433 protein-coding genes, 2 tRNA genes, 2 pseudogenes and 4 riboswitches (2 of these 441 running past the window's edge) are annotated in these 447,596 nt (G+C 74.0%); of the genes and pseudogenes, 246 read left to right on the top strand and 191 right to left on the bottom strand.

Annotated elements, in window-relative coordinates:
• A protein-coding gene (locus KSK32_RS28975; protein ID WP_216934481.1) for an amino acid transporter crosses the window boundary here: on the top strand, positions 1-1,633 show its 3' portion. 464 nt of this gene lie to the left of the window's left edge; 1,633 of the gene's 2,097 nt are visible here — the last part of the coding sequence; the start codon falls outside the window, past its left edge; its stop codon occupies positions 1,631-1,633.
• A 42-nt stretch (positions 1,634-1,675) separates the two neighbouring features.
• On the opposite strand, the gene KSK32_RS28970 is transcribed toward KSK32_RS28975, so the two are convergent.
• From KSK32_RS28970 to KSK32_RS28945, 6 genes are all read right to left on the bottom strand, one after another.
• Positions 1,676-2,635, bottom strand: a complete 960-nt coding sequence (locus KSK32_RS28970) for a TIGR03557 family F420-dependent LLM class oxidoreductase (protein WP_216934479.1) — start codon at positions 2,633-2,635, stop codon at positions 1,676-1,678.
• A gap of 176 nt (positions 2,636-2,811) precedes the next feature.
• A complete protein-coding gene (locus tag KSK32_RS28965; RefSeq protein ID WP_013286658.1) occupies positions 2,812-3,018 on the bottom strand; it encodes a hypothetical protein in 207 nt (68 codons plus the stop codon).
• A 108-nt stretch (positions 3,019-3,126) separates the two neighbouring features.
• Entirely contained in the window at positions 3,127-4,329 is a 1,203-nt protein-coding gene (locus KSK32_RS28960) for a low temperature requirement protein A (protein WP_216934477.1), read from the bottom strand.
• Between the two features lie 318 nt (positions 4,330-4,647).
• A complete protein-coding gene (locus tag KSK32_RS28955; RefSeq protein WP_216934475.1) occupies positions 4,648-5,655 on the bottom strand; it encodes a helix-hairpin-helix domain-containing protein in 1,008 nt (335 codons plus the stop codon).
• A 252-nt stretch (positions 5,656-5,907) separates the two neighbouring features.
• Positions 5,908-6,255, bottom strand: a complete 348-nt coding sequence (locus tag KSK32_RS28950; RefSeq protein ID WP_026267578.1) for a TcmI family type II polyketide cyclase — start codon at positions 6,253-6,255, stop codon at positions 5,908-5,910.
• 62 nt (positions 6,256-6,317) lie between these two features.
• A complete protein-coding gene (locus KSK32_RS28945; RefSeq protein WP_289256417.1) occupies positions 6,318-7,160 on the bottom strand; it encodes a BTAD domain-containing putative transcriptional regulator in 843 nt (280 codons plus the stop codon).
• Between the two features lie 410 nt (positions 7,161-7,570).
• Here KSK32_RS28945 and KSK32_RS28940 point away from each other — a divergent pair, with 410 nt between their 5' ends.
• The 8 genes from KSK32_RS28940 to KSK32_RS28905 all read left to right on the top strand — a co-directional run bounded on the left by KSK32_RS28940 (position 7,571) and on the right by KSK32_RS28905 (position 15,359).
• Positions 7,571-7,918, top strand: coding sequence for a TcmI family type II polyketide cyclase (locus KSK32_RS28940; RefSeq protein WP_091042913.1), 348 nt, complete (start codon positions 7,571-7,573; stop codon positions 7,916-7,918).
• Positions 7,915-9,639: an acetyl-CoA carboxylase carboxyltransferase subunit alpha gene (locus tag KSK32_RS28935; RefSeq protein ID WP_216934471.1), complete on the top strand. Its 1,725-nt coding sequence runs from the start codon at positions 7,915-7,917 to the stop codon at positions 9,637-9,639. Before KSK32_RS28940 ends, KSK32_RS28935 begins: the two co-directional genes overlap by 4 nt.
• Entirely contained in the window at positions 9,639-10,124 is a 486-nt protein-coding gene (gene accB / locus KSK32_RS28930) for an acetyl-CoA carboxylase biotin carboxyl carrier protein (protein ID WP_216934469.1), read from the top strand. Before KSK32_RS28935 ends, accB begins: the two co-directional genes overlap by 1 nt.
• Positions 10,124-11,617, top strand: a complete 1,494-nt coding sequence (locus KSK32_RS28925) for an acetyl/propionyl/methylcrotonyl-CoA carboxylase subunit alpha (RefSeq protein WP_216934467.1) — start codon at positions 10,124-10,126, stop codon at positions 11,615-11,617. The genes accB and KSK32_RS28925 overlap by 1 nt, the downstream gene beginning before the upstream one ends.
• The gene (locus tag KSK32_RS28920) at positions 11,614-12,321 is read left to right on the top strand and encodes an SRPBCC family protein (protein WP_216934465.1); all 708 of its coding nucleotides are present in this window, start codon (positions 11,614-11,616) and stop codon (positions 12,319-12,321) included. The genes KSK32_RS28925 and KSK32_RS28920 overlap by 4 nt, the downstream gene beginning before the upstream one ends.
• Entirely contained in the window at positions 12,318-12,728 is a 411-nt protein-coding gene (locus KSK32_RS28915; protein ID WP_216934463.1) for a cupin domain-containing protein, read from the top strand. Before KSK32_RS28920 ends, KSK32_RS28915 begins: the two co-directional genes overlap by 4 nt.
• Positions 12,725-13,996: a beta-ketoacyl synthase gene (locus KSK32_RS28910; protein ID WP_216934461.1), complete on the top strand. Its 1,272-nt coding sequence runs from the start codon at positions 12,725-12,727 to the stop codon at positions 13,994-13,996. Before KSK32_RS28915 ends, KSK32_RS28910 begins: the two co-directional genes overlap by 4 nt.
• Before the next feature lie 115 nt (positions 13,997-14,111).
• On the top strand, positions 14,112-15,359 hold the full coding sequence (locus KSK32_RS28905) for a beta-ketoacyl synthase N-terminal-like domain-containing protein (protein WP_216934460.1): 1,248 nt from the start codon (positions 14,112-14,114) through the stop codon (positions 15,357-15,359).
• A 10-nt stretch (positions 15,360-15,369) separates the two neighbouring features.
• On the opposite strand, the gene KSK32_RS34285 is transcribed toward KSK32_RS28905, so the two are convergent.
• The 3 genes from KSK32_RS34285 to KSK32_RS28895 form a co-directional block, all read right to left on the bottom strand.
• A complete protein-coding gene (locus tag KSK32_RS34285) occupies positions 15,370-15,498 on the bottom strand; it encodes a hypothetical protein (protein ID WP_256451508.1) in 129 nt (42 codons plus the stop codon).
• 123 nt (positions 15,499-15,621) lie between these two features.
• Complete coding sequence (locus KSK32_RS28900) at positions 15,622-16,278, bottom strand: CatB-related O-acetyltransferase (protein ID WP_216934457.1); 657 nt, start codon at positions 16,276-16,278, stop codon at positions 15,622-15,624.
• Positions 16,279-16,375: 97 nt separating this feature from the next.
• A complete protein-coding gene (locus tag KSK32_RS28895; protein ID WP_216934456.1) occupies positions 16,376-16,813 on the bottom strand; it encodes a GNAT family N-acetyltransferase in 438 nt (145 codons plus the stop codon).
• Positions 16,814-17,072: 259 nt separating this feature from the next.
• Between KSK32_RS28895 and KSK32_RS28890 the strand changes: the two genes are divergently transcribed.
• From KSK32_RS28890 to KSK32_RS28830, 13 genes are all read left to right on the top strand, one after another.
• Positions 17,073-18,470: a class I adenylate-forming enzyme family protein gene (locus KSK32_RS28890; RefSeq protein ID WP_216934454.1), complete on the top strand. Its 1,398-nt coding sequence runs from the start codon at positions 17,073-17,075 to the stop codon at positions 18,468-18,470.
• Positions 18,471-18,650: 180 nt separating this feature from the next.
• Positions 18,651-18,914: an acyl carrier protein gene (locus tag KSK32_RS28885; RefSeq protein ID WP_018784085.1), complete on the top strand. Its 264-nt coding sequence runs from the start codon at positions 18,651-18,653 to the stop codon at positions 18,912-18,914.
• A complete protein-coding gene (locus tag KSK32_RS28880) occupies positions 18,914-19,159 on the top strand; it encodes a hypothetical protein (RefSeq protein WP_013286638.1) in 246 nt (81 codons plus the stop codon). Before KSK32_RS28885 ends, KSK32_RS28880 begins: the two co-directional genes overlap by 1 nt.
• Positions 19,152-20,282 carry a beta-ketoacyl synthase gene (locus KSK32_RS28875; protein WP_216934452.1) on the top strand — a complete coding sequence of 377 codons (1,131 nt, stop codon included), beginning with the start codon at positions 19,152-19,154 and terminating at the stop codon, positions 20,280-20,282. Before KSK32_RS28880 ends, KSK32_RS28875 begins: the two co-directional genes overlap by 8 nt.
• A gap of 110 nt (positions 20,283-20,392) precedes the next feature.
• Entirely contained in the window at positions 20,393-20,893 is a 501-nt protein-coding gene (locus tag KSK32_RS28870) for a beta-ketoacyl synthase chain length factor (protein ID WP_216934450.1), read from the top strand.
• Positions 20,890-22,506, top strand: coding sequence for a class I adenylate-forming enzyme family protein (locus KSK32_RS28865; protein WP_216934448.1), 1,617 nt, complete (start codon positions 20,890-20,892; stop codon positions 22,504-22,506). Before KSK32_RS28870 ends, KSK32_RS28865 begins: the two co-directional genes overlap by 4 nt.
• The gene (locus KSK32_RS28860) at positions 22,503-23,765 is read left to right on the top strand and encodes a beta-ketoacyl synthase (protein WP_216934446.1); all 1,263 of its coding nucleotides are present in this window, start codon (positions 22,503-22,505) and stop codon (positions 23,763-23,765) included. Before KSK32_RS28865 ends, KSK32_RS28860 begins: the two co-directional genes overlap by 4 nt.
• 60 nt (positions 23,766-23,825) lie before the next feature.
• Entirely contained in the window at positions 23,826-24,926 is a 1,101-nt protein-coding gene (gene hppD / locus KSK32_RS28855) for a 4-hydroxyphenylpyruvate dioxygenase (protein ID WP_216934444.1), read from the top strand.
• 53 nt (positions 24,927-24,979) lie between these two features.
• The gene (locus KSK32_RS28850) at positions 24,980-25,903 is read left to right on the top strand and encodes a phytanoyl-CoA dioxygenase family protein (protein WP_216936416.1); all 924 of its coding nucleotides are present in this window, start codon (positions 24,980-24,982) and stop codon (positions 25,901-25,903) included.
• 2 nt (positions 25,904-25,905) lie between these two features.
• Positions 25,906-26,703: a DUF3050 domain-containing protein gene (locus tag KSK32_RS28845; RefSeq protein WP_216934442.1), complete on the top strand. Its 798-nt coding sequence runs from the start codon at positions 25,906-25,908 to the stop codon at positions 26,701-26,703.
• The gene (locus KSK32_RS28840) at positions 26,700-27,671 is read left to right on the top strand and encodes a thiamine pyrophosphate-dependent dehydrogenase E1 component subunit alpha (RefSeq protein WP_216934434.1); all 972 of its coding nucleotides are present in this window, start codon (positions 26,700-26,702) and stop codon (positions 27,669-27,671) included. Before KSK32_RS28845 ends, KSK32_RS28840 begins: the two co-directional genes overlap by 4 nt.
• On the top strand, positions 27,671-28,636 hold the full coding sequence (locus tag KSK32_RS28835) for an alpha-ketoacid dehydrogenase subunit beta (RefSeq protein ID WP_216934431.1): 966 nt from the start codon (positions 27,671-27,673) through the stop codon (positions 28,634-28,636). Before KSK32_RS28840 ends, KSK32_RS28835 begins: the two co-directional genes overlap by 1 nt.
• 3 nt (positions 28,637-28,639) lie before the next feature.
• Entirely contained in the window at positions 28,640-29,989 is a 1,350-nt protein-coding gene (locus KSK32_RS28830) for a hypothetical protein (protein WP_216934429.1), read from the top strand.
• Between the two features lie 276 nt (positions 29,990-30,265).
• Here KSK32_RS28830 and KSK32_RS28825 read toward each other — a convergent pair whose 3' ends face one another.
• Genes KSK32_RS28825 through KSK32_RS28805 form a run of 5 tightly spaced genes read right to left on the bottom strand, consistent with a single transcriptional unit; the run spans position 30,266 to position 34,838 of the window.
• A complete protein-coding gene (locus KSK32_RS28825) occupies positions 30,266-30,946 on the bottom strand; it encodes an SGNH/GDSL hydrolase family protein (RefSeq protein WP_216934427.1) in 681 nt (226 codons plus the stop codon).
• 41 nt (positions 30,947-30,987) lie between these two features.
• The gene (locus KSK32_RS28820; protein ID WP_216934425.1) at positions 30,988-31,620 is read right to left on the bottom strand and encodes an HAD family hydrolase; all 633 of its coding nucleotides are present in this window, start codon (positions 31,618-31,620) and stop codon (positions 30,988-30,990) included.
• On the bottom strand, positions 31,617-32,009 hold the full coding sequence (locus KSK32_RS28815; protein WP_216934423.1) for an MmcQ/YjbR family DNA-binding protein: 393 nt from the start codon (positions 32,007-32,009) through the stop codon (positions 31,617-31,619). The genes KSK32_RS28820 and KSK32_RS28815 overlap by 4 nt, the downstream gene beginning before the upstream one ends.
• A 49-nt stretch (positions 32,010-32,058) precedes the next feature.
• Positions 32,059-33,279 (bottom strand): MFS transporter, encoded by a 1,221-nt coding sequence (locus KSK32_RS28810; protein WP_216934421.1) that lies wholly within the window; start codon positions 33,277-33,279, stop codon positions 32,059-32,061.
• Positions 33,276-34,838 carry a class I adenylate-forming enzyme family protein gene (locus tag KSK32_RS28805; RefSeq protein WP_216934419.1) on the bottom strand — a complete coding sequence of 521 codons (1,563 nt, stop codon included), beginning with the start codon at positions 34,836-34,838 and terminating at the stop codon, positions 33,276-33,278. The genes KSK32_RS28810 and KSK32_RS28805 overlap by 4 nt, the downstream gene beginning before the upstream one ends.
• A gap of 284 nt (positions 34,839-35,122) precedes the next feature.
• Between KSK32_RS28805 and KSK32_RS28800 the strand changes: the two genes are divergently transcribed.
• The 6 genes from KSK32_RS28800 (at position 35,123) to KSK32_RS28775 (ending at position 41,412) form a co-directional block, all read left to right on the top strand.
• Positions 35,123-36,433 carry an SGNH/GDSL hydrolase family protein gene (locus KSK32_RS28800; RefSeq protein WP_254187226.1) on the top strand — a complete coding sequence of 437 codons (1,311 nt, stop codon included), beginning with the start codon at positions 35,123-35,125 and terminating at the stop codon, positions 36,431-36,433.
• A gap of 64 nt (positions 36,434-36,497) precedes the next feature.
• Positions 36,498-37,721 carry a cytochrome P450 gene (locus tag KSK32_RS28795; protein WP_216934417.1) on the top strand — a complete coding sequence of 408 codons (1,224 nt, stop codon included), beginning with the start codon at positions 36,498-36,500 and terminating at the stop codon, positions 37,719-37,721.
• Positions 37,718-38,692, top strand: coding sequence for an alpha/beta hydrolase (locus tag KSK32_RS28790; RefSeq protein ID WP_216934415.1), 975 nt, complete (start codon positions 37,718-37,720; stop codon positions 38,690-38,692). Before KSK32_RS28795 ends, KSK32_RS28790 begins: the two co-directional genes overlap by 4 nt.
• Positions 38,685-39,788, top strand: a complete 1,104-nt coding sequence (locus KSK32_RS28785) for an alpha-hydroxy acid oxidase (protein WP_216934413.1) — start codon at positions 38,685-38,687, stop codon at positions 39,786-39,788. The genes KSK32_RS28790 and KSK32_RS28785 overlap by 8 nt, the downstream gene beginning before the upstream one ends.
• Before the next feature lies 1 nt (position 39,789).
• Entirely contained in the window at positions 39,790-41,133 is a 1,344-nt protein-coding gene (locus tag KSK32_RS28780) for a PLP-dependent aminotransferase family protein (RefSeq protein ID WP_216934411.1), read from the top strand.
• A 27-nt stretch (positions 41,134-41,160) separates the two neighbouring features.
• On the top strand, positions 41,161-41,412 hold the full coding sequence (locus KSK32_RS28775) for a hypothetical protein (RefSeq protein ID WP_216934409.1): 252 nt from the start codon (positions 41,161-41,163) through the stop codon (positions 41,410-41,412).
• Positions 41,413-41,470: 58 nt separating this feature from the next.
• Here KSK32_RS28775 and KSK32_RS28770 read toward each other — a convergent pair whose 3' ends face one another.
• Positions 41,471-42,907 carry a glycine hydroxymethyltransferase gene (locus KSK32_RS28770; RefSeq protein ID WP_216934407.1) on the bottom strand — a complete coding sequence of 479 codons (1,437 nt, stop codon included), beginning with the start codon at positions 42,905-42,907 and terminating at the stop codon, positions 41,471-41,473.
• A gap of 18 nt (positions 42,908-42,925) precedes the next feature.
• A riboswitch (ZMP/ZTP riboswitch) is annotated at positions 42,926-43,015 on the bottom strand.
• A 105-nt stretch (positions 43,016-43,120) separates the two neighbouring features.
• Here KSK32_RS28770 and KSK32_RS28765 point away from each other — a divergent pair.
• Positions 43,121-43,927: an SDR family oxidoreductase gene (locus KSK32_RS28765; RefSeq protein ID WP_216934405.1), complete on the top strand. Its 807-nt coding sequence runs from the start codon at positions 43,121-43,123 to the stop codon at positions 43,925-43,927.
• Between the two features lie 63 nt (positions 43,928-43,990).
• Here KSK32_RS28765 and KSK32_RS28760 read toward each other — a convergent pair whose 3' ends face one another.
• From KSK32_RS28760 to KSK32_RS28750, 3 genes are all read right to left on the bottom strand, one after another.
• Positions 43,991-44,491 carry a hemerythrin domain-containing protein gene (locus KSK32_RS28760; RefSeq protein WP_216934403.1) on the bottom strand — a complete coding sequence of 167 codons (501 nt, stop codon included), beginning with the start codon at positions 44,489-44,491 and terminating at the stop codon, positions 43,991-43,993.
• Between the two features lie 118 nt (positions 44,492-44,609).
• Positions 44,610-45,473 (bottom strand): NAD(P)H-hydrate dehydratase, encoded by an 864-nt coding sequence (locus KSK32_RS28755; protein ID WP_216934401.1) that lies wholly within the window; start codon positions 45,471-45,473, stop codon positions 44,610-44,612.
• Positions 45,457-46,188 (bottom strand): histidine phosphatase family protein, encoded by a 732-nt coding sequence (locus KSK32_RS28750; RefSeq protein ID WP_216934399.1) that lies wholly within the window; start codon positions 46,186-46,188, stop codon positions 45,457-45,459. Before KSK32_RS28750 ends, KSK32_RS28755 begins: the two co-directional genes overlap by 17 nt.
• Before the next feature lie 128 nt (positions 46,189-46,316).
• Between KSK32_RS28750 and KSK32_RS28745 the strand changes: the two genes are divergently transcribed.
• The 7 genes from KSK32_RS28745 (at position 46,317) to KSK32_RS28715 (ending at position 58,091) form a co-directional block, all read left to right on the top strand.
• Entirely contained in the window at positions 46,317-46,646 is a 330-nt protein-coding gene (locus KSK32_RS28745; protein WP_216934398.1) for a hypothetical protein, read from the top strand.
• Positions 46,647-46,709: 63 nt separating this feature from the next.
• Complete coding sequence (locus KSK32_RS28740) at positions 46,710-50,423, top strand: DUF4132 domain-containing protein (RefSeq protein WP_216934395.1); 3,714 nt, start codon at positions 46,710-46,712, stop codon at positions 50,421-50,423.
• Positions 50,420-51,523, top strand: a complete 1,104-nt coding sequence (locus KSK32_RS28735) for an AAA family ATPase (protein WP_216934393.1) — start codon at positions 50,420-50,422, stop codon at positions 51,521-51,523. The genes KSK32_RS28740 and KSK32_RS28735 overlap by 4 nt, the downstream gene beginning before the upstream one ends.
• Positions 51,520-53,844, top strand: a complete 2,325-nt coding sequence (locus KSK32_RS28730) for a DUF5682 family protein (protein WP_216934391.1) — start codon at positions 51,520-51,522, stop codon at positions 53,842-53,844. The genes KSK32_RS28735 and KSK32_RS28730 overlap by 4 nt, the downstream gene beginning before the upstream one ends.
• Positions 53,841-54,953, top strand: a complete 1,113-nt coding sequence (locus KSK32_RS28725) for a VWA domain-containing protein (protein WP_216934389.1) — start codon at positions 53,841-53,843, stop codon at positions 54,951-54,953. Before KSK32_RS28730 ends, KSK32_RS28725 begins: the two co-directional genes overlap by 4 nt.
• Positions 54,954-54,961: 8 nt before the next feature.
• Positions 54,962-57,076 carry a hypothetical protein gene (locus KSK32_RS28720; RefSeq protein ID WP_216934388.1) on the top strand — a complete coding sequence of 705 codons (2,115 nt, stop codon included), beginning with the start codon at positions 54,962-54,964 and terminating at the stop codon, positions 57,074-57,076.
• Between the two features lie 34 nt (positions 57,077-57,110).
• Positions 57,111-58,091: a DNA polymerase domain-containing protein gene (locus tag KSK32_RS28715; protein WP_216934386.1), complete on the top strand. Its 981-nt coding sequence runs from the start codon at positions 57,111-57,113 to the stop codon at positions 58,089-58,091.
• A gap of 4 nt (positions 58,092-58,095) precedes the next feature.
• Here KSK32_RS28715 and KSK32_RS28710 read toward each other — a convergent pair whose 3' ends face one another.
• On the bottom strand, positions 58,096-58,602 hold the full coding sequence (locus KSK32_RS28710) for an Lrp/AsnC family transcriptional regulator (protein WP_013286599.1): 507 nt from the start codon (positions 58,600-58,602) through the stop codon (positions 58,096-58,098).
• A 72-nt stretch (positions 58,603-58,674) separates the two neighbouring features.
• Here KSK32_RS28710 and pdhA point away from each other — a divergent pair, with 72 nt between their 5' ends.
• The 4 genes from pdhA (at position 58,675) to KSK32_RS28690 (ending at position 64,270) form a co-directional block, all read left to right on the top strand.
• Complete coding sequence (pdhA, locus tag KSK32_RS28705; RefSeq protein ID WP_216936413.1) at positions 58,675-59,874, top strand: pyruvate dehydrogenase (acetyl-transferring) E1 component subunit alpha; 1,200 nt, start codon at positions 58,675-58,677, stop codon at positions 59,872-59,874.
• Complete coding sequence (locus KSK32_RS28700) at positions 59,874-60,878, top strand: alpha-ketoacid dehydrogenase subunit beta (protein ID WP_216934385.1); 1,005 nt, start codon at positions 59,874-59,876, stop codon at positions 60,876-60,878. The genes pdhA and KSK32_RS28700 overlap by 1 nt, the downstream gene beginning before the upstream one ends.
• A gap of 110 nt (positions 60,879-60,988) precedes the next feature.
• On the top strand, positions 60,989-62,449 hold the full coding sequence (locus KSK32_RS28695; RefSeq protein ID WP_216936411.1) for a dihydrolipoamide acetyltransferase family protein: 1,461 nt from the start codon (positions 60,989-60,991) through the stop codon (positions 62,447-62,449).
• A gap of 549 nt (positions 62,450-62,998) precedes the next feature.
• Positions 62,999-64,270, top strand: coding sequence for an Ig-like domain-containing protein (locus tag KSK32_RS28690; protein WP_216934383.1), 1,272 nt, complete (start codon positions 62,999-63,001; stop codon positions 64,268-64,270).
• A gap of 62 nt (positions 64,271-64,332) precedes the next feature.
• Here the strand turns inward: KSK32_RS28690 and KSK32_RS28685 are convergent, their stop codons facing one another.
• A complete protein-coding gene (locus KSK32_RS28685; RefSeq protein WP_216934381.1) occupies positions 64,333-65,352 on the bottom strand; it encodes an SMP-30/gluconolactonase/LRE family protein in 1,020 nt (339 codons plus the stop codon).
• Positions 65,353-65,538: 186 nt separating this feature from the next.
• On the opposite strand from KSK32_RS28685, the gene KSK32_RS28680 reads away from it, so the two are divergent.
• On the top strand, positions 65,539-65,937 hold the full coding sequence (locus tag KSK32_RS28680) for an STAS domain-containing protein (protein ID WP_254187224.1): 399 nt from the start codon (positions 65,539-65,541) through the stop codon (positions 65,935-65,937).
• A gap of 91 nt (positions 65,938-66,028) precedes the next feature.
• Here the strand turns inward: KSK32_RS28680 and KSK32_RS28675 are convergent, their stop codons facing one another.
• Complete coding sequence (locus tag KSK32_RS28675; protein WP_216934377.1) at positions 66,029-66,397, bottom strand: FKBP-type peptidyl-prolyl cis-trans isomerase; 369 nt, start codon at positions 66,395-66,397, stop codon at positions 66,029-66,031.
• 154 nt (positions 66,398-66,551) lie between these two features.
• A complete protein-coding gene (locus tag KSK32_RS28670) occupies positions 66,552-67,115 on the bottom strand; it encodes a DoxX family membrane protein (RefSeq protein ID WP_216934374.1) in 564 nt (187 codons plus the stop codon).
• A 218-nt stretch (positions 67,116-67,333) separates the two neighbouring features.
• Here KSK32_RS28670 and KSK32_RS28665 point away from each other — a divergent pair, with 218 nt between their 5' ends.
• Positions 67,334-68,032, top strand: a complete 699-nt coding sequence (locus KSK32_RS28665; RefSeq protein ID WP_216934373.1) for a CBS domain-containing protein — start codon at positions 67,334-67,336, stop codon at positions 68,030-68,032.
• Positions 68,033-68,056: 24 nt separating this feature from the next.
• Here KSK32_RS28665 and KSK32_RS28660 read toward each other — a convergent pair whose 3' ends face one another.
• Both KSK32_RS28660 and KSK32_RS28655 read right to left on the bottom strand, forming a co-directional pair.
• Positions 68,057-68,779, bottom strand: a complete 723-nt coding sequence (locus KSK32_RS28660; RefSeq protein ID WP_216934371.1) for a helical backbone metal receptor — start codon at positions 68,777-68,779, stop codon at positions 68,057-68,059.
• A gap of 27 nt (positions 68,780-68,806) precedes the next feature.
• On the bottom strand, positions 68,807-69,898 hold the full coding sequence (locus KSK32_RS28655; protein ID WP_216934369.1) for a DICT sensory domain-containing protein: 1,092 nt from the start codon (positions 69,896-69,898) through the stop codon (positions 68,807-68,809).
• A gap of 106 nt (positions 69,899-70,004) precedes the next feature.
• Between KSK32_RS28655 and KSK32_RS28650 the strand changes: the two genes are divergently transcribed.
• On the top strand, positions 70,005-70,871 hold the full coding sequence (locus KSK32_RS28650; protein ID WP_216934367.1) for a DUF2726 domain-containing protein: 867 nt from the start codon (positions 70,005-70,007) through the stop codon (positions 70,869-70,871).
• A 309-nt stretch (positions 70,872-71,180) separates the two neighbouring features.
• On the top strand, positions 71,181-72,386 hold the full coding sequence (locus tag KSK32_RS28645; protein WP_216934365.1) for a hypothetical protein: 1,206 nt from the start codon (positions 71,181-71,183) through the stop codon (positions 72,384-72,386).
• A gap of 206 nt (positions 72,387-72,592) precedes the next feature.
• On the opposite strand, the gene KSK32_RS28640 is transcribed toward KSK32_RS28645, so the two are convergent.
• A complete protein-coding gene (locus KSK32_RS28640; RefSeq protein ID WP_216934363.1) occupies positions 72,593-72,940 on the bottom strand; it encodes an Lsr2 family protein in 348 nt (115 codons plus the stop codon).
• 234 nt (positions 72,941-73,174) lie between these two features.
• On the opposite strand from KSK32_RS28640, the gene lon reads away from it, so the two are divergent.
• Positions 73,175-75,511: an endopeptidase La gene (gene lon / locus KSK32_RS28635; RefSeq protein ID WP_216934361.1), complete on the top strand. Its 2,337-nt coding sequence runs from the start codon at positions 73,175-73,177 to the stop codon at positions 75,509-75,511.
• A 72-nt stretch (positions 75,512-75,583) separates the two neighbouring features.
• Here the strand turns inward: lon and KSK32_RS28630 are convergent, their stop codons facing one another.
• Both KSK32_RS28630 and KSK32_RS28625 read right to left on the bottom strand, forming a co-directional pair.
• Positions 75,584-77,341, bottom strand: a complete 1,758-nt coding sequence (locus KSK32_RS28630) for a DEAD/DEAH box helicase (RefSeq protein ID WP_091043571.1) — start codon at positions 77,339-77,341, stop codon at positions 75,584-75,586.
• A gap of 118 nt (positions 77,342-77,459) precedes the next feature.
• Entirely contained in the window at positions 77,460-78,281 is an 822-nt protein-coding gene (locus KSK32_RS28625) for a hypothetical protein (RefSeq protein ID WP_216934359.1), read from the bottom strand.
• A 132-nt stretch (positions 78,282-78,413) separates the two neighbouring features.
• Between KSK32_RS28625 and KSK32_RS28620 the strand changes: the two genes are divergently transcribed.
• The 3 genes from KSK32_RS28620 to KSK32_RS28610 are packed head-to-tail and all read left to right on the top strand — an operon-like array spanning position 78,414 to position 80,739.
• Positions 78,414-79,559, top strand: coding sequence for a sensor histidine kinase (locus tag KSK32_RS28620; protein WP_216934357.1), 1,146 nt, complete (start codon positions 78,414-78,416; stop codon positions 79,557-79,559).
• The gene (locus KSK32_RS28615) at positions 79,556-80,161 is read left to right on the top strand and encodes a response regulator transcription factor (RefSeq protein ID WP_216934356.1); all 606 of its coding nucleotides are present in this window, start codon (positions 79,556-79,558) and stop codon (positions 80,159-80,161) included. The genes KSK32_RS28620 and KSK32_RS28615 overlap by 4 nt, the downstream gene beginning before the upstream one ends.
• 44 nt (positions 80,162-80,205) lie before the next feature.
• The gene (locus tag KSK32_RS28610) at positions 80,206-80,739 is read left to right on the top strand and encodes a 2'-5' RNA ligase family protein (RefSeq protein ID WP_216934354.1); all 534 of its coding nucleotides are present in this window, start codon (positions 80,206-80,208) and stop codon (positions 80,737-80,739) included.
• Positions 80,740-80,778: 39 nt separating this feature from the next.
• Here the strand turns inward: KSK32_RS28610 and KSK32_RS28605 are convergent, their stop codons facing one another.
• A complete protein-coding gene (locus KSK32_RS28605) occupies positions 80,779-81,339 on the bottom strand; it encodes a DUF1349 domain-containing protein (RefSeq protein ID WP_254187222.1) in 561 nt (186 codons plus the stop codon).
• A gap of 6 nt (positions 81,340-81,345) precedes the next feature.
• On the opposite strand from KSK32_RS28605, the gene KSK32_RS28600 reads away from it, so the two are divergent.
• The 5 genes from KSK32_RS28600 to KSK32_RS28580 all read left to right on the top strand — a co-directional run bounded on the left by KSK32_RS28600 (position 81,346) and on the right by KSK32_RS28580 (position 86,667).
• On the top strand, positions 81,346-82,089 hold the full coding sequence (locus KSK32_RS28600) for a helix-turn-helix transcriptional regulator (protein WP_216934352.1): 744 nt from the start codon (positions 81,346-81,348) through the stop codon (positions 82,087-82,089).
• A 105-nt stretch (positions 82,090-82,194) separates the two neighbouring features.
• Positions 82,195-83,199, top strand: coding sequence for a cytochrome P450 (locus KSK32_RS28595; RefSeq protein ID WP_254187221.1), 1,005 nt, complete (start codon positions 82,195-82,197; stop codon positions 83,197-83,199).
• Positions 83,196-83,990 carry an isocitrate lyase/phosphoenolpyruvate mutase family protein gene (locus KSK32_RS28590; RefSeq protein ID WP_216934350.1) on the top strand — a complete coding sequence of 265 codons (795 nt, stop codon included), beginning with the start codon at positions 83,196-83,198 and terminating at the stop codon, positions 83,988-83,990. The genes KSK32_RS28595 and KSK32_RS28590 overlap by 4 nt, the downstream gene beginning before the upstream one ends.
• A 102-nt stretch (positions 83,991-84,092) precedes the next feature.
• Complete coding sequence (locus tag KSK32_RS28585; RefSeq protein ID WP_216934348.1) at positions 84,093-85,052, top strand: hypothetical protein; 960 nt, start codon at positions 84,093-84,095, stop codon at positions 85,050-85,052.
• Between the two features lie 4 nt (positions 85,053-85,056).
• Complete coding sequence (locus tag KSK32_RS28580) at positions 85,057-86,667, top strand: asparagine synthetase B (RefSeq protein WP_216934346.1); 1,611 nt, start codon at positions 85,057-85,059, stop codon at positions 86,665-86,667.
• A 6-nt stretch (positions 86,668-86,673) separates the two neighbouring features.
• Here the strand turns inward: KSK32_RS28580 and KSK32_RS28575 are convergent, their stop codons facing one another.
• Positions 86,674-87,549: a transglutaminase domain-containing protein gene (locus KSK32_RS28575; protein ID WP_216934344.1), complete on the bottom strand. Its 876-nt coding sequence runs from the start codon at positions 87,547-87,549 to the stop codon at positions 86,674-86,676.
• 120 nt (positions 87,550-87,669) lie between these two features.
• Here KSK32_RS28575 and KSK32_RS28570 point away from each other — a divergent pair, with 120 nt between their 5' ends.
• Both KSK32_RS28570 and KSK32_RS28565 read left to right on the top strand, forming a co-directional pair.
• Positions 87,670-88,143, top strand: coding sequence for a DUF1203 domain-containing protein (locus KSK32_RS28570; protein WP_216934343.1), 474 nt, complete (start codon positions 87,670-87,672; stop codon positions 88,141-88,143).
• Positions 88,144-88,191: 48 nt separating this feature from the next.
• Positions 88,192-89,187, top strand: coding sequence for a carcinine hydrolase/isopenicillin-N N-acyltransferase family protein (locus KSK32_RS28565; RefSeq protein ID WP_216934341.1), 996 nt, complete (start codon positions 88,192-88,194; stop codon positions 89,185-89,187).
• 27 nt (positions 89,188-89,214) lie between these two features.
• Here the strand turns inward: KSK32_RS28565 and KSK32_RS28560 are convergent, their stop codons facing one another.
• Both KSK32_RS28560 and KSK32_RS28555 read right to left on the bottom strand, forming a co-directional pair.
• Positions 89,215-89,835, bottom strand: coding sequence for an HD domain-containing protein (locus KSK32_RS28560; protein WP_216934338.1), 621 nt, complete (start codon positions 89,833-89,835; stop codon positions 89,215-89,217).
• Positions 89,836-89,914: 79 nt separating this feature from the next.
• Positions 89,915-91,366: an LVIVD repeat-containing protein gene (locus tag KSK32_RS28555; RefSeq protein ID WP_216934337.1), complete on the bottom strand. Its 1,452-nt coding sequence runs from the start codon at positions 91,364-91,366 to the stop codon at positions 89,915-89,917.
• A gap of 139 nt (positions 91,367-91,505) precedes the next feature.
• Here KSK32_RS28555 and KSK32_RS28550 point away from each other — a divergent pair, with 139 nt between their 5' ends.
• Positions 91,506-92,204: a DUF305 domain-containing protein gene (locus KSK32_RS28550; protein ID WP_216934335.1), complete on the top strand. Its 699-nt coding sequence runs from the start codon at positions 91,506-91,508 to the stop codon at positions 92,202-92,204.
• Positions 92,205-92,307: 103 nt separating this feature from the next.
• Here KSK32_RS28550 and KSK32_RS28545 read toward each other — a convergent pair whose 3' ends face one another.
• On the bottom strand, positions 92,308-93,702 hold the full coding sequence (locus KSK32_RS28545) for a serine/threonine-protein kinase (RefSeq protein ID WP_216934333.1): 1,395 nt from the start codon (positions 93,700-93,702) through the stop codon (positions 92,308-92,310).
• A gap of 502 nt (positions 93,703-94,204) precedes the next feature.
• Here KSK32_RS28545 and KSK32_RS28540 point away from each other — a divergent pair.
• The 7 genes from KSK32_RS28540 (at position 94,205) to KSK32_RS28510 (ending at position 100,873) form a co-directional block, all read left to right on the top strand.
• Positions 94,205-94,840: an RNA polymerase sigma factor gene (locus KSK32_RS28540; RefSeq protein ID WP_216934323.1), complete on the top strand. Its 636-nt coding sequence runs from the start codon at positions 94,205-94,207 to the stop codon at positions 94,838-94,840.
• Position 94,841: 1 nt separating this feature from the next.
• Positions 94,842-95,609, top strand: a complete 768-nt coding sequence (locus KSK32_RS28535) for a hypothetical protein (protein ID WP_216934321.1) — start codon at positions 94,842-94,844, stop codon at positions 95,607-95,609.
• Between the two features lie 156 nt (positions 95,610-95,765).
• On the top strand, positions 95,766-97,001 hold the full coding sequence (gene egtA / locus KSK32_RS28530) for an ergothioneine biosynthesis glutamate--cysteine ligase EgtA (protein ID WP_216934319.1): 1,236 nt from the start codon (positions 95,766-95,768) through the stop codon (positions 96,999-97,001).
• A complete protein-coding gene (gene egtB / locus KSK32_RS28525; protein WP_216934316.1) occupies positions 96,998-98,305 on the top strand; it encodes an ergothioneine biosynthesis protein EgtB in 1,308 nt (435 codons plus the stop codon). The genes egtA and egtB overlap by 4 nt, the downstream gene beginning before the upstream one ends.
• A 9-nt stretch (positions 98,306-98,314) precedes the next feature.
• On the top strand, positions 98,315-99,097 hold the full coding sequence (gene egtC, locus KSK32_RS28520) for an ergothioneine biosynthesis protein EgtC (protein ID WP_216934314.1): 783 nt from the start codon (positions 98,315-98,317) through the stop codon (positions 99,095-99,097).
• Positions 99,094-100,059, top strand: a complete 966-nt coding sequence (gene egtD / locus KSK32_RS28515) for an L-histidine N(alpha)-methyltransferase (protein ID WP_216934312.1) — start codon at positions 99,094-99,096, stop codon at positions 100,057-100,059. Before egtC ends, egtD begins: the two co-directional genes overlap by 4 nt.
• 226 nt (positions 100,060-100,285) lie before the next feature.
• Positions 100,286-100,873, top strand: a complete 588-nt coding sequence (locus KSK32_RS28510; protein ID WP_216934310.1) for a TMEM165/GDT1 family protein — start codon at positions 100,286-100,288, stop codon at positions 100,871-100,873.
• A gap of 54 nt (positions 100,874-100,927) precedes the next feature.
• On the opposite strand, the gene nhaA is transcribed toward KSK32_RS28510, so the two are convergent.
• Together nhaA and KSK32_RS28500 are read right to left on the bottom strand one after the other, a co-directional pair.
• Positions 100,928-102,229, bottom strand: a complete 1,302-nt coding sequence (gene nhaA / locus KSK32_RS28505; RefSeq protein ID WP_216934308.1) for a Na+/H+ antiporter NhaA — start codon at positions 102,227-102,229, stop codon at positions 100,928-100,930.
• Positions 102,230-102,391: 162 nt separating this feature from the next.
• Positions 102,392-104,239 carry a nucleoside-diphosphate sugar epimerase/dehydratase gene (locus tag KSK32_RS28500; protein WP_216934306.1) on the bottom strand — a complete coding sequence of 616 codons (1,848 nt, stop codon included), beginning with the start codon at positions 104,237-104,239 and terminating at the stop codon, positions 102,392-102,394.
• Positions 104,240-104,424: 185 nt separating this feature from the next.
• Here KSK32_RS28500 and KSK32_RS28495 point away from each other — a divergent pair, with 185 nt between their 5' ends.
• Positions 104,425-105,873 carry a polysaccharide biosynthesis tyrosine autokinase gene (locus KSK32_RS28495; protein ID WP_216934304.1) on the top strand — a complete coding sequence of 483 codons (1,449 nt, stop codon included), beginning with the start codon at positions 104,425-104,427 and terminating at the stop codon, positions 105,871-105,873.
• Here the strand turns inward: KSK32_RS28495 and KSK32_RS28490 are convergent.
• Positions 105,854-106,435, bottom strand: coding sequence for a low molecular weight phosphatase family protein (locus KSK32_RS28490; RefSeq protein ID WP_289256125.1), 582 nt, complete (start codon positions 106,433-106,435; stop codon positions 105,854-105,856). The two genes, KSK32_RS28495 and KSK32_RS28490, sit on opposite strands and share 20 nt — an antisense overlap.
• A gap of 123 nt (positions 106,436-106,558) precedes the next feature.
• Here KSK32_RS28490 and KSK32_RS28485 point away from each other — a divergent pair, with 123 nt between their 5' ends.
• The 6 genes from KSK32_RS28485 (at position 106,559) to KSK32_RS28460 (ending at position 113,584) form a co-directional block, all read left to right on the top strand.
• Positions 106,559-107,800 (top strand): glycosyltransferase family 4 protein, encoded by a 1,242-nt coding sequence (locus KSK32_RS28485; RefSeq protein ID WP_216934294.1) that lies wholly within the window; start codon positions 106,559-106,561, stop codon positions 107,798-107,800.
• Positions 107,801-107,902: 102 nt separating this feature from the next.
• Positions 107,903-109,687 (top strand): DUF4012 domain-containing protein, encoded by a 1,785-nt coding sequence (locus KSK32_RS28480; RefSeq protein ID WP_216934292.1) that lies wholly within the window; start codon positions 107,903-107,905, stop codon positions 109,685-109,687.
• 13 nt (positions 109,688-109,700) lie between these two features.
• Positions 109,701-110,324 carry a hypothetical protein gene (locus KSK32_RS28475; protein ID WP_216934290.1) on the top strand — a complete coding sequence of 208 codons (624 nt, stop codon included), beginning with the start codon at positions 109,701-109,703 and terminating at the stop codon, positions 110,322-110,324.
• Between the two features lie 98 nt (positions 110,325-110,422).
• Entirely contained in the window at positions 110,423-110,839 is a 417-nt protein-coding gene (locus KSK32_RS28470) for a protein-tyrosine phosphatase family protein (RefSeq protein WP_216934288.1), read from the top strand.
• 101 nt (positions 110,840-110,940) lie between these two features.
• The gene (locus tag KSK32_RS28465; RefSeq protein ID WP_216934286.1) at positions 110,941-112,212 is read left to right on the top strand and encodes a D-alanyl-D-alanine carboxypeptidase family protein; all 1,272 of its coding nucleotides are present in this window, start codon (positions 110,941-110,943) and stop codon (positions 112,210-112,212) included.
• 91 nt (positions 112,213-112,303) lie between these two features.
• Entirely contained in the window at positions 112,304-113,584 is a 1,281-nt protein-coding gene (locus KSK32_RS28460) for a D-alanyl-D-alanine carboxypeptidase family protein (RefSeq protein WP_216934284.1), read from the top strand.
• 15 nt (positions 113,585-113,599) lie between these two features.
• Here KSK32_RS28460 and KSK32_RS28455 read toward each other — a convergent pair whose 3' ends face one another.
• Positions 113,600-114,625, bottom strand: a complete 1,026-nt coding sequence (locus KSK32_RS28455) for a LacI family DNA-binding transcriptional regulator (RefSeq protein WP_216934282.1) — start codon at positions 114,623-114,625, stop codon at positions 113,600-113,602.
• 198 nt (positions 114,626-114,823) lie between these two features.
• Between KSK32_RS28455 and KSK32_RS28450 the strand changes: the two genes are divergently transcribed.
• Genes KSK32_RS28450 through KSK32_RS28440 form a run of 3 tightly spaced genes read left to right on the top strand, consistent with a single transcriptional unit; the run spans position 114,824 to position 117,201 of the window.
• A complete protein-coding gene (locus KSK32_RS28450; RefSeq protein WP_216934280.1) occupies positions 114,824-115,789 on the top strand; it encodes an acetylxylan esterase in 966 nt (321 codons plus the stop codon).
• A 48-nt stretch (positions 115,790-115,837) separates the two neighbouring features.
• The gene (locus KSK32_RS28445; protein WP_254187220.1) at positions 115,838-116,803 is read left to right on the top strand and encodes a M15 family metallopeptidase; all 966 of its coding nucleotides are present in this window, start codon (positions 115,838-115,840) and stop codon (positions 116,801-116,803) included.
• Positions 116,695-117,201, top strand: coding sequence for a DinB family protein (locus tag KSK32_RS28440; protein WP_216934278.1), 507 nt, complete (start codon positions 116,695-116,697; stop codon positions 117,199-117,201). The genes KSK32_RS28445 and KSK32_RS28440 overlap by 109 nt, the downstream gene beginning before the upstream one ends.
• Before the next feature lie 30 nt (positions 117,202-117,231).
• On the opposite strand, the gene KSK32_RS28435 is transcribed toward KSK32_RS28440, so the two are convergent.
• Positions 117,232-118,005, bottom strand: coding sequence for an alpha/beta hydrolase family protein (locus tag KSK32_RS28435; RefSeq protein ID WP_216934276.1), 774 nt, complete (start codon positions 118,003-118,005; stop codon positions 117,232-117,234).
• A 146-nt stretch (positions 118,006-118,151) separates the two neighbouring features.
• On the opposite strand from KSK32_RS28435, the gene KSK32_RS28430 reads away from it, so the two are divergent.
• The 4 genes from KSK32_RS28430 (at position 118,152) to KSK32_RS28415 (ending at position 120,912) form a co-directional block, all read left to right on the top strand.
• On the top strand, positions 118,152-118,544 hold the full coding sequence (locus KSK32_RS28430) for a hypothetical protein (protein WP_216934274.1): 393 nt from the start codon (positions 118,152-118,154) through the stop codon (positions 118,542-118,544).
• A 76-nt stretch (positions 118,545-118,620) separates the two neighbouring features.
• The gene (locus tag KSK32_RS28425) at positions 118,621-119,295 is read left to right on the top strand and encodes an HAD family hydrolase (RefSeq protein WP_216934272.1); all 675 of its coding nucleotides are present in this window, start codon (positions 118,621-118,623) and stop codon (positions 119,293-119,295) included.
• Positions 119,296-119,609: 314 nt separating this feature from the next.
• Positions 119,610-119,682: transfer RNA gene (locus tag KSK32_RS28420), tRNA-Glu, on the top strand.
• 30 nt (positions 119,683-119,712) lie between these two features.
• The gene (locus KSK32_RS28415) at positions 119,713-120,912 is read left to right on the top strand and encodes an RtcB family protein (RefSeq protein WP_216934270.1); all 1,200 of its coding nucleotides are present in this window, start codon (positions 119,713-119,715) and stop codon (positions 120,910-120,912) included.
• A gap of 32 nt (positions 120,913-120,944) precedes the next feature.
• Here KSK32_RS28415 and KSK32_RS28410 read toward each other — a convergent pair whose 3' ends face one another.
• The 5 genes from KSK32_RS28410 to KSK32_RS28390 all read right to left on the bottom strand — a co-directional run bounded on the left by KSK32_RS28410 (position 120,945) and on the right by KSK32_RS28390 (position 123,147).
• On the bottom strand, positions 120,945-121,109 hold the full coding sequence (locus KSK32_RS28410) for a hypothetical protein (protein ID WP_216934269.1): 165 nt from the start codon (positions 121,107-121,109) through the stop codon (positions 120,945-120,947).
• A complete protein-coding gene (locus tag KSK32_RS28405; RefSeq protein WP_216934268.1) occupies positions 121,106-121,324 on the bottom strand; it encodes a helix-turn-helix transcriptional regulator in 219 nt (72 codons plus the stop codon). Before KSK32_RS28405 ends, KSK32_RS28410 begins: the two co-directional genes overlap by 4 nt.
• The gene (locus KSK32_RS28400) at positions 121,324-121,803 is read right to left on the bottom strand and encodes a DUF2975 domain-containing protein (protein ID WP_216934261.1); all 480 of its coding nucleotides are present in this window, start codon (positions 121,801-121,803) and stop codon (positions 121,324-121,326) included. The genes KSK32_RS28405 and KSK32_RS28400 overlap by 1 nt, the downstream gene beginning before the upstream one ends.
• A gap of 31 nt (positions 121,804-121,834) precedes the next feature.
• On the bottom strand, positions 121,835-122,476 hold the full coding sequence (locus KSK32_RS28395) for a dihydrofolate reductase family protein (RefSeq protein WP_216934259.1): 642 nt from the start codon (positions 122,474-122,476) through the stop codon (positions 121,835-121,837).
• A 77-nt stretch (positions 122,477-122,553) separates the two neighbouring features.
• The gene (locus KSK32_RS28390) at positions 122,554-123,147 is read right to left on the bottom strand and encodes an HD domain-containing protein (RefSeq protein WP_216934257.1); all 594 of its coding nucleotides are present in this window, start codon (positions 123,145-123,147) and stop codon (positions 122,554-122,556) included.
• 148 nt (positions 123,148-123,295) lie between these two features.
• Here KSK32_RS28390 and KSK32_RS28385 point away from each other — a divergent pair, with 148 nt between their 5' ends.
• The 10 genes and pseudogenes from KSK32_RS28385 to KSK32_RS28340 all read left to right on the top strand — a co-directional run bounded on the left by KSK32_RS28385 (position 123,296) and on the right by KSK32_RS28340 (position 130,985).
• A complete protein-coding gene (locus tag KSK32_RS28385; protein ID WP_254187219.1) occupies positions 123,296-124,267 on the top strand; it encodes an LpqB family beta-propeller domain-containing protein in 972 nt (323 codons plus the stop codon).
• Complete coding sequence (locus KSK32_RS28380; RefSeq protein WP_216934253.1) at positions 124,264-125,196, top strand: hypothetical protein; 933 nt, start codon at positions 124,264-124,266, stop codon at positions 125,194-125,196. Before KSK32_RS28385 ends, KSK32_RS28380 begins: the two co-directional genes overlap by 4 nt.
• 136 nt (positions 125,197-125,332) lie before the next feature.
• Entirely contained in the window at positions 125,333-126,109 is a 777-nt protein-coding gene (locus tag KSK32_RS28375; protein ID WP_216934251.1) for a class I SAM-dependent methyltransferase, read from the top strand.
• A 55-nt stretch (positions 126,110-126,164) separates the two neighbouring features.
• The gene (locus KSK32_RS28370) at positions 126,165-127,166 is read left to right on the top strand and encodes a hypothetical protein (protein WP_216934250.1); all 1,002 of its coding nucleotides are present in this window, start codon (positions 126,165-126,167) and stop codon (positions 127,164-127,166) included.
• Complete coding sequence (locus KSK32_RS28365; protein WP_216934248.1) at positions 127,163-127,816, top strand: hypothetical protein; 654 nt, start codon at positions 127,163-127,165, stop codon at positions 127,814-127,816. Before KSK32_RS28370 ends, KSK32_RS28365 begins: the two co-directional genes overlap by 4 nt.
• A gap of 15 nt (positions 127,817-127,831) precedes the next feature.
• Positions 127,832-128,734, top strand: coding sequence for an inositol monophosphatase family protein (locus KSK32_RS28360; RefSeq protein WP_216934246.1), 903 nt, complete (start codon positions 127,832-127,834; stop codon positions 128,732-128,734).
• Positions 128,735-128,744: 10 nt separating this feature from the next.
• Positions 128,745-129,004 (top strand): annotated as a pseudogene (locus KSK32_RS28355) (VOC family protein).
• Positions 129,005-129,131: 127 nt separating this feature from the next.
• Positions 129,132-130,175, top strand: a complete 1,044-nt coding sequence (locus tag KSK32_RS28350) for a hypothetical protein (protein ID WP_216934244.1) — start codon at positions 129,132-129,134, stop codon at positions 130,173-130,175.
• Complete coding sequence (locus tag KSK32_RS28345; protein WP_216934242.1) at positions 130,159-130,602, top strand: hypothetical protein; 444 nt, start codon at positions 130,159-130,161, stop codon at positions 130,600-130,602. Before KSK32_RS28350 ends, KSK32_RS28345 begins: the two co-directional genes overlap by 17 nt.
• Entirely contained in the window at positions 130,602-130,985 is a 384-nt protein-coding gene (locus KSK32_RS28340) for a hypothetical protein (RefSeq protein WP_216934240.1), read from the top strand. The genes KSK32_RS28345 and KSK32_RS28340 overlap by 1 nt, the downstream gene beginning before the upstream one ends.
• Positions 130,986-131,001: 16 nt before the next feature.
• On the opposite strand, the gene KSK32_RS28335 is transcribed toward KSK32_RS28340, so the two are convergent.
• On the bottom strand, positions 131,002-131,778 hold the full coding sequence (locus KSK32_RS28335) for an SDR family oxidoreductase (RefSeq protein WP_216934238.1): 777 nt from the start codon (positions 131,776-131,778) through the stop codon (positions 131,002-131,004).
• 138 nt (positions 131,779-131,916) lie between these two features.
• Between KSK32_RS28335 and sigJ the strand changes: the two genes are divergently transcribed.
• Positions 131,917-132,777, top strand: a complete 861-nt coding sequence (gene sigJ, locus KSK32_RS28330) for an RNA polymerase sigma factor SigJ (RefSeq protein ID WP_216936407.1) — start codon at positions 131,917-131,919, stop codon at positions 132,775-132,777.
• Positions 132,778-132,816: 39 nt separating this feature from the next.
• Here the strand turns inward: sigJ and KSK32_RS28325 are convergent, their stop codons facing one another.
• Together KSK32_RS28325 and KSK32_RS28320 are read right to left on the bottom strand one after the other, a co-directional pair.
• Positions 132,817-133,140: a nuclear transport factor 2 family protein gene (locus KSK32_RS28325; RefSeq protein WP_216934236.1), complete on the bottom strand. Its 324-nt coding sequence runs from the start codon at positions 133,138-133,140 to the stop codon at positions 132,817-132,819.
• Positions 133,141-133,150: 10 nt separating this feature from the next.
• Positions 133,151-134,383 (bottom strand): SLC13 family permease, encoded by a 1,233-nt coding sequence (locus tag KSK32_RS28320; RefSeq protein ID WP_216934234.1) that lies wholly within the window; start codon positions 134,381-134,383, stop codon positions 133,151-133,153.
• 107 nt (positions 134,384-134,490) lie between these two features.
• Between KSK32_RS28320 and KSK32_RS28315 the strand changes: the two genes are divergently transcribed.
• On the top strand, positions 134,491-140,265 hold the full coding sequence (locus KSK32_RS28315; protein ID WP_216934232.1) for a TIR domain-containing protein: 5,775 nt from the start codon (positions 134,491-134,493) through the stop codon (positions 140,263-140,265).
• Positions 140,266-140,336: 71 nt separating this feature from the next.
• On the opposite strand, the gene KSK32_RS28310 is transcribed toward KSK32_RS28315, so the two are convergent.
• The 9 genes from KSK32_RS28310 to KSK32_RS28270 all read right to left on the bottom strand — a co-directional run bounded on the left by KSK32_RS28310 (position 140,337) and on the right by KSK32_RS28270 (position 147,768).
• A complete protein-coding gene (locus KSK32_RS28310) occupies positions 140,337-140,984 on the bottom strand; it encodes a GNAT family N-acetyltransferase (protein ID WP_216934230.1) in 648 nt (215 codons plus the stop codon).
• Positions 140,985-141,244: 260 nt separating this feature from the next.
• Positions 141,245-142,480 (bottom strand): ricin-type beta-trefoil lectin domain protein, encoded by a 1,236-nt coding sequence (locus tag KSK32_RS28305; protein WP_216934227.1) that lies wholly within the window; start codon positions 142,478-142,480, stop codon positions 141,245-141,247.
• A gap of 114 nt (positions 142,481-142,594) precedes the next feature.
• Positions 142,595-143,875 (bottom strand): MFS transporter, encoded by a 1,281-nt coding sequence (locus tag KSK32_RS28300; RefSeq protein WP_216934225.1) that lies wholly within the window; start codon positions 143,873-143,875, stop codon positions 142,595-142,597.
• Positions 143,872-144,447 (bottom strand): helix-turn-helix domain-containing protein, encoded by a 576-nt coding sequence (locus KSK32_RS28295; protein ID WP_216934223.1) that lies wholly within the window; start codon positions 144,445-144,447, stop codon positions 143,872-143,874. The genes KSK32_RS28300 and KSK32_RS28295 overlap by 4 nt, the downstream gene beginning before the upstream one ends.
• 47 nt (positions 144,448-144,494) lie before the next feature.
• On the bottom strand, positions 144,495-145,043 hold the full coding sequence (locus KSK32_RS28290) for a DinB family protein (RefSeq protein ID WP_216934221.1): 549 nt from the start codon (positions 145,041-145,043) through the stop codon (positions 144,495-144,497).
• A 43-nt stretch (positions 145,044-145,086) separates the two neighbouring features.
• A complete protein-coding gene (gene smpB, locus KSK32_RS28285) occupies positions 145,087-145,578 on the bottom strand; it encodes an SsrA-binding protein SmpB (RefSeq protein ID WP_018784184.1) in 492 nt (163 codons plus the stop codon).
• A complete protein-coding gene (locus KSK32_RS28280) occupies positions 145,551-146,219 on the bottom strand; it encodes a lysoplasmalogenase (protein ID WP_216934219.1) in 669 nt (222 codons plus the stop codon). The genes smpB and KSK32_RS28280 overlap by 28 nt, the downstream gene beginning before the upstream one ends.
• Positions 146,216-147,043 carry a sterol desaturase family protein gene (locus KSK32_RS28275; protein ID WP_216934217.1) on the bottom strand — a complete coding sequence of 276 codons (828 nt, stop codon included), beginning with the start codon at positions 147,041-147,043 and terminating at the stop codon, positions 146,216-146,218. Before KSK32_RS28275 ends, KSK32_RS28280 begins: the two co-directional genes overlap by 4 nt.
• Positions 147,040-147,768 carry a FadR/GntR family transcriptional regulator gene (locus tag KSK32_RS28270; protein WP_216934215.1) on the bottom strand — a complete coding sequence of 243 codons (729 nt, stop codon included), beginning with the start codon at positions 147,766-147,768 and terminating at the stop codon, positions 147,040-147,042. Before KSK32_RS28270 ends, KSK32_RS28275 begins: the two co-directional genes overlap by 4 nt.
• Positions 147,769-147,905: 137 nt before the next feature.
• Here KSK32_RS28270 and htpG point away from each other — a divergent pair, with 137 nt between their 5' ends.
• On the top strand, positions 147,906-149,798 hold the full coding sequence (gene htpG, locus KSK32_RS28265) for a molecular chaperone HtpG (RefSeq protein ID WP_216934212.1): 1,893 nt from the start codon (positions 147,906-147,908) through the stop codon (positions 149,796-149,798).
• Between the two features lie 408 nt (positions 149,799-150,206).
• Here htpG and KSK32_RS28260 read toward each other — a convergent pair whose 3' ends face one another.
• From KSK32_RS28260 to KSK32_RS28250, 3 genes are read right to left on the bottom strand one after another with little or no spacing between them, the layout of a single operon-like run.
• Positions 150,207-150,905, bottom strand: coding sequence for an SDR family oxidoreductase (locus KSK32_RS28260; RefSeq protein ID WP_216934211.1), 699 nt, complete (start codon positions 150,903-150,905; stop codon positions 150,207-150,209).
• A 31-nt stretch (positions 150,906-150,936) separates the two neighbouring features.
• Entirely contained in the window at positions 150,937-151,413 is a 477-nt protein-coding gene (locus tag KSK32_RS28255) for a helix-turn-helix domain-containing protein (protein ID WP_216934209.1), read from the bottom strand.
• A 46-nt stretch (positions 151,414-151,459) separates the two neighbouring features.
• Entirely contained in the window at positions 151,460-153,022 is a 1,563-nt protein-coding gene (locus tag KSK32_RS28250) for an LLM class flavin-dependent oxidoreductase (RefSeq protein WP_216934207.1), read from the bottom strand.
• Positions 153,023-153,191: 169 nt separating this feature from the next.
• Positions 153,192-153,337, top strand: a riboswitch (cyclic di-AMP (ydaO/yuaA leader).
• On the opposite strand from KSK32_RS28250, the gene KSK32_RS28245 reads away from it, so the two are divergent.
• Both KSK32_RS28245 and KSK32_RS28240 read left to right on the top strand, forming a co-directional pair.
• Positions 153,336-153,983, top strand: coding sequence for a transglycosylase family protein (locus tag KSK32_RS28245; protein WP_216934205.1), 648 nt, complete (start codon positions 153,336-153,338; stop codon positions 153,981-153,983). Its footprint overlaps the riboswitch before it by 2 nt.
• 186 nt (positions 153,984-154,169) lie before the next feature.
• Entirely contained in the window at positions 154,170-154,655 is a 486-nt protein-coding gene (locus KSK32_RS28240) for a YbaB/EbfC family nucleoid-associated protein (RefSeq protein ID WP_216934203.1), read from the top strand.
• 104 nt (positions 154,656-154,759) lie between these two features.
• Here the strand turns inward: KSK32_RS28240 and KSK32_RS28235 are convergent, their stop codons facing one another.
• From KSK32_RS28235 to KSK32_RS28225, 3 genes are all read right to left on the bottom strand, one after another.
• Positions 154,760-157,075, bottom strand: coding sequence for a transglycosylase domain-containing protein (locus KSK32_RS28235; RefSeq protein WP_216934201.1), 2,316 nt, complete (start codon positions 157,073-157,075; stop codon positions 154,760-154,762).
• 146 nt (positions 157,076-157,221) lie between these two features.
• Complete coding sequence (locus tag KSK32_RS28230) at positions 157,222-157,881, bottom strand: hypothetical protein (protein ID WP_216934199.1); 660 nt, start codon at positions 157,879-157,881, stop codon at positions 157,222-157,224.
• A gap of 212 nt (positions 157,882-158,093) precedes the next feature.
• Positions 158,094-158,858, bottom strand: a complete 765-nt coding sequence (locus KSK32_RS28225) for a hypothetical protein (RefSeq protein ID WP_254187217.1) — start codon at positions 158,856-158,858, stop codon at positions 158,094-158,096.
• Between the two features lie 154 nt (positions 158,859-159,012).
• On the opposite strand from KSK32_RS28225, the gene KSK32_RS28220 reads away from it, so the two are divergent.
• The 4 genes from KSK32_RS28220 (at position 159,013) to KSK32_RS28205 (ending at position 164,175) form a co-directional block, all read left to right on the top strand.
• Positions 159,013-159,954 carry a diacylglycerol kinase family protein gene (locus KSK32_RS28220; protein ID WP_216934197.1) on the top strand — a complete coding sequence of 314 codons (942 nt, stop codon included), beginning with the start codon at positions 159,013-159,015 and terminating at the stop codon, positions 159,952-159,954.
• 29 nt (positions 159,955-159,983) lie between these two features.
• Positions 159,984-160,754 (top strand): nucleotidyltransferase domain-containing protein, encoded by a 771-nt coding sequence (locus tag KSK32_RS28215; protein ID WP_216934195.1) that lies wholly within the window; start codon positions 159,984-159,986, stop codon positions 160,752-160,754.
• Between the two features lie 46 nt (positions 160,755-160,800).
• Positions 160,801-163,596: an FAD-binding and (Fe-S)-binding domain-containing protein gene (locus KSK32_RS28210; protein WP_216934193.1), complete on the top strand. Its 2,796-nt coding sequence runs from the start codon at positions 160,801-160,803 to the stop codon at positions 163,594-163,596.
• A gap of 198 nt (positions 163,597-163,794) precedes the next feature.
• On the top strand, positions 163,795-164,175 hold the full coding sequence (locus KSK32_RS28205) for a VOC family protein (RefSeq protein ID WP_216934191.1): 381 nt from the start codon (positions 163,795-163,797) through the stop codon (positions 164,173-164,175).
• Between the two features lie 73 nt (positions 164,176-164,248).
• On the opposite strand, the gene KSK32_RS28200 is transcribed toward KSK32_RS28205, so the two are convergent.
• Both KSK32_RS28200 and KSK32_RS28195 read right to left on the bottom strand, forming a co-directional pair.
• Complete coding sequence (locus tag KSK32_RS28200; RefSeq protein WP_216934189.1) at positions 164,249-167,230, bottom strand: glycosyl hydrolase; 2,982 nt, start codon at positions 167,228-167,230, stop codon at positions 164,249-164,251.
• A gap of 255 nt (positions 167,231-167,485) precedes the next feature.
• On the bottom strand, positions 167,486-167,869 hold the full coding sequence (locus KSK32_RS28195) for a hypothetical protein (protein WP_216934187.1): 384 nt from the start codon (positions 167,867-167,869) through the stop codon (positions 167,486-167,488).
• A 96-nt stretch (positions 167,870-167,965) separates the two neighbouring features.
• On the opposite strand from KSK32_RS28195, the gene KSK32_RS28190 reads away from it, so the two are divergent.
• Both KSK32_RS28190 and KSK32_RS28185 read left to right on the top strand, forming a co-directional pair.
• Entirely contained in the window at positions 167,966-168,586 is a 621-nt protein-coding gene (locus tag KSK32_RS28190; RefSeq protein ID WP_216934185.1) for an L-threonylcarbamoyladenylate synthase, read from the top strand.
• Between the two features lie 76 nt (positions 168,587-168,662).
• A complete protein-coding gene (locus KSK32_RS28185; protein ID WP_289256415.1) occupies positions 168,663-170,237 on the top strand; it encodes a Na+/H+ antiporter in 1,575 nt (524 codons plus the stop codon).
• Positions 170,238-170,281: 44 nt separating this feature from the next.
• Here KSK32_RS28185 and KSK32_RS28180 read toward each other — a convergent pair whose 3' ends face one another.
• Positions 170,282-171,214 carry a superoxide dismutase gene (locus KSK32_RS28180; RefSeq protein WP_216934183.1) on the bottom strand — a complete coding sequence of 311 codons (933 nt, stop codon included), beginning with the start codon at positions 171,212-171,214 and terminating at the stop codon, positions 170,282-170,284.
• Positions 171,215-171,328: 114 nt separating this feature from the next.
• On the bottom strand, positions 171,329-172,774 hold the full coding sequence (locus KSK32_RS28175) for an endo-1,4-beta-xylanase (protein WP_216934181.1): 1,446 nt from the start codon (positions 172,772-172,774) through the stop codon (positions 171,329-171,331).
• Between the two features lie 383 nt (positions 172,775-173,157).
• Between KSK32_RS28175 and KSK32_RS28170 the strand changes: the two genes are divergently transcribed.
• Positions 173,158-174,003, top strand: a complete 846-nt coding sequence (locus KSK32_RS28170; RefSeq protein ID WP_216934179.1) for a S1 family peptidase — start codon at positions 173,158-173,160, stop codon at positions 174,001-174,003.
• A 44-nt stretch (positions 174,004-174,047) separates the two neighbouring features.
• Here the strand turns inward: KSK32_RS28170 and KSK32_RS28165 are convergent, their stop codons facing one another.
• The 3 genes from KSK32_RS28165 to KSK32_RS28155 form a co-directional block, all read right to left on the bottom strand.
• Positions 174,048-174,407: a hypothetical protein gene (locus KSK32_RS28165; protein WP_216934177.1), complete on the bottom strand. Its 360-nt coding sequence runs from the start codon at positions 174,405-174,407 to the stop codon at positions 174,048-174,050.
• Between the two features lie 98 nt (positions 174,408-174,505).
• Positions 174,506-174,844 carry a putative quinol monooxygenase gene (locus KSK32_RS28160; RefSeq protein WP_216934176.1) on the bottom strand — a complete coding sequence of 113 codons (339 nt, stop codon included), beginning with the start codon at positions 174,842-174,844 and terminating at the stop codon, positions 174,506-174,508.
• 39 nt (positions 174,845-174,883) lie between these two features.
• Positions 174,884-175,846: a hypothetical protein gene (locus KSK32_RS28155; RefSeq protein ID WP_216934174.1), complete on the bottom strand. Its 963-nt coding sequence runs from the start codon at positions 175,844-175,846 to the stop codon at positions 174,884-174,886.
• Positions 175,847-176,009: 163 nt separating this feature from the next.
• On the opposite strand from KSK32_RS28155, the gene KSK32_RS28150 reads away from it, so the two are divergent.
• Positions 176,010-176,315, top strand: coding sequence for a DUF1330 domain-containing protein (locus KSK32_RS28150; RefSeq protein WP_216934172.1), 306 nt, complete (start codon positions 176,010-176,012; stop codon positions 176,313-176,315).
• Between the two features lie 13 nt (positions 176,316-176,328).
• On the opposite strand, the gene KSK32_RS28145 is transcribed toward KSK32_RS28150, so the two are convergent.
• Positions 176,329-176,865: an N-acetyltransferase gene (locus tag KSK32_RS28145; RefSeq protein ID WP_254187216.1), complete on the bottom strand. Its 537-nt coding sequence runs from the start codon at positions 176,863-176,865 to the stop codon at positions 176,329-176,331.
• On the bottom strand, positions 176,811-177,062 hold the full coding sequence (locus KSK32_RS33640; protein ID WP_254187215.1) for a hypothetical protein: 252 nt from the start codon (positions 177,060-177,062) through the stop codon (positions 176,811-176,813). The genes KSK32_RS28145 and KSK32_RS33640 overlap by 55 nt, the downstream gene beginning before the upstream one ends.
• Positions 177,063-177,134: 72 nt before the next feature.
• Between KSK32_RS33640 and KSK32_RS28140 the strand changes: the two genes are divergently transcribed.
• The 4 genes from KSK32_RS28140 (at position 177,135) to KSK32_RS28125 (ending at position 180,186) form a co-directional block, all read left to right on the top strand.
• Entirely contained in the window at positions 177,135-177,557 is a 423-nt protein-coding gene (locus KSK32_RS28140; RefSeq protein WP_216934170.1) for a thioesterase family protein, read from the top strand.
• Positions 177,558-177,645: 88 nt separating this feature from the next.
• Positions 177,646-177,933 carry a DUF1905 domain-containing protein gene (locus KSK32_RS28135; protein WP_069088624.1) on the top strand — a complete coding sequence of 96 codons (288 nt, stop codon included), beginning with the start codon at positions 177,646-177,648 and terminating at the stop codon, positions 177,931-177,933.
• Positions 177,930-178,760 carry a Sir2 family NAD-dependent protein deacetylase gene (locus KSK32_RS28130; protein WP_216934168.1) on the top strand — a complete coding sequence of 277 codons (831 nt, stop codon included), beginning with the start codon at positions 177,930-177,932 and terminating at the stop codon, positions 178,758-178,760. Before KSK32_RS28135 ends, KSK32_RS28130 begins: the two co-directional genes overlap by 4 nt.
• A 199-nt stretch (positions 178,761-178,959) precedes the next feature.
• Positions 178,960-180,186 (top strand): low temperature requirement protein A, encoded by a 1,227-nt coding sequence (locus KSK32_RS28125; RefSeq protein ID WP_216934166.1) that lies wholly within the window; start codon positions 178,960-178,962, stop codon positions 180,184-180,186.
• A gap of 29 nt (positions 180,187-180,215) precedes the next feature.
• Here the strand turns inward: KSK32_RS28125 and KSK32_RS28120 are convergent, their stop codons facing one another.
• Positions 180,216-180,761 (bottom strand): hypothetical protein, encoded by a 546-nt coding sequence (locus tag KSK32_RS28120; protein WP_216934164.1) that lies wholly within the window; start codon positions 180,759-180,761, stop codon positions 180,216-180,218.
• A gap of 69 nt (positions 180,762-180,830) precedes the next feature.
• Between KSK32_RS28120 and KSK32_RS28115 the strand changes: the two genes are divergently transcribed.
• Positions 180,831-181,403: a TetR/AcrR family transcriptional regulator gene (locus tag KSK32_RS28115; protein ID WP_216934162.1), complete on the top strand. Its 573-nt coding sequence runs from the start codon at positions 180,831-180,833 to the stop codon at positions 181,401-181,403.
• Between the two features lie 3 nt (positions 181,404-181,406).
• Here KSK32_RS28115 and KSK32_RS28110 read toward each other — a convergent pair whose 3' ends face one another.
• From KSK32_RS28110 to KSK32_RS28100, 3 genes are all read right to left on the bottom strand, one after another.
• The gene (locus KSK32_RS28110; protein ID WP_216934160.1) at positions 181,407-184,148 is read right to left on the bottom strand and encodes an AAA family ATPase; all 2,742 of its coding nucleotides are present in this window, start codon (positions 184,146-184,148) and stop codon (positions 181,407-181,409) included.
• Between the two features lie 200 nt (positions 184,149-184,348).
• On the bottom strand, positions 184,349-184,894 hold the full coding sequence (locus KSK32_RS28105) for a hypothetical protein (RefSeq protein ID WP_216934158.1): 546 nt from the start codon (positions 184,892-184,894) through the stop codon (positions 184,349-184,351).
• 12 nt (positions 184,895-184,906) lie between these two features.
• Positions 184,907-185,449: a hypothetical protein gene (locus tag KSK32_RS28100; protein ID WP_216934156.1), complete on the bottom strand. Its 543-nt coding sequence runs from the start codon at positions 185,447-185,449 to the stop codon at positions 184,907-184,909.
• A 253-nt stretch (positions 185,450-185,702) separates the two neighbouring features.
• Between KSK32_RS28100 and KSK32_RS28095 the strand changes: the two genes are divergently transcribed.
• Positions 185,703-186,632 carry a diacylglycerol kinase family protein gene (locus KSK32_RS28095; RefSeq protein ID WP_216934154.1) on the top strand — a complete coding sequence of 310 codons (930 nt, stop codon included), beginning with the start codon at positions 185,703-185,705 and terminating at the stop codon, positions 186,630-186,632.
• 4 nt (positions 186,633-186,636) lie between these two features.
• Here KSK32_RS28095 and KSK32_RS28090 read toward each other — a convergent pair whose 3' ends face one another.
• Positions 186,637-186,897, bottom strand: coding sequence for a hypothetical protein (locus KSK32_RS28090; protein ID WP_216934152.1), 261 nt, complete (start codon positions 186,895-186,897; stop codon positions 186,637-186,639).
• 10 nt (positions 186,898-186,907) lie between these two features.
• Entirely contained in the window at positions 186,908-187,306 is a 399-nt protein-coding gene (locus KSK32_RS28085) for a DUF2267 domain-containing protein (protein WP_216934150.1), read from the bottom strand.
• A gap of 134 nt (positions 187,307-187,440) precedes the next feature.
• Here KSK32_RS28085 and KSK32_RS28080 point away from each other — a divergent pair, with 134 nt between their 5' ends.
• Together KSK32_RS28080 and KSK32_RS28075 are read left to right on the top strand one after the other, a co-directional pair.
• Positions 187,441-188,721 carry an aromatic acid exporter family protein gene (locus KSK32_RS28080; RefSeq protein WP_254187214.1) on the top strand — a complete coding sequence of 427 codons (1,281 nt, stop codon included), beginning with the start codon at positions 187,441-187,443 and terminating at the stop codon, positions 188,719-188,721.
• A 103-nt stretch (positions 188,722-188,824) separates the two neighbouring features.
• A complete protein-coding gene (locus KSK32_RS28075) occupies positions 188,825-189,538 on the top strand; it encodes an RraA family protein (protein WP_216934148.1) in 714 nt (237 codons plus the stop codon).
• A 5-nt stretch (positions 189,539-189,543) separates the two neighbouring features.
• Here KSK32_RS28075 and KSK32_RS28070 read toward each other — a convergent pair whose 3' ends face one another.
• The 6 genes from KSK32_RS28070 to KSK32_RS28045 form a co-directional block, all read right to left on the bottom strand.
• A complete protein-coding gene (locus KSK32_RS28070; protein ID WP_216934147.1) occupies positions 189,544-190,170 on the bottom strand; it encodes a response regulator transcription factor in 627 nt (208 codons plus the stop codon).
• Positions 190,167-191,384, bottom strand: coding sequence for a sensor histidine kinase (locus KSK32_RS28065; RefSeq protein ID WP_216934145.1), 1,218 nt, complete (start codon positions 191,382-191,384; stop codon positions 190,167-190,169). The genes KSK32_RS28070 and KSK32_RS28065 overlap by 4 nt, the downstream gene beginning before the upstream one ends.
• 114 nt (positions 191,385-191,498) lie before the next feature.
• Positions 191,499-192,431, bottom strand: a complete 933-nt coding sequence (locus tag KSK32_RS28060; protein WP_216934143.1) for a hypothetical protein — start codon at positions 192,429-192,431, stop codon at positions 191,499-191,501.
• A gap of 105 nt (positions 192,432-192,536) precedes the next feature.
• Complete coding sequence (gene dinB / locus KSK32_RS28055; protein WP_216934140.1) at positions 192,537-193,724, bottom strand: DNA polymerase IV; 1,188 nt, start codon at positions 193,722-193,724, stop codon at positions 192,537-192,539.
• 96 nt (positions 193,725-193,820) lie between these two features.
• On the bottom strand, positions 193,821-197,006 hold the full coding sequence (locus tag KSK32_RS28050) for a penicillin acylase family protein (RefSeq protein WP_216934133.1): 3,186 nt from the start codon (positions 197,004-197,006) through the stop codon (positions 193,821-193,823).
• 258 nt (positions 197,007-197,264) lie between these two features.
• Positions 197,265-198,398 (bottom strand): N-acetylmuramoyl-L-alanine amidase, encoded by a 1,134-nt coding sequence (locus tag KSK32_RS28045; RefSeq protein ID WP_216934124.1) that lies wholly within the window; start codon positions 198,396-198,398, stop codon positions 197,265-197,267.
• A gap of 352 nt (positions 198,399-198,750) precedes the next feature.
• On the opposite strand from KSK32_RS28045, the gene KSK32_RS28040 reads away from it, so the two are divergent.
• The 7 genes from KSK32_RS28040 (at position 198,751) to KSK32_RS28010 (ending at position 208,874) form a co-directional block, all read left to right on the top strand.
• Positions 198,751-200,538 (top strand): hypothetical protein, encoded by a 1,788-nt coding sequence (locus tag KSK32_RS28040; protein ID WP_216934122.1) that lies wholly within the window; start codon positions 198,751-198,753, stop codon positions 200,536-200,538.
• 203 nt (positions 200,539-200,741) lie between these two features.
• Positions 200,742-202,370, top strand: a complete 1,629-nt coding sequence (locus tag KSK32_RS28035) for a serine/threonine-protein kinase (RefSeq protein ID WP_216934119.1) — start codon at positions 200,742-200,744, stop codon at positions 202,368-202,370.
• A 54-nt stretch (positions 202,371-202,424) separates the two neighbouring features.
• A complete protein-coding gene (locus KSK32_RS28030; protein WP_216934117.1) occupies positions 202,425-203,780 on the top strand; it encodes a hypothetical protein in 1,356 nt (451 codons plus the stop codon).
• A 73-nt stretch (positions 203,781-203,853) separates the two neighbouring features.
• Entirely contained in the window at positions 203,854-204,879 is a 1,026-nt protein-coding gene (locus KSK32_RS28025) for a hypothetical protein (protein WP_216934116.1), read from the top strand.
• 204 nt (positions 204,880-205,083) lie between these two features.
• The gene (locus tag KSK32_RS28020; protein WP_216934114.1) at positions 205,084-206,496 is read left to right on the top strand and encodes an MFS transporter; all 1,413 of its coding nucleotides are present in this window, start codon (positions 205,084-205,086) and stop codon (positions 206,494-206,496) included.
• A gap of 39 nt (positions 206,497-206,535) precedes the next feature.
• Positions 206,536-208,398: a transketolase gene (locus KSK32_RS28015; RefSeq protein WP_216934112.1), complete on the top strand. Its 1,863-nt coding sequence runs from the start codon at positions 206,536-206,538 to the stop codon at positions 208,396-208,398.
• An 89-nt stretch (positions 208,399-208,487) separates the two neighbouring features.
• On the top strand, positions 208,488-208,874 hold the full coding sequence (locus tag KSK32_RS28010; protein WP_216934111.1) for a DUF2267 domain-containing protein: 387 nt from the start codon (positions 208,488-208,490) through the stop codon (positions 208,872-208,874).
• 55 nt (positions 208,875-208,929) lie between these two features.
• Here the strand turns inward: KSK32_RS28010 and KSK32_RS28005 are convergent, their stop codons facing one another.
• From KSK32_RS28005 to KSK32_RS27995, 3 genes are all read right to left on the bottom strand, one after another.
• Complete coding sequence (locus KSK32_RS28005) at positions 208,930-209,319, bottom strand: VOC family protein (protein ID WP_216934109.1); 390 nt, start codon at positions 209,317-209,319, stop codon at positions 208,930-208,932.
• A complete protein-coding gene (locus tag KSK32_RS28000; protein ID WP_254187213.1) occupies positions 209,316-210,014 on the bottom strand; it encodes a hypothetical protein in 699 nt (232 codons plus the stop codon). Before KSK32_RS28000 ends, KSK32_RS28005 begins: the two co-directional genes overlap by 4 nt.
• A gap of 223 nt (positions 210,015-210,237) precedes the next feature.
• The gene (locus KSK32_RS27995) at positions 210,238-210,636 is read right to left on the bottom strand and encodes a YchJ family protein (protein WP_216934107.1); all 399 of its coding nucleotides are present in this window, start codon (positions 210,634-210,636) and stop codon (positions 210,238-210,240) included.
• A gap of 110 nt (positions 210,637-210,746) precedes the next feature.
• Here KSK32_RS27995 and KSK32_RS27990 point away from each other — a divergent pair, with 110 nt between their 5' ends.
• The gene (locus KSK32_RS27990; protein ID WP_216934106.1) at positions 210,747-211,748 is read left to right on the top strand and encodes a phosphotransferase family protein; all 1,002 of its coding nucleotides are present in this window, start codon (positions 210,747-210,749) and stop codon (positions 211,746-211,748) included.
• A gap of 3 nt (positions 211,749-211,751) precedes the next feature.
• On the opposite strand, the gene KSK32_RS27985 is transcribed toward KSK32_RS27990, so the two are convergent.
• The 4 genes from KSK32_RS27985 to KSK32_RS27970 all read right to left on the bottom strand — a co-directional run bounded on the left by KSK32_RS27985 (position 211,752) and on the right by KSK32_RS27970 (position 214,954).
• On the bottom strand, positions 211,752-212,393 hold the full coding sequence (locus tag KSK32_RS27985) for a class F sortase (protein WP_216934104.1): 642 nt from the start codon (positions 212,391-212,393) through the stop codon (positions 211,752-211,754).
• Between the two features lie 67 nt (positions 212,394-212,460).
• Positions 212,461-212,943 carry a hypothetical protein gene (locus KSK32_RS27980; protein WP_216934102.1) on the bottom strand — a complete coding sequence of 161 codons (483 nt, stop codon included), beginning with the start codon at positions 212,941-212,943 and terminating at the stop codon, positions 212,461-212,463.
• Between the two features lie 242 nt (positions 212,944-213,185).
• A complete protein-coding gene (locus KSK32_RS27975) occupies positions 213,186-213,854 on the bottom strand; it encodes a response regulator transcription factor (protein WP_216934100.1) in 669 nt (222 codons plus the stop codon).
• Positions 213,851-214,954 carry a sensor histidine kinase gene (locus KSK32_RS27970; RefSeq protein ID WP_216934098.1) on the bottom strand — a complete coding sequence of 368 codons (1,104 nt, stop codon included), beginning with the start codon at positions 214,952-214,954 and terminating at the stop codon, positions 213,851-213,853. Before KSK32_RS27970 ends, KSK32_RS27975 begins: the two co-directional genes overlap by 4 nt.
• Positions 214,955-215,123: 169 nt before the next feature.
• Here KSK32_RS27970 and KSK32_RS27965 point away from each other — a divergent pair, with 169 nt between their 5' ends.
• The 5 genes from KSK32_RS27965 to KSK32_RS27945 all read left to right on the top strand — a co-directional run bounded on the left by KSK32_RS27965 (position 215,124) and on the right by KSK32_RS27945 (position 219,821).
• Positions 215,124-215,540: a DUF6069 family protein gene (locus tag KSK32_RS27965; protein ID WP_216934096.1), complete on the top strand. Its 417-nt coding sequence runs from the start codon at positions 215,124-215,126 to the stop codon at positions 215,538-215,540.
• Positions 215,541-215,738: 198 nt separating this feature from the next.
• On the top strand, positions 215,739-216,146 hold the full coding sequence (locus KSK32_RS27960) for a YciI family protein (RefSeq protein WP_216934095.1): 408 nt from the start codon (positions 215,739-215,741) through the stop codon (positions 216,144-216,146).
• An 8-nt stretch (positions 216,147-216,154) separates the two neighbouring features.
• Complete coding sequence (locus tag KSK32_RS27955) at positions 216,155-217,300, top strand: RNA polymerase sigma factor (protein WP_216936402.1); 1,146 nt, start codon at positions 216,155-216,157, stop codon at positions 217,298-217,300.
• A gap of 42 nt (positions 217,301-217,342) precedes the next feature.
• Positions 217,343-218,590, top strand: a complete 1,248-nt coding sequence (locus KSK32_RS27950) for an MFS transporter (RefSeq protein ID WP_216934093.1) — start codon at positions 217,343-217,345, stop codon at positions 218,588-218,590.
• Positions 218,591-218,636: 46 nt separating this feature from the next.
• A complete protein-coding gene (locus tag KSK32_RS27945) occupies positions 218,637-219,821 on the top strand; it encodes a lycopene cyclase family protein (protein ID WP_216934092.1) in 1,185 nt (394 codons plus the stop codon).
• A gap of 2 nt (positions 219,822-219,823) precedes the next feature.
• Here the strand turns inward: KSK32_RS27945 and KSK32_RS27940 are convergent, their stop codons facing one another.
• Together KSK32_RS27940 and KSK32_RS27935 are read right to left on the bottom strand one after the other, a co-directional pair.
• On the bottom strand, positions 219,824-220,936 hold the full coding sequence (locus tag KSK32_RS27940; protein ID WP_289256414.1) for a serine hydrolase: 1,113 nt from the start codon (positions 220,934-220,936) through the stop codon (positions 219,824-219,826).
• 84 nt (positions 220,937-221,020) lie between these two features.
• Positions 221,021-221,809 (bottom strand): tyrosine-protein phosphatase, encoded by a 789-nt coding sequence (locus tag KSK32_RS27935; RefSeq protein WP_216934082.1) that lies wholly within the window; start codon positions 221,807-221,809, stop codon positions 221,021-221,023.
• 70 nt (positions 221,810-221,879) lie between these two features.
• Here KSK32_RS27935 and rnhA point away from each other — a divergent pair, with 70 nt between their 5' ends.
• Positions 221,880-222,443: a ribonuclease HI gene (gene rnhA, locus KSK32_RS27930; protein ID WP_216934080.1), complete on the top strand. Its 564-nt coding sequence runs from the start codon at positions 221,880-221,882 to the stop codon at positions 222,441-222,443.
• On the opposite strand, the gene KSK32_RS27925 is transcribed toward rnhA, so the two are convergent.
• From KSK32_RS27925 to KSK32_RS27910, 4 genes are all read right to left on the bottom strand, one after another.
• Positions 222,362-222,622 (bottom strand): hypothetical protein, encoded by a 261-nt coding sequence (locus KSK32_RS27925; protein ID WP_216934064.1) that lies wholly within the window; start codon positions 222,620-222,622, stop codon positions 222,362-222,364. The genes rnhA and KSK32_RS27925 overlap by 82 nt on opposite strands.
• A 106-nt stretch (positions 222,623-222,728) precedes the next feature.
• Positions 222,729-222,983, bottom strand: a complete 255-nt coding sequence (locus tag KSK32_RS27920) for a preprotein translocase YidC (protein WP_216934062.1) — start codon at positions 222,981-222,983, stop codon at positions 222,729-222,731.
• Positions 222,984-223,249: 266 nt separating this feature from the next.
• Entirely contained in the window at positions 223,250-224,110 is an 861-nt protein-coding gene (locus tag KSK32_RS27915) for a pentapeptide repeat-containing protein (protein ID WP_216936401.1), read from the bottom strand.
• A 161-nt stretch (positions 224,111-224,271) separates the two neighbouring features.
• Positions 224,272-224,673: an SSI family serine proteinase inhibitor gene (locus KSK32_RS27910; protein WP_216934060.1), complete on the bottom strand. Its 402-nt coding sequence runs from the start codon at positions 224,671-224,673 to the stop codon at positions 224,272-224,274.
• 408 nt (positions 224,674-225,081) lie between these two features.
• Between KSK32_RS27910 and KSK32_RS27905 the strand changes: the two genes are divergently transcribed.
• From KSK32_RS27905 to KSK32_RS27885, 5 genes are all read left to right on the top strand, one after another.
• On the top strand, positions 225,082-226,089 hold the full coding sequence (locus tag KSK32_RS27905; RefSeq protein WP_216934059.1) for an ABC transporter permease: 1,008 nt from the start codon (positions 225,082-225,084) through the stop codon (positions 226,087-226,089).
• Positions 226,090-226,146: 57 nt separating this feature from the next.
• The gene (locus KSK32_RS27900) at positions 226,147-227,892 is read left to right on the top strand and encodes an ABC transporter substrate-binding protein (protein WP_216934057.1); all 1,746 of its coding nucleotides are present in this window, start codon (positions 226,147-226,149) and stop codon (positions 227,890-227,892) included.
• Positions 227,893-227,956: 64 nt separating this feature from the next.
• A complete protein-coding gene (locus KSK32_RS27895) occupies positions 227,957-228,946 on the top strand; it encodes an ABC transporter permease (protein ID WP_216934055.1) in 990 nt (329 codons plus the stop codon).
• A gap of 16 nt (positions 228,947-228,962) precedes the next feature.
• Positions 228,963-230,027 (top strand): ABC transporter ATP-binding protein, encoded by a 1,065-nt coding sequence (locus KSK32_RS27890; protein WP_216934053.1) that lies wholly within the window; start codon positions 228,963-228,965, stop codon positions 230,025-230,027.
• Positions 230,024-231,037, top strand: coding sequence for an ABC transporter ATP-binding protein (locus KSK32_RS27885; RefSeq protein ID WP_216934051.1), 1,014 nt, complete (start codon positions 230,024-230,026; stop codon positions 231,035-231,037). The genes KSK32_RS27890 and KSK32_RS27885 overlap by 4 nt, the downstream gene beginning before the upstream one ends.
• 31 nt (positions 231,038-231,068) lie before the next feature.
• Here KSK32_RS27885 and KSK32_RS27880 read toward each other — a convergent pair whose 3' ends face one another.
• Together KSK32_RS27880 and KSK32_RS27875 are read right to left on the bottom strand one after the other, a co-directional pair.
• Positions 231,069-231,638, bottom strand: coding sequence for a GNAT family N-acetyltransferase (locus KSK32_RS27880; RefSeq protein WP_216934050.1), 570 nt, complete (start codon positions 231,636-231,638; stop codon positions 231,069-231,071).
• Positions 231,639-231,697: 59 nt separating this feature from the next.
• Positions 231,698-232,504 (bottom strand): SDR family oxidoreductase, encoded by an 807-nt coding sequence (locus tag KSK32_RS27875; protein ID WP_216934048.1) that lies wholly within the window; start codon positions 232,502-232,504, stop codon positions 231,698-231,700.
• 93 nt (positions 232,505-232,597) lie between these two features.
• Between KSK32_RS27875 and KSK32_RS27870 the strand changes: the two genes are divergently transcribed.
• Positions 232,598-232,987, top strand: coding sequence for a hypothetical protein (locus tag KSK32_RS27870; RefSeq protein ID WP_216934046.1), 390 nt, complete (start codon positions 232,598-232,600; stop codon positions 232,985-232,987).
• Positions 232,988-233,006: 19 nt separating this feature from the next.
• Here KSK32_RS27870 and KSK32_RS27865 read toward each other — a convergent pair whose 3' ends face one another.
• Together KSK32_RS27865 and KSK32_RS27860 are read right to left on the bottom strand one after the other, a co-directional pair.
• Positions 233,007-233,714: a B3/4 domain-containing protein gene (locus tag KSK32_RS27865; protein ID WP_216934044.1), complete on the bottom strand. Its 708-nt coding sequence runs from the start codon at positions 233,712-233,714 to the stop codon at positions 233,007-233,009.
• A gap of 31 nt (positions 233,715-233,745) precedes the next feature.
• On the bottom strand, positions 233,746-234,354 hold the full coding sequence (locus KSK32_RS27860) for a LysE family translocator (RefSeq protein WP_216934042.1): 609 nt from the start codon (positions 234,352-234,354) through the stop codon (positions 233,746-233,748).
• Between the two features lie 29 nt (positions 234,355-234,383).
• Between KSK32_RS27860 and KSK32_RS27855 the strand changes: the two genes are divergently transcribed.
• Complete coding sequence (locus tag KSK32_RS27855; protein WP_216934041.1) at positions 234,384-235,868, top strand: PLP-dependent aminotransferase family protein; 1,485 nt, start codon at positions 234,384-234,386, stop codon at positions 235,866-235,868.
• 51 nt (positions 235,869-235,919) lie between these two features.
• Here the strand turns inward: KSK32_RS27855 and KSK32_RS27850 are convergent, their stop codons facing one another.
• Positions 235,920-236,915, bottom strand: a complete 996-nt coding sequence (locus KSK32_RS27850; protein WP_216934039.1) for a YafY family protein — start codon at positions 236,913-236,915, stop codon at positions 235,920-235,922.
• 44 nt (positions 236,916-236,959) lie between these two features.
• On the opposite strand from KSK32_RS27850, the gene KSK32_RS27845 reads away from it, so the two are divergent.
• Positions 236,960-237,436 (top strand): hypothetical protein, encoded by a 477-nt coding sequence (locus tag KSK32_RS27845; protein ID WP_216934030.1) that lies wholly within the window; start codon positions 236,960-236,962, stop codon positions 237,434-237,436.
• Positions 237,436-237,891: a hypothetical protein gene (locus KSK32_RS27840; RefSeq protein WP_216934028.1), complete on the top strand. Its 456-nt coding sequence runs from the start codon at positions 237,436-237,438 to the stop codon at positions 237,889-237,891. The genes KSK32_RS27845 and KSK32_RS27840 overlap by 1 nt, the downstream gene beginning before the upstream one ends.
• On the opposite strand, the gene KSK32_RS27835 is transcribed toward KSK32_RS27840, so the two are convergent.
• Positions 237,866-238,558 (bottom strand): TetR/AcrR family transcriptional regulator, encoded by a 693-nt coding sequence (locus KSK32_RS27835; protein WP_216934026.1) that lies wholly within the window; start codon positions 238,556-238,558, stop codon positions 237,866-237,868. The two genes, KSK32_RS27840 and KSK32_RS27835, sit on opposite strands and share 26 nt — an antisense overlap.
• 116 nt (positions 238,559-238,674) lie before the next feature.
• On the opposite strand from KSK32_RS27835, the gene KSK32_RS27830 reads away from it, so the two are divergent.
• From KSK32_RS27830 to KSK32_RS27810, 5 genes are all read left to right on the top strand, one after another.
• On the top strand, positions 238,675-240,171 hold the full coding sequence (locus tag KSK32_RS27830) for an NAD(P)/FAD-dependent oxidoreductase (RefSeq protein WP_216934025.1): 1,497 nt from the start codon (positions 238,675-238,677) through the stop codon (positions 240,169-240,171).
• On the top strand, positions 240,164-241,183 hold the full coding sequence (locus tag KSK32_RS27825; protein WP_216934022.1) for an SDR family oxidoreductase: 1,020 nt from the start codon (positions 240,164-240,166) through the stop codon (positions 241,181-241,183). Before KSK32_RS27830 ends, KSK32_RS27825 begins: the two co-directional genes overlap by 8 nt.
• Positions 241,180-242,019, top strand: a complete 840-nt coding sequence (locus KSK32_RS27820) for an alpha/beta fold hydrolase (protein WP_216934020.1) — start codon at positions 241,180-241,182, stop codon at positions 242,017-242,019. The genes KSK32_RS27825 and KSK32_RS27820 overlap by 4 nt, the downstream gene beginning before the upstream one ends.
• Positions 242,020-242,088: 69 nt before the next feature.
• Positions 242,089-242,739, top strand: coding sequence for a GntR family transcriptional regulator (locus KSK32_RS27815; RefSeq protein WP_216934019.1), 651 nt, complete (start codon positions 242,089-242,091; stop codon positions 242,737-242,739).
• Positions 242,736-244,019 carry a nitrate/nitrite transporter gene (locus tag KSK32_RS27810; RefSeq protein WP_216934017.1) on the top strand — a complete coding sequence of 428 codons (1,284 nt, stop codon included), beginning with the start codon at positions 242,736-242,738 and terminating at the stop codon, positions 244,017-244,019. Before KSK32_RS27815 ends, KSK32_RS27810 begins: the two co-directional genes overlap by 4 nt.
• Before the next feature lie 36 nt (positions 244,020-244,055).
• On the opposite strand, the gene KSK32_RS27805 is transcribed toward KSK32_RS27810, so the two are convergent.
• Positions 244,056-244,469: a hypothetical protein gene (locus KSK32_RS27805; protein WP_216934015.1), complete on the bottom strand. Its 414-nt coding sequence runs from the start codon at positions 244,467-244,469 to the stop codon at positions 244,056-244,058.
• A gap of 139 nt (positions 244,470-244,608) precedes the next feature.
• On the opposite strand from KSK32_RS27805, the gene KSK32_RS27800 reads away from it, so the two are divergent.
• From KSK32_RS27800 to KSK32_RS27780, 5 genes are all read left to right on the top strand, one after another.
• A complete protein-coding gene (locus KSK32_RS27800) occupies positions 244,609-245,697 on the top strand; it encodes an S-(hydroxymethyl)mycothiol dehydrogenase (RefSeq protein WP_216934013.1) in 1,089 nt (362 codons plus the stop codon).
• Entirely contained in the window at positions 245,694-246,323 is a 630-nt protein-coding gene (locus KSK32_RS27795) for an MBL fold metallo-hydrolase (protein WP_216934012.1), read from the top strand. Before KSK32_RS27800 ends, KSK32_RS27795 begins: the two co-directional genes overlap by 4 nt.
• A gap of 116 nt (positions 246,324-246,439) precedes the next feature.
• Positions 246,440-247,540 carry a DUF3626 domain-containing protein gene (locus KSK32_RS27790; protein WP_216934010.1) on the top strand — a complete coding sequence of 367 codons (1,101 nt, stop codon included), beginning with the start codon at positions 246,440-246,442 and terminating at the stop codon, positions 247,538-247,540.
• Between the two features lie 210 nt (positions 247,541-247,750).
• Positions 247,751-248,476 (top strand): hypothetical protein, encoded by a 726-nt coding sequence (locus KSK32_RS27785; RefSeq protein ID WP_216934008.1) that lies wholly within the window; start codon positions 247,751-247,753, stop codon positions 248,474-248,476.
• Positions 248,477-248,824: 348 nt separating this feature from the next.
• Positions 248,825-249,376, top strand: coding sequence for a hypothetical protein (locus KSK32_RS27780; protein ID WP_216934006.1), 552 nt, complete (start codon positions 248,825-248,827; stop codon positions 249,374-249,376).
• A gap of 286 nt (positions 249,377-249,662) precedes the next feature.
• Here KSK32_RS27780 and KSK32_RS27775 read toward each other — a convergent pair whose 3' ends face one another.
• The gene (locus KSK32_RS27775; RefSeq protein ID WP_216934004.1) at positions 249,663-250,004 is read right to left on the bottom strand and encodes a hypothetical protein; all 342 of its coding nucleotides are present in this window, start codon (positions 250,002-250,004) and stop codon (positions 249,663-249,665) included.
• Between the two features lie 70 nt (positions 250,005-250,074).
• Between KSK32_RS27775 and KSK32_RS27770 the strand changes: the two genes are divergently transcribed.
• Positions 250,075-250,632, top strand: coding sequence for a helix-turn-helix domain-containing protein (locus KSK32_RS27770; RefSeq protein WP_216934002.1), 558 nt, complete (start codon positions 250,075-250,077; stop codon positions 250,630-250,632).
• On the opposite strand, the gene KSK32_RS27765 is transcribed toward KSK32_RS27770, so the two are convergent.
• Positions 250,605-252,059, bottom strand: a complete 1,455-nt coding sequence (locus KSK32_RS27765) for an MFS transporter (RefSeq protein ID WP_216934000.1) — start codon at positions 252,057-252,059, stop codon at positions 250,605-250,607. The two genes, KSK32_RS27770 and KSK32_RS27765, sit on opposite strands and share 28 nt — an antisense overlap.
• 66 nt (positions 252,060-252,125) lie before the next feature.
• The gene (locus KSK32_RS27760; RefSeq protein ID WP_216933998.1) at positions 252,126-252,362 is read right to left on the bottom strand and encodes a hypothetical protein; all 237 of its coding nucleotides are present in this window, start codon (positions 252,360-252,362) and stop codon (positions 252,126-252,128) included.
• 143 nt (positions 252,363-252,505) lie between these two features.
• On the opposite strand from KSK32_RS27760, the gene KSK32_RS27755 reads away from it, so the two are divergent.
• Positions 252,506-253,633: a geranylgeranyl reductase family protein gene (locus KSK32_RS27755; RefSeq protein ID WP_216936400.1), complete on the top strand. Its 1,128-nt coding sequence runs from the start codon at positions 252,506-252,508 to the stop codon at positions 253,631-253,633.
• Here KSK32_RS27755 and KSK32_RS27750 read toward each other — a convergent pair.
• Positions 253,620-254,654 (bottom strand): NAD(P)-dependent alcohol dehydrogenase, encoded by a 1,035-nt coding sequence (locus tag KSK32_RS27750; RefSeq protein ID WP_216933996.1) that lies wholly within the window; start codon positions 254,652-254,654, stop codon positions 253,620-253,622. The genes KSK32_RS27755 and KSK32_RS27750 overlap by 14 nt on opposite strands.
• Positions 254,655-254,781: 127 nt before the next feature.
• The gene (locus KSK32_RS27745; protein WP_216933994.1) at positions 254,782-256,569 is read right to left on the bottom strand and encodes a bifunctional UDP-sugar hydrolase/5'-nucleotidase; all 1,788 of its coding nucleotides are present in this window, start codon (positions 256,567-256,569) and stop codon (positions 254,782-254,784) included.
• Between the two features lie 152 nt (positions 256,570-256,721).
• Between KSK32_RS27745 and KSK32_RS27740 the strand changes: the two genes are divergently transcribed.
• Positions 256,722-257,624, top strand: coding sequence for an SDR family oxidoreductase (locus KSK32_RS27740; RefSeq protein ID WP_216933993.1), 903 nt, complete (start codon positions 256,722-256,724; stop codon positions 257,622-257,624).
• A gap of 117 nt (positions 257,625-257,741) precedes the next feature.
• On the opposite strand, the gene KSK32_RS27735 is transcribed toward KSK32_RS27740, so the two are convergent.
• Positions 257,742-258,392 (bottom strand): nucleotidyl transferase AbiEii/AbiGii toxin family protein, encoded by a 651-nt coding sequence (locus tag KSK32_RS27735; protein ID WP_216933987.1) that lies wholly within the window; start codon positions 258,390-258,392, stop codon positions 257,742-257,744.
• Complete coding sequence (locus KSK32_RS27730) at positions 258,389-258,715, bottom strand: hypothetical protein (RefSeq protein WP_145754961.1); 327 nt, start codon at positions 258,713-258,715, stop codon at positions 258,389-258,391. Before KSK32_RS27730 ends, KSK32_RS27735 begins: the two co-directional genes overlap by 4 nt.
• 622 nt (positions 258,716-259,337) lie before the next feature.
• Between KSK32_RS27730 and KSK32_RS27725 the strand changes: the two genes are divergently transcribed.
• From KSK32_RS27725 to KSK32_RS27680, 10 genes and pseudogenes are all read left to right on the top strand, one after another.
• Complete coding sequence (locus KSK32_RS27725) at positions 259,338-259,925, top strand: hypothetical protein (RefSeq protein ID WP_216933615.1); 588 nt, start codon at positions 259,338-259,340, stop codon at positions 259,923-259,925.
• Positions 259,926-260,224: 299 nt separating this feature from the next.
• The gene (gene fdh, locus KSK32_RS27720) at positions 260,225-263,548 is read left to right on the top strand and encodes a formate dehydrogenase (RefSeq protein ID WP_216933985.1); all 3,324 of its coding nucleotides are present in this window, start codon (positions 260,225-260,227) and stop codon (positions 263,546-263,548) included.
• Positions 263,541-264,583, top strand: a pseudogene (locus KSK32_RS27715) (4Fe-4S dicluster domain-containing protein). The gene fdh and the pseudogene KSK32_RS27715 overlap by 8 nt, the downstream one beginning before the upstream one ends.
• Positions 264,580-265,752, top strand: a complete 1,173-nt coding sequence (nrfD, locus tag KSK32_RS27710) for an NrfD/PsrC family molybdoenzyme membrane anchor subunit (RefSeq protein WP_216933984.1) — start codon at positions 264,580-264,582, stop codon at positions 265,750-265,752. The pseudogene KSK32_RS27715 and the gene nrfD overlap by 4 nt, the downstream one beginning before the upstream one ends.
• 45 nt (positions 265,753-265,797) lie before the next feature.
• A tRNA-Sec gene (locus tag KSK32_RS27705) sits at positions 265,798-265,893 on the top strand.
• Between the two features lie 22 nt (positions 265,894-265,915).
• Entirely contained in the window at positions 265,916-267,208 is a 1,293-nt protein-coding gene (selA, locus tag KSK32_RS27700; protein ID WP_216933981.1) for an L-seryl-tRNA(Sec) selenium transferase, read from the top strand.
• Positions 267,209-267,213: 5 nt separating this feature from the next.
• Complete coding sequence (selB, locus tag KSK32_RS27695; protein ID WP_216933979.1) at positions 267,214-268,977, top strand: selenocysteine-specific translation elongation factor; 1,764 nt, start codon at positions 267,214-267,216, stop codon at positions 268,975-268,977.
• A 45-nt stretch (positions 268,978-269,022) separates the two neighbouring features.
• The gene (locus tag KSK32_RS27690; protein ID WP_013286387.1) at positions 269,023-269,220 is read left to right on the top strand and encodes a hypothetical protein; all 198 of its coding nucleotides are present in this window, start codon (positions 269,023-269,025) and stop codon (positions 269,218-269,220) included.
• Positions 269,220-270,497: a hemolysin family protein gene (locus KSK32_RS27685; protein WP_216933977.1), complete on the top strand. Its 1,278-nt coding sequence runs from the start codon at positions 269,220-269,222 to the stop codon at positions 270,495-270,497. Before KSK32_RS27690 ends, KSK32_RS27685 begins: the two co-directional genes overlap by 1 nt.
• A 67-nt stretch (positions 270,498-270,564) precedes the next feature.
• Positions 270,565-270,747: a hypothetical protein gene (locus KSK32_RS27680; protein WP_216936526.1), complete on the top strand. Its 183-nt coding sequence runs from the start codon at positions 270,565-270,567 to the stop codon at positions 270,745-270,747.
• Positions 270,748-270,753: 6 nt separating this feature from the next.
• Here KSK32_RS27680 and KSK32_RS27675 read toward each other — a convergent pair whose 3' ends face one another.
• Positions 270,754-271,410, bottom strand: a complete 657-nt coding sequence (locus KSK32_RS27675; RefSeq protein ID WP_216933975.1) for a hypothetical protein — start codon at positions 271,408-271,410, stop codon at positions 270,754-270,756.
• Between the two features lie 127 nt (positions 271,411-271,537).
• Here KSK32_RS27675 and KSK32_RS27670 point away from each other — a divergent pair, with 127 nt between their 5' ends.
• On the top strand, positions 271,538-271,744 hold the full coding sequence (locus KSK32_RS27670; protein ID WP_216933973.1) for a hypothetical protein: 207 nt from the start codon (positions 271,538-271,540) through the stop codon (positions 271,742-271,744).
• On the opposite strand, the gene KSK32_RS27665 is transcribed toward KSK32_RS27670, so the two are convergent.
• The 3 genes from KSK32_RS27665 to KSK32_RS27655 form a co-directional block, all read right to left on the bottom strand.
• Positions 271,741-272,214, bottom strand: a complete 474-nt coding sequence (locus KSK32_RS27665) for a hypothetical protein (RefSeq protein ID WP_216933971.1) — start codon at positions 272,212-272,214, stop codon at positions 271,741-271,743. The genes KSK32_RS27670 and KSK32_RS27665 overlap by 4 nt on opposite strands.
• Entirely contained in the window at positions 272,211-272,420 is a 210-nt protein-coding gene (locus KSK32_RS27660) for a hypothetical protein (protein ID WP_013286381.1), read from the bottom strand. Before KSK32_RS27660 ends, KSK32_RS27665 begins: the two co-directional genes overlap by 4 nt.
• A gap of 100 nt (positions 272,421-272,520) precedes the next feature.
• Positions 272,521-273,357: a universal stress protein gene (locus KSK32_RS27655; RefSeq protein ID WP_216933970.1), complete on the bottom strand. Its 837-nt coding sequence runs from the start codon at positions 273,355-273,357 to the stop codon at positions 272,521-272,523.
• A 127-nt stretch (positions 273,358-273,484) separates the two neighbouring features.
• On the opposite strand from KSK32_RS27655, the gene KSK32_RS27650 reads away from it, so the two are divergent.
• The 15 genes from KSK32_RS27650 (at position 273,485) to KSK32_RS27580 (ending at position 285,269) form a co-directional block, all read left to right on the top strand.
• Positions 273,485-274,231: an SAM-dependent methyltransferase gene (locus KSK32_RS27650; RefSeq protein WP_216933968.1), complete on the top strand. Its 747-nt coding sequence runs from the start codon at positions 273,485-273,487 to the stop codon at positions 274,229-274,231.
• Between the two features lie 98 nt (positions 274,232-274,329).
• Positions 274,330-275,517 (top strand): PP2C family protein-serine/threonine phosphatase, encoded by a 1,188-nt coding sequence (locus KSK32_RS27645; protein ID WP_216933966.1) that lies wholly within the window; start codon positions 274,330-274,332, stop codon positions 275,515-275,517.
• A 45-nt stretch (positions 275,518-275,562) separates the two neighbouring features.
• Positions 275,563-276,033 (top strand): MarR family transcriptional regulator, encoded by a 471-nt coding sequence (locus KSK32_RS27640; protein ID WP_216933964.1) that lies wholly within the window; start codon positions 275,563-275,565, stop codon positions 276,031-276,033.
• Positions 276,034-276,337: 304 nt separating this feature from the next.
• A complete protein-coding gene (locus KSK32_RS27635; RefSeq protein WP_216933962.1) occupies positions 276,338-276,976 on the top strand; it encodes a CDP-alcohol phosphatidyltransferase family protein in 639 nt (212 codons plus the stop codon).
• Positions 276,973-277,923 carry a DUF881 domain-containing protein gene (locus tag KSK32_RS27630; RefSeq protein ID WP_216933960.1) on the top strand — a complete coding sequence of 317 codons (951 nt, stop codon included), beginning with the start codon at positions 276,973-276,975 and terminating at the stop codon, positions 277,921-277,923. Before KSK32_RS27635 ends, KSK32_RS27630 begins: the two co-directional genes overlap by 4 nt.
• Entirely contained in the window at positions 277,920-278,252 is a 333-nt protein-coding gene (locus KSK32_RS27625) for a small basic family protein (protein ID WP_007071104.1), read from the top strand. The genes KSK32_RS27630 and KSK32_RS27625 overlap by 4 nt, the downstream gene beginning before the upstream one ends.
• 10 nt (positions 278,253-278,262) lie before the next feature.
• Positions 278,263-279,201 (top strand): DUF881 domain-containing protein, encoded by a 939-nt coding sequence (locus tag KSK32_RS27620; protein ID WP_216933959.1) that lies wholly within the window; start codon positions 278,263-278,265, stop codon positions 279,199-279,201.
• 54 nt (positions 279,202-279,255) lie between these two features.
• Positions 279,256-279,636, top strand: coding sequence for a glycine cleavage system protein GcvH (gene gcvH / locus KSK32_RS27615; RefSeq protein WP_216933957.1), 381 nt, complete (start codon positions 279,256-279,258; stop codon positions 279,634-279,636).
• Positions 279,637-279,852: 216 nt separating this feature from the next.
• Positions 279,853-280,305, top strand: coding sequence for an FHA domain-containing protein (locus tag KSK32_RS27610; protein ID WP_007071101.1), 453 nt, complete (start codon positions 279,853-279,855; stop codon positions 280,303-280,305).
• Positions 280,306-280,355: 50 nt separating this feature from the next.
• Positions 280,356-281,057 (top strand): MerR family transcriptional regulator, encoded by a 702-nt coding sequence (locus KSK32_RS27605; protein ID WP_216933955.1) that lies wholly within the window; start codon positions 280,356-280,358, stop codon positions 281,055-281,057.
• Between the two features lie 210 nt (positions 281,058-281,267).
• Positions 281,268-281,732: a bifunctional nuclease family protein gene (locus KSK32_RS27600; RefSeq protein ID WP_036311069.1), complete on the top strand. Its 465-nt coding sequence runs from the start codon at positions 281,268-281,270 to the stop codon at positions 281,730-281,732.
• A 219-nt stretch (positions 281,733-281,951) separates the two neighbouring features.
• Positions 281,952-282,539, top strand: coding sequence for a MerR family transcriptional regulator (locus KSK32_RS27595; protein WP_216933954.1), 588 nt, complete (start codon positions 281,952-281,954; stop codon positions 282,537-282,539).
• Between the two features lie 435 nt (positions 282,540-282,974).
• Complete coding sequence (locus KSK32_RS27590; protein WP_216933952.1) at positions 282,975-283,364, top strand: group 1 truncated hemoglobin; 390 nt, start codon at positions 282,975-282,977, stop codon at positions 283,362-283,364.
• A gap of 2 nt (positions 283,365-283,366) precedes the next feature.
• Positions 283,367-284,533 (top strand): globin domain-containing protein, encoded by a 1,167-nt coding sequence (locus tag KSK32_RS27585; protein ID WP_216933944.1) that lies wholly within the window; start codon positions 283,367-283,369, stop codon positions 284,531-284,533.
• A 55-nt stretch (positions 284,534-284,588) separates the two neighbouring features.
• Positions 284,589-285,269: a DivIVA domain-containing protein gene (locus KSK32_RS27580; RefSeq protein WP_216933942.1), complete on the top strand. Its 681-nt coding sequence runs from the start codon at positions 284,589-284,591 to the stop codon at positions 285,267-285,269.
• A 51-nt stretch (positions 285,270-285,320) separates the two neighbouring features.
• On the opposite strand, the gene KSK32_RS27575 is transcribed toward KSK32_RS27580, so the two are convergent.
• Positions 285,321-285,977, bottom strand: a complete 657-nt coding sequence (locus tag KSK32_RS27575; RefSeq protein ID WP_216933940.1) for an NAD(P)H-binding protein — start codon at positions 285,975-285,977, stop codon at positions 285,321-285,323.
• Positions 285,978-286,131: 154 nt separating this feature from the next.
• Here KSK32_RS27575 and KSK32_RS27570 point away from each other — a divergent pair, with 154 nt between their 5' ends.
• Entirely contained in the window at positions 286,132-286,974 is an 843-nt protein-coding gene (locus tag KSK32_RS27570; protein ID WP_216933938.1) for an NAD-dependent protein deacetylase, read from the top strand.
• A gap of 57 nt (positions 286,975-287,031) precedes the next feature.
• Positions 287,032-287,122, top strand: a riboswitch (glycine riboswitch).
• Positions 287,123-287,195: 73 nt separating this feature from the next.
• Complete coding sequence (gcvP, locus tag KSK32_RS27565) at positions 287,196-290,018, top strand: aminomethyl-transferring glycine dehydrogenase (RefSeq protein WP_216933937.1); 2,823 nt, start codon at positions 287,196-287,198, stop codon at positions 290,016-290,018.
• Between the two features lie 94 nt (positions 290,019-290,112).
• On the opposite strand, the gene KSK32_RS27560 is transcribed toward gcvP, so the two are convergent.
• Entirely contained in the window at positions 290,113-290,313 is a 201-nt protein-coding gene (locus KSK32_RS27560) for a DUF5999 family protein (RefSeq protein ID WP_013286363.1), read from the bottom strand.
• Between the two features lie 123 nt (positions 290,314-290,436).
• Here KSK32_RS27560 and KSK32_RS27555 point away from each other — a divergent pair, with 123 nt between their 5' ends.
• Positions 290,437-291,630 carry a chorismate-binding protein gene (locus KSK32_RS27555; protein ID WP_216933935.1) on the top strand — a complete coding sequence of 398 codons (1,194 nt, stop codon included), beginning with the start codon at positions 290,437-290,439 and terminating at the stop codon, positions 291,628-291,630.
• A 103-nt stretch (positions 291,631-291,733) separates the two neighbouring features.
• Here the strand turns inward: KSK32_RS27555 and pip are convergent, their stop codons facing one another.
• A complete protein-coding gene (gene pip / locus KSK32_RS27550) occupies positions 291,734-292,684 on the bottom strand; it encodes a prolyl aminopeptidase (RefSeq protein ID WP_216933933.1) in 951 nt (316 codons plus the stop codon).
• 99 nt (positions 292,685-292,783) lie between these two features.
• Here pip and def point away from each other — a divergent pair, with 99 nt between their 5' ends.
• Positions 292,784-293,293: a peptide deformylase gene (gene def, locus KSK32_RS27545; RefSeq protein ID WP_216933931.1), complete on the top strand. Its 510-nt coding sequence runs from the start codon at positions 292,784-292,786 to the stop codon at positions 293,291-293,293.
• Here def and KSK32_RS27540 read toward each other — a convergent pair.
• Complete coding sequence (locus tag KSK32_RS27540) at positions 293,273-294,076, bottom strand: GNAT family N-acetyltransferase (RefSeq protein ID WP_216933929.1); 804 nt, start codon at positions 294,074-294,076, stop codon at positions 293,273-293,275. The two genes, def and KSK32_RS27540, sit on opposite strands and share 21 nt — an antisense overlap.
• Positions 294,061-294,834, bottom strand: coding sequence for a TSUP family transporter (locus KSK32_RS27535; protein ID WP_216933928.1), 774 nt, complete (start codon positions 294,832-294,834; stop codon positions 294,061-294,063). Before KSK32_RS27535 ends, KSK32_RS27540 begins: the two co-directional genes overlap by 16 nt.
• A 174-nt stretch (positions 294,835-295,008) precedes the next feature.
• Between KSK32_RS27535 and KSK32_RS27530 the strand changes: the two genes are divergently transcribed.
• On the top strand, positions 295,009-295,788 hold the full coding sequence (locus KSK32_RS27530; RefSeq protein ID WP_216933926.1) for an endonuclease/exonuclease/phosphatase family protein: 780 nt from the start codon (positions 295,009-295,011) through the stop codon (positions 295,786-295,788).
• 3 nt (positions 295,789-295,791) lie between these two features.
• On the opposite strand, the gene KSK32_RS27525 is transcribed toward KSK32_RS27530, so the two are convergent.
• From KSK32_RS27525 to lanKC, 6 genes are all read right to left on the bottom strand, one after another.
• Positions 295,792-296,658 (bottom strand): bifunctional 5,10-methylenetetrahydrofolate dehydrogenase/5,10-methenyltetrahydrofolate cyclohydrolase, encoded by an 867-nt coding sequence (locus KSK32_RS27525; RefSeq protein ID WP_216933924.1) that lies wholly within the window; start codon positions 296,656-296,658, stop codon positions 295,792-295,794.
• 13 nt (positions 296,659-296,671) lie between these two features.
• Positions 296,672-296,753: riboswitch (ZMP/ZTP riboswitch) on the bottom strand.
• Positions 296,751-297,764: a hypothetical protein gene (locus KSK32_RS27520; protein WP_216933922.1), complete on the bottom strand. Its 1,014-nt coding sequence runs from the start codon at positions 297,762-297,764 to the stop codon at positions 296,751-296,753. (Overlaps the previous riboswitch by 3 nt.)
• Positions 297,765-297,804: 40 nt before the next feature.
• A complete protein-coding gene (locus KSK32_RS27515; RefSeq protein WP_216933920.1) occupies positions 297,805-298,803 on the bottom strand; it encodes a tyrosine-type recombinase/integrase in 999 nt (332 codons plus the stop codon).
• A gap of 481 nt (positions 298,804-299,284) precedes the next feature.
• Complete coding sequence (locus KSK32_RS27510) at positions 299,285-300,007, bottom strand: hypothetical protein (RefSeq protein ID WP_216933919.1); 723 nt, start codon at positions 300,005-300,007, stop codon at positions 299,285-299,287.
• Positions 300,008-300,152: 145 nt separating this feature from the next.
• Positions 300,153-301,415 (bottom strand): MFS transporter, encoded by a 1,263-nt coding sequence (locus KSK32_RS27505; RefSeq protein WP_216933917.1) that lies wholly within the window; start codon positions 301,413-301,415, stop codon positions 300,153-300,155.
• 350 nt (positions 301,416-301,765) lie between these two features.
• On the bottom strand, positions 301,766-304,417 hold the full coding sequence (gene lanKC / locus KSK32_RS27500; RefSeq protein ID WP_216933915.1) for a class III lanthionine synthetase LanKC: 2,652 nt from the start codon (positions 304,415-304,417) through the stop codon (positions 301,766-301,768).
• A gap of 287 nt (positions 304,418-304,704) precedes the next feature.
• Here lanKC and KSK32_RS27495 point away from each other — a divergent pair, with 287 nt between their 5' ends.
• From KSK32_RS27495 to KSK32_RS27485, 3 genes are all read left to right on the top strand, one after another.
• Positions 304,705-305,268 (top strand): hypothetical protein, encoded by a 564-nt coding sequence (locus KSK32_RS27495; RefSeq protein ID WP_216933913.1) that lies wholly within the window; start codon positions 304,705-304,707, stop codon positions 305,266-305,268.
• A gap of 7 nt (positions 305,269-305,275) precedes the next feature.
• Positions 305,276-306,538 (top strand): sensor histidine kinase, encoded by a 1,263-nt coding sequence (locus KSK32_RS27490; protein ID WP_216933912.1) that lies wholly within the window; start codon positions 305,276-305,278, stop codon positions 306,536-306,538.
• Positions 306,539-306,636: 98 nt separating this feature from the next.
• A complete protein-coding gene (locus KSK32_RS27485) occupies positions 306,637-307,344 on the top strand; it encodes a response regulator transcription factor (RefSeq protein ID WP_216933910.1) in 708 nt (235 codons plus the stop codon).
• A gap of 39 nt (positions 307,345-307,383) precedes the next feature.
• Here KSK32_RS27485 and KSK32_RS27480 read toward each other — a convergent pair whose 3' ends face one another.
• The 5 genes from KSK32_RS27480 to pdxY form a co-directional block, all read right to left on the bottom strand.
• A complete protein-coding gene (locus tag KSK32_RS27480) occupies positions 307,384-309,759 on the bottom strand; it encodes an excinuclease ABC subunit UvrA (RefSeq protein ID WP_216933908.1) in 2,376 nt (791 codons plus the stop codon).
• A 26-nt stretch (positions 309,760-309,785) separates the two neighbouring features.
• The gene (locus KSK32_RS27475; protein ID WP_216933907.1) at positions 309,786-310,235 is read right to left on the bottom strand and encodes a pyridoxamine 5'-phosphate oxidase family protein; all 450 of its coding nucleotides are present in this window, start codon (positions 310,233-310,235) and stop codon (positions 309,786-309,788) included.
• A 10-nt stretch (positions 310,236-310,245) separates the two neighbouring features.
• Positions 310,246-310,656 (bottom strand): VOC family protein, encoded by a 411-nt coding sequence (locus tag KSK32_RS27470; protein ID WP_120573776.1) that lies wholly within the window; start codon positions 310,654-310,656, stop codon positions 310,246-310,248.
• Between the two features lie 5 nt (positions 310,657-310,661).
• Positions 310,662-311,126: a helix-turn-helix transcriptional regulator gene (locus KSK32_RS27465; protein ID WP_216933905.1), complete on the bottom strand. Its 465-nt coding sequence runs from the start codon at positions 311,124-311,126 to the stop codon at positions 310,662-310,664.
• Between the two features lie 79 nt (positions 311,127-311,205).
• Positions 311,206-312,057: a pyridoxal kinase PdxY gene (pdxY, locus tag KSK32_RS27460; RefSeq protein ID WP_216933903.1), complete on the bottom strand. Its 852-nt coding sequence runs from the start codon at positions 312,055-312,057 to the stop codon at positions 311,206-311,208.
• 180 nt (positions 312,058-312,237) lie between these two features.
• Between pdxY and KSK32_RS27455 the strand changes: the two genes are divergently transcribed.
• Positions 312,238-313,656 carry an OFA family MFS transporter gene (locus KSK32_RS27455; protein WP_216933901.1) on the top strand — a complete coding sequence of 473 codons (1,419 nt, stop codon included), beginning with the start codon at positions 312,238-312,240 and terminating at the stop codon, positions 313,654-313,656.
• Positions 313,653-313,778: a hypothetical protein gene (locus tag KSK32_RS34280; RefSeq protein WP_256451507.1), complete on the top strand. Its 126-nt coding sequence runs from the start codon at positions 313,653-313,655 to the stop codon at positions 313,776-313,778. The genes KSK32_RS27455 and KSK32_RS34280 overlap by 4 nt, the downstream gene beginning before the upstream one ends.
• 51 nt (positions 313,779-313,829) lie before the next feature.
• Here KSK32_RS34280 and KSK32_RS27450 read toward each other — a convergent pair whose 3' ends face one another.
• The gene (locus KSK32_RS27450) at positions 313,830-314,558 is read right to left on the bottom strand and encodes an SDR family NAD(P)-dependent oxidoreductase (protein WP_216933899.1); all 729 of its coding nucleotides are present in this window, start codon (positions 314,556-314,558) and stop codon (positions 313,830-313,832) included.
• 75 nt (positions 314,559-314,633) lie between these two features.
• On the opposite strand from KSK32_RS27450, the gene KSK32_RS27445 reads away from it, so the two are divergent.
• Entirely contained in the window at positions 314,634-315,467 is an 834-nt protein-coding gene (locus KSK32_RS27445) for a patatin-like phospholipase family protein (protein ID WP_216933897.1), read from the top strand.
• A gap of 57 nt (positions 315,468-315,524) precedes the next feature.
• On the opposite strand, the gene KSK32_RS27440 is transcribed toward KSK32_RS27445, so the two are convergent.
• Together KSK32_RS27440 and KSK32_RS27435 are read right to left on the bottom strand one after the other, a co-directional pair.
• On the bottom strand, positions 315,525-316,745 hold the full coding sequence (locus KSK32_RS27440) for an RNA polymerase sigma factor (protein WP_216933895.1): 1,221 nt from the start codon (positions 316,743-316,745) through the stop codon (positions 315,525-315,527).
• 19 nt (positions 316,746-316,764) lie between these two features.
• Positions 316,765-317,157 carry a YciI family protein gene (locus KSK32_RS27435; protein ID WP_289256411.1) on the bottom strand — a complete coding sequence of 131 codons (393 nt, stop codon included), beginning with the start codon at positions 317,155-317,157 and terminating at the stop codon, positions 316,765-316,767.
• Between the two features lie 91 nt (positions 317,158-317,248).
• Here KSK32_RS27435 and KSK32_RS27430 point away from each other — a divergent pair, with 91 nt between their 5' ends.
• The gene (locus tag KSK32_RS27430; RefSeq protein WP_221488069.1) at positions 317,249-317,713 is read left to right on the top strand and encodes a peroxiredoxin; all 465 of its coding nucleotides are present in this window, start codon (positions 317,249-317,251) and stop codon (positions 317,711-317,713) included.
• A 65-nt stretch (positions 317,714-317,778) separates the two neighbouring features.
• Positions 317,779-318,465: a hypothetical protein gene (locus KSK32_RS27425; protein WP_216933893.1), complete on the top strand. Its 687-nt coding sequence runs from the start codon at positions 317,779-317,781 to the stop codon at positions 318,463-318,465.
• A gap of 70 nt (positions 318,466-318,535) precedes the next feature.
• On the opposite strand, the gene cydB is transcribed toward KSK32_RS27425, so the two are convergent.
• Both cydB and KSK32_RS27415 read right to left on the bottom strand, forming a co-directional pair.
• The gene (cydB, locus tag KSK32_RS27420) at positions 318,536-319,534 is read right to left on the bottom strand and encodes a cytochrome d ubiquinol oxidase subunit II (protein ID WP_216933891.1); all 999 of its coding nucleotides are present in this window, start codon (positions 319,532-319,534) and stop codon (positions 318,536-318,538) included.
• A 17-nt stretch (positions 319,535-319,551) separates the two neighbouring features.
• A complete protein-coding gene (locus tag KSK32_RS27415) occupies positions 319,552-320,961 on the bottom strand; it encodes a cytochrome ubiquinol oxidase subunit I (protein WP_216933889.1) in 1,410 nt (469 codons plus the stop codon).
• A gap of 227 nt (positions 320,962-321,188) precedes the next feature.
• Here KSK32_RS27415 and KSK32_RS27410 point away from each other — a divergent pair, with 227 nt between their 5' ends.
• The gene (locus tag KSK32_RS27410) at positions 321,189-321,953 is read left to right on the top strand and encodes a 1-acyl-sn-glycerol-3-phosphate acyltransferase (protein WP_216933887.1); all 765 of its coding nucleotides are present in this window, start codon (positions 321,189-321,191) and stop codon (positions 321,951-321,953) included.
• Positions 321,954-322,014: 61 nt separating this feature from the next.
• The gene (locus tag KSK32_RS27405) at positions 322,015-322,653 is read left to right on the top strand and encodes a flavodoxin family protein (protein WP_216933885.1); all 639 of its coding nucleotides are present in this window, start codon (positions 322,015-322,017) and stop codon (positions 322,651-322,653) included.
• Positions 322,654-322,843: 190 nt separating this feature from the next.
• Here KSK32_RS27405 and KSK32_RS27400 read toward each other — a convergent pair whose 3' ends face one another.
• Positions 322,844-323,212 (bottom strand): DUF4180 domain-containing protein, encoded by a 369-nt coding sequence (locus KSK32_RS27400; RefSeq protein WP_216933883.1) that lies wholly within the window; start codon positions 323,210-323,212, stop codon positions 322,844-322,846.
• Positions 323,205-323,651, bottom strand: a complete 447-nt coding sequence (locus tag KSK32_RS27395) for a helix-turn-helix domain-containing protein (protein ID WP_254187209.1) — start codon at positions 323,649-323,651, stop codon at positions 323,205-323,207. Before KSK32_RS27395 ends, KSK32_RS27400 begins: the two co-directional genes overlap by 8 nt.
• Before the next feature lie 88 nt (positions 323,652-323,739).
• Between KSK32_RS27395 and KSK32_RS27390 the strand changes: the two genes are divergently transcribed.
• The 3 genes from KSK32_RS27390 to KSK32_RS27380 all read left to right on the top strand — a co-directional run bounded on the left by KSK32_RS27390 (position 323,740) and on the right by KSK32_RS27380 (position 326,706).
• Entirely contained in the window at positions 323,740-324,507 is a 768-nt protein-coding gene (locus KSK32_RS27390) for a glycerophosphodiester phosphodiesterase family protein (RefSeq protein ID WP_216933881.1), read from the top strand.
• 20 nt (positions 324,508-324,527) lie between these two features.
• Positions 324,528-325,919 carry an MFS transporter gene (locus tag KSK32_RS27385; RefSeq protein ID WP_216933879.1) on the top strand — a complete coding sequence of 464 codons (1,392 nt, stop codon included), beginning with the start codon at positions 324,528-324,530 and terminating at the stop codon, positions 325,917-325,919.
• 100 nt (positions 325,920-326,019) lie between these two features.
• Positions 326,020-326,706, top strand: a complete 687-nt coding sequence (locus KSK32_RS27380; RefSeq protein WP_369752976.1) for a thymidine kinase — start codon at positions 326,020-326,022, stop codon at positions 326,704-326,706.
• Between the two features lie 3 nt (positions 326,707-326,709).
• On the opposite strand, the gene KSK32_RS27375 is transcribed toward KSK32_RS27380, so the two are convergent.
• Positions 326,710-327,168 (bottom strand): hypothetical protein, encoded by a 459-nt coding sequence (locus tag KSK32_RS27375; RefSeq protein WP_216933877.1) that lies wholly within the window; start codon positions 327,166-327,168, stop codon positions 326,710-326,712.
• Positions 327,169-327,267: 99 nt separating this feature from the next.
• Between KSK32_RS27375 and KSK32_RS27370 the strand changes: the two genes are divergently transcribed.
• Complete coding sequence (locus KSK32_RS27370; RefSeq protein WP_216933875.1) at positions 327,268-327,639, top strand: VOC family protein; 372 nt, start codon at positions 327,268-327,270, stop codon at positions 327,637-327,639.
• Positions 327,640-327,643: 4 nt separating this feature from the next.
• Here the strand turns inward: KSK32_RS27370 and KSK32_RS27365 are convergent, their stop codons facing one another.
• The 6 genes from KSK32_RS27365 to KSK32_RS27340 all read right to left on the bottom strand — a co-directional run bounded on the left by KSK32_RS27365 (position 327,644) and on the right by KSK32_RS27340 (position 331,713).
• The gene (locus KSK32_RS27365; protein WP_216933873.1) at positions 327,644-328,489 is read right to left on the bottom strand and encodes an LLM class flavin-dependent oxidoreductase; all 846 of its coding nucleotides are present in this window, start codon (positions 328,487-328,489) and stop codon (positions 327,644-327,646) included.
• A gap of 32 nt (positions 328,490-328,521) precedes the next feature.
• Positions 328,522-329,511, bottom strand: a complete 990-nt coding sequence (locus KSK32_RS27360) for a tyrosine-type recombinase/integrase (RefSeq protein WP_216933871.1) — start codon at positions 329,509-329,511, stop codon at positions 328,522-328,524.
• Between the two features lie 115 nt (positions 329,512-329,626).
• Entirely contained in the window at positions 329,627-330,061 is a 435-nt protein-coding gene (locus tag KSK32_RS27355) for an Hsp20/alpha crystallin family protein (RefSeq protein ID WP_216933869.1), read from the bottom strand.
• Positions 330,062-330,135: 74 nt separating this feature from the next.
• Positions 330,136-330,645: a GNAT family N-acetyltransferase gene (locus KSK32_RS27350; protein ID WP_289256410.1), complete on the bottom strand. Its 510-nt coding sequence runs from the start codon at positions 330,643-330,645 to the stop codon at positions 330,136-330,138.
• Entirely contained in the window at positions 330,642-331,169 is a 528-nt protein-coding gene (locus tag KSK32_RS27345; RefSeq protein ID WP_216933867.1) for a DUF2087 domain-containing protein, read from the bottom strand. The genes KSK32_RS27350 and KSK32_RS27345 overlap by 4 nt, the downstream gene beginning before the upstream one ends.
• A gap of 55 nt (positions 331,170-331,224) precedes the next feature.
• On the bottom strand, positions 331,225-331,713 hold the full coding sequence (locus tag KSK32_RS27340; protein WP_216933865.1) for a GNAT family N-acetyltransferase: 489 nt from the start codon (positions 331,711-331,713) through the stop codon (positions 331,225-331,227).
• A 108-nt stretch (positions 331,714-331,821) separates the two neighbouring features.
• On the opposite strand from KSK32_RS27340, the gene KSK32_RS27335 reads away from it, so the two are divergent.
• The 3 genes from KSK32_RS27335 to KSK32_RS27325 all read left to right on the top strand — a co-directional run bounded on the left by KSK32_RS27335 (position 331,822) and on the right by KSK32_RS27325 (position 334,648).
• Entirely contained in the window at positions 331,822-333,363 is a 1,542-nt protein-coding gene (locus tag KSK32_RS27335; RefSeq protein WP_216933863.1) for a glycosyltransferase family 39 protein, read from the top strand.
• A 13-nt stretch (positions 333,364-333,376) separates the two neighbouring features.
• Complete coding sequence (locus KSK32_RS27330) at positions 333,377-334,195, top strand: TIGR04222 domain-containing membrane protein (RefSeq protein WP_216933862.1); 819 nt, start codon at positions 333,377-333,379, stop codon at positions 334,193-334,195.
• A gap of 144 nt (positions 334,196-334,339) precedes the next feature.
• Complete coding sequence (locus KSK32_RS27325) at positions 334,340-334,648, top strand: hypothetical protein (protein ID WP_216933860.1); 309 nt, start codon at positions 334,340-334,342, stop codon at positions 334,646-334,648.
• 64 nt (positions 334,649-334,712) lie between these two features.
• Here KSK32_RS27325 and KSK32_RS27320 read toward each other — a convergent pair whose 3' ends face one another.
• Together KSK32_RS27320 and KSK32_RS27315 are read right to left on the bottom strand one after the other, a co-directional pair.
• Positions 334,713-336,284, bottom strand: a complete 1,572-nt coding sequence (locus KSK32_RS27320) for an MDR family MFS transporter (protein WP_216933858.1) — start codon at positions 336,282-336,284, stop codon at positions 334,713-334,715.
• A gap of 67 nt (positions 336,285-336,351) precedes the next feature.
• Positions 336,352-336,960 (bottom strand): TetR family transcriptional regulator, encoded by a 609-nt coding sequence (locus KSK32_RS27315; RefSeq protein ID WP_216933857.1) that lies wholly within the window; start codon positions 336,958-336,960, stop codon positions 336,352-336,354.
• A gap of 327 nt (positions 336,961-337,287) precedes the next feature.
• On the opposite strand from KSK32_RS27315, the gene KSK32_RS27310 reads away from it, so the two are divergent.
• Entirely contained in the window at positions 337,288-337,824 is a 537-nt protein-coding gene (locus KSK32_RS27310; RefSeq protein WP_289256409.1) for a DUF1062 domain-containing protein, read from the top strand.
• Here KSK32_RS27310 and KSK32_RS27305 read toward each other — a convergent pair.
• Positions 337,802-339,040 (bottom strand): macrolide family glycosyltransferase, encoded by a 1,239-nt coding sequence (locus KSK32_RS27305; protein ID WP_374226755.1) that lies wholly within the window; start codon positions 339,038-339,040, stop codon positions 337,802-337,804. The two genes, KSK32_RS27310 and KSK32_RS27305, sit on opposite strands and share 23 nt — an antisense overlap.
• A 128-nt stretch (positions 339,041-339,168) precedes the next feature.
• Between KSK32_RS27305 and KSK32_RS27300 the strand changes: the two genes are divergently transcribed.
• Positions 339,169-339,762 carry a TetR/AcrR family transcriptional regulator gene (locus KSK32_RS27300; RefSeq protein ID WP_216933850.1) on the top strand — a complete coding sequence of 198 codons (594 nt, stop codon included), beginning with the start codon at positions 339,169-339,171 and terminating at the stop codon, positions 339,760-339,762.
• Positions 339,763-339,777: 15 nt separating this feature from the next.
• On the opposite strand, the gene KSK32_RS27295 is transcribed toward KSK32_RS27300, so the two are convergent.
• Entirely contained in the window at positions 339,778-340,239 is a 462-nt protein-coding gene (locus tag KSK32_RS27295; RefSeq protein ID WP_216933849.1) for a tetratricopeptide repeat protein, read from the bottom strand.
• A 197-nt stretch (positions 340,240-340,436) separates the two neighbouring features.
• On the opposite strand from KSK32_RS27295, the gene KSK32_RS27290 reads away from it, so the two are divergent.
• Positions 340,437-341,042, top strand: coding sequence for a hypothetical protein (locus KSK32_RS27290; protein ID WP_254187207.1), 606 nt, complete (start codon positions 340,437-340,439; stop codon positions 341,040-341,042).
• Between the two features lie 109 nt (positions 341,043-341,151).
• Here the strand turns inward: KSK32_RS27290 and KSK32_RS27285 are convergent, their stop codons facing one another.
• Entirely contained in the window at positions 341,152-342,117 is a 966-nt protein-coding gene (locus tag KSK32_RS27285) for a TerC family protein (RefSeq protein ID WP_216936393.1), read from the bottom strand.
• A 233-nt stretch (positions 342,118-342,350) separates the two neighbouring features.
• Between KSK32_RS27285 and KSK32_RS27280 the strand changes: the two genes are divergently transcribed.
• Positions 342,351-343,127, top strand: a complete 777-nt coding sequence (locus KSK32_RS27280; RefSeq protein ID WP_216933847.1) for a class I SAM-dependent methyltransferase — start codon at positions 342,351-342,353, stop codon at positions 343,125-343,127.
• A 41-nt stretch (positions 343,128-343,168) separates the two neighbouring features.
• The gene (locus KSK32_RS27275; protein WP_216936391.1) at positions 343,169-343,699 is read left to right on the top strand and encodes a hypothetical protein; all 531 of its coding nucleotides are present in this window, start codon (positions 343,169-343,171) and stop codon (positions 343,697-343,699) included.
• Between the two features lie 6 nt (positions 343,700-343,705).
• On the opposite strand, the gene KSK32_RS27270 is transcribed toward KSK32_RS27275, so the two are convergent.
• On the bottom strand, positions 343,706-344,176 hold the full coding sequence (locus KSK32_RS27270) for a DUF1992 domain-containing protein (RefSeq protein WP_216933841.1): 471 nt from the start codon (positions 344,174-344,176) through the stop codon (positions 343,706-343,708).
• A 133-nt stretch (positions 344,177-344,309) separates the two neighbouring features.
• Here KSK32_RS27270 and KSK32_RS27265 point away from each other — a divergent pair, with 133 nt between their 5' ends.
• Complete coding sequence (locus KSK32_RS27265) at positions 344,310-344,696, top strand: YkvA family protein (protein WP_216933839.1); 387 nt, start codon at positions 344,310-344,312, stop codon at positions 344,694-344,696.
• Between the two features lie 19 nt (positions 344,697-344,715).
• Here the strand turns inward: KSK32_RS27265 and KSK32_RS27260 are convergent, their stop codons facing one another.
• On the bottom strand, positions 344,716-345,252 hold the full coding sequence (locus KSK32_RS27260; RefSeq protein ID WP_216933832.1) for a GNAT family N-acetyltransferase: 537 nt from the start codon (positions 345,250-345,252) through the stop codon (positions 344,716-344,718).
• 185 nt (positions 345,253-345,437) lie between these two features.
• Here KSK32_RS27260 and KSK32_RS27255 point away from each other — a divergent pair, with 185 nt between their 5' ends.
• Positions 345,438-346,088, top strand: a complete 651-nt coding sequence (locus KSK32_RS27255) for a LysE family translocator (protein WP_216933830.1) — start codon at positions 345,438-345,440, stop codon at positions 346,086-346,088.
• Between the two features lie 14 nt (positions 346,089-346,102).
• Here KSK32_RS27255 and KSK32_RS27250 read toward each other — a convergent pair whose 3' ends face one another.
• Positions 346,103-348,112, bottom strand: coding sequence for a beta-galactosidase (locus KSK32_RS27250; RefSeq protein ID WP_216933828.1), 2,010 nt, complete (start codon positions 348,110-348,112; stop codon positions 346,103-346,105).
• 115 nt (positions 348,113-348,227) lie between these two features.
• On the opposite strand from KSK32_RS27250, the gene KSK32_RS27245 reads away from it, so the two are divergent.
• The 5 genes from KSK32_RS27245 (at position 348,228) to KSK32_RS27225 (ending at position 357,665) form a co-directional block, all read left to right on the top strand.
• Positions 348,228-350,591: a TIM-barrel domain-containing protein gene (locus tag KSK32_RS27245; protein ID WP_216933826.1), complete on the top strand. Its 2,364-nt coding sequence runs from the start codon at positions 348,228-348,230 to the stop codon at positions 350,589-350,591.
• Between the two features lie 43 nt (positions 350,592-350,634).
• Entirely contained in the window at positions 350,635-351,831 is a 1,197-nt protein-coding gene (locus tag KSK32_RS27240; RefSeq protein WP_216933824.1) for an ROK family transcriptional regulator, read from the top strand.
• A 235-nt stretch (positions 351,832-352,066) separates the two neighbouring features.
• Positions 352,067-354,475 (top strand): beta-glucosidase, encoded by a 2,409-nt coding sequence (locus KSK32_RS27235; protein WP_216933822.1) that lies wholly within the window; start codon positions 352,067-352,069, stop codon positions 354,473-354,475.
• Positions 354,472-355,491 (top strand): LacI family DNA-binding transcriptional regulator, encoded by a 1,020-nt coding sequence (locus tag KSK32_RS27230; RefSeq protein WP_216933820.1) that lies wholly within the window; start codon positions 354,472-354,474, stop codon positions 355,489-355,491. The genes KSK32_RS27235 and KSK32_RS27230 overlap by 4 nt, the downstream gene beginning before the upstream one ends.
• The gene (locus KSK32_RS27225; RefSeq protein ID WP_216933818.1) at positions 355,488-357,665 is read left to right on the top strand and encodes a glycoside hydrolase N-terminal domain-containing protein; all 2,178 of its coding nucleotides are present in this window, start codon (positions 355,488-355,490) and stop codon (positions 357,663-357,665) included. Before KSK32_RS27230 ends, KSK32_RS27225 begins: the two co-directional genes overlap by 4 nt.
• Here KSK32_RS27225 and KSK32_RS27220 read toward each other — a convergent pair.
• From KSK32_RS27220 to KSK32_RS27205, 4 genes are read right to left on the bottom strand one after another with little or no spacing between them, the layout of a single operon-like run.
• Positions 357,662-358,171: an NUDIX domain-containing protein gene (locus KSK32_RS27220; RefSeq protein ID WP_216933816.1), complete on the bottom strand. Its 510-nt coding sequence runs from the start codon at positions 358,169-358,171 to the stop codon at positions 357,662-357,664. The genes KSK32_RS27225 and KSK32_RS27220 overlap by 4 nt on opposite strands.
• A gap of 10 nt (positions 358,172-358,181) precedes the next feature.
• Complete coding sequence (locus KSK32_RS27215) at positions 358,182-359,024, bottom strand: SDR family oxidoreductase (protein WP_216933814.1); 843 nt, start codon at positions 359,022-359,024, stop codon at positions 358,182-358,184.
• The gene (locus tag KSK32_RS27210; protein WP_216933806.1) at positions 359,021-360,328 is read right to left on the bottom strand and encodes an NAD(P)/FAD-dependent oxidoreductase; all 1,308 of its coding nucleotides are present in this window, start codon (positions 360,326-360,328) and stop codon (positions 359,021-359,023) included. Before KSK32_RS27210 ends, KSK32_RS27215 begins: the two co-directional genes overlap by 4 nt.
• 54 nt (positions 360,329-360,382) lie before the next feature.
• A complete protein-coding gene (locus tag KSK32_RS27205) occupies positions 360,383-361,045 on the bottom strand; it encodes a TetR/AcrR family transcriptional regulator (protein WP_254187206.1) in 663 nt (220 codons plus the stop codon).
• 73 nt (positions 361,046-361,118) lie between these two features.
• Between KSK32_RS27205 and KSK32_RS27200 the strand changes: the two genes are divergently transcribed.
• The 3 genes from KSK32_RS27200 to KSK32_RS27190 are packed head-to-tail and all read left to right on the top strand — an operon-like array spanning position 361,119 to position 364,340.
• Positions 361,119-362,471 carry an MFS transporter gene (locus KSK32_RS27200; protein ID WP_216933804.1) on the top strand — a complete coding sequence of 451 codons (1,353 nt, stop codon included), beginning with the start codon at positions 361,119-361,121 and terminating at the stop codon, positions 362,469-362,471.
• 12 nt (positions 362,472-362,483) lie between these two features.
• A complete protein-coding gene (locus KSK32_RS27195; protein ID WP_216933802.1) occupies positions 362,484-363,689 on the top strand; it encodes a hypothetical protein in 1,206 nt (401 codons plus the stop codon).
• 60 nt (positions 363,690-363,749) lie between these two features.
• Positions 363,750-364,340 (top strand): pyridoxamine 5'-phosphate oxidase family protein, encoded by a 591-nt coding sequence (locus KSK32_RS27190; RefSeq protein WP_216933800.1) that lies wholly within the window; start codon positions 363,750-363,752, stop codon positions 364,338-364,340.
• A 6-nt stretch (positions 364,341-364,346) separates the two neighbouring features.
• Here KSK32_RS27190 and KSK32_RS27185 read toward each other — a convergent pair whose 3' ends face one another.
• Positions 364,347-365,828 carry a peptide MFS transporter gene (locus tag KSK32_RS27185; protein ID WP_216933798.1) on the bottom strand — a complete coding sequence of 494 codons (1,482 nt, stop codon included), beginning with the start codon at positions 365,826-365,828 and terminating at the stop codon, positions 364,347-364,349.
• A 225-nt stretch (positions 365,829-366,053) separates the two neighbouring features.
• On the opposite strand from KSK32_RS27185, the gene KSK32_RS27180 reads away from it, so the two are divergent.
• A complete protein-coding gene (locus KSK32_RS27180) occupies positions 366,054-366,395 on the top strand; it encodes an RNA polymerase-binding protein RbpA (RefSeq protein WP_007070998.1) in 342 nt (113 codons plus the stop codon).
• 690 nt (positions 366,396-367,085) lie between these two features.
• On the opposite strand, the gene KSK32_RS27175 is transcribed toward KSK32_RS27180, so the two are convergent.
• The 3 genes from KSK32_RS27175 to lnt are packed head-to-tail and all read right to left on the bottom strand — an operon-like array spanning position 367,086 to position 370,100.
• Positions 367,086-367,625 (bottom strand): FxsA family protein, encoded by a 540-nt coding sequence (locus KSK32_RS27175; RefSeq protein ID WP_216933796.1) that lies wholly within the window; start codon positions 367,623-367,625, stop codon positions 367,086-367,088.
• 53 nt (positions 367,626-367,678) lie between these two features.
• Positions 367,679-368,470 carry a polyprenol monophosphomannose synthase gene (locus tag KSK32_RS27170; RefSeq protein ID WP_216933795.1) on the bottom strand — a complete coding sequence of 264 codons (792 nt, stop codon included), beginning with the start codon at positions 368,468-368,470 and terminating at the stop codon, positions 367,679-367,681.
• Positions 368,471-368,492: 22 nt separating this feature from the next.
• The gene (gene lnt, locus KSK32_RS27165; protein WP_216933793.1) at positions 368,493-370,100 is read right to left on the bottom strand and encodes an apolipoprotein N-acyltransferase; all 1,608 of its coding nucleotides are present in this window, start codon (positions 370,098-370,100) and stop codon (positions 368,493-368,495) included.
• A gap of 110 nt (positions 370,101-370,210) precedes the next feature.
• Between lnt and KSK32_RS27160 the strand changes: the two genes are divergently transcribed.
• The 3 genes from KSK32_RS27160 to KSK32_RS27150 all read left to right on the top strand — a co-directional run bounded on the left by KSK32_RS27160 (position 370,211) and on the right by KSK32_RS27150 (position 375,146).
• The gene (locus tag KSK32_RS27160) at positions 370,211-373,321 is read left to right on the top strand and encodes a BTAD domain-containing putative transcriptional regulator (protein ID WP_216933791.1); all 3,111 of its coding nucleotides are present in this window, start codon (positions 370,211-370,213) and stop codon (positions 373,319-373,321) included.
• A 68-nt stretch (positions 373,322-373,389) separates the two neighbouring features.
• The gene (locus KSK32_RS27155) at positions 373,390-374,367 is read left to right on the top strand and encodes an ATP-binding cassette domain-containing protein (protein WP_216933789.1); all 978 of its coding nucleotides are present in this window, start codon (positions 373,390-373,392) and stop codon (positions 374,365-374,367) included.
• A complete protein-coding gene (locus KSK32_RS27150) occupies positions 374,364-375,146 on the top strand; it encodes an ABC transporter permease (protein WP_216933787.1) in 783 nt (260 codons plus the stop codon). The genes KSK32_RS27155 and KSK32_RS27150 overlap by 4 nt, the downstream gene beginning before the upstream one ends.
• Before the next feature lie 427 nt (positions 375,147-375,573).
• Here KSK32_RS27150 and KSK32_RS27145 read toward each other — a convergent pair whose 3' ends face one another.
• The 6 genes from KSK32_RS27145 to KSK32_RS27120 are packed head-to-tail and all read right to left on the bottom strand — an operon-like array spanning position 375,574 to position 382,263.
• Positions 375,574-376,914, bottom strand: coding sequence for a glutamate mutase L (locus KSK32_RS27145; RefSeq protein ID WP_216933785.1), 1,341 nt, complete (start codon positions 376,912-376,914; stop codon positions 375,574-375,576).
• Positions 376,915-376,928: 14 nt separating this feature from the next.
• Complete coding sequence (locus tag KSK32_RS27140) at positions 376,929-377,321, bottom strand: hotdog domain-containing protein (protein ID WP_216933783.1); 393 nt, start codon at positions 377,319-377,321, stop codon at positions 376,929-376,931.
• Positions 377,321-378,073 carry an OAM dimerization domain-containing protein gene (locus tag KSK32_RS27135; RefSeq protein ID WP_216933781.1) on the bottom strand — a complete coding sequence of 251 codons (753 nt, stop codon included), beginning with the start codon at positions 378,071-378,073 and terminating at the stop codon, positions 377,321-377,323. Before KSK32_RS27135 ends, KSK32_RS27140 begins: the two co-directional genes overlap by 1 nt.
• Complete coding sequence (locus KSK32_RS27130; RefSeq protein ID WP_216933779.1) at positions 378,070-379,629, bottom strand: lysine 5,6-aminomutase subunit alpha; 1,560 nt, start codon at positions 379,627-379,629, stop codon at positions 378,070-378,072. The genes KSK32_RS27135 and KSK32_RS27130 overlap by 4 nt, the downstream gene beginning before the upstream one ends.
• On the bottom strand, positions 379,626-381,197 hold the full coding sequence (locus KSK32_RS27125; RefSeq protein WP_216933777.1) for an amidohydrolase: 1,572 nt from the start codon (positions 381,195-381,197) through the stop codon (positions 379,626-379,628). Before KSK32_RS27125 ends, KSK32_RS27130 begins: the two co-directional genes overlap by 4 nt.
• 4 nt (positions 381,198-381,201) lie before the next feature.
• A complete protein-coding gene (locus KSK32_RS27120; protein WP_289256408.1) occupies positions 381,202-382,263 on the bottom strand; it encodes a zinc-binding alcohol dehydrogenase in 1,062 nt (353 codons plus the stop codon).
• 143 nt (positions 382,264-382,406) lie between these two features.
• Here KSK32_RS27120 and KSK32_RS27115 point away from each other — a divergent pair, with 143 nt between their 5' ends.
• Positions 382,407-383,813 (top strand): lysine 2,3-aminomutase, encoded by a 1,407-nt coding sequence (locus KSK32_RS27115; protein WP_216933775.1) that lies wholly within the window; start codon positions 382,407-382,409, stop codon positions 383,811-383,813.
• 65 nt (positions 383,814-383,878) lie between these two features.
• On the opposite strand, the gene KSK32_RS27110 is transcribed toward KSK32_RS27115, so the two are convergent.
• Entirely contained in the window at positions 383,879-384,073 is a 195-nt protein-coding gene (locus KSK32_RS27110; RefSeq protein ID WP_216927936.1) for a CsbD family protein, read from the bottom strand.
• A 159-nt stretch (positions 384,074-384,232) separates the two neighbouring features.
• On the opposite strand from KSK32_RS27110, the gene KSK32_RS27105 reads away from it, so the two are divergent.
• Positions 384,233-384,844: a histidine phosphatase family protein gene (locus KSK32_RS27105; protein WP_216927937.1), complete on the top strand. Its 612-nt coding sequence runs from the start codon at positions 384,233-384,235 to the stop codon at positions 384,842-384,844.
• Here the strand turns inward: KSK32_RS27105 and KSK32_RS27100 are convergent.
• Genes KSK32_RS27100 through KSK32_RS27085 form a run of 4 tightly spaced genes read right to left on the bottom strand, consistent with a single transcriptional unit; the run spans position 384,777 to position 387,813 of the window.
• The gene (locus KSK32_RS27100) at positions 384,777-385,280 is read right to left on the bottom strand and encodes an Lrp/AsnC family transcriptional regulator (protein ID WP_216927938.1); all 504 of its coding nucleotides are present in this window, start codon (positions 385,278-385,280) and stop codon (positions 384,777-384,779) included. The genes KSK32_RS27105 and KSK32_RS27100 overlap by 68 nt on opposite strands.
• 59 nt (positions 385,281-385,339) lie before the next feature.
• On the bottom strand, positions 385,340-385,555 hold the full coding sequence (locus KSK32_RS27095) for a DUF433 domain-containing protein (RefSeq protein WP_030502405.1): 216 nt from the start codon (positions 385,553-385,555) through the stop codon (positions 385,340-385,342).
• 9 nt (positions 385,556-385,564) lie between these two features.
• Positions 385,565-386,707 (bottom strand): acyl-CoA dehydrogenase family protein, encoded by a 1,143-nt coding sequence (locus KSK32_RS27090; protein ID WP_216927939.1) that lies wholly within the window; start codon positions 386,705-386,707, stop codon positions 385,565-385,567.
• On the bottom strand, positions 386,704-387,813 hold the full coding sequence (locus KSK32_RS27085; RefSeq protein ID WP_216933773.1) for a Xaa-Pro peptidase family protein: 1,110 nt from the start codon (positions 387,811-387,813) through the stop codon (positions 386,704-386,706). The genes KSK32_RS27090 and KSK32_RS27085 overlap by 4 nt, the downstream gene beginning before the upstream one ends.
• A gap of 144 nt (positions 387,814-387,957) precedes the next feature.
• Here KSK32_RS27085 and KSK32_RS27080 point away from each other — a divergent pair, with 144 nt between their 5' ends.
• The 9 genes from KSK32_RS27080 (at position 387,958) to KSK32_RS27040 (ending at position 398,403) form a co-directional block, all read left to right on the top strand.
• Complete coding sequence (locus KSK32_RS27080) at positions 387,958-388,338, top strand: YccF domain-containing protein (protein WP_216933771.1); 381 nt, start codon at positions 387,958-387,960, stop codon at positions 388,336-388,338.
• 590 nt (positions 388,339-388,928) lie between these two features.
• Entirely contained in the window at positions 388,929-389,651 is a 723-nt protein-coding gene (locus KSK32_RS27075; RefSeq protein ID WP_216936386.1) for an FkbM family methyltransferase, read from the top strand.
• Between the two features lie 227 nt (positions 389,652-389,878).
• On the top strand, positions 389,879-390,937 hold the full coding sequence (locus KSK32_RS27070) for a LacI family DNA-binding transcriptional regulator (RefSeq protein ID WP_216933769.1): 1,059 nt from the start codon (positions 389,879-389,881) through the stop codon (positions 390,935-390,937).
• A 117-nt stretch (positions 390,938-391,054) separates the two neighbouring features.
• The gene (locus tag KSK32_RS27065; RefSeq protein WP_216933767.1) at positions 391,055-392,731 is read left to right on the top strand and encodes an ABC transporter substrate-binding protein; all 1,677 of its coding nucleotides are present in this window, start codon (positions 391,055-391,057) and stop codon (positions 392,729-392,731) included.
• An 85-nt stretch (positions 392,732-392,816) separates the two neighbouring features.
• Positions 392,817-393,923 carry an ABC transporter ATP-binding protein gene (locus KSK32_RS27060; RefSeq protein ID WP_216933765.1) on the top strand — a complete coding sequence of 369 codons (1,107 nt, stop codon included), beginning with the start codon at positions 392,817-392,819 and terminating at the stop codon, positions 393,921-393,923.
• Positions 393,920-394,897, top strand: coding sequence for an ABC transporter permease (locus KSK32_RS27055; RefSeq protein WP_216933764.1), 978 nt, complete (start codon positions 393,920-393,922; stop codon positions 394,895-394,897). Before KSK32_RS27060 ends, KSK32_RS27055 begins: the two co-directional genes overlap by 4 nt.
• 3 nt (positions 394,898-394,900) lie before the next feature.
• Entirely contained in the window at positions 394,901-395,947 is a 1,047-nt protein-coding gene (locus KSK32_RS27050) for an ABC transporter permease (RefSeq protein WP_216933762.1), read from the top strand.
• Positions 395,944-396,951, top strand: a complete 1,008-nt coding sequence (locus KSK32_RS27045) for an ABC transporter ATP-binding protein (RefSeq protein ID WP_216933760.1) — start codon at positions 395,944-395,946, stop codon at positions 396,949-396,951. The genes KSK32_RS27050 and KSK32_RS27045 overlap by 4 nt, the downstream gene beginning before the upstream one ends.
• 39 nt (positions 396,952-396,990) lie before the next feature.
• Positions 396,991-398,403, top strand: a complete 1,413-nt coding sequence (locus tag KSK32_RS27040; RefSeq protein ID WP_216933757.1) for a GH1 family beta-glucosidase — start codon at positions 396,991-396,993, stop codon at positions 398,401-398,403.
• Positions 398,404-398,425: 22 nt separating this feature from the next.
• On the opposite strand, the gene KSK32_RS27035 is transcribed toward KSK32_RS27040, so the two are convergent.
• Positions 398,426-399,670 (bottom strand): ROK family transcriptional regulator, encoded by a 1,245-nt coding sequence (locus tag KSK32_RS27035; RefSeq protein ID WP_216933755.1) that lies wholly within the window; start codon positions 399,668-399,670, stop codon positions 398,426-398,428.
• Between the two features lie 142 nt (positions 399,671-399,812).
• Here KSK32_RS27035 and KSK32_RS27030 point away from each other — a divergent pair, with 142 nt between their 5' ends.
• Both KSK32_RS27030 and sthA read left to right on the top strand, forming a co-directional pair.
• Entirely contained in the window at positions 399,813-401,186 is a 1,374-nt protein-coding gene (locus KSK32_RS27030) for a glycosyl hydrolase family 18 protein (protein WP_216933753.1), read from the top strand.
• A 97-nt stretch (positions 401,187-401,283) separates the two neighbouring features.
• A complete protein-coding gene (gene sthA, locus KSK32_RS27025; RefSeq protein WP_216933751.1) occupies positions 401,284-402,687 on the top strand; it encodes a Si-specific NAD(P)(+) transhydrogenase in 1,404 nt (467 codons plus the stop codon).
• Between the two features lie 125 nt (positions 402,688-402,812).
• Here the strand turns inward: sthA and KSK32_RS27020 are convergent, their stop codons facing one another.
• The 6 genes from KSK32_RS27020 to KSK32_RS26995 are packed head-to-tail and all read right to left on the bottom strand — an operon-like array spanning position 402,813 to position 410,028.
• Positions 402,813-404,600, bottom strand: coding sequence for a gamma-glutamyltransferase family protein (locus KSK32_RS27020; protein ID WP_216933749.1), 1,788 nt, complete (start codon positions 404,598-404,600; stop codon positions 402,813-402,815).
• A gap of 11 nt (positions 404,601-404,611) precedes the next feature.
• The gene (locus tag KSK32_RS27015; protein ID WP_216933747.1) at positions 404,612-405,640 is read right to left on the bottom strand and encodes an ABC transporter ATP-binding protein; all 1,029 of its coding nucleotides are present in this window, start codon (positions 405,638-405,640) and stop codon (positions 404,612-404,614) included.
• On the bottom strand, positions 405,637-406,614 hold the full coding sequence (locus KSK32_RS27010; protein ID WP_216936385.1) for an ABC transporter ATP-binding protein: 978 nt from the start codon (positions 406,612-406,614) through the stop codon (positions 405,637-405,639). Before KSK32_RS27010 ends, KSK32_RS27015 begins: the two co-directional genes overlap by 4 nt.
• A gap of 53 nt (positions 406,615-406,667) precedes the next feature.
• Positions 406,668-407,549, bottom strand: a complete 882-nt coding sequence (locus tag KSK32_RS27005; protein ID WP_216933745.1) for an ABC transporter permease — start codon at positions 407,547-407,549, stop codon at positions 406,668-406,670.
• The gene (locus KSK32_RS27000; protein WP_026267646.1) at positions 407,546-408,490 is read right to left on the bottom strand and encodes an ABC transporter permease; all 945 of its coding nucleotides are present in this window, start codon (positions 408,488-408,490) and stop codon (positions 407,546-407,548) included. Before KSK32_RS27000 ends, KSK32_RS27005 begins: the two co-directional genes overlap by 4 nt.
• Positions 408,490-410,028 (bottom strand): ABC transporter substrate-binding protein, encoded by a 1,539-nt coding sequence (locus tag KSK32_RS26995; protein WP_216933743.1) that lies wholly within the window; start codon positions 410,026-410,028, stop codon positions 408,490-408,492. Before KSK32_RS26995 ends, KSK32_RS27000 begins: the two co-directional genes overlap by 1 nt.
• Positions 410,029-410,206: 178 nt before the next feature.
• On the opposite strand from KSK32_RS26995, the gene KSK32_RS26990 reads away from it, so the two are divergent.
• Genes KSK32_RS26990 through KSK32_RS26980 form a run of 3 tightly spaced genes read left to right on the top strand, consistent with a single transcriptional unit; the run spans position 410,207 to position 413,665 of the window.
• Positions 410,207-411,835, top strand: a complete 1,629-nt coding sequence (locus KSK32_RS26990; protein WP_216933741.1) for an isovaleryl-CoA dehydrogenase — start codon at positions 410,207-410,209, stop codon at positions 411,833-411,835.
• A 4-nt stretch (positions 411,836-411,839) separates the two neighbouring features.
• Positions 411,840-412,667, top strand: a complete 828-nt coding sequence (locus KSK32_RS34670) for an MOSC domain-containing protein (protein ID WP_308163731.1) — start codon at positions 411,840-411,842, stop codon at positions 412,665-412,667.
• Positions 412,652-413,665: a PQQ-binding-like beta-propeller repeat protein gene (locus tag KSK32_RS26980; protein ID WP_308163730.1), complete on the top strand. Its 1,014-nt coding sequence runs from the start codon at positions 412,652-412,654 to the stop codon at positions 413,663-413,665. The genes KSK32_RS34670 and KSK32_RS26980 overlap by 16 nt, the downstream gene beginning before the upstream one ends.
• Here the strand turns inward: KSK32_RS26980 and KSK32_RS26975 are convergent.
• Positions 413,652-414,221: a GNAT family N-acetyltransferase gene (locus KSK32_RS26975; RefSeq protein ID WP_216933738.1), complete on the bottom strand. Its 570-nt coding sequence runs from the start codon at positions 414,219-414,221 to the stop codon at positions 413,652-413,654. The two genes, KSK32_RS26980 and KSK32_RS26975, sit on opposite strands and share 14 nt — an antisense overlap.
• Before the next feature lie 34 nt (positions 414,222-414,255).
• Between KSK32_RS26975 and KSK32_RS26970 the strand changes: the two genes are divergently transcribed.
• A complete protein-coding gene (locus tag KSK32_RS26970; protein WP_216933735.1) occupies positions 414,256-415,464 on the top strand; it encodes a MalY/PatB family protein in 1,209 nt (402 codons plus the stop codon).
• A 157-nt stretch (positions 415,465-415,621) separates the two neighbouring features.
• Here the strand turns inward: KSK32_RS26970 and KSK32_RS26965 are convergent, their stop codons facing one another.
• Complete coding sequence (locus tag KSK32_RS26965) at positions 415,622-416,200, bottom strand: DinB family protein (protein WP_216933733.1); 579 nt, start codon at positions 416,198-416,200, stop codon at positions 415,622-415,624.
• Positions 416,201-416,286: 86 nt separating this feature from the next.
• On the opposite strand from KSK32_RS26965, the gene KSK32_RS26960 reads away from it, so the two are divergent.
• Positions 416,287-417,288, top strand: coding sequence for a YafY family protein (locus tag KSK32_RS26960; RefSeq protein ID WP_216933731.1), 1,002 nt, complete (start codon positions 416,287-416,289; stop codon positions 417,286-417,288).
• Between the two features lie 24 nt (positions 417,289-417,312).
• Here the strand turns inward: KSK32_RS26960 and KSK32_RS26955 are convergent, their stop codons facing one another.
• The 3 genes from KSK32_RS26955 to KSK32_RS26940 form a co-directional block, all read right to left on the bottom strand.
• Positions 417,313-418,110 carry a hypothetical protein gene (locus KSK32_RS26955; RefSeq protein ID WP_216933729.1) on the bottom strand — a complete coding sequence of 266 codons (798 nt, stop codon included), beginning with the start codon at positions 418,108-418,110 and terminating at the stop codon, positions 417,313-417,315.
• Between the two features lie 59 nt (positions 418,111-418,169).
• Positions 418,170-418,604: an NIPSNAP family protein gene (locus KSK32_RS34260; protein WP_289256406.1), complete on the bottom strand. Its 435-nt coding sequence runs from the start codon at positions 418,602-418,604 to the stop codon at positions 418,170-418,172.
• 149 nt (positions 418,605-418,753) lie between these two features.
• Positions 418,754-419,545 carry a TetR/AcrR family transcriptional regulator gene (locus KSK32_RS26940; RefSeq protein WP_216933728.1) on the bottom strand — a complete coding sequence of 264 codons (792 nt, stop codon included), beginning with the start codon at positions 419,543-419,545 and terminating at the stop codon, positions 418,754-418,756.
• Positions 419,546-419,770: 225 nt separating this feature from the next.
• Between KSK32_RS26940 and helR the strand changes: the two genes are divergently transcribed.
• Positions 419,771-421,942: an RNA polymerase recycling motor ATPase HelR gene (helR, locus tag KSK32_RS26935; protein ID WP_216933727.1), complete on the top strand. Its 2,172-nt coding sequence runs from the start codon at positions 419,771-419,773 to the stop codon at positions 421,940-421,942.
• A gap of 43 nt (positions 421,943-421,985) precedes the next feature.
• On the opposite strand, the gene KSK32_RS26930 is transcribed toward helR, so the two are convergent.
• From KSK32_RS26930 to KSK32_RS26920, 3 genes are all read right to left on the bottom strand, one after another.
• Complete coding sequence (locus KSK32_RS26930; protein ID WP_216933726.1) at positions 421,986-422,795, bottom strand: ABC transporter permease; 810 nt, start codon at positions 422,793-422,795, stop codon at positions 421,986-421,988.
• The gene (locus tag KSK32_RS26925) at positions 422,792-423,760 is read right to left on the bottom strand and encodes an ATP-binding cassette domain-containing protein (RefSeq protein ID WP_216933725.1); all 969 of its coding nucleotides are present in this window, start codon (positions 423,758-423,760) and stop codon (positions 422,792-422,794) included. The genes KSK32_RS26930 and KSK32_RS26925 overlap by 4 nt, the downstream gene beginning before the upstream one ends.
• Positions 423,761-423,870: 110 nt before the next feature.
• Entirely contained in the window at positions 423,871-424,749 is an 879-nt protein-coding gene (locus KSK32_RS26920) for an alpha/beta fold hydrolase (protein WP_216933724.1), read from the bottom strand.
• 96 nt (positions 424,750-424,845) lie between these two features.
• Between KSK32_RS26920 and KSK32_RS26915 the strand changes: the two genes are divergently transcribed.
• From KSK32_RS26915 to KSK32_RS26885, 7 genes are all read left to right on the top strand, one after another.
• Positions 424,846-426,813, top strand: coding sequence for a BTAD domain-containing putative transcriptional regulator (locus KSK32_RS26915; RefSeq protein WP_216933723.1), 1,968 nt, complete (start codon positions 424,846-424,848; stop codon positions 426,811-426,813).
• Positions 426,814-426,854: 41 nt separating this feature from the next.
• Complete coding sequence (locus tag KSK32_RS26910; RefSeq protein WP_216933722.1) at positions 426,855-428,246, top strand: pyridoxal-dependent decarboxylase; 1,392 nt, start codon at positions 426,855-426,857, stop codon at positions 428,244-428,246.
• A 5-nt stretch (positions 428,247-428,251) separates the two neighbouring features.
• On the top strand, positions 428,252-428,887 hold the full coding sequence (locus KSK32_RS26905; RefSeq protein WP_289256405.1) for a hypothetical protein: 636 nt from the start codon (positions 428,252-428,254) through the stop codon (positions 428,885-428,887).
• 82 nt (positions 428,888-428,969) lie between these two features.
• Positions 428,970-429,371: a YbaB/EbfC family nucleoid-associated protein gene (locus KSK32_RS26900; RefSeq protein WP_216933721.1), complete on the top strand. Its 402-nt coding sequence runs from the start codon at positions 428,970-428,972 to the stop codon at positions 429,369-429,371.
• Positions 429,358-429,678 carry a type VII secretion target gene (locus KSK32_RS26895; protein ID WP_216933720.1) on the top strand — a complete coding sequence of 107 codons (321 nt, stop codon included), beginning with the start codon at positions 429,358-429,360 and terminating at the stop codon, positions 429,676-429,678. The genes KSK32_RS26900 and KSK32_RS26895 overlap by 14 nt, the downstream gene beginning before the upstream one ends.
• Entirely contained in the window at positions 429,675-430,814 is a 1,140-nt protein-coding gene (locus KSK32_RS26890) for a WXG100 family type VII secretion target (RefSeq protein ID WP_289256404.1), read from the top strand. The genes KSK32_RS26895 and KSK32_RS26890 overlap by 4 nt, the downstream gene beginning before the upstream one ends.
• Before the next feature lie 3 nt (positions 430,815-430,817).
• Positions 430,818-431,102, top strand: coding sequence for a hypothetical protein (locus KSK32_RS26885; protein WP_216933719.1), 285 nt, complete (start codon positions 430,818-430,820; stop codon positions 431,100-431,102).
• A gap of 25 nt (positions 431,103-431,127) precedes the next feature.
• Here the strand turns inward: KSK32_RS26885 and KSK32_RS26880 are convergent, their stop codons facing one another.
• The 4 genes from KSK32_RS26880 to KSK32_RS26865 all read right to left on the bottom strand — a co-directional run bounded on the left by KSK32_RS26880 (position 431,128) and on the right by KSK32_RS26865 (position 436,776).
• Positions 431,128-431,919: a class I SAM-dependent methyltransferase gene (locus KSK32_RS26880; RefSeq protein WP_216933718.1), complete on the bottom strand. Its 792-nt coding sequence runs from the start codon at positions 431,917-431,919 to the stop codon at positions 431,128-431,130.
• A 177-nt stretch (positions 431,920-432,096) separates the two neighbouring features.
• Positions 432,097-432,711 (bottom strand): hypothetical protein, encoded by a 615-nt coding sequence (locus tag KSK32_RS26875; protein ID WP_216933717.1) that lies wholly within the window; start codon positions 432,709-432,711, stop codon positions 432,097-432,099.
• A gap of 6 nt (positions 432,712-432,717) precedes the next feature.
• Positions 432,718-436,176, bottom strand: a complete 3,459-nt coding sequence (locus KSK32_RS34665) for a protein kinase (protein WP_216933716.1) — start codon at positions 436,174-436,176, stop codon at positions 432,718-432,720.
• A 9-nt stretch (positions 436,177-436,185) separates the two neighbouring features.
• A complete protein-coding gene (locus tag KSK32_RS26865) occupies positions 436,186-436,776 on the bottom strand; it encodes an SAVMC3_10250 family protein (RefSeq protein WP_216933715.1) in 591 nt (196 codons plus the stop codon).
• Between the two features lie 233 nt (positions 436,777-437,009).
• Between KSK32_RS26865 and KSK32_RS26860 the strand changes: the two genes are divergently transcribed.
• From KSK32_RS26860 to KSK32_RS26845, 4 genes are all read left to right on the top strand, one after another.
• Positions 437,010-437,345 (top strand): nucleotide pyrophosphohydrolase, encoded by a 336-nt coding sequence (locus tag KSK32_RS26860; protein ID WP_216933714.1) that lies wholly within the window; start codon positions 437,010-437,012, stop codon positions 437,343-437,345.
• A 129-nt stretch (positions 437,346-437,474) separates the two neighbouring features.
• On the top strand, positions 437,475-439,370 hold the full coding sequence (locus tag KSK32_RS26855; RefSeq protein ID WP_216933713.1) for a DUF2075 domain-containing protein: 1,896 nt from the start codon (positions 437,475-437,477) through the stop codon (positions 439,368-439,370).
• A gap of 83 nt (positions 439,371-439,453) precedes the next feature.
• Entirely contained in the window at positions 439,454-440,185 is a 732-nt protein-coding gene (locus KSK32_RS26850) for a class I SAM-dependent methyltransferase (protein WP_216933712.1), read from the top strand.
• A 37-nt stretch (positions 440,186-440,222) separates the two neighbouring features.
• Entirely contained in the window at positions 440,223-441,113 is an 891-nt protein-coding gene (locus KSK32_RS26845; protein WP_216933711.1) for an arginase family protein, read from the top strand.
• Here the strand turns inward: KSK32_RS26845 and KSK32_RS26840 are convergent.
• Positions 441,110-441,523, bottom strand: a complete 414-nt coding sequence (locus tag KSK32_RS26840) for an NUDIX domain-containing protein (protein ID WP_216933710.1) — start codon at positions 441,521-441,523, stop codon at positions 441,110-441,112. The two genes, KSK32_RS26845 and KSK32_RS26840, sit on opposite strands and share 4 nt — an antisense overlap.
• A 146-nt stretch (positions 441,524-441,669) precedes the next feature.
• Between KSK32_RS26840 and KSK32_RS26835 the strand changes: the two genes are divergently transcribed.
• Together KSK32_RS26835 and KSK32_RS26830 are read left to right on the top strand one after the other, a co-directional pair.
• A complete protein-coding gene (locus KSK32_RS26835) occupies positions 441,670-442,614 on the top strand; it encodes a sugar phosphate isomerase/epimerase (RefSeq protein ID WP_216933709.1) in 945 nt (314 codons plus the stop codon).
• A 71-nt stretch (positions 442,615-442,685) separates the two neighbouring features.
• Positions 442,686-443,306, top strand: a complete 621-nt coding sequence (locus KSK32_RS26830) for a bifunctional 2-polyprenyl-6-hydroxyphenol methylase/3-demethylubiquinol 3-O-methyltransferase UbiG (RefSeq protein WP_216933708.1) — start codon at positions 442,686-442,688, stop codon at positions 443,304-443,306.
• Between the two features lie 55 nt (positions 443,307-443,361).
• On the opposite strand, the gene KSK32_RS26825 is transcribed toward KSK32_RS26830, so the two are convergent.
• Positions 443,362-443,871, bottom strand: coding sequence for a pyridoxamine 5'-phosphate oxidase family protein (locus KSK32_RS26825; RefSeq protein WP_216933707.1), 510 nt, complete (start codon positions 443,869-443,871; stop codon positions 443,362-443,364).
• Positions 443,872-443,911: 40 nt separating this feature from the next.
• Positions 443,912-444,931, bottom strand: a complete 1,020-nt coding sequence (locus KSK32_RS26820) for a LacI family DNA-binding transcriptional regulator (RefSeq protein WP_216933706.1) — start codon at positions 444,929-444,931, stop codon at positions 443,912-443,914.
• Between the two features lie 104 nt (positions 444,932-445,035).
• Between KSK32_RS26820 and KSK32_RS26815 the strand changes: the two genes are divergently transcribed.
• The 3 genes in view from KSK32_RS26815 to KSK32_RS26805 are tightly spaced (each overlapping or abutting the next) and all read left to right on the top strand, a layout consistent with a single transcriptional unit that may run on beyond the window.
• Entirely contained in the window at positions 445,036-446,187 is a 1,152-nt protein-coding gene (locus KSK32_RS26815; protein ID WP_216933705.1) for a Gfo/Idh/MocA family protein, read from the top strand.
• Positions 446,184-447,347 carry a dihydrodipicolinate synthase family protein gene (locus KSK32_RS26810; protein WP_216933704.1) on the top strand — a complete coding sequence of 388 codons (1,164 nt, stop codon included), beginning with the start codon at positions 446,184-446,186 and terminating at the stop codon, positions 447,345-447,347. The genes KSK32_RS26815 and KSK32_RS26810 overlap by 4 nt, the downstream gene beginning before the upstream one ends.
• Positions 447,344-447,596: the 5' portion of a sugar phosphate isomerase/epimerase gene (locus tag KSK32_RS26805; RefSeq protein WP_216933703.1), read on the top strand. Its footprint extends 587 nt past the window's final position; 253 of the gene's 840 nt are visible here — the first part of the coding sequence; it begins with the start codon at positions 447,344-447,346; its stop codon lies beyond the right edge, outside the window. Before KSK32_RS26810 ends, KSK32_RS26805 begins: the two co-directional genes overlap by 4 nt.

Raw genomic sequence — 447,596 nt, 5'->3', positions numbered from 1 at the left:
GCGGCTGCTGCCGTTCTGGCGCGGCAAGGTCTTCGTGCTGGTGCTGCTCGGCTTCGTCGCCACCTCGTGGATCATCACGATCACGCTCTCCGCCGCCGACGCCAGCGTGCACCTGCTGGAGAACCCGGTCCTGCCCGCGTCGTTCCCGCACGGCGACACGGCGGCGGTGGTGGTCACCGTGGCGCTGCTGCTCGTGCTCGGCTTCGTGTTCCTGCTCGGGTTCAGCGAGGCCGTGCAGGTCGCCATCCCGCTGGTGGCGGTGTTCCTGGCGTTGAACGCGGTGGTGGTGGTCGTCGGCGTGGCCGAGGTCGTCGCCGACCCGGGCCTGCTCGGGGGCTGGACCGGCCGGCTGGCCGACACCGGCGGGCCCGGCGACGTCGTGGCCACGAGCGTGCTCGCGTTCCCGCTGCTGGTGCTCGGCCTGTCCGGGTTCGAGACCGGGGTGAGCATGATGCCGCTGGTGCGCGGCGAGGGCGAGGACGCGCAACGGCGGCTGGACGCCCGGATCCGCAACACCCGCCGGCTGCTCACCGCCGCCGCGTTGATCATGTCGGTCTACCTGATCGCCACCACGTTCGTCACCACCGTGCTGATCCCGCCCGAGGCGTTCGACCCCGGCGGGCCGGCGGACGGCCGGGCACTGGCGTTCCTCGCCCACGAGCACCTCGGCGAGGCGTTCGGCACCGTCTACGACATCAGCAGCATCCTGATCCTCTGGTTCGCGGGCGCGTCGGCGATGGCCGGGCTGATCAACATCGTGCCCCGCTACCTGCCGTCGTACGGCATGGCGCCGGAGTGGGGGCGGGCGGTGCGCCCGGTGGTGCTGGTCTACACCGCGATCAGCATCGCCATCACGATCGCCTTCTCCGCCGACGTGAACGCTCAGGCCGGGGCGTACGCCACGGGCATCCTCGCGATGATGGTCTCCGCCGCGATAGCGGTGACCATCGCCGTGCTGCGCGCCCGCAGCCGCGCCGCCGCTGCCGGGTTCGCGGTGCTCACCGCCGTGCTGCTGTACGCGCTGGTGGAGAACGTGGTGGAGAAGCCGGACGGCATCACCATCTCCGGGTTCTTCATCGCCGGGATCATCGCGGTGTCGCTGATCTCCCGGGTCACCCGGACCACCGAGCTTCGGGCCGAGCGGATCGAGTTCGACGAGGCGGCCCGCCGCTTCGTCGACGAGTCAGTCTCCCGGGACGGGCGGCTGCACCTGATCGCCAACAAACGGCAGCGCGGGTCGGTCAAGGAGTACCGGGTCAAGGAACGGGCGCAACGGTCGATGAACCCGGTGCCGGGCGCCGCCGACGTGCTCTTCCTGGAGATCGACGTGAGCGACCCGTCCCAGTTCAGCCAGGTGCTGCGGGTGCACGGGGTGGAGTCCGGCGGCTACCGGATCCTGCGCGCGAGCAGTTCGGCCGCGCCGAACGCGATAGCCGCGATCCTGCTGGCGTTGCGCGACGCGACGGGTGTGCGCCCGCACTGCCACTTCGAGTGGTCGGAGGGGAACCCGATCGCGCACCTGCTGCGCTACCTCATCCTCGGCCGGGGCGACACCCCGCCCGTGGTGCGGGAGATCATCCGCAAGTCCGAGCCGGACCCGACCCGCCGCCCCGGTATCCATGTGGGCGGCTGAGCGCAGGTCCGGCCGGGCGCGTGGACCGGCCGGGCGCGCGGACTAGCCGAGCGCGCGGACGCGGGCGAGCAGGTCGCGGGCGCAGAAGTCCAGGAAGCCGTCCGGGTCCGGCCCGGCGTTCTGGAGCACGATGTGGTCGAAGCCGGCCTCGACGTACGTCCGCGCCTTCTCCACGTGCGGCGCGGCGTCCGGGCCGACGGAGAACTGCTGCCGGATGTGGTGGTCCTCGACCCAGGCGGTGGCGGCGTCGAAGTTCACCGGGTTCGGCAGTTCGCTCATCACCTTCCAGCCGGTGATCGCCCAGCGGCTGGTCTCCCGGGCCGCGCGTACCGCCGTCTCCTCGTCGGTGGCCCAGGCCATCGGAACCTCGGCGTAGCGCGGGCCCTGACCGCCGGCGTTGCGGTACTGGTCGACGATCGACGCCTTCGGCTCGGTGGCGAACAGGCCGGTGCCCAGCTCAGCCGCGAGACCGGCCGACTCCCGGCCGCTCGCGGCCACGGCGATGACCGGCGGCTGCTCGGGCAGGTCCCAGATCCGGGCGTCCTCCAGGTGCAGGTGCCGGCCGTCGTACGAGCGGTAGCCGCCCTGCCAGAGCAGCCGGATGATCTCCAACGCCTCGCGCAGCCGCTCGTGCCGCCCCCGGACACTGGGGAACCCCTGCCCGACGACGTGCTCGTTGAGCCGCTCTCCGGCGCCCACCCCGAGCGTGAACCGCCCGTCGGAGATCAGCGCCATGGTGGCGGCGGCCTGCGCGACGATCGCCGGGTGGTAGCGGACCGACGGGCAGGTGACGCCGGTGGCGAGGCCGAGGGTGGTGGTGCGGGCGGCGATCGCGCCGAGCGCGCTCCAGGTGAAGCAGGAGTGACCCTGCACCTCCAGCCAGGGATGGTAGTGGTCGCTCATCTCGACGAAGTCGAACCCGGCCTCCTCGGCCCGGACCGCCTGCCGGATGAGTTCCTGGGGCCCGAACGCCTCCGAGGCGAGCTTGTAGCCGATCCGCATGCCCGGGTCTCCGTTCCGTCGTCGGCGAACCGCTGCCGTTCCCACCGCTCCGGCGGGCAAACCCCACGGAACCCAGCCTCCTAGGATGCCGTAGAGGTGGTGACGCTCCGCGCCGCGGACACGGAACGGCCCGCGCTCGCCGGGCGGGCGCGGGCCGGAAGTACGGGGGTGGCCGCCTACTTCGACGGTTCGGGGAGCTTGCAGTCCACCTTCGGGTTGGCGCCGATGTAGTTCAGCGGTCCGGCCACGATGGTGACCAGGATCGTGCCCGCCTCCGCACAGTTGGTTTCGTCGTTGCCGTAGTAGCCGCGCTGACCGGCGGCGATGGCGCCGATGATGAGCCAGATGACGACCAGGACGCCGACTATCGAGGTGCCGCGCATCAGTTGCCTCCACTGGGGTCGTGGTGGATTCGAGGTGGAGGCCATGTACCCCGTGCGGGTGATCCGCCAAACGACACAGCGACGCCGGCACGGCCGATTCCGATTACGTCAGTGCGGTGGCATCGGCTCCTCCGGCGGACGGCCGCGGCTGCGGCGGTAGTCGGCGCACGCTACCCCGGCCAGCACCAGCATCGCCCCGGCGGAGGCGTAGACCGGCGCGAGGAACAACCCGGCCGGGGCGATCGTGAGCAGCGCCAGCACCCCGCCGGGCCGCGATGGCGACACCCGGCTGAACACCTCGTACTCGAAGGCGCCCCGGCCGATCAGGAACAGCGCCGGCCCGCCGAGGATCACCGCCAGCCAGGCCGGCGGCGTGTGGCCGGTCGGCTCCAGCAGAACCAAGTCGAAACCCGCCGCGGCGGTCACCACCCCGGCCACCATCAGCAGATGGGTGTACGGGGCGGTGTTGAGGAACCGGCTCGGCTGAGCCGCCCGGGCGATGGCGTCCGGCAGCAGCTCACCGGACTTGTGCACGTAGATGCGCCAGAGCAGCAGCGTGGTGGCGAACGCGACGGTGAAGGCGGCCAGGTTCTCCGCCTCGGAGTGGTGCAGGCTGAACACGGTTCCGGCGACCAGCACGGCGTCGCCGAGCGCGATGATGAAGAACTGCTGGTACCGCTCGGACAGATGCTCGGCGGTGACCCTGCGCTGGGCGTCGGGCACCGCGCCCAGCCCGGGCACCGGATACGCCAGCCGGAACCCCAGATAGTCGATGGCCAGGGCGCCGGCCCAGAACCACAACCGGGCGGTGCCGTGCGCGGCCAGCGCGCCGACCAGCCACGGTACGGCCGACACGGCGAACCAGACGAAGATGCGCAGGGCCCGGCGGTTCGTCTGCGCGTCCCGGCGCACGGTGGGCATCAGGAACAACCCGCGTCCGAGATGGATCGTCACGTACGTGCCGGCGAACACCAGCCCCCGGGAGCCGAACGCTTCCGGGATGGCGGTGGTCATCAGCAGCGCGCCGAACATCACCGCCACGATCAGCAGCTTGATCTCGGTGCGCCGGGGATCGTAGACATCGGTGACCAGCGTGGTGATCGCCCAGGTCCACCAGAGCGCCATCAGCATGACCAGCGACTCGGCCGCCCGTTCCCAGGTCACCGACCCGACCAGGTTGCGTGAGATCAACGCGAGCGCGACCACGTAGACCAGGTCGAAGAAGAGTTCCAGCAGCGTGACCCGGCGCGGCGCCTCCGGATCGCGAACCGGCGGTCGCCGGCCGGCGGGCTCCGGCGCTGCGGTGGGCACGAGATGCTCCTGCGGGTGGCGGTACGCGCGTCGGGCCGTCCCGGCCCCTCACCGACCGTAGCCATGCCCGCCCGCACGCGGTCACTTTTCCGGCATACCGGCCGGGCGGGGGTGACGGGGTGGCGATGTCACCACGTCGGGTGCTCGTGCAGGTGGAGCGACCGCCGGTTCGGGGTTGTGGCGGGGTTGGCGGGGTGCTGATGTCACCACCTCGGCGTACTGGCGGGGCGGGCGCCGGTTCGGGGAGGTGACGGGGCGGGAAAGGCACCGGGCCGGTGGCGACCATCGTCACCACCGGCCTGGAATGTGGAGGAGTGTCTACTCGGCGCCGGCCGGGAGCACCCGCTCGGCGTCGGCGAGGGCACCCGCCAGCACCTTGGCCTGCTGCGGCCAGGTGGCCAGCCCGGGTGCGGCGCGCAGCCCGGCGGCCTTCACGGTCTGCCGCAGCGCGGCCTCGTCCAGCTCGGCGAGCTGCCGGTAGGTGCGGATCCCGGCGTCCTGGAGCGCGGCGGCCATCTTCGGCCCGATGCCCTGGATCCGCCGGAAGTCGTCCGCCGTGTCCCCGGCCGCGTCCGCCGGCACGTCGTTCTCGGCCGAGGCCCGCGGCGCGGGTACCACGGCCGGCGCGGCGGCGACCGGCTCGGCCGTCGTGACGGGCTCGGCGGTCGCGGCCGGCGCGACCTGCTCGGCCGTCTCCACCTGCTCGGCCGGCGCGACCTGCTCGGCCGTCTCCACCTGCTCGGCCGTCTCGACCGGCGACGGCGCTGCCTCCGCCGTGGCCGGACCAGCGGCCGACGTCGTCGCCGGAGCCTCCGGCTCGTCGGTGGGCGCCGACTGACCCGGCACGGCGACGGGTGCCCGCTCCGGCTCCACCGCGAGGGGCTCCGACTCGGCGACGAGCGCCGGAGCAGCGACCGGCTCGTCCACATCGGCGGAGGTCGAGCTGGTGGCGGCGGGCTCGTCCACAACGGCGGCCGTCACCGGCTCGTCCACGCGACGGTCGGCGGCACCGGTGACCGGCTCGGCCTCGGTGGTCGGCGACGTCTCCGGCTGGTCGGCGGTACGGGCGGCGGTGGCGACGGCCGGTTCGGCGGCCGCTGTCTCGGTGGGTGCGGGCTGCTCGGCCACCGTGGCGGCCGCCGCGGGCTCGTCGACCACCGCGACCGGGCGCGGCTCGTCGACGGTGGCGGTCACCTCGGGTGCGGTCTCCACCGTGGGCGTCGCCGGGGCGCCGGACCGACGGCGGCCGACGACCACCCAGCCGGCAGCGAATCCGATGAGCAGGGCCAGTATCACGAACAGCCACTGCCCGAAGCTCGACGGCATGGCCAACCTCCTTGTATGTACGTGCACAACGGTGGCGAAAGACTCGGGGCAGCTTCGCACACGCGCGCGGCGCACGACAGGCAGCCCGGGGCCGGACCGCGGCGGCGGGACCGGCGGTGTCGGCCGGTGTCCGGAGGATGACCGAGCGTGTGCCGGAAGCCGGGGCCGAGCGGCGTGGCAGGGCAGGGAGACGCCCCGGAACCTGGGTGCCGTGCGTGGTTCCGGGGCGCCCCGTCCGTCGCCCGTGGCCGGTCAGTGGATCCGGTCGGGCGCAGGTGAGCCGGCGGCGTCCCAGCTGTAGAAGCAGCCGGCCACGGCGTCGCGAGGGGAGTGCCAGGTCGGCAGGTACGGGGAGGTGTGCGCGGAGAGCCGCTTGTTCACCTGCTCGTAGAGCGGGTTGTCGCGCAGTTCCGCGGTGAGCCCGGGGGCGACGTCGACGGTCTCCATCAGATGGACGCACAGGTCGTGCAGGTAGTACAGCGACCGGTGCCGGACGCCGGTGAGGTGGGGCAGTTCGGTGGCGTCGGACTCGGCGAAGATCTGCGCCACCCGCCCCTGTGCGCCCGGCACGATCCGGCTGACCACCAACAGTCGACTCATCGTGACCCCTCTCGCCGCCGCGGTGCTGGCCTCACCGTGCCGGTCGCGCTGTCACCTCGCCGTCACCGCGTCCTCCGGGGCATTGATGGTGGTGGCGACGGAGCGGCGGGGGCGCGCGGCGCCGGTTTGGCGGTCCGGGCCGCGCGGCGTGGTGGCGGGTCCGGCCGGCTGGCCCGCCGGATCGGCGCGAGGGTGTCGTCGAGCAGCGCGGTCATCGCCGGGGACGGTTCCAGGCGCAGTTCGCGCAGGAGCAGATCCCGGTAGACGTAGAAGGAGTGGACCGCCTCGAACGCGTTGCCCTCGGCCAGGTGGATGCGGACCACCAGGCGGTGCGGGGTCTCCCGCAGCGGTTCGGCTGCCATCGCCTCCAGCGCCGCCTCCAGCGCCTCGCCGTGCCGCCCGGCGGTGAGGTGGTTGCCGGCGAGTTCCTCGAGCATGTGCAGGCGCAGCTGGCGCAGCCGTTCGCGTTCCAGCAGCACCCAGTCGTCGTACCAGCCGGGGAGCAGGTCGTGACGGCCGGCGCCGGCGGCGCCGCGCGGGACGGCGCCCTCGCGGACCAGCGCGGCGGTCTCCACCAGGTCGTCCACGTCGAGGCGGACGGTCGGTCCGAGCCGGACGGTGTCGCCGTCGGTGCGCAGCGGACAGCACGGATCCTGCCGCAGCCGCCACAGCGCGGTCCGCAGCGACGACAACGCCCGCTCCTCCGGCGTCTCGGGCCACAGCAGCCCGGCGAGGTGGCTGCGGGTCGCGGCCGGGCGCAGGCCGATCAGCGCGATGACGCGCTGCAACCCCCGGGGTACGACCACGGGCGTGTCGTCGTGCAGCAGCTGGAAACCGCCGAGCAGGTGCAGTGACACCCGTGGGGCGGGTTCGCCCGCCGTCGGCATCCTCGCCCCACCCGACACGGCGCACCCCCCAGCACCGGAACCTTCGTCCCGACTGTTTCGCGTTGCCCGGACCGCCGCCCGCGACGCCGGTGTCGGAACGCCTCCGCCACGGCCGGAGCTGCACCGTGGCCGGGCTGACCGAGACGCAGAATATCAATGCCTGTTACTCTCAGTCAACGGTCGGTCGGTCACCTGACTGTCCGTAGTGGGCTCGGTAATACGCCTGTGATCTGCGAAGAAGTGTCGCCAACCGGAAACCGGAAAGTGATCTTCCCATAGCTCGCGCACAGCTTGCGTCAACGCAGCGTCACCATGTTCGTGGCGCGATGGGGCCCGGTTGACGCCCGGTAGACGCCGCCGGGGCGACCGTGTGGTGATCCGTGCGGCGCGACCGGTTCGCCGCGCACCGGGACGTGCAGGAGGCGCGAATGGACCGTTCGCTCATCGTCGCCAAGGTGGTGCCGACGGCCGAGGACCGGGTGGCCGAGATCTTCGCCGAGTCCGACGCGACCGAGCTGCCCGGCCTGGTCGGGGTCCGGCACCGCTCGCTGTACCGGCTGCACGACCTCTATGTCCATCTGCTGGAGACGGAGACGCCTGCGCAGGGCGCGGTGGAGGACAACCGCGGGCATCCGGAGTTCGTCCGGATCAGCGAGCGGCTGCGGCCGTACATCTCGCCGTACCTGCCGACCTGGCGATCGCCGCGCGACGCGATGGCGCACTGCTTCTACCGCTACGACGCGCCGGCCCACGACACCGCCGGGCGGCCACGGTGACCACGACCGCCCCGCGCGACGAGCAGCTCTGGTCGAGGTGCGACGGATGCGCGTCGCTGCTCTACCGCAAGCGGCTGCGCCGCAACCTGGACGTCTGCCCCGAGTGCGGGTCGCATGCCCGGCTGGACGCGCCGGACCGGGTGGCGCAACTGGCCGACCCGGACTCGTTCGTCCCACTGCCCGACCGGGCGGTACGCGTCGACCCGATCGAGTTCGTCGACGAGCTGCCGTACCCGCACCGGCTCGGCGCGGCCCGCGCGGCGACCGGCCTGGACGAGGCGGTGCTCTGCGGCACCGCCCGGCTGGGCGGGCACCCGGTGGCGCTGGCGGTGATGGACTTCCGCTTCCTCGGCGGCAGCCTCGGCTGCGCGGTCGGTGAGCTGATCACCCGGACCGCCGAGCGGGCGCTCGCCGACGGCATCCCGCTGGTGCTGGTGACCGCGTCCGGCGGCGCGCGGATGCAGGAGGGCGCGCTGTCGCTGATGCAGATGGCCACCGTCAGCCAGGCTCTCGCCGGGATGCGGGAGGCGGGTCTGCTCACGGTCAGTGTGGTCACCGACCCCACGTACGGCGGGGTGGCCGCCTCCTTCGCCACCAACACCGACCTGGTGCTGGCCGAGAGCGGCGCCCGGCTGGGCTTCGCCGGCCCGCGGGTGATCCGTCAGGTCACCGGTGCCACGCTGCCGGAGGGCTTCCAGACCGCGGAGTACTTGCTGCGGCACGGCCAGGTGGACATGGTGGTGCCCCGGCACGCGCTGCGGGGCCGGCTCGCCGCGCTGCTCGCCGCCGCCGAGGCGGGCCGCCGCGCGCCGGAGACCCCGCCCGCCCCGCGCCCGCCGGCCACCGCGCCGACCGCGACGACGCGCCCGGACCGCGACCCCTGGGAGACGGTACGCACGGCGCGGCACCCGGGCCGGCCGACCACACTGGACTATCTGGAGACGGCGTTCGACGGGTTCGTGGAGCTGCACGGCGACCGGCTCGGCGCGGACTGCCCGGCGGTCGTCGGCGGCGTCGCCCGCCTTGACGGACGGCCGGTGATGGTGATCGGCCACCAGAAGGGACACACCACCGCCGAACTGGTGACCCGCAACTTCGGCATGGCCAGTCCGGCCGGGCACCGCAAGGCGCTGCGGTTGATGCGTCTCGCTGCGCGGCTGCGGCTGCCGGTGGTGACGCTCGTGGACACGCCCGGTGCGGACCCGGGGGTGGGCGCCGAGCAGCAGGGTCAGGCGGCGGCGATCGCGGAGAACATCCTCGCGCTCACCGTGCTGCCCACGCCGGTGGTGGCGGTGGTCACCGGGGAGGGCGGCAGCGGCGGCGCGCTCGCGCTCGCGGTCGCCGACCGGGTGCTCATGCTGGAGCAGGCCGTCTACTCGGTGATCAGCCCGGAGGGCTGCGCGGCGATCCTCTGGCCGGACAGCTCGGCCGCCCCGCAGGCGGCCCGCGCGCTGCGGCTCACCGGCGCCGACCTGTGCCGCCTCGGCGTGGTCGACGAGCTGGTGCCGGAGCCGCGCCCGGCAGCCCACGCCGACCCGGGCGGCGCTGCCGAACTGCTGCGCCGGGCGGTCGCGGCGAATCTCGCGCCGCTGCTCACCGTGCCCCCGGCCACCCTGGTCCGCCGCCGCAGGCAGCGCTTCCGCCGCTTCGGTGCGGCCCGCTCGGCCGCCACCGGCCCGTCCCCGGCCGCGCCCGCGGGCGGCCGGGCGGAGGTGGCGTGATGGCCGACGCCGAGGCCGAGCAGGTGCTGGACGGGCTGCGCCGGCAGGCCCGCAAGCTCGTCGCCGACCTGGCCGGGCCGGTACGCCGGGTGCGGCTGCGCAGCGGCGAGTCGGTGCTGGAGGTCGAGTGGCACGACCCGGCGCCGCCGGCGCAGCGGGCCGCCGAACCGGCCGAGGTGCTCGCCGCGCGGGCCGCTGAACCCGCCGCGCGTGCCGCGCCCGCGACCGACCGGCCGGCGGTGCGCTCACCCGTGGTCGGCACGTTCTACCGCGCGCCCGAGCCGGGGGCGATGCCGTTCGTCGCGATCGGCGACCTGGTCCGCCCGGGCCAGGTGGTCGGCATCGTCGAGGCCATGAAGCTGATGAACGAGGTGACCGCCGGCCAGGCCGGACGGGTGGTCGAGGTGCTCGTCGAGGACGGCAAGCCCGTCGAGTACGACCAGCCGCTGATCGCCCTGGAACCGGTCACCGGACAGGACTCCTGATGTTCGACAAGGTGCTGATCGCCAACCGCGGCGAGATCGCGCTGCGGGTGCTGCGCGCCTGCCGGGAGCTCGGCGTGCGCACGGTGGTGGTGCACTCCAGCGCCGACGCCGACTCGCTGCCGGTACGGCTCGCCGACGAGGCGGTACGGATCGGCCCGGCGGCCAGCCGCCGCAGCTACCTCAACGCCGCCGCGATCGTGGAGGCCGCCCGGCAGACCGGCGCGCAGGCGGTCCATCCCGGCTACGGCTTCCTGTCCGAGGACGCCGACTTCGCCGAGATCTGCGCCGAGAACGGGCTGGTGTTCGTCGGCCCGCCGCCGCAGGTGATGGCGGCGCTGGCGGACAAGTCGACGGCGCGGGCGCTGATGAGCAACGCCGGACTGCCGCTGCCGCCGGGCAGCGTCCGGACGCTGCCCACCGCCGCCGAGGCGCAGGAGGTGGCCGCCGAGGTGGGCTACCCGGTCATCGTGAAGGCCGCGGCGGGCGGTGGCGGTCGCGGCATGACAGTGGTGCGCTCGGCCGCCGAGCTGCCCCGCGCGTACGCCCGGACCCGCGCCGCCGCGCAGGTCGCGTTCGGCGACGACCGGGTGTACGTCGAGCGGTACCTCGCCGACGCCCGTCACGTCGAGGTGCAGGTGCTCTGCGACGGACACGGCAACGGCGTGCACCTGGGCACCCGGGACTGCTCGGTGCAGCGCCGGCACCAGAAGCTGATCGAGGAGGCGCCCGCGCCCGCGCTGCGGCAGGCCACCCTGGACACCGTCGCCGAGGTGGCGCTGCGTGGTGCGCTGTCGGTCGGCTTCACCGGCGCCGGGACCGTGGAGTTCCTGGTCGACGAGGCCGAACGCTGCCACTTCCTGGAGATCAACTGCCGGATCCAGGTGGAACACCCGGTCACCGAGATGGTCAGCGGCATCGACCTCGTGCAGGAACAGCTGCACGTGGCGTTCGGCACCCCCCTGCGGCTGCGCCAGTCCGACGTCCGCCTGGACGGCGTGGCGATCGAATGCCGGGTCAACGTGGAGGATCCGGACCGCGACTTCGCGCCCGCACCGGGCCGGCTGGACCGGTTCCGGCCGCCGGGCGGACCGTTCACCCGGGTCGACACCCACGGATATGTCGGCTACCTGGTCAGCCCGCACTACGACTCGCTGCTGGCGAAGGTGGCGGTGTGGGCGCCGGACCGGGACGCCGCGCTGGACCGGCTCGACCGGGCGCTGGCCGAGTTCGACGTGGCCGGTCCCGGTGTGCGTACCACCATCCCGTTCGCCCGGCGGGTGCTGCGCGACCCGGCGTTCCGCGCCGCCCGGCACACCACCGCCCTGGTGGAACGCCTGCTCGCCCCGCCCGCCTGCGACGCCCCGCCCGCCGGCGACGCGGCCGAGGCGCCCCCGGCACGGGCCGTCGTGCCCGACCCGCGCGCCGAGCCGGGCGACCGTACCCCCGTCAGCGCCGTGCCCGCCGCCGGCCCGACCACCTGGAGGAACCGATGACCGTCGCCCCCGACCGCCCGCTCGCCCGCGAGATCACCGACATCCTGGTCACGCACTGCGGCCTGGACCCGGACGCCGCCGCCGGCGCGCCCGCCGCGAGCCTGGAGGAACTGGGTATGGACTCGCTGGCGCTGCTCGAACTGTCAGCGGTGGTGGCCGACAGGTGGCGGGTGAAGATCCCCGAACAGGCCGGGCAGCTCAGCATCGCCGGGGTCGCCGACCTGGTGGCCCGCAAGGCGGACCCGCCCGGGCACACCGAGAACGCCGTGGAGATCGCCGCGCCGCTGCCGCTGGTCTGGGAGATCACCAACGACGTGGCCCGGTGGCCGGAGCTGTTCACCGAGTACGCGACGGCGGAGATCCTGCACCGCGACGGCGACACCGTGCGCTTCCGGCTCACCATGCATCCCGACGCCAACGGCGTGTCGTGGAGCTGGGTCAGCGAACGCACCGCCGACCCGGCCACCCGCGAGGTGCACGCCCGGCGCGTCGAGACCGGCCCGTTCGAGTACATGCGCATCCACTGGCGCTACGACGAGACGCCCGGCGGCACCCGGATGACCTGGACGCAGGACTTCGCGATGAAGCCCGACGCACCCGTCGACAACGCCGGTATGACCGACCGGATCAACACCAACAGCACGATCCAGCTCGCCGTGATCAAGGAGAAGATCGAGCGGGCACACGCGGGAGGCGCGCGATGACCGACACCACCACCGCCCGGGTCTCCGTCCACGACGTACCCGCCGACCGCCGCCGCGGCGGGGAGCTGCGGGTGTTGCTCGGCCCGAAGACGGTCGGCAGCACCTCGGGATTCATGGGTGTCGCCACCCTCGCGCCGGGGGAGCGGATCGCCGAGCACTACCACCCGTACAGCGAGGAGTTCCTCTACGTCGCGCGCGGCGCGATCACCGTCGACCTGGACGACGCGCCGGTGCCGGTCGCCGCCGGGGAGGCGCTCTACGTGCCCAAGGACGTCCGGCACCGGCTGCGCAACACCGGCGACGAGCCCGCCGAGGTGGTGTTCCACCTCGGACCGCTCGCCCCGCGCCCGGAACTCGGCCACGTCGACACCGAGAGCGCGGCACCGCCGCCACGGGAGCCGTCGTGACCGGCCGGCGCACAGTGGTCACCGGCATCGGCGTCGTCGCACCCGGCGGCGCCACCCGGGACCGCTTCTGGAAGACGATCACCGAGGGCCGCACCGCCACCCGGCGGATCAGCTTCTTCGACCCGTCGCCGTTCCGGTCGCAGATCGCCGCCGAGTGCGACTTCGACCCGGACGCCGCCGGGATCACGCTCGCCGAACGGCAGCGCGCCGACCGGTACGTGCAGTTCGCGCTCGCCTGCTCCGCCGAGGCGCTCGCGGACAGCGGCCTGGCCCTCACCGACGCGCAGCGGGAACGCGCCGGGGTGGTGCTCGGCACCGCCGTCGGCGGGACCATGGCCCTGGAGCAGGAGTACGTGCGGGTCAGCGACTCCGGCCGGCACTGGCTGGTCGACCACGCGCTCGGCGGGCCGTACCTCTACCAGGCGCTGGTGCCCAGCAGCCTGGCCGCCGACGTGGCCTGCCGGCACGGACTGCACGGCCCGGCGCAGGTGATCTCCACCGGCTGCACCTCCGGCATCGACGCCATCGGGTACGCCCACCAGCTCGTCGCCGACGGCGAGGCCGACGTGGTGCTCGCCGGTGCCGCCGACTCGCCGATCTCCCCGGTCACCGTCGCCTCGTTCGACGCGATCGGCGCGACCAGCCCGGACAACGACGACCCGGAGCACGCCTCCCGGCCGTTCGACGCCGACCGGCACGGGTTCGTCCTCGCCGAGGGCGCGGCGGTGCTGGTGCTGGAGGAGGCCGAGCACGCCCGCCGCCGGGGCGCGCACGTCTACTGCGAGGTCGCCGGGTACGCCGGCCGCAGCAACGGCTTCCACATGACCGGCCTGCGCCCCGACGGCGCGGAGATGGCGGTGGCCATCAGCGACGCGCTGCGGCAGGCCCGGCTCGCACCGTCGGCCGTGTCGTACGTCAGCGCGCACGGCTCCGGCACCCGGCAGAACGACAGGCACGAGACGGCCGCGTTCAAACGGGCGCTGGGGGAGGCGGCGTACCGGGTGCCGATCAGCTCGATCAAGTCGATGGTCGGCCACTCGCTGGGCGCCATCGGCTCGATCGAGATGGCCGCCTGCGCGCTCGCCATCGAGTACGGCGTGGTCCCGCCCACCGCGAACTGGACCACCCGAGACCCGGAGTGCGACCTGGACTACGTGCCGAACGAGGCGCGGGAGGTGCCGGTGGACGTGGCGCTGTCGGTGGGCAGCGGCTTCGGCGGCTTCCAGTCGGCCATGGTGTTCCGCCGGCTCGCGGTGACGCCACTATGAGCGCGAGGAGTGAGCCGGGTTTGCGAGCCCCGCAGTCGCGAACAAGGACGGCACCCGTGAGCGCGAGGAGTGAGCCGGGTTTGCGAGCCCCGCAGTCGCGAACAAGGACGGCACCGTGACCGCGCGGGCCGTGGTGACGGGCATCGGGGTGGTCGCGCCCAGCGGAATCGGCGCCGAGGCGCACTGGAACACGGTGCTCGCCGGCACCCGGCGCACCGGGCCGATCACGCTGTTCGACCCGCAGCGGTACCCGGCCCGGGTGGCCGGGGAGGTGGAAGGCTTCGACCCGGCCGGGTTCAGCGACACCCGGCAGCGGGTGCAGACCGACAGGTGGACCCACCTGGGCTTCGCCGCCACCAGGCTGGCGCTCGCCGACGCCGGGCTGCCCGAGGTGTCGCCCGACCCGTACAAGTGGGCGGTCACGCTCGCCAGTTCGTCGGGCGGCAACCTGTTCGGGCAGCGGGAACTGCAACGGCTGTGGGGCGGGCCGAGCCGCACCGTCGGGGCGTACCAGTCGATCGCCTGGTTCTACGCCGCGAGCGTGGGGCAGTTGTCGATCCGCCACCAGTTCAAGGGACCGTCCGGGGTGACCGTCTCCGAGTCGGCCGGCGGGCTGGACAGCCTGGCGCACGCGGTGCGCACCATCCGCAGGGGCACCCCCGTGGTGGTCGCCGGGGCGACCGAGTGCCCGCTGAGCCCGTACGCGCTCGCCTGCCAGCTCCGCTCCGGCCTGCTCAGCGACGTGTCCGACCCGGAGCGGGCGTACCGGCCGTTCGACGTCACGGCGAGCGGGTACGTGCCGGCCGAGGGCGGTGCCGTCTTCGTGGTGGAGGAACTGGGCCACGCGCTGTCCCGGGGTGCCCGCGTCTACGGGGAGATCACCGGCTGGGCCGCCACCCACGACGCCGCGCCGACCGACCCGGCCGCCGGCCCGGACCCGGTCCACTACGCCCGCGCGCTGCGGCTGGCGCTGGAGCGCGCCGGGGTACGCCCGCACGACGTGGACGTCATCTGGCCGGACGCGCTGGGCGTGCCCGCGTACGACCGGGCCGAGGCGGCGGCGCTGCGTACCGTGTTCGGTGACCGGACCCCGCCGGTGACCACGCAGAAGCCGCTGACCGGGCGGGCGCACCAGGGCGGGTCGGCGCTGGACGCGGCCACCGCGCTGCTGGCGTTCCGCCGCGGGATGCTGCCCGCCTCGGCCGGCCCGGACGAGCCGGCGCCCGGTTGCGAGCTGACGTTCCTGCGGCAGCCCCGCCCGCCGCGCAGCCGGATCGCGCTGGTCGGGGCGCGCGGCTTCGACGGGTTCAACAGCGCGCTGGTGCTGCGCGGCGCCGCGCCCCCGCCGGCCGGGGAGGGCTGACGAAGCCCGGTCAGTCGCGTCCGTCGATGCGCTGCCGGAGGGAGCGACCGGCCCGGAAGGCGCGCCGGGGGAGCCACACGCGCAACCCGACCAGAACGAGGATCAGCACGAGGAGCAGGACCAGGTAGAGCCAGCGCATGACGCCTCCGCTCGTTCGGGGCGGACCGGTGGTGTCCACCGGCACCTCTGTGCCCGGTGTCGGCGCCGGTGAATCCTTCCCTGCGGCCCGGCCGTCCGGGGTGCGCGTCGTCGGCCGGCTGTCTCACCCGGGCTGTTCCACGCCGTGCTCGGCGGCGATCCGGGCGATCTCGGCGGGCGTGCCGGCCATGATCGTGCGGGCGTGCGCGGTGACGAGGTCGGTGGGCCAGTCCCACCAGGCGGCGCGGCGGAGCCGCACGATGTCGGCGTCGTCGAAGCGTTGCCGGATCGGCCGGGCGGGATTGCCGCCGACGATCGTGTAGGGCGGCACGTCGGCGGTGACCACCGCGCCGGTCGCGATGACGGCGCCGTCGCCGATCCGCACGCCCGGCATGACCACGGATCCGAAGCCGAACCAGACGTCGTTCCCGACGACGGTGTCGCCGCGGCTCGGCATGGCGGTGACGATGTCGAGGGTCTGCTCGGCCCACTCGCCGCCGAACATGGTGAACGGGTACGTGGAAACGCCCATGCCGGGATGGGCCGCGCCGGCCATCAGGAACCGGGTGCCGGAGGCGATCGCGCAGTACTTCCCGATGACCAGCCGTTCCGGTCCATAGGCGTACAGGACGTTGCGGTGCTCGAAGCCGATCGCGTCGTCAGGATCGTCGTAGTAGGTGTAGTCACCCACGACGATCTTCGGTGACGTCACAAGTGGTTTGAGGAACACCACGCGGTCGAAGGCGGGCAGTGGGTGGACGGTGCGGGGGTCGGGTGTCATCGGTCGGCCTCCTGGTGGGACGGTCGGTGTGCGGTCCTGACGGGGCGCGCTGGCGCCGCGCGGCGCCGCGCCCCCTCCGGCGGGCGGCCGCTGACCGTCACGACGGGCGGGCCAGGTACGCCGTCTTGGCGTCGCCGGAGAACCCGCAGGCCAGGTAGAAGGCGTGGGTCGCGGGCGAGCGCGACCCGGTCATGAGCATCGCCTTGTAGCAGCCCGCGTCCCAGGCGGCCTGGAGCGTGGCGGCCATGATCCGCTTGCCCAGGCCGGTGCCGCGCCGCGACTCGTCCACGACCACGTTCTCGATGACCGCGTACGGCGACGCCGACCGGCTCAGGTTGGGGATCACGTTGAGGTACGTGGTGGCGACGACCGCGCCGTCCACCTCCAGCACGAACAGGTGCAGCCCCTCGGTGGCCAGGATCCGCGCGAAGGCCCGCTCGTCGGAGCCGTCGCTCAGGTGCGGGTCGTCCGGATTGAGCTGCCGGTAGAGGCGGATGAGCTGCGGGAAGTCGTCGGGCCGGGCCGCGCGGAACATGCCGTGAGCGTAGCCGCCCCCGCCGTCCGCGCGGGTCACCGCGAGCGCACAGCATCCGGCGGCCGGCGGACTACCTTGCCGGCGTGGCCCCGATCCTGCCTGTCCGATCGAGCCTGAGCAATCCACCCAGCCGCTGTTTTGGATCTAGCCATTTGCATCTGGCGATGCAGAACAGAGGCGTCGTAGGGTTCCGCCATACCCCGAACGACGTACCCGCTGGGCGGATCCGCCCAGTTCCTCAGTGGAACGGTGGCTGGTCGTGACTGCACATCCCGTGGCGGAAGATCCCGCCTCGACGACGGTGGACTGGGTGGACGACATCCTGTTCACCGGCCGCGACACCGACGTCTGCCTGCGCCTGCCCGAACCGGTCGACAAGGGCACGCTGCGCCGGCTCGTCGGCGAGGCGCAGGACCGGCTCGCCGGGGCCGGGCTGCGCGCCGGAGGCGCCGCCGCGCTGCGCCTGCCGCCCTCGCCGGCGTACGTGGCGTACCTGCTCGCCACCTGGCGTACCGGCGCCCAGGCGGTGCTGCTCGACCACCGGCTCACCGACCACGAGGTCGACCAGGCGCTGCGCCGGCTCAGCCCGCAGGTGGTGGTCGCCCCGGTCCGCACCGGCGGCGGCGCGCTGCGGATCTTCGTCGACGTCACCGCCGGGGTCAGCGCGTACTCCGACCACCCGGCGGGCAGCCCGCACGCGGTGATCCAGCTCAGCTCCGGCTCCACCGGACCGTCCAAGGTGATCGGCCGCACCGCCGCCGACCTGGTCGCCGAGGTGCACCGCTACACCCGCATCGACGGCGTCGCGCTGCCCGGCGAGCGGATCATCCTGCTGCCCAGCATGGTGCACGTGCTCGGCCTGGTCGGCGGCCTGCTCTACGGGCTGCACGCGGGCGTCGAGCTGTGCCCGCCGGAGCGGCTCAGCGGCGACGCGATCCTCGCCGCCGTCGCCGCCCAGGACACCCCGGCCACCGTGCTCGGCGTCCCGTTCCACATCGGGCTGCTCGCCTCCACCACACCCGCCGGGCCGCTGCCCCAGCTCAAGCGCATGACCACCGGCGGTGAGCTGGTGCCCGCGGCCGTTGCGAACGCGTTCACCGACCGGTACGGGGTGCCGCTGGGCAACATGTACGGGATGACCGAGGTCGGCGTCATCGGCACCGACCTGTACGGGCGGCACCGCCCCGCCATCGCGCCCGCCCCCGGCATCGAGGTACGCGAGCGCGACGGGGAGCTGTGGGTGAGCTGCCCGGCCAACCCGTACGTCGGACTGGCCGACCCGACCCGCTGGGCCGACGGCTGGCTGCACACCCGTGACGCCGGCGTGGTCGACCCGGACACCGGTCTGGTCACCATCAAGGGCCGGCTGGACTCGCAGGTGTCGGTGGGCGGCCTGAAGGTCGACCTGACCGAGGTGGAGGCGACAGTCGCCGGGCTGCCCGGCGTCGTCGCGGCGGTGGTGGTGTGGGACGACGGCGTCACCGCGTACGTCCAGACCGACGGCTCGCTGACCGAGGAGACGCTCGACAAGCTGATCGCCGAGCGGCTGGCCGGTTTCAAACGTCCCCGCATCCTGCGCCTGCTCGGCCAGATGCCCCGCACCACGACCGGAAAGCTGGTCCGGTCCGTCCCGGCGCTGCGGGACGCGGCGTCGTGACCGGCCCCCTGTACGAGCCGCACGTCCACCGGACGCCGGCCGGACGTCCGGTACACCCCGAATCCCGCCCCGGACCGGCCGGGCAGCGCGCCACCCGCGCGCCCGACCCCGCCGGTCCCCACGCACACGGTGTCCCGACCGGGCACCGTCAGCCGGTACACGGAGAAGAGGTCTGAACCCATGCGAGACGAGGTCCGCACCTTCGTCGTCGAACAGCTCGCCGACATGAACTACGACGTGGAGGAGCTCGACGACGACACCACGCTCGGCCCCTCCGGCGTCGACCTGGAGTCGCTGGCCCTGGCCGACCTCGCGGTCCGCGTCGAGGACCGCTACGGCCTGAAGTTCGCCGACGACGAGTCGGAGAAGCTGGCGCTGATGACGGTCGGCGAGTTCACCACGATGGTCGCCGACCGGGTGGCCGCGAACAGCGACAAGTCCTGATGTCCGGTCAGCCCGACCTGGGGCGAGCTGACCTGGTGAGCATGCTCGCCGAACTGACCGCGAAACCCGCCGACCAGGTGCCGGACCGGCTCGGCTCGATGGAGCTGGCCTGGCTGGTGCACATGGTCGAGCAGCGCTACGACCGCCGGCTGGACCTGAGCGACGACGAACTGGCCGGCATCCGCACCGTCGACGACGCGCTCGCGGTGTTCCGTGGCTCTCTGACCGCTCCCGCAGATGGCTGAGCGGGAGACCGTACGGATCACCGGCACGTACGCGCTCAGCGCCCTCGGCAGGGGCGCCGACGCGCTGCTGGCCGGGGTGCTCACCGGCACCCCGGCGTTCGCGCCGGTGCGCCGTTTCGACACCACCGGCCGCCGGGTGACGGTGGCGGCCACAGTGCCGGACGTCGGCACGCTCGCCGGCGAGCTGACCGACGCGATCGACACCGCCGCCCGGGCCGCCGGACTGGACCGGGCCGGGCGGGCCGAGTCGGCGCTGTTCCTGGCCACCCACGGCGGGCCGTACTCGCTGCCCGTACCGCAGGGGTGGGACGAGCCGACGGTGCCGGCGCTCGCCGGTCACCTGGCCGCGCGGTGCGGCCTGCGCGGGCGTACCCGGATCTACACCACCGCCTGCGTGTCGGCGAGCAGCGCGGTCGCCGACGCGGCGGCGCTGATCCGCCGGGGCGACCTGGAGCGGGTCGTGGTCGCGGCCGGTTACCTGGTCGAACCGGACCAGTACGCGCTGTTCGACGCCGGCCGGGCGCTCGCCGCCGACGGCGCGGTACGCCCGTTCAGCGTCGGTCGCAAGGGCCTGCTGCTGGGCGACGGGGTGGCCGCCGTGGTGCTGGAGTCGGCCGGCGCGGCCGCCCGGCGGGGCGCCGAGTCGCTGGCGAGCGTGGCCGGGTGGGGCCGGGCGGGGGACGCGTACCACCCGTGCCAGCCGCACCCGGACGGGCTCGGGCTGGCCCGGGCGGCCGAGGCGGCGCTGCGCCGGGCCGGGCTGTCCCCGGACGCGATCGGCTACGTCAACGCCAACGCCACCGGCACCCCGTTCAGCGACGCCTCCGAGGCGGCGGCGCTGACCCGGGTGTTCGGCGAGGACGCCGGGCGGCTGCCGGTCAGCTCCACCAAGTCGGTGCACGGGCACGCGCTGGAGGCGTCCGGGTTGCTGGAGCTGCTGGTCACCGTGCTGGCCCTGCGGCACGGCAAGCTGCCGGTCACCGCCGGCTGGCTCGGCCCCGACCCGCAGTGCCCGCTGGACGTCATCCGTGACGCCCCCCGCCCCGCGCGCACCGAACACGCCCTGACCCTCAACGCCGCCTTCGGCGGCGCCGACACGGCCCTCCTGGTGAGCACCTCATGACCGCGCCCACCCACCCCGACCTCCCGCGATCTTGCGCTTCCGGCCCCGGCGAAACGGGCACATCGCCCGTCGAGGGGGCACCAACCGCAAGATCGTGCAACGGCGGGGTCGTGGTGCTCGCGGAGGCGCGGTGGCCCGAGGCGGGGGACGAGGGCGCGGGGCCGGCGGGGGTGGCGGGGTTCGTGCACTCGCCGTTCGCGCCGCTGGTGGCGGCGGTGGCGCAGCGGTGCCTCGCGCGGCGGTACCCCGACGGGCCGCTGCCGCCGGGCAACCGCACGGCTGTCGTGCTGGTCAGCGCCGGTGGCGACACCGCCGGGGCGGCGCACGTCCGCGCCACTGTGGACGCGGGCGGACGGATCGGGCCGCTGTTCTTCTTCCAGTCGGTGCCGAACAGCGTGGCCGGGCACGTCGCGGCGCGCTGGGGACTGGACGGGCCGGTGGTGTGCCTGAGCCCGACCGGCGACGCGCGGGCCGAGGGGGAGGCCGAAGCGGACCTGCTGCTGTACGACGGCGACGCCGCACAGGCGTTGCTGATCCTGATCGAACTGGCACCGGACGGTACGCCGGGCGAGGCGACCGCGGTGCTGCTGGGGGAGGGAACACGTCAATGAGGACGAAGGGACTGCGCGGCGCGCTCGCGGCTGACGCGGAGCTGGGCGCGGGCAACGTGCTCGCCCGGGTGCTGGCCCACGGCGCCGACCCGGACGGGCCGGGGCTCACGTTCGACACCGAGATCGACGGCCATCCGGCCGAGACTCCACTGACCCTGGGCCAGGTCGACCGGATGGTCGCCGCCCGGGCGGCCTGGCTGCACGAGCGCGGGGTGAAACCCCGCGACCCGGTGGCGGTCTGGGCCGGCACGGCCGCCGACATGGTGCTGTCGTTCCTGGCGCTGACCCGCCTCGGCGCCATCCCGGCGCTGATGAACGGCAGGCTGCGCCCCGAGATCGCCGCCGAGTACATCCGCCGGCTGCGCGCCGCCGGGGTGCTCGCCGACGCCGCGCACGCCGAGGCGCTGGCCGGGCACGACCTGGGCGCCCCGCTGCTCGGCGAGCCCGCGCAGGCGGGCACCGGCGACCCGGACGCCGCACCGCACTACCGGCACCACCCGGACGACCCGATCGTGATCACCCACACGTCCGGCACCACCGGCGTGCCGAAGGCGGTGCTGCACTCGCACGCCAGCCTGTTCGCCGCCACCCGCCACCTGCTGTCCATGCCGCAGGCGCAGGGCACCACGCGCATCCTCAACGCGCTGCCCGCCCCGCACACCGCCACGGTGCTCATGGTCAACCAGGCGCTCGGCAACCGGGCGGAGATGTTCCTGCTCTCCGACCAGGGCGGCGAGCGGGTGCTCGACGCGATCCAGCGGTGGCGCCCGGACGGCGTGTTCGGCTTCTCCGTCACCTGGGCCGAACTGGCCCGCTTCGACCTGTCCGGCTACGACCTGGACTCGGTGCGGCTGTGGTTCAACACCGGCGACTGCTCGCACGAGCCGCACGTACGGCGGCTGGTCGCGGTCGGCGCCCGGGACGTGGTGACCCGCGGCGGCGTGACCCGGGTACCCGGCTCGGTGTTCATCGACGGCCTGGGCTCCAGCGAGATGGGCCACTCGATGTTCCACATCACCCACACCACCGGCACCGACCGGTACGGCCGCTGCGTCGGCCGCCCGTACCGGTTCACGAAGGTCGCCGTGCTCGACGCCGACGGCAACGAGCTGCCGCCGGGACAGGTCGGCTGGCTCGGCATCGACTCGCCGTCGCTGTTCCGCGGCTACTGGAACGACTCGGTCACCACCTACCGGTTCCGGCTGCGCGGCTGGTACCTCACCGGCGACCTGGTGTACGCCGACGACGACGGCCGCTACTACCACCTGGACCGGGCGGTGGACTCGGTCGAGGTCGGCGACGGGAAGCGGTTCTTCACCGCACTGTCCGAGGAACGCATCCTCGCCGCCTGCTCCGACGTGACCGACTGCACTGTGGTGATCGTCAAGGCGGACGACGGCACCGTCACCACGGACGTGCTGCTGGAACTGGCCGCCGGTGCCGACCCGGACGCGGACCGCACCGAGCGGATCCGTACCGCGCTCGGTGCGGACGTGGCCGCCACACTGCGCCGGATCGTCCCGGTACGCGCCGACGACATCCCGGTCACCGTCACCGGCAAGGTGCGCAAGGTGGCGCTGCGCGAGCGCTACCTGACCGAGGCGCCGTCGTGACCGCCGTCATCACCGGCATGGGCCTGTTCACCCCGGCCGGGCGCGGCGTGGCGGACACGTTCGACGCCCTGCTCACCGGCCGCTCCGGGCTGTGCCGCCCACCCGAGGGGCACCCGGCGGCGGGCAGCCTGGACGTGGCCGGCGTGCTGCCGGACATCGACCCGCGCAGCGTCGCCTCCGGACCGGAGACGAAGGTGCTCGACCGGGTGGTGCTGCTCGCCCTGATCACCGCCGCCGAGGCGCTCGCCGACGCCGGCATCGAGGTGGGCCGCGACGTCGACCCGGAACGCATCGCGGTGATCGTCGGCGGCGTCGGCGGCATGTCCACGCTGGAGGGCCAGGTGCTCGCCCGGGCCGCCCGGGGCCGGGCGGCGGTCAGCCCGTACCTGCTCACCGGCATCCTGCCGAACATGCCCTCGGCGCGGATCGCCATCGCGCACGGCATCCGCGGCTACAGCTCGTCGGTCGGCACGGCCTGCGCCTCCGGGGCCCAGGCCGTCGCCGACGGGGTACGCCTCATCCGCGCGGGCGAGGCCGACGTGGTGGTGTGCGGGGCGAGCGAGGCGCCGCTGTTCGGCACGTTCGCCGACACGTTCGGCAACGCCCGGGCACTGGCCCGGGGCTGGGACGAACCGACCGAGGCGAGCCGCCCGTTCGACAAGCGGCGCAACGGTTTCGTGCTGGCCGAGGGCGCGGCGCTGCTGGTGCTGGAGCGCACCGGGCACGCCGGCGGCCGGGGTGTGCGGGGTTACGCCGAGGTCGCCGGTTTCGGGGCGAACACCGACGCGTACCACCCGACCGCGCCGCGGCCGGACGGCGCCGGCGCGGCGGCCTGCATGCGCCGGGCGCTGGCGGCCGGCGGGGTCGCGCCTGCCGACGTCGGATACGTCAACGCCCACGGCACCGGCACCAAGCTCGGTGACGTCGCCGAGACGACAGCGCTGGCCGAGGTGTTCGGCACCGGCGGTGTGCCGGTCAGCTCCACCAAGGCGCTCACCGGGCACCTGCTCGGCGCATCAGGGGTGCTGGAGGCCGCCGCCACCGCGCTGGCGCTCGACAGTGGCCTGCTCCCACCCACCTACCACCTGGACGACCCGGACCCGGAGTGCGAGGCGGACCACGTCCGCGCCGTGCCCCGGCCCACCCGGGCCGGCCACGCGCTGACGAACTCGTTCGGGTTCGGCGGCCAGAACGTCAGTCTGCTCCTGCGCCGGCTCTCCGGGCCGGCCCGCCGGGCCGCCACCCCGGCCGCGGGCTGACCGGACTCCAATCCCGGGCGTCCGTCCGGGTCGTGATCACGGGGGGAACAGGGGAAGCCCATGACCATCAACGGGATAGACCATCTCGAACTGTACGTGGGGGACGCCCGGCAGGCGGCCTTCTACTTCGACAACGCGGTCGGTTTCCGGCTGTGCGGGCAGGGCGGCCCGGAGACCGGGCTGGACGGGCAGCGTTCGCTGCTGCTGGCCCAGGCCGGCATCCGGCTGCTGCTCACGACGGGGCTGTCCGCGGAACACCCGGCCGCGACCTACGTGCACCGGCACGGCGACGGCATCGCCGTGGTGGCGCTCGCCGTCGACGACGCCGCCGGGACGTACGCGGAGCTGGTGGACCGCGGCGCGACGGCGCTGAGCCCGCCGCGCACGTTCACCGGGCCGGACGCCGAGGTGGTGGTCGCCGAGGTCGGCGGCTTCGGCGACGTGGTGCACCGACTCGTCGAGCGGCGCGGCGACCCGGGCGTGTTCCTGCCCGGCGCGATCGAGCCGGTGACCGCGCCCGACGGGACGGACACGCTGCTGGCCGAGGTGGACCACCTGGCGATCTGCGTGCCGCCGGGGCAGCTCGACGAGACGGTCGCGCACTACGAGAAGGTGTTCGGCTTCGCCGACATCTTCACCGAGCACATCGAGGTCGCCGGCCAGGCGATGAACTCCAAGGTGGTGCAGAGCCCGTCCGGGGCGGTCACCTTCGTGCTGCTGGAGCCGGACACCGGTGCCCGGCCGGGGCAGATCGAGGACTTCCTGCGCTGGCACGCCGGCGCCGGGGTGCAGCACCTGGGCCTGCGCACCGACGACATCGTCACCGCTGTCGGCGCGCTCGCCGGGCGGGGGGTGCGGTTCGCCAGGACGCCCGGCGCGTACTACGACGGCCTGGAGCAGCGGGTCGGCCGGCTGGACGCGCCGGTGGACCGGCTGCGCGAGCTGAGCATCCTGGTCGACTCCGACCACGACGGGCAGCTGCTCCAGATCTTCACCGAGTCGATGCACGTGCGCCGCACCCTCTTCCTCGAACTCATCGAGCGGCGCGGGGCGCGCACCTTCGGCAGCGGCAACATCAAGGCGCTCTACGAGGCCAAGGAACGGGAGCTGGCCGCCGCGGGGGCGACCCCCGCCGCCGCGGTCGGAGGGGTTGGGGCATGAGTGAACGCACCGAGCGAAGCGAGGGCCGTGAGGCCATGCCGGGTCGGCTCGGCATGACCACCATCGATCCCGGACTGACCGCCGAGGAGGAGGCGCTGCTGCCCTCCGACGAGGACGTCCGGCACTACGCCGAGCACGGCTGGTACCTGTCGAAGAAGCTGCTCACCGACGACGAGGTGGACGAGCTGGTCGCCGCCACCGACAGCTACTACGCCGGGGAACGCGACCGCCTGCTGCCGGTACGCCCGCCGAAGCTGGCCTACTGGGAGCCGTCCAGGGGTGACGTGCAGCGGCACAACGACTACGTCCACCACGAGCACGACGGCATCGCGCGCATCCTGCGCAAGCCGCTGATCGGAGCGGTAGCCGCCCGGCTGGCCCGCGCCGCCGAGATCCGGATCTTCCAGTCCACGCTGATCTGGAAGCCGCCGATCGCCGGTGAGCCGTCGAACATCGTGCCGTGGCACTTCGACAAGCACTACTGGGCGTCCTCGTCGTCGGAGAACATGCTCACCGCGTTCATCCCGTTCCACGACTGCGGCGAGGAGATGGGCACCATCACCATGGTCGACGGCTCCCACCGGTGGCGGGAGATCGGCGCCGACGACACGGTGGTGCGGCACTTCGCCGACCGGGACCGCGACCAGCTCGAAACCATGCTCGCCGAGAACGCGGCGTACAACGGCGCGCAGATCCGCAAGATCCCCATGGTGATCCCCAAGGGACACATGAGTTTCCACCACTGCCGCACCTACCACGGCAGCGGTGCGAACGTCAGCGGGCGGCCCCGCCGGGCCGTCTCGCTGCACCTGCAGGACGGCGACAACGCCTGGCGGGAGTATCCGCTCTCCGACGGCACGCTCGCCGCGTACAACCACGACGTGCTGGTCCGCCGCACCCACGAGGGCCGGCCGGACTACGCGGACCCCGATTACTGCCCGGTCATCTGGCGCGACCGCGCCCAGCAGGGAGGCTGACAATGTCACGGTACGACTGGGGTAAGACGCACCCGGGCATCGAGCGGCTGGAGCGGGCGGTGACCGAGCGCCGCGACGTGGTGGTCAAGCACCCTCTCTACGCCAACCTCGACACCCACGACGCGCTCGTCACGTTCATGGAGCACCACGTCTTCGCGGTCTGGGACTTCATGTCCCTGCTGAAGTCGTTGCAGCGGCAGCTCACCTGCGTCACGGTGCCGTGGATCCCGACCGGGCCGACCGGCAGCCGCCGCCTGATCAACGACATCGTCATGGTCGAGGAGAGCGACGAACTCGGCGACGGCTACATCAGCCACTTCGAGCTGTACGTGCAGGGCATGACCGAGGCCGGGGCCGACACCACAGCCGTGAACAAGCTCGTCGACCTGCTGCGCGAGGGCACCCCGGTCACCGAGGCGCTCGGCGCCGCGGGCGTCCCCGCGGCGTCCGCGGCGTTCGCCGGGACCACCTGGCGGATCATCGAGACCACCCCGGTGCACTGCCAGGCCGCGGCGTTCGCGTTCGGCCGCGAGGACCTCATCCCGGAGATGTTCACCCAGGTCGTCGCCGTCAACGAGCGCAGCAACCGGCTCAACAAGTTCGTCGACTACCTGGAGCGGCACATCGAGGTCGACGGCGAGCAGCACACCCCGATGGCCATGCAGATGCTGGCCGACCTGTGCGGTGACGACGACACCAAGTGGCAGGAGTGCGCCGACACGGTGAACGCCGCGCTGGCCGCCCGCGCCCGTCTCTGGGACGACATCCTCGCCGCCGTCAAGGAGGGCCGTCCGGCGTGACCGGCTCCGACCCGCTCCGGCTCTACCGGACGGTCCGGCTGATCCGCCGCTTCGAGGAGCGCGCGATCGAGCTGGTCCGCGCCGGGGAGATCGTCGGCGGCATCCACCCGTACCTCGGTCAGGAGGGGATCGCCGCCGGCGTCTGCGCGGCGCTGGACCGCGAGGACCTGGTCACCGGCACCCACCGCGGACACGGGCACGTGCTCGCCAAGGGCGCCGACCCGGCCCGGATGCTGGCCGAACTGTGCGGCCGGGTCACCGGCCTCAACCGGGGCCGGGGCGGGTCGATGCACGCCGCCGACTTCGGCGTCGGCGTCCTCGGCGCCAACGCCATCGTCGGAGCCGCCGGCGCGATCCTCACCGGAGCGGTGTGGGAGCGCCGGCGGCGCGGCGCCGGCATCGTCGGCGCCACCTTCTTCGGCGACGGCGCGGTCAACGAGGGCATGCTCCTGGAGGCGTTCAACCTGGCCGCGCTCTGGCGGGTACCGGTGCTGTTCGTCTGCGAGAACAACGGCTACGCCACCACCATGCCGGTCGACGGCGCGGTCGCCGGCACCATCGCCGGGCGGGCCGCCGCCTTCGGCATGCCGGCGGCCACCGTCGACGGGCAGGACCCCGAGGCGGTACACGAGGTAACCGCCGCCGCCGTCGCGCGGATGCGCGCCGGCGGCGGCCCCGAGCTGGTCGAGGCCCGCACCTACCGCTTCGACGCCCACCACACCTTCGAACATCAGGTACGCCTCGACTACCGGCCGCCGGAGGAGGTGGCCGAGGGCCGGTCCCGCGATCCGGTGGACATCGCCGGAGCGCGGCTCGACCCGGCGGCGCGGGCCGCTGTGGACGCCGCCGTCGAGGCGGAACTGGACGCCGCGGTCGAGTACGCGCTCGCCGGGCCGCACCCCGACCCGGCGACCGCCCTGGACCACCTGTACGCCAGCGGGCTCACCGCCCGGACCGGAGGTGGCTGATGCCCCGGCTCTCCTACCGCAGGGCGCTCACCCGGGCGCTCGCCGACGAGATGACCCGCGACGACTCGGTCGTGGTGCTCGGCGAGGACATCCGGGTGGCCGCCGCGAACGTCACCACCGGCCTGCTGAAGAAGTTCGGCCCGGAACGGGTCCGCGACACCCCGCTGTCCGAGCAGGCGTTCACCAGCTTCGCGACCGGCGCGGCGCTGGCCGGGGCCCGCCCGGTGGTGGAGTTCCAGATCCCGTCGCTGCTGTTCCTGGTCTTCGAGCAGATCGTCAACCACGCGCACAAGTTCCCGCTGATGACCGGCGGCCAGTGCGCGGTGCCGGTCACCTACGTGGTGCCCGGCTCCGGCTCCCGCACCGGCTGGGCCGGGCAGCACTCCGACCACCCGTACGCGTTGTTCGCCCACGTCGGGGTGACCACAGTCGTACCGGCCACCCCGGCCGACGCGTACGGGCTGCTGGTCTCCGCGATCCGCTGCGACGACCCGGTGGTGGTCTTCGCCCCGGCGGGCGCCCTGGACCTGCGCGCCGACGTCACCGACCTGGCGCCGGTGCCGCTGGGCCGCGGCATCGTCCGCCGTCCCGGCGCTGACGTGACAGTGGTCGCGGTCGGGCACCTGGTGCACGACGCGCTCGCCGTCGCCGAGGAACTCGCCGGCCAGGCCTCGGTGGAGGTCTTCGACCCCCGCACGCTCTACCCGTTCGACTGGGACGGGCTGGTCGAGTCGGTGAGCCGCACCGGGCGGCTTGTGGTCGTCGACGACGGCAACCGTTCCTGTGGCATCGCCGGGGAGATCATCGCCACGGTGGTCGAGCGGGTCCGGCTGGCCGCGCCACCCCGCCGCGTCACCCGCCCCGACGGCGCGGTGCTGCCCTTCGCACCCGCCCTCGACCGGGCCGTGCAACCCGGCCGCGACCAGCTCACCGCCGCCATCCAACTGACCCTCAAGGACGGATGAACGATGGACCCGAACTACACGTGGCCGCCGCTCGGCCAGGCGTGGACCGACCTGCCCGAGTCCACCCGTACCGCGATGGTGACCACCGGTGCCGAAGCGTGGGAGAAGGTCTTCCACGGCCGGGCCACGTACAACAAGCAGTGGCGGCTGGCTCGCCCGCCCGTCTTCACCGCGGATGCGTTCCGCGAGCTGAACGAGGTCTGCGACCGCATCGCGCAGCTCATCCTGGAGGCGTGCCGGCGGCGTGCCCGTACCGCCGGTGAGCTGCGCCTGCTGCTCGACGTGCCGGACGGCGAGACCCGGCTGCTCGACCCGGGCGAGGAACTGCACGAGGGGCTGCTCGCGGCGTACCGGCCGGACGTGCTGTTCTCCGGCGGCGTGCCGTGCATCGTGGAGTACAACATCGACAGCAGCCTCGGCGGAGGCTTCGACGCCGACACCGTGATCCAGCGGTACGCCGAGCTGTACCGCGCGCACGACCTGCTCGACGGCGCGCGGCCCGCGCCGTCCCTGCTGGACCAGCGGTTCGTGGCCATCCGGGACACGCTCGGCCTGCCCGACGGCGCCCGGGTGGCGCTGCTGATGGACTTCGACGCCGACTACCCGGGGCTGGACGACCCGGAGACGTTCATCCGGATCCTGTCCCCGCTGATCGACCAGGCCCGCCCGTTCGGCATCGACCTGGTCATCGCTCCGGTCGCCACCGCCGGCCTGGACGCGCAGAACCGGCTGGTCGTCGGCGGCGCGCCGGTCGACGCCCTGTTCCGGCTGTTCGTGCCCAACCGGGTCACCCCCAGTGCCGGGCTGGACGCGGTGGCCGCCGCGCTCGCCGCCGGTACGCTGCCGATGTTCGTCAGCAGCGCCGCCTGGCTGCTCAGTAACAAGCTGAACTACGCCTGGCTCTGGGACGACCTGGACCTGCTGCCGGAGGACGACCGGACGCTGATCCGCCGGTACGTGCCGCACACCGTGGCGCTCACCGCCGACCAGTTCGACCGGGCGCTCGCCGAACAGGCCGACCTGGTCGCCAAGCCGGCGGGCGGCTCGGCCGGGCACGGCGTGCTGATCGGCCGGGAGATGACAGCCGTGGCGTGGGCGGACGGGGTACGTGCGGCGATCGCCCAGGGCGGGAACATCCTGCAGCGCTACCACGAGGCGGACCGGGTGGCGATGGACTTCGTGCAGATCGAGACCGGTGAGACGGTCACCGCCGACGTCCCGTACAGCCTCGCCCCGTACCTGTTCGCCCGCACCGGGTCGGGCGCGCTCGCGCGGGTCGGCTACCCGGGCTGCGACGAGGTCCTCAACCTGGCCCGAGGCGTCCTCCTGACCGGCATCCTCCTAACCGACTGACCCTCCTCACCGCCCCCCGCCCTGCCCTGCCCGCCCCCTGCCCTGCCCGCCCGCCCCCTGCCCTGCCCGCCCCAGCCCGTTGATCAAGGAGTTTGCGTCTTCAATCAGGCTCGTCGCCGCCACAAACTCCTTGATCGACGCACGGATCCGGGCTCCGGGACGATCCCATGAAGGCCCTGACCCCGTTGACCATGAGGTTGACGGGGACGAAATGGACACTCGGTGCCGTCAACCTCATGATCGCCGGACGGGGCGGGGCGGGGCAGGGGGGAGAGGTCAGGGATTAGGGCGGTGGGTGGCGAGGACGCGCAGGGTTTCGGCGGTGGCCACCGCGTCGCTGCGGGCGCTGCCGTGCCGGCCGTCGCTGCTGTACAGCGACGGGTCGGCCACCAGCGGATGGTCGGTCAGGTGGACGTGCAGCGTGCCCAGCCGCTCGGCCACGCCCCTCGTGTGCCGGGACAGCCGGCGCATCCGCTCACCGAGGCCCGCGCGCAGCGCGTCCGGCACCGCCGGGCTGTGCGACACGTCGAACATGCCCACCGTGATCACGTCCGCGCCCGCCTCCCGCAACGCGGTGATCATGGCGGTCAGCTCGGCGTCGACCGCGTCCGGGTCGTAGGCGGACCGGAACGCGTCGTTGCCGCCGCACACCACCAGGGCCAGGTCCGGTCCGAAGGCCAGCGCGTCGGCGAGCTGGGTGGCCCGGACCTCGTGTGCGCGCAGCCCTCGCCGGCCCAGGTTCAGGTAGGCCAGTTCCGGCCGGACAGCGCGCAGCTCGGCCGCGATCCGGTCGGCCCACTGGATGTCGGGGTAGCCGTCGGCGGGTTCGCACAGTCCTTCCGCGACGCTGTCACCCAGCACCGCGAACCGCCGCCACGGGTGCCCGCGCAGCAGCTCGGCGGCCTCCCCGGGACGCAGGCACCACGGGTCCGTCGCCTCGGTCAACGTCGATGGCATGCCCGGCAGGCTAGCCGAGCGTCCCGCGCGGGGAAAGGGGCTCAGGGCAGCAGGGCCAGCAGCTCCCCGGGCCGGGTCAGGCTGAGGTCGGCAGGCTCGTCGGGATCGTACTGGTGACCCCACGCGGCGGCCACCGCGACCGCGCCGCTGTGCCGGGCGGCACGGACGTCCAGTGGCGAGTCACCCACGTACGCGGCGCGGCCGGGTGGCACGCCGAGCCGGCGGCAGGTCGCCTCCACGCCGTCGGGCGCCGGTTTCGGGCGGTCGACCTGGTCGCCGCCGAGGACGGCCGCGAAGTGACCGAGCAGGCCCGCCCGGTCGAGCAGGATCTCGGCGGCCCGGTGGCTCGCGCCGGTGAACACGCCGACCGGCACCCGGGCGGCGACCTCGGCGAGCGCGTCCGCGACGCCGGGGTAGACGCGTACCCGCCCGGCGAGCGCGGCCAGCTCGGCGTGGTAGCGGTCCAGATCCTCGCCGGAGGCGGGCCGCCGCAGCAGGTGGGTCAGCAGGTCCGCCGGGGAGCCGACCGAGTAGCCGGCGATGACCTCGGCGTCGGTGTACGACGGCCCGCCTCCGGCCCGCACCGCCGCCCGGTACGCCGCGGGCACCACCGCGTGCGACTCGACGAGGGTGCCGTCCATGTCAAAGACGATCGCGTCCACCGGCCCGGTCACGCGTTCTCCGCCCGGTGTGCCGTGGCGAGCCGCTTCGGGGCGCGCGCGTACCACGCCTCGGTGACCAGCTCGGTCAGCTCGTCCACGTCGATCCGGTCGAGCCGGACCAGCACCGCCGGGTAGCCGTCGAAGTGTGGCGTGGTGAAGTAGACAGCCGGGTCGTCGGCGATCAACGCCTCCTTGGCACCCAGGTCGGGCACCCGGGCGCCGAGGATCGGGCCGTCCGGCGCGGCGTCGCCGAGCGCATCGAGTTCGCCGCGGCGCAGCGGCCGTTCCCAGACGAACGACTTGTCGCGGACGCGCCAGGCGGGCGCCTGGTCGTACGTGGGCCGCTCGGTGGTCTCGGGCAGGGCCAGCGCGATGCGCCGCACGTCGTCCCAGGTCGCCATGGCCCCGACCCTACCGCCACCCCCGACACGGTGGCCCCGACGGGCGGGCTCAGACCGGCGTGGGCGTGGCCGGTTCCGTCGCCGGGCGCCGGGACGCGCGGGCCAGCAGCAGCGGCCCCACGGTCAGCACCAGGCAGACCACCGACATCACCAGCAGCGCCGGGGTCAGGTCGAGCAGCGCCACCGACCAGCCACCGAGCAACGCGCCCACGGGCAGGCCGAGGAACGCCACCGATCCGGAGATGCCCAGCACCCGGGTCTGCAACTCGCCCGGCACCCGCTGGTAGAGCGTCGCGCCGAGCAGCGGGTTGACCGCCGCGATGCCGATGCCGGACAGGAACGTCACCACGAGCACCACGACCAGGTCTTCGCTGAGCGCCAGCGCGAGCAGCCGGGGCGCGCCGCTGAGCGTCAGCCCCAGGGCGAACGTCGTACCGGCCGGCAGCCGGGTGCCGAACATCGTGAACAGCAGGTTGCCCAGCAGCGCGCCGGCCGAGAAGACGCCCAGCAGCAGACCGAACCCGGCCGGGTCGCCGAGCACCTGGCTGACCCACAGCGGGATCCAGACCGCGACGCTGGCATTGGCGAACATGTTGGACACCGACACCACGATCAGCATGGTCATCAGCGTCCGGTCGGTGCGCAGGTACGCGAAGCCGCCGCGCAGCGCCCGCAGGTACGGCTCCCGGGGCGCCGGTTGCGCCGGTGCGGGCGGCCGGACCAGCACGCCGATCAGCAGCGCGCAGACCGCGAACGTGGCCGCGTCGATCCAGATGGCCCGGGTCAGCCCGACCCAGTCGATGAGCAGCCCGCCGAGCACCGCGCCGAACAGCGTCATGCCCCGGGCCAGGCCGTCGTAGGCGCTGGTGAGCCGGATCAGCGGCACCCCGGCCCGCTCGGCCGCCGGTTTGAACAGCACGTGCTTGACCCGGTCGCCGATGCCGCGCAGGCCGCCGGCGATCGCCACCAGCACCAGCAGCGTGCCGAAGCCGAGCCAGGGCGCCAGCGCCACCACGGCCATCGCGACGGCGCTCGCCGCGTCCACGAACACCGAGGTACGGCGTACCCCGAACCGGTCCGCCCACGGGGTCGCGAGCGCGCTGGAGAGCATGTACGGAAGCGTCTCCGCCGCCGCGACGAGCCCCATCTTGGTGGGGCTGCCGGTGGTCTCCAGCACCAGCCAGGGGATGGCGACCACCGAGATCCGGGTGCCGAGGTTGGACAGCAGGTCGGCGCCGACCAGGGTGTACAACTCCCGGCGCGGGTTCACGCCGGACTGCCGATCGGGTCGGCGCCGGCCGGGTGCGCGGCCGCGTACCGGGCCCGCAACGCCCGCTTGTCCACCTTCGCGGACCGGTTCAGCGGCAGCGCGTCGACGAACTCCACAGCGCCGGGCGCCCACGTCTCGCTCAGTTCCCGGACCACGAGCGCGATCAGCTCCGCACCGGTCACCGACGCCCCCGGTGCGGGCACCACGTACGCGTGCGGCAGCTCCCCGGCCACCGGGTCCGGTACGCCGATGACGGCGGCGGCGCGCACGTCGGGGTGGCCGGCGAGCACGTCCTCGATCGGACGGGAGTAGATCGGCCAGCTGCGCTGCCGGGTGAGGATCCGGTCCTGTAACCGGTCGACCAGGTAGAGGAAGCCGTCGGCGTCGAGGTGCCCGATGTCGCGGGTGCGGACCCAGCCGTCGACAAGCGTCTCGGCGGTCAGCTCCGGCCGGCCGTGGTAGCCGGCGAAGCTCAGCTTGGTGCGTACCCACACCTCGCCGTCCTCGCCGGCCGGCAGCACCCGCCCGTCGGCGTCGCGGATCTGGACCGACACGTCGCCGTAGGGGCGGCCGCAGGAGCGCAGCCGCTCCGGGTGCTCCGGGTCCTCGGTGAGGCCGGGCAGCGCGCAGATGACGACCGCCTCGCTGAGCCCGTACACGATGCGCAGGCACGGGCCGAAGCGGGCGATGGCCTGGCGCAGCCGGGCCGGCGCGGCGGGCCCGGCGCCCACGTTGAACATGAACATCGCGGAGAAGTCGGCGCCCGGCAGGTCGGGGTGGTCGAGTACCTCGTAGAGCATCGGCGGGGTGACGAACGTGGAGGTGAGCCGTTCGGCGTCCACGGTGGCGATGAACGCGGCCGGATCCCACTGCTCGCGCAGGAACAGCACGCCGCCGGTGAACAGGTTGAACAGTGTGGTGATCTGCCCGCTGGCCAGCCACATCGGGGAGTGCGACAGGTGCCGCAGCAGCGGGAACCCGGCACCCCGGAAGTCGGCGGCGAGCGCGAGCACCTGCCGGTAGAAGCTCTCCCGGTGGTGCACCAGCTTCGGCGTGCCGGTGGTGCCGCTGGTCTGCAGGAACGCCTCGGGCGCCGGTACCTCGGCGGGCAGTTCCACGGCCGGGCCGGCGGTCCCGGCGGTCAGGTCCGGCCCGGCGCCGCCGGGACCGAGGCAGAGCACCGGTACGCCGGACAGGCCCGCCGCGACCTGGACCGCCTGCGCGTCGCGCGGGTCGTGGACGAACGCCTCCGGCGCGGACAGCGCGACGAACTCGTCGACCTCCCGCCGGGACGTCACCGGGGCCACCCACATGCTCCGGCAGCCCAGCAGGTGCAGGGCCAGTTGCAGCAGCGGGCCGTCGATCGTGTTGCCGAGCATCACCAGCACCGCCGCGCCGGGGCGTACCCCGTGGTGGCGCAGCGCGGCGGCCAGGCCGCGCACCTCGGCCGCGACCTGGGGGTAGGTGAGGCGGCGTCCGCCGCCGACGAGCGCCTCCCGGTCGCCGAACCCGGCGAACAGCTCCAGCGCCTCGTGCACATAGTTCGGCCGGTCGGTCATCGGGCAGCCCCCATCATGGTCCGCGAGCGGCGTCCGGCCAGGTCAGGGCCGGGACATGACGGCAGGTGCCAGGGTCGGCGACCGCACCGCCGCCAGCTCCGAGCCTAGGCATCCGCGGTCCACGGCGGACAGAGCCGATCGTCGCTGCGTCCCGTCCCGCGGGCATTTGATCATGTCGATCAGGTTGATTGACGCTCGTCACAGCCGGAAGCTAGTTTCCGGTCCATCGCCCGGGCGGTGCCGCCGACCGCGTCACGCCCGGGGCTGCCGACAATGGAGGATCGATGCCGACCCCGAAGAGATGGCACGTCATAGCTTCCGCCGTCACGCTGCTGATCGCCGCCACCCCGGCGGTCACGGCGAGCGCCGGCCCGACCGGGAACGACCGCGCCGGGCACGGGCGCGCCGAGTGGGCCGGAACCTGGGCCGCTGCCGTGACCCGCGGGAACACCGTGGGCCTGACCAACACCGGCCTGAACGACCAGAGCATCCGGATGACCGTGCAGACCTCGGTCGGCGGCCCGCGCCTGCGGGTGCGGCTGACAAACCTGTACGGCGAGCAGGCCGTCCAGGTCGGTCGCGCCACGATCGCCCGGCCGAACACCGCCACCCCCGACGACCTGTCCGACATCGTCCCGTCGAGCGTCCGCCAGCTGACGTTCTCCGGCGCCGGCTCGGCGACCATCAACAAGGGCGCCGAGTTGCTCAGCGACCCGGTGGCCTTCCCGGTGGCCGAGCAGGAGGACCTGGTCGTCACCCTGTACTTCCCGGTGCTCACCGGGCCGGTCACGTTCCACGGCCAGTCCCGGGTCACCAACTTCATCGGCGCCACCGACCTCACCTCGGCGGCCGAGGGCACCGGCTTCACCATCCGGCCCAACTGCTGCTGGATGTTCCTGTCCGGCATCGACGTGGAACGCAAGGCCACGCCCGGCTCGGTGGTGGTGCTGGGTGACTCCATCAGCGACGGCAACGGCAGCACCGTCAACGCCGATCGACGCTGGTCCGACCTGCTGGCCAAGCGGCTGATCGACGCCCGCCCGGAGTGGCGTACGCCGGGCGTGCTCAACCTCAGCCTGGCCGGCAACCGGCTCAACCACGAGGGCCCCGAGCCCGGTGCGGACAACTTCCCCGGCTACTACGAGCTGGGCCCGAACGCGCTGGCCCGGCTCAACGAGGACGTGTTCCCGCAGACCGGGGTGCGGACCGTCATCACCCACCTGGGCATCAACGACATCTGGATGAACGGCGACAGCCCCGAGGCGATCATCGCCACGCTGCGCCAGCTCAACCGGCAGGTCAAGGCGCGCGGCCTGACCAGCATCGCGGGCACGCTCATGCCGTACGAGGGCAACGGCGGGCCGGGCGTGTGGACCCCGGAGAAGGACGCCACCCGCCAGGCCGTCAACACCTGGCTGCGCGGGCCCGGCCGGGCCGAGTTCGACGGCATCGTCGACTTCGACGCGGTGATGCGGGACCCGGCCCAGCCGAGCCGGCTGCTGCCGGCGTACGACTCGGGTGACCACATCCACCCGAACGACACGGGCGCCGCGGTGATGGCGAACGCCGTACCACTGAAGTTGCTCGGACTGTGACACCGGGTGGGGGCGGCGGTCGACACGACGCCGCCCCCGCCACCGTTTCCTGGGGAGGAAGACAGTGGACGTCAGCGAGATCCTGACCGGTCTCTACAGCGAGCAGGGCCGGCAGAACCCCTATCCCTTCTACGCGGCCCTGCACGAGCACGGGCCGATAAGCGCCGTTCCGGCCCGGGCCGAGCACAGCACCGTGAGCGCGGTGGCGGGCGGGTACGACGTGGTGGACCAGATCCTGCGCGACCCCGGCTGGTACAAGGGCTTCCCGCCCGGCTGGGAGGAGCAGGAGATCCTGCGCACGTTCCTCACCTCGATGATGTTCGTCAACCCGCCGGACCACACCCGGATGCGCGCGGTGTTCGCCAGGACGTTCACCCCGCGCCGCCTCGGCGCGCTGGAGCCGGTGATCGAGCGGATCGTCGCCGAACGCCTGGACCACATGGCCGAGGCGGGCGCGGACGGCCACGAGGTGGACTTCGTGGCCGACTTCGCGTACCCGGTCCCGGCGCTGGTGATGGCCGAGTTCATCGGCCTGCCCGCGGCCGACCTGTCCTGGTACCGGCAGCGGGTCGACTGGATCGACGAGTACATGGACGTGGCCGGCAAGACGCCGGAGCGGCTGGCCCGGGCCAACCAGGCCGCCGAGGAGTTGCGTGCCTACTACCGGGATCTGATCGCCCACCGGCGCCGCGCGCCCGGCCACGACCTGATCAGCGGGCTGACCGAGGTGCTCGACGCGGGCGGCGTCGACCTCACCGAGGACGAGTTGATCAGCAACCTGATCGTGCTGTTCAACGCCAGCTTCGTCACCACCGTCTACATGTTCAGCAACGGCCTGCCGCTGCTGCTGGACCACCCGGACGTGACCGCCGCGCTGCCGGGCGACGACGCGCTGGCCGGCGGCTGCGTGGAGGAGGTGCTGCGGATGGAGAGCCCGGTGCACTTCCTGGCCCGCTCCGCGCCGGCCGGCGCCGACCTCGGCGGCGTGCCGATCAGCCGCGACGACAACGTGCTGTTGCTCATCGCCGCCGCCAACCGCGACCCGGCCCGGTTCCCCGACCCGGACCGCTTCGACCCGCGCCGTGACGGTCCGCCGTCGCTGGCCTTCGGCGTCGGGCTGCACTTCTGCCTCGGCGCGGCGGTGTCCCGGCTGGAGGGGCGCCTGGCGCTGCCGCGCCTGTTCGCGCGTTTCCCCCGGCTCGCCGTCACCCAGCCCTACACGTACAGCGGGAGCCTGTTCCTGCGCGGTATCGACAAACTCTTCGTCACCACAGGGGAGGCCGGATGACACTCGATCCGCAGGTGGTCGCGTGGCGGGCCGCGCGGGCCGCCGCCGGCACCGTGCCGCTCTACACCCAGACCCTCGCGCAGGCCCGCGCCGCCGACCTCGCCGCGATCCGCGCCGGCTCCGGCGCGGTCGAGCCGGTCGCGGAGGTACGCGACACGACGGTGCCCGGCCCGGCCGGGCCGCTGCCGGTGCGGATCCACCGGCCGGACGGCGACGGCCCGCTGCCCACGCTCGTCTACTTCTTCGGTGGCGGCTGGACGCTCGGCAGCGTCGACACCGCCGACGGGATCTGCCGCCGGCTGGTCAACCTCACCGGCGCGCAGACCGTGACGGTCGGCTACCGGCTCGCGCCGGAGCACCCGTTCCCGGCTGCGGTGGAGGACTGCCACACCGCGCTGCGTCACCTCGCCGCGCACGCCGCCGGGTTCCGCGTCGACGCCGACCGGCTGGCGGTGGGCGGCGACAGCGCGGGCGGGAACCTGGCCGCCGCGGTCACGCTGCTGGCCCGCGCCGACGGCGGTCCCCGGCTCGCCGCCCAGTTGCTGGTCTACCCGAACACCGACCAGCGCCCCGGGCGCCGTCCGGCCGACGACGAGGACCCGATGTTGTTCAACAGGCACTCGGTCGGCTGGTACCGCGGCCACTACCTCGCCGACCCGGGCGACGCGGCCCACCCGCTGGCGTCGCCGCTGCTCGCCGAGGGCCTGTCCGGCCTGCCACCGGCGTTCGTGATCACGGCCGGGCACGATCCGCTGCGCGACGAGGGCCTGCGGTACGCGTCTCGGCTGCGCGAGTCCGGCGTGCCCACCGAGACGGACGACTACCCGGGCATGGTGCACGGGTTCTTCGCCATGCCCGGCGTGTTCGACGCCGGACGGCTGGCACAGGAACGCGCCGCCGCCTTCCTGCGCCGCGCGTTCGGGCTCGACCCGGCGCACACGGCGGCGGCGACGGGTGCCGACCATGGCTGATCCGGCGGACGGGTTCGTGCCGCCGGCCAGCCTGGCCGAGTTCGCCGCGCCGGCCCGGGCGGTGCTGCCGGCCGACGTGTGGGACTTCGTCGACGGCGGCAGCGGCACCGAGACCGCCCTGGCCGCGAACCGGGCCGCGCTGGACCGGGTGGCGGTGCTGCCCCGGGTGCTGGCCGGGGTCGACGACCCGTCCACCGAGGCGGCGCTGCCCGGAGGCCGGGCCGCGTTGCCGGTGGCTGTCGCGCCGATGGCGTACCAGCGTCTGCTGCACCCCGACGGCGAGCCGGCGCTCGCGGCGGCGGCCCGCACGGCGGGCGTGCCGTACGTGGCGAGCACGCTGTCCAGCACCCCGATCGAGGAGATCGCGGCGACCGGCGCGACGGTGTGGTTCCAGCTCTACTGGCTGCGTGACCGGGCGCTGGTCGCCGACCTGCTCGACCGGGCGGAGGCGGCCGGCTGCGCGGCGGTGATGGTGACTGTGGACGTGCCGGTGCTCGGGCGGCGCCTGCGTGACGCCCGCAACGGGTTCGCGCTGCCGCCGCACGTCACCGCCGCGAACCTGCCCGGCGGCCGGGACGACCTGGCGCACCAGGGCACCCCCGGCGTGTCGGCGGTGGCGGTGCACACCGGCGCGGTGTTCGCCCCGGCGCTGAGCTGGGCGGACCTGGCGTGGTTGCGCGCGCGTACCCGGGTGCCGTTGCTGGTCAAGGGCATCCTGGACCCGCGCGACGCGGTCCGCGCGGCGGACGCCGGCGTCGACGCCGTGGTGGTCTCCAACCACGGCGGACGGCAGCTCGACGCCGCCCCGGCCAGCGCGGCCATGCTGCCCGAGGTGGTCGAGGCTGTCGACGGGCGGTGCGCGGTGCTGCTCGACAGCGGTGTCCGCGGCGGTGTCGACGTGCTGCGCGCGCTGGCGCTGGGCGCGGACGGCGTGCTGCTGGGCCGGCCGCTGCTCTGGGCGCTCGCGGCGGGCGGCCGGGCCGGCGCCGAGGCGGCGCTGGCGCTGCTCGCGGCGGAGCTGCGCGACGCGCTCATCCTCAGCGGCTGCCCCGACCCGGCCTCGGCCCGGCGGCTGCGTACCCGGATCGGAGGCTGACGTGGAACCCGTCGACCTGGCCGTCACGGCGCTGCACGGCAGCGTCGGCGACCCGGCGCTGAACTCGATGAACTTCCTCAACGAGGTGGCGCAGCACTACCCGGACGCGGTGTCGCTGGCGGCCGGCCGGCCGTACGAGGAGTTCTTCGACTCCGCGCTGCTGCACACGTACCTGGACCGCTTCCGCCGCCACCTCGCCGAGGACGCCGGGCTGGACCGGGCCGGCGTGGACCGCACGCTGTTGCAGTACGGGCGCACCAAGGGCATCGTGCACCACCTGATCGCCCGGCATCTCGCCGTGGACGAGGGGCTCGCCGCCGACCCGGAGTCGATAGTGGTGACCGTCGGCTGCCAGGAGGCCATGTTCCTGGTGCTGCGCGCGCTGCGGGCCGGCCCGGCCGACGTGCTGTTAGCTGTCGCGCCCACGTACGTCGGACTCACCGGCGCGGCCCGCCTGGTCGACCTGCCGGTGCGCCCGGTGGCCGGTGGACCGGATGGCGTCGACCTGACCGACCTGCGCGCCGCTGTGCGCCGCGCCCGTGCCGAAGGGCTGCGGCCCCGGGGCTGCTACGTGATGCCCGACTTCGCCAACCCGTCCGGCGTCAGCATGGACACCACGCAGCGGCGGCGGCTGCTCGACCTGGCCGCCGAGGAGGATCTCCTGCTGATCGAGGACAACCCGTACGGCCTGTTCCCGGCCGACGGCACCGCGCGGCGGCCCACCCTCAAGGCGCTGGACACCGCCCGCCGGGTGGTCTACCTCGGCTCGTTCGCCAAGACCGTGCTGCCCGGCGCCCGGGTCGGCTACGTGGTCGCCGACCAGCGGGTGGGGGAGGCGGACGGCGAGGTGGTCCCGCTCGCCGACCACCTCGCGAAGATCAAGAGCATGGTCACCGTGAACACGTCGCCGATCAGCCAGGCGGTGATCGGCGGCGCGCTGCTGGCGCACGACTGCTCGCTGGTGGCCGCGAACGTCAGGGAGCGGGCCGCGTACGCCCGCAACCTGCGCTACCTGGTCGACGGCCTGGCCCGGCGTTTCCCGGCCGGCGGCCCGGTCTCCTGGACCGTGCCGGCGGGGGGTTTCTTCGTCGTGGTGAGCGTGCCGTTCGCGGTCGACGACGCGCTGCTGCACCGCTCGGCGCGTGAGTACGGCGTGCTCTGGACCCCGATGGCGCACTTCTACGACGCGGGCACACCGGTCGACGCGCTACGGCTGTCGGTGAGCGCCGTCACACCGGAGTCGATCGATGTGGGCCTGGACCGGCTCGCCGCGCTGGTCACCGACACCATGGCCGCGAGTGTGACGCCGGAGTGTCAGGGTTCCGGCACCGTGCGTGTTTCCTGACTCCGGTCGTCTGTTGATAATGGACGAATGGTTGCCTGGGAGTACGCGTTGCTCGTTCGTCGGTATCAGGGTCAGGGTCGCAATTTCCACGTCTCGTTCGTGTGGTACGGCCCGGACGGGTCACGCACCGACGTGACCGCGTACGGCGACACCGCGATCGCGCACCTCAACCGGGTCGGCCGGGAGGGCTGGGAACTGGTCTCCGCCGCCGAGGACGTGAACAACGTGCAGGGCAGCACCGAGGTCCACCGCTACCACCTGAAGCGCCCGCTGAGCTGACCCCCTTCGCAACGGCGCCCCGGGAGATCGTTCTCCCGGGGCGCCGCCGTCACGACTGTCAGCCCAGGTCCACGGCGGGGTAGAGCGGGAACGGCGTGAGCAGGTCGGCGGCCTGCTTGCCGACGGACTCGGCGATGGCCGGGTCCAGCACGTACTTCGCCTTCGACGCGGCGCCGTCCGGGCCGGTGCCGGGCGTGGTCTGGCCGAGCACGGTGTGAATCAGCTCGGCGGTGGCGTCCATCTCGGTGGCGCCGAGCCCACGCGTGGTCAGCGCCGGGGTGCCGATGCGGATGCCGGAGGTGTACCAGGCGCCGTTCGGGTCCTGCGGCACCGAGTTGCGGTTGGTGACGATGCCCGAGTCCAGCAGCGCCTGCTCGGCCTGCCGGCCGGTCAGGCCGTACCCGGACACGTCGATGAGCACCAGGTGGTTGTCGGTGCCGCCGGTGACCAGCGTCGCGCCCCGGCGCAGCAGCCCGTCGGCCAGCGCCTGCGCGTTGTCCACGATCCGCTGGGCGTAGTCGGCGAAGTCGGGTCGGCGCGCCTCGGCCAGCGCGACGGCCTTGGCGGCCATCACGTGCGGCAGCGGCCCGCCGAGCACCATCGGGCAGCCCCGGTCCACCTGGTCGGCCAGCTCCGGCCCGCAGAGCACCATGCCGCCGCGCGGGCCGCGCAGCGACTTGTGCGTGGTGGTGGTGACGATGTGGGCGTGCGGCACCGGGTCGAAGTCGCCGGTGAAGACCTTGCCGGCGACCAGCCCGGCGAAGTGGGCCATGTCGACCATGAAGGTGGCGCCGACCGAGTCGGCGATCTCCCGCATGATCCGGAAGTTGACCTTCCGCGGGTACGCGGAGTAACCGGCGACCAGGATCAGCGGCTTGAACTCGCGGGCCGCCTCGGCCACCCGGTCGTAGTCGATCAGGCCGGTGGCCGGGTCGGTGCCGTAGCTGCGCTGGTCGAACATCTTGCCGGAGATGTTCGGCCGGAAGCCGTGGGTGAGGTGCCCGCCGGCGTCCAGCGACATGCCGAGCATCCGCTGGTTGCCCAGCTCGCGGCGCAGCGCGAACCAGTCGGCCTCGGTGAGGTCGTTTACCTGCCGCGCCTGCGCCTTGCGCAGCGCGGGGGACTCGACCCGGTCGGCCAGGACCGCCCAGAACGCGACCAGGTTGGCGTCGATGCCCGAGTGCGGCTGCACGTAGGCGTGGGACGCGCCGAACAGTTCCCGGGCGTGCTCGGCGGCGAGCGCCTCGACGGTGTCGACGTTCTGGCAGCCGGCGTAGAACCGGCGCCCGACCGTGCCCTCGGCGTACTTGTCGCTGAACCAGTTGCCCATCGCCAGCAGCGTCGCGGGGGAGGCGTAGTTCTCGCTGGCGATGAGCTTGAGCGACTCGCGCTGGTCGGCCAGTTCCGCGGCGATGGCGTCGGCCACGCGCGGCTCGACGCCGCGGACGACCTCCAACGCGCTGCGGAAGGCGGTGGACTCGGCGTTGCGCGACATGCGACCTCCAGGTGACGTGCGGAAGGCCCAGGCGCTCGGCATGCGTCCTCATGACGAGGCCGCTCCCCGATGGTGCTCCATCTCCACGCGCCAGTCACGGCCCGTGCCGATCCTACCGGCCCGGCCGGGACCTGCGGGGTTGGGCCGCCCGTCCCGGGGCACACCGTGGGGGAGGCCGGCCCCGACCCGGCCCGGGGGAGAGGAGGCACGACCATGACCACACCGAGCACCGGACGGCCGCTCGCCGTGGTGACCGGCGCGTCCAGCGGCATCGGGTACGAACTCGCGGTCCAGTTCGTCGAGCACGGGTACGACGTGGTGGCCGCCGCCGAGGACGCCGGGATCGAGCACGCGGCCGGCGACCTGCGGCGCGACGGCGGCCCGGAGGTGTACCCGGTCCAGGTGGACCTGGCCACGCCCGAGGGCGTACGGCGGCTGGCCGGTGAGGTGACCGGCCTGGGCCGCCCGGTCGACGCGCTGGCGCTCAACGCCGGCCGGGGCGCGGGCGGGGACTTCGTCGGCGGCACCGATCTGGCCGACGAGCTCACAGTGATCGACCTGAACGTCCGCTCGACCGTGCACCTGGCCAAGCTGCTGCTGCCGGACATGGTCCGCCGGGGCGCCGGGCGGGTGCTGTTCACCTCGTCGATCGCCGCCACCATGCCGGGTGCGTACCAGGCGGTCTACAACGCCTCGAAGTCGTTCGTGCAGTCCTTCGCCGAGGGGGCGCGCAACGAGCTGAAGGACAGCGGCGTCACGGTGACCTCGCTGATGCCCGGCCCGACCGACACCGAGTTCTTCGACCGGGCCGGCATGGAGGACACCCGGGTCGGCCAGGGGCCCAAGGACGACCCCCGCAAGGTCGCCGAGGACGCGTTCGAGGCGCTGATGAAGGGGGAGCACAAGGTCGCCGCCGGCTCGCTGATCAACAAGATCCAGGTGGCCGCCGGCAAGATCGTCCCGGACCGGCTGAAGGCCGAGCAGCACCGGAAGATGGCCGAGCCCGGCTCGGGTGACTGAGCACCGACGCGAGCGGGACCGCCCTTCTTCCGGGGCGGTCCCGCTCGCGTCGGGGTGCCGGTGTCAGGCGACCACGGCGTCCAGCGACTTCTTCAGCGCCTTCGGGGCGGTCGGCGTCTTCGGAGCCTTCGGCCGCAGGTCGAGCATCCGCTGGCCGATCTCCTGGAGCTGGTTACGGCCGAGCGCCTCGCGGACCTTCGGGAACCACTCCTGCTCCTCCTCCTCGATGTGGTGCGACACGTTCTCGATCAGCACCGTCGTCTTGGCGTTGAAGCGCTCGTCGCCGGCGTCCATGGTGAACAGCTCGAAGCAGAGCACGTCCGCGACGTGGTGCTCCTCGTACGACTCCAGGACGTCGTCCTCGACGTCGGGCACCAGCTTGCGGACCTCCGGGTACATCACCTCGTTCTCCAGGTAGGTGTGCACCGTGAGGGCTTCGAGGATCTGCGTGACGATCTTCCCGCGCTTGCTCGCCGGCCCCTCCTCGGCCTCCTGGAAGGCCTTGAACAGGCGGCGGATCTCCTTGTGGTCCTCCTTGAGCAGGACGATCGCGTCGGTGGACACCGTTACCTCCTAAGTCGGCTGACGGTGCCCCCCTACCCGGCGCCCCACCAGGACAAACAGACCGTGCCGGGCGAACGGTCACGGCCGGCACCGCGGCGGGCGCCTCGCGACGGAGTCGTCAGACCGTGGCGATCGTGTAGGGGATCTCGTCCAGCAGCTCCCGGGCCAGGAAGCCGATCCGCCCGTACCGGGGGACCAGCCGTTGCCCGCTCACCGCGTGCGCGAACGCCGCCCAGCAGGCCGCCTGCGCCGGGTCCGCGCCCCGGGACAGCAGGCCCGCGAGCAGTCCGGCCCGCACGTCGCCGCTGCCCGAGGTGCCCAGCCCGGCGTCCCCGCTCTCCTCCCGCCAGGCCCGGCCGTCCGGCGTCGCGATGTGCCCGTACAGCGACACGACGGCGTCGTACCGGCCGGCGAGTGTCACCGCCTCGGCGTCCAGGTCGTCGCCCGGCTCGCGGCCCAGCAGGTGGTGGGCCTCGGTCAGGTTGGGGGTCAGCACCACCTTGCGGCCGGACCCGGCCAGCAGGTCCGGCGCGTGGCTGAGCGCGCCGAGCGCGTACGCGTCGAGCACCAGCGCGGTCTCCCGGCCGGCCGCGTCCAGGACCAGGCGCAGCAGCTCCCCGGTGGCGTCGATGTCCCTCAGCCCCGGGCCGACGGCCACCACGTCCGCCTCGGCGACCAGGCCGCCGAGCAGGTCGCCCGGGTCGCCGCGGACCGCGCCGTCGCCGGTCTCCGGCAGGCCGATCACGAGCGCCTCGGGCACCTGGATGCTCAGCGACGCGGCTGTCGACTCGGCCGCGGCGAGCTGGAGCACGCCGGCCCCGGCCCGCAGCGCGGCCACCCCGGCGAGCAGCACCGCGCCCGGCGTGAACCGGGAGCCGCCGACCACCAGCACGGTGCCCCGCGCCTCCTTGCCGCCGGTGGGCACCGGCAGCGCCCAGTCCCGCAGCAGCGCGGGCGTGATCACGTCAGACCGGCTCGGCATGGACCTCGTCCTCCCTGGTGGGCTTCGCCCCCTGCTGGTGCAGGTGGGCGACGTCGTTGAACACGTCCGGCACGAGCCGGCCGTCGTCGTCGGCGTGCCAGCCGGTGACCGAGCAGTTGGCGATCACGTGCTCGCGGGTCAGCGCCATCAGCTCCGCCTCGGTGAGCCCTTCCACCAGGTAGCGCAGCAGGAACACGAGCGCGTCGTGGCCGAACAGCAACACCCGGCCCCCGTCGTGGTCACGGCGCAGGTCGCCCAGCAGGGCCCGCAGCCGCAGCGCCACGTCGGTCCAGGACTCGCCGCCGGGCGGCCGGTAGTAGAACTTGCCGAGCCGGGCACGCCGCTGCGCCTCCTCCGGGAAGCGCCGGGTCACGCCGTGGCCGGTGAGCCCGTCGAGGATGCCCAGCTCCCGGTCGCGCAGCCGCTCGTCGACGCTCGCCGGGATCCCGGTGCCGTCGAGCGCCAGCTCGGCGGTCCGGACCGCCCGCAGGTACGGCGACACCACCGCCACGTCCGGCCGCTGCGCGTCCGGCAGCCCGGCCAGCCAGCGCCCGGTCGCCCGCGCCTGCTCCTCGCCGGTCGCCGACAGCGGCACGTCCGCGTCCCGATGGGTGAGGTCGATCAGCTCGGCGCCGGACGTCTCGGCCGCCGTGGCCGCGACGTTCGCCGTGCTCTCCCCGTGCCGGACGATCCAGAGCGATGCCATCTCCGCCATGCGGCTCCCGGTACCCGGGCACGGCGGGGGATAACCGCGCCGGTCGGGCGGCGCGCGGGGCAGCGCGGACTGGCATCGACACGGCACAATGTCCCACGTCTCGGGACGGTCGGAGGTAGGGGGCGCACATGGCGACGGTGATGCGGGGCCTGCGGGAGGCACTGGTGCTCTTCGTGATCGCCGCGGCGGCGATCGCGGCGGCGGTCGGCATCTGGGTGGCGGTCGGTGGCGGCGGCTTCACGCACCGGCTGGGTGTGGCGTTCATGATCGTCGGCGCCGTGATCGGGATGACCGGTGACCTGACGCTGAGCCGCATCGGCATGCTGCCGGCCCGCTCCGCGTTCGGCCTGGCGCCCGAGCGGGCGGACGGCGGCGGCGGGCGCGTGCTCACCGGCGTCGGCATCTTCCTGTTCGTCTCGGTGCCGCTGATCGTCGTCGGAGCGCTTCTGATCACCTGATCTCCGCGCTGTCGGTGGGGCCGGTTATGGTCCCCGCACACTGCGGGCGATCAAGGAGACGGTGTGCGCAGATTCGAGTTCGTGGGCGGCGGTTCGGCCAAGTTCTGGGAGGTCGGGCAGCACGACGCGACGGTGACGGTCCGCTATGGATCCATCGGCGCGCAGGGCCGCACCCAGCTCAAGGAGCTGGGTTCGCCGGCCGAGGCCGCCGCGCACGCCGACCGGCTGATCGCGGAGAAACTGCGCAAGGGGTACGCCGAGACGACCGCCGCGTCCTCCGCCGGGCACACCGGAACGCCCGCCGTCGAGCGGGCCGCGCCGAGCCGCGACCCGGAAGCGGCCGGTGCCGATCCGGCCGGTGCCGATCCGGCCGGTGCCGATCCGGCCGGTGCCGATCCGGCCGGGGCCGGTTCGGCCGGGGCGCCGTCGGCCACGTCGCCCGCCGGCGAGCTGCCGGACGAGGACGCGTTCGAGGTTCCGGCCGGCTGGCGACGGATGCTTGCGGCGCGCCGGGGCGGCGCACCGGGCCCGTCCCTGCCGAGCGCCGCGAAGGGCCGTGCCGCCGGGCGGAAGGTGCTGGACTCGGTGGCCGCCCAGGTCGCCGCCACCGCCCGGGCCACCGACGACCCGGAGCTGGGCCCGGCGCTGCGCGGCTACCTCGACGGCGAGCCCGGCCCGCTGGGCGGTGCCGCGCTGGTGGCAGCGGTGGCCATGGCGCTCGGCTACCACGGGCGCGACCAGCAAGGGCTGTCCCTCGGCGACCTGCTGGTCGCCGATCTCGGCCCGGCCGGTGCGACGGTCGCCGCGACCGAGCAGATCACCGTGGCTGCCGCCGGGTCGATGTCCCCGCTTCCGCTGAAGCGCACCAGGGCGGACAAGTCGGAGAACTACGGCCACTGGCGCCTGCGCCAGTACGTGCTGCGCCGGGTCCGCGCGCACCTCGCGGCGGCCGGCGACGACGACTACGCCGCGGCCCGCGCCGCGCTGGTCCCGTACCGGTCCGGGCCGCTGGCGGCGCGGGCGGTCACCTCGTTCCTGGTGCCGACCGAGCGGGAGTGGGTGGCCCGGGACGTCGCCGACGTGGCGCGCGACGGGGGCCCGCTGCTCGCCGAGCTGCTGCTCGGCGCGGTCGACGAGGTGGACGCGATCCACGCCCTCGACGGGCACCTGGCGGTCTACCGGCTGATGTACGACCAGGTGCCGATCGTCACCGCCACCGCGGCGGTCGGGCCGCCCGTCGCGCCGGTGCTGGCCGGGTGGTTCGACCACGAGCACACCGGCGCGGACGGGCGGCAGCGGCTGGTGTCGCTGCTGGCGGCCCTGCCCGGCGACGAGCCGATGACGGCGCTGCTCGACCGGCTGGACCGCAAGTACGTCCCGCCCGCGGTGACGGAGATGCTGCGCCGCTTCCCGGTGCGCGGCGTGCGCCTGCTGTCCGCCGCCGCCGAGGGGCGCAGCCCGGCCGCGCGGGAGGCCGCCACCTTACTGCGTGCACACGTGCTGGCCAACCCGGCCGCTGTCGAGGCGGCGCTGCCGGCGCTGGACCCGGCACAGCGGGAACGGGTCGAGCGGATCCGCGACGACGCGTCCGCGTTGCCGGTCGCCGGGCCGGACCGGCTGCCGCCGGTGCTGGTGACGCCGCCCTGGTCGGTGCGGCGCCCACGGTCCACCCCGCCGGTGGTGGACGGGCTGGAACGGCCCGCCGGGTCCACCACGGCCTGGCTGCCGGGCGAGCGGGAGCGGTGGGCCGCGGTCGTGCCCCGCTGGTCCGGCTGGTGGCGGGGCGACGACCTGACCGTGCTGGCCGCCGAGGTCGCCGCCGGGCGGGCCGGATCGTACGAGGCGATCCACTTCTTCGTCCGGGCCACCGAGGACCTGGCCCGGCCGCTGCTGCCGTCCTGGCGGCCCGACGAGTCCTGGGGCGCCGACGAGTGGATGTCCCGCCTCGCCGGCCGGTACGAGCTGGACGCCCTGCCCGCCGCCCTGCACCTGGCCCGCACCGCGCCGAAGAGCGTCGGCGAGGTGCTGCTGCCGTACGCCGACGGCGAGGTCGCCGACCTGATGGCCGACTGGCTCGACCGGCTCGGGTCGGTCCGCCCGGTCGCCCGGTCCTGGCTGCGGCGGCACCCGGAGTACGCCGTGCGGGCGCTGCTACCCGCCGCCCTGGGCGCGCCCGGCCCGCGTCGCCGGGCCGCCGAGCGGGCGTTGCGCCTGGTCGCCGCGGAGCACCGCACCGTGCTCCTGGGCGTGGCCCGGGAGCACGGCGACGAGGCGCTCGCCGCCGCCACGGCAATGCTCGACGCGGACCCGCTGGCCCAGCTCCCGGCCCGGATGCCGAACCTGCCGGCCTGGCTGGACCCGGCGGTGCTGCCGCAGGTGCTGCTGCGGGACCGTTCCGCGGCGCTGCCCGCCGACGCGGTCCGCCACCTCTGCACGATGCTCGCCATCTCCGCGCCCGGCGAGCCGTACCCGGGGCTGGAGATCGTCCGCGCGGAGTGCGACACCGACTCCCTGGCGGAGTTCGCCTGGGCGCTGTTCGAGAGCTGGCAGAGCGCCGGCGCCCCATCCAAGGACGGCTGGGCGTTCACCGCGCTGGGGCTGCTCGGCGACGACTCGACCGCCCGGCGGCTCGCGCCGCTGGTCCGGGCCTGGCCGGGCGAGAGCCAGCACACCCGGGCGGTGACCGGCCTGGAGGTGCTGGCGCAGATCGGCACCGACGTGGCGCTGATGCACCTCTACGGCATCTCGCAGAAGGTGAAGTTCCGGGGCCTGCGGGAACAGGCGGCGCGCAAGGTCACCGAGGTCGCCGACGGGCTGGGTCTGACGCCCGAGCAGCTCGGCGACCGGCTGGTGCCCGACCTCGGTCTGGACGCCGACGGCAGCCTGGTCCTCGACTACGGGCCGCGCCGGTTCACAGTCGGCTTCGACGAGCAGCTCAAGCCGTACGTGGTGGACGGCACCGGCGCTCGCCGCAAGGACCTGCCCAAGCCCGGAGCCCGGGACGACGCCACGCTGGCGCCCGCCGCGCACAAGCGCTTCGCCGGCCTGAAGAAGGACGTGCGCACGCTCGCCGCCGACCAGATCCGCCGGTTCGAGTCGGCGATGGTGACCGGGCGGCGCTGGCCGGCCGCGGACTTCCGCCGCTATTTCCTGTCCCACCCGCTGCTCTGGCACGTCGTGCGCCGCCTGGTCTGGGCCACTGTGGACGAGGCGGGGACGGTGGGCACCGCGTTCCGGGTCGCCGAGGACCGCACGCTCGCCGACGTCGACGACGAGACGTACGCGCTGCCCGACGACGCCGTTGTCACCATCGCGCACCCGCTGAGCCTCGGCACGGCGGTGCCGGCCTGGGCGGAGGTCTTCGCCGACTACGAGATCCTCCAGCCGTTCCCGCAGCTCGGCCGCGAGGTGTACCGGCTGGACGCGACCGAGCGCGCGGAGACGCTGCTGCGGCGGCACGCGGGCGTCACGGTTCCGGCCGGGCGGCTGCTCAGCCTGGAACGGCGGGGCTGGCGGCGCGGCGACCCGCAGGACGCCGGCATCCAGAGCTGGCTGGAGCGCGAGGCCCCCGGCGGCCGGGCCGTGGTGATCGACCTCGACCCCGGCATCGCGGTCGGGATCGTCGACATGTTCCCCGACCAGAAGATCGAGGCGATCTGGGTGAACGACGTGCCTTACGGCGGCTGGTTCCAGCGTGACGGCAAGGTCCGCCTCGGCGACCTGGACGACGTCACGCTCTCCGAGGTGCTGCGCGACCTGGCGGAGGTGACCCGGTGACCGCGCTCGACCCGGGCGCCGAGCGGGCCCAGCGGCCCCCGGCCGAGGTGCGGTACGCCGACGAGCTGGCCGCGCTGGCCGCCGAGGACCGTGACCCGCGCCCGCCCGGCTGGCGGCTGAGCCTGCGCGCCGCGCGCCGGTTCATCCTCGGCGACCCGGCCGCCGGGATCCGGCGCAAGTTCGTCGGTGACCCGTCGCTGATCGACCGGGCCCTGGTGGCACTGGCGACCAGCCGCGGGCTGATGCTCGTCGGCGAGCCCGGCACCGCCAAGTCGTTGCTGTCGGAGCTGCTCGCCGCCGCGGTCAGCGGCGACTCCACGCTGACCATCCAGGGCGGCGCGGCCACCACCGAGGACCAGATCCGCTACTCGTGGAACTACGCGCTGCTGGTCGCCGACGGGCCGTCGCCGCGCGCGCTGGTGCCGGCGCCGCTGCTGCGCGGCATGGCGGATGGGCGGGTGGTCCGCTTCGAGGAGATCACCCGCTGCCCGCTGGAGGTGCAGGACTGCCTGCTGTCCCCGCTGTCGGACCGCGTGCTCGCCATCCCCGAGCTGCCGGGTGCCGACGCCATGGTGTTCGCCCGCGAGGGCTTCAACGTGATCGCCACCGCGAACACCCGGGACCGGGGCGTCAACGAGATGAGCGCCGCACTGAAACGGCGGTTCAACTTCGAGACTGTCTTCCCGATCCCCGACCTCGGCACCGAGCTGGAACTGGTCGAGGTCGAGGCGGGCGAGTTGCTGCGCCGCTCCGGGGTGACCGCGCCGCCCCGGCGCGACCTGCTGGAGGTGCTGGTCACCACGTTCCGGGAGCTGCGGACCGGGATCACCGAACGCGGCGACGCGATGGAGCGCCTGTCGGCGGTGATGAGCACCGCCGAGGCGGTGTCGGTGGCGCACGCGGTCGGGCTGCGCGGCTGGTTCCTGCGCGGCGAATCCGGCGACGCCGCCGACCTGGTCGCCTGCCTGGCCGGCACCGCCGCGAAGGACGACGCGGAGGACCTGGCCCGGCTGCGGCGCTACCTGGAACAGCAGGTGTCCCGCCGCTCCGGCGCGCAGTGGCGGGCGGTGCACGACGCCCGGCACCTGCTGCCCGGGTGAGCGGCGTCGAGGCGCCCGGCGGCGTCACGTTCCTCGGCGTCCGGCACCACAGCCCGGCCTGCGCCCGGCTGGTGGCGGCCACCGTGGCCCGGCTGCGCCCGGCGTACGTGCTGGTGGAAGGGCCGGCGGACCTGAACGGGCGGATGGACGAGCTGCTGCGAGACCACGAGCTGCCGATCGCCGTGTTCACCGCGTACCGCGACGGCACCCGGCGGCACGCCTCCTGGAGCCCGTTCTGCGCGTACTCGCCCGAGTGGGTGGCGCTGACCGCCGGGCGAAAGGCGGGCGCGCAGCTGCGCTTCATCGACCTGCCCGCGTGGCATCCCGCGCTGTCCGACCGCGCCAACCGGTACGCCGACGCCGACCAGCGGTACGCCGAGGCGGTCCGCCGGCTCTGCGCGACGCTCGCGGTGGACAACGTGGACGCGCTCTGGGACCACCTGTTCGAGATCGGCCCGGACGACGGGCTGGCCGAGCGGCTCGACACGTACTTCGACGTGCTGCGCGGCGAGTCGGCGGCCGGGGCTGACGACACCGCCCGGGAGGCGTACATGGCCCGCTGGGTACGGGTGGCCCGGCGCCGGGCCGCGGGCCGTCCGGTGCTGGTGGTGACCGGCGGCTTCCACCGTCCCGCCCTGGCCCGGCTGACCGCCGGTCCGAACGGCGACGGCCCGGACGGCACCGGCCCGGAGGAGGAGGACTGGCCGGAGGTGCCCGCCCCGGCGCCCGACGCGGTGGCGGGCAGCTACCTCGTGCCGTACTCGTTCCGGCGCCTCGACGCGTTCGTCGGCTACCAGTCCGGCATGCCCTCCCCGGCGTACTACCAGCGGGTCTGGGAGGACGGCCCGCGCCGGGCCGCGGAGGCGCTGACCGAGGCGGTGGCGGGCCGCCTGCGTGCCCGGCGGCAGCCCGTGTCCACCGCCGACCTGATCGCCGCCCGGAGCATGGCCGCCGGCCTGGCCCGGCTGCGCGGCCATGCTCACCCGGGCCGGGTCGACGTGCTCGACGGGCTGGTCTCCGCGCTGGTCACCGACGCGCTCGACCAGCCGCTGCCGTGGGCGACGCGGGGCACGTTGGCACCCGGCGCCCACCCGGTGGTGGTGGAGATGGTGGCCGCGCTCAGCGGCGACCGGGTGGGCCGGCTGCACCCGGACACGCCGCTGCCGCCGCTCGTGCATGACGTCGACGCCGAGCTGGCACGGCACCGGATCGATTCGCGCGACGCGGTCGAGCTGGACCTGACCGATGCCGGCGACCTGGGCCGAAGCCGCCTGCTGCACCGGCTGCGGCTGCTCGACGTGCCCGGTCACACCCGGGAGAGCGGCCCGCGGGTGGGCGCGGACGCGCTGCTCACCGAACGCTGGTCGCCCGCGCCGTCGGCGGACCGGCTCGCCCGGGTGATCGAGGCCGGCGGGTACGGCCCGACCGTCCTGGACGCGGTCACCGCCCGGATCGAGGAGCGGGTGACGCTGCTCGGCGCGGACGTGGACGGGCTTGCCACGACGTTGTTCGACACCGCGCTGGCCGGGCTGCCCGAGCACTCCGCCCGCACGCTCACCGCGATCGCCCGCGCCGCAGGCGGGGTCACCGACCTGCGGGCGCTGGGCCGGGCGCTCGCAGTGGCGCTGGCCCTGTGGCGGCACGACCGGCTGCTCGGCAGCGCCGGAACCGCACCGCTGGGCGCGCTGATCACCGCCGCCGTACGCCGGGCGCTCTGGCTCGTCGAGGGCGTGCGCGCCACAGCCGCACCGGCCGACCCGGGCCGGCTCACCGCGGTCGTCGCGGTCCGGGACGCGGTCCGCCACGCCGGCCCGGCGCTGGGGCTCGACCGGGACGGCACGCTGGCCGTGGCCGGGCGGGTGGCGGCCGACCCGGCAGCCCCGCCGGACCTGCGCGGCGCGGCGCTGGGTCTGGCCTGGTCGCTGGGGGACGTGCCGGACGCCGCCCGCGCGGTCCGGGCCGTGGCCGCGCCGGACACGCTCGGCGACTGGCTGGGCGGGCTGTTCGCGCTGGCCCGGGAGGAGGTGGTCAGCGGCGACGCGGCGCTGCTCACAGTCGTGGACGAACTGCTCGCCTCGATGGGCGCGCACGACTTCCTGGTGGCGTTGCCGGCGCTGCGCCAGGCGTTCGGCTGGTTCCCGCCCCGCGAGCGGGCCGAGGTGGCCCGGCACGTGCAGGCGCTGCACGGCGGCGACACGCCGCCCGGTGACCTGTTGCGGCTGGACGCCGACCCGCTGCTGGTGGCCGCCGCCCGCGCGGTGGAGGAACGGGTCGACGCGGTGCTGGCCCGGGAAGGGCTGTGGGAGGGGGACGGGACGTGAGCGACCCGATGCGGGAACGCTGGCGGCTGGTGCTCGGCGACGCCGCGCAGGACAGCCTGGGCGGCCTGTCGGCCGAGGCGGCCGGGCGGGACGCGGCGCTGGACTGGCTCTACGGCCGCGACGCCGAACTCGGCCGCCGCGACGTGCGGCGTGGCGGGTCCGGCCCGTCCGCCCTGACCACTGTGGACTGGCTGGACGGGATCACCCGGCTGTTCCCGAAGGAGACGGTGCAGCGGCTGGAACGCGACGCGGTCGAGCGGTACGGCATCCACGAGGTCGTCACCGACCCGGCGGTGCTGGCCCGGGTCGAGCCGAACCCGGCGCTGCTGCGCGCGGTGCTGCGCACCAAGCACCTGATGGACCCGCAGGTGCTCGGGCTGGCCCGCAAGCTGGTCGAGGCGGTGGTGCGGCAACTGGTCGAACGGCTGGCCGCCGACGTCCGGCAGTCGTTCTCCGGGCCCCGGGCCCGCCGCCCCAGCCGGTTCCGGCAGGCCCGCAACTTCGACGTCCGGCGCACCATCCGGGCCAACCTGGCGCACTGGCGGCCGGACGAGCGCCGGCTGCACGTACGGCAGCCGCACTTCTTCTCCCGCACCCGCCGTCACCTCGACCGCTGGCAGGTGATCCTGCTGGTGGACCAGTCCGGTTCGATGCTCGGCTCGGTCATCCACGCCGCGGTGACCGCCGCCTGCCTGTGGGGGCTGCCGGGCGTACGGACCCACCTGATCGCCTTCGACACCGAGGTGGTCGACCTGACCTCCGACGTGGACGACCCGGTGGAGCTGCTGATGAAGGTGCAACTCGGCGGCGGCACCGACATCGCCCGTGCGGTGACGTACGGCGCGCAGCTCGTGGAGAACCCGCGCCGGGCGATCGTCGCGCTGGTGTCCGACTTCTACGAGGGCGGGGACGCCGGTCGTCTGGTCCGGACCGTGAAGCACCTCGTGGAGCAGGGCACGCACGTGCTGGCCCTCGCGGCGCTGGACGAGGAGGCCGACCCGGCGTACGACCGGGCCACCGCCCAGCGGCTGGCCGACGTGGGCGCGGCAGTGGGGGCGATGACCCCGGGCGAGCTGGCCGCGTTCGTGGCCGAGCACGTGGGCCGGTAGGGGGACGGATGACACGTGACGACCTGATCGCGCTGACCCCGGACGTGCTCGCCGCGCTGAGCAACAGGGGCCTGGTGAAGCGCGCCACGAAGGAGGTCGACGCCGGTGAGCGCCCCACGCTCACCGTGGACGCCGACGGCACGATGCGGGCCGCGTACCCGGACGAGGTGACCGTCACGCTGCCCGTGGGTGGCGGCCTGACGGCGGGGATCTGCTCCTGCCCCGCGCCCGGCGTGTGCCGGCACCTGCTCGCCGCCGTGCTGACCTACCTGCGCGCGCACGCCGACGCCGCGGGCCGCGGGGCCACGCCCGACCGGGACGCCGGGCCGGGCCGCGACGCGGTATCGAACCGGAAGGCCGCGCCGGACGGGAAGGTGGGGCCGGGCGGGAAGGCGGGGCCGGACCGGCGCGCCGATCCGGACGGGCACGCCGCGCCGGGCCGGGACGGCGCCGCGGCCGGTGAGGAACCGTGGCGGTGGTCGCCGGGCGACGTCACCGACGAGGAACTGGCCGCCGCGATCGGCGCGCCCGCGCTCACCGCCGCGCGACGACGGCTGAGGCGCGGCTACACCGCTGTGGTCCACCGGCCGGACGCCGCCGATCCGGTGCCGCGCGTGGAGCTGCCCACCGGCACGGTCCGGTTCCTGGTGCCCCGCCAGATCGGGTACGCGCGCGGCGACGCGGCCGACGACGGCGGCGAGGCGGTCGCGCTCGCGGTGTGGGCGTGCCGGACGGCCGACCGGGAGCACCCGGACCGCCCCGAGGCGCAGGTACGCGTCGGTGGAGCCGCCACCGTGACGGACCGTCCGGCGCTGGACGCGGCGGTGGCGCTGGCCGCCGACGTGCTGCTGGCCGGGGCCCCGCACCTGGGCTCCGGCGTGGACGCCCGGCTCGCGGCGGCCCGGCGCGACCTCGACGCGGCCGGTCTGCGCTGGCCGCTGCTGGCGGTGGACGACCTGGCCGGGCAGCTGGAGGCGTACGCCGCGCGCGGCGCCCGGTACCGGCCGGAGACGTTCGCCGACCTGCTCGCCGAGCTGCCCGCGCGGCGGCGCGCGGTGGTCAACGCCGGCGCCACCCCGGCGGAGCGGGTGCTGGGCGCCCAGGAGCCGGCGGAGACGCCGCTGCGGCGGGTGCGGCTGACCGGCCTCGGCGCACGCGTCCGCGAGAGCGGCGGCGAGGTGGGCGTGGACGTGGTGCTCGCCCACCCGGCGGCCGTCTCGGTCCTGGTGCTGCGCCGCGCCTACCCGGTCACCGACGGCGGCCCGCCCACCGGGCACGAGCTGGCCGGGCGGCGGGTCACCGGAACCACGCTCGGCGCACTGGCCACCGGCAACGTGGTCTCCGAGTCGGCGGTGCGCAGCGCGGCGCACCAGCTCCGGTTCGCCGCCGGGCGGCTCGCCCGCACCACAGTCGCGCCGGGCGCCGGAGAGTGGTCCGGGTTGCCGCCCGGCCTGCTCGTCCGTGACCCGGACGCGCTCGCCGCCGAGCTGGCGGGACGGCCACCGCGGCTGCTGCGTTCCCGCACCGCCGCCGAGTCGGTGCGGGTGCTCGCGCTCGGCGAGGTGCGCGCCGTCGGGTACGCGGCCGGCGAGCAGCGGCTGCACGCCACGGTGACCGGGGCCGACGGTGGCACGGCGACCGTCACCGCGACGCACCACGGAGCCGCCCCGGGTGCACTCGACGCGCTCGCGGCGGCGCTCGAAGGCACGCACGGGCCGCCGCGTTACATCAGCGGGACGGTACGCCGTGGCGCCGACGGACTCGTCGTCGAGCCGCTGGCGGTGGTCGCCGACGCGGTGGTCGTACCCGATCTCTCGCCCGGGGCGGGCGACGGCCGGCTGGCCGGCGCGGTCGACGCCCGGCCCGACCCGGTCGCCGCCGCGCTCGGTACGGCGTCGGCGCTGCTCGCCCAGGCCGCGCACACCGGCCTGCGGCACCTGCCGGCCGGCTTCCCGGACCGGCTGCGCGCGACCGCGGCCGGGCTCGCCGGAGTCGGTCTGGACCGCTGCGGCGCGGCGCTGTCCGGGCTGGCCGGTGCGCTCGGCGCCGACCCCGGCGAACAGGCGGTACGGGCCTGGGTGGACGCCTGGATCCGGCTGTCGGTGACGGCGGAGTCCCGGTGAGCCGGTCCCCACGGCCGGGAAGGGTCGCTACCTTATGACGGTGGCGACCACGGCGGCGCAGGAGATCCAGGTGGGGGAGCGGCTGGTCCGCGTCTCCAGCCCCGACAAGCCCTACTTCCCGGAGCTCGGGCTGACCAAGCTGGACGTGGTCCGCTACTACCTGTCCGTCGGTGACGGCATCCTGCGCGCGCTGCGGGATCGGCCGACCATGCTGGAACGCTGGCCGCGCGGTGTGTTCGAGGGCGCCAAGGTCGCCACCCGGCAGACGAACAAGGGCGACGCGTTCTACCAGAAGCGGCTCCCGGCCGGCGCGCCCGACTGGGTCCGCACCGCCCACATCACGTTCCCCAGTGGCCGTACCGCCGACGAGGTCGCCCCGAGCGAGCTTGCGGTGGTGATCTGGGCGGCCAACCTGGGCACGCTGCGGTTCCACCCGTGGCCGGTCTCGAAGGACGACGTGGAGCACCCCGACCAGCTGCGCATCGACCTCGACCCGATGCCGGGGGTGGACTTCGCGCAGGTGGTGCCGGTGGCGCACGAGGTACGCGCGTTTCTCACCGAGCTGGGCCTGGAGGGCTTCCCGAAGACCACCGGCGGACGCGGCATCCACGTCTACGTCTCGATCGAGCCGCGATGGAGCTTCGGCGAGTGCCGGCGGGCGGTGCTGGCGCTGGGCCGGGAGATGCAGCGGCGCCTGCCCGATCTGGTCACCACCACCTGGTGGCGCGACCAGCGGGACCGGCCGGTCTTCGTCGACTACAACCAGATGGCCCGCGACCACACGATGACCTCGGCGTACTCGATCCGGCCGACCCCGGCGGCGCTGGTCTCGGCGCCGCTGGACTGGTCCGAGCTGGACGACGCCCGCCCGGAGGACTTCGACGTGCTCAGCATGCCGGCGCGGTTCGCCGGGCGCGGCGACCCGCACGCCGGCCTGGACGGGCGGCGGTACTCGCTGCAACCGCTGCTGGAGCGGGCCGACGCCGAAGGGCTGGAGCCGCCGCCGGAACGCTGACCGGTCAGTCCCAGGGGCTCTGCGTGCCGTCGAACTCCTCGAACACCAGCCAGGTACGGGTGGACAGCACCCCGGCGATGCTCTGCACCCGGTCCAGCACCACGTCCCGCAGCGTCGCGTTGTCCGGCGCCCGGACCAGCGCGAGGACGTCGTGCTCGCCGCTGAGCAGCGCCGCGTGCTCGATGTAGCGCACCCGGGCCAGCTCGGCGGAGACCTCCCGCCAGGTGTTCTGCTCGATGGTCAGCGCGATGTACGCCGACGTGCCCAGCCCGGCCGGCTCCGGCGCGACCCGCGCGGTGAACCCGGTCAGCACGCCGTCGCGCAGCAGCCGCTCCACCCGGGCGTACGCGTTGGTGCGGGAGACGTGCACCCGTTCGGCGAGCGTACGGATGGACGTCCGGGCGTCGCGGACCAGTTCGCGCAGGATCCGCCGGTCGACCTCGTCCAGCGGCCCGGCCGAACGTCCCGTTCCGCCCGCCGCGCCCGGTGTGGCGCCGGTCTCCTGGCTCACCTCAGCCGCCCTTCAGTGCCATTCGTCCCGCCTTCATCCCGCATGTTGAGTCAATCATCCACTACCGGGAGCATAGGGCCACCACACGTCCAGGAGGTCCCCGCCGTGACGACCACACCCCAGGCGGTCCGCAGGGCATCCCCGCGCACCCGCCGGAAGACCACCCCGGCCGCATCCGACCCGTCGGCCGGCTTCATGCCGCAGCGGGAGCCGGTCCGGCTGCTCGAACCCGACGGGACCCCGCTGCCGGCCCGTGACGACTACCCGGAGCCGCCGGTCGAGACGCTGCGCGAGATGTACCGGCGCATGGTCGTCGGCCGCCGCTTCGACGTGCAGGCCACCGCGCTCACCAAGCAGGGCCGCCTCGCCGTCTACCCGTCCGCCCGTGGCCAGGAGGCGTGCCAGATCGGCGGCGTCCTCGCGCTGCGCGACACCGACTGGGTGTTCCCCACCTACCGCGAGTCGATGGCGCTGACCGCGCGCGGCCTCGACCCGGTCGAGGTGCTCACGCTGCTGCGCGGCGACTGGCACTGCGGGTACGACTCGGCCGCCACCCGCACCGCGCCGCAGTGCACCCCGCTCGCGACCCAGTGCGTGCACGCCGCCGGGCTGGCCTACGGCGAGTCGTACCAGGGGCGCGACACGGTGGCGCTGGCGTTCATCGGCGACGGCGCCACCAGCGAGGGCGACTTCCACGAGGGCATCAACTTCGCCGCCGTGTTCAAGGCGCCGGTCGTCTACCTGGTGCAGAACAACAAGTACGCGATCAGCGTGCCGCTGTCCCGGCAGACCGCCGCGCCGAGCCTGGCCTACAAGGGCGTCGGCTACGGCGTACCCAGCGAGCAGGTCGACGGCAACGACCCGGTGGCCGTCCTGGCTGTGCTGGAGCGCGCCGTGGCGCACGCCCGCGCCGGCAAGGGCCCCTACCTGGTCGAGGCGCACACGTACCGGATGGAACCGCACACCAACGCCGACGACCAGACCCGCTACCGCGACGCCGACGAGGTCGAGGCGTGGCGCGACCGCGACCCGATCGCCCGGCTCGACGCGTACCTGCGGGCCAGGGGCGTGCTGGACGACGCCGCCGTCGCGGCCGTCGCGGAGGAGGCCGAGGAGTACGCCGCGACGCTGCGCCGCCGGATGGACTCCCAGCCGACCGTGGACCCGCTGAGCCTGTTCGACCACGTGTACGCCGAGCCGACGCCGCAACTGGCCGAGCAGCGCGAGATGGTCCGGGCCGAGCTGGCCGCCGACGGGGAGGGGGACGCCTGATGGCCACCATGACCATGGCGAAGGCGCTCAACGCCGCGCTCGCCGACGCGATGCTCGACGACGACCGGGTGGTCGTCTTCGGTGAGGACGTCGGCCAGCTCGGCGGCGTCTTCCGGATCACCGACGGGTTGCAGGCCCGCTTCGGCGACAAGCGCTGCTTCGACACCCCCCTCGCGGAGGCCGGCATCGTCGGGTTCGCCGTCGGCCTGGCCATGTCCGGGCTGCGTCCGGTGGTCGAGATGCAGTTCGACGCGTTCGCGTACCCGGCGTTCGAGCAGATCGCCTCGCACGTGGCGAAGCTGCGCAACCGCACCCGCGGCTCGCTCAGCGTGCCGATCGTCATCCGGGTGCCGTACGCCGGTGGCATCGGCGGCGTGGAGCACCACTGCGACTCGTCCGAGGCGTACTACGCGCACACCCCCGGCCTGAAGGTGGTCACGCCGGCGACTGTGGACGACGCGTACTCGCTGCTGCGCGCCGCCGTCGACGACCCCGACCCGGTGGTGTTCCTGGAGCCCAAGAAGCTCTACTTCACCAGCGCCGAGGCCGAGCTGCCCGCCCGTACCGCGCCGATCGGCACCGCGGTGGTGCGCCGCCCGGGCACCGACGCCACGCTGATCGCGTACGGGCCGGCGGTGCCGGTCGCGCTCGCCGCCGCCGAGGCGGCCCGTGAGGAGGGCTGGGATCTGGAGGTCGTCGACGTGCGCAGCATCGTGCCGTTCGACGACGCCACCGTCACCGCCTCGGTCCGCCGTACCGGCCGGTGCGTGGTGATCCAGGAGGCGCAGGGATTCGCCGGTGTCGGCGCGGAGATCGCCGCCCGGGTCCAGGAACGCTGCTTCCACGCCCTGCACGCGCCGGTGCTGCGGGTGTCCGGGCTGGACATCCCGTACCCGGCGCCGATGCTGGAGCACACCCACCTGCCCTCGGTCGACCGGGTGCTGGACGCCGTGGCCCGGCTCCAGTGGGACGACCAGCCCGACACAAGGTGGGTGGCGGCATGACCGAGCGCACCGAGCGGAGCGAGGGCCGTGAGGGTATGCCCGGTCGGCACGGCATGACCGAGCGCACCGAGCGGAGCGAGGGCCGTGAGGGTATGCCCGGTCGGCACGGCATGACAGCGGCGATCGGAACCCGGGACTTTCTCCTGCCCGACCTCGGGGAAGGGCTGAGCGAGGCGGAGATCGTCGAGTGGCGGGTCGCCGTCGGCGACGTGGTCACCGTGGACCAGACAGTGGTCGAGGTGGAGACCGCCAAGGCTGTCGTCGACGTGCCGTGCCCGTACGCCGGACGGGTCGTGGCCCTGCACGGCGCGGCCGGTCAGGTACGCCCGGTGGGCCAGCCCCTCATCACCATCGCGCCGCTCGACGACGCCCCCGACCCGCACGCCACCTACCGTGAGGAGGAGCGGGCCGGGTCCGGCAACGTCCTGATCGGCTACGGCACCGGCCACGGCGGCACGGGCCGGCGTCGGCGCCGGCCACGGCTGGCGCTGGCCACCGATCCCGGCGCACCCGCCTCGGCGGATCTCGCGTCCGGTCCAGCGGCGGGCTCTCCGGTTCCGGCCGGTTCGTCGGTTCCGGCGGGCCCGGATTCGGCCAGCTCGTCGGCTCGGGACGGCACTGCCGCCTCGGCTGACCGCACGGCTGGGCCGGCACCGACCGGCGGCCCGGCGGCGGCGCCGCTGGTCATCTCGCCGATCGTGCGGCGGCTGGCGAAGGAGCACGGCATCGACCTGGCGTCGCTGCGCGGTACCGGGCCAGGTGGTGTGATCCGCCGGGCCGATCTGGACGCCGCCGTGACCGCCCCCGCTCCGGCGGCCCGGCTGGCGGCGGTGCCGGACGTCCCGGCCGCGCACGTCGGGCTCGCCCCGACCGGCGACGGCGACACGGTCATCCCGCTCACCGGCATCCGCAAGGTGATCGCCGACAAGCTCTCCCGCAGCCGCCGGGAGATCCCCGAGGTGACCATCTGGGTCGACGTGGACGCGACCGGACTGCTGGAGACGCGCGCGGCGATCAACGCGGCCACCCCGGACACACCGGTGAGCATCCTGGCACTGCTGGCCCGGATCTGCCTGAGCGGCCTGCGGAGGTACCCGCAGCTCAACGCGCACGTCGACACCGAGGGGCAGCGGATCGTCCAGTCCGCGGGCGTGCACCTGGGCATCGCCGCGCAGACCGACCGCGGCCTGGTCGTGCCGGTGGTGCGGGACGCGCAGCGGCTCACCACCCGGGAACTGGCCGCCGCGCTCGCCGAGACCACGGCGGCGGCCCGGGCCGGCACGCTCCCACCGGCACGGCTGACCGGTGGGACGTTCACGCTCAACAACTACGGCGTGTTCGGCGTGGACGGCTCCACGCCGATCATCAATCACCCGGAGGCGGCGCTGCTCGGCGTCGGGCGGATCGTGGACAAGCCGTGGGTGGTGGACGGGCAGCTCGCCGTCCGCAAGGTGACCCAGATCAGTCTCACGTTCGACCACCGGGTCTGCGACGGTGGCGTGGCCGGCGGCTTCCTGCGCCACGTCGCCGACTGCGTCGAGCAGCCCGCCCTCCTGGTCGCCAACGTCTGACCCCACCCCACCCCCACCCCCGCCCCCGCCCCCGCCCCCGCCCCCGGCCCCGGCCCTCACCCGAGGGCCGGGGCCGCTCCCGTCCCCGCCGCCGCTGGTGGCGTGGGCGAGAGCCGGCTCGGCTGGCGTGCGACGTCCAGCGCTGCCCGTCTTGCGGGACCGCTGGTCCGGTGGGTGGGACAGGTCGAGATCTTGGTACGAAAGTGCCCCTATAGGGGCCGTTCGGTACCAAGATCTCGCCGGGCCGCCCCCTCACGCTCGCCCTCTCCCCGTCGATCATGAGGTTGGCGGGGACGAATCGGACGCCGTACGCCGTCACCTTCATGATCGACGGACGAGGGGCGGGTGGGCGCGAGGCGGGGGCCTGGGGTGGACGAGAGCGGGGAAGGGGGAACCGGGCGGAGGGCGCGTGGGGCGCAAGCCGGGACGGGAATTACCTGTCCGGCACAATTCACGCAGCTGTTTCCGAGCAATTCCGCCGAAGGTGCCACGGCGCGACCCCGGGCCTACAGAATATGGGCGAGAGGGTTCGGAAATGGGGGGCGAAATATGTTTGCGAGGCGCCGACTGACGCTTTTCGCGATGACCGTCGCAGCCGCGCCACTGGCGGTCGGCGCGTGTACCGCCGGCCCGAAGTCGGTGACGAAGCGGGCCGAGGCGGCGCCGCCGTCGGTCTCCGTGACGCCGGCCGACCGCACGCGGGACGTGCCGATCAGCGCGGAGGTGGGGACGAAGGTCAGCAACGGCAAGGTGACAGCCGTCAAGCTGACCGACGACAAGGGCAACGCCGTGCCGGCCCAGCCGCGTGAGGACGGGTCCGGCTGGGTGCCGGACCGGCCGCTCGCCAATTCCCGGACGTACACCGCGGAGGTGACCGCGACCGGCGATTCCGGCAAGACCGCCACGCGGAAGACGACGTTCACGACGATGGCCAAATCCACCAAACCGGCCGTCACCAGCGAATTGTATTTCCGGTCGAATCAGACGTACGGGACGGCGATGCCGGTCGTGCTCGGATTCGACCCCCCGATTCCGGAGGAGGCCCGCGCCGACGTGCAGCGCCGGCTGTTCGTGAAGACCGACCCGCCGCAGCCGGGCACCTGGTCCTGGGTGGCCGACGGCAAGCAGGCCGAGTACCGGGCGCCGGACCGCTGGAAGCCGGGCACCACGATCAGTGTGCGCAGCGGTTTGCAGGGGCTGCCGATCGGCAAGGACGCGATCGGTGACTCCGACCGCATCGCGACCGCCAAGGTCGGCCGGCAGGTGACGCTCGACATCGACAACGGGACCAAGCAGATGACCGTCTACCAGGACGGCAAGGTGCTCAAGAGGATCCCGGTCAGCCTCGGCAAGCCGAGCACGCCGACGTCCAGCGGTGCGATGGTGATCATGGAGAAGCACGAGCACACCACGTTCGACACACGCGGTGAGCCGAACGGCGGCTACGTGGTCGACGTGGACGACGCCCAGCGGCTGACCTGGGGCGGCGAGTTCATCCACTCGGCGCCGTGGTCCGAGGGGGATCAGGGCAGCACGAACGTCTCGCACGGCTGCACGAACGTCTCGGCCACCGCCGCGGACTGGCTGATGGGCATCACACAGGTCGGTGACCTGGTGACGGTCAAGGGCACCGAGGTGAAGCTCGACCAGGGCAACGGTTTCACCGCCTGGAACGTGAGCTGGGACGAGTTCGCCAAGGGCAGCGCGCTGCCCGTACCGGCGGGGCTGAAGCCCACGCAGAGCGCCACGCCGCACCCGGGCGCGGTGGCCGGCGGGTCGTCACCGGCCCCGGCCCCCACGCGGAGCAACAGCGGCGGCTGAACCTGGGGAGGAACGGCCACGGGGCCGGCCCGCGTCCGCGCGGGCCGGGCCCCGCGCCGTGCTCAGTCCAGGCCGACGCGGGCCACCCCGGTCGCGGTCAGGCTGCCCAGCCAGAGGTGGCGGCCGTGTTGCCGCACGCCGGTGACCATCGGGTACGCCCCGCTCGGGCCGTGCAGCGTACGCAGCACCCGGCCCGTGCCGTCGACGAGCGCGACCAGCCCGTAGCGGCGTGGCTGCGGTTGCACCGCCCCTGGTAGCAGGGCCACGATCTGCCGGACCCGGGGATGCGGCAGCAGCCGCTCCATGGCCCGCAGCCGAGGGCTGGGCAACGCGACCCAGTAGGTGCCGTCGCCGACCGCGGAGATGTTGTCCGGGTAGGCGGGCAGGTCGGTGAGCACCGTGGCCCGCCCGCCCGGCAGGTCCACCCGGAGCAGCCGGTGGGTGGCGGTCTCGGCGAGCATCAGCGCCGACTCGTCCGGCGTCAGCGCGAGCCCGTTGGGGAAGTAGAGCCCGTCCGCGACCACGTCGGTGCGCCCGGTGCGCCTGTCGTACGCGAGGATCCGCCCGTTGGGCCGGTGCTCCAGCAGGTCGCGCTTCCAGTGCGAGAGCGGGAACCGGTCGGACGAGTCGGTGAAGTAGACGGTGCCGTCGCGCGCCACGGCCGCGTTGTCGGCCAGGTGCACCGGCGGCGCGGTCCCGGTCAGCTCGTGCACCCGGCCGGCCGGGTCGACCCGCAGCAGACCCCGGTACGCGTCGCAGACCAGCAACCCTCCGTCGACCGGATCCCGTTCGACGCCCAGCGGTCGTCCGCCGGTCTCGGCAAGCAGCGTCGGCGGCGTGCCGGGCGGGGAGTCGGCCGGCCACCACCAGAGCCGGCCGTCCTCGTCGCCGCTGACCACCCGGCCGTCGCCGTCGACCACCACGTCCTCCGGGCCGTGCCCGCCGGCCGGCAGCGGCAGCAGGTCGGCCCGATCGAGCCGGGTGTCAGCGGGCGACCAGGGACCGGTGAGCGGCGGCGGCACCGTGGCCGGCTCGCGGACCGGCCGGATCAGCAGTGGGGCACGCGGGCGGGGGACGACCATCGGCTCATTGTGGTCCGGCGGCGTCGCGCGGGGCAGTCCCCGACGGCGTTTCGCCGACTCCCGCGCGGCGTGGCGTGGCGGCTGCGGGGACGACCCTGAGACAGCTCGGGGTCGGTTCCCGGACACTACCCGGAACCCCCGCCGCGAGGTCCGGAAATGTCGGTGGGGCCGGGTAGGTTCGGCCGTATGGTACCCAGCGTTGAGCGCTTCCACGTGGCGATGGACGTGCACGATCACGTGGTCGAGCTGCGCCCGGTCGGCGAGATCGACATCGCCTCCGTGACGGCGTTCCGGGCCGCGCTCTGGGCGGCGCCCGCCCGGCCGGTGCTGGTGGTCGACCTGTCCGGTGTGCGGCTGCTCTCCGCCGCCGGGGTCCGCGCGCTGGTCGCCACCCACCTGCGGGTCCGGGCCCGCGGTGGCGAGCTGGTGCTCACCGACCCCGACCCGGTGGTGGCCCGGGTGCTGCGGGTGACCGGCCTGCACCGGGTGCTCCCGGTACGCTGCTCCGGCCGAGCGCAGGATCCGCCCGGCCGCGCCCAGGATCTGTCCGGCCGCGCCCACGAACTGGTGGCCTGCGCGGCCTGAACGGCTGCCGGGCCGGGCGCACGCAGCCGGGCCGGGCGCACGCCGGGCCGCCGGCGCGAGTGCCGACGGCCCGACGGGAAGGGCGGTGCGCTCAGCGCACGCCGAGCAGGTCCACCACGAAGACGAGCGTCTCGTTCGGCTTGATGACGCCACCCGCGCCCCGGGCGCCGTAGCCCAGGTGCGGCGGGATGGTGAGCTTTCGCCGGCCGCCCACCTTCATGCCCACGACGCCCTGGTCCCAGCCGGCGATGACCTGGCCGCCGCCGAGCGGGAACTCGAACGTCTCACCCCGGTTCCACGAGGCGTCGAACTCGCGGCCGTTGGAGTGGGCCACGCCCACGTAGTGCACGCTCACCAGTTGGCCCTGGCGGGCCTCCGGGCCGTCGCCGACGGTGATGTCCTCGACGACGAGATCGGCGGGCGGCGCGCCCTCGATCGGGCCGACCTCGGGCTTGTCCATGAGCGGGTCTCCTCGGATGCTGACGGTGTGGTCACAGTCGATCCTGCCGGATCGTGACCGGCCGATACGCGCCGGTCCCCGCACAACGGTGTGGCGGGGACACGAATGAGGGCGGGCGCCGCCTGCCGGCGGCGCCCGCCCCGGGGCGAGCTGGTCACTTCAGCCAGGGGAGACGCTGGACCAGGGGGAGCTTCGCCCAGGCCCGGCCGAGGCCGAGGGTGTTGCCGGCGCCCACCAGGGCCAGGCCGGCCAGCAGGCCCGCGTAGATGAGGTGGTCGTCCATGAAGGGGTTGTTCGCCGGGGGCAGCACTGCCGTCCACATCAGGACCAGGAGCAGCCCTCCCGCGGCGGCGGCGATCCGGATGCCGACGCCGAGCATCAGCGCGACACCGATGCCGAGCAGGCCGACCATGAACAGCCAGTCCGCCCACGCCGCGCCGGCCAGGTTCTGGTAGAAGCCGGCGAACGGTCCCTCGACCGCGTTACCCAGGAAGCCCTTGGTGGGGCTGCCGCCGTTGATCCAGGCGTTCTTCGCCGGGGTCTCGTGGCCCAGGCCGAACATCTTGTCGAGGAAGGCCCAGAGGAACACCCAGCCCAGCGCGAGCCGCAGCCCGGCCCAGACGTAGCGGGTGGCCTTCTGGCGGGTGGTCCCGGTGTGCGCCGCCGGAGCGTTGGTGGCGGCGGGGGTCCGCTCGATTGTCGCGGTCATTGTCTCCACGTCCCTTCCTGTGCCTCGCACCGCGCTTCCCGGTGGCACATTCATTCCACCGCCGCGCGGCGTCCGGCAGCAGGGCCGAGAGGGGCCCTCGTGACCGGGCCGTTGGTCCCGTCCGTACCCGGTCCGGTCGGCCCGTCGCCGCCGGTCCGCCGCCCCTGACCGGGGCGCCCGCCGGCCACCTACCGTCGCAGGTGGAGGCCCGGTACGAGGAGGTCGTGATGAGGACGTGGCAGGTGGCCGACGTGATGACCAGGGACGTCGCGACGGTGACGGAGGAGACGCCGTACCGCGAGGTCGTCGACGTGCTGGTCCGGCAGCGGATCAGCGGTGTGCCGGTGGTGGACTCGTTCCGCCGGGTGCTCGGGGTGATCTCCGAGGCGGACCTGCTGCACAAGGTGGAGCGGTCCGGCCACCCGGACGAGCGGCGGGTCTTCGAGGGGCGGCGCCGCCGTACCGCACGGGAGAAGGCGGGCGCGCTCCTCGCCCGGGATCTGATGACCGCCCCCGCTGTCACCACCCACGAGCGGGCGTCGCTCGCGGCGACCGCCCGGCTGATGGACCACGAGGCGGTCAAGCGGCTCCCGGTGCTCGACGACCTGGGCCGGCTCGCCGGCATCGTCACCCGTGGTGACCTGCTGCGCGTGCATCTACGTACCGACGCGGAGATCCGCGAGGAGGTCGTGCGCGAGGTGCTGCGCCGGGTGCTGTCCGTGCGTGACGGCCTGGTGACGGTCCAGGTCCGTGGCGGCGAGGTCACCATGGACGGGCGACTGGACCGGCGCAGCGCCGTCGAGCTGGCGGGCCGTCTCGCCGCCCAGGTCGCGGGCGTGGTCGCGGTGCACAACGCGATCGGGTACGACGTGGACGACACCACGCTGATGGAACTGGACCCGGTGCACGCCACCCCGGTCGCCTGAGCGCCGCCACCCGGGCCGCACCGGTCAGGTGGGGCCCGCGGTGGCGAGCTGGGCGGCGAGCAGCGCCGGAGCCTCGGCCAGCGACGGGCCGTACCAGGTGAGGTGCCGGCCGGACACCAGCGCCGCCGGCACCCCCGGGAACGCCTCCGGGCCGTCGTCGGCGGTGAACCGGTACGGCTCGTCGGGCAGCACCACGAGGTCCGGCGCCCGAGCGCGCAGCTCGTCCAGGCTCGGCCGGGGATAGCGTTCCGCGTCGCCGGCGTAGCCGTTGCGTACACCGAGCCGGGCCAGCACGTCCCCGGCGAACGTGTCCCGCCCCAGCACCACCCACGGCCGCCGCCACACCGGCACCACAGCGGTGCGGACCCGCTCCGGGGCGGGCAGTGCGGCCCAGGCACGGCGGGCCTCGCGCAGCCACGACGGCACGGCCGGCGCGCCGAGCGCCTCGACCAGCTCACCGAGCTGGTCGAGGGCCTCCGGCACGGTACGCGGGAAGGTGACCCGCACCGGCACCCCGGCCGCGCGTAGCGCCTCGGCGTCGGCCAGCCGGTTCTCCTCCTCGTTGAGCAGCACCAGATCCGGCTCCAGCGCGAGCACCCGGTCCAGGTCCGGGTACTTCGTCCCGCCGACCCGGGCGACGTCCAGCCCGGCCGGATGGGTGCACCAGTCGGTCGCCCCGACCAGCACCTCCGGGCGGGTGGCCGCGACGGCCTCGGTCAGCGACGGCACCAGCGAGACCACTCGCACCGCGTCCCCCTCCTCGAACCGCGCCGGTCAGCGGGCCGCCGCGGTCACGGCGTCGGCGGTCTCCGTCGGCAGGCCGGCCACCGGCACGCCCTTGCGTACCGCCCAGTCGACCGCCGCGCGCAGGTCCGCGGTGGGCAGCGGCCGCCGAGTGGTCACCCCGACCGCCGCGTGCACGGTGTACGCCATGAACGGGTACGACCGGGCCAGCGCGCCGATCGCGTCGTGCAGCCGGCGTACCACCTCCAGCGCGGCCGGTTCGTCGAGCCCGGGCAGAACGAGCTGGAACTCGTTCTCGGTGACGCGCACCGCGCGGTCGACCGGCCGCAGCACGGCGGTGATCGCGGTGAGCACGGCATGCCCCTCCCGGGCGACGCCGCGGCGGCCGAAGCGTTCCGGCGATCCGGGCGGCGCGTCCACACGCAGGCCGACCAGCGCCACCGGCAGCGTGCCGGAGGCGGTCACCCCGTCCGCGCCGGACCACCGGGCCAGGCCGGCTTCCTCCAGCATCGTCTCGGCCGGCTCGACCGGCTGGTGGCGCCGGTCGCCGCGGCGGGCCAGCATCCGCAGCGCCGCCTCGGCACGCGGTTCGCCCGGCCCGGCCGGGATGTCCCGCACCCGGCCGATCGCCTCGTCCAGCGCGGCACGAGCCGCGGCGGGCAGCCGCTCGGCGAGCTGTTCGCGCAGCCGGATCGCCTCGTGCAGCGCCTCGTCGCGGCGGAAGCCCCAGCGTCCCTCGAACAGGCGGCCGGACTCCAGCGTGGGCGCGGGCGCCACCTCGGCCCGGTCGTGCGCGACGAGTGTGGCGCCGAAACGTGGGCTGAGCGCCACCACCGTCCACTCCCGGGCCAGTGCCTCCGCCTCGTCGAGCGGCACGCCGTAGGCACCCTCGGGCAGGTCGGGCGGCGGCCCGCCGACCATCGCCACCACCGTCACGGCGGCGCGGCCGGCGATGCGCCGGTAGACCTCGCGCTCCCGGGCGAAGTACGGCAGCCGCTGGAACAGCGCGAGCACGACGAGCGGGCCGTCCTCGGCCTCGGCGAGCGCGGCGCGTTCGATGGCGTGGGAAACGGCGACGAGACTGCGTTTGGTGAACTGTTCCGGGGTCCGTCCGCTGGGCACGGGCAGAGCCTAGAGGGACGGGCGCGGTAGCGCACCGGTCGGCCGGACCGGTCGTGCCCCACCACATAGACTCGGGCGTCGACCGGACGAGGGGGATCGGGGCGAGATGACGAGCACAGGCAGCGTGACCGCCTCCTGGCTGCGGCCGATCCCGCGCGGGGCCGCGCCGTCCCTGGTCCGTGCCGGTCACCTCGGTCACGGCGGGCGGCGGCTCGGCGACCTGGTGCAGGGCCGCCCGCCGGGGGTCACCGGCAGCCAGTGGAGCACCGCCGGACGCGCGTCGCTCGACCTGGTGGTCTGCGCCGCCGACACCGGGCTGCCGCGCTTCGCGGTGCGGTTCACCGCGCCGGTCCCGGACGGATCGTCCGCGCGGCGGGAAGAACGGCTGACCGACGCGGTCTGCGCCGCCGTCGGCCTGCCGCTGCTGCGCGTCGAGTCGCCGGCGCTGGGTGGCGCTGAGCAGGTCCGCCGGTTCGCCGAGTACGTGCTGGACGCGCGGGCGTACGCCGACGGCACCGACCCGGACGGCGGCGACGCGGTCGGCTTCCGGGACATCATCGGCCGGCTGCCGGACGGCCGGCGGGGACCGGTGAACGACCTGGGGGCGCTGGCCCGGGTCGAGGCGGTCGAGGCGTACGTGGCGGGCCGCATCGCCGACCCGATCGTGCGTGGCCTGCACGTGCGCTGGACCGACGGCCCGGCGGAGGGCTGGGCCTGGGCCGAGGTGCGGCCCGGCCGCTGCCTGCTGGAGCGGGTCCGGCTGACCTCGCGCGGTTTCTCCTGCGGCGTCGACCCGGGGCGGCTCGCCGAGGACCTGGCCGCTGTGGCGCTGGGGGAGCGGCTGCGCGACCTCGACGGCGCAGCGCCGTCCCTGGTGGACCGCGCCGAGCTTCTCCGGCGGGTACGCGCGCTGGCCGCGCAGCGGGACTCCTTCGACGGCGGGTTCGCGTTCGACCACCTCTGCGCCGACTGAGCCGTCCTCGCCGGCGAGGACGGCGGCTTTCGATTTTTTTCCGCTCTCCGGTTGAACCTTCGCCGACGGCGCTCCGTACCTCATCGGGAATGGACGCAGATCTTCCCCGCCGCGCCCCGACGGTGCGGAGACGGTGCGGAAAGGGCATCGTCGGCCATTGACGTGCGACCGAGCGTCGCAGTGATCTCACACCCCGAATTCGTCGGTCCGCCGGGATCACCAGTCAACTACCGGATCGAGAAGGAGAGCAATTCGATGCGCAGGTCCACACGGGCGCGCCGGGCATCCGGTAACGCGCGGAGCAAGCGGATGCTGGCGGTTGTCGGCACGCTCGCGGTCTTCGGCGGCATCGTCGCCGTCACCCAGATCTCGTCCGCCCAGGACCGGCGGACGACCACCCGCGCCGCCTCGGCGTCCTGCGTGCCCGCGAGCCCCGGGGCGACCGCCCCGAAGGGCCAGGGGAGCACCACTCGTACGTGGCAGAACGGCCGCTGGGTCCGCAACCACTGGGGCGACGGCCAGATGTCGCCGGCCGAGTGCCAGCAGACGAACGCGGGCGGTGCGGGCGCCGGCACCCCGACCGTGGCCTGCCCGGACGTCCGCGGCCGGCTGCCGCAGGTGCCCGACCGGGCCCGGGCCGAGGTGGACCGTAACCTGGCGTTGCTGGAGAGCCAGATCGCCGAGGCGAACCGCCGGCTCGCGGCGGACGGCCGAAACGGCGGTGAGTTCATCAACAATGCGATCCTGCGTCCGCTCGCGGACAAGCGGACCGCCACGCTCAACCGGATCGCCACCGCCATCGGCCGGGTCGCCCAGCGTCCGCAGGGCCTGGACCAGCTCGCCCAGTGCGCGGTGACCGATGCCCCTCAGAACGGCGGGAACAACGGCGGCCAGAACGGCGGGAACAACGGCGGCCAGAACGGCGGCGGGAACAACAACGGCGGTGGCCAGAACAACGGCGGCGGAAACGGCCTGGACGTGCTCGCCAAGGACTGCTCCGACAGCGAGCTTCAGGCCCACGACGGCTTCCAGAACGGCAACCGGTGCGTGAGCACCGCGTTCGGTGAGGTGGGCGCCGCGGCGAACAACCCGTCGCTGCTGATCACGCAGTTCCCGAACCAGGTGCGGCGCAACCAGCCGTTCACGCTCCGGGTCACCACCAAGAACCTGGTGCGGGACCGCTTCCTCGCCGCCGGCCAGGGCGGCTACTACCTGGAGAGCTCGCTGCTCAACGGGCAGGGCCTGGTGCGCGGCCACTTCCACACCGCCTGCCGGATGCTCGGCAGCACCCGGCAGCCTCCGAACCCGCAGGACGTGCCGGCGTTCTTCGTCGCCACGGAGGACGGGCGGGGCAGCGAGCAGCCGGACGACGTGCTGATCCAGATCCCGGGCCTGGCGCAGTCGGGCGTGGCGCAGTGCGCGGTCTGGGCCGGTGACGGCTCGCACCGCATCCCGATGATGGAGCGGGCGAACCAGACCCCCGCCATCGACGTGGTGCGCATCCGCGTCAACTGATCGGGCGATCGGCAGCGGCCGTCCGGAGGGCTCCTCCGGGCGGCCGCTGCCGTTCCCGCGTACGGGCACGGTGGGAGGTGGTCCCGAAAGAAATCTCATCCCGGCGGTATCCGGCGAGATGAAAAGCGCCGGCCGTAGAAAGCCGATCGGGGCCACGCCGATTTCTCAGCGTGACCCCGGGATGCCCGACGGTGAACCGGCGGCGGTCAGCGGTTCTTGTACGCCTCGACGACCGACACCGGGATGCGCCCGCGCTCGGAAATCTCGAACCCGTTCTTGGCGGCCCATTCCCGGATGGCGCGGTTCTGCTCGCGGTCCATTCCCGAGGTGCTCGGCCGGGTGGTGCGGCGGGCGCCGCGGGGGACCTCGGCCGCTCCCCGGCCCATTCGCCTGCCAGCGCTGATGTACGGATCCAGCGCCTTGCGCAGGACGCCCGCGTTCTCGTCGGAGACGTCGATCGTGTACGCCACGCCGTCCAGGCTGAACTCGACGGTCCGATCGGCCTTTCCGCCGTCGAGGTCGTCGGTCAGAACGGTGATTACTTTCCTTGCCATCGCCATTACTCCCTGTGTCGGGCGGGGTGTGGCTAAGAGTTTGACCTACCGCGTGGTAATTCCGCAACAATAGCCCGCTGTTTCCATTCGGCGGGTCGCGCTAAAGGGTGCCGCCATTGGGTGCGGGGCGCGGGAACGCGGCGGCTCGGAGTGGTGTGGGTCACAACCCGGAACAAGGGGCACGTTTTGTTACTTGAGCCAGACACGCTCAACCAACGCGATGGCAGGTGTTCGATGGCAACTCTTCCGGTACTCCCACTGACCGACGCCGTCCTGCTGCCCGGGATGGTCATCCCGGTGACCCTCGACCCGACCACCCAGGCCGCTGTCGACGCGGCGCGCGCCACCGGCGACAAGGAACTCCTGGCCGTACCCCGCATCGACGGCGAGTACGGCTCCGTCGGCGTGGTCGCCACGATCGAGAAGGTGGGCCGGCTGCCCAGCGGCGAACCGGCGGCGGTCATCCGCGGTCTGACCCGCGCCCGCATCGGCTCCGGCGTGCCCGGCCCCGGCGCCGCGCTCTGGGTCGGGGCGACCCCACTCGACGAGCCCGCACCGGCGGGCCGCGCCCGGGAACTCGCCCGCGAGTACCGCGCGCTCATGACGTCGGTGCTCCAGCAGCGCGGCGCCTGGCAGGTGATCGACGCGATGGAGCGGATGACCGACCTGTCCGAGCTGGCCGACTCGGCCGGGTACGCGCCCTGGCTCAGTCTGACGCAGAAGACCGAACTGCTCGCCGCGCCGGACGTCACCGCCCGGCTGGAACTGCTCGTCGGCTGGGTGAAGGAACACCTCGCCGAGCAGGAGGTCACTGAGCAGATCAACAGCGACGTCCGCGAAGGGCTGGAGAAGTCCCAGCGGGAGTTCCTGCTCCGCCAGCAGCTCGCCGCGATCCGCAAGGAACTGGGCGAGGACGAGCCGGACGGCTCCGCCGACTACCGCTCCCGGGTGGAGTCCGCCGACCTGCCGGAGAAGGTCCGCGAGGCGGCGCTGCGCGAGGTCGGAAAGCTGGAGCGGGCCAGTGACGCCTCACCCGAGGCGGGCTGGATCCGTACCTGGCTGGACACCGTCCTGGAGATGCCGTGGAACACGCGTACCCAGGACGACACGGACCTTGGTGCGGCCCGGGCCGTGCTCGACGCCGACCACGCCGGCCTGGCCGACGTGAAGGACCGCATCCTGGAGTACCTCGCGGTACGCAACCGGCGCGCGGAGCGCAACCTCGGCGTGGTCGGCGGCCGCGGATCCGGCGCGGTGCTGGCCCTGGCCGGTCCGCCCGGTGTCGGCAAGACCAGCCTCGGCGAGTCGGTCGCCCGGGCGCTGGGCCGCACCTTCGTCCGTGTCTCCCTCGGCGGCGTCCGGGACGAGGCGGAGATCCGCGGCCACCGGCGCACCTACGTCGGCGCGCTGCCCGGCCGGATCGTGCGGGCGCTGCGCGAGGCCGGCTCGATGAACCCGGTCGTGCTGCTCGACGAGGTCGACAAGCTGGCCGCCGGCTACTCCGGCGACCCGGCGGCGGCCCTGCTGGAGGTGCTCGACCCGGCGCAGAACCACACGTTCCGCGACCACTACCTGGAGGTCGACCTCGACCTGTCCGACGTGCTGTTCCTGGCCACCGCCAACGTGGTCGAGGCGATCCCCGGCCCGCTGCTGGACCGGATGGAGCTGGTCGCGCTGGACGGCTACACCGAGGACGAGAAGGTCGCCATCGCCCGGGACCACCTGCTGCCCCGGCAGCGGGAACGGGCCGGGCTGACCACCGACGAGGTGACGGTCGCCGACGAGGCGCTGGCACTGATCGCGGGCGAGTACACCCGGGAGGCCGGCGTCCGGCAGCTCGAACGGGCCCTCGCGAAGATCCTGCGCAAGGTCGCCGTCGCGCTCGCCACGGACGCCGCGCCGGTGCACGTCGACGCCGGGAACCTGGCCCGCTACCTGGGCCGGCCGAAGTTCACCCCGGAGTCGGCCGAACGCACCGCCGTGCCCGGCGTGGCGACCGGCCTGGCCGTCACCGGCGCCGGTGGTGACGTGCTGTTCATCGAGGCCACCACGATGGAGGGCGAGCCGGGGCTGACGCTCACCGGCCAGCTCGGCGACGTGATGAAGGAGTCCGCGCACATCGCGTGGTCGTACCTGCGGTCGAACGGACGGCGCTACGGGCTGGACCCGAACGCGCTGGCCGGGCGGCGGATCCACCTGCACGTCCCGGCGGGCGCGGTGCCCAAGGACGGCCCGAGCGCGGGCATCACCATGGTGACCGCGCTGGCGTCCCTGGTCACCGGGCGGCCGGTGCGGCCCGAGTTCGGGATGACCGGCGAGGTGACGCTCTCCGGCCGGGTGCTGCCGATCGGCGGGGTGAAGCAGAAGCTGCTCGCCGCGCACCGGGCCGGTCTCACCGAGGTGATCATTCCGAAGCGCAACGAGCCGGACCTGGACGACCTGCCGGAGCAGGTGCGGGAGGCGCTGACCGTGCACACCCTTTCCGACGTGGCGGACGTGCTCGCGCTGGCGCTGCGCCCGGCCGGGATCGGCACGGAGTCGCTGGACGGTCCGGCGCTCGCCGCGGCCTGACGACCGTCGCCCCGGCCACCGTACGCGCGGTGGCCGGGGCGACGTCGCGTCCGCCCGCCGAAGGCGCCGGGCTCAGCGGCGGTCGCGCCGCTCGTAGCCCCGGTCGCGGCGCTCGCCCGGGCCGTCGCCGTCCCGGTCCCGGCGTACCGTCGCCTTGCGCCCCTTGATGGTGGTGCCACGCAGCCCCGCGATGATCTCGTCGGCCACCGCCTGCGGCACCTCGACCAGCGAGAACCGGTCGGCGATCTCGATCGAGCCGATGTCCCGGCCACTGATCCGGGTCTCCCCGGTGATCGCGCCGACCAGGTCCTGCGGCCGAACCCCGGCCCGGCGGCCCAGCCCGATGAAGACCTGGGTGGTACCGCCGGTACGCGGGCGGCCCGGGCCCCGGCGCTCGCCCCGCCCGCCGGTCTCCGGCCGGCCCTCGCGCGGGCCGCGGACCGGAACCTGCGGGATCTCCTCCTCGTCGTCCGAGCCCGGCGACGTCGCCTCGTGCGCCAGCTTCACCGCCGCCAGCGCCACCTCGACCAGGTCGAACTCGTCGGTGAGCGACTCCACGATCGCCCGGTACGGGTCGAGGTCGTCCTCCAGCAGGCTCTCCCGCAGCGCGCCCTGGGTCAGCTCCAGTCGCCGGGTACGCATGTCCGCCACCGTGGGGATCTTGTCGATGGCGATCCGCTGCCCGGTGACCCGCTCGATGGTCTTGAGCATCCGGTGCTCACGCGGCTCGGCGAGCGTGATCGCCACGCCCTCCCGGCCGGCCCGGCCCACCCGGCCGATCCGGTGCACGTACGACTCCGGTGCCGACGGTACGTCGTAGTTGACCACGTGGGTGAGCTGCTCGACGTCCAGCCCTCGGGCCGCCACGTCGGTGGCCACGAGCAGGTCGGCCGTCCCGGACCGCAGCCGGCCCATCACCCGGTCCCGCTGCTCCTGGCTCATCCCGCCGTGTAGCGCCTCGGCCCGGTAGCCCCGGCCGTTCATCGTCTCGGTGAGCCGGTCCACCTCCTCCCGGCTGCGGCAGAACACGATCGCCGCGGTGGGCGACTCCACGTCCAGCACCCGGCCCAGCGCGGCCGGCTTGTGGCCCCGGGCCACGATGTACGCGCTCTGCCGCACCCGGGGCGCCTCCCCGGCGACCGGCCGCTCCCGCTCGATCCGGATGCGGACCGGGTCGGTCAGGTGCTGCCGGGCCAGCCCGTCGATCCGGGCCGGCATGGTGGCCGAGAACAGCACCGTCTGCCGGCCGGCCGGGGCGTGCTCCAGGATCGCCTCGATGTCCTCGGCGAAGCCCATGTCGAGCATCTCGTCCGCCTCGTCCAGCACGACCGTGGCCAGCGCGCCGAGCCGCAGCGTGCCCCGGGCGATGTGATCGAGGGCCCGGCCCGGCGTCGCCACCACCACGTCCACCCCGTGGTCGAGCGCGCGCAGCTGCCGGCCGATCGGCTGCCCGCCGTAGATCGGCAGCACCCGCGCGCCCAGATCCTTGCCGTATCTGTGGAACGCCTCGGAGACCTGCACGGCCAGCTCCCGCGTCGGCACCAGCACCAGCGACACCGGGTCGCCCTCGGCCCGCCCCACCGGCATCCGCTGCAACAGCGGCAGCGCGAACGCGGCGGTCTTGCCCGTACCGGTCGCCGCCTGACCCAGCAGATCCTGCCCGGCCAGCAACGGAGGGATGGCCTCCCGCTGGATCGGCGTCGGTTCCTCGTAGCCGAGCGCGGACAGCGCGCCCAGCAACTCGGTGCGCAGCCCGAGGTCGGCGAACGCGATGGCCTCCTCGGCGTCGGCGGGAACGGCGGGGTCGGTCGGGGTCGGTGCGGCGGTCATGCGACAAGCTTTTCATCACCGCCGCGCGGCGGTCGCGGCGACCGGGGCAAACGTTCGCCGCGCCACCCGTGTGCCGTCCCGTCCGGGTGATCCGGCGCGGCCCCGTGCCCTCGCCGGATCACCGGGACAGGACGGCCAGCAGCGTGGTGAGGCCCACTCCGACGTCGAACACCGCGCACCACAGCGCGTAGCCGCGTGGCACCACGGCGCCGGTGCGGTGGTACCAGGCGTCCCAGGCCGCATGGACGAGCCAGCCCACGCCCACCAGCACCCCGGCGAGGTCGGCGGAGGCGATCACCGCCACGACCGCCAGCCCGCCCCACACGGCCGCCCCGGCGAGCTGCACGGCCAGCGCGCGCCGGTCGCCCCACTGCCGCCGCCAGGTGCCGATCAACAGGTAGCCGGCCGGCAGGACCAGCAGCGTCCACGGCGCGAAGACGGTCGGCGCGAACCACATGTCCACGGTCATGAGCAGCCCCAGACCGGCCGGCCAGCCGCGCGCCACGGCCGCGGTGACCGGGCGCGGCGGCGCGGCGGCCGTGTGCCGGTGCCGCAGGGCCACCAGCAGCATCGCCGGCACCATCAGCAGGTGACCGCCGAGCAGCAGCGTGTCGTGCCCGACCCATCCCGCCCACCAGGGCGGGAGCAGCAGCAGGAACGGCACGTACATGGCCGCCGACATCTCCGCGGTGGCGGCCCGGTCGTCCCCTCGGTACCACATCCAGGCGGCCATGCCCGCCGCCATGTTCGTCGCCATCACCAGCGCGCCCACGTCCGGCCGCGCCAGCACCGCCGCGCCGCCCAGCAGGCCGCCGGCGACCTGCCACAGCGGCCCGAGCAGCACCATCCCGGCCACCATCGCCACCACCATCCCGGCCAGGTGCCGGGTCCGCGCCCATCCGGCCCACCGCCGGGGTACGCCCACAGTCATCTCCGTCATGCCCCGACCCTGCCGCCGCTCGGCGCACCGGAGAAGGCGCGTCCGTCACCGGGAAACCGTGCGGATCGCACGGTCCGGCCGTGACATCTCCCGGGGGTGGCCGGGGCGGTGCACGCCCTAGGATCGGCGGGCATGACAGTCGATTCCGCCGACCACCGGCTGCGCCGGGCCCGGCGGGTCACCCTGCTGTCGCTGGCCACGAACGTGTGGACCACTGTGCTGCTGCCCGTCGTCGGCCTGGCCCGTGAACCCGGCCCGGTGCGCGTCGCGCTCGGCGCCGCCGGGCTGCTCGCGTTCACCGCCGCCCAGATCGCGGTGCTGCACGCCGCGGTCACCCCGTGGCTGCCCGTACCGGCCCGCCGCCGCCGGCATGCCGCGCTGACCGTGGCGGCGCTGCTCAGCCTGCCGCTGCTCGGCCCGGTCGCGGCCGGATCCTGGCCGACCTGGGCGTGGCTCGGGGCGTCCCTGGTCGGCATGACGCCGCTGCTGTTCCGGCCTGTCGTCGCGGCGGTGGCGGCGGCCGGCGTCCTCGCGGTGTCCGCCGCCGTCACCTGGTCGACAGGTGGGCCGGTGCTCACGGCGCTGCTGGTCACCGGCGTGGTGGGCGCCGGGATCGCCGCGCTCACCTGGATCCAGGTCTGGTTCTGGGACCTGCTCGTCGAGGCCCGGCAGGGGCAGGCCGCCCAGGCGCGGCTCGCCGCGGCCGAGGAACGGCTGCGCTTCGCCCGGGACGTACACGATCTGCTCGGCCACGACCTGACAGTGATCGCGCTCAAGGCCGAGCTGGCGGAGCGGCTGGCGTCGCGCGACGCCGGCCGGGCCGCCCGGGAGGCGGCCGAGGCCCGGCGGCTGGCCGGCTCGGCGCTGACCCGGGTGCGGGCGGCGGTGCACGGCTACCGCGCCGTCGACCTGGCCGAGCAGGCCGCCGCGGTGGGGGAGGTGCTGCGCTCCAGCGGGGTACGCACGACGGTGGTCCCGCCCGCCGGTGAGGTGCCCGCGCCGGTCGCCGCCGACCTGGCCGCGGTGCTGCGCGAGGCCGGGACGAACGTGCTGCGGCACAGCCGGGCCGGCTGGTGCCGGATCGAGATCATCCGGGAGGACGGCGTGGTGACAGTGACCGTCAGCAACGACGGTGTCCGTGCCGGCGGTGGACCGGACCCGCTGAGCGGCGGCCTGCGCGGCCTGGCCGATCGGCTCGCACCGGCCGGCGGCCGGGTCCGGGCCGAGGCCGCCGACGGTGTGTTCAGCCTGGTCGCGACCGTGCCGGTGACGCCGTGATCCGGGTCCTGCTGGCCGACGACGAGGAGCTGATCCGGCTCGCGCTCGCCGCCCTGCTCGACCTGGAACCGGACATCGAGGTGGTCGCCCACGCCTGCGACGGGCGCGGAGCCCTGGACGCGGCGCTGGCCCACCGCCCCGACGTCGCCGTGCTCGACCTGGAGATGCCGCCGCCCGGCGGCGTCGAGGTCGCCGCCGAGCTGACCCGGGCGCTGCCCGGCTGCGCCCCGGTGATCCTCACCGGACACGGCCGGCCCGCCCAGCTCCGGCCGGCGCTCACCGCCGGGGTGCGGGGGTTCCTCGCCAAGGGCGCCCCCGGCGGCGCGCTGGCCGACGTGATCCGCCGGGTGCACTCCGGGGCGCGTTACGTCGATCCCGCGCTGGCGGCCGACGCGCTGACGTTGCCCGAGTGCCCGCTGACGCCGCGTGAGCTGGAGACGCTGCGGCTGGCCGAGCTGGGCACCCCGGTCGCGGTGATCGCCCGGCGGACCCATCTGGCCACCGGAACGGTCCGCAACCACCTGAGCGCCTGTGTGCAGAAGCTCGGCGCCGCCGACCGCGCGGAGGCGGTCCGGCGGGCGCGCGAGGCCGGCTGGCTCTGACGTACGGGGCGTCGCGGGCGGTCGCCGGCGACTAGCCTGATCACGTGCGGACGGTCGAACTGCTCTGCTCACCCGAACTGGAAGCGGCGGTTCGCGCTGCCTGGGACCGGCTCGCCGCCGCCGGGCTGCCCAGCCTGGCCCGCAACACGCACCCGACGAACCGGCCGCACCTGACGCTCGCCTCGGTCGAGGACTTCCCGCCCGGCGTCGAGCAGCGACTGGCCGACCTCTGCGACGCGGCGCTGCCGCTGCCGGTGCGGCTGGGCCGGGTGGCGGTGCTGGACGGCAGCGCGCCGCTGGTGTGGCTGGTCCGCCCGACCCCGCAGCTCGTCGCGCTGCACGGCGCGGTCTGGGACGTGCTCGCCGAGGCGTCCGGCGGGCACTCGTGGCACCTGCCCGGCCGGTGGGTGCCGCACCTGAGCCTGGCGTTGCGGTTCGGTGCGGCGGACCGGCGCCGGGCTCGGGCGGTCGCCGGGGCGCATCCGCCGGCCGGTGCGTTCGTGGCGGCGCGCAGCTACGACGGCGACACCCGCACGGTCAGCGAGCTGACCACCGCCTCCCCCCGTACCGGCGGCTGAGCCGGGGCCGCCCCGGAGCGGGCACGGCCCCGGACGTCGTCAGCGGTGGAAGCGCAGGTAGTCGAACTCCGCCGTCACCGCCGGTGTCGCGCCGCCGTGTGCCACCAGCCCGATCCGGGGCGTCGTGCCGGCCGGCAACGTCCACACCGCGCCCCACGTCCAGCGCTTCCCGTCCGGGCTGGACCCGGCCCGGAACTCGTGCTCCCCGTTCACCGGGTCGACGCGGTGGGCGAGCCGCAGCCAGGTGGTGGTGCCGGGGGTGCCGACGATGCTGCCGCCGTACACGGGTTGTCCGGCGAAGGGCAGCTCGTAGCCGTACTCGACCTGCCGGGTGTTCCAGATCGCCACCTGGGTCAGCCGGGCGAACCGGTCGTCGTCGATGTACGCGACCAGGCCCGCCTGCTGGTAGTTGCGCACGCTGTCCTCGCCCAGGTCCAGCGTCACCTTCGTCTCGGCGACGTAGTTCCGGGCGGGCGCGTCACGCAGCAGCACCCCCGCCGTGTTGCCGGTGCCGGACAGGTCGGCGTCCTGCACCGGCCAGCGCAGCGCGCCGCCTGCCACGGTGGCGGCCGGGTCCTGGCGTACCCACTGTGTCAGCATGGGCCGATGACGACTGGCGCCGACGGCCGCGCACTCGCCGGGTTCGCCGCGCTGCTCGCCGACCCCACCCGGGCCGGCTTCTGCCTCGCCCTGCTCGACGGCCGCGCCTGGACCGCCGGAGAGCTGGCCCGCGCCGCCGGGGTCGCCCCGTCCACCGCGAGCGACCACCTCACCCGGCTGGTGGCCGGTGGCCTGCTCGTCGAGGAGCGGCAGGGCCGCCACCGGTACGTCCGCCTCGCCGACCCGGCCGTCGCCCAGCTCGTCGAGGACCTGGCCGCGCGGGCGCCCGCCCCGGCCACCCCGCCCCGCACGTTGCGCGCCGCGTCCGCAGGCGCCGCCCTGGCGTACGCCCGCGCCTGCTACGACCATCTGGCCGGGCGGCTCGGCGTGCTGCTGCACGACGCCCTGCTCACGCGTGGCGTGCTCGACCGCTCCGGCGGCCTCGCGCTGACCGGCACCGGCGTGACCTGGCTGGCCGGTCTCGGCGTACCCGTCGAACCGTTGCGCGCCACCCGGCGGCCCCTCGTCCGCGACTGCCTGGACTGGACCGAACGACGCCCGCACCTGGCCGGTGCGCTCGGGGCGGCCCTGTGCGGGCGCTTCCTCGACCTCGGCTGGACCGTGCGCGGCACCGGCCGGGCGATCCGGGTCACCCCGGCGGGGCGGGACGCGCTGGCCGAGACGCTCGGACTCGACCCGGCGCTGCTGGCCCCGCCCGCCTCCCGCGACAGCGGTCCCGCCCGCGCCTGACCTGCCCGCGCCCCGCGGCACCGGTCCCGCTCGCGTCGGACCGCCGGGTGTGCCCGGCCGGATCGTTCGGTCCGGACCGAACTGTCAGCGCCCTACGGTCGGGCGATGGATTCACCGACGATCACGGCTGCTCCGGGCACACCGCCCTGCGGGCCGCCGACCTCGGGCGACGGCGGCTGGGTGGTCACCCGGTACGCGGACGTCGTCTCCGTCCTGACCGATCCCCGCTGCGTGGTGCCGCCCGCCGAGGAAGGGCCGGAGAGCGGCCTGGCGTGGCTGCGTGCCTCGGTGAGCCGGTTCAGTCCGCCGGACCGGCATGCCGCGCGGCGAGCCGTCGGAGTGGCGGCGCTCGACGCGCTCGACTCACGGGAACTGCGCGTGGCCGCGGAACGGCTGACCGGGCGGATCCTCGACCGCGCCGCGACCGGGGAGAACGGCGGTGACCGGGTGGACGTGACCGGTGACCTAGCTCGGCGCGTACCCCTCGTGGTGCTGGCGGAACGGCTCGGCCTGACCGACCCGGTGGCGGCCGTCGCGGAGGTGACGGCGGTGGCCGCCGCCTACCACCCGGGCGCGGGCCCGGCGGCGATCCGGCGGGCGGACCGGGCGGTGGCGGCGCTGCTGGCCATGTCGCCGCCCGCTCCGGCCGAGGTGACCGCGAACCGGCTCGGGCTCCTGGTGCAGGCCGCCGACGGCACCGCCGGGCTGATCGTGGCCGCCGTCCGTCACGGGCTCGCCGCGCCGGACGGGCTCGGCACCGACGCGTTGCTCGCCGAGGTGCTGCGCCTCGATCCGCCGGTGCGGGTCACCCGCCGGGTCGCCGCCGACCCGCTGAGCCTGGGCGGCCAGGCGGTGCGCGCGGGGGAGCGGCTGCTACTGCGGTTCGACGCCGCCAACCGCGACCCGGCGGCCTTCCTGAAGCCGGACCGCTTCCGCGCCGGGCGGGTGCGTGCCGCGCTGACGTTCGGTGTCGGTCCCCGCGGCTGCCCCGGGCGGCGGTACGCGCTCGCCTTGGCCGCCGGTGTGGTCGGCGTCCTGCGCCGCCGCTGCCGTTCCCCCGGCCCGATCCCTGATGCCCCGACGACCCGGCTCGAGGTGATCCTGCAATGACCGACCGGTACCGCGCGTTCGGGGAGCTGCACCGGCCCGGCGACCCGATGCTGCTGCCGAACGCCTGGGACCACGCCTCCGCCGCGGCGCTCGCCGCCCGAGGATTCCCGGCGATCGGCACGACCAGCCTGGGCGTGGCGGCGGCCGCCGGCCGGCCGGACGCGGTCCGCGCCACCCGCGCCGAGACGCTGGACCTGGCGTACCGGCTGCGGGGTCTGCCCGCTCTGCTGACGGTGGACATCGAGGACGGCTTCCACGACGACCCGGCGGAGGTGGCGCGCTACGTCGGCGAGCTGGCCGCGCTCGGTGTGGTCGGCGTGAACCTGGAGGACGGCCGGCCGGACGGGCGTCTGGCCCCGGCGGAGCACGTCGCCGCCGTGGTCGCGGCGGTCCGCGCCGCGGTACCGCAGATCTTCGTCAACGCCCGTACCGACGCCTGGTGGCTGGGGGTGCCGTCGCCGCTGGACGAGGCGCTGCGGCGGGCGGCGCTGTTCCGGGCCGCGGGCGCCGACGGGCTGTTCGTGCCGGGCGCACCGGACGACCTGGTCGGCGTGCTCGCCGCCGGGGCGGGGTTGCCGCTCAACGTGCTGTACCGGCCGGGCGGCCCGGATCTGGCCGCCCTCGGACGGCTCGGGGTGGCCCGGGTCAGCACCGGCTCGCTGCTGTTCCGGGCGGCCCTCGGAGCGGCGCTGCACCTTACCGACGCGATCGGCGCCGGGCGCGACGCGGGCCTGCCGGCAGCGCCCGGGTACGAGGAGGTGCAGGCGCTGACTTCTCCGTCCGCCACCTGATCGGGCATATCGGGGGAGATGGGGCGATTGCCGACGTCACGGCTCATTACGGTGTGGCCAGGCCCAATCACGCCGTGTCCTGACCGAGAGGGGACGGAGACCATGCGAGTGCCCAGCCGCAGCCCCGGTCGCCAGCCCGGTCCCGCCGTCACGTCCACCGCTCCCGCCCGGCGGATGCCCGCCGCCGGCCGCCGTGTCGGCGCCGAGCCGGACCTGTCCGCGTACCGGGCGGCGGTGGCGGAACTCCTGGTCGAGGTGGGCGCGCTCGCCGACGCGCCGTCGGTCACCGCCCGCCAGGTGCTGCTCGACCAGCGGCTGCGCGAACCGGCCATCGCCGCGGTCCTCGACGCCACGCCGCAGGGCCTGATCGGCGCCCGGGAGACGCTGCTGCTGGAGATGGCCCGCTACCAGCCGAGCGCGCGCAGCTCGGCGCAGGACCTCACCGCGCTGGTCCGGATCTACCTGCTCTCCCGCGTCGACGTGCTCTGGTGGCGGGACAGCCCGACGTTCCTCACCGACGACCAGGTACGCGCCAGCACCGAACTGGTCGACCTGGAGTGGCTGCGCCGCCGCGGCCTGATCGAGTTCCGCTACCAGGAACAGCCCGCCACAGTGGTGGGACGCGGACTCCGGGCGGTGCGGCGACGACTGCGCCCGGACGCCACGCCGCGTACCGCCGGGCTGCTGTTCCGCCGTGCCCGCCGCGAGATGATCGCGTTCCTCAACGACCTGGCCCGGGAGTTCACCGCCGTCGCGCCGGACGGCACGCCGCCGCTCTGGGTGACCAGCCTGGCCCGCAGCGCCGAGCACCAGCACCGGCTGCGCCGCCTCGGGTACGCCGCGATGGTGCCCAGCGGGCACTGCCTCGGCTGGGCCGCCGACGTCGAACTGGAGTGGTACGACCGCTTCGGCGCCCGCCCCGCGCTCGCCGGGCTGCTGCTGGCCCGCCAGGACGCCGGCGAGGTGAACGTGGTCGACGAGGGCCAGGTCTGGCACGTGTGCCTCGCCCCGGCCGCCCGCCGCCGGTACCGGCGGGCGTACGAGGCCGAGATGGGGGTGTGACCCGGTGTGCGGCATCGCGCTGAGCATCGGCCCCGACGCGGATCCGGCCACGTTCCGGCGGATGCTCGCCGCGCTCGCGCCGCGCGGTGAGGTCACCGAGACCCGGCAGGAGCACGGGCTCCTGGCCGGCGTACGGCGGCTGAAGATCGTGGACCGGGAACGCTCCGTCCAGCCGTGGATGTCGCCGGACGAGCGGCACCTGCTCTGCTTCAACGGCGAGATCTTCAACCACCACGAGCTGCGCGCCGAGCTGACCCGGCTGGGGCACCGGTTCCGCACCACGGGCGACACCGAGGTGGTGCTCGCAGCGTTCCGCCGGTGGGGCGGGAACGCGGTCCGGCGGCTGCGCGGCGAGTACGCGTTCGTGATCGTCGAACGCGACACCGGCCGGGCGTACCTGGCCCGCGACCCGCTCGGCGTCAAGCCGCTGTACTGGTCCCGCCTGCCCGGCTGCCTGCACCTCGCCTCCGAGGTCAAGGCGCTGGTCGGGCACGGCGCGCCGATCAGCGAGGTGGCGCCCGGGCACCACGGCTGGGTCGAGCCCGGCGGCCCGGTCCGGCTCGGCCCGCACGTCGACCTGCTCACCCTCGGCGACGGCCTGCCGGTGATCGACGACCCGGACGAGGCGGCGCTGCTGGTCCGCGTCGCGCTCACCGACGCCATGCGCGCCCGGCTGGACACCGACCTCACCGTCGGCGTGGTGCTCTCCGGCGGCCTGGACAGCTCACTGGCGCTGCTGCACGCCCGGGAACTGCACCCGGACTGCGTGGCGGTCACCGTCGGCGTGCCGGAGAGCCCGGACGTCGCGTACGCCCGGCGGCTCGCCGCCGACCTCGGCGTCCCGCACGAGGTGATCGAGCTGCGGCCGCGCGACATCCGCCTCGCCGACGTGCGCGAGGCGATCCGGATCTCCGAGCTGACCGAGTACGGCGACATCATCAACGCGGTCGTCTCGGTGCCGATCTTCCGGCGGCTGCGCGAGATGGGCGTCCGGGTGGTGCTCACCGGCGACGGCTCGGACGAGCTGTTCGGCGGGTACCCGATGTATCACCGGGTCGGGCCGGAGCGGTCCCGCCGGCTGTTCCTGCACAAGATCCGCAACCTGTGCCGGACCGAGCTGCAACGGGTGGACCGGGCCAGCATGGCGCACGGCGTCGAGGCCCGGGTGCCGTTCCTCGACCTCAGCGTCGTCGAACTGGCCATGCGGCTGCCGCTGGACGTGAAGCTGCGCGACGGGCAGGAGAAGTGGATCGTCCGGCGGGCCTTCGCCGACGTGCTGCCCACCTACGTCCGGCAGCGGCCGAAGAACCCGATGTCGTACTCGTCCGGGCTGCACGAGCGGGCCCGCCTCTACAAACCGCTGTTCGCCCGGCTGCACCGGTCCTTCGGCTACGACCTGCTGGACCCGGTCCGCCGAGACTTCGACAGCGTGCTCACCCGGTGCGGCAACGACCTCGACCGGGCCATCGCCGACGGCATGGCGCGGCCCGACTACACGGTGCTGGAACACGCCCGGGACCTGGTCGGCGCGGCCCGCTGGAACGCCGCCCCGATGGTCCGCCGGCTGGTCAACCCGCGCCGCACCCGAGGCGACGAGGCCCCCCTGCCCGGGTGAGCCCGGTCAGCGTCGCAGATCCACGTCGGCGGCCACCCCGGAGACCGGGTCCACGCAGTGCACGGTCGGACCCGGACGCAACCGGTCGTCCGAGGCGTACCGCCGGGCCAGCTTCCGCTCGGCGGCGGCGTCATCCCGGTCGGCGGCCACCAGCAGCGAGGCGATCTCGTCGACGAGCCCGAGGTCGGCGCCGGTCAGATCCTCGGTCATCGCCCCGAAGCCGTCCCAGAGCAGCACCTCGTCCTTCTGCCGATGGGCCAGCTCCAGCAGCACGTAGTCGTGGATGAACCAGTCGCCCCGGAACGGCAGCGACGGGTCCACGCCGTACGTGTCCGGATCTATCCGCCCCGCCCGGTGAGCCAGCCACACCCGCGCCGCCGACTCGAAGTGCCCCGCCTCCGGGTCGATGTCGTAGCCGTCGAACGGCCGGTCGCCGGCCGGGTCCAGCTCCGGATCGGACCACACCCAGCGCTCACCGTCCCACCACTCAGCCAGTACGTGGTCGTGATGCCAGCCGGGGACGAAGTAGCTCGCGAACCCGACCCGGCTGCGGGCCGGCACACCCCGCTGGCGCAGCGCCGCGACGGTGAGCAGCGTGTGGTCCCGGCAGCAACCGGCGACCCGCTCGGCGGCCGGGCGTTCGGCGGTCAGCGGCAGCGGGAACCGGGACTGGTCGGCGTCGAGGATGCGGTCCAGCCAGCGCAGGTTCACCTCGGCCCGGTGGGCGTCCGGCAGCTCGACGCCACCGGCCCGGTAGTGGACGATCACGTTGCGGGCGGTCGCCGCGACGGTGGGCAGGCCGGGCGGAACGGCGTCGAGCAGCGCCGCGTGGTGGCGGGGATCGCTGTACGGGGAGTGGGTCCGGTAGTCGTCGACGTCCATCCGGCCATTGTCGGCGCCGGATGCGGCCCGCGGGTGCCCGCTCGGCGCGCAATGTCGGCGTCCGAACGCCGGGTCCGATCGCCGCCGGCGTCGCGGTCCGGGCCGCGCCAGGCTGGGAGCGTGACGACCACCCGTACCGCGTTCCGGATCCACCCGCTGCCCGCCGGGACGCTCGCCGAGCTGCGACGCACCGGCCGCGACGGCACCGGGCAGCCGCCCGAGCACCGGCGCGCCACCGGCGGCGAGCCGCTGCGCTGCTGCCTGCGCGACGCCCGGCCGGACGAGGCGCTGCTGCTGTTCGGGTACGCCCCGCCGCTGCCGCCGGGTCCGTACCGCGAGGTGGGACCGGTGTTCGCGCACGCCGCCGGCTGTGCCGGCCCGGACGACGTGACGGCGTACCCGGCACAGTGGCGCGGACGGGAGCAGGTGCTGCGCGCGTACGACAGCCGGGGCCGCATCGTGGGCGGACGGCGACACGACGGCGGCGACCCGGAGGCGGTGATCGCGGAGCTGTTCGCCGATCCGGCGGTGGACCTGCTGCACAGCCGCAACGTGGTGTACGGCTGCTGGATGTTCGCAGTCGTGCGGAGCTGACCGGGCCCCGGATGGACATCGGCGGGCGCCTCTTCTAGCGTCGCTGTCATGCGGAGGATCCTCATCGCCGGCGGGCTCGCGCTGCTCCTGCTCGGCACGGCCTGCGGGGAGAGCAGCCGGTCCGGCCCGCCGGCCGCGGCCGGCTCACCGACCGCGTCGCGGCAGGACGCCGGGCAGGTCGAGCGGACCCTGGCCAGCCTCCGCAAGATCGACGACCTGCCGATGTACGAGATGACGTACGACGGCGACTACGACCCGACCGCCGGGCTGGCCGGGTCGACGCCGCCGAGCCCGTTCGGCTGCTCGCTGTTCGCCGCCCTCGGTGACCGGGACCGGCCGCTGTTCGCCCGCAACTTCGACTGGGAGCCGAACCCCGCGCTGGTGCTGCGCACCGACCCGCCGGACGGGTACGCCTCGATCTCGCTGGTCGACATCTCCTACCTGGGCGTGTCCGCCGACCCGGCGGGGGACCGGCGGCTGCTGGACGCGCCACTGCTGCCGTTCGACGGCATGAACGAGCGGGGCCTCGCGGTCGGGCTGGCCGCCGACGACCGGGCACGGGCCGAGCCCGTGCCCGGGCTGCCGGCGGTGGGGTCGGTGCGCATCCTGCGCCTGGTGCTCGACTCGGCCGCCACGGTGGACGAGGCGGTCGCCGTGTTCCGGCGCTACAACCTCGACTTCGACGGCGGGCCGCCGCTGCACTACCTGCTCGCCGACGCGACAGGCGTCTCGGCGGTGGTGGGGTTCGTCGACGGGAAGCTCACCGTGGACCGGCGGCAGGGCCCGTGGCAGGCGCTGACCAACGTGCCGGCGGCGGGAGTGCCGGACCGGGAACTGCGCCGGGACCACAGGTACGGGGTGCTGGCGAAGGAACTCGACCGCACCGGCGGGGTGGCCGACGCAGCCGGGGCGCTGCGGCTGCTGAACGCGGTACGCCAGTCGCACACCCGCTGGTCGGTGACCTACGGGCTGCGCAGCGGCGAGGTGCGGGTGGTGACGGCGGGCGGCGGCTCCCGCGACTACCGGCTGCCGATGAGCGACTGACCACGGCCGCGCCGGCGCCGTGCCCTCTCAGACGATCGGTTGCCGGTACTTTTCGGCGAGCGTGGGCAGGTCCGGCTCGCCGAAGCGCGCGACGAGTGCCGCGAACCGGTCGGCCTTGTCCGCGCCGAAGCGCCGCACGGCGACCGCGTAGGAGGCGGCGGAGACGAACGCCGGTGGCGTGGTCTTGCTGTGGAACTTGTCGGCGTACATCACGAGGTGTTCCTCGGCGCTGACGGCCGTGTAGTCGGCGGCCGGAATCGGCAGGCCCTGCCGGCGCACGTCCGCCGGGGTGATCCCGACGCCGGTGTGACGGGAGCAGAACCGGGCGATCACCTCGGGCAGCCCCGAATCCCGTGCCAGCGCGTGGCCCAGCACGCCGTGCCGCACGTAGTTCCGCTCGTCGAGCCGCCCGGCCGCGTCGTAGAGGCGGTAGACCCCGATGTCGTGCAGCAGGCTGCCGGCCCGCACGAGGGCTGCGTCCGCGTCCGCGCCGCTGCGGTCGAGCAGCTGTTCGGCGATGTCGCACACGATCCGGCAGTGCGTCCAGACGAGACGCAACGCCTCCCGGGACGGCGCGAGCCGTTCGTGCAGGGCCCGGATCCGGGCGTCGCTCGGCACCGTCGTCCGGTCGTCGATCGTCCCTGGCACGTGTCCGTTCCCGTCCCGGGACCGCACCGGGCCCGGCGTCCCCGCGAGGGGAACGCCTGGCCCGGCGACGGTCAACGGTTCACCAGCTCAGGTAACCGGCCTGCGTCTGCACGTTCAGTTCGGGCACCAGCAGGAACTTCGCCAGCCAGGTACGCGGGTCACGCAGCTCCAGCACGTCCAGTCCCTTCTGGATGTCACTGGAGTAGATGTGGCCGTTGTACCAGTAGGCCGACCAGGACCCGCCGGTACGCAGCTGCGAGGCGTCCAGCGGCCCCCGCTCCCAGTAGGCGATCTCCTTGGGCTTGCGCGAGTCGGTGAAGTCCCACACCGAGATGCCGCCCTGATACCAGGCCTGGACCATGATGTCGCGGCCGGGCACCGGGATCAGCGAGCCGTTGTGGGCCACGCAATTCTCGGTGTCCGCGTTGGCGCGCGGGATCTTGTAGTAGCTGCGGAACTCCATCTTGCGGGCGCCACCGCGGCCGGTGATGTCGTAGATGGCGTCCGCGCCGCGGTTCGGACCGACCACCTCGTTGCAGGTGGCTGCGCCGCCGCCGCCCAGCTCGTCGGTGAAGACGACCTTGGTGCCGGCGTTGTTGAACGTGGCCGAGTGCCAGAACGCGAAGTTCTCCGCGTCGGTGACCCGCTCGATGACCCGGGGCGCCTCTCGGTCGGAGATGTCGAACAGGACGCCGTCACCCATGCAGGCGCCGGCGGCGATGTCCTTCGACGGGTACGCGGTGATGTCGTGGCAGCCGGTGGTGGCCGACGACTGGCCCGGGACGCCCGGGTAGCCGCCGTCCGGGAAGAGGTTCGGCGTGGCCACCACGGAGGCCGTGGTGGGGTTCTTCACCGGCACCTTGACGATGGAGATGGAGTCGTGCGGCGGCTGGCAGTCCGGGAACTCGGCCCGCGGGCTGTACGAGGAGACGTACAGGTAGACGTTCCGCCTGTCCTTGCCGGGCACCAGGGTGTGGGTGTGCGAGCCGCACGCCGTCTCCACCGACTTGATGTAGCGCGGGTTGCGCTTGTCCCGGATGTCGAAGATCTTGATGCCCTCCCAGGACTCCTTCACCGTCGCCGACTGGCTGGTGCTGGCGCAGGAGTCGTCGTTGCGGGAGGAGTCGGTCGACAGGAACAGCAGGTTCCCGTGGACCGAGATGTCGTTCTGCGAGCCGGGGCAGAGCACCTGGGACACGATCGTCGGGCGGCTGGGGCGGGCGATGTCGTAGACGACGAACCCGTCGTAGTTGCCGACGAACGCGTACCGCCCCTGGAAGGCGATGTCGGTGCCGAAGGCGGCCGAGGTGTCGAACGGCGCCTGCTTCGGCAGGTTGGCCACCTGGCGCAGGTTGGGGCTGCTGGAGATCTCGTCGACACCGGGGACGGCGCTGTCCACGGTGGCCGACGCGGCCTGGGCGCGGGGGATCTCCTGGGCGCTGCTCGGGGGCGCGGTGAACACGCCGGCGAGCAGCAGGCCGGCGGCGGCCAGGCTGACGATCCGGATGCGGGACGTGCGGATGTTGATCATCGGCAACACCCTTCGAAAGGGGGTCATGCTTTCGCCACACCTTACCGAAGGCAGACGGTCATCAATGTGACCTGGGTCACACTGGGGAACTTTCGTCTATGGATAGGATCGCTGTCACCTTGACCGGAGGAGGCGTCGTATGGCCGGCCGGCGGGCACGCGTGTGGGTGGGCGTCACAGCGCTGGTGACCCTCGTCGTGGTCGGCGCGATCGCGCTGACCGGGCGCGAGGAGGCCCGTACCCCGGAGGCGGCCGGAACCGTCGCGGCGGCCGAGCCGAGCGCGAGCGCCGCCGACCCGGCGCCGCCGGTGGTGGTCCCGGGACGCCCGGGGGAGCCCGCCGCGACCCGCCCCGCCGAGCAGGTCCGGGGTGCCACCATGCCGCGGTGGAACAGCCTCGACGTCTGGTACGTCCGGATGATGATCCCGCACCACGAGCAGGCCCTGGAGATGGCCGCCCTCGCGCCGGAGCGCGCCGCCGACGCGCGGGTCCGCGCCGTGGCCGAGCGGATCCGCGCCGCGCAGGGTCCGGAGGTCGGCCTGCTGCGCGCCTGGCTCAGCAACCGCGACCTGCCCGCCGACGTGCCGGGGCACGACCACGCCACCATGCGCGGGATGCAGTCCGCCGAGGCGATGCGGCGGCTGGCGGACGCGCGCGGAGCGGCGTTCGACAGGCTGTTCGTGCAGATGATGTCCGACCACCACCGGGGCGCGATCGTCATGTCCACCGACCTGCTGAAGGTCGGCGTCGACCAGCCGATGCAGGAGTTCGCCACCGCGGTGGCGGTCGAGCAGGGCGCCGAGATCACCCGCATGCAGGCCCTCCTGACCACCCCCTGACCTCATGCCCTTCCCGGCCCACCCGACGATCATGGGGTTGGCGGCGACAGAACGGGCGGCAGCTGCGTCAACGTCATGATCGCCGAGGGCGGAGGTGGTGCGGTCAGAGCTGTGCGGCGGGTTCCCCGCCGGTGTCACCGCCGCCGCCGGTTCCGGGGTCGGGGTCGGCGGTGGTCGGATCCGGCGCCGGTGGCGTGGTCGGATCCGTCGTCGGCGGCGTGCTGGGCGGCGTGCTGGTCGGCTCGTCCGTCGGGGCCGGCTCGTCCGATGGGCTCGGCTGGGCAGCCGACGGGGTCGGGGAGGAGCTCGGCGTCACCGAGGGCGTGGCCGACGGCCGGCTGCCCGGGCCGGGCGGGCGGTAGGTGTACTCGTCGTCCGCCGACGGCTCGTCGGCGACCGGCTCGGCGGCCTGGTCGCTCGGCACCACCACGGGCGCCGTCTTGTCGATCTTCGTGGCCGGTTCGGCCGTGTCGTTCGCGGCGGCCACCAGCGCGCCCAGCGCGCCCATCGCCACCAGCACCGCGCCGAGCGCCCCGACGAGCGTGCCGCGCCGGCCCCGGCGCCGCGACGTCGCGACCGCGGCACCCGGGCGGACCGCCGGCTGGTCGTCCCGGGACCGCCCCGGACCCGCCGCGCCGCGCAACGACACCGTCGCGGTCGGCGAGTCGGTACGCGCGGCCCGGGCCGCGTCGGCCATCGCCGCCGCGTTGGGGTAGCGATCGGCCGGATCCTTGGCCAGCGCCCGGGACACCAGCTCACGCACCGACGCCGGGATCTCCGCCGGCAGCTCCGGCGGCTCGTCGTCGAGATGGCGGACGGCCACCTGGAGCGGATTGTCGCCGGTGAACGGCGGGCTGCCGGTGAGGCAGCAGTACGCGACGGCACCGAGCGCGTACACGTCGGTGGCGCCCGAGACGGGCCGGCCGGCGGCCTGCTCCGGCGCCATGTAGAGGGCGGTGCCGGGAACCGCGTTCGTGCTGGTGATGCTCGTGACGTTGGTCGAGCGGGCGACCCCGAAGTCGACCAGGACCACGGTGCCGTCGTCCTGCACGAGCAGGTTGCTCGGCTTCACGTCCCGGTGGACGATGCCCCGGCCGTGTGCCGCGTGCAGCGCCTGCGCCACCTGGGCCACGATCGACATGGTCTCGGCGACCTCGAGGCTCCCGGCGTCCTCGATCCGCCGCGACAGCGGCTCACCGGCGACGAACTCCATCACGAGGTAGTCGGCCCGGCCGCCGCCGGGCAGGTCGTCCTCGCCGCAGTCGAAGACCTGGACCACGCCGGGGTGGCGCAGCGAGGCCATGATCCGCGCCTCGGCGCGGAACCGGGCGATGAAGTCGGGGTCGGACACCAGGGCCGGAAGGAGCACCTTCACCGCGACCGGACGACCGAGGACCAGGTCCGTGGCACGCCAGACGTCGCCCATGCCGCCGGTGGCGACACGGTCATCCAGGCGGTACCGACCGCTGAGTACGACGTCTGAGGACAGCACCCCCATACCGTACCCACAGCGGGCGCGAAGTATTTCCCGCGAAGTCCGCGTCCGGCCCGGCCGGACCGTTCGGACGGGTGTCCGGCAGCCGGGGCGCCGATCGGCTGATCGTGATCGACCCGGTACGATCGGCCAGAAAGTGACGCGCCTCAGCGCTCCCCGGTCCGCCGTGCCGGCGTCATCCGGCCTCGGAGGGCGTCGCGCCCGGCATCGGCGTTACCCCGACACGCCGATGCCGGAGCTAGACATTTCTCTCAGTTTCTCCGGCCCTCGACGGCTTGCCGACCCGTCCCGCCCGTCCCGGTGTCGGCCCGGCTCCCGGCCGCCGCCGGACGTCGGTACGGTATGTCCCGCCGACGCCCGTTGCCGCGCGGCAAGTGTCCATGGCGCACCGCACCCTCGTGCGCGTGCCTGATCAGCTCACGGGGGGCCGAGTGCGGATGGCGGTGTGGTCACCGGCTCCGGTCGACGCCCCGCGCGGGGCCGGCACGCGGGTGGGACGGCGAGCGTGACGGCCGAGCTGAACGAGGCGGTCGCCGGGGCGCAGGCGGGCGACGAGGAGGCGTTCCGGTTCCTCTACCGCAGCCTGCAGCCCGCCCTGCTGCGTTACCTGACCGCCCTCGTCGGCGCCGACGCCGAGGACGTGGCCTCGGAGGCGTGGCTCCAGATCTCGCGCGACCTGCCGTCGTTCACCGGTGGCGAGTTCCGCGCCTGGGCGGTCACGATCGCCCGCAACCGGGCCATGGACCACCTGCGTCGGCAGCGGCGGCGTCCCTCGGTGCCGGTGCCCGTGCAGGCGCTCAACGACCTGGCCGCAGACGTGGACACCGCCGACCGCGCCGGTGAGGCCATCGCCACCGAGAGCGCGCTGGCGCTGATCCGTACGCTGCCGCCGGCCGAGGCGGAGGCGGTGATGTTGCGGGCCGTCATCGGCCTGGACGCGGAGACCGCCGGGCGGGTGCTGGGCCGGCGGGCCGGCGCGGTGCGGACCGCCGCGCACCGGGGCCTGCGCCGGCTCGCCGCGATGCTGGAGCGCTCGGCGGCGCAGGCCGCGCCGGACGACACCGGGGACGCCGTCGCGCCGCGTCCCCGAATCGAGCGCCAGGTGCCGCACGCGCCCGAGGCCGAGCCGGCGGAGGGCTGACGTGAGGGGAGACGACGGCATGCACGCTCGCCGGTCCGGCGGGCCCGCCGACCGGGCGGAATCCGACCGCCTGCTCGGCGCCGCGCGCGCCGGCACGCCGCCGGAGGCCGACGCCGACCCGCTGACCCGGCTGCTGTCCGCCGCCGCCGGACCGGCGGCCCCCGGCGAGGTCGCCGGGGAGGAACGGGCGCTCGCCGCCTTCCGGGCGGCCCGCGCGGCGGCCGGGACGGCCCCGGCGGCGGTGGCCGCGCCGCGCCCGCGCCGGCGCCTGCGGATCGCCGCCGCGCTGTCCGGGCTGGCCGCCACGGCGGTCGCCGGGGTGGCGTTCGCCGCCGTGCGCCTGGACCACCACCGGCCCGAGCCGGTGGTCCCGCCGGCGACGACGGCCGGACCGACCGGCACCGGTCCCGGCGTCACCGGCCCGTCGCGGCCGGCGCCGAGCACCCCCGCCGGTGACGCGTCCGGCGCGGCGTCGCCACCGGCGCCGACGCCGTCCGGGACGCCGAGCGCCACGGCCCGGCCACCCGCACCACCGGCCGGCGACGGCCGGATGGCCGGCCACTGCCGCGCCTATCTGGCCAAGTCGGAGCGGCAGCGGGAGAAGGCGCTCACCAAGCCGGGCTTCGCCGACCTGGTGGCCGCCGCGGGCGGCCCCGAGCAGGTGGAGAGCTACTGCCGGAACCTGGTGGGCGAGTCGGCGGAGGACTCGGACGACGACTCGGACGACGACGACTCGCCCGAGCGTCCGGGCCCGCGGACGGACGACTGAACGGCCACGGCGCAATCAGATTCCGGACAAAAATTCATCTCTCCGGGCAAGCGGATGTCGTCTGCTAGACAGAGGATGGTGGGGCGGCGTCCCGTGCCGTCCCGGCCGGACGCGTCGCGACGACGTCGTCGCCCATCGCCGAGGAGGAGCCGTCCCATGGTGATGTCACCCGATCTGGACCGGGCAGTCGTCCTGGGGGACGAGGAGGCGGCCCGGGGCCACCTCGCCCGGATCTGCTTCAAGACCGGCCCACCCGCACTCGTCGGCGTCGAACTGGAATGGACCGTGCACGACGCCGCGGACCCGGCCCGGCCGGTCGACCGCGAGCGACTACGCGAGGCGCTGGGGCGGCACAGCCCCGTGACCCTCGACCCCACCAGCCCGGCCGACGAGCTCCGGCGCGGCGGCGCCGTGACCGTGGAGCCCGGCGGGCAGGTGGAGATCTCCGCGACACCGCGATCGTCGGTCGCCGCGCTCATCCTGGCCACCGAGGCCGACGTCGCCGAGCTGCGGGCCCGGCTGGACGCCGCCGGCCTGGCGCTCGGCCGCAGCGGCATCGACCCCTGGCGCCTTCCCCGGCCCGTCGTGGAGACCCCGCGCTACCGGGCCATGCGGTGCGCCTTCGACCGGCGCGGCCCGGCGGGACGGGCCATGATGTACAGCACCGCCGGCCTCCAGGTCTGCCTCGACGCGGGCGAGCCGGACCACGTGGCGCAGCGGTGGACCGCCGCGCACGCCGTCGGCCCGCCGCTGCTCGCCGCCTTCGCCACCGCCGACCGGCACGCCGGGCGCCGCACCGGATGGGCGTCCGCCCGGATGGCCACCTGGCTGGCGATCGATCCGGCCCGGACCCGTCCGGTCTGGTCGCCCGAACGCGCCGGCGAGGACCCGGTGGCGGCCTGGACCGGGTACGCGCTCGCCGCGCCGCTGCTCTGCGTACGCGGCGACGGCCCGGACTGGACCGCACCGCCCGGCGTCACGTTCGCCGACTGGCTGGCCGGGGCGCTTCCCCGCCCGCCCACCACCGACGACCTGGAATACCACCTCAGCACGCTGTTCCCGCCGGTGCGCCCCCGTGGCTACCTGGAGCTGCGCTACCTGGACACCCAGCCCGGCCCGGCGTGGACCGTGCCGCTGGCGGTGCTGACGGCGCTCTTCGCCGACCCGGCCACCACCCGGGACGCACTGGCGGCGGCCGCTCCGGTCGCCGGCCGGTGGCGCGCGGCGGCCCGGTGCGGGCTGGCCGAGCGTCCGCTGGCCACCGCCGCGGCGGCGCTGTTCGACCTGGCCCTGGCCGCACTTCCCCGGCTCGACCTGCCGGCCGGCATCCACGACGACACCCAGCGAGCGATCCGGCGGCGCCGCGACGCCGCGGAGAGGGGACACCGGTGACCACCACCGAGCGACTACGCGACCGGATCGCCGCCGAACTGGAGCGGACCCGGGCCCGTACCGTGTCGCTGACCGACGCGGTGGACGACGACGACCTGGTCCGGCAGCACTCCACGCTGATGTCGCCGCTGGTCTGGGACCTGGCGCACGTCGGCAACCAGGAGGAGCTGTGGCTGGTCCGCGACGTCGGGGGCCGCGACCCGGTGCGCCACGACATCGACGACCTCTACGACGCGTTCAAGCAACCCCGTAAGGACCGGCCGGCGCTGCCGCTGCTGCCGCCGGCCGAGGCCCGCGCCTACGTGCGCACGGTGCGGGACAAGGTGTTCGACCTGCTCGACGGCATCCGCTTCACCGAGCGTGCCCTGGTCGCCGACGGGTTCGCGTTCGGCATGATCGTGCAGCACGAGCAGCAGCACGACGAGACCATGCTGGCCACGCACCAGCTGCGCGCCGGCGCCCCGGTGCTGGACGCGCCGCCCCCGCCGGAGCCCCGGGCCCGGGCCGGCGGGGAGGTGCGGGTGCCGGCCGGGCCGTTCACCATGGGCACCTCCACCGACCCGTGGGCGCTGGACAACGAGCGCCCGGCCCACACCGTCGACCTGCCCGCGTTCTTCATCGACGCCGCGCCGGTGACGAACGGGCAGTACCGGGCGTTCATCGCCGACGGCGGGTACGACGAGCCGCGCTGGTGGAGCGAGGCCGGCTGGCGGCACCGGGTCGAGGCGGACCTGAGCGCGCCGATGCACTGGCGGCGCGACGGGGACGGCTGGGCGTACCGCCGGTTCGGCCGCTGGTCGCCGGTGCGCGACGACGAGCCGGTGGTGCACGTCTGCTGGTACGAGGCGCAGGCGTACGCGGCGTGGGCCGGCAAGCGGCTGCCGACGGAGGCGGAGTGGGAGAAGGCGGCCCGCTGGGATCCGGCGACCGGCCGGTCCCGGCGCTACCCGTGGGGCGACGAGGACCCGGCCGGCGAGCACGCCAACCTGGGCCAGCGGCACCTGTGGCCGGCGCCGGTCGGCGCGTACCCGGCCGGCGCCTCGCCGCTGGGCGTGCACCAGCTCGTCGGCGACGTGTGGGAGTGGACCTCCTCGACGTTCCGGGGCCACCCGGGGTTCACCGCGTTCCCCTACCGGGAGTACTCGGAGGTCTTCTTCGGCGACGACCACCGGGTGCTGCGGGGCGGTTCGTTCGGCACCGACCGGTCCGCCTGCCGGGGCACGTTCCGCAACTGGGACTACCCGATCCGGCGGCAGATCTTCAGCGGGTTCCGCTGCGCCCGTGACGCCGGACCGGGGGAGTGAGCCGGCCCGATGTGCCGTCACCTCGCGTACCTCGGTCCACCCGTGCTCCTGTCCAGTCTGCTGTCCGACCCGCCGTACGGGCTGCTGCGGCAGTCGTGGGCGCCGCGTGACATGCGCGGCGGCGGCACGATAAACGCCGACGGTTTCGGCGTCGCCTGGTACGCCGGCGACGGCGACCCGGTCCGCTACCGGCGGGCCCAGCCGATGTGGAGCGACACCACGCTGCCGGACCTGGCCGCCGTGACGCGGGTGCGGGCGGTGCTGGCCGCGGTCCGCTCCGCCACCGTCGGCATGCCGCTGCACGAGACCGCAGCGGCGCCGTTCGCCGAGGGGCGGTGGCTGTTCAGCCACAACGGCGTGGTGAAGGGCTGGCCGGACAGCCTGGTCCCGCTCGCCGCCGGCCTGCCCGTCCGCGACCTGATCACCCTCGACGTGCCCACCGACTCGGCGTTGCTGTGGGCGCTGGTCCGGCACCGGCTGCGGGCCGGCGCGCCGCCCGGCGAGGCGGTGGCGGACACGGTCGCGGCGGTCGCCGCCGCCGCTCCCGGCTCGCGGCTGAACCTGCTGCTCACCGACGGTACGACGGTGGTGGCGAGCACGGACGGGCACGCGCTGTCGGTGCGCCGCGGCCCGGACTCGGTGCTGCTGGCGTCCGAACCGTTCGACGACGACCCGGCCTGGCGGGCCGTACCGGACGGCCGGCTCGTGGTGGCGACCACGGGCGGGCTCGACGTGCGGGACACGACCGCCGCCCGACGATCCGTACCCACCGCAAGAGAGGACACTCGATGAGCGCGGAGCCGCTGGAGATCCATCTGGAGCAGCAGAACCTCGACCGTGGTTTGCGGGAGGACGTGCGGGTCGGGCTGGCCGCGACGCCGAAGTGGCTGCCGCCGAAGTGGTTCTACGACGCCCGGGGCAGCGAGCTGTTCGAGGAGATTACCCGCCTGCCGGAGTACTACCCGACCCGGGCCGAACGGGCGGTGCTGGCCGCGCACGCCGACGACGTCGTCACCATGACCGGCGCGAAGACGCTGATCGAGCTGGGTTCGGGCTCGTCGGAGAAGACCCGGCTGCTGCTCGACGCGTTCACCCGCCACGGCGACCTGGGCACGTTCGTGCCGCTGGACGTCTCGGTGAGCGCGTTGCGGTCGTCCACCGAGCAGATCGCCGCCGCGTACCCGGGGCTGCGGGTCCGGGGGATCGTCGGCGACTTCACCCGGCACCTGGACCGGTTGCCCACCGGCGGCCGGCGTCTGGTGGCGTTCCTCGGCGGCACGATCGGCAACCTGCTGCCGGTGGAACGGGCCGAGTTCCTCACCTCGATGCGCGCGGCGCTGGAGACCGGCGACTGGCTGCTGGTCGGCACCGACCTGGTCAAGGACCCGGGCGTGATCGTCCCCGCGTACGACGACCCGGCGGGCGTGACGGCCGAGTTCAACCGCAACGTGCTGCGGGTGATCAACCGCGAGTTGGGCGCGGACTTCGACGTCGACGCGTTCCGGCACGTGGCGGTCTGGGATCCCGAGCGGGAGTGGATCGAGATGCGGTTGCGCGCCGGGCACCCGACCCGGGTGCGGATCCTGGACACCGACGTGGCGTTCGCCGCGGGCGAGGAGCTGCGGACCGAGGTGTCGGCGAAGTTCCGGCCGGAGGGGATCGCCGCCGAGCTGACCGCCGCCGGATTCGACCGGCGGGCGTTCTGGACCGACCCGGACGGGCTGTTCGGGGTGAGCCTGGCGCGGGCCGACTGAGGGCCGCCGTGGCCCGCCCACACCCGGTGACCGGGCCGGCCGGTGATCGGCTAGGCTGGCGGCGCGAAGGGGAGTAGCCCCCAATGTCGTGGTCGACACACTGGTGCGTTCCGCATCCGGCCACGCGGCCCCGATCTCCGGGGCGGGCGAGACCTTCGACTCAGGCTGTCGCAGCCGGGTCGAGGGCGCCCCCGTTCCTCCTCCCGGCTTGATCGGGAAGGTTCACATGGAGGGTTTCCTCGTCGCGCTGGTGGTCAGCTTCGGCGTCATCTTCGTCGCCGAGCTTGGCGACAAGTCCCAGCTCATGGCTCTGACGTTCGCCACGCGGTTCAAGCCGGTGCCGGTGCTCATCGGCATCACGATCGCCACCGCCGTCGTCCACCTGGCCTCGGTGGCCATCGGGTACGGCCTGAACGCCGCCCTGCCCACCGAGTGGATCTCGCTGATCGCCGGTCTGGCGTTCCTCGGCTTCGGCGCGTGGACGCTGCGCGGTGACAAGCTGACCGAGGAGGAGAAGCGCAAGGCCGAGCGCGGCGGCCGGTCCGCCGTCATCGCCGTGGGTGTGGCGTTCTTCCTGGCCGAGCTGGGCGACAAGACCATGCTCGCCACCATCACGCTGGCCACCAAGTACGGCTGGTTCGGCACCTGGCTCGGGTCGACGCTCGGCATGGTGGCCGCGGACGCGCTGGCGATCCTGGTGGGCCGGATGCTCGGCCGGCACCTGCCGGAGCGGACCATCCGCTACGGCGCGGCGGTGCTGTTCGCCGTCTGCGGTCTCTGGCTGATCTTCGAGGCGGTCACCGAGCTGACCTGACGGGCCCGTGCGGGCCGCCGTCCCGCGACGGGGCGGCGGCCCGCGCCGTCTCGGTCAGGCCGTGTCGCCCTGGTAGACGTCCGGGACGCCGTCACCGTCGGCGTCCCGGCTCTCCCGCTCGCTGATCCGGCGGTAGACCCGGTTACGGCGGATCAACACCACAGAGGCGAGCAGGGCGGAGATCAACGAGCCGAGCAGCACCGCCACCTTGACGCCGTCCTCCTCCGGGCTCCCGGCGCCGAACGCCAGCTCGCCGATGAGCAGCGACACGGTGAAGCCGATGCCGGCCAGCAGCGCCAGCCCGAGCAGGTCGGCCCAGGTGATCTCCTCGTCCAGCTCGGCCCGGGTGAACCGGGCGAGCAGGTACGCCGACCCGAACACGCCGATCACCTTGCCGAGCACCAGCCCGGCGGCCACCGCGAGCACCACCGGGTTGGTCAGCACGCCGCCCACGTCCACGCCGACCAGGGTCACCCCGGCGGCGAAGAAGGCGAAGACCGGCACGGCCAGACCCGCGGAGACGGGCCGCCAGCGGTGCTCCAGCCGCTCGGCGAGGCCGGGCGCGCCGTCGCGTCCGCGCAGCACCGGCACGGTGAAGCCGAGCAGCACGCCCGCAACCGTGGCGTGCACACCGGAGGCGTGCACCAGCACCCAGGCGGTCACCGCCAGCGGGATCAGCGCCCACCACCAGGTCCGCCGGCGCTGCACGAGCAGCCCGAACACGGCGATCGGCAGCAGCGCGGCGAGCAGCGGCAGCGGCTGGAACCCGTCGGTGTAGAAGACCGCGATGATGGTGATCGCGAAGAGGTCGTCGACCACCGCGAGGGTGAGCAGGAAGGCGCGCAGCCCCTGTGGCAGGTGGGAGCCGATGACGGCGAGCACGGCGAGCGCGAAGGCGATGTCGGTGGCGGTGGGGATGGCCCATCCGCGCAGGCCGGAGCCGCCGGCGCTGAGCGTGATCGCCAGGTAGACCAACGCCGGGACGATCATGCCGCCGAGCGCGGCCACCACCGGCAACGCGGCCCGCCGGGGGTCGCGCAGGTCACCGGCGACGAACTCGCGCTTGAGTTCCAGGCCGACCACGAAGAAGAAGATCGCCAGCAGCCCGTCGGCGGCCCAGGTGCGCAGGTCGAGGTCCAGGTGCAGCCCGGCGCCGCCGGGCCACGGCACCCAGTGGCTCAGTTCGGCGTACGCGGCGCGCCACGGCGAGTTGGCCCAGATCAGGGCGAGCACCGCGCCGAGCAGCAGCAGGCCGCCGCCGACCGTCTCGGTGCGTAGCACGTCCGCCAGGAAGCGAGCCTCCGGCCAGGAGCGGCGGGACAGCAGGCGGGACCGGTGCGGGGTGTGCTGGGGCATGCGGCGTCCGTTCGGAAGCTGGGGTCGGCGAAGCCATCGCCGACCAGGCTTCCCGGCACACCGGGATCAACCCTATCGGGTGCCGCCACCGGCGGCGAGCCGAGCCGGCCGATGGGACGCCCGTCTCACCACCGGGGGCGGGGCGTCCCGTCGGCCGGCGGGTCAGCGTTGTCCGGGCAGGGCCGGCAGGGACACCCCGGCCGGGTCGCAGAACGCCGCCATCCGCTTGATCAGCTCGTCCGGGTCGGCGTACGGGTCGAGCCCGCGCACCTCGTCCGGGTCCAGTTCCGGCACCGGGACGTGGGAGATCAGCGGGTGCAGCGGCCGGGTGTCGACCTCGTCGGCGCCGAACAGGTGCTCGTGCAGCTTCTCGCCCGGGCGCAGACCGGTGAAGACGATCTCGGTCGGGCGGTCCGCCTCGGCGGCGAGCCGGCGTGCCACGTCGGCGATCCGGACCGGCTCGCCCATGTCGAGCACCAGCGCCTCGCCGCCCCGGCCGATCGTCGCGGCCTGGAGCACCAGGTGCACCGCCTCCTGCACGGTCATGAAGTACCGCGTCACGTCGGGGTGGGTGACGGTGATCGGCACCCCGGCCCGGATCTGCGCCTGGAACGCGGTGAGCACCGAGCCGCGGCTGCTGAGCACGTTGCCGAACCGGACGCTGAGAAACCGGCCGTCGAGCCGCTGCGCGTGGTACGCCGTGAGCCGCTCGGTGATCCGCTTGGAGTAGCCGAGGACGCTCGCCGGGTTGGCCGCCTTGTCGGTGGAGATGTTCACGAACTCGGCGACGTCCCGGCACGCCTCCAGCACGTTCAGCGTACCCAGGATGTTGGTCTTGATCGCCTCCCCGGGGTGGCGCTGGAGCAGCGTGAGGTGCTTGAGCGCCGCGGCGTGGAACACCACGTCGGGCTGCCGGTCGGCGATCACCCGGGCGATGCCCTCGGCGTCGCGGATGTCGGCCAGGATCAGTTCCGGCCCGTCCAGCAGCGCGCGCCCGTGCAGGGACATCTGCAGGGCGTGCAGCGCGGACTCGTCCCGGTCGAGCATCATCAGCTCGTCCGGCTCGCAGCGGGCGATCTGCCGGCACAGTTCCGAGCCGATCGAGCCGCCGGCGCCGGTGACGAGCACCCGGCGCCCGGCCAGCCCGCCGCGCTCGACGCTCAGCTCGGCCACCCGGTGCGCGCGGCCCAGGAGGTCGGTGAGCTGGAGGTCGCGTACGTCGGTGGCGGCCACCGGACGGTCGAGGATCTCGCGAACCGGCGGCAGGACCTTGAACGCCGCCCCGGCCTCCAGCGTGCGGGTGCGTACGTCGCGCAGCAGCTGCGGGTCGGAGCCGCTCATCGAGAAGATGACGGTGCTCGCCCGGGTGGCCCGGACGGCGACGTCGATCTGCTCCCGGCCGCCGAGCACGCGCAGCCGCTCCAGCCGCAGGCCGCGGCTGCCGGGTGCGTCGTCGAGCAGACCCACCGGCCGGTAGCTGCTTTCCGGGTCGTGCAGCAGCGCCCGGACGAGCCGCTCGCTCGCCCCGTCCACCCCGTAGATCAGGCAGCGCTCGGCGTGTCGCGCGGCGGGCGGGCGGCGGTCGGCGTGGGCCCGCCAGAGTCCCCGGGCGGTCGCCATCACCACGAGCGCCACCGCGCCGCCGACGAGCGGCGTGCTGGCCGGTACCGGGTGCTGCGCCCAGGGCAGCAGGGCGACGAAACCGACGGCCGCGACGAGCGCGACGGTGGTGGCCAGACCCTGCGCGTCGCCGGCGCTGCCGATCGGATACCGGCCGTGGACCCGGGACCGCAGCAGCGTGAGCGCGGCGTACAGCGCGGCGCAGGCCAGCGCCATGCCGAGCGTACGGGCGCTGGCGGCGGCGGTGAGGCCGAACTCGTACCGCGTCCAGGCGGCGCCGAGAAAACCTCCGCACCACGCGGCCGTGTCCAGCGTTAACAGGGAAAGGGTGGCGGCGCGGTGGGTGATCCGGCCGGGAGGTCGAACGGCTGTGATCGCGTCACGATCCATGGGCTGCCCTCTGTGTCCTATCCGTATTGAAAGGATTAGACCGTCTGTGCCTGTTCGGTCGTTTACTGTCGTCCAGTCACGTAACGTCGTGAATAGGCGATTCGATCCTGGCACGGCAACTGGGGTTTTTAGGGGGCTTTCGTGCAGTTTCATCGGCAGACCGGCGTGTCGCGAGGGGGAGCGTGATGGACGTTCTCGGCTACCTGCGCCTGGTCCGACGCCACTGGTGGATCGTGCTGGTGACGGTGATGCTCGGCCTGGGCGCCGCCGCGCTGGTGACGGTCCGGACGGCGCCTCGGTACGAGGCCTCGGTGACCTTCTTCGTCACCACGCCCAGCCAGGGGGTCACCGACGCCTACCAGGGCGGCCTCTTCCTCCAGCAGCGGGTGAAGTCCTACGGTGACCTGCTCACCAGCGACCGGCTGGCGCAGAGCGTGGTCGCCGACGCGCCGCTCGGCCTCACCGCCGACCAGGTCCGCAGCCGGATCCGGACCACCGCCACGACCGGCACGGTCCTGCTCCGGGCGACGATCACCGACACCGACCAGACCCGGGCGCTGAAGACCACCGAGACGCTCGCGACCAAGTTCACCGAGCTGGTGCGCAAGGTCGAGACGCCGCCGGACGGCAACGCCCCGCCCATCAAGATCGAGGTGGTCAGCGGTCCCCGGGTCACCTCCGCCCCGGTCTCCCCGCAGCCCACCCGCAACCTGGTCCTGGGCGGCCTGCTCGGCCTGCTGCTCGGCGTCGGCCTGGCCGTGCTGCGCGGCGTGGCCGACGTCCGGATGCGCGACGGCGCCGGTCTGCAACGGGTGACCGGCAGTCCGCTGCTCGGCGAGATCCCGTACGAGACCGGCGCCCGGTCGGCGCCGCTGATCGTCGGCGACGCGGCCAACTCCGCCCGGGCCGAGGCGGTCCGCAAGCTGCGCACCAACCTGCGCTTCGTGGACGTGCACGAGCCGGCCCGGGTCATCGCCGTCACCAGCGCGTTGCAGGGCGAGGGCAAGACCACGATGGCCTGCAACACCGCCATCGCGCTGGCCGAGGCGGGCTGGCGGGTGCTGCTGATCGACGCCGACCTGCGCCGCCCGAAGGTCGCCGACTACCTCGGGCTCGACGGCGGCGTCGGCCTCACCGACGTGCTGGTCGGCGACGTCCAGGTCGGTGACGTGGTGCAGCGCTGGGGGGAGAAGTCCCTGCTGGTGCTGCCCAGCGGCGCCACCCCGCCCAACCCGAGCGAGCTGCTCGGCTCCAAGTCCATGGCGGACCTGCTGGTCGCGCTGCGGGACTCGGCGGACATCGTGGTCATCGACACCGCACCGCTGCTGGCGGTCACCGACGGCGTGGTGGTGGCCGTGCAGGCCGACGGCGCGCTCCTGGTCACCCAGCAGGGGCGTACCTCCCGCAGCCAGGTCGCGGCGGCGGCGCACGCGCTCAGCTCGGTCTCGGTGCGCCTGCTCGGCTGCGTGCTCAACATGGCCAAGGTGGCCAAGTCGGACGCCTACCAGTACGAGGCGTACAAGGTGGTCGTGCCGCCGGCGGCGCCGTCCGTGCCGGCCGACCGGGCCGGCACCCGGCGGGGCGCGAAGGCCGTGGGCGACCGGACGCAGGAACTCACCCGGCTGTCGCGATGAGCGCGAGCACGGGCCGGATCGACCGCTCGATCTCCTCGGCGCAGCGCCGGAAGTCGGCCGGCGAGCCGCCGATCGGATCGCGCAGGTCCTCCGCGTCGGGGGCGGCGGGTTGCAGCCGCCCCCGCGCGCGGACCGCGGCCGACACCGCCGCCCGCAACGGCGTGCCCGCGTCGGCCTCCGCCTCGGCGGGTCGGGCGGCGGCGGCCAGCCGGGCGAACTGCCGCAGCGTGAACGTCCGGGTCAGTGCGGCCGGCGCCAGCGCGGTGCAGGCCGAGCGTTGCCGGCGGGTCGCGGTCAGCACCAGCGCCGCCCCGGTCAGGTGCTCCGGGCGCAGCCGGCGGGTGCGGAAGGCCGCCGGGTCCGCGCCGGTGGCCGCGGTCACCTCGACCGCGTACGGGTGCATGGCTGCCCCGTCGATCGCGTCGGTACCCGCGCTGGCCACGGCCAGCGGCAGGCCGGTCAGCATCCGGCGGGCGATGAACTCCGCCATCGGTGACCGGCACATGTTCGCGTGGCAGACGAAGAGCACCTCGTCGACCATCTGCACCCCTCTCGTCGGCACGGTCGCGACGGAGGGTGCCGCGACGGCGTTCTTCCGGCGGTCGCGGCCGGACGCAGAGGGGATGCGGGAATGGTACGCGGTGCGGCGCCCGGCCGTCCGGAAAGCCGCGCCGGGAGCGCGGTCATGAGGGTCGGCATCCTCACCTACCACTTCCCGCCGGAGCCGGCGTTCGTCCCGGGCAGCCTGGCCGAGGAGCTGGTGGCCAAGGGTCACGAGGTGCGGGTGCTCACCGGCTTCCCGGACTACCCGGGCGGCCACGTCTATCCCGGCTGGCGGCAGCGCTGGCGGCACCAGACGCACAGCGAGCGGCTGACCGTGCGCCGGGTGCCCCGGTACGCCGCGGGCGACGGTTCCGCCCGTTCCCGCGCGGCGAGCTGGCTCTCCTTCGCCGGCAGCGCCGCGCTCGCCGGCCGGGGCCTGCTCCGCGACGTCGACGTGCTCTACGTCCACGGCCACCCGGCGGTCACCTTCGCGGCCACCGGGCTGCTGCGGCTGCTCGGCCGTACGCCGACCGTGCTGCACGTGCAGGACGTGTGGACGGAACGGGACGGGCGCGCGGAGCAGGACAGCGGGTGGCCGGCCCGGCTGGGCGCCGCCACCCGCCGCCTCTACCGGGAGGCGGCGCTGGTGGCGGTCGGCTCGCCGGCCATGGCGGATCTGGTCCGCGCCGGCGGGGCGGAGCCGGGCCGGGTGCGCACCGCGCCGAACTGGACCGACGAGCGCATCTTCCGCCCCACCCAGGCCGGCCCCGCGGTGCGCCGGCTGGTCCGCCGGGACGACCGCTGCGTGGTGATGCACGCGGGGACGATCGGCGCGCGCCAGGATCTGGAGACGGCGGTCCGCGCGGCGGCGGCGCTCGGCGACCGGATGGACCTGGTGCTCGTGGGTTCGGGCCCGCAGGAGCGGCGGGTGCGGGGGCTCGCCGCCGGCCTCGGCGCGGACAACGTCCGGTTCCTGGAGCGACGGTCCGCCGTGGACATGCCGCAGCTCTACGCCGCCGCCGACTACCAGCTCGTGGCCCAGCGCGGCCTGCCGGAGCTGCACGGCCGGGTGCCGGGCAAGCTCCAGGCCGCGCTCTCCTGCGCCGCGCCGGTGGTCGCCTCCGCGGCGGGGGCGACGGCGGAGGTGGTGGAACGGGCCCGCGCCGGCCTGTCCTGCCCGCCGGAGGACTGGGCCGCGCTGGCCGACCGCTTCTGGCTGGCCGCCGCGATTCCGCCGGCCGCCCGGCTCGACATGGGCAGGCGGGGCCGCGACGCGTACCTGCGGGACATGTCGATGCGGGCCGGTGTGGACCGGATCGAGGCGCTACTGCACGAGGCGGCCGAGCGGGCGTCGAACCGAACAAAGCTCGCACGCAGCAGTTAAATCGTCAGAGTGTCGGATAACGCCATGAAAAGCCACTTTCTCGTGCTAAAAAGCACTCGATCACGAATTGTGTCCGATTCGACCGATGCATAGGGGGAATCCGTGACCGGACCTGGTGCCACGCCCGTCCGGCGGCGCCGCTCGCGTCGGCGCCGGCGCGCCCGGGTCCGCCGGATCCTGCTGACCGGGCTGGTCGTCGTGTCGGTGCTGCTCAGCGCCGGCGGCTGGGTCGCGTTCCGGGGCTGGCAGGCCCGCGCCCACCTGGTCAACGCCGCCGGGCTGGCGCGGGAGCTCAGCGCCCAGGTGCTCGACGGCGACGTGGCCCGGGCCCAGCGGACGCTCGCCGCGTTGCAGGAACAGGCCGCCGCCGCGCGCGGCGAGACCGGGGATCCGGTGTGGTGGGTCGGCCAGCAGACCCCCTACGCGGGGGACAACCTGGCCGCGGTGCGGCAGATCTCGGTGGCGGTGGACGACCTGGCCCGGCTCGCGTTCCCCACGCTGCTGCGCGTCGACCTCGCCTCGCTGGTGCCGAAGCAGGGCAAGCTGGATCTCGCCCGCCTGCGCGCCGTCTCGGCCGAGGTCTCCGCCGCCGACCAGGCGGTACGCCGGACCGCCGACCGGCTGCGGCAGGTGCCCACCGGCGACCTCGTGACGCAGGTACGCGACGCCGTCACCGCGCTGCGCTCGGAGCTGGACCAGCTCGGCGAGCTGACCTCGGCGGCTGAGCGCGGCGCCCGGCTGCTGCCGCCACTGCTCGGCGCGGACGGACCGCGCAGCTATCTGCTGATCTCGCAGAACCCGGCCGAGCTGCGTGCCACGGGCGGCATGTTCGGCGCGTACGCCGTCCTGCGCGCCGAGGGCGGACGGATCCGCCTCGTGAAGCAGGGCAGCTCGTCCGACCTGCGGTTCTTCGACCCGCCGCTCGCTGTCGACGCGGAGGCGAAGCGGCTCTGGGGCGACCTGCCGGGCATCTATCCGGCGGACGTGAACCTCAATCCGGACTTCCCGGCCGCCGCCGCGCTCTACCGGGACATGGTGCGCCGCCGGACCGGCACCACTGTGGACGGGGTGCTGGCCGTGGACCCGGTGGTCCTGTCGTACCTGCTCGGCGTCGTGGGCCCGGTGAACGTGCCGGACGGGCCGTCGCTGGGCGCCGCCACCGCCGTGCGGACGCTCCTCAGCGACTCGTACCGGGACCTGGGCACGAAGGACCAGGACGAGTACTTCACCAAGGCCGCCTCGGGCGTATTCGACACCCTGTTCACCAAGACGGTCGACCCGCGTGCGCTTTTGACCGTTTTTACCCGTTCAATCCATGAACGTCGGATATTGTTCTGGAGTGTCCGACCTGAGGAGCAACGCGCACTGGCCGGCAGCCGGCTGGCCGGTCAGCTCCCGGAGCAGGACTCCGTACCGACTGTCGGCGTGTTCCTCAACGACGGCAGCGGCGCGAAGCTCGGCTACTACCTCAGGTTCTCGGCCACCGTGACGGTCGGCGAATGCCACCAGGACGGGCGCCGCGAGCTGCGGCTGCGGGTCACGGTGCACTCCACCGCCCCGAAGTCGGGCCTGAGCAAGTCGGTCACCGGGCTGGCCCTGGCCGGCGACAAGTACACCGCACGCACCTTCGTCTCCGTCCACACGCCCACCGGCGGCGCCGTGCTCACCGGCCGGCTGGACGGGCGGGACACCGCGATGAGGAGTGGCAGCCACGGCCGCCGCCAGGTGGCGGTGGCGAACGTGGAGACCCGCCCGGGGCAGACCCGGACGCTCGACGTCACGGTGCTCACCGGCAGGACCGGCGCCGGGACGGCCGACCTGGTGCACACGCCCACCGTCACCCCATGGACCACCCAAATAGTCAACGCACCAAGCTGTGAACAGTAGGAGGGAATCCATCATGCGGCTATCCCGCATCATCATGGCGCTCACGGTGGGCCTGGCCGTAGCGGCCGTGCCGACCGCGGCCGGGGCGGCACAGCCGCAGCCACCGGTCTACCCGCCCCAGGGAATCGTCTCGCTGACCGTCTCACCGCCCACCATCCGGCTCGGCGAGACGTTCACGCTGCGGGGTTCGGGCTTCCTGGCGAACGAGACGGTCCGGATCGACGTGGCGATCTCGGGCCTGCCCGCGGCCGCCCCGGCCGAGGGGGCCGCGCGCCGCAGCGACGGCAGCACGGTGGCGATGGCGCCCGTGGCCTATACGCCCAACCGGGCCCAGCCGCAGCCCGCGCCGACCACGTTCACCGTGACGGCCGACGGTAGCGGCAACTTCACCGTCACCTACCGGCCGACCCGGCCGGGCCGGCACACGTTCACCGCCACCGGCCTGACCTCCGGGCGGACCGCCAGCGCGACCGGCACCGTCCTGCCGCCGCGGCCGACCCGGCCGCCGCACAAGGGCGGACTGCCGGTCACCGGTGACAGCATCGGCACGCCGCTGAAGCTCGGTGGTGGCCTCGCCGCCGCCGGGGCGGTGCTGCTGCTGGGCTCCCTGGCCTGGCGCCGCCGTCGCGTCGGCTGATCCGGGACGCGCCGGGAACCACCCGGCTCGATCGTGAGTGCCCGCCGGACGCGGTCCGGCGGGCACTCACGTGTCCGGGCGACAGGACACAATGAGCCATGGATGCGACACCGTGGACCGACCAGTCCGGCCTGCTCACGCTGCCCGGAGGCGCCACCGTGCGCGGGCGCCGGGTCGCCGGGCCCGCCTCGCCCGCCGACTTCGCCCTGCTGCTGGCGCCCGGTCCCGAGCCGGAGTGGCCGGCCCGGCGGATCCGCTGGCCCGACTTCTGGATCCCGGCCGACCGCGCCGACGCCCTCGACGCGCTGCGGGAGGCGCGGCGGCGCGCGTACGCGGGCGAGCGGGTCGAGGTGGCCTGCCACGGCGGCGTCGGGCGCACCGGCACCGCGCTCGCCGCGCTCGCCGTGTTGGACGGGCTGCCGCCCGCGCGGGCGGTGGCCTGGGTCCGGTCCCGCTACCACCGGCGCGCGGTGGAGACGCCGTGGCAGCGGTGGTGGCTGCGCGGCGTGCACTGACACCCTCGCCGGTCACCGAAAGATGCCGTGCGATCGGCACACCGTCACGACACCGGTGAGCCGTCCGGACCTGATCATCGGGCTCGGTAGGGTGCCTTCTCATGAGAGCCCGGGTCCTGGCCGCCGCCACCGCCGTCACCCTGCTCGCCGCCGGGACGCCCGCCCCGGCCACCACACCCGCCACCGCACCCGTTGCCGCGCCCGTCGCCACCGCTGCCTGCCCGCGCCTGCCCGCACCGAAGGTCAGCCGGCCGCCCCGCCCGACGCCGCCGGTCACGACGCCCGAGCAGGCGGCGGTGGGCGGCGAGGCGCTGGCCGGCACCGGGCTGGTCACGCCGTCCGGCAGTCCCGCGCCCCCGGCGGTCACCGCCACCACCTGGCTGGTGGCGGACCTGGACACCGGCGCGGTCCTCGGCGCGTGCGGCGCACACGTCCCCGGTACCCCGGCCAGCACCCAGAAACTGCTGCTGGCCGCCACCATGCTGAGCCGGCTGGACCCCAGGCAGGTCGCCGTGGCCACCCGCGCCGACCTGGACATCGAGCCGGGCAGCTCGGCTGTCGGCCTGCTCGTCGGCGGCCGCTACAGCGTGCAGACGCTGTGGCTGGGCCTGCTGCTCCAGTCCGGCAACGACGCCGCGAACATGCTGGCCCGACTCGGCGCCGGCAGCGCACCGGCCGGCGTCGCCGAGATGAACGAGCAGGCCCGCCGGCTCGGCGCCGGGCAGACGCACGCGGTCACCCCGTCCGGCCTGGACGGTCCCGGCCAGTTCACCAGCGCGTACGACCTCGCGCTCATCGCGCGGGCCTGCTTCGCCGACGCCGCGTTCCGCCGGTACGCGCTCACCGAGCGCACGCAGATCCCGGCCCAGCCCGCGCTGAAGAAGGGCGGGTTCCAGATCCAGAACGAGAACCAGCTCATCTACCGCTATCCCGGCGCACTCGGCGGCAAGACCGGCTTCACCGAGCTGGCCCGGCACAGCTACGTCGGCGCCGCGCAGCGGGGCGGACGCCGCCTCGTGGTGACGCTGCTCGGCGCCGAGGCCCGCCCGGTACGCGGCTGGCAGCAGGGCGTCCAGCTGCTCGACTGGGGCTTCCGGCTGCCTCGCGACGCCTCGGTCGGCCGGCTGGTCGAGCCGGGCGAGCGGGAGGCCGAGGCGGCGCAACCCCGGCAGGCGGCGGCCGCCGAGCCCACCCGTACCGCCTCACCGCCGTGGCGGGGGCCGGCCGGGACGGCGCTGCAACGCATCGGCGACGGGGACTGGCGGGTGATCGTGCCGGTCGCCGGTCTGCTGGCCCTCACCGTCGGTGGGATGGCGGCGGTGCTCGCCGCCCGCCGTGGCCGCGCCCGCAGGCGGGGACGCCGCCGCGCCTGACCGGGCCGCACCCTACCGCCCGGTCCGGGCGCCGGAACGCGAATCCCGGAGCCGGTGACCCGTTGGGGTCGGCGTGGCTACCGTCCGGGTCATGAGGACCTGGGGACCCTTCGTGGCGCTGGCCGCCGCCCTGCTGCTGCCGGCCCCGGCGACACCGGCGGTGGCCGCCGTCCGCGCGCCCGTACGCCGGCTGCCGGCCGCGCCGCCCTGCCCGAATGTGCCGGCCGCGTCGACCCGGCCGCCGCAGCCGCCGCCCGCGCCCGACCCGGCCGCGCGGGCCGTCGGCGGTGCCGCGCTCGACACCGCGGGCCTGGTCGTCCCGCCCGCGTCCACCGTGCCGCCGGCTGTGACCGCCACCTCCTGGGTGGTCGCCGACCTGGACAGCGGCGCGGTGCTCGGCGGCTGCGGCCCGCACGAGTACGGCGTGCCCGCGAGCGTGCAGAAGCTGCTGCTGGCCGCCACCATGCTGCCCCGGCTGGACCCGGACCGGGAGGTGACGGTGACCGCCGGGGACCTGGCTGTCGAACCGGGCAGCTCGGCGGCCGGGCTGGTGGAGGGCGGGCGCTACCGGATCGAGACGATCTGGCTGGGACTGCTGCTGCGCTCCGGCAACGAGGCGGCCAACGCGCTCGCCCGCCTCGGCGGCGGACCGGACGGGCTGACCGGCGGGATCCGGGCGATGAACGAGGAGGCGCACCGGCTCGGCGCCCGGCAGACGCACGCGGTCACCCCGTCCGGGCTGGACGGGCCGGGGCAGTTCACCAGCGCGTACGACCTGGCGCTCATCGCGCGGGCGTGCTTCGCCGACCCGGCGTTCCGCAGGTACGCCGCCACCCGGTCCGCGCGGATCCCGGCCCAGCCCGCGCGGCGGGCGAAGGCGTTCGCCATCTCCAACGACAACATGCTGCTGGACCACTATCCGGGCGCGCTCGGCGGCAAGACCGGCTTCACCGACCTGGCCCGGCACACGTACGTCGGCGCCGCCGAACGTGGCGGGCGGCGCCTCGTGGTCACGCTGCTCGGTGCCGAGGTGACCACGCAGCGGGGCTGGCAGCAGGGCGCGGCGCTGCTGGACTGGGGCTTCGCGCAGCCCCGCGACGCAGCGGTCGGGCGGCTGGTCGAGCCGGGGGAGCTGGACCGGTCCGCGCCACCGGCGGTCGGGGCGGCCTCGGCCCTGGCCGGGCACGCCGGTCTGGCCGGCGGTGCGGCGGCGCCCGTCCCGCGGCCGGGCACGGGTGTGACGGTCGCGGTGGGCGCGGTGCTGACGGCCGGGGGAGCGCTGCTGCTGGCCCGGCGCCGCCGCCACGCCGCCGCCGTAGCCATGTCGACCGGGCCGGTCCTACGGGAGCCGGAAATTCCGGAACAGGACTGAAAGGGACAGCCCGGATCAGTGGCGGGCGGGCCCCGCGGTGCTGTCCCGCACCACGAGTTCGGTGGCCAGCTCGACCCGGGGCGAGTCGATCTCCTCGCCCTGGGCCAGCCGCAGCACGGTCCGCGCGGCGAGCCGGCCCATCTCCACGAGCGGCTGGCGCACGGTGGTCAGCGGCGGTGAGGCCCACCGTGCCTCGGGCAGGTCGTCGAAGCCCACCACGCTCACGTCGTCGCAGACCCGCAGCCCGCGGCGGCGCACCGCCTCGTACACACCGAACGCCATCTGGTCGCTGGCGGCGAAGATGGCGGTCGGCGGGTCGTCGAGGTCGAGCAGCGCGCCACCGGCGGTGAAGCCGGAGGCGTGGTAGAAGTCGCCGGGCTGCACCAGCCGGTCGTCGGCGACGACCCCGGCGGCGGCCAGCGCGGCCCGGTAGCCGTCCAGCCGGGCGCGGCTGCACAGCAGGTGCGGCGGGCCGGCCACGAAACCGATCCGGCGGTGGCCGAGCTTGAGCAGGTGCTCGGTGGCGGCCAGGCCGCCGGTCCAGTTGGTGGCGCCGATCGCCGGCACGTCCGTGGCGGCCACGCCGGCGGCCGGGTCGACCACCACCACCGGCACGTTGAGGCGCCGCAACTGGGCCTGCACCGCCGGGCTCAGGTGTGAGGTCACCACGATCACGCCGTCGGACGCGCGGGCACGCAGGTTGTGCAGCCACTGCCGGGTGGAGCTGGACTCGCGGTGGATCGCCGAGACGACGGTGCCCACCCCGGCGGCGTGGCTGACGTCCTCGACGCCGCGGATGATCTCCACCGCCCACGGGCTGTCCAGGTCGTTGAAGACCAGGTCGACCAGGTCCGCCCGGCGCACGGTACGGCTGCCCCGGCGCCGGTAGCCGTGGTGGCGCAGCAGCTCCTCGACCCGTTCCCGGGTGTCCGGCGCGACGTCGGACCGCCCGTTGAGCACGCGCGACACGGTCGGGACCGAGACGCCGGCCTCCCGTGCGATCGCGGTGATGGTCACCCTGCGCTCGTCGTCCGCGCTCACCCGTGTTCCCTTCGCCGGCTGCCGGAACCGACCGGTAGACCGTCCCGCCCCACGCACATCTTGCCGTACGCCGAGGGCTTGACGACAGGCCGGACCGGCCCTAGCGTTCGCACGAGTTGCGGAAACCTTCCGGAAATGCGCCCGCCATCGTCCCACTGCTCGCCGTCCACCCCCGACGCACGACGAGGAATCCGAGGCGTGTTCACCGACCTGACCGAGGCCGAACTCCGTGCCTATCGCAGCGACCTGCCCGAGCCGCCGGACTTCGACGCCTTCTGGGCTGACACTCTGGCACAGGCGCGCTCGTGCGGCGACCCCGTGTCGGCGACCCCGCTGCCGACGCCGCTGACCGCTGTCGACGTCTACGACGTGACCTTTCCCGGCTTCGCCGGACAGCCGATCCGCGCCTGGCTGCGGGTGCCGCGCGGCGCGACGGAGCCGTTGCCGACGATCGTGCAGTACGTCGGGTACGGCGGCGGCCGCGGCCACGCGCTGGAGAACCTGCTCTGGTCCGCGGCCGGCTTCGCCCACCTCCAGATGGACACGCGCGGCCAGGGCGCGGGGTGGAGCCGGGGCGACACACCGGACGTCGCCGCCGCCGGGCCGCAGGCGCCGGGCATGGCCACCCGGGGCATCGAGGATCCTAACAAGTACTACTACCGGCGCTTCCTCACCGACGCGGTCCGCGCCGTGGACGCCGCGTGCGAGCTGCCCGCGGTCGACCCGGACCGGATCGCCGTGCTCGGTCACAGCCAGGGCGGCGCCGCCGCGCTCGCCGCCGCCGCGCTGGCGCCGAGGGTACGGGCGGCGGTGGCGCTCGTGCCGTTCCTCTGCGACATCCCGCGCGCGATCACGATCACCGACGCCACGCCGTACCGGGAGATCCGCGACTACCTGGCCGTGCACCGGGACCGCGAGGACCAGGCGCTGCGCACGCTCGGCTACGTCGACGGCGTCGCGTTCGCCCGCCGCGCCACGGTGCCGGCCCGGTTCTCCGTCGCGCTGATGGACGAGATCACGCCGCCGTCCACCGTCTACGCCGCCTACCACGACTACCGCGGTGACAAGGACCTGACGGTGTGGCGGTTCAACGGCCACGAGGCGGGCGGCATCGACGACGACACCGCCGCGCTCGACTTCCTCCGTACCGTGCTGGGCGGCTGACCACCGGTTCCGCCGATGCCGGGCCGCCGGGGCTGGTAGACACGGCGGATGGGCACCGGCAGACGCGCGACGGCGGTCCTTGCCGTCGCCTCCGCGCTGCTCGCCGCCGCCTGCCAGCGGCCGGCGCCGTCCCCGCCGCCGCCGTCACCCACCCCGACCGGGCCCCGCGCCCCGGCGGACTTCGTGGACCTCGCCACCGTCGACCCCACGATCCGCACCGACATCCGGTACGCGGGCCCGCACAACTTCGTCGGCCGCCCCATCGACGGGTACGCCGAACCGCGCTGCCTGCTCACCCGCCCGGCGGCCCAGGCGCTGCACCGGGTGCAGACCGCCGCGCTCGCCGGCGGGCACAGCCTCAAGGTGTACGACTGCTACCGCCCGCAGCGCGCGGCGGACGACTTCGTCGCCTGGGCGAAAGTCCCCGGGGAGCAGCGGATGAAGAGTGAGTTCTATCCCCGCGTGCCCAAGGACCGGCTGTTCGCCGACGGCTACATCGGCGCGCCCACCGCGCACAGCCGGGGCAGCACCGTCGACCTGACCCTGGTTCCGGTCTCCGGGCCCTCGCAGGCCGCGTACACGCCCGGCCAGGCGCTCGTGCCCTGCACCGAGCCCGCCGGCCGCCGCTTCGCCGACGACTCGATCGACATGGGCACGGGGTTCGACTGCTTCGACCCGCGCGCCCACACCGCCGACGCGCGGATCAGCGACACCGCCCGGAGCAACCGGGATCTGCTGCGACGGCTGATGTCCGCCCAGGGATTCGAGAACTATCCACTGGAGTGGTGGCACTACCGGTACGTCGACGAGCCGTACCCGGACACCTGGTTCGACTTCCCGGTGGCCGGTTCGTCGCTGCGGGGACGGTCGCCCCGCCATGATCGATTGGGGCTAGGCTGGCGCTCGTGGAGACCGAACGGATCGGCCCGCCCCTGCTGGCCGGCGAGCGGGAGTCGTTGCGCGCCTTCCTCGACTTCCACCGGGCCACGCTGGCCCTCAAGTGCGAGGGACTGACCGACGAGCAGTTGCGCCGGCAGGCGTCACCGCCGTCCACGCTGTCCCTGCTCGGACTGGTCCGGCACATGGCGGAGGTGGAGCGCACCTGGTTCCGCCGGGTCATCGCCGCCGAGGACGTACCGCTGATGTGGTCGGACAGCGGCGACTTCCAGCAGGCGTACGACGCCCGCGACGCCGACGCGGCGGAGGCGTTCGAGGCGTGGCGGCGGGAGATCGGGCACGCCCGGCGCATCGAGCGGGAGGCCGAGTCGCTCGACGTGACAGGTCATCAGGCGCGCTGGGGCGAGGACGTCTCGCTGCGCCTGGTCATGCTGCACATGCTGCACGAGTACGCCCGCCACAACGGGCACGCCGACCTGATCCGCGAGGCGATCGACGGCACGGTCGGCGTCTGAACCGGCCCGGTCACAGCCCGCGCGCACCGGTCAGCGCGGGCGCAGCGGCAACCAGGCGAGCACGTCGGAGATCCGCGCGTCCCAGTACGCCCAGTCGTGGTCACCCGGACCGAAGTCGACGGCGACCGGCACGTCGCGTTTCCGGGCCACGTCGAGGAACCGCAGGCTGTCCTCGTACAGGAAGTCCTCGTTGCCGCAGGCGACGTAGAGCGCCGGCCGGTCGTCACCGGAGCGCTCCAGCAGCCCCACCGTGTCGTCGTCGGCGGGCACCGGGCCGTCACCCCAGACGGTGTGCCACACCGCCGGGTCGACCGGACGGGCCGGATGGTGGCGGCGGCGCGTCACGTCCAGCGCGCCGGACAGGCTGGCCGCCGCCGCGAACCGGTCCGGGTGGCGCAGGGCCCACTTCACCGCCCCGTAGCCGCCCATCGACAGGCCCGCGACGAACGTGTCCTCCCGGCGGGTGGACAGCCGGAAGAACGACCGGCACACCTCGGGCAGCTCCTCGCTGAGGAACGTCCAGTACCGGTTGCCGTGCGCCTCGTCGCAGTAGAAGCTGCGCTGCACCTGCGGCATCACCACGGCGAGCCCCAGCGGCGCCACGTACCGCTCGATCGAGGTGCGCCGGGTCCACACCGTGTCGTCGTCGGTCAGGCCGTGCAGGAGGTAGAGCACCGGCGGGTCACCGTCGGCGGCCGCGCCCGGCACGCCGATCCCGGCCGCGCCGCGATCGGGCAGCAGCACCGTCATCGACGTGCCCATGCCGAGTGCCTCGGAGAAGAAGTCGCACCGGATCAGGGCCATGAGGCGGCAGCCTACCTCGGAGGGGTTCGATGAGGGCGTTCCTCTTGCCCCGGACGGTCGCACGGGAAAGGATGGCCGTGCGTGCCGGAAACACACCCGTAACCTGCGCGCTGCTGGTCTCTGTCACGAGGAAGTGGGAGTCAGTCATGAGCGACGTGTCGGCCGCACTGGGGGTGCGCCTCTACCCGGACCTGGTCGAGCCCGGCGGTCTCGCCCCCGCGCTCGTGGCCACCGCCGCCGCGAACCAGCTCGACGTCGGCGAGGTGACCGCGCCGGAGCAGGGGCGCAGCCGGTACACGTGTGCCGAGATGACCTCTCCCCGGGGCGTCGTCTGCGTCAGCCTCGGCTCCCAGGCCCGCTACTTCATGATCGACCTGCGGGTGGACGGCGACGTCCAGGCCCGGGGCGACGCCACCGACCTGCTCCAGGTCGCGCAGGTCGCCGCCGCGTGGCGGGCCGGCATCACGCTCGCCGAGCTGACCGCGCGCTACCCGTTCATGGAGGAGATGCGCCGCCACCCGGTCGCGCACGCCGGCTGAGGCCGACCACCCCAGCCCTGCCCGATCCAGGTCGACCGCCGCTCCCGGACGCGTCGTGTCGATCTAGGGTGATGCGATGACCGCCAGGCGCGTGACGACAGTACTGTTCGACTTCGCCTGGACGCTGTTCGCCAGAGACTCGGAGCGTTGGGTGGGCAACGCGGCGGCATCGATCGGCCGGACATTGGCTGCCGGCGAGGCGCACCGTATTGCCGGCGACTTCGCGGAGCTGTTGCGGGAGACGGCCACGGATCCGGCCCATATCGCCCGAGATCTGGATCGGCGAGTCTGGGATCGGGCGATCCTCACCGTGCTGGAACAGATTCCTGGGGTTGACCAGGCGCTGGCATCGGCCTTGCACGAAACACACGCCGAAGCAGTCGAGCCGTACGCCGACACCGTCGCCACCCTGTCCGCATTGCGTGACAGTGGTGTTCGCATCGGTGTCGTCAGCAACGTCGGCTGGGACATCCGCAAATGCTTTGCGCGGCACGGACTCGACGGCCATGTCGATGCGTTCGTACTGTCCTACGAGGTCGGCTTCGTCAAACCGGACCCTCGGATCTGGGGCGCTGCCCTCGCAGCCCTCCATGCCGTACCGGGCCAGGCCCTGATGGTCGGTGATCATCCCGCCGGCGACGGCGGATCGGTTTCCGCCGGCATACCAGCGCTGATCCTGCCAATGGTGGATTCGCCCGCGCAGAAACGCGGATTCGAGTACGTGCTCAGGCTTGCCCAGGTTCCGTCCTGACGGGTCTGCCGCTGGCGCTGTCGCAAATACACGTTGCCGCCGGTGCGCGGCGGCCGTACCGTGAGCGGCAACGTTCTGATCCACCAGGGGAGTCCACCGTGTCGCAGCAGAATCGCACCCGCGCCGAGCGGCTCGCGCCGCGCGCCGGTGTCCTGCTGTCCGAACCGGGCACGGGCCGGCGACGGCAGTGGCAACCAGGGTGGTGGCGCGTCTAGCGTCGGCGCGACGATCCGCGCGAACCGCCCGCCCCGACACCGGAGCCGGGCGGTTCTTCGTGTCCGGGGCATTCTCAGCGACGGCACCGCGCCGTCGAGGGGCCGTTGGAGCAACTGGCAGCTCACCCGGCTCTCAACCGGGAGGCTACGGGTTCGAGTCCCGTACGGCCTACATCAGACGGACATGAGCAAGGAGACGACGATGGGTTTCACCCCGCTGGCCGGTACCCGGGCACCGGTCCGGGTCTGGACCGACCCGTACGCGATCGAGGCGCAGGCGGCCCGGCAGCTGCGCAACATCGGTGCGCTGCCGTGGGTGCAGGGCGTCGCGGTGATGCCGGACGTGCACTTCGGCAAGGGCGCCACCGTCGGCTCGGTGATCGCGATGCGGCAGGCCGTGTCGCCGGCCGCGGTCGGCGTGGACATCGGCTGCGGCATGTCCGCGGTGCGGACCTCGCTGACCGCCGCCGAGCTGCCCGACGACCTCGCGCCGCTGCGTTCGGCGATCGAGGCGGCGATCCCGGTCGGCTTCGCGATGCGCGACGACGCGGTCGATCCGCGCCGGATCCGGGGGCTGGAGCAGGCGGGCTGGGACGAGTTCTGGCGGCGGTTCGGCACGCTGGACCGGAAGGTCGCGCAGCTCCGGACGCGGGCGCAGCGGCAGCTCGGCACGCTCGGCGGCGGCAACCACTTCATCGAGGTCTGCCTGGAGCAGGGCGGCGCGGACGACGGCCGGGTCTGGCTGATGCTGCACTCCGGTTCCCGCAACATCGGCAAGGAGCTGGCCGAGCGGCACATGGCGGTGGCGCGCGGGCTGCCGCACAACACCGACCTGCCGGACCGCGATCTGGCGGTGTTCCTCGCCGGCACGCCGGAGATGGAGGCGTACCGGCGGGACCTGTGGTGGGCGCAGGAGTACGCCCGGCGCAACCGGGCGGTCATGCTCGCGCTGCTGAGCCAGGTGGTCCGGGAGGCGTTCCCGCACGCCGGCTACGACGAGCCGATCTCCTGCCACCACAACTACGTGGCGGAGGAGACCTACGACGGGGTGGACGTGCTGGTGACCCGCAAGGGCGCCATCCGGGCCGGGACGGGCGACCTGGGCATCATCCCCGGCTCGATGGGCACCGGCTCGTACATCGTGCGCGGCAAGGGCAACCCCGACGCGTACTGCTCGGCGTCGCACGGCGCCGGGCGGCGGATGTCGCGGGGGCAGGCGAAGCGCACGTACAGCACCGCGGATCTGGCCGCGCAGACCGCCGGCGTGGAGTGCCGCAAGGACGCCGGTGTGGTCGACGAGATCCCCGGCGCGTACAAGGACATCACCGAGGTGATGGCCCAGCAGGACGACCTGGTCGAGGTGGTCGCCCACCTCAAGCAGGTCGTCTGCGTGAAGGGCTGAGCGGCAGGGCCGGCGTCGAGGGGGCGCCGGCCCTACCGGGTACGCCGGGCGACGCGTACGCCGATGGCGACCGCGCCGATGACGAGCAGCGCGGACAGCAGCTGGAGGCCGGGGGAGTCGTCGGCCTCGCCGTACACGAAGCCGGCGACGCCGAGCGCGACGGCGAGCAGGGCGACGGCGGCGGCCAGGTGTCTCATCGGTCCTCCTCGTCGGCGACCCATTCGAGCAGGTCGCCGGGCTGGCAGCCGAGCACCCGGCACATGGCCTCCAGGGTGCTGAACCGGACGGCCTTGGCGCGGCCGTTCTTGAGCACGGCGACGTTCGCCGGGGTGAGCCCGACGCGTTCGGCGAACTCGCCGACGCTCATCTTGCGCTTGGCCAGCTCGACGTCGATGCGCACGACGATCGGCATCAGATCACCGCTTCCATGTCGGTGCGCAGCGTGGTGGCCTGGCGCAGCAGCGCGCGCATCACCACCATCAGCAGCCCCAGCACGCTGACGCCGGTGACCAGCAGGAACAGCAGCAGCGGCAGGCCCGGGTCGTCGGCGTTGAAGCCGACGTAGCCGAACACGCCGACGAGCACCACCCAGGCGGCGGCGATGGCCCAGACGATCCCGTCGACCCAGCCCAGGGACGCCTCGGTGAAGATGCGGTCGTCGCGGACCAGGGTGAGCAGCTGCCAGGTGCAGACGATCACCACCTGCACGCACAGCACCCAGAAGATCGTGACCGCGGTGGCGGGCCACCGCAGGTACGCCATGTCCGGGTTCTCGCGCGCCATGTGCGCGAACTGCCCGGGCAGCGACATGGTCTGGAACAGCACCAGGATCGCGAACAGCAGGGCCAGGAAGGCGCGCAGTGGTGTCACCGCGCGTTGCGCCGTCAACATGCATCGACTATCGCGCGGAACCTATCGAAAGTCAATCGGTATCGCTCGCGCGGCGGCCGACGGCGTAGCGGACGTGTACGGCGTGCCGCGAGTGGTGCACGGCGCGGATCTCCAGGTCGACGTCCCGGTCGAAGCCCTCGAAGAGCCGCTTCCCGGCACCGAGGATCACCGGCGCGGTGGACAGGCCCAGCTCGTCGACCACACCGGCCGCGAGCGCCTGCCGGATGACGTCGGCGCCCCCGCCGATGACCACCGCGCCGTCACCGGCCGTACGCCGGGCCGCGGCCAGCGCCTCGTCGAACCCGTCGACCATGAGGAAACCGGCGTCCGGGTCGGGCTGGTCGGCGGTGCGGTGGGTGAGCACGACCAGGGGCGCCTGGAACGGGTTCCGGCCGCCCCACGCGCCGGCGCTGTCGTACATGCCCCGGCCGCACAGCGCGGCGCCGACGCCCGTCAGCAACTCGTCGAAGTACGCGCGGTCCTCGCCGGTCATGCCGGTGCCGGGTTCGCGTGGCGTGTCGTACGTCCACGGCCCGCCCATCACCCAGTGGTGCAGCCGCTCGCCGCCGACACCGAGCCCCTGGCCGGCGTGGTCGTCCGGTCCGGTGACGTACCCGTCCAGGGACACGGTGACGAACGCCCGCACCCGGCCCCGCCCTTCACTGGTGCTCATGCTTCCTCCCGGAGATCGGAGAACACCGACTCGGGGAAGACCGCCCTCGCGCGCCGGACTCGTCGCCGCCTCCGGCGTCAGCCGTACACCGGATGCTCGGCCTGGAACGCCAGCCGGCGGTCCGCGCCGGCGGCCAGCTCGGCGAGCACGTCGTCGAGGTCCAGGAACGTCTGCCAGCGCTCCTGGCCGGTGATGCCGGCGAGCCGGTCGACCACGAGCTGCTCCAGGTCGGTGACCCGGCGGCCCTTCCACACCTTGTCGGCGAGGCTGACCAGCAGGTCCTCCAGCTGCACGCCGGGGGAGTGCCACGCGGCGTGGGTGACGGCGAAGCGGGCCCGTTCCTCCGGTACGCCGAAGCGCAGCAGCAACTGGTAGCCCGCCTCCTCGTGCGCCGACCCGGGCCCGGTCAGCTCGGCCGGGTGCTCGACCTTGCCGATGTCGTGCACGGCCGCGCCGAACAGCACCGCCTGCCTGTCGAACGGCACCGCGCCGAACCGGTCGGCGAACGCGGCGGTCAGGTGCCAGGCGACGTCGTGCACCAGCCGCAGGTGCGCGCCGAGACGCGGCGGGGCGGCGAGGGCGTCCAGCAGCTCGACCGCCACACCGGGCAGCGGGAGCAGCGGCGGGTCGCCCGGTTCGTTGAGAGCGCGGCGCAGCGCGTCGGAGGTCATCGGGGCGAGCGTACCGGTCTCCGGTGCACTCACCAGGGGTGATGGACGAGCAGCCGAGCGTGAAGCGGCCACTCGTCCGATTCCGGTGCGTCGATCCACTCGCGAGTGTGGGGGCCACGTCTCACACGGGGGTTGTTGAATGACAGCAATGAATCGTCGTGCCCTGCTGCGCACCGCCGCGCTGACCGGGCTCGCCGCCGCGACCGGGCTGGCCGCCGCATCCACGGCCGCGTCCGCCGCACCCGCGTCCGCCGCCGGCGTGGTGAACGGGTCGTGGCTGGTCAGCGTCGGCTGGGGTGTGCTCCAGGTCGACCCGGGCCGCACCACGCCGCGCGAGCTGCTGCCGAACGGGGACAACGCCAAGGCCTCGCCGGACGGCCGGTACGTGGCCTGGGAGAACACGGCCCGGTCGGGCGACGGCTCGCTGGAGCCGTTCGTGGCGGTGCACGACCGGATCACCGGCGAGAAGCGCACGCTGCTCGCCGACCCGTTCGGCGTCTACTACGGCGCGCCGACCTGGTCGCCGGACGGCCGGGAGATCGCGCTGGTCACCGGCGAGAACCGCGACCGGCTGATCGCCGTCGACGTGGCGACCGGCGCCACCCGCGTCCTGGTCGAGGGACACGTCATGACCGACCCGGACTGGTCCCGGGACGGCTCGATGATCGTCGTCAGGTGGCGCAGCCGTTCCCAGGGCTGGCAACTGCGGGTGCTGGAACTCGCGACCGGCACGGTGCGGCCCATCTACACGCCGGTGGCGGGCGAGATGTTCCTCTCGCCGGTCTTCACGCCGGACTCCGGGCGCGTGGTGTTCTGCACCGACCGCTGGTATCCGGACCTGGAGACGCTCAACCAGTCCCTCGCCTCGGTGCGGATCAACGGGACCGGGCTCAAGAAGCTCACCGACGAGCCCCGGTTCTACCTGTCGCCGGTGTTCTCCCCGGACGGCCGCTACTGCGCCGCGCTGTCGATCCCGCCGGAGAACGAGTACCCCGACGGCGGCAACATCATCGTGTCCACCAGTGGCTTCGGCGAGCAGTGGTGGATCCCCGGCGACGAGTACGACGACAGCACCCGGCTCGACTGGGCCCGGGCGATCACCACGGAGGTGCCGGCATGACCACGATGAACCGCCGTACGCTGTTGCGCGCCGCCGCGCTCACCGGCGCCGCCACCGCGACCGGGCTGGCCGGCGGGCTGGCGGCCGTCGCGCCCGCCTCGGCCGCCACGGGCGTCAACGGGCCGTGGATCGTCACCGGCAGCGCCGGCGTGCTGCAGATCAACCCGGGCCGCACCACCCCGCAGGTGCTGCTGCCCCCGGGCGCCGACGCGGCCGCCTCGCCCGACGGGCGCTACATCGCGGTGCCCGACTACGAGGGCGGGCCCGTGCTCCTGCTCCTCGACCGTGTCACCGGCCAGGTCCGCACGTTGATCAGCGACGCGCCCGGCAACCGCTACGAGTGGCCGACCTGGTCCCCGGACAGCACCGAGATCGCTCTCGTGGTGAACGACTCCACACTCGTCGCTGTCGACGTCGCCACCGGCGGCCGGCGCCTCCTCGTCGAGGGGCACCGCATGGCGCGTCCGAACTGGTCCCGGGACGGCTCGATGATCGTGATGGAGTGGGTCAGCCGGTCCAACGGCGGGCAGTTGCGCGTGCTGGAGCTGGCCACCGGAAAGGCGCGACTGGTCTATCAGCGCGTACCGGGCGAGTTCGCGGACCACGCGGTCTTCACCCCCGACTCCCAGCGGATCGTGTTCAGCACCAACCGGTGGTACCTGGACCAGGAACGCCACAACCTGTCGCTGGCGTCGGTGCGGCTCGGCGGCACCGGGCTGAAGATGCTCACCGACGAACCGCGGTTCATCATCTCGCCGGTGTTCTCCCCGGACGGGCGCTACTGCGCCGCACTGTCCGTCCCGGACAGCAACCCGGACGCCGACGGCGGCAACATCATCGTCTTCACCAGCGGCTTCGGCGAGCCGTGGTGGATCCCCGGCGACGAGTACGACGACAGCATGCGGCTCGACTGGGCGCCGGCCGTCTGACGATCGACGCGGCGGCCGGGACGACCGGCCGCCGCGCCGCCGTACCCCGGGCGGATGTGCACTCCGGAAGGCGGAAGCGGTGCGAGGCTTGGGGGTGGACGCCGCCGACGGGGCCGGCGTCCGCTGTGGAGGGGTGATGGCCGAGCCGCCGACCGGGACGTCGTCGCACCGCGCGCAGGCGCACGTCAGGCACGCCAACCACCGCCGCTACCACGACGGCGCCGAGGTCGACGGGTACGTCGACGACCCGTACCACCGGGTGCGCCGCGCGGTCGCGGCCGGGCTGATGGCCGAGGGAGTGACCCGGCGCGGGCCGGTGCTGGAACTGGGCTGCGGGCCGCGCGGCATGCTCGACCCGGCCGCGCTGCCCGGCCCGGTGGTGCTCGCGGACATGGCCGAGACGGCGCTGCGCACGGCCCGCGCGGCGGCCGGCGGCCGGGCGCTGCCGGTCCGCCTGGACGCCACCCGCGGGCTGCCGTTCCGGGCCGGCAGCTTCGCCGGGCTGCTCGCCGGGGAGCTGATCGAGCACGTGTACGACCCGCTGGCGCTGCTGCGGGAGTGTCACCGGGTGCTGGTGCCCGACGGCCTGCTGGTGCTCACCACCCCGAACCTGGCGCCGGTGCAGGACCGCCTGGCGTTCCTCGCCGGCCGGGCGCCGCGGCAGGTCGACCCGCTGCACCCGTACCTGTGGCTGCACATCCGCCCGTTCACCGCCTCGCTGCTGCGCCGGACGCTGCGCCGGGCCGGGTTCACGCCGGTGGCGCTGCGCTCCAACGAGGTCGGCTGGCGGCTGCCGGGCGGCCGGTGGGTGGCCTCACGCCGGCTGGCCCGCGCCGCACCAGGGCTCGGCGGCTCGCTGATCTGCGCCGCCCGCCGGCACGGCGCACCGCCACCACCGCACAACAGGGCGTGATGGCGACATTGACAACGGGCTATCATGAGGGTTCCGTCGTCGACCGGGGGATGTCATGACGCGCCTGCTCGCCTGGGTCGTGACCAATCTCGACGCGTTCATCGGCCTGGTCCTGGCTCTCACGGTGTCCGTGCTCGGCCTCACCAACGCGGTCGACCAGGAGGTCGTCAACAGCGCGATCCTGCTGGTCCTGGGCCTGCTCGCGCAGGCGATGCTGCGGGACCGGCTGCGCCGGCGCACCACCGAGCGGGAGGTTCGCCAGGTCATCTCGGACACCCGTGACCGGCTGACCGACCTGGTGCCGCAGATGCAGGAGATCACCGGCCCGGAGGGCGCGCTGAACCGGGCCCGCGAGGCCATCGACAGCGTCTCCATGGTGCGCGTGCTGCACGGCAGCGAGGTCGGGCAGGCGCTCGCCGAGGCGCGGCGGCACACCGACCAGTGGAGCTTCAAGGGCGGCACCGGCACCTTCCTGCGCGCGGTCACGCTGCCGGACTGCCTGGAACACGCCCGGCGGCGCAACGCCACGCTCACCGTCGCGATCGAGATCATCGACCCGACCGACGAGGAGGTCTGCGAGCGGTACGCGCGGTTCCGGCGCAGCCTCGACCCGGACGCGCCGGGCGAGCCGTGGACCGTCGACCGCACCCGCAAGGAGTCGTACGCGACGGTGCTGGCCGCCTGCTGGCACCTGCAGCGCTCCGGCCTGCTCACCGTCGACGTCCGGCTCTCCGCGCAGATGACCACGTTCCGCTACGACCTCTCCTCCTCCTGCGTCGTCATCACCCAGGAGAACCCGCAGACGCCCGCGCTGCGCATCGACCGCGGCGAGGTCTACTACAACCGTTTCAACATCGAGCTGGACTACAGCCGCCGGCAGAGCCGGCGCGTGCCGATCGAGGCGTCGGCCCAGGTCAAGCTCGACGACGAGCCGTCGGTCGAGCAGGTACGGCGGCTGTTCGCCGCCCTCGGCCTGACGCTGCCCCGGTCCTTCGGCGACCGCGAGGTCGCCGGCATCGTCGGCAAGGCCGTCCAGGCGAGGAACCCCTACTCATGACCAGTTACGCCGACCTCGAACGGGAGATCGACCGGGGCACCCGGCCGGAGGTGCTCCGCGGCTGGGTGCTGGACGTGCTCGGCGACGTCGCGGACGGGCGGCGGCCGCTGCGCGCGGTCCGGCACCCGCTCGGCTTCACCTGCCTGCCCGTGGAACGCGACGGCCCGGACGGCATCTGCGTGCACGCCTGGCCGGCCGACCCGCCGCCGGTGCGCCCGACCACCTCCACCATGCACTCGCACAGCTGGGACCTGCTCAGCCACGTGCTGCACGGCACCGTCCGCAACGAGCTGATCGAGGTCGACGACGCGCCGGCCGACCCGGCCTGGCGGATCTACGAGGTGCACAGCCTCGGCGAGGTGGACGAGATGGCCGCCACCGACCGGCTGGTCACCGCGACGACCGCGACGGTGGAGACGCACTCGGCCGGCGACTCGTACGCGCTGCGCGCCGGTGGCTTCCACACCTCGGAGGTCGACGCCGGTGAACCGGCGGTGACAGTGGCGCTGGGCCGGACCACTCCCGGCGCGTGCGACCTGAGCCTCGGCGCGGTGGACGGGCGCAGCCACCGGGTACGCCGGGACCGCTGCGACGCGGCGGAGACCGCGCGGATGGCGCGGGAGATCGCGCGACTGGTGGCACGGGGCTGACTGGCTGGAGGAGCCATGGACGTGGAGCCGAGCAGAGACGGGCCCGACCTGCGCGACGCGCACCGGTTCGCGGTGGAGGTCGCGCAGGCGGCGGGTCGCCTGCTGCGCCGGGGCACCCGGGGGGAGGTGCACGCCCGGGCCAAGAACGACACCGGTGACCTGGTGACCGACCTCGACCTGGCCGCCGAGCGCCTGATCGTCGACCGGATCCGGGCCCGCTGGCCGGAGCACGGGGTGATCGCCGAGGAGGGCGGCGAGTACGCCCCGGACACCACCTGGGCGTGGCTCGTCGACCCGCTCGACGGCACCAACAACGTGGCGATCGGCCTGCCCGCGTACGTGGTGGGCATCGCCCTGTGCGACAACGGCTCGCCGGTGCTCGGCGTGGTGCACGACCCGGTCGCGGGCCGTACCTGGTCGGCGGTGCGCGGCCGGGGCGCGTTCGTGCACGGGTCCGGTCCGGCCGCGCGGCCGCTGCGCGCCGTGCAGCGGCCGGTGCCGTCCGCGCCGGTGCTGGCCTGGACCCAGGGGCACGAGGTACGCCGGGACGACAGCACCGCCCGGGCGCTGAAGGTGGTGCTCGACACCAGCGCCCGCCGGGTGCTGCAACTGTGGGCGCCGCTGCTGTCCTGGGTGATGCTGGCCCGCGGCGACATCGACGGCATCGTCGGCTACCGCCCCGAGGCGGTCGACCTGCCCGCCGGGGTGCTGCTCGCCGTCGAGGCCGGCATGGCGGTACGCGCGCTCGACGGCGGCACGTTCGACGACCGGTACGGCTGCCCGGCGGACCGGCGCAGCTTCGTGGCCGGGCCGCCGGAGACCATCGACCGGCTGGTCAAGCTGGTCACCGCGGCACAGTGGATCGAACCGCAGGTGCGCCGCCTCACCCCGGTCGGCCTCGGCTCGGTCGGCTGGTGAGCCGGGTCCGCTGATCCTGTCCGACCTGCACCGCCACGGGCACCACGACGCGGAGCGGGAACGTGCGGTCAAGGCCGGGCCGCCGAGCTCGGTGTCGTGCTCACCGTGCCCACCGCCGACCTGGACGCCACGTACGCGCTGTGGCGCGACGAGGGGCTGCCGGTGACGCTGGAGCCGGAGGACGTGGCATGGGCGCGGATCTTCTACGGGCTCGACCCGGACGGCTGCGAGGTCATGTTCGAGCAGTTCCACCCCGTCACGGGCACCTGACCGTACGTGCCGGATGCTGCCGCCTGTTCATACGATTCGATGCCACGCCGCCGTGGCTAGGCTCCTCGCGTGTTCTCGCTGAGCAGTCCACATCAGACGGAAGCCGACCGGCCGATCGGGCCGCGCCATGGGTGAGCCGGACGAGTACTGGACGGACGTGCGGGACCGTTGGTCGCGGGTCGTGTCCGCCGTCGACAACTCCGGCGCCGGCCACTCGGGTGGCGGGCGGGTGTCGATCGCCGAGACCACGCGACGACCCACGAGTGACATCATTCCGGTGTTGGTGGCGGGCCAGCGCGGGGTCGGGAAGAGCGCGCTGTACCAGGCGTTGCTCGGCGACAACGGCTACATCCGGCGGCGGGACGAGGACCATGTGCCGCACCGCCTCGTGCTCGCGGCCGGCCGGCGCCAGGCCCATGTGACGCTGGTGGTGAGCCCCGGCCAGACCGCGGGCGGCGACTACTCCTCCGGCGAGGTGGACAAGTGGGACGCCATGCTCAAGCCGCCGAACCACCCGACGGGCGTCATCTACGTCGCCGCCGCCGGGTACGACGAGCCGTGGGATCCCCGCGAGGTCAACGTCCTCGAGGAGCGGCGGCAACGGCGTGAGGACGAACTCCGCCGGCAGGTCGAGGCCCGGCTCTGGGAGCAGTGGCAGGCATCCCTCGACGCGACGCCCACCGAGGAGGAGCGGCGGGACCGGGCCGAGCAGATCGCCCGCGAGGTCGAGGCGGCGATCCCGTCGCCGTCCGAGCAGCTCTGGGCGCAGAACCGGAACGTCGAACTCGAACACTTCTCCCGGTTCTGCCAGAACCTGCTGCCCTGCTGGGTCGACAATCCGGCCGCCAAGGACCTCTGGTTCGTCCTGGCGGTCACCAAGGCCGACCTCTACTGGACCGACCAGCTGGGCCAGGTCGAGGAGTACTACCTGCCGGGCGCCGACGGTGAGCCCACATCGGACTTCCAGCGACAGTTGGTCACTCTCATCCGTGCCTTCGGCCACCGCAATCGCCCCCGGCTGGCCGTGCTGCCGGTCGCCGGCCGCCGGCAGGACTACCGCTTCATCCCTGGGATCGGTGAGAAGCAGGCGATGTTCGACGACATGAAGTTCGCCGCGGTGCAGCGGAGCTTCCGGACGACCGTGGGAGAGTTCTGTGGGCTGGGATCCTGAGCGGGGCGGTGACCTGTCCGGCCCGGAGTTCGAGCGGCTCCTCGGCGGCGCGGAGCACCTGCTGACCCGGGTGGACGCGGCGCGGGAGCGGCTGCGCTGGTACGAGGCACTGCGGGCGGTCGTCCTGGCCGTACTGGTCCTCGTGGGCCTGGTGACGGCCGTGTCGGCGTCCGACTGGTGGACCGGGGCGGGCGTCGCGGCAGGTGCGACGGTGGTCGTCGCGTGGTTCGCCGCGACCTTCCGCCGAAGCGTCGTCAAGCCGCTACTGAGCCAGATCTACCGCGACGAGAAACTGATGGTCGCCACCGTGAACATGCTGCGTGAGCTGCTGCCGCTGCTGAGCCACGACGAGCGGTGGAGCGAGGTGAGGCAGGATCGAAGCCGCCTGCGTCTCGGCCGCTTCCCCATCGAGCCGCGGGGCCTGTGATGGCGCGGACGGAGAACGCGGCAGACGGTCGGCGCGAGGCCGGCATCTGGCTCGTCGCCGGACGCGTCGGTGTCGCCCTCGGTGTGGTCAACGGGATCGTGCAGGTCGTCCGTACCGTCGTCGCCGGGCGGGCCGGCCTGCGAGGCGTGGTCACCGACGGGTGGGTGCTCGGCAGCGCGGTGCTGACCGGAGGCTTCGCCCTGGTGTTCGGAGCGGTGATGGTGCTGTACGCCCGCTTCTGGTTCCGGTCGAGCCCGTTCGACGACTTCCGCCCGGACCGGCAGGCCGTACGCCGGCGCATCGACCGTGGCGGCTGGAGCCTGGCCGGGCTCGGCGCGGTGATCCTCGCCGCCACCGGGGCGGCCTGGTTGACCCTTCGCTGAGCGGCGCTCCGGCGGCTCAGGCGACCGGCCGCGACGGCATTCGGTCAGCCAGAAAATCGGTCCAGGTCCGCACACCTCTCGCGGCGCCCGGCCGGGCCAGGTTCGCGCCTTCCCGGTACGCCCGGCCGACCCGGCCGGGAAGGCGCACCGGCAGCCGTGCCCGGCGCTTCCCGGTGGCCGCCAGGTATCCGGCCAGCAGGTCACCGATGCCGTACGTGTCCGGCCCGGCCAGGTCCGGCACCAGCCCGGCCGGTGCGCCGAGCGTGAGTTCGGCCAGCCGGGCCCCCACCTCGGCCGCGTCGACCGGCTGCAACCGCAGGCCACCCGGAACCGGCACCACCGGCGGTCTCGTCATCGCAGTCAGCATGGTGAACACCAGGTCGTGGACCTGCGCGGCGCGCAGCACCGTCCACCCGACGCCGGAGTCCGCCACCGCGCGCTCGGCGTCGAGCCTGGACCGGATCCAGGCCAGCGGCACCCGGTCGACGCCGGTCACCGAGATGTGCACCAGGTGGGCCACACCGGCCCGGCGTGCGGCGCGGGCCAGGTGGGCGGTGGCCCGGTCGTCGCCCTTCGCGCCGCCGGCCAGGTGCAGCACAGAGGACACCCCACTCAGGGCGGGGCCGAGGTCCGCGCCGCTGAGCAGGTCGGCGGCCACGTGGGTGACACCGTCGCCGGGCCGCCCGCCGCGCCGGCTGAGCACGCGCACCGGGTGCCCGGCGGCGCGCAGCAGCGGCACGACGTGCCGGCCGATCGTGCCGGTGCCGCCGGTGACCAGAATGGGTGCGTTCATCGTCGTCCTCCCGTTGTCGGTGCTGCCACCTCGACCGGTGCCGGCCTGCCGACGTGACAGGTGTGACGGCTGTCACCTGTGGTCACATCGGTGACCCGGCGCGGGTCGAGTCGACGTGCGGGAGGGGAGGCTCAGGTGATGGACCTGGCGGAGCGGTTCGAGGGCGAGCGGCCACGGCTGCGCGCGGTGGCGTACCGGCTGCTCGGGTCGCTCACCGACGCCGAGGACGCGGTGCAGGAGACCTGGCTGCGGCTGTCCCGCACCGACGCGGACACCGTGGAGAACCTCGACGCCTGGCTCACCACTGTGGTCGCCCGGGTCAGCCTCAACACGCTGCGGTCCCGCGCCGCCCGCCGGGAGGATCCGCTGGACGTACGCCTGCCCGACCCGGTCGTGGACACCGGCGCCGGCGACCCGGCGCACGCCGCGGTGCTCGCCGACTCGGTGGGGCTGGCGCTGCTCGTGGTGCTGGACACGCTGACCCCGGCCGAGCGGCTCGCCTTCGTGCTGCACGACATGTTCGGCGTGCCGTTCGGCGAGATCGGCCCGCTCGTCGGCCGCTCGCCGGTGGCGGCCCGGCAGCTCGCCAGCCGGGCCCGCCGCCGGGTACGCGGGCAGGCGCCCACCCCCGATCCGGACCTGTCCCGGCAGCGGGCGGTGGTCGACGCCTTCCTCGCCGCCGCCCGGGACGGTGACCTCGACGCGCTGATCGCGGTTCTGCACCCGGACGTGGTGCTGCGCTCCGACGCCGGGAACGCCCGCGCCCGCCACACGGTCGTGCTCACCGGCGCGACGACCGTGGCGGCGCAGGCCACCACGTTCGGCCGGCTCTTCCCGCACGCCCGGCCGGTGCTCGTCAACGGCGCCGCCGGGGTGCTGGTGACCGCCGGGGGCCGCCCGCTGTCGGTGATGGCGTTCACCGTCGCCGGCGGCCGGATCGCCGCCGTGGACGTGATCGCCGACCCGCACCGGCTGGCCGCGCTCGGCCTCGCCGGCTGACCGGGAGCCGCGAACCGTCTCGGTCTTCCCGAGCCGGGTTCAGGGGGCGATGCGCAGCCGGCGGATGTGGGTGTCGTCGTACTCCTCGAACCGGAACCGCAGCCCGGCGAACGGGCTGCCGGGGAAGTCGCCGCTGATCGTGGCCGTCACGACCGTCCCGGCCGGCGTCTGCTCGACGTCGGTGATCTCGTACGACACGAGCGGCGTGCCGCTGCGCCAGGCGCGGATCTCGTCGATCCCGCGGTGGGTGCGTCCCTCGTCCTCGACCACCGCGTCGTCGGCGAACAGCGCGAGGTAGGGCTCCCTGTCGGCCTGGCCGGCGAGGGCGAAGTAGCGGCGGACGATCTCGGGCGCGTTGCTCATGGGGGTGATGCTAGGCGCCGGGACCGACAAGAAGTGCCGTAACGGTGGCGGCGGTGGCGAGCACCGCGAGCGCGGCGCTGGTGGCCACGAACCGGCCCAGCGGCACGGCCACCCCGGCGGCCCGGCAGCGTTCGTACCAGATCAGTGTGGCCAGCGACGCCCACGGCGTGGCCAGCGGACCCACGTTCGTGCCGATCAGCAGCGCCAGCAGCTGGGTGTGCCGGTCGGCCGCGATCACCGCCTCGCCCGCCAGGTACGCGGGCAGGTTGTTCACCACGTTGCTGAACAGCGCGCCGACCGCGCCCGCCCGCAGTGCCCCCTCCGCGCCCGGGTCGGTGCCGATGAGCGTGCCCATGACCGTGTCCAGGCCGTACCGGCCGATGGTCTGCACCACCAGGAACAGCCCGGTCACGAACACCAGCAGCCGCCACGGCACCAGCGCGAGCCGCAGCCGGTGCCGGGCGCGAACCGCGAAGCCGGCGACCAGGATCGCGGCGGCCACCCCGGAGGCGATGCCGATCTCCACCCCGGCGAGGATCCCGGCGACGAACAGCAGGCAGGCCGCGAGCGCGGTGCGGTAGAGCACCCGGTCCGGCGGCACGTACGGCGCGGGCGGGACGAACGGGTCGGTACCGGCGCGCGCCGGACGCCAGTACCACCACCACAGCAGCAGCGCGGTCACCGCCACGGCGACCAGCTGCGGCCACCACATCCGGGCCGCCCAGGGCACCGGGTCCAGGCCGACCCGGTCACTGGCCAGGATGTTCGTCAGGTTGGACACCGGCAGCAGCAGGCTGGCCGTGTTCGCCAGCCACACGGTGGTCATCGCCAGCGGCGTCGGCGGCACGTTCAGCGCCCGGGCCAGCGCGATCATCACCGGCGTGAGCAGCACCGCCGTGGTGTCCAGGTTGAGCGCGATCGTGGTCACCGAGGCGAAGCCGACGCAGAGCCAGAACAGGGCCCGGAAACTGCCCCGCGCGGTCACCGCCACCCGGGTCGCGAGCGCGTCGAACACCCCGGCCACGGCGGTCAGCTCGGCCAGCACCACCACCGTGCCGAGGAAGATCAGGATGGGGATGATCCGCCGCATCGTCGCCTCGGCGTCGGCGCGGGGGAGCAGCCCGGTGAGCACGCACACCACCCCGAGCACGGCCAGCCCGATCGCGATCCAGTCCAGCACGTGCAGGCGGCCCCAGCGGGAGCGGTCGGGCACGGCGTTCGGCGGATCGCCGGGGGTCTCCACGAGGGATGATCCTCGCACATGCGGGCGCGGGCGGAGGTGCCCGGCCGATCGCGATCCGAGCTGCCGAGGGTGTCGATCTGTTGACCGTCGGTGGCCATAATGACCATGTGGTTGTAGGCGCGCACCCCACCCGGTCCGACCGCCCCATCGACTTCTTCATCAGCTACTCGCCCGCGGACGAACGCTGGGCGACGTGGCTGGCGTGGGAGTTCGAGGCGGCCGGCTACCGCACGTTGTTGCAGGCGTGGGACTTCGTGGCAGGCACCAACTTCATCGACTTCATGGACCGCGGCGTCCGTGAGGCCGAGGTGGTGGTGGCGGTGCTGTCGGAGCGCTACCTGCACTCCACGTACGGCAAGCTGGAGTGGCAGGCCGCGCTGCGCGCCGACCCGGACGGCACCGGCAACAAGCTCGTCACGGTACGCGTCGAGGACTGCCCGATCGACGGCCTGCTCGCCACCATCACCTATGTGGACCTGGTCGGCGTGGACGACCCGCTGCAGGCCCGCAACCGGGTGCTCGACCGCATCCGGGAGGCGCTCGACGGCCGAGCCAAGCCGATGCGGCAGCCGGCGTTCCCGCACCACCCGGCCGACCCGCACGGGGTGCTCGCCGCGCCCGCCGCCGGCGCGCCCGCGCCCCGCCGCGCCCGGCGTACCCCGATCAACCCGCCGCCGTTCCCGCCCGCCGCCGCGGCGCCACCGACCGCCCGGGACACCGTCACCGTGCTCCAGGTCGCCGGGCCGCGCTTCGGCCGGGGCGTGATCACCCCCGGCGCGCCGGTCACCCCGGGCGAGGTGCAGGAACACCTGATGGGTGACCTCACGCTGCTGATGAACGACGGTGTGCCCCGGCCGGACCTGCTCGTCGTCGCCGGCAACCTCACCGAGTCGGGCAGCCCGCGCGAGTTCTCCGACGCGCTGAGCTTCCTCACCGGCCTGCGGGTGCTGCTCGGGCTGGAGCCGCACCGGCTCGTCGTGGTGCCCGGCCCGCGCGACGTGACGATGGCGGCGTGCCGTGCGTACTTCGCCACCTGCGAGGCCGACGACGTCGACCCGCAGCCGCCGTACTGGCCGAAATGGCGGCACTACGCGCGCCTGTTCGACGACCTCTACCAGGGACTCGACGACCGGATCTTCGACAGCGAGCAGCCCTGGACCCTGTTCGGCGTGCCCGACCTGCGGGTGGTGGTGGCCGGGCTGAACTCCACCATCGCCATCACCCACCGCGAGGAGGACCGGTACGGCTTCCTCGGCGAGGCGCAGTCCAGCTGGTTCGCCCAGCGGCTGCGCCACTACCAGCAGTCCGGCTGGCTGCGGCTGGGCGCGATGGCGCACGCCCCGGGGCCGCGCAGCCCGTACGCCGACGAGGTGCCGCCGGACCCGGTGTCGCTGCGCGACCGGGGCGCGGTCAACCGGCTGGTCGGCCCGATGCTCAACCTGCTGCTCTCCGACGTCGCGCCGTCGGCCCGGGTGGACCCGGTGGTGCCGCTGGCCGCCGCGCCCCGCGACGGCCGCGCGCAGGTCCTGCGGCTCGGCGCGGACGGGATGACCCGCTGGGTGCTCGGCCGCGACGACCGGCGCGACGGCGGCGCGCTCACCGCGGTGTCCTGGCCGCACGCGGAGGCGACCTTCGGCGCGTCCGGCCCGGCGCAGGTGCCCGACCCGCGCCGCCCGGCCGCCGTCGAGGGGGCCACCCAGGGCGCGGCGGCGGCCGCCGCTCCGGTCGCCCCGGTCCAGCGGCTGCTGGACCGGCTCGCCGAGGTCTGCGAGGCCCGTTACGACCGGGTGGTGGTGCGCCGCGTCGACACCGACCCGCCGCACCTGTACATCAGCTACCGCTCCGACGGAGTGGTCCGCCAGCAGCGCGTCGGCGCGCACGTGGGCACCCCCACCGCGGCCGACGTGGACGTCTTCGCGCGCCGGGTGCACGCCACCGACCCGGACATCGCCTCCGAGCTGGTCTACGACGGCGACCGGGTGCCGCGCGGGCTGGCCGAGGAGGCGCAGCGGCGTGGCGTCCGCGTGCTGCACCTGACCGAGTTCCAGGGCCTGCTCGACCTGCGCGAGTACGTCGCCGCGCAGACCGCCCGGCTCCAGGCCGACCGGCTCTACCCGCCCGGGCAGTACGTGCCGCAGCGCTTCCGCCACCTCGTCGGCGCCGACCAGCGCGTCCGCGACGACGTGGTGGACGAGCTGCTGGAGACCGTCTCCGCGCCGGACGGCCGGTTCGTACTGGTGCTCGGCGACTTCGGCCGGGGCAAGACGTTCGCGTTGCGGGAGGTGGCCCGCCGGCTGCCCACCGCCGCGCCCGATCTGATCCCGATCCTGGTCGAGCTGCGCGCGCTGGACAAGGCGCACTCGGTGGACGGCCTGGTCGCCGCGCACCTGGCCAACCACGGCGAGCAGGTGATCGACCTCAAGGCGTTCCGCTACATGCTGCGCCAGGGCCGCATCGTGCTGCTGTTCGACGGCTTCGACGAGCTGGTCGCCCGGGTGACCTACGACCGGGCGGCCGACCACCTGGAGACGCTGCTCCAGGCCGCCGAGGGCAACGCGAAGATCGTGGTGAGCAGCCGGACCCAGCACTTCAAGACCAACTCGCAGGTGCTGACCGCGCTCGGCGAGCGGGTCGGCCTGCTGCCGCACCGGCGCGTGCTGGCGGTGGAGGACTTCACCCCCGGGCAGATCGAGGCGTTCCTGCGCAACCGGTACGGCGGCGACGAGCAGGCCGCTCGCGAGCGGATGGACCTGCTCGCCGGCGTGAAGGACCTGCTCGGGCTCTCCCGCAACCCGCGCATGCTCGGCTTCATCGCCAACCTCGACGAGGGGCGGCTCGCCGCGGTGGCCGGTGCGGGCGGCACGTTCAGCGCCGCCGCGCTGTACCGGGAGATCCTGGAGTCCTGGCTGGACTTCGAGGAGCGCCGCACCCAGGGCATCCCGGGCGCGCCGGTGAGCCTGCGCCGGCCCGAGCTGTGGCAGGCGGTGAGCCGGCTGGCGTTCCAGCTGTGGGAGAGCGGCGAGGCATACCTTCGCCTGGCCGAGCTGGCCGAGTCCACCGGCCAGCTCGCCGGCCGGGCCGACTCGCGGCTGTCCGGCCCGCAGGCGGCGCACGCGGTCGGCGCGGGCAGCCTGCTGGTCCGTACCGACGACGGGCTGTTCGGGTTCATCCACACCTCGGTCATGGAGTGGCTGGTCGCCGAGGGGGTGGCCGAGCAGATCAACCGGGGCGAGGAGCCGGCCGCGCTGGCGGTACGGTCGCTGTCCGCGCTCGCCGTGGAGTTCCTCGGCGACCTGGCCGACCCGGCCCGCTGCACCACCTGGACCGCCCGGGTGCTCGGTGACGAGTCGGCGGGCGAGACGCTGCGCGCCAACGCGCTGCGGCTGTCCGCCCGGCTGCGCCTGCCCGACCGGGCCGACCTGCGCGGCGCGGTGCTGCGCGGCGAGGACCTGTCCCACCGCGAACTCGCCGGCGCCGACCTGACCGGCGCCGACCTGACCGACGCGCGGCTGGTCGCCACCAACCTGACCGAGGCGCGGCTGGAGCACGCCCGGCTGCGCGGCGCCCGCCTGGACCAGGCCCGCCTCGCCGGGGCGGACCTGCGCGACGCGGAGATGGCCGGGGCCCGCCTGTTCCGTACCGATCTGCGCGGCGCGCGCGTGGCCGGCAGCAGCTGGCACCGCACCGCGCTGATCGACGTCAGCGCCGACCCGTCGCTGCTGCGTGCCCCGGAACTGCGCGGCGCCGTCGTCGCGCCGGGCCGGCCGGTCGCGCCGGGCCTGGCCCCGCCCGCCGTGGGCGTCGGCTACGGCTTCGAGGTGGGCCGGCTGCCCGTGCCGGTGGCGTACAGCCCGGACGGCGCGGTGCTCGCGGTGGGCAGCGACGACGGTGGTGTGCTGCTCTGCGACACCGCCACCGGGCTGCCGGTGCGGACGCTCGCGGGCCACCGGTCCCGGGTCTACGCGGTCCGCTACGACGCCGCCTCCCACCAGCTCGTCACCGGCTCGGCCGACCTCACCGTACGGCTGTGGGACGCCGACCACGGCGACGTGCGCCACGTCATCGAGGACGTCTTCACCGGCTGGGTGTGGCCGCTGCTCACCGACGGCCGCCGAAGCCGCCTGGTGGTCGGCGACGCCGCGGGCGTGGTGCGGCTGTACGACGTCCGCGGCGCCCGGCTGCGCCACGAGTGGCCCGGCCACGTGGCGCCGATCTGGGGCACCTCGTTCAGCCCGGACGGGCGGCGGGTGGTGGTGGCCGACAGCGCCGGCGCGGTCCGCGGCTGGGACATCCCCACCGGCAGGCTGGCGTTCGAGGTACGCGAGCCGGAGGTGGTCTACCGGGTGGTGCACTCGCCGGACGGCCGGCTGCTGGCCGCCGTCGGTCAGCACGGCCGGATCTGGATCCGCCGGGCCACCGACGGCGAGCTGCTGCGCGCGCCGCGCGGCCACGAGGCCGACGTGTACGCCCTCGACATCCACCCCGACGGGACGCTGATGGCCACCGGCGACACGCACGGCGCGCTGCGGCTGTGGGAGACCGAGACGGGCCGTCCGGTGCGGGTGCTCGGCCGGCAGCGCGGCGCCATCTACAGCGTCCGGTTCAACGGCGACGGCAGCCTGCTCGCCACCGCCGCCAGCGACGGCGCGATCCAGCTCTGGGACACCGACGACGGGCAGGTGCGGCACGAGCTGACCCGGCACCGCGGCTCGGTCTGGCCGGTGGTCTGGCGACCGGACCAGAACCAGGTGGCGACCAGCAGCAACGACGGCACCACCCGGCTGTGGGACGTCCGCACCGGGCAGCTCCAGCACACGCTGCGCGGGCACGGCCGGCGCGTCACCGCGCTGTCGTTCCGCGACGACGGCGAGGTGCTCGCCGCCTGCGGCAACGACGGCGTGATCCGGCTCTGGGAGCCGCGTACCGGCCGCCTGCTGCGGCAGCTCGCCAGCCCGGCCGACCGGCTGCTGTCGGTGGTGTTCTGCCCCGAGGAGCCGCTCGTGGCCACGCCCAGCGGCGACGGCGGCGTTCACCTGTGGAACACCGACACCGGCGCCGACGAGCGTGAACTCAACGTGGACACCGATCACGTCTGGGCGGTCGCGTTCAGCCCGGACGGGGACGCCCTGGCCACCGCGAACGACGACGACACGGTGCGCCTGTGGTACCGCCGTACCGGCCGGCACTTCGCCACGCTCACCCCGCACCGGGGACGCGTGCGCACCGTCGCGTTCAGCCCCGACGGCGAGACCATCGCCACCGGCTGCGACGACCAGATGGTACGGCTCTGGGACGCCGCCACCGCCACCTGCCGCCTCACCCTCGAACACCACACCGACCGGGTCTACTCGGTCGGCTTCAACAGCGAGGGAACGCTGCTCGCCAGCGCCGGCAACGACGGCACGGCGGTGATCTGGGACGCGGTCACCGGCGAGCGGCGTCTGGTGCTCACCGAACACGACGGGCGGCTCTGGTCCTGCGCGTTCAGCCCGGACGGCAACCTGCTCGCCACCGCCGGGGACGACCTGGTGATCCGGCTCTGGGATCCGGTCACCGGCCGGCTGCACGGCACCCTGGCCGCGCACACCCGGCGCGTCTGGTCGGTGCACTTCAGCCCGGACAGCAGCCTGCTCGCCAGCGCCGGTGACGACGGCACGGTACGGCTGTGGGACGTGGCGGACCCGGAGCACGCCCAGTTGCGGACCACGCTCATCGGCCTGCCGGACGGGTGGGCGGCGGTCAGCCCGGACGGCCGGTACAAGCTGGACGGCGACGCGGGCGGCCAGTTCTGGCACGTCATCGGCACGTGCCGCTTCGAGGTGGGGGAGCTGGACCCCTACCTCACCCAGGTCCGCCGCCTACCGGTGGACGCCCCCTTCTGACCCTCGCGCACTCCGGGTGACCAAGGAGTTCGTGTCCGGGTTCGACGTCGTCTCCGACGCGAACTCCTTGGTCAACTCCGGGCAGCCGGGGGTGGCGGGGCAGTTGCACCGGTCCAGCGGACCTCGCCGTCCTGCCACACGTCGGTGGGGGTCAGGCCGCAGGCCGTGGCCACCGCCGCCGACGCGCGGTGGCCGGGATGGATGTGGGCCATGAGGGTACGCACACCGCGCCGCCCCAGCCAGCCGGCCATCCCACGGGCGGCCTCGGCGGCGATCCCGCGCCCCTGCCACTGTGTGCCCACCACCCAGGCGATCTCCGCGACCGGTCCCGCGGCGGCCGGTGTCGCCTCGTCGAGGTGCCGGTGGCCGACCACGCGAGCACCAGCCGTTGCGGTGTGCCGGGACGGACCGACCGGCGCGGTGACGGTGGCCTGGACGAAGCCGGCCAGCCGGCCGTCGTCCCGGAGCTGGATGACCCAGTTGCACCACGACTCGGCCGGGTCGGGCGAGCCGGCGACAAGCCGTTCGTAGCGGGCCCGCAACGCCGCCGGGGTGGCGGGCTCACCGCCGATGTACGTGTGCAGCGCCGGGTCGGCGAGTACGGCGGCCATCTCCTCGGCATGCCCGACACCCAGCGGCAGCAGGTTCAGCCGTGCGGTGGGGATGAGCTCCGGCGTGCATCCGCTCATCGACGTCAGCGCGCCGGTCAGTTCATCCATGATCGCGCTTCCGGGAGATCGACGACCTGGTCTCGCGGGAGCGAAACGGACCTCACGGTACCCCAGACCGCAACGCCATTCGTGCCCCCGGCGAGGCAGCCAGCCCTCGCGATCTTGCGGTTTGCGCCCGGGCAGATGGGGCATTTGCGTCACCGCTCGGGCCGAAAGTGCAAGATCGCGGAGGAGAGGGTGGCGGGGAGGAGAGGAGCGGGCGACGCCGGGGCGGGCGGGGGGCCGCCCGCCCCGGCCCGGGACACCGGTCAGCGGCGCCACTTCTGGTTGGCGGCGCCGGTGCAGTCCCAGATCTGCAGCCGGGTGCCGTCGGCCGAGCTGGGACCGGTGGCGTCCAGGCACTTGTTCGCCTGGGGGTTCACGATGTCCCCGGCCGCGCTGAACACCCACTTCTGCGCGCCGGTGCCGTTGCAGTCGTAGAGCTGCACCTTGGCGCCACTCGCTGTCGATCCGGCGGCCACGTCGAGGCACTTGCCCAGCGCGCGTACCGAGCCGTCGGCGTTCCAGGCCCAGCGCTGGGCGGCGGTGCCGTTGCAGGTCCAGAGCTGCACCGGGGTGCCGTTGGCGGTGCCGGCGCTCGCCACGTCGACGCACTTGTTCCCGTACCCGACGATCTGGCCCACGGTGCCCCCGCCGCCGTTGTCCCACGCCTGCACGCGGACGTAGTCGATCGTCATGGTCTGCGGGAACGTGGTGTTGCCGTCCGGCGAGCCGGGCCAGTTGCCGCCGACCGCCACGTTCATGATCATGAAGAACGGGTGGTCGAAGACCCAGCGGTTGCCGCCCAGATCGGCGGGCGTCTTGCGGGAGTATGCGACACCGTCGAGGTACCAGGTGATCGAGTCCGGCGCCCAGTCCACTGTGAATGTGTGGAAGGCGTCGGCGAGCGCCTGGCCGTTGGGTAGCGAGGTGGACGCGCCGACGCTGTTGCCGCCGGAGTAGCCGGGGCCGTGCAGCGTGCCCCAGACCGTGGACGGCGCGTAGCCGACGTTCTCCATGATGTCGATCTCGCCGCTGCCGGGCCACGGGTTCGTGCCGATGTCGTTGCCGAGCATCCAGAACGCCGGCCACAGCCCCTGCCCGCGCGGCACCTTGATGCGCGCCTCGAACCGCCCGTACGCCTGGGCGAACGTGCCGTTGGTGAGCAGCCGGGCCGAGGTGTACTGGCAGCTTCCGTACCAGCAGGAGTAGCCGCCGGGGTTCTCCCTGCGGGCGGTGATGACCAGGTTGCCGTTGCCGTCGAGCGCGGCGTTGCGGGTGCTGTTCGTGTAGTACTGGAGCTCGTTGTTGCCCCAGCCGCCGCCACCGATGTCGTAGCGCCACTTGTTCGCGTCCGGGGCGGAGCCGGCGGGGCCGTTGAAGTCGTCGGACCAGGTGACCGCGTCGGGGGCGGCGACCGCGGGGGAGTGCGGGACGACGGCGAGGGCGGCGGTGAGACCGACAGCCGTCACCGCCAGGGCGGCGAGGGTACGGATGGTGCGCACGGGGCGCCTCCTGCGGGGATGGTGGTCGTTACCGTCACGGCGGCCGGCCCCGCCCGACGGTTAACAAACCATACAAATAGACTTCGATGAAGGTATGAACGAAGCCGGTCGATGTCAAGAGAGCGTTTCCGGCTGGCGCTCCGACGTCGGCCCGGGCTCCCGCTGGCGCACCACAGGGGGCCGGCGCATGTCCCGCCACGGGCCACCCAGCAGTGGCGTCAGCACCACCAGCAGGTAGCAGGCGCCCATCACGACCAGCGTGGACGTGGGGCCGAACCGGTCCGCGGCCAGTCCGGCGCCGACCGCGCCGGCCGGCATGGCCGCCCACGCGCCCGCGCCGATCACGCCGTACACCCGGGCCCGCATGGCCGGCGGCACCCGCTCCAGCTCGACGGCGCCCATCAGCGGGTTGAGCGAGCCGGCGGCCAGCCCGGCCAGCGCCACCACGGCGACCACCACCGGCAGCGGCGGCGCGGCGGCGAGCGCCCACAGTGGCGGCGCGCCGCACAGCACGTACGCGGTGACGAACGTGGCCCGACGGGGCAGCCGGTGCCCGATCGCGCTGAACACCAGCGAGCCGACCAGCGCTCCACCGCCCATGACGCCGACCAGCAGGCCGAACGCCGCCGGACCGCCGAGCTCCCGTTCGGCGACCACCGGCAGCAGCACCTGGCTCTTGGCCGCGTCGAACAGGTTGGTCACCAGCACCAGCAGGACCATGGCGCGCAGCAGCGGCTCGCGGACCAGGAAGCGCAGCCCGGCCGCGAACTGCCGCCAGTAGCCCCCGGCCTCCGGCTCGCTCTCGTCGCCGGACGGGTTCAGGCCGCGCGGCACCAGCAGCGTCACCGCGAGCGCCGACACCGCGAACGTCACCGCGTCCACCGCGAGCACCGGCAGCGCGCCGAACACGCCGACCAGCAGGCCGGCCACCGGCGCGCCGATCATCCGGGCCCCGCGCGAGGTTGCCTCCGCCCAGCCGACGGCCCGCTCGATCGGAACCCCGGCCGCCTCCGCCGCCTCCGGCAGCAACGCCGTGCGCGCGGTCTGCCCCGGCGTGTCGAGCAGCCCGCTGACGAAGACCAGGGCCAGCAGCGCCGGGAACGGCAGGCCGACGGTGGCGTGCAACAGCGGTACGGCGGCGATCGTCACGCCGGAGATCGCGTCGGCGAGCACGCTGGACCGCCGGTAGCCGATCCGGTCGACGAGCACGCCGCCGAACGCGCCGCCGAGCACCACGGGCGCGGTGGCGAACGCCCCGGCCAGTCCGGTGGCCGCCGGTGAGCCGGTCTCGGCCAGCACGTAGAGCGGCAGTGCGATGAGCGTGAGTACGTTGCCGGTCAGCGAGACGGCGTGCCCGATCAGCAGCCCGGCCAGGGGCCGGCGGTCGCGGTTCACTGCGGCCCCCGGTACGCCTGCCAGATCAGCGTGACCATCTCGGCGCCGGGCCGGCCGGGTGTGCCGCGTTCCTGCCAGCGCCGGCCGAGCGCGGACAGCTCGTCGCGCAGCTCGACCAGTTCTGCCGGCGTCAGGCGCAGCACGATGTCGCTGCTGGTGGTGCCGCGGACCCACGCGGGGTCGAGGCTCGCCTCGGCGTCCAGATATGCCTGGTAGCGGTCCACGTAGCGCTGCATGGCGGCTTGGCGCAGCAGGTTGCCGGCGAGCCGGCGCTCCGGGTCGTCGAGCAGTTCGAGCGGATCCCAGTCGGTGGTGGCGTGCGCCGCCCGCCACCACCGCTCGCGCCGGTCCCGGGCCAGCTCGGGAGCCGCGGTCACGAAGCCGTGCTCGGCGAGCTTGCCCACGTGGTAGCTGACCGAGCCGACCGCCTCACCGGTCCGCTCGCTCAGCATGCCGACCGTCTGCGGGCCGCGCAGGCGCAGCTCGCCGAGCAGCCGCAGCCGGGTGGGGTGGGCCAGTGCCCGCATGGCTCGCGGGTCGCTCACGCGCCGGTTGCCGGTTCCGTCCGTCATGCCGCCAGGCTAGACCGACAAGGAATGATGTACAAGTATTCTTGTATTTATCGCGTTGCCTCCGGCGTGTGGCGGTACAGGTCGCGCAGCAGGCAGACCTCGGCCAGGTGGTGGATCACCTCCCGGTTGATGTGCAGCACGAGCGTGACCATCGGGACGTCGGCGAACGGCCCCTCGGCCGGGCCGCAGGGGCGGGCCAGGCCGTCCTCGCCGAGCGCCTCGACCCCGGCCGTCCAGGCGGCGTACTCCTCGTCGAGCTGGGCCAGCGCGCCGGCCGCGGTCGGGGAGTAGGGGAACGAGGCGTAGTCGGTGGGCGCGCGGCCGAAGTGCGACGCGTTGCGCACGGCCAGCACGCCGACGATGACGTGGGCGAGCCGCCAGGCGATGGTGGTGAACGGCGGCGGTTCCGGCTGCGGCATCGCGAAGTCGATCGCCGGCGTGCCGCCGCCGGCGCGCGGGCGCAGGTTCCAGCAGCCGGGGACCGGCTCCCACAGGTACTCCGCGTCGGTGAGCCCGGCGAGGCGGTCGCGCAACTGGTGGGTCCAGTGCCAGGTGAGCTGCTCGCGGAGCAGCGGGTTCCAGGTCAGGTCGGTCATGGGCGCCAGCGTGCCACCGGCCTGGGACAGAAACGCGGTGCGCTCAGCCCCGCCGCGCCGCCGTCCGGCCCTTGAGGCGGCGGCCCATCTCCCGGGCGATCTCCTTCTTCGCGTCCCGCTCGGCGAGCGCCTGGCGCTTGTCGTACGACCGGCGGCCCCGGGCCAGGCCCAGCTCCACCTTGGCCCAGCCGTCGGCGAAGTACATCGACAGCGGCACCAGCGTGATGCCGCCGTCGCGCAGCTTCTCCAGGATCCGGGCGATCTCCACCCGGTGCAGCAGCAGCTTGCGGGTGCGCCGGGGCGCGTGGTTGGTCCAGGTGCCGAAGCCGTACTCGGCGATGTGCAGGCCGTACAGCATGATCTCGCCGTCGCGCTCCTGGGCGAACGCGTCGACCAGTGACACCCGTCCCTCGCGCAGCGACTTCACCTCGGTGCCGGCCAGCACGATGCCCGCCTCGTACGTCTTGAGGATGTCGTAGTCGTGCCGCGCCTTCTTGTTCGAGGCGATCAGCTTGCGCCCGTTCTCCCTGGCCACGCGAGCAGGGTACCCGCCGTCGGCGGCTGCGGGCCGGGCGCCGGGCGCGTCGCGGCCACCCAGCCGGTGGTGATCAGCAGCAGCGCGGCGCAGTAGGTGGTCATCACCAGCAGGCCCCGCCCGGGCAGCTCCACCCCGGCCGCCCTCACGCCGATGAGCAGGTCGGAGACGAGGAAGAACGCCCCGCCCGCGGCGACCCGCGCCGACACCCCGGTCGCGGCGGCGGCCATCAGGCACAGCGCCAGGCTGTAGCCGAGCACCGGCAGCCGCAGCGGCCCGAGCATGCCCCAGAGCAGCGCGTTCGCGCCGGCCCAGGCGAGCAGGTAGCCCGCCCACGCCACGACCGGCGCGCGCCGGTGCCGCGCGAATGCGGTGAGAAACGCGAGCTGGGTGACCAGGAAGAAGCCCATGCCGGCCAGGAACGCGGTGTCTCCCGGCAGGAGCAGGGCGACGTCGCCCGCGGTGGCGGCGACCAGGCCGGCCGCCACCGCGTCGACGCGGCGCCGGTGCGCCCAGAGGTACGCCAGGAGCACCGGCGCGAGCAGCGGCTTGGCCAGCCACTGGAGCATCGTCGAGTCGAGCGCGACCCCGGCGAGTTCGACGGCTGCGACCAGCCCGAACAGGGGCAGCAGCCGCCTCATCGGGCCGGCTGCCAGCCGGGACGGCCGAACAGGTAGCCCAGCCGGTGCCGCCAGCAGTCGGCCCGGCGTACGTCGGACCAGATCGCGGCGAACTCGTGGGTGGCCACCCGCAGCGGGTTGTAGGTGCCGATGTTCTTCGTGAGGCCGTAGCGGACGGTGGCCCCCTCCGGCTCGAACGTGCCGAACAGCCGGTCCCAGATGATCAGGATGCCGCCGTAGTTGCGGTCCAGGTACTCGGTGTTCGAGCCGTGGTGCACCCGGTGGTGCGACGGCGTGTTGAAGATCCACTCGATCGGCCGGGGCAGCACCTTGATCCGCTCGGTGTGCAGGAAGAACTGGTAGAGCAGGCTGACCGACTGCTGGAGGAAGATCATCCACGGCGGGATGCCGAGCAGCGCCAGCACCAGCCAGAACGGCAGCGAGGTCATCGGCGTCCAGCTCTGCCGCAGGGCGGTCGAGAAGTTGTAGTAGACGCTGCTGTGGTGCACGACGTGGCTGGCCCAGAGCACGCGTACCTCGTGGTGCGAGCGGTGGAACCAGTAGTAGGCCAGGTCGTCGGCGAAGAACAGGATCACCCAGGTCCACCAGTCGCCGGGGGACAGGTGCACCGGCGCGACGGTCCACAGCGCCGCGAACACACCGACGGTGAGCAGCTTCCACGGGAAGCCGATGATCTGGCTGCCCATCCCCATCGACAGGCTGGTGGTGGTGTCGCGCAGCTCGTAGCCGCGTTCGTCGTCGTCGGGCAGGAAGCGGTAGGAGACCGCCTCGACGACGATCAGGAGCAGGAACGCCGGGACGGCGTACAGCACGGCGGGGATCATGCGCGCGCTTCCCTTCCGGTGGTGGGGGTGGTGGGGGTGGTGACCGGCGCGGTCAGCAGCGCCCGGGCGTGCCGGGCTGCCGCCTCGCCCTGACCGGAGGCGACCGACGCGGCGAGACGGCGGTGACCGGCCACGTCGAGCAGTTCGGCCGCGCGGGCGTCCGGGGGGACGTCGCCGACCGCGAACGTGCCGGCCACCAGGCTGTTGAACGCGAGCTGGTAGGCCGTGTTGCCGCTGCCGCGTACGACCAGCCGCCAGATGGCGATGTTGACCTCGCTCATCCGGTCCAGGTCGGGGGCCAGGTCGCCGTACTCCTCGGCGGCCCGGACCAGGGCGGCGACGACCGCCGGGTCCGCGCGCTCGGCGCAGAGCCGGGCCGCGTCGATCCCGACGCAGGCCCGCATCTCCAGCATGTCGCGCACCAGCGTCTCGACCGGGAGCACGTCGGCGGAACGCGCCAGGGACAGCGCCAGGTCCAGCCCGGCGTGCACCCGCCAGTCCAGCACCCGGGTCGCGCCGCCCTGGCTGACCCGGACCAGGCCGAGCTGTTGCAGACGGCGCAGCGCCTCCCGGACCGCGTGCCGGTTGACGGCGAACGCCCCGGCCAGTTCCCGCTCGCCGGGCAACGTCTCGCCCGGCGCGTAGCGACCGGACACGATCGCGTCGCGGAGTCGGCCGAAGACGTGGTCGGAGACCGAGACGCGAGGCGCGGGATCGAAGGTCATGCGCTGCAGTGTGGCCCCGAACACATCAACCCGTCAACTGGTTGTACCAGTGGATTTCGGGGGCGGCCGGTGCGTGCCGCAGTGGTCACCCCTCGTATCCTTTCCGCCGGAGGACCGCCAGAGGGAAGGGAGTCGGTGTGAGCGACCGGGTCGAGACGTTGGAGTTCCAGGCCGAGGCCCGTCAGCTGCTGCAGCTGATGGTGCACTCGATCTACTCGAACAAGGACGTCTTCCTGCGCGAACTGATCTCGAACGCGTCCGATGCGCTGGACAAGCTGCGGCTGGAGTCGCTCGTCGACAAGGATCTGCCGGCCGACACCTCCGACCTGCACATCGGGATCGAGGTCGACAAGGACGCCCGTACGCTCACCGTGCGGGACAACGGCATCGGCATGACCCGCGACGAGGTGGTCGGCCTGATCGGCACCATCGCCAAGTCCGGCACCGCCGAACTGCTGCGCAAGCTGCGCGAGTCCGCCGACGCCGCCGCGTCCCAGGAGCTGATCGGCCAGTTCGGCGTCGGCTTCTACGCGACCTTCATGGTGGCCGACAAGGTCACGCTGCTGACCCGCCGCGCCGGGCAGTCCGGCGGCACCCGCTGGGAGTCCGCGGGCGAGGGCACGTACTCGATCGAGGAGGTCGGGGACGCGCCCCAGGGCACCTCGGTCACGCTGCACCTCAAGCCGGTCGACACTGAGGACAACCTGCACGACTACACCGCCGAGTGGACGATCCGCGAGATCGTCAAGCGCTACTCCGACTTCATCTCATGGCCGATCCGGATGACAGTCGACAAGCCCGGCGAGGACGGCGCCACCACCCGCGAGGAGCAGACGCTCAACTCGATGAAGGCGCTCTGGGCGCGCTCGCGGGACGAGGTCGACGAGGCCGAGTACAAGGAGTTCTACCGGCACGTCGCACACGACTGGGCCGACCCGCTCGAGACGATCCACATGCGCGGCGAGGGCACCTTCGAGTACGAGGCGCTGCTGTTCCTGCCGTCGCACGCCCCGCTCGACCTGTTCTCCCCGCAGGGCCGCCGCGGCGTGCAGCTCTACGTCAAGCGCGTGTTCATCATGGACGACTGCGACGCGCTGATGCCCAACTACCTGCGCTTCGTCAAGGGCGTGGTGGACGCGCACGACCTGTCGCTGAACATCTCCCGGGAGATCCTCCAGCAGGACCGGCAGATCCGCGCGGTGCGCCGCCGGCTGGTCAAGAAGGTGCTCGCCACGCTCAAGGACATGTCCGCCGAGTCGTACCGCACGTTCTGGACCGAGTTCGGCGCGGTGGTCAAGGAGGGTCTGCTGGAGGACCCGGACAACACCGAGACGCTGCTGGAACTGGTCCGTGCCGCCAGCACCCACGACCCGGCCGAGCCCACCACGCTGCGCGCGTACGTGGAGCGGATGCGCGACGGCCAGACCGAGATCTACTACGCCACCGGCGAGAACCGGGCCACCATCGAGAACTCGCCGCACCTGGAGGCGTTCCGCGCCAAGGGCTACGAGGTGCTGATCCTCACCGACCCGGTGGACGAGGTGTGGGTCGAGCGCGTCGGCGCGTACGACGGCAAGACGCTGCGCTCGGTCGCCAAGGGCCAGGTGGACCTGGAGACCGAGGAGGAGAAGGAGAAGGCCGAGGCGGAGCGTCAGGAGTACGCCGACCTGCTCACCTTCCTCGGCGGCGCGCTCGCCGACAGCGTCAAGGAGGTGCGCCTGTCCACCCGGCTGACCACCTCACCGGCCTGCGTGGTCGGTGACGCGCACGACATGACGCCGACGCTGGAGAAGATGTACCGGGCGATGGGCCAGGAGGTGCCCCGGGTCAAGCGGATCCTGGAGCTGAACCCGGCCCACCCGCTGGTCACCGGCCTGCGCAAGGCGCACGGGGAGGGCGGCGACACCGCCGCGCTGACCGAGACCGCCGAGCTGCTGTACGGCATGGCGTTGCTGGCCGAGGGCGGCGAGCTGGCCGACCCGGCCCGGTTCACCCGGATCCTCGCCGACCGCCTGGCCCGCGGCCTGTAGCCCGACCCGGCTCGGCTCGCCCGACTCGACCCGGCCCGACCGGCTTGATCGACTCCATGACGCCGAGGTGGCGGTATCGGAATGCCTCCGATACCGCCACCTCGGCGAGCTGGTGTGGATCAAGCCGCTCGTGTCCCAGAGTGGGGAATGCCGGTCCCAGATGGAGGGACGTGGCGCTCTCGGCGAGTGAGTGCCCCGGCGGGGGTGGTTCTGCGGACGCCCGCGTCGGCCGGGGCAGCGCGTGGATGGGCCGGGGTGGATCTGGTGAGGGCTGGGTGCGGCGAGCGCCGGGCGGTGCAGGGTTGTGCCGGGGTCGCTGATCGGATGTCCGGGGCGGTTGTCGTGACGGCCGCTTGACGGGCACCGTCTCGCCGGGGTGACGTCGCCACCTCGGCGAGACGGGTCCGCTCAGGGGAGCGCGGGGTAGAGCGCGGCCACTCCGCCGGACAGGCCGGCCTGGACCCGGCGGGCGACGTCGTCGGCCAGGATCTCGTAGCTGTCGGACTCGATGCCGTCGGCCGCGAGCCGGGCGACCTCGGCCGGGTCGGCCTTCGGGCCGGGCACGGCGGCAGCCATCTCGGTGTCCATGTAGCCCACGTGCAGGCCCGCGACGCGGACGCCCTGGCCGGCCAGCTCCACGCGCAGGGCGTTGGTCATCGACCACTCGGCGGCCTTCGCCGCGCCGTACGCGCCGACGCCGGGGAACGTGAACCAGGACAGCGCGGACAGCACGTTCAGGATCGTGCCGCCGCCGTTCGCAGCGATCCGGGGCGCGAACGCCCGTACCACCGACAACGTGCCGAGATAGTGCGTCTCCAGCTCCAGCCGGATCTGTGCGAGGTCGCCGTCGAGCAGGCCGGTGCCGGTGCTCACGCCGGCGTTGTTGACCAGCAGCGTCACGTCACCGGCCCGCTCCGCCGCAGCGGCCACCGACGCGGGGTCGGTGATGTCCAGGCGTACCGCTGTGACGCCGGGCAGGTCCACGGTGTCCGGGTTGCGGGCGCCGGCCCAGACGGTGGCGCCGCGGGCGACGAGTTCGGCGGCCAGGTGCCGGCCGAAGCCGCGGTTGGCGCCGGTGACGAGGGCGGTGCTTCCAGCGATCTTCATGTCTCGCTCCGAGAGGTGGTGGGAAGGGAGGTCAGGCGGACAGCAGGCCCGGTCCGGGCAGGACGGCCAGTTCGCCGGGCGGTACGTCGTGCCCGCCGTCGCAGCGCAGCCGGGCGTGCACCGCCGACCCGCACCCGTCGTGGGCCACCCGGACGGCCGGGCCGGCCGCGTCGGCGGCGTACGTGTCGCCCCACTGCCGCAGCGCGACGAGCACCGGGATCAGGTCGCTGCCCTTGGCCGTGAGCACGTACTCGTCGCGGGTGCGCCGGCCGGGCTCGCGGTAGGGACGCCGGTCGAGCAGCCCGTCGGCGACGAGCTGCTTGAGGCGTGCGGCAGCCACGGGCTCGCTGACGCCGGCCCGCCGGGCGAAGTCGTCGAAGCGGCGGGTGCCGAACGACGCCTCCCGCAGCAGGAGCAGCGTGGTGCGGTTGCCGACCACCTCCAGGGCCCGGGCGATCGAGCAGTTGGCGGTGGACCAGGAGTCACGCTGCGAGAGGAGGTCCGTCATGCCGTCGACGGTACCCCCTGACTTAGGGAATCAGAAGTCAGCTACCTCACAGCTGGCCGGGGAAGAAACCGTGCCGGGCCAGCGGCTCGACGATCTGGTGCTCCTCGTACGACAGGTGCGACAGCAGCGTGTCGGTGAGCAGGTCCACCGCCTCCTGGAGCTGCGTGAAGTCGCCGGGCCGCCGGACCAGCTCCACGAGCGCCCGGTCGACGTTCTCCACCACCCCGTGGATCACCACGTGCTCCTCCTCGAGGCGGTCCAGCACGGCGGCAAGCCCGGCCTCGGAGCGGCGCAGGTGCGGGAAGATCGAGGCGTCCTCCAGCCCGTGGTGCTGGGTGACCATCGTGCAGTAGGCCGCGCAGTACGCCCCGAGCGTCCAGTTGTTCTGCCGCATGGTCATCTCGTTGAGCGCGGCCCGCGCCCGGCCCGGCGAGACCGAGCCCCGCTTGACCTGTTCCAGCAGGTCGCGCACCTGGGCCAGCTCCTGGCGCAGGTGGTCGTGCACGTCCACCAGGTGCTGCCCGGCGGCCTGTCCCCGGGCCGGATAGGCGTGTCCGGCCGGTGGCGGCGGAGCGCTCGGGCGGGTGGACTCGTCCCACGCGCGGCGCGCGCTCAGGCGTACCCCCGGGTCGGGGGTGGGGGTGACGCCGAGCGTGCTCGGGCCGCCGGCGGTGGCCGGCTCGCGGGTGGCCGCGCGGGCGGCCGCGGCGGGCGTGGCGCGCTCGGCGGCGACCAGCTCCCGCACCGCCGGCGCGACCTCCTGACCGAAGATCTGGATCGCGCGCGGCTCGTCGCTGCCGAGGATGAACGTGGTGATGCCGTGCTCCAGCGTCAGTCCGGCCAGTTCCTCCACCCACTGCTCCGGCGGTCCGGCCAGGAAGCCGGCCGACGAGCGGGCGAACGTGCCGGTCACGTTGAGCATGCGGCGGATCGCGGCCGGGTCGCGCCCGGCGGCCGCCGCGCCCTCGTCGACGAGCGCGTTCAGGGCGGGCAGGTCGTCGGGGCCCTCGGGCAGGTACGACAGGGACGGCAGCCAGCCGTCCGCGGCGCGGCCCACCAGGCGCAGCATGCGCGGCTTGTATGCGCCGACCCAGATGCCCACCGGGTGCGCCGGGGCCGGACCGCGCTTGGCGCCGACCATCCGGTAGTGCTCGCCGTCGACGCGGATCATGCCGCGGCGGTCGGTGTCCCAGACCTCGCGGATCACCTGGATCGCCTCGTCGAGGGCCTCGACGGCGGCGCCGGGGGACAGGCGCCGCCCGCCCGCAGCCTCGATCGCGTCCCAGAACGCGCCCGCGCCGAGTCCCAGCTCGACCCGGCCGCCGGTGAGCAGGTCCAGGCTGGCGACGCTGCGGGCCAGCACCACCGGCTGGCGCAGCGGCAGGTTGAGGACGTTTCCGGCCAGGCGGACGCGTTCGGTGGCGGCGGCCACGTAGGACATCAGCGTCCAGGTGTCCAGGAAGCCCGGCTGGTACGGATGGTCCTGGAACGTGACCAGGTCCAGCCCGACCTGCTCGCAGAGCCGGGCCAGCGCCACCACCTGGTCGGGCTGCCCGGCGGCGGGCGTCAGGAAGCCGCCGAAGGTCAGCTCGTGTCCGTGATCGGTCATCCGTCCGCCCTCCCGTGATCTTGCCTGGCCCTGTCACCGTAGCGCCGCCCCCGGTCGCCCGGCCGGGTGAAGAGCGTCACAAGAAGCGGATGATCGTCGCAAATCGCTCCTAGCGTCAGTTGCGTTCGCACAAGCGGACACCGGGGCTGGAAACGCCAAATCCCGCCGCCGGCCCCGGTAACCGAACCTCGCGCGGGAGCGGGGGAACCACACGTTCCACGGTGCATCGGCACCTCGGGGTGAAGCCGCCACCGGCGGCCGGGCTCCTCGGCCCGAACCCGACAGCTCACCTCGTCGGCGTGGAGGAATCCACATGGCAACTGAATACTCAGCCCGAAGCCGCCGTACCGCGCTCGGCGCGGCTCTGGCCGGCGTCGCCGTCGGCGCCGCGACAGTGTTCGGCCCGGCCGCTCCGGCCAGCGCCGGCGTCAACTGGGACGCGGTCGCGCGCTGCGAGTCCGGCGGCAACTGGAAGATCAACACCGGTAACGGCTACTACGGCGGGCTCCAGTTCTCCCGCGCCACCTGGAACGGCTACGGCGGCAGGAAGTACGCCGCCCGCGCCGACCTGGCCAGCCGGTCCGAGCAGATCGCCGTCGCGGAGAAGGTGCTGCGCGGGCAGGGCATCGGCGCGTGGCCCGTCTGCGGCAGGAAGGGTGGCTCGGCGAGCGCCGCGGCGACTCGGTCCGAGCGGGCCACCACGAAGGCGGCACCGAAGAAGGCGGCCCCGAAGCGGGCCGCCGCGCGCAAGGCCACGCCGCAACGGGCCGCGACGAGGGTGTTGCCGCAGCCGTCGTCCGCCGCCGGGACGTACGTGGTCCGGCGCGGGGACACGCTGTCGGAGATCGCCGTCGCGCAGCGCGTCGACGGCGGCTGGCGTGCCCTGCACGAACGCAATCGCGCGGTCGTCGGCGACGACCCGGGCCTGATCTTCCCCGGTCAGCGGCTGCGCCTGCGCTGAGCGGCCCTCGGACGCCCGGCCGGTTCGCCCCGGCCGGGCGTCCGGCCGTCCGCGACACGCCGCGCCGCCCGGTGTCCGCCCTGCTCGCGGCGCCGGGACGCGGCCCTCGGCGGCCGGTGACCGCGATTCGTCGGAGCCGGTTGCTAGGGTCACGATGCTCGGCTAAGACGTGAAGAAAGCGCGGAAATGACCAACGACCCGTTCTCGGCGGCCGCGAGCCTCGACGAGCTGCTGACCCGCACGCAGCAGGCGCTCGCCGCGATGCGCTCCCGGGCCTCGGCGCACACCGACGGCGAGCCGGGCGACCTGCTCCGGGCCGAGGGCACGGCCGCCGGCGGGCGGGTCCGCGCGGTCGCCGTCCAGGGTGGCCGGCTGGACTCCGTGGTGATCGACCCGGAGCTGGCGGGCGTGCCCTTCGACGTCCTCTGCGGACACCTCGTCACCGCCGCCAACGCCGCGCTGTCCGAGCTGGACGCCCAGGTCAGCGCGTCGGCGCGGGCCGACGCCGACGCGCTCGCCGCCCGGCTCGGCGGCGTGGGCGACCAGGCGGAGCTGTTCAGCCGCGCGATGCACGAGGTGGCCGCCCGGATCCACCGCGACCGTGGCGCCGTGTCCCGGGCCGGGCGCCCGGCCGGCGCGGGCACCCACCCCGGCAACCGTGACCTTCGATAGGCCCTGGTCAGGGCGACCGTTGCCGGTGGTGACACGGGCTGCCGTGCACGCGGCGGACGGCGCCGCTGTGGGCCGGCGGCGCAGATCAACGTGAGGCGGCCGGGTCAGCGCGGGCCGCGGGTCCGCGTCGGCGACACGGTGGGCAGCGGTGGCAGCGACGGCGTCAGCGTCGGCCGCGACGTCGGCCGACGGGTCGGGTCCGGGCTCCGGGACGACGACGAAGGACTCGGGCTCGGCGACTCCGACGGCGTCGGCGCGGCGGTGGTCGGCGGCGGTGGCGCCGACCGAGTCGGCTCCGGGTTCTCGCCGGGGAACGCCGGCTGACCGAAGCGGTACTCGTCCGGGTCGAGCTTCATCGCCGCGGTGGCCCGGGTCATGAACTGCCGCCAGATCGGCGCGGCACCGGTCGAGCCGTACACCTCGTAGCTGCCGCCCCTGGTCCGCAGCGGCTTGCCGTCGGTGGTGCCCAGCCAGACGGCCGAGGCGAGCGCGCCGGTCCAGCCGACCATCCAGGTGTGCACGTTCTGCGTGGTGCTCTGCCCGGCCTGCCAGGTGCCGGTCTTGCCGGCGGAGTCCCAGCCGTTGCCCAGCTCGGCGGCCCGCACGCGGCGCAGCGTCCAGTCGAGCTGGTCGATCGCCTCGCGGTCCAGGCCCAGGTCGGTGGTGCGCAGCTGCTCGGTCCACACCTGCTCGTCGTCCTTGCTGACCGACCGGACGAAGTGCGCGTCGGCACGCTTGCCGCCGCCCGCGAACGTCGCCATCCCGTTCGCGTGGTCCTGCACGGTGATGCCGTACTGCCCGATGCCGACCTCCGTGGAGAACCGCTTCGCCACCTCGTCGGCCGGGTCGCTGCGCAGGTCGACACGCTGCGGCCGGGGATTGCCCCGGACCGTCTCCCACATCGACTCCACGCCGGCCTGCCGGGCCATCTCGATCACCTTGTCGGTGCCCAGCTTCTCGGTCAGCTCGAAGTAGGTCACGTTCAGCGAGGCGACGGTGGCCTCCCAGAGCGCGCAGTCCGGCTGACAGGGCGCGCGTTCGGCGTTGCGGATCGGCCCGGCCGCGCTGCCCCTGGTCCGCCCCGAGGCGGGGAACTCCTTGGTGTCCGGCGAGTCGAACCGCTGCTTCACCGAGATCCCGTCCCGGACGGCGGCGGCCAGGTCGTACACCTTGAACGACGACCCCGGCGGGTGCTGGCCGAAGCCGCGGGTCTCGCCGTTCTCGTCGTAGTACCAGCCGGCGTAGTCCGCGCCCGAGCCCCTGTCACCGCCGTAGTAGCCGAGCACCCGTCCGGTCCCCGGCTCCACCGCCACCAGCGCGGCCTGCCAGTTGCGCGGCTGGTCGCGTACCGCCTGCGGCGCGGTGTCGCGGCGGATGTCCGCCGCCGCCTCGGCCGCGTCCTGCACGCGCTTGTCGATGGTGGTGACGATCCGGTAGCCACCGTCGCGGATCACCTCGTCGGGCTTGCCGCGGAACGGCTCGGTCTCGCGCAACTCGGCGAGCACGTGGTTGACCACCAGGCCGGTCGGCCGGTCCAGGTCGGACCGGCCCGCGTCCTCGTCGATCGGCCGGACCGTGTCCGGGTACGTGAGCCCCGCCGCCTGCTGTGGCGTCAGGTAGCCGAGCTCGACCATGCCGTCGCGGATGTAGTTCCACCTGTCGATCGAGTTCTGCCGGGCCAGCGCGTTGCGGCGCGGGTCGTAGCCGGGCGAGCCCTCCGGGTCGGCCGGGTCCGCCTCCGGCTGCTTCACCATCGCGCAGAGCACCATCGCCTCGGCCGGCGTGAGCTGCCGCGCGGCGGGCGCGTCCCGGCGCACCGTCTTGCCGAAGTACGTCTGCGCGGCCGCCTCGATGCCGTACGCGCCACGGCCGAACGGCACGGTGTTCAGGTAGAAACCGAGGATCTCCTCCTTGGAGTACGCGTCGTCGAGCTTCCACGCGATCACCGCCTCGCGCAGCTTGCGGGAGTAGGTGACCCCGCGCAGGTCTGCGGCGATGCGCGCGTACTGCTGGGTGAGGGTGGACGCGCCCTGCCGCTGCCGGCCGCTCACGTTGGCCCAGGCCGCCCGTAGCACGCCCCTGAAGTCGATGCCCTGGTTCGTCCAGAACGTACGGTCCTCGGCCGCCACGATCGCCTGCTTCGCCGAGTCGTTCATCTGGTCGTACGGCACGATGGTGCGGTTCTGCGCGCCCAGCTTCGCCATCGGCGTGCGCCCGTCGGCGTAGTAGACGGTGGTGGACTCGGGCAGCTTCAGGTCGCTGGGCGTCGGCACGCTGTCGAAGTAGTAGCCGCCGGCCACCAGCCCGCAGCCGGCCAGCAGCGTGCAGACCGCGAGGACGACCGGCAGACGCCGCCGGCTGCGCCTGGGGCGCATCTGGGCAGCGCCGCCCGGCTCCGCTGTGGATCCGCTGTTCCGCACGCCTTACCTCCGACTGCTCGGCTGAGTCGTGCCCGGCTCGCAGGCTAACCGAGCTGCGCCGACGACACCGGCCGAAGAGCCCGGACGGGTGTGGCGCCGGTCCGGGCCGGGGCGTACGACTGCCGCCCCGGCCCGGGCTCAGCCGGTCAGCGTGCCGCCCGGCCGACGGCCCGGTCGTCGCGTTCCCGGCCGACGGCCCGGCGGGTCCGCCACCTGTCGTTGCCGCCCGCGGGCGACGGCGCCGGCCGCCACAACGACCGCACCGGCGTGCCGTCCGGGGCGGCGAACGTCTCCCGCTCGGCGTAGCCGAGCCGCCGCAGCAGCTCCTCCTGCCCGGCAGCGCACGGATGCGCGTACGAGGGCAGGTTCAACGTGTCCATCCGGCGCTGCGACGCGGACAGCGCCTGCGTCGCGCCGCCCCGGGGGGCGGCCAGCAGCGCCAGATGGTTGTGCGGCTCGGCGGGGCGGCGTGCCGCCATTTTCTCGCCGAAGCGGCGGAACCGGTCCTCGTCCGGCCCGGCGGCGCTCGCGAGCCGGTCGGCGTACCGGTGGGGGGACGGGATCGGGCGGTAGCGGTGGAACCACACGGTGGCGGCGCTGCCGTCGGGCAGCAGGAACGCGTCGCCGAACAGCAACGCGTGCTCGGTCCAGATCCGCGCCACAGCGGCGAGTACCGGCAGGCGGCGGGACGGGTCGGGGACGAGCCAGGTGGCCGGCGCGGTGGGTGCGAGGGACTCGGCGACGAGATCGGCGATCCGGCCGATGTCGCACCAGCGGGCGCGGACGACGGACAGGGCTGTGCTCATGGACGAACTCCTGTCTTCGCAGGCGTGATCGGGTCGGTTACGGGCGCCGGACGACAGTCGGCGGCGCCGCCGCGGCATGCGGCAGTCGGGCGGGACACGCCCGTGCTCCGGATCGGAGGTGCCTGTGGAGTCCGCTCAGGCAGGTCTGGTGCCGGGGCGCGACGTGCGCGACGGCGGCAGCGGCTCGGCCGCCGGTCGCGCGTATCCGTGGGTCAGCGCCGGCAGCCGCCAGCGGTCCGCGTCCGCGTCGGCGGCCTCGCTGTGCACCCCGCCGCCGCCGTGGGTGACGGCGTCGAGCGGCGGCGGCAGGGGGGCGTGGTCGTGACGTGCGCGGCCGGACCGGCCGCCGCCGCCCGGTCGCCTGCCGGATCGGCCCACCGCGTGCCGACGGCGGTGAGGGCGCGCCCCGCCGGGGCGGCGAGGACCGGCCCGCCCAGGCGGGGCGGCGTGTCGTGCGCACGCTCGGGAGCCGGTGCCGGCGTTGCGACCGGGTCGGCCGGGGCGACCGGGGCGACCGGGGCGACCGGGGCGCCGGGAGCGGCCGGGCCGGGCACGGGCGGTTCGACCACCCGGCCGGTGACCGGCGCGGCAGGACGCCCCGGCTGTGCCGGCACCGCCTCCGGCCGGCCCGCGCCGGGCGTGGGCGACGCTGTGCCGGGTGCTGTCGCACCCGGCGCGGGCGCGGCGGCGTCGGGAGCGGGCGGGGCGGACGCCGGCGCCTCGGCAGCGTCGTCGCCGGACCCGGAGGGGGCCGCGCCGACGTCGTCGGTTCCGGACGTGGGCAGGTCGAGCACCGTCCCGAGCGTGTGGGTGAGCACCCCGAGGGTGGCGGTGAGCGCACCGGACGGCTCCCGGTCGGCGGCCTGGGCGGCCGAACCGAAGGCGACCTCGTGGGCGCCCCAGACGACTGCCACGCCGCCGAGCAGCAGACCGAGGCGCAGCGTGCAGCGCGCCGCCCACCCGGTCCGTCCCGACATCCCGCACCCTCCGGATCCGCGCCCGGCGGCACGGATCGACGCCCCGCACTGTACCGAACGTGGCAGCCCGGGCACAGTAAGCGGTTGATCCGAATCGGGCGTGCCGCGCCCGGCGCAGGCGTGGGATCCGCGCGGTCCGGGTACCAGCCGGACCATGGACACGCGCACGGCGCAAAGCCCGGACACCACCCCCGCCCCCGCCGCGCCCCCGGCCGGTGTGGTCGCTGTCGTCGCCCACCGGAAGAAGACGTTCGGGGGCGGGCTCGACGAGCTGCGCTCCCGGCTCGTCGGCGCCGGGGTCGGGCGGCTGCTCTGGTACGAGGTGCCGAAGAGCCGCAAGGCGCCCAAGCGGGTCCGCGCGGCGCTGGACGACGGCGCCGAGTTGGTGCTGGTGTGGGGCGGCGACGGCATGGTGCAGCGGTGCGCCGACGCGCTGGCCGGCAGCGGCGTGCCGATGGGCATCCTGCCCGCCGGCACCGCCAACCTGTTCGCGGTGAACCTGGGCATCCCGGTCGACCTGCCCGAGGCGGTACGCATCGCGCTGCACGGCCGCCGCCGCGAGCTGGACCTGGGCCGGATCAACGGGGAGCACTTCGCGGTGATGGCGGGCGCCGGATTCGACGGCGACCTCATCCGTGACGCCGACCGGCAGCTCAAGGGCCGCTTCGGCAGGATCGCGTACGTCTGGACCGGGCTGCGGCACGTGCGCGGCGAGTGCGTACGGACCCGGATCCGGGTCGACGGCGCCGACTGGTTCGACGACGAGGCGAGCTGCGTGCTGTTCGGCAACGTCGGCACCATCACCGGCGGCATCCCGGCGTTCGACGACGCCCGCCCCGACGACGGGGCCCTCGAAGTCGGCGTGTCGACCGCCGGCGGCGCCGTCGACTGGGCGCGGACGCTGGGCCGGATGGCCGCCGGGCGCTCCGAGGATTCGCCGTTCGTCCGGATCACCCGGGGCCGCAGGATCAAGGTCCGGTTCGACGCGCCGAAGACGTACGAGCTGGACGGCGGCGCCCGGGGCAAGGCGAAACGGCTCAAGGTCAAGGTGGTGCCGGGCGCGCTGACGGTGTGCTGTCCCGACCCGGCGGACTGACCGCCCCCGGGCCGGGGCAGGATGCCGGAATGCGCGACGACATCCGCGACTACCTGGCCGAAGTGGTCCGCCGTTCCCGGGACGTGCTCGGTGACGACCTCGTAGGCGCGTACGCGGCCGGGTCGGTCGGGCTGGGCGCGTACCAGCCGGGGCGCAGCGACGTGGACGTGGCGCTGCTGGTCGCCGGACCGCTGCCGGAGGCGGACAGGCGTCTGCTCGTGGACCGGCTGCGGCACGAGTCGCTGCCCTGCCCGGCGCGCGGCCTGGAACTGATGGTCTACCGCCGCGACGTGGCCGCCTCCGGCACCCCGGAGCCGGGCTTCGAGGTCGAGCTGAACACCGGCGCGACAATGCCGTTCCGCGCCACCTACGACCCGGCCGACCGGCCCGCCGCCGACGGGCGGTTCTGGTACGCGCTGGACCGCAGCATCCTGCGCCAGTCCGGCCTGGCGTTGCTCGGCCCGCCCGCCGCCGGCGTGTTCGCCGACCCGGCGCCGGAGAACCTGCGGGCGCTGCTGGCCGACGCGCTGCGCTGGTGGCTGGCGCTGCCCACGCCACCCGGCGACGAACCGGCCCCCGGCGCGGAGGACGCCGTGCTCGGCGCCTGCCGGGCGCTGGTGCGCAGCCGCGACGGCGTCTGGCTGGGCAAGGTCGACGCCGGACTGCGGGTGGCCGCCGACGACCCGGACGCCGCGCTGATCCGCGCCTCGATCGAGGCCCGCCGGGGCGGTACGCCGCCGTCCGGTCCGGCCGCCCGCGCGTTCCAGCGGCGGGTGCTGGACCGGATCACCGCGGGCTGAGCCACGCCGGGTGTGACTACTGTGGGCCGGGGGAGGTGCGGTGATCATGACGAGTCTGAGCGCGTCCGCGCGGGCCGGGCTGGAGGCGGTGGTGCCCGGCGGCGTGGCGACGCGGGCCGCGGACCGGCTGCGGATGGCCCACGACGCCTCGCACTACCTGCTGCACCCCGGCGCGGTGATCACGCCGGCCGACGCCGGCCAGGTGGCCGCGCTGCTGGCGTACGGCCGCCGCACCGGCACCGCGCTGACGTTCCGCTCCGGCGGCACCAGCCTCAGCGGCCAGGCCGTCACCGACCGGCTGCTCGTCGACGTGCGGCGGCACTTCCGCGACCTGACGGTGCTCGACGACGGGCAACGGGTACGGGTGCAACCGGGGGTGGTGCTGCGGCACGTCAACGCCCGGCTCGCGCCGTACGGCCGCAAGCTCGGCCCCGACCCGGCCAGCGAGTCCGCGTGCACCGTCGGCGGCGTGGTCGCCAACAACTCCAGCGGCATGACCTGCGGGACCGAGTTCAACACGTACCGGACGCTGGAGTCGCTGGTCCTCGCGCTGCCCAGCGGCACCGTGCTGGACACCGGCGCCCCCGACGCCGACGCCCGGCTGCGCGCCGCCGAACCGGACCTGCACGCCGGGCTGCTGCGGCTGCGCGACCGGGTACGCGGCAATCCCGACTCGGTGCGCCGCGTCCACGCCCAGTACGCCATGAAGAACACCATGGGGTACGGCGTGAACGCGTTCCTCGACCACGACGACCCGGCCGGCCTGCTCACCCGGCTCGTGGTAGGCAGCGAGGGCACGCTCGCGTTCGTCGCCTCGGCGACGTTCCGCACCGTACCCGTGCACCGGCACGCCGCGACCGGCCTGCTCGTCTTCGACTCCCTCGGCGCGGCGATGGCGGCCATGCCGGCGCTGATGGCCGCCGGGCCGGCGGCGGTCGAGCTGCTCGACGCCGCCGCCCTGCGGGTGGCCCAGCGCGACCCGAAGGCGGACGCCGCGCTGCGCGGCCTGGCCGTGCGCGGGCACGCCGCGCTGCTCGCCGAGTGGCAGGAGTCCGACCCGCAGGCGCTCGCCGACCGGGTCGCGGATGCCGAACCGGTGCTGGCCGGCCTGCCGCTGAGCGCCCCGGCCCGGCTCAGCGGCGAGCCCGCCGCCCGCGCCGCGCTGTGGCACATCCGCAAGGGCCTGTACGCGGCGGTCGCGGGCGCCCGCCCGTCCGGCACCACGGCGCTGCTGGAGGACATCGCCGTGCCGGTCGAGGCGCTCGCCGGCACCTGCGCGGCGCTCGCCGACCTGTTCGAGCGGCACCGGTACGCCGACAGCGTGATCTTCGGCCACGCCAAGGACGGCAACCTGCACTTCATGCTCAACGAGCGGTTCGACGGCGGCGAGGCCCCGGCGCGCTACGCCGACTTCACCGAGGAGATGGTCGACCTGGTGCTCGGCCACGGCGGCACGCTCAAGGCCGAGCACGGCACCGGCCGGGTGATGGCCCCCTACGTGCGCCGCCAGTTCGGCGACGAGCTGTACGAGGTGATGCGCGAGCTGAAGACGCTCTGCGACCCGGACGGCGTCCTCAACCCGGGCGTGCTGCTCAGCGACGACCCGGAGATCCACATGCGGCACCTCAAGACCGTGCCGACGGTGGAGGAGGAGGTGGACCGCTGCGTCGAGTGCGGCTACTGCGAGCCGGTCTGCCCGAGCCGCGACCTCACCACCACGCCCCGGCAGCGCATCGTGCTGCGCCGGGAGATCGCCGCCGCGCAGGCCGCCGGGAACACCGCGCTGGCCCGGGAGCTGACGGACGACTACGACTACGACGCGGTGCAGACCTGCGCGGTCGACGGCATGTGCGCCACCGCCTGCCCGGTGTTGATCAACACCGGTGACCTGGTCAAGCGGCTGCGCGCGCAGGAGCACGGCCGGACGGCGGGGACGGCCTGGCGCGGCGCGGCCCGCCGCTGGGGCGCCACCACCAGGGGCATGGCCCGGGGACTCGACCTGGCCGGGGCGCTGCCACCCGCGCTGCCCGAGGCCGCCACCCGGGCCGCCCGCGCGGTGCTCGGCGCCGACCGGGTGCCGCAGTGGCAGCGGAACCTGCCGCGCGGCGGCACCCCGCGCCGCCCCCACCCGGCCGGCGACCCGGACGCCGTGTTCGTCCCGTCCTGCCTCGGCACGCTGTTCGCCCCGGCGCAGGGCGGCACCGGCGTGGCCGCCGCGCTGCTCACCCTCGCCGGGCGGGCCGGCGTACGGCTGCTCGTGCCGGACGGCATCGGCGACCTGTGCTGCGGCACCCCGTGGTCGTCGAAGGGACTCACCGAGGGCTACCGGGCGGTGCGCGACCGCGTCCCGCCGGTGCTGCGCGCCGCGAGCCGCGACGGCGCGCTGCCGCTGGTCAGCGACGCCGCGTCCTGCACCGAGGGTTTCGAACGGCTGCTCGACGGCGCCGGGGACCTGCGGGTCGTCGACGCGGTCGCGTACACCGCCGGCACGATCCTGCCCCGGCTGACCGTGCGCCGCCGGATCGGCTCGCTGGCCCTGCACCCGACCTGCTCGTCGGCCCGGCTCGGCCTGGACGACGCGCTGCGCACGGTGGCCCGCGCGGTCGCCGACGAGGTGGTGGTCCCCGACGGCTGGCAGTGCTGCGGCTTCGCCGGGGATCGAGGGCTGCTGCATCCGGAGCTGACCGAGTCGGCCACCCGGGCCGAGGCCGCCGCCGTCGCGGCACGCCCCTTCGACGGGTACGCCTCGGTGAACCGCACCTGCGAGATCGGGCTGGCACGGGCCACCGGGCAGCCGTACCGCCACCTGCTGGAGCTGCTGGCCGAGGCGACCGCGCCGTAACGGTCCGGATCCTCCGAGATCGACACCAGTTCGGGGGAGTGGTGGGGTCCGGGTGGGTGGGATGTGACCACCTCCCCGTGCTGGCGTTGACCTTGGATCGGCCGGTGCACATGGGGTGCGTGCTCGACGCCAACTCCGGGAGTGACCGCCTGACCGCGCGGGGCTGCCGGTGAGGGCGGTCCTGGCTAGGCTCGGGTGATGCATCGATCGCGGTTGTACGCTCTGATCATCGACGCGCCGCACGACGAGGCGGGGGAGGCGGCCGCGTTCTGGTCCGCCGCGCTCGGTGCGGACCTGCGTACCGATCCCGCCGAACCGGAGTTCACCGGCCTGGCCGACGTGGTGCCCGGACTGGTCACCGCCGTGCAGTCGGTCGGCGACGCGCCCCGCTACCACCTCGACATCGAGACCGACGACGTAGTGGCCGAGGTGGAGCGGCTGTGCGGGCTGGGCGCCGCGCCGGTGTCCCGATGGCTCGACTGTCACGTGCTGCGCGCGCCGGGCGGGCACCTGCTCTGCGTCATCCCGGTGGCCAGCGAGCGGGAGCTGTTCGAGGCCACCGCCACCCGCTGGCCGTGAACCGCCCGCCGGCCGTGACCCGGTCGCGAGCCGGCGCCCCGGCCACTGGGGCCGGGGCGCCGGAGAACGCGGGTCAGGAGCCGTACGGCAGCGTGACGGTCGAGCCGTTGCCGACGCCGAGGATCGTGGGCGCGCCGCCGATGGCGTTCCACACCTCGACGCGTACCGTGCCGCCGGACAGGTTGCCCAGCGTGCCGGTGGCCGAGAGCAGCCCCTGGGTCTGCCGGTAGCGCTCCGCACCCGGGATCGGATCGGTGGCGAAGTACCGGTAGGTCTCCACCCGTTCGAAGCCGCCGTTGCCGGTCAGGTCGTAGGAGATCCGGATCTGGACGCCGTTGCCGACCGCGGTGCCCGCGTCGACGGCCAGGTCGAACGCGGTCGCCCCACCGGTGTACGCGCCGGTCAGCCCGGTGGCGGTGAACACCTGCGGGTTGGTCGGCGTGCCGTCGTGGTTGCCGTTCGCCGCCGCCACGTTCACCGTGCCGGCGGTGCCGGCGGTGCCGTCCAGCCCGCCGCCGGAGCGCAGGTACCGGACCGGCTTCAGCGACCCGGGGGTGCTCGGGCTCGGGCTCGCGCTGGTCGGCGTCGGGCTGGCGCTGGTCGGGGTCGGCGTGGGCGTCGAGGTGGGCGGGGGACCGGTCGGTACGGTCCCGCCGCCGGTGGCGTTGCCACCGCTCCAGGTGTACGCCCCGGAGGTGGCCGTCTTCCCGGCCGGCACGGCGAGCGTGGTGCCGTTGGAGAACGTGACTGTCAGCGGCCGGGCGGTGATGTTCGACGCCACGTAGGTGCGGACGCCGTTCTTGACGAACACCTTCGCCAGCGGGTGGTTCGCGGTGACTGTGGTGTCCACCGTGCCGAGCGCGGCCAGGTTGCGGATCCAGTGGAACGTGTGCGCCTTGCTCTCGCCCTCCTCGCTGGTGAACCCGCTGTTCGCCCGGAAGTTGCGCAGCGCCTGCTCGCCGTCGCCGAGGGCCAGGAACTCCCAGATGATGTCCTGCCACACCGTCGGCGGGCCGCCCTTGTTGGTGACCAGCTCGGCGTAGTTGGCCCTGACGTACTCCGGGAAGTCACCCAGGTAGAGGTGACCGCCGGTGATCGGCAGCATGTTGATGCCCTGGATCATCTCCGGTGCGGCGGAGAACCAGGTCGAGTACGACCCGCCGTCGCCCCACACCATGCCGACCGTCTTGTGCCCGAACGCGGCCGGGAAGTTCTGGTCGTACACGTCGAACCAGTACTCGGAGATGGCCGCGGACTGGGTGGTCCACAGGTAGACCCCGGCGTCGCGGACGGCGGTGTCGCCGGTGGCCTGGCCCCACTGGATCAGCGCGTTGGCGAAGTTCATCCCCTCCGAGGAGGACTCCTGGTTGTTTCCGGCGAAGAACGGCGCCAGGCCGGAGGCCCAGTCGTGCCCGGCGTAGATGTCGAAGTCCCGCAGGTAGGGGAAGCGGCTGTCGGCGCGGTCGTAGTTGTTGGCGTCGCGGATGAGCAGGTCGACCATGCCGCCGTAGCGGCTGTCGTCGGCCCAGCCCGGGTCGAACTTGGCGACCGTGGCGGCGGCGGCGATGAAGTAGCCGTAGTGGAAGTGGTGGTCGTTGAGGTCCTCGTCGGAGCCGTACGAGGCGGGGTAGCCGATCAGCGTGCCCCAGTTGCGGTCGTAGTAGAACAGCTGGCCGGTCTCGCCCGAGCCGGCGGTGAGCCAGTTGGTCAGCCGGTTCTTCATCGCGGTCAGCGCCGCGTCGCGGACCGAGGTCTGCCCGAGCTGGTCGGCGATCTCGGCGATCCGGGCGGCCCGGCCGAGTCCCTTGCCGGCCCAGTAGGTGTCCGTTCCGCTGACGCCCTCCGGGTTGCCCTGCTCGGCGTTGAGGTAGCCGGTGACGGTGGACAGGTCCGTGCCGCTGGAGTCGCCCACGGCCGGCACCTCGGGCAGGACGCCGGTGAACCGCATCGTGGTGGTGAACGACGGCACGCCGGTGAGCACGCGCATGGCGCCGCGTGCCGAGACGTACGCCGGGGTGATCGGGGTGGCGCCGGTGAGGCTGCGCCACTGGTGCGGGTAGAGCGCCACTACCGTCTTCGTCTCGCTGCCCTCGCGGGGCGTGGTGGTGAACGCGTACGTGGTGCGCACCGTTCCCGCCGACGGGTCGTACGTGTAGCTCATCCGGGTGCCGGTGACGTGGGCGTGGGCGTACCGGCCGTAGGTGTCGGACAGGGCGGTCCGGTCGCCGCCGCCGGGCAGCACCGCGACCGCGAAGTACCCCTTGCCGGCCAGCGTCGAGCTGATGCCGGTGCCGTTGACCGTCCAGGTCGCGCCGGACGGCGCGTACGCGACGTAGTCGTGGCCGCGGACGCTGAAGCCGATGGTGGCGCCGGAGTTGCGCCAGACGGTGGGCGTCCCGGCGGTGGTGAGCTGCGCGGTGCCGCCGTTGACCGTGTAGTAGCTGAACGGCAGGCCGTGGCCGATGGTGGCGCGCATGCTGCGGCTGCCGTCGCTCCAGTCGGCGGTGACCGTCCAGTCGGTCCAGCCGGCGGCCTTGACCACCGGCGCGGACAGTCCGGGCATCCCGACGCGGACGTCCTCGGTGTACGGGTAGTGGAACTCGCCGACGCCGGTCGCGGTGCCGCTGATCGCGGGCGTGGTGGTGTAGGACAGCCCGAGCCCGTTGTTCTCGGCCTTGAACGCCAGCGGGTGGGCGTGCAGGATCTCGCTGCCGGTGCAGTTGTTGCGCTTCCAGATCAGCGAGGACCACCAGTCGTTGGTGGGGATCGCGCCGGCCGGCGCGTCGGCGGTGGTGAATGTCCGCGGGTTGGTGCTGATCGCGCCGCAGCCCTTGGGCAGCAGTGCGCCGGCCGGCCGCGTCTCGGTGAAGCTGCCCGCGCCGACGGCGCCGGCGGTGGCGGTGCCGCCACCGGCGACCACGACGCCGAGCAGGCCGGCGGCGAGCACGGATGCGGCGACGAGGGCGGTCGCCCGCAGACCGCGGCGGCGGGCCGGGGACGGGACGGGCGCGGCCGGGGGTACGGGGTCGGGGGAGAAGTCCCGCAGGAGGGTCATTGAGGTCCCCTTCACGAGGAGAAGGCAGGGTACGGAGGTGGCGGTCCGGCGGTCGTGAGAGCGCTCTCTTGGGATGCGACATTAAGGTCCGGGTTACGGATCCGTCAATGTCCTGTTACCGAAGAGAGCGCTCTCGCGCGCGCGTGTTGACCGTCCGCGGTGGCTCTCCGTGCGTTCGGTGAGCAGGGCGGACGACCCCGGAACGCGGCGCCGCCCCCGGCCGGTGACCGGGGGCGGCGCCGCGCGTGCACGTGCTCAGGCGGCGGCGAGCCTCTCCGCCGCGTCGCCGGCGCCGGGCTGCCCGTGCTGCCGGTCGGCCGGGGCGACCGGGACCGTTCCGGCCAGGCCCGGCGTGAGCACACCGACCGCCGTGATCCCGCCGCCCGGTCCGGCGGAGCGGGCGGCCGGGACGGAGCGCGCGGCCGTGGCGGGCCGCAGCGCCCGGGCGGCGCTCAGCCCCGCCTGCGCGTTGTTCCAGGCCGGGCACGGCCACGCCGCCCCGGCGCAGCTCGGACTGGCGCAGGCGCGCTCGGCGTCCGGCTGGTGCGCGTCGGCCACTGCGGCGGCCAGGTCCCACAGCAGCGGATCGGTCACCTCCGCGGGGCGGTCGGCGACGCGGTCTGTGCTGGCTTCGGACATGATTCGGTCCCCCTGTCGTGAACGGCCCCCACCTGTTTCCGGAAACCGCCCCGGCCAAACCTGCGCCCGCCGGGGCGCGGACATAGGCTGGCCGGCGTGGCGAGGTACTACGACCTGCATCCGGACAACCCCCAGCCCCGCGTGATCCGGCAGGTGGTGGACCTGCTGCGCGCCGACGGGGTGATCGCCTACCCGACCGACTCCTGCTACGCGCTCGGCTGCCGGATCGGCAACCGCGACGGCGTGGAGCGGATCCGGGAGATCCGGCGGCTGGACGACCGGCACCCGTTCACACTGATGTGCGCCGACTTCGCCCAGCTCGGCCAGTTCGTCAAGCTCAGCAATGCGGTCTTCCGGCAGGTGAAGTCCGTCATCCCGGGCAGCTACACGTTCCTGCTGCCGGCAACCGCCGAGGTGCCCCGCCGGTTGCAGGACCCGCGGCGGCGGGTGGTCGGGGCGCGCGTACCCCGGCACGCCGTGACCCAGGCGCTGCTCGCCGAACTCGGCGAGCCGCTGCTGACCAGCACGCTGCTGCTGCCCGGCGAGGACGAGCCGATGACGCAGGGCTGGGAGATCAAGGAGCGGCTCGACCACCTCGTCGACGCGGTGGTCGACGCCGGGGACTGCGGGCTGGAGCCGACCACAGTGGTCGACCTGTCCGGCCCGGAACCGGAGATCCTGCGCCGCGGCGCCGGCGACCCCTCCCGCTTCGAGTAACGATCACCCGTTCCGCCCCGCCGGGCCGCCGCCGTAGGGCACCGTGGTTCCCGGCGAACGGTGACGGGGGTACGGCGTGGAAGCACTCCTGCTGATCACGGTGCTGGGCGCCACCGTGCTCGTCGGCACCACGATCGGCGGTCGCTACAGCGTCGCGCCGCCGGTCCTGCTGATCGCGACGGGCGCGCTGATCGGCCTGCTGCCGCCCTTCGACAACCTGATCCTCGAACCCGAGGTCGTGCTGGTGCTGTTCCTCCCGGCGATCCTCTACCGGGAGAGCCTGGTCATCAGCCTCCGCGAGATCCGGGCCAACCTCACGGTGATCGTCGGGCTCGCCGTCGTGCTGGTGATCGTCACGATGGTCGCCGTCGCGTACACCGCGCAGGCCCTCGGCGTGCATCCGGCCGCCGCGTGGGTGCTCGGGGCGGTCCTGGCGCCGACCGACGCCGCCGCCGTGGCCGGCCTGGCGAAACGAATGCCGCGCGGCATCCTCACCACGCTGCGCGCGGAGAGCCTGGTCAACGACGGTACGGCGCTCGTGCTGTTCGCCGTGGCGGCCGGCGTGGTCGCGGGCGGGACGGTGCCCGGAGCGCTGACGCTCACCGGCGAGTTCGTCGGCAAGTCGGCCGGCGGGGTGGCCGCGGGCCTGCTCGTCGGTGCGGTCGTGGTCCTGATCCGCAAGCACGTGGACGACCCGATGCGCGAGGGCGGGCTGAGCATCCTCACCCCGTTCGTCGCGTTCCTGCTCGCGGACGCGGTACGCGCCAGCGGCGTGCTCGCGGTGGTCGTGTCCGGGCTGCTGCTGTCCTACGCCGCGCCCCGGGTGATCCGGGCCCGCTCCCGGGTCACCGCGCTCGCGTTCTGGGACCTCTCCACCTTCATGATCAACGGCGGCCTGTTCGTGCTGCTCGGCACGCAGGTTCCGCGCTCGCTGCGCAGCATCACCAGCCACTCGCCGACCGCGTCGCTGGGCATCGCGGCGCTCGTCGCGGCGGTCGTGGTGGCGATCCGTCTGCTCTGGGTGCACCTGTCGGTGTCGGTGCTGCAACGGGTGGACCGGCGGGAGCCGAGCCGGGCGCAGCACTTCGACGGCCGGATGCGAACCGCACTGGGCTGGGCCGGGTTCCGCGGCGCCGTCTCGCTCGCCGCCGCGCTCGCCGTGCCGGTCGCCATGCACGACGGGAGCCCGGTACGCGAACGGGACCTGATCATCTTCGTCACCGTCGTGGTGATCGTGCTGATCATGCTGGTGCAGGGGACCACGCTGCCCGCGGTCGTGAGCTGGGCCGGCCTGACGGGTGACCGGGAACGCGACGAGGAGGTCCGCTGGGCCCGGATCCGGGCCACCGAGGCCGCCCTGGAGGCGCTGCCCCGGGCCGCCGGCGACGTGGGCGCCACGCAGGACACCGTGGACCGGCTGCGCGCCGACTACGAGGAGCACCTGGCCGATGCCCGCGACGCGGGCGGCGAGGGCGCGGAGGGGGAGCGGGAGATGGCCCGGCGGCTGCGGTTGCGGGTGCTCGATCACAAGCGGCAGGAGATCACCCGGTTGCGCGACACCAGGCAGATCGACGACGTGGTGCTGCGGCAGCTCCAGGCGGCCATCGACATCGAGGAGATCCGGCTACTCGGGCCGGAGATGGAGGAGTGAGCGCCGCCGCCCGCGCCGGATGTCCGGCGCGGGCGGCGGCCGGCTCAGCGTGCGTCGACTGCGACAGCGGTGTACGGGGTGGCCGGCGTCGGCGGAGTGGAGAACCGGGCGTTGGGCAGGTAGAGCCGGCCGAGCGCGGCGGCGACGGTGGTCGGCACGTCGAAGTCCGGGTCGGTGAGAACCCGGCGCAGCACACCGGTGGTGCCGGCGCGGTTCAGCTCGACCACGGCGACCTGGTTGAGCCGGTTCTGCACCACGTACAGCGTGCGGCCGAGCAGCAACAGGCCGTCACCGTTGGCGAACGTGGTGCCCGGCACGTCCACGGCGGTGGTGCCGCCGGTGGCCGGGTCCACCCGGAACAGGGTGCCGGTGTTCGACTGCACGACGATCAGCCCTCTGCCGTCCGGCGTCGGCACGATGCCGTTCAGGTTGACGCCGGTGCCGCTCTGCTGGAAGTCGCCGGTCAGCGGCAGCGTGGTGAAGCCGTCGGCGGGCGGTAGCTTGCCGCCGCGTCCCAGCGGCAGGCGGTAGAGCACCGGCCGGTTCGAGTCGGTGAACCAGGCGGCGTCGCGGGTGAGCGTCACGTCGTTGACGAACGTCGGCGCGTCGGCGAACCGGTAGCGGGCTAGCACGGCGCCGGTGCGGGTGTCGATCACCCGCGCGTCACCGGCGGTGCCGCCGGCGACGAAGAGCCGGCCCCGCCGGTCGACCTTCAGGCCGAGTGACGGGGTGCCGGTGGCGGGGCTGACCTGCCGGCCCGCTCCGGTGATCAGATCGGCGCGGTAGATCTCTCCGGTGGCCCGCGACCCGAACCAGGCGTACCGGCCGGCGGCGGCGACGCCCTCCGGCTGGAAGCCGTCCGGCAGCGCGATGACGCTCGGACGCCGGTCGTGGGCGGCGGCGGGGGCCGGTGCGGCGGTGGTGACGAGGGTGGCGGTGAGGGCGACGCCGAGGGCGGTCCTGATGCGTCGGTTCACTGTGGTCCTTCCGGCGAGTCGGTGGAACAGGACCTACCCCACTGTACGGTCGCCGGCGGGTGCCGCCGGGGACGCGACCCGGCACGGTCGTCCCGTGCCGGGTCGCGCCGACGGTCAGCCGGCCGCGCAGACCGGCGTGCCGGAGGGCGCGGTGCCAGTGCCCTGGAATCCGAACTCGGTGGTGCCGCCGGCACCGACCTGGCGGTTGTAGTCCACGTTGCGGAACGTCACCGCGCCGGTGGTGCCGCTGGCCTGGGCGCTCCAGGTGTTCGTGATCGCCGAGCCCGAGGGGACGGTGAGCGACACGGTCCACCCGTTGAGCCCGCCGGAGCCCGCGGTGATCCGGACGTTCGTGACGAAGCCGCCCGGCCACTGGTTGACGGTGAACGTGGCGGTGCAGGCGCCGGTCGGCGGGGGAGTCGTCGGCGGCGCGCTGGTCGGCGGCGTGCTGGTCGGCGGCGTCGAAGTGGGCGGGGTGCTGGTGGGCGGCGCGGTGGTCGGCGGCGGGGTGCCGCCCTCGTTCAGCGCGTTCAGCACGGCGGTGTACGCCTGCTTCTTGTTGCCGCTGCCGTCGAACAGCAGCGGGGTGCCGCTGGCCCGCCAGGAGTCGGTGTCCCGGATGCCCCAGACGGTGATTCCGTTGCAGCGCGGCACGGCCAGGCAGTCCCGGGTCACGTTGCCGTACGTGGTGGCCTGGCTGCTGCCGGAGCCCTCGATGTCCAGCTCGGTGATCTGCACGTCGACGCCGAGCGCGGCGAAGTTCTGCAGCGTGGTGCGGTAGTTGCTCGGGTACGGCGATCCGCTGTTGAAGTGCGACTGGAAACCGACGCAGTCGATCGGCACGCCCCGGGCCTTGAAGTCCCGCACCATGTTGTAGACGGCCTGCGTCTTGGCCCAGTTCCAGTTGTCGGTGTTGTAGTCGTTGTAGCAGAGCTTGGCGCCCGGATCGGCGGCGCGGGCGGCACGGAAGGCGGCCTCGATCCAGTCGCTGCCGGTGCGCTCCAGGTTGGAGTTGCGGCGGGCGCCGCTGTTGCCGTCGTCGAACGCCTCGTTGACCACGTCCCAGGAGTCGATCTTGCCGCGGTAGTGGGTGGCGACCCGGGTGACGTGGTTGAGCATCGCCTGGCGCAGCGCGCTGCCGGACATGTTCTGCGCCCAGCCGGGCTGCTGCGAGTGCCAGGCCAGCGCGTGGCCGCGTACCCGCATGCCGTTGGCCTGGGCGTGCGCGACGAGCCGGTCGCCGCTGGTGAAGTTGAACTGGTTCTGGGACGGCTCGGTGGCGTCCCACTTCATCTCGTTCTCGGCGGTGACCGAGTTGAACTCGCGGTTGAGGATGCCGACGTACGTGCTGTCGGAAAGCTTGTTGACCGCCACCGCCGTGCCGAAGTACCGGCCCTGCTCCGCCGCCGACGCGCCGAGCGTCGTGCCGGCGCTGGCGCTGGTCGCCACCGCTATCGTCGCGGCGACCACCGCGGCCCCCGCCGCCATCGCGACCACAGCGGTCCGCGGGCGTGACCGGGCTGCCGCGCTCCCGCTGCCGCGGGCGAGCACCTTGTCCATCTGAACGCCTCTCTAGCCTGTCAATGGGATCGGCTCGCCCCGGCCCACCGCCCGCCACGACGTCGGCTCCGCGCGGCCGCCCGGTGGCCGCGCCAGGTGAGGGAGTGACTCCCCGGCACATCGTGAGTGGATCGAAGCGAATCTCTGCCCGGAGCTTACCGGAAGCGTTCCGAAAACTTAATCACCTCGATGCGCCGACATCGGGGCACCGGGCATCGGGTGAGAGCGCGGAATTCGCGGGTGGGCGCGGGCTGCGGGCGCGCGCGTACCCCCGGCGCGGCTCCGGAAGTTTCGGGGGCCGCCGGTTCTGCCGCTTGAGTCGATCGCGTCACCGGGCCGATGCTTGGCGAATCGACCGTAGACGATGGAGGAGGTACTGGGGGATGCGCCGACCCGCGCTTGTCGTACTCGTCCTCGCCGCCCTGCTCGCCGGCACCCCGGCGATCGCCCGGGCCGGCGTCGCCGCACCGCCGCCCGGCCCCGCCGCGCTCGCCGATCTCCGCACGTCCGGCACCGCCTGGGGGCACGACCCGGCCACCGGCCGGCTCACCGTCACCGCCGACGACACCGTACGCGGGCGCGAGCTGGCCGCGTTGCGACGCACCGCCGACCGGGCCGGTGCGGTGCTGCGCCACGAACCCGGGCGGCTGCGCACGCTCATCGCGGGCGGCCAGGCGATCTACGGCGGCGGCGGGCGCTGCTCCCTGGGTGCCAACGTGCGCAGCGGCACCACCTGGTACTTCGTGACCGCCGGGCACTGCACGCGCCTCGCCGCCACCTGGTACGCCGACAGCGCCCGCACCACTGTGCTGGGCAGCCGGACCGGCAGCAGTTTCCCCGGCAACGACTACGGTGTGGTCCGCTACACCGGTACCGTCGCCCATCCGAGCGCTGTCCACACCTACCCCGGGCAGGTCACCGTCACCGCCGCCGGCAGCGCGTACGTCGGGCAGGCGGTCTGCCGCAGCGGCGCCACCACGGGCGTGCGGTGCGGCACCGTCACCGGGCTGAACCAGACCGTCAACTACGCCGAGGGCAGTGTCACCGGGCTCATCCGCACGAACATCTGCGCCGAGCCGGGCGACAGCGGCGGCCCGCTCTACGTGGCGGCGACCGGCACCGTCATCGGCGTCCTCTCCGGCGGCAGCGGCAACTGCACGAGCGGCGGCACCAGCTACTACCAGCCGATCCTGGAGATCCTCGCCGCGTACGGCCTGGCCATCCCCTGACCGGCGGGCCGGCCGGGGCGCGCGACGCCCGCCCCGGCCGGTGCTCAGCCCGCGCAGTTGTAGTTGCGGACCGGCCGGGTCAGCCGCTCCTGGCCCCCGAACGCCGCGTAGACCCGCAGGTGACACGGCAGGTCGACGTCACCGTAGTAGCTGACGACCTGGTCGTCGTAGTGCGTGGTGCCGCTGTCGGTCACCTGCCAGGTGCCGCCGTAATCGGACTGGATCTCCCAGTAGACGTCGCCCGAGCAGCCGTCCAGGCCGCGCGACCAGGCGATCAGGTTCGCACCGTTGTAGATCTCCGACTGCACCAGGGTGCAGGTCGCGGCCTGGGCCGGTGTCGCGGCCGCGAGCAGGCCCGCGGCCGTCATCGCCCCGGCGCCGAGCGCCGCCATCAGCTTGCGCATGCTTCAGCTCCTCCACGGTGGATGGTGGATCTTTCCGCCGAGGGTATCGAGAGGTGAAAACAAGCTTCAATGCCTGGACGGAAAACCGTGGGAAATCTTCAGCTCGTGGCGTCGCCGGGTACGGCCATCTCGCCCAGGCGCGACCAGTCCTGCTGCGGCACCGTCGCGTTGACGATCCGGGGCGTCTCGGCCAGGTGCGGCGGCAGCGTGCGCCGGGCGGTCCGGAAGTGCTCCGACTGCACGTGCGCGGCGCCCGCCTCGTCGTCGCGGAACGCCTCGACCAGCACGTACTCGGTCGGGTCGTCAAGGCTGCGGGACCAGTCGAACCACAGGCAGCCGGGCTCGGCCCGGGTCGCGGCGGTGAAGTCGGCGGCGATCCGCGGCCAGCGGTCGGCATCTTCCGGGCGGACCCGGAACTTGGCGGTAATGAAGATCATGGGATCAGGCTAGTCAGTGTCGGAGGCCGCCACGCGGCGTCAGCTCTTGGCCGCCGGCCCGAGGAGTTCGGCCGCCCGCCGGTCGGCGAACGCGGTGACGGCCTGCTGCCCGGCGCCGAACACGATCGCCAGGCCCAGCAGCGCGGCGGTGCTGCTCACGCTGGTCTCCACCAGACCGCCGATGACGAGCATGATGCCGACCACCGCCACCAGCGGGCCGATCGCGAGCTTGAGCAGCCCCTGCTGGAACGGCAGCTTGTAGGGCAGGCCGCCGGACCGTGAGGTGATCATCGAGGGCAGCGCGCTGAGGAAGGCCCCGAGCGCCCCGGCGATCAGCACGAAGAACAGCAGCCGCCAGGCCGGCACGCCACCGGCGTCGGTCGGCGCCTCCAGCAGCCGTACGTCGTGGCTGCGCCACTGCACCAGCACCACCAGGATCTCCGCCACCAGCGCGAACACCGACAGGCCCAGCATCCGGTTGCGCAGCCGGCGGGCCGACTCGTGGAACTCGTCGGACGCCGAGTGGTGGCGCAGCAGCAACGCCTGCACCCGGGCGCGCAGCAGCGCGTCGGACGGGGTGGCGGCCGACAGGTCGAGATCGGTGAGCACCTTGTCGTCGGCCGGCAGCACCTGCGCCGCCGCGCTGCGGTACGCCGGCAGCAGCCCGGTCAGCTCGTCCGGGGAGCGCAGCGCCACCATGGCCCGCTCCACCGAGTGGATCGTCTGCCACGCGTACTCCAGGTTGCCGCCGCGCAACCATTCGACCACACCGCTGCGTCCGAGCACTCCCTCCACCCCGGACAACTGCGCGCGCAGCGCCTCGGCCCGCTCCGGGTCGCGCGCGGACAGAACCGCGAGCTGCTGGTACAGGTCGTCGAGCTTGGTCCGCACGCGGACCTGCCACACCGCGCCGGGAACCGGCGCGGCGGGCCGGACCGGCCGGCCCTCCGGCGCGCTCCGGGGCTCGGGAATGGCCTCCGGCCGGGTCTCCGGTTCGATCATCGTGCCCCACCTCTTCCCCCACGCGGCGCTGACCTGCTATCAGTATTCGCAGGTCAGGGCCATAATGGCTAGAGCACACCGGACAGTTGACCGGGCTCGCGACGGCTCGGGATCCGGCCCGACGGACGAGGCCGGAGCGTCGGGCGGTCGGTAGCCTGAGCCGGTGACCGTCTACGCCCTCGCGCAGCTCACCATCCACGACCCGGCGCGCTACAACAGGTATGCCGCCGCCTTCCCGCCGGTGCTGGCCCGCTACGGCGGGAAGCTGCTCGCCGCCGACACCGCCCCTCGCGTGGTGGAGGGCGACTGGCCGCACCAGAAGGCGGTGCTGCTGTCGTTCGGCAGCCGCGAGGACTTCGAGCGCTGGTCCACCTCGCCGGAGTACCGGGAGATCTCCCGGGACCGGGAGGCGGCCACCGAGGGCGTGGTCCTGCTGCTCGACGGGATCGGTCACGCCTGGCCGGCGTGACCCGCAGGCCCGCTCAGAGGCGGTGCCGCACCCACACGTTGGGCTCCACGTACGCGGCGTGGTCGTGGTCGACGTCGACGAGCACCGGCGCCAGCGCGCCCGGCACGCGTACCGGGCCGGAGGTGTCGAACGGCAGCCCGGTCCAGCGCCGCCAGTCGGCGAGCGTGCCGGTCACCGTCATCGACCGGGGTGCGACCCGCTCGATCTCCCCGCCCGCGCGGACGTGCACCCGCAGCCACGGATCGGCCGGCAGTCCGTCCGGGCGGAGCCGGGCCGCGTACTCGGCCATCGGCACGTCCGGGACGGCGGCCTTGCCGCTCGGACGCACCGGCGCCACCAGCGTGTCGAAGCCCGCCCGGGCCACCGCCGTGCGCATGGCCGCGAGCATCAGCCCCGACACCCCGCCGCCGCGCCGGTCCGGGCGCACGCAGATCTCCAGCGCCGACACCAGGTTCGGCGTCGACCCGGTGAGCCGGCCCAGCGTGGCCCGCTGGATCACCCGGTCCCAGCCGCCGTCGGGCAGCTCGTCCTCGGTCCAGCGCAGCGGCACCGCGCGACGGCCCGGCCCGGCTCGGCCGGGTCGACGGCGGCGAAGACGAACTCGGGGTACAGCTCGTCCGCGACGGCGTAGTAGAGCGCGCCCATCGGATCCCAGAGCATGAACGGCGGCCAGGCGCCGTCGAAGTCGGTGTCCAGCAGCGGCGCCAGGTCGGGCCGCTGCGCCAAGGTCATGATCTCCAGAGTCACGCCGGGCAGGTTAGGGCCGCACGGCCCGGACCGCACGCGGATTACCGCTGCGCCCCTGGTTAGGCTGCCGGCATGGCAGATCCGTTCCGGGTCCGCGTCACCGTGCGCGGCTACGAGCTCGACACGCAGGGGCACCTCAACCAGGCGGTCTACCTCCAGTACGCCGAGCACGCCCGCTGGGAGTGCCTGCGCGCGTCCGGCATCGGCCAGGACCGGCTGCTCGCCGGCGGCGTCGGGCCGGTCGCGCTGGAGGTGACGGTGCGCTACCTGCGGGAGCTGCGCGGCGGCGACGAGGTCGACGTGACCTGCGAGTTCCACTGGGGCGAGGGCAAGACGTTCCGGATCGGCCAGGAGTTCACCCGCGCCGACGGCACCCCTGTCGCGTCGGTGAACGGCGTCGGCGGGCTGCTCGACCTCACCGGACGGCGGCTGGTGCCCGACCCGCGCGAGCGGTTCCGGGCGCTGGCCACCGACCCGGTGCCGATGAACCTGTAGCGCCCGGCCGGCTCCGGCGTCCACCCGGGTGCGGTTGCCGCCTCGCGGCTACTCCGGCCCTGTCGGTGCCGGCCCCTATCCTGAGCCGATGGAGCTGGCGTTCAGCGGCGAGGTGTGGTTCTGGCGCGGCCCGGCGCCGTACCACTTCGTCACGGTGCCCGACGAGCAGAGCGCGGCGATCGAGGCGGCCTCGGCGTCGGTCACCTACGGCTGGGGGATGATCCCGGTGACGGTCCGCATCGGTGGCACCGACTGGCGGACGTCGCTGTGGCCGAAGGACGGCCGGTACGTGGTGCCGCTGCGGGTCGCGGCGCGCCGGGCCGAGGGCATCGAGCTGGGTGACCGGGTCGACGTGCGGCTGACGGTGGACGTGTGACCGGGCCGGAGCTGGCCGAGGCGGGCCGGCTGCTCGCCGCCGCGCGGCGGCCGGTGGTGTTCACCGGGGCGGGCATGTCGGCCGAGAGCGGCGTGCCGACGTTCCGGGACGCCCAGACCGGGCTCTGGCGGCGGTACGACCCGCAGGAGCTGGCGACCCGTGCCGCGTTCCGGGCCGACCCGGCGCTGGTCTGGGGCTGGTACGAGGCACGCCGGCGCGGGGTGCGCCGGGCGCTGCCGAATCCGGGGCACCGGGCGGTGGCCGCGATCCAGGCGCGTCTGCCGGAGACGGTGGTGATCACCCAGAACGTCGACGACCTGCACGAGCGCGGCGGTGTGCCCGCCCCGGTACGCCTGCACGGCAGCCTGTTCGCGCCCCGCTGCTCGGCCTGCGCCCGCCCCGCGCCGTTGCCGTCCGACCTGCCGCTGCCGTCCGACCTGCCGCCGCCCTCCGATCCGCCGGTGCCGCCCGGCGAGCCGGAGCCGCCGGACGGGCCGCTGACCCCGCCCGCCTGCGCCGGATGCCGGGCGCCGGTACGGCCCGGGGTGGTGTGGTTCGGCGAGGCGCTGCCGGAGACGGCACTGGACGCGGCGGTCGAGGCGGCGTCCGGCTGCGACCTGCTGCTCACCGTCGGCACCTCTGCCCTCGTGCACCCGGCCGCCGAGATCCCGCTCGTGGCGGCCCGTCTCGGCGCGCCGGTGGTGCAGGTGAACCCGGTGCCGACGCCGCTGGACGAGATCTGCGCGGTGAACCTGCGCGGCCCGGCCGGCGAGGTGCTGCCCGCGCTCGTCCGCGCCGCCTGGCCCGACGCGGACGCCGCCGACTGAGCTGCCTGCGGCGGACGCGGCCCGTCAGGCGCCGCCCTGTCGAACGCGCCGCCTGACGGCTCGACCTCGCGCCTCGCCGCGCTGCCCGGCATGGACCGGCCGGCGGAGCGGGCCCGGCGTGATCCCGGGAATCGCCCGATCGCCCGCCCGGGGCCGCCTACCGTCGGCGCAGGAGGCGGACCGGCGGAGGGCGGCGGACGTGGGACGCGAACGGGTGCGACCGCGGCTGCGCCCACCCCGGCCGGGGCCGGACCAGCGCCGGGTCACCCCCTTCGAGATCTTCTTCGACCTGGTGTTCGTCTTCGCGCTCACCCGGATCATGGCGCTGATCGAGCCGCACCCGACCCTGACCGCGATGGCCCAGGGCATGCTCCTGCTCGTGCTGCTCTGGGTGGCGTGGCTGTCGTACGCCTGGTTGGGCAACCACACGCCCGCCGACGTCGGGGTGGTGCGCGGCGGGTTCCTGATCGCGATGGCCGCGTTGTTCCTGGCCGCGCTCGCCATGCCGGAGGCGTGGACGCCGGGTCCGGGGCTGGACGGGCCGCTGATCGTCGTGCTGGCGTACGTGGTGCTGCGCGTGGTGCACCTGACGCTGTTCCACTGGGCCGCCGCGGACGACCCGGAACTGCGCGCCCGGATCCGGTTCTTCGCGCTCGTCAGCGCCGTGGGCTGGGTGCCGTTGCTGCTCGGCGCGCTGCTGGACGGGGCCGCACACGCGGCGCTGTGGGTGCTGGGCTTCGCCGTCGAGGTGGCCGGTCAACGGCTGTCGTACGCCCGCCGGGGAGCCTGGCCGCTGCGCAGCCCGACGCACTTCGCCGAACGGTACGGCCTGGTACTGATCATCTCGCTGGGGGAGTCGGTGGTGGCCGCCGGGGTGGGCGCGGGCTCGGCGGTGACCGAGCCGCCGGTCCTCGCCGTGGCGCTCGTCGGTTTCGTCGTGACCGCCTGCCTCTGGTGGCTGTACTTCCACCGCACGTCCCCGGCGGCGGCCCGGGCGCTCGCCGCCGCGACGGCGGCGCAGCGGGACCGGATCGCCGCGGACGCCTACAGCCAGACCCATCTGTTGCTGGTCGCCGGCGTCATCTACCTGGCGCTGGGCATCGAACAGGTGCTGGAGCACGTCGCGGACCCGGAGGCCGGGCCCCGGCTGGATCTCTCCGCCACGGTGGCGCTGTTCGGCGGCGCGGCGGTCTACCTGGCCGGGCGGCTGCTGTTCCGCCGGCTGACCGGGCAGCCGGTCGGACCAGCCCGGCTCGCCGTCGCCGGGGCGGCACTGCCGCTGGCCGCGCTCGGGACGGTGCTGCCGCCACCGCTGGCGCTGGCTGCGCTGGCCGGGCTCTTGCTGGCCGCGCTCGCCGCCGATCGGCTCGGTGAGCCGGCCGCCGCCGGACGGCCGGGGGTCACCGACGCGCATCGACCGCTCTGAGGCCGGATCGCCGGCGCGGTCGGTGATCCTCAGGCGTCGCGCGGCGCCCGCTTCGGGAAGACGGTGTACGCGACCGGCCAGAACACCAGCCAGCCCGCCATCACCAGGGTGAGCCGCCCGGTCCACGCCCACAGTTCGGCGGTGCGGTCGCTGTCGCCGACCACGGCGATGCCGGCGAGCAGCACGGCGCAGGCGACCGCCCAGCCGAGCATGCCCTTGCCCCACTCCCGCCATTCGTGCCGGGCCCGCGCCATCCCGTACCGGGGGGCCCGGCGCGGGGGAGGGCCACCGGCGAACCGGTGCGCGAACCGCTCGTCGGCCCAGCGCACCATGCTGTGCCCGAACGCCACCGAGAAGCCGAGGTAGGCGGCGGCGAGGCCGTGGGCGAACGTGGCGGTGGCGCCCCGGCGCAGGTCGATCATCGTGGCGGCCAGCAGGACGACGTCGACGACCGGCACGGCGACCAGCAGGGCGGCGCCGAGGCGGGGCCGCCGCAGCGGGTACCGGGCGATCAGGCCGGCGAGCAGCACCACCCAGAACGCCACCTCGCATCCGACGATGACTGCCACGAGCATGCGGTCTCCTTTTTTAGTACGCTGTGCGACAACCGTAACAGCATTCGTCGACCACGTTCCGGAGGGCCCGTGCCCAAGATCGTCGATCACGACGCGCGCCGTGCCGAACTGGCGCGGGCGATGTGGCGGGTCGTCTACCGCGACGGCGTCGGCGCCGCCACCGTGCGCAGCATCGCGGCCGAGGCGGGCTGGTCACCGAGCGCGCTGCGGCACTACTTCGCCACCCAGACCGACCTGCTGGTGTTCGCCATGGAGCACGTGCAGGCCGAGGCCGCCGAGCGGATCGCCGCCGGGGACCGCAGCGGCAGCCCGCGCGAGGTCGCCCAGCGGATCCTGGAACAACTGCTGCCGCTGGACCGCCAGCGCGTCCGCGAGGCCGAGGTGTGGCTGCTGCTCGCCGCGCGCGCCCGGACCGACCCGGCCGCGCGGGCCCGGACGGCCGAGGCGGACGACGGGATCCGCCGTGCGGTCGAGCTCGCCGTCGTGCTGCTCACCGGGGAACCGGCCGCCGACGCGGTCGCCCGGCTGCACGCGGTGCTCGACGGGCTCGCGCTGCACGCGCTGCTGTACCCGGAGCGGATGCCGCCCCGGCGCGCCCGGGAACTGCTCGGCGCGCACCTGGACGCGCTCGCCGCGTCCTGACGCTCAGTCGCCGGGCGGCCGGCCCATCGCCGCGCCCAGCTCGGCGCGGCTGGCGATGCCGAGCTTGCGGTACACCCGGGCCAGGTTGGCCTCCACCGTCTTCGGGCTGATGTAGAGCGCGTCGGCGATGAGCCGGTTGGTCTGGCCCCGGGCGGCGAGCCGGGCGACCCGCTCCTCGGTCGCGGTGAGCGTCGTCGGTGCCGGGGTGCGGGCGCCGATACGGCCCAGCTCCGCCCGCGCCCGGTCGGCGAACGCGGACGCGCCGAGTGCGTCGAACTCGGCCATCGCCGCTTCGAGCGCCGCCCGCGCCTCCCGGCGTCGCCGCACCCGCCGGTACGCACGGCCGGCGGCGAGCAGGCAGCGGGCCCGGTCCAGCGGCAGCACCGCCTCCGGCACCGCGGCCCGGGCCTGCGTCAGCGCGTCCAGCGCCGCGCTCGGATCCGCACCGGTCGCGCCGGCCAGCAGAACCCGGCTGCGGGCCAGCCCGAGCGTCGTCCACGGTCGTGGCAGCCGGCTGTGGCGCCGGGCCAGTCGGTCCAGCGCGGTGTGCGCAGTGTCCAGGTCACCGGCGCCCACACACGCCTCGATCCAGTCCGGCTCGAAACGCTGCCCCAGTGGCTCGGCGATGCCCGACCCGTCCAGGTCGGCGGCGAGCGCGCCGAACGCCGTCGCGGCGGTGGCCCACTCCCCGGACGCCAGCGCCACCAGCCCGGTGAGCTGGTGGTGCAGTCGCCGGCTCCACGCGTCGGCGAGGTCGTCGTCGCGGCGCAGCCCGGCGGCGGCGGCACCGGCCTGCGCCAGCCGGCCCCGGTGCGCGTCGAGCACACCACCCAGCCAGCTCTCGCCCACCAGCCCGGTGCCCAGCTGCTCACCCAGGTCACGGGCGGCGGCGATGTGCGAACCGGCCTCGGCGAAGCGCCCCGCCAGCAGTTCCGTCTCGCCGAGATGGGTCAGCACCTCGTGCCGCAGCGGGTCGTCGCCCCGCGCCACCGCCAGGTCCAGCATCAGGTGCAGCCGGGCCCGCGCCCGGTCGTGGTCGTCGACCGACTTCCACCAGATCGCCGGCACCGAACCGGCCAGGAAGGACGGCTCGCCGTCCTCCAGCGCAAGCGCCCGGTCCAGCAGTTCCGTGGGCGCCGGGCCGCCGGCGCGTACCTCGTTGAAGAACAGCAGCAGCAGCGCGGCGGTCAGCAGCGGGCGGTGCTCGTCGCGGCCGGACAGGCGGGCGATCGCGGCGCGCGCGTGCCGGCGGGCCGGCTCCGGCTGGTCGTGGAACATGGTCAGGTGGGTGTGGATCCGCCCGGCCAGGTCGCCGTCCGGCCCGGCGGCGGCGAGCGCCTGCTCGGCGATCCGGACGGCGGTGACCAGGTCGTCGGCGCACCACGCGACGAGCGCGCGCAACAGCAGCGCCTCGCCCCGCTCGGCGCCGGTCAGCTCACCGGCCGCCGCCTCGGCGGCCCGCCCGGCCGCCGCGTAGTCGCCGCTGTCGATGCGGCACTGCACCGCGTCGAGGCGGCGCCGGTTCCGGTCGGCGGCCGACGACGGCGGGGTCAGCTCGGCCGCCCGGGCGTACCAGTCGGCGGCGAGCGCCGATGCGCCGCGCATCCGCTGCCGGGCCGCCGCGGCGGCCAGGTCCGCGGCGACGGCGGCGTCCGGTGTGACAGTGCACCGGGACAGGTGCCGGGCCCGCTCGTCCGGGTCGGCGACCGCGCCGGCGAGCAGCGCGTGCAGCCGCCGCCGGGCCCCCGGCGGGATGCTCTCGCGCACCGCCGCCGCGTACCGGGGGTGCGCGAAGTCGATCCGGCTCGGCGTGACCACGACCAGCCCGGCGTCCTCGGCCGCGTCCAGCGCTCCGGCCGGCACGTCCGCCGCCGCCAGGTCCCGCAGCGTCGGCACGGTCAGCAGCGCGGCCAGCCGCACCGCGTCCCGGCTCGGGCCGGGCAGCGCCCGCAGCGTCTCCGCGAGCAGCAGGCGCAGCGACGACGGTACGGGCAGGTCCTCGTCGTGCGCGGGCGGGCGCGGCAGCCGCAGCACCGCCCGGGCCAGTTCGATCGCCAGCAGCGGGTTGCCGTCGGCGTCGCGGGCCAGCCGGTCGGTGAGCGGACGGCTGAGCGTGCCGCCGAGCCGGGCGGCGAGGACGCGGTGCAGGTCGGGCGGGGTGAGCGGGGGTACGCCGGCGCGCAGCAGCGCAGGCCGCCCGGCCGGGTCGTCGTCGAGCCCCAGCGGCACCGGCACCGGAGGGCTGTCCCCGGTGCGGTGGGTGGCCAGGACGGCGGGCCACCGGGTCAGCCGGCGCAGCGCGAACCGCAGCGCCCGGGCGCTCGGCGGGTCCAGCCACTGCGGATCGTCGACCGCGAGCAGCACCCGGGGCGCGTCGGTGACCGCCGCGTCGAGCAGCGTACGGGTGGCCGCGCCCACCGCCCGCTCGTCCACCGCGCCGTCGTGCTCGCCGGTCAGCAGCACCATGTCGGCGGCGACCCGTTGCGGCGCGGGCAGCCCCGGTAGCGCGTCGGCCAGCGGGCGGAGCACGTCGGCCAGTGCCGCATACGGCAGCGCGGTCTCGGCCTCGGTGGGCGCGGCGGACAGCACCCGCCAGCCGGTCCGCCCGGCGTGGGCGACCACTGCCCGCCAGAGCGCGGTCTTGCCGATGCCGCTCGGACCGTCGAGCAGCACCGGCGTACCGGAGGTAAGGGCGCGCCACACCCGCTCGACGACCGCGTCGCGGCCGACCAGTGCGGCTTCCATGGCGGGATGGTGGCACAGCCGCGCCCGCGAACCCAGCGTCGGCGCGGCCTAGCCCGGAAGCTGTCCGCATATCGAGACGGCGATCACCTCCTGATCGCGGTGGACGGCGGCGGTTCGCCGCCGTCCACGGCCAGGTCGAGCACTCGTCCCAGGCCGCGTCCGGTGAGGAGCATGACCCGGCCGGCCGCGCACCGGCCGCCTCACATCCGGCCGGCGACGGTACGGGCGAGCCGTTCCAGCGGCGCCCGGTTCTCCTGCGGGTCGTTGAGCCGCACCAGCCGCACCGCCACCCACAGCTCGCCCTTGCGCAGGAAGAACGCCTCCGCGGTGAGCAGTGCCTCGTCGGCCGTCCCGGCCAGCTCACGGATCTCGTGCCCGAGCTGCCGTTCGATGTCGAGGTACTTCTTGGCGCCGTCGCCCACGAACACCTCGACCTGAGCGGTCGGCCCGCTCACCGGTCCGGTGTAGGTGCACGACTGCCCGCCCACCACCGGTTCCTGCAGCGGGGTGCCGGCGAGGCGTTCCGCGTCGGCCTTCGACACCAGCGCGCACGCCTGCGGGGCGGCGGCGTCGTCCGCCGGTTCGGTGCTCGGCTCCGCCGGCGCCTCCCCGGTCGGCTCCGCTACCGGCGCGCCTGCACCCGGGGGGGTGCCACCGGTGGCCGGCGGTTCGTCGCCGCCGCAGCCGGCCGAGGCGGTGAGCAGGGTCGCGGCCAGCGTGAGCGCGATCAGTCCACGGGTTCGCATGCCTGCCCCCGCTCAGTCCGGGATCGCGTCGAGCGTACGGCGCAGGATCTGCTCGTTGCCCGCGGTGCCGCCGCCGAAGCTGCTGATGGTGACCGTGTACGTGCCCTTGCCGTCGATCAGCACCGCCTCGCCGCCGATGTCCTTGACCGCGAGGTAGCTTCGCTCGCCCCGGTCCAGGTCGACGACCTTCTCGTACTGCTTGCCGGCCTGGTCGTGCTGGTAGTCGTAGGTCGTCGCGCCGGCCTGGGCCGACGCGGTGGTGACGGTCAGGCTGGCCACTCCCTTGCCGTCGCCGAACGCGCAGTTCCCGTCGTCACGCATGCTCTGCCCGACGATCTCCGACACCTGAGCGGCGGTGAACGGGCAGGGCGGGCGGACCGCGGCGAGCGCGCCGGGGCCCGCGTCCCCGTCCTCGGCGACATCGGCCGGTGCGGAGTCCGGCGGACCTGCGTCGCCGCCGTCGCACCCGGCCGGGGCGAGCAGGGCGAGCAGCAGCAGGGGCAGCGCCAGCCGGGCGCGGCCGCTCCGGGACGGTGTGAGCGCGTCAGATGCCATGCGGTCGACGCTAGGCGCGTCGTCACCTCCCGTAATCGGGAGTTTCCCTATGTGGTGACCTTGCGTACGGACGGGTCCGCCCCAACGGGCTTCGGCTGGACGGCGTCCGGCCGCCCGGCGCGGATCGTGAGCCGCTCCACAGTGGTGACTGGGCGTGCGCCAACCAGGTCGGCGGTGCGGTCGATCACCGAACCGCACCGCGGCCGAGGCGGCGGCCCGGTCCCGCCGGGTGCCGCCGGATAGGGTCGCATCCGTGCGGACCAAGCAGGAGCTGTCGACGGCGATCCGGGAACGACGGCGGGCGGTGCTCGTGGTGAACGCCCACTCCCGCCGCGGCCGGCGGCTCTACGACACCGTCCACGCGCGCCTGCGCGCGGCCGGTTTCGCGCTGCTCGGCGCGTACCCGGTGGACCGGCCCGGCGAGCTGGACCGGGTGCTCGCCGAGGCCGCCGACCTGGGGCCGGACCTGCTGGTCACCGGCGGCGGCGACGGCACCGTCGGCGCCGCCGCCCGGCTGCTCGCCCACCGGGACGTCGCGATGGGCCTGCTGCCGCTGGGCACCACCAACAACTTCGCCCGCACCGTCGGCGTCCCGCTCGACCTGGACGCCGCGATCGCGGTGCTCACCGGCGGCAAGGTGATCGACGTCGACCTGGGCCTGATCGGCGACACCCGGTTCACCAACCACGTCGGGGTCGGCCTGTCCGCCGACATCATGCAGGCCGCGCCGCCCGGGCTGAAGCGGGTCGTCGGGCGGCTCGCGTACCCGCTGACCGGGCTGGGGCTGCTGGCCCGGCACCGGCCGCTGGCCGTCACGGTCCGCGCCGAGGGCCGCGAGCACACGTTCACCACGCATCAGGTGTACGTGGCCAACGGCGGCTTCCACGCCGGCCGGCCCATCACCGCCGACGCCACCGCCGACGACCGGCTGCTGGTCGCGTACCCGGTGGGTGGGCCGACCCGGCGCGGGCTGCTGCGCGAGACGGCGCGCAACGCGGCGGCCGGCCACCGCCGCACCCTCGGCGACGAGCCGTTCCTGGCGGTACGCCAGCTGTGGCTGGACACCGACCGGTCGGCCCGCATCGAGGTCGACGGCGAGCCGTACGGGCGGACGCCGGTCCGCATCGGCCTGGACCCGAACGCGTTGCGGCTGATGGCCCCCGCCGGCAGCCCGGATCACTGACCGGTCAGGCCCAGTGCTCCTCGTCGGGCAGCGGGATCTCCGTGTTCTGCTCCACCGCGTCGGCGGCGGTCAGGTCGTCACGCACCGACTCGCCCAGGCCCGCCCGGTCGCTCGGCGGGCGCAGCACGCCCTGCTCGGCCAGGTCCGCCTCGCTCGCCTCGGGCACCGCCGTGCCGACCGTCTCGGGCGGCCCGACGAGCGTCTCGTCCTGCCGCTGCTCCTGCGCGTCGGCCTCGGGCGGGCGGCGCAGCGCGTCCTCGCTCATCGCGTCCCCGTCACGCCGTGCGCCGCACGTACGGCGCGATCTGGTCGGCCACGTCGCCGTACTCGGCCGGGAGCTGACCGACGACCTGGGCGTAGGCGGCCGGGTCGACCGCGTCGCGCAGCACGTCGAACACGGCCGTGATCCCGTCCCGGGCGGCGTCCACGTCGACGTCGGCGCGTCCGCTCACCCGCTCCACGAACACGTCGAGCCCGAACGGCTCGGCGTCCTCGGCCGGGCCGAACGCGTACGCCCGCAGCGCCTCCGGCAGCCGGTCGGCGAGGTCGCGCGCCTCCCCGCCGTCGATCCGCTCGGCCAGCGTGGTCAACGTCGCCCGGGTGATCGCGGTGGCCTGCTCCACGGACGCGCCGCACCGCTGGGCCACCGCGTCGATGAACTGATCCTGGTCCATCTCGCCGCCTTCCTCCGCCGGGATTGCGGGATTCCCACGCTCGACCTCCGCAAACGGGCCGCGAGCCCGAGGCGCCGCCGACCCGGCACGGCGCGGGGCACGATTCATCGGCCCGGAGCCGGGTAACCGCCGTCATGACCGACCGTCGCGCCGACACCGTCCGCTCGCCCCTGGACCGGGCGGCCGAGCGGGGCGGTCTCGCGCTCTCCCGGGCCCGCGCCGAGGGCGGCGCGGCCGGCCGGAACCGGCTGCGCCAACTGGAGATCACCGTGGTGATCTCCGCGCAGGCGGGGCTGGCCGCGGCGCTCGCCGCACTGCTCGCCGACGAGCTGCTCGGCTCCGGCGCACACGTCTTCGCCCCCGCCGCCGCGGTCGGCACCATCGCCACCGCCATCGGCCAGCGCGCGCGCCGCACGTTCGAGCTGCTCGTCGGCGTCGGCCTGGGCATCGTGGTCGGTGACCTGCTGCGCGCGCTGCTCGGCAGCGGATCCTGGCAGACCGGCCTGGTGGTGACGCTCGCCATCGCCACCGCGTTGCTGGTGGCCGGGCGCGGCGGCGCGCTCGTCGGCCAGGCCGGCGGTACGGCGGTGCTGATCGCCACGCTCGCGCCGGTGCAGCCCGGCCTGGAGCTGCCCCGCATCTTCGACGCGCTGGTCGGCGGCCTGGTCGGTCTGTTCGTGGTGGCGCTGCTGCTGCCGATCAACCCGATCCGCGTGCTGGACCGGGCGGTGGCACCGGTGGTCGCCCGGCTCACCGAGCAGCTCGACGCCGTCGCCCGTGCGCTGACCCGGCGGGACGCCGACGCGGCCCAGCGCGCCCTGGAGGATCTGCGCGGGCTCGAACCGGACATCGGGCGGCTCAACGACGCGCTCAGCGGGGCCGAGGAGGTGGTCACGATCGCGCCGGCCCGCTGGCACCGCCGGGCCCGGTTCCACAGGTACGCCGACGCGACGCAGCACCTCGAACGGCTGGTCCTGTACGCCCGCTCGATCGCCCGTCGCTCCGCCACCGCGTTGCAGTACGACGAGCCGATTCCGCCCGCGCTGCCCGACGCGGTGACCCGCCTCGGGGACGCGGTGCGGGAGCTGAAGCGGGCCTGCAAGTCCGGGGAGGACCTGGGCCGCACCCGGGAGCTGGTCCGGCAGAGCGCCGAGCTGGCCGGGCGCGCGTGGTCGCAGGGGGTGCGCGCCTTCGGCGAGGCGATGATCAGCGACCTGCGGACCGGGCAGAGTGAGCTGCTGCGGGCCACCGGCTGCCGGCCCGAGGACGCCAACAGCACCGTGCGCCGGGCCGCCGGGGCGGGGGAGGCGGAGGCGCGCCCACCGGTCCGGGCCCGGATGAGCCGGCCGGTCCCGCGCCGCACCGCCGGGCAGGGCGCGCGGGGCATGTTCCGCCCGCCGACCCGCGTCGCCTGACCCGGCCCGGCCGCCCGCCGCCGTCCGGCCCGGCGGCTCGCCGCAGGCCACCGGGCGTCAACTGGCACCTGCCCGGGCCGGGCCGGCTGGTTAGCGTCGGCGCATGGACATCCGCCAGGACGCGCCGGCCGCGCGTTTCGCCGCGCTGACCACCGCCCACGTCGCCGACGCCTGCCTGCGCGCCGGCGTCCCCGTCCGCTGCGCCCCAGCCGCCGTCGTCCCGGTGCTGCCCGGGCGGCGCCTGGCCGGCCGGGTCCGTCCGGCCCGGCACGCCGGCAGCGTGGACGTCTTCCTGGAGGCGATCGAGCGGGCCACCGAGGGGGACGTGCTCGTCGTCGACGACGGCGGGCGCACCGACCGGGCCTGCGTCGGCGACCTGGTGGTGCTGGAGGCGCGGGCCGCCGGCCTGGCCGGACTGGTGGTGTGGGGCGCGCACCGCGACACCGCCGACCTGGTCGCGGTCGGGCTGCCCGTGTTCAGCCTCGGCGCCACTCCGAGCGGGCCGCTGGAACTGGACCCGCGCCCGGCCGGGGCGCTGGAGCACGCCCGGGTCGGACCACTCACCGTCGGCCCGCGGGATCTGGCGCTGGCCGACGACGACGGCGTGCTGTTCGTGCCCGCCGACCGGGCCGGGGAGCTGTTCGACCTGGCCGAGTCGATCCGGGACACCGAGCGGCGGCAGGCCGGCCGGATCCGGGCCGGGGAGTCGCTGCGCGCGCAGGTCGGGTTCGGCGCGTACCTGGCGGCCCGGGAGGCGGATCCGGCGCTGACGTTCCGGGCGCACCTGCGGGCGGTGGGCGGCGCGATCGAGGAGTGACCCGGTCAGCCGCCGCGCGCCCACAGTGCCAGGCGTACCCGGTTGGCGCTGCCGGTCTTGGTCATCAGGCTGGTGATGTGCGTCTTCACAGTGGTCACCCCGATGTGCAGGCGGTCGGCGATCTCGGTGTTCGACAGCCCGTCGGCGACCAGGTCCAGCACGTCCCGCTCGCGGGCGGTCAGGTCGGCCGTACGCCGTGGCGCGCCGGCGCGGGCGTGCACCGCGCGTTCGACCAGCCGGCGCAGGACGTCCGGACTGAACGGGCTGTCCCCGGCGGCGGCACGACGGACGCCGTCGAGCAGGTCGGCCGGTGGCGCGTCCTTGAGCAGGAACCCGCAGGCGCCCGCGGTCAGCGCGGGATAGAGGTGGTCGTCGTCGCCGAACGTGGTGAGCACCATGATCCGGGTGGCCGGCCGGTCGGCGAGGATCCGGCTGGTCGCGGTGATCCCGTCGACGCCGGGCATCCGCAGGTCCATCACCACCACGTCGGGGCGTAGCCGGGCTGCGAGGGCGACCGCGTCCCGGCCGTTGTCGGCCTCGCCGACGACCTCGAGGTCGGGCTGGGCGTCGCAGAGCATCCGCAGACCGGCCCGGATGAGGTGCTGGTCGTCGACCAGCAGCACCCGGATCACGTCGGCTCCGGCGTACCGGCGCGGGGCCGGGGCGTGTGGCGGGCGGGCCCGGCCGCGGGCAGCACGGTCCGGACCCGCCAGCCGGACCCGGTGGGCCCGGCCTCCAGCCGCCCGCCGAGCACCTCGACCCGTTCCCGCATCCCGACGATGCCGTGCCCGCCGCCGGAGGGCACCCCGGCCGGCGCGGCGCCCCGCCCGTCGTCGGTCACCGCCCAGTGCACCGCGCCGTCCTCGACCGACACGGTCAGCCGCGCCCGGGCCGCCGCGCCCGCGTGTTTCGCCACGTTCGTCAACGCCTCCTGGGTCAGTCGCAGCACCGCCTGGCCGCGTACCGCGTCGAGCGTGCCGACCGCGGGGTCGATGTCGGCCTCCACCACGACGCCCGCCTGCCGGGCCCGGTCGACCGCCGCGCCGAGCGCAGCCGGCAGCGCCGACGGATCGATCGCGGTCAGGGCGGCGTCGCCGCGTACGCCGTCCGGGTCGCGTAGCACCGCCACCAGCCGCCGCAGGTCGGTCAGCGCGGCCGTGCCGGTGGCGTGCACGTCGTCGAACACCTCGCCGACCCGGGGATCCAGGTCCGGCAGGACGTGCCGGGCCACGCCGACCCGCAGCACCATCGACGCGACGTGGTGCGCGAGCACGTCGTGCAGTTCCCGGGCGATGGCGCCGCGCTCGTCGGCACGGGCCGCCCGGTTCTCCGACTCGTGCCGGCGCCGTTCCGCCTCGGCCCGCTCCTGGGCCTGCCGCCCCAGTTCCCGGGTGGTCCGCACGACCAGCCCGAGCAGCAGCGGCAGGCCGACGGTGACGGCCAGCCCGAACAGGCCGGTGAGCGCGGTACGGACCGGTAGCCCGATCAGGCCGGTCAGGTCGACGGCGGCGAGCAGCCCGGCGCCCAGCCAGATCGTGCGGGGCCGGGTGGCCCGCATGGTCAGCTCCAGCAGCGCCCAGCTCGCACCGACCTGGTTGATCGTCTCGTCGTCGACCAGGACGAGCGCGGCGACCAGCAGGGACGACTGGAGCAGCAGGTTCACCAGCGGCCGGCGGTGGCACAGCAGCGCCAGCAGGAACGCCGGGACCGCCAGCGCCCACTGCGCGCCGGTGGCGGCCGGGCCGCCGTGCGCGCCGAAGACCAGGTAGCCGATGCCGCTGAGGTCCAGCAGCAGGATCCGCGCGAATGTGTCGCGCGCGTCGAACAGCCGGCCGACCCACCTCACCGCGTCAGCCTAGGCAACCGCTGCGACCGGGGGCCACCGTGTTCACCGGCCGCCGCCACCCGACCGGCGGTCCGGTATGGACCGCCGGGCCGAGCCGGCCGAGGCCCATGGCGCTCATCCGACCAGCACCACACCGGTACGCCGGGCCCGGCGGGCCAGCACCAGCGTGGTGGCCGCCGCGGTGGCCACCACCAGCACCCCCGCGGCGGCGAGCGTGAGCGCGTCCGGCGCGAGCAGCGGCTGCCCGCGCAGCGCCTGCCCGGTCACCAGCAGCGTCAGTCCGGCGTACGCGACCCCGCCGACGACCACCAGCCGGGCCCGGGTCAGCTCGTCCAGGCGTGCGCCGAGGAACCGGTCGAGCAGGATCGCCAGCAACGGCAGCGCCTGCAACGCGTGCATCCCGACGAAGTGCCCGACGCGCAGGTCGCCGCCGGTGGTGCTCCAGCCGAGCAGCGGCAGCCCCGGGCCGCCGTCGGGCACGCCGACGCTGTGCGCGCCGCTGATCCCGGCGGGTGCGCCGGCCGGGCGCTGCGCCACCATCGGGAACGCGACGAGCATGCCGAGCAGGGACACGGCGAGACCGAGCCGCACCGCGTATCCGCCGGCCCGGTCCGGAAGCGACCGGCGGGCCAGCACGACCGCCAGCACGAACTGGGCCGCGAACAGCACGGTGATCGCCACGCCCATGACGTCGAACAGCCTCGCGTCCAGCGTGGTGGTGCCGTTGAAGTGGCTGGTGGTGCCGCGGAGCACCTGACCCACGATGACGGCCATCTCCACCACGGACACGGCCACGATCACGGTGGCCGCCCGCTCGGCCGCCCGGCTGCGGCGGGGCAGCAGGGACAGCATCCAGGCCAGCGTGACGCCGTAGAGGACGAACGAGATCGCGAACTTCAGCGGCTTGAGCCAGATGGGCGCGCCGGTGAGCACGCGCGGGTCGGCCACGGCGCCGACCGCGGCGACGACGGTGAGCACCGCCATCGCGGACACGAGGAGCATCAGGGGGCGGTGCCATCCGGCCGCCCGGTTCCGCAGGGTAGTCATGCCTGTAGATGCTCGCGACGGGCCGGACCGGTCGCGCCCGCCCGCAGGCCGCACCCGTGGCCGCGGGTCGGAGGTCGTCTCCTACCGGGGGAGGAGGCCGGCCGGTCAGTCCGGCAGCCGGGGCATCTCGACGCCCGGGTCGCGGCCGAGCAGCACGCCGCGCGTCAGCGCCCGCGAGCCGAAGCGGTCCCGTACCGCGTCGACGGCGGCGTCCAGCGCCGGGCCGGGTTCGGCGGTGAACGGCAGGGCGAGCTGGGTGTGCCCGCTGCCGAGGTTGCCCACCGACACGCCGAGCAGCGTGACGCCCCGGTCCGCGATCTGCGGCAGCGCGGCGCGCAGCAGGTCCCGGGCGGCGGCCCGCAGCGGCCCGGTCTGCGCGGTCGGCTCGTCGAGCGTGTGCGACCGGGTGGCCCGGGTGTAGTCGGCGAAGCGCAGCCGCAGCGTCACCGTGCGGCCGGTGCGCCGGGCGGCGCGCATCCGCCCGGTGACCCGGTCGACCAGCCCGGCCAGCACCGCGTCCAGGTCGGCGGGGGAGTGCGGCCCGCGCCCCAGCGCGTGCTGTGCGCCCATCGAGGATCGGCGGCGGCCCGCCTGCACCGCCCGGGGGTCGCGGTTGTGCGCGAGGGCGTGCAGGTGCCGCCCGGCGCCCGCGCCGAGCAGCGACACCAGCGCCGGCTCGTCGAGCCGGGCCACCTGCCCGACGGTACGGATGCCGCGTTCGCGCAGCCGGGCGGCGGTGACCGGGCCGACGCCCCACAGCCGTTCGACGGGCAGCGGGTGCAGGAACGCCAGTTCCCGTTCCGGCTCCACCACCAGCAGCCCGTCCGGCTTGGCCACCCCGCTTGCGACCTTCGCGAGGAACTTCGTCCGGGCCACGCCGACGGTGATCGGCAGTCCGACCTCGCGGCGTACCCGCTCCCGCAGCGCGGCCGCGACGCCGGGCGGCGCTCCGGCGAGCCGCCGCAGCCCGCCCACGTCGAGGAACGCCTCGTCGATGCTCAGCCCTTCGACCAGCGGGGTGGTGTGCCGGAAGATTTCGAACACCGCCCGGCTGGCGGCCGTGTAGGCGGCCATCCGGGGCGGCACCACCAGCGCGTCCGGGCAGAGCCGCCGCGCCTGCCGGCCGCCCATCGCGCTGCGCACGCCCCGGGCCTTGGCCTCGTAGCTGCACGAGAGCACCACTCCGCCGCCGACGATCACCGGCCGGCCGCGCAGCCGGGGGTCGTCGCGCTGCTCGACCGAGGCGTAGAACGCGTCCAGGTCGGCGTGCAGGATGGTGGCCTCGCTCGACACCCCGCCATCATCGCACAGGTGTTCTAATCAGCGTGGCTGACCTGCCCGGACAGGCGACCGGCCGGCGGGAGCATCCCGCCGGCCGGCCGCCTGTGGTCACCGTCCGTAGACCTCGAACTCGTAGAGCGAGAAGCCGTACGAGGTGGCCCGGGTGACGCCGTACATCCGCACGTAGCGGGCGCTGACCGGGGCGAACGTCACGTTGTCGACGCCGCCGTTGCCGGTGGTGGTGCTGAACACCGGCTGCCAGGAGTTGCCGTCACCGGAGACCTCGATCCGGTAGCCGGTGGCGTAGGCGGCCTCCCACCGCAGCACCGCTCGGCTGATCGTCCGGGCCGAACCGAGGTCCACCCGCAGCCACTGGTTGTTGTTGTAGCTGCTGGCCCACCGGGTGCCGAGACTGCCGTCGACCGCCTTGGCCGGGGTGAGGCTGGTCAGGAACTGGGTGCTGGACGCGGTCGCGGTACGGCCCTGCGCCAGGTTGGTCACGGTGTCGCCCCGGCGTGCCGGGAACGAGACGACCTGCTGGTAGGTGGGCCGGTTCTGCCAGGCGATCAGCGGATGGGTGATGCCGCCGAGCCCGGACTGGGCGATCGAGTCGGCGCACCACTGGTCACCGGCCCCGCAGGACGAGTCGCCCGGGTAGACGGTGGTCGCGGGCGCCGTCGCGGCCTGGCCGAGCGTGTCGAGCAGCGCCTGCCGGCACGCGCCCAGGTTGCCGTTGCCGCAGTACGTGCGCCCGAGCCCGCCGGCCACCGGGTCGCCGAGCACGGCCCGCAGATCCTTGTCGACGTAGCCCCACCAGCCGTGCTGGAACGACGAGCCCTTGTGCGCCTGCCCCTGCGACGCCCAGCTCACGGTGCCGTCGCGGGCGCCGTTCTGGCCGCCCGAGGGCGCCTCGTTGACGTCGAGCGCGTCGACGAGCGCGGCGTACAGGTCGGGGCCGAGCCCGGGGCGGAACTGCGCCGAGGCCAGCAGCGGCCACCAGGCGTCGAAGATCCGGATGGCCTCGGCGTGCTGGTAGACCTTCGAGCCGGGCGACGTCTCCACCCGCCGCGACCCGGCCTGCTGCCAGGCCCGCAGCTTGGCCACCGCGGCGGCGAGCGCCGGGTCGGTGACCGGCGTGCTGTCGAGCACCCGCAGCAGTTCGCCGAGTACCTGCTGCCCGCGCAGGTCGGTCACGGCCGCCTCGGCGGTGATCCGGACGATGTCGGCGCGGCCGACCTTGCGCTGGGCGATCGCGGCCTTCACCGGGCCGTCGAGCAGCTGGCCCCGGTGCACAGCGCCGTAGCTGAAGTTGCCGTCGGCCGCGCTGAAGTCGCGCGCCTGCTTGTTGTTCCAGCTGACGTAGTAGTCCTGGTTGACCGACTGCGGGTGGGCCGACGCCGGGGCGTACGTGGCGTCGTTGGTGTCCGGGTTCCAGCCGGCCCACTCGTACGCCGGCTCCGCCTTCGCCGGCAGGTTCGGGTCGAGCCCGGACGGGCGGACCGGGTTGGAGCCGGAGTTGTAGTACGCCGCCTCGGTCGAGTTGACGTAGAACCAGTTGAACGCGTACCCGACGCCGGCCGCGGACGCCTGGAACGCCGCCGCGCTGCCCATCGCCGCCGGGTCGTTGTACGCCTGGAAGCCGATCGCCGAGTCGGCCTCGTGCCGGTAGGTGGAGCGCAGCTTGGTGAACGCGGTGGGCTGCCCGTTCACCAGCCCCCGGTAGGCCACCAGCCCGTACTTGGTGCGCAGCGAGCGCAGCGTGTACGCGCCGGCCGGAGTGGAGTCGGCGAGCGTCGGCGACCAGGAGTTGCGCTTCTCCAGCACCTCCATGGCGACGCACTGGCCACGGTACAGGTAGCGGTTGGAGCGCAGCGTCGGCGCGCTGCCGTCGGTGGTGCACAGCGGCACCGCGTACGTGTCGGTCAGGTCCTGGTTGGCGGAGGTGGCGCTCCACGCGTAGTCCTGGCCGCGGCCGAGCAGCACGTAGAGGTTCAGCCCGGCGAACGCGGCGCCGCGGGCGCTGATCCCCGGCCCCTGGAGTTCCTGGAGCATGAGCAGTTGCGGCGCGAAGTAGCCGGTCTGCGGGCCGAACACGGCCACCGGGTTGCCGCTGGTGGTGTGCCGGCCGGAGACCACGACCGCGTTCGACATGCCGTGCGCGCGCAGGTTCGACAGCCCGCCGAGCAGGTCCTTGGTGGCAGCGCTGCTGCCGGTACGGGCGGCGGCCCCGCCGGTGGCGTCGTACGCCAGCGGCTCGGCGACCACGGTGCCGGCGTCGGGCAGCACCGCACTGGTGGCGCCGGGTGGCGTCGCGCCGTACGGGAAGCTCTGCCCGTCGTGCAGCGTCAGCACGGTCTCCGGGTCGTTCTGCGAGCGGAACGCCGTCCAGACCCGGTCGCCCTCGGTCGGGCCGTACTTGGCCCGGGCGGCGACCCGGACCAGCGCGGACTGCATCTCGCTGCCGCCGCCTCCGCCGAACAGCCCGCCGATGACGCCGGCGGTGGCGATCAGGTCGGTCATGGTGAAGTGCTTGGGCTTGCCGGCGCCGGTGAGGACGTACTCGCCGGGGTAGTTGTCGTCGGCGATCGACTTGTCGATGTAGGCGTTGATGCCGGCGATGTAGTCGACGACGTCGGTGTAGAGCTGCTGGCCCCGGGTGCCCTTGAGACGCAGCGCGTCCACCTGGGCCTGGAGGTCGGCCTCGGAGTACGGCGAGTTGGCCCAGATGCTCTGCTCCAGCTCCCGGTTGCCCGGCGCGCCGCCCGCGAACGAGGTGAGCGTGCCGCGTCCGGCGTGCCGCAGCAGGTCCATCACCCAGAGCCGGTCCTGGGCTCCGGCGTACCCGGCGCCGAACATGGTGCCGGCGCGGGTGGTGCCGGTGACGTGCGGGACACCGGTGGCCCTGTCCCGCACGATGGTGACGTCCGAGCGCGGCGAGATCCTGCTCTCGACCTGCGCGTCGGGGACGCCGAACGAGGCGTCGTTGTAGAAGTGGGCGATCTGCTCGTCGGTCAGACCGGCATAGTTGTAGACCAGGTTGGCGTACTCGTCGAGCTGGTCGCTGGAGTGCGCCGGGCGGGTGCCGAGCGCCTGGTGGGCGAGGATGGCGACGAGTGTGGCGTTGCCGTTCTGCCCGGGGGGCAGGATGTCGGCGCACTGGCCGAGGCAGTAGTCGTCGGGGGTGAACGTGGTGGCGGCGAGCGCCGGTGACGGCGGAGTGACCGTCAGGACGCTCGCGGTGAGGGCGGCGGCGGTGAGCGCCGCGAGACGGGCGCGGATGGCGGGTCGTGGCATGGCGATCCTCCGGGGACGCGGAGTAGGGCCGTTCGGTACGCCCGGCTGACGGCGTCTCGGCCTCCGCGCCCGGGCGTCCTGCCCGGAGGTGAGAATGACTCATATCTATCTCCGGGCAATGATCGGCGCACCACCGCCGTCCGGGATAGCCGTCATTCACCAGTCGTCAATGCCGACGTTTCGTCGCGTTCCACCCCGCAACGACGAGGTGGGGGTGGCGCCGTTGCCACCCCCACCGCTCTCCCCGCCGGTGCGCCGTCAGTGCTTGTGGAACGACTGGCGCACCACACCCCCCACCAGTGCGCACCAGGTGGTGGTGCTGATCTTGCCGGTGGGCGGTAGTCCGTGCAGGCGCTGGAGGTCCTTCACCGCCGTGCGGGTGACGTGGTCGTACTCCCCGGTCGGGGTGACCTCGGCGTAGCCCTTGGAGGCGAGCATGAACTGCGCGGCGGCCACCGGGACGCCCGACGACTTCTGGTCCAGCTCCGGGGCCAGGGTCTCCCAGGTGGGCGCCGTGAGCGTGGCGTCGACGTCGACCGGGATGCCGTTGCGCGCCTGCCAGTCCTGCACCGCCGCGACCGTGGCCGCGTCGAACACGCCGTTCACCGGCACGGTGTAGCCGCGGAACGTGAGCAGGTACTGCGCGACCTGGACCACCGGGCCGCCGACGAAGCGCCAGATGTCCGGCCAGCGGCGGGCCGGCACGTCGCCCAGCTTCGTGCCGAGCTTCTTGAACACGGCCCGGCGCAGCGCCGGGAACTCCCGGTAGAACATCGCGCCCGGGCAGAGTGTGGCGCGGAAGTCCCAGTGGCCGAAGATGTCGTGCGCGTGCAGACCGTACTGCCGGCAGATCGCGGTGCACAGCCGGACGAGGGAGTCCAGCAGCTCCTCCGGCGGCGTCTCGATGACGTAGGTGCCCTCGTTCTCGATGCCGATGGCCCGCCCGTTCTCGCCCGGGCAGTGCGCGGCGATCATCTGCCGGTCGCCGGCGCGCAGCCGGTCCAGGCTGCCGTGCCGCCCCTCCAGGACGTGCCCGCCGCGGCTCACCGTGAAGTGCTGCCCGGTGTCGGACCAGCCGTTGCCGTCCATGTGCAGGTCCTGGCAGTCGCGGGCGAGCTGCTTGGCGTGCTCCTCGGAGTAGTCGGTGACGTTCGGGAACGCCATGTGGTGCACGATGATCTTGTTGGTCGGGATCGCGCTCACCGACAGCGGGTCGGCCGGTGGGCGGGCGGCCCACTCGTCGCAGCTGATGATCCAGTCGAGGTCCGTGCCCGGCGCGGCCTGCGCGGCGGCCGGCCGGGCGAGCTCGCTGCCGACGACCGCGACCGCGGCGGCGCCGAGGCCGGCCCGCAGCAGCGTACGGCGGTCCAGCTCGGGGTGGTCGAAGTGCATCTCGCCTCCTCGATGGCCCGACCGGTGCCGGGCGATGTAAAGGAACTGCAACGAATGAGCGCGTGTTGGAGAATATTGCCAACCTCGGGTGGTGCGCCAGAGGACAAAAGCGACGATCGCCGGCCGGTGAGCCGACCGCGCCCGCCGCCGGAGCAGGCGATCTCACGTCCGCTGACCGGGACGGGTCATGGTCGTCCGCTGTCCGCCGTGGCCGCCCGGACCGGTGCCGTCGCTCAGCCTGACCGGCACTGATCCGGCGGCTGGGCGGGCGTCCGCCCAGCCGCCCGGGTGGCGGTGCCCCCGTGCCGGCCGTCCACCCGTACGCTGGCCGGGGCGGAACGGGGGGAGTGGCATGGCGGGTCGCGGGCGGCTGGACCGGCGCAGTGTGCTCGTGGCCGCGGGCGGGCTGGCGGTCGCCGGGATCGGCGTGCCGGTCGGGCTGGCCGCCACGAACGAACGGCCGCCGCCCCCGCCGCGCGGCCGGCGGCCGGTCAGCATGGCGATGCATCTGCACGCCTCCTTCAGCGAGGGCGTAGCCAGCTACGCCGCCCATCTCGACCAGGCCCGCCGCAACGGCGTCGACGTGCTCTGGTGGACCGACCACGACTTCCGGGTCGCCGCCCACGACCACCGCCGGGTCGTCCACTTCGACGGCCCGGAGGAACGCGAGGGCGGCCTGGCCTGGACCTGGCAGCCGGCCACCGAGGGACGGCTGTCCGCCTCGGGCGCCGACTTCGTGGACGCGCCGGACGCCCCCGACGGGCCGGGCCGCGCGCTGCGCCTCACCGCCGCCGGTTCCGGCACCCTCTGGTACGCGGGCAAGGCGTGGAACTGGACGCACACCGCCAACATCTCCGACACGACGCTGCACCTCGACGTACGCCCCGAAGCGGCAGGGCGGGACGCCACGCTCACCGTGGAGGTGGCGCTTTCGCACCACCCGGCCGGACCCGACCGGCCCGCCGGGCAGCTCGTGCTGCGCTACCGCCTCGGCGGCGTGGACACGGTCCGGCACACAGTGGACGGCCGGCACGGCACCGTCGAGACGCCTGCCCCGGCGGGTGCCTGGCGGCGGCACACCTTCGACCTGCTCGCCGACGTGCGGCGGCTCTGGCCCGGCATCGTCGCCGGGGACAACTCGCTGCGCGGGCTGCGCCTCGGCGTGACCGCGGCCCGCGGCGGGCGCGGCGCGTACCTGGTGGACCGGCTCGTCTTCGACCGCGCCCGCCGCGCCGGCCAGGCGGGCGAGGAGTTGCGCGCCGAGGTGCTGCGCGGCTACGACGGCGCGTACGCAGGCGTCACCCACCACCGCGCGTACGAGGTGTCGATGGTGCGGCACCTCAACTGGTTCGGCGGCGACGGCACACTGCCGCGCTTCCCGTCCCCGCCGTACCGGGACAACGACGTCGATGCCACCGAGGCGATGGTGGAGTTCCTGCACGCGCACGGCGGGGTGGTGTGCTGGAACCACCCGCTGGACGTGGAGCGCCGCGAATCACTGGCCCGCCTGCTGGTGAGCCGCGACGCGCTCGGCGTCGACCTGATCGAGATCGGACGCCGACCGGTCGAGGACCACCTCTGGGCGTACGACGTGGCGGCCCGTAACGCGATCCCGCTCACCGCCGTCGGGGTCACCGACGACCACGACGGCACCGACTGGCGGGCCGGCCGGGACCGGAACGTCACGTCGGTGTGGGCGTCCTCGACCGGCGTTGACGACCTGGTCGCGGCGCTGCGCGCCGGGCAGGCGTGGTTCGCCGACCTGACCGGCTACCGGGGCGCGCTGGACCTGGAACTGGGTGGCCGCAGCGCCATGGGCGCGCTCGCCGTGCTCGCCGAGGACACCGTCACGGTGCGGCTGTGCGCCACCGACCTGCCGGCCGGGGCCACGCTGGAGACGGTCACCGGCGAGGTCGACCGGGCCGGTGTCGCGGACCCGACACCGGCGGTCCGGGTCGGGCAGATCCCCTGGCGGCAGTTGCGGCAGGGCTGGTACGACCTGCCGGTGCGCGTCGGCGCCGGCACGTACGTGCGCACCCAGGTCCGCGACCGCGACGGCGAGATCGTCGGCGCGAGCAACCCCCTCTGGCTGCTCCGCAACCCCCCACCGGCAGGCATCCCCGCACCCCGCCGCTTCTGACCGCGGTTGCCGGGGTCTGGTACTCGTGACGGGGTGTCCGATACCGACCACCTGCCGCGCGGTGAGGCGCCGCGCGGCCGACAGGGCGCCGACCGGCGTCCGGAAGCAGCCGTTGCGGCGATGGCCGGCGGCTGCGCGACGATGAGAATGACGAGCGAGGCGGCGTCCGAGAGCCGCCCGTGGGACGCCGTGGAGTCTGTCGCATGAGCGGCTGGGAACTGTCCGGATACACGCCGGTCCGCCGGCTCGGCGCCGGCGCGTCGGGCAGCGTCGTGCTCGCCGTCCACGACGCGACCGGCACCCCGGTCGCGATCAAGTACCTGGTCCGCGACCTGGGCGAGGACTCGGCGTTCCGGACCGCGTTCCGGACCGAGGCCCGGCTGCTCGGCGAGATCGACGACCCGCACGTCAGCCGCCTCTACGAGTACGTGGAGAGCCCGCACGGTGCGGCCATCGTGATGGAACTGGTCGACGGCGTCTCCCTGCGCCAGATGCTGCGGGAACACGGTCCGACCACGCCCGAGGCGGCGCTCTGCGTCCTCAAGGGCTCACTCGCGGGCCTGGCCGCCGCACACGCCCACGGAGTCGTGCACCGCGACTACAAACCGGAGAACGTGCTGGTCACCGGCACCGGGCTGAGCAAGCTCGCCGACTTCGGCATCGCCATGCCGATCGGCCAGGGCTCCGACACCACCGTGTCCGGCACGCCCCGCTACATGGCCCCCGAACAGTGGACCGGCGCCCCGGCCGCCCCGGCGTGCGACGTGTACGCCGCCACCGCCACGTTCTTCGAGTGCCTCACCGGCCGGCCCCCGTACCAGGGACCGGACCTGCTCTCCCTGCGCGACCAGCACGCCGGCGCGCCGATCCCCGCCGAGGCGGCACCCCCGCCGGTGCACGAACTGCTGCGACACGGCATGGCCAAACGCCCCGACGAGCGTCCGCCGTCCGCCGAGGCGTTCCTGGAGCTGCTGGAACGGGTCGCCGGCACCGGCTACGGCCCGGAGTGGGAGGAACGTGGGCTGCGCGAGCTGGCCCGGCGGGCGGTGCTGCTCGCCGCGCTGTGGCCGTTCCCGGACCGGGCCGAGGGCGGCACGGCTGTCGCCCACACCGCGCTGGGCACCACCACCGGCCGGAGCGGACGGTTCCGCGGCGGGCGCACCCGTACCGCGCTCGCCGCCGGTGCGCTGGTCGCCGCCGTCCTGGCCGGAGGCGCCGGTTACCGCTACGCCGCCCACGGCGGCACGTCCGCCGCGGAATCGGCCGGCCCGGCGAGCGCCGCTCCCGCCATCACCGGCGCACCCACACCGGACCCGACCGGCGCCGAGTCGCCGAGCCCGTCGCCGACGCCCAGCCCGTCCACCGCGTCCGCCGCACCACCTCCCGCGCCGCCGGCCAGCCCCGACCCGACCGGGACGCCGACCCGTACCGGCACGCCTGCCCCCAGCGCGTCGCGCAGCACCAGCCCGCCGCCACCGGACGTGACAGCACCGGTCGTGGACGGCGTACGTGCGGACCCGGGCGAGCTGGACCCGAAGGGCTGCCCCTACGGCGCCAAGACCAGCACCGTCACCGCCACCGTCATCGACGACCGCAGCGGCCCGGCCGCGCTCACCGTCACGTTCGGCTACACCCTCGACGGTGCCACCGGCACGATCCGGATGGCCGCCGCCGGGCGCGGCGTGTTCACCGGCCCGCTCGGCCCGCTGTCCACGCCCAAGCGCAGCGCCCGCATCCCCATCCGGGTCACCGCCGCCGACGCCGCCGGCAACACGACCACCTCGGCGTCACCGGTGTACGTGACGCTCTACCACGCCTGCACCCCCGGCTAGGAGTACGACAGTGCCCGCTGCCCCGCACCGCAGCCCGTCCCGGGGACGGTCGGCGTGACCCGCCCCGACGAGCCCACCGAGGCGCTGCCCACCCGTGCCCTGCCGGTCACCGGCGACGCGGACGCCGCGGAGCCCACCGTCCACCTGGTCCGGCCGGGAGCCGACGCCGACTCGACGGTGTCGCTCGCCGTCAACCAGGCGGACTCGACTGCCGAGAGCGCGGAGCCGACGACGGCGCTCGTGATCGACCATGCGGAGGCGACCGTCCGGCTCGCCGTCGACACCCCGGCGGCGACCGTCAGTTCGGAGTCCACCGTCCACCTCCCCGGGGCGGCGGCCGACCAGCCACCCACCGCCGAACCCACGGTCCACCTGACGGCGATCCCCGGCGGGGACGACCACACCGCAGACCTCGCCGCCTCGGCCACGCCGACACCGCCGGATGCCGAGCCGACCGTGCACCTGCGCCCCGGGCGGGCAGCCGACACAGGTGAGGTGACCGTTCACCTCCCGGCGGCTCCGGACAACAGAGCGGGGGAGCAGACGGTGAGTCTGAGCCCGGCCAGCGACGGCTCGGCGGGCGAGGCGACGGTCCACCTCCGTGCGACGCCTGACGGTCAGACCGGCGAACCGACGGTGAGCCTCCATCCGGCTCCGGCGGGCGAGGCGACGGTCCAGATGCGCCCGGCATCGGCAGGTGCGACCGGACAGGCCACCGTCTACCCGCGTCCGAGCGCGGAACCGCCCCTGCGCCCCGGCGCGGAACCGACCGCATCGTGGCAGCCCATCGCCTCCTGGCAGCCCACCGGCGTACCGCATCGGGGCCGCGCCACCGGCACGGCGGCGACGGGCGCCGGGGCGTACCCGGATCGGACCGGCCCCGCGCGGGCGGTGAGCAGCGGGTCGGCCCCCGGCGGCGAGCTGCGCTTCGGGCCGGGCGTGCCGGCGACGCCGCCGCCCGCGCCGCCCTGGCCCACCGCGCCTCCGATCCGCCCGCGTCCGGCCTGGCGTCGCGTCGTCTCGGTGCTGTCCACGCTGCTCACCGTGGTGCTGCTGCTGGCGGTCGGCCTCTACCTGTGGCAGCGGCTGCGCCCGCTGGAGGTCGAGGGGGTCACCGTCGCGGTGCCCCGGCCGGCCGGTGTCGCCTGCGACGTGACGGTCGACGTGGTGGCCACGGTGCACACCAACGGGCGCGGCGGGACGATCCGCTACCAGTGGTTCCGCTCGGACGCACCGCCCGGCGCGGTGCTCAGCGAACGGGTCGGCAGCGGGCAGCAGACGGCGGCCCTCACCCTCAAGTGGACGTTCACCGGGGTCGGGACGACCACCGGCATCGCCACCGTCAACATCGTCGAACCGGCGACGGCGCAGGCCAGCACCCGGGTCGTCTACCGCTGCCCCGGAGGCTGATCGCGTTTCCCCGCGCGCGGGTCCGGGTAGCCCCACCCGAACAACCCTGGACCACGTACGTGGAGGCCCTTCGATGACAGACAACTTCGGGGACGCGGTGGGCGACGCGTTCCGTTCGGTGATGCTGTTCCTGCCCAAGGCGGTCGCGTTCGTCGCGATCCTGGTCGTCGGCTGGCTGATCGCCAAGGCCGTGCTGAAGCTCGTCGACAAGGTGCTGGAGCGGGTCCACTTCGACCGGGCCGTCGAGCGCGGCGGGATCAAGACCGCGCTGGCCCGCTCGAAGTACGACGCCAGCGACATCGTCGCGAAGCTGGCCTACTACGGGGTGCTGCTGGTCACGCTCCAGCTCGCGTTCGGCATCTGGGGCCCGAACCCCATTTCCGACCTGATCGCCGGCGTGATCGCCTGGCTGCCCCGGGCGTTCGTCGCGATCGTCATCGTGGTGGTCGCCGCGGCCATCGCCCGCGCCGTGAAGGACATCATCTCCAGCGCGCTCGGCGGCCTCTCGTACGGCCGGGTGCTGGCGAACCTCGCCTCGGTGTTCATCCTGGGCCTCGGGGTCATCGCCGCGCTCAACCAGATCGGCGTCGCCACCACGGTCACCACCCCAGTGCTGATCGCGGTGCTCGCCACCGTCGGCGGCATCCTGGTCGTCGGCGTCGGCGGCGGGCTGGTCCGGCCGATGCAGAGCCGCTGGGAGAACTGGCTGACCCGGGCCGAGGAGGAGTCGCGCACCATCGCCACGCACGCCCGCGCGTACCAGGCGGGCCGGCGCGACGTCGAGGCCCGCCTGTCCGCCAACGGCCCGTACGGGGAGTCGGAGCTGACCCAGCCGGTGAGCCGCGACGCCGAGGCGGACCGCACGCAGCCGGTCCCCGCGTACCCGGGCACCCAGCCGGCCCCGGCCGCCACCGGCGCGGACGCCACCGAGCCGGTGCCGCCGCAGGCGGGCGCGGAGGCGACGCAGCACATCCCGGCGTACCCGGACTCCGAGCGCACCCAGCCGACCACGCCGCGCCAGCCGACCGCCGAGCAGGCCGCGGACAGCGAGGCCACCATGGTCATTCCGCAGGCCGACGTGGAGAAGTTCCGCCGCTGACCCGAACAGCAGCGACGAACCGGGGCGGGGCCGCACGGTCCCGCCCCGAATTCGTGCCCTCCGGGGACCACCCGGTCGCCTCGTGGCGGATAGGATCCCGGCATGACCTGGCGATGTTGATGCCCTCCTGAGCGACGAGGCCGCGGGCCGCCGCGGACGCCGTGCATTCCGACCGGTGTCCGTCACGTCCCGTGGGAAGGTTCCATGCTCGTCGCTCCTGCCCGCGTGCCCGCGACCCGCCGTCTGGCGGCGACGCTCTACGGGTACGCGTTCCTCACCGACCTCGTCCTGCTCTACCCGCTCTACGTGCTGCTGTTCGCCGACACCGGGCTGTCGGTCGGGCAGATCTCCTCGCTGTTCGTGCTCTGGGCGGCCGCCGGCATCGTGCTGGAGGTGCCCTCCGGCGTGTGGGCCGACGCGGTGTCGCGCCGGCTGCTGCTCTGCCTGGCGCCGCTGCTGGCCGCCGGCGGGTTCGCGCTCTGGGTGCTGCTGCCGTCGTATCCGGCGTTCGCCGTGGGCTTCCTGCTCTGGGGCGCCGGTGGCGCGCTGCGGTCCGGCGCGCTGGAGGCGCTCGTCTTCACCGAGCTGGAACGCCTCGGCGCGACCGGCCGGTACGCCCGGCTGATCGGCCGGACCCGCACCGCCGAGGTGCTGGGCGCGGTCGGGTCGGGGGTGCTCGCCGGGCCGGTGTTCGCGCTCGGCGGCTACCTCGCGGTCGGCGCGGCGAGCGTGGCGACGTGCCTGCTGGCGGCGGCTGTCGCGGCCCGCTTCCCGGAGCACCGCAGACCGCCCGCAGCCCTGCCGGCCGTCCCGGCCGGGCCGATTCCGAGTGCCGTGCCGGCCGGGCCGATCCCGAGTGCCGTGCCGGCCGGGCCCGTGCCGACGACCGGTCCGGACGGGCTCCCGGTGCTGCCCCGGGTGCCGGCGGCGGCTCAGGTGTCCCCGGACCACCCGACGCCGGGCGCGGGTGACGAGGCGGGGGAGTGGCCGGGTGACGAGGAGCCCGGCTGGCTGGACAGCCTGCGCCTGGGCCTGTGCGAGGTGCGGGCCGACCGCCGCGTCCGCGCCGCGGTGCTGCTGGTCGCGGCGGTCACCGCGATCTGGGGCGGGCTCGACGAGTACACCGGGCTGCTGGCCGCGGACACCGGCATGGCCGAGGTGGGCGTACCGCTGCTGCTCCTGCTGGTGTGGGCCGGGATGACAGTGGGCGGGCTGCTCGCGCCGCTGGGCGAGCGGCTGTCCCACCGGGGGTACGCCGGTCTGCTGGTGTTCGCGGCGGCGGCGACGGCGGCCGGGGCGCTGCTGCGGCACCCGGCGGGCTTCCTGCTGCTGGCGGCGGCGTTCGCCGCGTTCCAGCTGGCCACCGTGCTCGCCGACGTACGGCTCCAGGCCCGGATCGCCGGGCCGGCCCGGGCCACCGTCACGTCGCTGGCCGGGATGGCCACCGACCTGACCATCGTCGCCTTCTACGGCGGGTACGGGCTGCTCGCCGGCGCGGTGGGCAACCCGGCGGCCTTCGCGGTCGCGGTGCTGCCGTACCTGCTGGTGGCGCTATGGCTGGCCACCGGCCGGGCATTAATCGGCGGAAAAGGGACCAATGGTCGCGTTCGCGGCTAGCGTGGATCCGGAAGTCGGCGAGCCCGGGAGACGATCGCTGTGACGTTGGAAGCAGAGCGCACACTGCGCGACGAGGAACTGACCGGGCTGGCGGAGCTGGCCGCCCAGCTGCGGGTGGACGCGATCCGGTGCAGCACGATGGCCGGCTCCGGGCACCCCACGTCCAGCCTCTCCGCCGCCGACCTGCTCGCCGTGCTGGTCGCCCGGCACCTGCGCTACGACTGGTCCTACCCGGACAACCCCGCCAACGACCATCTGATCTTCTCCAAGGGGCACGCCTCCCCGCTGCTGTACGCGGTGTTCCGCGCCACCGGCGCGATCAGCGAGCAGGAGCTGCTGGAGACGTACCGGCGATCCGGGTCGCGTCTCCAGGGCCACCCCACACCGGTGCTGCCCTGGGTGGACGTGGCCACCGGCTCGCTCGGGCAGGGCCTGCCGGTCGGCGTCGGGGTGGCGCTGGCCGCCCAGTACCTCGACCGGTCGCCCGCCCACGTCTGGGTGCTCTGCGGCGACAGCGAGACCGCCGAGGGATCGGTGTGGGAGGCGCTGGACAAGGCCGGCCACTACGGGCTGCGCAACCTCACCACGATCGTGGACGTCAACCGGTTCGGCCAGCGCGGCCCCACCGAGCTGGAGTGGGATCTGGACACCTACCGGCGGCGGGTGGAGGCGTTCGGCTGCCGGGCGATCGTGGTCGACGGCCACGACCCGGGCGCGATCGACGAGGCGTACGGGCAGGCGCGCGACGCCGCCGGGCCGACCGTGGTGCTGGCCCGCACGGTCAAGGGCAAGGGCGTACCCGAGGTGGAGAACGACCCGGCCTGGCACGGCAAGCCGTTCGAACCGGAACTGGCCGAGCGTGCCGTGCGCGGGCTCGGCGGCCCCCGGCGCATCCGGGTCGCCGGACCGAAGCCACCGCCCGCGCCGCGCACCGCCCCGGCCGAGCACGGACAGCCGGAGCTGCCCCGGTACTCCCGCGGCGCGAAGGTCGCCACCCGGGACGCGTACGGCGACGCGCTGCGCGCCCTCGGCGCCGCCCGGCCCGACGTGGTCGCGCTCGACGGCGAGGTCAGCGACTCCACCCGGGCGGAGCGCTTCGCCACCGCGTACCCGGATCGGTTCTTCCAGATGTTCATCGCCGAGCAGCAGCTCGCCGCCGCGGCGGTGGGCCTCGCGGTGCGCGGCTACCGGCCGTTCGCGGCGACGTTCGCCGCGTTCTGGTCCCGGGCGTACGACTTCATCCGAATGGCGGGCGTCTCCCGGGCCGACATCGCGCTGGTCGGCTCGCACGCCGGGGTGGAGATCGGCCCGGACGGCCCGTCCCAGATGGGGCTGGAGGACATCGCCGCGCTGCGGGCGGTGCCCGGCTCCACGGTGCTCTGCCCGGCCGACGCGGTCTCCTGCGGGGCCCTGGTCGCCCAGATGCCCGACCACCCGGGTGTGACCTACCTGCGCACCACGCGCGGCAAGTACCCGGTGCTCTACGACGACGCCGAGCCGTTCCCGATCGGCGGCAGCCGGATGGTGCGCGGCGGCGGGGACGTGGCGCTGCTGGGCACCGGCGTGACTGTGCACCTGTGCCTCGCCGCCGCCGACGAGCTGACCCGCGAGGGCATCGACGCCCGGGTGATCGACCTGTACTCGATCAAACCGGTGGACCGGCGGCGCCTGGCCGAGGCCGTCGTGGAGACCGGCGGGCGGCTCGTCGTGGTCGAGGACCACTACCCGGAGGGCGGGCTGGGCTCAGCCGTGCTGGAGGCGCTGGCCGACATGAGCGAACCGGCCCGGGTCAACCACCTGGCGGTACGCGGACTGCCCGGCTCCGGCACCTCCGCCCAGCAGCTCGACCGGGCCGGCATCGGCGTCGGCGCGATCGTCTCGGCGGCGCGGGCCCTGGCCTGAGCGACGCCTGCCGGGGCCGGCGGTGCGGCGGGTGTTTGCCGAGGCCGGCCGCGGGTAGCCACGCTGCCGTTGCGACGGGAGGACCGACGATGGCCGAACCGGAGTTCTACGCGCGGGTGTCCGCTCGCGCCGGCATGCCGATGGAGACCGCCCGCGCGCTGACCGAGGCGACGCTGCGCACGCTCGCCGAACGCATCAGCGGCGGCGAGGCCGACGACCTGTCCGCGCACGTCGCGCACGAGCTTCGTCCGCTGCTGGCCCGGGCCCGGGTCGAGGATCCCGAGGTCTTCGGGTACGACGAGTTCCTGCGCCGGATCGCCGAGCGGGCCGGCGTCAGCCCGGCCGACGCCGAGCGCGGTGCCCGCGCCGTGGTGCAGGCCCTGCACCGGGTGATCGGGCCGGTCGCGTTCCACCGCGCGCTCTCGCAACTGCCCGCGCGCATCGGCGAGCTGGTCCAGCCGGCACCACGCGGGTAGAAGCGGGATCCCGCCCCTACCGGACGCGGGATCCCGCTCTGACTGCCCGCCTGAATCAGTCCGTGCGGTGCAGGAACGACCACTGGTGGCCGTCGGGGTCCCGGAAGCCCCGCATGTAGAGGTAGCCGAGATCCTGGCCCGGGCCGAGCGCGCTGCCGCCCGCGTCGACCGCGCGCTCCACCAGCGCGTCCACCTGCTCGCGGCGATCCACGGCGAGGCCCACGATCACCTCCCGGCAGGTCGCGGTGTCGCAGACGTCGACACCGGCGAACGCGGTGAAGGCGGCCGGGAGATGCAGGACCAGGTGCGTGGCGGCGCCGAAGCCGAGCTGCGCGCTCGGCGCACCAGGCGGCCGGGGCGCCGGGACGAACCCGAGGGCGGCGAAGAACGCCACCGCGGCGTCGAGGTCGCGTACCGGGAGGTTGACGAAGGTCGCGCCGGTCATCGGGCCGCCTCCCGCTCCAGCAACGCCTTGAGCGCGCCCAACCGGTCCCGCCAGTACGCCTTGAGCCGCGCCGCCTCGGCGGCGTCGGCCAGCTTCTCGTGCAGCACGGCCACCCGCGACTTCGACGCATCCACCGGCGTCAGCCCGACGACGATCCGGCTCGGACCGCTCGCCCAGTTCGCCCGGAACGTCTTCGGCGCCGTGGCGGTACGCACCCGCACCTCGACGCCGGGCAGCCACCGCCGCCGGGTCGCCTCGTCGGCGAACGCCTGGAACAGCGTCTGCACCGGCACGGCGACGGTCCGGCTGGCACCGGCCTCGAACCCGCCGCCCCGCCGCTGACCCGGTGCGCGCAGGCCTCGTGCCTGCTCGTAGCCGACCGTGACCGTCTGCGCCCACCAGCCCGGCACCCCGTGGGTGTCGACCAGCCAACGGGCGATCTCGGTGTGGCTCCGGTCGACCGCGCCCCACGCGTCGAGCCGGTCGAACCAGCCGGGCCATTCCTGCCCGGTCCGCTCGCGCAGCAGCGCGTCGGAGACGCGGTCCTGCTGGGTCCGCCCACCGGTGGGGGCGACCGTCGGGGCCGGCGTGGTTTCGGCTCTGCCGAGCAACTGCCGGCGGGCGGTGGTGTAGCTCTCGCCGGTCTTGTCCATCCGGGTGCGTACCCGGGACTTGAAGGACCTCTGACGGGTCATCGCGCGCTCCCTGTCACGACCCGGTCGGGGAACCCACGCTTCCGGCGACCGTGCCGTGCGGCTGCCGCGCGGTGGTGAGGTGTCGCGTCCCGAGGGCTCGGGGCCCCCTTTGCCTCCGCGGGCCGGTGGCGTGGGCACCGGAAAGGAGGTGGGGCGCGGGACGGCGCCGACCCTCAGTGTAGGCCGGATCGTCGTGTCGTGGGAGCCGGCACGCCGGGCCGCGTCACTCCGGCAACGCGTCCAGGTAGACCCAGCGGCCGTCCTCCCGGGCGAAGCGGCTGTGCTCGGCCAGCACGCCCGCCCGGCTGCCCTCGCGGTAGTGCGCCCGGAACCGGACCGTCCCGGCGCTGTCGAACAGCCCGCCCTGCCCGGTCTCCACGATCTCCAGCCGGGTCCAGCGGGTGCCCGGGTCCAGCTCCAGCCGGGCCGGGCGGGTGGTCGAGTGCCAGCTGTGCCGCAGGTAGGCGGCGTCGCCGAGCGCGAACGCGCTGAACCGGGACCGCATCAGCGCCTCCGCGGTCGCCGCCGTCACCTCGCTCCGGTGCACCGGGGCGCAGCAGTCCGCGTACGGCCGCCCGGTGCCGCACGGGCAGGCCGCCGACCGTTCACGCCGTTTCGCCATGCCGCGATTCTCCCAAGCGCCGGGGCGGTGTTAACAAGGGGCCCTTCCTCTACCGGAGGCGTTAACAGGGGGCCCTTCCTTACATCCCAACCCACTACGCTCCCGGAACCATGAGCGTGAGTCCGACTCAGCGTGCCCTCGACCCCGCGCAGGTCCGCCGCTACCTGACCGCATCGCTCGGACCGGACGCCGAGGTGGCCGACTGCGGCCCGCTGACCGGGGGCGGCTTCGCCGCCGTGTGGCAGGTACGCCTGACCGACGGCCGTGACGTGGTGCTCAAGGCCGGTCCGCCGCCGCACGTGCCGCTGCTGCGCTACGAACGGGACATGATCGGCGCGGAGGCGCGCTACCTGCGCCTGGTGGCCGACCGCGCGCCCGGGGTGCCGACGCCGCCGCTGCTGCACCACGGCACCGACCCCGAACTGGGCGACTGGCTGCTCATGGCGCGGCTACCAGGTCGCACCCTCTGGGACCTGACCCGGGCCGGCGCGGACGTCGGACCGCTGCGCGCCGAGTTCGGCCGCGCGCTCGCCGCGCTGCACACGGTCACCGGCGACCGGTACGGCTACGACGGCGACCGGGCCCGCGGCGCGACGTGGCGGGACGCCTACCGGGCCATGGTGGACGACATGCTCGCCGACGCCGCGGACTGGGCGGTGCCCCTGCCGGTGCCGGCGTCCCGGATCCGGGATCTGGTGGCCCGGCACGCGGACGCGCTCGACGCGGTACGCCGCCCGGCGCTGCTGCACTTCGACGGCTGGGCCGGCAACGTGCTCGCCGTGGACGGGCCCGACGGCACGCCGCGCCTGAGCGGCCTGGTCGACGGCGAGCGGTACCTGTGGGGCGACCCGCTGATGGACCTGGTGTCGCCGCTGCTGTTCCGCCGCGCCGAGGACGAGCCGGACGACCCGCTGGTGCGCGCCTACCGGGCCGTGTCGCCGTTCCCGCTCGACGCCGGGGCGCGGCGGCGGCTCGGGCTCTACCGGCTGTATCTCTACCTGCTGATGACCGTCGAGATGCCCAGCCGGAACATCACCGCCGACAACGACCCGGGCCGGGTGGCGCTGCTGGCCGAACTCCTCGACGCGGAACTGGCCGAGCTGGAAGGCTGAGCGTCACCGGGTGGCGGTGGCGAAGACGACGATGTTGTCCGGGTAGCTGCCGGTCCGCGGGTCGAACCGCCCGCCGCACGTGATCAGCCGCAGCCGCGCCGCCGCGTCGCCGCCGTAGACCCGCGCGGTGGGGAAGCGCTCCTTCGGGTACGCCCCGACGCCGTCCACCGTGAACGTCGCGGTCCGGCCGTCGGCCCGCAGCACCCGGATCGTGTCGCCGCCGCGCAGCCGCCCGAGGTCGAAGAACACCGCCGGACCGTGCTGCGAGTCGACGTGTCCGACCAGCACCGCGTTGCCGGCCTGGCCGGGGGCGGGACCGGGGTGGTACCAGCCGGCGACCTCCGGGCGTTCCAGCGGCGGCACCTCCAGCGCGCCGTCCGCGTCGGTGGCGACCGGGACGATCTCGGCGTCGACGCCGATGCGCGGGACGGTGACCCGCACCGGCGTGGACCGGGGCAGCGCCGGGCCGTCCGTACCCGGTCGTTCGGTCGCCGGCGCGGCGGAGGCCCCGGGCTGCGGCGGTGGAGCCGACGTGGTGCCGAGCCCGGCCGAGACCAGCCCGGCGCCGGTGGCGGCGGCGAGCGTGACGGCGGTGACCACGACGGCGGTGTGCAGGCGCGAGCGGCGCTGCGACTCCGACAGCATTCCACCTCCGTCGAACAGGAACGCGACGCCCGCGCCGGATGCATCCGGCGCGGGCGGACCGCTCCGGTCAGGCGACGGCGCCCGCGCGACGCCGGCGGACGACCGCGTACGCGCCTCCGGCGAGCGCCCCGGCGGCCAGCACGCCACCGGCGAGCAGCACCCCGGTGTCGCCGTCGCGCCCGCCGCCACCTGCCTGCGCGCCGCCGATCGGGGTGACGGTGAACGTGGCGCTGCCGCCGTCGCTGCCGTCGCCGCAGGTGGTGGCCACCGTGTACGTGCCGAGCGTGAACCCGGCGGTGAACAGTTCGGCGCTCAGGCCGCCGCCCGCGGCGGCTGTGGTGGACCGGACGTTCTGGTCCCGGTCCGGGCCGGTGACCCGGAAGATCGCGTCACCGGCGTTCGGGTTGCACGTGGTGGTCAGCACGACGGTGCCGCCGACCGGGGTGGTGGCGGGTGACACTCTGGTGTCCGCCAGCGCGGCGGCCGGGAGCAGCAGTGTGCCGAGGCCCACGCCGAACGCCGCCGATCCGAGAAATGACTGTGCCTTCATCCGCGTCTTCCCTCACTTTTCGTCCGCTGTAGGCGTGGGACGTCGTTCGGGTGGCCAACTCCGTGACGAGCACCGGTGTGGCCAACACTAGGAGGGTTGCGACGGTCACTGGGGGTAATTGAGAAATCTTCGTTGCCGTCCCGTGTGCTCCCTGCCGCCACCGGACGGCGGACATGCCGGGCCAGGCCGGACGGCGGACCGTCCCGGATCGCCGCGTCTGGGGCCTGGTGTCCGGTTCGTGCCTACCGGGTCGGCGGCTCCGGCCGGACCAGCCCGGTGTCGTACGCGAGCACCACCGCCTGGATCCGGTCGCGCAGGCCCAGCTTGGTGAGGATCGACGAGACGTGGGTCTTCACGGTGGCGGTGCTCAGGTGCAGCCGGGCAGCGATCTCCGCATTGGACAGTGCGCGCGCGGTGAGGGTCAGCACCTCCCGCTCGCGGGCGGTCAGCGCGGTCAGCACGTCCCCGGTGGGCGCGGGCGCGGGCAGCCGGTCGGCGTACCGGTCCAGCAGCCGCCGGGTCACTGAGGGCGCGAGCAGGGCCTCGCCCCGGGCCACCACGCGTACCGCCTCGGCGAGGTCGGCCGGACGGGTGTCCTTGAGCAGGAACGCACTCGCCCCGGCGCGCAGCGCGGCGTAGACGTGTTCGTCCAGGTCGAACGTGGTCAGCATGACCACGCGCGCCGGGTTGCCGGCGGCCACCAGCTCCCGGGTGGCGGCGATGCCGTCGCGCCGGGGCATCCGGACGTCCATCAGCACCACGTCCGGCTGCGTGCGGGTCGCCACCGCCACCGCCTCGACGCCGTCGGCGGCCTCCCCGACCACGGTGAGGCCGGGTCGCGCGTCGAGGACGGTGCGCAGCCCGGTGCGGATCAGCTCCTGGTCGTCGGCGACCACCACCCGCACCGTCATCGGCCCGCCCCGACCGGCAGTCGCGCGTGGACCCGGAACCCGCCGGCCGGCAGCGGGCCGGCGTCGAGCGTGCCGCCGAGCAGCCGGGCCCGTTCCCGCATCCCGACGATGCCGCGCCCGGTGCTCGTACCGGGACGGCGGGCGGGTGCCGGGCCGTCGTTGACCACCTCCAGCCGCAGCACCCCGTCCCGGTAGCGGACGTCCACGTCGGCGTGTGTCGCGTGCCCGTGCCGCAGCGCGTTTGTCAGCGACTCCTGCACGATCCGGTATGCCGACAGCTGCACCCCGCCCGGCAGCACCTCCCCGTCGCCGTCCCGGCGCAGCGTCACCGGCAGTCCGACCGCCCGTACCGCGTCGGCGAGCGTGTCGAGCTGCGCCAGCCCCGGCTGCGGCCCGTCCGGGTTCGACCCGTCGTCGGCGGCGAGCGCGTGCAGCATGGCCCGCAGTTCGGTGAGGGCCGACCGGGCCGCCGTGTCGATCGCGCCGAGTGCCGCCCGGGCCTGCTCCGGCTGCTCGTCGAACACGTCCTCGGCTGCGGCGGCCTGGACGGCGATGACCGCCACGTGGTGCGCCACCACGTCGTGCAGCTCCCGGGAGATCCGTTCCCGTTCGGCCGCGCGTACCTGCCGTTCCCGCTCGCAGCGCCGCTGCGCCTGGCCCCGCTGCAACTCACCGAGCGTCCAGCTCAGGCCCAGCGCGGTCACCGCCAGCAGCAGGTCCCGCCAGCCGCCGGTGACCAGTTTCCACGGCGTGGGCGCCAGCAGCAGCCCGAGCGCGACGAGCGAGTACCGGGGCGGGCGCAGCCGGGCCACGTACGCCGTCGGCACCGCGACCAGGCCGAGCCAGCCGAGCTGCGGGCAGAGCGCCTCCAGGCCGAGGCCGGCGAGCGCGGCGGCGGACAGGGCGTACCCCGGGTGGCGCCGGATCCACAGCAGACAGCTCGCCTGCGCCACGGCGAGGCCGACCGCGACGGCGGTCGCGCCGGTCGTGTCCGGGCCGGCGTCGGAGGCCAGCAGCGCGAGCAGGCAGACGGCGAGGCTCGCCGTGGCGACGCCGCCGTCGAGCAGCAGCAGGAACCGGGACCGGGACGCACACCTCATGTCCGGATGCTAGGCCGCCGGGCCGCCGCTTCTCATCGGTCGCCGGACGGAGATCCGGGGCGGCGGTCGTTCCGGCGACGGAGCCGGGAACCGCTCGGCGGCCCGATCCGCCCGCCGGGCCGCCGGACCTAGCGTTCCGGGCAGTAGTCCCGATCTGGAGGAGTCACCGATGGAACACACGATCCCGGCCGTCGCCGCCCGCCCGAATCGCCGCCGGGACCGCCTGCTGACGGTGGTCGCGGCGGCCGCCGTCACGCTGCTGGGCTGGGTGGTCGCGGTGCCGGTGGCCGGGGTGGAGCTGGCCGCGCGTACCGGCTCCGCCGAGCAGCGGGTGACGCCGGTGGCAGTGGCGGTGAGCACGCTGCTCGCCGGGCTGGCCGGCTGGGCGCTGCTGGCCCTGCTGGAGCGGCTCACCGCCCGTGCCCGGACCGCCTGGACGGTGGTCGCGGGCCTGGTGCTGCTGGTGTCGCTGCTCGGCCCGCTGGGCGGGGGAGCGGGGAGCGCGGCGGCGCTGACGCTGGTGGCGCTGCATCTGGTCGCGGGCGCGGTGCTGATCACCGGCCTGCGCCGGACCGCCGCCGGCTGACGCCGGGCGATCCGCTGACGGGTCCGGGCCGCCGCGACGGGGGCGGGCGGCCCGGACCATCACAACTAGCCTCCTAGGATGCCTTACGCGATGTGGCGCCGAAAATTCCTCCGCCACCGATGTCGAGAACGGACGGGCGGCTTCGTCCCCGGAGTGAACGCGGCCAGAATGGATCGCACCCTCGACGAGGAGACACCGATGAAGTACCTGCTCCTGAAGCACTACCGCGGCGGCCCGACCCCGGTCACCGAGATGCCGATGATCGACAAGTGGACGCCGGAGGAGATCTCCGCGCACGTGAACTACATGCAGGAGTTCGCGGCGCGGCTGCAGGAGAGCGGCGAGTACGTCGACGGCCAGGCGCTCGCCCCGGAGGGGACGTTCGTCCGCTACGACGGCGAGGGACGCCCGCCGGTCACCGACGGCCCGTTCGCCGAGACGAAGGACCTCATCGCCGGCTGGATGGTGATCGACGTGGACAGCTACGACCGCGCGCTCGAACTCGCAGCCGAGCTGTCGGCCGCGCCGGGGCAGGGCGGCAAGCCGATCCACGAGTGGCTGGAGCTGCGCCCGTTCCTGAGCGCGCCGCCCACCATCACGGAGTGACCCCTCCGATGGACGGGGTCGCGCTCCGCAGCCTCATCCCGGGCGTGCTCGGTGTCCTCGTCCGCCGCGGAGCCGACTTCGCGGCGGCCGAGGACGCCGTGCAGGACGCGCTGATCGAGGCGCTGCGCGTCTGGCCGGACGACCCGCCCCGGGATCCGCGCGGCTGGCTGGTGACGGTGGCGTGGCGGCGGTTCCTGGACGTGGTCCGTGCCGACGCCGCCCGGCGCCGGCGTGAGGACCTCGTGGACGAGGAGCCGCCGCCCGGGCCGGTGCCGGCGGTGGACGACACGCTGCGGCTCTACTTCCTCTGCGCGCATCCGTCGCTGAGCCCGTCGTCGGCCGTCGCGTTGACGCTGCGCGCCGTCGGCGGGCTCACCACCCGGCAGATCGCGCAGGCGTACCTGGTGCCGGAGGCCACCATGGCGCAGCGGATCAGCCGGGCCAAGCGCACCGTCTCCGGGGTCCGGTTCGACCAGCCCGGCGACGTGGCCACCGTGCTGCGGGTGCTGTACCTGGTGTTCAACGAGGGCTACTCCGGCGACGTGGACCTGGCGGCCGAGGCGATCCGGCTCACCCGGCAGCTCGCCGCCGTGATCGACCACCCCGAGGTGGCCGGGCTGCTCGCGCTCATGCTGCTGCACCACGCCCGCCGGGCCGGGCGTACCGCCAGCGACGGCAGCCTGGTGCCGCTGGCCGAGCAGGACCGCAGCCGGTGGGACACCGCGCTGATCGCCGAGGGCGTGGGCATCCTCCAGACCGCCCTGTCCCGGGACCGGCTGGGCGAGTTCCAGGCCCAGGCAGCCGTCGCGGCGCTGCACGCCGACGCGCCCACCGCCGCCGAGACCGACTGGGTGCAGATCGTCGAGTGGTACGACGAACTCGTCCGCCTGACCGGCAGCCCGATCGCCCGGCTCAACCGGGCGGTCGCGGTCGGGGAGGCGGACGGCCCCCGGGCCGGACTGGCGGCGCTCGCGGCACTCGACGACGCGCTGCCCCGGTACACGGCGGTGGCGGCGTACCTGCACGAACGCGACGGCGACCCGGCCACGGCGGCGCGACTGTACGCGGAGGCGGCCCGCCGTGCGTCCAGCCTGGCCGAACGTGACCACCTGAACCGGCAGGCCGCCCGCCTCAACACCCGCCGGCCCGGATAAATCGGTCGGCGGTGAGCGTCGCCGCTGGTAGGTTGCCTCGCCGTGACGGGGGAACGGCTCGGCGGGCGCTTCGCCCGACTGTGGACGGCGAGCACGCTGTCCGCGCTGGGCAGCGGGACGGCGACGGTGGCGGCCCCGCTGTACGTGGCGTCGATCACCGACGATCCGCTGGTGGTGTCGGCCGGGGCGGCGGTGTCGTGGCTGCCGTGGCTGCTGTTCGCGCTGCCCGGTGGCGTGCTGGCGGACCGGATGGACCGGCGGCGGCTGATGGTGCTCATCGACTGGGTACGCGTCGGCGCGCTGGTCGCGCTCGCGGTGGCGATGCTGGCCGACCGGGCCGGGATCGCGCTGCTCTACGTGGTGCTGTTCGTGGTGAACACCGGCGAGGTGGTGTTCCGTACCGCCGCGCAGGCGGTGCTGCCGGCGGTGGTGCCGCGCTCGATGCTGGAACGCGCCAACGGCTGGCTGGGCGGCGGTACCCAGGTGATGCAGAACATGATCGCCGGCCCGCTCGGCGGGTTCCTGTTCGTGCTGGCGGCGTCGCTGCCGTTCGCGCTCAACGCCGGCACGTACGCGCTGAGCGCCGTGCTGGTCGGGCTGCTCGCCGGGACGTACCGGGGCGGCGCGGCGCCGCAGGAGCGGCGGTCGGTGCGGGCGGAGGTCGCGGAGGGGTTCCGCTGGCTGTGGGGGCAGCGGCTGCTGCGCACCATGACGGTGCTGATCGGCCTGCTGAACGTCACGCTCACCGCGGCGGTGGCGGTGCTGGTGCTGCTCGCCACCGAGCGGCTGGGTCTGGGCTCGGTCGGCTACGGCGCGTTGTTCACCTGCATGGCTGTCGGCGGCGTGCTCGGCTCGCTGGTGGGGGACCGGCTGATCGCCGCGATCACGCCCACCTGGACGGTGCGGACGGGGTTGCTGGTCGAGGCGGGACTGCACCTGGCGCTCGCCGCCTCCCGCAGCGCGCTCGTGGTCGGGTTCGCGCTGTTCGCGTTCGGGGCGCACAGCGCACTGTGGAACATCGTGGCGAACTCGCTGCGGCAGCGGCTCACCCCGCCGGAGCTGATGGGCCGGGTCGGCAGCACCACGCTGTTCGTCGCGGCGGGCGGCAACTGCGTCGGCGCGCTGCTCGGCGGCGTGGTGGCGGCCCGGTTCGGCATCACCGCGCCGTACTGGGTGGGTTTCGTGGTGGCGGTCGCGGTGATCGCCGCGACGTGGCGGGTCTTCGACCGGGCGACGGTGGCCGCCGCCTACGCCGAGCCGGTCCCGCAGCAGCCCGCCCCGGTGCCCTGAGCGGGTCGCCCGGTGGCGGCGTCCGCCGGTGTGGCAGCGTGGCCGGATGCACGCATCCTTCCCGGTCGACGTGGACCTCGCGCTGGTCGGCGGCGGCGGCGCCGCGTCCCTGGTCCTGGCCGCGCTGGACCGCCACGACGTGACCGGGCTGCGGGTCGCGGTGGTCGACCCGGTGCACAAGCGCGGCCAGGACCGCACCTGGGCGTTCTGGGGTCTGCCCGGCGACGACCTGGACCCGATGCTGAGCGCGAGCTGGTCGCAGGTCGACGTGGTCACGCCCGCCGGCCGCCGCGTCCTGACGCTCGACCCCCTGCGGTACGCCATGCTCCGCTCCGCCCCGGTCTACGACCGGGCTGCCGCGGCCGAGCGGCGGCTGGACGCGGTCCGGGTGAGCGTTCCCGCGGGGGAGCTGCACGACGACGGTGAGCGGGTGACCGTCCGCGACCCGGACGGCCGGAACCTGGTGCGGGCCGGCTGGGTGCTCGACTCGCGGCCCCGGCGGCCGAGGCGGCCGGGACGTACCAGCTGGTTGCAGCACTTCCGGGGCTGGTGGCTGGCCGCCGACCGGCCGACGTTCGACCCGCAGCGGGCGGTGCTGATGGACTTCCGCACACCGCAGCCGCAACGCGGGGTGTCCTTCGGGTACGTGCTGCCGGTCGACGACCGGTTCGCGCTGGTCGAGTACACCGAGTTCGGGCCGGAACTGCTCGACGACGCCGGCTACGACGCGGCGCTGCGCGGGTACGCGGGCCTGCTCGGCCTGGATCTGACCGCGCTGCGGGTGCGGGAGGTCGAGGACGGCGTGATCCCGATGACCGACGGCCCGTTCGAGTCCCGCCCGAGCCCTCGCGTGGTGCGGCTGGGCACCGCCGGTGGGGCGACCCGCCCGTCCACCGGATTCACGTTCTCGGCAATGTTGCGCCAGGCCGACCAGGTGGCCGGCGCGCTCGCCGCCGGTCGCCCGCCGGTGCCCGCGCCCGCGTACCCGGGCCGGCACCTGTGGATGGACGCGGTGGCGCTGCGCGCGCTGGACCGGGGGCACGTCGGCGGGGTGGAGTTCTTCGAGCGGCTGTTCGACCGCAACCCGCCGGAGCGGGTGCTGCGGTTCCTCGACGGCGTGACCAGCCCGGCGGAGGATCTGGCGGTGATGCGGTCCAGCCCGCTGCTGCCGATGACCGGGGCGGTGCTCGGCGACGCGGCCGGCCGGCTGCGCGCCCGCCTGCGCCGCTAGTCTCAGCGGCCGGTCGCCGCGGTGACGCGGTCGCGCACGAGCGTGCGCAGTCGCTCCATCGGGTCGCCGTCGCCCGCGCCGAGCCGGTTGCGCACCGCCGCCACCGTCAACCCCAGTTCCGGGTACGCGAACGCGAGGCTCCCGCCGCTGCCGGCGGTGCCGAACGACCCGTCGTCCTCGACCGCGTACCCGAGCCCGAACGTGCTCTCCTGCCCGAACACCCACTCCTGCGCGCGTACCGCGGGAGCGGACACCTCCCGCATCCGCGCGGCGGAGATCAGCCGTACCCCGTCGACCGGGCCGATCAGCGCCGCGTACATCCGGGCGACCGCGCGGGCGCTCATCGTGCCGACCGACGGCACGTCGGCGCGCAGCACGTCGGGGCGGGAGCCGATGACGGTGTCCGGGCGTACGCCGGGCGGGGCGACCGCGTCGAAGTGCGGCAGGTTCGCCCCGGCCCAGGTCATCAGCGCGGACAGGCCGGCGTCCTCCAGCCGGGCCAGCCGGGGCAGGTCCGCCTCCGGTACGCCGAGGAACAGCTCCCGGTCCGCACCGAGCGGTCCGGACACCTCCTCGGCGAGCACCCGCGACACCGGCGCGCCGGTGACCCGCCGCACGACCTCGCCGAGCAGCCAGCCCCACGTCCAGGCGTGGTACGCGAGCCGTTCGCCCGGCACCCACAGCGGCCGCGCGCCGGCGAGCAGGTCGCACATGCGCGTCCAGTCGGTGAAGTCCTCCGGCGTGACGTCGGCGGGCAGCGCGGGCAGGCCGGCGGTGTGGGTGAGCACGTGCCGCAGCGTGATGCCGTCCTTGCCGTGCCGGGCGAACTCCGGCCACACCGCTGACAGCGGCAGGTCGTAGTCGAGCCGTCCCCGCTCGGCCAGCACGTGCACCACTGTGGCGGTGAGTCCCTTGCCGGTGGAGACCGCGTGCACGGGCGTGTCGGCGGTCATCGGCCGGCCCGTCGTGGTGTCGGCCGCGCCGGCCTGTTCGGTGACGATCGCGACCCCGTCCAGGTACGCGGCCACCTGCACACCGGCCTCCCGGCCGGAGGAGACCAGTGCGCCGATGGTCTCCCGCACCTCGGCCCGCAGGCCGTCCCACCGCGTGTCCACGATCACGCAGCGTGCCACACGGCCGCATCGGCGTCGTCTGCTTTCCGGGCGACGCGGCGCCGCCGCTCGGCCGTCACCCGGCGCTCAGCGGGTGGCCGGCGTCGGCGTACTGCCGCTGGTGCCCTGGGTGGGCAGCGGGCTCGTGTCGCCGGTGAGCAGCCGGGCGCGCAGCGCGTCGATTGTCTGCTCGTCGACACCGAGCCGGCCGGTCACGTAGCCGTGCACCGAGCCGTGGGCGGCCCTCAGGTCGGCCAGCACCAGCCGGATGATCTCGGCGGGCGCCCGCCCGTACGCGGGCCAACCAGGCGTCGCGCCGCCGTTGCGGTCCCGCCACTCGGCGACCAGCCGTTCGGTGGCGTGCTCGGTGAGCGCGAAGTCCGCCGCGATCTGGTCGTCGTCCACGCCGAGCAGGGACAGCACCAGCGCGGCGAGCAGCCCGGTGCGGTCCTTGCCGGAGGCGCAGTGGAACACCAGCGGGTGGTCGCCGTCCGCGATCAGTTCGAGCGCCTGCCGCAGTTCGGTCACGCCGTCCTCGGCCACCTCGGCGTACCGGTCGGCCAGGTAACGCCACGGGTCCACGTCGGGATCGATGTCGGCCTGCACGTACGGCCGGTGCTCGATGCTCAGGTTGTGCCAGGAGACGCCGAGGCTCTCCGGCGCCCGGCCACGGTCGGCGATCTCCCACGGGTAGCGCAGGTCGATCACGGTGCGGACGCCGAGCGCCGCGAACCGTTCCAGATCCGCACCGGCGAGCTTGGCCAGTGAGTCGGAGCGGTAGAGCCGGCCTCGGGCGACGGTGCGGCCGTCGCCGGTCCGCCAGCCACCGAGGTCACGGAAGTTGCAGAGCGTGGCAAAGTCCGGGGGAGTGGTCATGCCCGCACGTTAGCCGCGCGCGGCGGGTCGGGTGGTCCCGCGCGCCCGCGTACCCGGTAGGTTGCCGGGCATGGTGGAGGCGGAGACCGGCCGGGTCGTGGAGATCTGGACCGACGGCGCGTGCAGCGGCAATCCCGGGCCCGGCGGCTGGGGCGCGGTGCTGCGCTGGGGCGGGCACGAGCGGGAGCTGTGCGGCGGCGAGGCCACCCCGACCACCAACAACCGGATGGAGCTGACCGCCGCGATCCGGGCGCTGGAGAGCCTGACCCGCCCGGTCACGGTGCGGCTGCACACCGACAGCACGTACGTGCGCAACGGCATCACCGGCTGGCTGAACTCGTGGAAGCGCAACGGCTGGCTGACCGCCGCGAAGCAGCCGGTGAAGAACGCCGACCTGTGGCAGGCGCTGGAGGCGGCCTGCGCCCGGCACGACGTGACGTGGCTGTGGGTGAAGGGACACAACGGGCACCCGGAGAACGAGCGCGCCGACGCGCTGGCCAACCGGGGCATGACCGAGGCGCGGAGCGGCGCAGCCGCCGCCCCGCGTACGGCTCACCGCAGCGGCCGTCCCTCCTCGATCTCCTCCGGCTCCTCGGACGGGTCGCCGGTGCCGGAGACGGCGGTCACGTCGTAACCGGCGCGGCTGACCTCCCGTGCCGACCGCCGGTCCTCGGCGGGCAGGTCAGCGAAGTCGTCACCGGTGTCGTCGGTGGTGTGCAGGGACTCGCCCGGCGGGCGCAGGGACGCCTCGTACGCGGTCGTGCCGTCGGGTTCGTCGCCGGCCGCGCGGCCGAAGGACTCTTCACTGGTCATGTCGCACTCCTGCCCGCAGCGGGTGACGGCAAACGTTCAGTGGCCCGCGCCCGTTCGGGGCCTGCGTCGGCTCGGTGGCCCGAGTTCGGTGGGTGCTCACGCCCGTTCAGCGGCCGGCGTCCGGTCCGCTGGCCGCGTCCGGGTGGGTCGGCATCGAGGAGCCGCCCGAGCTGCTGCCGGAGGCGCCGCCCGCCATGCCGGATCCGTCGTCCTCGGTCACCTCGTCCGGTTTGGGCGCGCCGGGAGCGGGCGCCGGCACGTCGGTGTCCGCCGCGGTCTGCACCAGCGGCACCTGCCCGGCCTCGTCCTCGGCGTGCGCCGGGTCGACCGGCTCCTCACCGTCGCGTGCCCGATACCCCACCGGTGGCCCTCCTGTCGGTCGACAGTCGTTCCGCGCCGCCTACCCCACCCCACCCCCACCAAACCCAGACGCACCCCGCCCGGTCCCGCCGCGCCCTCGCCTTCCGCCCTCGCCTCTGGCCCCCGCCTCGCGATGATCAAGGAGTTTGTGTCCCGATCCGGCCCCGAACCCCACCCAAACTCCTTGATCACCGCGGTGCGGGTGCCGGGGCGGGCGGGCCGGGCTCAGCGTGCGGCGTCGGCGGCGAAGGACGCGGGTGGACGGCGTCAGCGGGGTTGGCGGCGCCGCTGACGCGGCTGGGGGCGGGCCGGGGTCAGCGTCAGGGACCAGTGGGCCGGGCGGCGTAGCCCCGGCGGCAGCACCGTGCGGTGATCGCCGCGTGCGGCGTCGAGCTGCGACTGGTGCGTGAACAGGCACTCGCCCAGGTCCGCGCCGCGCAGGTCGGCCCCGCGCAGATCCGCGCCGGTCAGGTCGGCGGCGCCGAGGCGTACGCCCCGCAGGTCGGCCCCGATCAGGCAGGCACCGCGCAGGTTCGCCCCGGTCAGCAGGGTACGGCGCAGATCCACCCCGATCAGCACCGCGCCCCGGCGGTCCGGGCCGGCCCTTCCGGCGCGGGCCCGTCCGGCGGCGCGCGACAGCAGCCGGTTGGCCCGGTCCCGGTGCGCGTCGACGTCGAGGGCGAGCAGGTCGTCAGGGGTGCCGTCGGTGAGCCGGCCGGTCTCGTCGAGCGCGGCGGTCAGCTCGTCGTGCAGCGGGCCGGGTGGGGTCAGGCGGACCGCCTCGGTCAGGTACCAGAGCAGTTCGTGCAGCGGTCGCAGCACCGCGAAGCTGTCGAACATCCGCTGTGCGGTGGCCGGGTCGGTGCGCCAGTCGCGGCCGGCGAAGGTGTGCCGGGTGAGGTGCTGACCGGCGCCGAAGCAGTCGAACACGGTGCATCCGGGGAAGCCGCGTTGCCGCAGCTCGGTGTGGATGCCGCAGCGGAAGTCGGCGCCCAGGTTCGGGCAGGGCCGCCCGGCGGGCTTGTCGATGGCGAAGTCGGCCGACGCGGTGAACGCCGGCGCGACGCAGCACACCCCGGCGCAGCGCGAACAGTCCGCCCGCAACTCCCGCCCGCCTCCGGCCGTCACCGGCCCGTCCACCCGCACACGTCCCCCTCCCGACACCCCGCACTCATTCTCCGCACCCACCCGCCCACCTGCCCACCCACCCCGTCGATCATGAGGTTGACGGCGACGAACCGGACCGGAACCGCCGCCAACCTCATGATCAACAAGAAGGGGTGGGGGCGTCAGAAGGTGAAGAGGGACGCGGTGGTGCGCTGCATCAGGCAGAGGTTGCCGAACGTCCGGGTGTAGGAGACCGGGCGGTTCTGCCAGAAGCCCACGGCACGCGCGACGACCGGGTCGTACTGAAGGGTGCACGGTGCGCCGTCCACGTCGAGCGCGCCGAGGTCGCCGTCGACGCGGGCGACGAGCCGGCATGCGGTGAACGGGTCGGGGTGCAGGCCGCCGGTGGGCCCGCAGGTCAGCACCGTGGCGCGCACGCCGGCACCGTGGTCGACGGTGAGCAGCAGCACCGAGGGGTTCTGCGGGCCGGGGCGCGGGGCGGCCTGCGCGGGGGAGGCCGGCGCGGCGAGGCCGCCGAGCGCGGCGACCAGGGCCAGCGCGGCGGTACGTCGGGCGAAGGGCATGGGTGGTCCTTCCGTCGGGGCCCCGGGTGGGGGCCGGTGGACGGCCCGGCACGTCGTGCGAACCGGGCCGCCGAGAACCCTAGGTGGACGGTGTGAACGCGAAGCGTCACGAAGTGTTACACCCCCCGACCCGGCCGCCCGCCCGGTGTGACATCGGCGTGCGGGAATGCCCGAACGGCTGACAACCGCCCGGGTGCCTCGCGGAAACGCGTTCCGAATTGGCGGTACGGCTACCTGAAAGGCTGACAACCGAATCGTGCCGTTATTGCGCCGATGCATTCCGTACGCCGGATCGTTGTCAATGCACGACAACCGGAACGGCCGTTACCGGAACGATTCTTTCCGGTGTCCGTAAGCGTATTACGGTCGGGTGGCAGGGCGTTTTCGTCGCCATCGGGAGGACTGCTCATGAGCGAACTGTCGCACCCACCGGCCGCTCCCGCCTCCGACGTCGAGGCCGTTCCCGGTCCCGCCGGCCGGCCCGGCCAATTCGTCGGCCGGTCGCCCGGCCAGCTCGCCTGGCTGCGGCTCAAGCGCGACCGTACGGCCAAGGTCAGCGCCGTCACGCTCGCCGTCGCCGCCCTGGTGGCGCTCGGGGCACCACTGCTGCAACGGCTCACCGGAATCGACCCGACCGACAAGTTCGTGGACCGCCTCAACGATTTCGGAATGCCGATCGGGTATGCCGGCGGAATCAGCTCCGACCATTGGCTGGGACTGGAACCCGGCAGCGGCCGGGACATCCTGATGCAACTGGTCTACGGCCTGCGGACGTCCCTGTTCATCGCGTTCGCCTCGGCGTTGCTGGCGTCCGGAATCGGCGTCGCTGTCGGTGTGCTGGCCGGGTGGGCCAGGGGCTGGCTGGACAGCGTCGTCAACTGGCTGATCGACCTCACCCTGGCGTTCCCGTTCCTCATCTTCGCGCTCGCGGTCATTCCGATCCTCCAGGACCGCTTCTACTCCGACCGGGAGGCGCCGTCGCCTGCCTTCCGGGTGGCCCTGATCGTCGCCACCTTCGGCCTGTTCAGCTGGACGTACACCGCGCGGCTGGTCCGCGGGCAGGTGATCTCGCTGCGGGAGCGGGAGTTCGTCGACGCGGCCCGGGCCGCCGGCGCCGGCACCGCGCACATCCTGCTGCGGCAGCTGCTGCCGAACATCTGGGCGCCGATCCTGGTCACCGTCTCGCTGATGGTGCCGCAGTTCATCGCCATCGAGGCGGCGCTGGCGTTCGTCAACATCGGCGTCACCGAACCCACGCCCGACCTGGGCCGCATGATCTTCAACAGCATCGGCTACGTCGCGAGCGACCCCTGGTACACCCTGTTCCCCGGGTTGACGGTCTTCCTGCTGGTCCTGGCGTTCAACCTGCTCGGCGACGCGCTGCGCGACTCGCTGGATCCCCGCTCCACCCGGTAGTCCCCACGGCCATCGCATGCCCGGCCGGCGGGGCCGCCGGGCAGGAAGGAGCACACCGTGCGCGCACGAACCCGGACACTGACAGGTGTCCTCGCCGCGGCGGCGCTGGCCGCCGCCGGTTGCAGCCCCACCACCGACGACGGCGGCGACGACGACCAGAAGACCAAGACCCAGAGCGGCTCGATCTCGTACGAGGCCGCCGACAACCAGGGCCCGGCGAAGGACGTCGACGGGGCGACCCGCGGCGGCACCCTCACCGTCATGCAGCCGGCCGACTTCGAGCACCTCGACCCGGCCCGCAACTACGTCAACGTGCAGCAGGTCGCCGGTGGGCTGCTCTACCGCTCGCTCAACGGCTACAAGGAGGACGGCAGCGGCAAGCTGCTGCTCGTCGGCGACCTGGCCACCAACCCCGGCAAGGACGTCGACGGCGACTGCAAGGTCTGGGAGTTCACGCTGCGCGACGGCGTGCGCTACGAGGACGGCACGCCCGTGTCCAGCAAGGACGTCGCCCACGGCATCGCGAGGTCGTTCGCGGCGAACCTCAACGAGGGCCCGCACTACATCCAGCAGTGGCTCTACCCGGGCGGGGCGTACAACGCCACCTACAAGGGGCCGTACGACGGCGGCAAGCCGGTGCCCGACGGCGTCACCACCCCCGACGACCGGACCATCCGGTTCACCTTCCCGCAGCCGCACTGCGACCTGCCGTACGCCGCGGCGCTGCCCACCAGCGCGCCCGTGCCTCCCGCGAAGGACACCCGCGCCAACTACGACCTGCGGCCGTTCTCGTCCGGGCCGTACCGGGTGAAGTCCTACCAGCGCGACGTCGCGCTGGAGCTGGAACGCAACCCGAACTGGGATCCGGCGACCGACCCGATCCGTAACGCGTACCCCGACGCGATCCGGATGACGTTCGGCCTGGAGCAGGCCCAGATCGCCGAGCGCCTGGTCGCCGACGGTCCGGCCGACCAGGCGGCGCTGAGCTGGTCGGACGTGCCGCCGTCGGTGCTGCCGCGCACCACCGGCGCCGGTGTCGCCGACCGGGTGGTGAAGGGTCCGACGCAGTACAACTGGGTGCTGAGCATCAACACCCAGCGGGTCACCGACCTGAGCGTACGGCGGGCGCTGAACTACGCGGTCGACAAGGACGCGCTGCTCAAGGTGCTCGGCGGGCAGGCCGCCGGATCGCCGGCGACCACGCTCATGTCACCCACCACCGCCGGGTTCGTCTCCTACGACGTGTTCAACGCCCCGGTCACCGGCGACAAGGCCAAGACCGCCGAGCTGCTCGCCGGTAAGCGGCCGAAGCTGGTGCTCGCCCACTCCAATCTGGAACTGCGTACCCAGCAGGCCGAGGCGCTGCGCAAGAACCTCACCGACATGGGCTTCGACATCGTGATGAAGCCGATCGACAACAGCAGCTACTACGACGAGGTCGGCCGCAAGGACAACCCGTACGACCTCTACCTCACCGGCTGGGGCACGGACTGGCCCACCGGCTCGACAGTCATCCCCCCGGTCTACGACGGGCGGGAGATCGTGGCCGAGGGCAACCAGAACCTGTCGTACCTCAATGAACCGTCGGTCGGCGCGGAGATCGACCGGGTCCGCGCCCTGCCGGCCGCGGAGCAGGACGCCGGTTGGATGGCGCTCGACCGCATGATCATGGAGAAGTACGCGCCGGTCGTGCCGTGCTACTACGACGCCACCTACGAACTGCACGGCTCGAAGGTCGGCAACGCCTTCCTCAGCGACGCGTTCGGGATCATCTCGCTCAACGGCATCTACGTGAAGAAGTGACAGCCGCGCGGGGACGGCTGCCACGGCGGCCGCCCCCGCGCCCCATCCCGGGGGAGGTGCTCCCGTGCTCCGTTTCGTCGTACGGCGGCTGCTCGTCGCCGCCCTGACCCTGGTCGTCATCAGCCTGGTCACGTTCGGTCTGTTCTTCGCGGTGCCGAGCAGCCCGGCGAAGGTGATGTGCGGCAAGAACTGCACGGCCGAGGACATCGCCCAGGTCGAGCGCCGCCTCGGCATCGACCAGCCGCTGCCCCGGCAGTACGCCGACTTCGTCAGCGGCGTCTTCGCCGGCCGCACCTACGGCGACGGTGACTTCCGGCAGGACTGCCCGGCGCCCTGCCTCGGCTACTCGTTCCGCAACAACCAGCCGGTCACCGAGATCGTCGCCCAGCGGGCCCCGGTGACGTTCAGCATCGTCCTCGGCGGCGCGGTGCTCTGGCTCGGCCTCGGCGTCTCGCTCGGCATGGTGTCGGCACTGCGCCGGGGTACGGCGTTCGACCGCGCCGCCATCGGCGTCACGCTGGCCGGGGCGTCGATGCAGGTCTACTTCTTCGGGCTGATCCTGCTCTACCTGCTCGTCTACTCCACCGGGCTGCTGCCGTTCCCCAGCTACACGCCGCCTACCGAGAGCCCGCTGCGCTGGGCGACCGGGCTGCTGCTGCCCTGGATGACGCTCGGTTTCCTCAACTCGGCGCTGTACGCCCGGCTCTCCCGCGCGCAGATGCTGGAGACGCTGTCGGAGGACTTCGTGCGCACCGCCCGGGCGAAGGGACTGCCCGCCCGCACGGTGCACACCAGGCACGCGCTGCGGGCGGCGATCACACCGATCGTCACGATCGCCGGGCTGGACATCGGCACCAGCCTCGGCGGCACGTTCATCACCGAGACCATCTTCGGCCTCCAGGGTCTCGGCAAGGCGACAGTGGAGGCGGTGCAGTTCCTCAACCTGCCGGTGGTGATGGCGACGGTGCTGCTGGCAGCCGTGTTCATCGTGGTCGCCAACATCGTCGTCGACGTGCTGTACGCGGTGATCGACCCGCGGGTCCGGCTGAGCTGAGGAGGAGGGATCGGACATGGTGGAGCTTCCGGCGCCGCGTCGCGGCGAAGACCCGTACCTGCGGGTCAGGGATCTGCGGGTGCGGTTCGACACCGAGGACGGTGTGGTCAAGGCCGTGGACGGGGTGTCGTTCGCGGTGGAGCGGGGTCGCACCCTCGGGATCGTGGGGGAGTCCGGTTCCGGTAAGAGTGTGACGTCGCTGGCGATTCTGGGTCTGCACAACGCGAAGCGGACGGTCATCTCGGGGGAGATCTCGGTGGGTGGCCGTCAGCTGGTCGGGTTGGCCGAGGAGGAGGTGCGGCGGTTGCGGGGCCGGGACATGGCGATGATCTTCCAGGATCCGTTGTCGGCGTTGCATCCGTACTACTCGGTGGGCAGGCAGATCGCTGAGGCGTATCGGGTGCATCATCCGGGGGCCGGTAGGCGGGAGGCGCGGACGCGGGCGGTGGACATGCTGGGCCGGGTGGGGATTCCGCAGCCTGCCAGGCGGTTCGATCAGTTTCCGCATGAGTTCTCGGGTGGGATGCGGCAGCGGGCGATGATCGCGATGGCGTTGGTCAACGATCCGGACCTGTTGATCGCGGATGAGCCGACCACGGCGTTGGATGTGACGGTGCAGGCGCAGATCCTGGACCTCCTGGCTGATTTGCAGGAGGAGTTCCGGTCGGCGATCGTGTTGATCACCCACGATCTGGGTGTGGTCAGCCAGGTGGCTGATGAGGTGTTGGTGATGTATGCGGGTCGGGCGGTGGAGCGGGGGAGTGTGGCGCGGGTGTTGCGGGCGCCGCAGCATCCGTACACGTGGGGGTTGTTGTCGAGCGTGCCGTCGTTGCACGGTGACGCCGACGCGGACCTGCTGCCGATAGCCGGTAACCCGCCGTCGTTGATCAACCTGCCGTCCGGGTGCGCGTTTCATCCGCGCTGCCGGTGGGCCGGGGTGAACGGTGACCGGTCCCGCACGGAGATACCGGAGCTGAGCCCGGCCGGGGAGGCGGGCCACCTGGTGGCGTGCCATCTGCCGGTCGCGGCGCGGGAGCGGATCTACCGCGACGAGGTCGCCCGGGTGGGGGTGGCCCGATGAGCACCGAGACCGAGCCGCTGCTGTCGGTGCGGAGCCTGACCAAGCACTTCCCCGTCCGGCAAGGGCTGCGCGCCACGGGTGCGGTGCGGGCGGTCGACGGGCTGGACTTCGACGTGCGTCCCGGTGAGACCCTCGGGCTGGTGGGGGAGTCGGGCTGTGGGAAGACCACGACCGGGCGGATGCTGGTGCGGCTGCTGGAACCCACCGCCGGCAGCATCACCTTCGCGGGCCGGGACATCACCCACGCCGGGCGCGGTGAGCTGCGCGGGCTGCGCCGGGATCTGCAGATCATCTTCCAGGACCCGTACGCGTCGCTGAACCCCCGGCACACGGTCGGGCGGATCGTGGCGATGCCGTTGCAGGTCAACCGCATCACCCCACCCGGTGGCGTCAAACACCGGGTGCAGGAGCTGCTGGAACTGGTCGGGCTGAACCCGGAGCACGACAACAGGTATCCGCACGAGTTCTCCGGCGGGCAACGCCAGCGCATCGGCATCGCCCGCGCCCTCGCGCTGAAACCGAAACTGATCGTCGCCGACGAACCCGTCCCCGCGCTGGACGTCTCCATCCAGGCGCAGGTCATCAACCTGCTGCGCACCCTGCAACACGACCTCGGCCTGGCGTTCGTGTTCATCGCCCACGACCTCGCCGTCGTGCGGCACTTCTGCCACCGCGTCGTCGTCATGTACCTGGGAAAGATCGTCGAGATCGGCGACCGGAACACCATCTACACCCGTCCCCAGCACCCCTACACAAGGGCGCTGCTGTCCGCCATCCCGGACGTCACCACCCTCGGCCCCGCCGGACGGATCCGCCTCACCGGCGACGTCCCCACCCCACTCAACCCACCATCGGGCTGCCGCTTCCGCACCCGCTGCTGGAAAGCCACCGACCGATGCGCCACCGAAGAACCGGCGCTGACCACCCGCGACGACGGCAGCCAGTTCACCGCCTGCCACTACCCGGAGAGTGGACCGGTCGGCGTGCCGACCGGCGACGACCGCACCTGACCGACGACGGGGTGAGGGGGACGCCGAGCGGTCACAGCGGTGACGGGTCGTCGCGCAGCCGGCTGTAGAGCCACCCGTCACGCCAGGCGCCGGCCCGGAACTCACAGGCCCGCAAGACCCCCTCCAGTTGGAAGCCGGCCTTCTCCAGCGATCGCTGCTCGGCGGCGTTCTCGGCATGGGTGCCGGCCTGAATGCGCTGCACCGGGGTGTGGCTGAACAGGTAGTCGCAGAGCAACGCCTGGGCACGCCAACCGAGACCCCGGCCGCGCCACTCGGGCAGCAGCACGATGCCGATCTCCCAGTAGGGTGCCCGCCCGCCGTACTGGCCCTGGCGATAGCTGAGGAATCCGGCCGCGACGCCGGGGGGCTCGATCTGGACGATCAGGCCGCCCACCTGCTCGCCGAGATAGCCGTCCTCGGCGAAGCGGCGGGCCGGCGCGGCGGCGTCCCGGAAGCCGGCCCAGTCGAGCCCGATCAACCCGGGTTCGACAGCGAACCGGCGCAGCATCGCCAGATCGTCCTCGGCCACTGGGCGCAGCCGTACGGTCGAGCCGGGCGCCTCGTGCACGACGCCGGCCACCAGCGGATGGGAACTGTGCATCCTCCGCACCGTAGTGACGGGCCGGGCCGCCCGCTGCCCCCGCGCCGGCGCTGACCGCCCTAGACCGAACGCCACGAATCGGAGGGCAGAGCAGAAGCCTGCGGACCCATCAACAGCATCCCCCCGTCCACCGCCCACGAGGCCCCCGTCACGTACGCCGCGGCCGGCGAGGCGAGCATCGCCACCACCGCTGCCACCTCGCGAGCGTCACCGGGACGTCCCACCGGCACACCGGGACGGTCCTGGGTGAACGGGTCGACGTCCTCCTGCCCGGTCATCGGGGTGGCGATCTCACCCGGTGCCACCGCGTTGACGGTGATCCCGTCGGCGGCCAGTTCCTGCGCCATCACCTTCGTGAGCAGGCCGAGCCCGCCCTTGGCCGCGCAGTACGCGGACGAGCCGACCCGGGGCGCGTGCTCGTGCACGCTGGTGATGCTGATGATCCGGCCGCCGCGCCCGGCCGCGCGCATCCGCCGGGCGGCCCGCTGCGAGCACAGGAACGGCCCGTCCAGGTCCACCGCCAGCACTTCCCGCCACTTCTCCCAGCTGACGTCCACGAACGGCTCGGCCAGGCCGGTGCCGGCGTTGTTGACGAGCACACCCAGGCCGCCGAGCCGGTCGGCCAGCTCGTCGATGACCGTCGCCGCCTCGGGGAGCCGGGTCAGGTCCAGCGCGGCGGTCTCGCAGCGGCGACCGCTGGCGCGTACCTCGGTGGCGGTGCGGTCGGCGCCCGCCGCGTCGCCGTACCAGGTGATGCCGATGTCGTATCCGGCCTCGGCGAGCGCCACCGCGCACGCCTTGCCGATGCCGGAGTCCGCGCCGGTGACGATCGCGACGCGGTCGTAGTCCTCGTATCGTTCGGGCATGTCCGCGCACTACCCGCGGGTGCCGACCTCAACCGGCCGGACGACCCCGGCTCGCCCGGCGGTTTCGTCGTACCCGCTCGCTAGGGTACGGGCGTGATCGCCGACGACTCCGATGCCGTGACAGTCCGCTTCCTGCGCATGATGCGTGCCGAGATAGGCGCCGAACGGGTGGGCGAGGATTCGCTCGGCCGCACCGCCGACCTGGCCCGGCGCTGGTGGGGCACCGGCGCCGCCGCCGACGCGCGACTCGCCGACGCCCTGCGGGAACTGCACGGCGAGCCGGTCGACCTGGCCGATCCGCACGTCGTGTCGGGTGCCGCGAGCGCGCTGACCGCCGACGCCGGGCTGCTCACCGAGCCGGACCCACGCGGCGCGGCGATCGCCCGGTTCGCCGCCAACGCCCGGCGGCTGCGCAGCGGCGAGATCACCCCGGCCGAGTTCGACGAGCTGATGGCCCGCGACCGGAGCGACCCCGACGCCTGACGCCGAGCCCGCCGGCGGGTCAGCCCGTCCGGACCGGCACGGCGAACTCCGGCGCGTCCGCTGTCAGCAGCGCCGTCCGCGACGGCACGCGCCACTGCTCGGCCAGCGCCGCCGCCAGGTCGTCCAGCATCCGGCGTACGGTCTGCGCCGCCCCCTCGTGCATCGCCTCGACCACCACGAGCACCTCGGTGGTTCCGGGCCGGACCGCCGACGCGCCGCTCTGCCGGTGGCACCAGCGCCGGGCGTGGGCGTGGCCACAGCGGTCGGCGAAGATCACCTCGCCGGGCGCCGGGTGCTCGCTCTCCCCGCCGAGGCCCAGGTAGGACTCCGTGCCGTCGGCCGGGCGCACCGTCAGGTCGCCGTCGATCCGGGCCAGGTCGAGCACGGCGACCGGGACCGCGTACCGGGTGGAGAGCGCGTTGCCGAGGTCCACGAGCGGATGCAGCCGGGGCAGGTGCCCGTCCCGCCGCAACCGGCGCAGCAGCGACTCGGCAGCGCAGCGGTAGCGGGTCGGCGGGCAGCCCATCCGGGTGAACGCGCGACGCCACGCCTGGATCTCAGGGAAGCCACCCTCCGGCCCGGCCGCGAGCCGGTCCCGGGCGGCGCCGAGATACCCGGCCAGCCGGGGCGTGACGTCGACGCCGGGCGTGACGCCGGTGGCGTGCAGGACGCCGCACGTCAGTTCCGGAAAGGCCGACCAGATCTCGGAAGAGTGCCGGAAACGCACGGGAAGACTCCTTGCCGGTGGTGAGCTGAGGCTAGGCGCTGAACGCGAGGCCGAGGCCCAGGACGAGGAAGCTGCCGGCGAAGGCGTGCCGCAACAGGCCGGTCAGCCGGGGCCGGGACAGCACACGGCGGCGCAACGCGCCGGCCAGCAGCACGTACCCGGCGAACACCAGCAGCGTGACGGCCATGAACACCAGGCCGCAGGCGAGCATGCGCACCGTGGCGGCGGGCGCGTCCGGCGGTACGAACTGCGGCAGGAACGCCACGAAGAACACCGTCACCTTCGGGTTCAGCAGGTTCAGCAGCACCCCGTCGCGGAACACGGCCGCCGCCGGACGCGGTGACCGGTCGCCGTCGAGGGCGAACGCGCCCCGGTCGCGCAGCGCCGACCAGGCCATCCAGAGCAGGTACGCCACGCCCAGCCAGGTCACCACGCGGAATGCCGGGGTGCCGGCGCGCAGCAGGGCGGCCAGGCCGGTCACCGCGGCGATCACGTGCGGGACGAGGCTGAGCGTGCCTCCGGCGGCAGCGGCCAGGCCGGCCCGGCGTCCGGCGGCCACCGTGGTGGCGAGCGTGTGCATCACCCCGGTGCCCGGAGTGATCGCGACGACGAGTGAGGTCAGCAGGAACGCGACTGTCATGCGGTCCAGCCTGTGCCCATAATGGTCCGATGGACAGGGCCAAAGCCGCCGTTCCCGAGGAGTCCAAAGCGGTCGGCGCGGACTTCCTCCAGCTCGACGTCGGCGAGGCGCCGCCCGGTGGCCGTGCGGACTGGCTGGCCGCCCGGCTGCGGTCCGCGATCGCCGACGGACGGGTGCCGGTGGGCACCCGCCTGCCCGCCAGCCGGGTGCTCGCCGCCGAGCTGGGCGTCTCCCGTGGCGTGGTGACCGAGGCGTACCAGCGGCTGGCCGAGGACGGGCAGGTGGCCGGGCGCGGCCGGGCCGGAACGGTGGTGGTCGCCACGCCGGCCGCCGTGGTCACCCGTCCGCCGGAGCCGAGAAGAGCACCGGAGGTGTTCACCGCCCGGCCCGGCGTCGACGCCTTCGACGAGCTGCGCGCCGTACCCGCGCAGGTGGACCTGACTCCCGGCGTACCCGATCTGGCGGCCTTTCCCCGTGCGGCCTGGCTGCGGGCCGAGCGGGCCGTGCTGCACCGGATGACGCCCGCCGCGCTCGGCTACGGCGACCCGGCCGGCACGCCCGCGCTGCGGCTCGCGGTCGCGAACTGGCTGGCCCGCAACCGGGGCGTCGGCGCGGATCCGGCCGAGGTGGTGATCGTGGCCGGGGTGTCGCAGGCGCTCGGCCTGCTCGCACGGGTGCTGCACGACCGGGGTACGCACACGGTGGCGGTGGAGGATCCCGGCTCGCTGGGCGTACGGCAGCACCTGGTCTGGTCCGGGCTGGCGACACCCCCGGTTCCGGTGGACGACCGGGGCCTGTGCGTCGACGAGCTGGAACGCTCCGGCGCTCCGGCTGTGCTGCTCACCCCGGCGCACCAGTTCCCGACCGGGGTGGTGCTCGACGGCGACCGGCGCCGGCGGCTGCTGCGGTGGGCACGTGACGGCGGCCTGGTGGTGGAGGACGACTACGACGCCGAGCACCGCTACGACCGTCCGCCGGTGCCGGCGCTGCGTGCCATGGCGCCGGATCGGGTCTGCTACCTCGGCAGCATCTCCAAGCTGCTCGCGCCGGCCCTGCGGATCGGGTGGATGCTGGTGCCGCCCGCGCTGCACCCCGAGGTGGTGGCCGCGAAGCGGGCGGCCGACCTCGGCAACGCGGCGTTGCCACAGCTGGTGCTGGCCGAGCTGATGGAGTCCGGCGCGCTGGAGCGGCACCTGCGGCTGCTGCGCCACCGGCACGTCCGCCGACGGGACGCGATGATCCGGGCGGTCCGCGCGTACCTGCCGGGGGCGGTGGTGCACGGCGCGGCGGCCGGGCTGCACCTGATGGTCACGCTGCCCGGCGACGTCGACGACCGGGCGCTGGCGGCGGCGGCGCTGCGCCGCGGCGTCAAGGTCCACCCGCTGTCCTGGCACGGCCAGCGCGCGCAGCCACCCGGCCTGGTCCTCGGGTACGCGGCCACCCCGCCCTCCGAGATCGACCGAGCCCTCGCGATGGTGGCCGAGGTCCGCCGCACCCTCACCCCGCCCCGGTGATCAAGGAGTTCGGGTCCGAGTCGATCTCCCCGGAGGACACGAACTCCTTGATCAACCGGGTAGAGGCGGGGCGGGTGGGGGGTGGTAGAGGTCTGCCAGGGCGGTGGCGGTCTCGGCCAGGCGGGTGCGCAGCGCCTCCGGGGTGAGAACCTCCACGTCGGCGCCGAGGCGGAGCAGGTCGCCGTGGGCGTGGGTCAGCGACTCGATCGGGATGACCGCGTGCATCCACCCGGCGGCGTCCGGCGGTCCGGCGCTCGCCTCGGCGGCGGCCACGACCACGTCGCTGCCGACCTCGCGCAGCCGGGCGAACCCGCGGGGCGAGAGCCGGATGCGGGCCTCGTCGCGGTGCAGGCCGGCCCGGAACTCCACCACGTGCGCGCGCCACCAGGCCGGCAGGTCGAAGTCCGGCCGCTCGAACGGCTCGTCCAGCGGGGTCAGGCCGAGGATCTGGTTCACCCGGTAGGTGGCCGGGCCGGCACGGTCCGGCCGGGCGGCGACCAGGTACCAGCGACCGCCCTTGAGCACCAGCCCGTACGGTTCGAGCACCCGGGTCGTCTCGCCCCGCCAGCCCCGGTACCGCACCCGGACCCGGTGCTGCCGCCACACCGCCTCGGCCGCGTCGGCCAGGTGCGGCGACGGGTCGCCGTCGGAGTACCAGCCCGGCGTGTCGAGGTGGAACCGCTGCTCCAGCCGGGCCGCCCGGTCGGCCAGCGGCGCGGGCAGCGCGGCCCGCAGCTTGAGCTGCACGGCGGCGACGACCGACTGGTAGCCCAGCTCGGCGGCCGGTCCGGGGAGCCCGGCGAAGAGCAGCCGGTCGGCCTCCTCGGCGGTCAGCCCGGTCAGCCGGGTCCGCCAGCCCTCCACGAGCCGGTAGCCGCCGTCGTGTCCGGCCTCGCCGTACAGCGGGATGCCCGCGGCGTGCAGCGCCTCCACGTCCCGGTAGACGGTGCGCACCGACACCTGGAGCCGGGCGGCCAGGTCGGCGGCGGTGAGCCGGCCGTGCGCCTGCAGGAGCAGCAGGATGGACAGGAGTCGACTGGCCCGCATTCTGCTGACACTAGCTGTCAGGGAGCCGGTCCTAACGTGCCCGCATGGCTTTTCACGACAAGGAGCTGACCGTACCGGGGACCGTCGAGGTGGCCGGCCGGCACGTCAAGCGCTACCACATGGACCAGCCGGGCCGCCGCCTCGAACCGCGGGTGGTCGACGCCGGGTACGCGTACCTGCCGGCGCTGCTGCCCGGCCCGGACGGCTCCACCCCCCAGGCGAGCTGGGTGGTGCTGCACCGGGGCGCGGACACCGGGGCGTACCTGCTGGCGTACAGCTGGTTCTTCGACAACGTGGTCGAGTGCCGCATCGCGATCGCCGGGCAGCCCGCGCTGGACTGCCCGGACGACGACCCGGCGCACTTCGTCGAACTGACCCGCCCCGGCGTCGGATGCGTCTGGGAACTGGGCGTGCTGGAACACGAGCGAGCCGCCTGGATCCGCCACGTGCTCGCGCCGGACGAGCCGGACCTGGCCGGCTACCTTGCCGACGTCCGGGCCGAGGGGCCGGTGGGACGCTGATGGGCGACTTCGACTTCCTCGTCGGCACCTGGGACGTGACCAACCGGCGCCTGCGGCAGCGGCACGTCGGCGCCGACGACTGGGACGAGTTCGCCGGTGTCAGCGAGGCGCGCTCGTTCTTCGACGGCGCGGGCAGCTTCGACGAGATGCGCTGCCCGAGCCGGGGTTTCTCCGGCTCCTCGGTGCGCATCCTGAACCCGGCGACCGGGCTGTGGTCGATCTACTGGATGCACAGCGCGCGGGGCGTACTGGAGCTGCCGCCGGTGGTGGGCCGGTTCACCGGCGGCGTCGGTACGTTCTACGCCGACGACACCGACGAGGGGCGGCCGGTGCGCTGCCGGTTCCTCTGGTCGGCGGTCACCGCCGGCTCCTGCCGCTGGGAGCAGGCGTTCTCCACCGACGGCGAGCGCACCTGGGAGACCAACTGGGTCATGCGGTTCCGCCGGACGGCGTGAGCGGCGGCGAGAACGGCGGCGTGGTCGTCCGGTAGATCGCGGTCAGCCACACGTCGAGCAGCACGTCGACCACGTCCCGCTCGGCCACCGCCGGGCCGTCCCCGGCGAACGTGGCGTACCAGACGCGTTCGTTCATCGAGTTCAGCGCGATGGCGAGGTCCCGGGCGGGCAGCCCGTCCGGGGCCGCGCCGCGGACGCGTTCGGCCTCGATCGCGGCCTGCACCGCGCGGACCCAGCGTTCCAGCACCTCGGCCCAGAGCCGCCGCACCTCGGCGTTGGTGCCGCGCACCTGGGCGCAGGCCAGCACCACGTCCCGGTGCGCGCCGAACGTGGCGTGGAACCGGGCGATCAGCTCCCGCCAGTGGGCGCGCGGATCCTCGGCGAGCCGTTCGAACACGTCCCCGGCGGCGGCGTCGGCCTCCTCGGTGACCCGGTCGAGCAGCGTGAGCAGCACCGCGTTCTTGGACGGGAAGTAGAAGTAGAACGTGGGCCGGGAGATCCCCGCGCCGCGGGCCAGGTCGTCGATGGAGATGTCGGCGAAGGGGCGCTGGGTCAGCAACCGCTCGGCAGTGGCCAGGATCGCGGTCTCCCGGTCGTCGCCGGTGGACCGGCCGGCCCGCCGCCCGCGCGTCGGCGCGGCGCCGGTCGGCGTACGGGCGGTCGTCATGTCGGCAGATGCTACACCCGCTCGACACCCTGTCGATTCGACTCGACACGGTGTTGACTGCGGTCGACGGGGATGGATAGTGTCCGGTCCACCGCCGGTGCGAACGGGAGAAACCGATGGCCGCAGACCACGTCGACGTCCTCATCGTCGGGGCCGGCCTGTCCGGCATCGGCGCCGCCGTCCACCTCGGACGGGAATGCCCCGGCAAGACCTACGCGGTGCTGGAGGCGCGGGGCGCCGTCGGCGGCACCTGGGACCTGTTCCGCTACCCGGGCATCCGCTCCGACTCCGACATGTACACCCTCGGCTACTCGTTCAAGCCGTGGACCGACCCGAAGGCGATCGCCGACGGCGACTCCATCCGGGCGTACGTGCGGCAGACCGCCCGCGAGTACGACGTGGAGCGGCACATCCGCTTCCACCACCGGGTGCTTCGCGCCGAGTGGGACACCGCCACCGCCCGCTGGACCGTGCACGCCCGCCGCGACGACACCGGCGAGGACGTCACGTTCACCTGCGGGTTCCTGTTCACCAACTCCGGCTACTACCGCTACGACGAGGGCTACACGCCGCGGTTCCCCGGCGTCGAGCGGTACGCCGGCACGCTCGTGCACCCCCAGCACTGGCCCGGCGACCTGGACTACGCCGGCAAGCGGGTTGTGGTGATCGGCAGCGGCGCCACGGCGGTCACCCTGGTCCCGGCCATGGCCGAGCGGGCCGCCCACGTCACCATGCTCCAGCGCTCACCCACGTACGTGATCGCGCTGCCCTCACGCGACCGGTTCGCCGACGCCGCGCGGCGCTGGCTGCCCCCGAAGGCCGCATACGCGGTGGCCCGGTGGAAGAACGTCACGCTCGGCGTGGCGAACTTCCAGCTCAGCCGCCGCGCCCCCGGTGTGGTGAAGCGGTTCCTGCGCCGGGCCGCGAAGGGCCGCCTCCCGTCCGGGTACGACGTCGACAGGCACTTCTCGCCCCGCTACAACCCGTGGGACCAGCGGTTGTGCGTGGTGCCGGACGGGGACCTGTTCGCCGCGCTGAGCGCCGGCCGCGCGTCGGTGGTGACCGACACCATCGACACGTTCACCGAGCACGGCATCCGGCTCGCCTCCGGCGAGGAGCTGCCCGCCGACGTGGTGGTCACCGCCACCGGCCTCAACCTGCTCGCGCTCGGCGGCATGACGCTGACCGTCGACGGCGCCGAGGTCGACCTCGCCTCGACAGTGGCCTACAAGGGCATGATGCTCTCGGGCGTGCCGAACTTCGCCATGACCATCGGCTACACGAACGCCTCCTGGACGCTCAAGGCCGACCTCGTTGCCACGTACGTCTGCCGGCTGCTGCGCCACCTCGACGACACCGGCCGGCAGATCGTCACGCCGCTCGCCCCGGACACCGACGACCTGGTGCCGATCATCGACCTGCGGTCCGGGTACGTGCTGCGCGCCGTCGACCAGCTGCCCAAGCAGGGGCCGCAGGCACCGTGGCGGCTGCACCAGAACTATCCCCGCGACGTGCGGCTGATGCGGCACGGCCCGCTCACCGACGGCGTACGGTTCGCCCGCGCCGGCGCGCCCGCCACCGCCACGACCAGCTCCGGAGGAACCGATGCGTGACCTCGTCTTCCCCGGCGGCACGGCGGTGCTCACCGGCGCCGCGAGCGGCATCGGCGCGGCGCTGGCCCACGGGCTGGCCCGCCGCGGCGCCGACCTGGTGCTGCTCGACCGGGACGCCGACGGCCTGGCCGCCACCGTCGCCGCGATCCGGGCCGCCTACCCGGACCGGCGGGTCGAGCCCCACGTGGTCGACCTGGCCGACGCCGACGCCACCGACCGGGTCGCCGCCGAGATCCACCGCGCGCACCCCCGGATCCGGCTGCTGATCAACAACGCCGGTGTGGCGCTGGGCGGGCGCTTCGACCAGGTCACCCTGGAGGAGTTCCTCTGGGTCATCGAGATCAACTTCCGGGCGGTGGTCCGCCTGACCCACGCGCTGCTGCCCGCGCTCAAGGCCGAGCCCGGCGCCCATCTGGTGAACGTGTCCAGCCTGTTCGGGCTGATCGCCCCCGCCGGGCAGGCCGCGTACGCGGCGAGCAAGTTCGCCGTACGCGGCTTCACCGAGGCGCTGCGGCACGAACTCGTCGACGACGGCATCGGCGTCACAGCGGTGCACCCGGGCGGCATCCGCACCCGGATCGCCGCCAGCGCCCGCGTCGGCAGCGGCGTGACCCGGGAGGAGTACGAGGCCGGGCGCAAGCAGTTCGAGAAGCTGCTCACCATCGACCCGACGACGGCCGCCGAGGTGATCCTGCGCGGCACGCAGCGACGCCGCGGCCGGGTGCTGATCGGCTGGTCGGCGAAACTGCCCGACCTGCTCGCCCGGGTCGCCCCCGCCGGGTACGGGAGGGTGCTGGCCCTGGGCATGCGCCCCCGCCCGGCCCGGCCCGCCGCCCCGCCCGCAACTCCGCCCGCCGTCCCGGCTGCCGAGACGCCCGTGGCTCCGCCCGCCCAGGCACCCGCCGTTCCGGCCGACGCCGACGTACCGACCCGGCGGGCCGACGCCGACGTGCCGGTGCCGTCCCCCAGGACCGGCGAGGAGGCTGCGGCCGAACCCGGACGCCGGGCGTGACGCTCGCCCTGCCCCCGGCCGACGAGCGCGTCGTCGACGGGAGGCGGACCCGGTGCCGGATCAGCGGCGACGGCCCGCCCGTGGTGCTGCTGCACGGCATCGGCCGTACCCTCGACGACTTCACCGCCCTGCACACGGCGCTGGCCCGCGACCACCTGGTGCTCGCGGTGGACCTGCCCGGGCACGGCGGCTCCGCGCCGCTGTTCGGCCCGCACACGCTCCCGGCCCTGGCCGCCGCGGTGGCCCGCTTCCTGGACGTAGCTGGGGTGACCGGCCCGGCCCACCTGGTCGGCAACTCCCTCGGCGGGGCGGTGGCGATGCGCCTGGCCGCCGACGCGCCGCACCGTGTCGCCAGCCTGGCGTTGCTGAACAGCGCCGGCTTCGGCCGCGAGGTGACGGTGGCGCTGCGGCTGCTCGCGGTACGCCCGCTGGCCCGGCTGCTGCTACGCCCGCACCCGGGGATCGCCCGGCGCACCGAGCGGGCGATCTTCTACGACCCGGCGTACGTCACCGACGAGCGGATCGCCACCGCGCTCGCCGTGGCCGGGCAGCCGCACGCGGCCCGGGTGATGCGGGAGCTGGTCCGCGACCTGGGCACCTGGCGTGGCGTACGCCCGCAGTGGCGCGCCGACCTGCTCGACGCGGTGGCCGCGCTCGACCTGCCCACGCTGCTCGTCTGGGGCGAGCGTGACCTGGTCCTGCCCGCCGCGCATCTGGCGTACGCCCGCGCCCGGCTGCCGGACGCGCGCTCCCACCTGTTCCGCGACACCGGGCACATGCCGCAGATCGAGCGGACCGTCGAGGTGGAGGCGCTGCTGCGGGAGCTGTGGGCCTGACCGTGGCCTGCGCCACTGTCCGGGCCCGCGCCGGACCGCCGGGGCGGCCGGGGGAGCAAGCTTAGATACATGACGCATCCCAGCCGGGTCGCGCCGTCCGCCGCCGAGCGGGCGTACCGGCACCTCAAGCAGGCCATCCTGGAACAGGTCTACCCGGGCGGCCAGCTCGTCAGCGAGGGCGAGATCGCCGACGCGACCGGCGTGTCCCGGACCCCGGTCCGGGAGGCGCTGCTGCGGCTGGAGACCGAAGGACTGGTCAAGCTCTACCCGAAGCGCGGCGCGCTGATCCGGCCGGTGTCGGCCCGGGAGATCGCCGACGTCATCGAGGCCCGTCGGCTGGTCGAGCTGCACGCCGCCGACCGGGTCTGGCCGCGCCGCGCCGCGCTGCGCGCCGACCTGGCCCGATGGCTGGACGAGATGCGCCGCGCGCACGCCGCCGGTGACCTCACCACCCTGATGGCCGCCGACCGCTCGTTCCACGCCGCTGTGGTCGAAGCGGCCGGCAACGAGATCCTGGCCGAGCTGTACCACCGGCTGCGCGACCGCCAGCTCCGCATGGGCGAGGCGAGCTTCCGGCTCTCGCCCGGCTGGGCCGAGGTCGCCCTCACCGAGCACGCCGGCCAGCTCGCCGCGCTCGACGGCGACGACCCGCAGGCGTGGCACGACGCGGTCGCCGCGCACATCGACACCGCCGCCCGGATGCTCGGGACGCTGCGGTGAACGCGGGTCGCCGCCCCGCCGCCCTGGTGTACGCGGTGGCCGTCACCGCCTATCTGACTGCCGTGTTCCACCGCAGCTCTCTCGGCGTCACCGGGGTCGACGCGGCGGAGCGCTTCCACATCAACGCCGCCGCGCTCGCCACGTTCTCGGTCGCCCAGCTCGCCGTCTACGCCGCCATGCAGGTGCCGGTCGGGGTGCTGCTGGACCGGTACGGCTCGCGCCGGCTGCTGCTGGCCGGCGGCGCGCTCATGGTGGCCGGGCAGCTCCTGTTCGCGGTGGCCGGCGACGTACCGGCCGCCGTCGCCGCCCGGGTGCTCGTCGGCCTCGGCGACGCCATGACCTTCATCAGCGTGCTGCGCATCGTCGCGTTCTGGTTCCCCGGCCGGCGTAACCCGCTGCTGGTGCAGCTCACCGGCACCGTGGGCCAGTTCGGTGCGGTGCTCGGCGCCGTACCCCTGGTGCTGCTGCTGCACCGCGCGGGCTGGACCCCGGCGTTCCTGACCGCCGCGGCGCTCGGCGCCACTGTGGTGCTGCTGCTCCTCGTCGCGGTCCGCGACACCCCGCACGCGGAGCACGCCACCGCGCTCGCCCCCGACCTGGCCACCGTGCGCCGCCAGCTCGCCGACGCGTGGGCGCAGCCCGGCACGCGCCTGGGACTGTGGACACACTTCGTCACCCAGTTCTCCGGCGCCGTGTTCGCGCTGCTGTGGGGATATCCGTTCCTCGTCCAGGGGCAGGGGTTCTCGCCGACCGCGGCGGCCGGGCTGCTCACCCTGATGACAGTGGTGACGCTCGTGTGCGGGCCGGTGATCGCGCACCTGTGCTCGCGCCACCCGTTCCACCGCTCGGTGGTGGTCTTCGCGATCACCGCCGCCACCGCCGGGGTGTGGGCGGTGGTCCTGGCCTGGCCCGGCCGCGCGCCGCACTGGCTGCTGGTGGTGCTCGTGGTGGTGCTCGCCGTCAACGGCCCCGGCTCGATGATCGGGTTCGACTTCGCCCGCACGTTCAACCCGGTGCACCGCATCGGCAGTGCCACCGGCATCGTCAACGTCGGCGGCTTCGTCGCCTCGATCGTGCTGATCCTGGCCGTCGGCGTGGTGCTCGACCTGGCCACCCCGGCCGGGCAGGCCGCGCCGACGCTGTCCGCGTTCCGCTGGGCGTTCGCCGTGCAGTTCCTGCTCTGGGCGCTCGGCGCGGTGCAGGTGCTGCGCTACCGCAACGCCGCTCGTCGCCGGCTTGCCGGCGAGCGGACCACCGCCGCGGTGCCGGCGGCGGCCTGAGTACGCGGGTAGCCGGCGCGGCTTCGGCGCGGCCGGTCAGCGCCGGTGCCGGACCAGCGAGTCGAGCACCAGGCTCAGCCCCGCGCCGACCAGCCACACGTCCTTGGCCAGGCCGATGCCGGCCTGACTCGGACGCAGGCTGGTGCCCTCGCGCATGCCCGGCGTCTTCAGGTAGAGCTGCACCAGGCCCGCGCCGAACGCGGTGAGCGCGGCACCGGCCAGCAGCGACGGGACGAACGGGGCGAGCAGCGCCGCGCCGAGCGCGATCTCGCCCCGGGACAGCAGCATGGCGAACCGGTCCGGCGGGATCTGCCGCAGCTGCGGCATCGCGCCGGCCGCCATGCCGTGCACGCCCGCCGCGGCCTCGCCCTCCAGCGTGCGCTTGCCGAGCCCGGAGTTCAGGATGTACGCGCCGATGGCGACCCGCAGCGGCGCATGCGACAGCCTCATGATCACTCCCGTCCCACCTGGTACGACCGGCCCACCGGGTACCCGGTCACGACCAGGACAATCCGCCGGCTTCACTGGTTCGCGGGTCATGATCAGCGGTACGTTTCCGGGTGCAGACGCATCCGACGAGGGAGGCACCGTGAGCCAGGAAGTCCGGGGAGTCGTGTCGCGGCGCAAGGGCGCGCCGGTGGAGGTCACCACCATCGTGGTGCCGGACCCGGGGCCCGGCGAGGCGGTGATCCGCATCCAGTCGTGCGGCGTCTGCCACACCGACCTGCACTACCGCGAGGGCGGCATCAACGACGACTACCCGTTCCTGCTCGGCCACGAGGCCGCCGGCATCGTGGAGCAGGTGGGCGACGGCGTCACCGACGTGGCTCCCGGCGACTTCGTGGTGCTCAACTGGCGCGCGGTCTGCGGGCAGTGCCGGGCCTGCCGGCGCGGCCGGCCGTGGTACTGCTTCGCCACCCACAACGCGACGCAGAAGATGACGCTCACCGACGGCACCGAGCTGACGCCCGCGCTCGGCATCGGCGCGTTCGCCGAGAAGACGCTCGTCCACGCCGGGCAGTGCACGAAGGTCGACCCGTCGGCCCGGCCGGCGGCGGTCGGCCTGCTCGGCTGCGGCGTGATGGCCGGCCTCGGCGCGGCCGTGAACACCGGCAACGTGACCCGGGGCGACTCGGTCGCGGTGATCGGCTGCGGCGGCGTCGGCGACGCGGCGGTGGCGGGCGCGGCCCTGGCCGGGGCGACCACGATCGTGGCAGTGGACACCGACTCCCGCAAGCTCGACTGGGCGCGCAGGTTCGGCGCCACGCACACCGTCAACGCCTCGGAGGACGACGTGGTGGAGGCGATCCGCGCGGCCACCGGCGGGTTCGGCGCCGACGTGGTGATCGACGCGGTCGGCCGCCCGGAGACGTGGAAGCAGGCGTTCTACGCCCGCGACCTGGCCGGCACCGTGGTGCTGGTCGGCGTGCCGACCCCGGAGATGACTGTCGACCTGCCGCTGGCCGACGTCTTCGGGCGCGGCGGCGCGCTCAAGTCCAGCTGGTACGGCGACTGCCTGCCCAGCCGCGACTTCCCGATGCTGACCGAGCTGTACCGGCAGGGCCGGCTGGACCTGGACGCGTTCGTCACCGAGGAGATCGCCCTCGACCAGGTCGAGGAGGCGTTCGCCCGGATGCACCACGGCGACGTCCTGCGCTCGGTGGTGGTCTTCCCGTGACCGCCCGTGTCGACCACGCCGTCACCTCCGGCACGTTCTCGCTCGACGGCCAGACGTTCGACGTGGACAACAACGTCTGGGTGATCGGCGACGACGCCGAGTGCGTCGTCCTCGACGCGCCGCACGACGTGGCCGCCGTCCGCGACGTGATCGGTGACCGGCGGGTGCTGGCGATCATCGCCACCCACGCCCACGACGACCACGTGCGGGTCGCGCCCGAGCTGGCCCGGGCCACCGGCGCGCCGGTGCTGCTGCACCCGGCCGACCGGGTGCTGTGGGACATGGTGCACCCCGGCACGGCCCCGGACGGCGACCTGACCGACGGGCAGACGATCACCGTCGGCGGCGCCACGCTGCGGGTGCTGCACACGCCCGGCCACAGCCCTGGCGCGTGCAGCCTGTACGCCCCCGACCTGGGCACGGTCTTCACCGGCGACACGCTGTTCGCCGGCGGACCGGGCGCGACCGGGCGGTCGTACAGCGACTTCGGCACCATCGTCGAGTCGATCCGTACCCGGCTGCTCACGCTGCCGCCGGAGACGGTGGTGCACACCGGGCACGGCGACGACACCACGATCGGGGCCGAGGCGCCGCACCTGGACGAGTGGCTCGCCCGGGGCCACTGAGGACACCGCCCGACCTGGCCCGGCTGGAGTGATCCGGCCCGGGCCCGGTCGGGCGTCCCGCCCTGGTGGACGCCGGTCCGGCCCGGAAACCGTGTGGCCGGGCGTCGACCCGCCCGGTGATACTCGGGCCCGTGCCCGTCGCCGCCCTCACCGCCGCCCAGTCCGCAGCGCTGCACCACGTCCGCCAGGTCGCGCTGCGCGACCGCCCGGCGGCGCTCGCCGTCATCGCCGAGCACCTCGCCGCCGCCGGCGCCGCCTACCGGTACGAGGAGGTCGTCGCCGCGGTGACCGGGTACGGGCGTCTGACGCTCAACTTCCACCCCGACCGGGTGCTGCGGGACGGCCGTACCGTGGCCGAGGCACTGGACGGGGAGGGTGTCTACCGCAGCCAGTTCGAGACCGGCATCTCCAACGGGGGCCTGACCGCGTACCCGGGCGGCGACCGGGACGTGTGGGAGCAGGCGATGTTCGGCGGCGCGTACCAGCGTCCCGGCGTGCTGCCCACGGAGCGCCCGAAGTACGGCGGCCTGAACCTGCTCGACCACGCCGACGGCGCGTCCCCCCGGTTCGGCTCCTGCCACCTGCGGCTACGCCCGGAGGTGCTGGTCCGGGCCACGTTCACCTTCGGTGACAGCCACCTTCAGCCTGCCGAGGTCGGCACCGTGGACGTCTTCGAGCCGGTGTTCGCGGCGCTGCTGACCGCCACCGCCGGGACCGGCGTCGCCCTGGGGGTGGCCGGCACGGACACCGGCACGCTGCTGCGGACGCTGCTGCGCCGCCGGGAACGGGAGTCCGGGCGGGTGGGCCGGGCGCTCGACGACTACGTCGAGGCGCAGGTGCACGGGGAGATCAGCCTGGCCCGCGACGTCGAGGCGTTGGTGGCCGATCCGTCGTTCCGGGACACCGACATGGGGCACCGCCTCGCCGGGATCGCCGGGCGGCACGGCCTGGCGCTGCGCTTCCACAGCGGCTTCGTGCTGCCCGCCGACGAGGTGGACGCCGAGTTCCGCGGCCCCGACATCCCGCCGCTGGCCCTGCGGGTGGCCGCCGAGTTCGCCCGCCCGGGGGAGCCGCTGCACGCGGCGCTCGTCGGGCGCGCCGCCGCCTCGGTGGTACGGGAGCCGCAGCGCTGGGCCGACCGGGGACCGGCCGCGGTGACGTTGCAGCACCTCAAGCAGCTCTGGCATGTACTGGTCCGGTTCGGCGTTCCGGCCTGATCGTCCGCTCCGGCGCCTGCGCGGCGCTTCTGCCCGGAATCGCGGGTGACCTGGACTACAGCCTCGGCCCCGACCGGCATTTCCGGAATGACGGACACGGCGGGCTGGTTGTGTTCCCCGTACCGCCGGAACCCAAACACCTACCCGGCGGTAGTCCCTCAAGGGGCGCTCACCCCGGAGCGCGTCGTAACGATCGAAAGGGCAACCATCGTGAAGCAGCACTTCACCGGATGGCTCCCCGCCATCGCGAAGACCGCCGTCGTGAAGACCGCCGCCGTCTCCCGGAACCGCCGCGCCGCGCTGAGCGTGGCCGGAGTGGCCGTACTGGGCGGACTGGCCGTCGGCCCCGTCGCCGTTGCCGCGCCTGTGACCAGCGGGCCGCACGCCGGCGCCAAGGCCGCCATCGACCTGGCCACCGGCAAGAAGACCTCCACGGAGGCGGTGAAGCCCGGCCAGACCACCGGCCTCGACAAGGTGCCGACCAGGGCCGACCGGCCGGCCAAGGAGAAGCTCGTGCCGCACGGCGTCGAGGGCGCGCAGTCGCGCATCCCGCTCGACGACGCGCAGCTCGACAACGCCAAGGCCATCGTCGAGGCGGCCAAGGAGACCGGTGTGGGGGAGCGCGGCGCCGTGATCGGCGTCGCGACCTCGCTGCAGGAGTCGAAGCTGTACAACCTGGGTCACCTCGGCGCGTACAACGACCACGACTCGGAGGGCCTGTTCCAGCAGCGCCCGTCGTCCGGTTGGGGCACGTCCGAGCAGATCACCGACCCGGAGTACTCCAGCAAGGCGTTCTTCAACGCGCTGAAGAACGTCGGCGGCTGGCAGGATCTGCCGCTGACCGCCGCCGCGCAGACCGTCCAGGTGTCCGCCTACCCGTACGCGTACGCGCAGTGGGAGGAGCAGGCCGCGGACATCGTCCAGCAGGTCTGGTAACCCGCATCCCGGAGAACGGCCGGCCCCGGATGGGCCGGCCGTTCTTCACGTGGAGCGACCATCTCGACGGGGAGGGCGGGTGTGTGGGGCGTGTGGGCGGGATGTCCGGTTGCGCTGTGGTGGGCGGCACTCGGCGGGCGGAATCGGGGGCGGGCGGGTGGCGTTGTAACCCGGTGCGCGACCGGAGTGGCGCCGCCGAGCGCCCCCCTCCGGGGGAATGACCCCGGCCCGCCGGTCGTTACACACCCGGCACGCCCCGCGCTGCCGGATCCCTCCCCAGAACCTTGAGCGCCTGACGGTGCCCACGCATCCACCCCCGGGTGCGTCGACCCCCGAACGGAGCCCATCATGAACACGATCCTGCGTAAGAGCATCCTCGGTGTCGCCGGTCTCGCCTTCACCGGTGGCTTGTTCGCCGGCCCGGTCGCCGCCCACGCGGCGGACACCGCCACGCCGGCCGCCGTCGCGGTCCAGGCCGTGAGCCCGCAGGGCACGCAGTCGCACGTGGACCTGAACGACGAGCAGCTCGCCAACGCCAAGGCCATCATCGCGGCCACCAAGAAGGCGGGCCTGCCGGAGCGCGCCGCGGTCATCTCGATCGCCACCGCGCTGCAGGAGTCGAAGCTGGAGAACCTGGGTCACCTGGGTGACCGCAACGACCACGACTCGCTGGGCCTGTTCCAGCAGCGGCCGTCCAGCGGCTGGGGCACGCCGGAGCAGATCACCGACCCCGAGTACTCGACGCTGGCGTTCCTCAAGGGCCTCAAGCAGGTCGACGGCTGGCAGGACATGCCGCTGACCGAGGCCGCGCAGACCGTGCAGGTCAGCGCCTACCCCGACGCGTACGCGCAGTGGGAGCAGCAGGCCGCCGAAATCGTGGCCGAGCACTGGAACAAGTAAGACCTGACGAAAGGCCGGCACCCGGATCGGGGTGCCGGCCTTTCGCGTGCCGTCAGCCGCTGCTCTCGCTGACGCCCCGCCGGTCGTGCCGGGCGGCCGCGATCCCGGCGCCGGCCGGCGCGGCGGCCAGGTGCCGCTGGATGCCCAGGGGCAGGCGCCGGTGGTCGCCGGCCCGGAGCCGGGCAGCAGCAGCGCCACCGGGTGCGGTCCGCCGGCGCCGGGCAGCGTGAGCGTGCCGGCCAGCCGGTGCCCGCCCGAGTCGGTGGCGAGGGGGGGCGGTCGGCAGTCACCGCAGGACCGCCGCGGCCAGGGCCGCAGCGTCGTCGGCGCCGATGAGCAGGGAGTCGTACGCCTGGCCGGTGAGGGTGATGCGGACGGCCGGCTGCCCGCCGCGGACGCTCACGAACTCCTTGCCGGCCGCGCCGCGCCACGTGCCGACGTTGCGCGTGCCGGGGACGCCGAGCCCGGGCGCCCGGATGCCGCGGGTGGTGCGCGCCCCGTCGGGTACGACGACGGCACCGCTGATCGCGGAGCGGGGGAACGACAGGTCGCCGCGCAGGGCCCAGACCTTCTCGGCGGTGGTGAGCCGGACGTCGATGCGGTCGGGGGTGAGGTCGATGGTGGCCATCGGTGGACTCCTCGCTTCTGTTATCGTCTCTGAGAACATTACCGGAGACGATACAAATAGGGGAGCCGCTGTGGCACTCGACACCGTGGAGCTGCTGCTGCACCCGGTCCGGCTGCGCATCGTCCAGGCGTTCCTGGGCGGCCGCACGCTCACCACCACCGGCCTGCGCACCGAACTGAGCGACGTGCCACCGGCGACGCTCTACCGGCAGGTCGCCACGCTCGCCGACCACGGCGTGCTGCGCACGGTGGGGGAGCGACGGGCCCGCGGCGCGGTCGAGCGCAGCTACCGGCTCGACGAGGCCGCCGCGTCGGTGGACCCGGACGAGGCCCGCGCCATGAGCCCGCAGCGGCACCGCCAGGCGTTCCTCACCTTCGTCGCGCGCCTGCTCGCCGACGTCGACGGCTACCTCGACCGCGGCGACGCCGACCTGGCCCGCGACGTGGCCGGCTACCGGCAGAACGCGTTCCACGCCACCGACGCCGAGACCGCCGAGTTCGTCACCCGGTTCCGCGACCTGTTCGCCGAGTACGCGGCACTCGGCCCCGGGCCCGGCCGCACCCGGCGGCTGTTCACCACGGTGCTGCTGCCCGCGGCCGATCAGGAGCGGTCCGCCGACCGCCGGTGACCGAGCACGATGTCCGCCACGGCGACCCCGAGCGCCAGCACGATGATCCCGGCGGCGAGCAGCAGTGAGTGGCGGAACGCCGTACTCCAGTCGCCGCGGTCGTCGGCGAGCGTCGAGAAGAACAGCGCGCCCACCGCGGCGATCCCGGCGGCCGACCCGATGCGCTGCCCGGTCTGGAGCATCCCGGCGCCGCTGCCCGCCATCGGCACCGGCACCTCGGACAGCGTGAGCGTCTGGTTCGGCGCGATCACCAGGCCGCTGCCCAGCCCGGCGACGAGCAACGGCAGCGCGGTCCGCAGCGGCACGCCGTCGCGCGGCTCGCCGGCCAGTACCAGGTCGGTCGCGATCAGCCCGGCCACCACGGCCAGCAGCCCGACCGCGACGAGCGGACGGCCGTAGCGGGTGACCACCCGGCCGCCGAGCGCGGAGGCCAGCGCCGAACCGAGCGCGAACGGCGTGATCGCCAGACCGGCCACGAGCGCGCTGTAGCCGAGCCCCATCTGGAGATAGAGCGTGAAGATGAAGAAGATCGCGGTGAAGCCGGCGAAGTAGATCAGGCCGATCAGCGCGCCCAGCGTGTACGAGCGCACCGTGAACAGCCGCAGGTCGAACAGGGGCTGGGCGCGCCGGGCGTACCGGTGCTCCCAGAGTGCGAACCCGGCGAGCAGCAGCAGGCCGACGGGGATCAGCAGCCACTTGCCCGGACCCCGCCACTGCTCCCGCTGCACCAGTGGCAGCAGGATCACCGTGACCCCGGTGCCGAGCAGCAGCACACCGAGCGGGTCGAGCCGCCCCCGTCCGGCGGGGTTGGTGGGCCGGGCCGGCATCAGCCGCCAGCCGAGCAGCATCGCCACGATCCCGACCGGGATGTTCACGAAGAACACCCACCGCCAGCCGTGCTCGGCGCCGCCGAGGTGGATGAGCAGCCCGCCGAGCAGCGGACCCACGGCGGTGGAGATGCCGATCGTCGCGCCCAGCAGTCCGAAGGCCCGGCCCCGGTCCGCACCCCGGAACAGCTCCTGGATCATGCCGGTGACCTGGGGGTTCACCACGCCGGCGGCGGCACCCTGGACGAGCCGGGCGACGACCAGCCACTCCGGCGAACGGGCCAGCCCGGCCAGCGCGCTCGTCAGCGTGAACAGGCCCACACCGACCACGAACGCGGTACGCCGCCCGCGCGCGTCACCGAACCGCCCGGCCGGCACCAGCACCAGGCCGAACGTCAGCGCGTACCCGGACAGCACCCACTGGAGGTCGCTCGGCGTGGCCTGCAACGCCCGGTCGATCGACGGCACCGCGACGTTGACGATGCTGACGTCCAGCAGCGTCATGAACGCCGCGATCAGGCCGACGCTCAGCGCGTGCCACCGGCGCCGGCCGTCGTACCCGGTGTCAGGCACCGCGGTCGACGACCGGCCCTCGCTCATGGTGCCCCCCATCGACCGTCGATCACCCGGTGCGCCACCCGGTGCCCGGTGGGCCAAACGACCCGGTCACGCCATCTGGCGCGCGCACCACCGGGGTCCGAAGTCCAGGCCGGACATCGGGGAGTCCTCGCGGTGCAGCAGCCCCCGCTCGGTGAGCGAGTGCAGCGGCTCGCGCAGCTCCTCCTCGGGCATCCCGGTCTCCTGGGCGATCAGGTCCGGGTAGGGGACGTGTCCCTGCGCCTCCAGCGCGGACACCGCCTGGTAGACCCGTTCCTCGACCGCAGACAGCTGGACCTGAGGCATCGCTTCCCTCCTCGGCGTGGACCGCCCGACCCACGGACGGCCGGCGACCGGCGGATACCCGGACGGGCGGCGATGATGCTCACCCGTTCGGCTGTCGTACCGGGCGGAGCGGCGCGGCGGTGCCCTAGGCTGCACCCGTGATCATGGATCTCGTCGTGGTCGGCGGCGGGCCCGCCGGACTCTCCGCCGCGCACACCGCGGCCCGGGCCGGCGTCCGCACGCTCGTGGTCGATCGGGCCACCCACCCCCGGTACAAGACGTGCGGCGGCGGCCTCATCGGCACGTCGCTGGCCGAGATCGCCGACCGCGTCGAGGTGCCCGCCCACGACCGGACCGACCGGGTCACGTTCACCCGGGACGGGCGACGGGCGTTCACCCGCCGGCACCCCGCGCCGCTGGTCACCATGATCCGCCGGGAGGAGTTCGACGAGCGGCTGCGCGCCGCCGCCGTCGCCGCCGGGGCGCAGGTCCGCGAAGGCGTCGCGGTCCGCGCGATCGAGCAGGACCCCGACGGGGTACGCCTGCGCCTGGCCGACGGCGAGACGGTACGCGCCCGGACCGTGATCGGCGCGGACGGCTCGTCCGGCGTGACGGCACGCCACGTCGGGGTGCGCTTCCGCCAGGTCGACCTCGGTCTGGAACTGGAACTGCCGGTGGACGCCGCCGAGCGGGACCGCTGGCGCGGCCGGGTGCTGCTCGACTGGGGGCCGATTCCCGGCTCCTACGCGTGGGTCTTCCCGAAGGGCGACCGTCTCACGGTGGGTGTCATAGCCGCCCGGGGCGACGGCGATCGCACCCGCGCCTACCTGCGCGACTTCACCGACCGGCTCGGCCTGTCCGCTGTGACGCCGGAGCACGACTCCGGTCACCTGACCCGCTGCCGCACCGGGGACTCCCCGCTGCGCCACGGCCGGGTGCTGGTCGCCGGGGACGCCGCCGGGCTGCTGGAACCGTGGAGCCGCGAGGGGATCAGCTACGCGCTGCGCTCGGGCCGGCTGGCCGGGGAGGCGGTGGCCGCCGGTGACCTCGACGCGTACGCCCGGGAGGTCGACCGGCGGCTGACGCCGGAGATGCGCGCCGGGTACCGGCTGCTGGAGGTGTTCGAGCGGCGGCCCGACGTGTTCCACGCGATGCTGGGGAGCCCGCCCGGCTGGCGGATGTTCGTGCGGTTCTGCCAGGGGCGGGCGAGTTTCGCCGAGATGCTCGACCGGCGGCCCGTGCGCGCCGGGCTGGCGCTGCTCGACCGGCTGCCACCGCTCAGGGGACGATGACCGCCCGCCCCCGCACCTCGCCCCGGCGCAGCGCCTCGTACGCCTGCGGCGCCTCCGCGAGGGGGAACGTGTGCACGTCGGCGTGCAGCCGGCCGTCGCGGGCCAGCGCGATCACCTCGTGCAGTTCGGCCCGGGTGCCCCAGAACGGCACCACCACGCCGGTCTCCAGCGGCACCAGGGGCGGCTCGTCGGCGACCGGGCGCACCGGCAGCGTGCCGCCGGCCAGGCCCACCAGCAGGATCTGACCGCCGGTGGCGACGACCTGCCGGGCGGTGTCCAGGGTGGGCTGCGCGCCGACGAAGTCGAGCACCACGTCCGCCCCGTCCGGTGGCGGCCCGACCAGCTCGCGGATCTCGTCCACCGCGTCCGGGCCGGCCTGCACCGTGTGGTGGGCGCCGAGGCGGCCGGCCAGGTCCAGCGCGGCGGTGTTCGTGTCCACCGCGATGATCCGTACCGCGGTGGTGGCGAGCAGGATCTGCAACCCCATGTGCCCCAGGCCACCGATGCCGATCACCACGCAGGAGGTGCCCGGCCGCAGCCGGGGCCGGGCCAGCTCCACCGCGTGGTACGGCGTCAGCCCGGCGTCGGTCAGCGGTGCCGCCTGGGTCAGGTCCATGTCGCCGACCGGCAGCAGCCGGGACGCGGGCACCACCACGTACTCGGCCAGCCCGCCGTCGCGGCTGAGCCCGATGCCGCCGACCGGGATGACCCGGCAGCGGTTCTCCTCGCCCCGCAGGCAGGCTCGGCACCGGCCGCACCCGATGATCCCGTAGACGGCGGCCCGGTCGCCGGGCGACCAGCCGTCCACCCCGGCGCCGACCGTGTCGACGGTGCCGGCGATCTCGTGCCCGAGCGTCATCGGGACCGGGAACACGCCCTCCGGGGCGTCGAGGATGTGCAGGTCGGAGTGGCAGGCGCCGACCGCGCCGACGCGCAGCAGCACCTCACCGGGGCCGGCCTGCGGCGTGGGCACCTCCGTGTGCTCCAGCACGCCGGGTGCGGTCATCCGTACTGCGCGCATGTCTCCTCCACCTCGTCGCGGCGGCATACCCGTGCCGTGGCGGTTGATGCGGAGACGGGACGGGTGACACCTGCGCGCCGGCGGCTGACGGGGCCCGGACACCCGCCCGGACCCCGTCGCGTCACGGTCAGAAGACCGGCACGCCCGCGCGGACCAGCTTCCAGTTGGGTACGAAGAAGTCGGCCGGGTCGATGACGCCCTCGGCCTGCGCCCAGTCGATGAGCAGCTGGCGGATCTCCTGCTGGGCGTTGTAGACCTGGGTCTTCACGATGCCGGGGAAGTTACCGCCGCCGCTGCGCCGGTAGTTGTTCACCGCCACCACGAACCGGGCATCCGCCGCGACCGGGGTGTCGGTGCCGGCCAGCACCAGGCGGGTGATCCGCTGCCCGACCGGCTCGGCGATGTCGATGTCGTAGTCGACGCCGGAGAAGACGTCGTAGTTGTAGTCCGGCACCGCCGGGTCGCTGATGGTCTCCGGGTTCACCGGCGCGCCCGCCGGCAGCGTGCCGAAGTACTTCGCCGAGTACTCCAGGTACGCCTTCACCTCGGCGCCGGTCAGCACGACCGCCTCCAGCGTGTTGTCGTACACGTAGAGGCCCGCCACGTCGCGGATCCGCACGTCGCCCTGCGGGAACACCGCGGTGCGGCTGAACGGCGCGGCGATGGACAGCACCGGCAGGCCCGCGTACTCGCCGCCGGCGAGGGCCTCGGTGACCACCTCGGTCTGGACGTGGTTGATGAAGTCCAGGATCGGGGTGTCCTTGTACCGTGACTCGGCGGCGGACAGCTCCACGCTGGACTGGGCGACGACGCGGTTGACGTACTCGACGGTCTTGGTGTGCTGGCCGCGCACGGCCGCGAGCACCGCCGGGTCCTCGACCACCGTGTTGGTGTTGAGCGTGGTGGCCGACTTGGCGGTGACCGTCCAGCGGCCCTTCTCCCGGGTCAGCGTGAAGTCCATCCGGGTCAGCCGCTGGCCCCACTTCGACGGCTCCGAGGTGAGGACCCGCTCGCCGGTGGTGAGGTTGGTGACGAACTTCTCCGGCACCTCGTTGTGCGCGTGGCCGAACAGGATCGCGTCGATGCCGGGGACCTGCTCGGCGATCAGCGCGGTCGGGTTCTCGTTCGGCAGCTCCGGGCCGTAGCTGGAGGTGCCGCTGTCCCCGCCGTGCGCGGAGATGACGACGAGGTCGGCGCCGCGGCGGCGCATCTGCGGCACCCACTTCGCGGCGGTGGCGACCATGTCGGCGAAGACCAGGCGGCCCTCGACGTTGCCCTTGTCCCAGATGGCCACGCCGGGGTTGGTCAGGCCGAGGATGCCCACGCGCAGCTTCGGCGCGCCGTGCCCGCCGAGCTCGACCTCCTTGATCACGTACGGGAGGAACGCCGGCTTGCCGGTCTTCGCGTTGAGCGCGTTCGCGGCCAGTGCCGGGAAGCCGAGCTGCTCGATCCAGGTGGCCAGCAGCGGCAGGCCGTAGTTGAACTCGTGGTTGCCGAGCGTCACCGCGTCGTACCTGAGCACGTTCATGGCGCGGGCCATCGGGTGCGTCTCACCGGTGCTGGTGATCGGCTCCTGCTTGGCGTAGTAGGTGGCCAGCGGCGTGCCCTGGATCGTGTCGCCGGCGTCCAGAACCAGCGTGGCCCTGCCCCTGCGCTCGGCGCGGATCTGGTTGACCAGGGTGGCGAGCTTCGCGACGCCGACGTCGTTGTGCTTGCTGTCGTCGTACTCCGCGTCCTTGTAGTAGTCCCAGTTGTAGACGTTGCCGTGGGTGTCCGACGTGCCGAGGATCGTCAGATCCCAGGTCTTCGGCTTCGGCTTCGCCTCGGCGGGCGCGCCGGCCAGCAGGGGAGCGGTCGCGGCGGCGGCCGCGACGGCCAGCACCTGGCGCCGGGAGGCGCCGGAGGAGGAGGTCATGAGGTGCCTTTCCGAATGGGGGGTACGCGCCTCGTGGGCGCCGCTGCGCACCATAACCACCACATGTCGCCTGCGCCACACCGGCCCGTTTTGTTCCCCTTTCCGTCACTGGCTGCTGTTTTCCCGCCGGCCACCGGGGTAGAGGCGCATCCATGAGCGAGGACCAGTTCACCCAGCAGCACCCGGCCGAGCAGTACGGGCAGCAGGAGGGCCAGCCGGCGCAGCAGCAGACGCCGCCCGGCAGCGAGCAGCAGATGGGGCCGAAGCCCGACCACGGCGAGGAGTCGTACCGGGGCAGCGGCCGGCTCACCGGCAAGCGGGCGATCATCACCGGTGGTGACTCCGGCATCGGCCGGGCCGTCGCGATCGCGTTCGCCCGCGAGGGCGCCGACGTCCTGGTCACGTACCTCGCCGACGAGGAGGAGAAGGACGCCCGGGAGACGGTCGCCCTGATCGAGCAGGCCGGGCGCACCGGTGTCGCGGTCCGGTGCGACCTGCGCGAGGAGGCCAACTGCCGCGAGCTCGTCGACCAGGCGCTGCGCGACCTCGGCGGGGTCGACATCCTGGTCAACAACGCCGCGTACCAGATGTCGCAGGACAACGGCCTGCTCGACATCACCACCGAGCAGTTCGACCGGGTCTTCAAGACCAACGTGTACGCCATGTTCTGGCTCTGCAAGTTCGCGGTGCCGCACATGACGGAAGGCTCGACGATCATCAACACCTCGTCGATCCAGGCGTTCGACCCGTCGCCGCAGCTGCTCGACTACGCCACCACCAAGGCCGCCATCGCCAACTTCACCAAGGCGCTCGCGCAGGACCTGGCCGACCGGGGCATCCGGGTCAACGCGGTCGCGCCCGGTCCGATCTGGACGCCGCTGATCCCGGCCACCATGCCGGAGGAGAAGGTCAAGCAGTTCGGCACCGACACGCCGCTGGGCCGTCCCGGTCAGCCGGCCGAGCTGGCGCCCGCGTACGTCTACTTCGCCTCGCAGGAGTCCAGCTACGTCACCGGCGAGATCCTCGGCGTCACGGGTGGCCGCCCGACGAAGTGAGCCGCCTCGTCCGGTCCGGTTGCTTCGCCGGTCCCGGCTCGGCCGTCCGGTCCGGCGTGTCCCGGCTCGGTCCGGTCGGGCCCGGCGCATCCCGGCCCGGCCGGCTGGTTCCGTTGCTCAGCGGGGCCAGGCGGCCATCCGGCGGCGCACCTCGGCGATGCGCGGCGCGTCCAGGCCGTAGCGGGTGAACCGGCGGTCGGCCAGCCCGTCGAGGTAGCGGCCCGCGGCGCGCACGTCCTCGTCGTCGAGCGCCGGGTCGACCTGGCCGGCCAGCTCCAGCAGCTCCGTGACCGTGTACCGGTCCAGCGCGGCGGAGACGTCGATGTAGTCGCGTACCTCCCGCCGGTTGACCAGCGCGGCGGTCTTGTTGGCGATCAGGTCGCGGACGTCCATCACCGGGCCGAGGTCCATCACCACGGGGCTGCGGTGCCGGTCCAGGCGGGCCAGGCTGAGGCGGATCTGCCGGCCGTCCCGGCTCACCACGAAGTCCCGCAGATCCCGGTCGAAGCCGTCGAACACCTCGCCCAGCCCGCCCGGGTCCACTTCGGCCACCCGGTAGCCGGCCCGCTCCAGCGCCGCGCGTACCCCGTCGGCCGCCGCCGCGGCGGCGCCCTCCACGTCGGCGAACAGGTCGACGTCCTCCGTGGGGCGGGTGACCAGGCCGTGTGCGGCCCACGCCACACCGCCGCCGAGCACGAAGCGATGCGGGCCGGCCGCGGTCAGCGCCACCCGGGCCACCTGCCGGTAGAAGTCGTGCGGGTGGGTCACGCCGGGCGCAGACTCCGGTGCCGGCCCTCCCAGGCCAGGCGTACGCCCCGGGGCAGGTTGAGCAGCGGCCACAGCCTTCGCAACGTGCCCGCGTGGATCAGCTCGCGCAGATCCTCCACCCGGGTCGTCTCGCGCAGCACGTTCTCGTACATCCAGAGAAGTTCGTCCGGGTCGCCCAGGTCGAACGCCCGTTCGCTGCTCCACATCAGGCGTACCGGCAGTTCGACGATGCCGGTCGTGGGGCCGGTGAGCTCGTCCAGGGTGCGCGCCACCACAGCGGGTCGCCCGGGACGGGCGAGGTACGCGTGCGCGCTGACCGACATGGCATCAGGGTAACCCCAACCCGTCCCAATACCCCCCCGCCCTTCCCGCCCCCACCCCGTCGATCATGAAGTTGACGGCGCGAGACGTCCGTTTCGTCCCCGCCACCGGAGATCTTGGAAGATTTGGGCCCCTATGGCGGCCGTTTCCTTCCAAGATCTCCCACGGTGGTGCGGGTGCGCCGGGGCCTGCTCACGTCGACGTCCGCACTGCCGGATGGAGATCTTGGTACGAGAGTATCCCTGTGGGGGCCGTTGCTTACCAAGATCTCTCGTCGGCGGAATGCCCGGACCCGTGCGCCGTCTTCGGGGGCTGCTCTCGCCCACGCCCCGCCGTCCATGTGCCGGGCGGGTGTCGGGTTTCGGGGTGGTCGGGGACACCCGGCTGGCGGAATCGTGGGCGGGGCCGGGGCGTTATACCTGGTGAACGACCGCAGCAGCATCCCCCACGGGCGGGTGACAGGTCCCCGGAATGATCCCGGCGCGGTGGTCGTTGCACATGCCTCCGGCGCCCCGTACCACGGGCAGCGAGCCGGACCCCCAAGTCTTCTTGAGCGCCTGACGGTGCTCGCACCCGCACCGAACCCCCTCGGCGCGGGCGTCGACCCCCGAACGGAGCCCCCTCATGAACACGATCCTGCGCAAGAGCATCCTCGGTATCGCCGGTCTGACCGTCGCCGGTGGCCTCGCCGCCGGCCCCCTCAACCACGACACCAGCACCCCGGTGCGCGACACGGCCGTGACCACCACGCAGGCCACCGCGAAGCTGGACAGCGCCGCGCTCATCCCGCACGGCGTGCAGGGCGCCCAGTCCCACATCGACCTCAACGACGAGCAGACCGCCAATGTGAAGGCGATCATCGCCGCCACGAAGAAGGCCGGCATGGACGAACGCGCCGCCGTCGTCTCCATCGCCACCGCCCTGCAGGAGTCGAAGCTGGAGAACCTCGGCCACCTCGGCGACCGCAACGACCACGACTCCCAGGGCCTGTTCCAGCAGCGCCCCTCCAGCGGGTGGGGCACGGTGGAGCAGATCACCGACCCCGAATACTCCACCACCGCGTTCCTCACCGGCCTCAAGCAGGTCGACGGCTGGCGCGACATGCCCCTGACCGTCGCCGCCCAGACCGTCCAGGTCTCCGCCTACCCCGACCACTACGCCCAGTGGGAACAGCAGGCCGCCGACCTCGTCGCCCAGCACTGGAACAGCTGACCCGGCGGTGACCGGGGTCACGACGAACGAGCGGAAGAACCGTGACCCCGGTACCGTTGTGCAGAGCGTCGGTGTGTCCAGTGTCCCCGGGCCTCACCTAAATTGCCTTCGCGGAATACCGTTCGGCTGGAGCCGCGTCGCGCCACTCGCCGAGAGGCGACATGCACACCGACGCCCAGAGCCGCCCCGGCCGTCCGGCCGGGGCGGCTCTGTCTGTGAGCTCGAGTCGCACGCCCCGGACCGCTGGCCTAGGGTTACAGGCAGAGGTGAGCCGTTCTCGACGGAGAGGGGGTGCCCGGATGGGTTTCAAGACGTTCATCCAGGGGTGGCCGGTCTACCGGCAACTCACCGGCACCGACCCGCTCGGTCGCGGCGCCGCCGCCCAGTCGCCCCGTTCCGCCGGGCTGACCGCCCGCACCGAGACCGCCGACGGCATGGCCCGCTCGGTCTGCCCGTACTGCGCGGTCGGTTGCGGGCAGCGCGTCTTCCACAAGAACGGCCAGGTCACCCAGATCGAGGGCGACCCGGACAGCCCGATCTCGCGCGGCCGGCTCTGCCCGAAGGGCTCGGCCAGCAAGAGCCTGGTGACCAGCCCGCTGCGCCAGACCAAGGTCCGCTACCGCCGACCGTACGCGACCGAGTGGGAAGACCTGGACCTCGACGTCGCGCTCGACATGATCGCCGACCGGATCCTCGCCGCCCGCGCGGAGACCTGGGAGGACGTCGACGACGAGGGCCGCCCGCTGAACCGGACGCTGGGCATCTCCAGCCTCGGCGGCGCGACGCTCGACAACGAGGAGAACTACCTCATCAAGAAGCTGTTCACGGCGATGGGGGCACTTCAGATCGAGAACCAGGCCCGTATTTGACACTCCGCCACCGTCCCCGGTCTGGGGACCAGCTTCGGTCGCGGCGGCGCCACGGACTTCCAGCAGGACCTCGCCAACGCTGACGTCATCGTCATCCAGGGCTCGAACATGGCCGAGGCCCACCCGGTGGGCTTCCAGTGGGTGATGGAGGCGAAGAAGCGCGGCGCGAAGGTCTTCCACGTCGACCCGCGGTTCACGCGTACCAGCGCGCTCGCCGACACGTACCTGCCGATCCGGGCGGGCACCGACATCGCGCTGCTCGGCGGCGTGGTGCGCTACATCCTGGAGAACGAGCTCGACTTCCGGGAGTACGTGCTGGCGTACACGAACGCGGCAAACATCGTCAGCGAGCGGTTCGCCGACACCGAGGACCTGGACGGCCTGTTCTCCGGCTACAACCCGGACACCGGCTCGTACGACCACGCGAGCTGGCAGTACGACGGCCAGGAGGACAACGCCAAGATCCGGGGCACCGGCAAGGAACGTGACTCGGCCTCCGGGCTGGAGCACGAGTCGCACGGCGAGCCGGTGCCGGCGCAGGCGCCCCGGGACGAGACGTTGCAGCACCCGCGCTGCGTCTACCAGATCCTGAAGCGGCACTTCGCCCGCTACACCCCGGAGATGGTGGCCCGGGTGTGCGGCATCCCGGAGGAGAAGTTCCTCGAACTGGCGCGCGCCTGGACGGAGAACTCGGGCCGGGAGCGAACCGGCGCGCTCGTCTACTCGGTCGGCTGGACGCAGCACAGCGTCGGCGTGCAGTACATCCGCACCGGCTCGATCATCCAGACGCTGCTGGGCAACATGGGCCGCCCGGGCGGTGGCATCCTGGCGCTGCGCGGGCACGCCAGCATCCAGGGATCCACCGACATCCCGACGCTGTTCAACCTGCTGCCCGGCTACCTGCCGATGCCGCACCACGCCGACCACCCGACGTTCGACAGGTGGGTCGACAGCATCCGGCACCCGGGCCAGAAGGGCTTCTGGGGCAACTCGCGGGCCTTCGCGGCGAGCCTGCTCAAGGCGTACTGGGGTGACGCGGCGACGCCGGAGAACGACTTCTGCTACGGCTACGTGCCCCGGATGACCGGCGACCACGGCACGTACCAGCAGGTCCTGAACATGATCGACGGCAAGGTGAAGGGCTACTTCCTGCTCGGCCAGAACCCGGCTGTCGGCTCGGCGCACGGCCGGGCCCAACGCCTGGGCATGGCCAACCTGGACTGGCTCGTCGTCCGCGACCTGTTCATGATCGAGAGCGCCACGTTCTGGAAGAACGGCCCGGAGGTCGCCACCGGCGAGATCGTCCCGGAGGAGTGCCGCACCGAGGTGTTCTTCCTGCCGGCGGCCTCGCATGTGGAGAAGGAGGGCACGTTCACCCAGACCCAGCGGCTGTTGCAGTGGCGGGAGAAGGCCGTCGACCCGCCGGGCGACGCCCGCTCCGAGCTGTGGTTCTTCTTCCACCTCGGCCGGGTGCTGCGGGAGAGACTGGCCGGCTCCACCGAGCGCCGCGACCGCGCGCTGCTGGACCTCGCCTGGGACTACCCGACGCACGGTCCGCACGCGGAGCCGAGCGCCGAGGCGGTGCTCAAGGAGATCAACGGGTACGAGGTGGCCACCGGCCGCCCGCTCAACGCCTTCAGCGAGGCCCGCGACGACGGGTCGACGGCGATCGGCTGCTGGATCTACTCCGGCGTCTACGCCGGCGGGGTGAACCAGGCGGCCCGCCGCCGGCCCCGGCACGAGCAGGACTGGGTGGCCGCCGAGTGGGGCTGGGCGTGGCCGGCGAACCGGCGCACGCTGTACAACCGCGCCTCCGCCGACCCGGACGGCCGGCCGTGGAGCGAGCGCAAGAAGTACGTCTGGTGGGATCCGGACGCCGGCGAGTGGACCGGCTACGACGTGCCGGACTTCGAGAAGACGAAGCCGCCGTCGTACCGGCCGCCGGATGGCGCCTCCGGCCCGGCCGCGCTCGCCGGTGACGACCCGTTCGTCATGCAGGGCGACGGCAAGGCGTGGCTGTACGCGCCGAGCGGCGTCCTCGACGGCCCGCTGCCCACGCACTACGAGCCGGCCGAGTCGCCGATGCGCAACCCGCTCTACGGTCAGCAGGCCAACCCGACCCGCAAGATCTACGAGCATCCGATCAACCGGATGAACCCGAGTCCGCCGGAGCCGCACAGCCAGGTCTTCCCGTACGTGTTCACGGTCAGCCGCCTCACCGAGCACCACACCGCCGGTGGGATGAGCCGTACCGTGCCGCGCCTGGCGGAGCTGCAACCGGAGATGTTCGTCGAGGTGTCCCCGGAACTGGCCGGCGAGGTCGGGCTGGCCCACCTGGGCTGGGCGCACCTGATCAGCGGCCGGGCGGTGATCGAGGCGCGGGTGCTGGTCACCGACCGGCTCACTCCGCTGCGGGTGGACGGCCGGATCATCCACCAGGTCTGGCTGCCGTACCACTTCGGCACCGAGGGTCTGGTCACCGGCGACTCGGCGAACGACCTGTTCGGCATCACGCTGGACCCGAACGTCCTCATCCAGGAGAGCAAGGTCGGCACCTGCGACATCCGTCCCGGGCGGCGGCCCACCGGCCCGCCGCTGCTCGACCTGGTCGGCGACTACCAGCGGCGGGCCGGGATGACGGCGGACCGGAGGATCCCGGTGGTGACCACCGACGCGGCCGGCGGGGACGACGCCGCCGGCAGCACCGACGAGCAGTCGGCCGCCGCGCACCAGGACGGGGATCGGGATGCCTGACGCCAACAGCCTGTACGGCCCGCTCGACCCGGCCCCGGACGCGGGCTGGGACGAGGCGCCGCCCCGGATGGGCTTCTTCACCGACACCAGCGTCTGCATCGGCTGCAAGGCGTGCGAGGTCGCCTGCAAGGAGTGGAACGGCGTCCCCGACTCGGGCTTCGACCTGCTCGGCATGTCGTACGACAACACCGGTGCGCTCACCGCGAACTCGTGGCGGCACGTCGCGTTCATCGAGCAGCCCCGCCCGGCCGGGCACCGCACTCCGCCGTTCGCCGGTGACCCGACCGGCCCGGCGACCAGCCCGGAGTCCGCGGCGGCCGGCGCGGTCACGGCCCCCGACACCGGTACGAACCCCGGTCTGCCGCCGGGGCAGCCGGAGGCGGCGGCGCGGATGGCCGCCGGTCCGGAGTTCCTCGGCATGCCCGGCACCCGGCCCCCGGGCGGGACACCGGTGTGGAGAGCCGCACCGACTTCCGCTGGCTGATGATGTCCGACGTGTGCAAGCACTGCACGCACGCGGCCTGTCTGGACGTGTGCCCGACCGGTTCGCTGTTCCGCACCGAGTTCGGCACCGTGGTGGTGCAGGAGGACATCTGCAACGGCTGCGGCTACTGCATCTCCGCCTGCCCGTACGGCGTGATCGACCAGCGCAAGGGCGACGGCCGGGCGTGGAAGTGCACGCTGTGCTACGACCGGATCGGCGCGGGCATGACGCCTGCCTGCGCGCAGGCGTGCCCGACCGAGTCGATCCAGTACGGCCCGCTCGACGAGCTGCGGGAACGGGCCGCCCGGCGGGTCACCACGCTGCACGAGCGCGGGATGCCGGAGGCACGCCTGTACGGCCACGACCCGACCGACGGCGTGGGCGGAGACGGCGCGTTCTTCCTGCTGCTGGACGAACCGGAGGTCTACGGGCTGCCGCCGGACCCGGTGGTCACCACCCGGGACCTGCCGAAGATGTGGAAGCGGGCCGGGCTGGCCGCCCTGGCCATGGCGGCGGCTGCCGTCGCCGCGTTCGCCGGAGGATCGTCGTGAGCCCGGACCGCCCGGTCGGGGACCTGTTCCGCCGCTTCCGCGAGCGTTTGTCCGCCGAACGCGACAACGACAGTGCCGCCGGGCGCGACGCCGGCAGCCGGGCCACCGCGGCCGGTCCCGGCGTGGGCCGCACCGACGCGGGCTCCCGCGACGCCGGCCTGGCCCCGCAGCCACCCCGAGACGCGGCACCGCGCCGAGGCCGCGGCAAGGGCGGTGGGGAACAGCTCAACGTCCCGCCGGCCGAGTTCACCTCCTACTACGGCCGGCCCGTCCTCAAGCCGCCGGTGTGGCGGTGGGACATCGCCGCGTACCTGTTCACCGGCGGTCTCGCTGCCGGCTCCTCGCTGCTCGCGGCGGGCGGGCAGCTCACCGGCCGTCCCGCGCTGCGCCGCGCCGGCCGGGTCAGCGCGCTCGCGGCCGTCGGCGCCAGCACGTACTTCCTGGTCAACGACCTGGGCCGGCCGTCGCGCTTTCACCACATGCTGCGGGTGGCGAAGGTGACCTCACCGATGTCGGTGGGCACCTGGATCCTCAGCGTGTTCGGCCCGGCCGCCGGGATCGCGGCGGTCGCCGAGGCGGCCCCGCTGCTGCCCGAGCGCGGCGTGCTGGGGCTCGGCCGCCGGTTGCTGCCCCCGGCCGGGCACGCCGCCGGTGTGGTAGCCGCCGTCACCGCGCCGGCGCTGGCCACGTACACCGGGGTGCTGCTGGCGGACACGGCGGTGCCGTCGTGGCACGAGGCGTACCCGGAACTGCCGGCTATCTTCGCGGGCAGCGCGCTGGCCAGCGGCGCCGGTGTCGGGCTGGTGGCCGCGCCCGGCGCGCAGGCCGCTCCGGCGCGGCGCCTCGCGGTCGCGGGCGCGGCGATGGAGCTGTGGGGTTCGCACCGGGTGGAGAACCGGCTCGGCCTGCTCAGCGAGCCCTACACGCAGGGCACCCCCGGCAGGCTGCTGCGCGCCGGCCGGGCGCTGACCGCCGCCGGTGTGGTCGGCGCGCTGGTCGGCCGGCGCAGCCGGGTGCTGTCCGCGCTCTCCGGTGGCGCGCTGATCGCCGCGTCGGTGTGCACCCGGTTCGGCATCTTCCACGGCGGGGTCGCCTCGGCGCGCGATCCGCGGTACACGGTGGTGCCGCAGCGTGAACGCGCCGACCGGCGGGCAGCCGACCAGGGCTGACACCTCCCCGGGCGGCCTTCCGTCCGCTGTGGTTGACTGCTGCGTGGAGGCGTTCAGGCGGCTGGTGCCCCTCTCGGTCTTCAAAACCGGTGTGGTCCGGGATCCGGGCCAGGCGGGTTCGATTCCCGTCCGTCTCCGCCAAACCGTTCCCGGGAGTGCGCCGATGCGTGAGGTCGACCCGCGACGGCGGGTGCCGCGCACCGACGCGCTGCTCGCCGATCCCGCGCTGGCCGCCGCCGCCGGCACGCTCGGCCGCGACCGGGTCAAGGCCGCGATCGTCCGCGCCCAGGACCGCGCCCGCCGCGGAGAGCTGACCCCCGATCAGGTACGCGACGCGGCACTGGCCGACCTGCCCGGCCGTACGCCACGCGCGGTGCTCAACGCCACGGGCGTCGTGCTGCACACCAACCTGGGCCGCGCCCCGCTCGCCCCGTCCGCCGTGGACGCGCTCGTCGCCGCCGCCGGGCACACCGACGTGGAGCTGGACCTGCGGACCGGGCGGCGGGCCCGGCGCGGCCGGGAGGCGCTCGACGCGCTCGCCGCGGCGGTGCCCGACGCCGGGGCGGTGCACGTGGTGAACAACGGCGCCGCCGCGCTGGTGCTGGCCGCGACCGCGCTGGCCGCCGGCCGGGAGATCGTGGTCAGCCGCGGTGAGCTGGTCGAGATCGGCGACGGGTTCCGCCTGCCCGACCTGCTGGCCAGCACCGGCGCGCGGTTGCGTGAGGTGGGCACCACCAACCGCACCACCCGCGCCGACTACGAAGCCGCGATCGGCGAGGACACCGGCTTCGTGCTGAAGGTGCACCCGTCGAACTTCGTGGTCACCGGCTTCACCTCGGCGGTGCCGGTGGCCGAGCTGGCCACGCTCGGCGTACCGGTGGTGGCCGACATCGGGTCGGGCCTGCTCGCGCCCGATCCGCTGCTGCCGGCCGAGCCGGACGCGGCCACCACGCTGCGGGCGGGCGCGCACCTCGTCACCGCCAGCGGCGACAAACTGCTCGGGGGCCCGCAGGCCGGTCTGCTGCTCGGCGACGCCGATCTGGTGCACCGGCTGCGCCGGCACCCGCTGGCGCGTGCGCTGCGGGTGGACAAGCTCACCCTCGCCGCGCTCGCCGCCACCCTGTACGCCCCGGCCACGCCCACCCGGGACGCGCTGCACGCCGACCCGGCCCGGCTGCGGGAGCGGCTGGAACGGCTGCGTGACCGGCTCGGCGAGGACGGCTGCAAGGCCGAGGTGGTGCCCAGCGTCGCTGTGGTCGGCGGCGGCGGGGGCCCCGGCGTGGAGCTGGACTCGTGGGCGCTGAGCCTGCCCGAGCGGTACGCCGAGCCGCTGCGCACCGGCGACCCGGCGGTCCTCGGCCGGGTGCTGCACGGCCGGCTGCTGCTGGACCTGCGCGCCGTGCCGGAGGGCGCCGACGACCGGGTCCGCGCGGCCGTGCTGAACGTGGGGGACTGACCGGCATGTGGGTGGTGGCGACCGCCGGGCACGTCGACCACGGCAAGTCCACGCTGGTGCGGGCGCTGACCGGGATGGAACCGGACCGGTGGGCGGAGGAACGCCGCCGGGGCATGACCATCGACCTCGGCTTCGCCTGGACCACGCTGCCGTCGGGCGGCACGATCGCCTTCGTCGACGTGCCGGGGCACGAGCGGTTCGTGCCGAACATGCTCGCCGGTGTCGGCCCGGTCCCGGCCGCGCTGATCGTGGTGGCGGCCGACGAGGGCTGGATGCCGCAGTCCGCCGAGCACCTGGCCGCGCTGGACGCGCTGGGTGTGTCGTACGGGCTGCTCGCGGTGACCCGCGCGGACCTGGCCGACCCCGGGCCGGCGGCCGCCCGCGCCCGTCAGGAGATCGCCGCGACGTCGCTGGGTGCTGTGGAGGCGGTGCCGGTCGCCGCGGTCACCGGCGCCGGGCTGCCCGAGCTGCGCGCCGCCCTGGACCGCCTGACCGCCCGCCTGCCCGATCCGGCCCGGGACGCGCCGGTGCGGCTGTGGGTGGATCGCGCGTTCACCGTGCGCGGCAGCGGCACGGTGGTCACCGGCACGCTCGGCGGTGGTCGGCTGCGTGTCGGCGACGAGCTGGAGCTGGCCGCCACCGGCGAGACGCTGCGGGTACGCGGGCTGCACTCGCTCGGCACCGCGCGCACCGCTGTCGAGGCGGTGGCCCGGGTCGCGGTGAACCTGCGCGGCCTGTCCCGGGACCGGGTCGGGCGCGGCGACGCGCTGCTCACACCCGGCCGGTTCGGGCGAACCGACCTGCTCGACGTGCGGCTGTCCGGCGACCCGGCCGCCGACCTGCCGGCCACGCTCACGCTGCACGTGGGCTCGGCGGCGGTGCCCGCCCGGGTCCGGCCGCTGGGCCCGGACACGGTACGGCTGCGCCTGGCCCGCCCGCTGCCGCTGCTGATCGGGGACCGGGCGTTGCTGCGCGACCCCGGCCGGCACCACGTGGCGGGCGGTGTGACGGTGCTGGACGTCGACCCGCCGCCGCTGCGCCGCCGGGGGGCGGCAACGGCCCGCGCGGCGGTGCTGGCCGGCCTGGACGGGCGGCCGGACCTGGCCGGGGAGCTGCGCCGCCGACGGCTGGTCCGGGCCGGTGACCTGACCCGGATGGGTGTGCCGCCGGCCGCGACGCCGGTGGCCGGGCAGTGGCTGGCCGACCCGGAGCACTGGCGGGATCTGGGGCGTCGCCTCACCGCGGAGGTGACCCGGTACACCACCGAGCATCCGCTCGCCGCGGGCGTACCCGTCGACGTGCTGCGGCACCGGCTCGACCTGCCCGAGCGCGCCCTGGTCACGGCGCTGCTGCGCCCGCCGCTGCGGCTGCGCGACGGCCTGGTCACCGCCGCCGGGCAGGGGACACTGCCGGATCCGGTGGCCCGGGCGGTGGACCGGGTCCGGGCCGAGTACGGCGACCGGCCGTTCCAGGCACCCGAGGCGCACCACCTGGCCGACCTCGGGCTCGGCCCCCGCGAGATCGGCGCCGCGGTACGGGCCGGCGCGCTGCTGAAGCTGGCCGAGAACGTGGTGCTGCTGCCCGGCGCCCCTGATGACGCGGTGCGGGTGCTCGCCGGGCTGCCGCAGCCGTTCACGCTCAGCGCCGCCCGGCAGGCGCTCGGCACCACCCGCCGGGTGGCGGTGCCGCTGCTGGAACTGCTGGACCGGCGCGGCGCCACCCGGCGGCTGCCCGACGACGCCCGCGAGGTGGTCCGCCCGCCGGGCTGAGCCAACCGGTGCCACCGGTCCGTGCCGGTCACCTACCGTGACGCCATGGACCCTTCCGCGGTCTGGCGGGACAAGAACCACAAGTGGCGGATCGAGGCGTACCGGGCCCCTGACCTGCGCTTCGCGATCTTCGCCACGAACGGCCCCACGGAGTCGGCGCCGCTGTGGCTGTTCGGGATGGCCGCGCTGGCCCGCTGGCTGATGACCCACGCGATCTCGCTGGACGACCTGGAGACCGACTGATGGGCGCGCAGCTCGCGCTCGTACTCGTGCTGATCCTGGTCAACGCGGCCCTGTCCGGCAGCGAGATGGCACTGGTGAGCCTGCGGGAGGCTCAGCTGCGGCGGCTGGCGCGTTCCGGGCGGGCCGGGGCGCGGCTGAGCCGCCTCACCCGCGAACCGAACCGCTACCTGGCCACCATCCAGCTCGGCATCACGCTCGCCGGGTTCCTCGCCTCGGCCGCCGCCGCGGTGACGCTGGCCGAGCCGCTGGTGGGCCCGTTGGGTTTTCTCGGCGGGGCCGCCCGCCCGGTGGCGGTGTTCCTGGTGACGCTGCTGCTGACGTTCCTCACGCTCGTGGTGGGAGAGCTGGCGCCCAAGCGGCTGGCCATGCAGACGGCGGAACGGTGGGCGCTGATCAGCGCCGCGCCGCTGGACCTGCTCGCCCGGCTGTCCCGGCCGGCGGTGTGGCTGCTCGGGCGCTCCACCGACCTGCTGGTCCGGCTCGCCGGCGGTGACCCGCGGGCCAGCCGGCAGGAGGTGACCGAGGAGGAACTGCGGGAGATGCTGGTCAGCCAGCGCGGTCTGTCCGCCCAGCAGCGGGAGATCCTCGCCGGGGCGTTCGACATCGCCGGCCGTACGCTGCGGGAGGTCTTCGTCGCGCGCCGGGACGTGACCACGTTGCCCGCCGACCTGCCGGCGGCCGAGGCGATGCGGCGGCTCGCCGCCACCGGCCGGTCCCGGGCGCCGGTGATCGGCCCCGGCGGGCTCGACGACGTCCGCGGCACGGTCCACATCCGCGACCTGGTGGACGCCGCCGGCGCGCCGGTCGGCGACCGGGCCCGCCCACCGGTGCTGCTGCCCGGGACGCTGCCGGTGGCCGACGCGATGCGGCAGCTGCGCCAGCGGCACGAGCAGCTCGCCCTGGTGGTCGACGAGTACGGCGGCGTGGACGGCCTGGTCACCATGGAGGACCTGCTCGAGGAGGTCGTCGGTGAGCTGTACGACGAGACCGACCGGGACGTGCGCCGCGCCGTCCGGGAGCCGGACGGCGCGCTGCTGCTGCCCGGTGACTTCCCGCTGCACGACCTGCCCGACGTGGGCGTACGTGTGACGTTCCCGCTGTCCCGCGAGTACACCACGGTGGCCGGGCTGGTGCTGGCCGGCCTGGGCCGGCTGCCCGAGGGCCCGGGGGAGCGGGTGCGGCTGCCCGGTCTCACCGTCGAGGTGGTGGAGGTGGCGGAACGGGCGGTCCGCCGGGTCCGGCTGCGCGGCCCCGCTGTCGGCCGTACGCCGGACTGACACCCGGACGGGGGACAGCCGCCCGATCCGGCGTCCCGGCCCGCGCCGCCGGTCGTACGGTGCGGACGTGAGGGACCGAGGAATGCGTACGTTCATCACCGTGCTGGCCGGCCTGGCCGTGATCTACTTCGGCTTCACCGGAAGCCGCGACAGCGGCGGGGAGGGTGGCGTCTCCGGCGGCGTGGTGCTGCTCGCGCTGCTCGCCTCGCTGCTGGCCTGGCACCTCACCAAGCCCGGCCCGGCCAAGTAGCCACCGTCAGTGGGCCGCGGCGGCGCTGCGGCTCACCTCGCCCGCCGACTCCTCGCCCAGGGCCACCCGCACCAGCGCCGACGCCAGCCGGCCGAAGTCGGCCTCGCCGACCAGCCCGACCAGGTCACCCGGGCTCGCCGGCAGGCCGAGCCGTCGCGCCCCGGCGAGCGTGCGCCGGTCGGCGTACGGGCGCACGTCCGGCCACACCGACTGCGCCTCCCGCAGGAAGATGTCCGCACCGGTGGGGCCGATGCCGGGGAACTCGGTGAGCAGGCGGCGCAGCACGGCCCGGTCGGCGCCGGCCTCCTTGTGCAGCCGGCGCAGGTCGCCGTGCCAGCGGTCCAGGCAGAGCCGGGCGCCGGTGCCGAGCATGGTGGCGGTCCGCTCGTCGTAGCGCCGGTAGTGGCCCCGGCCCAGCGCGTCGACCCGGTCCTGCCAGCTCGCCGCCTCCATCGCCGGCGGGGTGCGGTAGCCGGCCGCGAACAGCTCCCGGGCGGCGGCCACCGCCACCGAGGCCCGGATCCGGGTGCTCAGCAGCGTGGTGAGGACCAGCAACTGGTAGAGCGGGCCGGGCCGGTCCGCGAGGGCGATGCCGGCCTCCTCCGCGTACGTGCGGGACTGCCGGTCCAGCAGGGCGCGCGCGACGTTGCGATCGTCTGGCATCCATCCGGCTTACCCGCCCCGGCCCCGGCCAGACCCCCGGGCCGATCCGGAATGCGCCGGGTGGCGACGGGTACGCGGGGCGGGTGCGCGGTCGACGGCCGTGCGTTCCACCGGGAAGGAGAGACCCGTGGTCAAGCCGCAGCAGGAGGAACTGCGCCGGAACGACCTCGGCGCCACCAGTCAGGACAGCCGCAAGACGGCCACCCAGGCGGGCGGCCGTTCGCGTGGCAGTGGCACGTCCAACGCCGACGCGGGACGCCCCGTCCCGAAGGGACAGGTGTCGCCGTACGGCCCGGCCGGTGAGCCGGTGGCCGACGACGAGAGCGACGGCTAACCGCGAGCCGACGTCGGCCGTAGTCGCCGCCAGGTGGCTGCGGCCGACAGCCCGTACGCCAGGTGCGGGATCAGGTCGGAGACCCAGTCGCTGCGCCGCCAGGTCCGCGGATCGGTCACCCCGAGCACCGTCATCGAGCCGTCGGTGGTGGCCATCACCCCGCCCCCGAGCAGCACCGTGGCCAGCGGCAACGGGATCCGGCGATCGGCGGCGACCAGGCCGAACACGGCCCCGGCGGCGATGCCTGTGGCGTACCCGAGCAACGGACCCAGACCGGAGCGGCGGTTCTCCGCCTCGTCGCCCGGGCCCAGGTCGACGTGCGTGACGTCGGCCAGCCGTCCGGCCGCCGATTCCGGGGTGCTGCTGGCCGGCCGGGCCCGCAACGCCATGTCGAGGTACGTGACCGCGTTGAGGACGGCGCTGCCGACGGCGCCCGCGACGGCGCCGTCGACAACCGCTGCCGATCTCACTTCGGGTCACCCGGTTCCCGGTTGCCCTTGGGGCCGTAGGTCCGTTCGCCCCGGACCACGCCGCGTTGCCCCCGGTCGTCCTGGAGGATCCGGTTGGCGACCTGGTTCGCCTCCTTGTCGGACGCCCGTCCGGACTGCTCGACGAGGTCGCGAAGGCGTGCCCGCTGCTTGTCGTACGCGTTGCTGCCCGGCCGTGGTCCTGGCATCTCTGCCTCCTCCGGATCGGTGTCGGCTGACCGTAGGCGTCTACCCGTCCGGGCCGGGACCAACCGTTGCGGGCACGTTCCCGCCCGGCCGGACGACGGCTCAGCCGGGCGCGCGGACCACCGCGACCGGGCAGGCCGAGCGGTGCAGGATCCCCTGGCTGACCGAGCCGAGCAGCAGTCCGCTCAGCTCACCGCGGCCGTGCCGGCCCACCACTACCAGCTGGGCGTCGCGGGACGCCGTGGTCAGCGCCGCGAGCGGCTTCTCGCGTACCGCCTCGGCGTGCACCGGCAGCTCCGGCCACCGCTCGCCGATCCCGGTGAGCGCATCGGCGAGCACCCGCTCCTCGTCGTCGTCCCGGCTGCGCGAGGCCGAGTGCGCGTACACCACGTGCAGTGCGGCGCCGCGGTCGTACGCGGTCTCGGCCGCGAACTCGACGGCGTCGCGCGACAGCGCGGAGCCGTCCACGCCGACCACGACCGGGCCGTCGTCACGGGCGGTGCCGCGGGCGATGAGCACCGGGCAGTCGGCGTGCGAGGAGACCTGCACCGCCACCGACCCGACCACAAGCGCGGCGAATCCGCCCAGGCCCCGGTCGCCGAGCACGATCACGGCGGCGGTGGGGGACTCGCCGAGCAGCACCGCCGCCGCCTCCCCGTCGATGATCTCGCCGGTGACGTGCAGTCCCGGTACCTCGGCCTCGGCCACGGCGACCGCGTCGGAGACAAGTTGCTCGGCCTGGTGGCGCAGCCCGGCGCCGGGTGGCGACCCGGCGGGCGGGGAGACCGGTACGCGCAGCAGCGGCCAGATGAAGCCGTGCACCACCCGCAGCGGGCGGTCGCGCCGCCGCGCCTCGCGGGCCGCCAGGCGCACCGCCCGTGTCGCGGGTTCGGAGCCGTCCACCCCGACCACCACCGCGGCCCCGTTCGCCGAATTCACCAGTACCTCCTCGTGGCCGGCGCTCCCGTGGCCAGTATCGCGGCCCGGGTGGGCGGCCGGGGCGATACCGCCGGGCTCGCCCGGTGGGTACGCTGACGTGCAGCGCCCAGGGGAGGGAGCCCCGTCGATGAATCAGCCGGACGGACCGAGCACCGCCCGCATGATCGACTACTGGCTCGGCGGCCGGCACCACCGTCCGGTGGACGTGGCGGCGGCCGCCGCGTTCGAGGCGGCGTACGGGCCCTGCGCGGCGATCTTCCGGTCACTGCGCGGCTTCCTCGGCCGTACGGTGCGGGCCATGGCCGCCGACGGGATCGACGGTTTCCTGGTCTTCGGTGCAGGCGTGCCCACCTGCGGCAATGTGCACGAGGTCACGCCGGAGGCGACGGTCCTCTACACCGACGTGGATCCGGAGACGGTCCGGCTGGGCCGGAGCCTGCTCGCGGGCAGCGATCGGGCCGGGTACGGCTACGGCGACGCCACCGACATCGGGACGGTGGACCGGGCGCAGGTGCACCGGTTCGTGCCGGGCTGGGGGAGACGGCCGGTGGGTGTGGTCTTCCTGGGGCTGGCGGCGTTCCTGGACGACGACACGCTCGCCCGTACGCTCGACGAGCTGTACGAGGCGGTCGCGCCCGGTAGCCGGCTGGCGATCGACTTCGACACCGAGGAGCTGGCGGGGCATCCCGAGGCGCTGGCCATGATGGGTCCGGCGTTCCGGATGCGGGCGCCCGAGCGGTTCGCGCCGCTGCTGGGCCGCTGGCAGCCGACCGAGGACGGCATCGTGCCGGTGGCTCGGTGGCGGCCGGCGGGCGAGCCCGAGCCGGTGCCGGAGGCGTTCCACGGCGCGCTGGCGGTCCGCGCGGCCGGCTGAGGCGCTCTCGTCACGCCCGGCCGAGGCGGGGCGTTCGCCGTCGGGCGGCCTTCGTATGATGTTTGCCCTGTAGCAATAGTCGTCATCGGAGGATGAGCATGCCGGAGGCGTCCGGATCGGTGTCGCGTGCCCTGCGCACGGCGCCGCCCGACCAGCTGGCGGAGACCGCGGACGCGGTGCTTCGCCAGACGCTCGGGGCCGCGCGGGCGGAGGTGTTCGTCGCCGACTACCGCGCCAGCGGACTCTGGCCGGTGCTCGACCCGGACGTGCCCGACGGCGGCCCGCTGCTGGCCCACACCGTGGCGCAGCGCTGTTTCAGCAGCCAGGAGCCCGTGCTGGACATCGTCGAGGACGGTCGCTGCCGCGCCTACCTGCCGTTGTCGGTGTGGGGGGAGCGGCTCGGCGTGCTGATGGTGGAGCTACCAGGCGACCCGGACGCGGCCACTGTGGAGGCGGCCCGCGACGCCGCCGGGGAACTGGCCGTGGCGATCCGGGCGGCCGACCGGGAGACCGACCGCTACCGGCGCGCCCGGCGGCGGGAGCGGCTGAGCATGGCCGCCGAGATGCAGTGGGACCTGCTGCCGGGGCGCAGCGTACGGCTCGGTGACGCGCTGCTCGCCGGGCAGCTCGAACCGGCGTACACGGTGGGCGGCGACCACTTCGACTGGTCTGTGGACGGCGACCGGCTCACGCTCACCGTGCTCAACGGCACCGGAAGCGGGCTCGCCGCGTCGATGCTCACGGCGATGACGGTGAACGCCATGCGCAACGCCAGACGGTCCGGCGGCAGCCTGGTCGAGCAGGCGGAGCTGGCCTCGGACACCATCTACTACCAGCACCGGGGCAGCCGGCACGTGGCTACGCTGCTGCTGGAGCTGGACAGCCGCCGGGGCGTGATGCGGGCGGTGGACGCCGGCTCACCGCAACTGCTGCGGCTGCGCGGGGGCAGCGTCACGCCGATCGCGCTGGAGCAGCAACTACCGCTGGGCATGTTCGCCGAGACGCGCTACGACGTGCAGGAGTTCACTCTGGAACCGGGCGATCGTCTCTTCGTGGTCAGCGACGGGGTGTACGCGGCGGAGCCCGACGAGCAGGAGCCGTACGGCGTGCGGGCGATGGCGCGGGCGATGCGGTCGACTCGGCTGCAGCCGGCGACCGAGGCAGTTGGTACGGTGATGCGCGAACTGCATGCGTACCATGCCGACGCGGATCTCCGTGACGACGCGGTCGTCGTCTGCCTGGACTGGCGCGGCTCCAGCCGGTCCGGCGACCTGACGGGGCAGTGACGGGGGCGGAGCGGACACGAGCGGGACGATCGCAGGGGACAGCGAGTGGAGCGACCTCCGAATCTTGCCGCGGCCATCGAATCGGCTGCGGAGGCGCTCATCGGTGTGCTCGACTCCGCGACCTCCCGGCACACTGTCAGCGTCTCGCCCACCCAGCTGCGGGTGCTGTCGCTTATCGTGTCGCATCCGGACACCAACGTGAACCGGCTGGCCGAGCTGCTGGACGTCGTCCCGTCGTCGGCGAGCCGGCTCTGCGACCGCCTGGAGGCGGTCGGCCTGCTGCGCCGGGTGGCCGACCCGCGCGACCGGCGCGAGGTGCGGCTGATCCCCACCGCGGCTGCGGAGACACTGTTGCGCGACCTCCAGGAGAGACGGCACCGGGCGGTGCAGGCCGTGCTGGACCGGATGCCCAACCGGGTGCAGCACGAATTGCTGCTGGCGCTGGTCGCGTTCAGTCAGGCCGCGACCGCCGCCGCCCCGCAGGCCGGCTCGGACTCGGCCGCCCGCACCGCCTGAACGCTCCCCGTGCCCCCGTCCGTCCCGTCTCCCATCGCTCGACTAGTGTCCTAGGACGCCCTTGCGGTTGTGACGGTCCCCACCGTGACACCACTGAGCAACGACGCAGCGGGCACCCGGGAGACAACGGCGAGCCCGATATAGTGGCAGCGCAACTGGGCGGCCCGTGATCACGACGGGCCGCGTCGGGGAGGTCCCAGCCCGGGATCACAGAGGGCGCCGGCGTCTGACCGGCCGGCAACGCGCACGTCCCTCCAGCGGCCGCTCGTCCGGCTGCCGGACCGTGCTGCGAAGGGAGGGTTCGGTGTCGCGTCGGCCGGCTCCAGCGGAGCAACCGGATTCCGCGACCGCCACGGTCATGGGAGATCGCATCCTCACGCTGCCCAACCTGATCAGCTTCGTCCGGCTCCTCGGCGTGCCGGTCTTCCTCTACCTGTTCCTCGTGGTCCGGGCCGACGTCGCCGCCATCGTGGTCCTCGCCGTGGGCGGCACCAGCGACTGGGTGGACGGCTGGATCGCCCGCCGCCTGGGCCAGGTGAGCCGGCTCGGGGAGCTGCTCGACCCGCTCGCGGATCGCCTCTACATCCTCGCCACGCTGCTCGCGTTCACCGCCCGCGAGGTGGTGCCCTGGCAGTTCACCGGCGCGCTGCTGGCCCGGGAGCTGCTGCTGCTGGCGTCGCTCGGGGTGCTGCGCCGGTACGGCTACGGTCCGCCGCCGGTGCACTACGTGGGCAAGACCGCGACGTTCCTGCTGCTGGCGGCGTTCCCGATCCTTCTGCTGGCCGACGCGGTGCCGGAGGCCGGCACCGCCGCCGGCGCGATCGGCTGGGGGCTGGCCTGGTGGGGCCTGGTCCTCTACTGGGCCGCCGGCGCGATGTACGTGGTGCAGGCCGCCCGCCTCGTGCGGGCCATGCGGGCCGGTCGTACGGAGGCGGCGGCATGACCACCCCGCAGTCGCGGGACGGGGAGCGCGACCCGTCGACCCGCGTGTACGCGCCGGACTTCCTGACCGAGCTGTTCCGCAATCCGCTGGACCCCGGGTACGGGGACGCGGCGGCGCGCCGGGCGACGGGCTCGATGTCGCGGGTGCGGCAGGTGCTGGGCCGGCCGGTGAGCCTGGTGGTGCTGGCGCTGATCGGTTTTCTGTTCGCGGTGGCGTACCGGGAGACGGTGGCGGAGGAGCCGAGCCGCGCGACGGCGCGGGCGGGTCTGGTCGCCGAGATCAAGGCGCGGGAGGCGGAGACCGATCGGTTGACCGAGCGCGCGGAGCAGTTGCGTGAGGAGGTCGGCCGGCAGCGGGACGCGGCGTTGAGCGGTTCGCAGGCGTCCCGGTTGCGCACGTTGGAGGCGGGGACCGGCCTGGCCCGGGTGCGGGGGGACGGCGTGGTGGTGCGGCTGGCCGACGCTGCGGCGGACCAGGACGGGGTGACCGGCGGGAACGCGGGTCCGTCCCGGGTGCTGTATTCGGATCTGCAGAAGGTCGCGAACGCGTTGTGGGCGGCGGGCGCCGAGGCGGTGGCGGTGAACGGGCAGCGGTTGACGGCGACGTCGACGATCCGGTCGGCGGGTGAGGCGATCCTGGTGGACTATCGGCCGGTGACGGGCCCGTACGAGGTGCAGGCGATCGGGCCGGGGTCGATGCGGGACCGGTTCGACGAGAGCCGGGCGGCGGCGTTGATGCGTGAGGTGGCGCGGACGACGGGTCTGTCGTTCGGGGTGAAGCGGGTCGGCGACCTCACCCTGCCGGCGGCGCCGCAGCCGCGGCTACGCTACGCCGAGCCTTCGGTGAGTCCGAGTGCGCGCCCGTCGGGTTCGGGTGGTGCCGGTTCGTCGAGTCCCGGGTCGTCCGGCCCGGGTGGTTCTTCCAGCCCTTCGGGAGGTGGCCGATGATCGCGGTGCTGGCGTTGCTCGCCGGTGTGGTGCTCGGGGTGTATCTGGACCCCACGGTGCCGGCGGCGTTGCAGCCGTATCTGCCGATCGCGGTGGTGGCCGCGTTGGACGCGGTGTTCGGTGGGGTGCGGGCGAAGCTGGACCGGATCTTCGACGACAAGCAGTTCGTGGTGTCGTTCATCTCGAACGTGCTGGTGGCGGGTCTGATCGTTTATCTGGGGGACCAGTTGGGCGTGGGCGGTCAGTTGTCGACCGGTGTGGTGGTCGTGCTCGGGGTGCGCATCTTCGGAAACGTGGCGGCGATCCGCCGGCACCTGTTCCGGGCGTAGGTTTGTGGCGATGAGCGAGGAACACAGGGAGACGGGTACCGGGTGGCCGCGGCCGGGGGATCCGGCGCGGCCGTCGGGTCCGGCGGGTGAGCCGGATCCGCGCCCGGACGCGCCGGATCCGGACGAGTTGAGCCCGTTGGCGCCGGTGGAGCCGGTGCCGGACGAGTCGGCGGAGCCCGCGGAGCGGGAGGCGGTGCCGGAGTCCGAGCCGGAGCCGGGCGCGATGGCTGGTGCCGGTGCGCCGTCGGCGGCGCGGCGGTTCTCGTCGGCGGGCGCGATGATCGCGGTGTTGCTGGCGTTGCTGGGTTTCACGCTGGTGGTGCAGTTCAAGACGACGTCGACGGATCCGACGCTCGCGGCGACGCGGGAGGAGGATCTGGTGCGGATCTCGTCGGATCTGGATTCGCGGGAGCGGCGGCTGCGCCAGGAGATCGAGTTGCTGGAGGAGAGCCAGCGGCAGCTGCGGTCGGGTGAGCAGGGCCGGCAGGCGGCGCTGGAGGAGGCGACGCGGCGGGCGGACGAGCTGGGCATTCTGGCGGGTACGTTGCCGGCGGTGGGTCCGGGTCTTGAGGTGCGGTTCTCGGGGCCGGCGAAGGCGGTGTCGTCGACGCGGATCCTGGACGCGGTGCAGGAGCTGCGGGGTGCGGGCGCGGAGGCGATGCAGATCCAGGGCGCGGACGGTACGGCGGCGCGGATCATCGCGTCGACGTTTTTCGTGGACGGGCCCGACGGTGCGCTGGTGGTGGACGGGCGGCGGTTGACGGGTCCGTTCACGATCATGGTGATCGGTGATCCGGCGACGATGCGTACGGCGTTGAACATTCCGGGCGGGGTGGTCGCATCGGTGCGGGACGGCGGCGGTAACGTGACCTCCGAGGATCGTGAGGTTGTGGAGGTTTCGCAGCTGCACGCGCCGATCAAGCTGGACCACGCCCGGCCGGTCTCGTGACCGGTCGCGGCCGCGCCGGTTTCTCCGGTGCACCGATGACGAAGGACGCAGCTGGTGATTCCTGAGGATCTGCGGTACACCGCCGAGCACGAGTGGGTGGTCGGTGGTGACGGTGGTGTCGTCCGCGTCGGTATCACGCACTTCGCGCAGGATGCCCTGGGTGACATCGTGTTCGTGCAGCTGCCGGAGCCCGGTGTGGTGGTGGCGGCGGGTGAGTCGCTGGGTGAGATCGAGTCGACGAAGAGCGTGTCGGAGATCTACGCGCCGTTGAGCGGCACGGTGGCGGCGCGCAACGAGGCGTTGGCCGACACCCCTGAGGTGATCAACACGGATCCGTACGGTGCGGGGTGGTTGGTGGAGATCACTCCGGAGGATCCGGCGGCGGTCGAGGGTCTGCTGACCGCTGATGCGTACCGCGAGCTCACCGAGAGCTGAGTTCGTGCTGTTCCGGGCGGCGGCGCGGTTCCGCGCGTCCGGTTGCCCTGCATTTCGGCGCTGGCTAGGCTCGCCCAGTCGACCGAGAACCAATAGTTTGAGCGTCGCGGAATGCGCCTTCCCGGGCACGGGGAGCCAGCCGCCGGGTGTGGTGTTGCCCGGCGGCCAGACCCGCCATTCCCTGACGCCGACCGAACAGATCCGTGAGGTGGTCCCATGACGCGCCCAGACGACGAGTTCCCCCCGCTCGACGTCACTTCGACGCTCAATCTCGGTTCGCTCGACGAAGTGCTGGAGGGGCCGGACACCGATGTGGTGCCGAGCCGGATGTCCGGCTCGTTGCCGCCGGGTATGGCGTTGCTGGTGGTTCGCCGGGGTCCGAATGCGGGTGCCCGGTTCTTGTTGGACCACGACGTGACGACGAGTGGGCGGCACCCGGACAGTGACATCTTCCTGGACGACGTGACGGTGTCACGCCGGCATGCGGAGTTCCACCGTGACGGTGGGACGTTCACGGTGCGGGATGTGGGCAGCCTGAACGGCACGTACGTGAATCGTGAGCGGGTCGAGGCGGCGACGCTGAGCAACGGTGACGAGGTGCAGATCGGCAAGTTCCGGGTGGTGTTCATCGCCGGTCCGCGCCCGGAGGAGGAGGCCGGCCGGGGGTGAACGAGCCTGCGGCTTCGACGCCGTCCGGGGCGGCGCGGGCGCCTGCGCTGATGAGTATCGGCGAGGTGCTGGCGCAGTTGCGGCCGGAGTTTCCGGACGTCACGATCTCGAAGTTGCGGTTCCTGGAGGCCGAGGGCCTGGTGGAGCCGCAGCGGACGCCGGCGGGTTATCGGAAGTACGGCTGGGACGATGTGGCGCGGTTGCGGTTCGTGTTGACCGCGCAGCGGGATCAGTACCTGCCGTTGCGGGTGATCCGGGAGCAGTTGGCCCAGTGGGACGGGTCTGGTCCGTCGCCGGGGCGGGGGCGGCCGAATCTGGTGGCGGTGGGTCCGGGTGGTGAGGTTCCGGGCCGGGAGCCGGTGGAGTCGGCCGAGTCGTCGGAGGTGCGGCTGGACCGGGCGGGTCTGATCGCTCGGAGTGGTGTGGAGGAGTCGACGCTCGCGGAGTTGGAGCGGCTGGGTGTGCTGGTGCCGGATCCGCCGGGGTGGTACGACGCGGACGCGTTGATCATCGCGAGTGCGGTGGCGGGTCTGGCGGCGTACGGGCTGGAGCCTCGGCATCTGCGGGCGTACCGGTCGTCGGCGGATCGTGAGGTCGGGTTGTTCGCGCAGTTGGTGGCGCCGTTGGCGCGGCAGAGCGATCCGGCGGCGCGGGCCCGGGCGGCGGAGACGGCGCGGGAGTTGGTGGCGTTGTCGCAGCGGTTGCACGCGGCGTTGGTGCGGGTGGGGTTGCGGTCGACGTTGGGCCGGTGAGGTCGGTGCGAGGGGCCGGGTGCGGGTGCGCCCGGCCCCTCGTCGTGGGTGGGCGCGGAAAGATCTGGTCGGTGGAGCGTGTCGTAGGCTTGCCGGGGTATGCCCGTCCGGCGAGGCGTGGTGCACGTAGCGCGTGGGACTCCCGTGTCCTGGTCCGTGTACCGTGCAGGGAAGGGCGCGGTGCAAGGTGACGACGACACGGAGGCGGCGGTGCGCGAGCTGAGCGTGGTCGGAGTTCGGGTGGAGTTGCCCAGCAACCAGCCGATCGTCCTGCTGCGGGAGGTCGAGGGGGACCGCTATCTGCCGATCTGGATCGGCGCGGTCGAGGCGACGGCGATCGCCTACGAGCAGCAGGGGGTCAAGCCGGCTCGGCCGTTGACGCACGATCTTCTGCGGGATGTGCTGACGGCGTTGCAGGCGCCGTTGCGGGCGGTGGAGATCACCGAGTTGAAGGAGAACGTGTTCTACGCGGATCTGCTGCTCGGTGACGGTGTGCGGGTGTCGGCGCGGCCGAGTGACTCCATCGCGTTGGCGTTGCGGGTGGGTGCTCCTATTCGTTGTGCGGAGCAGGTCCTCAGTGAGGCGGGGATCGTGATCCCGGACGAGCAGGAGGACGAGGTGGAGAAGTTCCGGGAGTTCCTGGAGCAGGTGCGTCCGGAGGATTTCGCGGGTTGAGGTGTTCCGGCCGGGTGGCCGGGGTCGGCGCGGCGGTGGGTGTCACGGTGGGTGGCGGCCGGCCGCCGTGTGTGGTTTGTCGCCGGGTGGTGGCGCGGCGTGTCGCGGTGTCTCCTGCGGGTGAAGTCCGGGGGGCGGCGTTAGGGTTGCCGTGTCGAGGGGTGCGCGCGTACGGGGAGTCGACGCGGCACCGCCACGGGCGCGGGGAGGTTGGTCCGGATGCACGAGCCGCGGGATCCTGGTCCGGGTGCGGAGCAGCAGGCGGGTGTTGGGGCCGTTCCGGCCGGTGACGGCGAGGTCGGCTACCGGGGTGTGACCGCGTGTTCTGCGGTGGGGATCAGTTACCGGCAGTTGGACTACTGGGCGCGTACGGCGCTGGTGGTGCCGAGTGTGCGCGACGCGTCGGGTTCGGGGACGTCGCGGTTGTACTCGTTCCGCGACCTGGTGGTGTTGAAGGTCGTGAAGCGGCTGCTGGACGCCGGGGTGTCGTTGCAGAACATCCGGAAGGCGATCGAGGCGTTGCGGTCGCGTGGGGTGGACGATCTGGCGGGCATCACGTTGATCTCCGACGGGACGACTGTGTACGAGTGCCGGTCGCCGGAGGAGGTGGTCGACCTGTTGCAGGGCGGCCAGGGGGTGTTCGGCATCGCGATCGGTGGCGCGTTCAAGGAGATCCAGGGTTCGTTGTCGCATCTGCCGGCGGAGCCGGTGGGTGGGCAGGAGCCGGCCGTTCCGGCGGTGGAGCCGGAGGTGGAGTCGGTGGGTGACGAGCTGGCGGCGCGCCGGGCCCGGCGCCGGGCCGGGTGACCTGCGTCGCGTCTCGTTGACGGGATCGCGCCGCGCCCGAAAAAGGTGCGGCGCGATTCGTGTTTTGGTGACGGGGTGTGGTCCTCGCCCGCGGGCTGAGGCGATCGGACGGTGTGGACCGGGCCGGGTGGAAGTCGGCGCAGGTCACCGCAGGTGTGCATGCGGTGTCCGAAAAGGACGGTACGTGGTGTGCGTTGACGGCTTGTGCGCGCGCGGCTGCGGTGCGTCCACCGGCTCGGGGCGTGTTGCTGACTGTCCGTGATCGACGGTTCTCGGGATCGGCACAGGGTGGGCGTGAAGTGTCGTTGCGGGCGCGCTATGGTCCGTTCCGGTCGTCGGCGTGTCGGCGTCACGGCGGAACGCTGTGTGACGCCGCGCCGGACGGCGAGCCCCTGCCGCGGCGTTGCCCGCGGGCCCCTGGTGGAAGGACCGAGCATGACGGTGACGAGCGAGACCACCCCCATCTCGCACTACGAGCGCATCGGCGGCGCGGCCGCGGTGAAGGCCGCGGTGGAGCTGTTCTACGACAAGGTGCTGGCCGACCCGGATCTGGCCGGCTACTTCGCCGGCGTGGACATGGTGGAGCAGCGGCGGCACCTGGCGCTGATGCTGGCGGTGGTGCTGGGTGGCCCGAACGAGTACGCGGGCCGTGGGCTGGCCGAGGCGCACCAGCCGCTGAACATCAGCGGGGAGCACTACGCGAAGGTCGGCGAGCACCTGACCGCGACGCTCGTCGAGCTGGGCGTGCCCGCGGACGTGATCGCCGACGTGCAGGTCGTGCTCGGGCAGGTGCGGGAGCAGGTCGTGTCGGCGGGGGACGCCTGAGCGTGGACGTCGCACGGCTCAAGCAGAGCTGGTCCCTGGTCGCCGCGCACGGCGACCAGGTGCCGCTCTACTTCTATTCGACGCTGTTCCTGGCGCATCCGGAGACCCGGCAGATGTTCCCCACGAACATGGCCGGGCAGCGGGACCGCCTGGTGGCCGCGCTGGGGCACGTGGTGTCCCACGTCGATCAGGTGGACCGGCTGGTCGGGTTCCTGCGGGATCTCGGCGCGGACCACCGCAAGTTCGCGGTACGCGTCGAGCACTACCCGGCGGTCGGTGAGGCGCTGCTGGCGACGTTGCGGCATTTCTGCGGTGAGGCGTGGACCGAGGAGCTGGCCGCCGACTGGGCCGCGGCGTACGGGCTCGTCGCGCAGGTGATGATCGAGGGCGCGCAGGCCGCGGAGTCGCAGTCGCCGCCGTGGTGGGTGGCGGAGGTGCTGACGCACGAGCAGCGCACGTTCGACGTGGCGGTGCTGACCGTGCGCCCGCAGTATCTGCTGCCGTTCGCGCCCGGCCAGTCGATCGGGGTGTCGCATCCGGCGGTGCGGTCGTGGCGGTACTACTCGCCGGCGAACGCGCCGCGGCCGGACGGCACGGTGGAGCTGCACGTGCGGGCCGCGCCGGGTGGCGTGGTGTCGTCGCGTCTGGTGTACGGGTGCGCGGCCGGTGACCAGATCCATCTGGCGTCGCCGGTGGGGGACCGGTTGACGTTGTGGCAGGCCGGGTCGTCGGATCTGCTGCTGCTGGCCGGTGGGACCGGCTGGGCGCCGGTGAAGGCGCTCGTGGAGCAGGTCGCGGCGGAGGGTTCGGGCCGGCGGGTGGACCTGTACGTGGGGGCCCGTTCGCGGACGGAGTTCTACGACAGCGAGGCGATCGACAAGTTGGCGGCGACGCATCCGTGGCTGCGGGTGTCGTACGTGGCCGGTGCGGATCCGGCCCGGCCGGGCGAGTCGGTGCGCATCGCCGACCGGGTGCTGGGCGACGGGGACTGGCGGTCGCGGCACGTGTACGTGTGCGGCTCGGATGAGATGGTGGGTCATTCCGTGGCGGCGTTGACCGGTGCCGGGTACCAGCCGGGCCAGGTGCATCACGAGGGTTACGGCAAGCACTGGTACGGCCCGGCGTGGCGGACGATGACGGGGCCTGACGAGTCGGAGGTGGGCCGGTGAGCGCGAGGAGTGAGCCGGTGTTGCGAGCCCCGCAGTCGCGAACGGAGGTGGGCCGGTGAGCGCGGGTCCGATCAGCAGTTACGACGGGCAGCAGGTGTCCGGTCCGGTGCAGGTGCGGTTGACCTCGGACCGCGTGCGGCGGTGGGAGTTCGGGTCGGCGGCGTTCACCCGGCGTGGCTACGACCAGACCGATGTGGACCGGTTCCGGTTGCAGGTGGCCGACGAGCTGGATCTGCTGGCGGCGCAGGTGGCGAACCTGCGGGCGGAGAACGAGCGGCTCAACGACCATTTGGAGCTGCACCGGCACGGGGTGATCCCGAGCACCGAGGCGGCGGTGGCGCCGGCGGCGAAGCAGGTCAACCTGTTGTCGGCGGCGCAGCGGGAGGCCGAGCAAATCATCGCGCAGGCCCACGACTACGCCCGCCGGGTCGCCGAGTACGCCCGTACGCAGTACGAGAGTTACATGCGGGCGGCGGCGGAGGAGGCGAAGCGGGAGGCCGAGCGGGCGGTGGCGGAGTACCGCAGCGCGGCCGGGAGCGGCTTCGACGACTCGGTGGCGACGCGTGAGGCGTTGCGGATCTTCGGTGAGATGATGATCTCGCACATGCAGGCGGCGGCCCGGCACCTCGACGACGGCAGTGAGCAGTTGTCGCGCACGATGGAGCGGATCGCCCGGGAGTTGCCGCAGGGCGGCGGGGGCGCACCGCAGCCGGCGTTGTCGCGGCACCAGCGTTGAGCGGCGTCCCGGCCCGCGCATGATCGCGGGCCGGGACGTGCCGGGCGCATGTCAGGCGGCGACGGCCGTGATCGCGTCGGCGATGGGTGTGTCTCCGCCGACCAGTTCCAGGGTGTGCCCGGCGGTGTCCGGGGCGTACAGCAGGGCGAGCAGCACCCGGGCCACGTCGGCGCGGCTGATCGCGCCGGGTTCGACGTGCCGGGCCAGGGTGATCCGGCCGGCGGGTTCGTCGTCGGTGAGGCGGCCGGGCCGCAGCACCGTCACGTCGAGGTCCCGGCCGGTGACGTCGTCCTCGGCGGCCTTCTTGGCGCGCAGGTACGCCGCCCACACGTCGTCGGTGCCGTCGGCGGGCGCGGTGTCCACGCCCATGGAGGAGACCAGCAGGTAGCGGCGTACCCCGGCTTGGACGGCGGCGTCGGCGAGCAGCACGGCGGCGCCCCGGTCGACGGTGTCCTTGCGGGCGGCGCCGCTGCCGGGTCCGGCGCCGGCGGCGAACACGACCGCGTCGGCGCCGGCGAGGTGGGCGGCGAGGGTGTCGACGTCGGTGTGTTCCAGGTCGCAAACGACCGGTTCGGCGCCGGCGGCGCGCAGCGCGGCTTCGTGGCCGGGGTTGCGGATCAGCCCGAGCGCGGTGTCTCCGCGTCCGGCCAGTTCCCGCTCCAGCAGTTTGGCGATCTTCCCGTGCCCTCCGGCGATGACGACGCGCATGGGCTCAACCTAGCCCGCCACGGCGGCCCTCGCCGGGTGACCGGCCTCGCCGATCATGAGGTTGGCGGTACGACACGCCGGGCCTGCGCACCGCCAACCTCATGATCAACCGGGTGAGGGGGCGGGGAGGGGCGCGGCGAGGGACGATGGACGGGTGAGTGAGGCGTTCGAGGAGTTGACGCGGCTGGTGGCCGCCGGGGACGTGGTGGTGCTCAGCGGCGCGGGCCTGTCCACCGAGTCGGGCATCCCGGACTACCGGGGGCCCAGCGGCGCGGCGCGCCGGCACACCCCGATGACGTACCAGGAGTTCACCCGGGATCCGCTGGCCCGGCGACGGTACTGGGCACGCAGCCACCTGGGCTGGCGCACCATCGCCCGGGCGGCGCCCAACGACGGGCACCGGGCGGTGGCCCGGCTGCAGGACGCCGGGCTGCTCGGCGGGATCATCACCCAGAACGTCGACGGGCTGCACACCGCCGCCGGCGCGACCGGGGTGATCGAGCTGCACGGCCGCCTCGACGAGGTGACGTGCCTGGACTGCGGCAACGCCACCGGCCGCGACGAACTGCACCGGCGGCTGTCCGAGGCGAACCCGGGCTTCGACGCGCGGGTGGCCCGCGTCAACCCCGACGGCGACGTGGACCTGCCCGACGAGGCGGTGACCGGGTTCCGCACCGTCGACTGCGGCCTCTGCGGCACCGGCATGCTGAAACCGGACGTGGTGTTCTTCGGCGAGACGGTCCCCGCCCCGCGGGTCGCCGACTGTTTCGCGCTGGTCGAGCGAGCCCGGGCGCTGCTGGTGCTCGGGTCGTCGTTGACTGTGATGTCGGGGCGGCGGTTCGTGCTGCGCGCGGCCCGCCACGGCATCCCGGTGGCGATCGTCAACCAGGGCGTCACCCGCGGCGACGGGTACGCGGCGGTGCGCCTGGACGCGCCGCTGGGCGCCACCCTGTGCGCGCTCGCCGACCGGGTGGCGGCGGCGCCGGCGCCGGTGTGATCAACCCCCGGGACATGAGCCGGAAACACGCCCGCTGGTAGCGTGGGAGGTGCCGGTACCACCCACGTGGGAGAGACCGTCGACCCGACGGCGCCGAAGGGGCAGATTCTCCCCGGAACCTCTCAGGCAAAAGGACCACGTGGGCAGGCGCTGTGGAGCGCGTCAGCGCGACTCAGGGGGAGGCCGACCCGTCGACCTCGCCCCACCAAGGAGCGCAGCGCATGACCGCAGAGCAGTTCGCCGACCGGCACATCGGCCCCGGCCGCGACGACGAACGCCGGATGCTGGGCACAGTCGGTTACGGCTCCGTCGACGAGCTGATGGACGCCGCGATCCCCGAGGTCATCCGCTGGCACGGCACCCTGGACCTGCCTGCCCCGGCCAGCGAGCGGGAGGCCATCGCCGAGCTGCGCGCCCTCGCGTCACGTAACACCGTGGCCGTGTCCATGATCGGCCTGGGTTACCACGGCACGCACACACCGGCGGTGATCCGCCGCAACGTGCTGGAGAACCCGGCCTGGTACACCGCGTACACGCCGTACCAGCCGGAGATCAGCCAGGGCCGGCTGGAGGCCCTGCTGAACTTCCAGACCATGGTCACCGACCTGACCGGGTTGGCCACGGCGAACGCCTCGATGCTCGACGAGGGCACCGCCGCGGCCGAGGCGATGACACTGGCCCGCCGCGCGTCCAAGAGCAAGAGCCCGGTGTACGTGGTCGACGCCGACGCGCTGCCGCAGACCGTCGCGGTGATCGCGAGCCGCGCCGAGCCGCTCGGCATCGAGGTGCGCGTCCTCGACGTCGAGCGCGACGAGCTGCCGGCGGAGTTCTTCGGCCTACACCTGCAGTACCCGGGCGCATCCGGCGCGGTCCGCGACCACCGGGCCCTGGTCGAGGCGGCGCACGGCGTGGGCGCGCTGGTGACCGTGGCGGCGGATCTGTTGGCGTTGACGCTGCTGCGCCCGCCCGGCGAGATCGGCGCCGACATCGCCGCCGGCACCACCCAGCGGTTCGGCGTACCGATGGGCTTCGGCGGGCCGCACGCCGGTTACCTGGCGGTGCGTTCGGGCCTGGAGCGGATGCTGCCGGGCCGCCTCGTAGGGGTGTCCCGCGACGCGGACGGCAACCCGGCGTACCGGCTGGCGTTGCAGACCCGCGAGCAGCACATCCGCCGGGAGAAGGCCACCAGCAACATCTGCACCGCCCAGGTGCTCCTCGCCGTGATGGCCGGCATGTACGCCGTCTACCACGGCCCCGACGGGCTGCGCGCCATCGCCCGGCGTACCCATGAGGCGGCGGCGCGGCTCGCGGCCGGGCTGCGCGCCGGGGGCGTGCGGGTCGCCGACGCCGCGTTCTTCGACACCGTCACCGCGATCGTGCCGGGCCGGGCCGCCGAGGTGGTGGCCGCCGCGGCGGCGCGCAACGTGAACCTGCGGCTGGTCGACGCCGACCGGGTCGGTGTGTCCTGCGACGAGACCACCACCCCGGCGCATCTGGCGGCGGTGTGGGCGGCGTTCGGCGTCGACGGGTTCGACGGCGACACCGGCGCGGGCCTGCCCGGCGGGCTGGCCCGCACGTCGGAGTTCCTCACCCACCCGGTGTTCCACAGCCACCACTCGGAGACGGCGATGCTGCGCTACCTGCGCCGCCTGGCCGACTTCGACTACGCGCTGGACCGGGGCATGATCCCGCTGGGGTCGTGCACGATGAAGCTCAACGCCACCACCGAGATGGAACCGGTCACCTGGCCGGAGTTCGCGCACCTGCACCCGTTCGCGCCGGACGAGCAGACCGTCGGGTACCGGGAGCTGATCGCGCAGCTGGAGGGCTGGCTGGCCGAGGTCACCGGCTACGACGCGGTCAGCGTGCAGCCCAACGCCGGTTCCCAGGGTGAGCTGGCCGGGCTGCTGGCGATCCGCGGCTACCACCGGGAGCGCGGCGAGGGCCACCGCGACGTGTGCCTGATCCCGTCGTCGGCGCACGGCACGAACGCCGCGTCGGCGGTGATGGCCGGCATGCGGGTGGTGGTGGTCGGCTGCGACGCCGACGGCAACGTCGACCTGGTCGACCTCGATGCGAAGATCGACAAGCACCGGGACGTGCTCGCCGCGATCATGGTGACGTACCCGTCGACGCACGGCGTGTACGAGACCGGCATCGCCCAGTTGTGCGCGAAGGTCCACGACGCGGGCGGTCAGGTGTACGTCGACGGCGCGAACCTCAACGCGCTGGTCGGGTTCGCCAAGCCGGGCCGGTTCGGCGCGGACGTGTCGCACCTGAACCTGCACAAGACGTTCTGCATTCCGCACGGCGGCGGCGGCCCGGGTGTGGGCCCGGTGGCGGTGCGCTCGCACCTGGCGCCGTTCCTGCCCGGTGACCCGCTGGGCGCGCGCGCCGAGGGACGGCCGGCGATCTCGGCGGCGAACCACGGGTCGGCGGGGATCCTGCCGATCCCGTGGGCGTACCTGCAGATGATGGGCGCCGACGGGCTGGCCCGCGCCACCGGCGTGGCGGTCCTGGCCGCGAACTACGTGGCGGCGCGGCTGCGGGGCCACTTCCCGGTGCTGTACGCCGGCAACAAGGGCCTGGTCGCGCACGAGTGCATCCTGGACCTGCGTCCGCTGACCAAGGCCACCGGCGTCAGCGTCGACGACGTGGCGAAGCGGCTGATCGACTACGGCTTCCACGCGCCGACGATGTCGTTCCCGGTGGCCGGGACACTGATGGTGGAGCCGACCGAGAGCGAGGACCTGGCCGAGCTGGACCGCTTCTGCGACGCGATGATCGCGATCCGGGCGGAGATCGACAAGGTCGGCTCGGGGGAGTGGCCGGCGGGGGACAACCCGCTGTCCAACGCGCCGCACACCGCGGTCATGGTGTCCGCCGACGAGTGGCCGCACCCGTACCCGCGGTCGGTGGGCGCCTACCCGGCGGGGGTGGACCGGGCGGGCCGGTACTGGCCTCCGGTGCGGCGCGTCGACGGCGCGTACGGCGACCGGAACCTGGTCTGCTCGTGCCCCGCGCCGGAGGCGTTCGAGGACTGAGCGGCTGACGCCGGGGCGGTGGGCTCTCGCCGCCCCGGCCGGCGCGCGCGCAGGTCATGACCGGCGCGTACGCTCACTGACGCTGCGTGATCGCTCAGGCGACGAGGGCGTGGCGGGCCGGACCCCGGTGCGGGGCGATGGTGCGCCCGTCGGGGAGCAGCTCACCGGTGTCCTCGAAGACGATGACACCGTTGCAGAGCAGGCTCCAGCCCTGCTCAGGGAAGCAGGCAAGGACGCGGGCGGCCTCGCGGTCGGTCGCGTCGGCGGAGGGGCAGGTGGGCTGGTGCTGACACATCGGGTTCTCCGGACTGTGGGGGCACTGTGTCATGGTTCACATGACCAGTGACGCACAGTACCAAGGAAAACTGAGCGGCATCGAGCAAGGATGCGTCATGTTCACCCAGAATGGGCTGAACGGATGACCCGTAACCGCCCGGACGTCGTGGAAGCGCTCCCACTGGTGGAGGTCGATACACCCGGTGCCCCGCCCGGATGCCGCCGCCGGCTCGTCGAGACCGCCCGGCTGCACTGGTCGATCGGCGACGGCGGCGACCCCGCCGACCTGGCACAACGCTTCCTCGCCGCGCACGGCATCACCCGCGACGACCTGGCCCGCCCCGGCCGCCACGACCCCGGCACCGCCGTGTGCGGCGCCGCGCTGTATTTGTCCGCCGCCGCCGGCGCGTACACCCTCGGCGTGTCACCCGGCGCGCCGAACCCCGCCCCGGCGCTGCCCGACCTGGCCGTGGTCGTCTACCACCACACCGACCGCCCGGCGGCGCCCCGGCCGGCGACGGCCGCCCCGTGGCGGCTCGGCAACTGGCGGGACAGCTGGACCCCGGCCGCGCACGCCACCGCCGTCGCCGCGGTCCGCGACGCCATCGCCCGCGGCGACGTCTACCAGGTCAACGTCGTCGGCCACGCCACCGCCGGCTACAGCGGCGACCCGCGCCCCGCGCTGGCCCGCCTCGCCGCGCTACCCGGCGCCCGCTACGGCGGCACCCTGCACGGCCCCGGCTGGGCACTCGGCTGCGCCTCCCCGGAGACCCTCATCGCCGTCGAGCACGGCCGGCTGGTCACCCGCCCGATCAAGGGCACCCGCCCCGCCACCCCCGCCGGACACCGCGACCTGCTCGCCTCTGCGAAGGAACGCGCCGAACACGTCATGATCGTCGACCTGGAACGCAACGACCTGGCCCGCGTCGCCCGCACCGGCTCGGTGCGCGTCGACGAGCTGTTCGCCGTACGCCGCTGGTGTGACCTGTGGCAGGCCGAGTCCACCGTCTCCGCGGCGCCCGCCGACGGCCTCGGCCTGGCCGACCTGCTACGCGCCGTCTGCCCCGGCGGGTCGGTCACCGGCGCGCCCAAACACGCCGCCCTGGCCCACATCGCCGCCCTGGAGCCGGTCGGCCGCGGCGCGAGCATGGGCGCGCTCGGCTGGATCGGACCCGACCGCCTCGACCTGGGCCTGACCATCCGCACCGCCGCCACCGACGGCGACCTGCTGCACCTGTGGGCCGGAGGAGGCATCACCTGGGACAGCGACCCGGCCGCCGAGGTCGCCGAAGCCGCCGCCAAGGCCGCCCCGATCCGCGCCCTGCTCGCCGGCTGACAAAGCGGCCCGGCGACCCGGCCTCCCGCGGCGGCTCAGGCCCCGGCGGGCCGTGTGCGGCGGCTCCGGCTTCCGCGGGCCGGTGGCGGCCGCGCGCGGCGACTCAGCCTGCGGCGGCGAACGCGTCCAGGGCGGCGACCACCCGCTCGCCGATGCCGTGCCCGCCGCCGTGACCGCCGGACTCCACGATCTCCAGCCGCGCGTCCGGCCAGTCCCGGGTCAGCAGCCACGCGATGTCCGGCGGGCCGCTGACGTCCAGCCGCCCCTGCACCAGCACACCCGGAATGCCCGCCAGACGGCCCGCGTCGCGCAGCAGCTGACCGCCGGGCAGGAAACCCCGGTTGGCGAAGTAGTGGGTCACCAGCCGGGCGAACCCGTACCGGAACACCGGATCGGCGAACCGCGGATCCGGCGCGTACCCGCCCGCGAGCGACACGTGCACGTCCTCCCAGTCGCACCAGTCCCGCGCCGCCCGGTCCCGCACCGCCGGGTCCGGGTCGTTCACCAGCCGGGCGTACGCGGCCGACAGGTCACCGTCCCGGTCGGCCTCGGGCACCCCGTCCCGGAACCGCGCCCACTCCTGCGGGAACACCCGGCCCATGTCCCGGGTCACCCACTCGATCTCCCGGCTGGTGTTGGCGACCACGCTGAACAGCACCAGCGCGCTGACCCGCCGCGGGTGCCGCTGCGCGTACGCCAGCGCCAGCGACGACCCCCACGACGCGCCGCACAGCAGCCACCCGTCGATCCCCAGATGCGCGCGCAGCGCCTCCATGTCAGCCAGCAGATGCCCGGTGGTGTTCACCGACAGGTCGGTGGACGGATCCGACGCCGGGGGAGTGCTGCGCCCGCAGCCACGCTGGTCGAACAACACGATCCGGTACGCGGCCGGGTCGAACAGCCGCCGCCACGACGCGCCCGCACCCGAACCGGGCCCGCCGTGCACCACCAGCGCCGGACGCCCGTCCGGACTGCCGCACGTCTCCCAGTACACGCGCTGCCCGTCGCCGGCGTCCAACATCCCGTGCGCGTACGGCTCGATCGGCGGATACATGCGGCGGCCTCCCTGCGACGGTGTCCGCACACCCTACGAGCGTCGCCGCCCCGGCGGGTGCCCACCCACGAACGGTAAGCAACGGATAGCCTTCCGGACATGACTATGCGCCCCATCCGGATCATCGGCGACCCCGTGCTGCGCACCCCCAGCGAACCCGTCACCAGCTTCGACGCCGAACTGCGCGCCCTCGTCACCGACCTGATGGACACGCTGCTCGGCGCACCCGGCCGCGCCGGCGTCGCCGCACCCCAGATCGGCGTCAACACCCAGGTGTTCGTCTACGACGCCGACGGCCACCGCGGCCACATGGTCAACCCCACCCTGGAGCTGTCCGACGAACTCCAGGACGACGAGGAGGGCTGCCTGTCCATCCCCGGCCTGTACTTCCCGACCCCGCGCGCGCTGCACGCCACCGCCCACGGCTACGACCAGCACGGCGAACCCCTCACCGTCACCGGCAGCGGCTTCCTCGCCCGCGCCCTGCAACACGAGAGCGACCACCTGCGCGGACGCCTCTACGTCGACACCCTGCGCGGCGACACCCGCCGACGGGCCCTGCGCGAGATCCGCGCCGGCCGGTTCGACTCACCCAGCCGCGGCCGCTGACGTCAACGCGCACTCGGTGAACCCGGCCACCCGGGAGAACCCCAGCCGCTCGTACAACCGCACCGCCGCCGCGTTGTCCGCCCGCACGTTCAACGTCACATGATCCACCGACGTACGCAGCCGGGCGCACAACGCCGCCACCACACCCGCACCCAGCCCACGACCCCGCACGTCCGGATGCGTCGTCACGTTCCCCAGAGCCGCCACCCGCCACCGCGGCGAGAACACGTGCACCCCCGCCACCGCCACCAGCCGGCCACGCTCCCGCACCCCCACGTACTGGCCCGTCTCCAGCATCCGCGCGTCGAACCAGTTCCCCGGATACGCCACCGCGTACAACCCGGAAAGCTCCGCCGCGTCCGCCGGCCCCAACGGCTCACCCACCGCCCGCACCGCCGCCAACCGGCCCGGATCCGTCAACGCCATCCGATGATGCTCCGCCGCCTCCGACACCACGAACCAGCGGCCCAGCGCCTCCTCCAGCCCGGGGGACAGGTGCGCCCACATCCGCACCGGCAACACCGGCGCCGCCTCCACCAGCAACCCCGCCAGCTCCGCCACCCGATCCGGCGCCGCGAACGCCAGCAACGTCGGCAACTCCACCCCGTGATACAGCAACACCACCTGGTCGCCACGCCGGAACCACGACGTGTACGGCCAGAAGAAATCGTCCAGATCACCCAACTGGTACGCGTGCAACACCGGATCCCGGCCCAGCAGACCCGCCAGCACCGCCCGGTCGTGCTCCGCCCGCACCGCCACCGCGATCAGCCCGCCATCCACTGGTCGTAACCCAACCGGGCCACCAGCGCCAGCACCACCACCAGCAGCACCACCCGCACGAACCCGGCACCACGCCGCAACGCCATCCGCGCACCCACCGCCGCGCCCGCCACATTGCACACCGCCATCGCCGCCCCCAACGCCCACCACACGTGCCCGGTCAACCCGAACACCACCAGCGCACCCAGATTCGTGCCCGCGTTCACGACCTTCGCCATCGCCGACGCGTGCACGAAATCCGAACCCAGAATCGCCGTGAACGCCAACACCAGGAACGTGCCCGTACCCGGCCCGATCAACCCGTCGTACAGGGCGATACCCAGACCGGCCACCGCCACCGCCACCACCACCCGCGCCGGAGTCCGCCGCTGCGGCGACGCCACCACACCCAGCGACGGCCGCGCCAGCACGAACACCGCCACCGCCACCAGCACCACCAGCACCACCGGCCGGTACGCGCTGCCCGGCACCGCACCCGCCAACGCCGCACCCAACCCCGCCGTCAGCACCGCCAACCCCGCCGCCGGACCCGCCACCGCCCAGTCCAGCTTCGTCCGCCGCGCATACGTCACCGCCGCCGTCGACGTCCCGAAGATCGCCGCCAGCTTGTTCGTGCCCAACGCCGTCGCCACCGGCACACCCGGCGCCGCCACCAGCAACGCCGGCAACAACAACAGACCACCCCCACCCACCACCGCGTCCACCCACCCGGCCAGCAGGGCAGCGGTCAGCAACGTCGTCAACGACAGGGCATCCACCGCCGCATTCTGCCCACGCCGCCACCAGCGACGAGACCCCCTGTGGCCAGCCTCACCGCCCCCGGCGACGCCGCAACCACACCCCGGCCGACCCCACCGCCACGAACACCAGCATCGAACAGCACAACAGTCTCAGCACCCGGCAAGACTCCCACGACGACGTAGGGTGTCCAGGTGCGCCTGGCCACCTTCAACCTGCTGCACGGCCGATCCCTCACCGACGGGCTCGTCGACCCCGACCGGCTCGCCGCCGCCGTCACCGACCTCGACGCCGACATACTCGCCCTCCAGGAAGTCGACCGAGACCAGACCCGCAGCGGCAAACTCGACCTCACCGCAGTGGCCGCCCGCGCCCTGCACGCCGACCACCACCGCTTCGCCGCCGCCGTCGTCGGCACCCCCGGCGAACAGTTCCGCCCCCTCACCCACGACGACGACGGCCACGGCGAACCCCTCTACGGCATCGGCCTGATCAGCCGCCACCCCGTCCGCTCCTGGCAGGTCACCCGCCTGCGCGCCGCCCCCGTCCGCTCACCCATCTACGCACCAGGCCCCGGCGGCGGACTCGTCCTGCTCCGCGACGAACCCCGCGTCGTGCTCGCCGCCGTCCTCGACACCCCCCACGGCCCCCTCACCGTCGCCGCCACCCACCTGTCCTTCGTCCCCGGCTGGAACATCTGGCAACTACGCCGCGTCGTCCGCGTCCTGCGCACCCTGCCCGCACCCCGGATCCTGCTCGGCGACCTCAACCTGCCCGCCGGACCCGCCGCCGCCCTCACCCGCTGGCAGCCCCTCGCGCGGCGCCCCACCTACCCGGCCGGGCAACCCCGCGTCCAACTCGACCACATCCTCGCCGACCACCACGCGCTCGACCGGCTGCCACCCGTCACCGCCGTACGCACGCCACTGGCCACCATCTCCGACCACCGGCCCCTCGTCGTCGACCTCGGCTGACCCTCAACCCAGACCACTCTGCCGCCGCGCCGCCTGCACCGCGTTGCGGAACAACATCGCCACCGTCGTCGGACCCACCCCGCCCACACGCGGCGTTATCGCACCCGCCACCTCCGCGCACGACTCGTCCACGTCCGGCAGCAACCGCCGCCCCTCGTACCGGACCCCACCACCGACCACCACCGCGCCCGGACGCACATGCTCCGGCCGCACGATCCCCGGCACCCCCGCCGCCGCCACCAGGATCTCCGCCCGCCGCGTGTACCGCGGCCAGTCCGCCACCCCCGTGTGCACCACTGTCACCGCCGCATTCGCCGTCGGCCGCTTCTGCGCCAGCAACATCGCAAGCGGCCGCCCCAACGTCGCACCCCGGCCCAGGATCACCACCTCCCGGCCCGCCACCGGCACACCGTGGAACGCCAGCAACGCCTCGATCCCCGCCGGCGTACACGGCAACGGACCCGGCAACCCCAACGCCAACCGGCCCATGTTCACCGGATGCATCCCGTCCACGTCCTTGTCCGGATCCAGCTCCGCCAACGCCCGGTCGTAGTCCAGGTGACCCGGAATCGGATACTGCACCAGCACCCCGTGCACCGACTTGTCCGCGTTGACATCCGCCAGCACCGCATGCAGATCAGCCTGCGACGCCGACGCCGGCAGATGCACGTGCGGCGACACGAACCCCAGCTCCGCCGCCTGGCGTTGCTTGATCCGGATATAACCCGCGCTCGCGTCGTCGTCACCCACCAGCACCGTCGCCAGCGCCGGCGTCACCCCCGCCGCACGCAGCTCCGCCACCGACGCGGCGACCTCCGACAACACCCGCTCCGCCACCGGCGCACCCGGCAACAACCGTGCAGAAGACATACGACACCTCGCCCGCGGAGGCCCAGGCGGTCGACCCCCACGACGAGCTCCCCGATGGTTCACCCATCCCCGTGCCGCCAGTCGCGTTCCCCTCAGCCTGCCACAGCCTCCGCCGCCACCGCATCCACCACCGCCTGCCACCCCGGCAACGCCGCCAGCAAACCGTCCGCCCGCCGCCGCCGATCCGCCGACGACGCCACACCCAGATCCGCCAGCACCGCCCCGAACGCCCGCTCCCGCTCCGGCGCCACCGCGCCCGACACCACATGACACCGCGCGTACGTCACCAGCACCCAGAACATCGCCTCCCGATGCCGGCCCGCCGCGATCAGCTCGGCCGCACCGTCGAACACCACCGGACGCCCCGCAGCGCTCAGGTCCGCCCCGAACGCGAACTCCTCCCGCGGCAGCCGCGACACCTCGTCGAACACCACCGCCAACCCGGCCAGATGCGCCCGCACCCGCTCCACGTCCACGCCGCCGCCGTCGAGCGTGTCCAGCAACCCCGCGTACCGATCCGCCAACCCGAACCGCGCCAACACCCGCTCCGCCCGCACGTACCGCCGCCGCACCGTCGGATCCGCCAACCCCGCCACCGCCGGCCACACCGCCAGCAACGACGTCGGAAACACCCACGCCAGCACCTGCTCCGCCACCGGCGCCGAACCGCCGACCGCCCGCAACCCGTCCTCGATCCGCCGCCGCACCCCCGCACACCGCGCGGCCACGCACACCGGATCCGCGAACCCCGCCGCCACCCGCTCCCGCACCGCGGCCAGCTTCCCCGACGGATCCGCGATCACCCCATCGGTACGGAACATCGGCGCGAACACCCACGACCCCAGCACCTCCTCCGGGCCGCCCAACTCCTCCCACGTCACAGTGCTGACCTCCAGCAGCACCCCCCGATGCACGAACTTGCCCACCTTCGCGCCGGGCTCCCGGCGCACCAGCAACACGTCCACGTCCGACCACACCGGCAGCACCGCGTCGTCCGGCAACCCCACAGTCGACCCGCTGAACAACGCCCCCTCGATCGACGGATCGACGCGCATCCGCTCCCGCACCCACCCGACCGCCACCGCCCGCGCCGCACCAACTCGCATCCCGCCGATCCTGCCAGCAGGTCGGACCGCCGCGCGCCCGTCATCGCGGCGGCGTCAACCCCGACAACGCCCGGTTGGTGCGGTTCGCCGCCACCGCCGCCCGCTGCTGACCCGCCGTCACCTCGATGTACGTCTGCGACGACGCCAACGACGCGTGCCCCAGCAACCGCATGATCTCCGCCGCGCTCGCCCCGTCCTCCGCCAGCCGCGTCGCGAACGTGTGCCGCAACGCGTGCAACCGCGCGCCCCGCGGCACCCGGTCACCGATGCCCGCCCGCCGGTAACACGACTCCACCAGGTACTGCAGCCCACCCCGGCGCAACGCCTCACCCTGACGGTCCACCAGCAACGGCGAGTCCGGCCGCACGCTGCGCGACCCGAACCGGTGCCGCCGGCTGTCCAGGTAACCGGCCAGCACCCGGTCCACGGCGTCCTCGATCGGCACCGTACGCGGCCGCCCACCCTTACCCGCCACGTCCACCCGCCGCTCGCCGGCGCGCCCGGCCACCGACGAAACCCGCAGCGCCAGCAGCTCCGACAGCCGCAACCCCGCGCACAACGCCAGCACCAGCACCGCCAGATCGCGCTCCGGCCACGGATCCCGCTGCCGGCCCTCCGCCCGGGCCACCGCCGCCAGCAACTCCTCCGGGGTGTCCTCGCCCCGCAGTGGCTTGGGCCGGGGGAGCGGCGTACGAGGTCGCCCCACCGCCGGCATCGGATTTCCCGGTACGACACCCTCGGCCACCAGGAACGTGAAGAAGCTGTTCCACGTCGACCAGGCACGGTGGACCGACGCGACGGCACGGGGAGCGGCGAATTTCGCGAACGCCCCGCGCATCACCCGGGGGGAGAGGGCGCTGACCGCCAGCCGGTCGAGGGGGAGGGGAGTGGCGTCTCCATCCGCGGCCACCAGCTCGGCCACGCTGACCAGGTCTCTCCGGTACGCGGCCAGGGTGTGCGGGGAGGGCTTACGGGTGGCCCGGGCGGTCAGGAACTCCTCGATCAGCGAGCCAACAGTTTCGCCCGATTTGTCATGCATAAGCCATATTATGCATGATTCTCGCGTTCCCGCCAGGAAGCCATTCCAGGGGGAGCGCAGTCGCGCTCAAATGATGATCAACGCCAGTTCGCCGATGTGGCGGTGATCCGGCGATTCGATGCAGCCACATCGGCGAACTGGCGACCGGTCACGGCCGCCGACGATCGATCGGCTCGGGGAGGGCAGGCGGAGAGGGCCGATGCCTCTCCGTTCCGGCGATCATGAGGTTGACCGGGAGTGCTGTCCACTTTGTCGCCGCCAACCTCATGATCGCCGGATGGGGCTGCGCGATTGGTGCCCGCCGTCAAGCGCTGGCGACCTCACGCGCCGGGGTACGGCCTGCCGCGCGGTGAGCGACCGGTGGAACTCCCGGCACTCCAGCGTTAGGCGGTCAGCGGGTGCCCCGGGGAGGCTCCGCCCGAGCGCGACTTGACATAATGTACATTATCGAATCGCCGTGATCGGGGTGCTCACGTAGGCTTTACGCCTCGTCCTCCGCGCCGAGCGCGTCCGACATCGCCTTCAGGACGTTGTCCATCCGTGGCTGGCCACTGACGGCCGGCTCCTCGGACAGTCGTGTGAGCGCCGCGTCGACCTCGGCCTTGAGCGCCTGCCGCTGCGACGCGTCGCCCGAGTCGAGCGCCTCCTGGACTCGCAGTGTCACGTCGGACAACCAGCCCAGCGCATCCAGGTCCGGCAGTGCACCCGGCCGTTGCGGCGCTCGCTGCCGGGCGTCGGTGAAGCGGCTTCCTCCGAAGTGGGCCAGAGCGGCCGCCACCTCGCCGGGCGGCTGTTGCACCTGGTCGAGGTTGAGCAGCACCAAGGCCGGCCGGCCGTCGGCCGGGTCGCGGCCGGTGAGTCGACGATCGATCGTCGAGGCGGTGGCCGGCACCAGCAACACCGATGCGGCTTTCTGCTTCCGGCCGCCCGACGGTAGCGGCTGGTCGAGGACGACAGCCTCGATCTCGGCCCACGCCACCATCCGGTTGAGCCCGGCGACCCGCAGGTCCAGCCCGTCGGCGCCGATGCGGAACCGGAACGGCCTGAACTGGTAGGCGACGAACACGCCGGCCGCCAGCAGCCAGAGACCGACAAGGGCCCACCTGACGGTTGACGAGGGCGTGAGGTAGAGCATGGGAGCCACGCCGATGACGAAGATCGCGAGGCCGCTCGACAGCGTCTGCCGGTTTCTGCGCAGCTCCATGGCGGCATCTCGTCCCTTGTGTCCTGTCACGGGAAGGCTCTCCATGGTGGCACGGACGAGGCGCTCTCGCGATCATCCGAACGTCCCGGTGCGGTCATGAGGAGGGGGGCCGTTGACCGAGGCCTCTCCCCCTGCACCGGCCAGCTCAGACCGGCTGCGGGTCGCGGTGTCCGGCCTCGCCCGCCTCCACGTCCTCGATGGACCGCAGGTCCGGCATGGCACGCACAGCGGGCGCGAGCGCGGCGACGACGGCGAGCGCCAGCATGACGGCGGCGAAGCTGCCGAACACCACCGGGGCCGGCACCCGGTCGATCAGCAGGCCGGACAACGCCGGGCCGAACGGCGCCACGACCAGCGCGATGAAGCTGGTGGCGGCGTTCGCCCTCCCCTGGAGGTCGCCGGGCGTCAGCAGCGTCTGCAGGGTCAGCATGCTGATGTTCGCAGCCGGTACGACCAGGACGCAGGCGCCGGCCAGCGCGCCCAGGACCAGTCCGTCGTCGGTGGTGGCCATGGCGGCGGTCAGCACGCCGCAGGCCCAGATGACCGCGAGGATCAGCCAGCGGGTGGGTACCCGGGCGGTCAGCCAGGACGCCACGAGTGACCCGGCGACGGCGCCGAGCCCGACGCACGCCATGACGGTTCCGGCGGACAGGCCGGAGGCGCCGTTGCGGACCGGCACCACGATGATCGCCAGCAGCACACCGGCGAACGCGAAGTTCAGGACGGCGCCGCTGAGCAGCGTGAACCGCAGTGCGGGGTGCCGCCACAGGAACCGGACGCCGGCGACCGCCTGCCGGGGCAGAGACTCCCCCGGCTTGGTCAGGGACCGGCCGAGCGGGCCGCGCAGGAGGGCCACGGCGACCAGGGAGACGGCGTACGAGATCGCGTCGACGAGGAACGGCAGCGCTGGGGCGAGGCCGAACAGGAGGCCGCCGAGCGGCGGGCCGGCCAGGTGGACGACGCCGTTGCGGGTCTCGTTGAACACGGTGGCCGTACGCAGGTCGCGGGCCGGGACGACGGCGCGGGTGGCCGCCGCGGCTGCGGGTTGCAGCGCGGCGCCGAGGCCGGCGGTGGCGGCGGCGAGGAGCGCGATCAGCAGGACGGGCGCGTCTCCGAGGAGGGCGAGCACGGTGACGCCGGTGACGGCGAGGAGTGCGCCGCTGTCGCAGCAGAGCATGAGGAGGCGCCGGTCGCGCCGGTCGGCGAGCAGGCCGGCGGGCAGGAGTACGAGGACGAGGGCCATGCCTTCGGCGAAGGCGACGAGGCCGGCGTCGGTGGCGGAGCCGGTCGTCATCAGGACGAGCAGCGGTGTGGCGACGGCGGTGACCTGGGTGCCGAGTTTCGAGGCGGTCCGGGCGACGGTGATCAGGAGGAAGTCGCGGTTGTGTCGCAGGCCGGTGGGCGGCATGGGGGCTCCGTGGGCGTGGTGACGGGCGGGAGGTCGGCTCCACCGGGTGGGTTGACGACGGACCCGGGCGGGCGGGGGGCCGCCCGCCCGGGTCGCCAGGCGGATCAGGTGTGGCCGGGGCCGGTGGCCCTGTCGCCACTGCCGTCTCAGCCGTTGCAGCAGGCGATGCTGATGCTGCTGGACTGCGGCGGGATCGCGTGGCGGGTGCCGTTCTGCGTGGCCATGGCCTGCAGGTTGAGGAGCTTCGTCATGGGGGGTTCACCTCCTTCGTGGGTGTGGTGGTCGGGCCTCCGGTGTCGTCCGGAGGGGCCGTCGGTGGGTTCCGACGGGGTCTGTGGGTGCCGGCTGGTTCAGCTCGCGGCGAGGAGGCGGTCGGTGGTCGCGACGTGGGTGGGCGCGTCGAGGAAGGGCAGTGTGACTCCGGTGTGGTGCAGCGCGGCGTGCATGGCGGAGAGGATTCCGGCGCCGCCGGCGGCGAGGTCGGTGGAGATGCGCAGCAGGGTGTCGCCGGGGAACGCGAGCCGGTCGTCGAGGGCGTACGCGTGCCAGGCGAGCCGGGTCAGGTGCGCCGGGGGGCGGCGGGACGCGTCGTCGCGGACGAGGCTGACGGGTCGGTGCGGGGTGGCGGGCGGCCGGTCCGGTGGTGGGTCGTCGGCGAGGAGGGCGGCGGTGGCGAGCAGTCCGGCGCGGCCGTGGAAGAGGCCGGGCAGGAGGACGAACTCGACGTCGACGGTGCGGCGGACGGTGGTGACGATGTCGCGCAGCCAGGGACGTTCGCCGTGCCGGAGCAGTGTGTGTGCGGCGACGGCGATGCCGGCGCTGCCTTCGTCGAGGTAGAACAGTCGTCGTGCGCCGTCGCGTACGTGGAGGTTGCCGTTGTCGTCGCGGACGGTGTGTTCGAGGTCGCGGCGGACGGCGGTGCGGGCGGCACGCAGCCAGGCCGGGTCGCCGGTGGCTTCGTGGAGCCGGGTGAGGAAGACTGCGGGGCCGGACCAGCCGCGGAGCAGGCCGGGGCGTGCGGGTTCGGGTACGGGGTGTTTGGTGTCGCCGGTGAGGGTGCGGGTGAGCCGGTCTCCGATGCGCAGGGCGTCGTCGGGGACGGGCCGGCCGGTGCGGAGCAGGGCGAGTCCGATGCCGGCGAGGCCGCTGTGCAGGCCGGGGCCGTACCGGTCGTGGCGGCCGGTGTGACATCGGTCGAGTAGTTCTGCGGCGTCGTCGTGGCGTCCCGTGCGGTCCAGCAGTGCGGCGATGCCGGCTAGGCCGTCGTAGAGGCCGAGGTGCGTGGCGGGAAGGCGTCGTGCGGCGCGGACGAGCCAGTCGAGGTGTTCGTCGCGTTCGGGGTAGTCGGTGCCGGTGTTGACCAGTGCCCAGATGACGCCGGCGGCGCCGTGCGCGAGGGTGGCGCCGCCGTGCGGGAACTGCCCGGGGTCGCCGGGGAAGAGCCGGTCGGTGCGGTGTGGTGTGGCGGTGGCGCGGATTCCGGCGGCGAGTGATTCGAGCAGCGGGGTGTGGTCGGCGGTCTGGCCGGTGGGCCACGCGAATCGGGTGACGCGGCTGCGGCCGGGTGCCGTGCTGCCGGCGCCGTCGGTGGCGGGCGTGGCGTGTGCGGTGTGCAGGTCGTCCCGGATGCGGTCGAGGTAGCCGGCCGGGAGGGGGAACCGTCGGGCGGCGGTGGTGAGGTCGTGGAACTTCTCGTCGGTCAGCGCGGTGAGCTGGGTGATCGGTACGAAGACGGCGAGCCGGAGGCAGGCCAGGGCGTACCTGTCGACGGCCGGGCCGCGGCGTATCCGCGGGGTGGCGAAGCCGGGGTCGCCGAGTGACGGGGTGAAGTCCTCGTCGAGCAGGTACGCCTGTTCGAAGTCGACGAGGACGATCCGTCCGTCGGGTCGGATCATGATGTTGGCGGTGTGCAGGTCGCCGAAGACCACTCCCCTGGCGTGTACCTGGGACAGTGCTGTCTCGACGCGGTCGATGACGTCGAGCGCCCACGTGGTGTAGTCGGCGAGTTCCTGGTCGGTGGGGTCGGGGTGGATCAGGGGGTGCCGCATGGCCAGGTGGTGTTGGAGGGTGTCCCCCTCGACGAACTCCTCGACCAGGAATTCGTGTTCCCACCAGGTGAGGCGGTCGAGCAGTCGTGGTACGCAGTCGAGGCCGGCGAGTCGGCGCAGCATGTCCTCCTCGCGGCGCAGGCGGGTGAGTGCGTCTGTTCCTGCTCCGTCGAGCCCGGCGAGCGGCCGGGCCTCGCGGAGGACGACGGTGTGGCCGTCGCGCAGGTCGGTGGCGCGGTAGACGCCGCCGGCGTTGGAGTGGTGCAGGGCTTCGTCGATCCGGTACGGCGGGTCGTCGTCGGTCTGCGCGTCCAGCGCCGCGATGTGTTCGGCGACGAAGTCGGGTACGGGGGCCCAGTCGGGCACGGTGAAGACGGGTTCGCGCCGGTCGGGGACGAGGACTCCGTCGGGGCGTGCGACCGCGGGGACGGGCTCGTCGCCGTCGACGCACCAGAGTTCGGCGAATCCGCCGTAGCGCAGGTAGAGCGGGCCGTCGTGCCAGCGCAGGTCGCTGAGGACGTACGGGCCGCGGTAGCCGGCGAGCCGGGTGCCGAGGTCGTCGAGGATGCGGCGCAGGGCGGTGTCGTCGGCCGGGTACAGGGCGGCGAGTTTGCCGCTGCCGGCCCGGTGGGCGTACTTCTCGTTGTTGACCAGGGCGAGGCGCCGGCTGCGCTGGAACTTGAAGGCGACCCGGTGGCGTACGCAGTGGTCGCGGACCAGGTCGAGGACGTCGGCGGCGTCGTCGAGGCGCACTGACACGTGCACCTTCCAGCCCTGCTGCGGCAGCTGCGCCTGGGTGGGGTGCCACATGACCCAGCCGCCGTGTTCGGCGACGCGCCATCCGTCGGGCGGGGTCTGGCCGGCCAGCGGGAACCGGTTCGCCGTGTCGGCGACGTATGCCGGTGAGTCGACGTGGACCGGGTCGGCGATCAGGAAGGCTCCGGGCGTGGGCATGGCAAACCTCGTGGCCGTGGCGGATGGGTGGGGTGTCCGGGGCGTTCGGTGTGTCGCTGCCGTCGTCCGGACTGGTTCCATCGTGGTCGTCGCCGGCTGGTCCTGGCGTCCGGCTGTGGGGCGAGGTTCGGTGTCCGCCCCGGTCCGGTGCGGGGCGGCGGGGGTCCGTCTGGAAGGTGACACCGGATGTCACCCGGTACGGGGACGTCCGGCGGACCGGTGTCGGCCAGAATTCGTCGCGTACGCGGGCTGGTCGCCCGCATCTCCCTGTTCTCTGGAGGTCCTTGATGAAGACCGAGGTCCAGTCGCCGCCGGCGGTGTTGTTCCTGCAGGCGGAGCGGCCGGCCGGGTGGGTGACGGTCGCGCGTGGGGTCGCGTTGGACGGCCGGCGGTGTCTGCTGAGGACGGTGGGTGATGGCCGGCCGCGGTCCGGTGACGCGGTGCGTCTGGTCGGGGTGATTGGCGGGGACGCGCGGTCGCTTGCGGTCGCCGAGGTGTCGGTGCTGCACCGTGACCCGGCGGACCTGCTGATGGTGTCTCTCGCCGGCGAGACGGTTCCCGGTGGGTACGGCACCGACGCGTCGGCGGTGCGCCGGGTGCTGGCGCTGCTCGCCGACGACGCGGACCGGCGGTGGCGGGTGGCTGCGGACGCCGCGGGTGACGTGGTGCCGTCGGTGGTGCTGGTCGGGGCGGGCCGGCCGGGTGTGCCGGGCCGGCCGGCGGCGCCGGTGACCACGCACCGGGTGAGCGCGGCCACGCCGCCGCCGGACGGTGGCGGTGACGACGACGGTTCTCCGCTGTCGTGGACGTGTCGGTTGTTCGGGATCGGCTGCCCCGCCGAAGACTCCTAGCCCGCTGATGATCACGGCGACCGGTGCGGTGGTGCCGTCCGGCCCGGCGCAGGCGGCGAGATGGTGGCGGCACGATCTTCTGCTGTTGCCGGTGCTGTGCCTGCTCGACCTGTTCACGGCCTCGTCGGTGGTGATTCAGAGCGAGCCGGTGGGCCCGGTCCGGCAGTGGGTGCAGGTGTTCGCCGCGGTGCTGTCGATCGGTGCGCTGTGGTGGCGGGCTCGCGCGCCGGTGGCCGTCTTCCTGTTCGAGTGTGCCCACGGTGTGGCGATGTGGTTCCTGGTGCATGACTACCGGCCGTGGGTGGGTCTGATCGTCGCCCTGTACACGGTGGCGGCGTTGCGGCCGTTCGTGGTGTCGGCGGCGGCGTACGCGGCGGCGTGCGCGCGTAGCCTGCTCAGCGCGCTCGACTCGTTCCGGGTGGAACCGAACCCGGGTGCGCGCGCCGGGGAGTTCGTGGTCACCGCGCTGATGTTCGCGCTCATCTACGCTGCCGCGTGGGCGGCCGGTTCGGTGGTGCGGCGGCACCGGCGGCGGGTGGCCGATCTGGAGCGGGAGCGGCGTCTGGCGCGGGCCGAGGCGGTGGCGCTGGAGCGTCGCCGGATCGCCGCCGAGCTGCACGACGTGGTGTCCCACTCGGTGACGGTGATGGTCCTGCAGGCCGCCGGTGCCGCGCGGATCAGCGGCTCCGACCCGGAGCGGACCCGGGAGGCGCTGCTGCACATCCAGCAGGCGGGGCAGCAGGCGATGGCGGAGCTGCGCCGGCTGCTGGATGTGATGCGGGCCGATTCGGGTTCGGCGGCCGGCGGTGAGCCGGGCCCGCAGCCGCGGCTGGACGACATCGAGGTGCTGCTGACGTCGATGCGGTGTGCGGGGCTCACGGTGACCATGTCGGTGTCCGGCAGCCCGCGGCCGCTGGATCCGAGTATCGAGCTGGCGGCGTACCGGACGGTGCAGGAGAGCCTGACGAACACGCTCAAGCACGTGGGCCGGAGCGCCTGCGCGACTGTGCGTTTCGCGTGGCAGGAGCGGGTGCTGTTGTTGCGCGTCGACGACGACGGCACCGGCCGCGATCCGGGCGGCGCGGCGGCGGGCCTGTCGACCGGCAACGGGCTGGCCAGCCTCGCCGAACGGCTGGAGCGCGTCGGTGGTCGCCTGGTCGCCGGGCCGCGTCCCGAGGGCGGGTTCCGGGTGAGCGCGACGCTGCCGGTCGCGCAGCGCGGCGACCTCGTGGCGGCGCCGGGTGACGGCGGGGTGCCGGCTGTCGGGTGAACGCGTGTCCGCTGTGCGACATCCGGCTAGCCGGCGACGCCGACCTCGATGATCATGTGGTGGGGCGGCGGTCACGGCCGCCGACGACGGGAGCCTTCATGATCCGGGTGCTGCTCGCCGACGACCAGCCGCTCGTACGGGCGGGACTCGCGATGCTGCTGACGAACGAACCGGACATCGAGGTCGTCGCCGAGGCCGGCGACGGGGCGCAGGCCATGGAACTCGGTCGCCGTCTGCGCCCGGACGTGGTGCTGATGGACGTGCGGATGCCGGGCACCGACGGGCTGGCCGCCACCAGGTCGATGGCGGAGGAGAAGCTCATCGACGACGCCGAGCGGCCGGTACGGATCATCATGCTGACCACCTACCATGTGGACGAGGCGGTGCACGCCGCGCTGCGGGCGGGCGCCTCCGGTTTCGTGCTCAAGGACGCCGCGCCCGAGGAGCTGGTGTCGGCGATCCGCGCGGTGGCCGCCGGAGAGGCGTGGCTGGATCCCGCCGTCGCCCGGCGGCTGCTCGACGACCTCGCCGCCCGGCCCGACCCGGGGCTGCCCACACCGGTGCAGATGCGCGGGCTCACCCCGAGGGAACGCGAGGTTCTGGTGCTCATGGCGTACGGGATGTCGAACCGGGAGATCGCCGAGCACCTCGTGCTCGGCGACGCGACGGTGAAGACCCACGTCAGCCGGGTGCTGACGAAGCTGGGGATGCGGGACCGGACGCATGCGGTGGTGGCGGCGTACCAGTGTGGCCTGGTGGAACCCGGCACGGCGCCGCCGGCCCGGATGGCCGGCCTGTCCCGCTGAGGCCCGCGGCGGGGCCGGGAGCCTCAGCGGGCGCGGCGGTCAGGCGCCGACGTAGTCGGCGAGGTGTTCGCCGGTGAGCGTGGACCGGGCCGCCACGAGGTCGGCGGGGGTGCCCTCGTAGACGATCCGGCCGCCGTCGTGACCGGCGCCCGGGCCGAGGTCGATGATCCAGTCGGCGTGCGCCATGACGGCCTGGTGGTGCTCGATCACGATGACTGACTTCCCGGCGTCGACGAGCCGGTCGAGCAGACCGAGGAGTTGGGCGACGTCGGCCAGGTGCAGGCCGGTGGTCGGTTCGTCGAGGACGTACACGCCGCCCTTGTCCCCCATCCGGGTGGCGAGCTTGAGGCGCTGCCGTTCTCCTCCGGACAGTGTGGTGAGGGGCTGACCGAGCGTGAGGTAGCCGAGGCCGACGTCGGCGAGCCGGTCGAGGATGGTGTGGGCGGCCGGGGTGCGGGCCTCGCCGTCGCTGAAGAACGTCTCGGCCTCGTCGACGGACATGGCGAGGACCTCGCTGATGTCGCGGCCGCCGAGGTGGTAGTCGAGGACGGCGGGCTGGAACCGCTTACCTTCGCAGTCCTCGCAGGTGCTGGCGACGCCGGCCATCATGCCGAGGTCGGTGTAGATGACGCCGGCGCCGTTGCAGGTCGGGCAGGCGCCTTCGGAGTTGGCGCTGAACAGGGCGGGTTTGACGCCGTTGGCCTTGGCGAAGGCCTTGCGGATGGGGTCGAGCAGGCCGGTGTAGGTGGCCGGGTTGCTGCGGCGGGAGCCGCGGATCGCGGTCTGGTCGACGCTGACGACGTCCTCGCGGTTGGCCAGGGAGCCGTGGATGAGGCTGCTCTTGCCGGAGCCGGCGACGCCGGTGACGACGACCAGGACGCCGAGGGGGATGTCGACGTCGACGTCGCGCAGGTTGTGCGTGCGGGCGCCGCGGATCGGCAGGGCGCCGGTGGGCGTACGCGGCTTGTCCTTGAGGGTGGCGCGGTCGTCGAGGTGGCGGCCGGTGGTGGTGTCGCTGGCGCGCAGGCCGGCGACCGTGCCTTCGTAGCAGATGGTGCCGCCGGCGGTGCCGGCGCCGGGGCCGAGGTCGACGACGTGGTCGGCGATGGCGATGGTCTCGGGTTTGTGTTCGACGACCAGGACGGTGTTGCCCTTGTCGCGCAGTTGCAGCAGGAGGTTGTTCATGCGGGCGATGTCGTGCGGGTGCAGGCCGATGGTGGGTTCGTCGAAGACGTACGTGACGTCGGTGAGGGACGAGCCGAGGTGGCGGATCATCTTGGTGCGCTGGGCCTCGCCGCCGGAGAGGGTGCCGGCGGGGCGGTCGAGGCTGAGGTAGCCGAGGCCGATCTCGACGAACGAGTCGAGGGTGTCCCCCAGCGCGGCGAGCAGCGGGCCGACGGAGGGTTCGTCCAGGTCGCGTACCCAGGTGGCGAGGTCGCTGATCTGCATGGCGCAGGCGTCGGCGATGTTGATGCCCTTGATCTTGGAGGAGCGGGCTTCGGGGGCCAGCCGGGTGCCGTCGCAGTCGGGGCAGGTGGTGAACGTGACGGCGCGTTCGACGAAGGCGCGGATGTGGGGCTGCATGGCGTCGACGTCCTTGGCGAGCATCGACTTGCTGATGGCCGGGATGAGGCCGGTGTAGGTGACGTTGATGCCGTCGACCTTGATCTTGGTGGGCTCCTTGTGGAGCAGGTCGTCCAGTTCGCGCTTGGTGTAGTCGCGGATGGGCTTGTCGGGGTCGAACAGGCCGCTGGAGCGGAAGATGCGGCCGTACCAGCCGTCCATGCTGTAGCCGGGGATGGTGATGGCGCCCTCGTTGAGGGACAGCTTCTCGTCGTAGAGGACGGTGAGGTCGAAGTCGGTGACGGCGCCGCGGCCCTCGCAGCGGGGGCACATGCCGCCGAGGCGGTTGAAGGTGCCCTTCTTGGTCTGGGTCTTGCCGGGGCCGCGGTCGACGGTGATGGCGCCGGCGGCGCGGACGGAGGGGACGTTGAACGAGTAGGCGTTGGGTGGGCCGATGTGGGGGTCGCCGAGGCGGCTGAACAGGATGCGCAGCATGGCGTTGACGTCGGTGGCGGTGCCGACGGTGGAGCGGGGGTCGGCGCCCATGCGTTCCTGGTCGACGATGATGGCGGTGGTGAGGCCTTCGAGGATGTCGACCTCGGGGCGGGACAGGGTGGGCATGAAGCCCTGGACGAAGGCGCTGTACGTCTCGTTGATGAGTCGCTGGGACTCGGCGGCGATGGTGCCGAAGACCAGTGAGCTCTTGCCGGAGCCGGAGACGCCGGTGAAGACGGTGAGGCGGCGTTTGGGTATCTCGACGTCGACGTTGCGCAGATTGTTCTCGCGGGCGCCGTGGACGCGGATGATGTCGTGGCTGTCGGCGTGGTGCAGGCCGGTGGTGGCCTTGCTCATGGTGTCTCCGTCCGGTGGTGCGGGTGTCAGTCGAGCCAGCGGCCGTCGCGCATCAGGGTGCGGCCGGGTAGTTCGTCGGCTTCGCGCCAGGCCTGGATGCGGCGCGGCGTGATGCGGTACCAGCGGTAGGGCGTGGTCAGGGTACGGGGGTCGAAGCCGGTTCGGGTGGCGAAGCGGTCGCCTCGGTCGGTGGGCAGGGCGTCGATGGCGAGGGTTTCCACGTGGCCGTCGATCATGGTGACGTCGCGGGTGGGGCCGAGGCCGACGCGGACGCGGCCGGTGGCGAGGTTGCGGCCGGTGGGGCTGCCGGCCGGGGTGGCGACGAGCAGCGTGTGACCGTCCCAGTCGAAGGACAGGGGCACGAGGTACGGGGTGCCGTCGGGGTCGGCGGTGGCGACCCAGCAGTCGACGTCGTTTTCGAGGCGGTGGGTGGTGTCGTGGCGGCGCTGGGCCCGGGCGCGGGGTGCGTCGGTCACGGGGTGGGCCTCAGCGCCGCTCGTTGATGCGGATGAGGTTGCCGGTGGGGTCGCGGAAGGCGCAGTCGCGTACGCCGTAGGGCTGTTCGGTGGGTTCCTGGACGACGTCGGCGCCGCTGGCCTGAAGGCGGTCGAACAGGCCGTCGAGGTCGTCGGTGGCGAGGGTGAGCGCGCCGTAGCTGCCCTTGGCGATCAGTTCGAGGATGGTGCGGCGTTCGTCGTCGGTGATGCCGGGGTCGGCGGCCGGCGGGTGCAGGACGATGCCGGTCTCGGGCTGGTTCGGCGGGCCGACGGTGAGCCAGCGCATGTCCTGGTAGCCGACGTCGTTGCGCAGTTCGAAGCCGAGGGTGTCGCGGTAGAAGGCGAGGGCGGCGTCGGCGTCGGTGTGGGGCAGGAACGCGTAGTGAATGGTGATCGTCATGGTGGTCACGGTAGTGGTGGCCGGCCGGTGCGGGCTTCTCGATTCCTGATCGGTCGGGTGGCCTGTTTGGTCAGGCACGGGGGCGGTTCGGCGGTGTCGGGGGCGTGGCGGGCGCGGTAGGCGCCGGGTGGTTCGCCGACGAGTTCGGTGAATCGGGTGCTGAAGGTGCCCAGGGACTGGCAGCCGACGGCGAAGCAGACGTCGGTGACGTTGAGGTCGCCACGGCGCAGCAGGGCCATGGCGCGTTCGATGCGGCGGGTCATGAGGTACGCGTACGGGGATTCGCCGTAGGTCTGGCGGAACTGGCGGCTGAGGTGCCCGGCGGACATGTGCTCGCCGCGAGCGAGGGCTTCGACGTCGAGGGGTTCGGCGTATTCGCGGTCGATGCGGTCGCGGACGCGGCGGAGCCGGGTCAGGTCGCGCAGACGCTGGGCGAACGCGGGGTCGTCGGTGGCCGGGTGCGGTGGCACGTCCGCATCCTGCCTGCTCGGCGGTGGTGTCGTCCACCAGTATGGGCGGCGAGTCGTCGCCGGGTGCACCGGGCGTGGGTCAGCGCAGCCGGCGGGCGGTGAAGCGGGTGGGCGGGTCGGCGATGGCGTCCTGGGTGGCGACGAGTTGCAGTTCGCGGGTGCCGGCTTCGAGGGTCGCCTCGAGTACCGCGTAGATCGAGTTGGTGGTGCGTTCCAGCGCGGTCCGCGGCGAGCCGGTGGTGGCGAGGTGGGCGAGGTAGAGGGCGGCGGTGACGTCACCGCCGCCGTTGGGGGCGATCGGCAGCAGCGGGGTGGTGACGGCCCAGGCGCCGTCGTCGGAGACGGCGACGACTTCCAGGTGGCCGGCGGGCAGGTCGCCGTGCAGGACGCTGGTGACCAGGACGTGCCGGGGGCCGGTGGCGCGGACGGCGTCGACGGCGGCGAGCAGGTCGTCGAGGGTGCCGGTGGTGCGGCCGGCGAGGAACTCCAGCTCGAACTGGTTGGGGGTGACGATGTCGGCGCGCGGGACGACGGTGTCGCGCAGGTATTCGGGGATGCCGGGGCGGACGAACATGCCGCGGCCGACGTCGCCCATGACCGGGTCGCAGCAGTAGACGGCGGCCGGGTTGGCGGCCTTGACACGGGCGACGGCGTCGAGGATGACGGCGCCGACGGCGGGGTCGCCCTGGTAGCCGGAGAGGACGGCGTCGGCGGTGCCGAGCACGCCGCGGTCTTCGATGCCGGCGATGACGTCGGCGACGTCGGTGGGGGCGAGCAGGGGGCCGCGCCAGGCGCCGTAGCCGGTGTGGTTGGAGAAGTGCACGGTCAGCACCGGCCAGACCTCGTGCCGGAGGCGTTGCAGCGGGAACACGGCGGCGGAGTTGCCGACGTGGCCGTAGGCGACCGACGACTGGATGGACAGGATCTTCACCCGGTCATCGTCGCATCTCCGGCCGGGGATGACTGCCGGTGGTGGGGTGATGACAGGCCGGGACGGCGGTGACCGTTCGGCGCAGCGGTCCGGCCGTCCGGCGCGGGGCGGGTTTGGGCGCAGCGTGCGGTGGGGGCATGAACCGGAGGTGTTCTCGCCATCCGGACGGAGGAAGCGCTGATGCTTTCCGCACTCGATCGTCGGCACACCGTCGCGCCGCCGGGGTACAGCCGCTGGCTGATTCCCCCGGCGGCGCTGGCGATCCATCTGTGCATCGGGCAGGTCTACGCCACGAGCGTGTACAAGAACTCCCTGATCGCACATTTCGACACCGGTCAGACCGCGATCGGGGTGATCTTCAGCATCGCGATCGTGATGCTGGGGTTGTCGGCCGCGGTGGCCGGTACGTGGGTGGAGGCGAACGGGCCGCGCAAGGCGATGTTCGTCTCGGCCTGTTTCTGGGCGGCGGGGTTCCTGGTCGGGGCGCTGGGTATCGCGACCGGGCAGCTGTGGCTGCTGTATCTGGGGTACGGGGTGCTGGGCGGCATCGGTCTGGGGATCGGGTACATCTCCCCCGTCTCCACGTTGATCAAATGGTTCCCGGACCGGCCGGGTCTGGCGACCGGGCTGGCGATCATGGGGTTCGGTGGTGGGGCGATGGTGGCCTCTCCCCTGTCCCGGCAGTTGCTGTCGTTCTACGACCCGGGCTACGACCCGGCGAACAGCGGTTCCACGGCGTCGGGGTCGGCACTGGTGTGGTTGTTCGTGACGCTCGGCGTCGGCTACTTCGTGATCATGATGTTCGGGGTGTTCAACGTGCGGGTGCCGGCGCCGGACTGGCGGCCGGCCGGGTTCGACCCGGCCGAGGTGGCGGAGAAGCCGCTGGTGACGACCGCGAACGTGTCGGCGGCCAACGCGGTCAGGACGCGGTCGTTCTGGCTGCTGTGGGTGGTGTTGTTCTGCAACGTGACGGCGGGTATCGGGATCCTGGAGCAGGCCAGCCCGATGATCCAGGACTTCTTCCGCGAGGGCGGCACGTCGGCCGTGTCGGTGGCGGCGGCCGGCGGGTTCGTGGGGCTGCTGTCGCTGTTCAACATGGCGGGCCGGTTCGTGTGGTCGTCCACGTCGGACGTGATCGGCCGCAAGCCGATCTACCTGGTGTACCTGGGTGTGGGCATGGTGCTGTACCTGCTGCTGGCGCTGGTGGGGCAGACCGCGACGGCGTTGTTCGTGCTGCTGGCGTGCGTGATCCTGTCGTTCTACGGCGGCGGGTTCGCGACCGTGCCGGCGTACCTGCGGGACCTGTTCGGCACGTTCGAGGTGGGTGCGATCCACGGCCGGCTGCTGACCGCGTGGTCGGCGGCGGGCGTGGCCGGGCCGCTGATCGTCAACGCGTTCCTCGACGCGCAGGGCGAGCCGGGCACGTTGACCGCGGCGGCGTACCGGCCGGCGCTGTTCACGATGGTCGGCGTGCTGGCCGTGGGTCTGGTGGCGAACGTGCTGGTGCGGCCGGTGCCGCAGCGCTACCACGAGCCCGCGTCCGGGCGGGACGAGACGGAACCGGGGCAGCCGGTGACGGCGGAGAGGAGCGGATCGTGAACGAGCGCAGCGGAGGCGGGCAGCAGGTCCGCCTGGTGGTGTCGTGGCTGGTGGTGTCGGCGCTGCTGGGCTACGGCGTGGTGCAGACGCTGATCACGGCGGCGAAGCTGTTCACCCAGTAGGAGACGCGACGCGGCGGCCCGGGGGCGGAGATCCCCCGGGCCGCCGCCGGGTCAGAGGCCGCCGCCGACGCGCAGGACCGCGCCCGTGGTGTACGAGGCGTCCGGGCCGAGCAGGTACGCGATCGCGCCGGCGACCTCCTCGGGTTCCCCGGCGCGGCCCATCGGAATCCGGCCGGCGGCGGTGTCGGGACGGTCGGGCACGCCGGAGCGGGCGTGGATGGTGGTGCGGATGATCCCGGGGGCGACGGCGTTGACGCGGACGCCGTGTGGTGCGAGTTCCTTGGCCAGCCCGACGGTGAGGGTGTCGGTGGCGGCCTTGACGGCTGCGTAGTGGATGTACTCGCCGGGTGAGCCGAGCGTCGCGGCCACGGAGGAGACGTTGACGATGGCGCCGCCGCGGGTGAGCCGCCGGGCCGCCTGCTGGGCGCACAGGACGTACCCGATGAGGTTGACGTCGACGACCTCGCGCAGGTCGTCGACGCGCAGGTCGGTGAACGGGCCGATCGGGCTGGTGACGCCGGCGTTGTTGACCAGGCCGGTGAGCGGGCCGAGCCGGTCGGCGGCGTCGAAGATGCGGCGTACCTGCCCGGGGTCGGTGGTGTCGGCGGCGACGGTGACCGCGCGGCGGCCGGCGGCGCGCACGTCGGCGGCCACGGCCTCGGCGGCGGTGTGGTCGGCGCGGTAGCCGATGACCAGGTCGTGACCCTGGGCGGCGAGGCGGCGGGCGGTGGCCGCGCCGATGCCGCGCCCTCCCCCGGTGATGATGGTGACGGAGGTCAATGCCGTTCTCCCCTGCCTGGCGGTGGGGGCGACGTTACCGTGGGCGGGACCATCCGGGGTGGGGAGGACTGTCACATGGGGCGCGCGTTGGTGCTGGGTGGTGGCGGGGTGACCGGGGTGGCCTGGGAGCTGGGTCTGCTGGCCGGGCTGGCCGGACACGGCCTGCGGCTGGACGAGGCGGACCTGGTGGTGGGCACGTCGGCCGGGTCCGTGGTGGGCGCGCAGGTGCGTTCCGGGGCGCCGCTTTCGGAGTTGTACGAGGCGCAGCTGCGGCCGCCCCGCGACGAGGTGCCGGCCCGGCTCGGGACTGGCGTGCTGTTGCGCTGGGCGTGGGCCGGTGGGCGGGGCCGGGACGCGGCGCGGGCCCGGGCGCGCATCGGCGCGATGGCGTTGTCGGCGCGTACCCCGTCGGAGCAGTCGCGGCGGGCGGTGATCGCGGCCCGGTTGCCGTCGCCGGACTGGCCGGCGGCGCGGCTGCTGGTCACCGCCGTGGACGCGGCCTCCGGCGAGTTCGTGGTGTTCGACGCGGACAGCGGGGTGCCGCTGGTGGACGCGGTCGGCGCGAGTTGTGCGGTGCCGGGGGTGTGGCCGCCGGTGACCGTCGCCGCCCGGCGTTACGTCGACGGTGGGGTCCGGTCGCCGGTGAACGCGGATCTGGCGGCCGGGTGCGATCGGGTGGTGGTGCTGGCGCCGACGCGGGCGGCGGTCGGGCCGATGCCGCGGCTGCCGGCGCAGGTGGCGGCGTTGCGGGAGGCGGGGGCCCGGGTGGCTGTGGTGTCGCCGGACCGGGCGGCGCGGACGGCGATCGGCCGCAACGTGCTGGACCCGGCGCGGCGGGCGGCGGCGGCGCGGGCCGGTTTCGCGCAGGCCGACGCGGTGGCGGCCGAGGTGGCCGGGGTGTGGCGATGACCGAGGGCCGCCGAGCACGCCGCGGCTCGACCGGTCGCGCCGCAGCCACGGGCCGCGTCAGGAGACGCCGGTCAGGCGCGCTAGCCGCCGGTTGAGGTAGCGCTGTTCGGGCAGGCTGCCGGTGAGCCGGGCAGCCAGCCGGTAGTGCTCGGCGGCGCCCTGCGCGTCGCCGTGGAGTTCCAGCAGGTGCGCGCGGACCGCGTGCAGCCGGTGGTGGCCGCGCATCGCCGAATCGGCCAGCAGCGGGTCGAGCAGCGCCAGCCCGACGGCCGGGCCGTGCGCCATGGCCACCGCGACCGCCTGGTTGAGCGTGACGAACGGGCTGGGAGCGACCCGGCTCAGCATGTCGTAGAGGACGCTGATCTGCAGCCAGTCGGTGTCCGGGAAGGCCGGCGCCTCGGCGTGGACGGCGGCGATGGCCGCCTGGAGCTGGTAGCGGCCCACCGGGCCGTGGGGCAGGGCCCGGCCGAGCAGCATGACGCCCTCGTCGATGAGGTCCCGGCGCCAGCGGGAGCGGTCCTGGTCGGCCAGCGGCACGAGGTCGCCGGCGGCGTCGGTGCGGGCGGGTGAGCGGGCGTGGGTGAGCAGCATCAGCGCCAGCGCGCCGGTGACCTCGTGGTGGCCGGGCAGCGCGGCGTGGACCTGCCGGGTGAGCCGGATCGCCTCCTCGGCGAGTTCGACGTCGAGGAGCTGGTCACCGGAGGTTCGGGTGTAGCCCTCGCTGAACACCAGGTGGCACACGTCGAGCACGGCGGCCACCCGGCCGGGCAGCGCGTCCGGCGGCGGCATGGTGAACCGGGCGCCGGCCTCGCGCAGGGTCGCGCGGGCCCGGCTCAGCCGCTGGGTCATGGTCCGGGCCGGCACCAGGTAGGCGGCGGCGATCTGCTCCACCCGCAGTCCCGCCACCGCGCGCAGCGTCAGGGCGACCTGTGAGGGGCGGCTCAGTGCCGGGTGGCAGCACAGGAACAGCAGCCGCAGCGTGTCGTCGGCGCCGGTCACCGGTGTGTCGTCGACGGGCGGTACGCGGCCTGCGCCGGGTTGCCGGGCCGCGTCGAGCCGCTCGCGGCGGGTACGGGCCTCCTCGGCGCGCATCCGGTCGATCAGCCGTCGCGCGGCGACCCGGATGAGCCAGGCGCGGGGTTCGTCGGGCACGCCGGTGAGCGGCCACCGGGCGGCGGCGGCCTCCGCGGCGTCCTGGAGGGCGTCCTCGCAGGCGTCGGGGTGCCCGTAGCGGCGCAGCAGCGCGGCGCGGACGTGCGGCGCCTCGCGGCGCCACACGTCCGCCAGGGGCGTGGCGTTACTGATCGGACCCGCCCGGCCACATCAGGGGCCGCAGTTCGACCGTCTCCCCCGGTCCGGCGAACTTCGCGGCGACGGCGTCCGCGCGGGCCTGGTTCTCGACGTCGATGAGGAAGAAGCCGGCGAGGTGTTCCTTGGCCTCGGAGTACGGGCCGTCGGTCGCCAGCGGCGCACCGTCGCGCCAGCGGTAGAGCCGGGCGGTGCGGGGGTCGCCGAGCGCCTCGCCGACGACCAGTTCGCCGTTGGCGTGCAGTTCGGTCATCACCTGCTCGAAGTCGGCGTTGAGCCGGTCGCGTACCTCGGCGGGCAGTTCCTGGTGGGCGGCGAGGTATTCCGAGGTGGGGTGGCCCCACGGCTCCGGGTTGGAGTGGATCATGATCACGTACTTCACTGTCGGTCCTTCGCGTCGTGTCGGCGGTTCCTCCCCGCCGCTCGCCGGGTACGACGGAGCGGGATCGCCGATGTCTACATATCCTCGCCTCATGAGTGACGCGGTGGGTGTCGGTGACCTGGTCGAGGATTTCACGCTGCCGGACGAGACGGGCACGCCACGGCGCCTGTCGGAGTTCCTGGCCGCCGGTCCGGTGGTCCTGTTCTTCTATCCGGCGGCGATGACGCGGGGCTGCACGGCGGAGAGCTGCCACTTCCGGGACCTGGCGGCGGAGTTCGCGGCGGTGGGCGCGTCCCGGGTGGGGATCAGCCGGGATCCGGTGCAGCGGCAGGCGGAGTTCTCCCGTCGGCACGGGTTCGACTATCCGCTGCTGTCCGACGTCGACGGCGAGGTGGCGCGGGCGTTCGGGGTGCGGCGGCGGCTGCCGCTGGGCGCGCTGAGCACCCGGCGGATGACGTTCGTGATCGGCACCGACCGGCGGGTGCTGGCGGTGGTGCACAGCGAGCTGAGCATGAACGAGCACGCCGACGCGGCGCTGCGGGCCCTCGGGGGCTGATCATCGCGGTGTCGCAGCCGACTGGTATCAAGGCTGCGTCAAACAGGTGTACGGAAGAGGGCGTGATGGCGGGTCAGGGTTTGTCCACTGACGATGTTCAGGGAATCCGGGAGGCCCTTGCGGCGGGCCGCAAGCCCCGGGTGGTGTTCACCGAGTCGGCCGGGCAGATGGCCGGGCAGCTCGGGCAGGTGGTGGAGCTGACCGACCCGGCGGCGTCGGAGGAGTTCGTGGTGGTCCGGTTCGGCCGCGACGAGCTGCCGTTCTCCCCCGCCGACGTGGCGATCGCCCCCAAGGGCGCCGGGCGGCGTCCGGCCGCCGAGGCGAAGCCGGAACCGGAGCAGCCGCCGGCCGCGCCGGAGCCGGCGTTCGTGCTGGACACGCCGCGGGTGCCGGCACCGCGGCGGGAGGAGCCGAGGACCGAGCAGCCGGCGGCGGAGCCGAAGCCGGCGAAGCGGGCGGTGAAGGCCGCCAAGCCGAAGACCCCGCCGGGGTTGACCGTGACGCTGGCCTACGCCGAGGGCGAGTGGACCGTCGCCGCGCAGCAGGGCACGAAGGCGCTGGCCCGGCCGTACGTGGTGAAGCCGGCCGAGGCGCTGCGGATGGTGGCGCTGGTGGACGTGCCCGGGGTGCAGGAGGCGGTGGAGCAGATCCTGGCCGCCGAGCGGGCCGAGGCCGAGCAGCAGGCGGAGAAGCTGCGCGCCGAGCTGGCCGAGATCGAGGCGCGGCTGGCGGAGCTGCGCGAGGCGCGCTGACCCGGTGACGCCCCGCGGGGCCGGTGCGACCCCCTCGCACCGGCCCCGCGCCCCTGCGCCCACAGGTCGATCAGTGTTGCGGGATGTTCTGTACCCCGATCCGGCGGCGGAACACCCAGTACGTCCAACCCTGGTATGCCAGCACGATCGGCGTGAACACCACGGCCACCCAGGTCATGATCTTCAAGGTGTACGGGGTGGACGCGGCGTTGGTGGCGGTGAGGGTGCCGGCCGCGTCGAGGGTGGACGGCATCACGTTCGGGAACAGCGCCGCGAACAGCGTCGCCACGGCCAGCGCGATCGCCACGGCGGTGCCGGTGAACGCCCAGCCCTCCCGGCGTACCCTGGCGGCGGCCAGACCGCCGAGCAGGGCGAGGGCGGCGCCGACGGCGAGCACGACGGCGGCGGCGCTGGAGCGGATGGTCAGCGACCAGCTCAGGAACGCCACGGCGGCCACGGCGGTGCCGACGCCGAGCTTGACGGCGAGGGCGCCGGCACGCTCCCGGATGTCACCGGAGGTCTTGAGCGCCAGGAACACCGCGCCGTGGGTGAGGAACAGCCCCAGCGTGGTCAGGCCGCCGAGCAGCGCGTACGGGTTGAGCAGGTCGAGCAGGCCGCCGACGTACTCGTGGTCGGCGTCCAGCGGCACGCCGCGGAAGATGTTGGCGAACGCCACTCCCCACAGCACGGCGGGGATCGCCGAACCCCAGAATATGGCCTGGTCCCAGCGGCGCTTCCAGGACGCCTCGGGCCGCTTGTGTCGGTACTCGAAGGCGACGCCGCGGGCGATCAGGGCCAGCAGGATGAGCAGCAGCGGCAGGTAGAAGCCGGAGAACAGGGTGGCGTACCACTCGGGGAAGGCGGCGAACATGGCGCCGCCGGCGGTGATCAGCCACACCTCGTTGCCGTCCCAGACCGGGCCGATGGTGTTGATCAGGACGCGGCGCTGCCGGTCGTCGCGGCCGAGCACCGGCAGCAGCATCCCGACGCCGAAGTCGAAGCCTTCGAGGATGAAGTAGCCGGTGAAGAGCACGGCCACGAGGAGAAACCAGACGGTCGTCAGTTCCACGGTTGGGCTCCGGGGTGTCAGTAGGCGAACGCCAGCGGGCGCTCGGCGTCGTCGGTGTCGTCGTCGGTCTGCGGGGTGACGTCCGGTACGCCGGCGCGGGCGTAGCGGACCAGCAGTTTGAACTCGACCACCGCGAGGACGGCGTAGATCAGGGTGAACGTGGTGAAGGAGGTGAGCACCTCGGTCAGGGAGACGCTGCGGGACACGCCGTCGCGGGTGAGCATCTCGCCGAAGACGATCCACGGCTGGCGGCCCATCTCGGTGAAGATCCAGCCGAAGGAGTTGGCCAGCAGCGGCAGCACGGGCATGACCAGGCCGGCGCGCAGCAGCCACTTGCTGGTGGGGGTGCGGCCCTTGCGCTGGCTCCACAGCACCAGCAGCGCGATCGCGGCGGCGGCCATCCCGAAGCCGATCATGAAGCGGAAGCTCCAGTAGGTGACCGGGATGATCGGGGCGTAGTTGCCGGGGCCGTACTGGCTGGCGTACTGGGCCTGGAGGTCGTTGATGCCCTGCACGGTGCCGTTGGGGTCGCCGGTGCCGAGGAACGACAGCAGGTACGGGATCTTGACGGCGAACAGCTCGCGGCTGCCGTCGAGGCTGCCGACGGTGAGTACGGAGAACGAGGCGGGGCTCTCGGTGGTGTAGAGGCCCTCGGCGGCGGCCATCTTCATCGGCTGCACCTCGGTCATGATCTTGCCCTGGATGTCGCCGGTGAGGATGACCAGCGCCGAGGAGACCAGGACCGTCCAGGAGCCGAGCTTGGTGGCGAAGCGGTACGCGCCGGTGTCGGCGCTGTCGCGGTTGCGCATCACGTGCCACAGACCGACGGTGACCATCAGCGACCCGGCGACCAGGAACGCGCCGGCCAGGGTGTGCGGAAAGGTGACCAGGGCGACCTTGTTGGTGAGCACGGCGACGAAGTCGGTCAGCTCGGCGCGGCCGCTGTCCGGGTTGATCCGGAAGCCGACCGGGTTCTGCATGAACGAGTTGGCGGCGAGGATGAAGTACGCCGACAGGTTGGTGCCGATCGCGGCGGCCCAGATCGCGGCCAGGTGCAGGCGCTTGGGCAGCCGGTCCCAGCCGAAGATCCACAGCCCGATGAACGTGGATTCGAGGAAGAACGCCACCAGGGCCTCGATGGCCAGCGGCGCGCCGAAGATGTCGCCGACGAAGCGGGAGTAGTCGCTCCAGTTCATGCCGAACTGGAACTCCTGCACGATGCCGGTGACCACACCCATCGCGAAGTTGATCAGGAAGAGCTTGCCGTAGAACTTGGTGAGTTTGAGGTACCGCTCGTTGCCGGTGCGGTGCCACATGGTCTGGAGGATGGCCACCAGCACGGACAGGCCGATGGTCAACGGCACGAACAAGAAGTGGTAGACGGTGGTGACACCGAACTGCCAGCGGGCGACGTCCAACGCGTCCACCTGAAACCCCCAGCTGCGCATACTACGAGACGTAGTAGATACTACTCGCTGTCGTAGCGAAATCAGCAGGGCCGCAGGGCCCGACCCGGCCCGGGACCAATGACCCTGATCACCCTTGCCGGAGGACCTGCGGTCCCCGCGATCACCCTTGCCGGAGGACCTGCGGTCCCCGCGATCACCGTGCCGGGTGCCGGGATCGCCCCGGCGCGTGCGACCATCCAGCACTGATGAACAGCACCCCCTGGCGCGCGCCGCTGCTGTGGCGGGGCGCGCAGACGCTCGCCCGCGCCGTCGTCGGGCTGGTCGGCCGGCTGGAGGTCACCGGCGACGTGCCCGACGCGCTGCGCCACGGCCCGCTCGTCCTGGCCGCCAACCACATCAGCCCGTTCGATCCGGTGGTGCTGGCCGCCGCCTGCCGGGTCCGGCGCGTCGCGCCCCGGATCATGGCCACCGGCGGGCTGTTCCGCGCCCCGGTGGTCGGGGCGCTCATGCGCCACGCCGGGCACATCCGCGTCGACCGGGGCACCGCCGCGGTGCACCGCTCGCTGGAGGTCGCCGCCCAGGCGGTGGCCGGCGGGTCGGTGGTGCTGGTCTACCCCGAGGGACGCATCGGGCTCGACCCGGGCATGTGGCCCGAGCGCGGCAAGACCGGCGCCGCCCGGCTCGCCTTCGCCGCCGGCGCCGCCGTCGTACCGGTGGCCCAGTGGGGCTCGCACGAGGTGATGCCCTACCGGGCGCCCAAGGGGATGCTGCGCGCGGTGGCCCGGGCGGTCGTCCGCCGGCCCGCCATCCGGGTGCACTTCGGCGCTCCGGTGCCGCTGGACGACCTGCGGCCGGGCTCCCCCGGCGCGGCCCGGCAGGCCACCGACCGGCTCATCGACGCGATCACCGACGATCTGGTGCTGCTGCGTCCCGACGAGCCCGATCGCCCCCGGCACCTCGACCCCGGCCGCCCGGTGGACGACAGCCGCGCGCACCGCCGCCGCGCCTGACGCATTCCGGCCGCGCCGGCGGGTATCAGATCGCGTACCCCGTACGCGGAGAGGACCGGTCATGACCGCTGTTCGAGCACTCGTTCTCAACTGCACCCTGAAGCGCTCCCCAGCGACGTCCAGCGCACAGGTGCTCGGTCAGGAGGTGCTCGACGCGCTGGCCGACCAGGGCGTCGACGGCGAGATCGTCCGGGTGGCCGACCACGACGTGCGCTTCGGGGTCTCCGTCGACGAGGGTGACGGCGACGGCTGGCCCGCCATCCGCGCTAAGCTGCTCGCCGCCCAGATCCTGATCATCGCCACCCCCATCTGGCTCGGCCAGCCCTCGTCGGTGACGAAGATGGTCCTCGAACGGCTGGACGCCGAGCTGTCCGAGACCGACGACCAGGGCCGGCTGCTCACCTACGGCAAGGTCGGCGGGGTGGCCGTGGTCGGCAACGAGGACGGCGCGCACCACACCATCGCCGAAGTGCAGCAGGCGCTCAACGAGGTGGGGTTCACCTGCCCGGCCGCCGGGGCCACCTACTGGGTCGGGGAGGCGCTGCACAAGACCGACTACGTCGACGCCCGCCCCAAACCCGACACGACCGGCCGCACCACCGCCGCGCTGGCACTCAACAGCGCCCACCTGGCCCGGCTGCTCGCGGAGCAGCCCTATCCGCCGCCCGGAAGCCGGGACGCGGGCACCGGACTGGGCTGACCCGGCGCACCCGCGGCCCGCTGCTCCGCCCCGACTCCGGCCGCGCCGGCTCGCCGTGCCGTGCCCCGCCGCCGATCTTGCAGTTGCTGCCCGGGCAAATCCGGCCAACCACCCCCGACGAGGGCCGCAAGCGCAAGATCGGCGAGGCGAGGCGAGGCGAGGCGAGGGGCGCCGGGCGAGGCCGGGTGGGTCAGGTGGTGGTGCGCAGCCGGTCGTCGAGCGCGGCCAGGTCCGGCACGAACCACACCTGGTCGTGCCGGTTGGACTCGGCCACCAGCGCGCGCAGCGCGCCACTGCGCTCCAGGTGCGCCGAGATGTCGCCGACGATCGCCAGGCGCAGCCGGTAGTTGACGAACTTCTGCATCACCTCACCGGCGAAGCGGGTGCCGAGCGTGAAGAAGCCGGGGTCGAGCCGCTCGGCCGGCACCGCCACCACCGTCGCGCCGAGGAACGCCGCGCCGATCAGGTCCAGCGCGTCGCCCTCGGTGGCGATCGGCGGGCCGTCCGGGTCGCAGACCAGCACCGGCACGCCGGCGCGCTCCTGCATCAGGTCAGCCATTGCCGCGCTCCCCGCCGAGCAGGCCGTTGCCGCCGTCGAGCACCCCGTCGAGCAGGCGCAGCAGGTCGGCGGTGGCGGTGAGGTCGCCCAGGATCATGATGGTCATACGGTGCCGCTCCTCGTCGTGGACCGTCTGCACCCGCAGCGGACGGTCCGGGTCGTGGTGGGTGTTCACACCGGCCAGCACCAGCGTGCCGAGCCGGTCGGCGGTGGCCCGGTCGACGCCGTCGAGCCGCACGACGCTCGACACCTCCGCCCCCGGCGCCGGGGGCGACGCGGGCCGGCCGGTCAGCGCGTTCAGGTCGGCGCGGGCGATCCGGTACTGCTTGCCGATCCGGGTGGCCCGCAGCCGGCCGGAGCGGATGTAGCCGCGCACGGTGCGCACGTGCAGGCCGAGTAGGTCAGCGACCTGCTCCACGGAGTACATGTCGTTACTCATCGCACCCTATTCTAGTGTTGTCAGGGAACGATAGGTAATTTCACCGCCCGGCCATGCGCCCGCCACCCACGGCGGGCATACTGCCCGCGTGCAGCCCCGTCACGGCTACCTCGACGCACCCGCGCCGCTGGCGTTCGCCCACCGCGGCGGCGCGGCCGACGGCGACGAGAACACCGCCGCCGCGTTCGCCCGTGCCGTCGCCCTCGGCTACCGGTACGTGGAGACGGACGTGCACGCCACCGCAGACGGCGTACCGGTGGTGTTCCACGATCCGACGCTGCGCCGGGTCACCGGCGAGCCGGGCCGCATCGCGGACCTGCGGTGGGCCGACCTGTCCTCGGTACGCGTCGGCGGGGCCGCCCTGGTGCCCCGCCTGGACGAGGTGCTCGGCGCGTGGCCGCAGGTCCGGTTCAACATCGACGTGAAGTCCGACGGCGGCGTGCAGCCCACCGTCGCCACGGTCACCCGGGCCGGCGCGGGCGAACGCGTGCTGCTCGCCTCGTTCAGCGACGCCCGGCTGGCCCGGCTGCGGGCGCTGGCCGGGCCGAAGGCCGCCACCAGTCTCGGCATGCGCGGCGTGGCCCGGCTGCGGCTGGCCTCGCTGCACGGACGGTCCCTGCGGCTGCCCCCGTCCGTGGTCGCCGCCCAGGTGCCGGTCTCCTTCGGCCGGGTGCCGGTGGTCGACCGGCGGTTCCTCGCGTACTGCCACCGGCTCGGGTTGCAGGTGCACGTCTGGACGATCGACGAACCCGCCCAGATGCACCACTTACTTGATCTTGGTGTGGATGGCATCATGACCGATCACGTCAGCGTGCTCCGTGACGTCTATCGCAGTCGCGGCCACTGGGCCGCCTGAGCCCCCGAGGACGACCCCCGATGGCCGATACGGTCACCCCCGCCGTCGCCGACCCCGCCGGACCGGGCAGCACCCCCCGCGAGCGCACCGGCTGGTACTTCTACGACTGGGCGAACTCCGCATTCCAGACCACCGTCATCACCGTCTTCCTCGGGCCGTTCCTGACCACCGTCACCGAGCTCGCCGCCGGCTGCGAGCTGGGCGCGGACACCTGCGACGGCGCGGTGTACCCGCTGGGCATCAAGGTCGCGGCCGGCTCGTTCTACCCGTACCTGATCTCGCTGTCGGTCTTCCTCACCGTGTTCGTGCTGCCGGTGATCGGCGCGATCGCCGACCGGTCGGCGCACAAGAAGCGGCTGCTCGCCGCCGCCGCGTTCACCGGCGCCGGCGCGACCATCGCGTTCGCGTTCGTCACCGGCGAGCGCTACCTGCTCGGCGGCGCGCTGTTCCTGATCGCGAACATCTCCTTCGGGGCCGCCGTGGTCGTCTACAACTCGTTCCTGCCGCAACTCGGCGGCCCGGACGAACGCGACGGCATCTCCAGCCGCGGCTGGGCCATCGGCTACCTCGGCGGCGGGCTGCTGCTCGCGCTGAACCTGGTCGCGGTCACCATGCTCAGCGAGGAGGGCAACGCCCAGCGCACGCTGGACCTGGCCCGCTGGTCGATCGTGTCGGCCGGCGTGTGGTGGGCCGCGTTCACCCTCGTCCCGCTGCGCTGGCTGCGCGAACACCCCACCGCCGCGGCCCTGCAGGCGGGCGGCAACGTGCTCACCGACGGCTTCCGGCAGCTCGGGCGCACCCTGCGGGAACTCAAGACGTACCCGCTGACGCTGTTCTTCCTGCTCGCGTTCCTGGTCTTCAACGACGGCATCCAGACCGTCATCACCCTCGCCAGCCAGTACGGCACCGAGGAACTGCGACTGGGCCAGAGCACGCTGATCGTGACCATCCTGCTGGTGCAGTTCCTCGCCTTCGGCGGCGCGCTCGCCCTCGGCGCGCTCGCCAAGCGCATCGGCGCCTGGAAGACCGTCCTGCTGTCGCTGGTGCTCTGGACCGGCGTGATCATCGCCGCGTTCCGGCTGCCCGCCGAGGCGCCCGTACCGTTCATGATCCTCGGTGGCTGCATCGGCCTGGTGCTCGGCGGCAGCCAGGCGCTGAGCCGGTCGCTGTTCAGCCAGCTCATCCCGGCCGGCAAGGAGGGTGAGTACTACGGCTTCTACGAGATCAGCGACAAGGGCACCAGCTGGCTCGGCCCGCTGGCGTTCGGCCTGGTGTTCCAGCTGACCTCGTCGTACCGGGTGGGCCTGGTGTCGCTGCTGATCTTCTTCGTGGTCGGCTTCGTGCTGCTGGCCGCCGTGCCGATGCGGCGGGCCATCATCGCCGCCGGCAACACCCCGCCCCGGGTGCTCTGACCCGCGCCGCGCCCCGGCCTGTGGATCATCGCGGGCCGGATCAGGCCGCGTCGATGGACTAGGCTGCCCCGACGTGACCGACGACGCCGCCCCGACCTGCCTGGCCCGCCCCCTGCCGGGGCCCGGCGACGACCGAGCCACCGGCTGCGCCGCCGCCCGCGGCGTCGACGGCCGGCCGCTGCACGCCGCCGCGCTGAAGTTCTTCTGGGGGCCGATGGACTGCGGCAAGTCCACCATGGCGTTGCAGATGAACCACAACCACGCCCGGCAGGGCCGCCGCGGCCTGGTCACCACCCGCATCGACCGCTCGCTGGGCCCGCAGGTCACCACCCGCATCGGCCTGGCCCACGAGGCCGTCGAGGTCACCGACGACCTCGACCTGCGCGTCCTGGTCCGCGACGCGTGGGCCGAGGGGGTACGCGTGGACTACCTGATCTGCGACGAGGCGTCGTTCTACAACCTCGAACACATCGAGCAGATGGCCGAGCTGGTCGACCGGTTCGACGTCGACGTGTACGCCTTCGGCCTGGCCACCGACTTCCGCTCCTGCCTGTTCCCGGCCGCGCAGCGGCTGTTCGAGCTGGCCGACGAGGTGGCCCGGATCCAGGTCGAGGTGCTGTGCTGGTGCGGCCGGGAAGGGCTGCTCAACGCCCGCGTGGTCGGCGGCCGGGTGGTCCGCGAGGGCGCGCAGGTCGTCATCGGTGACACCGTGGACACCGCGGACGTGCGCTACCAGGTGCTGTGCCGGCGCCACTACCGCGCGGGGGATCTCGGCCCGCGTGCCTGAGCCTCAGAACGGATCCCCGCACACCCGCCAGCCGCCGCCCTCCGGCACCACCGGCAACTCACGTTCCTCGCTGCCGCCGCCGTCCCGGTTGATCCGCACGATCACCGTCCCCGTCGGCTTGCCGGAGCGGGTCGCGACCGACACGTCGACGATCTCGTAGCCGCTGACCTGCGGCGGGGTCCGCACCCAGCTTCCGAAGCCGGTCCGGCTCCACCGGCTGCGGGCCTCGGCGCACAGCCGCTCGTACGCCGCGTCCGTGTCACCGGCCGCGACGTCGCGGAAGAAGCCGTCGGCGGTCTCCCGCACCGGCCCGTCGGCCTGGAACACCACCTGCGCGTTCCAGGCCGCCAGCCCGGCCACCCCGATCAGGCAGGTGCCCACGCCCAGACCGGCGATCAGCACGCCCGCGCGTAGCGGCCGGCGACGCCGGGCCGTGTGGTGCCACTCCCGTTGCCTGCCCATCACTGTCGACGGTAGGCAACGGGACGGTGACGCGCAGCCGGTTGCGACGCGCGCTTGTACCGGACAGCAATTGGCGGGCATCGGCGTCAGACTGTCCGCATGACAGCTCACGCCGACATCGCGATGATCAGTATCGACAGCTCCGACCCGGCCGCGCACGCCGCCTTCTACGCCAAGGCGCTGGGATGGGAGATAACCCACAGCGAGGCCGAATACGCCATGATCGTCAAGGACGGCCCGGCGATCGGGTTCGGTCTGGTGCCCGGATACACGCCGCCGGCCTGGCCGGACGAGAGCGGCGACAAGCGCTACCACCTGGACCTCTACGTCGACGACGTGGCGGCTGCGGAGAAGGACCTGGTGGCGGCGGGCGCGACCCGGCCCGAGTTCCAGCCCGGCGGCGAGCGGTGGACCGTGCTGATCGACCCGATCGGGCAGCCGCTCTGCCTCTGCCCCCGCCCGCAGGGATGACCGGTCAACGCAGCGGGCCGCGGAGCACCGCGGCCCGCATCGCGGCCGGATCGGCAGCCGGGACATACTCCAGCCACCAGGTGGCGCCCGCCTCCGCCAGCCGAGTCAGGTAGGCCCGCTCGGCCCGCTCGTCGGGACGTCGTCGCCGGCCGCCGACCGCCACGTCGAACGCTTGCCCGTCCGCGCGGCGGGCCGGCAACGCGGCGACCAGGCCGGCCACCTCGTCGGGCGTGAAGTCGGACCAACCGCCGGTGTCGGTCAGCTTGTAGGGCACGATCCCGTCCGCCCGGGCGGCGCGCCGCAGCACCGCCTTCGCCTGGGTGCTGCCGCCGACCCAGACCGGCACCCGGGGCGACTGCACGGGCGGGGGACGCAGCGGCACGCCCTCGGCCCGGTAGTGGGCGCCGTGGTGCGTGACCGGTTCGCCGCCGAGCAGCCCGACCAGCAGGTCGAGGCCCTCGTCGAGCATCGCGGCGCGGGTCCTGAGGTCGGTGGGCTCGCCGAACGCGGCCAGGCCCCGGTCGGCCGGGTCACCGACGCCGACCGCGACGCCCGCCCGGCCGCCGGAGAGGTGGTCGAGGGTGAGCACCTCTCGCGCCAGCTTGGCCGGGCGGCGCCGGGGCAGCGCCGTGACGGTCGTGCCCAGCCGTACCCGCTCGGTGCGCCCGGCGATCGCCGCCAGCACCAGCCAGGGATCCCAGGTGGGTGGGTCGTCCCCGGCGTGGTGGACGAGGTAGTCCTCCAGGAACACCCCGTCCCAGCCGGCCCGCTCGGCCAGCTCGCCGAGCGTTACGAGTTCGGCCACCGTCAGCGTCTCGCCGCCGCAGGCGATCTCCAGTCCGTGTCGCACGCCTGCGCACGCTACGGCGCGGGTACGACGGTTCAGCCGCGGCGGCGGGCCCGGGCCGCCCAGATCGCGTACGCCGGATCGCGGTCCAGGTTGTGTCGGTCCCGGTCGTAGCGGCGGGTGGTACGCGGATCGGCGTGCCCCATCGCGTCCTGCACGTCCTCCAGCGGCACCCCCTCCGAGCGCGCGGTGGTGGCGAACGCGTGGCGCAGCGAGTGCGGCGACAACTTCGCCCAGGCGGCGATTCCGGCCCGCTGCGCGAGGCGGCGCACCAGCCGGAACACGGCGTGCCGGTCCATCCGGCCGCCGGTGGCCGTGACCAGCAGCGGACCGGCCAGCTCCGGCACAGTGACACCCTGCGCGGCGGCCCGCACGGCCAGGTAGGCGTCGACCGCGTACGCGGTGCCGGGGGTGAGCGCGCGCCGGCGTACCTTGCCGCCCTTGCCGACGAAGCGGACGCTGCGGTGACCGCGCTCGGTGCCCAGGTCGGACACGTCCAGCGCGACCAGTTCCCCGACCCGCAGCCCCAGGTCGGCCAGCAGCGCGACGGCGGCCCGGTTGCGGGCGGCGGCCGGGCCGGTGTCGGTCTCGGCGGCGGCGATCAGCGCGTCGACCTCGTCGGGGGTCAGGCCGACGGTGGCGGAGTGGTCCCGGTCGACGCGCGGCCGGTCCGCCGCCGACACCGGGTTGGCGGGCACCGCGCCCAGCTTGACCAGGAAGTCGTACCAGCTCGACAGCGCGGACAGCCGCCGCGCGACGGTGGCCGGGGTGAGCGGGCGGCCGGTACGGCCGCGGGGTGTGGACTCCAGTTCGCGGCCGTAGGTGTTGACGTCGAGGAAGGTGGCCCGCAGCGGGTCCACGGCGTGCTCGGCGCACCAGGTCAGCCAGCCGGTGACGTCGCGACGGTACGCGTCGCGGGTGTGCTCGGACAGCCGCCGGTTGCGCAACCACGCCTCGGTGACGTCGGCCGGGCCGGCGGGCAGGGCGGCGGGGCGGGCGCGGGGCAGCACCTCGGGGCGAAGCATGTGAGAAAGGTTCTCAGCCGGTGGGGGGTTTGGCGACGAGGCGCGCGGGCCCGCCGGTACGACGAAGCGGGGTCGGCCGGCGGCCCGGCCTCCCCCGCGCGTCGGCGTGACGTGCTCAGGTGGTGGTGAGCTGACGCCGGCCGTTGCTCTCGGCGGGCGTGCTCACCGCGATCCGGCGCGGCTTGGCGCGCTCGGCGATCGGGATGCGCAGCGTCAGCACCCCGTTGTCGTAGCCTGCCTCCAGCCGGTCGGTGTCGAGCGTGTCGCCCAGGAACAGCTGCCGGGTGAACGTGCCCATCGGACGCTCGGCGGCGACCAGTTCGACGTTCTCGCCGCTGGGACGGCGGCGCTCGGCGCGGACGGTCAGCACGTTGCGCTCCACAGTGCAGTCGATGCTGTCCGGGTCCACGCCGGGCAGGTCGAACGTCGCGTAGAAGTGGTCACCGTCGCGGTACGCGTCGAGGTGCATCACGGCGGGCCGGGCGGTGGTGCCGAAGAACTGCTCGGCGATCCGGTCGATCTCGCGGAACGGGTCGGTACGCATCAACATGGTTCCTGCCTCCTCGGTTCTCCTGGCCCAAGGTCTTAAGTTGAGTCCGGATGACTCAAGTTCCTGGTTCTGTTTTAGCGCGCCCCCGCCGCGTCGTCAACTCGGTCCGCGAGCGCCTTCTCGAACCAGTGCTGCGCGTACGGGCCGCTGGTGAAGGCGGGGATCTCCCGGTAGCCGTGCCGGGCATACAGGGCACGCGCCTCGACCAGGTCGGAGCGGGTGTCCAGCCGGATCCGCGCCGCCCCGCCGCCGGCCGCGTACGCCTCGATCGCCGAGATCAGCGCCGCCCCGCCCCCGGCGCCCCGGTGCTCCGGACGGACGTACACCCGGGTCAGCTCGGCCCAGCCCGGCTGCCACCTCAGCCCGGCGCACCCGGCGAGCCGGCCGTCGCGGCGGGCCAGCACCAGCAGCCCGGTCGGCGGGGCCAGGTCGTCACTCGGATCCTCGGCCAGCGCGGCGTCCACCTCGCCGGCCTGCTCCGGGCGGCCGTACCAGCGGCGCACCATCTCCGCCATGTACTCGCGCAGCATCAGCGTCGCGTCCGGCTCGTCCGGGCGGACGACGTCGACGCTCCAGCCCGTCACGGCCCGGTCCGCCAGTAGACGCCCTGCTCGCGGGTGAGCAGCATGTCGTCGATCAGGTAGCGGCGCAGCGTCACGTGGTCGGCCTCGCCGCCCTCGCACCACTGGCGCAGCGCGTCGTCCACCTCCCGCTCCGGATAGCGCCGCCCGGGTTCGAAGGTGCGTTCGGTGATGTGTTCCAGCAGCACGCGGCGGCGCCCCCGCTGCGCGGGCAACCGGGTCAGCGCGCCGTCGCGCAGGAACGTGCGCAGGATCGCCTCGCGCGGGTTCGCGGCCGGGACCGCTGGTGCCGCCGCACCGGCGCGGGCGAACTCACGCAGCCGCCCGGCGTCGACCCGCAGTCCGCCGTCGTCGTCGGCGAGCACCCCGGCGTCGGTGAGACGGCGTACGGCCACTGCGGCGTCGCGGGCGGGCAGGCCGGTGCGGGCCACCACGGCCGGCACGTCCCGGGCGCCGAGCACGATCGCGGCGAACACGGCGCGGCGACGCTCGTCGGCGAGCGCCCCGGCGAGGGCATGAGCGGTCATGGCGGGCAGCCTGTCAGCAACGCACCGGATCCGGCGAGGCGTTTTCCGGTCGCGCTCACAGCCGCCGGTGCATGACGTGCAGCCCCACCCGGCCCCGCGCCGGGTGGGCGAACGCCTCCGGCACGGTGCCGATCACGCTGAAGCCGAGCCGCCGGTACAGCGCCACGGCCGCCGTGTTGGTCTCCACCACGGCGTTGAACTGCATCGCGGCGAAACCCTGCCGGCGGGCCCAGTCCAGCGCCTCCTCGCACAGCGCCCGGCCCACACCCCGGCCGCGGGCGTCCGCCGCGACCATGAAACTCGCCGTCGCCACGTGCGACCCCGGCCCGGGCCGGTTCGGGCCCATCTTCGCGGTGCCGCGCACCGCGCCGTCGTGGTCCACCGCGACCGAGGTACGCCCCGGCGGGCGCTCCACCCACACCTCGCGCACCGTCTCCGGCGGCCAGTCCGGGTCGTACGCGAACGTGTCGGCGGCGCCGACGACGTCGGCGAGGATCGGCCGGACCTGGTCCCAGTCGGCGTCGGTGTAGTCACGAATCAGCATCGACGCGCACGCTAGCCGCCTCCCCGGCCGTCCGGCCACCGGTTTCCGTCCACCCGGCCGAGGGCGGCGGGGCATCGGCGAACCACCGGCCGGGGCCATCATGGGCAGGTGGCCGAATCAGTCGCCGACGTCGATCGGAGCGAGGCCGCCCCGCCCGGTGGCCCGCCGCCCGCCGGTCCGCGCACCGCCGCGCCGCTGGCGGTCGGCGCGGTCCTCACCGCCGTGCTGCTGTCACTCGCCGGCCGCTACGGCTACCACCGCGACGAGCTGTACTTCCTGCTGTGCGGCCGGCACCTCGACTGGGGCTACGTCGACCAGGGGCCGCTCGTGCCGGCGCTGGCCCGGCTGGCCGACACGATCGCGCCGGGCAACCTGGTGGTGCTGCGTACCCCGTCGGCGTTCATCGGCGGCGCGGCGGTCGTCCTGGTCGCCGCGATCGCCAGGCAGCTCGGCGCCGGCCGCGCCGCCCAGACGGCCGCGGCGTTCCTCGCCGCCGCCTCGGGCATCGTCCTGGCCGGCGGCCACCTGCTCAGCACCACGAGCGTCGACCTGCTGGTGTGGCTGGCCGCCGCGCTCTGCGTTGTACGGATGCTTCGCACCGGCGACACCCGGTGGGCACTCGGCGCCGGGCTCGCCCTCGGCTCCGGCCTGCTCAACAAGCCGCTGCCCGCCCTGCTCGGCGTGGGCCTGGTCGCCGGTCTGCTGATCGCCGGGCCGCGCCGGCTGCTGCGGGACCGGTGGGTGCTCGCCGGGGCGGGCGTCGCCGCGCTGCTCGCCGTGCCGTACGCGGCGTGGCAGGCCGCGCACGGCTTCCCGCAGCTCGACGTCGCCGCCTCGATCGCCGGCGGCGACAGCTCCTACAGCGGCCGGGTCGACGCGCTGGTGCTCCAGTTCCTGATCATCAGTCCGTTCGCCGTCCCGGTGTGGATCGCCGGGCTGGTCGCGCTGCTGCGCCGGCCGTCCTGGGCGGCGTACCGGTCGCTGGCCTGGGCGTGGCTGGTGGTGGTCGCGATCGTGGTGGTGGCCGGTGGCAAGGGCTACTACGACGCGCCGCTGCTGCTGGTGCTCACCGCCGCCGGGGTGGTGCCGGCCGTCGAGTGGGCCCGGCGGGGCGCCGCGCGTGCCCGGCAGGCGCTGCTGGTCACCGCCGCCGCGCTGATGGCCGCGAGCAGCGCGGTGCTGCTGCTGCCCACGCTGCCGGCCGACCGGCTGCCCGGGTTCGTGGTCGCGGCCAACTACGACGCGGGCGAGACCATCGGCTGGCCCGAGTTCGCCGACTCGGTGGCCGCCGTACACCGCGCCCTGCCCCCGGCCGAACGCGACCGGGCGGTGGTGCTGACCGGCAACTACGGCGAGGCCGGCGCGCTGGCCCGGTACGGGCCGGCCCGGGGGCTGCCCCGCGCGTACTCCGGGCACAACAGCATGGCCACGTTCGGCCGGCCGCCCGACGACGCCGACGTGGTGATCGTCGTCGGCTGGTCCCGCCCGGAGCGGCTGCGTGCCTGGTTCACCGAGGTCACCGAGGCGGGCCGGGTCGACCAGCGGGTCGACGTCGACAACGACGAGAACGGCGAGCCGATCTTCCTCGCCCGGGGCCTGCGGCGTCCGTGGTCACAGATCTGGGACACCGAGGTACGCCACGGTTCCTGAGATACTTGCCGCCATGCTCTGGGGAGTCAGCGGGCCGGTCTTCCTCCTCGACTACCTCGGCGCGGTCGCCGTGGCCGTCGTGATCGCCCTGGCGGTACGCGAACTGACCGGCCGCCGTACCCGGGGTGCGGCACCCGACCGGGTCGAGCTGGCGTACCTGACCGACCGGGCGCTGCTGGCCTGCCAGGTCGGGGTGGCCGCGCTGCGCCGCGCGGGTGGGGTCGACGTCGGTGAACTCGCCACCCTGCACGCGCAGGGGCCGCCTCCGGCCGGCTCGCCCGCGCTGGTCCGCGCCCTGCACAGCGCGTTGCGCCGCCCGCAGACCTGGGCGGCGGTGCTCGCCGACCCGGCCGTGGGCCGGGCGCTGCGCCGTACCGTCGGGCGGCTGGTCCGCGACGGCTGGCTGCTCACCCGCGCGCAGCGGCGACGGATCGCGCTGGGCACGGTGCCGCTGTTCGCGGTCGCCGCGGTCGGCCTGACGCGGCTGGTGGACAGCGCGGTCGAAGGGCGTTCCGCCGGTGGTCCGGCGTCGGTCGCCGGGCTGCTGCTGTGCTGCCTGGCGACAGCGCTGGGTGGCTGGTGGCTGACCGAGGTGCCGGAGACCGGCGCCGCCACCCGCCGGCTGCTGCGGCGGCTGCGCCGCGAGCACGCCGACCTCGACCCGGAGCGCCGCCCGGTCTGGCAGGGCCGGGACACCGACACGCTGCTGACCGGGATGGCGCTGTTCGGCCCCCGCCCCCTGCTCGCCGTGGACCCGGCGTTCGCCGTGCAGGTCGGCGTCGACCCGGAACGGGACCGCCCGCGCCCCGATCGCAAACCCGCCCGCCGCTGACGAGACCTCCCATCTCGCGTCGATCATGAGGTTGACGGCGTACGGTGTCCGCTTTGCCCGGTACAATCCCATGATCGACGGGCGGGCGGGCAGGCCGTCTGCGCGAGCCGGTTTCCTTGTCTTGGGGGCCGGGAAGGCTCGGACATGGCCGAGACATTCGTGAGCGAAGACCTGAAGACACTGCAGGCGATTGCGCGCGGGGCCGGGATACAGGAGGTCGACCGCCTGTCGCCGGACCAGCTGGTCGAGGCGCTGCGCCGCGCCGGGGTGACCGACGGCACGCAGGACCAGTGGCCGCCCCAGCCGATCGAGGACCCGGCACACCTGGCCGGGCTGCCCCGCAGCTCGCTGAAGCAGGGCGACGAGAGCACCGGCGGCCGGGCCGCCGAGGAGGCGATCGGCGCCATGCCCGGCGAGTCCGGCACGGAGATCAACGACCGCACCCGACGCTGACCGTACGCAGAAAGGGGCCGCCCCCGGTGCTCCCGGGGGCGGCCCCACGCTCGGTCGGACGCGGTCAGTGCATGCCGGCGGCGGCCGCCGCCTCCTCGCGGGCCCGGCGCTCGTCACCGCTGAGCGTGTTCAGCGGCTTCTCCTTGATGAACAGCACGACGATCAGGGCGAGCAGCGCGAAGGGCGCGCCGATGAGGAACATCTCCGACGTGGCGATGCCGTAGACGTCCTGCACGATCCGCAGCACCGGTTCCGGCAGGGCGGACAGGTCCGGCACCTCGGTCGATCCCCCGCCGGCCGCGATCGGGCCCAGCCGCTCCACGGTCAGCGAGGTCACCCGGTTCGCCAGGACCGCGCCGAGCGCGCTGACGCCGACCGCGCCGCCCATGCTGCGGAAGAACGTCAGCACCGAGGTGGCCGCGCCGAGTTCGGCGGCCGGCACGTCGTTCTGCGCGGCCAGCACCAGGTTCTGCAGGAGCATGCCCACGCCGACACCCAGCACCGCCATGTACACCGACAGCACCGGCACGCTCGTGGTCGCGTCGATGGTGCTCAGCAGCAGCATGCCGGCTGTCATCACCGCCGCGCCGGCGACCAGGAACATCTTCCAGCGGCCGTACTTGGTGATCAGCTGGCCCGCCACCGTGGAGGAGACCAGCAGACCGAGGACCATCGGCAGGCTCATCAGGCCGGCCACTGTCGGCGACTTGCCCAGCGAGGTCTGGAAGTACTGCGACAGGAACACGGTGCCGCCGAACATCGCCACGCCCACCAGGATGCTGGCCACCGTGGTGAGGCTGACGGTGCGGTTGCGGAAGATCCCCAGCGGGATGATCGGCTCCTCGGTGCGGGCCTCGACGAACACGGCGAGCGCGAGCAGCGCCAGGCCGCCGCCGACCAGCAGCGCGGTCCAGCCGGAGGCCCAGTCGAACTTGTTGCCGGCCAGCGACGACCAGATCAGCAGCGTGGACACGCCCGAGGTGATCAGCAGGGCGCCGAGCCAGTCGATGCGGACCTTGCGGCGCACCACCGGCAGGTGCAGCGTCTTCTGCAGCAGCGCGATGGACAGCAGGCTGAACGGCACGCCGATCAGGAAGCACCAGCGCCAGCCCAGCCAGGACGTGTCGACCAGGACGCCACCGATCAGCGGGCCGGCGATGGTGCCGACACCGAAGACGGCGCCGAAGATGCCGGCGTACCGGCCCAGCTCACGCGGCGGGATCATGGCCGCCATGACGATCGTGGCGAGCGCGGTCATGCCGCCCGCGCCGATGCCCTGGATGACCCGGCTGAGCAGCAGCACCTCGACGTTCGGGGTGAAGCCGGCGACCAGCGAACCGGCCACGAACAGGCCGAGGGACAACTGGATCAGCAGCTTCTTGCTGTAGAGGTCGGCCATCTTGCCCCACAGCGGCACCGTCGCGGTCATCGCGAGCAGCTCGCTGGTGACGATCCAGGTGTAGACGGTCTGGCTGCCGTCGAGGTCGGCGATGATCCGGGGCAGCGCGTTCGCCACCACCGTCGAGGCGAGGATCGCCACGAACATGCCGACCATCAGGCCGGACAACGCCTGGAGGACCTCCCGGCGTGACATCCGCGTACTCGTCTCGGCGGGCGGAACAGTGGCGGTGGTCATCGAACTCCTTGTCGTGTGCACGTGCTCGCGGCCCCGCTACGGCGGCGGCCGGTACGGACGGGAGAGGTCAGGACGGATCGGGCAGGCCGGCGGCGACGGCGGCGAACGCCCCGGCGGTCAGCTCGCGCAGCGTCGTCGTGCCGGATTGGTCGACCCACTGCATGAGGGCCGTGCGGAACACCGCGCCGGCGACAGTGGTGACGAGCGTCGGGTGGCCGTGGTACGGGTCGAGCCCCAGCCGGGCGGCCACCGCCGCGACGATCACCTGCTCCGTCTCGGCGTTGCCGCTGATCAGGCGCGGAAGCAGCGACGGGTTCGCCGCGATGACCCGCAGGCGCAGCAGCCACACCTCCCGATCGGCCTCGACGGCCTCGACCACGTCGTCGAAGGCCAGCCGCAGCGCGTCGAACGCGGACAGCTCCGGCGGGGCGGCGACGATGCGGGCGGCCAGCACCTCACGGTCCGTCGGCTGGTCGCCGAGCAGCGCCTCGTCCTTGCTCGGGAAGTAGTTGAAGAAGGTGCGGGCCGACACGTCGGCGGCCTCGCTGATCTCCTCCACCGTCACCTGGTCCAGGCCACGCTCGGCGACCAGGCGCAACGCGGCGGCGCTGAGGGCCGCACGGGTCTGCCGCTTCTTGCGGTCACGCAGGCCGGGGCGGCTCTGATCCGAGGTCATGCCGCGACTCTACGAGCGATCTTGCAGAGTGTGCAAACTTTTAGTCAGTGAAGTGACGCGGGCCGCAGTGTGGCCGGAAAACGGGTTGAGAGCGGTTTCGGCACTGCCGTACGGTCCCTGCACCTGTCGTCGCAGCGAAGAAGGACGATCCGCGTGACCCCTCCTGCTCTCTAGAACCTGACACGTTCCCCACGCCTGTAGCCGACGCCCGCGCGCCGGCTCGCCGGGCTGCCCACGCGCGCCCGGCCACAGCGTCCGAGGCCGCGCGTAATCGGCCTCGCGTCAGGTCTTCAGAGATCAGGTCTCATGTCATCCCAACCGCATATCGTGCTGTCCTGGGTCGTCCGCCGGACCCGCCTCCCGCTGCTGTCGCTGCGCTGCGCCGTCTGCCGGGCGGAGTCGGCCACCGCCGCCCAGGGCCGGTTCCGCGTCAACGCCAACGGCAAGCTGCTGGACGTGTGGCTGCTGGTGCGGTGCGTGTCCTGCGACCGCACCGTCAAGCTCACCGTCCGCGAGCGGGCCACTGTCAGTTCGTTCGATCCCGCCGAGCTGCACGGCCACCACCTCAACGATCCGGATCTGGTGGCGGCCACACTGCTCGATCCGTGGTTCGCCCGGCGCTGCCGCTTCACGCTGGACTGGACGGACGCGTGGACGCTCGACGCGCCCACGGTGCCGCTGGACGGGTGGCCGGTCCAGGTGGACGTCACCTTCGACGACCCGGTGCCGGTACGCCCGGACCGGCTCATCGCACGCCGGTTCGGCCTCACCCGGGCGGAGGTGCTTCGCCGGGTCAAGTGCGACATCCCGCTGAAACGGCCGACGAGCTCCGCCTTCACCTTCACCGTGCTGGCGGAGGAGTGACCGGGGCGTGGTCGCGGCGGCACCCGGCCGCCGCGACCACGCCCCACCCGCCGCTCGCCGCGGTGAGTTCGGCCTCGATCAGATCGGCGGCCCGGTCGGCGCCGCCGGCGGCGCGGGCCTGCCGCTTCAACTCCGCGCTGCGGGCCAACACGGCGGGGTCGGAGGTAAGGGCGAGCAGCGTCTCGCGCAGCTCCGCGGCGGTGACGGCGGCCGGGTCGACGACCCGGGCGACGCCGAGGGCGGCCAGCTGCTCGGCGTTCGCGAACTGGTCGGCCGCCTGCGGCGCGGCGATCATCGGCGTCCCGCAGTAGAGACCTTCGCTGCTGCCGCCCATGCCGGCGTGGGTGACGAAGGCATCCGCCTGCTCCAGTACGGCCAGCTGCGGCACCCACCGGTGGACCTCGACGCCGTCGGGGACGGGACCGAGTTCGGCGGGATCGACGTGCTTGCCGATCTGCAGAACGGTGTGCCAGCCGGGCAGGTCGCCGAACGCGGTGACGCAGCGGCGGTAGAACTCGGGCTGCCGGGTGAAGGCGGAGCCGAGCGAGACGAGCAGCACCTTGTCGGCGCGCTCCGGGCGTACCCAGGAACCCTGGTCGGAGCGGTCGCCCAGGACCGGGCCGACGAAGCTGTAGACCGAGCGGTCCACCCGGTCGGCGTTCGGCTGGAGCGCCTCCGGCGGCAGGACCAGGCTGCGGACCGGTCGCCCTTGGAACGCCATGCTGTCGGTGACCGACGAGCCCTCCGCGGTCAGCCACGCCGTGAAGCGCCGGTAGTAGTCGGCGCCGCGCGGATCGGCCCGCATCGCCTCCACGGCAGGCGCCATCTCCTGTTCGTAGCCGTCCCAGGCGACGAACGTGGAGGAGAGCTGGACTGCCGGGATCCCCCACTGCTCGCCGAGCAGCCGGGCCGGCGCGCCGGCGATGTCGTAGAGGAACAGGTCCGGCCGGTCGTCGTCGTAGGCGGCCCGCAGCTGCGGCAGCATGGCGACGGCATCGTCGAGGAAGAGCGTGAGCTGCGCGATCGGATCGTCGATTCCGGCGCCGCCGTCGGCGGGCAGGGCCGAGGCGTACGGCTTCAGCTCCGCACCGGTGGCCCGGACGACCTCGGCGAAGGCGGGGTCGTTGGCGTAGGTGACGCGGTGGCCACGCCGCACGAGGGTACGGATGATCTCCAAGCTCGGGTTGACGTGGCCGTGGAACGGGATGCTGACCATGGCGATGTGCGGCAAGTGATCTCCTGATCGTCGCTGAGACGAGACGTTCCGTCTCGCTTACCGCAGCAGAGCATGACGTCACCTGTCCCGTCAAGACGATACGTCTCGTCTCGTTGTACGCTCTCGGCGTGACTCCGCAGCCCACCCGCCGCAACGAGCAGTCCCGCCGCGCGATCCTCGCCGCCGCCCTGGAACTGCTGGCCGAGACCGGATACCCGGCCCTGACCGTCGAGGCGATCGCCGCCCGCGCCGGCGTCGGCAAGCAGACGATCTACCGCTGGTGGCGCGGCAAGGGCGCGGTCATCCTGGACGCGCTCGCCGACGACGTGCCGGAGGTCATCGCGCTGCCCGACACCGGTGACCTGCGGGCCGACCTCCGCCAGGTTCTCCGGGCCACGGTCGCCGAGTTCGCCGACCCACGGTTGTCGGCCACCACCCGCGCCATCACCATCGAGACGCTCGCCGACGAGGACCTGGGCGCACAGGCACGCGACCGGCTGCTCCGCCCCCAGCTGAACGCCGTCCGGGTACGCCTGGAGGCGGCTCGCGAGGCCGGCCAGGTCCGCCCCGACGCGTCCCTGGACCAGGTGGTGGAGCTGCTGTTCGGCCCGCTCTACCACCGCTGGCTGCTGCGCAACGGCCCGCTGACCGACGACTACGCCGACGGCATCGTCGACCTGGTCGTCGCCGCCGTCACCCCGTCAACGAGCACCGGCCGCTAGCCAGTCGCCTGCGGCCTATCCGGCAGCCAGTTCCTGCGACATCCGGTCGAGTCCGCCCCTTATCAGATTCCCGTAGCTGTCGTCGCCGAGCGCGCCGATCCCCTCCCGGGCTCGCCGGAGGTGGTCCCGCGCCTGGTCGAGTTCGCCGAGCTTGCGGTGGCACTCCGCCAGGTTGAGATGCAACGACGGGTACAGCCCGGCGACCGACATCGGCACCCCGGCCTGCGCGACCCGCTCGTCGGTGAGCAGGTCGGCCGCCGCGAGTGCCCGCCGGTCCCAGACCAGTTCCTGACGTACGTCGTCCTGCACGTCGGCCATCGCGTGGGCGAGGACGCAGACGTGCAGGGGATCACCCTGTTCCCCGCCGATCTCGTCCCAGATCCGGGCGAACAAGTCGCGGGCGTCCTCCCGTCGGCCGTGCTGGTGGTGCATCTGCACGCCGTCGTTGATCCGGGTCAGCGTCGCGTCGGACACCATCGCCTGCTCCCTGGGATCGGCTGCGGTGGCGTGATCGTACGCCGACGACATCCAAGGAGCTGACCCGCACATAACTGTCATTATGGTGTAGTGGCGATTCATCCGTTTTGGGTAGATGAATTGATCGAATACTGTTATCGAAAATCCGGTAATAGTCGCTGGTTGCCTCGGCGCCGAAATTTGGAAGGATCGGGAGGGTGCGAGCCGACCGATGGAGGCGGGACCATCTCGCCGCAGCCGCCTGCCTGCTGCTGACAGCAACCGGCTGCACGACCGAGAACCATCCGCGTCGGCCTGATGCCGGCGCGTCGAACCCCGCGCCCGTGCAGCCCGGCTCGCAAACCCCGCTACTGCCGACGCTGCCGGAGGGCGGACGGCGCCTGTCGTGTGCCGACTCCGTTGCCACCGTGGCGGCTCCGGGCGACTCCTACCGGGTGGTGGCTGACGTGGTCGCGGTGCCGTCGGAACTCCTGCAACCCTCTGCCTCGTCTGACGAGGCCGGGCCGACTCGTCTCTTCGCCAAATGGGGCCTGCACGTACGGGCCGGAGCGGCTGTGGAAGTGCAGGTGGCGCCCGGATGGGAGGACCGAGCCCGCATCGGCTGGGGCGCGGGCGCGGAACCGGTGACCACCACGCAGATCGAGGCCTGCCCCGCCGCCGGCTCACCGTCCGCATGGTCGGTCTTCACCGGCGGCACCTGGGTGGCGGTTCCGGGGTGCGTGCCGCTCGTGATCCGATCCCAGGGACGAGAAGCCGCTACCCGCTTGCCGGTGGGCGCGGCGTGTGAGCAGAGCGCGTCCTGACGCGAGAACGCGGGGAACCGAACCGGGATGCCACTCTCCGCGCTCCGGAGCCCATGGGCAGATGGTGGTGCGCCCATGGGCTCCGGCGGCGGTGCCGCGGGGCGGAGGATCAGCGCGCCGAGCTCGCCGGAGAGTCGGCCGCGTCGACGTCGATCGCCTCGGCGCCCCGGGTGCTGCGCAGACTCCATGCGATCGACACCGCGATCGTCACCACGATCACGCCGAGAGTCACCGGGATCGGCAGCTTGCCGACCGGGGTCTCCGAGAGGATCAACTTGACGCCCGCGAAGGCAAGCAGGACCGCCAGGCCGTAGTGCAGGTGCACGAAGCGGCGCAGCAGCCCGGCGAGGCAGAAGTAGAGGCTGCGCAGGCCGAGGATGGCGAAGGCGTTGGCGGTCCAGACGATGAACGTGCTGGTGGTGATGGCCAGGATCGCGGCGACGCTGTCGATGGCGAAGATCAGATCGGTGGCCTCGACCGCGATCAGGACCACGAACAGCAGGGTCGCGACCCGCTTGCCGTCGACCCGGGCGAAGAACTTGTCACCGTGGTAGGCGGGGTCGGTCGGAATGAGCCGGCGCACCAGGCGGACGACGGGGTTGCGGTCCGGCGGGGTCTGCCCGTCGTGGCGGAACGCCATCTTGTAGCCGGTGTAGATGAGGAACGCGCCGAACACGTACGCGGTCCAGAAGAACGTCTCGAGCAGCTCGGCGCCCACGAAGATGAAGACCAGCCGGAAGACCAGGGCGCCGATGACACCCCAGAACAGCACCTTGTGCTGGAACGCGGCGGGCACGGCGAAGTACGTGAAGATCAGCGCGAAGACGAAGACGTTGTCGATCGACAGCGCTTTCTCGATCAGGTAGCCGGCGTAGTAGGTGCCGGCCACGTCACCGCCCTGCCAGACCCAGAGGACGACGCCGAAGAGCAGGCCGGCGGCGATCCAGATGCCGGACCAGACCGCTGCCTCACGGAAACCGATGACGTGGTTGTCGCGGTGCAGGAAAAGATCGACGGCGAGCATCGCCGCGATCGCCAGCATGAGAACGGCCCAGATCCACCAGGACACGGACATCACGAAGGGAGACCTCTCGCCCGGGCCGGCACACCCGAGGTGTTCCGGCGCTGCTGGACGAAGGTCTCCCCGGGCCACCCGTGGCGGTGGCTGCATCGCCGGGATCCGGATGGGCCGGGCCCGTACTGACGGCGGTGCGTGGATCGTCGGGTACTCCCCCTCGAACTATGACCCATTATTCACGAAGCGCAGTTCGTACGTCAAGAGGGTCCGGCCATCGATAGGGTGACCGGATGGACGAAGACGCACGACGCCGGCACTCGTCGTCGTTCGGCTCGGCGGCGACCGCGTACGCCGAGCACCGCCCGGACTACGCGCGGGCCGCTCTGCGGTGGGCCCTCGAACCCGCGCCCGGCGCGCGGGCGCTCGACCTCGGCGCGGGCACCGGCAAGCTCACCGCCACGCTGGCCGAGGTGACCGACGACGTGACGGCGGTCGAGCCGGACCCGGCGATGCTCGCCGAACTCCGCCGCACCCTGCCGGACGTCCGCGCGCTTCCCGGCAGCGCCGAGGCGATTCCGCTGCCGGACGCCTCGGTCGACGCCGTGGTGGCCGGCAACGCGATGCACTGGTTCGACATGGCAGTGGCCGGGCCGGAGATCTCCCGGGTCCTCTCCCCCGGCGGAGTCCTGGCCGGACTGTGGAACGTCGTGGACGACCGGGTCGACTGGGTCGCCGGGCTCGCGGCGGTCAGCGGAAGCGCCGCCATCGGCCCCCGGGACACGCCCGCGAGCTGGCACGCCGCCACGACCGGCATGCACCTGCCGAAGACCGGCGAGGCCCGGTTCGGCTCACCCGAGCAGGCGGAGTTCCCGCACGGGCAGCGCCGTACCGCCGACTCGCTCGTGGCGACGCTCGCCACCCGGGCCGGGATGCTGGTCATGCCGGACCGGGAACGCACGGAGACGCTCGACCGCATCCGCGCCTACCTGGCCGGCCGGCCGGAGACGGCCGACGGCGAGTTCACGCTCCCGATGCTCACGTGCGTGCTACGCGTACGCCGGTTGTGACGACGACGACCGGCGCGGACGTCCGCGCCGCCGCCGCCGCGATGACAGCCGTGCTGCGGCCCGCCGCCGGCCGGGACTGGACGGTACGCGCGGGCGGCCTGGACTGGTCCTGCTGGACCACCGCCGCGCACATCGCGCACGACCTGGTCGCGTACGCCGGTCAGGTGTTAGGCCGGCCCGACGGCGGCTATCTGCCGTTCGACCTGCGGGTACGCGCCGACGCCGCGCCCGCCGAGGTGCTCATCGTCGCGGCGGCCGCGGCCGGGATGCTCGCCGCCACGATCGACGCCGCGCATCCGGACGACCGGGCGTGGCACTTCGGCCCGTGCGATCCGGGCGGGTTCGCCGCGATGGGCGTGGCCGAGATCCTCCTGCACACACACGACCTGGCCCGGGGGCTCGGCCTGGACTGGTCGCCACCCGCTGAACTGTGTGCCCGGGTGGTGCGCCGGTTGTTCCCCGATGCCCCGGGCGGCGACCCGGAGCCGGTGCTGCTGTGGCTGACCGGCCGCGCGCCGCTGCGCGACCGGCCGCGGCGTACCGCGTGGACCTGGCAGGCGGCGCCTCCCTGACCGTTCTCAGCGACGCCACCAGCGCCGGCGGCGGCGCGGGCGGGCCGGGGTGGCAGGCTGCGGCTCCGGCGCCGTGACGACCGGCGTGTCGCGTTCCCGGTCGGCGCGCCAGCGGCGCACCGCCTCGTCGACGTTGACCGGGCGGACCACCACGCGTGGCCCGGTCGGGGTACGCAGCCAGGCCACCACCTCGGTGTTCAGCGCCGCCACGTACGACCGGACGGCCTCCTCGGTGGGCAGGTCGCGCAGCTCGGCCGGGAGTTGTTCGATGCGGCGGCGCAACTGCAGCGGCGTGGGCAGCAGCAGATCGGACGGGATCTGCTCGCGCTCCATGAAGCTGCGGATCCACCAGCCCTCGTCGTAGGGCATGTCGCGCCCCGGGATCGGCTTGCCGGCGCCCGGCAGGTTGTCGAACTCGCCGCGCTCCTGGGCCGAGCGGATCTGCGCCTCGACCGCGGCCTCCCAGCTTGTCGTCACCGCTGTCACCTCCCGTACCCACGGTATCCGCCGCCGTCCGACGGGGTCAGCGTCGCGCGGGGCCGGGCTGTTCCCGCGCGCCGGGCGAGGTCACCGCGTAGCGTGCCCCCGGTTACGGGAAAGGGGTGAGGGCGTGCGCGACTGGCTCATCGGGCTCGCGGTGGCGACGGTCTGCCTGGTCGCCGGCTGGGCGGTGCTGGTGCTGCTGGCCCGGCGGCTGCCGCCGGGGGTGCTGCGCGATCTGGCCGCGTTCGTGCCCGACTGCGTGACAGCAGTACGACGGCTGCGCCGCGACCCGCGGGTGCCCCGCCGCGCCCGGGTCGCGATCGTGGTCGCCGGGCTCTGGGTGGCCAGCCCGATCGACCTGATCCCGGAGTTCCTGCCGGTGATCGGGCCGCTCGACGACATCGTGGTGGTGGCGCTCGCGTTGCGCTACGCCGCCCGGCAGATGCACCGGCAGGTGCTGCTCGACGCGTGGCCGGGCGAGCCACGGCTGCTGCTGCGCCTGCTCGGCGCGTGAGAGCAGCGGCGGGCCGGTGTCAGCGCAGGTGGCGGATGTGGCGGTGGCCGTCCCGGGGGAACGGCGGGCGGGCCGGCAGAACCTCGGCGAACGCGTACCCGCTCTTCTCCGCCACCCGGCAGGAGGCCGGGTTGTCGACCTGATGCAGCAGCTCCAGGTGGGTCAGACCGGCGGCGGCGAACCGGGCGAACGCCCACCCGGTGACCGCCTCCACCGCCCGTGGCGCGACACCCCGGCCGCGCGCCGGAGCAGCCGTCCAGTAGCCGACCTCGGCGGCCGGGTGTCCCGGGCGGACATCCTTGAGCACCACGCAGGCCACCACCCGCTCCCCCTCCAGCACCGCGAACATGAACCGGTGCCCGGCGGCCCAGCCCTGGTGGCTGCGGCGCAGAAACACCCGCGCCTGCTCCGGGCCGGTCACCGGATGGCTGGTCCAGGCGCGCAGCACCGGATCGCGGTACGCCTCGATCAGCGCGTCGGCGTCACCGTCGTGCCACGGGCGCAGCAGCAGGGCGGGGGCGGTCGGGGTGGCCGGCGCGGACAGCACGATCGACATGCCGCAAGTATCACCACCGCAACACCGGCACCACCGCCCCCTGCCCCGTCGATCATGAGGTTGGCGGCGACGAATCGGACGCCAACGGCAGCCAACCTCATGATCGACGCAGTGACGGTGGGAGGGGACAGTGCGGGGCGGCGGGTGGGCGTAGGGTCCGGGGAAGGCGGTAACGGGGAGGCGATGTGGTCACTGTGGGCGCAGTTGCGGGAATCGCCCTGGTGGCGCTCGGTCTGGTGCTCACACCCGGGCCGAACATGGTCTACCTGGTGTCCCGGTCGGTGACCCAGGGGCGGCGGGCCGGGCTGGTGTCGCTGCTCGGCGTGGCCGTCGGTTTCCTGGTCTACCTGGCCGCCGCCGTGGCCGGCATCGCCACCGTCTTCGTGCTGGTCCCGCCGCTGTACACGGCGGTGAAGCTGGCCGGTGCGGCGTACCTGCTGTGGCTGGCCTGGCGGACGCTGCGCCCCGGTGGCACGTCGGCGTTCGCCCCGGCGCCGCTGCCGCCGGACCGGCCCCGGCGCCTGTTCACCATGGGCCTGGTCACCAACCTGCTCAACCCGAAGATCGCCATCTTGTACGTGTCGCTCCTGCCGCAGTTCGTCGACCCGGCGCGGGGGCACGTGGCGGTGCAGAGTCTCCTGCTCGGCCTGACCCAGATCGTCGTCGCGCTCACCGTGAACGCGCTGATCGTGCTCAGTGCCGGCTCGGTGTCGGCGTTCCTGACCCGCAGGCCGGGCTGGGCGCGCCTTCAGCGGTACGTGATGGGCACGGTGCTGGCGGCGCTCGCGGTGCGGATCGCCGCCGACCGCTCCCGCGCCGCCGTCGCCACCCCCTGACCGGGGTACGCCCCTCAGCGCGCTGCCTCGCGCACCACCGCCACACCGCCGGCCTCGATCGTCAGCGCGTTGTCGGCCGCCGCGCCGGTCAGCAGGTCGAGCCCGGTGACCGGCACCCGCTGCGGCCGGTCGGTGTGGTTGAGCAGGTAGAGCAGGCTTCCGTCGGCGTCGTGCCGGCGTACCGCCTCCACGCGGGAGGGTGCGCCGGGACAGGCCGGGGTGACACCGGCGACCCGGGCCGCCTCGCTGAGCAGCCGCCGGTAGGTGTCGTCGTCGGGGCGGGTGGAGACGTACCAGGTGTACGCGTCACCGACCCGGTGGCGGGTGATCGCGGGCCGTCCGGCCGGCACTCCCCTGGCGTACGCGCTCACCGTCTCCGCGCCGGTCGGGTGCACGGTCTCCGACCAGATCCGGCCGGACCCACCGCCGGTCAGCGGCACGTATTCGCCGCCGGCGAGCGGGTGGAACTCCTCCACCCGCACCCCGAGCAGGTCCCGGTACGCGCCCGGGTAACCGCCGAGCCGGACGCGGGCGTGCTCGTCGGCGACGCCGCTGAGCCAGGTCACCAGCAGGTGCCCGCCGTCGTGGACGTGCCGGCGCACCCAGTCGATCGTGGCGTCCGAGGCCAGGTAGAGGGCGGGGAGCACGAGCAGCCGGCAGCCGTCGAGCGCAGCGCCGGGCGGCACCACGTCGGCGGTGACGCCCGCCTGCCACAGGGCCCGGTGCGCGGCGGCGGCCTCGCCGGGGTGGTCGAGTCCGTCGCGGGGCATCCCCGGGTTACGCAGCGCCCAGCCGCTCGCCGCGTCGTACGCGATGGCCACCGCCGCCTGGACGCGGCCCGGCGTGGTCCCGCCGAGCCGGCCCAGCCCGGCGCCCAGGTCGGTGGCCTCGCGGAACACGCGGGTGTCCGCCCCGGCGTGCGACACCACCGCGGAGTGGAAGCGTTCCGCGCCGCCGGCCGGGGCGCGCCACTGGAAGAACATCACCCCGGCGGAGCCTCGTGCCACGTGGGCGAGGCTGTGCCGGGCCATCCGGCCGGGTTCCTTGGTGTGCATCCGCCCGGCGGTGTGGATCTGGTTGGGGGCGCTCTCCATCAGCAGCCATGGTGCCGGCCGTCCGGCACCATGGCGGGCCCAGCCGCGGGCCAGGTCGGCGGCGAACGCCGTCTGCTCCTCGGCGCCCGCGCCGGTGACGGACGGGTAGTGGTCGATCGCGACCAGGTCCACCTCGCGCGCCCAGCGGGCGTGGTCGACCGGTACCCAGTCGCCGAGGACGTAGTTGGTGGTGACCGGCACCGCCGGGTTCGCCGCGCGCAGCAGATCCCGCTGCTCGGTGTACGCGGACAGCAGCGTGTCGGACCAGAAGCGGCGGAAGTCGAGCAGCTGGCCGGGATTGGCGAGGTACTGGGTGGCGCGCGGCGTGCCGACCTGCGCCCAGTCGCTGTAGTGCTGGCTCCAGAAGCTGGTGACCCAGGCGTCGTTGAGCGCGTCGAGGTCGCCGTACCGGGTGGTGAGCCAGCGGCGGAACGCCGTCTCGGCGTGCGGGCAGTGGCAGGTGGTGCCGTACTCGTTGTGCACGTGCCACAGCGCGAGCGCCGGGTGGTGTGCGTACCGGGCGGCCAGCACCTCGGCGATGCTCCGGGCGGCGTCCCGGTACGCGGGCGCGGCCGCGCAGTAGGTGTCCCGGCTGCCGTGGTGCAGGCGTACGCCGTCGGCGGTGACCGGCAGCGCGTCCGGGTGGCGCAGCGAGAACCAGGGCGGCGGCGACGCCGTGGGGGTGGCCAGCGCGGCCCGGATACCGGCCGAGTACAGCAGGTCCAGCACGCGGTCGAGCCAGTCGAGCGTGTACCGGCCGGGCTCGGGTTCCAGGCGGGACCAGGCGAACACGCCGACGGTGACCAGGTTGACCCCGGCGGCGCGCATCAGGGCGACGTCCTCACGCCACACAGCGGGCGGCCACTGCTCCGGGTTCCAGTCCCCGCCGTAGCAGAGCCGCCCGTCACCCCACAGCGCTTTAGTTGGCATCCCGGCCAAAATAGGAACAGGTGAGACGGAAAGTCAATGCCGTCGATCATTGACAGTTAGTTGGGCTTCCAAAGAAACTGGCGGGACCGCCCGTGGACGCCGCGAGGAGACGCCCATGCCGTACCGCCCGCCGCTGGTCCCGTACGAGACGTTCGTGGCCGACCCGCCCGACCTGCCGGTCCGCGCCCCCGGCGAGGAGGGCGCCGACGACGTGCTGCGGGCCGAGGTCGCCACGACCGACGCGCACGGTGTCACGCTCACCGCGACCTGCGCGTCCGGCCGCACGCTGGTCGCGCGGGTCGAGGCCGCCGGGGACGGGATCATCCGGGTACGCCTCGCCGACGACCTGTCGGTCCGCAGCCGGTCGGCACGGGCGCTGACGCTGGTCCACCCGCAGCCGCACCCGGCCACCGTGACAGTCGCCGACGGGCACGTCCGGGTCGGCGCCGGTAGGGTCGTGGCCGAGGTGCGCCTGGACCCGTGGGGACTGCGCTTCGTCACACCCGACGGACGGCTGCTGCTGGCCGCCGACAGCGGCACCCGGGACATCAGCGGCCGCCGCCGCACGCTGCCGCTGGGCCGCTCCACGTTCGACGGCGAGCCGGTCGCCTGGCACGAGAGCTTCGTCGCGCCCGGCGACGAGCGGTTCGTCGGCTTCGGGGAGAAGTTCACGCCGCTGGACAAGCGCGGCCAGCGACCGCTCATGTGGAACTTCGACGCCTTCGGCGGCGAGTCCGACCGCTCGCACAAGAACGTGCCGTTCTACCTGTCCGACCGGGGCTACGGCGTCCTGGTCGACAGCGGCCTGCCGGTGCAGTTCGACGTGTGCGCCGGCACCCACAGCAGCGTGCAGATTCTCGTCCCGGACGACCTGCTCGACTACTACGTGCTCGCCGGGCCCGCCCCGGCGCAGGTGCTCGACCGGCTCGACGCGCTGACCGGACGGCCGTACCTGCCGCCGAGGTGGGCGTTCGGCGCGTGGATCTCGTCCGGCTTCTTCCCGGACAGCCAGCAGCGCGTCCTGGATCGGGCCCGGCGCATCCGCGAGCGGGACATCCCCTGCGACGTGCTGCACCTGGACTGCTACTGGCAGGTCGCCGGGCACTGGTCGGACCTGCGCTGGGACGCCGACGCCTTCCCCGACCCGGACGGGATGCTCAAGACCCTCACCGAGCAGGGCTTCCGGATATGCCTGTGGATGAACCCGTACCTGATGACCGGCAGCCCGCTCTACGCCGAGGCCGAGGCCGCCGGGTACCTCCTGCGTCGCCCGGACGGGAGCACGTACGTCGCCGACACCTGGCACGGCAGCTACCCGGAGTGCGCCATCGTGGATCTGACGAACCCGGCCGCGGTGCGCTGGTTCCAGGGCCTGCTGCGACCGCTGCTGGCGCAGGGCGCCGCCGTGTTCAAGACCGACTTCGCCGAGGGCGTGCCCGCCGACGCGGTCGCGCACAACGGCATGACCGGCGTCGAACTGCACAACGTGTACGCGCTGCTGTTCAACGACGCGGTCGCCGACGTCACCGAGGAGGTGGCCGGGCACCGCACCGTGTGGGCACGCTCGTCGTACCTGGGCGGACAGCGGCACAGCGCGCAGTGGAGCGGCGACGTCAACGCCACCTGGCCGGGCATGGCCAGCACGCTGCGCGGCGGCCTGTCCCACGGGCTGTCCGGGGTGCCGTTCTGGAGCCACGACACCGGCGGCTTCCACGGCACGCCCGAGCCGGACCTGTACGTGCGCTGGACCCAGTTCGGCGCGCTCTCCCCGCTGGTGCGGCTGCACGGCACCACGAGCAGGCTGCCGTGGGAGTTCCCGCCCGAGGCGGAACGGCACGCGGTGGACGCGCTGCGGCTGCGCTACCGGCTGCTGCCGTACCTGTGGTCGGCGGCGGTGGCGAGCGCCCGTACCGGCGGCCCGATGCTGCGGGCGCTGCTGGTCGACACCCCGGACGACCCGGCCGCCTGGACCGCCGACCTCCAGTACCGCCTCGGCGCGGATCTGCTGGTGGCGCCGGTGCTCGACCCGTCGGGCGAGCGCGCCGTGTACCTGCCGGTGGGCGACGACTGGCTCGACGCGTACACCGGGCAGCGGCACGCCGGCGGCCGGCACCTGCGGGTGCGCGTGCCGCTGGACCGGCTGCCGCTGTACGTGCGGCACGGCGCGCTGATCCCCACGGTCGCGCCCGCGGCGACCGTGGGGACCGGCCCTTTCCGGGACGTCACGCTGGTGGCCTGGGGCGGCGTCGACGGGGTGACGGTGGTGCACGACCCCGACGGCGACACCACGATCACCGCCGTACGCGACGGGGACACGCTGCGCATCCGCGTGGACGGGTCGCTGGACATACGGCGGGTCAGCGTGGTCGGGGAGGATCCGCCGCTCCGGGTGGTGCTCGGCGGCGAGCCGGTCCCGGTGACGCCGTTCGTGCCGTGGCTCGGCGGCGGAGACCGGGCAGCCGGGATTCCGCCCATTTAGTTTAAGCTGTAGCCGAACTCGGGCCGGGCGCAGGAGGCAGTACGTGATCAGCATCGACCGGCCGACGGCCGACCTCGGCGACGTGCGGGTGACCAACCGGGCCGCGGTGCTCCGGCACGTCCGCCGACATGCCCCCTGCTCCCGGGCCGACGTGGCCGCGCGCACCGGGCTGAACAAGGCCACCGTCTCCAGCCTGGTCGCCGAGCTGATCGAGCACGGCCTGCTGCGGGAGACCGGGCTGACCGAGAACCGGGTGGGCCGCCCGGCCACCATGCTCGTCCTCGACGGCTCCCGCTACGTCGGGCTCGGCCTGCGCATCGGCGCGGACGAGCTGGTGGCGGTCGCCGCGGGACTGGGCGGCGACCCGGTGCTCACCTGGCGACGGGCGTTCCCCGCCGCCACCGCCGGTCCCGAGGAGACGGTCAAGGCGCTCGCCGCGCTGACCCGGCGGGCCGTCACCCGGATCGGCACGGACCGCACCGTGCTCGGCCTGACCGTTGCCGTACCCGGACTGGTGGACCCGGACGGCGACGTTCCCGCCGCCCCGGCGCTGGGCTGGCGCGGTGTGCCACTGGCCGCGTCGGTGCGCCGCGCGCTACGCGACCCGGGCTTCCCCGTCGCCGTCGACACCGAGGCCAACCTCGCCGTGCTGGCCGAGCGACGGCACGGCCCGTACGCCGCCACGACCGACCTGGTTCACCTCACGGGCGGCCCGGCGATCGGCGCGGGCCTGATCAGCGGCGGCCGGCTGCTGCGCGGCGGCCGGGGCTTCGCCGGGGACGTCGGGCACCTGCCACTGGCCGCGGACGGCCCGGCCTGCGACTGCGGGCGGCGCGGCTGCCTCACCGCGCTGCTCGGCGTGGACGCGGTGATCCGCCGCCTGCTGCCCGACACCGGCCCGGTCACCGACCACCTGCCGGAGATCGAACGGATCCAGGCCCTGGCCCGGGCCGGGGACGAGCCGGTACGGACCGGCCTCACCGAGATGGGCCGGCTGCTCGGGCAGGCCGTGTCGGTGCTGTCCGGGCTGCTCGACCCGGAGGTGGTGGTGGTCGGCGGCCACCTGGCGGCGCTCGCGCCGTGGCTGCTGCCGGCCGCCCACGCCGAACTCGCGGCCCGCACGCCCGTCCCGCCCGGCGTGCGGCTGGAGGCCGGCACGCTCGGGTCCGCGGCCGGTGCCCTGGGCGGGGCCACCGCCGCACTGGCCACTGTGGAAGCGGGTCGCCTGCCCGTCGGATGACCCCTTGACCGCACCCGCCGGAAGGTGTCAACCTCGGTAGCGCCGCGTTCCGGGACCGGGCAGCCCCGAAGCGGCGTGTTTTTCGGCAGGTGTCGAAGCGCTTCACCACCGCTCCGGGCCGACACCGCCGACCCCACCACCCCTTTTCGCGTACGCGACGCCGCATCACCGGCTCGTCCGTCGAAGCGCTTCGACGGACGAGCGGCAGCACGTACGCCGACCGGAGGCGCCCACCATGACCGATCCCGTCCCCCACCGTCTCGACGACCTGCTGGCCCGGCTCACGCTGCCGGAGAAGCTCGGCCTGCTGCACCAGTGGCAGGCGCCGGTGCCCCGGCTCGGCCTGCGCGCGTTCCGCACCGGCACCGAGGCGCTGCACGGCGTCGCGTGGCTCGGCACGGCCACCGTCTTCCCGCAGGCGATCGGCCTGGCCGCGAGCTGGAACCCGGACCTGATCCGGGCGGTCGGGGCCGCCGTCGGGGACGAGGTGCGGGTCAAGCACCGGGCCGACCCGGACCGCGTCGGCCTCAACGTGTGGGCGCCGGTGGTCAACCCGCTGCGCGATCCCCGGTGGGGACGCAACGAGGAGGGCTGGTCCGAGGATCCGTGGCTGACCGGGCGGCTGGCCACCGCGTACGCGCTGGGGTTGCGCGGCGACCATCCGATCCGGCTGCGCACCGCGCCGACGCTCAAGCACTTCCTCGGCTACAACAACGAGACCGACCGGGCCACCACCTCCAACGACCTGCCGCCCCGGGTGCTGCACGAGTACGAGCTGCCCGCGTTCCGCGCCCCGCTCACGGCCGGCGCGGCGGTGGCGGTGATGGCGTCGTACAACCTGGTCGACGGCGTACCGGCGCACCTGAGCCCGCTGATCGAGGGTGAGCTGCGCGGCTACGCCGACGACGAGATCATGGTGGTCGGTGACGCCGGGGCAGTCGGCAACATCGCCGGCGTGCAGGAACACCTGCCCGACCACGTGGCCGGGTTCGCCGCCGCGCTGCGCGCCGGGATCGACAGCTTCACCGAGGACGACGAGGACAGCGCCCCCACAGTGGAGCGGCTCACCGAGGCGCTGGCCCGCGGGCTGATCGACGTCGCCCACGTGGACCGGGCGGTGCGACGGATCCTGTCCGTCCGGTCGCGGCTCGGCGACCTGGACCCGGACCCCCACGACGACGTGCCGCCCGACACGCTCGACAGCCTCGCCCACCGGGAACTCGCCCGCGAGGCCGCCCGCCAGTCGGTCGTGCTGCTGCGCAACGACGGCCTGCTGCCGCTGCGCCCCGGCACCCGCGTCGCGGTGCTCGGCCCGCTCGCCGACACCGTGCTCACCGACTGGTACAGCGGCACCCCGCCGTACACCATCAGCGCGTACGCCGGGCTGCTCGGACGCCTGCCCGGGGTGACCACCCACCCCGGCACGGACCGGATCACCCTGCGCGCCGGCGACCGGGCGGTACGCCTCGACGGCGACGGCCCGCTGACGCTCGGCGACAGCCCGGCCGAGTTCGACGTGGTCGACTGGGGACAGGACGTGGTGGCGCTGCGCGCCGTGGACACCGGCCGGTACGTCGGCGCCGACGACACCGGGGCCCTCGTCGCCGACCGCGACGGACCGGGCGGCTGGGTGGTACGCGAGACGTTCCGCCTGCACCACCGGCCCGACGGCACCGCGCTGCTGCACCACCTGGCCACCGGCCGGCACGTCGGCGTCGCACCGGACGGACGGCTGAGCGTCGCCACCGGCGACCCGGCCGTGTTCACGGTGACGCTGCTCGCCGACGGGGCCGCCGCTGCCGCCGCACTGGCGGCCGACGCCGACGTGGCGGTGGTGGTGCTCGGCAACCACCCGATGGTCAACGGCCGGGAGACCGAGGACCGCGCCGACCTGGCGCTGCCGACCGGCCAGGCGGAGCTGCTGCGGGCCGTGCACGCCGCGAACCCGCGTACCGTGCTGGCGATGACCAGCAGCTACCCGTACGCGGCCGGCTGGGCGCAGGAGCACCTGCCGGCGGTGCTGTGGAGCGCCCACGGTGGACAGGAACACGGCAACGGGCTGGCCGACGTGCTCCTCGGCGCCGCCGACCCGGGCGGGCGGCTGACCCAGACGTGGTACGCCGACGCCGCCGAACTGCCCGACCTGCTCGACTACGACGTCATCGGCGCCGACGCCACGTACCTCTACCACCGGGGCGAGCCGCTGTACCCGTTCGGGCACGGCCTCAGCTACGCCGAGTTCGACTACGCTGACCTCCGGTTGAGCACCGCCACGGCGCGCGCCGGCGAGGAGGTGGAGGTGAGCGTCGAGGTCACCAACACGGGCCGCCGGCCGGGCACCGAGGTCGTGCAGCTCTACACCCGGCAGCGACGCTCCCGGGTCAAGCAGCCGCTGCGGCAGTTGCGCGACTTCGCCCGCGTCACACTCGACCCGGGCTGCGCCGCCCGGGTGACGATGCGCCTGCGTACCGCCGACCTGGCCTGGTGGGACGAGACCCGCGCCGCGATGGTGGTGGAGGACGCCGTCCACTCGGTGCTGGTCGGCCGGTCCGCGCGGGACATCCGGCTCGCCGGCGCGCTCGCCGTCACCGGCGGCGACGCCACCACCGAGCCGGCGGGCACCAGCTCCGGGGCGGCCCGGTGACCGGCCGGACCCCCGGTGAGCAGGTCACCATCGCCGACGTGGCCCGGCACGCCGGGGTGGCCGCCAGCACCGTGTCGTACGTGCTCAGCGGCAAACGCACCATCTCGGCCACCACCCGCAGCCGGGTGCTCGCCAGCGTCCGCGCGCTGGGCTACCACCCGCACGCCGGGGCCCGCGCGCTCGCCAGCCGCAGGGCCAACGTGATCGCGCTGGTGCTCCCGCTGCGTACCGGCATGCAGGTGCCGGTGGTGATGCGGTTCGCCACCGCCGTGGTCACCACCGCCCGCCGCCACGACCACGACGTGCTGCTGGTCACCGCCGACGAGGGACCGGCCGGGCTGCACCGCATCGCGGGCAGCGCGCTCGTCGACGGCGTGCTGCTGATGGACGTGGAACTGAAGGACTCCCGGGTGCCGCTGCTGCGGGAACTGGCGTTACCGGGCGTCCTGATCGGGCACCCCGCCGACAGCACCGGGCTGGCCTGCGTGGACCTCGACTTCCGGCGCGCGGGAGAGCTGTGCGTGGAACACCTGGCCGCCGCCGGGCACCGGCGGATCGCGCTGCTCGGCGCCCCCGCCGCCGTCTACGACCGGGGCACCGGGTTCGCCCACCGCACCCGCGCCGGGGTACGCGCCGCCGCGCAGCGGCTCGGCATCGACGCGGTGACGCGGCCCTGCGAGGAGGGACCGGCCGCGGTACGCCGTGACCTGGAGGCGCTGCTCGCCGACCACCCGGACGTCACCGGGCTGGTGGTGCAGAACGAGTCGGCGGTCGGGCCGGTGCTCGCCACGCTGCCGCTGCTGGCCCGCCGGGTGCCCCGCGACACCTCGGTCGTCGCGATCTGCCCGGACGAGCTGGCCGAGCAGTCGGGGCTCACCTGCGTACCGGTGCCCGCCGAGGAGGTCGGCCGGCAGGCGGTGGCGCTGCTGATGCGGCGGCTGAGCGGCGAACCGGTGCCGGAGGTGACGTTGCTGGAACCGCACCTGACCGTGCGGGACACCAGCGCCGGACGGTGACGGCGCACCGCATCCACGACACCGCACCGGCCGGCGACTGGACCGACGCGTTCCTCACCGGCAACGGCGAGCTGGGACTGATGGTCCACGGGCGGCCGCACGCGGAGCGGATCGTGGTGAACCACCACCGGCTCGTCCTGCCCAACGGCACCCGGGACGCCCGCGCGCCCGAGCTGGCCGGCCGGATGCCGCACATCCGCGCGCTCGTGCTCGCCGGGCGGCGCGCCGAGGCCGCCCGGCTGCTCACCGGCGGCCGGGAACTGGAGTGGACCCAGTCGTTCCACCCCGGGTACGCGCTCACCGTCGACGCCGCGCCCGGACCGGCGCGCGGCTACCGGCGCGACACCGACCTCACCAGCGGGGAGGTGACTGTCGAGTGGTCGGGCGGGCGGCGGCGCTGCTTCGCCTCCCGGGCCGACGCCGTGGCGGTGCTCCACCTCGACCAGGGCGACTGCGTGGTCGGGGCGACGGGTGACCTGCCCGGCAGGCCCGCCGACGTGGTCTACGAGCACGCCGCGTACCGCCGCGACGGGCTGGTGTTCCTGCGGGTCCGCGCCCGTTACCCGCAGGCCGGTGGGGCGTACGGGTTCGAGGGGCTGACGCTGCTGCGCGGCGACGTGAGCGTCGACGGCGACCGGGTGCGGGTACGCGGACCGGCGCTGCTCACCACACTCGTCGACCGGCCCGGCGCGCCGCCGTGGCGTACCCGGGCGTCGGAACGGCGGCTCGCCGCGCTGCCCGGTGACTACGACGCGCTGCTGGCCCGGCACGTGCCGCGCCATCGCGGCCCGTACGCCCGGGTCGGCCTGGACCTCGGCGTGCCCGCCGCCGACCGGGCGCTGCCGGTGGGTGACCTGCTGGCCCGCCAGGCCGCCGCGCCGGACCGGCTGGACCCGGCGCTGCTGGAAAGGTTGTTCCACTCCGGCCGGTACCTGCTGTTCAGCGCGAGCGGGGTGCTGCCGCCCCGGCTGACCGGGCTGTGGCTGGGGTCGTGGGACGCGGCGTGGGCCGGTGACTTCACCACCGACGCGAACCTGAACCTGCAACTGGCGGGCGCGAACGTGGGCGCGCTGCCGGAGGTGACAGCGGCGCACGCCCGGCTGGTCGCCGCCCAGGTGGACCACTGGCGTGCCAACGCCCGGGCCGTGTACGGGGCACGCGGGCTGCTGGCGCCCAGCCGCACCGACGGCGAACACGGGCACCTGTTCCACGTCCACCCGCAGTGGCCGTTCACCGCGTGGCTGGCCGGCGCGGACTGGCTGCTGCATCCGCTGTACGAACATCACCTGGTCACCGGTGAGCCGCTGGGCGAGGTGGCCGGCTGGCTGGCCGAGGTGGCGGACTTCTTCGCCGACGTGCTGACCGCTGTGGACGGGCGACCGGCGCTGGTGCCGTCGTACTCGCCGGAGACCGGCCCGTACGACGACTCCGGCCGGACCGCGCCGGTCGCGGTCAACGCCACCATGGACGTCGCCGCGGCCCGGCACGCGCTGCGGCTGGCCGCCGAGGTGACCGGCGAGGACCGGTGGGCCGGGACACGGCCGCCCGGCTACCTGATCGACGGGCGCGGCGCGCTGGCCGAGTGGGCGTGGCCCGGCAGCACCGGCGACGAGGACCACAGGCACGTCAGCCACCTGTATCCGGTGTGGCCCCTGGACGAGATCACCAGGGACGACACACCGGAGCTGGCCGCCGCCGCGCACCGGGCGCTGACGCTGCGCGGCGACGAGGACCGGTCCGCGCACGGCAGCCTGCACCGGGCGCTGGCGGCGGCCCGGCTGCGCGACGGTGACCTGGTCGCGGCGAACCTGCGCAAGATCCTCGGCGCGGACATGTTCTTCCGGTCGCTGATGAGCGCGCACAACCCGGTCCGGACCACGTACAACGCCGACGCCGCGCACGCGCTGCCGGCGGTGCTGATCGAGTCGCTGGTGCAGTCGCGTCCGGGGACACTGCGGCTGCTCCCCGCGCCGCTGCCGGGCCTGCCCGCCGGGACGCTGCGCGGCGTCACCTGCCGGGGCCGGGTCACTTTGGAGGAGCTGACCTGGGCGCCGGGCCGGGTCCGGGCGCGGCTGGTGTCGCCGGTGGCGCAGCGCGTGGTCGTGCACGCGCCGGGCGGCCACCGTGCGGTGGCGCTGGCCCCGGACCGGCCGTACGAGATGGTGTTCGGCTAGATGTTGTCGGGCTGGTGCAGCGCCGGGTGGCTCTGGCCCGGCGCGGCGTACCAGGGCGGGGCGTCGTCGGTGAGCGCCGTGCCGATCCGCAGCCGCGCCCAGTCGTCCAGGTCGGGCAGCGCGTCCGGGGCGAACCAGGCCACCGCCAGCGACTCGTCGCCGTCGGCCGTCGGCGCCCCGCCGACCGCCCGGCAGCGGAACCAGATGTTCAGGTATTCGCAGGCGTCGCCGTTGGGGTAGACCACCGGATGGGTGGCCACGCCGGCGAGCCGGTCGATCGCCACCGTCACGCCGGTCTCCTCGTGGACTTCGCGCACCACCGCGTCGGCCGGCTGCTCGCCCGGGTCGACGGTGCCGGCCGGGACCGACCAGCGGCCGTTGTCCCCCCGGCGGGCCAGCAGCACCCGTCCCGCTTCGTCGGTGACCACGCCGCTGACGCCGTACAGCATCAGCAGGTCGTGGCCGACGTGGCGGCGCAGCCGGGCGATGTAGGGCGAGACGGCCATGGCGAGCAGGCTACCGGCGGTCCTGCCGGCGCCGCCGGACCATGCCCTCGGCCAGCGCCGCACCGTCCAGGTCACCGGCGGCCAGCCGTCCGGCGACGGTACGGCGCACCATCCGGTCGGCCAGCGCCGGAGCGTGCCGGGCCAGCGCCAGTTCGATCCGGCCGCGCCGCGTCGTGGCCACGTCCCGTGGCGCGCGCCGGGCGGTGGCGGCGCGCAGGATCGCGGCCACCACCCCCTCGACCGGCTCGGACCGGGACACGCCGCTCAGCGACAGCCCGGCCGCGACCGTGCTGTCGTGGATCGGGGAGGCGACCATGCTCGGGTAGACGACGCTGACGCCCACATGGGTGCCGACCTCGTGGCGCAGCGCGTCGGCGTACGCGACGAGCGCCCGCTTGCTGACCCCGTACGCGGCGGCCAGCGGCAGCGGCAGCACCGCCATCCGGCTGGCCACGAAGATCACCCGGCCGCGGGCGGCCTCCAGGGCCGGCATCGCGGCGGCTGTGGTACGCCAGGCGGCGAGCAGGTTCACCTCGATCTGGCGGCGGACCACCTCGTCCGGCGGCAGCTCGGCGGGTGCGGGTCCGCCCACACCGGCGTTGTTGACGAGCAGGTCCAGCCCGCCGAGCCGGTCGAGTGCGGCGGCCACTGCCGGTGGCGTCGCGGCCGGGTCGGTCAGGTCGACGCCGAGCACCGGCGGTGTGGCGTCGGGGTCGGCGTGCAGGTCCAGCCCGACCACGTGGGCGCCTGCGGCGGTGAGCGCCGCGCCCAGGTGCTGCCCGAACGTGCCCCGCGCGCCGGTGACCAGCACCCGCCGCCCGGCCAGCCCGCTGGTCCGGCCCGGCGCGCTCATCGTGCCGCTCCGGCGCGGCGCCGGCCGACGGCCAGTTCGCGGCCCAGTTCGGCCAGGTAGACGTCGAAGTCCACGCGCATGTGCGGGCGGCGCTGCCCCCACCGGGCGGTGGCGGCGCGCAGTTCGTCGCGGCAGGCGGCGGCCTGGCGGGCCGGATCCGGTGGCGCCCAGGTGCCGGCCAGGCGCGCGGCCACCAGCCGGGCCTGCGCCTCGACCAGGGGGAACGCGGCGCCGGTGGACTGCATCAGTCCGACGAACGCCAGCCCGGGGGCGTCCAGGTGGAACACGTGCCGGTACAGCGGGAGCCGGTCCGCGCCGTCGCCGAGCAGCGCCGGGTCGAGGAACGGCACCTCGACCCGGTAGCCGGTGCACCACACGACCAGGTCGACCTCGTCGGTACGGCCGTCGGTGAACTCGGCCCGGTCGCCGTCGAAGCGGGCGATGCCGGGCCGGGCCTGGATGTCGCCGTGGGTGAGCCGGGACAGCAGCGCGTCGGACAGCGTCGGGTGGTCCTGGAGGAAGCCGTGCGCCGGCGCGGGCAGCCCGTACCGGGCGGGCGGCCCGACCGCTGTGGTGATCATGGTCTGGCTGATCCGCTGGCGCAGCCGCCACGGCAGCCGCCGGGCCAGCGCGCCGTTGAGCGTGTCCGACGGGCGGCCCAGCAGGTACTTGGGCACCACCCAGACGCCGCGGCGCAGCGACAGCAGCGTGCGCTCGGCCGCGTACGACGCGTCGACGGCGATGTCCATGGCGGAGTTGCCGCCGCCGACCACGAGGACCCGGCGCCCGGCGAGCTGCTCCGGGCCGCGGTAGTCGTGGCTGTGCATCTGCTCGGCCGTGCACTCACCCGGGTACGGCTCGGGTCGCTTCGGCACCCGGTTGTGCCCGTTGGCGACCACCACCGCCTCGACGTCGACCTCGACCGGGCCGTCCGGGCCGGTGGCGTGCACCCGCCAGCCGTCGCCGGTGCGGGTGACCCGCTCGACGGTGTGCCGCAGCCGTACCGCCTCGCGCAGCCCGAACCGGCCGGCGTAGTCGGCGAGGTAGCCGGCGACGCGCGTGTGGTCGGGGTAGTCGGGCCAGTCGGCCGGCATCGGGTGGTCGGCGAACTCGGTGCGCCCCTTGCTGGTGTTCAGGTGCAGCGTCCGGTACGCGGGCGAGCCGGGCGCGCCGTACACCCAGAGGCCGCCGAGTGTGTCCGCCGCCTCGAACGCGATCGCCGGGACACCGGCGTCGGCGAGCGCCTTGAGTGTGGCCAGCCCGGCGGCTCCGGCGCCGACGACCGCGACCCTGGGTGTGGCCATACCCGCCTCCTTAATCCAACGACTGATGGATAATCCCCGGGGCGGGAGCCGGCGTCAAGGGCGGGTGCCTCCCGGGCCGCCGGCGTACAGCGCGTCGAGGAACCGGTGCACGAACGCCCGGAACTCGCGCCGCTCCCGCGCTCCGGAACCGTTACCGGCGGCCAGCGCCACCACGTGCCCGTGCACCGCCCAGACCAGGGAACGCACCGTCACGTGCGGGGTCGGCTCGGTCAGCGCGCCGGCCCCGGATGCGGCCACCAGCAGTTCCTCGACCAGCCCGTACAGCGGCGCGGCATAGCGGCGGTCCAGCTCACCGTGCCGCTGCGGCTCCAGCCAGCGGCGCAGCCACAGCGCGGTCGTCTCCGGCCGGTCCTCCAGGAAGTCGACGAACGCGTCCACCAGGTCGTGCAGCGCCCGCACCGCATCCTGCGGGCCCGCCGCCAGGGCCGACCGGGCGCGTTCCCCGGCCGCCTCGATCACCTCCCGCTCGGCGCTGAACACCCGGGCGAAGCAGGCGTCGTAGAGCTGCGCCTTGGTGCCGGTGTGGTGCACGACGGTGGCCGCGTCCACGCCCGCCGCGGCGGCGACGTCGCGGACGCTGACCGCGTCGAACCCCCGGTCGGCGAACAACGCGGTGGCGGCGGTGAGCACCAGGTCACGGGTCGGCCGCTGGTCGTCGCGGCGGGGCCGGCCCGGCCGGCGGCGAGGCATGGTCATCCGGCCATTGTTCCCCCTACAATCCAGCAACCGTTGGATTGGGGGCGGCGCGCCCCGAGGACAGGAGACCGCCATGACCGGGCTGGATCAGCGCTCCGACGCGGTCACCCTGCCGCGCGGCCCGCTCGTCGGGTTCGCCACCGGCTCGCTCGGCATGGGCGTCTGGGTCACCGTGCCCGGGCTGCTGCTGCTCTACTTCCTGACCGACGTGCTGGCGGTCGCGCCGTGGCTCGCCGGGCTCACCCTGCTGCTGCCGAAGATCGCCGACGTGCTGCTGCACCCGTGGATCGGGCACCGCTGCGACGTGGAGCAGGCACGCCGGGGCGACCGCCGCCGGCTGCTGCTGGCCGGGTGCGTGCTGCCGCTGGCGTTCGCCGCGCTGTTCGCGGTGCCCGGCGACCTCACCGGCGCCGCCGCCGCCGGCTGGGTGGCGGTGTTCTTCGTCGCCGGCAACCTGCTGTTCGCCGCGTACCAGGTGCCCTACCTGGCGACCCCGGCGGACCTGCGGATCGGCTACCACGAGCGGACCCGGCTGATGGCGTTCCGGATGGTGGTGCTGACGCTGGGCATCCTGGTCTCCGGGTTGCTCGCGCCGCTGCTGGCCGGTGGCGACGACGCCACCCGCGCCGGCTACCTGCGGATGGGCGTGGTGCTGGCGGCCGGGATGCTCGCCGCGATGCTGGTCGGTGTCGCCGGGATCGGCCGGTTGCGCCGAACCGCTGCCGACACCGCCCCGCCGCACGGCCCGGGCGGGTGGCGGGCGCTGGCGGCGAGCCTGCGGGACCGGCAGTTCCGCTGGCTGGTGGGCGCCTACCTGGCCATGTCCACCACCACCCATCTGGTGCTGGCCGGTGTGCCCTACTACGCCGAGTACGAGCTGGGCCGCCCCGGGCTCACCACGGTGCTGGTGGCCGCGTTCGTCGCGCCCGCGCTGCTGGTCACCCCCGGCTGGCTGGCGGTGGCGCGGCGGATCGGCAAGCAACGTGCCCTGCTCGCCGGGCAGGTTGCGTTCGCCGCCGGGTCGCTGGTGCTGGCGGTCGGCCGCCCCGCCGGGCTGCCGGTGCTGGTCGCCGCCGTGGCGGTGCTCGGGGTGGCGTTCGCCGGCATGCAACTGCTGCCGTTCTCGATGCTGCCCGACGTGATCCGCGCGGCCGGCGGCACCGAGCGGGCCGGCACGTACACCGGGGTGTGGACCGCCACCGAGGCCACCGGCGCGGCGCTTGGCCCCTACGCGTACGCGCTGTGCCTCGCCGCCGGTGGGTTCGTGGCCTCGACCGCCGGGCAGAGCGTGACCCAGTCCCCGGCCGCGCTGGACGCGCTGCGCTACGGCTTCGGGCTGCTGCCCGCCGCCGTGATGGTGGTCGCGGTGCTGCTGCAACGCCGCTACACCCTCGACGGCGCGGCCCGCGCGGACGCCGCCGGATAGACTTCGCCCCCGATGGACGCCGAGCCCGCCACCGACACCCGACCCTGCGCCCACTGCGGACGCGACGTGCCACAGCGTGCCGGAGCGGGCCGCCCGTTCCGCTACTGCCGGGACAACGACGGATCCTGCCAGCGGGCCGCCCGCAACTCGCGGATGCGTCACCGCAACTCCCCCGGCCTGCCCGGGCAGGTGGCGCGCACCTGGGAGGCGGTGGACCGGCTCGACCAGATCGTGGAGACGCTGACCGAGGCGCTGCACGCCGAGCTGTCACCGGCCGGTGTGGAACGGCAGCTCGCCGACCTGCGCGCGGAGACCGCCGCGCAGGTCGCGGCTGCGCACGCCGAACGCGACGAGGCCCGCCGCGAGGCTGAGGACGCCGGCGCGGCGGCGGCCCGCGACCGGCAGCAGGCCCGCGCCGCGTACACCGAGCGCGACGCCGCCGCCGACCGCGCCGAGCGGGCGCAGGCCGCCGCGACCGCCGCCGCCGAGCGGGCCACCGCCGCCGAGGAGGCCCGCGACGCGGCCCGCGCCGAGGCGGGCGCCGCGCAGGCGCTGCGGGTGCAGGCCGAACGCGACCGCGACTCCGCCCGGCACGAACTACGCACGGTACGCGCCGAACACGACACCGAACGCCGCCGCGCGGCCGAGCTCACCGCCGAACGGGACGCGGCCCGGGCCGACGCCGAGCGGGCCACCCGCTCCGCCACCGAGGCCCTGGACCGGGCCGAACAGTCCCGCGCCGAGGCGCGGTCCGCCCAGGCCCGGGCCGCCGAGGCGGAGCGCGCGGCCCGGACCGCGACCGAGCGGGCCGACGCGCAGGCGGCCGCCGCTCGGCAGGCGCAGGCCGAGCGGAACCACGCCGACGCGGCACGCGCCGAGGCCGAGGCGGCGCTGGAACGCGTACGCGCCGAGGCGAGCGCGGCGGTCGAGGCCGCCCGCGCCGAGGCCGCCGCTTCCGTCGAGCGGTTCCGCGCGGACGTGGCCGCCGCGGTGGAGCAGGCTGCCGCCCGTACCGCCGAGCGGGACGCGCTGGCAGCGGAACTGGCCGACGCACGGCGGGCCGCGAGCGCCGCCGAGGCCCGGGCGGCCGACCTGGCCGCGCGTTCGGCCATGGTCGAGGCCGACCGGGACGCCGCACAGCGCCGCGCCGCGCAGCTCGCCGACCAGGTGAGCGATCTGGCGACGGCGCTGGCGCGGCTCGGCGCGCGCACCGGCTGAGGCGGCCACGGGCTGGGAACGGGGCAGCGCCGCACCCGGTCCTGCGGGGAGGATCGGGGCATGGGAAAAACGTATGAGCGCATCGACGGCCGGCTGCGGGACTTCATCGAGGCGCAGCCGATGTTCTTCGTGGCCACCGCCCCGCTGTCCGGCGACGGCACTGTCAACCTGTCCCCGAAGGGGCTTCGCGGCTGCTTCGCGGTGCTCGACGAACGCACCGTGGCATATCTCGACTTCGCCGGCAGCAACGCCGAGACCATCGCCCACCTGCGGGAGAACGGCCGGGTCACGCTGATGTGGTGCGCCTTCGCGGGCCCGCCGAACATCGTGCGGGTACACGGACGCGGCGAGCCGGTGTTCCGCGACGACCCGCGCTGGCCCGGCCTGCTGACCCACTTCCCCGACATCGACCCGGGCCCGCACGGCCTGCGCGCGGTCATCGTGGTGCGCGCCGAGCTGATCCGCGACACCTGCGGATACGCGGTGCCGTTCATGACCTACGACGCCGACCGGGACCTGCACGAACGCCGCTTCGCCCGGGAGGACGACGCGTCGCTGAGCGCGTACTTCGCCGGCAAGGACCACGTGGCCACGAGCATCGACGGGTTGCCCGGCCTGCCGTTGCCGCTGCCGCCCACCCCGGCGGTGTGAGCGCGGTCAGTGGATGCCCGCCATCAGGTGCCGGATCTGGCGGGTGAACATCACCGCGGCCAGACCCAGCACCACCGAGGCCAGCCCGAAGGTCAGGAAGTACACCGGCTGGGACCAGGTGTCGGCCAGCCGGGCCACCTGCCCGCCGATGGCGTCGCCGACGGCGGTGGCGAGGAACCACAGGCCCAGCATCTGGCTGGCGTACTTGACCGGGGCGAGTTTCGTGGTGGCGGACAGGCCGACCGGGCTCAGTGACAGCTCACCGGCGACCTGGATCGCGTACACCGCGACGAGCCACAGCGGCGAGACCAGGTCGCCGCCGACGGCGGCCCGCGCGGCGGCGGCCATCAGCACGAACGACAGGCCGTTGAGCACCAGGCCGACGGCGAACTTCGTGGGCGTGGACACCCGGTGCCCGAGTTTGAGCCATAGCGCGGCGGCCAGCGGCGCACCGATGATGATGAGGATCGGGTTCACCGACTGCAACCAGGACGCCGGGAACGTGAACCCGCCGACCGAGCGGTCGGTCCGGTCGGCGGCGAAGATGTTCAGCACCGACCCGGCCTGGTCGTAGATGAGCCAGAACGAGGCGGCGAACAGGAACAGCCACACGTACGCCTTCATCCGGCTGCGTTCGGTGCCGCTGATCTCCCGGTCGGTGAGGATCCGGGCGAAGTAGCCGACAGTCACCAGCACCGTCACCACGGTCAGCAGGTTGACCACCGTGTCGACGGTGAACCAGCCGGCCAGCAGCAGCACGAGCAGCACCGCGAGCAGGATCGCTGTGGCCACGCCGACGCGGGTCAGCGCGCGCCGCCGGTCGGCGCCGAGCAGCGGGTCCGCCGGGCGGGCGCCGGCGTCGCCGAGGTTGCGGCGGCCCAGCACGTACTGGAGCACGCCGAAGGTCATGCCGACCGCGGCGGCGCCGAACCCCAGATGCCAGTTGATCTTCTCGCCGAGGAAGCCGGTGATCAGCGGCGCGATGAACGCGCCCAGGTTGATGCCCATGTAGAAGATGGAGAAACCGGCGTCGCGGCGCGGGGAGTCCCGCTCGTACAGGTCACCGACCATGGTGGAGATGTTCGGTTTGAGCAGCCCGGTGCCGAGCACGATCAGCGCCATGCCGGCGAACACGCTCCACCCGGTGGGGATCGCCATCACGTAGTGCCCGGCGGCGATCACCACGCCGCCCCACAGCACGCTGCGCCGCGCGCCGATCAGCCGGTCGGCGACCCAGCCGCCGGGTAGCGCCATCAGGTAGACCATGGCGTTGTAGGTGCCGTACACGGCGTTGGCGCTGGACTCGCCGAGGTCCAGCCCGCCGTCGGCCACGGCGGCGGTCAGGTACAGCACCAGGATCGCCCGCATGCCGTAGAAGCTGAACCGCTCCCACATCTCGGTGAGGAAGAGCGTGGACAGCGCACGGGGATGACCGAAGAAGGTCTTCCCGGCTGGTGGTCGGGCCCCGACCGGCGCGTCACTGCTCATCGTCACCTCCGGCACGCAAACAGGTGCGTAACATCCCCGTTGACAGGCGAAACACTCCACCGATTCGGCCCGGCCGGGGACGACCCCGCCGGGCAGCTGTGATGGCCGGTTACCCTTGACACTCCCGACCCGCGTACGGCCCTGCCGCCGTGGGCCGGGGAATGGGTGAGCGGTGACCGGTCGTTACACCTGAAGACCAGCACCACGAACGAGGGGAAGTCGATCATGGGCGAGCGCATGCTGCGCGGTAGCCGGCTGGGAGCGGTCAGCTACGAGTCCGACCGCAACACGGAGCTCGCGCCGCGCCAGACCCGCGAGTACCTCTGCGCCAAGGGCCACCAGTTCGAGGTGCCGTTCGCCGTCGACGCCGAGGTCCCGACGACCTGGGAGTGCAAGTTCGACGGCAGCGTCGCCCGCCTGGTCGACGGCACCGAGCCGGAGCAGAAGAAGGCCAAGCCGCCGCGTACCCACTGGGACATGCTGCTGGAGCGGCGCTCGATCGCCGAGCTGGAGGACATCCTCGCCGAGCGGCTCCAGGAGGTCCGGACCCGCCGCGGTCGTGCCTGACCGTCCGTGACGCGCCGAAACGCCCCCGGGATCACCCGGGGGCGTTTTCGTCGTCCGGGCCGGGCAGGGGCGGTCGCCACTTCGGGGAGGTGGCCGTATCCGGGCACTGGCGATGCCACCACTCCCCCGGTCATGGGGGTGGTCGGGTGTCGACTCGCGCGCTCGGCCGACAAATCGGCCCACCAGTTCGGGGAGGTGGGTGTGTCCGGGCGTCGATGATGCCATCACTTCGCCGAGCTGGCGTCGATCACGAGGTCGGGCGGGGTGACGGCAGGGCTCACCCTGGCGCGCCTGATCCGCGTGCCAGATCGAGTGTCGGCCCGCCACTTCGGGGAGCTAGCGGTAACGCGCGTGCCTTGATGCCGCCACTTCCCCGAAGTGGTGTCGATCATGAGGGCGGGCGGGGAGGCCGTGGGCGGCTGATCCGTCCGGTGAATGGGGCCCTTCGGGGAGGTGGTGTATCCGAGCCGCGGTGATGCCAGCACTTCGCCGAGCTGGTGTTGATCATGCGAGCAGGCCACCCGGCACGGACTCTCGGCGACAACCCATTGGCCGCGGGCTCGCCGTGCCAAATCGAGCGGCGGGCCGCCAGTTCGGGGAGGTAGTCGGGTCGGGCACGGTTTGATGCCGCCACCTCGGCGAAGTGAAGTTGATCAAGACGATGGCGTGGCGCAGCCCGGCGGGCGCGCGTCAGCGGTCGACGATCTCGCCCTCGATGGCCTTGCCCGGGTCGGTGACCGGCTGCGGGGAAGGCGCAGGACCAGGCGACGGGGCCGGCGCGGGCTCCGCGGCCGGCTGCGGCGCACCCCGGTACACGCGCACCCGGCGCGGCCCGAACAGGTCACCGGCGACCATCGACGACACCCGCCGCTCGGTGGCCCGGCGCACCCCGCCACCGGCCAGCCGGCGCAGCGGCGGCACCAGCAGCAGCAGGCCCACCACGCCGCTGACCAGGCCCGGCATCGCCAGCAGCAGCGCACCCAGCAGACCGACCAGCCCATCGGTCACCTCGGGCCCCGGCGGCCGGCCGGACTGCGCCGCCGCGCGGAACCCGCGCCACGCCCGCATACCCTCGCGTCGCAGCAGCACCAGACCCAGCAGCGACGCCCCGAACACCAGCAGCACCGCCGCGCCGAACCCGACGGCCCGGCCGACCAGCACGAAAACGGCCAGCTCCAGCAGCGCGAGCAGCAGCAGGGCCGGTGGTACGTACTTCAGTCCTCGGCGCATCTCACCTCATCAGCCCGGGGTCATCACGCCCCTCAAGCATGACACGCCCACGCTCAAGGCCAGCGCGCGAGCGCGTCCGGGCGCGCGGACGCGGTCGCCAGACGATCCCGCACCCCCCAGCGGGTGACCCGCCACAACGCCTCCGCCACGATCAGCGGGCTCATCTTGCTGTCGCCGTGTTCCCGCTCGGCGAACGTGATCGGCACCTCCACGATGCGTACCCCGGCGCGGTGCGCCAGCCGCGACAGCTCCACCTGGAACGCGTACCCCTGGGAACGCACCGAGTCCAGGTCGATCACGTCCAGCGCGCTCGACCGGTACACCCGGTAGCCGCCGGTGGCGTCGCTGACCGGCATGCCCAGCGCCAGCCGCGCGTACAGGTTGCCCACCCGGGACAGCAGCAGCCGCCGCCACGGCCAGTTCAGCACCCGCGCGCCGCGGGTCCACCGGGAGCCGATCACCACGTCGGCGTCGCGGGCGGCGTGCAGCAGCGCCGGCAGGTCCTCCGGGGCGTGCGAGCCGTCGGCGTCCATCTCCACCACCGCGTCGTAGCCGCGCGTGCGCGCCCAGGCGAACCCGGCCAGGTAGGCCGCGCCGAGCCCTTCCTTGCCCTCCCGGTGCAGCACGTGCACCCCCGGGTCGCCGGCCGCGATCGTGTCGGCGATCGCGCCGGTGCCGTCGGGGCTGTTGTCGTCGGCGACGAGGACGTCCACCGCCGGCACCGCCTCGCGTACCCGGGCGACGATGCGCCCGACGTTGTCGGCCTCGTTGTAGGTGGGGATGACCACCAGGACCCGCCCCACCCCGGGATGGCCGACCGTCCGCCTGCCGGCTGCCACGCCCACCGTCGCACCGCCTCTCGTCGGCTCAGCCGGGAGCGGCCTCCCGGCGGCGGCGCCGCAGCACGGCCGCGCCGGCCAGGGCCGCGACCGCCAGCGCCGTCAGCGCCACCTCCGGCCACACCCCGGCCGTGGTCGCCGGAGTACGCCCGTCGCCGAGTTCCATCTGCCGCACCACCACCGCGGCGGTGTTGAACCCGGTCGCACCGTCTACCCGCCCGTCCGGGGAAACGAACCCGGACACCCCGACCGTGGACGCCATCAACGCGGCCCGGCCGTGCTCCACCGCCCGAAGCCGCACCATGGCCAGCTGCTGACGGGCCTCGGCCACGTCGAACGTCGCGTTGTTGGTCTGCACCACCAGCAGCTGCGCGCCGCCGGTGACGGTGTCCCGGACGACGCCGTCGTACGCGACCTCGAAACAGATCACGTCGCCGAGCACCGCCGGGCCGGTGTTCAGCACACCGGGACGGTCACCGGGCACGAAATCGGACCGGACCCGGTCGACCTGGGAGCTGACCTTGCGGGCGATGGAGCGCAGCGGCACGTACTCGGCGAACGGCACCGGATGCCGTTTCGTGTACACCTGGTCCAGATCCGGGCCGGTCCCCGGCCGCCACAGCAGCCCCGCGTTGCGCACCTCACCCCGGCCGGGCCCGACCAGCACCGCGCCGACCAGGATCGGCGCGCCGATCGCGTCGGCCGCCTGGGAGATCCGCTCCCCCGCGCCCGGGTTGCGCAGCGGGTCGATGTCGCTGGAGTTCTCCGGCCACACCACCACGTCGGGACGTGCCTGCCCGCCCTCGGCGACCCGCCGCGCCAGGTCCAGCGTCGCGTCGACGTGGTTGTCCAGCACCGCCTGCCGCTGCGCGTTGAAGTCCAGCCCGAGGCGCGGCACGTTGCCCTGCACGATGGCCACGGTGACGGTGTCGCCCGGGCCGCGTACCCCGGCCGGCACGGCCGTGCCGGCGGCGAGCAGCGCCACCAGCGCGGCGGTGAGCCCGGCGACCGGCCGCCACTGCCCGGGCGTGTGCCGCCAGTCCCGCCACGCGGCGGTCACCAGGAGCCCGCCGGCGACCGCGGCGGCGAACGTGACCAGCGGGGCGCCGCCGAGCGCGGCCAGCTTCAGCAGCGGCGAGGTGTCCTGGCTGAACGCCAGCCGCCCCCACGGGAACCCGCCGAACGGGGTGCGGTCACGCAGCGCCTCCTGCCCCACCCACAGCACACCGGTCAGCAGCGGCCACGCCGCCCGGTGCCGGTCGGCCAGCGGCGACACCCAGGCGGTCGCGGCGCCCAGCAGCGCCAGGTAGGCGGCCTGGAGCAGCGACAGCAACGCCCACGGCAGGTAGCCGGTGTGCAGATTCGTCCACTCCAGCAGCGGCGCGAACAACGCCAGCCCGGTCAGGAAGCCCAGCCCGGCGCCGGCGCGCAGCCGCCGCCGGTGCACCGCGGCGGCCAGCAACGCCACCCCGACCGGCGCCAGCGGCCACCACCCGTACGGCGGGAAGGCCAGCAGCAGCGCCACCCCGGCCAGCACGGCGGCCGGCACGGCCAGCACCAGCGGCAGGGGACGCGCGGCGCCGTCACCGGGTGCCCCGTCGGTGGCACGCGGCTGTTCCCGGTCCAGCGTCGTCACCGGCTTCTCCCCACGATCACGGGCCGAAGGCTACCCGCCCGTACCGGCGGGCGGCCGAACCGGTGTGGGGCGTGCCACCGGCGCGGCGGGGACAGGCGACAATCGGGCGCATGCGGTTCGGTGTGCTCGGCGAGACCCAGGCGTACGCGGCCGACGGCAGCGTGCTGCCCGTCGCCGGCGGGCGGCTACGCGCGCTGCTGGTGCTGCTGCTGCTCGACGCCGGCCGCACCGTGGCGCCGCAGCGCCTCGTCGACGGCGTGTACGGCGACCGGCCACCCGAGCAGGCCGCGAACGCGCTCCAGTCGCAGGTGTCGCGGCTGCGGCGGCTGCTGCCGGGCGCGCCCGTCGAGTTCGGCCCGGCCGGCTACCGGCTGGCCGTCGACCCCCAGCGGGTGGACGTGCACCGGTTCACCGGGCTGGCCGCTGCCGGGCGGGCGGCGCTCGCCGCCGGTGATCCGGCCGGCGCGGCGGCGTTGCTGCGCGACGCGCTCGGCCTGTGGCGCGGTGAACCCCTCGCGGACGTGACGGACGCGCCGTTCGCCGACGCCGAGGCGGCACGGCTGCGCCAGGCGCGCCTGGCCGCGGTCGAGGACCGGGTCGAGGCGGAACTGGCACTGGCACCGGCCGGCGCACCGCTGATCGCCGAGCTACGCGACCTGGTGGCCGCGCATCCCCTGCGGGAACGGCTGCACGGGCTGCTGATGCGTGCCCTGCACAGTGCCGGCCGCCGCGCCGAGGCCCTCGCCGCCTACGCCGACGCCCGCCGGGTCCTGGCCGAGGAACTGGGCACCGACCCGACGGCGGAGCTGGTCGCGCTGCACACGGCGCTGCTGCGCGACGACGCCGCGCCGCCCGCCCGGCTACCCAGCCCGCTGACCAGTTTCGTCGGCCGGGAACCGGAACTGCGGCGCGTGCACGACCTGCTCGGCGCGGCGCGACTGGTCACCCTGCACGGCCCCGGCGGCGCCGGCAAGACCCGGCTGGCCACCACCGTCGCGTCCGGCCACGACGGGCCGGTGTGCCTGGTGGAGCTGGCCGCTGTCGCGCCCGGGGCGCCGGTCGCGCCGGCCGTGCTGGCCGCGCTGGACCTGCGCGACGCGGGCCTGCGCACCCCCGGCGGCCCGGCCGACCTGACCGACCGGCTGGTGGCCGCGCTGGCCGACCGGCGGCTGCTGCTGGTGCTGGACAACTGCGAGCACGTGATCGACGACGCGGCCCGGCTGACCGGCCGGCTGCTCGCCGCCGCCCCCGGGCTGCGGGTGCTCGCCACCAGCCGGGAGCCGCTGGGCCTCACCGGCGAGGCGCTGTGCCCGGTCGGCGGGCTGCCCGCCCCGGACGGGCCGGCCGCACCGGAGACGGCAGCCGCGTACCCGGCGGTGCGGCTGTTCACCGACCGCGCCGCCGACGTGTCGCCCGGGTTCACCCTCGACGCCGTCACCACCCCGGCGGTGCTGCGGATCTGCCGTACCCTCGACGGGCTGCCGCTGGCCCTGGAGCTGGCCGCGGCGCGGCTGCGGGCCCTACCGGTGACGCAGGTCGCGGCGCGTCTGGACGACCGGTTCCGGCTGCTGCGCCGCGGTGACCGCACCGCGGCGCCCCGGCACCGCACGCTGGAGGCGGTGGTGGGGTGGAGCTGGGATCTGCTCGACGAGCCGGAGCGGCGGCTGGCCGCCCGGATGAGCGTGTTCGCCGGCGCCGCCGACCTGGCCGCCGTGCAGGCGGTGTGCGCGCCGGACGCCGGTGACGTCCTGGACGTGCTCACCGGCCTGGTGGACAAGTCGCTGGTGGAGGCCACCGGCGGGCGCTACCGGATGCTGGAGACGATCCGCGAGTTCGCATCCGCCCGGCTGGCCGAGGGCGGCGAGACGGGGCGGGTGCGCGACGCGCACGCCGCGTACTTCCTGGACCTGGCGCTCACGGGCGACGCGGCGCTGCGCGGCGGCGGCCAGGACCGGTGGCTGCGCCGCCTGGACGCCGCCCGCGACGACCTGCACGCGGCGCTGCGGCACACGGACACCGGCATCGGGTTGCGGCTGGTCGCGGCGCTGGCGTTCTACTGGTGGCTGCGGGGCCTGCGCGGGGAGGGCGCGGCCCTGGCCCGGCGGCTGGTCGACCGGCTCGACGGCGCGCCCGACGGCCTGGCCGAGGAGTACGCGCTGGCTCTGTTGGTCGCCACGCTCGCCGGTGGCGGCGACCGCAGCGAGGTCGACGCCGCGGCCCGGATCCTGTGGACCCTGGCCCGGCCGCCCCGGCATCCGTTCCTGCTGTACCTGTCCGGCATGGCCAGCGGCCCCCCGTCTCCGGAGGACGCGGCGGCGCTGCACGAACAGGCCGTCCGGGACCGGCTGCTCGGCGCCGACCCGTGGAGCCGGGCACTGGGCCTGCTCGGCACCGCGATGGTCAGTCTGCTGCACAACCGTCACGCCCAGGCCCGCACCGATTTGGACGCCGCGCTGGCCGGTTTCCGGGCCCTCGACGACCGCTGGGGCATGATCGTGACGCTGTCCACCCGCGCCGAGGCCGCCTACCGCGCCGGTGACGTCGCGTCCGCGGCCGCGCCGATGGCGGAGGCGCTGGACCTGGCCGAGCAGCTCGGCTCCACACTGGACCTGGCGGAGCTGTTGCGTACCCGCGCCGACGGGCGGCTCGCCGCCGGTGACCTGGCCGGCGCGGCCGAGGACTTCCGGCGGGTGCGGCGCATCGCCGGTCCGGCCGGCGCGCCGGAGCTGGTCGCCGCCGCGTACCTGGGGCTCGGCGAGATCGCCCGCCGTGACGGCGACCCGCAGCGGGCGCGGGAGCTGTGCGAGCGGGCGATTGCGGAATGCCCGTCGGGCTGGTTCGGCGCCGAGGTGGTGCGGCTGGCGGCGCTGGTGACGCTCGGGCAGCTCGCCGACGCCGCCGGCGACACCGCGCGGGCCCACGCCTGCTACCGGCAGGTCCTCACCGCCGGCATCGGGGCGTGGGACGCGCCGGTGGTGGCCGCGGCGGCCGACGGGCTGGCCGGGCCGCTGCTGCGTGACGGCGATCACGAGTCGGCGGCCCGTCTGCTCGGCGCGGCGGCGGCGCTGCTGGCCGGCACCGGCGCGGCCGACGCCCCGGCCGGCACACCCACCGCGGCCACGCTGCGGGAACACCTGGGCGAGGCGGCGTTCGCCACCGCGTACGCCCGGGGCGCGGACCTGCCCCGGCAGCGGGCGCTGGCGCTGGTCGACGGCCGCTGACCGGCGCGGCGCCCCGCGGTGCGCGCGCGGTACGCGCCCGGTCAGCGCCACCGGTGACGCTGACGGCCATGAGCGACGACACGACGGCCGTGCTGGCCGACGGGATACGGAAGACGTACGGACGCACCACCGCCCTGGACGGCTTCGACCTGGCCGTGCCGGCCGGCACCGTGTACGGGGTGCTCGGCCCCAACGGGGCGGGCAAGACCACCGCGGTGCGGATCCTCACCACGCTGCTGCGTTTCGACGCCGGCCGGGCCAGGGTGGCCGGGTACGACGTCGCCGCCGACCCGGACCGGGTGCGTGCCGCGATCAGCCTGACCGGCCAGTACGCGGCGGTCGACGAGGTGCTCAGCGGGCGGCAGAACCTGGTGCTGTTCGGCCGGCTGCGACGGCTGTCCGCGCGCCGGGCCCGCCGCCGCGCCGAGGAACTGCTGGACCGGTTCGGCCTGACCGAGGCCGCGGACCGGTCGGCCGGCGGCTACTCCGGCGGGATGCGCCGCCGCCTGGACCTGGCGGCAAGCCTGGTGGTGCCGCCGCGGGTGCTGTTCCTCGACGAGCCGACCACCGGCCTGGACCCGCGCAGCCGCAACGGCCTGTGGACGGCGGTGCGGGAACTGGTCGCCGACGGCACCACGGTGCTGCTGACCACCCAGTACCTGCAGGAGGCCGACCACCTCGCCGACCGGGTGTGCGTCATCGACACCGGCCGGGTCGTGGCCGAGGGCACCCCGGACCGGTTGAAGGCCCGCATCGGCGCCGACCGGCTGGAACTGGTGGTCCGCGACGCGGCGGACCTGCCCGCCGCGGCGGCGGTGGTGGAACGCGCCACCGCCGCGACCGCGACCGTGGACCCCGAACTGCGCCGGGTGGACGCGCCGGTGGCCGACCGGATCGTCGTGCTCACCGCCGTGCTGCGGGCCCTCGACGACGCCGGAGTCGCGGTGGAGGACGTCCTGGTGCGCCGCCCGACGCTGGACGAGGCGTTCCTGCGGCTCACCGGCGGCGGTCACGCCGGCGCGCAGCGGGTGGGGGTGTCGTCGTGAGGGCGCTGACCGACGGGTGGCTGATGGCCGGGCGGAACATGCGGCACGTGGTCCGCGCCCCGGAGGAGATCATCCTCTACTTCAGCCTGCCGATCATGTTCGTGCTGGTGTTCGGCTACGTGTTCGGCAGCGGCATGACGGTGCCGGGCGACGGCAGCTACCGGGAGTTCCTGCTGCCGGGTGTGTTCGTCATGACGATGCTCTACGGCCTCGGCGCGACCGCGTCGGCGGTCGCGGTGGACGCCGGCCGGGGCGTGGTGGACCGGTTCCGGTCCCTGCCGATGGCCCGGCCGGCGTTGCTGTCCGGCCGCGCCGCCGCCGACCTGGTACGGGCCTGCCTGGAGATGACCACGCTGGTGGTGTGCGGGCTGCTGGTGGGCTGGCAGTGGCGCGAGGGCGTCGGCCCGGCGCTGGCGGCGGTGGCGCTGATCCTGCTGCTGCGCGTCGCGATGACCTGGGTGGGCATCCTGTTCGGGCTGCTCGTGCCGAACCCGGACACGGTCGCGGTGGTGGTGTTCCCGCTGGCGTTCCCGCTGACCGCCCTGTCCAACGTGTTCGTCGCGCCGGAGCTGATGCCGGACTGGCTGGGCGCGATCGCCGCGTGGAACCCGCTGTCGGCGACGGTGGCGGCGGCCCGGGACCTGTTCGGCAACCCGGGCCTGGGCGGGGACTCGTGGCCGGCCCGGCACGCGCTGGAACTGGCGGTCGCCTGGCCGCTGGCGCTGATCGCGGTCGCCGCCCCGGCGGCGGTGCGCCGTTACCGGCGGCTCGGCCGCTGACGGGGGAGATCGGGGGGATGAAATCGGGGCGCGGCCGAAGCCGCGCCCCGATGCTCCCAGGCCCTTCCCGGCCGGTGGGGCGAAGACGATCGGCGCCGACCTTCGGACCGACCCGACGTGGACTGGCTGCCCCCGCCTGGCCGTTGTCTACTGGCCGTGCCTCTCACCCTGCCCGTACACCGGTAACCGCGGCCGGTTCGCGCCGCCCCGCCGACCCCCGCCCGCTGGACCTGGCCGCCGCAACCTTCCGGTCGCTCGGCCAGCGGACGAAGGGACGAAGCGAACAACAGCCGCTTCCCGTGGTAGGACTCAAAGACGGTACGGCGTAGACCCCCGCCGCTGTCAACCCACCCGGGCCTGTCGTGTGTTGCGACACGGCGTGTCGCGTCGGCGCGTCTCGATTTCCGCGCCCGGTCCACGACCCGACTCAGGCGCCGAGGTGGTGCCGCAGCATCGCCGTCGCCGCACCCGGATGCTCCTGCGCGAGCAGCCCCGCGGCGGCCAGCACGTAGTCCACGTCGACGACCGGCCGGGCCGCCCGCGGCAACGCCCACCCGCCGGCGAAATCGGTGAGCACCGCATCGAGCACCGCCGCCGCGTCACCCGGGTCGGCGTGCCGCAGCACCCCACCGGAGCCGACGAGCAACTTCACCTCCCGCAGGTCCCGACCGGCCCGCTCCCCCGTCGCCGCGCCCCGCGCGTGCCGCCGCAACGCCACAGTCGCGGCGAGGGCCGCGATGCGCCGGTCCACGGCCCGCTCGCCGTCACCGGCGGGCAGGAACCCCGGATCGGCGGCCCGCACCGCCGCCGCGGCCGCCAGCTCCGCCTCCTCGGCCGGGTCGAGCAGCCGCTCCTCGGCCGCGGCGCGCACCACACCCGGCGCGCTCCACCGCATGCCCAAGTCACCCTCGACGGTGCGGGCCCGCCACAGCGTCCCGGCGACCTCCTGACTGGGGCCGCTGTCGCGCTCGTCGGGGGTGAGCACCGAGTACACGTCGGTGGTCGCCCCACCCACGTCCACCACCGCCAGGTCACCACCGAGCGTGCCGGCGAGAACCTCCACGCCGGTCAGCACCGCGTCCGGGGTGGCGGCACGGACCAGCCATGCGAACCGGGCACCCCGGGACAGCTTCTTGCCGCCGATGACGTGCCGCAGGAACACCTCCCGGATCGCCGCCCGCGCCGACGCCGGCTCCAGCACCCCGATGCGGGGCAGCACGTTGTCCGCCACCGTCACCGGCACCCCCGCGCCCGCCAGCAGCGCGTGCAGGTCGTCGCGCACGCCGGCGTTGCCCGCGAGGACCACCGGCACCCGGAACCGGGCCTTCGCCAGCCGCGTCGCGTTGTGCGTCACCGTCTCGGCGTCACCGCCGTCGGTGCCGCCCACCAGCAGCACCACGTCCGGGCGGGCCGCCCGCAACGCCGCCACGTCCGCCCCACCGAGCCGCCCCGCCGCCACGTGCACCACGTTCGCGCCCGCCGACAGACCGACCCGCCGGCCCGCCTGAGCCGTCACCAGCGGCTCGTACCCGATCACCGCCAGGCGCAGCCCACCCCCGGCCGACGAACACACGTACCAGGGCACCTCAGCGACCCCGGCCGACGCGACGGCCGCGCCGACCGCGGCGTCCAGGCCGTGCAGCACATCGGTGCCCACCGTGGTGGGCGCCGACGCCGCCGCGACCAGCCGGCCGCCGTCGAGGTCCACCACCGCGGCCTTCGTGTACGTCGACCCGACGTCGGCGCAGACGACGGCGCTCGCGCTCACGCCCGGCTGTCCACTCACGCCGACGGGGGCACGACCACCGTGCCGGTCGCGGTGACCGCCACGATCGGCTCGTCGAGCACCTCGGCGGCCGACTCGCCCCGGTCCGGGCGGCCCCGGCACACCACGGTCGCGGCGAAGTCGATCGTGCGGCTGCGGGTGCCCACCCGGGTCACCGTCGCCGTCACCTCCAGCACGTCACCCGCCTTCATCGGCGCCCGGAACTGCACATCGGCGTACGAGGCGAACAACCCCTCGTCGCCGTCGGTGCGGATGCACACCTCGGTGGCCACGTCACCGAACAACCCCAGCGCGTACGCCCCGTCGACCAGGTTCCCCGCATAGTGGGCGTGGGAGTAAGGCACATACCGGCGGTGGGTGACTGTCAGACCGACACGCGGATCGCTCATCAGGTGTTCGCCTTCCTGGAGGTGATCAGGGCATGCACGAGGTAACTGGCGACCTCACCCGGAGTGGTGCCACGGCCGAAGATCCGGTCCACGCCCAGCTCGCCGGTCATCGTCTCGTCGAACCGCGGCCCGCCGACGATCAGCAGCGGCCGGCGTCCGGCCGGCATCGCCTCCCGGAACGCCGCCGACATCTCCCGCGTGTTGTGCAGGTGCGCGTCGCGCTGCGTCACCACCTGCGACACCAGCACCGCGTCGGCGCGTTCCCGCCGGGCCGCCTCGACCAGCTCCGGTACGCTCACCTGCGCGCCCAGGTTCGTCACCTTCAGCTCCCGGTAGTACTCCAAGCCCTTCTCCCCGGCGATGCCCTTGACGTTGAGGATCGCGTCGATGCCCACCGTGTGCGCGTCGGTGCCGATGCACGCGCCCACCACCGACAGCTTGCGGCGCAACTGCCGCTTCACCACCGCGTTGACCTCCTTGGCCGACAGCAGCGGATAGTCACGCTCCACCACCTGCACCTTCGACAGGTCCACCAGGTGGTTCACCCGCCCGTACACCACGAAGAACGTGAACCCGTCACCGATCGGCTTGGCGTGCACCAGCATCGCCGGGTCCATGCCCATCCGGTTGGCGAGCTGCACCGCCGCGCCCTCGGCCCGCTTGTCGTGCGGCACCGGCAACGTGAACGACACCTGCACCATGCCGTCACCGGTGGTGTCCCCGTACGGCCGCACGACCGTCTTCTCACTCATGAGGGCTGCTCCAGGATCTCCGTGGCCGGGTTGTAGTAGTCCGCCTCGTGCCGCGCCACCCCGGACAGACCCTTGCCCCGGTCCGCCGGCCGCTTCATGATCCCGAACGTGCCCTCGGCGATCGCCGTCAGCAACGACTGGTCCCCGATGCGCTCCAGCAGATCCACCGCCTCACCGAGCACCCGGTGCGCCCGCTGCTGGATGAACCCGCCCGGCGCCGGCACGAAGTCCTCGTGCAACCCGCCCGCCGCGCCCAGCACGTACCGCACGTTCTGCAGGGCGATGTCCCGGTCCGACAGCCACGGCGTCACCACCGCCTCGGTCATCATCCCCACCAGCAGAATCCCCTGCCCGGTCATCGTGCCCACCAGGTTGAAGAACCCGTCCAGCAGATTCCCCCGGAACACGTCCCCGGTCATGTGCTTCGTCGGCGGCATCCACTTCAACGGCGCGTCCGGGAACAACTCCCGCGCCAGCAACGCGTGCGCCAGCTCCAACCGGAACGACTCCGGCACATCCGGGTTGATCTCGAACGCGTGCCCCAGCCCCAACTGCCAGTCCGCCAGCCCCGCCTCGTGCGCGAAGAACTCGTTGAGCAGCTGCGACACCGTCACCGTGTGCGCCTCGTCCACCGCATCCGCGGTGGTCAGGTAGTTGTCCTCACCGGTGTTGATGATGATGCCCGCCCGCGCGTGTACCTGCCGCGAGAACCGCTGGTCCACGAACGTACGGATCGGGTTGATGTCGCGGAACAGAATCCCGTACATCGAGTCGTTGAGCATCATGTCCAGACGCTCCAACCCGGCCAGCGTCGCCATCTCCGGCATGCACAGACCCGACGCGTAGTTCGTCAACCGCACGTACCGGCCCAGCTCCCGCGACGTCTCGTCCAGCGCCGCCCGCATCAACCGGAAGTTCTCCTGCGTCGCGTACGTGCCCGCGAACCCCTCCCGCGTCGCCCCCTCCGGCACGTAGTCCAGCAACGACTGCCCCGTCGACCGGATCACCGCGATCACGTCAGCGCCGGCCCGCGCCGCCGCCTGCGCCTGCGGAATGTCCTCGTAGATGTCACCGGTCGCCACGATCAGGTAGATCCACGGCCGCCGCTCCGGATCCCCGAACCGCTTGACGAGGCGGTCCCGCTCCGCGCGCCGCCGGTCGATCGCCCGCACGCCCGCCGCCACCGCCCTACGCGACGCCCGCCGAGCCGCCGTCGCCGCCTTCCCCGACGGCTGCGCGAACCGCACCGACCCCGCCGCCGCCTTCTGCGCCAGCAACGTCACATCCGCGATGCCCTCACGCGCAAGCGCGTCGAACACCGGCGCCGCCACCCCGTGCCCCAGCCCCACGTCCGCGACCACCGCGTCCACCAGCCGGTTCACCCACGGAATACCGTCCGGGTCCGCGCCGGTCACCCCGGCCAGCCGCAGCACCGCCCGCTCCACCGACACCGTGGTGTGGCTGCGCGCCAGATCCACCACCGGCTGCCCGGCCCGGCGCGCCAACTCCCGCGCCCGCGCCACCAGCGCCGGATCCAGCCCAAGCTTCCCTGTCACGAAGACCCTTCCTGATAGATCACGTCACCGCGCAACACAGTGGCCCGGCACACCGGCAACGGCGTCGGATCGTCCGCGCCCCGCAACTCCGGATCCTCCGCCAGCACCACCGGCAGCCCCCGCTCCACGCCCGCCGGGGTGTCCCACACCGCGAACGTCGCCGGCGCCCCCAACGCCAGCACACCCTCGTTGTCCAGGTGCACCGCCCGCCACCCGCCGCGCGTGTGCGCCGCGAACGCCGCCCGCACACTCATCCGCTGCGCCGGGTTGTGATGCGCCGCCGCCGCCCGCACCGAACCCCACGGATCAACCGGCGTCACCGGCGAGTCCGACCCGAACGCCAACGCCACACCGACCCCGTGCATCGCACCCATCGGATTCGACTCCAGCGACCGGGCCAACCCCAGCCGCGACTCGTACATCCGACCCGCACCGCCCCACAACCTGTCGAACGCCGGCTGCATCGACGCCACGATCCCGTACTCCACGAACCCGGCGATCAACGCCTTACTCATGATCTCCGCGTGCTCCACCCGGTGCCGGGCCGCCCGCAACCGGTCCACACCCACCGACCGCGCCGCCAGCCCGAACCCCGCAAGCACCGTCCCGATCGCCGCGTCCCCGATCGCGTGGAACCCGCCCTGCAACCCGTGCGCCGCGCAATCAAGCAGATGATCACGCACCTGCTCCGCCGACACGTACCCGTGCCCGCACGCCCCCGCCTCACCGTCCAGGTACGCCGCCGACACGTGCGCCGTCCGCGACCCCAGCGCCCCGTCGGCGAACAGGTCACCACCCGCGCCCACCGCACCCAGATCCCGGGCCTTCGCCGCACCCAGCAGCTCACCCCAGTACCCGTACACCTCCGGCACCCCGGCCCCCGAGATCGCCAGCAGCCCGGTGAAGTCCTCCTCGTCGGAGATGTCCGGACCACCGCACTCGTGCACCGCCGCGACACCCAGCGACGCCGCGTGTTCCAGGGCCCGCCGCTGCGCCGCCACCCGCTGCGCCCGCGACACCGACCCGAACGCCGCCGCCCGCACCACGTGATGCGCGTCCCGCCGCAGCCACCCCGACGCGTCGTACCCGGCCGCCGCCACCACCTCCGGGCAAGCCGCCAGCAACGCCCCCGACACCAGCGCCGAATGGATCGACGCCTGCGACAGATACACCCGCCGCCCACCGGCCGCCCGGTCCAGCTCCGCCGCATCCGGCAGCGCCGCGTCCGCCCACGCCGACTCGTCCCAGCCGTGCCCCAGCACCACCGCGTCACCCGGCAGGCCCGCCGCGAACGCCGACACCGCGTCCAGCAGCTCACCCGACGACCGCACCGCCGACAGATCCAGCCCCGACAACGCCAACCCGGTATCAGTCGCGTGCACATGCGCGTCCACGAACGCCGGCGTCACCAGCGCACCGCCCAGCTCCACCACCCGGTCCGCCGACGGCGCATCCGCGTCCGTACCCAACCAGGCGATCCGCCCGTCCCGCACCAGCAGCGCCGTCGCGCTCGGGTCGGCCGGACAGTGCAGCACTCCACCGCGATACAGCGTCGAGGGGTTCGTCATGGTCTCAGTCTGCCGCCAGACGCGCCTCGAACAGACCGCGCACCCCCGGCTCGGCACGCAACAGATCCAACGCCAGCGCCGCGTGCCCCGGCACGTACCCGTTGCCCACCAGCATCGTCACATCCGCCGCCAGGCCCTCCGCGCCCAGCGCCGCCGCCGCGAAGCTCGTCGCCATCGAGAAGAAGATCACCGTACCGCCGTCCGCCGTGGCCAGCACCGCGCCGTGCTCACACCCCGGCACGTCCACGCACACCACAGTCACGTCCGCCGGCACACCCAGCGCCGTCGTCACCGCCGTCGACAGCCCCACCGGATCCCGCGCATCAGCCAGCGCCACCACGTCGGTCAGCCCGGCCGCCGTCAGCGCGTCCCGCTCCGCGGCCACCGGAACCACCCCGACGGTACGGGCGGCGCCCGCCCGCCGCGCCGCCGCCAGCGACAACGACCCGCTCTTGCCCGCCCCGCCGATCACCGCCACCGACACCGGACGCGGATCACCCTCACGCGAGCGCCGCGCCACCTGCTCGGCCACCACCCGCGCCGTCAACGCCGGCGCCCCGCACACGTCCAGCACCGCGAGCGACAACTCGGGGTGCAGGTCCGGCGGCAGCACCGCCGCGATCGACCGGGCGAACAGGATCGCGTACCCGTCACACGGCACCTGCTCGCTGCGCCCGTCCCAGCGGGCCAGCCCGTCGAGGATCGTCAGCGGCGTCAGCGTCAGCGACACGAGCGTCGCCACCCGGTCGCCCGGCTTCAGCCCCAGCGGCGAGCGGCGGCCCGCCTCCTCGACCGTGCCGATCAGCATGCCGCCCGAACCGGTCACCGGGTTCTGCATCTTCCCCCGGGCCGACACGATCTCCAGCACCTCGGCGCGGACCTTGTCCCCGTCCCCGCCGTGCTTCTCCGCGAGTTGCCGGAAACTCGCCGCGTCCAGGTTCAGCCGCTCGACCCGGATCCGCACCTCGTTCGCCGCGATCCGCGGGTCCGGATCCAGCCGCCAGGCCGCCTGCGGGAGCACCCCCGCCGGTTCCACGACTCGGTGCAGACCCACCGGTGACGTCACGCCGACCCCCTATGTCCAGCCGCCCGAACCCCCGGCCAGGGGTCGCGTCGCGGGAAAACTTCCGGCAGACTAATTTCTTCACCGCAGATTTTCCAGTAGCCTACGCATCCGTTGATCAACCCGCACGCTGACGAGGAGGGGCCGTGACCCAGACCCAACCGGTGGAGACCATCCCGACGCCCCGCCACACGCAGACCACCGTCCCGGCCGCCGGACAGCCCTACGAATACCGCCGCGCGCCCCTCGTCGAACCCGACTGGACCCGCTTCCCCGGCTGGCGCCACATCACCCGCGACCAGTGGGAGAGCGCCCAGTGGCAACGGGTCAACTGCGTCAAGAACATCAAGCAGCTGCGCGCCGTCCTCGGCGACACCGTCGACGAGACCTTCTACGCCGACCTGGAGGCCGACCAGAAGGCCCTGGCCACCATGTCCATGCTGGTGCCGCCGCAGATGCTCAACACCATGGTGCCGTTTGAGTCGATGAGCACCGAGGCGCTGCTCGCCGACCCGATCCGCCGCTACATGATCCCGGTCGCCTCCGACCGGCGCACCGACTGGCCGTCACACCCGTACGCCAGCCGCGACAGCCTCCACGAACACGACATGTGGGTCGCCGAGGGCCTCACCCACCGCTACCCCACCAAGGTCCTCGCCGAGCTGCTCTCCACCTGCCCGCAGTACTGCGGCCACTGCACCCGCATGGACCTCGTCGGCAACTCCACCCCCGCCGTCGACAAGCTCAAACTCACCCTCAAGCCCGTCGACCGCTACGACGCCCACATCACCTACCTCAAGGCCCACCCCGGCGTACGCGACGTGGTCGTCTCCGGCGGCGACGTCGCCAACGTGCCGTGGCGCAACCTCGAGTCGTACCTGATGCGCCTGCTGGAGATCGAGACGATCCGCGACATCCGGCTCGCCACCAAGGCGCTCATGGGCCTGCCCCAGCACTGGCTCCAGCCCGACGTGGTCGAGGGCCTCGAACGGGTCGCCCGCACCGCCGCCCGCCGCGGCGTCAATCTCGCCATCCACACCCACGTCAACCACGCCCAGTCACTGACCCCGCTGGTCGCCAAGGCCGCCCAGACCGCACTCGACGTCGGCGTCCGCGACGTCCGCAACCAGGGCGTGCTCATGCGCGGCGTCAACGCCACCAACGCCGACCTGCTCGACCTCTGCTTCGCGCTCCAGGGCGAGGCGGGCATCCTGCCGTACTACTTCTACATGTGCGACATGATCCCCAACGCCGAGCACTGGCGCGTCCCGGTCTGGCACGCCCAGCAGCTCCAGCACGACATCATGGGCTACCTGCCCGGCTACGCCACCCCGCGGATCGTCTGCGACGTGCCGTTCGTCGGCAAGCGCTGGGTGCACATGCTCACCGACTACGACCGTGAGCGCGGCATCTCGTACTGGACCAAGAACTACCGCACCTCGATCGAGTCGGCGGACCTGGAGGCGCTGAACAAGCGCTACGCCTACTACGACCCGATCGACACGCTGCCCGAGGCCGGCCAGGCCTGGTGGCTCGCGCACCGCGACGACTGACCGGCCGCTCCGGGCACACGACGGCGGGCCACCTCTGCGATGAGGTGGCCCGCCGTTGCGCGTACTCACTTGTCGAAGGCGTCCTTGACGTCGCGGCCCGCCTGCTTGGCGTGCTCCCCGGCCTGCTTGGCGCGCGCCGTGCTCTGCTCGGAGGCGCCCTCGGCCCGCAACCGCTCGTTGTCGGTCACGTTGCCGATGCGTTCCTTGGCCATGCCGCTCATCTCCTGGGCCTTGCTCTTCGCCTTGTCGGTGAAGCTCATGTCGCCCTCCCTCGTCCGGCTACGCCTTGCCCTTGCCGCGTAGCCGGTGCCGGTCGCTGTAAACGTTGTTGCCCGGCGTACATCGCGTAAGACGTCCTAGGACAATAGGTTGAAGGTGGATGCCGGGCAGGTGCCGAGCCGCCATGGTTGACTGGGCCGGTGAGCGAGATCCTGCTGATCCGGCACGGCGAGACCACGTGGAGCGCGAGTCACCGGCACACCTCGTACACCGACCTGGACCTGACGCCCGACGGCGAGCGGCAGGCACGCGCCCTGGCTCCCCTGCTGGCCGGCCGGCGCTTCACCCGGGTGTTGTCCAGTCCCCGGCGGCGCGCCACCCGCACCGCCGCCCTGGCCGGGCTCACCGTCGACGCGATCGAGCCCGACCTGGCCGAATGGCACTACGGCGAGTACGAGGGCCGCACCACCGCCGACATCCAGGCCGAACGGCCCGGCTGGACGATCTGGACCGACGGCGGCCCCGGCGGGGAGTCGCCTGAGCAGGTGGGCGCCCGCCTGGACCGTGTCCTCGACCGGGTCGCGCCGCTGCTGGAGCAGGGCGACGTCGCGCTCGTCGGGCACGGGCACAGCCTGCGCGTGCTCGGAGCGCGCTGGATCGGGCTGCCGCCCTCGGCCGGCGCGCTCCTGCGGCTGGACACCGCCACGCTCAGCGTGCTCGGTCACGAGCACGGCCGGCGGGTGATCAGGCGGTGGAACCTGCCGGCTCCGCCGACGGACGGGGACGCCCCCGACCGGACAGCTCGCCACTGATCTTCGGCGGCCGGTTCTCATACGGCGTGGACAGCACCACAGTGGTGCGCGTGGTGACGTTCGCGGAGGTGCGGATCTCCTGCAGCACCCGCTCCAGATCGGCCGGACCGGCCACCCGCACCAGCAGGAGATAGAAGTCCTCCCCCGCCACCGAGTAACACGAGTCGATCTCGGGCAGGTGCGCCAGCCGCTCCGGCGCGTCGTCCGGCTGCGACGGGTCGAACGGCCGGATCGCCACGAACGCGGTCAGCGGCAGGTCCAGCGCCTCGAACGACACCCGCGCGGCGTACCCCTTGATCACCCCGCGCTGCTCCAGCCGGCGGACCCGCTGGTGCACGGCCGACACCGACAGGCCCACCCGCTCGGCCAGATCCGTGTACGACAGCCGACCGTCACCGGTCAGCGCGGCGACGATGGCACGGTCGATCTCCTCCACGCGCTGCACAGTAGCCGGAAAAGCGCTCCCACGCCGCACCCGGCCCGCCGTGGTGACGCTCAGCGCGCCGTCCGGTCGCGCACCGCGTCCGCGGCGTAGTTCAGCACCTCCGCCATGTCCTCCTCGTCCAGGAACGGCAGGTCGGTGAGGATGTCCGTGACCGACATGCCCTCGGCCATCATGGCCAGCAGGGTGGCCACGGGGATGCGCGACTGCCGCACGCAGGGCGCACCCCCCATGACGTCGGGGTCCGCGGTGATCCGGGGAAAGGTCACCGCGACAGGCTAGCCCTTCGCCAGCGCGCGGGAGATGACCAGCCGCTGGATCTGGTTGGTGCCCTCGACGATCTGGAGCACCTTGGCCTCACGCATGTACCGCTCGACCGGGTGGTCGGCGACGTACCCGGCGCCGCCGAGCACCTGCACCGCGTCGGTGGTCACCCGCATCGCCACGTCCGTGGCGAACAGCTTCGCCTTGGCCGCCTCGATCGAGTACGGGCGTCCGGCGTCGCGCAGCCGCGCGGCGGCCAGCGTGAGCGCCCGCGCGGCGGAGATCTGGGTGGCGGCGTCGGCCAGGCCGAACCCGAGCCCCTGGAAGTCGATGATCGCGCGGCCGAACTGGCGGCGCTCCCGGGCGTAGCCGACCGCGTAGTCCAGCGCTCCCTGGGCCAGGCCCACCGCGCACGCGGCGATGCCCAGGCGGCCGGAGTCCAGCGCGGACATCGCGATGGTGAACCCGGCGCCCTCGCCACCGATCAGCCGCTCCGCCGGCACCCGGGCGTCGTCGAAGGCGATCTGCGCGATCGGCGAGGCGTGCAGGCCCATGGTGCGTTCGGCGGCCTGCGGGTGGATGCCCGCCGTGGCACGGTCGGCCAGCAGGCAGGAGATGCCCTTCGGGCCGGGCCCGCCGGTGCGGCAGAAGATGTTGTAGAAGTCGGCCACCCGGGCGTGCGTGATCCACGCCTTGGTGCCGGTGACAGCGTACGCGTCACCGTCACGCACCGCCCGCGTGGTCAGCGCCGCCGCGTCCGAGCCACCCTGCGGCTCGGACAGACAGTACGCCCCGAGCAGCTCCCCGCCGATCATGTCCGGCAGCAGTTTGCGCTGCTCGTCGGTGCCGAACTGGGCCAGCGGGTAGCAGGACAGCGTGTGCACGCTGACCGCCTCGGCCACTGCCAGCCACCGGCTGGCGAGGATTTCCAGCACCTGGAGGTACACCTCGTACGGCTGGGCGGCGCCGCCGTGCTCCTCCGCGTACGGCAGGCCGAGCAGGCCGGCCCGGCCCAGGGTGCGCAGCACCTCCCGGGGGAACTCGGCGCGGGCCTCGAAACCGGCGGCGGCCGGGGCCAGCTCCCGGTCGGCGAGTTCGGTGGCGAGGTCCAGCAGGTCGTGGGCCTCGTCGGTGGGCAGGATCCGGTCGACGTTCATAGCGCGATGAGCTCCGTGGGGGTGGTGTTGAGCCGTTGCCCGCCGTCCGTCGTGCAGACGACGATGTCCTCGATCCGGGCTCCGTGCCGCCCGGCCAGGTAGATCCCGGGTTCGACCGAGAAAGCCATGCCGGCCTGAAGCGGCCGGGGGTTGCCGGTCACCACGTACGGCTCCTCGTGGCCGTCGAGGCCGATGCCGTGACCGGTGCGGTGCAGGAAGGCGTCGCCGAACCCGGCGGCGCCGATCACGTCGCGGGCGACCGCGTCGAGGGCCTCGGCGGTCACGCCCGGCGCGACGGCGGCCACGGCGGTGCGCTGCGCCTCCCGCAGCACCGCGTAGTAGTCCACGAATTCGGCCGGAGCGGGGCCGCCGGCCACGTACGTGCGGGTGCAGTCGGAGCGGTAGCCCGACGGCATGGTGCCGCCGATGTCGACCACCACCGGCTCGCCCGCGCCGATCGGGCGGTCCGAGGTGCCGTGGTGCGGGCTCGCGCCGTTCGGGCCGGCGGCCACGATGACGAAGTCGACGGCGGCGTGCCCGGCGGCCCGGATCGCGGCGGCGAGGTCGGCGGCGACCTCCCGCTCGGTGCGTCCGGGGCGCAGCCACTCCCCCATCCGCAGGTGCACCGCGTCGATCGCGGCGCCCGCCTCGGCCAGCGCCGCCACCTCGGCCGGCGACTTGCGGATCCGCATCTCCCGCAGCACGTCGGAGGCGAGCCGCTGGGCCGCGCCGGGCAGCACGTCGCGCAGCGCGAGGACCTGCTGTGCCCACATCCGGTCGGCCAGCCCGACGGCGCGGACCGGGCCGGGCAGCGCCGCGCGCACCAACGGCCACGGGTCGGTGCCGTCGGCGTGGTCGACGATCCGGTACCCGGCGCCGGGCGCGGCCTCGGCGTCCGGCCGTTCCAGCACCGGCACGATCAGCGTCGGCTCACCCTCGGCGGGCAGGACCAGGCAGGTCAGCCGCTCCCCCTCGCGGGCGTCGTAGCCGGTCAGGTAGCGCAGGTCGGAACCCGGGGTGAGCAGCAGCGCGTCCAGGCCCGCCGCGGCGGTGGCGCGCTGGGCCGCGATCAGTCGCCCGGCGGGGTACAGTTCTTCGACTCCCACACCCGAAGCTTAACGGTCGTTTGGGTCCGGGCGGGAGTCCGCCCACGAGCGCGTTCGCCGTACGCGGCACGGCCAGGTCGGGCACGTCGGGTCACGCCGGCATTCCCGCGCCGCGCGGTTGCGGGCGCGAGCGACCATGGAATGGTGATCCGCTTTCTGCTGAACCTGCTGTGGCTCGTCTTCGGCGGCGGCTTCGTCCTGGCCCTCGGCTACGGCATCGCCGCCCTGATCTGCTTCGTCCTCGTCGTCACCATTCCGTTCGGCGTCGCCTCGCTGCGGCTCGCCTCGTACTCGCTGTGGCCGTTCGGCCGCACCCTCGTGTCCAAGCCGGGCGCCGGTCTGCCCTCCGGCCTGGCCAACGTGCTCTGGGTGGTGCTGGCCGGCTGGTGGCTGGCGCTGTCGCACATCCTCGCCGGCGTCGCGCTCTGCGTGACGATCATCGGCATCCCGTTCGGGGTGGCCAACTTCAAGCTGGTCCCGGCGGCGCTGTGGCCGCTCGGCCAGGAGGTCGTCGAGACCTCGTAAGCGCACCGCGGGCCGACCGTCGGCGCGGCTGACGGACCGACCGCCGGCCCCGCCGTTCCCCTGCCCCGTCCACCTCTCCCCGCCACGGGGGATTCACCGGCCACTGGAACGCCATGGGTGTCTCCGGCCCTGTTAGACACCCATGGCGTTCCAGTCGCACCACGGTCGCGCGGCGACTTGACGTTCGCGGCCGAAGACGACTCGAACGATCTCGACCACCGGGACCAGAGTCCCGAAACGCAGGACGGCATGAAGATCTCGGTAGGAAGCGGCCCCTCTGAGGGCCGTTTCGTACCAAGATCTCGCGGCCTCCCGAGCGCGAGCCCGGATGCACCCGCCTGAAGCGTGAACGTCAACCGCGCCGCCGCAATGAGGCCCGGGTGCCGCGAGACCGAGACCGGCCCCGGTGGCCAGTTCCCCGTTTACCGTGATCAACCGCCCGTCACCACCCTACGGCATCCTAGGAGGATAGGTGGCTGCCGACCCTCAGTGGCCGGAAGGATGCGAATACGGCTCGCACAAACGCGGCGCTGACTAGCGTCGGGAGGGTGCGGGACGGGGTGATCGAGGCGCTCAAGGCGGATCCGGCGATGTCCGGCCTGCGCGGGTCGCTGGATTTCTACCACGGCGACCCGGCGCGCGACGCCGCCCTTGACGCGTTCTACGCGCCGCTGGTCCGCGCCGGTGACCTGGTCTTCGACGTCGGCGCGCACGTGGGCGACCGGTTGGGCAGCTTCCGCCGCCTCGGCGCGACTGTGGTGGCGGTCGAGCCGCAGCCGCTGTGCGCCCGGGTGCTGCGCGAGATGCACGCGGGCGACGGCGCGGTGACGGTGGTGGAGGCGGCCTGCGGGCATAGCGCCGGACCGGTGCGGCTGCACGTCAACTCGGCCAACCCCACGGTCTCCACCGCCTCCCCCGGCTTCGTCCGCGCCGCCGACGGGGCGCCCGGCTGGGCGGGCGAGACCTGGGACGCACAGATCGAGGTGCCGGGCACCACCCTCGACGCGCTCGTGGCCGCGTACGGCGTGCCGGCGTTCGTGAAGATCGACGTGGAGGGCTTCGAGGACGCCGTGCTGGCCGGACTGAGCCGGCCGGTGCCGGCGTTGTCATTCGAGTTCACCACCATCGCCCGGGTGGCGGCGGCGCGCTGCCTGGACCGGCTCACCGCGCTCGGCTTCACCCGGTTCACGGTGGCGATCGGTGACGAGATGGAGTTCGCGCTGCCGGGCTGGCGTCAGGCCGCCGAGGTGGCCGCGTACCTGCGCGCGCTGCCGGACGAGGCCAACTCAGGCGACGTGTACGCCCGCACCTGAGCGTCCACTCCAGACCGCCGCGGACGCCGAGCAAGGCATCGACCCTGCTCACCGCCGTGATCGCGCTCGTCGCAGCCCGGGTGCTTTTTTCACAGCTCGAACTTAGCAGTGCATCGTTATCGCTCTGTGATTGACGTGAGCCGCGCCACTTGGGTTGACTGCCACGGAACCGCTTCCGCAACCGGTTCCGAAACACCCCGCTCATCCCTGCGACCCGGGAGCGTCACGTGCCGATCACCATCGCCGACGTCGCCACCCGCGCCGGGGTGAGCAAGACGACGGTCTCCCGGGTGCTCAACGGCAAGGGCGAGGTGCACGTCCGCACCGCCGACCGGGTCCGCGCCGTGATCAGCGACCTCGGATACGTGCCCAGCGCCCGCGCGGTCGGCCTGGCCCGGGGGCGTACCCGGGTGGTGGGGATGCTGGTCCCGGCGCTGACCTGGCCATGGATGGGCGAAGTGCTCCAGGGCGCGGCCGACGTGGTCGAGGCCGCCGGCTACGGCATGCTGCTGTTCACCTGCACCCACGGCGACGAGTCGATGCGCCGGTTCGCCTCCCAGGTCTCGGCCAAGTCGTTCGACGGCCTGCTCGTGGTCGAGCCCGAGGGGACGCTCGACTACATCACCGAGCTGCACCGGCGCGGCCTGCCGGTCATCCTCATCGACGACCGGGGTCACCAGCCCGGCTTCCCGTCGGTGCGGACCACGAACGAGGCGGGCGCGCGGGCCGCCGCCGCGCACCTGCTGGCGCTCGGCCGGCGCCGGCCACTGGTCATCACCGGCCTGCGCCGGTTCGGCTGCACCCGGGAACGGCTCGCCGGGTTCGCCGGCGCCTACGCCGGCGCGGGCGTGCCGGTCGAGCCGGACCGGGTGGTGGAGGGCGACTTCACCTTCGAGTGCGGGCGCGCGGCGGTACGGCGGCTGCTCGCCGACGGCGTACCGTTCGACGCCGTCTTCGCCCACAACGACCTGTCGGCCGCCGGGGCGTTGCAGGCGCTGCGCGACGCCGGGCGGCGCGTCCCGCAGGACGTGGCGGTGGTCGGGTTCGACGACCTCCCGCTGGCCGGGCACACCCACCCGCCGCTGAGCTCCGTGCGCCAGCCGCTGCGGGAGATGGGTACGGCCGCCGCCAGCCTGCTCATCGGCCACCTCACCGGCACCCCGCTGCCGGACACCCCGACCGTCATCCCCACCGGCTTCACCGCCCGCGACTCGACGGGCGCGGGCGAGAACACGAACGACCCGGCCGAACACGCGCGGGAGCCGACCGGCGCCCGCGCCACCTGACCCACCCCGCCGCACCCGGCGACCACGCCGGCGGGCCCGCCCGCCGGTGGCACCACCGCACACCCTCCATCCACCACATCCCGCCCGAGGACTGCGGGACCACCGAGGGAGACCTCCATGAGAAGACGGCAACTCCTCGCCCTCGCGCTGGCCGGCGCGATGGTCACCGGCGCCGCCGCCTGCGGCGACAGCCCGAACGCGAACAAGAAGAGCGGCCAGGCCGCGACGGTGCTGAACATCGGCATGCCCAACGGCCCGCAGGCGGAGAACAACAACCCGTTCCTCACCACCTCGGCCGCCGCGTCGCTCGGCTACCGGTGGCAGATCTACGAGCCGCTGATGATGTGGAACCCGGTCAAGCCGGCCGAGCCGTTCAAGCCGTGGCTGGCCACCAAGGCCGAGTGGTCGTCGGACTACAAGACGGTCAAGGTGACCGTCCGCGACAACGCCACCTGGTCCGACGGGCAGAAGGTCACCGCGGAGGACGTCGCGTTCACCTACAACCTGGTGAAGAAGTTCCCGGCCCTCAACGACCAGGGCGTGCCGTACACCGACGCGACCGCGAGCGGCAACGAGGTCACCATCTCGATGGCCAGCCCGCAGTTCGTCAACCAGCAGAAGGTGCTGTGGCGGGTGCCGATCGTGCCGAAGCACCTGTGGGAGAAGATCTCCGACCCGGCCGCCGACCCGGTGAAGCAGCCGGTCGGCAGCGGCCCGTACACGCTGAAGTCGTTCACCCCGGCGACCACGACGCTCTCCGTGCGCGACAGCGGCTACTGGCAGGACGCGCCGAAGGTCAAGGAACTGCGGTACACGTCCTACACCGACAACAGCGCGCAGACCACCGCGCTGGCCAACGGCGAGTCGGAGTGGAGCTTCGTCTTCATCCCGAACTACCAGACCGTGTTCGTGGCCAAGGACCAGGAGAACCACAAGATGTGGGCGCCGCCGGTGCTGGGCATCCACGGCCTCTACCTGAACACCACGAAGAAGCCGTTCGACGACCCGGCGCTGCGCAAGGCCATGAACATGGTGATCGACCGGGCGGACATCTTCACCACCGCCGAGGCCGGCTACTTCCACCCCGAGGTCAAGAGCGTGACCGGCCTGCCCAGCCCGGCTGGTGACTCGTTCATCGCGCCGGAGTACAAGGGCCAGGAGCACAAGGTCGACGTCGAGGGCGCCAAGGCGCTGCTCACCGGCGCCGGCTACACGCTCGACGGCACCACGTTGAAGGACAAGAGTGGCAAGCCGGTCACGATCCGGCTCACCGATCCGGCCGGCTGGTCCGACTACCAGACCAGCCTGGAGATCGTGAAGGGCAACCTGGCGAAGATCGGCATCGCGGCCACCATCGACAAGGCCAACCAGGACGCCTGGTTCCGCAACGTCGAGCAGGGCAACTTCGACGCCACGTTCCGGTGGACCGAGTCCGGCGCCACGCCGTACGACATCTACCGGACCATCATGGACGGCCGGGTGCTCAAGCCGATCGGTACCGCCTCCCCGGCGGGCAACTTCGGCCGGTTCCAGAGCAAGGAGGCCACCGACGCGCTGGTGTCGTACGCCAACGCCACCGACGACGCCACCCGCACCACGGCGATGGCCACCCTCCAGAAGGTCTTCGTCGAGCAGATGCCGATGATCCCGGTCGGCGCGGACAACATCGGCGGCGCGTACAGCACGAAGAACTGGACCGGCTGGCCGGACGACTCGAACCCGTACGGCGCGCTCCAGCCCACCCAGCCCAACGCGGTGGACGTGGTGCTGCACCTCGAGCCCGCCAACGGCTGACCCGGTGCCGCCGGCCCGGCCCGATCCTCCGGCCGGGCCGGCGGCACCCGCCCCTCGCTTCGGCAACCCCAGACAGGAATGCGGCATGACGTTGACCGAGAGCGCACCGGCGCCGGCTGACGAGGTGGTGCTGGAGGCCGTCGGCCTGACCAAGCACTTCCCCGTCCGCCGGCGGCTGCGTGATCTCCTCTCCCGCACCCCGGCGGTGGTGCACGCCGTCGACGACGTATCGATCGCGCTGCGACGTGGCCGGGTGACGGCGCTCGTGGGCGAGTCCGGCTCCGGCAAGTCCACAGTCGCCCGGCTGCTGGCCCAGCTCTACCCGCGCACCGGCGGCGACATCCGGCTGCACGGCGCATCGACCCGGGTACGCGGCGGTCGCCGGTTCCGGGCGTACGTGCGCCGGGTGCAGCTGATCCTCCAGGACCCGTTCGCCTCGCTGAACCCGGTGCACACGGTCCGCTACCACCTGACCCGGTCGCTGCGCATCCACGGCAACGCCGGCACCGGGCCGGACGGGCTGGAGAAGGCGCTCGCCGACCTGCTGACGCGGGTCGCGCTCACCCCGCCGGAGCGCTACCTCGACGCGTTCCCGCACGAACTGTCCGGCGGGCAGCGCCAGCGGGTGGCGATCGCGCGGGCGCTCGGCGCCGACCCGGAGGTGCTGCTCGCCGACGAGCCGGTGTCCATGCTCGACGTGTCGATCCGTCTCGGCGTGCTCAACCTGCTCCAGGACCTCAAGGACCGGCTCGACCTGGCCATCCTGTACATCACCCACGACATCGCCTCGGCCCGCTACTTCGCCGACGAGACGATCGTCATGTACGCCGGGCGGATGGTCGAGGGCGGCGACAGCGAGACGGTCACCCAGCGCCCGGCCCACCCGTACACCCGGTTGCTGATCGAATCGGCGCCGGACCCGGAGCGGATCACCGGCGCGGGCGGCGACGGCGCGGCGGCCGGCGAGCGGGGCCACGGCGAGCCGCCGAGCCTGATCCGCCCGCCGGCCGGCTGCCGGTTCCACCCGCGCTGCCCGGCGGCGATGCCGCGCTGCGCCACCGACCTGCCGCCGCCGATTCCGGTGGACGACGCGCCCGGGCACTGGGCGGCGTGCTGGCTGTTCGACCCGGACACCGTCGCGGCGCAGAAGGCGGCGAAGGCGGAGGACGCCGGGACGGAGGCGGCCCGATGAGGTTCCTGCTGCAACGGGTGGCCTTCTACCTGTTCACCGCCTGGGCGGCGATCACGCTCAACTTCTTCATCCCGCGGATGGTGCCCGGCGACCCCGTTCAGTCGCTGATCTCCCGCAACCAGGGCCGGATCAGCGCCGACGCGATCGTGTCCCTGCGGGTGCTGTTCGGGCTGGACTCCGACCGCTCGCTGTGGGAGCAGTACGTCGCCTACTGGGGGCAACTCCTGCGCGGCGACCTGGGACTGTCGTTCACGTTCTTCCCCGCCCCGGTGTCGGAGGTGATCGGGAACAGCCTGCCGTGGACCGTCGGCCTCGTCGGTGTCACCACGATCGTCAGCTTCCTGCTCGGCACCGCGCTCGGCGTCGGCGCGGGCTGGCGGCGCGGCTCGTGGATCGACGGGCTGCTGCCGGCCACCACGTTCCTCTCCTCCATCCCGTACTTCTGGCTGGGCCTGGTCGCGATCGCGCTGTTCGCCGGGCCGGGCAGCTTCTTCCCGTCCTCCGGCGGCTACGAGCCGGGACTGGTGCCGGCGTTCGACGCGTACTTCATCCCGAGCGCGATCCAGCACAGCATCCTGCCCGCGGCGACCATCCTGGTGTCGTCGATGAGCGGCTGGATCCTCAGCATGCGCAACATGATGGTCACCGTCGCCAGCGAGGACTACATCACGGTGGCGCACGCCAAGGGGCTGTCCGAGCGCCGGGTGGCGCTCAGCTACGCCGCCCGCAACGCGCTGCTGCCCAACGTGTCCGGGTTCGCGCTGTCGCTCGGTTTCATCGTCGGCGGCACGCTGCTCGTGGAGATCGTCTTCTCGTACCCGGGCCTCGGGTTCCAGCTCTTCCAGGCCGTCGGCTCGAAGGACTACCCGCTGATGCAGGGCATCTTCCTGATCATCACGATCTCGGTGCTGGTGGCGAACCTGCTCGCCGACGTGGCGTACCTGCTCCTCGACCCGCGGACCCGAAAGAGCTGAACGATGACACTCTCCCCGTCCAGCATCGAGCAGGTCGTCCCCGGCCAGGAGGCGATGGCGCAGCCGTCGGCCCGGGCACGCCGCCGCCGGTTCCGCTTCGTCGCCAACGCCAAGGCCGCGACCGGCCTCGCCGTCCTCGGGGTGTACGTGCTCCTGGCGGTGATCGGGCCGTGGATCGCGCCGTACGACCCGGACTCGCGCAGCGCCGACGTGCTCCAGGCACCCTCGACCCGGCACTGGTTCGGCACCACCCACCTCGGGCAGGACATCTTCAGCCAGATCCTGGTCGGCGCACGCAGCGTGATGGTGGTGGGCCTGACCGCCGGCGTGCTCGCCACGATCCTGTCCATCCTCATCGGCGTGACCGCCGGCTACCTGGGCGGCGCGGCCGACGAGGGCCTGTCGGCGGTGTCGAACGTGTTCCTGGTGATCCCGGCGCTACCGCTGATCATCATCATCACGTCCCTGGTCGACCAGGCCAGTGACATGCTCGTGGCACTCGTCATCGGCCTCACGTCGTGGGCGTGGGGCGCCCGGGTGCTGCGCGCCCAGACGCTGTCGTTGCGGCGCCGCGACTACGTCGAGGCCGCGCGCGCCACCGGCGAGCGGACCTGGCGGATCATCGGCTTCGAGATCCTGCCCAACCTGACCGCGATCATCGCCTCCGGCTTCGTCGGCACCGTCATCTTCGCGGTGATGTCGGAGATCACCCTGGCGTTCATCGGCGTCTCGTCGGTGACGTCGTGGAACTGGGGCACGATCCTGTTCTGGGCGCAGGGACAGCAGGCCCTGGCGCAGGGCGCCTGGTGGTGGTTCGTCCCGGCCGGGCTGGCCATCGCGCTGCTCGGCACCGCGCTGGCGCTGATCAACTTCGGCATCGACGAGTTCGTCAGCCCCCGGCTGCGGACCGGCGGCCGGACCCGGATCCGTACCGCCGACGGTCGCACCGTCGCGATGCGCGTCGGGTTCACCCCGGTGCTCGCGCCGATCCCGGCGCCGGTCCCGATGCAGCGGCCGGCGGACCCCACCCGAGAGGACGCGACCCCATGAGCGACCAGGTGCTGGAGATCCGCGGCCTGTGCGTCGACTACGGCGTCGGCGCGGACGCGGTCCGCGCGGTCCGCGACGTCGACCTGACGCTGCACCGCGGCGAGGTGCTCGGCCTGGCCGGGGAGAGCGGCAGCGGCAAGTCCACCCTCGCCTACGGGCTGACCCGGCTGCTGCCCCCGCCCGGCGTGGTCAGCGGCGGCCAGGTGATCTACCACCCGGCCGACGGCCCGCCGGTCGACGTGCTCACGCTCAGTCCGGCGAAGCTGCGCGAGTTCCGCTGGGCGGAGACGTCGATCGTGTTCCAGGGCGCGATGAACTCCCTCAACCCGGTGCACAAGATCTCCACCCAGTTGCTCGACGTGATCCGGGCGCACGAACCCACCAGCACGGCGGCGAGCCGGCTGGCCCGCGCCAAGGATCTGCTGCGCCTGGTCGGCATCTCCGCCGACCGGCTGGACAGCTACCCGCACCAGCTCTCCGGCGGCATGCGGCAACGGGTCATGATCGCGATGGCGCTGGCGCTGGAGCCGCAGGTGGTCATCATGGACGAGCCGACCACCGCGCTGGACGTGGTGATGCAGCGGCAGATCCTCGGCCAGCTCGCCGAACTACGTGAACGCCTCGGCTTCGCGGTGCTGTTCATCACCCACGACCTGTCGCTGCTCGTCGAGTTCTCCGACCGGATCGCGATCATGTACGGCGGCCGGATCGTCGAGGAGGCACCCGCCGCCCGGCTGTACCGGGAGCCGCTGCACCCGTACACCGAGGGGTTGCTGCACTCGTTCCCGGCGCTGCACGGGCCGCGCCGCGAGCTGACCGGCATCCCCGGCTCCCCGCCGGACCTGCGCGCCATGCCGTCCGGCTGCGCGTTCCACCCCCGCTGCCCGAAGGCGTTCGACGGGTGCGACGAGCAGGTGCCGGTGCTCGGTGTGCCGCGCCTCGACGACCCGGCGCGGGCCGTCGCGTGCAGGCTGCACCCGGCCGTCGCGCCCCTGTCCCGCTGACCCGCCCGACACGACCACCCGCTACCCGCGAGGAGAACCATGGACACCGACCTCACCCGCCCGTCACCAGTGGCCGGTCCGGACCCGATCGACACGCTGCCGCCGACCTTCCGGTGGGGGGTGGCGACGTCGTCGTACCAGATCGAGGGCGCGGTGGCCGAGGACGGCCGCACCCCGTCCATCTGGGACACGTTCTGCCGGGTGCCGGGCGCTGTCGCGAACGGCGACCACGGCGACGTGGCGTGCGACCACTACCACCGGATGCCGCAGGACGTCGCGCTCGTCGCGGACCTGGGACTGGACACGTACCGGTTCTCGGTGGCCTGGCCGCGGGTGCAGCCGGGCGGGCGCGGCCCGGCCAACGTGGCCGGGCTGGCCTTCTACGACCGGCTGGTGGACGAACTGCTCGGCCGGGGCGTCGAGCCGTGGGTGACGCTGTACCACTGGGACCTGCCGCAGGAGCTGGAGGACGCGGGCGGCTGGCCGAACCGGGACACCGCGTACCGGTTCGCCGACTACGCGGAGCTGGTCCTCGGCGCGCTCGGCGACCGGGTCCGCACCTGGACCACGCTCAACGAGCCGTGGTGCTCGGCGATGCTCGGGTACGCCTACGGCGACCACGCCCCGGGCCGGCGGAACCTGGGCGACGGCATCGCCGCGGCCCACCACCTGCTGCTCGGGCACGGGCTGGCGACGCGGCGGCTGCGGGAGGCGGCCCGGTCACCGATCGAGCTGGGCCTGACGCTGAACCTGTCCACCGCCGACCCGGAGACCGGCAGCGCGGCGGACCGGGACGCGGCGCGGGCCGCCGACGGGCTGGCCAACCGGCTCTACCTCGACCCGGTGCTGCGCGGGGAGTACCCGCAGGACGTGGTCGCTGACCTGGCCGCCGAGGGGGTGCGGATCCCCGTCGAGGACGGTGATCTGGACGTCATCGCCACCCCGATCGACGTGCTCGGAGTCAACTACTACTTCGGTCAGCTGCACTCCGGCGTGGACGAGCAGGGCCGCGAGCGCGACGACGACGGCAGGCCGGTACGCCGGGTGGTCCGCCGCGACCTGCCGCGTACCGCGATGGACTGGGAGATCGTCCCGGAGTCCTTCACCGACCTGCTGGTGCGGCTGCACCGCGACTACCCGGGCACGCCCATGGTGATCACCGAGAACGGCGCCGCGTTCGCCGACGAGCCGGACGCCGAGGGGTTCGTCGCCGACGACGACCGGGTCGGCTTCCTCACCGAGCACCTGCGGGCGGTGGCCCGGGCCCGGGCGGCCGGCGCCGACGTGCGCGGCTACTTCGCCTGGTCGCTGCTGGACAACTTCGAGTGGGCGTACGGCTACGACAAGCGGTTCGGCATCGTCCGGGTCGACTACGACACGCAGCGCCGCATCCCCAAGCGCAGCGCGCTGTGGTACCGGGACACCGTGCGGCGGGTCCGCGGGCAGCGCTGACGCCGCGGCGTGGGCCGGGCGGTCAGTGACGGCGGCCCGGCCCCCGCGCCGGGCCCGGGCGGGCGGCCGGGTCGCGGAGCACGCCGCCGTCGCGCAGCAGCCGGGTCATCGGCAGGGTGGCCGCGCCCATCGCGACCGCGTCCGGTCCGAGCCGGCACAGCTCGATCGAGGTCTGCGCGTACGGCTGGCGCAGCGCGTGCCGCGCGGTGGCCTCGCGGATCGCGGGCAGGTGCCGGTCGCCCAGGGCCAGCCCGGCCCAGCCGCCGAGCACCACCCGCTCCGGGTTGAACAGGTTCACCAGGTTCGCCACCCCGGCGCCCAGGTAGCCGACCGTCTCGTCGACCACCTTCGTGGCGGTACGGCCGGTGGAGCGCAGCAGCTCACCGAAGGCGGTCTCCTCGTCCGCGCCCGGCGCCGGTCGGCCCCGGTTGGCCTGGCGGAACCGGTCCAGCACCGCCTCGGCGCCGACGTACGCCTCCAGGCAGCCGAGGTTGCCGCAGCGGCAGCGGCGGCCCCCGTACACGATGGTGGTGTGGCCCCACTCCCCGGCGCTGCTGTGCGCGCCGCGGTAGCCGACGCCGTCGGCGACCACGCTCGCGCCGACCCCGGAGCCGACCAGGGCGACCACCGCGTGCCGGACGCCGCGGCCGGCGCCGAACCACATCTCTGCCTGGCCGAGCGTCTTCGCGCCGTTGTCCACGTGCACCGGCACGTCGGTGCCGGCGCGCAGCATCGCGCCGAGCGGGACGCCGTCCCAGCCGAGCGTCTGGGCGTGCACCACGGCGTCGGCGGTGCGCTCGACGGTGCCGGCGACGGCGACGCCGAAGCCGAGCACCGCGGCCGGGTCGACGCCCGCCTGCTCGGTGACCGCGGCGAGGCCGTGCCGCAGGTGGGCGGCGACCCCCTCGGGGTCGGGTTCGGCGGCGGCGATCGGATACTCCGCCTTGGCCAGCGCGGTCATGCTCAGGTCGAACAGCTCCACCTGGACCCGGGTCTCGCCGACGTCGGCGCCGACCAGGTAGCCGAAGCCGGGCGCGACGCGCAGCAGCACGCGGGGGCGGCCGCCGTCGGACTCGACCGAGCCGGCCTCCTCGACCAGGCCCTCGTTGATCATCTCGCCGACCAGATTGCTGACGCTGGCCAGGCTCAGCGCCGTGGATTGGCCCAGCTCGTGCCGGCTGAGCGGGCCGTCCAGCCAGATCCGGGTCAGTAGGACCGACCGGTTGGCCCGGCGCATGTCACGCACCGTGGTGCGTCTGGCGTCCACGTCCGCCGCCGTCCTTCCCGGCCGCCCGCGGGCGGCGTCCGTTCCTGCGTCTCGCCCTGAGCGGGGTGGTGACAGGGTACGCCGCATTTACATTTAACAAAGTTAACTGATAGCCTCCGGCGCATCGATGAGGAGGTATGTCATGCGACTCGGACGTGGGATGACCGCTCTGCTCGGTGGCGTCGCGCTGCTCGCCGCCACCGCCGCCGCCCTGCCCGCCACCGCCGCCACACCGACCGGCGCCGTCGGCGCGCTCGTCGCCTGTGACGCGCCGGCCTGGGCCGAGGGCGTCACCTGGACCGCCGGCAGCCGGGCCACCTATGGCGGCCGGCTCTACCAGGCGCTCGTCACGCACACCCCGCCGGCCGGCGCGGGCTGGACCCCGGCCGCCGTACCGGCGCTCTGGACCGACCTCGGCGCCTGCACCGGCGGCACGCCGTCGCCGAGCCCCACCACCCGGCCGCCGTCGCCCTCCCCCACTGCCTCTCCTTCCGCCTCCCCGACGGTCTCCCCCACGCGGACGCCGACCGCCTCCCCGAGCCCGACGACGCCGGGCGGTGACACCTGCGCGCTGCGGTCCCGGCCGTCCGGCAAGGTGCTCCAGGGCTACTGGGAGAACTGGGACGGCGCCGCCAACGGCGTACACCCCGGCCTCGGGTGGATCCCGATCACCGACTCCCGGATCACCGGGCACGGCTACAACGTGGTGACCGCCGCGTTCCCGGTCATCCGCGCCGACGGCACAGTGCTCTGGGAGGACGGCATGGACGCCGGCGTCAAGGTCCCCACCCCGGCGCAGGTGTGCCAGGCCAAGGCCGCCGGGCTCACGGTGCTGCTGTCCATCGGCGGCGCCACCGCCGGCATCGACCTCAGCTCCAGCGCGGTCGCCGACCGGTTCGTCGCCACCGTCGTACCGATCCTCAAGCGGCACAACTTCGACGGCATCGACATCGACATCGAGACCGGCCTGACCGGCAGCGGGAACATCAACCAGCTCTCCCCCTCGCAGGCCAACCTGATCCGGATCATCGACGGTGTGCTGGCCCAGATGCCGGCCGGGTTCGGGCTGACCATGGCGCCGGAGACCGCGTACGTCACCGGCGGCAGCGTCACCTACGGCTCGATCTGGGGCGCGTACCTGCCGATCGTGAAGAAGTACGCCGACAACGGGCGGCTGTGGTGGCTGAACATGCAGTACTACAACGGCTCGATGTACGGCTGCGCCGGTGACTCGTACCCGGCCGGAACGGTGGCCGGTTTCGTCGCGCAGACCAACTGCCTCGACGCCGGAATGGTCGTACAGGGCACCACGATCCGCGTACCGCTGGACCGGCAGGTTCCCGGGCTGCCCGCGCAGGTCGGTGCCGGTGGCGGCCACATGAGCCCGGCACTGGTGGCCCAGGCGTGGAACACCTACCAGGGTCGCCTCAAGGGCCTGATGACCTGGTCGGTCAACTGGGACGGGTCGAAGGGCTGGACGTTCGGCGACAACGTCCGGTCCCTGCAGGGCCGCTGAGCCGGTGGGGCTCCGCGTTCCACCCCGGCGCGGAGCCCCACCCCCGGCAGAGCCCCACCGCTGGCGCGGGTTGCCGGACCCTGCGAGGCTGGCGCTCGTGTATGACTACGACCTGTTGGTGCTGGGCTCCGGACCGAGTGGACAGAAGGCGGCGATCGCCGCGGCGAAGCTGGGTCGCCGCGTCGCGATCGTGGACCGCCGCGACATGCTCGGCGGGGTGTGCATCAACACCGGCACCGTGCCCTCCAAGACGCTGCGCGAGGCGGTGCTCTACCTGACCGGGCTGAGCCAGCGCGACCTCTACGGCAGCAGCTACCGGGTCAAGGAGGACATCACCGTCGCCGACCTGGCCGCCCGCACCCAGCACGTGATCAGCCGGCAGACCGACGTCATCCGCAACCAGCTGGCCCGCAACAAGGTCTCGCTGATCACCGGCACCGGCCGGTTCGCCGACGCCCACTCCGTCTGGGTGGACGCCGGCTCCGGCCGGGAGACCCGGGTCAGCTTCGACAAGGCGGTCGTCGCCGCCGGCACCCGCCCCGCCCGCCCGGACAGCGTCGACTTCGACGACCGGACGATCGTCGACTCCGACGGCGTGATCAACCTCCAGGCCGTCCCGCGCAGCATGGTCGTCGTCGGCGCCGGGGTGATCGGTATGGAGTACGCGTCCCTGTTCGCCGCGCTCGGCACCAAGGTGACGGTGGTCGAGCGCCGCCCGCGGATGCTCGACTTCTGCGACGAGGAGATCGTCGAATCCCTGAAGTACCACCTGCGGGATCTGTCGGTGACCTTCCGCTTCGGCGAGGAGGTGGCCGCCGTGGAGAAGCACCGCAGCGCCGCGCTCTGCGTCCTGCGCAGCGGCAAGAAGATCGTCGCGGACACGGTGATGTACTCCGCCGGGCGGCAGGGGCAGACCGACGACCTCGCGCTGGAGGCGGCCGGGCTCGCCGCCGACCACCGGGGCCGGATCACCGTCGACGCCGACTACCGCACCGCTGTCGACAACATCTACGCGGTCGGCGACGTGATCGGCTTCCCCGCGCTGGCGTCCACCTCGATGGAACAGGGCCGGCTGGCCGCCCAGCACGCCTGCGGGGAACCGGCACGCGGCATGTCCGGCCTGCAACCGATCGGTATCTACACCATTCCGGAGATCAGCTTCGTCGGAAAGACCGAGGAGGAGCTGACCGAGGCGTCGGTCCCGTTCGAGGTGGGCATCGCCCGCTACCGGGAGCTGGCCCGGGGGCAGATCGTCGGCGACTCGTACGGGATGCTGAAACTGCTGGTCTCGCCCGGGGACGGCCGACTGCTCGGGGTGCACGTGTTCGGCACCGGCGCCACCGAGATCGTCCACATCGGGCAGGCGGTGATGGGATGCGGCGGCACAGTCGACTACCTGCTCGACGCGGTATTCAACTACCCGACCCTCGCGGAGGCGTACAAGGTGGCCGCCCTCGACGCCGCCAACAAGATCCGCAACATCACCCGGATCGACACCTGACCCACCTCACCCACCCCTCCCCTCGTTGATCTTGCACTTTCGGCCCGACCCACGCCCTTTATGCCAGCTATGCCCGGGCAACAAGCGCAAGATCGACGGGGAGAGGGGGCGGGGTGGAGCGTGGGTCAGCGGCCGGTGGCGTAGCCCTGGGCGCCTCGGGGGTTGGCTCCCGCGGAGAGGACTCCGGTGTGCGGGTCGCGGGTCACGGCGCACATGCGGCCCAGGCTCCACGGGTCGGACAGACGGACGGTGTGGCCCCTCGCGCGCAGGCCCGCCAGCACGTCGGCGTCGAACCGGTCCTCCAGCACCAGCGCGCCCGGCTCGACCTCGCGCGGATAGAACGACGCCGGGAGGCTCGTCGTGTGCCACGTCGGGGCGTCGATCGCCTCCTGCAACTCCTGCCCGCCGGCCAGGTGCCGCAGCAGGAACAGCAACTGCCACTGGTCCTGCTGGTCGCCGCCGGGCGTGCCGCACGCCAGCACCGGCTCGCCGTCGCGGAGCACGAGCGTCGGGCTGAGCGTGGTACGCGGACGCCGGCCCGGCCGCAGCGTCGAGGCGAGCCCCTCCTCCAGCCAGCACATCTGCAACCGGCTGCCGAGCGGGAAGCCCAGCTCCGGGACGGCGGGTGAACTCTGCAGCCAGCCGCCGCTCGGGGTGGCCGAGATGATGTTGCCCCAGCGGTCCACCACGTCGACGTGGCAGGTGTCGCCCCGGGTCACGCCGTCGGACCGTACCGTGGGTTCGCCGGTGCTCGGATCCTGCGGGACGGCCCCGCGATGCACCTCGGCGAACAGGTGGGACGGCAGCCGGGCCGGTTCACCCGCCGGGCTGCCGGGGCGCAGCGACGCGTCGGCCCGGTCGCCGACCAGCGCGGCCCGCGAACGGGCGTACCCGGCCGACAGCAGCGCGGAGCCCGGCACGCCGGTGTCGCCGTACCACGCCTCGCGGTCGGCGAACGCGAGCTTCAGCGCCTCGGCCTGCGCGTGGATGCCCTCCACGCTCGACGGGTCGTATACCGCCGGGTCGTCGAGCGCGTCCAGCATCGACAGGGTCTGGAGCAGCACCGGTCCCTGGCCCCAGAAGCCGGTCTTGGCGACCGTGTGCCCGTGCCAGTCCAGCGTGACCGGTTCCTCCCAGGTGGCCGACCATCCGGCCAGGTCGTCGCCGGTGACCAGCCCGGCGTGGGCGTGCCCGCTGGAGTCGCGGAACGGCAGCCGGCTGAACGCGTCGATCGCCTCCGCCACGAACCCCTCCCGCCAGGCGAGCCGGGCCGCCTCGATCTGCACCTCGCGGTCCGTACCGGCGGCCCGACCCGCGTCGAGGAGGCGGCGCAGCGTGTCCGCGTACGCCGGGTTGGTGACCATCTCCCCCGGCGCGGGTGGGCGGCCGTCGCGGAGCCAGAGGCGGGCGGAGGTCGGCCAGTGGTCGCTGAACAGCGACCGGACCCGCGCGACGGTCTGCCCGGCGGCGCCGACGAGCGGGTGGCCGGCGGCGGCGTAGCCGATCGCCGGTTCCAGCACCTCGGCGAGTGGGCGGGTGCCGTGGTCGCGCAGCAGCAACAGCCAGGCGTCGACAGCGCCCGGCACCACGGCGGCGAGCGGACCGGCGCCGGGCACGAGGTCCAGGCCGAGTGACCGGAAGTGCGCCACAGTGGCGGCGGCCGGCGCCGGCCCCTGGCCGCAGAGCACCCGCGGCGTGGGGTCGGTCGCGGTGGCGAGAATCGCGGGCACCTCGCCGGCCGGGCCGTTGAGGTGCGGCTCCACGACGTGCAGCACGAACCCGGCGGCCACCGCGGCGTCGAAGGCGTTGCCGCCGCGTTCCAGCACGCCCATCGCGGACTGGCTGGCCAGCCAGTGGGTGGAGGAGACCATGCCGAACGTGCCGCGCAGCGTCGGCCGGGTGGTGAACGTCATCGGCGGTGAGCCTACGCGGTGCCCGCGACGTCGGCACGGTTCGTCGCGCCGGCGTCATCCCCCTCGCCGCCGTCGAGCGGGAACAGGCACGCCGCGTGGTGGCCGGGGGCCACCTCGGCCGGCGCCGGGTCGGTCTCGGCACACGCGGGGCGGGCCTGGGGGCATCGGGTACGGAAGCGGCAGCCGCTCGGCGGGTCCACCGGGCTGGGGATGTCACCGGTGAGCACGATCCGGCGGCGCTGCCGCTCGACCCGCGGATCGGCCACCGGCACCGCCGACAGCAGCGCCGCCGTGTAGGGGTGCGCCGGGCGCCGGTAGATCCGTTCCGGTGGGCCGGTCTCGACGATGCGGCCCAGGTACATCACCGCGATCCGGTCGCTCATGTGCTCGACGGCGGCCAGGTCGTGCGCGATGAACAGGTACGTCAGCCCGAGGTCGCGTTGCAGGTGCCGGAGCAGGTTCATGATCTGCGCCTGGACACTCAGGTCGAGCGAGGCGATGGGCTCGTCCAGGACGATCAGGTCCGGCTCACCGGCCAGCGCGTGGGCCACGCCGACGCGCTGGCGCTGACCGCCGGACAGCTCGTGCGGATAGCGCCCGGCCGTGTCGGCACGCAGGCCGACCAGGTCCAGCAGCTCCGCGACCCGGGCCCGCCGGGCGCCGGCGGACGTGGCGAGCCGGTGCACGATCAGCGGCTCGGCGATGCTGTCGCCGACCGTCCGGCGGGGATCCAGCGACGCCTGCGGATCCTGGAAGACCATCGCCACGTGGCGGCGCGTCGCGCGCAGGCGGCGGCGCGACCAGCGCGTCACGTCCTCGCCCGCCACCCGGACCCGCCCGGCGGTCGGGTCGACCAGCCGCAGCAACGCCAGACCGGCTGTGGACTTGCCGCTGCCCGACTCGCCCACCAGCCCGAGCGTCTCGCCCCGGCGTACGGCCAGGCTGACGCCGTCCACCGCGCGGACCGTTCCGGCCGGCGTCGGGAAGTGCACCTTCAGGTCGTCCAGCTCGGCGACCACGTCCGGGGTGTCGGCGCTCATCCGGCCTCTCCACGGTAGAAGGTACGGACCGTGTGCCCGTCGCCGACCGGCGTCAGCGGGGGCAGTTCGTGCTCGCAGCGGGGATCGGCGCGCACCGGGCAGCGCGGCCAGAACGCGCAGCCGGGCGGCAGGTCCAGCGGGCTCGGCGGCGAACCGGGGATGGCCACCAGGTCCTCGCCGCGCCGCGACGGGTCCGGCCGGGCCGCCAGCAGCGCCCGGGTGTACGGATGCGTCGGCGTGTCGAACACCGCGTCGACCGGCCCCTGCTCGACGATCCGCCCTCCGTACATGACCGCGACGGTGTCGGCGATGCCGGCGACCACGCCCAGGTCGTGGGTGACCCAGACGACGGCGGTGCCCAGCCGCGCCTGGAGGTCGGCGATCAGTTCGATGATCTGCGCCTGCGTGGTGACGTCCAGCGCGGTGGTCGGCTCGTCGGCGATCAGCAGGTCCGGCTCGCAGGCCAGCGCCATGGCGATGGCGACGCGCTGGCGCATGCCGCCGGAGAACTGGTGCGGGTACGCGTCGACGCGGCCCGCGGCCGACGGGATGCCCACCAGCTCCAGCAGCTCCACCGCCCGGTCGCGGGCGGCACGGCGGGTCAGGCCGAGGTGCTCCTCGGCCGCCTCGGTGACCTGCCGGCCCACCGGCAGCACCGGGTTGAGCGAGGTCATCGGATCCTGGAAGACGAACCCGACATGCCGGCCGCGCAGCCTACGGCGGCGGTCCTCGGGCAACGCGGTCAGCTCGTCGTCGAGCAGCCGCACCCGGCCGGTGACCGTGGCGGCGCGCGGGGCGAGGCCGGTGGCGGCGAGCAGGGTCATGCTCTTGCCGCTGCCGGACTCGCCGACCAGGGCGAACGTCTCCCCCGGCCGTACCTGCCAGGACACCCCGGCCACCGCTCGGACCGGGCCGTTGCGGGTGCCGACGGTGACGGTGAGGTCGTCCACGGACAGCACTGTCGACTCGCTCATGCGGTGCTGGCTCGGCATGCGCTCGTGGCCCTCGCTTCGCTCGGTGCGCTCGCTCATGCGGTGCTCCTGCGTGCCTCGCCGAGGGTGAGCTGGCGTGGGTCGAGTACGTCGCGCAGCGCGTCGCCGACCAGGTTGAACGCCAGCACGGTGAGGAAGATCGCCGCGCCCGGGAACACGCCCAGCCACCACGCGTCGGTGACGAAACCGCGCCCGTCGAACAGCATCCGGCCCCAAGCCGGCGCGGGCGGCTGGATGCCGAGGCCGAGGAAGGACAACGCGGCCTCGGAGAGGATCGCGAACGCCAGCGACAGCGACGTCTGCACGATCAGCGGCGCGGCGATGTTCGGCAGCACGTGCCGGCGCATGATGCGCAGGTCGGACGCGCCGATGGACACGGCGGCCCGGACGAACACCTGCTCGCGTACCGACAGCACGCCGGCGCGGGTGATCCGGGCGAAGATGGGCGTGTAGACCACGCCGATGGCGACCATGGCGGTGAGCAGGCCGGGGCCGAGCACCGCCACGATGGCCACCGCCAGCAGCAGCACGGGGAACGCGAACAGCACGTCCATGCAGCGCATGAGCACGCTGTCCAGCCAGCCCCGGTAGTAGCCGGCGAGCAGCCCGAGCGTCACGCCCGCGACGAGCGCGATGCCGACGCTGACGGCGCCGACCTGGAGCGACACGCGGGCGGCGACGAGCACCCGGCTGAGCACGTCGCGGCCCAGCTCGTCGGTGCCGAACGGGTGCGCGCCGCTGGGTGGGCGCAGCATCTGGTCCACGTCGACGTCGTTGACCCCGGCCGGTGCCAGCCACGGGCCGGCCACGCCCACCACGACCAGCAGCGCCAGCACGATCGTGCCGCCGACGGCGAGCGGGTCGCGGCGCAGCGCGGCCAGGACGCGGCGTCCGGTGCTCTCGGTCGTGGCGCTCACTTGACCGTGATCCTCGGGTCGAGGCGGGCGTAGAGGATGTCCACCAGCAGGTTGACCAGCAGGAACAGGGCCGCGACGAGCAGCACCGCGCCCTGCAGGACCGGATAGTCGCGGGCCTGCACGGCGTCGAAGGTGAGCCGGCCGATGCCGGGCCAGGCGAACAGCACCTCGATGACGATGACGCCGCCGAGCAGGCTGGCGAGTTGCACCGCGACCACGGTGACGACCGGGATGAGCGCGTTGCGCAGCACGTGCCGCAGGATCACCACCCGGTTGCGCAGCCCTTTCGCCTCGGCGGTCCGCACGTAGTCGGCGGAGAGCACCTCCAGCACGGAGGAGCGGATGAACCGGGTGAGGATCGACGCGGTGACCAGGCCGACGGTCACCGCCGGCAGCGCCACGTGGGTGGCCCACCGGCCGGGGTCGTCGGTGAGCGCCACGTAGCCCGACGGCGGCAGCCAGCCGAGCACCCCGGCGAACAGCAGGATGCCCATGATGCCCATCCAGAAGTCCGGCACCGAGACGCCGAACTGGCTGAACACGCGGGCCGCGTGGTCGACGGCGGAACCGCTGCGGACCGCCGCGACGATGCCCAGCGGGAACGCGACGAGCAGCGCGAACACCACGGCGGTGACGGCCAGCGACAGCGTGGCGGGCAGCCGTTCCAGCACGATCGCGCTCACCGGCTGGCCGGTGCGGAAGCTGACCCCCAGGTCACCGGTGAGCGCGTGCCCGAGGTAGCTGGCGTACTGCACCGGCAGCGGCTGGTCGAGGCCGGCGCGCTCGCGCAGCGCGTCGTACGTCTGCGGGTCGAACCGGGTGCCCAGCGCCACCCGGACCGGGTCACCAGGCACCAGCTGCAGCAGCAGGAACACCACCAGGGTCACGCCGACCAGCACGACCGCCGACTGGAGGACCCGCCGCAGGACGAAGCGGGCCATCACTTCGCCAGGGCGACCGACCGGAACCGGATCGCCCGGTCGGTACGCACCTCGTAGCCGGACACCTTCTTCGACCAGCCCTGCACGACGTCCGGGTTGTAGAGGTAGAGATAGCTGGCGTCGTCGACGATCTGCTTCGCCGCCTGCTCGTACGCCTGCTTGCGGGCGCCCTGGTCGGTCTGGGTGCGCGCGTCGTCCAGCAGCTTGTCCACCGCCGGGTTCTTGTACTTGTGGAAGTTGAACGTGCCGCTGCTGTGGTGCTGGGCGTAGTAGAACTCGTCCGGGTCGATGTTGCCGAGCCAGCCCAGCATGAACCCGTCGAAGTTGCCCTTGGCCTGCTCGTCGAGCCACTGGGCGAAGTCCAGCGTACGGATCTTGACGGTGATGCCGACGTCCTTGAGCTGCGCGGCGATGACCTGCGCGGCGGTGACCGTCTCCGGGTACTCGCTGGTGACCATCAGGTCCATGGTCAGCTCGCCGACGCCGGCCTGGCCGAGCATCTGCTTCGCCCTGCCCGGGTCGTGGCTGTAGGGCGCGTAGTCGTAGTAGAACGCGCTGGCCTTCGGGATGGCGGTCTGGTTGACGGTGGCCAGCCCGAACTTCGCCGCCTTGGTGATCGCCTCGCGGTCCAGCGCGTACCCGATCGCGCGCCGCACCTCGGGGTTGTCGAACGGCTTGCGGGCCTGGTTGAGCGCCACGTACCAGTAGTCGGTGGAGGCCGCCGACCGCACCACCGGGTCGTCGCCGCCCTGCAACGACTTCACCTGCTGGGGCGGCAGGTTGTCGGTCCACTGGACCTGGCCGCTGCGCAGGTTCTGCAACGCCACCGTCGGATCCTTGACGAAGGTGAACGTGACGCCGTCCAGCTTGGGCTTCTCGCCCCAGTAGGAGTCGTTGCGCACCAGCTTGATGCTGTCGCCGGAGGTGTAGCCGGCCACCTTGAACGGGCCGCTGCCGACCGGTGCGGTCTTCACCGCGCCGGACTCCACGTTGGACTTCTCCACGATCGCCACGCCCTTGAACCCGCCCAGGTTCGCCAGCAGGTTCGGCGTGGGCGCGCTCAGCGTCACCACCACCGTGGCCGGGTCGGGACCGGTGACCGACTTGACGGTGGCGAACTTGTACGCGTTGTTCAGCTTCTCCTTGATGATCCGCTCGTACGAGTAGACGACGTCCTCCGAGGTCAGCGGCGACCCGTCGGAGAACGTGACGCCCTCGCGCAGCGTGAACGTCCAGGTGAGCTGGTCGTCGCTGGTGGTCCACTTCGTCGCCAGCGACGGCACCATCTTCAGGTCCGCGTCCGGCTCGACGAGCGTGTCGTAGACGTTCTCCAGCACCTGGAAGCTGTAGTACGCCGAGGTCTTGTGCGGGTCGAGCTGGTCCGGCTCGCCGCCGATCGCGGCGTTGAGGACCCCACCGGCGGCGCCGGCGTTCCCCCCGCCACCGACGTCGACCGCCTCGCCTCCGGTGCATCCGGACAGGACGCCGACGGTCAGTGTGAGTGCGGCGCCGAGCACACCGAGCTTTTTCCTGGACACAGGCCCCCCTAGCCACTTCCCGGACAAATGAAAGTTTCGGCGAGTCTTCTCTCCGAGCCGGATGATGTCAAACGAATCCAGCCAAATTGACTTGTCAACGAGTGCTTGCCGGTGGGGAGTGAACGATGGTTCAATCCGGGCCCGACCTGATCCGCCACCTGCGCTGGGAGTTGCCGCCGTGACCACACACGAGGTCGTCAACCAGGTTCCGCCGATGGTCGGCCACGACACCGCCGACGACCCGGCGCTGTGCGACGGCGTGGCCCGCGAGGGCGCCGGCTGGGCGCTGCCCGGGCTGCACGAACTGGGCCGGCTCGCCGGTGGCGAAGAGGCCGCCGAGCACGGGCGGCTCGCCAACGAGCACCCGCCGGTGCTGCGCACCCACGACCGGTACGGCCACCGGATCGACGAGGTGGAGTTCCACCCGTCCTGGCACGAGCTGATGCGTACCGCCGTCGGGCACGGCCTGCACGCGGCGCCGTGGGCCGACGACCGGACGGGCGCGCACGTGGCCCGGGCCGCCGGCTTCTACCTGTGGCGGCCCGACGCCGGGCACGGCTGCCCGATCTCGATGACCTACGCGGCGGTGCCCGCGCTGCGGCACAGCCCGGACCTGGCCGCCCGCTACGAGCCGCTGCTCACCACCCGCGAGTACGACTTCGGGCTGCGCCCGGCGCAGGCCAAGCGCGGCCTGCTCGCCGGCATGTCGATGACCGAGAAGCAGGGCGGCTCGGACGTCCGCGCCAACACCACGACGGCCCGGCCGGAGCCGGACGGCAGCTACCGGCTCGTCGGCCACAAGTGGTTCACCTCGGCGCCCATGTGCGACCTGTTCCTCACCCTCGCCCAGGCGCCCGGCGGCCTCACCTGCTTCCTGGTCCCCCGGGTGCTGCCCGACGGCACCCGCAACCCGATGCGGCTGATGCGCCTCAAGGACAAGCTGGGCAACCGCTCCAACGCCTCCGCCGAGATCGAGTACGAGCACGCGGTGGCGTGGCGCGTCGGCGACGAGGGGCGGGGTGTCCGCACCATCATCGACATGGTCAACCTGACCCGGCTCGACTGCGTGATCGGCGCGGCGGCCGGGATGCGCCACGGTGTGACCACCGCCGTGCACCACGCCACGCACCGGCGGGCGTTCGGCGGCTACCTGGCCGACCAGCCGCTGATGCGCAACGTGCTGGCCGACCTGGCCGTCGAGTCCGAGGCCGCCACCGTGCTGATGATGCGGCTGGCCGGGGCGACCGACCGGTCGGCGCGCGGCGACGAGGGCGAGACCGCGTTCAAGCGCCTCGCCCTGGCCGTCGGCAAGTACTGGGTGTGCAAGCGCTGGCCCGGGCACGCCGCCGAGGCCCTGGAGTGCCTGGGCGGCAACGGCTACGTGGAGGAGTCCGGCATGCCGCGGCTGTTCCGCGAGTCGCCGCTGAACTCGATCTGGGAGGGCTCCGGCAACGTCGCCGCGCTGGACGTGCTGCGCGCGCTCACCCGGGAACCGCAGGTGCTCGCCGCGTACGAGGCGGAGGTGGCCGCCGCGGCCGGCGCGGACGCCCGGCTCGACGCCGCGGTGCGCCGGGTGCGCGACGAGCTGGCCGACCACACCGACCTGGAGCTGCGGGCCCGCCGGGTGGTCGAGCGGCTGGCGCTGGTGCTCCAGGGCGCACTGCTGGTGCGCCACGGCCACCCGGCGGTCGCCGACGCGTTCTGCGCGTCCCGGCTCGACGGCGACCACGGGCAGGCGTACGGGACGCTGCCGGGCGGGCTGGACCTGGCCGCGATCATCGACCGCGCCACTCCCAAGATCGGCTGAGGCTGTGGTGATCCGGCTCGTCTCGGCCCACCTGTATCCGGTCAAGTCACTCGGCGGCGTCGGCGTGGACCGGGCCGACGTCCAGCCGTGGGGCCTGCGTCACGACCGCCGCTGGCTGGTGCTGCGCCCGGACGGCGGCAAACTGACGTCGAGTGCCCTGCCGGCGCTGCTCGGCCTGACCGCCGCGCCCGGCCCCGGGTCGATCACGCTCACCGCCCGCGACGGGTCGTCGCTGACAGTCGCCGAGCCGGCCGACGGGCCGCCCGCCCCGACCGACGTGTCCCGGCTGGACACGGTCCGGCTCGCCGCCGACGAGGCCCACGACTGGCTCTCCGCACGGCTGGGCCGTCCGGTGCGGCTGGCGTGGCTGGACGACCCGCGCCGCCGGCCGATGTCGGCCGAGCACGGCGGCGGACCCGGTGATCCGCTGAACCTGTCCGACGCCGGGCCGCTGCTGGTGGCCACGGCGCCGTCGCTGCGGCGGCTGCGGGACTGGATCGTCGAGGGCGCGCGGGAACGCGGCGAGCCCGCGCCGGAGCCGCTGGCGATGGCCCGGTTCCGGCCGACTGTGGTGCTGGACGGGCCGGTCGAACCGTTCGCCGAGGACGGCTGGAGCCGGGTACGCATCGGCGCCGTCGACTTCCGGGTGTCCGAACGCTGCGACCGCTGCTCGGTGACGCTCATCGACCCGGAGACGCTCGCGACCGGGAAGGAGCCGATCCGCACGCTGGCCCGCCACCGGCGCCACGACGGGAAGACCTGGTTCGGCATCCGGCTCGTGCCGCTGACCACGGGCGAGATCCGGGTCGGCGACGAGTGCCACGCGACGTGACCGCCCCTCCCGGCGCACGGCCGGTCCGGGTGCGGTGGAGCAGATCGTCGCACATGCGCGGCCCGCAGGCCGTCGCGGTGGCGGCCGGGTACGTGGTGGCCCACGAACGCGGCACGCGCCTGGTCGGGCTGGACGCCGCGACCGGCGAGGTGCGCTGGGACGTACCGCTGGGCACCTGGCCCCGGGCGGTGGTGGTGGCGGGCGAGCGGTGCTGGGCCCTGCCGCAGGACCGGGACGAGGTGGACTGCCTCGACCTGCGCACCGGAGCGCTGGTGTGGCGCGCGCCGGTGCCGCCGTACACCGGCCACCTCGTGGTGGCCGGGGACACCGTGCTGGTCGGCGGCTGGCGCGGGTACACCGCGCTGCGGGCGCTGCACCGGGAGACCGGGACGCTCCGGTGGGCCGCCGCCGCGCGGATGGCCACGGTACGGCCCGTGGCGGCCGGTGGCGTCGTCCTGGTGAGCGCTCCGGGCGCGTCCGAGCTGCGGATGCTCGACTCCGACGGTGGCGCCGAGGTGCGCCGCCTCGCCCTGCCCGAGCCGCTGGCGGACAGCGACGACCGGCCCGCCCTCGTCGCCGTCGACGACGACCACGTGCTGTTCCGGTGCGGCCCACGCACGATCCGGCGGGTCCACGCCGGTTCCGGCGACGGCGAGGAGTTCTTCCGCGCGGCGGCCGACCTCACCCCGGACGCGCCCTCCGTCACCGGCACCCTCGCCTGGGTACGCGACAGCCGGGGCGGCCTGACCGCCGTCGACCTGACCACCGGCGGTGTCCGCCGGCGCGTCGGTCCGGGCGACCCGCCGGCGGCCGGCGTGGCCCCGGCCGGCGACTGTCACCTGGTGGCGCGACAGTCCGGCATCCTCCTGCGCGTGGACGACGACGGCGTCCACGAGAGGGTCACCGCGCTACGTCGGATCGACTCCCTGCACGCCCTCGACCCGGACACCGTGTTGCTCGCCGGGGCGGGTGGACTGCGCGCGGTCAGCCCGCACTGACCGGCCGGGACCGCCACTCGTCGGCCAGGACCGCGTAGACGAGCTGGTCGGCCCAGCCGTCCCGGAACCGGTAGCTGCGCAGGTGCCGCGCCTCCCGCCGCATCCCGAGCCGGGCCATCATGCGGGCCGACGGCTCGTTGTCCGCGTGGCACCGGGCGATCACCCGATGCAGCCCGAACTCGCCGAAACCCCAGTCCAGCAGCGCCCCGGCCGCCTCCGTGGCCAGTCCCCGGCCGCCGTGGCCGGGGTGGAACACGTACCCCAGTTCGGCGGTGCGGTCCGCCGCGCTGCGCCACACCAGCTCGACCGCGCCGATCACCCGCGCGTCGCTGACCACGGCGAGCGTCAGGCAGTCGCCCTCCGCGCGCAGCGCGTCCTCGCGGGCCATCGCGGTCACCGACGACAGGGACTCCGCCCGGGTACGCGGCGCGGCGCCGGCCATCCAGCGGACCACGTCCGGGCGGCGCTGCCAGGCGTGCACGTCGTCGAGGTCGCCGAGCGTGACCGGGCGCAGCAGCAGCCGGGGCGTGCGCAGCGGGTACGCCGGGTGGGCCATCGGGCGATGGTAGGCCGAGCCTAGGGTGGGCCGCATGGTCGTTTCCGCCGACGACGGCAACCCGCTCACCCAGCTCACGCTCGACCGGCTCCGGCAGCGCACCAGCGTGAAGTGGCGGCTGTACCCGCCGGACGTCCTGCCGCTGTGGGTGGCCGAGCAGGACGTACCGCTCGCGCCGCCGGTGGCCGAGGCGCTGCGCCGGGCCGTCGAGCTGGGCGACACCGGCTACGCGTACGGCACCGGGTACGCCGAGGCGGTCGGCGGGTTCGCGGCCCAGCGGTGGGACTGGGCCGACTTCCCGGTCGGCCGCACCACGCTGGTGCCGGACGTGATGATGGGTACCGTCGAGGTGCTGCGCCTGGTCACCGGCCCGGGCGACGCGGTGGTGGTCACTCCCCCGGTCTATCCGCCGTTCTACGCGTTCGTCACGCACGCCGACCGGCAGGTGATCGAGGCGCCGCTCGGCGCGGACCTGCGGCTCGACCCGGCCGCACTGGAGGAGGCGTTCCGCCGGGCCCGCGCGATCGGTGACCGGCCGGCGTTCCTGCTGTGCAACCCGCACAACCCGACCGGTGTGGTGCACCGGCCCGGCGAGCTGGCCACAGTCGCCGAGCTGGCCGCCCGGCACGGCGTACGGGTGATCGCCGACGAGATCCACTCGCCGCTGGCGCTGCCCGGCGCGCGGTTCACCCCGTACCTGACGGTGCCCGGCGCGGAGAACGCGTTCGCGCTGGTGTCGGCGTCGAAGGCGTGGAACCTGGCCGGGCTCAAGGCGGCGCTGGCGGTCGCCGGGCCGGACGCGGCGGACGACCTGGCCCGGATGCCGGAGGAGGTCAGCCACGGCCCCAGCCACTTCGGGGTGCTCGCGCACACCGCCGCGTTCCGGGCGGGTGGGCCGTGGCTGGACCGGCTGCTCGACGGCCTGGACGCGAACCGGGCGCTGCTCGGGTCGCTGCTGGCCGAGCACCTGCCCACCGTGTCGTGGCGGCCGCCCGAGGGCACGTACCTGGCCTGGCTGGACTGCCGGGGCCTCGGCGTGCCCACCGAGGCGGGTGACGGGCCGGGGGTGGCGAGCGACCTGGCCGGCCCGGCGCGGATGTTCCTCGACCGGGCGCGGGTGGCGCTCAGCTCCGGGCACGTCTTCGGAGCGGGCGGGGCCGGTTTCGTGCGGCTCAACTTCGCCACCTCCCCCGCCGTGCTCACCGAGGCGGTCACCCGGATGGGCCGCGCCGTGCCCGCCTGACCGGCCGCTCACCGGGCGGCGACGCGTACCCGCTGGTTGTCGCCCTCGGACAGGAACGACGCCAGCGCACAGCCCTCGGCGCCGCGGTGATCGCGCGCAGCGGCGTGACCACGACGACGCCGCGTCGACCGTCCGGTTCGCGGCGACCCCGGCCGGCTCAGGTGGTGGTCTGCCCGTCGATGCTCTCGCGCAGGATGTCGGCGTGCCCGGCGTGCTGCGTGGTCTCGGCGATGACGTGGATCAGCACCCGCCGGATGCTGCGGACCGAGCCCGGTTCGTTCCACGGCGCGTCCGGCACCGGCCAGGTCGCCGACAGGTCCTCGACGGCGGCGACGATCTCCTCGGTACGGGCGGCGACGCGGGCGTACCGGTCCAGGATGGCCGGCAGCGTGTCCTCGGGCAGCATCTGGAAGTCCCGCTCCCGGTCGACCGCCCACTGCGGCAGCTCGCGGGCCTGGCCGGACATGAAGTCCGACCAGGTGACGCCCTCGGGCAGGGCGAAGGACATCGCCGACGGGCCCTCGACCACGAACCGCAGCCAGCTCTCCTCGGTGGACGCGACGTGTTTGATCAGGCCGCCCAGGCAGAGCGCGCTGACGGTCGGCTTCTGCCCGGCCTGCTCGTCGGTGAGGCCGCGCACCGTGTTGGTCAGCATGTTCCGCGCGTCGGCGAGCTCGGCCAGCAGGTCGGCCCGCTCGGCGTCGAGGGTGGCAGGGGTCGTGGTGGTGCCGGTCATCGTCATCGGTTCCTTCCGGTCCTTTTCGGGTACGGGTCCACCCTCGCAGCCGTAGCGGTCAGGGCGTGTCCTCTTCTCGCGGCAGAATGCGTGTCGTGCCGAAGACTTCCGCCCGACTGCTCTCGCTGCTGTCCCTGTTACAGGCGCGACGGGACTGGCCCGGCGCACTGCTGGCCGAACGGCTGCGGGTCAGCCCGCGTACCGTGCGCCGCGACGTCGACCGGCTGCGCGAACTGGGCTATCCGATCGAGAGCGCCAAGGGCCCGGACGGCGGCTACCGGCTGGGCGCCGGCTCGGCGCTGCCGCCGCTGCTCTTCGACGACGAGCAGGCCGTGGCGCTCACCGTGGCGTTGCAGACCGCCGCGAGCGGCGTGACCGGCATCGAGGAGGCGGCGGCACGGGCGCTGACCACGGTCCGGCAGGTGATGCCGGCTCGGCTGCGGCACCGGGTGGACGCGCTGCGGGTGGTCGACGTGCAGCGCGCCGGCACGCCGGCCCGGCACCGGGTGGAACCGGCGCTGCTGATGACGCTGAGCGCCGCCGTGCACGCCCGCGAGGAACTGCGCTTCGGCTACGAGCCGGTGTCGACGGCGCCGCCGGTCCCGGACCGGCCGCCGCGCCGGGTGCAACCGCATCACCTGGTCACCTGGGGTGGGCGCTGGTACCTCGTCGCCTGGGATCTCGACCGCGACGACTGGCGCACGTTCCGGGTCGACCGGATCAGCCCGCGTACGCCCACCGGCCCCCGGTTCACGCCCCGCGAGCTGCCCGGCGGGGACGTGGCCGCGTACGTCGCCGGCCGGTTCAAGGGCGCCACCGGGCCGGGCGACTGGCCCTGCCGGGGCGAGGTGATCCTCGACCTGCCCGCCCGTGTGGTGTCCGGGTGGACCCGCGACGGGATCGTCGAGGAACTGGGCCCCGACCGGTGCCGGCTCGTTCTGGGCGCCTGGTCGTGGCCCGGGCTCGCTGCCGTGCTCGGCCGCTACGACGCCGACATCGAGGTGGTCGGGCCGCCGGAGCTGCGGGAGGCGTTCGCCCGCCTGGCCCGCCGCTATGCCGCCGCCGCGGAGGCCCGGCGCCACGGTTAGCCGGGTGGACGTGGGCGATCGCCGCTAGCTGTGCGGGCGGGCCCGGTTGGTGGCCCGCCACGAGGGCCAGCCCTCCGGCCACGTGTCGGGCCAGTCGTCGCCGCCCTGACCGGGACCGGCGAGCGCGCCGTACCGCGGGCCGACCACGTCCCGCGCCAGGTGCTCGGCGATGTCGGCGACATCGGCTGCGGACAGGCGTACCCAGCCGTAGAACCGGGTGCCCAGGGCCCGGTCCACCAGCGTGGTGCTCCGCTCCTCCGGCAGGCCGGCGGCGGTCAGCAGCCAGGTGAGGACCCGGTCGCACCAGCCCTGCCACCCGTCGTCGTCCTCGACCCAGGCCACCGTCGCGGTCAGCAGCTCGGTGATCGCCGCCTCCCAGGCCGCGACGGTGTCGCCCGGCCCGGCCGCGGCACGCAGCGACGGCAGCAGGCGGCCGAACCGGTCGGCTGTCCCCTCCAGCCAGCGCCGCCACCGCGTCAGCTCCTGGGCGACCAGGACCAACGTCTCCTCGGGGCTGGTGACGACCGGCGCCCAGCGATCCCACGTCACGTGCGGAGCCATCCCCCAGCCGAAGGCCCACGGGCCGTACTCGCGCACCAAGGCCTCGGCCATCGCCGTGTTCCACTCCAGCGACTGCTGGCAGGCCCGCCGGTACGCGTCCCAGGCCACCGGATCGCCGGGCCGCAGGGACGGGAAGGCGGGCGCGGCGGGTGGCACCGGGGGCGCCAGGCGCCGTACCACGTCCACCGCGACGGCCGGGTCGTACGGGTGGGCGGCGGGATCGACCTGCGCCCAGCGGTTCAGCCGGACCACACTCGTCATCACCGTCACTCTAGGACGATCCACGCCTTCGGCGCCGCCCCGATCCTGGGCGGCGCCTGTCAGTCGGTGGGCAGGAGCGGGCGCATGAAGGTGCGCTCGTACCGCAGGACACAGCCCGACTCCTCGCGGATCCGGTCGGCGGCGACGAACTCCGGGTCCACTCCGAACCGGGACCGGTACTGCTCGTATGCCGCCAGGCTCTCGAAGCTGAACAGCGCCTCGGCCCGGTCGCTGGCGCCCTCGGCGGGCAGGAAGTAGCCGTGGTGCACGCCGCCGTGCCGTGCCACCAGCCGCATCCAGGTGCGGGCGAAACGCTCGAACGCGTCGAGCTGTGCGGGGTCGATCGTGTAGTGCACGACGCAGGTGATCACGCGGCCACGATAGCGACGGTCACCGGGGTCGGCCGGGCCGGCGTACCGGCCCGGTGGTGGAGCAGCGGCGAGCCGCAGCAGTTCCGGCGCGGCCGGCACGACGGCGTGGTCGCCGACGACCACCCGGCGCAGCAGCCGGGTCCAGGGTGTCGGCGGGCTCGGACACGGTGTTCCTCCGGACGAGCGGGGCGCGGCGGGTCGGACCGCGACGTCGAGGATCGTGGGCGGCCTCCCATGGTCCGCTCCGCGGATTTCCTACCCAGACAGGAGGATTACAAGATCTTCCCGGGCTCCGGCTCACCCGCGGCACGGTCGGCGACCACCACCGAGATGCCGTCGAGCACCCGCTGGAGACCGAACTCGAAGGCGTGGTCCGGCCCGTACGCCCCACCGTGCGCCATGCCGGCGGCGGTGCCGACCCGCGCGGCGAGCGGGAAGCTGCCGGCGGTCATGAACTTCTCCAGCCAGGGCCCGTGCGTCTGCCACCACTGGTCGTCTGTCATCCCGGTCTCACGTTCCAGCTCGGCCACGTCCAGCGCGACCCGGGCCGCGTTCTTGGCGTGTCCCAGCACGAGCGTGAGCACCGCGTCCATCTCCACGTCGTCGAGCCCGATGTCCGCTACCGCGTGCAGTTCGTAGTCGTACTTGGCGAGCACGTTCGGGCCGAGCACGGGCCGGGTCGTCTCGGCGCGCAGCAGCCACGGGTGGGCCCGGTAGAGCGCGAGGTTGTCCCGCGCGATGCGTTCCAGCCGGCCCCGCCAGCCACCCGGCACGTCGGACGGGCGCGGCAGGTCACCGAGGACGGCGTCCACCATGACGTCGAGCAGTTCCGCCTTGCCCGGCACGTACGTGTAGACGGACATCGTGCCCACGCCGAGCGCCTCGCCGACCCGGCGCATGGTGAGCGCGTCGATGCCCTCGGCGTCGGCGATCTCGATGGCGGTACGCACGATCCGGTCGACGCTGAGACCGGGGCCGGCGCCGCGGCTGGCCGGCTCCCGGGTACGCCAGAGAAGGGCCAGGCTGCGGGCGGGATCGGCCTTGCGCCGGCGCTCCTTCGACATGGTGCCGTCATCCTACCGGCCACGCCGCTCACCAGCGGTCGGCGGGACACCGGAAAAGGGGAGCCCGAGAATTGTTCGGGCAAAAAGAATGGCGGGTTCTCCCGCCATTACCAACATATAGCGCACCCCCGGTCTTGCCGCAAGACCGGGGTGACGGCGCACAATTGCCGGCCGTAACCCATTGCCGAGCCATTCACAGAAGCCGCGAAGAGCGGAGGCTCGGCCGTGCCCGTGATCGGAGAAGAGTTGAATCTGCCTGCCACGAGCGTTTTCGATCTTCCCGAGCGTCTGTCGGCGAAGGCCGGCCCGGACCTGATCGCCGCCGACGAGCGGCACTTCGCCGCCATCGCGGACAGCCTGCGCCGTTCGATCGCCGAGTTGACCGACCGGCTCGACGCGACGCGCCGGGCCGCGGGCGGCCGGGGCCGGCAGGCGGTCGACCGGGACCAGGAGGTCCGGCGGTTGAGCGCGCGCCTGCGTACGCTGCGCCGTTACGGCCTGGACCTGTGCCTGGGCCGGATGGTCGGTGCGGACGGCGCGGCCCCGGTGTACGTGGGCCGGCTCGGCCTGACCGACGGCGCGGGCGGCCGGCTGCTGCTGGACTGGCGCTCCCCCGCCGCCGAGCCGTTCTTCGGGGCGACCCACGCCGACCCGATGGGCCTGGTCAGCCGCCGCCGGTACCGGTGGGGCGGAGGCCGGATCACCGACTACTGGGACGAGGTGTTCACTCCCGACGGGCTGGCCGGGCACGCCGCGCTGGACGACCAGTCGGCGTTCATCGCCAGCCTGGGCGCGACCCGGTCGGCGCGCATGCGCGACGTGCTGGGCACCATCCAGGCCGACCAGGACGCGATCATCCGGGCCGGGTCGCGGGGCGCGCTGGTGGTCGACGGCGGTCCCGGCACCGGCAAGACGGTGGTGGCGCTGCACCGCACCGCGTACCTGCTGCACGCCGACCCGCGCCTGGGCGAGCGCCGCGGCGGGGTGCTGGTGGTCGGGCCGCACCAGCCGTACCTCAACTACGTGTCCGACGTGCTGCCCAGCCTGGGCGAGGAGGACGTGCAGATCTGCACGCTCGCCGACCTGGTACCCGAGGGCGCGGCGGCGGCGCCGGAGACCGACCCGGAGGTGGCACGGCTGAAGGCGTCCGGGGAGCTGGTGCGCGCGGTCGACGCCGCGGTCCGGTTCTACGAGGAGCCACCCGCCGCCGGGATGACGGTCGGGGTCGGGGACGGCGAGTTGCGGCTGACCGCCGGCGACTGGGCGACGGCGTTCGAGGCGGCCGGGCCGGGCGTCCCGCACAACGAGGCCCGCGACGACGTGTGGGAGGAACTGCTCACGGTCCTGGTGGAGAAGTACCGCGGCGACGAGCCGGAGGAGGCGGTCCGCCGGGAGCTGGGGCGCGACCGGGAACTGCTCACCGCGTTCGGCCGGGCGTGGCCGCTGCTGGACCCGCTCGACGTGGTGGCCGACCTGTGGTCGGTGCCGGCCTATCTGCGCCGGTGCGCCCCGTGGCTGAGCGTCGAGGAGATCCGTACGCTGCGGCGGGCCGACGCCCGGGCCTGGACGGTGGCGGACCTGCCGTGGCTGGACGCGGCCCGGCGGCGGGTCGGCGATCCGGAGGCGTCGCTGCGGCGGCGCCGCGACGAGGCGGTGCTCGCCGCGCAGCGCGCCGAGATGGACACGGTGGTCGACGCGCTGATCGCGTCGCACGCCTACGACGACGGCGAGGGTCTGATGACCATGCTGTACGGCGAGGACATGCGCACCAGCCTGGTCGACTCCAGCGCGTTGAGCGCGACCGATCCGGACCTGCTGGCCGGGCCGTTCGCGCACGTCGTGGTGGACGAGGCGCAGGAGCTGACCGACGCCCAGTGGCAGATGCTGCTGGCGCGCTGCCCGTCGCGCAGCTTCACGGTGGTCGGCGACCGGGCGCAGGCGCGGCACGGGTTCACCGAGTCGTGGCCGCAGCGGCTGGCACGGGCCGGGTTCGACCGGGTCGAGGTGGCGACGCTGACCGTCAACTACCGCACTCCGGCGCAGGTGATGGCGGCGGCCGAACCGGTGATCCGGGCCGTGCTCCCGGATGCCAACGTGCCGACGTCCGTCCGCGACGGCGCCCCGGTGCGGTACGGCGCCCGCGCCGAGCTGCGCGCGGTGGTGGACGGCTGGCTCGCCGCCCACGCCGAGGGCGTCGCGTGCGTCATCGGCGATCCGGCGTTCCCGGCCTGCGACCGGGTCCGGTCGCTGAGCCCGGTGCTGGCCAAGGGGCTGGAGTTCGACCTGGTGGTGCTCGTCGACCCGGAGTCGTTCGGCGACGGGATCTCCGGTGCGGTGGACCGGTACGTCGCGATGACCAGGGCAACCGGCGAGCTGGTCGTGCTCACCGGGCGGTGACCGGTGCCCGGGGGCGGCGCACAACCCGCCCCCGAGCACCGGTTCAGCTGCTCAGCGCCCGGTAGCGGTGCAGCGACAGCGGCAGGAACACCGCGACCAGCACCAGCGGCCAGAGCACCGCCAGCAGCGGGTGATGCGCGGCCACCCACGAGTCGCCGCCCCAGCCGGGGTTGCCGAACAGCTCCCGGGTGGCCCCGACGGTCGCGGACAGCGGGTTCCACTCGGCGACCGCGCCCAGCCACGCGGGCATGGTGGACGGCGCCACGAACGCGCTGGACAGGAAGCCGAGCGGGAACTCCAGCGTCTGCACGGCGGTGACCGCGCTCTGCCCCTTCACGGTCAGGCCGAGGAAGACGCCCACCCAGACCAGCGCGAACCGCAGCAGCAGGATCAGCCCGAGCGCGGCCGCCGTGTCTCCGACGTCGCCGCGCGCCCGCCACCCGACGGCCAGGCCGACGAGCAGCATCACGGCGAGCGTCACCACCGCGAACATCAGGTCGGCCACAGCGCGGCCGAGCAGCGGGGCCAGCCGCGACACCGGCATGGACCGCAGCCGGTCGGTGACGCCGCGGTCCAGGTCCGCCGAGACCGCCATGGTCGTCATGCTGATGCCGAAGACCATGGTCATGGCGAACATGCCGGGCATCAGGAACTCGCGGTAGCTGCCGCCGCCGGGCACCTGGAGCGCGCCGCCGAACAGGTACGCGAACATCAGCACCATCAGGATGTCGAAGCCCAGCGAGCCGATCAGCGGGCCGGGCTCGCGCCGCCAGTGCGCCAGCGCACGCCCGGTCAGCGTCAGGCCGTCGCCGGCCAGCGACGGGCGCCGTGCGGGGGTCACGGTCGCGGTCACGCGGTCACCCCCACATCGGTACGGACTACGGACGGCGCGCCGGTGAGCTGGAGGAACACCTCGTCCAGTGTGGGCCGGCGCAACGCCACGTCGGCCACGCCCACGCCGTCGGCGTCGAGCGCGCGCAGCACCTCGGTCAGCGCTCCGGCCCGGTCACCGACCTGGGCGCTGACCGCCCTCCGGTCCGGATCGACGGCCGGTTCGGCGCGGGCGACGGCACGCAGCCGCCCGGCGGCGGTGGCCAGGTCGGCGGCGTCGTGGACGACCAGTTCGATCCGGTCGCCGCCGAGGCGGGACTTGAGCGCGTCAGGGGTGCCCTCGGCGATCACCCGCCCGGCGTCGAGCACGCAGACGCGGTCGGCGAGCTGGTCGGCCTCGTCCAGGTACTGCGTGGTGAGCAGCACAGTGGTGCCGCCGCGGACCAGGTCCCGTACCGCCTCCCACACCTCGTTGCGCCCGCGCGGGTCCAGCGCCGTGGTCGGTTCGTCGAGGAACAGCACCGAGGGCGCGAGGATCATCCCGGCGGCCAGGTCGAGGCGGCGGCGCATGCCACCGGAGTACGTGCGCACCGGCCGCCCGCCGGCGTCGGCGAGCCCGAACCGGTCGAGCAGTTCGCCGGCGCGCCGCCTCGCCCCGGCCCGGTCCAGGTGGAACAGGCGGCCGAAGATGACCAGGTTCTCCCGGCCGCTCAGTGCCTCGTCCACGGCCGGGTGCTGCCCGACCAGGCCGATCCGGTGGCGCACCCGGTCGGCCTGCTGCGCCACGTCGAAGCCGGCGACCTCGGCCCGCCCGGCGTCGAAGCGCAGCAGCGTGGCGAGGATGCGGACGGCTGTGGTCTTGCCGGCGCCGTTCGGGCCGAGCAGGCCGCACACCGTGCCCGGCCGCACCGCCAGGTCGAAGCCGTCCAGCGCGGATGTGTCCCCGTACCGCTTGCGCAGGCCCTCCGCGAGGATCGCGTGTTCCACGTCTGTGCCCCCTCCGTCGACGAAGGCACTAACGTACAACGTACGGTAGGGCGTCCGCCAGCGGATTCCGGGGCGGTGGCCCGGGCGCGCGGCGCCCGGGCCACCGGCGCCTACCGCTTGAGCAGCGCGCGCAGCGCCTCGGCGATCTCCCCCGGCGTCTCCTCGGCCATGAAGTGCCCGGCCGTGGTGGTGCGGTGCTCCAGGTCCGGGGCCCAGGCCCGCCACACCGCCGCCGCGTCGTAGCCCAGCGCGGCACCCCAGTCCTGCTGGACGACGGTGACCGGCATGGCCAGCCGCCGCCCGGCGTCCCGGTCCGCCCGGTCGTGCGCCACGTCGATCCCGGCCGACGCCCGGTAGTCGGCGACGATCGAGTCGACCGCCTCGCGGGAGGCCCGCAGGTACTCCGCGCGCACCTCCGCGGGCATGGCCACCGGGTCACCGGCCCAGGCGTCGAGGAAGTGCCCGAAGAACGCGTCCGCGCTGGCCGCGATCATCTGCTCCGGCAGGCCGGGCGGCTGGGCCATCAGGTACAGGTGGAACGCCACAGCCGCGGACGCGCCGTGCAGCACGTCCCACATGTCGAGGGTGGGCAGGACGTCCAGCGACGCCAGGTGGGTGACCGCGTCCGGGTGGTCCAGGCCGGCCCGGACCGCGACCAGGGCACCCCGGTCGTGCCCGGCGAGCGCGAACCGCTCGTGCCCGAGCGCGCGGGCCACCGCCACCACGTCGGCGGCCATGGTCCGCTTGCTGTACGTGTCCTCGGTGTCCGCGGCCGGCTTGTCGCTGGCGCCGTAGCCGCGCAGGTCCGGGCAGATCACCGTGTGCTCGCCCGCCAGGTCGGCGGCGACGTGCCGCCACATCAGGTGGGTCTGCGGGAAGCCGTGCAGCAGCACGACCGGGCTGCCGGACCCACCCACCGCCACGTTCAGCGTCACCTGGTCGGCGACCGGAACGCGCTGGTAGTCGAATCCCGCGATGGTGGTGCTCATCTCGATCCCTCTTTCGTCTCGTCGTACCGGTCCAGCGTGGCGGCGCCGGATGAGCAACCGATGAGCGCGATACGGTGACCCGGTCGAGGAGGGTCGGTGCCTGTCGGTTTCGGTGTGCTGGGTCCGGTGACGGCCTGGGACGACGCCGGTGCGCCGGTCGACCTCAAGGGGCCCCGGCACCGGGCCGTGCTGGCGCGGCTGGTCGCCGCCCGGGGCCGGACCGTGCCCGTGGGGCAGATCGTCGACGACCTGTGGGACGACCCGCCGGCCGGCGCGGTGGGCGCGGTCCGCACGTTCGTCGCGGCGCTGCGCCGCCGCCTCGAACCGCACCGTCCGCCACGCGCACCAGCCCGGCTCCTGGTCACCGACGGGCCGGGGTACGCGCTGCGCGCCGACCCGGACACCGTCGACGCGTGGCGGTTCGAGGACACCGTCACCGTGACGGCCGACGCGCTGCCCCGGGCCGCGCTGGACCGGCTCGACGAGGCGCTGGGCTGGTGGCGCGGACCCGCGTACGCCGACTTCGACCAGCCGTGGGCGCACGCCGAACGGTCCCGGCTCGACCAGATCCGGCTGACGGCCGTCGAGCGGCGGGCCGAGGCGCTGCTGGCGCTGGACCGGGCCGCCGACGCCGTACCGGATCTCGACGCCCACGTCGCGGCGTACCCGTGGCGGGAGGACGGGTGGGCCCTGCTGGCGTCGGCGCTCTACCGGGCCGGGCGGCAGGCCGACGCGCTCGCCGTGCTGCGCCGGGCCCGGGAGCTGCTGCGCGACCAACTCGGCCTGGACCCCGGACCACGGCTGCGGCGGCTGGAGACGGACCTGCTGCGCCAGGCCGAACCCGAACCGACCGGCCCGGCGCGGGTCTGGGCGGAGACCGCCGCCGCGTACGAGCGCAGCGTGGTGCCCGGCGCGCGGGCGAGGCTGGAGTCCACAGTCGGCCTGCTGCGCAGCCTCGCGGTGACCGGGCCGGGCGGACTGGAGGCCGCCCGGGACCAGCGCGAGGCGGCCATCACCGCGGCCGAGCAACTGGGCGACCCGGAGTTCACCGCGCGGGTGATCGGCGGGTACGACGTACCCGCGATCTGGACCCGCTCGGACGACCCGGCGCAGGCGGCCCGGGTCGTCGCGGCGGCCGAGCGGGCGCTCGCCGGGCTGGGCGCGGACGCGCCGGAGGCGACCCGGGCCCGGCTGCTGGCCACCGTCGCGATCGAAGCCCGCGGTACGGCGTCGGAGCGCGCGGCCGAGGCGGCGCGGGAGGCGGCGGCGATCGCCCGCCGGGTGGCCGACCCGGCGTTGCTGGCCCAGGCGCTCAACGGCGCGTACATGCAGACGTTCCAGCGGGCCGGGCTGGCCGCCGAGCGGGACGCGATCGGCGCCGAACTGGTCGCGCTCGCGGCCCGGCACGGCCTGGCCACAGTGGAGATCCTCGGGCACCTGATCCGGGTGCAGGCGCGCAGCGCGCTCGCCGACCTCACCGCCGCCGACGCGCACGCCGACGCGGCGGACCGGCTCGCCGCCCGGCACGAGAGCCCGCTCGTCGGCGTGTTCACCGGCGGCTACCGGGCCATGCGGACCGCCGCCACCGGTGCGGCGTACCCGGACGCGGAGGCGGCGTACCGGTCGTGGGCGACCGGGCTGGTCGGCTGCGGCATGCCCGGCGTGGAACACGGGCTGGCGCCGCTGGCGCTGCTCTGCCTGCGGGTGTGGCACGACCTGCCCGCCGTCTTCCCGGCAGACACGGACTGGGGCCCGTACGCGCCCTGGGCCCGCCCGCTGCTCCTGCTCGCCGACGGCCGGCGGGACGAGGCCGCCAGGGCGTTGCGCCGCACCCCGGCACCGCCCCGTGACCTGCTGCTGGAGGCCCTGTGGTGCCTGACCGGCCACGCCGCCGTCGCGCTGGGCGATCGGGACGCGATGCTCCGGGCACGGGCCGCGCTCGCCCCGGCGGCACACGAGCTGGCCGGGGCCGGTAGTGGCCTGCTCACCGCCGGACCGGTCGCCGTACATCTGGACCGCCTCGACGCCGCCCTCCGGGTGACCGGCGATCAGGACGGTTCATGAGGGCAGCTCGGACGGAACGCGCCCTCGGCTAGGGTGCGGCGATGGACGAGCTGAGGCACCTGTTCCGGCGCGCCGCCGACCACGCGGCCGACTACCGGCTGTCGCTGCCGGACCGGCCGGTCGGCGTACCCGTGGACCAGGCCGCGCTGACCCGGGCGTTCGCCGGCCCGCTGCCGGACGCGCCCACCCCGCCCGAGCAGGTGCTGGCCGACCTGGTGGCCGCCGCCGAACCGGGACTCGTCGCCACCGCCGGGCCACGCTACTTCGGCTTCGTCATCGGCGGCGCCCTGCCCGCCGCCACCGCCGCGGACATGCTGGCCGCCGGATGGGATCAGAACGCGTTCAACGCGGTCGCCTCCCCCGCCGCGGTGGCCGCCGAGACCGCCGCCGGAACCTGGCTCAAGGAACTGCTCGGCATCCCGGCGACCGCGTCTGCCGGGTTCGTCACCGGCGGGCAGGCCGCGAACACCACCGGGCTCGCCGCCGCCCGCCACCAGCTACTCACCGACGCCGGCTGGGACGTGGAACGACGCGGCCTGACCGGCGCGCCCGCGGTCCGCGTGTTCGCCGGCGCCGAACGGCACGCCACCATCGACCGTTCGCTGCGCCTGCTCGGCCTCGGCACCGACGCGCTGCGCCCGGTGCCGACCGGCCCGCAGGGCGCGATCGACCCGGACGCGCTGGCGGCGGCGCTGCGCGACGCCGGCCCCGGCCCGACGATCGTCTGCCTTCAGGCGGGCAACGTGAACACCGGCGCGTGCGACGACCTGCGCCGCGCCTGCGACCTGGCCCACCGGTACGGCGGCTGGGCGCACGTGGACGGCGCGTTCGGGCTGTGGGCGGCGGCCAGCACGTCCACCCGGCACCTGGTGGACGGGCTGGAGGCAGCCGACTCGTGGGCCTGCGACGGCCACAAGTGGCTGAACCTCCCGTACGACACCGCGTTCGCGTTCTGCGCCCGGCCCGACGCGCACGCGGCGGCCATGTCGCTCGCGGCCGCGTACCTCGTGGGTTCCGGCGGGGTGCCCGCGGGCGCGGACCTCACCGCGGAGTCCTCCCGCCGCGCCCGTGGTTTCGCGGTCTGGGCGGGCCTGCGGGAGCTGGGCCGCGACGGCGTCGCCGCGCTGGTCGAGCGGTGCTGCGCGCTGGCCCGGCGGTTCGCCGACGGGCTGACCGCGGCCGGGTTCGAGGTGGTGAACGACGTCGTGCTCAACCAGGTGCTCGTCGGGTTCGGCGACGACGCGCGCATCGACCGGGTGGTGGCCGCGGTGCAGGCCGACGGGACGTGCTGGGCGGGCGGGACGACGTGGCGAGGGCGACGGCTGATGCGCATCTCGGTGTCGAACGCGACCACGACGGACGCCGACGTGGACCGGTCGGTCGCGGCCATCGCCCGGCTGGCCCGTGGGATCGGCGGCGACATGGTTCACTGAGCACCGTGACGTGGCGGCGGGCGGTTTCGATGATGGCGCTGCTGGTGGTGGCCGTGGCGGCCGTCGCCGGGTGGCGCTGGTGGCACCAGCACCCGCCGTACGGGCCGGAGGCGCTCCACCTCCGCTCGTCGCTGGAGTTCGTCACCTACGACCAGGCGCAGACGGCGCTGGGAGCGGCGTACCAGGCGCCGGTGACGTCCGACGGTGACCAGCTGGTCCTGGGCCGCGTGTCGTGGCAGAAGCCACCGGCGCCGTTGGACGGCGGGTACTTCGCGCTGTTCCTCATCGACAAGCGCACCCACCTCAAGCCGTCGGCGTTCGCGGTGGCCGCGCCGCAGGAGAGCGTCGGCACGGGTAGCGCCGGTGTGGACAACAGGATCCCCGACCGCTACCCGTGGTTGCGCGGCGCGGGTGACATCCGGGTCAGCGAGCACGAATGGCTCAGCGTCGGCAGCCGCCTGGCAGTCATCGACGCCGGCGCCTCACCCCTGACGTTCGTCGTCCCGTTCCCCCACCTGGAGAGACACCAGCGGGTACACCCGATCGCCACCGCACCAGTGACACTGCCGGACCTGCTGCTGGCGTTCGTCTACATGGGACCGGACGGGCAGGTGTACTGGGCGCAGCGGTTGCAGGGCTGACTCTGATCGACCTCGACGGGGCAACACGCACCGCGATCGGTTGGTAGCGTGGCGCTGCCGCAGTCCCCTGGGGAGGGTCGCGATGTGGGCGGACGAGGCCGCGCTGGACGCGGCGGCACGACGGCTCGACGAGTGGGAGTCGTCGCTGGCCGACCGGGCGGCACGCGCCCGTGACCTGTCCGCCCGCACGCAGGCGCTGACCGGCACCGCCCGCACCGCCGACGGGTTGATCGAGGTCAGCGTCGACTCGAACGGATCGCTGGCAGACCTGCGCCTGGACGAGCGCGTCCGGCAGCACTCCGCCGCACACACCGCCCGGCAGATCCTGGCGGTCACCCGGGACGCCCGCGCCGACCTGCTGCGGCGGCTCACCGAGGCGACCACCGACGCCCTGGGCGCGGACGACCCGGCCGCGCGCGCGATCGTCGAGTCCCACCGGCGGCGTCTCGGCCCCGACCCGGGCACGCCGGATGCCGGCCGGTGACGGCCTCCAGGTCGACCCGGACGACCTGACCGCACACGCCGCCCACCTCGGCCGCTGCGCGGACAGCATCGACGCCGCGCGGCAGGCCGGCCAGCACGTCCGGTTGAGCGCCGACGCGTACGGGCAGCTCTGCGCGATCATGCCGGTCCTGCTCGACGGCCTCCAGCGGACCCTGACCGACGGCATCGGCACCGCCGCCGCCTCGGTCCGGGACACCGCCGGGAAGCTGCGGTCGAGCGCCGAACGCTACCGCGCGTCCGACGCGCACGCCGCGGACCTGCTCGACCGGGTACGGCAGCGGCGGTGACCACGAACCCGCTGGTCGCCGCCGTCGCGGACACCGGGCCGAGTCCGTGGGCCGGCGTGTGGATCTGCGAGGACATCGAACTCATCGCCCAGGGCGTCCGCACCGGCAGCTGGATCGACGGCAGCCTCGGCGTCGTCAGCGCCGGCCTCGACGCGCTCGCCCTCGTGTCCGACCCGGCCGGGGTGCTCCTCCAGTACGGCATCGCCTGGCTCATCGAGCACGTCAAGCCGCTCAGCGAGGCCCTCGACTGGCTCGCCGGTGACCCCGCCGAGATCACCGCACACGCGCAGACCTGGCGCAACGTCGCCGCGTCGCTGCGCGAGGACGCCGCCGAGCTGGCCCACGCCGTCCGCACCGAGGTCGCCGGCTGGACCGGCGCCGCGGCCACCGGCTACCGCCGCTGGGCGGCCGAGCAGCAGCAGGCGGTGACCGGGCTCGCGCAGGGCGCCGAAGCGATGGCCGCGATCACGGAGGGCGCCGCCGGCCTGGTCGCGGCCGTGCGGCTGCTGGTCCGCGACGCCATCGCCGCGTGCGTGTCCCGCCTGATCGTGTACGCGGCCGAGCTGGTCGCCACCGCCGGGCTGGCGACACCGCTGGTCGTGGAGCAGGTGACGACGACCGTGGCGTCGTGGGCGGCGCGGATCGCGCGGTTGCTGCGGGGGTTGCTGGCGAGTCTGCGGCGGCTGATGCCGGAGATGCGGCGGCTCGGCGACCTGATCGAGAAGCTGAAGGAGGCGCTGCGCCGCTTGCGAGCGGCTGAGCCCGAAGCGGGAAACCTGAACCGCGTACGCGGCCGAGGGCGCGGCCCGCGCATGCCGATGACCATGGAGTCGGTGCAGCAGATCGCCGCGAAGTACGGCATCGAGACCTCCGACATCCGGTTCGTGATCGACAAGGGCAGGTCGGGGATCCACGGAGTGACCAGGGCTGACCAGTCGGTCATGCTCTGCCGGAACGCCTTCCACAGCGAGGAGGACCTCGCCCGCACGCTCGCGCATGAGCGGTTCCACGTGGAGGAACTCCGCGCAGGACGCCCATATCCCCGCAACCGTGACGAGGCGATCGCGTTCGAGGATCGTGCCTATGCTCACGAGGACCAGTGGTGGGGAAACCACCCGGTCAGACCGGAGGAGTAGCTGGTGGCTTCATTCGACGAGTGGCTGGACGCGTACGAGGTCGTGTATCGCATGCTGCCGGCCGAGTCCGACCACCAGTGCCCGAACTGCGGTCATCGAACCCTCCGGATGGTGTTCACCGGCCCTCCGGGCGCCGCGTACGGCTACGTCTCCTTCTGGTGTGACACCTGCCTGGAGGGCATACACATCTCCCGGGTTCCGGTTCCCGCCGGAGTGGAGGCCCGGTCCATTGCCGCACCGCTCGAGGAACGCACCAGGGGTATCCCCAACTACCGACTGGTGACGTAGCTGATCCCGCGTCCCGGCCGATCCGCTACGGGCCGGCGATTCCCCACTGCAGCCGGACGGCGACCCGCTCGGTCACCACGCCCGACCCGCCGACCGCGTCGCGCACCTCGGCGGCGAACGCCGCCCGCTGTCGTGAAGACGGCAACCGTTCGGCAGACATGGCGGAGAAGACGCCGCCGACCATGTCGTCGACGCTGAGCGGGGCGTCGTACCGCACCGACGTCTCCTCGTACCGATAACCGGAACGCACGAGCGCCTCCCGGTTGCGCCGACGCCCGTCCTCGTCGGTCTGGCACCGTGCCGTGACCGGGTGGCCGAGCATCCGCTCCAGGCATCCGCGCAAGGCGAGTGACCACTCGGCGTCCTGCGTCCACAGGGGTTCGCCGTTGGTGACGACAGCGATGCCACCGCCGGGGCGCAACAACGGCCGGGCCGCCGCGAACAGGGCGTCGCGGTCCATGAAGTGGATGGCGACGGCGACGGTCAGCGCACCGACCGTTCCCCCGCCGAGCAGCCGGGACAACGCGGACACGTCACTGTCGCCGCCGAGCACCCACATGGCGTTGGCGGTCCCCCGGTCCAGGGCGGTAAGCCGGGCGATCGCCAGCATGTCCGGTTCCGGATCCATGCCGATGACGGTGCCCACCCGGTCGGCGAGCGGGACGCTCAACTGACCGGTGCCGCAGCCGAGGTCGACCACCGTGTCGTCGGCGCCGAGACGGAAGGCTGCCGCCAGCGCGTCGAGCACCTCGGGCGGATAGCCGCGCCGATGCCGTGCGTAGTAGGTCGCCACCTCACCGCCGAAACCCGTCGCCATGCCGGCAGCCTGCCCGCCGCGGTGGTTCCGAGGCCAGCGGTTCTGCTCAGGGCACGCACCCAACGCCTCGACCGCCGCGCTCGTCCCCCGTTCGCGCGACGCGGGTCCGGGCGGAGACGGACGCGGCCCGGCCGGGCTGCGCTCACCTCGGCGGCGACGGCACCCGGTCCCGATCGCCTACCGTTCGGGGATGGACACCCCGTCGGCGTCGAGCGGTGAGCCGTCCTGCGCGCGGTCGGTCTCGACCGCGGTCAGTCGCACGATCACGTCGCCGTCAGTATCAGGGAAACGGCTGAACGTCATCAGGACGAACCCCATCCGCTGGGTGCCCCGTACGGCGTTGTCGAGGGGGGTCATGCCGACGCCCTCGACCAGCCACTGGTAGACCGGCTGCGCGTCCTCCTCCCGCCATCCCTTCAACCGGGCCTGGTGAACCGCCAGGGTCAGCTTCTCGGCCAGGTACGACGGGTCGCACACGCTGACGATCGTCACGTCGAGTTCCTCGAACCGGTGCCCCGCCCCGAACTGCCATCGGACCCGTACCTCGCGGACTCCCGGGGTCAACGGACGCCCGAGGAACATCCAGAAGTAGGTGTCCGAGACGGGCGCGTGGGTCTTGAGCCAGTTCTCCCGGTCCTGCTCGAGCACGATCCAGGGTGCGGGAACGTCGTTGAACTCGTCGGCCCACACGACCTCGGGGATCTCCCAGTCCTCCCACCAGGACCGGACCCGATCCCGGTTGGCCAGGAACTTCGCCCGCAGCTCCTCGTGCCGGCGGCGGCGTCCGAACATGATCGATCACTCCCCATAGTCCCAGTCGAGGCCCCAGATGCGAACGGTGCCCTGGAAGTCGCCGGTGACGACGGTGCTGAAGGAGCCGTCGGCGCGTACCGCGTTCACCCAGGCGAGGTGACCGTGCAGCGTGCGGATCCGGCGTCCGGTTCGCAGATCCCAGACATCGACGGTCTGCTCGCCCGGGTCTCCCGCGACGGCGAACGTTCCGTCGGCGGACACCGCCACGTTGTCGATCCCGTAGCCGGGGTGGCCGGGATCGCCGACGGCCCTCCCGTCGAACACCAGGTCTCCGGTCGCCGTGTTCCAGACGACGAAACCCTGCTGACCGGCGATGGCGGCAAGGCGACGGCCGCCGGTGAAGGACAGGGTGGCCGAGGACGTGAGCTTGACCCACTGGAGCTCGTACCGCGGGCGCCGGTCACCCGGTCGCCACGCGGTCAGACGGGTCATCCCGGCCATCAGCAGCACACCGGAGGCGAAGCGGATCTCCGTGTGCGCGTCGACGTGCGGAAAGGTCCGCACGGCCTTTCCGGTGTCCATCGACCGGACCTCCACGGTGTTCGTGTCGCCCGTTCGCAGGTGCACGGCGATCAGTCGGGACTCCTCGTCGGCCGTGACACCGCCGATGGTTCCGCGCCCGGTGCGGACCGTCGCGACGCAGGCAGCGGCCTCCAGCGACCACACCGCCGCCAGGCCGTACCCGAATCCGACGGTCAGCAGGTCGCCGGAGAGATCGAGCGTCGTGGTCCCCTCGTCGCGGGGCAGCGCACCGGCGACCCGGAACCGTGGCTGGAGCGTCGCGGTGTCGTGACAGGCGACCGACCCGTCCGAGTACACGACGACCAGATCGCGGTCGCCCCTGGCGAAGCGCAGCGTGGTGGCGGGGTTCCGTTGCTCGGCCACCGAACCCGCCTTCTCGAGCGTCTCCAGGTCGAAGACCTCCACCTCGTCGACGTTGGCGGGAAAGGCGAACAACCTCCCGGAATCACTGACGTCGAAGGTTCCCCGGGTGAGCATGATGTCGGACAGCTCCTGCTGCACCGACACGCCGGCCAGCCCGGTGCGCCGCAGGTTCCGGCCGGCGGCTCGGGAGGCACGGCGCAGGCGCGGGTGGCGGTGATAGCCAGGAATGGCCCTGGCCTCGCGGATCGCCTCCGCCGCCGCCCGTCGCTCCCCGGACTTGATCAGCGCTTCGATACGGTCCATGACCTGCTCGAATGCGCTCTCCTCATGGGCGAGGACACCGACCGGGCGGGGTGGCGCGTACGACCACGGGGCGAGGTGTCCACTGAGCGGCATGGGCAGGCGGGACAGCGAGGTCTGGTCGCGGGGAAAACCCGCCGACTCCGCGACGACGGCGTACCCGCAGTCGCCGCTGAACGTCGTCGCGACGCGACGCGTACCCCGCTCGAAGTCCTTGGGGAAGGTGCGTACGCAGCGTTGGTTGGCCAGTTCGAGGACCTGGAGGTCGCCGGTCCCGGGGTCGACCAGGGCCCAGCCCGCACGGCCCGAGACGCCGAGCAGGTCGTAACTCGTCAGCCAGGGGATCTCCCACTGTCGCGGCCCGTCCCAGACCCGCATGTCCACCGCCATCAGGGAGCGGAAGCCGCGCCTCAGGACGGTGGAGCCGTCCGATGCCAGGGCGACCTTCTGGTCGTCGGGCTCCAGCTCGTCGGGAGGCATCTCCAGGCCCCGCATCCGGGTGCGACGCAGCGGCCACCACTGCTCCACCCGGTGGTCGACGCCCGAATGGACACGCCCCAGGGAGGCCGAGACGACCACCTCGGCGTCCGGGCCGAGGACCACCCGGGTGACCCTGCCCTCGTGGGGCCGGATGTCAGCCACCGTCTCCCACGTGCCGGCGCGGAGGACGAGGACACGACCGTCGGCCGTCCCCAGGGCCGCGAAGCCGCCTTCGGGGCTGAGCGCCACGGCCGTACCGCCCTCCCACCTGCCGTCCGGTTCGGCGGCACCGTCGGCGAGACGCCACGCCTCTACCACGGCGTCCCGGTAGCAGACGAGGACCCGGGTACCGGCGTGGTCGACGGCGACGTCGACGGGAGTCCGACCGGAATCGGGAAGTTCGGCGACGACCCGGCCCGCGAACGCGTCCCAGATCCGCACCCGGCCCGGCTCCTCTGCCACCACGACGTGTGACGCGTCGTGGTCGCAGGCCATCGCCACTACCGTGCCGGACGTGCGCCCGAACACCTCGAGGGTGCCTCTCGGCTCCAGCCGGGCGCAGCGGTCCCGCGCGACCGCGATCTCGGGTGAGCCCGGGTGCTTCCGGTCCGCCTCGGCCAGGTGGCGTGCGGCGAGGACGCCGTCGCCGCGTTCCATGTGCACCATCGCGGTCAGATAGTCCGCCTCCCAGGAGTCGCCGGTGGCACGCAGTTCCGACAGCAGGGTCTCGTCGGTGACCAGACCGTCGGCCCACCTGATCAGCCCGTGGTTGTAGACCGCGCGGACGTTGTTCGGGTCGATCGCCTTGGCCCGCTCGAACAGCTCGACCGCCCGGCTCTGCTCACCGAGATCCCACAGCGACAGCGCCTTGTTGGACAGGCCGTCGGCCCGCAGCGACGGCGGAACCTGGCCGGAGTGCGGGTAAGGAGTTCCGGTGCCGGCGGCGTACACGTCCAGGAGCACAGCTTCAGCCTCGGCGGTGTCGCCGACGCGCGACCGGGGGTCGCGGTCGAGGCAGCCCGCCAGGAGGTCGCGCAGCGCCGGCGGGAGATCGTCGCGCAGTTCCGTCAGCGCGTCCGCACCGTCGTGGCCCCACCGCCAGAGCCGGCGCCCGTGCAGCAGCTCGATCACTGTCAACGCCCAGGACCACATGTCGCTGGCCCGGCCGATCCGGCCGGCCGGATCGACCTGTTCCGGCGAGCAGTACTGCGGTGTGAAGCCGCCGAGCGTCGCGTACCCGGTCCCGTCGCCACCCGGCGGGGGCGAGGAGACGGACGCCTTCGCCTTGGCCGTGCCGAAGTCGGTGACCCTCGCCGTCTCGCCGTCGTACATGACGTTTGAGGGCTTGACGTCCTGGTGCACCAGGCCCGCCGCGTGGGCGTGGCCGATGCCGCGCAGCATCTGGATCGCCACGTCGAGCGCCCGCGGCAGGTCGCGGCACCGCCCGTCCCGGACCGCCGCGGTCAGGTCACCGCCCGCGACCCATTCCGCGAAGATCACCGGGTACGCGCCGACGCGCTGCACGTAGTTGCAGCCGACGACGTTCGGGTGCGGGTCGAGGTCGGTCCAGGCCTGCGCCTCCTGGGCGAGCAGGTCGAGGATCCCGGGCGCCGAGGCCAGGTCGGGGCGCGGTGTCTTCACCGCCAGGTCGACGCCCCAGCCGAGGTGATGCGCGCGGTAGACGAACCCCGTGCCGCCGGTCTCGACGACCTCCTCGATGCGGAACGTGTCGAGGACGGTCTCCCCCGGCCGCCACCGGATGACCTGCCCCGCGTCCACGCCGCGGCCCTAGTCGACGAGCGCCACGTAGAGGGGGCTGCCCAGCAGCGTGCCGTTCGCCCCTGGCTTCTCGGCCAGTCGCTTGGCGACGAACTCGACCCGTTGCGCCGGCCCCGGCAGCGCGGCCCCGATCTGCGCCAGCGACTCGTGGAAGCGCTCGTCGTCGAACTCGCCCGGGTCGGCCCGCAGTTCCCGGAGCTTGCGGAACAGGTACGGCGGGACCGATCCGACCGGTTCGGCGTCACCGCCACCGACCACGTGCGACGCCGAGCCGCCGAGGACGACGACCTGGTCGTCGAGCGTCCCCGCGAAGACCACGATGCCGGCGGTCGGGAAGATCTGCCAGCGCATCTCCAGGCATGCCTGGACGTAGGGGCGTTCCTCGTAAGCGGCGCCGATCTGGTCGGCGTCCTGCAGGTGCCGGATGACCTTCTCCAGCTTGTCGAGGTCGTTGCGCTCGGGCAGAACCGCCTTGCGGCTGTAGCGGACGACCTTCAGGTCCACGGCGAGCTCGGTCTCGTGGTGCGCGGAGGAGGCGACCTGCGCGGCCAGGAGCCCGATCTTGAGATGCGACAGGTAGAGGTAGTACTTCAGGCTCAAGATGCACTCCGGTTACGGGGAGACGTCCGAGTCCCACCCTACGTGACGCACGCTCGCGCCGCCGTCCCTCGATCGACGACGATCGGTGTCCGCACGCCACCAACCACGACACCCTCCCCTTCGTCGACGCCGGCACCGCCACGGGGGAGACCGGAGATCCGGGCGCTCGCCGCCACACGGACGTGGGGCGAAGCCCGTTCTCGGGATGCCGAGAGCGGTGTCAGACTGCGGAAATGAACGACTTGACGGCCCACGTACGGGCGTTCGCGGAGGAACGTGACTGGCAACAGTTCCACACACCGAAGAATCTCGTCATGGCACTCGCTGGTGAGGTCGGAGAACTGCTCGCCGAGTTCCAATGGCTGACCCCGGAGCAGGCCGGTGCGGTGATGTCGGATCCCGAGGCGGGCGCCCGTGTGCAAGCCGAGATCGGCGACGTCACGATCTACCTGACAAGATTGGCGGACGTTCTCGGCGTCGATCTGCAGGAAGCCGCCCTCGCCAAGTTGGCCGAGGTCGCCGTCCGCTATCCAGCCGAGGACGTCAGGGGCTCCGCCGCCAAGCGGTAGCAGGGCGTGCCATTCGGATGATCTCTCCGCTACAGTCCACCCGTACAAGCGCGTAACGACGGGCTTCCGGTCGTCGCCGGACACGCCCCCCCATGCGCACGATCAATTCGTGCTGCCCGGGGGCAAGTCGTGTCAGCCTTTCGTACCTCCGCCGACGGCCTGCTGCGCTGCGCGGCCGGTGGCGCCCTCGCCGAGCGGATCACGGAGCACATCGGGCACAGTGTGAGCGCCTCCGAACGGCGGTCCTGGGAGCGGAGTCTGCCGGTGCTCGCCCAGGAACTCGCCGACGCGGGCCTCGGGCAGGTCGAGATGCTGGTGGAGTACCAGCTCCCGCTGACCAGTAAGCGGATCGACGTCGTCCTCGCCGGCACACATCCGAGGACGGCCGAGGACTCCTACGTCGTGGTGGAGTTGAAGCAGTGGTCCCGGGTCGAGTCGTACGAGGGATCCGAGAGCCTGGTCCTGGTCGAGCACGCCGCCACCCCTCGGCTGCATCCCGGGGCGCAGGTCGAGGACTACTGCGAGTACCTGGCGGACTTCCTCGGCGTGCTCGCCCATGCACGTAACCCGATCGCCGGGGTCGTCTACCTGCACAACGCCGTCGACCGCGACATCAACGACCTCTTCGTCCGGCGGCCGACGGAGCAGAGCCGAATCTTCACCAAGCAGCGCCGGGGCCAGTTCCTCGACTACCTGCGCAGCCATCTCGCCCCCGGCTCCGGCGCGACCGCCGCGGACCGCTTCCTCACCAGCTCGGTACGTCCCAGCAAGCACCTGTTGTCCTACGCCGCCGCCGAACTGAAGGACCGATCCCACTTCACGCTGCTCGGCGACCAGCGCCTGGCGTACGAGTTGGTGCTGCACGCCGTCGAACGCGCGCGCAGCGCCGACCGCAAGTCGGTCGTGGTGGTCGCCGGCGGGCCGGGCAGCGGCAAGAGCGTCATCGCGTTGTCGGTGCTCGGCGAACTGGCCCGGCAGCAGCGCTCGGTCATGCACGCGACGGGTTCCCGCTCGTTCACCCAGACGCTGCGCCGCTACGCGGGCAAGGGTTCGACCCGGTTGAAGAACCTCTTCGGCTACTTCAACAGCTTCACGACCGCCGAGCGCAACGGCCTCGACGTGCTGATCTGCGACGAGGCGCACCGGATCCGGGAGACCTCGGTCAACCGGTTCACCCCGAGGGCGAAGCGGGAACGCTCGCGCCCGCAGATCGACGAGTTGATCGCCGCTGCCCAGGTACCGGTCTTCCTGCTCGACGAGCACCAGGTGGTCAAGCCGGGTGAGCTCGGAAACGTCGACGTCATCTCGGCGCACGCGAGGCAGCTCAACCTGGACGTCGAGGTGGTGTCGCTGCACGATCAGTTCCGGTGCGGTGGCAGTGAGGCGTATGAGGAGTGGGTCATCGACCTGCTCGGCCTCGACGGCCTCAAGCCGTCGGTGTGGGCCGGAGACGGACGCTTCGACCTGCGGCTGGCGGATTCGCCTGCGGAGATGGAGGCGTTTCTGGCCGCGAGGCAGGCGGCCGGGGAGACGGCGCGGATGTCGGCCGGGTACTGCTGGCCGTGGAGCGACCCGCTACCGGACGATTCCCTGGTCCCGGACGTGCGGATCGGCGCCTGGGCGCGACCTTGGAACGTCAGGAGTGACCGCAGCGTCGGGGACGCGCCCGGCAGCGCGTTCTGGGCCACCGATCCACACGGTTTCGGCCAGGTGGGCTGTGTCTACACGGCACAGGGCTTCGAGTACGAATGGTCCGGTGTCATCCTCGGACCCGACCTCGTAGCGCGGGACGGCCGGCTCGTCACCCAGCGCGGGGAGTCGAAGGATCCGGCATTCCGCAGCCGGAAGACGCTCAGCGACGGGGAGGCGGACCGTCTGATCCGCAACACCTACAAGGTGCTGATGACGCGAGGTATGCGCGGCACGATTCTGTACTCGACTGACGCCGAGACCCGGGCATGGCTCGACTCGCTGATTCGGGTGGAACGCGATCTCGAGACGGTCTACGAACCCAGTGGCGGCTGAGAACCCGGTAGCGCTCTTCGCATCGATGCGTAGTACCCCACATCGCTTGCCTCGGCGGCCCGCCGGGGAGTTGGCTGTCGGTTATGGCCCGCATCGCGTACCACGACGCTGACGCCGACGCGTTCGCCGCGACCCGGCACCTCACCGACGACGGCCTCACGGCCTGGCGGGCCGCCGTCGCCCGGCACCTCACCCCGCGCCCGGGGATGCGACTGCTCGACCTGGGCGCCGGCACCGGCGCCTGGGCGCGCGCGTTCACCGACTGGTTCCCCGGCGTCGAGGTGATCGCCGTCGAACCGTCGTCGGCGATGCGCGCCCGGTGCGCGTTCACGCCGCTGGTCGCGGGCGACGCCGGGCACGTGCCCCTGACCGAAGACAGCGTCGACGGCGCGTGGATGTCCACAGTCATCCACCACGTGCCCGATCTGGCCGCGACGGCGCGGGAGCTGCGCCGGGTGCTGCGGCCCGGTGCCCCGGTACTCATCCGGTCCGCGTTCGCCGGACGGCACGAGGCGATCACACTGTTCCGCTACTTCCCCGAGGCGATCCGCGTGCTGGACACGTACCCCGGCATCGCCGACGTCGAGGCCGCCTTCGCCGCCGCCGGGTTCGCCACCGCGGCGGTCGAGCAGGTTCCGCAGGTCACCGCACCGTCGCTGCGGAAGGCGGCGGCCGGCCTGCGCCGGGAGGCGCACACGCCGCTTCAGCTCATCACCGACGCGGAGTACGCCGCGGGCGTCCAGCGGTTGCGCGAGGCAGCACGTGTGCACACCGGGCCGGTGATCGACGCGCTGGACCTGCTCGTGCTGCGCTGATCCCGGCGTCAGGCCCAAGCAAGGTTAGGGTGGGGCGATGGATCATCGTCAGTGGACGGTCATCGGGGCGCCGTCGAGCGCGGGCGCCCACACCCCGGGCATCGAGCGCGCACCCGCCGCCCTGCGCGCCGCGGGCCTGCTCGACCGGCTGGGCGCCGACGTCGAGGACGTCGGTGACGTGCCGGGCTTCCGGTGGCGGCCGGATCCCGCGTACCCCAGGGGTCAGAACGCGGGCGCGGTGGCCGCCGTCGCCTCGGCGGTGGCCGACCGGGTCGCGGCGGTGGTGGGCCGGGGGCGCGCGCCGCTGGTGCTCGGCGGCGACTGCACGGTGACCGTCGGCCTGGTCGCCGGGTGCGCGCGGGCCGGGTTGTCGCCGGCGCTGGTGTACGTGGACGGCGGTCCGGATCTCTACACGCCGGAGACCCGCGCCAACGGCAACCTGGACGCGATGGGGCTGGCGCACATGCTCGGACTGCCGGGGACGCTGCCCGAGGTGGCGGGTGTCGGGCCGGTGGTGCCGCTGCTGGCCCCGGAGCGGGTGGTGGTGTACGGGGACTCGCTGCCCCGGGGTGACCACGAGCGGGAGCTGGTGGCGGAGCTGGGGCTGGCGTACGTGCCGGCCGACGAGGTGCACGCCGACGCGCGGGCGGCGGCGCGCCGGGCCCGGTCGGTGGCCGAGGGTGCGGCGGACCGGTTCGTGGTGCACTTCGACGTGGACGTGCTGAGTTTCGTGGACGCGCCGCTGGCGGACGTGCCGGAGCCGTTCGGGCTCAGCCTCGGCGAGTCGGCGACGACGCTGGCGGAGCTGGTGGCGAGCCCTCGGTTCGCCGGACTGTCGGTCACCGAGATCAACCCGGATCATCTGCCCGACGACGAGCTGCTCCCCCGGTTCGCCGGCGTCCTGGCCGGGGCCCTGACCGGCCGTTAGGCGGTTTCCGCGAGGTGCAGCGGCAGCACCTTCGCGGCACTCACCGCCAGGTCGCGGTCGAGCACCTGGTCGCGGGGTACGAAGACCATCGCCTGCCCCTCGCCGAGCACCACGTCCTCCTGGCGGGCGTCGGTGGCGCCGCGGAAGACGTACACGGTGACGGTGTGCGGAAAGCCGTCCTCGTGCGGGCGAGGGCCGCTCCACAGCAGGTGCAGCTCACCGGCGGTCAGGCCGGTCTCCTCGCGCAGCTCGCGGCGGGCGGCCTGCTCCGGTGTCTCGCCGGGCTCGATGCTGCCGCCGGGCAGGCTCCACTTGTACGGCGCGACCGGCGCGTTGCCGTCGCGGTGCTGCATGAGGATCGCGCCGGTCGGGTCGACGAGCAGGACGAGAGCGACGTCGTATGCGGCCACGTCCTGAGCCTGCCACGCGGCACCGGCATCGCGAAGTCCCAACTTTCCGCCGCGCCGATCGAAAGTTCCACTCGGAACATCGAAAGGCATAGACATATCGACATGTCTTTTGTAGCGTCGGCGCACAGGCGATAAGGAGTACGACCATGTGCTACGGACATGACGGACACGCCGCGCTGCGGCACTCCCTGGACCGGCGTGGCCTGCTGCGCGGCTCCCTGGCGGCACTCGCCGGCATCGGGCTCGCCACCGGGCTCGGCGGGACGGTCGCCCAGGCCGGCGGCGGGCACCACCACGGCCGGCGCCCGGTGCCGAAAGAACTGATCAGCCTCCAGCTCTGGACCGTCCGCGACGCACTCAACGGCTCGCCCGGCTACGACGCGACGTTGGCGCACCTGGCCCGGATCGGCTACCCGCGGGTCGAGCTGGCGCTCGGCTACTTCGGGCGTACCGCACGTGAGCTGCGCCGCTTCCTGGACGGCATCGGCATCAAGGCCAGTTCCAGCCACGACGGCATCGCCGCCGACGCCGCCGCGCTGGAGCAGAAGATCGCGAACGCCCGGACGCTGGGCCAGCGGTTCATGGTGGTGCCGTACCTGAACTCCGACCGCGAGGACGACTGGAAGCGCTGGGCGGAGCAGATGAACGTCGAGGCCGCCGCCGCACGCAAGGCCGGCCTGCGGTACGGCTACCACAACCACGCGCACGAGTTCACCATCGACTTCGGCAACGGCCGGCGGCCGTGGGACGTGCTGACCGAGGAACTCGACCCGCGCCTGGTCCACCTGGAGATCGACATCTACTGGGCGGTCACCGGCGGCATCAACTCCGGCGACGGCGTCGACGACCCGGAGGGCTTCACGCTCCACGTGATTCGCTCGGCGCCGCAGCGGGTGTTGCAGTACCACGTCAAGGACCGCGACCCGGCCACCGGCGACATGGCCGACCTGGGCACCGGGATGATCGACTTTGCGCGGATCTTCCGGGGGCACCAGGTGCTGGAGTACATCGTGGAGAACGACACCCCTGATGTGACGCCGCAGCGGACCGCCGCCGTCGGCTACCGCTACCTGCGCCGCCTGCGGTTCTGACCCCGGCGGGCACGGACCGCCGCCGGACGTGACACGCTCGGGGGTGGCCGCGCCGACCGAGGGGGTACGCGATGACCGACGAGCCGGACGACGTCCACTACGACCGCCTCTACCGGGCCACCGACCGGCCGCCCTGGGAGATCGGCGGCCCGCAGCCGGCGCTCGCCGCCGTCCTCGACACCGGGGTACGCGGGCCGCGCGTGCTCGACGTCGGTTGCGGCACCGGTGAGCTGGCGCTCGCGCTGTCACGTCGTGGCCACGACGTGACAGGCGTCGACATCTCGCCGGTGGCGATCGAGCAGGCCCGGGCGAAGGCCGCCGCGGCGGGTCTCCCGGCGCGCTTCGAGGTGTGCGACGCGACGGCGATCCCGGTGCCGCCGGTGCCGTACGACTCGGTGTTCGACTCCGGGCTGCTGCACTCGCTGGACCGGCGGGGCGCGGCCGTACGCGACTACCTGGCGCTGCTGCCCCGCCTGACCGCGCACGGCGGTGCGGTGTTCGTGCTGGCGGTGTCGCCGGAGGCGGGCGAGGGCTGGGGCCTGGACGCGGGCACGCTGCGCGGGGCCTTCCCCGAGCCGGACTGGACGCACGTCACTGTCGAGCCGATCGACGTGCACGCCGAGGTCGGCGGCGCGGACCTGCGCCTGGCCGGCAACCTGCTGCGCGCCACCCGCTCCCCCGCCGGCCCGTAGCGCACCTCACACATGGCGTTCCACCCGCCGCGCAAAGCACGAGTGGCGAGCAGCGTCAGCGACGCCAGTGCTGGCGTGGGGCGTAGCCCTCGCGGCGCAGCCAGTGTTCGGTGTAGACGATCCGGTCGGCCTCGATCACGACGAGCGGGTCCTCGGGCGGCTCGGACAGCGACCGTCCCCGCTCGGCGTGTTCGTTCTCCCAGCGGAAGGCGGCCCAGTGGCGGGCCCGGTCGGGGTGCTCCGGGCCGAGCACCCGGGCGGTGCCGAACACCTGCGCGCCGCGGCTGCTGGCCAGCCCGACCAGCGGCGCGAAGACGCCGACGGACACCCGCGGATCGGCGGCGATGTTGCGCATCTTCGGTGAGCGCGGCGCGGCGGTGAACATCAGCGTGAAGCCGAGCGGGTAGTAGCGCACCGGCGTGGCCAGCGGCCCGTCCGGCCCGGCCGTGGCCAGCACGCACATGTTCTGCGACGACAGCAGGTTGAGGATGCGTTCCTCCAGGCGGTCCCGGTCCAGCTTCCTCGTCGGCGTCGGTCCGGCCAGCCAGGGGTTCGTCAACGGCACGAGGTGTCCTCGATCATGACGGCACCCTACCGGCCGGGGCTCAGGCGATCGGCGCCGTGCTGGCCCGCATCACCACGTCGCCGGGCAGGCGCACGATCCGGCGGCGACGACCGGCGTTCTCGGTCAGGGCCAGTTTCATCGCCTCCTCGCCGAGCCGGTGCAGCGGCAGCGCCACTGTGGTCAGCGGCGGGGTGAGGTCGCGCACGACCGGGATGTCGTCGAAACCGGCGACCGAGACGTCGCCGGGCACCGACAGCCCGCGGTCGCGCAACGCCGCGTACGCGCCGACGGCCATCACGTCGGTGCACGCGAACACGCAGGTGGCGTCGAGCCCGCGGTCGAGCAGCTCGGTCATCGCCCGGTAGCCGCCGTCGCGGGTGAACGCCGCCTCGGCCACCGCGCCCGGGTCGAGCGTCACACCGGCGGCGGTCAGCTCGTCGCGGAACCCGCCGACCCGGTCGGCGACTGTGGTCAGCTCGGGCGGGCCGGAGAGCACCGCGAAGCGGCGGTGGCCCAGACCGAGCAGCGCGCGGGCCAGCTCGGCGGCGCCGGCCCGGTTCTCCGGCAGCACGCTGTCGACCTTCAGGGTGCGGTGCCGGCTGACCACCGCGACCCGGCCGCCGCCGTCGAGGTAGGGCGCCAGCTCCGCGGCCATCGCCCGCTCCCAGCGGGGGTCCTCGAATCCGGAGCCGATGAGCAGGATCGCCGGGGCGCGTTCGGCGCGCAGCATCGACACGTACGCGATCTCGCGTTCCGGATCGCGGAACGTGCTGGCCAGCATGACCAGCAGGTCGTTGTCGGCGGCGACGCGCATGACGCCGCCGGCGACGGCGGCGAAGTAGGGGTCGGTGACGTCGTGGCAGACCACGCCGACGCTGCGGCGGGACGCGCCGGCCAGCGCGCGGGCGTGGGCGTTCGGGGTGTACGCGAGGCGCGCGGCGGCGGCCAGCACCCGGTCGTGCAGGTGCGGGGTGACGCGCCGCCCGTTGAGCGCCCGGGAGGCGGTGGCCAGCGAGACGTCGGCCGCCCTGGCCACGTCTTCCAGCGTCACGTGCGACATCGATGCGTCTCCCTGCGGAACGTCTTGACCCGGTGTTCCGGCGTGGCTACGGTAGCACCCTGAAAGCGCTTACTGAAAGCGCATTCACCTGCGGGGAGGCCCCAGTGGAACGCACGTCCGTCGGCATCATCCTCAACGGCGTCACCGGCCGGATGGGCTACCGGCAGCACCTCGTCCGGTCCCTGCTCGCCATCCGCGACCAAGGCGGCGTACCGGCCCGCGACGGCAGCCGCATCTGGCCCGAGCTGACCCTCGTCGGCCGCGACGAGAACCGGCTCGCGGAGATCGCCGAGCGGCACGGGCTGTCGGCGTACACGACCGACCTGGATGCGGCGCTCGCCGACGACGCCCACCAGATCTACTTCGACGCGCAGGTGACCACCGCGCGGGAGAAGGCGATCCGGGCGGCCATCGAGGCCGGCAAGCACGTCTACACCGAGAAGCCGCTCGCCGAGGGGTTCCTCGCCTCGCTGGAGCTGGCCCGGCTCGCCGCCGCCAAGGGCGTCCGCAACGGCGTCGTGCAGGACAAGTTGTTCCTGCCCGGCCTGCGCAAACTCAAGCGGCTCGTGGACGGCGGCTTCTTCGGCCGGATCCTGTCGGTGCGTGGCGAGTTCGGCTACTGGGTGTTCGAGGGCGACTGGCAGACCGCGCAGCGCCCGAGCTGGAACTACCGCACCGAGGACGGCGGTGGCATCACGCTGGACATGTTCCCGCACTGGCACTACGTGCTGGAGCAGATCATCGCCCCGGTCACCGCCGTCACCGCCGTCACCGCCACGCACATCCCGGAGCGCGTCGACGAGACCGGCGCCCGCTACCGGGCCACCGCCGACGACGCCGCGTACGGCATCTTCGAACTGGCCGGCGGCATCGTCGCGCAGGTCAACTCCTCCTGGGCGGTCCGCGTGCACCGGGACGAGCTGGTCGAGTTCCAGGTCGACGGCACGCACGGCAGTGCCGTCGCGGGCTTGCGCGACTGCCGCATCCAGCACCGGGGCGCCACCCCGATGCCGGTGTGGAACCCCGACCTTCCGGTCACCGAGCCGTTCCGCGCACAGTGGCAGACCGTGCCGGACAACGGCGAGCACGACAACGCGTTCAAGGTGCAGTGGGAGGCGTTCCTGCGGCACGTCGTCGACGACGAGCCGTTCCCGTGGGACTTCCTCGCCGGCGCCCGGGGCGTGCAACTGGCCGAGGCCGGGCTGCGCTCGGCCCGCGAAGGGCGACGGGTGACGATCGAGGAGATCCCCCGGTGAGCACGCGGATCACGCTGCCGGCTCCGGGTGGCGGCACCGAACGGCTGACGCTGCGGGAGCCGCCCGCCTGGCACCGGCCGTCCGGGCCGCCGGCCACCCGGATCGCGTACGCGGCCGCACACGTCGTCGCCGACCCGTATGCCGACAACTCCCCCGGCCGCCCGGCCCGGCTGGACTGGGACGCGACGCTCGCGGTGCGGCGCGACCTGTGGTCGTGGGGCCTCGGCGTGGCGGAGGCGATGGACACCGCGCAGCGCGGCATGGGGCTGGACTGGGCGGCCACCCGCGAGCTGATCCGGCGCAGCGCCGCCGAGGCCGCCGCCTGCGGCGGACGGATCGTCGCCGGGGCCGGCACCGACCAGCTCACCGGCGCGCCCGGCACGCTCGACGAGGTCGTCGCCGCGTACGCCGAGCAGGTCGCCGTGGTCCAGGCGTACGGCGCCACGCCGGTGCTGATGGCCAGCCGGCACCTCGCCGCGCTCGCCACCGGCCCCGAGGACTACCTGCGCGTCTACGAGCGGGTGCTGCGCGAGGCCGGCGCGCCGGTGGTGCTGCACTGGCTCGGCGACATGTTCGACCCGGCGCTGTCCGGCTACTGGGGCTCGACCGACCTGGACGAGGCCACCGCGACGTTCGCCGCGCTGGTGCACGACCACGCCGACCTCGTCGACGGGGTGAAGGTGTCCCTGCTGGACGCCAGCCGGGAGGTGCGGCTGCGGGAGCTGCTGCCACCGGCCGTGCGCGTCTACACCGGCGACGACTACCACTACCCGGAGCTGATCGAGGGCGACGGGAAGCGGTACAGCCACGCGCTGCTCGGCGCGTTCGCGGCCATCGCCCCGGCCGCGTCCGCCGCGCTGGGACGGCTCGACGCGGACGATCCGGCCGGGTTCCGGGCGATCCTCGACCCGACGGTGCCGCTGTCCCGGCACCTGTTCGCCCCGCCAACGCCGTACTACAAGACCGGCATCGCGTTCCTGTCCTGGCTCAACGGACGTCAGCCCGGCTTCACCATGGTCGGCGGCCTGCACGGCGGGCGCGGCGTCCCGCACCTGGTCGAGGCGTTCCGGCTGGCCGACGCCGCCGGGCTGCTGCGCGACCCGGACCTGGCGGCGCGGCGGATGCGCGCGTACCTGGACGTCGCGGGCGTGGCCGGTTGACCGCCGACCCGCGGCTGGCGCGGCTGTCGCTCAACCAGCGCACCACGCGGCGCTGGTCGGTGTCCGAGGCGGTCGACGGGTGCGTGCGCGCCGGCATCCCGGCGATCGGGCTGTGGCGCGAGCCGGTGGCCGAGATCGGCGTACCGGCCGCGGCGCGGCTCGTCGCGGACGCCGGGCTGCGGGTGTCGTCGCTGTGCCGGGGCGGGTTCCTCACCGCCGCCGACGACGCCGGACGGGCCGAGGCGCTGG

The sequence above is a fragment of the Micromonospora sp. WMMB482 genome, assembly GCF_019038635.1.
In the GTDB taxonomy this organism is placed as follows: domain Bacteria; phylum Actinomycetota; class Actinomycetes; order Mycobacteriales; family Micromonosporaceae; genus Micromonospora; species Micromonospora marina.
Note: the sequence above shows the minus strand (reverse complement) of the source record. Positions and strands in the feature narration are given on the sequence as shown.

What these genes read in the sequence shown, in the direction of transcription:
- KSK32_RS28260 (WP_216934211.1), bottom strand. Translation starts at nt 150,905, where the DNA reads ATGAAGATCGCTGGAAGCACCGCCCTCGTCACCGGCGCCAACCGCGGC.
- KSK32_RS27835 (WP_216934026.1), bottom strand. Translation starts at nt 238,558, where the DNA reads ATGACGACCGCCCGTACGCCGACCGGCGCCGCGCCGACGCGCGGGCGG.
- KSK32_RS26920 (WP_216933724.1), bottom strand. Translation starts at nt 424,749, where the DNA reads ATGAGCACCACCATCGCGGGATTCGACTACCAGCGCGTTCCGGTCGCC.
- KSK32_RS28045 (WP_216934124.1), bottom strand. Translation starts at nt 198,398, where the DNA reads ATGCACTTCGACCACCCCGAGCTGGACCGCCGTACGCTGCTGCGGGCC.
- KSK32_RS28395 (WP_216934259.1), bottom strand. Translation starts at nt 122,476, where the DNA reads ATGAGCACCAGTGAAGGGCGGGGCCGGGTGCGGGCGTTCGTCACCGTG.
- KSK32_RS28025 (WP_216934116.1), top strand. Translation starts at nt 203,854, where the DNA reads ATGACAGACAACTTCGGGGACGCGGTGGGCGACGCGTTCCGTTCGGTG.
- KSK32_RS27505 (WP_216933917.1), bottom strand. Translation starts at nt 301,415, where the DNA reads ATGCCGCCCACCGGCCTGCGACACAACCGCGACTTCCTCCTGATCACC.
- KSK32_RS28175 (WP_216934181.1), bottom strand. Translation starts at nt 172,774, where the DNA reads ATGGACAAGGTGCTCGCCCGCGGCAGCGGGAGCGCGGCAGCCCGGTCA.
- KSK32_RS28280 (WP_216934219.1), bottom strand. Translation starts at nt 146,219, where the DNA reads ATGAGGCGGCTGCTGCCCCTGTTCGGGCTGGTCGCAGCCGTCGAACTC.
- KSK32_RS27385 (WP_216933879.1), top strand. Translation starts at nt 324,528, where the DNA reads ATGGCCGATACGGTCACCCCCGCCGTCGCCGACCCCGCCGGACCGGGC.
- KSK32_RS27050 (WP_216933762.1), top strand. Translation starts at nt 394,901, where the DNA reads ATGACACTCTCCCCGTCCAGCATCGAGCAGGTCGTCCCCGGCCAGGAG.
- KSK32_RS28565 (WP_216934341.1), top strand. Translation starts at nt 88,192, where the DNA reads ATGCGGAGGATCCTCATCGCCGGCGGGCTCGCGCTGCTCCTGCTCGGC.
- KSK32_RS28550 (WP_216934335.1), top strand. Translation starts at nt 91,506, where the DNA reads ATGGCCGGCCGGCGGGCACGCGTGTGGGTGGGCGTCACAGCGCTGGTG.
- KSK32_RS28605 (WP_254187222.1), bottom strand. Translation starts at nt 81,339, where the DNA reads ATGCTGACACAGTGGGTACGCCAGGACCCGGCCGCCACCGTGGCAGGC.
- KSK32_RS28815 (WP_216934423.1), bottom strand. Translation starts at nt 32,009, where the DNA reads ATGGCGACCTGGGACGACGTGCGGCGCATCGCGCTGGCCCTGCCCGAG.
- KSK32_RS28645 (WP_216934365.1), top strand. Translation starts at nt 71,181, where the DNA reads ATGCTGGCGGTTGTCGGCACGCTCGCGGTCTTCGGCGGCATCGTCGCC.
- KSK32_RS27595 (WP_216933954.1), top strand. Translation starts at nt 281,952, where the DNA reads ATGCACGAGCCGCGGGATCCTGGTCCGGGTGCGGAGCAGCAGGCGGGT.
- KSK32_RS27525 (WP_216933924.1), bottom strand. Translation starts at nt 296,658, where the DNA reads ATGTCTTCTGCACGGTTGTTGCCGGGTGCGCCGGTGGCGGAGCGGGTG.
- KSK32_RS28205 (WP_216934191.1), top strand. Translation starts at nt 163,795, where the DNA reads ATGCATCGATCGCGGTTGTACGCTCTGATCATCGACGCGCCGCACGAC.
- KSK32_RS28270 (WP_216934215.1), bottom strand. Translation starts at nt 147,768, where the DNA reads ATGACCTTCGATCCCGCGCCTCGCGTCTCGGTCTCCGACCACGTCTTC.
- KSK32_RS28965 (WP_013286658.1), bottom strand. Translation starts at nt 3,018, where the DNA reads ATGCGCGGCACCTCGATAGTCGGCGTCCTGGTCGTCATCTGGCTCATC.
- KSK32_RS26910 (WP_216933722.1), top strand. Translation starts at nt 426,855, where the DNA reads ATGGACGAGCTGAGGCACCTGTTCCGGCGCGCCGCCGACCACGCGGCC.
- KSK32_RS28230 (WP_216934199.1), bottom strand. Translation starts at nt 157,881, where the DNA reads ATGAGCACAGCCCTGTCCGTCGTCCGCGCCCGCTGGTGCGACATCGGC.
- KSK32_RS28595 (WP_254187221.1), top strand. Translation starts at nt 82,195, where the DNA reads ATGGATTCACCGACGATCACGGCTGCTCCGGGCACACCGCCCTGCGGG.
- KSK32_RS27985 (WP_216934104.1), bottom strand. Translation starts at nt 212,393, where the DNA reads ATGCTGTCGGAGTCGCAGCGCCGCTCGCGCCTGCACACCGCCGTCGTG.
- KSK32_RS27750 (WP_216933996.1), bottom strand. Translation starts at nt 254,654, where the DNA reads ATGCGCGCAGTACGGATGACCGCACCCGGCGTGCTGGAGCACACGGAG.
- KSK32_RS27395 (WP_254187209.1), bottom strand. Translation starts at nt 323,651, where the DNA reads ATGAGTAACGACATGTACTCCGTGGAGCAGGTCGCTGACCTACTCGGC.
- rnhA (WP_216934080.1), top strand. Translation starts at nt 221,880, where the DNA reads ATGGTGGAGGCGGAGACCGGCCGGGTCGTGGAGATCTGGACCGACGGC.
- KSK32_RS27975 (WP_216934100.1), bottom strand. Translation starts at nt 213,854, where the DNA reads ATGACGGTGCGGGTGGTGGTCGCCGACGACCAGGAGCTGATCCGCACC.
- KSK32_RS28600 (WP_216934352.1), top strand. Translation starts at nt 81,346, where the DNA reads ATGACGACTGGCGCCGACGGCCGCGCACTCGCCGGGTTCGCCGCGCTG.
- KSK32_RS27410 (WP_216933887.1), top strand. Translation starts at nt 321,189, where the DNA reads ATGAACAGCACCCCCTGGCGCGCGCCGCTGCTGTGGCGGGGCGCGCAG.
- KSK32_RS28950 (WP_026267578.1), bottom strand. Translation starts at nt 6,255, where the DNA reads ATGAGTCGACTGTTGGTGGTCAGCCGGATCGTGCCGGGCGCACAGGGG.
- KSK32_RS27065 (WP_216933767.1), top strand. Translation starts at nt 391,055, where the DNA reads ATGAGAAGACGGCAACTCCTCGCCCTCGCGCTGGCCGGCGCGATGGTC.
- KSK32_RS28400 (WP_216934261.1), bottom strand. Translation starts at nt 121,803, where the DNA reads ATGTTGACGGCGCAACGCGCGGTGACACCACTGCGCGCCTTCCTGGCC.
- KSK32_RS28425 (WP_216934272.1), top strand. Translation starts at nt 118,621, where the DNA reads ATGACCGCCAGGCGCGTGACGACAGTACTGTTCGACTTCGCCTGGACG.
- KSK32_RS27200 (WP_216933804.1), top strand. Translation starts at nt 361,119, where the DNA reads ATGACCGGGCTGGATCAGCGCTCCGACGCGGTCACCCTGCCGCGCGGC.
- KSK32_RS27845 (WP_216934030.1), top strand. Translation starts at nt 236,960, where the DNA reads ATGGCTTTTCACGACAAGGAGCTGACCGTACCGGGGACCGTCGAGGTG.
- KSK32_RS27125 (WP_216933777.1), bottom strand. Translation starts at nt 381,197, where the DNA reads ATGACGAACCCCTCGACGCTGTATCGCGGTGGAGTGCTGCACTGTCCG.
- KSK32_RS27745 (WP_216933994.1), bottom strand. Translation starts at nt 256,569, where the DNA reads ATGACCTCCTCCTCCGGCGCCTCCCGGCGCCAGGTGCTGGCCGTCGCG.
- KSK32_RS27190 (WP_216933800.1), top strand. Translation starts at nt 363,750, where the DNA reads ATGGGAAAAACGTATGAGCGCATCGACGGCCGGCTGCGGGACTTCATC.
- egtC (WP_216934314.1), top strand. Translation starts at nt 98,315, where the DNA reads ATGTGCCGTCACCTCGCGTACCTCGGTCCACCCGTGCTCCTGTCCAGT.
- KSK32_RS27405 (WP_216933885.1), top strand. Translation starts at nt 322,015, where the DNA reads ATGACCGCTGTTCGAGCACTCGTTCTCAACTGCACCCTGAAGCGCTCC.
- KSK32_RS26830 (WP_216933708.1), top strand. Translation starts at nt 442,686, where the DNA reads ATGACCGACGAGCCGGACGACGTCCACTACGACCGCCTCTACCGGGCC.
- KSK32_RS28255 (WP_216934209.1), bottom strand. Translation starts at nt 151,413, where the DNA reads ATGACGGACCTCCTCTCGCAGCGTGACTCCTGGTCCACCGCCAACTGC.
- KSK32_RS27935 (WP_216934082.1), bottom strand. Translation starts at nt 221,809, where the DNA reads ATGACCACTCCCCCGGACTTTGCCACGCTCTGCAACTTCCGTGACCTC.
- KSK32_RS28165 (WP_216934177.1), bottom strand. Translation starts at nt 174,407, where the DNA reads ATGCGCAAGCTGATGGCGGCGCTCGGCGCCGGGGCGATGACGGCCGCG.
- KSK32_RS28220 (WP_216934197.1), top strand. Translation starts at nt 159,013, where the DNA reads ATGGACACGCGCACGGCGCAAAGCCCGGACACCACCCCCGCCCCCGCC.
- KSK32_RS27030 (WP_216933753.1), top strand. Translation starts at nt 399,813, where the DNA reads ATGCGACTCGGACGTGGGATGACCGCTCTGCTCGGTGGCGTCGCGCTG.
- selB (WP_216933979.1), top strand. Translation starts at nt 267,214, where the DNA reads ATGTGGGTGGTGGCGACCGCCGGGCACGTCGACCACGGCAAGTCCACG.
- KSK32_RS28545 (WP_216934333.1), bottom strand. Translation starts at nt 93,702, where the DNA reads ATGGGGGTGCTGTCCTCAGACGTCGTACTCAGCGGTCGGTACCGCCTG.
- KSK32_RS27910 (WP_216934060.1), bottom strand. Translation starts at nt 224,673, where the DNA reads ATGCCCTTCGCCCGACGTACCGCCGCGCTGGCCCTGGTCGCCGCGCTC.
- KSK32_RS28295 (WP_216934223.1), bottom strand. Translation starts at nt 144,447, where the DNA reads ATGACGGACGGAACCGGCAACCGGCGCGTGAGCGACCCGCGAGCCATG.
- KSK32_RS28630 (WP_091043571.1), bottom strand. Translation starts at nt 77,341, where the DNA reads ATGACCGCCGCACCGACCCCGACCGACCCCGCCGTTCCCGCCGACGCC.
- KSK32_RS27815 (WP_216934019.1), top strand. Translation starts at nt 242,089, where the DNA reads ATGACGCATCCCAGCCGGGTCGCGCCGTCCGCCGCCGAGCGGGCGTAC.
- KSK32_RS28225 (WP_254187217.1), bottom strand. Translation starts at nt 158,858, where the DNA reads ATGTCGGGACGGACCGGGTGGGCGGCGCGCTGCACGCTGCGCCTCGGT.
- KSK32_RS28690 (WP_216934383.1), top strand. Translation starts at nt 62,999, where the DNA reads ATGTTTGCGAGGCGCCGACTGACGCTTTTCGCGATGACCGTCGCAGCC.
- KSK32_RS28375 (WP_216934251.1), top strand. Translation starts at nt 125,333, where the DNA reads ATGGCCGAGCCGCCGACCGGGACGTCGTCGCACCGCGCGCAGGCGCAC.
- KSK32_RS26975 (WP_216933738.1), bottom strand. Translation starts at nt 414,221, where the DNA reads ATGGCCCACCCGGCGTACCCGCTGCGCACGCCCCGGCTGCTGCTGCGC.
- KSK32_RS27515 (WP_216933920.1), bottom strand. Translation starts at nt 298,803, where the DNA reads ATGCATGACAAATCGGGCGAAACTGTTGGCTCGCTGATCGAGGAGTTC.
- KSK32_RS28100 (WP_216934156.1), bottom strand. Translation starts at nt 185,449, where the DNA reads ATGGCATCTGACGCGCTCACACCGTCCCGGAGCGGCCGCGCCCGGCTG.
- KSK32_RS27220 (WP_216933816.1), bottom strand. Translation starts at nt 358,171, where the DNA reads ATGGCCGTCTCGCCCTACATCGCCCGGCTGCGCCGCCACGTCGGCCAC.
- KSK32_RS27970 (WP_216934098.1), bottom strand. Translation starts at nt 214,954, where the DNA reads ATGAGGTGTGCGTCCCGGTCCCGGTTCCTGCTGCTGCTCGACGGCGGC.
- KSK32_RS28390 (WP_216934257.1), bottom strand. Translation starts at nt 123,147, where the DNA reads ATGACCTCCGACGCGCTGCGCCGCGCTCTCAACGAACCGGGCGACCCG.
- KSK32_RS27045 (WP_216933760.1), top strand. Translation starts at nt 395,944, where the DNA reads ATGAGCGACCAGGTGCTGGAGATCCGCGGCCTGTGCGTCGACTACGGC.
- KSK32_RS27925 (WP_216934064.1), bottom strand. Translation starts at nt 222,622, where the DNA reads ATGACCAGTGAAGAGTCCTTCGGCCGCGCGGCCGGCGACGAACCCGAC.
- KSK32_RS27140 (WP_216933783.1), bottom strand. Translation starts at nt 377,321, where the DNA reads ATGAGCGATCCGCGTGTCGGTCTGACAGTCACCCACCGCCGGTATGTG.
- KSK32_RS27275 (WP_216936391.1), top strand. Translation starts at nt 343,169, where the DNA reads ATGACAGCCGTGCTGCGGCCCGCCGCCGGCCGGGACTGGACGGTACGC.
- KSK32_RS27610 (WP_007071101.1), top strand. Translation starts at nt 279,853, where the DNA reads ATGACGCGCCCAGACGACGAGTTCCCCCCGCTCGACGTCACTTCGACG.
- KSK32_RS27840 (WP_216934028.1), top strand. Translation starts at nt 237,436, where the DNA reads ATGGGCGACTTCGACTTCCTCGTCGGCACCTGGGACGTGACCAACCGG.
- KSK32_RS27560 (WP_013286363.1), bottom strand. Translation starts at nt 290,313, where the DNA reads ATGTGTCAGCACCAGCCCACCTGCCCCTCCGCCGACGCGACCGACCGC.
- KSK32_RS28500 (WP_216934306.1), bottom strand. Translation starts at nt 104,239, where the DNA reads ATGGATCGTGACGCGATCACAGCCGTTCGACCTCCCGGCCGGATCACC.
- KSK32_RS27010 (WP_216936385.1), bottom strand. Translation starts at nt 406,614, where the DNA reads ATGAGCGAGTCGACAGTGCTGTCCGTGGACGACCTCACCGTCACCGTC.
- KSK32_RS28085 (WP_216934150.1), bottom strand. Translation starts at nt 187,306, where the DNA reads ATGGACCAGGATCAGTTCATCGACGCGGTGGCCCAGCGGTGCGGCGCG.
- KSK32_RS28915 (WP_216934463.1), top strand. Translation starts at nt 12,318, where the DNA reads ATGACCGACACCACCACCGCCCGGGTCTCCGTCCACGACGTACCCGCC.
- KSK32_RS28050 (WP_216934133.1), bottom strand. Translation starts at nt 197,006, where the DNA reads ATGCCACGACCCGCCATCCGCGCCCGTCTCGCGGCGCTCACCGCCGCC.
- accB (WP_216934469.1), top strand. Translation starts at nt 9,639, where the DNA reads ATGGCCGACGCCGAGGCCGAGCAGGTGCTGGACGGGCTGCGCCGGCAG.
- KSK32_RS27135 (WP_216933781.1), bottom strand. Translation starts at nt 378,073, where the DNA reads ATGAGTGAGAAGACGGTCGTGCGGCCGTACGGGGACACCACCGGTGAC.
- KSK32_RS28335 (WP_216934238.1), bottom strand. Translation starts at nt 131,778, where the DNA reads ATGAACGCACCCATTCTGGTCACCGGCGGCACCGGCACGATCGGCCGG.
- KSK32_RS27425 (WP_216933893.1), top strand. Translation starts at nt 317,779, where the DNA reads ATGGCGGGTCAGGGTTTGTCCACTGACGATGTTCAGGGAATCCGGGAG.
- KSK32_RS28925 (WP_216934467.1), top strand. Translation starts at nt 10,124, where the DNA reads ATGTTCGACAAGGTGCTGATCGCCAACCGCGGCGAGATCGCGCTGCGG.
- egtA (WP_216934319.1), top strand. Translation starts at nt 95,766, where the DNA reads ATGGTGATGTCACCCGATCTGGACCGGGCAGTCGTCCTGGGGGACGAG.
- KSK32_RS27625 (WP_007071104.1), top strand. Translation starts at nt 277,920, where the DNA reads ATGATCGCGGTGCTGGCGTTGCTCGCCGGTGTGGTGCTCGGGGTGTAT.
- KSK32_RS28310 (WP_216934230.1), bottom strand. Translation starts at nt 140,984, where the DNA reads ATGGATGAACTGACCGGCGCGCTGACGTCGATGAGCGGATGCACGCCG.
- KSK32_RS34285 (WP_256451508.1), bottom strand. Translation starts at nt 15,498, where the DNA reads ATGCGCTGGCTCTACCTGGTCCTGCTCCTCGTGCTGATCCTCGTTCTG.
- KSK32_RS28155 (WP_216934174.1), bottom strand. Translation starts at nt 175,846, where the DNA reads ATGATCGAACCGGAGACCCGGCCGGAGGCCATTCCCGAGCCCCGGAGC.
- KSK32_RS27875 (WP_216934048.1), bottom strand. Translation starts at nt 232,504, where the DNA reads ATGCCCGAACGATACGAGGACTACGACCGCGTCGCGATCGTCACCGGC.
- KSK32_RS27195 (WP_216933802.1), top strand. Translation starts at nt 362,484, where the DNA reads ATGGACGCCGAGCCCGCCACCGACACCCGACCCTGCGCCCACTGCGGA.
- KSK32_RS28120 (WP_216934164.1), bottom strand. Translation starts at nt 180,761, where the DNA reads ATGCTCGTGGCAGTCATCGTCGGATGCGAGGTGGCGTTCTGGGTGGTG.
- KSK32_RS28885 (WP_018784085.1), top strand. Translation starts at nt 18,651, where the DNA reads ATGCGAGACGAGGTCCGCACCTTCGTCGTCGAACAGCTCGCCGACATG.
- KSK32_RS28370 (WP_216934250.1), top strand. Translation starts at nt 126,165, where the DNA reads ATGACGCGCCTGCTCGCCTGGGTCGTGACCAATCTCGACGCGTTCATC.
- KSK32_RS28105 (WP_216934158.1), bottom strand. Translation starts at nt 184,894, where the DNA reads ATGCGAACCCGTGGACTGATCGCGCTCACGCTGGCCGCGACCCTGCTC.
- KSK32_RS28640 (WP_216934363.1), bottom strand. Translation starts at nt 72,940, where the DNA reads ATGGCAAGGAAAGTAATCACCGTTCTGACCGACGACCTCGACGGCGGA.
- KSK32_RS28035 (WP_216934119.1), top strand. Translation starts at nt 200,742, where the DNA reads ATGAGCGGCTGGGAACTGTCCGGATACACGCCGGTCCGCCGGCTCGGC.
- KSK32_RS28135 (WP_069088624.1), top strand. Translation starts at nt 177,646, where the DNA reads ATGGAGCTGGCGTTCAGCGGCGAGGTGTGGTTCTGGCGCGGCCCGGCG.
- KSK32_RS27210 (WP_216933806.1), bottom strand. Translation starts at nt 360,328, where the DNA reads ATGGCCACACCCAGGGTCGCGGTCGTCGGCGCCGGAGCCGCCGGGCTG.
- KSK32_RS28675 (WP_216934377.1), bottom strand. Translation starts at nt 66,397, where the DNA reads ATGGACAAGCCCGAGGTCGGCCCGATCGAGGGCGCGCCGCCCGCCGAT.
- KSK32_RS28240 (WP_216934203.1), top strand. Translation starts at nt 154,170, where the DNA reads ATGACCAACGACCCGTTCTCGGCGGCCGCGAGCCTCGACGAGCTGCTG.
- KSK32_RS26960 (WP_216933731.1), top strand. Translation starts at nt 416,287, where the DNA reads ATGCGTGTCGTGCCGAAGACTTCCGCCCGACTGCTCTCGCTGCTGTCC.
- KSK32_RS28830 (WP_216934429.1), top strand. Translation starts at nt 28,640, where the DNA reads ATGGACCCGAACTACACGTGGCCGCCGCTCGGCCAGGCGTGGACCGAC.
- KSK32_RS28590 (WP_216934350.1), top strand. Translation starts at nt 83,196, where the DNA reads ATGACCGACCGGTACCGCGCGTTCGGGGAGCTGCACCGGCCCGGCGAC.
- KSK32_RS27480 (WP_216933908.1), bottom strand. Translation starts at nt 309,759, where the DNA reads ATGAGCAAGGCCACCACCGGCCTGCACCACGCCGACAGCCACGACATC.
- KSK32_RS27320 (WP_216933858.1), bottom strand. Translation starts at nt 336,284, where the DNA reads ATGACCACCGCCACTGTTCCGCCCGCCGAGACGAGTACGCGGATGTCA.
- KSK32_RS27805 (WP_216934015.1), bottom strand. Translation starts at nt 244,469, where the DNA reads ATGAGGCTGTCGCATGCGCCGCTGCGGGTCGCCATCGGCGCGTACATC.
- KSK32_RS28435 (WP_216934276.1), bottom strand. Translation starts at nt 118,005, where the DNA reads ATGGCCCTGATCCGGTGCGACTTCTTCTCCGAGGCACTCGGCATGGGC.
- KSK32_RS27650 (WP_216933968.1), top strand. Translation starts at nt 273,485, where the DNA reads ATGAATCAGCCGGACGGACCGAGCACCGCCCGCATGATCGACTACTGG.
- KSK32_RS27340 (WP_216933865.1), bottom strand. Translation starts at nt 331,713, where the DNA reads ATGCTGATTCGTGACTACACCGACGCCGACTGGGACCAGGTCCGGCCG.
- KSK32_RS28275 (WP_216934217.1), bottom strand. Translation starts at nt 147,043, where the DNA reads ATGATCCCCGCCGTGCTGTACGCCGTCCCGGCGTTCCTGCTCCTGATC.
- KSK32_RS26820 (WP_216933706.1), bottom strand. Translation starts at nt 444,931, where the DNA reads ATGTCGCACGTGACGCTGGAAGACGTGGCCAGGGCGGCCGACGTCTCG.
- KSK32_RS28865 (WP_216934448.1), top strand. Translation starts at nt 20,890, where the DNA reads ATGAGGACGAAGGGACTGCGCGGCGCGCTCGCGGCTGACGCGGAGCTG.
- KSK32_RS26895 (WP_216933720.1), top strand. Translation starts at nt 429,358, where the DNA reads ATGCCGGCCGGTGACGGCCTCCAGGTCGACCCGGACGACCTGACCGCA.
- KSK32_RS27375 (WP_216933877.1), bottom strand. Translation starts at nt 327,168, where the DNA reads ATGGGCAGGCAACGGGAGTGGCACCACACGGCCCGGCGTCGCCGGCCG.
- KSK32_RS28485 (WP_216934294.1), top strand. Translation starts at nt 106,559, where the DNA reads ATGAGGGTCGGCATCCTCACCTACCACTTCCCGCCGGAGCCGGCGTTC.
- KSK32_RS28800 (WP_254187226.1), top strand. Translation starts at nt 35,123, where the DNA reads ATGCCGACCCCGAAGAGATGGCACGTCATAGCTTCCGCCGTCACGCTG.
- KSK32_RS28900 (WP_216934457.1), bottom strand. Translation starts at nt 16,278, where the DNA reads ATGACACCCGACCCCCGCACCGTCCACCCACTGCCCGCCTTCGACCGC.
- KSK32_RS27020 (WP_216933749.1), bottom strand. Translation starts at nt 404,600, where the DNA reads ATGACGTTCACCACCCGGCCGACGCTGCGCGGCACGTTCGGCATGGTC.
- KSK32_RS28140 (WP_216934170.1), top strand. Translation starts at nt 177,135, where the DNA reads ATGGCAGATCCGTTCCGGGTCCGCGTCACCGTGCGCGGCTACGAGCTC.
- KSK32_RS28775 (WP_216934409.1), top strand. Translation starts at nt 41,161, where the DNA reads ATGGTTGCCTGGGAGTACGCGTTGCTCGTTCGTCGGTATCAGGGTCAG.
- KSK32_RS26940 (WP_216933728.1), bottom strand. Translation starts at nt 419,545, where the DNA reads ATGTCGAAGGAGCGCCGGCGCAAGGCCGATCCCGCCCGCAGCCTGGCC.
- gcvP (WP_216933937.1), top strand. Translation starts at nt 287,196, where the DNA reads ATGACCGCAGAGCAGTTCGCCGACCGGCACATCGGCCCCGGCCGCGAC.
- KSK32_RS27645 (WP_216933966.1), top strand. Translation starts at nt 274,330, where the DNA reads ATGCCGGAGGCGTCCGGATCGGTGTCGCGTGCCCTGCGCACGGCGCCG.
- KSK32_RS28700 (WP_216934385.1), top strand. Translation starts at nt 59,874, where the DNA reads ATGGCCACCATGACCATGGCGAAGGCGCTCAACGCCGCGCTCGCCGAC.
- KSK32_RS27155 (WP_216933789.1), top strand. Translation starts at nt 373,390, where the DNA reads ATGAGCGACGACACGACGGCCGTGCTGGCCGACGGGATACGGAAGACG.
- KSK32_RS27345 (WP_216933867.1), bottom strand. Translation starts at nt 331,169, where the DNA reads ATGACCGCTCATGCCCTCGCCGGGGCGCTCGCCGACGAGCGTCGCCGC.
- KSK32_RS28940 (WP_091042913.1), top strand. Translation starts at nt 7,571, where the DNA reads ATGGACCGTTCGCTCATCGTCGCCAAGGTGGTGCCGACGGCCGAGGAC.
- KSK32_RS28770 (WP_216934407.1), bottom strand. Translation starts at nt 42,907, where the DNA reads ATGTCGCGCAACGCCGAGTCCACCGCCTTCCGCAGCGCGTTGGAGGTC.
- KSK32_RS27285 (WP_216936393.1), bottom strand. Translation starts at nt 342,117, where the DNA reads ATGTCCGTGTCCTGGTGGATCTGGGCCGTTCTCATGCTGGCGATCGCG.
- KSK32_RS28620 (WP_216934357.1), top strand. Translation starts at nt 78,414, where the DNA reads ATGACAGTCGATTCCGCCGACCACCGGCTGCGCCGGGCCCGGCGGGTC.
- KSK32_RS28895 (WP_216934456.1), bottom strand. Translation starts at nt 16,813, where the DNA reads ATGTTCCGCGCGGCCCGGCCCGACGACTTCCCGCAGCTCATCCGCCTC.
- KSK32_RS26965 (WP_216933733.1), bottom strand. Translation starts at nt 416,200, where the DNA reads ATGACCGGCACCACCACGACCCCTGCCACCCTCGACGCCGAGCGGGCC.
- KSK32_RS27765 (WP_216934000.1), bottom strand. Translation starts at nt 252,059, where the DNA reads ATGAGCGAGGGCCGGTCGTCGACCGCGGTGCCTGACACCGGGTACGAC.
- KSK32_RS27520 (WP_216933922.1), bottom strand. Translation starts at nt 297,764, where the DNA reads ATGCGAGTTGGTGCGGCGCGGGCGGTGGCGGTCGGGTGGGTGCGGGAG.
- KSK32_RS26835 (WP_216933709.1), top strand. Translation starts at nt 441,670, where the DNA reads ATGTGCTACGGACATGACGGACACGCCGCGCTGCGGCACTCCCTGGAC.
- KSK32_RS27175 (WP_216933796.1), bottom strand. Translation starts at nt 367,625, where the DNA reads ATGCGCCGAGGACTGAAGTACGTACCACCGGCCCTGCTGCTGCTCGCG.
- KSK32_RS28080 (WP_254187214.1), top strand. Translation starts at nt 187,441, where the DNA reads ATGACCGACCGTCGCGCCGACACCGTCCGCTCGCCCCTGGACCGGGCG.
- KSK32_RS27305 (WP_374226755.1), bottom strand. Translation starts at nt 339,040, where the DNA reads ATGGTCAGCATCCCGTTCCACGGCCACGTCAACCCGAGCTTGGAGATC.
- KSK32_RS28880 (WP_013286638.1), top strand. Translation starts at nt 18,914, where the DNA reads ATGTCCGGTCAGCCCGACCTGGGGCGAGCTGACCTGGTGAGCATGCTC.
- KSK32_RS28470 (WP_216934288.1), top strand. Translation starts at nt 110,423, where the DNA reads ATGGATGCGACACCGTGGACCGACCAGTCCGGCCTGCTCACGCTGCCC.
- KSK32_RS27740 (WP_216933993.1), top strand. Translation starts at nt 256,722, where the DNA reads ATGAGCGAGGACCAGTTCACCCAGCAGCACCCGGCCGAGCAGTACGGG.
- KSK32_RS28385 (WP_254187219.1), top strand. Translation starts at nt 123,296, where the DNA reads ATGAATCGTCGTGCCCTGCTGCGCACCGCCGCGCTGACCGGGCTCGCC.
- KSK32_RS28200 (WP_216934189.1), bottom strand. Translation starts at nt 167,230, where the DNA reads ATGACCCTCCTGCGGGACTTCTCCCCCGACCCCGTACCCCCGGCCGCG.
- KSK32_RS28875 (WP_216934452.1), top strand. Translation starts at nt 19,152, where the DNA reads ATGGCTGAGCGGGAGACCGTACGGATCACCGGCACGTACGCGCTCAGC.
- KSK32_RS28245 (WP_216934205.1), top strand. Translation starts at nt 153,336, where the DNA reads ATGGCAACTGAATACTCAGCCCGAAGCCGCCGTACCGCGCTCGGCGCG.
- KSK32_RS28555 (WP_216934337.1), bottom strand. Translation starts at nt 91,366, where the DNA reads ATGATCAACATCCGCACGTCCCGCATCCGGATCGTCAGCCTGGCCGCC.
- KSK32_RS28850 (WP_216936416.1), top strand. Translation starts at nt 24,980, where the DNA reads ATGACCACCATCGATCCCGGACTGACCGCCGAGGAGGAGGCGCTGCTG.
- KSK32_RS27250 (WP_216933828.1), bottom strand. Translation starts at nt 348,112, where the DNA reads ATGCCAACTAAAGCGCTGTGGGGTGACGGGCGGCTCTGCTACGGCGGG.
- KSK32_RS27160 (WP_216933791.1), top strand. Translation starts at nt 370,211, where the DNA reads ATGCGGTTCGGTGTGCTCGGCGAGACCCAGGCGTACGCGGCCGACGGC.
- KSK32_RS27370 (WP_216933875.1), top strand. Translation starts at nt 327,268, where the DNA reads ATGACAGCTCACGCCGACATCGCGATGATCAGTATCGACAGCTCCGAC.
- KSK32_RS28010 (WP_216934111.1), top strand. Translation starts at nt 208,488, where the DNA reads ATGGCCGAACCGGAGTTCTACGCGCGGGTGTCCGCTCGCGCCGGCATG.
- KSK32_RS27775 (WP_216934004.1), bottom strand. Translation starts at nt 250,004, where the DNA reads ATGGCCACCATCGACCTCACCCCCGACCGCATCGACGTCCGGCTCACC.
- KSK32_RS27725 (WP_216933615.1), top strand. Translation starts at nt 259,338, where the DNA reads ATGAACACGATCCTGCGCAAGAGCATCCTCGGTATCGCCGGTCTGACC.
- KSK32_RS27360 (WP_216933871.1), bottom strand. Translation starts at nt 329,511, where the DNA reads ATGCTTCGCCCCGAGGTGCTGCCCCGCGCCCGCCCCGCCGCCCTGCCC.
- KSK32_RS27325 (WP_216933860.1), top strand. Translation starts at nt 334,340, where the DNA reads ATGGCCGAGACATTCGTGAGCGAAGACCTGAAGACACTGCAGGCGATT.
- KSK32_RS27110 (WP_216927936.1), bottom strand. Translation starts at nt 384,073, where the DNA reads ATGAGCTTCACCGACAAGGCGAAGAGCAAGGCCCAGGAGATGAGCGGC.
- KSK32_RS27860 (WP_216934042.1), bottom strand. Translation starts at nt 234,354, where the DNA reads ATGACAGTCGCGTTCCTGCTGACCTCACTCGTCGTCGCGATCACTCCG.
- KSK32_RS27015 (WP_216933747.1), bottom strand. Translation starts at nt 405,640, where the DNA reads ATGAGCGCCGACACCCCGGACGTGGTCGCCGAGCTGGACGACCTGAAG.
- KSK32_RS28410 (WP_216934269.1), bottom strand. Translation starts at nt 121,109, where the DNA reads ATGAGACACCTGGCCGCCGCCGTCGCCCTGCTCGCCGTCGCGCTCGGC.
- KSK32_RS28005 (WP_216934109.1), bottom strand. Translation starts at nt 209,319, where the DNA reads ATGACCGGCGCGACCTTCGTCAACCTCCCGGTACGCGACCTCGACGCC.
- KSK32_RS26880 (WP_216933718.1), bottom strand. Translation starts at nt 431,919, where the DNA reads ATGGCGACGGGTTTCGGCGGTGAGGTGGCGACCTACTACGCACGGCAT.
- KSK32_RS28250 (WP_216934207.1), bottom strand. Translation starts at nt 153,022, where the DNA reads ATGACCGATCACGGACACGAGCTGACCTTCGGCGGCTTCCTGACGCCC.
- KSK32_RS28575 (WP_216934344.1), bottom strand. Translation starts at nt 87,549, where the DNA reads ATGGACGTCGACGACTACCGGACCCACTCCCCGTACAGCGATCCCCGC.
- KSK32_RS27605 (WP_216933955.1), top strand. Translation starts at nt 280,356, where the DNA reads ATGAGTATCGGCGAGGTGCTGGCGCAGTTGCGGCCGGAGTTTCCGGAC.
- KSK32_RS27260 (WP_216933832.1), bottom strand. Translation starts at nt 345,252, where the DNA reads ATGTCGATCGTGCTGTCCGCGCCGGCCACCCCGACCGCCCCCGCCCTG.
- selA (WP_216933981.1), top strand. Translation starts at nt 265,916, where the DNA reads ATGCGTGAGGTCGACCCGCGACGGCGGGTGCCGCGCACCGACGCGCTG.
- KSK32_RS28720 (WP_216934388.1), top strand. Translation starts at nt 54,962, where the DNA reads ATGACACGTGACGACCTGATCGCGCTGACCCCGGACGTGCTCGCCGCG.
- KSK32_RS27000 (WP_026267646.1), bottom strand. Translation starts at nt 408,490, where the DNA reads ATGGCCCGCTTCGTCCTGCGGCGGGTCCTCCAGTCGGCGGTCGTGCTG.
- KSK32_RS28685 (WP_216934381.1), bottom strand. Translation starts at nt 65,352, where the DNA reads ATGGTCGTCCCCCGCCCGCGTGCCCCACTGCTGATCCGGCCGGTCCGC.
- KSK32_RS27675 (WP_216933975.1), bottom strand. Translation starts at nt 271,410, where the DNA reads ATGCCAGACGATCGCAACGTCGCGCGCGCCCTGCTGGACCGGCAGTCC.
- KSK32_RS28160 (WP_216934176.1), bottom strand. Translation starts at nt 174,844, where the DNA reads ATGATCTTCATTACCGCCAAGTTCCGGGTCCGCCCGGAAGATGCCGAC.
- KSK32_RS27330 (WP_216933862.1), top strand. Translation starts at nt 333,377, where the DNA reads ATGCTCTGGGGAGTCAGCGGGCCGGTCTTCCTCCTCGACTACCTCGGC.
- KSK32_RS28000 (WP_254187213.1), bottom strand. Translation starts at nt 210,014, where the DNA reads ATGACCCGTCAGAGGTCCTTCAAGTCCCGGGTACGCACCCGGATGGAC.
- KSK32_RS27510 (WP_216933919.1), bottom strand. Translation starts at nt 300,007, where the DNA reads ATGGAGCTGCGCAGAAACCGGCAGACGCTGTCGAGCGGCCTCGCGATC.
- KSK32_RS28805 (WP_216934419.1), bottom strand. Translation starts at nt 34,838, where the DNA reads ATGACCGACCGGCCGAACTATGTGCACGAGGCGCTGGAGCTGTTCGCC.
- KSK32_RS28695 (WP_216936411.1), top strand. Translation starts at nt 60,989, where the DNA reads ATGACAGCGGCGATCGGAACCCGGGACTTTCTCCTGCCCGACCTCGGG.
- KSK32_RS26955 (WP_216933729.1), bottom strand. Translation starts at nt 418,110, where the DNA reads ATGACGAGTGTGGTCCGGCTGAACCGCTGGGCGCAGGTCGATCCCGCC.
- KSK32_RS28365 (WP_216934248.1), top strand. Translation starts at nt 127,163, where the DNA reads ATGACCAGTTACGCCGACCTCGAACGGGAGATCGACCGGGGCACCCGG.
- KSK32_RS28430 (WP_216934274.1), top strand. Translation starts at nt 118,152, where the DNA reads ATGAGCGACGTGTCGGCCGCACTGGGGGTGCGCCTCTACCCGGACCTG.
- KSK32_RS26970 (WP_216933735.1), top strand. Translation starts at nt 414,256, where the DNA reads ATGGTCGTTTCCGCCGACGACGGCAACCCGCTCACCCAGCTCACGCTC.
- KSK32_RS27075 (WP_216936386.1), top strand. Translation starts at nt 388,929, where the DNA reads ATGTCCGGCCTGCGCGGGTCGCTGGATTTCTACCACGGCGACCCGGCG.
- KSK32_RS27455 (WP_216933901.1), top strand. Translation starts at nt 312,238, where the DNA reads ATGCTTTCCGCACTCGATCGTCGGCACACCGTCGCGCCGCCGGGGTAC.
- KSK32_RS27690 (WP_013286387.1), top strand. Translation starts at nt 269,023, where the DNA reads ATGGACCCTTCCGCGGTCTGGCGGGACAAGAACCACAAGTGGCGGATC.
- KSK32_RS27590 (WP_216933952.1), top strand. Translation starts at nt 282,975, where the DNA reads ATGACGGTGACGAGCGAGACCACCCCCATCTCGCACTACGAGCGCATC.
- KSK32_RS27760 (WP_216933998.1), bottom strand. Translation starts at nt 252,362, where the DNA reads ATGCCTCAGGTCCAGCTGTCTGCGGTCGAGGAACGGGTCTACCAGGCG.
- KSK32_RS27880 (WP_216934050.1), bottom strand. Translation starts at nt 231,638, where the DNA reads ATGCACAGTTCCCATCCGCTGGTGGCCGGCGTCGTGCACGAGGCGCCC.
- KSK32_RS27355 (WP_216933869.1), bottom strand. Translation starts at nt 330,061, where the DNA reads ATGTTGATGCGTACCGACCCGTTCCGCGAGATCGACCGGATCGCCGAG.
- KSK32_RS28060 (WP_216934143.1), bottom strand. Translation starts at nt 192,431, where the DNA reads ATGACTACCCTGCGGAACCGGGCGGCCGGATGGCACCGCCCCCTGATG.
- KSK32_RS27730 (WP_145754961.1), bottom strand. Translation starts at nt 258,715, where the DNA reads ATGTCGGTCAGCGCGCACGCGTACCTCGCCCGTCCCGGGCGACCCGCT.
- KSK32_RS27980 (WP_216934102.1), bottom strand. Translation starts at nt 212,943, where the DNA reads ATGAAGGCACAGTCATTTCTCGGATCGGCGGCGTTCGGCGTGGGCCTC.
- KSK32_RS26860 (WP_216933714.1), top strand. Translation starts at nt 437,010, where the DNA reads ATGAACGACTTGACGGCCCACGTACGGGCGTTCGCGGAGGAACGTGAC.
- KSK32_RS27945 (WP_216934092.1), top strand. Translation starts at nt 218,637, where the DNA reads ATGCACGCATCCTTCCCGGTCGACGTGGACCTCGCGCTGGTCGGCGGC.
- KSK32_RS27960 (WP_216934095.1), top strand. Translation starts at nt 215,739, where the DNA reads ATGAAGTACCTGCTCCTGAAGCACTACCGCGGCGGCCCGACCCCGGTC.
- KSK32_RS28825 (WP_216934427.1), bottom strand. Translation starts at nt 30,946, where the DNA reads ATGCCATCGACGTTGACCGAGGCGACGGACCCGTGGTGCCTGCGTCCC.
- KSK32_RS27180 (WP_007070998.1), top strand. Translation starts at nt 366,054, where the DNA reads ATGGGCGAGCGCATGCTGCGCGGTAGCCGGCTGGGAGCGGTCAGCTAC.
- KSK32_RS28110 (WP_216934160.1), bottom strand. Translation starts at nt 184,148, where the DNA reads ATGGAAGCCGCACTGGTCGGCCGCGACGCGGTCGTCGAGCGGGTGTGG.
- KSK32_RS27575 (WP_216933940.1), bottom strand. Translation starts at nt 285,977, where the DNA reads ATGCGCGTCGTCATCGCCGGAGGGCACGGGAAGATCGCCAAACTGCTG.
- KSK32_RS27755 (WP_216936400.1), top strand. Translation starts at nt 252,506, where the DNA reads ATGGATCTCGTCGTGGTCGGCGGCGGGCCCGCCGGACTCTCCGCCGCG.
- KSK32_RS26850 (WP_216933712.1), top strand. Translation starts at nt 439,454, where the DNA reads ATGGCCCGCATCGCGTACCACGACGCTGACGCCGACGCGTTCGCCGCG.
- KSK32_RS27205 (WP_254187206.1), bottom strand. Translation starts at nt 361,045, where the DNA reads ATGACCATGCCTCGCCGCCGGCCGGGCCGGCCCCGCCGCGACGACCAG.
- egtD (WP_216934312.1), top strand. Translation starts at nt 99,094, where the DNA reads ATGAGCGCGGAGCCGCTGGAGATCCATCTGGAGCAGCAGAACCTCGAC.
- KSK32_RS28215 (WP_216934195.1), top strand. Translation starts at nt 159,984, where the DNA reads ATGCGCGACGACATCCGCGACTACCTGGCCGAAGTGGTCCGCCGTTCC.
- KSK32_RS26900 (WP_216933721.1), top strand. Translation starts at nt 428,970, where the DNA reads ATGTGGGCGGACGAGGCCGCGCTGGACGCGGCGGCACGACGGCTCGAC.
- KSK32_RS27470 (WP_120573776.1), bottom strand. Translation starts at nt 310,656, where the DNA reads ATGACGATCACCATTCACTACGCGTTCCTGCCCCACACCGACGCCGAC.
- KSK32_RS27060 (WP_216933765.1), top strand. Translation starts at nt 392,817, where the DNA reads ATGACGTTGACCGAGAGCGCACCGGCGCCGGCTGACGAGGTGGTGCTG.
- KSK32_RS27055 (WP_216933764.1), top strand. Translation starts at nt 393,920, where the DNA reads ATGAGGTTCCTGCTGCAACGGGTGGCCTTCTACCTGTTCACCGCCTGG.
- KSK32_RS28340 (WP_216934240.1), top strand. Translation starts at nt 130,602, where the DNA reads ATGGCGCGGACGGAGAACGCGGCAGACGGTCGGCGCGAGGCCGGCATC.
- KSK32_RS28415 (WP_216934270.1), top strand. Translation starts at nt 119,713, where the DNA reads ATGGGTTTCACCCCGCTGGCCGGTACCCGGGCACCGGTCCGGGTCTGG.
- KSK32_RS27855 (WP_216934041.1), top strand. Translation starts at nt 234,384, where the DNA reads ATGGACAGGGCCAAAGCCGCCGTTCCCGAGGAGTCCAAAGCGGTCGGC.
- KSK32_RS28765 (WP_216934405.1), top strand. Translation starts at nt 43,121, where the DNA reads ATGACCACACCGAGCACCGGACGGCCGCTCGCCGTGGTGACCGGCGCG.
- KSK32_RS27040 (WP_216933757.1), top strand. Translation starts at nt 396,991, where the DNA reads ATGGACACCGACCTCACCCGCCCGTCACCAGTGGCCGGTCCGGACCCG.
- KSK32_RS27555 (WP_216933935.1), top strand. Translation starts at nt 290,437, where the DNA reads ATGACCCGTAACCGCCCGGACGTCGTGGAAGCGCTCCCACTGGTGGAG.
- KSK32_RS28090 (WP_216934152.1), bottom strand. Translation starts at nt 186,897, where the DNA reads ATGAGCGAGGACGCGCTGCGCCGCCCGCCCGAGGCCGACGCGCAGGAG.
- def (WP_216933931.1), top strand. Translation starts at nt 292,784, where the DNA reads ATGACTATGCGCCCCATCCGGATCATCGGCGACCCCGTGCTGCGCACC.
- KSK32_RS27955 (WP_216936402.1), top strand. Translation starts at nt 216,155, where the DNA reads ATGGACGGGGTCGCGCTCCGCAGCCTCATCCCGGGCGTGCTCGGTGTC.
- KSK32_RS27990 (WP_216934106.1), top strand. Translation starts at nt 210,747, where the DNA reads ATGAGCGTGAGTCCGACTCAGCGTGCCCTCGACCCCGCGCAGGTCCGC.
- KSK32_RS28585 (WP_216934348.1), top strand. Translation starts at nt 84,093, where the DNA reads ATGCGAGTGCCCAGCCGCAGCCCCGGTCGCCAGCCCGGTCCCGCCGTC.
- KSK32_RS28445 (WP_254187220.1), top strand. Translation starts at nt 115,838, where the DNA reads ATGGGCACCGGCAGACGCGCGACGGCGGTCCTTGCCGTCGCCTCCGCG.
- KSK32_RS28510 (WP_216934310.1), top strand. Translation starts at nt 100,286, where the DNA reads ATGGAGGGTTTCCTCGTCGCGCTGGTGGTCAGCTTCGGCGTCATCTTC.
- KSK32_RS28290 (WP_216934221.1), bottom strand. Translation starts at nt 145,043, where the DNA reads ATGACCGACCTGACCTGGAACCCGCTGCTCCGCGAGCAGCTCACCTGG.
- KSK32_RS28785 (WP_216934413.1), top strand. Translation starts at nt 38,685, where the DNA reads ATGGCTGATCCGGCGGACGGGTTCGTGCCGCCGGCCAGCCTGGCCGAG.
- KSK32_RS27620 (WP_216933959.1), top strand. Translation starts at nt 278,263, where the DNA reads ATGAGCGAGGAACACAGGGAGACGGGTACCGGGTGGCCGCGGCCGGGG.
- KSK32_RS27315 (WP_216933857.1), bottom strand. Translation starts at nt 336,960, where the DNA reads ATGACCTCGGATCAGAGCCGCCCCGGCCTGCGTGACCGCAAGAAGCGG.
- KSK32_RS27485 (WP_216933910.1), top strand. Translation starts at nt 306,637, where the DNA reads ATGATCCGGGTGCTGCTCGCCGACGACCAGCCGCTCGTACGGGCGGGA.
- pip (WP_216933933.1), bottom strand. Translation starts at nt 292,684, where the DNA reads ATGTATCCGCCGATCGAGCCGTACGCGCACGGGATGTTGGACGCCGGC.
- KSK32_RS27430 (WP_221488069.1), top strand. Translation starts at nt 317,249, where the DNA reads ATGAGTGACGCGGTGGGTGTCGGTGACCTGGTCGAGGATTTCACGCTG.
- KSK32_RS27400 (WP_216933883.1), bottom strand. Translation starts at nt 323,212, where the DNA reads ATGGCTGACCTGATGCAGGAGCGCGCCGGCGTGCCGGTGCTGGTCTGC.
- lanKC (WP_216933915.1), bottom strand. Translation starts at nt 304,417, where the DNA reads ATGCCCACGCCCGGAGCCTTCCTGATCGCCGACCCGGTCCACGTCGAC.
- KSK32_RS28195 (WP_216934187.1), bottom strand. Translation starts at nt 167,869, where the DNA reads ATGTCCGAAGCCAGCACAGACCGCGTCGCCGACCGCCCCGCGGAGGTG.
- KSK32_RS27890 (WP_216934053.1), top strand. Translation starts at nt 228,963, where the DNA reads ATGGTGGAGCTTCCGGCGCCGCGTCGCGGCGAAGACCCGTACCTGCGG.
- KSK32_RS27215 (WP_216933814.1), bottom strand. Translation starts at nt 359,024, where the DNA reads ATGAGCGCGCCGGGCCGGACCAGCGGGCTGGCCGGGCGGCGGGTGCTG.
- KSK32_RS28790 (WP_216934415.1), top strand. Translation starts at nt 37,718, where the DNA reads ATGACACTCGATCCGCAGGTGGTCGCGTGGCGGGCCGCGCGGGCCGCC.
- KSK32_RS27185 (WP_216933798.1), bottom strand. Translation starts at nt 365,828, where the DNA reads ATGAGCAGTGACGCGCCGGTCGGGGCCCGACCACCAGCCGGGAAGACC.
- KSK32_RS26875 (WP_216933717.1), bottom strand. Translation starts at nt 432,711, where the DNA reads ATGTTCGGACGCCGCCGCCGGCACGAGGAGCTGCGGGCGAAGTTCCTG.
- KSK32_RS28970 (WP_216934479.1), bottom strand. Translation starts at nt 2,635, where the DNA reads ATGCGGATCGGCTACAAGCTCGCCTCGGAGGCGTTCGGGCCCCAGGAA.
- KSK32_RS27825 (WP_216934022.1), top strand. Translation starts at nt 240,164, where the DNA reads ATGCGTGACCTCGTCTTCCCCGGCGGCACGGCGGTGCTCACCGGCGCC.
- KSK32_RS28835 (WP_216934431.1), top strand. Translation starts at nt 27,671, where the DNA reads ATGCCCCGGCTCTCCTACCGCAGGGCGCTCACCCGGGCGCTCGCCGAC.
- KSK32_RS28475 (WP_216934290.1), top strand. Translation starts at nt 109,701, where the DNA reads ATGCGGCTATCCCGCATCATCATGGCGCTCACGGTGGGCCTGGCCGTA.
- KSK32_RS28650 (WP_216934367.1), top strand. Translation starts at nt 70,005, where the DNA reads ATGACGAGCACAGGCAGCGTGACCGCCTCCTGGCTGCGGCCGATCCCG.
- KSK32_RS28380 (WP_216934253.1), top strand. Translation starts at nt 124,264, where the DNA reads ATGACCACGATGAACCGCCGTACGCTGTTGCGCGCCGCCGCGCTCACC.
- KSK32_RS27995 (WP_216934107.1), bottom strand. Translation starts at nt 210,636, where the DNA reads ATGGCGAAACGGCGTGAACGGTCGGCGGCCTGCCCGTGCGGCACCGGG.
- KSK32_RS28350 (WP_216934244.1), top strand. Translation starts at nt 129,132, where the DNA reads ATGGGTGAGCCGGACGAGTACTGGACGGACGTGCGGGACCGTTGGTCG.
- KSK32_RS28325 (WP_216934236.1), bottom strand. Translation starts at nt 133,140, where the DNA reads ATGAGCAACGCGCCCGAGATCGTCCGCCGCTACTTCGCCCTCGCCGGC.
- KSK32_RS28040 (WP_216934122.1), top strand. Translation starts at nt 198,751, where the DNA reads ATGGCGGGTCGCGGGCGGCTGGACCGGCGCAGTGTGCTCGTGGCCGCG.
- KSK32_RS28755 (WP_216934401.1), bottom strand. Translation starts at nt 45,473, where the DNA reads ATGCCGAGCCGGTCTGACGTGATCACGCCCGCGCTGCTGCGGGACTGG.
- KSK32_RS27885 (WP_216934051.1), top strand. Translation starts at nt 230,024, where the DNA reads ATGAGCACCGAGACCGAGCCGCTGCTGTCGGTGCGGAGCCTGACCAAG.
- KSK32_RS27630 (WP_216933960.1), top strand. Translation starts at nt 276,973, where the DNA reads ATGACCACCCCGCAGTCGCGGGACGGGGAGCGCGACCCGTCGACCCGC.
- KSK32_RS28460 (WP_216934284.1), top strand. Translation starts at nt 112,304, where the DNA reads ATGAGGACCTGGGGACCCTTCGTGGCGCTGGCCGCCGCCCTGCTGCTG.
- KSK32_RS28075 (WP_216934148.1), top strand. Translation starts at nt 188,825, where the DNA reads ATGGACATCCGCCAGGACGCGCCGGCCGCGCGTTTCGCCGCGCTGACC.
- KSK32_RS27660 (WP_013286381.1), bottom strand. Translation starts at nt 272,420, where the DNA reads ATGCCAGGACCACGGCCGGGCAGCAACGCGTACGACAAGCAGCGGGCA.
- KSK32_RS27445 (WP_216933897.1), top strand. Translation starts at nt 314,634, where the DNA reads ATGGGGCGCGCGTTGGTGCTGGGTGGTGGCGGGGTGACCGGGGTGGCC.
- KSK32_RS27780 (WP_216934006.1), top strand. Translation starts at nt 248,825, where the DNA reads ATGAACACGATCCTGCGTAAGAGCATCCTCGGTGTCGCCGGTCTCGCC.
- KSK32_RS28750 (WP_216934399.1), bottom strand. Translation starts at nt 46,188, where the DNA reads ATGGCGGAGATGGCATCGCTCTGGATCGTCCGGCACGGGGAGAGCACG.
- KSK32_RS27090 (WP_216927939.1), bottom strand. Translation starts at nt 386,707, where the DNA reads ATGAACGTCGACCGGATCCTGCCCACCGACGAGGCCCACGACCTGCTG.
- KSK32_RS27495 (WP_216933913.1), top strand. Translation starts at nt 304,705, where the DNA reads ATGAAGACCGAGGTCCAGTCGCCGCCGGCGGTGTTGTTCCTGCAGGCG.
- lon (WP_216934361.1), top strand. Translation starts at nt 73,175, where the DNA reads ATGGCAACTCTTCCGGTACTCCCACTGACCGACGCCGTCCTGCTGCCC.
- KSK32_RS28170 (WP_216934179.1), top strand. Translation starts at nt 173,158, where the DNA reads ATGCGCCGACCCGCGCTTGTCGTACTCGTCCTCGCCGCCCTGCTCGCC.
- KSK32_RS27235 (WP_216933822.1), top strand. Translation starts at nt 352,067, where the DNA reads ATGACCGATCCCGTCCCCCACCGTCTCGACGACCTGCTGGCCCGGCTC.
- KSK32_RS28920 (WP_216934465.1), top strand. Translation starts at nt 11,614, where the DNA reads ATGACCGTCGCCCCCGACCGCCCGCTCGCCCGCGAGATCACCGACATC.
- KSK32_RS28845 (WP_216934442.1), top strand. Translation starts at nt 25,906, where the DNA reads ATGTCACGGTACGACTGGGGTAAGACGCACCCGGGCATCGAGCGGCTG.
- KSK32_RS28360 (WP_216934246.1), top strand. Translation starts at nt 127,832, where the DNA reads ATGGACGTGGAGCCGAGCAGAGACGGGCCCGACCTGCGCGACGCGCAC.
- KSK32_RS27965 (WP_216934096.1), top strand. Translation starts at nt 215,124, where the DNA reads ATGGAACACACGATCCCGGCCGTCGCCGCCCGCCCGAATCGCCGCCGG.
- KSK32_RS28405 (WP_216934268.1), bottom strand. Translation starts at nt 121,324, where the DNA reads ATGCCGATCGTCGTGCGCATCGACGTCGAGCTGGCCAAGCGCAAGATG.
- KSK32_RS28020 (WP_216934114.1), top strand. Translation starts at nt 205,084, where the DNA reads ATGCTCGTCGCTCCTGCCCGCGTGCCCGCGACCCGCCGTCTGGCGGCG.
- KSK32_RS28955 (WP_216934475.1), bottom strand. Translation starts at nt 5,655, where the DNA reads ATGCCGTCGAGCTTCGGGCAGTGGCTGTTCGTGATACTGGCCCTGCTC.
- KSK32_RS27685 (WP_216933977.1), top strand. Translation starts at nt 269,220, where the DNA reads ATGGGCGCGCAGCTCGCGCTCGTACTCGTGCTGATCCTGGTCAACGCG.
- KSK32_RS27490 (WP_216933912.1), top strand. Translation starts at nt 305,276, where the DNA reads ATGATCACGGCGACCGGTGCGGTGGTGCCGTCCGGCCCGGCGCAGGCG.
- KSK32_RS27830 (WP_216934025.1), top strand. Translation starts at nt 238,675, where the DNA reads ATGGCCGCAGACCACGTCGACGTCCTCATCGTCGGGGCCGGCCTGTCC.
- KSK32_RS27905 (WP_216934059.1), top strand. Translation starts at nt 225,082, where the DNA reads ATGAGCGAACTGTCGCACCCACCGGCCGCTCCCGCCTCCGACGTCGAG.
- KSK32_RS28715 (WP_216934386.1), top strand. Translation starts at nt 57,111, where the DNA reads ATGACGGTGGCGACCACGGCGGCGCAGGAGATCCAGGTGGGGGAGCGG.
- KSK32_RS28465 (WP_216934286.1), top strand. Translation starts at nt 110,941, where the DNA reads ATGAGAGCCCGGGTCCTGGCCGCCGCCACCGCCGTCACCCTGCTCGCC.
- KSK32_RS28210 (WP_216934193.1), top strand. Translation starts at nt 160,801, where the DNA reads ATGACGAGTCTGAGCGCGTCCGCGCGGGCCGGGCTGGAGGCGGTGGTG.
- KSK32_RS27280 (WP_216933847.1), top strand. Translation starts at nt 342,351, where the DNA reads ATGGACGAAGACGCACGACGCCGGCACTCGTCGTCGTTCGGCTCGGCG.
- KSK32_RS28625 (WP_216934359.1), bottom strand. Translation starts at nt 78,281, where the DNA reads ATGACGGAGATGACTGTGGGCGTACCCCGGCGGTGGGCCGGATGGGCG.
- hppD (WP_216934444.1), top strand. Translation starts at nt 23,826, where the DNA reads ATGACCATCAACGGGATAGACCATCTCGAACTGTACGTGGGGGACGCC.
- KSK32_RS28745 (WP_216934398.1), top strand. Translation starts at nt 46,317, where the DNA reads ATGGCGACGGTGATGCGGGGCCTGCGGGAGGCACTGGTGCTCTTCGTG.
- sigJ (WP_216936407.1), top strand. Translation starts at nt 131,917, where the DNA reads ATGGACCTGGCGGAGCGGTTCGAGGGCGAGCGGCCACGGCTGCGCGCG.
- KSK32_RS27850 (WP_216934039.1), bottom strand. Translation starts at nt 236,915, where the DNA reads ATGCGGGCCAGTCGACTCCTGTCCATCCTGCTGCTCCTGCAGGCGCAC.
- KSK32_RS26845 (WP_216933711.1), top strand. Translation starts at nt 440,223, where the DNA reads ATGGATCATCGTCAGTGGACGGTCATCGGGGCGCCGTCGAGCGCGGGC.
- KSK32_RS28680 (WP_254187224.1), top strand. Translation starts at nt 65,539, where the DNA reads ATGGTACCCAGCGTTGAGCGCTTCCACGTGGCGATGGACGTGCACGAT.
- KSK32_RS28665 (WP_216934373.1), top strand. Translation starts at nt 67,334, where the DNA reads ATGAGGACGTGGCAGGTGGCCGACGTGATGACCAGGGACGTCGCGACG.
- KSK32_RS27245 (WP_216933826.1), top strand. Translation starts at nt 348,228, where the DNA reads ATGCCGTACCGCCCGCCGCTGGTCCCGTACGAGACGTTCGTGGCCGAC.
- nhaA (WP_216934308.1), bottom strand. Translation starts at nt 102,229, where the DNA reads ATGCCCCAGCACACCCCGCACCGGTCCCGCCTGCTGTCCCGCCGCTCC.
- KSK32_RS28495 (WP_216934304.1), top strand. Translation starts at nt 104,425, where the DNA reads ATGGACGTTCTCGGCTACCTGCGCCTGGTCCGACGCCACTGGTGGATC.
- KSK32_RS27295 (WP_216933849.1), bottom strand. Translation starts at nt 340,239, where the DNA reads ATGGTGTCCGACGCGACGCTGACCCGGATCAACGACGGCGTGCAGATG.